This window comes from Schaedlerella arabinosiphila (genome assembly GCF_003885045.1).
In the GTDB taxonomy this organism is placed as follows: domain Bacteria; phylum Bacillota; class Clostridia; order Lachnospirales; family Lachnospiraceae; genus Schaedlerella; species Schaedlerella arabinosiphila.
The window spans coordinates 3,690,858-4,152,230 of sequence record NZ_RHJS01000002.1; the positions used below are offsets into that span (position 1 = coordinate 3,690,858).

The window sequence follows — 461,373 nt, forward strand, 5'->3', positions numbered from 1 at the left end:
GACGGGATCTTGAGCACCTGCCCGATATAAATCATGCTGCCCGTCAGGCCGTTCAGATTTTTGATTGCATCCACCGTGGTTCCATATCTCTGGGAAAGCAGCCAGAGTGTGTCGCCCGGCTGAACCACATATTCAATGTATCCCGTATCCGGCCCCGGCACGGGCACATTTTCCCCGATTCCCAGATAGACGTCATAGAGAGCCCTCCAGGTATCCGGCCCCACGATTCCGTCCGCGTCCAGCCCAACGGCATTCTGGAAGGCGATGACCGCCTGACGCGTTGCGCTGCCGAATATCCCGTCCTGGGCAACCCGAGGCACCGTGGGATAAAATTCCGCAATCATATTGAGCAGATACTGCAGTGTAATGACATCCGCCCCCCTGGAGCCCTGCCGGATCACCGAGCCCGGCGGAACCGTTCCGATCCCAAGCGTTGTACCCTCGCTGTCCAATTCCGCCAGCCTGGCTACGGCGGCATACAGATAGGAAATCTTATACCAGGTGGCGCTTCCCACCACCCCGTCCGCTGTCAGGTTGAAAACACTCTGGAATTTGGTAACCGCTGCCCGGGTGCTCTCCCCGAATACGCCCGCCTCGTCCGTGATCGCCGGGATGGCCGGATAATTCCTGCGAATCCGGTTCAGATAGGTCTGGATGACCTGCACGTCAAGCCCTCTGCTTCCGATTCGTAAGGGCGTACCCGGATAGGAGGAGAGGACGCCGGTTACTGCATTGGTTTCTACAATCTCTATGTCATTGGGGTAGTAGTTACGGAGAATCTGCAGAGGGGTCATCCCCCGCTCTGCCAGGCTGACCGTCCCCCACTGTGAGAGACCGGAGCAGGTCGAGGTGGTTCCGTTGCAGAATGAAGTAAAATAAGGCGCGTTCTGCCCCTGCCTGCGGACATATTGGTTGAAAATTTCATCCACAATCCTGCTGATGGACTCGAAAATCGTCCGGCCGTGTACATACGCCTGGTCGTAAGCCGTACTGCTGGTAATGTCGAAGGAATATCCGCGGCTTCTGTACCATTCGGTAAATACACGGTTCAGCGCAAACGTAATGATCGCGTAGATATTTGCCCGAAGCGCGGCATCCGGCCAGGTAGGATAGATCTCGCTGCTGGCCGCATTTTTAATATAGTCTATAAAGGGAACCTGTACATTGGCAGCAGATGAGGACGGGCTGCCCAAATGCACCGTGATCGGGTTCGGAATGACCACCTGCCGCAGAATCCGAAGCCTGGGATCCGGTTTTTCCTGGATACGCTTTATATCTGACGCAGCGGCAGGCTTATCAATGGTAATCTCCGTGACCATCGGGCTGCGCTGAAGCTGCTGCATGGGTATCAGTTCCGCCGGCTGGATGGCCGTTTCCTCCTCATAGATGGGAACGCCTGAAATGTAAAGAGAATTGAAGCCTGCCGCACGCACCAGCACATCGTAGGCCGTATACGGTGTCCCGGCATAATCCGGATCCAGGGAAAGGCTTCTGTCTACGGTTTCCAGAGAGACCGTCTGTGTTTCCCCGCTTTCATCTGTCGTCAGTTCATAGACACTGCTGCCCTGGGGATCAAGTATCCTGATCTCCGCGCCGCCAAGCGGAACGGCGCCGTCAGCAGTCCTGGCCTGTATGACCAAATAACCAATCGCCATAAATTCTGAACATCTCCTGTTTTCGTCTGTTCTATTATATGACGGCCGGCTGGGAAAGGTGCGTGCCTTTCCCGAATTACGGCGGATTTTTTCAAGCTTCGAAAGTCTCCCTGCTGATCTCGTCAATTTTGCGGATCTCTTCTTCGGAAAAGCAGGTGTGCTCGAAAACCGTCCTGGTTTCCAGAATCTGGGAGGGCCTGGAGGCGCCGATCAGTACGGAGCACACGTCCCCGTCCCGCAGCACCCAGGAGAGCGCCATCTGTGCCAGCGTCTGTCCCCTTTTTGCCGCCAGTTCGTTCAGCCGCGCGATCTGATCCAGCCGTTTCTCTGTCAGGGCTTCCGCACGCAGAAAACGGGGGTCTCTCCCAATCCTGCTGTCTTTTGGGATTCCCCCAAGATATTTGTCTGTCAGCATCCCCTGCGCCAGAGGGCTGAATGCGATTACTCCTACTCCCGCCTCTCTGCAGAACTCTTTCACCCCGTCCTCCTCAATGGTACGGTCAAAGATGGAATACCGTCTCTGGTTGATCACAAAGGGGCAGTGCAGCTCCCTGAGCATAGCCGCCGCTTTTTCCGTATATTCCTTATCGTAGTTGGACACGCCGGCATAGAGCGCTTTTCCGCTCCTGACAATGTCTGCCAACGCCTGCATGGTCTCTTCAAGTGGGGTCTCCCTGTCCATCCGGTGATGGTAAAAAATGTCAACATAATCCAGTTTCATGCGCTTCAGGCTCTGATCAATGCTTGCCATCAGATATTTTCTGCTGCCCCCGTCTCCGTAAGGGCCGTCCCACATGTCGTAGCCCGCTTTTGTCGTAATAATCAGTTCATCCCGGTAAGGCCGAAAATCTGCTTCCATGATGGTTCCGAAATTGGTCTCCGCGCTTCCATAGACCGGCCCGTAATTATTGGCCAGGTCAAACTGGGTGATTCCCATGTCAAATGCCGTCCGCAGCATTTGTTTCATGTTGTCGTAATTGTCCCTGCTGCCGAAATTATGCCACAGTCCCAGGGATACCGCGGGAAATTTCAATCCGCTTCTGCCCACCCGGTTATATTTCATCTTCTCATATCTTGTATTGTCTGCCTTGTAAACATTTGCAATATCCGCCATCTTTATACCCTTGTCCTTTCCTGCTGACATGGCCCTCTCCCGGGGCCGGTTCTGCCGCCGCCCTGTGAACCCCGGATACGTGGTAGGGCAGCCTTTAGTTAAAGTATACCAGTTCTTCGATCGGGTCTGCCAGTTCCACATGCTCCGCTTCCAGTACCGGGCCCGTCCCCCGGTAAACAGACATCTTCGCAAATCCGATCCTGGCGCGGATCTTCACCCACTGTCCGGGTTTCAGCTTGGATGCATAGGAACTCCTGCACACATATCCGAGAAATGACGTATCGTCCGCGCAGCAGGTCATAGCCATGCGGCCCGGCAGAAACATCTTGGCCGGAAATGTGCGCGGCTTTAAAACCTTTGCCGTATATTCCACGACTTTTCCTTTATACTGATCCGGACGCTCCATCATATCCACATACCAGATCCCATAGTCCTCGGGACGGATCTCAACAATCGGCGCATCCAGGTCGTAGGGCACATCGTTTTCAAAGATATTTTCCACTTCGCCCTTTTCGTCCTCAAAAATCACCTCTGCCTGGGGGCTTACCACCTTCACACTTCTGCGGTAGCCCGCCAGGGGCTTGATATCGCTGCAGCGGTTGAACAGCACCAGCTCCGAACCCCGGACCATCTCCACAAACAGGGGTTTTAAGTTGGTCAGATACATCTGGAAGGTGCTGGCGTCCACGGTGGTCAGCTTCTGCTCGATCCCCCAGCCCTCCGGGAGCTTCAGGTTCTCAAAATCGCTGACCTTCCACATACCGTTGTATTCTACCACAACCCGTTCCGGATGATGCTTTTCGTCCAGTGCCCGCAGATATTCCTCCGTCAGTTCTTCCTGGGATTCTACCCGCTCCACGGCGATATTGTATCTTTTCAGCCCTGCCGCGCCGTATTCTTCCTCCCCTTCCTCGCAGAGGATCAGAAGCGTCGTCCCCGGAATCTGAAAATAATCCTGTTCCAATGTGAATTTCAAAAACTGCGTCTTCCCGCTGTCCAAAAAACCAGTCATCAGATATACCAATACATCCGGTTGATCCATTTTTTTCTTTCCTTTCCAGTCTTTTATAATCCGAAAAGCTCCGCAAGCTTCTCTTCTTTCAGCTTGGAGCCGATGACACAGATCCGGCCCGTATATTCTGCCGTGCCGCTCCTGACCTCCTGCTCTCCGGGTACCATGTCAAAGTAAATCCACTGTCCGTCTGCCCCGGCAACCATGCCTTTGGCGCGCAGGATTGTACCGTAGGTTTCCTCCTTCTCCAGAGCCTGTAATATGCTGCTGATCTCTTCTTTTGTATAGGACTTCACCGTTTCCCGGCCCCAGCTTGTGAATACGTCGTCAGCGTGGTGGTGGCCATGATGGTGATGATGGTGGTCATGGCCTGCGTGGCACTCGTCATGATGATGGTCATGGTGATGATGCTCTTCGTGGCCTTCTACGTGGTGATGGCTGTGATCATCTTCCCCGCCGTGAGCATGGTCATGATGATGCTCTTCATGGCCTTCTACGTGAGGATGGCTGTGATCAACTTCCCCGCCGTGACCGTGAGAATGCTCGTCATGATGATGGTGATGGTCATGCTCCCCTTCATGGTGATGATGGTGGTGATCATGGCCGCACCCGCATTCTTCCCCATGTTCATGGATCTCCCCACATTCCGGGCAGCGAAGCTCTGAGAGCAGCTCCTCTTCTAAAGATTTGCTTCCTTCCATGATCTCCAGCAGTTTTTCACCGGAAAGCTGTGCGATCGGCGTCGTGATGATGGGTGACTTTTCATTAATCCCCCGCAGGATCTTCACACTTTCTTCGATCTTGTCCTGGTTCGCTTTGTCCGTCCTGCTCAAGATCACCGCCCCCGCATATTCGATCTGGTTGCTGAAAAATTCCCCGAAATTCTTACTGTAAATCCTGCATTTTGTCACATCTACCATGGTCGTAAAGCTGTTCAGCTTCGCGTCGATCTGCCCAGACACGTCCTGCACCGCCTTGATTACGTCCGAAAGCTTCCCTACGCCGGAAGGCTCGATCAGAATCCGCTGGGGATGGTACGTGTCCACAACCTCTTTTAATGATTTTCCAAAGTCCCCTACCAGTGAGCAGCAGATACATCCGGAATTCATCTCCCGGATCTCAATGCCGGCATCCTTTAAGAAGCCGCCGTCAATCCCAATCTCCCCAAATTCATTCTCAATCAGGACAACCTGCTCCCCTGAAAACGCCTCCTGAAGCATTTTCTTAATAAACGTTGTCTTTCCTGCTCCCAAAAAGCCGGAAATAATATCAATCTTTGTCACAATAACCGCCTCCTGTTTTTTACAAAATTTCCTTTATTTGAGATCCAGTTCAATCGGGCAATGATCCGACCCATACACCTCTGTCAGGATCTTCGCATCCTCCAGCCTGTCCTTTAAGCTTTCCGACACGCAGAAGTAGTCGATACGCCACCCGGCATTTTTCTCCCGCGCTTTGAACCGGTAGGACCACCAGGAATAGATCCCTTCCTGCTCCGGATAAAAATACCGGAACGTGTCGATAAAGCCGGCATCCATAAGCTCTGTGAACTTCTGGCGCTCCTCGTCCGTAAATCCGGCGTTCTTTCGGTTGTTCTTCGGATTTTTCAGGTCAATCTCCCTGTGGGCCACATTCATATCCCCGGTTACGATCACCGGCTTTGCCGCTTCCAGACCTTTGAGATACCCCCGGAAATCATCCTCCCATTTCATCCGGTAGTCCAGACGCTTCAATCCCTCCTGGGAGTTGGGCGTATAGACTGTCACGAAATAAAAGTCCTCAAACTCGCAGGTGATCACACGCCCTTCCTGGTCATGCTCCTCCATACCGATCCCGTAAGATACGTTCAAGGGCTTTGTTTTGGTAAATACCGCCGTCCCGGAGTAGCCTTTTTTCACGGCATAATTCCAGTACTGGTGATACCCCTCCAGTTCCAGCTCAAGCTGTCCCGCCTGCAGCTTCGTCTCCTGCAGGCACAGTATATCCGCATCCGCCTGCCGGAAAAAATCCAGAAATCCTTTTTGCATGCAGGCGCGGATTCCATTTACATTCCAAGATATCAGTTTCATATGATCTTCTACCATCCTTCCAATCCGTACATACTCAATAGTATACCTCTTTTAAGGATAATCCGCAAGCCGGCGCCAGAAATCCGGCCTGAAAGCGCTCCCCTCCGTCCAGAAGCACCGCCGTCTCCTCTACGGACCGCTTCCTGGTTCCCACTTCCAGAAGGGTCCCCGTCAGAATCCGCACCATATGGTACATGAATCCGTTTCCCTCATACAGAAGCTTCACCTTGCTCCCCTCTTTACTGATCCGGATCGCATAGATGGTGCGGATCGTGGACTGATCCTCATTCCGGTCTGTAAAGGCGGCAAAGTCATGCTTTCCCACCAGGCAGTCCGCCGCCTTTTTCATCGCCCCCATATCCAGTTTTTCCGGAAAATGAAAACAATATTTGCGGGTAAAAACATCCGCTTTTTCCCTGGTATCCACCGTATACTCATACCGCTTTCCCGAAGCGCTGTAACGGGCGTGAAATCCGTTTTTCACAAGTTCCATCCCTGTCACCCGGATATCCTCCGGCAGCATCCGGTTCAATTCCTCCAGAAATGGTTCTTCCTCCACTTTTCCCGATAAACGGATACTGGCCGTCTGGGCTTCGGCATGTACGCCTCCGTCCGTCCGGCCAGATCCGTTGACTTCTACAGGATACCCTTTCAGGGCGCAGACGGCCCTCTCCAGCATCCCCTGGATCGTCAGCTCCGTATCCGGCTGTCTCTGCCAGCCCTGGTAGCGGGTTCCGTCATATGCAATCGTTAATTTGTAGGTTCTCATAACTCCTCCTTCGAAACTGCTGCCGCTCTGTACCCCGAACCGAATGCCTGTCCGCCATCCGCAAAGCCCATTCAATGGGGGCAATTCCCGTGTCCTTCTTTTACAGCCCGCCCGGCTCGTCCAGGCAGTGCACTTTCCCATCCTGAAGAAACAGTACCCTGCCGCACAGCATACTGACCACGTCCAGGTCGTGGGACACAAACAGATAGCAGATCTTCTCCTTCTCCTGCAGCTCTTTCAGAAGGGCGATGATCTGGGCCTGCACGGTCACATCCAGCGCGGAGAGCGGCTCGTCCGCCAGGATAAATCTGGTCCCGGTGATCAGGGCCAGTGCGATGCTGACCCGCTGCCGCTGCCCGCCGCTCAGCTCCCGGGGGTATCTTCCGTAAAAATCTTCCGGCAAATGTACTCTTCCAAGCATTTCCTCCGCCTTTTCCCGGCGTTCCTGCCTGGAGAATCCGCCCTTGACCCTCAGCGGTTCCTCCAGTATCCAGCCGACGGTCTTTCTGGGGTTGAGAGCTCCAAAAGGGTCCTGAAAGACCATCTGGGGGCGCTTTGTATAGTGCCGGATCTCACCGTCGTATTCCTTCAAAAGACCCAGGATACATTTGCAGAGGGTGGATTTCCCGCTGCCGCTTTCTCCTACCAGGCCGACGATTTCCCCCTCGTACAGCTCAAAGGACACGTCCTCCAGAACCTGCCGCCTCGTTTTTCCTTCTCTATAGTAGGCATTTACATGACTGACTTCCAAAATCTTTTCCGGCAAAAGGCTCACCTGCTTTCTTCTTTCTCCTCAGCAAATCGTAATACCGGTTCTCCCTGGTCCTTGCCGGGATCGCCGCGATCAATTCTCTGGTATATTCGGACTGCGGATTTTCAAAAATCTCCCTGCAGTCCCCCTCTTCCACTGTCTGCCCGTCCTTCATGACCAGTACGCGGCTGCACAATGTATTGACCACACGCAGGTTATGGGAAATAAACAGGATGCTCATGCCGTATTTCCGGTTCAGTTTTTTCAAAAGATTCAGGATGCTTTCCTGGGTTCCCACGTCCAGCGCCGTAGTCGGTTCGTCCGCGATCAGAAGCTTCGGGCGGCACACCATGGCCGCGGCGATCATAACCCTCTGGCGCATCCCTCCGGACAGCTCATAAGGATACTTCCTGTACAGTTCCCCGGGATTCTCCAATTCTACCTCTTCCAACGCTCTCAGGGCAAGCTGTCTGCGCTCTGCTTTCGTCATTTTTTTCCCCGCCGCTGCGCCGCTTTCCTTTCTGCCTTCCCGCCCCCATGGCCTGTCATGCAGAAGCAGCGCTTCCTCCACCTGCTTCCCGATCCGCATGGTGGGGTTCAGAGCGGTCATGGGCTCCTGGAAGATCATGCCGATCTCATTTCCCTGAATCCTGCGCATCTCCTTTTCCGAAAGCGTCAGGAGATCTGTATCGTCCAGCCAGATCCTTCCCCCGTCCAGAACCGCGTGTTTTTTCAGAAGCCCCGCAATGGTCAGCGCGGTCATCGTCTTTCCGGAGCCGGATTCCCCGACGATTCCCAGGATATCTCCGGCTTCGACTGCAAAAGAAACATTTTTTACGACCTCTTCCTTCTCACTCCGGTCTTCAAAATGAATCGACAGATTTTCTACTTTCAGCATCATCTTCCACCTCCAAACTGACCCGGTACCCCTTCTTCCGGCATCATCTTCCGCCTCCGAACTGATCCAGTATCCCTTCCCCCAGCAGACCTACGCCTAAGATCAAAAGCACCAGGAACAGACCCGGGAATACGGCACACCACGGCCCTCCAGCCAGATAGGTCTGGGATTCCGAGAGCATCCTTCCCAGACTGGCATCCGGCGGCTGCACCCCGATCCCCAGATAACTCATGCTGGCCTCCGCAAGCACGGCGTTGTTAAATCCAATGGCCAGGGCGGAAAGCAGAGCCGGCAGGATATTGGGCAGTATGTGTACAAATAAGATCCGCGGTGTGGAAACACCGATCAGTTTTGCGCTGGTTACATAATCCATTTCCCGCAGCCGCAAAAATTCTCCCCGGACAATCCTTGCAAAGCTGGGGATAAAGGCAATCCCCAGGGCAAGCATCACCTTATAAGTGCCCGGCCCCAGAAGCGCGATCATAACCAGGGCGAGCAGCACGCTTGGAAATGCGGCCAAAGCGTCATTTACACGCATCAGCCCTTCATCCAGCCAGCCCCCGAAGTATCCGGTCAGAGCTCCGGCAAGGATGCCGATGATTCCACCCAGCAGGATGGTTCCCAGGGCGATCAGCAATGTACTCCCTGCCCCGGACAGAACCCGGCTTAAGATATCCCTGCCGAACTGGTCTGTCCCGAAGGGGTGCGTCAGGCTGGGGCCATGGAGCTTTAACGAGCCCTGCATGGCTTCCGGGTCGTATGGCGTCCAGACGAAGCCCAGCAGGATCAAAGACAGCATGATAGCCGTGATCACTGCGCCGAGTATGAAATTGTGGGAGGTCAGCTTCCGTTTCATGATTTTCCCCGTTCCTTTCGCATTACACTTCAATTCTCTTATCCAGCTTATGGTACAGCAGGTCTACCAGCGTATTCATCACCAGCGTGACCACCGCGATCAGTACGATGATCGCCTCCACCACCGGATAATCCCGTTTGGAAATCGAGCCGATCAGCGTCCTGCCGATTCCCGGAATCCCAAACACATGCTCCACCACGATACTGTTCGCGATCATATCCGCAACTGCCATTCCCAGAAATGTGACCACCGGGACGATCCCATTCCGAAACGCGTGGCACACCAGCACCCGCCAGGGGCTGTTCCCCCGGCTGTATGCGGTCCGCACGTAGTCCTGATGCATTTCCGAAATCAGGGAATTTCGCAATAATTTCGTAGTCATTGCGGCTTTGGGAAGGGCAATCGACAGAGACGGAAGGATCAGGTATCCTAAAAAAGCTGCCATCCCTTCCGTGTAGGACACATATCCGCCCGGTGTAAACCAGCGGAAAATCAGTCCGAAGACCACCGTAAAAATGATCCCGATAAAAAACGGCGGAATGGACATGGTAACCTGGTTGAGGATCAAAAACGTCCGGTCAAAGAAATGATTCTCATACCGGGCGCTGAGAATGCTGACCGGGACAGACAACAGCAGCGTAAAGAAAAATGCAAGAGCCGTCATGGCAACTGTGATGGGAAGCTTGTCCCCGATCATCTCCCGTACAGGGATCTGATAAAAATAGGAACTGCCCATATCGCCTGCCAGAAAATCTTTCACCCACTGTACATAGCGCTCCCACAACGGGCGGTTCAGTCCCATTTCTTCCCGCAGCGCCTGCACTTTGCTTTCCGTTGCTTCCGTGCCGAGGATCGTCCTGGCCGGGTCTCCCGGGATGACTTCAAAGGCAAGGAAGGCAAGTATGCTGACAATTAATAATGTGATTATAAGACCTGTAATTTTTTTGATAATATATTTCATACCTGCCTCCTGATTGTTCTGAATGGGCTGCGTTTCCTCTTCTTACAAGCCGTGCCTGCCTGTTGATTTCGGCATGGCCGTGAACTGACGCAGCAGGAATCTGGATTCCATTATTCTACCGCGTACATGGCGGACATATCCTGCACATACAGGGGGTAGAATTTGTATCCGTCAAACCGATCGCTGATCGCCACCATATTTGCCAGATCCTGGATATATACGTTGGCCGCGCGTTCCGCAAGGATTCCCTCTGCTTCCTTGTACAGCTTCACTTTTTCGTCCTCATCCGTAGTGGCGATCGCCTCCTGGAATACCTTGTCATATTCTGCATCGCTGAACCCAGTAAAATTCCCGTGGCCGTCTGTGGTAAAGCGTTCCAACATAGCCCGCGCGGACAGGTTGGACGCGTCCACACCCACAACCGTGGACTCAAACTTGCTGTTGGCGTACACTTCCTCCAGCCATGCTTCCCATTCCACCGGCTTGATGGTGGCGTTGACGCCGATATTTTTTAACTGCTCCACAATCACCTGGGCCGTATCCACATGGGGCTTGTCCGCTGCGCTGACCGTGATCTCCAGGTCAAATCCGTCCGCATATCCGGCTTCTTTCAAAAGCGCCTTTGCTTTTTCATAGTCTTGCTCATAGTATGTGGAATATTCTTCGTCAAAATACTTTTTCAGCCCCGGATACATGCTGGTTCCGATGCGCGCCCCTTTTCCGTCCGCGATCATATCCATGATCTCCTTGGGATCAATGGCATAGCAAAGCGCCTGCCGCACCTTCTCGTCGTTCAGCGGCTCCACGGCGTTATTCAGATACAGCGCCTGTACCAGGTTCATAGTGCCTTCTTCCACATGAAAGCCTTCCGTCAGCTCCGCCGCCTGGCTGACCGTCAGACGCATAGCCATATCGATGGAGCCGCCTTTTAAGTTGGTCACCAGCATATCGGCGTCCGCCACCACGCGAAATTCCACCTTGTCCAGATGCGCCTTTTCTCCCCAGTAGTCTTCATTTTTCACAATGATCACATTTTCCTGGGGATTCCGGGAATCGTACTTAAACGGGCCCGTCCCGATGGGGTCTGTATCCAGCTCTTCATAGTCCCTGGGCACAATGGCGGTGGTCATGTACGCCAGAAATTCCGTGTTGGCTTCCGACAGATAGATCTCGACCGTCTTTTCATCCGGGGTCTCCACTCGCTCCACAATAGAATACGCCGATACCAATGGATCACCATTCGACGTATCGGCGCACTTGTCAATTGAATATTTAACATCCTCGGCAGTCACAGCATCCCCATTGTGAAACTTCACGCCTTCGCGGAGTGTAAATGTATACACCTTCGCGTCCTCGGAAATCTCGTAGGATTCTGCGAGTGCTTCGATCAAATTACCATCACTGTCCGGCTTTACCAGACCTTCGTAAATGTTAAATAAAACCTCTTTTGTTCCTGCCGATACTGCTCTGTGTGGGTCAAGACTGTCGAGATCCTGGGAAATACCAACCTTGATACTTCCACCCTCGACCGGGTTTTTACTCTTCGGAAGCTCATTCTCCGTTGCAGACTCCGGCTTCGCCTTGTCACCTGAGCACCCGCTCAGTGCAACAGACACCGCCATGATAAGCATCAAAAGAATACTTGTGATTCTTCTTTTCATGTTCTGTCTCCTTCTTCAAATAACCTCCATTATTAAATTGTCAACTATATTGTAAGGGAATAACTGCGGTTTGGCAAGTTTTTATTTTTAAACAATCCGATGTGCCGTGAATAGTAACTCAGGCCGCGTATGAAATCGCCTGCGGCAATGGGCGTCCTGAACGCCAACTCTTATGTGCATTTTGTACAATTCTTCCATCCTGTTTCACAGCACTTTTCACATATTTTTCAAAACCGCTTGACAGTATCTGTCCGTCACCTTATAATGGCACTTAGAAATTAGCTTGTATAAGTTCATGATTGGATGAGCGTGTCTACCAACTGCCGTAACAGTTGACTACAAGTCTTCGGGATCACCGGAGATTTGCAGTTAATTGTTACGGCAGTTTTTGTTTTTCCAAAAATCTGGCTGCCGGCAGGAAAAACCAACTCTGACACGCATATCATATGCCTATTCCTTTGCGCGCAGGATGCCGCATCAGAAAATCATACCGTTCATGCAGCTTATCCGGCCGGTGCAGCGACGCACCGATGTAATTTCGTTACAAACCGCACCCTGGCCGGGCGCGGACTGCAGCTTCGTTTCACACAATCAAAACCGAACATGATAATTGGAGGAAAAATCATGAGCAGCTTATTGATAAAAAATGCTTCTGCCATTGTGACCTGTGACTCAAACGATGCCCTGTTGGAGGATTCCAATATCCTGATCACCGACGGCGTCATTACCTATATGGGCAAAGACCCCCGGTCCGCGGACGAGACCATCGACGCCGCCGGCTGTATCGTTTACCCCGGATTGATCAATACACACCACCACCTTTACCAGACATTCAGCCGGAACCTGCCGCAGGTGCAGAACATGGAACTGTTTGACTGGCTGACTACGCTCTATGAGATCTGGAAAAATCTGGACAGCGACATCATTTACCACAGCTCCATGACAGGGATGGGGGAATTATTAAAGACCGGCTGTACCACCTGCTTTGACCATCACTATGTATTCCCCGGCGGTAATTCCGGAGCCCTTCTGGAATCCCAGTTCGCCGCGGCAAGGGAGCTGGGCATCCGCTTCTACGCGTCCAGGGGAAGTATGGACTTAAGCAGAAAAGACGGCGGCCTGCCGCCTGACAGCGTGGTGCAGACCGTAGACGAGATCTTAAGGGATTCTCAAACTGCGGTAGAAAAATTCCACAATCCCGCACCGTTTTCCATGGAAATGGTGGCTCTCGCGCCCTGTTCCCCGTTCAGCGCAGGGGAAGATCTGTACCGGCAGTCCGCCATCCTGGCAAGGGAGCTGGGAGTGCGCCTGCACACCCATCTGTGCGAAACCATAGACGAAGAGAACTATGTACTCGAAAAATACGGAAAACGTCCGCTGGCCTACATGGAGGATATGGGCTGGGTTGGAAAGGATGTCTGGTACGCACACGGAATCCATTTCAATGATGAGGAGCTGGCGCTGCTGGCCGAGACTGGCACCGGTGTCGCCCACTGCCCGATTTCCAACATGAAGCTGTCCTCCGGCATCTGCCGTATCCCGGATATGCAGAGACTTGGCGTTCCGGTAGGTCTTGCGGTAGACGGAAGTGCCAGCAACGACGGCTCCAATCTCCTGGAGGAGCTGCGCACGGCATTTCTTCTGCACCGCCTCAATTCCAGCAAGCTTGCACCCAGCGGGTACGATCTGCTGAAAATTGCCACAAACGGCAGCGCGAAGGTGCTGGGACGTGACGACATCGGCTCCCTGGAGACCGGAAAAGCCGGAGACCTGTTCCTAATCCGACGCAGCCGCCTGGAGCTGGTGGGCGCCGACCTGGATGTGAAATCCATGCTCGGTACTGTGGGCGTAAAAGGCGCCGTGGATTACACCGTCGTAAACGGCAGGGTTGTCGTGAAAAACGGACAGCTTGTGGGAATTGATGAAGAAAAAGAAATCCGTATGGGCAGAGCCCTTGTCAATGATTACCTGGGGCGGATCTGATAAAACAGACTGTGCGGAAACCTAAGGAGGATATAGATTATGAGTGAAATCCAAGATACAAAATCAAGAAAAGAACTGGATCGTGAATTGGTGTACCAGCTTGACGGAAGGCCGGGGCTCTCCACAGCGGTTCCCCTGGGCCTGCAGCATGTACTGGCCATGTTTACTTCCAACCTGGCTCCCATCCTGATCATTGCCGGGGTCTGCAGTCTGTCCGGCGCGGACACTGTCGTCATGGTACAATGCGCCATGTTCGTATCCGGCCTGACTACATTTATACAGTTATACCCGCTGCGGCTCGGAAAAAATTATCAGGTGGGCGCAAAGCTTCCCATCGTAATGGGTACTTCCTTTACCTTCGTTCCCACCGCCTCCGCCATCGGGGCCGCAGGCGGTATCGGGGCTGTGCTGGGCGGCTGTATGGCCGGAAGCCTGGTGGAAGTATTTATGGGCTTCTTTTACAAATACATCCGCCGGTTCTTCCCGCCCCTGGTTGTCGGCTGTACCCTGGTCACCATCGGGGTTAATCTGCTGGGCATCGGCGTGGATTATTTTGCAGGCGGGGCAGGCGCCGCTGATTACGGTTCCCTGCAGAACCTGGGCGTAGGCTTTTTCGTGCTGGCAATCGTCATCCTGCTCCAGCGTTTCGGAAAAGGGCTGGTCAAAAATTCCGCGATCCTGATCGGGCTTGTGGCAGGCTATGTTCTGGCTGCAATTTTGGGCATGGTAGATACATCGCCGATCACAGACGCCAAGTGGTTCGGCCTGCCGCTTCCGTTCCAGTTCCATCTGCAATTCCAACTGCCCGCGATCTTAAGCTTCGCGGCGCTGTTTGTGACATCCGGGCTGGAAACCATCGGAAATACTTCCGGAATCACCATTGCGGGATTTGACCGGGAAGCCACGGAAAAAGAAACCTCCGGCGCCATTCTCGCAGATGCGCTGGGCTCCACAACGGCAGCTATATTCAACGCGCTGCCGAATACAGCCTTCGGCCAAAATGCGGGAATCGTCTCCATGACCAAAGTGGTCAACAGATGGTGTATTGCGACCGGCGCATTTATCCTGATGATATCGGGCTTTTTCCCGAAACTGGGGGCTTTGTTTTCAGCCATTCCCAACGCGGTGCTGGGCGGCGCGATCATTACCGTATTCGGCATGATCCTGATCAACGGCATCAAGATGATCTCCAAAGCAGGCTTCAGTGAGCGGAATATTCTTGTAATGGGACTGACTTTCGCTTTCGGTATGGGCGTGCCGGGCCACCCGGAGGCTGTCGCGCAGCTTCCGTCCGCACTGCAGTTCATTTTCAATGATCCGGTAACGGCAACCTGTATTATCGCGATCCTTGCGAATGTCCTGTTCCCGCTCAAGGATGAAAGCGATATTGAGAAGGCGAAAGAGGCGATGCTCGGATAGTTCTTTCAGATCAGAGATCTGAAGGTGTTCTAAGAGCGGATTTTGCCATGTTTCTCAGCAAATAGAATCACGGAATTTTTAAAAGCGGCGAATCTTCCGGAAATCCGGAAGAATGCGCCGCTTCTGTTTTCATAGGCTCAATCCCAGATGATGAACTTCATAAATCTTTTTGCAGCATTGATTACTTTTGCAGACAGATATACCTTTGACAGCTTTTTCTTTGAATAACACCAGACAGGATTTTCTTTCGTCTTGTCTGTCAGCAGTCTGGTAAAATATTGTTCCCAACTGGCATATTCCCTGCTGTCAATATATTTGATTTTCCTTTTAGCGAAACGCATTCTATATTTTTCTGTTTTGACAATTCGGCAAAAAATTCAAATCCGCTGTTCGAATCTTCTGTAATAACAAATTTCGGATCAATACCCTCTTTCTCAGATATTTCACCATATAAATGATATATCTCGTTATACTTTTGTTTTGCTTCATGGAATTTTCCCGACTTACGAAAGCCGTAAATTTCATGAATACTATATGGAAGCATCGGCAATTTCTCACGTGTAGCAAACACAAAATAGTTGTCCGATTTTATAACAAGCTCCGCAAATTTTTTTGATATAAGGAAACGATTTCCTTCATCTATGAATATAATACTTTTTGTTATTTCTCCCAGTTGATGTTCCCAGTCTTCATTATCCAAAGTTCTGCAAGGGCAACTGCATGAAACCGAAACACCGCTGTCAGAACCAAATCTTCTATACTCACGAATCAAATCAATTAATACCGTTTTTCCCGAACCACTGTCTCCTGTGAAAATCGTAATATTTCTTTTTATCCGGAAATCATATTTTACTTTCCTGGTTTCTACGATTACCCTATACGCACCTTTCATGTTCCGTCACTCCTGCTTCATTTCATTCAAATATTTACTGGCTACAGGAATCAGTTCTTTCATAGAGTGTACGATTTCACCGCCATTTTCCACTTTTATTTCAAATTCCGTATTTTTACCAAAACTCATCATATGCCTGAGATTAATTGTCAGATCTTTTTTCTTCCCTATTTCCAATATCCATTTTGCGCAGTTATCCCCGCAGGTTGACGCATTGAATATTTTACCTGATTCATTCAGCATCAGTAATAATGTTTTCACGCCCCCTGACAGCCGCTCAGGCGGAATTTGTCCCAGAACCGGGCTGTTGATGCACTCTCCGCTTAATACCTCTGAATCGTCAACATCCCGGATCATTTCTTTTGCCAGTTCTGAGGCAAACCACTCTGGCTCGTAAGTATTTTTAAAATAAACGCTTGTGTTATAAATACTGCTTTCAGCATCACCGTAAATAATTGTAAGCATCGAATACCTCCACTTTCCTTTCCGCAGTTATTTCAAACCTGTCCAGTCTTCCACTCATTCCCCCTCAACCGTAACCTCCCCAAACGCCTTCAAGAACTGCTTCCTTCCATACCCTTCAAACTCCACTTCCACCATCATCTCATCTTCCGACACCAGGATTCCCGCTCCGTACTTCGGATGCCTTGCGTACTTCACTGCCGTATTCTTCTGCGGCTCCTGTTCCTTCTGCTCCTGCTCCTTTTTCTCCCGGATCTGTTCCTGAACCTCCCGGCGGAGCTGCTGCAGGTTACTCCTCTTCTCTCCCTCACTGCGCAGTTCCTCCCATTCCAGAAGATGGGGCGGAAGCATCCGCAGATACCGGCTGTACTCCCCGGAAATCCCGGGCTCGCCCGGGTTGGTATAGTAGGACAGTTCCAGTTCATCCTTTGCCCGGGTAATTCCCACGAAAAACAGTCTCCGCTCCTCTTCCTCCTGTTCAAAACTCTGGCTGTGCAGCGGGATCAGCCCCTGGTTCATCCCGATCAAAAACACGGTTTCAAATTCCAGTCCTTTAGAGGCATGGAGCGTCATCAGCTTCACAGTATCCCCCGGGAAATTTTCTATTCCGGCCGAATCCATATCCCTGTCTGCGCTTAACAGATTCACCCCATACAGCGCAGACTGATTGACAAATTCCCGGGTTCCCTCAATCAGTCCGCAGCCTTTTTCCCTGGAATATCCGCAGATCCTTTCCAGAAGTCTCAGCACCAGCTTTTCATCCTCCTGATAGGCAGAGGCAGTCGGATGCAGCGCTTCCCTCAATCCGAAATATGCAAATATCTCCGCTGCCTTCGGAACCGTATCCTTCTTCCACGCTTCCTGATCCTGAAATTCCAGCATCCTTTGGTACAGCAGAACGTTGTCCCACTTTTGCTCCCGGATGATCTTCTTTGCTTTTGCCCTGGTACGTGTTTCCCCGTACTGCGGATCGGCAAGCGCTTCCATCCCCATCTGTCCGTCCGCCGGATTCACGGAAAACCGGAGTACCTTGATCAGCCAGTTCAGGACCGGAATGTCCCTAACCGTCTTCCGTACAGAGACTTCACAGGGAATCCGCTGTCTTTCCAATACCTTTTTCAATAGCTCCGCCTGCTTCTGCAGCCGGTAAAATACCGCGATCTCACCATATGCCCTGCCTGCGTCATGAAGCGCGCGAATCCGGCCTGCCAGGTATTCCGCCTCCTGAAACGGATCGTAATGATTTTTTACGACGATCTTTCCCCCTGCCCCCCGGCTGCTCTGGATGCCTGCGCCGGACTGCAGAAATCGGTTGGCTGCTTCCAGAATTGAGGCGCTGGAACGGTAGTTGACCGGAAGGGACAGTTCTTTCGCAGCGAAACGGTGCTTCAAAAGATAGAACATATTCTCTCCCGTCCCCCGCCAGCTATAGATCACCTGGTTGGGATCTCCTACCGCAAACAGTCTGGTATCTTTTCCTTTCAGCGCTTCCAGAAATTCGATCTGCTGCGCGTCGCTGTCCTGTACCTCGTCCACAATCATCCATTGCGGATGCCATTCCCCGGCACGCAGCAGTACGGCGCTCACCCGGAGCAGATCTGAAAAGGACATTTTATTCTGACGCTTCTTTTCCTCTTCCAGCAGCGGAAACAGCCTGAACAGGTCGTCCCGATACCTGCTGCTTTCTTTTCCCCGCACGTATCCCGGGTACTCCTGCTCCAGACGTTTTTTAAGCCGGTTCTTATACCTCACCGTCAGCTTCTGTTCGGCAATCACTTCTGCCGCCAGATCCGCCTCTTCATCCGGACTGATCACCGTAAACTCCCTGTTCCACCCTGTCTGCTCCAGAGAAAGCTGGTGTTTCAAAAGATGCAGCGCCGCGCTGTGAAATGTACCGAACCCCATGACCTGTTCCCGTGACAGCCCTGGCTCCTTCTTTCTCAGTCTGCTGATGATCTCATCCGCCGCCTTATTGGTAAACGTCAGTACAACCATGTCCTCCAGGGGAACCGACTTCTCATAATGCAGATATAAAATTTTTGCAATCAGTACCGTGGTTTTTCCACTGCCCACATTTGCATTCACAACACAGGCCGGAGACTCGTCCAGTACTGCCTCCATCTGGTATTGATTCAAATGCTTCCACTCTTCCTTAAAATCTGTTTTCATACCGTCTCCGAAGCTTTTCTTTTTTCTTGATCGACTCTTCTGTATTCCCCTTCACAATGGTTTCCACCTTCATATCCAAAGGACATTCCGCATGACGCTGCAGTATCTTCTTCACGATCCGCATATTTTCCGGTTCCCCAAGCCAGGCTTCGTAAAATGCGTTCTCCACCGTCAGCACCAGCCGATTTCCTGATACCTCCACAGCCTTCACAGACTGCAGAAAGGCCGCGCCGCCCTCTCCCCTTTGCACCGCATTTTCACAAAACTCCGACCACTGTTTGGGCAATTTAAAAAATGAATATTCTTTCCGGACAGCGGGCCGCTCCGTCTCCGTATATTTCCCTTTGTATTGCGGAGGTTCACTCTTTTCTTTCAGATTTTGGAGCCCCCAGAGCACCATGCCTTTGTCCAGGCTGTAATCTCCCACACAGGCAGGACAGCCGTTTTCGCAGCCGCACCCACCGACCATACGCACGGCATTGTCAATGATCTGCGGCACCAGCTCATATATTTTCTCCGAATATCCCAGTCCGCCCTCATACCTGTCGTATATATACAGCGAAACCTGCTGCCGGAATCCACTCGAATCCAAAGAAACCGCCGGATCGGACTCAGATATCCCCTGGGAAACCGTTGAATCAGGCGTATGCCTCCCCGCCTGGTTTCCGGCATTTCCTGAATCTGCTTTCAGTACTACATCTCCGCAGATCACCGCGTCAATATCGTCCCCGGCCGTCATCGTAACCATCATGGCCGCGTTCTTGATTGCATGGCAGACCCCTTCAAAATGGTTATTCAGCGCCAGCTCTCCTGCCGCGTTGGGCAGCAGCAGGCTATGATACATTTCAGTCACATTCTGCGGAATATCGATCCATGTACTCTCGGTATCGTAGTCCTTCTGAAGAGCCTCCGGCAGCTGCACGTACCCCAGATTCTGATGATTATGGAACTGCAGCTTCTTAAACATATAGATCATTTCATTCATATTGATATCCCCGAAATGCACCTTTGTCCTTCCAAACTCCGTCTCCTCAAATACCTGCAGGATTTTTGTATCCTTATTTCCCGCCGGGACTGTATAGTAATTGCCCGAAAAGGGAACGGCCCAGGCAGTCCGGCTGACCAGATCCAGCTTCAGCACCTCATACAGCGTCCCCTCGTGCATATAAACCGCTCCCGGGTGCAGTTCATGATATGCCTGGTTTTCATCCATCTCCGTGATCACCCTGGGAGCGAATTTCTCACGGCCGTTTTCCTCCGGCACTTCCAGGCTTTCATCCAGAATCAGCTTAAACCGTGTCTGATCCATATTCCGCAGGCTGTAATCCCCCGCCGGAAACGCCGGCCCGGCCCAGGCAAACCGCCCGGACATCCCTTTTACTTCCTCCGCATTGAGCAGTACCGGAATGATCTCCCCCAGGTCCGGAAACAATCCCACATCATCCATCGTCAGGGGCATTTCCGCCGCAGCCGCCCGGACATGGGACAGCTCAATCAGCAGGTTATCCGGATCTACAACGGCATTTTCACTCTCCATGGAAAAGAGCCATTCCGGATCTATGGCAATGTACTGGTCAAAGGGCTGGTTCGCCAGGATCAGATAATTGATGCATTTTTCTCCGTTTCTCCCTGCCCGCCCGGTCTGCTGCCAGAAGGAGGCCCGGGTTCCCGGATAGCCTGCGAGCAGCGTGGAATCCAGCTTGCCGATGTCAATCCCCAATTCCAGCGCATTGGTGGAGACCAGTCCGAGCAGATCTCCGTCCAGCATCTTCCGCTCAATCTCCTTGCGCTCCAGCGGCGTATATCCGCCCCGGTAGCCGGCGATTCTTCCGCTGCCCCCGCTGCCCAGGAATGCTGCTCCATCCAGCTTGTCCCTGGATTCCTTTAAGATCACTTCCACATTTCTCCGTGATTTGGCAAATGCAATGAAATGCGCTTCGTTTTCCACCAACCGGCAGATCACCTCCGACGCAATGGAGGACGCCGATTTTCTGCCGTAAATCTTGTCATGGGAGCCTTTGATCTGGGGCGGCTGTATGATTCGGTATTCCTTCTCCGGAGCCGGAGAGCCGTCCCTGTCGATCAGCACAAAGGAGGTTTTGCAGATCAGCTCCGCCAGTTCAATCGGATTTGCAATGGTGGCAGAACTGCACAGGAACTGCGGGGCAGACTGATAATAATTGCAGATCCGCTTCATCCGGCGGAACAGGTTTGCCAGATGCGCGCCGAAGGCCCCCCGATAGCTGTGCAGCTCGTCGATGACTATGTACTTCAGATTGGAAAAAATAAAATCAAACCCGAACTTGCTGTGGTTGGGAAGGAAAGCGGAATTTAGCATTTCCGGGTTGGTCAGTATGATATTGGCGCTTTTGCGGATTCGGCTCCGCTCCGACGGCGCAGTGTCGCCGTCGTATACTCCGGCGGAAATCCGGCCCGGCCCGAAATATTCCAGGATCGGCGCAATGGCCCGGTACTGGTCGCTGGCAAGCGCCTTGGTCGGATAGAGAAATATGGCCCTGGTCAGCGGATCCTCCAGAATCCGCTGCACCACCGGCAGCAGGAAGCTGAGCGTCTTACCGCTGGCAGTGGAGGTCGTGATTACCACGTTGGCCCCGTCCATTGCCGCTTCATACATCTCCGCCTGGTGGGTATAAAGCCGCGGGATATTGCGGGAGTTCAGATACTCCCCCAGCTCCCGGCGCAGAGAAACCGGAAAATCCGCATATTCTGCGGATTTTTCCGGGATGATCTTTCTATAGATTGTCAGGTTTTCCATGGCGTTTCCTCCCCTGTTTCCGTTCCGAAGCCGGTTAAAAGTTCAGGAATCTGCATCCTTTATAAAAAAATTATAGCATACCCCACCCATCTTGTGCAAAAATATTTCACCGTTTGCGGGGGAACTCCCCATCCACCGCCGTCTGTGCCGGCCCGTCAATCAGCCTTCCCCGATAGTCAAACCTGGACCCGTGACAGGGGCAGTCCCAGCTTTTCTCATCCGGGTTCCAGACAAGCTGACAGCCCATATGGGGGCATTTCACAGACACCGCGAAGATCTGCCCGTCCTCCGCTTTATAGACTCCCGCCTTCTGTCCGTTGTATTCCACTACTCCGCCCTGCCCCGGTAAAAGCCGGTCCAGTTTTTCCTTGGGCGGGGCGAATGTTTGTTTCAGCAGGTTTACAGCCGCATATGTCCCTTCCGTAAGAAATGGTTTGGCAGACGTCATGGGATGAAGCCTCTGGGGCGAAAACACCTCCCCACAGGGATTTTCCCGTCCGCAGATCTGATCCGTAAGCAAAATGGCTGCAGCCATGGACGAAGTCATCCCCCATTTTCCAAATCCCGTTGCCACAAACCAGTCCTCTGTCTTCCTGCCAAACTGCCCGATATAAGGGATTCCGTCCAGCGTCATACAATCCTGCGCCGACCAGGGGATCACATTTTCATCTTTAGTCCAGCATTTTTCCGGCCAGCATACTTCCGCCTGGTGCAGCAGAAATTCATACTGACCTCCCATGGGATTTTCCCCGGTCCTGTGGTTTCCCCCTCCGAGCAGCAGCAGTTCCCCGGCCGGTCTGAAAGACAGCCCGTCCCTGTCAATGCCGAGGTACATCCCATGCAGCGTCTGTGCTTCTTTGAGTGCACAGACATAGCTCCGTTCCTGGTGCATCCTCAGAAAATAATACCCCGGCCTATTGACAAACGGATAATGGCAGGCAAACACGATCTTTTCTGCCTCCACGGTTCCCCGGCTGGTCGTCAGAAGATGGGGCTTCACCCGCAGAACCTTCGTTTTTTCGTAAACCTGGATATTTTCCGCAATGACCTGCAGAAACTTCAGCGGATGAAAGCACGCCTGGCCGTAGCAGAACAGCGCGTCTTCCACTGCAAAAGGCAGCTCCGTCCTTTTTTTCATTTCCACAGGCAGCCCCAATTCCTTTGCCGCATAATATTCGTCACGCAGAGCCCTGCCGCTTTCCTTCGTATACAGGCAGGCCGGACATTCCTCCCAGTCACAGTCGATCTTATATTTTTCAATCAGAATCCTGTACCGCTCAATGGCGTCCTGGTTGATCTTTGCATATTGCATGGCCTTCTTTTTTCCCGCGCATCGTATCAGTTTCTGATAGATCAGACCGTGCTGCGACGTCACCTTTGCCGTTGTATGTCCGGTCTGCCCGCTCCCGACCCGGTCTGCCTCCAGGACGATACACTGCCGTCCGCTCTGCTCCAGAAAATGGGCCGTCAATATCCCGGCCAGCCCGCCTCCTACGATTGCAATATCCGTACTGATATTTCCAGGCAGCTCCGGCCTGGCCGGAATAGCCGTGGTCTGCTGCCAGATTGATTCCCTGTACATGCTGCTGCACCTCTCTTATCTGATCGGCTTTCGCCGTATTCTCATACTTTATGAAACTCCTAATATTATCTTGTACGAATTTCTGTATAATATGTCCCATAAATCTGAAAATGCAGATTGAAAAAACACTGTACGAATAATCCCTGATTTCAATTTCTGGTTGAAATCAAGTAAAAAGCTGTACTATAATCTAAAGTACCGTCGGGAACACCCTTCTGAAAATTCCTGCAGTACTTTCAGAATCAGAAGTCAAGGAGGCAGACAATGATAAACTATACTTTTGCCAGAGAAATTTTTGAATCCTATCTGAATGATTATGACCGCGCGGATGACAAGGTCCGCCTTAAGATCGTCCATACCTACGGTGTCGTCGGACAGGCGGAATGCATTGCCCGCCGAATGCGGCTTTCCGAAGAAGATACAGCGCTTGCAAAGCTGATTGCCCTTCTTCACGACCTGGGCCGGTTTGAACAGCTCCGCCGGTTTGACAGCTTCGAGCCTGACACGATGGATCATGCCGCCTATGGAGTACAGGTACTCTTTGAGGAAGGCATGCTTCGGAAGTTCCTTCCGGAAAACACCTGGGATTCCATCATTCGGACCGCCATCGCAAAGCACAGCGATTACTGCCTGTCCGGCGTAACCGATGCCAGGGCACTGCTCCATGCCCGGCTCATCCGGGATGCGGACAAGCTGGATAACTGCCGGGTAAAGCTGGTAGATGCAACGGAAACATTTCTGGGGGCTTCCCCGGAAGAGATCGGAACGCAGGAGATTTCTCCGAATATTTATGATGCTGTATTCCAAAACAAATGCATCCTCTCCGCAGACCGCAAAACGACAATGGATTACTGGGTATCCTATGTGGCGTATTTCTTTGATATTAACTTCCGTGAAAGCATGGATATCATTGAGGAAAACGATTTTATCTCCAGGATCATCCGCAGGATTCCCTATTCGAATCCAAAAACCGCAGAACAGATGGAGCGGATTGAAGCCTATGTGAAGCAGTATGCGCGGGATATGAAACGCTGACTGGAATCATCACTCCTCACCAAAGAACGGAAAGTATCTGCTCTCCCCACAAAACTGCGGCGGCCATTCCGATGCACAGAAACGGGCCGAATGCGATCTGCGTCTTTCGGTCTGCTTTTCCCGCTGCCAGCAGCCGGATTCCATATGCAGCTCCGGCGAATACCGCAATCCCCAACGCCAGCAGACTGTATCTCCACCCCAGAAACAGGCCGCAGGCAGCCATCAATTTGATATCCCCTCCGCCGAAAGCTCCCGGCACGCACAATGCGATCCCCAGAAGCAGCAGGCTGGCGGAACACATGCCAAGCATACGTTCCGGCAATCCGATTTCCGGAAACAGGGGGATGGAAAAGAGGCCGATGCCTAATGCAGTCCATACAAGTTTGTCCGGAATTTTCATCGTCCTTTTATCTGCCCGCGCCACTGCGTACAATACCGCGAAAAACAGGCAGACAGCCGCAGTTCTTCCCGCGCCGTACAGCCCGGCCGGCAGTGCGAACGCCAAAATTCCATAAATTCTGTTCAAATACTTCACGCTCCTTTACTTCATCATCTGAAAACAGACCGGTTTTCATCTTGATATTTACATTGCTGCTGTTTTACTGGTATTCCGGGAAGAGAATCCCCTGATGGTATATCACCAGATATCAGATCTCATGGATTGAATCACCATGAATAAAATAATTCTATCACAGGGCCTGTTCACGCGCAAGATCCTTTTTTTGCACCGCGGACAAACCCTGCTGTTACAGGTTACCGTTCACACCCTTTGGGTGCTCACAGTAACCCCCTGCTGCCAATCACTCTGCCAACGCCCGGAACAGCCCCTTCACGGTAGGATAGATCCGGCGGAACTTCTGATAGCGTTCCTCATACTTCGCCACAAGCTCTTCTTCCGGTTCAACGGTATCTACGACCTTCACCAGTTTTCCCGCGGCTTCTTCCACGCTGCCGTATTCTCCGCAGCCAACAGCCGCAAGGATTGCCCCGCCGTAGCCCGGCCCTTCCTCGCTTTCGATTACGTCCACCTTCAGATTCATCACGTTCGCAATGATCTTCTTCCAGAGAGGGCTCTTCGCCCCGCCGCCGCATATCTTGGTACGTTCGATTTGGATTCCCAGGCTGCGCGCCACCTCCAGAGAATCCCGCAGACCAAACGCCACGCCTTCCAGCACTGCCTGGGTCATGTCTTCCCTGGTGGTATCCATGGTCATTCCGATAAAGGTCGCCCTTGCCTGCGGGTCGTTATGCGGGGAGCGCTCCCCCATCAGGTAGGGAAGATAAAACACCTGGTTCTCTCCCAGCTTCTGGATCGCTTCCTGCTCCTTCGTATACTCCGCCGTCTTAAGGATCTCATCCATCCACCACTTGTTGCAGGATGCCGCGCTCAGCATACAGCCCATGAGGTGATAATATCCGTCCGCATGGTCAAAGGAGTGGAGCGCGTTGTTGGCGTCTACGCCGAAGGATTTGCTGGAAATGAAGATGGTTCCGGAGGTTCCCAGGGAAATGTTGCACATGCCGTCTCCCACAGTCCCTGTTCCCACGGCTGCAGCTGCGTTGTCCCCGGCTCCGGCGATCACTCTGACCTGCCCCGGCAGACCAATCTCTTCCGCAAGTTCCGGCCTGACCGTCCCTACCGCTTCATAGCTTTCAAAGAGCTTCGGAAGCTGTGTCTCCGTGATGCCGCAGATCTCCATCATTTCCCTGGACCAGCAGCGGTTCTTCACATCCAGAAGCAGCATGCCCGAAGCATCCGAATAGTCCGTACAATGTACGCCGCTCAGCCGATAGGCAAGATAATCCTTTGGCAGCATGATCTTTACGATCTTTGCAAAATTTTCCGGCTCCTTTTCCTTCATCCAGAGGAGCTTCGGCGCCGTAAATCCCGCAAATGCAATATTTGCCGTATATTCCGACAGCTTTTCCTTCCCGACAGCCTCATTCAGATAATCCGTTTCCTTTCCGGTCCGTCCGTCATTCCAGAGGATCGCCGGACGGATCACCTGATCCTGCTCGTCCAGTACCACCAGCCCATGCATCTGCCCGCCGAAGCTGATGCCTGCGATCTGACTTTTGTCGCAGTCCCGGATCAGTTCTTTCATTCCTTCCACCGACTGTTCGTACCAGTCCTCCGGATTCTGCTCCGACCATCCGGAATGTGGAAAATACAGTGGATATTCTTTTGATACAATGTTATGGATCTTTCCCTGCTCATCCATCAGAAGAAGCTTCACTGCTGAGGTGCCAAGGTCAACTCCGATATATAACATCTGTTTTTCCTCTCTTTCTCCTGTGATGAAAGCGTGCCGGAAGTTCCTCCAAACACGCTCTGATCACAAAGTTAAAATCTATGCTGATTCTTGCGGTATCCTGCCGGCCGCCGTTCACGCCTGCGTTGTACACAGCAGCGAATCCCGCACAATTTTTATTTCCATGGGTTCTCCGTAGGATAACGCACGCCTGCCGGCTGGTTGTATCCAATCTCCTCTACCGGAACGCCGATATACTTAAACACCTCAAACAGCGGCTTTCCGTAATTGCCGAATGCCACGGCGCCGTGATGGGGATAATTGCCTTCGATCAGGACGTGGCGGTAAAACCTGCCCATCTCCGGGATTGCGAATACGCCGATTGCGCCGAAGGAACGGCTTGCCACCGGAAGCACCTCGCCCTGTGCGATGTATGCGCGCAGCTTGTTGTCCGCAGTGCTCTGCAGACGGTAGAACGTGATATCGCCGGGCTTGATATCGCCTTCGAGCGTTCCCTGCGTCACTTCCTCCGGAAGGGATCTTGCCATAATCAGCTGATACCGCATCTCGCAGAAGGAAAGCTTGCTGGATGCCGTATTGCCGCAGTGGAATCCCATAAAGGTATCCTTGTGGGTATAAGAATACTTTCCTTCAATCTCTTCTTTATACATATCCGCCGGAACGTTGTTGTTGATATCCAAAAGCGTCACTGCGTCCTGGCTGACTACGGTTCCGATAAATTCACTCAGCGCGCCGTAGATATCTACCTCGCAGGATACCGGAATCCCCTGCGCGGTCAGACGGCTGTTCACATAGCAGGGCACGAATCCGAACTGTGTCTGGAATGCCGGCCAGCACTTGCCTGCAATCGCCACATATTTGCGGTATCCCTTATGATCCTCGATCCAGTCTTTCAAGGTGATCTCATACTGGGCAAGCTTTTCCAGGATCTCCGGCTTCTTATTGCCTGCTCCTAACTCCTCTTCCATCTCTTTTACGACTGCCGGAATCCGCTCGTCTCCCGCGTGTTTGTTGAATGCTTCAAACAGATCCAGTTCGGAATTTTCCTCAATCTCCACCCCCAGGTTGTAAAGCTGCTGAATGGGCGCGTTGCATGCCAGGAAATTCAGCGGGCGCGGGCCGAAGCTGATGATCTTTAAGCTGTTCAGACCGATAACCGCTCTTGCAATGGGGCGGAACTCAGCAATCATATCCGCGCACTCTTCCGCCGTCCCGATGGGATATTCCGGAATATAAGCTTTGACACCTCGCAGCTTCAGATTGTAGCTTGCATTGAGCATTCCGCAGTAAGCATCCCCTCTTCCCTGGATCAGGTTGCTTCCGGTCTCCTCCGCAGCCGCAACAAACATCTTCGGCCCCTCAAAATGCTTTGCAAGCAGTGTCTCCGAGATCTCCGGCCCGAAGTTTCCAAGATAAACGACCAGCGCATTGCAGCCTGCCTTCTTGATGTCCTCCAGGGCCTGTACCATATGGATCTCGCTCTCAACGATGCAGATCGGGCATTCATAGATATCCTCTTCCCCGTATTTTTCCTTATAAGCCTTCATCAACGCTTCCCGTCTGGATACAGACAGGCTTTCCGGAAAACAATCTCTGCTTACTGCAACAACTCCGATTTTCAGTTCTGGCATGTTCTTCATAATATGTATCCGCCTTTCTAATCTTAAATTTGATGTGCCGCATATCCATGCAATCCCTGCGTGGATACGCCTGCAGCCTTATATTCATTGTCTGCTTACGACTTTTTTTGCCGTCGCCTCAGCTTTTTCGCTCCCTTATTGCGCAATGCAGATATTTTCACCCTTCAATCCGCAGAAAGCGCCTTCAATTCCAGCTTCCGGATGTGCGATCAGCCATTTATTTTTTGCCGTGATCAGCCGGTCTTCCCCGGATCCGCCGGCCGGGAAGGTCAGCTCCGTATTGGTGCCCGCCGGGAGGATCACTACACAGCGGAAGCCCCCTTCTGCTGCCGTACAGGGCGCATAGTGCAGCGTTGTGGCATACATCTCCACCGCCGTGCCCGCAGGTACAAAAAATGCCTCCGCCAGAGAAGTGTCATACGTATAATCCGCCTGTACATCCTGCTGTGCGCCTAACAGCAGAATCATATCTGTCACTGCGATGTTCACCTCGCTGGAACGGTGATATTCCAGGGCGTTGAGCTTGTCATTGTCCCCATTGCAGTAACCCATCTGGATGGGAAGTCCGCCAAAGGCACGGTTCTTAAAATTCTCTGCCTCCGGCAGGGCTTCCAGTTCTTCCACAGACGGAACGTAGATCACTTCTTTCGGCAGAGGCGTATGCTCCATCTCTTTCAGAATCCCGGCAAGGTCATACCCTTCCAGAACCTTTCCATACCTGCCAAAGGAACGGTCTGTTACTTTCTGAATGTTCATCATGGTTCCTCCTTCATATATTTGTCGATTTTCACATCTATGAAACCATAATAACAACTTTTTTTGTACTTATCCACCTATAAATTATCTAATCTATGTCACTTTCTTGTCCTTTTGCCGCGGTACTCGCTGGGCAGCATCCCATACTTCTTCTGAAATGCCTTTGCAAGGGCCTTGCTGTTGGGAAATCCATTGTTCATCGCCGTCTCGCTGATCGTATGCTCCGTATTGGCAAGCTCCTGGAACGCGCGCTCCACACGGATATTCTGAAGATAGGATTTATAATTGATGCCCGCATACTTCTGAAACATCCTGGAGAGATACGTGGGGGAATATCCGAATATCCCTGCCAGCGCTTCCAGCGACAGGTCCGCTGCATAATTTTCCTTAATATAGTCCGTGATCAGCGACAGGCGGTTTAAATTCTTATGCCACTTCACCATGTCCGGCGTCACGTCCGTCTCCCGGTATTCCGTCACCAGAAGATACAGCAGCATATAGTACAGCCCCTTTACCTTCATCTCATATCCGCAGGCCCCTTCCTCATAAGCCCTGTGGATCTCCCGGATCAGCTTCATAACCTGTCCGTCCTGGGGAAGCGGATCATGTGTAAAACGGATAAACCGCTCCCCTGTATAATAATCCTCAAATGTCTTCAGGGGAATCTGGAGCACGATGGTCCGATTCGGTTCCGGGGAATCCACCGAATGGATCTCGTTGGAATTTACCAGCATAAATTCGCCTGTCTGCAGCGGATATGCTTCCTCGTTCAGATAAAATTTTAACGTACCTTCATAAACCGCAAATAACTCCACTGACCTGTGCCAGTGCTTATCCCGGAAATAATTCCCATCCCCGCCCTCAAACAGGAATATCTTGAACGGAAACCCTTGGTTCGGCATAATCAGTTCATGACTAAATTCCATAATCTACACCACTTTTCCTCTTCCTGATCCCTTGATATATTGCTACTGTTCTGTATAGTTACAGTATATCACACCCGTGTCTTCATGTCAACGCTTTTTAGAACATATGTTCTATTATTTTAAAATCCAGAACATTGCTATTCCAGCCGCAAACCGTTATACTAAATAAGAAAGCTAATATACATTCCAACCTGGAGGTCCGCCATGAAATACGATTGTTTCATCATAGATGATGAGAAGCTCCTTGCAGACAGCACGGCCGAATATTTTAACCTGTTCGGTGTAAAAACGGCAGCCGCATACAGCGTGTACGAATGCCGGGATTTTTTTCGGGAACATACCGCACAGCTTTTGCTGCTGGACATCAACCTGGGGGACGGCAGCGGTTTCGAATTATGCCGGGAACTCCGCGAAAAAACAGACGTCCCCATTCTGTTCATCTCCGCGCGTACCAGCGATGACGACCAGATCATTGCATTAAATATCGGCGGCGACGATTATATACAGAAGCCCTACTCCCTCAGCGTCCTCCTGGCCAAAGTGAAAGTCGTCCTGAAACGGTACGGGGAACAGGGGGATTCTGCCTACTGCGACGACTGGCTGACCGTTGATTTTGACACCCGGCAGGTGAGGGCCGGCGGAAGTCCCGTCAGACTGACCGCTCTGGAATTTCGGCTACTGTCCTATCTGATACGGCATGAAAATAAAGTCATTTCAAAGCAGGAATTGTTTGAAAATGTCTGGGAGGATAAATTTACAGGCGACGGAACGCTGAACGTACATATTCGGAAAATACGGGAGGCCATTGAACGGACGCCCGGAAAGCCGGAATATATTCTCACCGTCTGGGGCGACGGCTATAGATTTTGCGGAGGCAGAAAATGAAACATCGCACACTTTTTTTCAGTTTGATTCTTCTCTTTTCCATGGAAATCGGGGCTCTTCTGGTTTTCGCAGTAAGAAGCCCCGGCCTGTCCCAGGATACTGTGGCTGTCAATGAAGCGGTTCATTCCGTGCAGGAGCACTGGGAGTATCTGCAAACGCAGCCTTTAAAAACCGAATCCCGTCAGCCGCAGGACAATACGGATTCCAGAGATACCGGCGGATACACGAATCCCACAGACCTGGAGTTTGTCGTGCTGAACCTGGAAGAAGAGGTTCTCTTCCGAACCCGGCCCGGATTAAGCGAAAGCCTCCTTACGGCTGTCGCCCACAGGGACACCATCCTGGATATCCAATCCGACGGTTCCATAGCCGGAAAAATCATCATTTACAATAATGATGCACAGATCCTGCAGGCCCAGAAGCAGAAAACCATCCTCTTTCTCTCTGCTGCCCTGTGCGTGCAGTGCTGCATCACGGTCTGGTATCTTCTCTATCTGAACCGCACTGTGATCCGGCCCTTCTGCAAATTGCAGGGCTTTGCGGAGCGCATCGCAGGCGGCAATCTGGATGTTCCTCTGGAAATGGATAAGGGAAATCTTTTCGGCGCATTTACGGAAAGCTTTGATATCATGCGCTCTGAACTGAAAAAGGCAAGAATTGCGGAGGCTGAAGCCAAAACAGACAAAAAAGAACTTGTCGCCAAGCTCTCCCACGACATCAAAACCCCCGTGGCAAGTATCAAGGCCGCTTCGGAGGTGGGAGCCGCACTGACGGAAAAGCTTTCATACGAACTTGCGCCTGCTTCAGCGCAAACATTCCCTGGAGCAGATGGATCTGACCCGGCAGAGCCAGGCCCGCTGACGGCACAAATCCTGGACAACTACACCCAGATCATCCGCAAGGCGGACCAGATCAATTCTCTCATAACCAATCTGTTCACCGCCGCGCTGGAGGAGCTCCGCCAACTGACCGTCGCTCCTTCGGACATGGCAAGCCGCGAACTAAACGAGATTTTTGAAAGCGCCGATTATCTTCACCGCGGTTCCCTCCCCCAGGTTCCCGACTGCCTCTTATATGCAGACCGGCTCCGTCTGCAGCAGGTATTCGACAATCTCTTTGCCAACTCCTATAAATACGCGGGGACGAAGATTGATCTGTCCGTGTCCCGGCAGGAGCGTTTTCTTGCCGTCACTGTAGAAGACTTCGGGGGCGGAGTGAAAAAAGAGGAGCTTCCGCTGTTAAAAGAAAAATTCAAACGCGGAACCAATGCGGAAAATATCGAAGGCGCCGGCCTGGGCCTTTACATTTCTGACTATTTTATGAAAGAAATGCATGGAAGGCTCCTCCTGGAAAATGGAGCGCACGGCCTGAAGGCAACGGTATACATTGCCTACAGCGGTTGACTCATGATTTATTTCTCCGCCAGCTTTTTGAGGGACAGGATCAGCAAAATGATCCCGGTTCCGGTCAGGATATGGCCGATGCCCGCGATTCCTGAGATGGAGGCATCGGCGGCAGCGGACAGGTTCATCCCCATTACCTGGGTCACACCGCGTACCAGAAGCATGACTGCGGTCAAAGGAACGCCAAGATTGTAGGTCCATAAAAATGCCCGGAACGTTTTGACCGTCTCCAGATCATAACGCGCTGCATACAAGGCTGCCACCAGAAAAACCAGCATTCCGAGCAGAAATAGGTGGGCGTGCACCTTGCCCAGCGCAGTCACGCCGGTATAGCCCTGGAACTTGGTAAATTCCCGGTAGAAAACGCCGCCCGCCATAGCGGCAATCGCATAAACGAGGGAAATATTCAGATACTTTTTCATTGTTTATTCTCCTTTTTTATTTATAGACTACCCTGCGGATCATCTCCAGCAGTATCCTGCAGTCCGCCTGTCCCTGTACCAGCAGAACCAGTAAGTGATCCAGTACAAACCCAACAAAGTCTTCCCTGGAAAAGGACGGTGTGAACGCATCGGCCGCAGCACAGGGGTCGTTTCGAAGCACCTCCAGCAGCCCGGCCTTCATATGGGCAAAGGTATGCTCCATGGCGCTTTTGGCTTCGCCATGTCTGGCACTGGCAATACTGATGGAATGGCCTGTCAGAAAACCCGGGTACGCCTGAGCCCCCGCCCGGATGCGCCCATACAGCCCGGCCGTAAAATCGCAAAAAGAGACTTCTGTTCCTTCCTGGAAACCTGCGTGAAAAATATCTTTCCAGACACTCTCCACGACAGCCAGCACCAGCTCGTCCTTATCCGCGTAGTAGTTGTACAAGGTTCCCAGCGCAATGCCGCATTCATCCGCAACCAGCCGCATATTCAGCGCTTTCATGCCCTTTTCCGCCACGATGCGCCTGCATACCTGCATAATGGCTTCTTTCGATGTAACCACGGTGTTCATAATCATAACCCCCTTAAATTGAACATTGTTCATTATAATCCGGTTGTTTCTGATTGTCAAGAAGAAGATACTGCGGATTTTTGATTTCAGATTTAAGACTTATTTAAGGTTTGCCTAAAGACATTTAAGATTCAAAATCGTAAAATAAACCTGTATAAAGGAGGTTTATCATGAAAGAAATCTTGTTAAAAACAGACAGTCTAAGCAAATCTTTCTCCACCGGAGGCGCTTTGCAGCACGTTTTAAAAAATATTGACCTGAAACTCTACAAAGGCGATTTCACCGTGATCATGGGGGCCAGCGGCGCAGGGAAATCTACACTTTTGTATGCCCTCTCGGGAATGGATACGCCGACTCTCGGCACCATCACATTTGCCGGAAAGGAGATATCCGGCTACAGTCCCGACCGTCTGGCGGTATTCCGCAGGGAGCACTGCGGCTTCGTCTTTCAGCAGATTTATCTCATTGACGGAATGTCTGTAATGGATAATGTCCTTTCTGCCGGGCTTCTGGTAAATAAGAACAAAAAGGCGCTTTTAGAACGCGCCGGAAAGCTGTTCCAGGAGGTAGGGATTTCCGAGGAAACGCAGAAAAAGTTTCCCACCCAGATCTCGGGCGGCGAAGCCCAGCGTGCCGGCATCGTCCGCGGACTGATCAACAATCCTGAAATCCTTTTTGCCGACGAGCCTACGGGCGCGCTCAATTCAAAAACCGGGTTAGACGTTCTGGATACCCTGACCCGCTTCAACGAACAGGGGCAAAGCCTGGTCATGGTCACCCACGACATGCGTTCCGCCCGGAGAGGCAACCGCATCTTATACTTAAAAGACGGCGTAATCCTGGGGGAATGCGATCTGGGCAGATATGTCAGCGGAGATCCCAACCGTCACCAAAAGCTGTCCGCATTCCTGGAAGAAATGGGGTGGTAGCATGAAAAAATGTATTCTCATTGCCCGTTCCAACCTGCGCCGTGCAAAAGGCCAGGCGGCGGCGATCACGGTCCTTATATTGCTTGCTGCATTTATGCTGAACCTGTGGCTTATGCTTTCCCTGGATTATAAGCGCAATTTTAACCGATGCCATGACCGCCTGAATGCGGAACATGTGACGCTTGCACTGAGCAGCAGCGATGCAGACCTCCGTGATTTTGTGACCGAAACTCTGGAGAAGGATTCCCGAACTGCCGAATACAGCATGGAGGACTGTATCTCCATGTCCGGTTCTTTTGAGTATAACAGCGGGGAAGTCAACACAGTCCTCATTTTCCTGGAAAAAGAAGCCGCCTTAAACCGTTCTGTGGGAAGGGTCGAACTGACAAAAGACAGCACATTTTCAAACGGAATCTACATTCCCATGCTCTACAGCACCGGGGATTATCAGTCCCCCGGCAAGACAATTGACATCAACATCGGAAACCATACGGAAAGCTTTACCATATGCGGCTTTTTCAACAGCGCTATGGCAGGCTCCCACAACTGTTACATGAGCGCGCTTTTGCTCACAAAGGACGAATATCAGAAGCTGGAAAAGCAGAACGGTGTCCCCCACTCCACCCTGGTTTCCGTCCGGCTTCATGACAAGTCGGAAAGCGAGGATTTTGAGGCATTTCTGAAAAATACCGTGTCCTCCCGTTTTCCGGATGTACGCGCCGTCAGCAATTCCTATGCGCTGGTCTCCTCCTCCCGGTATATTTCCCAGATGATTTGTTCGGGAATCGTATGCGCGATGGCATTTCTGGTTATCCTGATCGCCCTGGTAGTGATCGTTTCCAATGTCATCAACTACATCCAGGAGAATATGAAAAGCCTGGGCGCCTGGAAGGCCGTGGGCTATACCTCGGGACAACTGATCTCCACGCTGCTGCTCCAGTTTCTGGGGATTACAGGGATCACTTCCCTGGCCGGCATCGGGCTTTCCTACTGCCTGTTCCCGTCCCTCAACGACATGATGACCGTCCAGACAGGGATTCCCTATACGGTACGGTTCCTGCCGCTTCCGGCCCTGCTCACACTGGCTGTCACCAACGGCTCCGTTGCCCTGGCTGTATGGCTTGCTTCCCGCAGGATTAAAAAAATCGAGCCCATTGCGGCTCTGCGCCAGGGCCTGCAGACCCACAGCTTCAAACGCAACCATGTGCCGCTGGAGAATACCGGCGCGCCGCTCCACCTCGCACTTGCATTGAAAACCACCCTGTCAGGAATCAAGCAGAATGTGACCGTCTGCATTACCATGCTGGTTCTCTCACTTGTGGTCGTTTTTTCCGGACTCATGGTGGAAAATATGATTGTAGACATGGACCCTTTCCTCAATCTGATCGCTGGGGAAACGGCCGATTCCTGCATTAATATCAACCCGGAAATCCAGTCCGAATTTTTGCAGGCTATGGAGGACGACGACCGAATCCGGAAAATCTACCTCTACCACACCACGGAAGTACGGCATGTAGACGGCATCGCCTTGATGGCAACGGTTTCCGAAGATTTTGCAGATGCAAATAACCAAAATGTCTGTTTTGAAGGGCGTTTTCCAAAATACGACAATGAAATGGCAATTGCCGCAAAATATGCCCGTGAAAAAGGATTAAAGATCGGGGACGAGATCACGCTGACTGCGGACGGACGCAAGGCCCGGTATCTCATTTCCGGCTTTACACAGATTTCCAATAATCTCGGAAAAGACTGCCTGCTCACCCGCAGCGGATATGAACGCATGGGCCGGCTGCAGGATGAAAGCTACTATATCAATACTGCGGACGGTGTAGATATCGACGATTTCAACGAAGATGTCAGCAAAAAATTTGGCTCGGATATCTATTTAACAATCAATATTTTTTCCACTATGGAGGGCACGGCAACCATCTATGTCTCGCTTATGACGATCATTGTGATTGCGGTCGTCGTGCTGAGCGCAGTGATCATTATATTTGTGCTGTACCTCCTTGTAAGAACCCTGCTGAACAGCAAAAAGCGGGATTACGGGATCATGAAGGCGCTGGGCTTTACAACCGGACAGCTGATCCTGCAGACGGCGCTCAGCTTCATGCCTGCAGTCATAGTATCAACCGTTCTGGGGATTACCGTCAGCGCACTGGTCATCAATCCTCTCACCGCCCTGTTTTTGCGGGGAATCGGGATTGTAAAATGTACCTTCACCGTTCCTGTCGGATTGATCACAGCCGGGGGCGTGGGCTTGATCGTGTTCGCCTTTCTGGCTGTGTGTCTGCTGTCGCTGAAGGTGCGGCGGATTGCGCCGAAGGCGCTGCTGGATGGGGAATAACTTTATACCGATAGCCTGCCGCCGGCAGCTTTTCTGCATACAGTGGTATCAAAAAAGGGTGTGAAGACATACATTCGGTCTTCACACCCTTCTCATTTTTCTTTCAATTAAGCACTCAGATTTTCGCGTACCCCTTCTTATTGCCTTTCAATTTTCTTTCCTGCTCTGTCTTTTCTTTATGCCTTATGTACAATTCCGTTCCTGTTGCTCCAAGCAGGGCAATCAGCAGTATCCACAGCCAGGAAGCCCTGCTGTCCTCTGTCTCAATATCCGCTAATGGAACTTTTTCATCACTGACGGTACGGGTTGTCTTTTTATTGTTTATGGTGCTGGTATTATCTTTATTATTCTTGCCAACCTCTGCCAATGGAACTGCGCCTTCTTCCACACTGACCAGGTTCTCCGGCGCTGCGGCTCCCTCAGGTGTTTCTCCCGCAGGTGCCGTGTATGTCCTCTGCCCGCCAACTGTATAGACGTAACCAGTCCCTGCAGGTACTCTCGGATTTGAAATGATGGGGGAGGTCACGTTGTCTATCAGCGTACCGTAAATTGGCCGAATCGGATTTACGGGCTGTGACGGCGTTGTCGGCTGATTCGTTTCCGGCGGCGTCGGTGTTGTCGGCTGATTTGTTTCCGGCGGCGTCGGTGTTGGTGTTGTCGGCTGATTCGTTTCCGGCGGTGTCGGATTTGTCGGATTTTCATTCTTGTCAGAAATAAAATCGAATATTGCATTTGCTGCGATTCTCGCACGATCTTTCTGTGTTTTTGTGCGATTAAGTCCGGAAACACATTGCTGCAATGCCTCAACAGCGGTGGCATGATCGGTATTTGCCCTGTTGTATTCAGCTAATAAATGATCGTATGCTTCCTGATCCCACTCCTCCTGAGCAGACAGATCCCCGAGTTTCTTAATTGCAGCTTCTAACTCCGCCTGTGCATCCGTTACATTCTCCAATGTGCTTTTTGCCTGATCGAGTTTTGTTCCTCCTTCAATCAGGTTATTTAACTTGGTGCTCAATGTATCCATGAGTTTACTCGCGTTATTTTTATCCTTTAACTCCTTTTCGGCCTTAACGAGAGATTCTGCCTCATGCTGAACCGCTTTAAGTGCGTCATTCATATCCACTAATATTTTTGTAATCTGGGCCTTATCTTTTGCTTTTGATGCATTAGTCAACTCCTCATTCAAAGTAGCCAAATTGGATTGCGCACTCTCGAGAGATTTTTCCTTCTCTATATATTCATTATTAAAAGTTTCTTTTTTCTGTTTAAACACATCAATACTAGTATAAACTTCAGTTCCTGCCGAAATTGTTAGTTTTTCATCACCGATATTAAACCAATATTTTGTTTCGACACCTTCTGTGTCTGTAACAATTATCTCCCTGCTTTTTTTCTTTTTTTCTCCCGCTTTTACTTCCTTTATTCCTTTGCCATCACTAATAAGCTGGAATAAAATCAGTTCTTTAGCCAATGTATATGCTTTAGTACCCTCATCCTTGTCAGAATCAAATTCGCTTTGCGCTTTCTCTACAGCCTCTATCTGTGTTTTAATTGCACTCTCCTGAATCTGTTCAAATGCTTCTTTCGCCTCATCATACACTTTTTGGGCCTGTTCATAATTTGTATTTGCCTTGTCATAATCCTCAGTTGCCTGTTCCAAATCTTTCTGAGCCTGTTCAGCAGTCTTCCCTGCTGATCCAAGGCATTTCAAAGCCCGCTGTACTGCGTCTGCCGCTTCTTCTGCCGATGCCTTTGCACTTTCTGCTTTCTTTATAGCCTCCTCATCTTCGAGATTCTTCTGAATCGCTTCTGCTGCCTCCTTAGCTGACTCTGCCGCTTCCTCAGCTTTTAAAGTTTCTTCTTTCTTTGCCGCCTCAACAGCCGCTTCTGCATTCGCCAATACATCATCCGCATTTTCCTTTATTTCCTTTGCATCATTCAATGCATCTTTTGCAGCGCCTTTTCCGTATCTTCTAAAGTAAAATTCACTTTATCGCTTTCAGCAACGCTACTATTATAAACGGAAATCAGCACATCAACCTTGGATTCTTCCCACTCTTTTCTTTTATTCTCCAGATTCAATACTGCATTTTCCATCGACTGGTTCGATTTATTCAATGCCTGCTCTGCTTCTTTAAAGTCTTTTGATGCTGCTTCTACCTGTGCGGCAATGTCTTGGTAGCTATTTTGTGTCCCTGCAAGCTCTGCCTCGGCCAATTCCAATGCCTTCTGTGCATTCTTATATGCCTCCCCGGCTGCCCCGCTCAGATTTTCAGGATCAAACTCACCCGGAGTTAATCCATATTCTTCCAAGATTGATAACAGCATTTCCTGCGCATCCTGAACTTTAACCTGCATGTCATGTAAGGAAGCATCCGCTATGGCTAATTGTCTTTCTAAATCAGTCAGTCTTTCATCCGCGGTCTTTTTATGCTTCTCCGCCTCCTCTACTGTAGCCTGCGCTGACTTATAAGCTTCTTCTGCTGCATCCGCAGCAAGCTTAGCCTGCTCTTTTGCTGCTGCGGCAGCTTCGCTGCTTTCATATGTTTTGGCCTGCGCGTCTACTGCAATCTGTGCCTGTTCTCTCGCCGTCTTTTCATCTTCCGTTACCGATGCCACTGCATCCACAACCTGGGAACTCGCATCTGAAACACTGTCTGCAATAGAACCTATGTAGTCATTCGGGTTTGCTACTGCTTCTTTATAATCTTCTACCGCATCCGCAGCCTCTTGATTCTTTTTGTCCAATTCTTCGATATCTGTTTTAATTTTCTCAACCGCATTTTTTGTCTCTTCCAGGTAATCGTCAATCGTCGGACTCACTTCTTCTTTTTCTTCTGTTCCGGGCTCGCTGTCAGGCTGCACAGAATCCGCATTGTCCGGTGTCCCCGGCTGATTCCCGTCCGGTATTTCCGGTTCTGCCCCTGCTTCTGTATCCACCGGAGGCACTTCCTCCTGCGGTGTCTGCGGCGTGTTTTCCGCATCCTGTCCTTCTGATTCTGCAGGAGGCTGCTGGGTGTCCGCAGGTTCCGTCGGCGGCATTTCTTCCGGAGATCCTTCTGGTTCTACCGGAGGCTGCTGGGTGTCCGCAGGCTCCGTCGGCGGCATTTCTTCCGGAGATCCTTCTGGTTCTGCAGGAGGCTGCTGGGTGTCCGAAGGTTCTGCCGGGGGCTGCTGATCCGTCGCCGCTCCGCCTTCTGCAGGCGGAACCACCTCCTGCACGTTTTCCTCGGAACGACTTCCAAAATCTTCCGCCTGTTGATTCAGTTCAACCTGCACATTCTGGATCACCTCCTGCGTCCCGGTAAGTACATCCATAATTTCCGCATTCTGTGTAGCTGCCGCTGCATCCGTCGGCAGATCAGTCTCCATGGTCTGGTCCGCTGCTTCGTTTTCATTCATTGCATTGTTCAGCGCTGCCAGAACCGGAGTACCGGAAGTGATCATTGCCAAAAAACCAATGCCAATCGAATTAACAACTTTTCTGTTGGTAAAATCTTTCTTCATTCTCTCATCCTTTCCATTTTTACAATTTTTTCCGTTCCAGTCTTTGTTATTATATCGACAAAAAACAGTTTTACAATAACCCTCTGAAATCAACTTTCGTTTATCTTGTCCCGAAACCCGGCAATCTGCCGCGCACAGCAAAAAAAGAATGCAGCCCCAAACTCCAGCCGCATTCTTCTCTATACATCTACTGTCTATTTGTCCTGTTTAGGCACAGCCTTCTCAAAAAAATACCAGACCGCAGGATCATTCCCCTGTCAGCACGTCCGCCAGGGAATTATCGTTCAAAAAGGTATCCATATTATAGAGAAACAGCACATCCGTGATTGCCTTATTCTCAACCAATGTGTGTACGTTCTCATAATAGTACCTTGCATCAATCATAATGATCTCGCTGTAATAAGGAATCAGAAACGGCACAAAGCAATTTGCGTAAGAATCCTTGAAGATCAGCAGCCGTCTCTGGTTGTCATTGGTGGTGACGATATCCACTATAGCGTGGTTGCCGCCGAAGAACACCTGGTACTTGTCCTTTTCTTCCAGGGCCCTCCGATCGTATATGGTAGGCCGTCTCTCCTCGTTGTCGGAATCGCTGACAAGATACTGATATTCCACATTTTCCGGCTGGTATACCTCCACCGTGTCCTTCGCCTTGTGGTATCCGCTCTTAGACGCCAGTGTCCCCGAAAAATCGGTGGCCACCGTGTGGATCTTATAATCCGATACCGCCCCTTCAATCTCAAGCTGCTTTGCAGCGGCGCCGAATCCATAGGCCGCGCCCCTGCTTGTCCAGTGATGGTCGGTTTTATAATAGATGCCCTCGTCCGCATGCTTTCTGAGAGTCTCCGTAATATCAATCAGGCCGATCCCGCCGGAAAGCTGCTTCTTAATATACTTCATATCCTCACCCTGGTCACGCACAGGCGCACCCAAAGGCAGATAATCCTTCATAATATAGGCCGCATTGGGTACGATCAGGGCATTCATCTTCAGGTCGCTGTTTGCCTGGCGGAACCGGTTCATGGCTTCCAGATTTTCCTCTGTATTCTTTTCATCCATTCCCACAGGAATCTGCATCAGATACTTCTTCTTTCCGAGGTAAACGCCGTTGAACTCCCGCTTTCCGATGAGAAGGTCACAGCGCACCTTGAGGCGTATCCAGAGGTCGCGGAGCACAAACTGATCCGAAGAATAGTCTTCCAGCGCAGTCATATATTCCTTATTTTTGATTGTTTCAATACCCGGCTTGGGAAATGTGGTCAGTACACGGTTCTCTTCATCCGAAGTCTTTTTGTCAGGCTGTATGATGCCTGCCGCCACCAGCAGCAGAACAAGGCCGGCAAAACACCAGGCCATGCTGCGGTGCAGATTTTTATTTTCCTTTCTCCGTCTTTCCTTTCCCCTTTTCAGTTCCATTCATCTTCCCCTTTATGAATTTGTAACCATTCAAAAACCATACATCAGAACCTGAAATACAGGAACGGATTATAAGTATCATTGACCAGATAAGCAGTGCAGATCAAAAAGATCCCCGCATACATTACAACGCCTGCCGCCTGCATATACCTTTCTTCTCTCCAGAGCAGCTCCGAGCATTTCCGGTGCAGGAACGGCCCGCTTCCGACTGCCGCGATGATTCCCAGCATCAGGCTGGATTTGAGATAATAGAAACCGGTCATATCGACCAGGCCCTTTCCGCCGATCCCGAACATGGCGCCGATATAGGACAGCGCGCCTCCCATGGACGGGGAGAAAAACAGCACCCAGCCAAACATCACCAGAAGCATGGTATACACATGTCTGGCAGCATTCGGTAAGCGTTCCAGCACTTCACCCAGCACATATTTTTCCACGCACAGAATGATACCATAATACAATCCCCAGAAAATAAAATTCCATGCGGCGCCGTGCCAAAGTCCGGTCAGGACCCACACCACCATCAGGTTCCGGATGGCTTTGATTGTGCCGCCCCGGTTGCCTCCCAGCGGAATATAAACGTACTCTTTAAACCAGGAACTCAGCGAGATATGCCATCTCCTCCAAAATTCCGTAATGCTTTTGGATATGTACGGGTAATCAAAGTTCCTCACAAAATCAAATCCAAGCATTTTTCCAAGCCCTACCGCCATATCCGAATAGCCGCCGAAATCAAAATAGATCTGCATCGTGTAGGCGAAGCATCCGATCCATGCCGTCAGCGCGGACATCTGAGGAACCCCAAGGGCCGCCACCGATTCGTAGATACTTCCGATGTTGTTGGCGATCAGCACTTTTTTTCCAAGTCCCTGCAGGAACCATACCGAGCCTTCCCCGAACCGCTCCCAGGAAATGGTCCGTTTTCGAAGCTGCCGCTCCACATCCGAATACCGCACGATGGGCCCGGCAATGAGCTGCGGAAACATACTGACATAAGCGCCGAAGGCAACCAGGTCATGCTGCGCTTTCACTTTGCCGCGGTACACATCGATCACATAGGACATGGTCTGGAACGTGTAAAAGGAAATACCGATCGGCAGTGCAAGCTCCTTATACGGGATATCAAAGGGCAGCACCGCGTTCAGGTTTGCGATCACGAATCCGTAATATTTATAAAATCCCAGGATCAGGAAATTGATCACCGCCGTCACAATACAGGCTGATTTTGCCTTTGCCATATTGCCGGCGTTGATATGGCTTTCCAGCTCCATGCCGCTGACGAAGTTGATCCCGATACTGAGCAGCATCAGAATCACGTACACCGGCTCCCCCCATGCGTAAAAGATCAGGCTGGCAATCAGCAGGACAAGGTTCTTTCCCGCAAACGGCACAATATAATACAGGATCAGCACAATGGGCAAAAATACAAAGATAAAAAATATACTGCTGAAAATCATAACTTCTACCTCACAAGCTTTTTACAAAGGCTTCCTGCGCGTCAGACGCATGTTCCCCGACCACATACAGCACAAAATTGCCTTTCTCCAGGAGCACATGCTTTTTCAGCAGCGCAGTCTGCTCCGCTCCGTAGCCCTCAAAACTTTTCAGCTGTGTATCCAGCCGCTCCCGGATGGCATCCTGCACCTGCTTCTTCTGGCTGTTATCTTTCAGCTTCACCAGAAACATCTCATGTGCGTCCATATTGTCAATCGGCGCGTACAGGACTGCTCCCTCATAATCCTTCGGATTCAGTCCGTAGAACCGTTTCACCATCCTCGCCTCAGCCTGCTCCATCCCCTGAAATTCCGCTGCTTTTACTACCTGCTTTGCAACCGATTCTATACCGGCGCTGCTGATGGGGTCGTTGGCCATATCCAGTACCGCGAACAGCAGCAGAAGCGCCGCCAGCGCATACTTGATATTATGATAAGGAAGCCGCGGCAGTTCTCTGCGGGGCTGGGTACCCTCCGTCGGGTTCTGCCGGGCCGTCTGCCGCTCAGGTTCCTCCCTGACAGGCAATTTTACTTTCGGAAACCGGATCTGAATCTTCCCGGAGCCGGTTTCGTCGGATTGATTTTCTTGTCTTTTTGGGAAAGAAGGTCTTTTTATCTTCACTGTTCATTCACCTCTGTCAGCATATTTGCCGCCCAGTACTTGTAAAAATCCGGCTGCAGGTGCAGTCCGTCGTCCTGATACAGGTTCTGGTGCTCCTGCGCAACATATGTATTGTCAATATAGCGGTAACCGTACTGCTCCGTCATCGCCTTTAACGCCCCGTTAAATTCTTCCAGACGCGCGTAGCTGTCGATCCACATTGCGGTCGGCCCGGGCGGCAGAATGGAATTAAGGTAAACTTCCGTCTCCGGCAGCGCTCCTGCCACCGCCTGTATCTGTGCGGCGCACTCCGCCGCGTAATCCGCAGGCTCCGGCCAGAGGCCGCAGGCGATGTCATTGATCCCGAAGCATAGAAATACCCGTTCCGGATCCAGTCTCTTTAACTGCTCCAGATGGTCGGATACATCCTTGATCGTGCTTCCGCTCTCCGCGATCACCCAGTCCTCCTGAAGAAATTCATAAAAAGAAAATCCCACCGCACGGGAATCCCCCATCACGGCGCAGTTCTCAAAGCTGCCCCAGACCAGGCTTTCATCCGTATCCGCCAGATCCAGGCTGTGCCTGACCCGGATTGCCTTGATCGTCTCATTGATCTCCGCCACATTCTGCTGTTCCAGGCTCTCCAGATAGCGGACGCCCTGGGATACTTTTTCCTTGTTCTGCTCCTGCTTTTTTCCCTTATAGATAAACACAATAATAACGACAGCGATAATGATTATCCCTGCCGCCAATAAAATAAACTTTATATCTGGTAAATGGGTTCTTTTCCCTTTTTTCATTTGTACTCTCCCCGAAAATCACTGTCATCAAATCATCCGGATCTGTTCCGGTCGGATATCAATCGTTATTATTCTACTCTTTCTTCGACATTTTTTCAAGTTGAAATTACAACCGGGAAAATATCCCACAAATTTTAGTCCCATATCCTATTTGAGCATATCCAGCACAGCCTTCTTCGGCTTTGCACCGAGATCTCTCTTGACTTCCTCTCCGTTCTTGAACACGATCAGGGTGGGAATGCTCATGACGCCGTATTTCTGGGCGATCTCCATTTCATTGTCGATATTCAGCTTCCCAACCTTGATATCGTCCGCTTCCTCTGCGATCTCCTCGATCACCGGAGCCATCATCTTACATGGACCGCACCAGTCCGCATAAAAATCTACCAGTACCGGCTTGTCTGACTGCAGAACTTCCTGTTCAAAATTCTGTGCTGTAATTTTCAATACTGCCATCCGTATTTCCTCCTTTTTTCGTATACCTACGCTTCATCTATAGCTTTCCCAATATCATGCCGCATATACTTGTTTCCAAATTCCACCCATTCCGTAGCCGCATACGCATTTTCCCGTGCCTCCTGCAGGGTTCTTCCCTTGGCGGTGACGCCCAGCACACGGCCGCCGTTTGTCACGATCTTATCCCCGTCAAACCGGGTTCCCGCATGGAAACATTCATATCCTTCGTGCTCCTTGAACTTCTCCAGGCCGCTGATTGCAAATCCCTTTTCATATTTGAGGGGGTATCCGTCCGATGCCAGCACAACGCAGACAGCCGCATTGTCCTCAAATTCCAGTTCCACCTGACCGAGACATCCGTCAATGCAGGCTTCCACGACTTCGATCAGGTCATTTTTCATCCGGGGCAGCACCACCTGGGCTTCCGGATCTCCGAACCGGGCGTTGTACTCCAGCACCTTCGGCCCGTCCTCGGTGAGCATCAGTCCGAAAAAGATGACGCCCTTGAAGGGCCTGCCCTCTGCCGCCATGGCGTCCACGGTAGCCTGGTAGATATACTTTTCACAGAACTGCTCCACTTCTTCCGTATAGAACGGACTCGGAGAAAACGTCCCCATTCCTCCGGTATTCAGTCCTGTGTCGCCGTCTCCTGCCCGCTTGTGATCCTGGGCTGAGGTCATAGTTCGGATGGTCTTTCCGTCCACGAAGGAAAGCACGGAAACCTCCCGGCCGGTCAGAAATTCCTCGACGACCATTTCGTTTCCCGCGGAGCCGAACTTCTTGTCCAGCATGATCGTCCTGACGCCTTCCTTTGCCTCCTCCAGATTCTGGCAGATCAGCACGCCCTTTCCGAGAGCCAGCCCGTCCGCCTTCAATACGATGGGGAATCTGGCAGTCTCCAGATAGGCAAGGGCCGCATCCGGGTCGGTAAAGTTCTCGAACGCCGCGGTAGGAATGTTGTATTTCTTCATCAGGTCCTTGGAAAATGCCTTGGAGCCTTCCAGGATGGCCGCGTTTTTCCGGGGGCCGAAGGTTCGGATGCCGGCCGCTTCCAGCTCGTCCACCAGTCCGCCTACCAGCGGGTCGTCCATTCCCACAATGACCAGGTCGATCTTCTTCTCCCTGGCAAATTCCGTCAGCTTGTCAAACTCCATCGCACCGATCGGCACACACTCGGCATACTCCGCAATCCCGGCATTTCCCGGTGCGCAGTACATCTTCTTCACCTTCGGGCTTTTTGCAGCGCTGGCTGCAATCGCATGTTCTCTGCCTCCGCTTCCCACAATCAATACTTTCATTTCTGCCTCCTGTCCGCTTATCTCTATTGTGCGATGATCGCTTTTTTGTCCTTCACAGTAACCTTTCCGTTGGCAATCAGGTCAATGGCCCGGGGCAGGATCTTCCACTCCGCCTGCTCCATGACCCTGCGCTGCAGCTCCTTGGGGGTATCCCCCTGTTTGACCTCCACAGCCTTCTGCAGGAGGATGGGCCCGGTATCCGTACCCTCATCTACAAAATGCACCGTCGCGCCCACTACCCTGACGCCTCTCTCCAGAGCCGCCTCATGCACCTTCAGCCCATAGTATCCGGTGCCGCAGAAAGAAGGAATCAGGGAAGGATGGATGTTGATCATCCTGTTTTTGTATTTTGCCGTCATCTCCGGAGGGATCACCACCAGAAAACCGGCAAGCACCACCAGATCCGGCTCATAGGCGTCCACTGCCTCCAGAAGCTTCCGGTTGAACTGAGCCCGGTCTTCATAATCCTTCGGTGAAACGCACTGCGCCGGAATCCCGCGGATCCTGGCCCGCTCTAAAGCGTATGCGTTTTTATTATTGCTGATGACTCCCGCCAGTCTCGTATTGGTAATGGTTCCGTTGTCCACCGCGTCGATGATGGCCTGCAGGTTTGTCCCGCCGCCGGAAACCATGACTACAACATTTAACATAAGGTCACCCCTTTTTCCCCGGCTTCAATCTCTCCCACCACATAGGGAACTTCCCCGGCTGCCCGGATGGCCTCCATGGTCCGGTCCGCGTCCGCCGCGTCAACCGCAAGCACCATGCCCAGGCCCATGTTGTAGGTATTGTACATCATCTGTTCTTCGATGCCTCCGGTCTCGGCAAGCATCCCGAAGATCGGCGGGATGGGGTAGCTGTCTTTGTGGATCACCGCACGGGTATCTTCCTTGAGCATACGCGGGATGTTCTCATAGAAACCGCCTCCGGTGATGTGGCTGCAGGCTTTCACCGTCACCCCTGCCTTTCGGATATTCCCAAGGGCCTTCACATAGATCTTCGTCGGCGCCAGAAGCGCCTCGCCCAGGGTGCATCCCAGCCTTTCATGGTAGGTTTCCAGAGATTCCCTGGTCATCTCGAATACCTTGCGCACCAGGGAAAAGCCGTTGCTGTGCACCCCTGAGGATGCCATGCCGATGAGGACGTCCCCGGCTTTCAGGCTGCTTCCGGTGATCAGGTCCTTTTCGTCTACGATCCCTACCGCAAATCCCGCCAGGTCGTACTCGTCCTCCGGATAAAAGCCCGGCATCTCCGCGGTCTCTCCGCCGATCAGCGCCGCCTCCGACTGCCTGCAGCCGTTGGCAACCCCGCTTACGATGGCCGCGATCTTCTCCGGCTCATTTTTTCCGCATGCAATGTAATCCAGGAAAAACAACGGCTCTCCGCCCGCGCAGGCAATGTCGTTGACGCACATCGCCACACAGTCAATTCCCACCGTATCATGCCTGTCCAGCAGGAAAGCCAGCTTCAGCTTTGTTCCCACACCGTCCGTACCGGATACCAGCACCGGCTTTTCCATGTTTTTAAACTTTTCCAGGGAAAAGGCCCCGGAAAAACCGCCCAGGTTCGTGAGAACCTCCGGGCGCATGGTTCCCTGAACATGCTTCTTCATCAACTCTACGGCCTTATAGCCGGCCTCAATATCCACACCGGCTGCTTTGTAATCTATTGCCATTGCTTTTTCTCCTTCCTTTGTCCTGTCAGCAGCGCGCGCAGCTTCCGGTCTTCCCGTCCTCCTGCGCGCCCCCGTTTATGCTTGTGCCAGATATGCCTCATATCCAATCTCGTCCAGCTTTGCGGCCTTGGACTGGACGGCAGCCTTCATCTCCGCCGTATACCCTTTCAGCTTCTCCAGAAGCTCCGGTTCCGATACAGCCAGAATCTTCGCGGCCAGAATCGCAGCATTCATTCCGCCGTCGATGGCCACGGTGGCAACGGGAATTCCGGGGGGCATCTGTACGATGGAATACAGCGCGTCCATTCCGTCCAGGTTCTTCCCTGACAGGGGAACTCCGATGACCGGCATCGGAAACAGCGCCGCGCACATCCCCGGCAGATGCGCCGCCATCCCTGCGCCCGCGATGATCACCTTGATCCCTTTTCCCTCTGCCGCCCTGGCCCATTCAAAGAACACATCCGGTTCCCGGTGGGCGGAGATGATCGTCATCTCATAGTCAATTCCGAAACTTTCCAACTGCTTTGCAGCCTTGCTCATAACCTTTAAGTCCGAGTCGCTGCCCATTACGATTCCTACCTTAGGCATCTTCATTCCACCTTTCCAACGGTTCATTGAGCGCCTCCGTTCCTGGGAGCGCAAACCTGCCGTTTTTCAATAGTATAGTTCTTTTTCCTTCTTTTGTCACTACGCTGATTTCCTCTAATTCCTCATAGGGGATCGTGATATCCGTATGGCACTGGAAATACGCTTTTTCCACGTCTTCCCTGCGCAGGATGGAAACGGAATTGTCCTTTGCCACGATCTCCTTTCCGTTGGGATTATAGACCTTTACGTCCTCTGCCCAGCTATAGCAGGTATCTCCCACCGCAAAGTGGGGCCCGGTCTTCTCCGCAATGAGGATCGGCAGCTTGTCCTCGATCCGGTACTTCCTGCCCGCCACATACGCGGTGGTATTTGTCCCGATGGCAAATTCCCCAAGCGGCAGGGAGGGATGGTTGTGCAGAACATTGTCGCTGACGTATTTGCGGTTGTCCTCTTCGTTTTCGAAGTTGCCGCAGGTGTAATCCGTGATCCGGCCGTCCTGGAAGGTCAGCTTTAGATCCCGGTACTGCAGTTCATTGAGGTAGACCCTGCTCACATGCAGGACGCCTTCTGTCCCTTCCAGCGCCGGCGAGGTAAAGATCTCTCCAACCGGAATGTTGACGTCCGCCACGCAGTTTTCAAAAATCGTCTCCTTCTCCGGATCCTCCAGCCTGTATAGCTGAATCCTGAGATCGGTCTGATTGTCCCCTTTTCCAAGCACATGGACATAACTGCCCTGATCCAGCGCGTCGATCATCTTCTGCTGCACGGTCTCGTACAGCTTTGCATCCAGCGTATTGATGCGGATAACTTCCTCAAAGATCTCCGGGAACTGCTCCCCGATCTCCGGCACGGGAAACGCGATGATTGTGAAGCTGCGCTCCTCCCCCTTGATATACTGATTCGTAATCTGCCCGGCTTTGCCGTCGTACTGAAGGGAAAGCCGGCGCTGCGCCTCCGTGTAAGCAATGGCTTCTTTTTTCACCTCCGGAGAAAAGGGGCTCTCCCCAAAGGTCTGGATCAAAGCCGGGCCTGCATACTGGCCGGCCTGCCGCTCATTGCCCTCATAGACGTGCCTGAGCACATCCAGCTTCCGCTCCATATAACGCTTGTCCAGAAACAGCGCTTCGTCCTGGCGGTGGTCATATTCGTACTGCTTGTTGGCGATGGCTCCGTAGAAACCGACCTTTCTGTGGCCCTTCTTTGTGATCACGCCGGAAGCCGCCCGGTAAATGACCGGGGAGAGTCCCATCTTTTCAAAATTCTCGATGGCCAGCTTCACCACCCGTTCAAATCCCAGCCGGTAGCGGATGTCTACAGCCGACTTTTTGGACAAATCCTTTCCCGTATTGATAAAACCCACCCTGTATCCTTCTGTGTAAACGTCCGCCATCTTTTTCAGAGTTTCCCATGGAAGGCTTTTCAGATATCTGGCGGTGCCCAGCTCATTTTCCGTGATGTATTCCCCGAATCGGTAGAGATACCGCTCGTCGTCCAGATTCTCACAGAGGATCACATCTGCCGCGAAGGACTGCATGGGATAGATCTGTTCCTCGATCCGCTCTGTCAGGAAGACGTCGCAGTAGTCGCTGGCATACCAGTAGAAAATGTCCCTCACACTTTTTGGGTCTGGAATCCCCCCTTCAAAATGGTTGTACACCTGGATCAGAAGTTCGTTTAAAATCGTCAGGTAATCGGGCCTGCACTCGAAGGCATAGGAGATACCGCTGCGGAGCTCCGCATACAGGAAGCTTAAGAGCCTTCCCATCTCCTCCCCGAATACGGAGACCGCATATGCAGGGTTTGCATAGCTCTTTTCATAGTGGTCCGGCAGGATGTCCGCATACAGCGCATGGTTCCCCTCCTGCAGCTCCTTCAGGCTGAGCCTGCGCCAAGAGCCGTCCATGATCTGTCGGGAGATCCCGGCCAGCCGCAGTGCAAACGCCGCCATCTGCCGAAAATAGCTTTGAAAGGGTTCTGCCGCAGTGTCCTCCTCCAGTATCTGGCTCAGCCTGGACAGGGACAGGTCATACCGTTCCTGATATTCTTCCGTTTCCCTCTCCGGCACGTACTCCGGAGACTGACTATGATCTTCATTCATTTTCTAATTCCTCCGATAAATATGATAATCAAACCGAGCAGGATCAGAATATTCGCTGCGATTCCAAGCCTGCAGAAGATATATCGCTTCTCCCTCTCCCGCATCCCTTTGATGCCCGTACGGATTCCCATTGCGGAAAATATCATGGCCAGGATGCCGAATCCGCCGATGAATCCCGCCGCCTGGCCGTGCTTCGAGTATGCGAACCACACTGCCGACAGGAGAAGCAAAAAAGAGCCGGAAGCATACCAGCAGGAATGCGCGCCCATATGGGAATATTTCATAGGGGCCTGGCCGTACTTCCGGGTTCCCCTCTTTTTTTTCCCTTTGTCACGAGTCCGCTCTTTTGTATATTTTCTGCTTCTGGCCATAACACTTTCTCCTTATAATATTGCATATTAAAAATAAAATGTATCCCAGAATACCACCCAGGGTATTCAGCAGCAGGTCATCCACATCAAAACTCCCGACCCTGGCGAAAAGCTGGAATATCTCCACGCCCAGGCTCAGGGCGAAGCTGTAAAGCAGCGTCTGGAAAAATCCCCTGCATGTGCTTGCCATGGATATGAAAAATCCATACGGTACAAAGATCAGGATGTTTCCGAACAAATTCGCGAATACCGCAAATGCCCCAAGCTCTTCTCTGTATTCGATGAACCGCATGATCTCTTTAAACAGCACCAGATTATACCGATACCCCTGCGGGGTTTCGGTGCGCCCATACCACTCCGCAAAGCACAAAAAATACACCAGAAATGCAATATAAAGTACAAACATTACTTTTCCAAGAATGCGGTACCTTCTAACTTGTCTCTGACTCAAAATAATACTCCTTCAGATTGTCTTCCACCCGGTCCCCACCGGATGGCCCCTTAAAATGTGATCTCTCCCCGATGCTTCAGCAGCCGCGCGCCGTTTACGATTGTGATCACGCCGGATGTAAGCCCGATCACGATCATGACGATCCCAAATGCAATATTCATTCCTCCTGACGAGGTCATGGTTTTGTATGCTCTTTCCATGTAATATCCTCCTGATTTTTTAACCGCGAAATCGCTTTTTTACTTCACCCCATATGTGTTATAATATGTGTCGATCGCTGATTTTAATGTATCGTCAATGATAATTTGTCCGTTGTACTCCTTGTTGTACAGGCACTCCACAACTTCCTCCATGGTCACGATCGCCGCCGTGTCAAATCCGTAAAGCTCCCGGATCTCATCCAGCGCACTCTTCTCCCCTCCTTTTCCGACCTCCATGCGGTTCAGAGATACGATCAGACCTCTGACCTCCACGTCCGCCTGTGCTTTCAGGATCGGGAAGGTCTCCTCGATGGACTTGCCGGACGTGGTCACATCCTCAATGATCACCACACGGTCCCCGTCCTGCAGCTTGCTTCCCAGCAGGATGCCCGTATCCCCATGGTCCTTGGCTTCCTTCCGGTTGGAGCAGTACCGCACATCCTTGCCGTACAGCCTGCTGATCGCGATCGTCGTTGCCACAGACAGCGGGATTCCCTTATATGCGGGTCCAAACAGTACGTCAAAATCCAGACCGTAGTTGTCATAGATCGCTTTTGCGTAGTATTCGCCAAGCTTCTGGAGCTGCGTGCCCGTCACGTAAGCGCCTGCATTCATGAAAAACGGGGATTTTCTTCCGCTCTTTAATGTAAAGTCACCGAATTGAAGCACTTTGCTTTCTACCATGAATCCAATAAATTCCTGCTTGTAGCTCTCCATCATCGTCGTTCTCCTTCTTTTTGTATCGTGTTAACCCTTCTTCTTTTCTCTTCAGGTACATTTCCAAATCTGACCGCCGTTTTCTGTACGAAACAGTCACCTAATTCTAACATAACATTTCCAAAATAACAATTATGAAACCATATTTTGGTTAATTTGTTTTTCGTTACTGTTCACAGTCACTTTTTTTCCAAAAAAACAACCGGAAACCACAGTCTCCGATTGTTTTCTGCCTGACGCTCCCACGCCGTAGATACAGGATACCGAGCCGCCGCTTCGGACCTCTTCCGCCTCCTCCCGGGTGATCACATGGTGTCTGACCATGCTCTGCAGCACCAGCTCCACACGCCGGGCTGCCAGCTCCTGGCTGATATCCGGGGAATAGACAGAAGGGGCGTTGGGCACACCGGCCAGCATGGCCGCTTCGTAATCCGTCACCTCCGCCGGCAGCTTTCCAAAGTACCCCGTGGAAGCCGCATGGATGCCCTCATAGCCGCTTCCGAAATTGGCGGTATTGACATACAATTCAAAAATTTCCTCCTTGGAATACTTTTTTTCCATATCGAATACGGCAAAGACCTCCGCCGCTTTGCGCACCATTCTCTTTTCCTGCGTAAACAACAGGTTTTTCGCAAGCTGCTGGGTGATGGTGCTGCCGCCCTCCACAAAAGCCATAGCCTGGATGTCCGCCCAGGCGGCGCGTACCACCGCGATCGGGTCGATCCCCGGATGGGACATGAACCGATGGTCCTCCACGGATATGACGGCCTCTATATAAAAATCCGACATCTCGGAAAAGTCCGTAAAATCTTCTTTTGCACGGATCTCCTCCACCCGTTCCTCAATGGAAGTACGGGATACGGCATCCTGGTACATCCGGTAGCCGTTCACCCCGAAAAATGCACCCACGCCTGCCGCAGCAAGCAGCATAAGCAAACACAATCTGAATATGAATCTCCGAACAGGATGTCTCCTTTTCGCTCCTCTCAATGTACTGTATGTTCCTTTCCGTTATTTGATCAGGTCATCTCATCCCGCAGCGCGTCAATGATGTTTTCTTTTCTGATCTTACTTACAGCATACATCATTGTGACGAATATTACAAGGAATACACTCAAAACACTGATCCCCATACTGCCCCAGGGTATCAAAAACCTTGTATCGTCTGCCGACATGGCCTTTACAATCAGCATGGAAGCCAGCAGCGACAGTGGGATTCCTGCCGCCAGCGCCCTGACGCCGTAAAAAGCACACTCAAACCTCATCATTTTATTGAAATCCCGATCCGACATTCCCACCGAGCGCAGCATCGCCAGTTCCCGCCTGCGCAGCTTGATATTGGTGGAAATCGTATTGAACACATTGGCGGCTGCGATCAGGGAGATCAGCCCGATAAAGATACAGGAAAATACACCGGCAATGAACATATAATTCTGAAACTGCTCAAATGCCTCGGCTGAGTTTAACAGGGTATAGGCTGACGAAGTCCCTTCCTCTGTGATGATCTCCCGCATTTCACTGACAACCCGGGACGGTTTTTCTGCCTTGAAGCACAGTCCTTTGACCTTCAGCTCTGTTGGCAGGCCGGAAGGTACAAGTGTTTCCTTCATGGACCAGGGGGCAAGGATTTCAAACGTATACGGCAAAACCTCCTGCTCTGCTGCGCCGTCCGCAAATGGTGGAATGTCCGGAGGGACAAATTCCACCGCCGTAATATTTAGATTCTGTTCCGGTCCTGCCGTACCATCCGTCATTTGCGGGGCCGCCAGCAGATTCACAGAAGTATTTCGGAACATATCCGCAAGGTCTTTAGCCCCTTCTACGTCCCCGCCGTCGTCGTTGATCTTCGCCACCGCCGCCAGATTCCCGTCCTGCCCGGTATATTCCTGAACCGACAGTCCCAGTTTTTCCAATATCTTCTGATAAAATGCATCCTCAAAAAAGTGGACTTCCAGAGAAATCTCCTGTATCTCTTCCGGGGATCGTCCGCCTGCGGCTTCCCAGTATGCGTCTGTCAATTCGTCTGCCGAAACCTTACAGGAAAACGGGATTACGGCCCGGCAGGAGCTTTCTTCAATGCCGCTTACAGCTTTGAGCCTGCCATAAAGGCGGAGCAGTTCTTCGTCTTCCATCTCCCGCGTCCCGAAACCAATGTCGTAATCTGAGACCGTTTTAAAGCCCTCCGCCGACTGCTGCATGGATTTGATCAGCGCATTGGACGATACGAACAATACGATACTCAGCACCAAAGAAAGCACGATGCTGCGGCAGCGTTTTTTATTTCTTTTAAAATTTTTCAGGGCAAGGGTTCCCTCCAGGCCGTAGATGCGCTGCCTTCTTCGCGGTATCTCCATCGCCTGGGATTCCAATTTGATCTCATTGGTCTGCCGGATACATTCCATCACCGGAAGGCTGACTGCCTTTTTTGCCGGAAGCCAGGCGGAGATAAGGATCGTGATCAGGCTGACCGCCGCCGCGCCGGCCACCGCAGGGGCCGATACCTTCATGGTCAGGGAAACGCCGTCGTAGAGGATGGCGCCAAAATTGCCGGACACAACGGAAAGAACAGCCCAGACACCCCCGAGACCTGCCAGTATCCCCATGGGTATCCCCACCGCGCCGATGCAGAGTCCTTCAAAAAGAACGGAATTGCGCAGCTGCTTCGCCGTGGCCCCCACAGAAGCAAGCACCCCGATCTCCCGGATTCGCTCGTTTAGGGAGATGCTGAACGAATTGTAGATCAAAAATACGGAACCGGTCATAATGATCCCAAGCACGATTCCTCCGAAGGAATATAAAAACACCATAAATACCCGGTCGGCCGGCCTGTCTGAGATCCCCATGATCCGAAGTACATCATAGTTCAGCATACAGGAGTGTCCTTCTTTTGCTTTCTCAGCATAGGTGTACACATCCCGCGCACGATCCAGCGTGACAAACAGACTTAAGGGGTTGGAGACGGCCCCGGCGTCTGTCCTTGTGATCAATGTGCATCCCGGAGATTCCTCTGTCTCGAAGACCGGAGTCCGGCAGATGCCAACAATGGTGTAAGTCTTTTCTATCCGCGGCAGGAAGGTTTCTGCCCCGGCCGCATAGGGATCGGCCTGGCTTAGCTCCTGTTCCCCTTTCATACGGCTTCCCACGGAAAGCTCCAGAGTGTCTCCTGTTTTGCCGGAAATACCACCCTCTTTCATGGCGCTTCCGGAAATGAGAACCTCCCCTTCATGCTCCGGAAGCCGCCCCGAGATCAGTGTGATGGGCAATGCTTCGAATGTCTCATCCTGAAATCCGGCTATGAACAGGTAGGGTCTGCCCGGATTGGCTGCCTGCGGCAGTTCGGCGTAGCCGATATTTTCAAAGGTAACCGTGTCCGTCACACTTTTGTCGCCTGCACGCTTCTGTACGAAAGACTCGTCTACATTTAAAAACGCTGCGCTCCATCCACCGTATTTCTGTATGGCCCCTCTCGCCATATAGTCCAGCAGTGATACGCCAAAGGTGGTCACCCCGGTGATCAGCACCGTGGACAGCACCACGCCGAGGATGGTTACAGCAGTCCGTGTACGGTTCTTTTTCAGGCCCTGGAGGGCAATTTTATGAAATACATTCATCCCTGCTCCACCTGCCTTCCGTTTTCCGCCGCTTCGTCCTCCGCCATATGAGACGCGGGGGCTTTCTGGCGTTCGTCCTGCAGGATCATTCCGTCTGAGATGCGGATGATCCGATCTGCCTGAAGGGCAATATTTTTGTCATGGGTAACCAGGATCAGTGTCTGTCCGTACTCCCGACTGCTTCTTTTGAGCAGCTTCACGATCTCGTGCCCATTCCGGCTGTCCAGGCTTCCGGTGGGCTCGTCGGCAAGCATCACCTGGGGGGCGTTCATCAGTGCGCGCCCGATGGCCACGCGCTGCTGCTGGCCGCCGGAAAGCTGGTTGGGAAGATGGGTCTGGCGGTCTTCCAGACCCAGCAGATGCAGCAGGTCGCCCAGCCGCTTTTTGTTCACCTTCCGTTTGTCCATGAGTACCGGCAGGGTGATATTTTCCACCACGTTAAGAGTCGGGATCAGATTGTGAAACTGATAGATCAGTCCCACCTGCCGCCTGCGGAAGATCGCCAGCTTCTCGCTGCTCTGGTCATATACGTCCTGCCCGTTTAAATAGATCTTTCCGCTTGTAGGCACATCCACCCCTGCAATGGCATGGAGCAGCGTACTTTTTCCTGAACCGGAGGAGCCGATGATTGCGGTAACCCCTCCTTTTTCAATGGTAAGCGATACCCCGTTCAACGCAGTCACCTGGTTTTCGCCTTTGCCGTAGACCTTGTATAAATTTTCAACCTTCAAAAACTCCATGATGTGAGCCTCCTTCTCTTTAAATGTTCACAGCCGAATGCATTCAAAAATGCAATGGATGGATTTTATTCAGAAAGATCCGGCTTGGAACCTGCTCTTATCATAGGACGCCGCACTTACATTTTCGTGACTTTTTTGTGAGAGATCTGTCACAATTCCTTTTCCGGCTGCCTCGGAAACGCGGAAAAACGCCGTTAGAAACTGTGTGAAAATAACTTGTGCCGATTGCGCAGAGTGAACAAGTTATTTCCATACAATTTCTCACTTCGGGAAGCGGATGAAAAATACCGCGCCGTCTTCAGGGTGATTTTCTGCAAAGACTGTCCCTCCCTGCCGGGTGATGATCGTCCTGCAGAGCGCAAGCCCGATCCCGTAACCTGCCGCCCTGGAATTTTTTCCGCGGCAGAATCGTTGAAATAGGGAACGCAGTTCCTTTTCTTCAAATCCCGCCCCGCTGTCATGAATCGCAATCTCCGTAAACAATGGGTTGTCCCTGCAGGAAATTTCGATTTTTCCTTGGTCTCCCGCGCTTTCCATACAGTTTTTGAGGATATTTCGGATGGCCTCGGCCAGCCAGTCTGCATCCCCCCAGATCTGGATTCCCTCCGATACGTCAATCTGCAGGTCGATGCTGTGCAGTTCCATAGGAATCAGAAGGGGACGAAGAGCGGCATTGACCAGGCTGCGCACATCCGTCTGCCTGCTTTGGAATAACACGATTCCTGCATCCAGACGTGACAGCTTTAATAAGGAAGTGATGAGCCAGTCCATCCGTACCAGCAGTTCCTCCGCCTCCCGCAGCAGTTCCCCGCGCTCTGATTCCTCCGGGTTATTTTCCAACAGAGACAGAATCAGGTTCACAGAGGTCAGAGGGGTTCGAAGCTGGTGGGCAATGTCGGCCAGCGAATCGGCAAGATTTTCTTTTTCTTTTTTGAGAGCCGCATTCTGCTCACGGATGCGCAATGTCATTTTTGTAATCTCGCTCTGTAAAATGGAGAGTTCTCCCTCTTCCGACTCGCTGATGAACAGATAATCCGCATTGTGAAGAACCAGGTCGATCTGCTCCGAGATCTCCGCAATGCTTCGATACCGCGCCCTTGTGAATCTATAAAAGGCGATTCCATACGCAGCCGCGGACAGGGCGGCATACAGCCCTGCCCCAGGGCTCAGCATCAGTCCCAGGGTTATGGAAACGCCGGCAATCAGGGCAAAGCACAGGGCAAAATGGCGGTATTCTTTATTTCTCAGCATGTCCGTCCCCCAATCGATATCCTGTTCCATGAACCGTCAGGATCAGTTTTGGATTTGACGGATCATTCTCTATTTTCTCCCGCAGGCGCTTGATGTATACGGTCAGCGTATTATTGGTGACAAACTCCCCTGCCGCATCCCAGAGCTCGTTCAGCAGCCTTTCCCTTGTGATGACTGTTTTGGGATTGCAGATGAACATCAAAAAAAGGCGATACTCCAGGGCGGAAAGCGCAATCTCCGCGCCGTCTTTTTTTACAATACCTGCTGCCGTATCCACAGAAAGCCCGCCGGCCTCGAATACAGAGGACGCAGGAGCGGATCTGCGCAGGGCGGTCCGAATCCGCGCCACCAGTTCCCGCGGCCGGAAGGGCTTGGTCACGTAGTCGTCCCCTCCCATGTTCAGCCCGGTCACCACGCTGGCTTCATCTCCGGAGGCCGTCAGAAAGATCACGGGGATGTCCTGCACTTCTTTGATCTCCGTACAGACCGTAAACCCGTTTCCGTCAGGCAGCGAGATATCCACCAGCCCCAGGTCAAATCTTTGTTTTCCCAACATGTCGAATGCCTGCTGCATCGTCGGCGCGTGGGTGACTGTAAAGCCCTCTGCAGTGAGCAGACGGGACAGATTTTTCGCAATCGCCATGTCATCCTCTACTAAAAAAATATGTTTCATGCTTTTATCCTCATAAATATAGTGTTTGTAATCTCTGCAACAAGCATAACAATTAAGCTCATAATCCTTAACAGGCTTACTCGTTACACCGTCACTTACGATTAACTATATCATGCGGCAATTTTATCTACAACAGCTTCTGACGCAAAATCGATACCGTTTTTCTTTTTCTGTTGCAGTTCGCGGCCGTGAACTGTAATAAAAAGGCGAAGAAAGTAAAGTTTATCCGCAAAAAATGTTGACATTCCATTTTAAGCGTACTATAATATTACAGCGTGAAAAAGGGAGAAACAGTATACACCAAAGCCCCGGAGTATACTGATTTCATATAAAAACAGATATCAAAATGAAAGATTAACAGAAAATAACAGGAGGAACCCCCATGAAAACTTATATGGCTAATCCAGACAAGATTGAGAGAAAATGGTATGTGGTTGACGCTGAAGGCTGCACATTAGGACGTCTTGCTTCCGAAGTGGCAAAAGTGTTAAGAGGCAAGAATAAGCCGGAATTCACCCCACATGTTGATACAGGCGATTATGTAGTAGTTGTAAATGCAGAGAAGATAAAAGTAACAGGCAAGAAGCTGCAGCAGAAGATCTATTATAACCATTCCGAATATGTAGGCGGAATGAGAGAGACCACTCTGGCAGAGATGATGCAGAAGAAGCCTGAGAAGGTAGTGGAACTGGCTGTAAAGGGAATGCTTCCGAAAGGACCTTTGGGAAGGGCAATGATTAAGAAGCTTCATGTATATGCTGGTCCGGAGCATGCACAGCAGGCTCAGAAGCCAGAAGCATTGACATTTTAAGGAAAGGTTGAAAGGAGGACATTACAGTGGCTAATGCAAAATATTACGGAACAGGAAGAAGAAAAAAATCTATCGCAAGAGTATACCTGGTACCTGGTACAGGTAAGATCACTATAAATAAAAGAGATATCGACGATTATCTGAGTCTGGAGACCTTGAAAGTCGTTGTTCGCCAGCCCCTCGTTGCAACAGAAACAACCGACAAGTTTGACGTACTTGTCAATGTACATGGCGGCGGTTACACCGGACAGGCCGGAGCAATCCGCCACGGTATCTCCCGCGCCCTGCTCGAAGCAGATCCGGAGTACAGGCCGATCCTCAAAAAAGCCGGCTACCTGACCCGTGACCCGAGAATGAAAGAAAGAAAGAAGTACGGCCTCAAGGCGGCTCGTCGCGCTCCGCAGTTCAGCAAGCGTTAAATTTTATCAAAATGGCTCAAAAAGCCCGGAAAATCAAGGTTTTCCGGGCTTTTGCTTTTGATAGGGTTTGATGTAGTTTGACGCAAAAAAGCCATTTTTCACCAAATTTATAGTGGTTCCCAATAGGATAACCGGGCAAAAAGAGGGTCAAGTGGTTACAAAATAGGATAACCACAGCTCTATTTTTGGGGTATTTCAGAGGTGATTTTTACTCCCTCTCTCCCCTCGATTTATACGAGAACAGTTTGGCATAGTTTGACCGAATTTGAATAATTGAATATGATTCTAATGCAGGCACTCAGTATTTTTTGCTGGGTGCTTTTTGCATTTCCAGGAAACTGTATTCCGGGATCTGACCCAGCTTTCCAAGCTGTCCTGACCGGAGAGTCTGCCCCATCTGCGGAGGGAGGAACGGCGTTTTTTGCCGCGCCTTCCTCCGCCTTTTCCTTTTTGCCGCTATTTACTTTCGTGCTACAACCGTGTATAATGGTAGCACGAAAGGAAGTGAGAGCATGACACAGTTTGAACAGCTGGACACGATTTTAGAGGGACAGCGCGGTATGCTCCAAACGTCGGAGGCGGTGAAACGGGGGATTCCAAAATCCGTTTTTTACAACTATGTGAAGGAAAAAGAATTGGAACAGGCGGCACATGGGGTTTATGTATCGCCGGATGCCTGGGTCGATGGGATGTACCTGCTCCATTTACGATGCAGCCAGGGGATTTTTTCCCATGAAACGGCGCTGTTTTTCCATGATCTGACCGACCGGGAGCCTTCCCCCTATTCCATTACCGTCAAACGGGGATACAGCACGACCAGATTGAAAGCGGACGGGGTTTTAGTCTACACCATAAAACCGGAACTGCATGGCATCGGAAAGAGTACGGCACAAACCCCTTTCGGGCATACGGTTCCGGCTTATGATATGGAGCGAACCATCTGCGACCTGCTTCGCTGCCGGAGCAGTATGGAGATGCAGACATTTCAAGGGGCGCTCAAAATGTATGCCCGCAGGAAAGAGAAAAACCTGCGGAGGCTGATGCAGTACGCCGGGATGTTCCGGGTTGAAAAAATTTTACGGCAGTATTTGGAGGTGCTATTATGATAAAGACAGCAAGACAGCTGAAAGATTTGATCCGCAATCTCGCAAGGGAGAAATCGGCGGACGCACAGATTTTGATGCGGAACTATATGATGGAGCGTTTTCTGGAACGCATTTCCCTTTCTGAGTATCGGGATAACTTTATTTTGAAAGGCGGGATGCTGGTTGCCGCAATGGTAGGGTTGGATGCCCGGTCTACAATGGATTTAGACGCAACCGTCAGAGGAGCCAGCGTGAATGTGGAGGACATTGAAAATCTGATGTCCTCCATCATAGCAGTCCCCATTGAGGACGGAGTGGAGTTCCAGGTGAAAAGCATTTCGGAAATCATGGACGAGGCCGAGTATCCGGGGATTCGGGTCAGCATGGCCACTGTTTTTGACGGAGTGGTGACGCCGCTGAAAATTGATATTTCTACCGGGGATGTGATTACGCCAAGGGCAGTCCGGTACAGCTTCCGGCTTATGCTGGAGGAACGCTCCATTGATATTTGGGCGTACAATCTGGAAACCGTACTTGCGGAAAAGCTGGAAACAATGATTGCACGGACCATAACAAACACCCGCATGAGGGATTTTTATGACCTCTACATTTTGGAACAGCTTCACAGAAAAACGCTGGATTCCGATATTCTCCGCCACGCGCTCCTTGCTACTGCCCGCAAGCGTGGGACGGAGGGGCATTTGAAAGAGGCGAAGGAAGTGTTTTCCGAAGTAGAAAACAGCCATGCGATGCAGGCGCTTTGGTCCGCTTATCGCAAGAAATTTTCCTATGCGGCTGATCTGGAATGGAACACCGTTATGGGTGCGGTCCACCGTTTGTATGCTCTGACAGAGGACGGTGAGGCGGAATGAAAAAGCGCGGGCATTACTGTAAAATCTGCGGCGAGTGTAAATCAAATGAAAAGTTTTCGGGTAAAATATCTGAAACAATAATGAGGTAAGTTAATGAGGGATGTTAGTGGGGTAAGTTAATGGGGGATGTTCCCCATCAGTTATGAGGGCGTTCTATCCGGTTTATGAAAATGCCAGACACCGTCTGTTAAATTGTCATAGTCCCATTACTGCGGGCTTTTGACGATCTCCAATGAGAACAAGCGCAGCTTTTATGAAAAAGACAGCAAGATATTTGGGGCATTTGTTTTTTGGTGGTTTCGTGGTATAATCGTCCATAGGCAAGGAGGGAGCAAAATTGAATCACGATTTGCAGATTAACCAAAATGCGGCACAGACCTATCATTCTATCCGCAATTCGATTGTTTCCGCGCAGCACCGTTTAAGCGCGGCGGTAAATTCCACTATGGTAATCACCTATTGGGAAATAGGCGAACAAATTTATAAAGCGTGTGGGGAAAATGACCGGGCCGAGTATGGAAAGAAACTGCTGCAATATTTGTCTGAACAGCTGACTGCTGAATTTGGAAAGGGTTTTAGTGTTCAGGGATTACGCAATATGCGGCAATTTTACTGCACCTTTCCAATTCGCTCCACACTGTGGAGCGAATTGAGCTGGTCCCACTACCGGCTTTTGATGCGTGTGCCAGACGAGCAGGCAAGGACTTTCTATGCGGAAGAATGTGTAAAATCTGCGTGGAGTGTCCGGCAACTGGAACGGCAGATCAACACCATGTACTACCAACGCATTTTAGCGAGTCAGGATAAATCACTTGTAGCAAAAGAAATCCAGTCTACCGAGCCAAAACCGGAATATGAAAAAATTATCAAGGACCCCTATGTGATGGAGTTTTTGCAGATTCAGCCGGACACCCATGTGTATGAGGGCGAATTGGAGCAAGCCCTGATCGACCACCTTCAGCACTTTCTTTTAGAGCTTGGACGCGGTTTTTCATTTGTGGCGCGCCAAAAGCGGTTTACACTGGATGGACAGGACTTTTTCATCGACCTGATTTTTTATAACTATATTCTGAAATGCTTTGTTCTCATAGATTTGAAAATGGGCAAGCTGACCCATCAGGATTTAGGACAAATGCAAATGTATGTGAATTATTATACCCGTGAAATGATGAATGAGGGGGATTCACAGCCGATTGGTATTGTTCTTTGTGCGGACAAAGGAGATTCCATTGTAAAATACACGCTGCCGGAAGATAATCATCAAATATTTGCGTCTAAGTATTTTACTTATTTGCCATCAGAAGAAGAATTGAAACGGGAGCTGAACCTGGACAGCTTTTATAAGCTGGAAGAATAATATGGGAGCCAGTAATAAAGTCTGCCCCGGCTGCGGCAGAAAAATGAAACAGCAGTTTATCGGCTTGCAGCATTGTAAATGCAGCATGAGCAGGAAAAAGGACATCGGATTTTTTGAGCGCACCAGCGATATGGTTTTTGCGTTAGAACGCCGGACCATTGGAAAAAAGGTCAAACAAATTCCGGTAATCCGATATAAAAATGGTGAATAAAAGAAGCAAGCGGTCTGCGTATGCAGGCCGTTTTGTTATGAAGGGAGGATTCTATCATGGCAACCACACGCATCATGCCGCTGCACATCGGCAAGGGCCGCACCGAAAGCCAAGCGGTCAGTGACATTATCGACTATGTATCTAACCCGCAAAAGACAGATAACGGCAGGCTCGTCACTGGCTTTGCGTGTGACAGCCGGGTAGCCGATGCCGAGTTTCTGCTGTCAAAACGGGAGTACTTTTCCACCACTGGACGGGTACGCGGTGCGGACGATGTACTTGCCTACCATGTCCGGTAGTCCTTTGTCCCCGGCGAGATCACACAGGAAGAAGCCAACCGGCTGGGCGTGGAGTTTGCCAAACGGTTCACCAAGGGCAACCACGCCTTTGTGGTCTGCACCCATATCGACAAATCCCATATCCATAATCACATCATCTGGAACGCGGTCAATGTGAACTGTGACCGGAAATTCCGAAACTTTTGGGGCAGCACCCGCGCGGTCCGGCGGCTGAATGATACCATCTGTGTTGAGAACGGCTATTCCATTGTAGAGAACCCAAAACCGCATGGAAAAAGCTATAACAAGTGGCTGGGGGACCGGGCAAAGCCCTCCCACCGGGAGCAGCTCCGTATGATGATTGACCAGGCATTGGAACAGAAACCGGCAGACTTTGACGGCCTGTTAAAGCTGCTTGCGGAAATGGGCTGTGAAGTGTCGCGCCGGGGACAGGCAATCCGGCTCAAAGCCCCCGGCTGGAAGAATGTTGCCCGCATGGATGGAAAGCTGGGAAAAGGATACAGTGAAGATGAAATACGGGCGGTACTGGCTGGGAAAAAAGAGCATACCCCAAGGAAGAAAGCGGCTGTTCAATCAGAGCCGCCCAAGGTCAATCTTCTGGTGGATATTCAGGCAAAATTGCAGGCCGGAAAAGGCGCTGGCTACGCGCGCTGGGCAAAGGTATTCAATCTGAAACAGATGGCGCAGACAATGAACTATCTCACCGAGCATGGCCTGCTGGAATACGCAGTCTTGGAAGAAAAAGCGGCTGCTGCTACCACCCGCCACAATGAGCTGTCGGCACAGATCAAGGCGGCGGAAACCCGCATGGCAGAGATAGCCGTACTGCGGACCCACATCATCAATTATGTGAAAACCCGCGAGGTCTATGCGGCCTACCGCAAGGCGGGATATTCCAAGAAATTTTTAGCGGAACATGAAGCGGATATTCTGCTCCACAAGGCGGCAAAGCAGGCATTTGACGATTTGGGTATCAAGAAGCTGCCCACCGTCAAGAGCTTGCAGGCCGAGTACGCAACATTGTTGGAAGGAAAGAAAAAAGACTATGCCGAGTACCGGCGCTCCCGCGAGGAAATGCGGGAACTGCTGGCCGCAAAAGCCAATGTGGACCGGCTGATGGGATACGGGGTGGAACGCCAGAATGACCGGGAAAAGGAACAGGGGCAGGATCGCTGACGCGCCTGTTTTTTCGCATTTTCTCACCGCCGCAGGCCGGTAAAAAGCGTTCCGAAAGAACGCGCAGCCACAGAATGAAATTCTGTGTTCAAAAGGGGCTTGGGGAATCCCCAACAAGCAGCGCCAGGAGCCGGATGGCTATCCTGGGGCATTGCTTGCCACGTTGTCCCGCACTCTGGGACAACCCACGCACTTTGGAGGCTTGGGGTATTTATCAGATACTGCCAGCTTCCCACACACTCCACGCAATGATACTTTGACGTTAGAAAAACGGTGTGCTATAATACCCCTTGTATGAAAAGGGGGAATGCCTATGTACCGGGTTGCCATCTGCGATGATGAACCACACGCCGCAGAGCAGAATGAAGCCATGCTCTGCCATATCCTGGAGGACAGGAACCTGAAACGCGATATTGATTATTCCATCCATTGTTTTTCCTCCCCTGTGCCTTTGCTTGCACAGATGGAAAAACAGCCGTCCGCCTTTCACCTGCTCCTGCTGGACATTAAGCTGAAAAACGACAACGGGCTTTCCCTTGCCGCGCATCTGCGGGAAATAGACGCGGACTGCTCCATTATCTATATCACCGCTTACCGGGATTATGTTTTCGACTGCTTTGACACCCGCCCGCTCCACTACCTGCTCAAACCGGTAGACCAGGAAAGGCTGGCAAGGGTAATTGAACGGGACTTACAGGAAAATTACCACCCGGAACAGATCAGGCTTCTGGTGGATGGCTGCTGGCAGACTGTGGATGCACGGAACGTCCTCTATGCAGAAGCTACCAGCCATAAATCCGCCGTCCACCTGCAAGGGGGAGAGGTTTTGTATATCAACCAGAATTTTTCCGACCTGCTCCCCCGCCTGAATGGGAAACGGTTCTGCCGCGTCCATTTCAGCATCCTTGTGAACCTGGAACACGTTTACCGCCTGGCGGACAGCGCCCTCACGCTGGATGACGGCCGGGAGCTTCCCGTCAGCCGCTCCCGGAAGAAAGAAGTCAAAAAACAGTATATCGCTTTCATCAAATAAAAAAAACAGTCCTTTCCGGTTCACAAAAGGGCTGGTTTTTTTATGCCATTGGATACAGCAAATCATTCAGCGCAGAAATCCCGCCGCAGGCAGCGGCTCCGGTTCTACAAAAAGCCCTGTCATTCTTCCGGCATCTGCAAAGCTGTGGCGGCAGAAAACATTCCATCCGGGAATTCCAACAGCAGCTCACTCTGATATTTCTGTGCCACGGCCTGCACTGCTTTCAGGCCGTAACCGTGAACCGTCCTGTCCGCCTTTGTTGTGTGGCACAGACCGGTTTTTTCGTCATATTTTACCGGGCCGAACCGTGGATTCTCCACACCGATGTATAAATGCGCTCCCCGGATGTGTATGCTGACCCGGAGCCATTTTTCCGCCCCTGCGGGTGCAAGGGCGTTGGCATCCAGGGCATTTTGCAGCAGGTTCATCAAAACAGTGCAAAGCTCTGTATCTGGAAACGGCAGCGTTTCCGGCGCGCTCACCTCATGCTCCACTTTAATCCCCTGCTTCTGTGCGCGGGCCAGGATCGTGGTCAGGACTGCGTTGATGGCCGGATGAGCAACGTATACCATAGCAGGAACCGCCTCCACATCCGACAGCAGGCCGTCCAGATATGTTTCCAGCCTGTCCCATGCCCCAGCCTGGGACAGTTTCTGCATGACGGTGTAATGATTTACAGTTTCATGCCGCATCCTGCGGAGTGATTCATCGCTCTCCTGAACCACCGCAAGCTGTTCCTGGGCCATGCTTTCCCGCGCGGCCAGCACCTGCATCTGTGTTTCCCGCGCCGCCAGAAAGCGAAGCTGGGACAGTACGCTCACCAGAAAACAAAGCAATAACAGAAAGGCGCTCCACCAGTACAGCGGGAGGTCTGGCTGATGCCAGGTGATTTCTGAAACGAGCCACTGCATATAGGGCAGCAGCCCGCCGCCGCACAGCCCCGACAGCAGGCTCGCCGCACCGATTCCGGCGGCGGATAACAAAAGCCCCGGCAGGAACAGGCGGAATACCTGGTTTTCATCCCGGTATTCCAGTACGGCGCACACCACAAGCGCCGCCACAGTCAGATAAAACACTTCCCCCATCCGGGAGCCGATCATGGAGAACGCAGGAACCACCGTCTGAAACCCCGCGACTACAAAATAAGCCAGCCCCGGCAGAATGGCAAAAGGCAGGAACAGCTTCCGCCATTTTTTCATATGCAGCAGCAGAAAGAGCGGCGGGAGGGCGAACAGCGCCGCCCTGGACAGGCAAAGCCACAGCCCATAAATTTCCGGGGGAAGGATATACCCGCCCCGGCTTTGTGCATGGAAATAAAATGCCTGGGTCAGCGCCGCAAAACCAAGCAGCAGAACCGGCCAGTCACAGTGTCCCTCTGTCAGCCCAAAGAAAAACAGCCCAAGGACAAGCAGCGACACCACGGCAAAAACGGCTGCCGGGAGTGTGCTTTTCACCGTATAAGCCCGCTCAGTTTCTCTCGTTACGCCGCTGTCCGTAAGGAACAAAAGCGGGAGCGGCTCCTCTGCTTCCTTTGCTGTTTCCAATGTCACCGTTTTTCCCGCACAGTCTTTCGGCAGCATAAAGACGGCATTGCCCAGCGTTTTCCCGTCCCATGCCTCCATACGGCCTAACATCTCCCCGTCTAAAAACACTTCCGCTTCACCTGTGTGCCTGACTTCCAGCATCGGACGCCACTGGCTCTCCCATTCGGGAAGCGTCACCGCCAGCGTCAGCGCGCCGCCATATTCATAGCCTGCCTCCAGCGTCATCTCGCCGCCATTGACGCTTGCTTCCAGCATGAGCTGTTCCCGGCGTGGAGTAACCTCTGATGCCAAAAGCCCTGTCATTGCCAGCGCACAGATTAGAAATACCGCCCCTGCCAGCCATCGGGGAATTGCCCTTTTCCTTTTCCAAAGCAGCATATTTCCTACCTCCTGCAAATTCTCTGCTATTAGCGTAAAGGGTTAAGCGGCCAGTGTCAAGAACAGAAAACTGCAAAGTAGGTAAAAAAATTGCAAAGTAGGAAAGCTCCCTTGTTATCCAAATCCAATTTTTTGTATGATGTGCAATAGAGAAGTATAAACGGGGAGAAACAACTCCCCCCACCAAATATTGACAGGAGGAAAAAAGGATGAGAAAAAAGTTGTGTAAATATCAGTTTTTTACACTTCTGCTGGGAGTGCTGTTCTGGATGATGCCGCTTGCGGTACGGGCGGAGGAGCCGGCAGACGGAGGGGATAAATCCAATGGGTTTATTTTTAATGAGGACGGGTATGACCCTGCGAATCCGGACGCCTATCCCTTGAGACTCCCGTCGGAAGAGACCGTCTATACGGCAGGAGGGGGACAGATCATCTGGACGCCGGAAACGGATTCGGCCGGAAATGTGGTCAGCGGCAGGCTGACACTGAGGGATGCGGTCATTCAAAATACTTATAGTGGAGCTACTTTTGAAAATTATGGGAGCGGAATCTGGATGTGTGTGCCTTTTGAACTGGTACTGGAAGGGGAGAACCGGATTACTTCTCAGGGCCGCGGGATCTTTCTGACTGACAGCAACAATTCCGGCACGCGGACTCTGAACGTACGTGGTACCGGGTCCCTGACCATCGACAGCCAGATGGAAGGAATCCGCACAGACGGCGCTGTAACATTGGACGCCGTGAACCTGACGGTTACCTATGGCTTCGCGTCAGGGATCATTACGGAATACGGGGACATTGTAATCCAGAACGGAAGCCGGGTGACTCTGAAAAACAGCGCGGGTATTACCGTGTCTTCCGCTGCGGTGAGAACAAATAACATCGGTGATGTGAGCATAAGAAACAGCCACGTGATCGCAGTCAACAGCGCCGGAACCGCAATCAGCGCAAATGGTAATGTACTGTTTGAATCCAGCCAGGTCAGGGCTCTCGGCAGCGCAGGGTATGAAGGCATGATCACATTTGGAAACGGCAAGAACTTTACTGTAAACGGCGGTTCCTTATATGTGAAAAATAATCAGACCCCAGGCTATGATATCTACCCCGACCCTAATAGTGTGAAATGGGAGAACAGCGCCGTGATATACTGCGGAGGCCCCTATAATTATCTGATCCAGAAGGGGGATAATATCCAGTATGCCGATTGCGTCTATGACGAAGCGTCCGACCAGATCACATCTGTGGGCAACGGAAATGTATATGGAAATGTGGTTTGGAACGAGCATATCCGTTTCCCGCTGGGAACGGACCAGCGGCTGTATATTGGCATGCTTGGAAGTACCCTGACGATTCCAGAAGGGACAACGGCAGTGATCCCGGACGGAGCCACGCTGCGCAACAGCTACGGGGGAACGGGAGAAATCGGCGTACTGACCAATTATGGAACATTGAATGTATCAGAGGGAGGGACACTCTATAATTTCGACGGGGCTAACGGCGGCCGCGAGGTACTCACCAGGAATTTCGGCGAGATCAATCTGGCGCCGGGAGCTACATTTTTTAATACCTCTCTGTTGGAAAATAAGGGGACGATCAATGCCGACGGAACCTTATGCAGCATTCAGGTCAATTTTAACGGCGATCCGTACAATGGTGTGATTCAGAATGAAGGGACGATCAACGGATTGGTGAATATAAGAGAATCCGGTCAGGTCAGATATCAGGCGGAAGGCAATGCCGTATTAAGGAATGGACAGACGCTGGAACTGGGGGCGGGAACTGCCAACAATGGGGCCTGGGGGACTGTCCTGGAGATTCCGGCGGGAGGAAAGCTGACGATAGAGGAAGGGGCCGTTGTAGACGCAAAAACACATGTTACGAACGAGAACCTGTCGATATATCTGAAACTGGGAGACACTCTGGTCGTGGACGGACTTCTTCTGCTTCCGGAGGATCTTTCTGAGGAAGAACGGAACCGTCTGGCCGGAAGCATTGAAGGAACCGGAACAGTGCAGACAGGAAATACAGTCAATTTTATCATTACATTTGATCTAGGAGATGGCACGGTTGAAAAACGGCTTCTGCCGGAGGGGAGTACGTTTACTTTGCCGCCTGACCCGGTGAGGAGCGGCTATCTATTTGAAGGGTGGTATATAAACACAGACGGAAAAGAGACTGCAGCGGATCAGACGATGACCGCAGCCGGGCACATGACCATTTATGCCAGATGGAAGCCGTCAGACACCGGAGAAACGCCCGGAGGAGAGGACAAACCCGGAGAGGATCAGAAGCCCGGAGAAACAGATAAGCCGGGCGGAGAGGAGAAACCCGGAGAAGACAATAAACCCGACGGAACGGATAAGCCCGGCGGAGACAATAAACCCGGAGGAACGGATACGCCCGGCGGAACGAATAAGCCCGGCGGAGACAATAAACCCGGCGGAAGCAATACGGCCGGTACAAGCAGTGACCCGAAGGGAGATCATGCGAACGGCGCATCAAATGGCGCTGCCGGAAGCAGTACGTCAGATTCCGGCAATGGAAGGAACAAAGGTGATCTCTATGTGAACGGCCAAAATTCTGCCGGCGCGGTCCGGACAGGCGATACCGCAGATTGGGGAGCGGCGGTCCTGGGACTGGTATTTTCACTGGCAGCTATAGGAGGAATCAAATATTTGCGCCACCACTCTGACTGATTACATAAGAGCCACCCTCTCCCGTATAACCGGCGGAGGGTGACTCGCATCATAAAAGCCATTTCAGATTATGATCTGCAGTTTTATATGCTCTGCAGCATGCGTTTAATGCTTCGCATATACAACCTCTTTCTTGATTCCAGGCGCTGCGGACGGCTGTCCGTCATTGGGAACATCCTCAATCACCCGGTTGCTGAGAGTGCCAACCTCCATTGCGTCCGCAAAGTTAATCGGATGATTGCGCATATGCACCTTCATCAATTCGAACAGCCGGAGGGTGGGACGCCTGGATTCGAACACACCTGAGATATCGATGCATTTGCAGCCGGTCTGTACGGCCAGTGCTTTCAGACGCTGGTTGATCTTGAATGCGGCCGGGCTCTTTGACACAATGGGTACGATATAGATGGACGCCTGTGTCTTTGTATGGATCATGTAGAGCAGCCATTCATATTTGGAAATGAAGTTGTCTACATCCACATTCTCATCCCGGATATCCACATCCCCCATATTTACAAAAATTTTACGGGGATTTAAGTCATACAGGCACACCTTCAGATAACGTTCGATCTGGTCAATGCGTATATCCTTGACGCTTCGGTTATAAATGGGCTCTGTGATGCGGAAAGCCTGTGCCAGCTCCCCGACCGGAAGTGAAGCAAATGTATTTGATCCGAAAAGTACGACGCCGCCTGCTTCTGTAATACTGTTAAGTTCACGATAAGTCTGCATTTCATCATCTCCTTGTTCATGCATGGATGGTTGGAAGGGGTCGGATGTATGGGCGTTGCCTGCAGATGCTTCTGCGGTGCCTTTATCCGTATTTCCCGTGTGCCCTGATATCTGTCTGCTCAGTTCTGCATTTGCCGCCTGCGCCTGCCTGTCGTAACGTGTGTTGATAAAGTAGACAATGACGTTGGCGGATACGACAACCAGATTTAAGAGGTACACGACCAACACATAGTTGAATCTGTGACTGTAGATCTTTGCGGAAATTCCTGCAATGTACCCCGTGATAATAAGCAGTATAAACTGGATGCTCATGTTTCTGGCTGATCTGGCTTTGATATTCTTGGCAAGATTCATAGGCCAGGATAATCCGAAGCAGATCAGCATGGTTGACTCTAAAAGTTCGGCCATTTTTTATTCCCTCTCTTTCCTTGAAGCTCTTGTTTCATCTTCCGACTATAGTTTATCATTGACGTTTGATTATGTCTAATATATAATATTTATAAAATTCATAATGTTTACATTATGAATTAAAATAAAGGCAAAAGAGGGGTTTTGTATGGAACTGATGCAGATCCGGTATTTTCTGGAAGCGGCCAACACGAAGCATATGACCAACAGCGCAAAAAACCTGCATATCACGCAGCCTGCGCTGACCCAGGCGATCCGGCGGCTGGAAAATGACCTGGGGGTCCCGCTGTTTACGGCCAAGGGCAGGAATATCGTGCTGACAGAATATGGAAAATATCTCCAGAAGAAGCTGGAGCCACTGATGGCGCAGATTGACGATATTCCGGAGCAGCTCCGGATGATGGTTGCCCTGGAGGGCGAAACCATACATATGAATGTTCTGGCGGCCTCAGGGCTTGTGATGGAAGCCATCATAGAATACAAGAAGGAGCATGAGGATATCAATTTTCAGCTCCAGCAGAACTCGGAGAGCGAGCTTTATGACATCGCTGTTAAGACAAAGCTGTTTTACCAGGCGGTAAATGAAGAAAACAGCTTTACCTGCGCGGAGGAGATCTATCTGGCTGTTCCCAGAAACGGGAAATATAAGAAACGGGAGTCCGTCTGTCTGGATGAGGTGGCGGAGGAAGGGTTTATCAGCCTTCTGGGATCAAGAGAATTTCGCTATATCTGCGACCGGTTCTGCCAGCATGCAGGCTTTACACCGAAGATCATCTTCGAAAGCGACAATCCCTCCGCCGTAAAAAATATGATCGCAGCCAATATGGGCATCGGCTTCTGGCCGGAGTTTACATGGGGAAGTATTGAAAACGAACATGTTCGGCTTTTAAAGATCGAGGAGCCTGTCTGTCAGAGGGATATTATCATTAACTATAACAGGAATAAGATGGACTCTCAGAACGTGATTGATTTCTATGGTTTTCTGACAGAATTTTTTAAATGCAGGAAGCTATGCAGCATGCAGCCGGCCAGCCAGTGAATTGACATAGATGTGCGTACACGCCTGGCAGGTTTACAGTCTCTGAGGTATAAAAAACCGCCCTCAGGCGGTTTTTTTCTTATTTTAGCAGAATAGTATAATCAACTGCGATGCCAGTACAACCGCGATCAGCGCGATCGGATATGTCGCCGCATAGGCAGCCGCGATATCCTCCGTACCGGCCATATTGATCAGTGTTCCAAGGGCCGGTGTGCTCGTCATACCTCCGGTCAGAGAACCAAGGTTATTGAGCAGGGGCAGCTTCAATACATTCTTTGCCACAATGAATCCGATGATCATCGGAAGGATCGTCATGATCGCTCCGTAAAGGAAATATACCGGTTCGAAATACTGTACGAACTTCGCACCGCCGGATACTCCCGCCCCGATCAGAAACAGCATCAGTCCCAGCTCCCTCAGCATCTTCAGGGTAGAATTTTTCGGAACGATGGAAATCTTCCCTGCATGTCCGTAGTGTCCGAATACGAGGGCTGTCAGAAGGCAGCCGCCTGTCGTGGTCAGCGAAAAGTTTCTGTAGCTGAGGCTTCCCACCAGGATTCCAATGATCGCCGCAAGTGAAAACGCGAAAAATCCAAATTCATCCACTTCCGTCAGGATCAGACTGCTCTTTTTCCTGCCCTCGCCTTCTTTTGCGGTGATCTTTGCCACTTCTTCATTCATGTTTGCTTTCAGCATCTTCGGAACGATCTGCACAAACAGAACCACACCGACCACGCCGAACAGATAGGAGATCCCATACCCTACGGATACCAGCGCTTCCAGGTCCAAACCGACAGCCGCTTTGGATGCGGAAAATGCAGGCGTACTGGTCAGCGCACCGGAAAGCAGGCCCACCATGATTGCCCGGAACTGCTCATGTTCCAGATCCGTAAAGTTAGAACCGATCAGAATACATGCGACACAGGTAACCGCCGCTGCAAGAATGATCACAGCACCCAGCAGAACATAGGATTTGAAGTTCCGTTTCAGGTTTCCAAAAAAATTCGGCCCTGCAATAAAGCCGACAGAGGTCACGAAAAAGATGAGCCCCATATTTTCCACGATTTTCAGCGCGTCCGTAGCAAAGGTCGTCTCTCCCGCCATCAGGTTGTCTGACAGTTTTGTGTACAGCAGGCATCCGTAAACCAGAGCAATGATAAATACCCCGGCCGTTCCAAGGTTGATTCCTTTTACGGTGATCTTACCGATCGCATACCCGATGGCCGCGATCGCAAAGACCGAAAACGTAAGAAATACTACAGCCTTTACTGCCAATATTCCTCCAAATAACTCCATGTCTTATGACTCCCTTCTGTAAATACAGAACATCCGCTGCCAGTGCAGAACTGCATTTCTTCCTGAATCATACAGCACCGCATCGGCAGCCGATCTGCATACTATGGTAAAAGACAGCAAGCCGCCAGAGGCCCGCTGTCTGTATGAATGTCCTACAATTACTCTTTATGCTCTTCCAGATAAGCGGCTCTTCCGCTCTCGTACAGGTTATTTCCCTCGCTGTCGATGATGACAACCAGCGGCATATCCTCAACATAAAGCTTTCTCAGCGCTTCCGCACCCAGATCTTCAAAAGCGATCAGTTCTGCTTTTTTGATACATTTTGCAAGCAGAGCTCCCGCTCCGCCGATGGCTCCGAAGTAAACGCCGGAATACTTCTTCATCGCGTCGATAACTTCCGGAAGGCGTGCACCTTTTCCGATCATTCCGCGTGCGCCTACGGACATCATAGTCGGCGCGTAAGCATCCATACGCCCGCTGGTGGTCGGTCCTGCAGAACCGATGACCTGGCCCGGTTTTGCCGGAGTCGGCCCTACATAGTAGATGGTCGCATCTTTCGGATCAAATGGAATCTCTTCGCCTTTTGCCAGAGCCTCGCACATCCGCTTATGGCCTGCGTCCCGGGACGTATAGATCGTTCCTGTCACAAGAACGCTGTCGCCTGCGTGCAGTGTCTTTGCAAGTTCCTCTGTCAATGGTAATGTAATCTTTTTTGCTGCCATCTTAGATCACCTCCGATTTATGACGTGTTACATGGCAGTTGATATTCACTGCACATGGCATGCCTGCAATATGGGTTGGCAATGTCTCAATATTCAAACCGATCGCTGTCGTCTTTCCACCGAAGCCCTGGGGTCCGATGCCCAGCTTGTTGACTTTTTCCAGCATCTCTTTTTCCAGGTCTGCATAGAAGGGATCCGGATTGGAGGAATCAATGGGCCGCATCAGCGCTTTTTTCGCCAGAAGGGCAGCCTTGTCAAAGGTTCCGCCGATTCCAACGCCCACTACCATCGGCGGGCAGGGATTGGGGCCTGCGGTCTCCACAACCTCCAGGATGAAGTCCTTGATCCCCTGCAGGCCGTGAGACGGCTTAAACATACGGATCTGGCTCATATTCTCGCTTCCGAAGCCCTTCGGTCCAACGGTGATCTTGATCTGCTCGCCGGGAACGATCTCTGTGTAGAGCATTGCCGGTGTGTTGTCTCCTGTGTTTCCGCGGCGAACCGGGTCTTTTACAACAGATTTCCGAAGATATCCCTTGTCGTAACCCCGGCGTACACCCTCGTCAACTGCTTCCGCAAGGCTGCCGCCTGTCAGATGCACATCCTGGCCGATCTCTAAAAATACACATGCCATGCCGGTATCCTGGCAGATCGGCACGCACTCGCTGTCCGCGATCTCAAAGTTCTCGATGATATTATCCAGGACGCCCTTCGCGATCTCTCCGTCCTCACAGGCACGGCAGTCTTTAATCGCGCATTTCACGTCTTCCGGAAGATGCTCATTTGCTTCGATACAAAGTTTTTCTACGACTTCCGTAATCTTGCTTACTTCTATCTCACGCATAACTTAATCTCCTTCTTTATATTCACGGCGGGGCTGCCGGAAACTGATTTTTCTCACACGAAATATTGCCACCTGTACGGTTGGATGCTCTAAAGAGGCTCCAACCGGCTCAGGTGGGAATATCATCCCTTCCCGGCACCCCCGTTCCCAATACTGCTATCGATTATCTCTCATGGCGCGCATACTTCGGAAGAAGCTTCGGTGATACCTCTCCTGTCGCTGCAGAAGCGCCCTTTAATTCCTCGTCATAGCTTGCCACATGGTCAAGATTCATAGCGCCAAGTTCAACTTCTTTTGCCTTTGCCGCTGCTTTCTTACCTGCGTTCCGGCCGAATACGATGACATCAAGAAGGGAATTGCCCATCAGTCTGTTTGTTCCGTGGATTCCGCCTGCTGCCTCTCCTGCTGCCAGAAGATTCGGAATGTTCTTTGCGAAGCCTTCTCCGTCGATCTCAAGACCGCCGTTCTGATAATGCAGTGTCGGATAGATCAGGATCGGAACTTTTCTCATATCGATTCCATACTTCATATACATACGGAACATGGCAGGGATTCTCTTTTCGATCGTTCCCTCTCCTCCGAGAATCTCGATCATCGGTGTATCAAGCCATACGCCGTGCTCTCCGTCGGGCGTCTCTACGCCGCGGCCTTCTCTGCATTCACGGATTACACCTGAAGCATTGACGTCGCGGGTCTCCAGAGGATGAATATAAGCTTCCCCATTTGCATTGACAAGCTGTGCGCCGACAGAACGAACCTTCTCTGTCACAAGAGCGCCCAGGATCTGCACCGGATAAGCGACGCCTGTGGGATGGTACTGGATGGAATCCTGGTACAGAAGCGGTACTCCTGCCCGGTATCCCAGTACAAGACCGTCTGCCGTTGCCCCGTAGTGGTTGGATGTGGGGAATCCCTGGTAATGCATTCTTCCCGCGCCGCCTGTTGCGATCACAACCGTCTTTGCTCTGGCAACAGAATAATCTCCTGTCTCCATATTGAGAAGGACCGCGCCTGCAGCCTGGCCTTTCTCATCCTTGATGATCTCTACCGCAGAAGTAAATTCTACCACCGGGATCTGAAGGTTCAATACTTCGTCGCGGAGTGTACGCATGATCTCTGCACCGGAGTAGTCCTTACATGCATGCATTCTCTTTCTGGAGGTACCGCCGCCGTGGGTCGTTACCATCCGTCCGTCTGCATCCTTGTCAAACATAACGCCCAGTTCGTTCAGCCATTTGATCGCGTCAGGCGCTTCCATTACAAGGCGTTTTACCAGTTCCGGCTTTGCAGCAAAATGTCCGCCGCCGAATGCGTCCAGATAATGCTGTACCGGAGAATCATTTTCCTTATCTGCCGCCTGGATACCGCCTTCGGCCATCATCGTATTCGCATCGCCAATACGGAGTTTTGTCACGATCATTACATTTGCGCCTGCATTGTGCGCTTCGATGGCACAGGAGGAACCAGCGCCGCCGCCGCCGATCACAAGCACATCTACGTCATAATCCACCTTCGTAATGTCAACCTTCTCCTCCACAAGACGGCTTGTAGAGTGAAGCATTTCAGCCAGTTCAAGGGGTGCTTTTTGTCCTTTGTTGGGGCCTACTTTAATCTCTGCAAACGCATCTGGATTATAATCCGGATGAAATTCCTTCAGGAGAGCATCTTTTTCGTCAGCAGTCAGACGTCTTGGTTCTGTAGACATACGTTCTGCTCTTGTAGCCTCTACCTTTTTGATGGATTCCATCATATTCTCTGGATATGGTGTATACATATTCGACCCTCCCCTATTTCTCAATCTCTCTTGTGTTGTAAAGTTCCTGCATCTCTTCGATCGGCTTCTGCATGATCTGCTCGATCAGGCTGTCATACTCGCCCCGGTTCACCTCGTCCACACGGTTTTTGAGATGCTCGGTCTCAGGCGCGATGTACTTGCCGGTGAGACGTCTTGCCAGAAGTCCAACCATCGGATGGGAGATTCCTGCCGGACATCTTACGGAACAGCATCCGCAGCTGACACAGTCAAAGGACTCTTCCGCGCATTTCTCAAATTCGCCCCGCTGTGCGTATGCAATATACTGCATTACATTCAGATCCTGGGTACATGCCTTCGTACATGCGTTGCATCCGATACAGCTGTAGATCTCCGGATACAGTTCCATCATGATCTGCTGGGTCGGCTTGATATCCTTGATCTCATAAGTCCTCTTATCTGTCGGGAAGAAGGGGATACTTGCCACGTACATGCCCTCTTCTACCTGTGTCTGGCAGGCAAGGCAGGTCTTTAATTCATTTTTTCCCTTGATCCTGTAGATCGTCGCACATGCTCCGCAGAAACCATGACGGCAGCCACATCCTCTTCCCAGTGTATATCCGGCATATTCCATCGCAGTCATGATCGTAAGTTCTGCAGGTACGCTGTATTTTTTACCGAAAAAATATACATTTACCATCTTTTCCATGTCATTCATGTCCTTTCTTTGATTATTTCATGTTCATCCAATCGAGCCTTAGTATTCATTCGGAAGTTCATCAATCTCATCATACCGGAATACCGGACCGTCCTTGCACACGTACTTGGAACCGATGTTGCAGCGTCCGCACTTTCCGACTCCGCACTTCATCCGGAGCTCCAGTGTCGTATAAACCTGCTCTGTGGTAAATCCAAGTTCCTTTAAGCCTGCAAGCACGAACTTGATCATGATCGGAGGTCCGCACACGAGCGCTGTCTTGTCCGTATCAAATCCAAGCTCCTTCACATAATTCGGAACAAATCCAACATGGCCGTCCCAGCCTTCCTGCTCACGGTCGATGGTCAGGTATACATTCACGCCCTCTGCCTTCATCCAGACTTCCTGGATCTCCTTGAGCTGGACCAGGTCGTCCGCGGAGCGGGAACCATAGACAATATCTACGGTACCGTAATTCGCACGGTTATCCAGCACATAATTGATCACGGAACGGAGGGGTGCAAGGCCGATACCGCCTGCGATAAACAGAAGGTTCTTGCCTTTTAACTCTGTCTCCACCGGAAATGAGTTGCCGTAGGGGCCGCGGACCGTGATCTCGTCGCCCACCTCCAGGCTGTGGAGATAATCTGTCAGGATTCCGCATTTCTTAATACTGAACTCCTGATATTCCTTGTTGGTCGGCGAAGAAGTAATGGAAAACATACCTTCGCTGATACCCGGCGCACAGACCATGGCGCACTGTCCCGGCATATGCTCGAACAGCTTGCCGCCCTCCGGCGCATTGACGCGGAACGTCTTTACATCCGGAGTCTCTTCCCGGATATCTGTGATCACGCCTACCTGGGGGATCAGAGTATCTAATGTATAATTCTTATGACATGTACATTCACCCATTATTTTTCACCTCCCTGATTCTGAAATGCTTTCACGACCTTCACGATGTTCAGGGCGGACGGACATTTTTCTACGCAGCGTCCGCAGCCTACGCAGGAATACATCCCGTCGTTGTTGGCCGGATAGTATACCAGCTTGTGCATGAACCGCTGGCGGAACCGCTGCATCTGGCTGGTGCGGTTGTTGCCGTGGGCCATCATCGTAAAGTCGGAATACATACAGGAATCCCAGCATCTGTAACGGGAAACGCTGTTTCCTGCGGTATAATCCTTGATATCATAGCACTGGCAGGTCGGGCACACAAACGTACAGGTGCCGCATGCCAGACATGGCTTGTATAATTCTTCCCAGATCGGGGAGTCAAATTTTTCCGTAAGGGCATCCCCGTTCCATCCTTCCAGAGAAAGGTTCATATAGGGGAGCTTTTCCACGATTTTGTGGATTGCTTCCTTCTCCGCTTCAACGGCTGCTTCGTCAGCGTCCGAGAGCAGTTCCTTCACCGCCGCTGTCAGCGTCTCGCCTTTTTCGGTCAGCGCTTTCCAGAAAAGATCCTCGCCTACCGTCCAGACTGCTACGTCCGACGCCGGCTGAGCCGCATCCACGCCGAACACCTTGCAGAAGCAGGTCTCTTCCGGTTCGTGGCAGGCCATGGCAACGATGGTTCCGTGATCCCTTCTTGCCGCATAAAAGGTATCGACAGGATCTGTAAGGAATACGTTGTCCAGTACCTCGATCCCCTTCACGTCGCAGGCTTTCATGCCGAATACGACAAAGTCCTGCTCTTTCAGCGTCTGGGGCTCTACGGACATCTTCTTTCCTTCTTTTTTTACGGTGTAAAGACCTTCGCTCTGCGGGAAAAATGCATCTTTCGCTGATTTTACGGTCTTTAATGTATCCAGATCCACCTCTGCGTCCTCAGTCCATGCCGCAAAATTGGTCTGCCCGGCGGTTTTCACCGGAAGATACAGTTCCTGGCTATCCGCGATTAAATGGAATAATGCGGAAAGATCTTTTTTTGCTATCTTATACATACATTATCCCCTCTTTCCTACAATACTTGGTTCCGCGTCTTCAAACGTATAGTTTGTAAGCGGTGCTTTTGATTCGGTATCTTCCCCTGCCTGGTATTCGCCGTACAGCTCGTCAATGTCCTTGATAAACTTGCGGTTGAACAGGTGGAGCGGGATTCCCTGGGGACATACGCGGCTGCATTCTCCGCAGTCTGTACATCTTCCTGCCACATGGAACGCGCGGATGATATGGAACATCTTTTCCTCAAAGGTATCCACATTGGCTTTCTGGGAGCTGTCAAACTTGTTGCTGTCGAATACACACTTGCGGCAGCTGCAGGCCGGACATGCATTTCTGCAGGCATTGCAGCGGATACACTTGCTCAATTCGCTCTGGAAGAATGCAAACTTCTCCTCCGGGCTCATAGCCTCGATCCTTGCCACTTCGTCAAACCGTTCCCCATCCTTGGTTTCCTTGGACTCTCCGATCAGCTCATCGTAGATCATGTGGTCCTTTCCCTTGCAGACATGGCATCTTTCCAGCATAGCGTCTGCGTAGGCGCAGGTCTTTTCTCCATAGATGGTATGGACCTTAAGGGTATCTGCAGCGTCGGTGATCTCCGCGCCTTCAATACTCTCGATTCCCTTGATCCCCTGCTTTTTGATCCGTTCGATATCCAGTTTTCCTTTGCATCCCACACCTATGATATAGGCTTTGTCCCTGTCTACGCGGTGTTCCTTGATCAACTGGTTGAAGCTGTATGTATCGCATGGCTTTAAGCAAACCAATGTCTTTCCTTCCAGCTTGGATGCCTCGATCATATATTTGCTCAGATTGGCCCCGCAGAATCCGTTATACACGAAATCCTCCAGAGCTTCCGCTGTCTCAAAGTAAGCCGGCTCCGGGTTATAAGGCAAGTCTCCGGCTTTCCAGCCGAGAACCCGTGCCACAGTCCCATCTGCCAGCAGTTCTTTTGCACGGTTTACTACTTCTTGCATCTTAAATCCCCCAATCTTACATTTTCGCCAAGAGAATAGATCTTCTCTACAAAACTGTTCATTGTCTCAGAGAACTTCACACCCTCTGCCGCAGATACCCACTCTACGCGTGTACGGCCGTTTTCCACACCGATGTAATCCAACATGGAGAACAACAGGGTCATACGCCTTCTTGCGTAATAGTTGCCGGTACTGTAATGGCAGTCTCCCGGGTGGCATCCGCACATGATCACTCCGTCCGCGCCTTTCTCGAATGCCCTTAAGATGAACATCGGATTCACACGGCAGGAACAGGGAACGCGGATGATCTTTACGTCAGCAGGATAGGACAGACGGCTGCTTCCTGCCAGGTCAGCTCCTGCATAACTGCACCAGTTACAGCAGAACGCTACAATTTTCGGTTTGAATTCTTTATTTTCTAACGACATATTGCATCCACCTCCGCTATAATCTGTCTATTTGAGAATCCCTGCAGATCCATGGCTCCTGACGGACATGCAACGGTACATGCGCCGCAGCCCTGGCAGAGCGCGTTGTTTACCACTGCGATACGGCGGGTCTCACGGATTCCGTGGTCATTGACTTCTTTATCCTCATAGGTGATCGCACCGTATGGGCATACGTTCTCACAGGTGGAGCATCCGTTGCAGAGCAGGATATCTGCCTGTGCGGTACACGGATTGGTCATCAGCTTATCCTTCGCAAGAAGCCCGATCGCCTTCACCGCTGCAGCGCCTGCCTGGGCAACGGTCTCCGGAATATCCTTGGGTCCCTGGCATACGCCGGACAGGAAGATACCCGCTGTGGGGGATTCTACCGGACGCAGCTTGGCATGTGCTTCGGTGAGGAAGTTGTTGGTGTCGATACTTGCGGTCAGCATGGTTGCGATCTTGCGCACATCCGGATTCGGTTCGATGGCTGTTGCCAGGACCACCATATCCGCTTCTTTCAGGATCTGACGGTTGTCCAGAAGGTCAGAGCCCTGAACCAACAGCTTGCCGTCGGGCTGGGGAATGACCTTTCCGACCTGGCCCTTGATGTAATTCACTCCATACTGTTCCACCGCTCTTCTGTAGAACTCGTCAAAGTTCTTGCCCGGTGTACGGACATCGATATAGAATACGGTCACGTTCACATCCGGATATTTGTCGCGGATCAGCATAGCATGCTTTGCGGTGTACATACAGCAGATCTTGGAGCAGTACGGTTTTCCTCTGTCGTCGGAACAGCGGCTTCCCACACACTGGATAAATACGATCTCCTTCGGCGCTTTTCCGTCGGAAAGTCTCTCCAGATGGCCGTGGGTCGGTCCAGCCGCGTTCATCACACGCTCTAATTCCAGGGAGGTGATGACGTCTTTGCTCTGGCTGTACGCATACTCGTCATATTTTTCCAGGTTGATGGTGTCAAATCCGGTGGCAACTACGATAGCACCGTACTTCTCTGTTACGATCTCATCCTTCTGCTCGTAATCAATAGCTCCTGCCTGGCAAACCTTGGAACAGAGTCCGCATTTGCCGGTCTTGAACTTGATGCAGGCTTCCCGGTCGATCACCGGAACATTCGGGATTGCCTGTGCAAACGGCGTGTAGATCGCGCTTCTTGTATTCAGACCCCGGTTAAATTCGCTGGGTGCCTTCTTGGACGGACATTTTTCCTGGCAGACGCCGCAGCCTGTACATTTGTCCATATCCACGCTTCTTGCCTTCTTGCGGATGTCTACCGTGAAGTCGCCTACGAAACCGCTCACTTTGTCTACTTCACTGTATGTATAGATCTTGATCTTGTCGTGTGCCGCCGCTTCCACCATCTTCGGTGTCAGGATACATGCGGAGCAGTCCAGCGTGGGGAATGTCTTGTCCAGCTGTGACATCCTTCCGCCGATGCTGGGTGTCTTCTCCACAATGTCCACTTCATAGCCCGCGTCCGCAATATCCACAGCGGTCTGGATTCCTGCGATACCGCCGCCGATCACAAGCGCTCTCTTGGTCACGCGGCTCTCTCCTGCCTGGAGCGGCGCGTTTAAGTTCACCTTCGCAACCGCCGCACGCATCAGGATAACCGCCTTCTTTGTTCCTTCCTCCATATCCTTGTGAATCCAGGAACAATGCTCACGGATGTTGGCGATCTCCACCATATACGGATTCAGTCCGGCACGCTCTGCTGCCTTTCTGAATGTGGTTTCATGCATACGCGGGGAACAGGAACATACTACAACTCCTGTCAGCCCTTTTTCATGGATGGCCGCCGCGATCTTCGCCTGTCCCGCCTCGGAACACATATACTGGTAGTCTTCGGCATGGACAACGCCCGGCTCCATCTGTGCCATATCTACGACTTTTTTTACATCTACCGTTGCGGCGATATTGCTTCCGCAATGGCAGACAAATACTCCTATCCTCTGCACTTAGACCTCACCTCCTATATCTTCTGAATGCACTGACTAATAACTGCTGCGGAAGTTCCGGGTCCAGTAATTCCGGAATTTCGTTTGGCGACAGATAATCCTGGTCTTTCTGACGCACTACGACCTGTCTTGCCGCGTCGATCAGTTTTCCCGGCTTCACGTCGCGGGGACATCTCTCCACACACGCGAAGCAGGAAAGACATTTCCAGAGCGACTTGGAATTTACCAGGCTTTCAATATCTTCATTGACCACATAGGATACAAATTGATGCGGCTTGATATCCATCTCGTTATAAGACGGACAGGATGCAGAGCATTTCCCGCATTTCATGCATTTCAACGGATTGACGCCGCTGATCTCTTTGATCAGTTCGGCCTGTTTCTTTTCAGAACTCATGACTTCTGCACCTCCTCCTTTACGCCGAGAGCCTCTGCCAGCAGCTCCGTGAAGTAAACCACCGGGAGCTTCCCGCTGCTCTTGTTCAGATTATACAGACATAATGGGCAGGCCGTGATCAGCATCTCCGCGCCGAACCCTTCCGCGCTGTCCATAATCTTCTCGCACATCGTTTTGGACATGTCCTTTTCCTTCAGGGAAATGTAGCCGCCGCAGCACTCATTGCGGTACGGGTAAACCACCGGCTCCGCTCCGATCGCACGGATAAAGTCCTCGATGATCTTCGGATTCTCCGGATCGTCAAAAGCTAAAAGGCTGCTCGGACGAAGAAGCAGGCACCCATAGTAAGCGCCGATCTTCTTTCCTGTCAGAGGATTGGTCACCTTTTTCTTCAGCTCGTCGAATCCAACCTTGTCACGAAGAACCTCTAAGAAATGAAGGACCTCTGTCTCACCTGCATAAGGCTCTTCAAGCTCCATATAATTGTTTGCCCTGGTACGGATGTCCTCCACGTTCTTCATGTCGTCATTGACACGCTTGATCACATGATGGCATGCGGAACACAGGGTTACAAGACTCTGTCCTTTTACCTTTGCCTCATTCAGGGCGCGGACAGAAGACAGCTTTGTAGCGATCTCGTCAGTACCAAGCGGATAGACGCCGCCGCAGCACTGCCAGTCTTCAATCTCTTCCAGTTCAAATCCCAGTGCTTTTGCCGAAGCCCTTGCATAAGCATCCAGATCCTTTGCCTTTGTTCTCAAAGTGCATCCCGGATAATAACTGTACTTCATAGTTCTCGCTGTCCTTTCTTTATTAAAATTATAATTCAATCTGAGCAATGACTGCTTTCAATGCCTCCGCACTGATTTTGAGTTTTTCTACTTCCTCATCGGTAAGCGTCATCGGAATCTTGCTGTGGATTCCTTTGGGTCCAACCAGTGCAAGCGTACTCAGGCAGACATCTTCAATGCCGTATTCTCCGTGCATCATGGAAGATACGGTAGATACGGATTCAGAAGCAGCCATCAGGATGCTGCATAATTTGCACACGCCTCTTGTTACCGCATAGAAGGTAGCCCCCTTATTTGCAATGATCTTGCCGCCGGATTTCTGTACATATGTAAGCATCGCTTCCTTATCCAGCTTCTCAAAGCCCGGCATCATCTCATAGTAATCGTCTACGTTGACGCCCGCGATCCTTGCCGCTGACCATGGAATAAAGGAGGTATCGCCATGCTCGCCGAATACATATGCATGGATATTTCTCTGTGCAACTTTAAAATGTTCGGAAAGACCGCAGCGAAGACGCGCGGAATCCAGAATTGTTCCGGAACCGATAATCTGATTCTCCGGAAGCCCCGAAATCTTGGTAAATACATAGGTCATGATATCAACCGGATTGCTTACGATGATATAAAGCGCCTTGGGAGCCGCTTTTACAATCTCCGGTGTGATCTGTTTTAAGATATTAACGTTGGTCTGGGTCAGCTCAATTCTTGTCTGTCCTGGTTTACGCGCGATTCCGGAAGTAATGATCACGATATCGGAATCTTTTGCGTCCTCATACTCGCCCGCAACAATAGAAACAGGATCTCTGAAGCATGTTCCCTGCTCGATATCCATCACTTCGCCTTCTACCTTTTCCTTGTTGATGTCGATCATGACGATCTCGGACGCGATGTCCTCTCCAGACAATGTGTACGCAATTGTTGAGCCTACGCTTCCGGCTCCAATGATTGTGATTTTGCTGCTCATGTTTTTTCTCCTTTAACCTATTGTTTTTTACTACAAGTTACTCAGCTGGCAAATCCTGTCGTATTTTGCCATCGCTTTCATAATAATAACACATTGACAATAAATTAACAAGCATTTTTCACTGTAAATAGTATACAAATTTTTCCTGTTTTTTTCGTCAGTATTCCTTCGCCACCTCCTTCAGATCATACATCCTCTTAAATGTCTCCAGATCCTCCTCATTTTTGATCAGCATCACCTCTTCCCATTGTCCTGTATGAATATTTTTAAAGCCCGCCACCTGCTCTCCTGTACAGATACTGCAGCGCAGGACAGGCTTCTGGTTAGCTCTGTCATATTCCTTCTTTACCGGCTGCTTTTTGCGAAACATGTTTAACATTTGTTCTGCAGTCTCCCCTTTCCCTTTGTCCTGCTTTTTAAGTTATGATGCTTACAGGCGCCTCATTCCTTTTTGTCTTGATTTTATGCTTTATCTGATTTTCCTGAAATACTCCTCCAGAATCCCTTTGATATAATAGTATCGTCTGGCATAGGAGTTTTCCACCCGGATCAGTTCAAATCCATGCGTTCTGCAGACTTCTGTCTTCTGCCTGTCCCTCTGCTTTACCAGCGATTCATCCTGGTGTTCTTTTCCGTCCAGTTCAATAGCCAGGATCGGCTTTTCCCCGCCGCCGTATTCCTTTTCATATATTACAAAATCAAACCTTTCATTATAAAACAGTCCTTCCCCTGTGTGTCCGTCACGGAATACCTGTGAAATGTCTACTTCATTTTCCACCTTACACTTCCGCCCGTTGTTGAGGATATTTCCAAGGGCATGATTGAGGCTGACCAGAAAATCCGCCTCGATCTGCGCGCTGTAAGGCTTGATGCCCAAAGCGCGGGAGTGCACTTCATCCGGGGAGACACGGCAGAGTCCTTTGCTGCTCACATACCGGGCCAGCTCGTACATATCGTCCTTCTCCGCCTCGTCATGGAGGCGTTCCAGATTCTTTGTGCTGGAAAACAGGACCAGCTTTTCCCTTGCCCGGGAAGTGGCTACGTTGATCAGCTCCCGGTTATTTTTCAGCCACCCGTAGGTTTTCTCCGACATCTGATCCGTTACCGCTGTGGAAAATAAGATGATATCTTTCTCATCTCCCTGAAACGCATGGACCGTACCGCAGGACACATCCTGAATCCCCTTGTCTTTGAGCATCCGGCTGATGCATTCTTTCTGGTTGGCAAAGGGCGTGATGATCCCGATCTTTTTATCCCGGTTGTCCATCACGTACCGGACGATCTGCTCCGCCTCCCGGGGAGCCGCGTTTTTCAGTTCCGTCTCATTGCCCTTGACATCCACATAGACGAGGGGCTGTTCCGGCTTCTCCCGGCTCTCGATCTTCAATCTGCTGTTGTAATATTTTATGTTGTTGAACTCAATGATCGATCTGCAGCATCGGTAGTGATGCCGCAGAAGAATTTCCTCGCTGACAGCGTCATTTGCCAGGAATGTCTTGTAAATGGAATTTTCCAGATAATCGTATTCCTGCGGAATCTGGTAACGCTGCTTGAGGATCTCATTGTCTTTACTGTCCAGAAGGATCACCGGATTCAGCTGCTGAGGATCTCCCACCAGCATCAGGTTCTTTCCCCGGATGACAGGAAGCAGGGACATGGCCGTGCTGCACTGGCTGGCCTCATCTATGATGGTCAGGTCAAAATGTGCCTCCGGGCTTCCGATCCGGTGGGATGAGATACAGGAGGTGGCAACCACAGGGAAAATGCGCAGGAATTTTTTTACATTTTCTGTCTCATTCAGATAACTGTGAAATGCTTTTACCTTCTCGTTCTCGTCATCCAACTCCAGGATATGACGCAGATCCTCGTTTTTGGGTTCACCCAGACGTTTGAGATATTTGATGGAGGTGAAATTCAGGTATTTTTTAAATTCCGCTTCATCGTCATCCAAAAGTGAGAGCGCCTGTTCATTGGTGATCTCGCCGATCTCCTGCAGTTCCCGGCGTATTTCTTCCAATTGCCTTCCCTGCAGGTCAGTCTGGAAAGTCAGATGCTGTGTGCTGCCGAGCAGACACTCGATCGCCTCCTGTTTTTCCCTCAGCGCCAACGTATTCTCATATTTTTTCAAAAGCTCTGTCAGTTTTCTGGCGCGGTTGATCTTATTGTCTTTATTTTTTTCCAGCGTTCCCTCAAAAACCGGCTTGTCTTTGATCCGTTCATACTGTTCCCGGATATCGAGAAGCGCCTGCTTTACAAGGTTTGTATTTCCCAGGCGGATCACCGGGAAGGGGATATCTTCTCCCTGTTTGTAGGGAATGGACCGGAGTTTTTCCACCACCGTATCAATGGGGTGGTTGTTGTAGGATGCCAGAAGCACTGTTTTTTCATTAAAAAATGCCGTGATGATGCTGTTGATGATCGTGTGTGACTTTCCGGTGCCGGGCGGGCCCTGGACATAGGTGACCGGATATTTCACAGCATTGTGGATCGCAAGAAGCTGATCCAGATTGGCCCGGTGTTCCAAAAGCGCCAGCGGGTAATCCTTCCTCCGCTGGGGTTTGCTCAGCAGCTTTCCGAAAAAAGCTTTAACGGGCTGAGTCTCTTTTCCTTCCTCCAGGCTTTTGATGACCGCTTCATACTCCTTGTTCAGATCCACCTTGATATCTCTTGCAAGGGCGATGATATAGGGGCGGTCATCGATCCCCTGCTTAAGCGAATGATAATGTGTGATCCGGTCTTTGATCGTCTCCCTGTGCCGGGTAAATTCCGCAAGCAGGTCATAATCTGCCGGATCCATATATTTCCGGATGCTTTCCTTCTCTCCGTTGACAGTAAATTCCCGGCTGATCGTAATCTCTCTGTCCGGCTGGAGGACACGCCGCTTCACATCCAGATACAGCTTCCGGTACGCAAGAACATACAGCGCTTCTCTCTGGCTGCTCCGGCCCTTGACCAGGATGCTCAATTCATTCATGACCATCTGTCGGTACTGCCAGCTTTTATGCTTCTCCGGCCGTGTACTCTCGTCCTGGAACTGCCGGACCAGCTGCCGGAACTGCTCCTTGTCTAGGGGATATTCTCCATTTTTGAAAGAGCTGCCGTCCAGGTGTTCAAGCAGGGAATACTCACACTGGTAAGGCTGGGTATCCAGACGGTTGCAGTCGATCAGGTAATTGAGGATCTTCAGGTTCACAGTCTGCCCGAAAAGGGGTTCGTATTTTTCCGGATTCCGTTCGATGTCCTCCACAAGCTGTTCTTCGATCTTATAGGTGGAAGCCTCCACCACCGCGGCAGACAGGATGGAGTCTATATAAATGAAATCGTACCGCTCCACGGTATGCATCATTAGGTGAAAGCCTTCCACACTGAGGCTGCGTTTCCTGACGTCAATCCCGTGGATAGCGATCCAGTAGTTTGTGATCTGGTCTCTCTGGTTTTTATATTCTATGCTGAGCCATTTTCCCTCATGTATTGCTTTGAAAATATTCTGGGCGATCCTGTCCATACCATCTGCTCCCGCACTCTGCGCAAAATAAGTAAAAAAATCTGTGACTATTGTACCATGTCACACGCAATTTGAAAATACTTTTCCTGATCGGGTTTACACTTTTTTATACTATGTAGTACGACATGAAAATTCACAATTTTTTAATGGCATTTTTTTTAATGCTTAGGCAATCATCAGGTTATTCCTGTCGATTTAATTAAGGCGGTGGGGATAAGCGAAATCTCGATAAAAGAATTAACTTACCGTCAAAAGAACCTGTGACAACGGGAATCTAAAAATCACCTTGAAGATGAATGCAGAAGAGACCACATCTCCTGATCAGGAAAGATGTGGTCTTGTACGTTCTGGAAAATCTTCCGGATTTGATACTTTATGCGGCATTTTCCATGCGCTCATGCTGGCCTCCCATTCATAACCGGCTCCGCAACATGGGTCTTGAAGAACTGGATCAATGGTCCGTTCAGCAGTGCGTTGCAGATCGTGCCGATCCCAATGATGAGCCACAGGTCTCCATGGGACATGAGGCAGAATACCACACCGATCACAACTACCGTAACATCACTCATGACGCGGGCATTCTGGAAGGGAATCTTACCACGGGTCACATTTTCGATAATCACCGCTACACTGTCATAAGGAGCGATCCCCATCTCCGCCACCATATAAAACGCCACGCCCATCCCCGCGAAAATGCTGCCGATGATCAGAGCCAGGATCCGAAGCGGCAGCGTCATCTCTACTTTCAGGATGTCCTGGAACAGCCAGCATATGAAGTCTGCCAGATAACCGACACAGACCATATTGACGATAGTGCCCGCCCCTATGCACTGCTTTGCTTTAAAAAACACAACCACCAGTATCGCCGCATTCATGATCAGCTGCCATGTGCCGAAAGTCATGTGCAGAAATCCGCTGATTCCCAGGTTCATACAGGTAAATGCATCCACCCCGAAAGCACTGAGCCGGTAGGCGCCGACGCAGACCCCAATAAACAGAATGCCGGTCACCATCATGATGCAGCGTTTGAGAAAAGGTTTGTTTTGCGTATCCATTCGAATAACCCCCTGTAAATAATTTCCAGCTGTGCGGTTGCGATTCGATAGGTCATTTTCATGCAATTTATTACTTTGCAATGAAAATGACCTGTCGAATCAGCAACCCACTTATTAATGAGCAAAAAGCGGCTGCGTTAGCAGACGTAAGAGTGCGTCAGCACGGTTTTTGCGAATGGATAAGTGGGTTGGATGCTCCAAGGAGCATCCAACCGCACAGCTGGAATAATTTTTGAAAGATCCGGAACAGCAGACAGGTCGATGGTCTGTTATTCCAGATCTGCCGATTTCCGTATTATATAGCCTTAAATATAAAAAGTCTGGAATCAAAGTCGCCGTAGTCCGCATTCGAATCTTCCACCTGGCCGGATAACGCATCTGACGTGATCAGGCCTAGATTCATCAGTTCATCCCCGTAATAGGACTGTCCTGTTTCCTGATTCCGGTAGCAAAGCTCCGGATCCAGGCCCTGAAGGCGGATCCTCGTATAGGGCAGGTTTACGCCGCAGAGCACCCGGTACCATCCGACAATCGCCTGTGTCTTGTTTTCACTGACTGCCATCCAGCAGGTGATGTTGCCCTCAAAGGGACTGGACAGACGGTAAAACGTGCCGAACTGCAGCACTTCCCTGTATTCCTTCATAAATGCGATCTGATGCTTCACCTCTTCCTGTTCCTGTTCCGTCAGATGGTTCAGGTCCAGTTCATAGCCGAAGGTGCCGAAGTAAGCGACATTTGCCCGTGTATGCAGCGGTGTCCTGCGGAACACCTGATGATTCGGGATGACCGATACGTGGCTTCCAATGCTGCTGACAGGATAGCAATAGGTGGTGCCGTATTGGATCTTTAAGCGTTCGACCGCATCGGAATCATCGCTTGCCCAGCCCTGGGGCGCGTAATAAAGCATTCCCGGGTCAAACCGCCCGCCGCCGCTTGCGCAGGATTCGAAAAGCACATGCGGGAACTCAGAAGTCAGCCTCTCGTATAAGTCGTAGACACCCAGGATATAACGATGGAACACCTCCCCCTGGCGGTCGGCCGGGAGTGCGGCAGAATAGCATTCCGTGATGCTCCGGTTCATATCCCATTTGATATATGAGACCTTTGCCTCCCGTAGGATCTTTGCCATCATTTCATAGATGCAGTCTACGATCTCCTTCCGAGAAAAATCAAGTACAAACTGGTTGCGCCCATGGGATGCCCTTCTTTCCGGCGTCTCCAGAATCCAGTCCGGATGCGCCCGGTAAAGGTCGGAATCTTTATTCACCATCTCCGGCTCAAACCAGAGTCCGAACTTCATCCCCAGGTCTTCTATACGCGCCGCCAGCCCGGTAATGCCGTTTGCCAGGCGCTCCCGATTGGCGGTCCAGTCGCCCAGTCCGGCATGGTCGCTGCTGCGTTCCCCGAACCAGCCGTCATCCAGAACAAATAATTCCACGCCGCATTCCTTTGCTTTAGACGCGATCTCAACCAGCCTGTCCTCTGTAAAATCAAAATATGTCGCTTCCCAGTTGTTATTCAGGATCGGCCTTGGACGGTCCCGCCAGTAACCTCTTGCCAGACGTTTCTGGTAGAGCTTGTGGAAGGTCTGGCTCATACGATTTAACCCGGCATCCGAATAAACCATCACGGCTTCAGGAGTCTGAAATTCTTCTCCCGGTTCCAGCTTCCAGTCAAAGCCATCGGGATGGATTCCCAGCATCACCCGGGTCGTGTCATGCGTATCTACCTCCGCCTGCGCCAGGAAATTGCCGCTGTAGATCAGGCTGAATCCAATGGCCTCTCCCTGAGATTCATTGGTGTCCGGACGTTTCAGCACGATAAACGGATTGTGCTCATGGGAGGAATGTCCTCTTCTGCTGTCCACCGCCTGGATGCCCTGTTCCAGCCTTCGTACCTTTAAATGGCGCTCCCGAGCCCATGCGCCGGAGAACTGGAGCCATTCGTAATCGCAGTCCGGCAGATCCATGCACAGGCTCATGGCAGTCAGCAGATGTACATCTTTTCTTCCATGATTGGTCAGCTTTGCGCTCCGCGCCAGGATTCCGCCTCCCGCGAAAATCGTATAGAAAAGCTGCAGCGTGATCTCCGTCACCGGATCCTTCAAAACCAGTGTCAGGGTTTCCGCCTCGCCGTCCTCTTCTGTATAGGTGGCCGGAAGTCCTACGAGCTTCGGCTTTCCTGCAGTAATCGTGTGGCTCTGATAACGGAAATCCGAAAGGCGGCTGCCGTTTTCCTGAAGGATCTCCACTGCCGGATGCCGGTAATCCGTCGTACCGTATACGCCGTATTCCTGCCTCACATGCTCCAGGGAAAACGACCTGTCTCCTTCGAATACGTAAGAGGTCATGGGGCGGTAGCCGGTTTCCAGAAGATAGGAAAAGTCTTCCTTATGATGGATCCGCTTGCCGAAATACAGCTGGCCCATCTGTTCATTGGGAAGGACCGTCATGATATAGCTGATCTCGTTGTTGAATAAATGAAAGGTACGTGTGCGTTCGCAAAATAATATGCTCATAGAACCCTCCTCCTGGTATAATATAATAACAAATTACTGTGCTCTCCAAGACAGCTTCAAAAACCTGCTGTCCTGGAGATATTTTTCTTCCGAAATGCCGGATTGTCAATTCACATTCTGCTGAATTGCATGCATTTCATTGACTTTACGTGTCACTTCTGCCATTTTCTCACCCTTTAAGGTGTAGAACGTTTTGTAGATAAAGAAACTCAATACTGCCAGTGCGATCGGTATCACGATCATCAGAACCCTGATGCCGGTGATCGTTCCAAGGCTCTGCGCCTCTGCCTTTGCATTGTAGCCTACAATCTGCAGGCCCACGCCGGTCAGACCGCCTGCCGCTGCCATGGCAGCCTTCATCAGAAAGGTCTGTGCAGAACAGGTCACGCTTTCATTCCTGACACCAAATTTCACTTCCCCGTAATCGATCACATCTGCCATGCAGCAGGTGGTCACACCCAGAGATAGGCCGGAGCCGAAAAACATCAGTCCGCAGCACAGGATTACAGCCGCCTTGCTCTGAGGAGCGATAAATCCCATCAGTCCCAGCGTGGCAAGCCCCAGGATCACAAGTCCACATGCAAGGGCATATACCTTTTCACGGCTGATCTTTTCCGCAATCTTCGGGAAGCAGATCAGGCCCAGCATTTCCGCGATAATAGCAAATCCAAAGATGGAGTACAGGTATTCATTTCCGCAGACATTTTTGAAATAATATACGGCAAAGCCTTTTGCAATCTGTGTACAGAGGTTGAAGGTCAGCAGCAGTCCGATAAATGCAAGGAGCTGGTCATTCTTTACGATCACGTTCAACGCCTGTTTCAGACTGGTCTTCTCAGCCTTTGCATTCAGTGTGGATTCTTCTTTTACATTGAATACGGTAATGCCGATGGTCAGGATGAATACCACTGCGATGACCACTGCAAACATGGTAAAGCCCTGCTCCGCATAAAGGTTTTTATTTCCTGCCATGCGGTTGAAGCCGTTGATGATATACAGACCGAAGGTGGCAACTGTAAAGCCTGCAAGGCTTGCGAAGAAACGCGGGATGACGGACACCTTTTCACGTTCACGGGGATCGTTGGTCAGGTTCGGAAGCCAGGACCAGTAGGGTACGTCCATAATGGTGTAAGTCATGCCATACAGGATATACATCACCGAAACATAGACGTACAGGGAGGTTCCGGTCAATCCGCAGCTGGTAAACAGGAAGATAAATACCACGGAATTTAGCAGGGTTCCGACAATCAGCCAGATACGGAATTTTCCATATTTGGACCGGGTGTTATCCACGATCATGCCCATCATCGGATCATTGACTGCATCCCAGATCCGGGCTACAAAGAACAGTGCCCCGACAAATCCTGGCGCCAGATATAAGGTGTCTGTAAAATACAGCATCAGAAAAGATCCTACCAGGTTTACGATTGCATCTTTTCCAATCGCCCCGATCCCAAAACAATATTTTTCTCTTGCAGAAACATGTTTGTATTGTGGATTCTGCGTTTGTGCATTTGTATGACTCATAAGTTCTTCCTCCAAATTCTTTTTAGACTCGGATTCAAGAAGCTGCGCAATTTCTTTGTTCCTTATAAGCCTATTATATATGGAGTTGGAAAAAAGGAGTAGAAGCATATGTTTAGAAAAACAGTGAAAATGTTGTCACCGTTTTTCGGCTGTTTCGGCAGTCACGCAAATTGCCAGCGCCTGCGTATAATCCGGGCGCCTTTACAGCTTTTCCAGGATATCCTGGTTTGTCTGCAGGTGCTCGTTGGCATCCCTGCGGTTTTTCTTCCTGTATTTGGAAGGGGTCAGTCCGCATTTCTGTTTAAATGCCTTCCCAAAGACAAGCGGATCCCGGTAGCCGCAGGATAATGCCACGCCGCCCACGGGAAGGTCTGTCAGGGAGAGCAGTTCTGCCGCACGGGTAATCCGGTAATTCGTCAGGTAGTCCTGGGGCGACTGATCCATATTCTGGCGGAACAGCCTGTACAGATAGCTCCGGTCAATGCAGACATAGTCCGCGATATCCGCCACCTTGATGTTGTTGGAATAGTTGTTGTGGATGTACTCTATGGCCTTGCGGATATATGTATTTTCCTCATTCGCGCTGGTCGGGGGAATGACATCAATATCTTGTGCAAGAATAGAAAAAAAGGAATACAGCAGGCCCTCCAGCAGAAATTGATTCTTCGTACTGGAGGTATTGTTCTTCAGCATTGTGATCACAATCTGCTTCAGTTCTTCGGCATGTCCGCACCGGAAGATCAGCTGGCGGCTGTTCACGCCAATGTCTTTCAGGTATTCTTTTGCATGGCTGCCGCCAAATCCGACCCAGAGGTAAGTCCAGGGCTCCTCCTGGTCCGCCTGATAAAAGGTCTGAACCTCCGGTTCAATCAGAAAGCCCTGGCCGGCCTGCAGTTCATGCTGGGTATCCTCTACATAATAGCGGCCTTTTCCTTCCAGGATATAGTGGAGAATATAGTTGGGACGCACGGCAGGGCCAAAGCTGTGCAGCGGTTCACATTTTGCGTAGCCGCAGAAGCAGAGGTAAAGATCCTGAAACTTCTGGTCTGATAATTGCAGTACATATGCATTTTCCATCGCGGTTTACTCCTTATTGTTGTGCGGCATTGACGTGTTCCGAAACAGTATGGAAAATAACCTCTCCAGGTATTTTTCTCAAAAATCAGTACTTCTTTGATATCATAGCGTGAAATATAGGATTTGTACAGCATAAAATCCACTATTTTCATGCTGTGGGAATTATGATACAATATAGATTTGAAAGGAGACAAACCATTGTCTAAAAAAACTTTTTTATGGATTGAAGATCGTACAGACAAATCCGGATTTATTTTTTGGAAAACTTTAATGGCGCAGCTATTTCCAGAAGTCATTGTTGAAAGTAAGAAAAATAACAGTGAACTGGTAAAAGCAGTTCGAGATCTGTCCGATAATAAAAATCGTTATATTATTGTATTCGACAGAGCCTTCGACAATATCCAGGTAATTCGCGAGTATCAATTGCTCCGAAAGAATATTGAAATAAAAAACAATGTTCATGAACTTCGAATCATTTGCTTTGAATATGTACTTCTAGAGTTCAAAAAATTATTGGACTGGATTTATGCGCCGGAAGATGAGTTTATCACCAAAAGGCGCCTTGCCATAACAGCGCGGGAAATGCTGATAACAGCTATACAAAATTCAAAGTCCGACTATAAACAGTTAGCAGAAATCAAAGAGTATTACAGTCGTGTCAATACTTTGAATATTGAACAGTTAGCAGCGAAATTATTATTTGACCTTACAAGAAATACGGGGTTTGAAGTTTCCAAAGGCTTTATTGGCAACTGTTGGATCGTCTCTTGCTGTGAATGGGCTAAAAGGCAGCCGGACGATATCTGTGGACTGGATAAGAACAGGCTCTCTTTAACTGAAAAAATGCAGACAATCATGCAGAATACATCTCTGGAAGCCGAATTTCGTAAAGCGGGCATGGAGGCTACACTATGATTACAATCTTTAAAAGCAAAGCTGATATTCCAGAAGTTCTGGAATTAGTCATTCTGAATGATGTATATTTCAATAAAAATACGTTCGAAATGTTGGATGAACGTGCAAAGAAAATTATGCAGGAAATTGATGGGGTATCCATGATCGGAAAATATCGGATCGAATCCAAATTTAACAAAGTAGTTCTGGATATAGACAGATTATCGACCGGATGTAAAACTGTTTTAAATGTGATGTATAATCCAGACAAGGTATTTTGTATAAAAGAATGCGGTGAAAATGCACTGGATATATTATATGGTCTTGAGTCAGGCCAGGTTTATTGTGATTATCCGACCATTTCATTTGATATGACGCAAGTAAAGACTGTCTGTCAGGGAAATACATCTATAATCAGCAATTACGAAGAATTAAAGGAGTGGTGGATGGCATGAATTGTAAACCAATCGTAATGGAACGTTATTATACGATCCATACTTCTTTTGTGGTCGATTTTCAGTTCACAAATAATATTACAATCCTGATAGGCAATTCGGGAACCGGAAAGACTGCATCCTATTCATTTTTATTGGAAAGCAGGAGCGAAGATGACAGAATTGTATGCCTCAATCATACTGATATCAAAAGTGATATTAAAAGCATAATAGAATCCTTGGAAGGGAAGCTGATCGTAATAGATAATGCGGATATTCTGCTTGATCACAGCACCCGCAGATACATTACTTTTGATTCTCGGAATCAATATCTGATCATCGGAAGAGATGTAAGGGATTTTCTGACAACTGAAGAAAACTTATTTGAATTAGAGGCCGTTACCAGAGACGAACGCACCACATTTTATTTAAAAAGATTTTTTGGAAAGGAAGGTTGATATGAAAAAGATAGGATTCGGGATTTCCATATTGCTTTTTGCGCTTGTATTGCATGTCTGCTCATCCGGGCTGGAAGCAATCACACTTGCATTAGGAGTTGTCGGTTTTCTGTTTTCATTCCTCGGCTTTTTGGAAAAATAAAAGCGGAGCTGTCAAAGAATAATCATTCTTTGCGCAGCTCCATTTTTATATCTTTATTATACGCCGTTACTGCTCCACGCCGAAATGCTCAAACAATATCTGCTCCGCCTCCGCGCTCCACAGCCCCCGGTTCTTTTTGCACACTTCGTCCAGCTTTTGGAACAGCGGATCACTCTCTCCCAGCTTTCCAAAGTCCTCAATTGCCGTCAGCGGCATATCGAACTGTGTATAAGTCAGCTTCTTTCCACCCGGAATCTTGGGCAGGTTCAGAGTTGCATCCGCGATGCTGTCAATGCCGCCCACGTGGGTCACCATCACAGCCGGTTCGATCTTTCCTTTCGCAGCCAGGTCATTCGCCTCAATCAGATCGTCGTTATTTCCCCCGGTAGTCCCCATGATATGGGCGCTGGTATAGTGTACGTTATACAGGTTGATCTCCCCCTTGAACTGGTTGTCCGTGGGGCCTGCGAAAAAGTTCATGCAGCCGTCAAATGCCAGAAGCTGGTCGCCCATCTCCGCCACCTTGCGGTTGGGGATATACACAAATACATCGTCATATCCCTTTCCCCCTGTGATTGCCCTGAGTCCTTCCACCGGATCTTCCATCTTCGCCGTATTTACATAAAGAAGCTCCACGCCGTTTTCCGCTGCCTTGCCCTCCGGGATCACTTCCCTGGCGCGCTCGATCTTGGCATCGTCAATATCCGTCACCACGATCCGCTTCGGCCTGTTTTCAATCTGGATTCCGTAGCTCACCGCCCCGAGTCCCATGGGGCCGCAGCCGCCCAGGATGATGATGTCGCCGTCCGGTTTCGTGCCCACCGACAGATCATGGTTCCTCTTGTTGGTGTGATAATTTCCGTGGTAGCCTCCGATGATGCAGCTCATGGGCTCGCCCAGTGACGCTTCGAAAAAGCTGTCTCCCTCGTAAGGCATCAGGCATCCCAGCTCCATCACCTCATGAGGAATGATGCAGTAGGTACATGCCCCTCCGAAAAACTCGTAGGAATATCCGGGGGAAGCCAGGCTTCCTTTATAATTCAGCGCCGGCTGCTGTGCAAATTTCATGCCCGGCTTGAACTGGTCTTTCCACTTCTCTCCCACTTCCACGATCACACCCGCAAATTCATGTCCGATGATGACCGGATTGGTGTCGATATTCTGGGGCGCACGTTTGTGCTTCTTGCCCTGCTCCGCCAGCTTATAGGTAGACATGCAGATACTGTCGCTCATGACCTTCACCAGGATCTCATCCTCCCTGATCTCCGGCAGCTCAAATTCCTCCAATCTCAGGTCTCTCGTTCCATACATTCTGACTGCTCTTGTCTTCATTTTTAATGACTCCTTCTATAATTTATTTCTGCTTTCCAACATCTGTGCTCAGTTACATTCCTACGCTTTCACACAAGAGTGATTCGCAATTGCCTTTCTCTTGCCGCTATTCTGACTGAATCCTTCCCCCGCATAAGTACAAACTTACCGCGCGCTCTCAATCTTCACCTGCGTTTTCAGCTCTTCCACCAGTTCCTTTGCAGGAGGCTTTGTGCCGACCGTTGTAACCGCTCCTGCCGATGCCGCCATACACAGCCTGACCGTTTCCTCATCTCCCAGCTTCTGATCCCATGCATAAGCCAGCGCCGCCACCATCGCGTCTCCGGCGCCTACCGTAGAATGTGCCTTCACCGAAAGGGCCGGGCAGACTGCTTCATATCCGCCTTTGACAAACATAGCTCCGCTCTTTCCCATGGAGACCGCAGCCGTATGGATTCCCTTTTCCATCAGCTTCCTGGTCATCTCCAGAAGCTCCTTACCGGACGCCCGATAATCAATCCCGGCATACTCCTCCAGTTCCACCCGGTTGGGCTTGATCATGTCCGGCCCTGCCTCCAGAGACAGGCGGAACACCTCGCCGTCCGCATCCATCAGCACCTGGGAGCCTTTCTCATGGGCCATCCGGATGATCCTCGCATAGATATCCTTGCCCACTCCGCCGGGAATGCTGCCGGACAGGACGATCAGCGTGTCCTCCCCTGCATAGCCTTCCAGCTTCTTCATAAATTCCTGCATCTGATCTTCCGAAATAGCCGGCCCCGGTTCGTTCAGTTCCGTAACCGCCCCATTCTCTTCAAAGACCTTGGTATTGGTTCTTGTCTCCCCGTCTACCCAGATAAAATCATGCCGGATCTTCCGCGCGTCCAGCACATTTTCTATTGTCCTGCCGGCATTCCCTCCCAAAAAACCGGTCGCGATGCTCTCGCCGCCCAGCTCATGGATAGTCTTGGAGACATTGATCCCCTTGCCGCCCGCGTCATACTCCACCTTCCGGATTCGGTTCAGGCCGCCGGGTTTCAGAGTGTCAATCTCCACCGTCTTGTCAATGGCCGGGTTCATCGTTACTGTTATGATCATCCTGGTCTACTCCTTTCCGGAAAGAATCTGATACAGCGTGTCCCCATCACAGGTCCTGATCTGTTCCGCAGTGGCATCATCCAGCATCTTCTCTGCGATGGATGACAGGATATCCATATGCTCCTCTCCCACTCCGGCAATCCCGATCACCACCTTCACTTCTTCCCCGTCCCAGTCCACATAATCCCGAAATGTCATCACGGCGATCCCGGACGACTTGATCTGGTCCTTCACTGCTTCAATTCCATGAGGAAGCGCAAGGCCGTTTCCCATAAATGTGGAAAATGTTTTTTCCCTCTCCACCATCCCGTCTACATAAGGCTGCTCCACATAGCCGGAATCCACCAGCATCTGTCCCACCTTGCGGATGATGTTTTCCTTTGTATCTGATTCGCAGTTTACATGTACGTTTTCACGGTACAGCAATTCCTTCTTTTCTTTTTTTTCTTCCTTCTTCTTAAAAAACATATTGACCACCTGTGTCCTCTCTATCTCTTTCATTTCCCCGGGGTGTTTGTTTCCTGTGTCCTCATTATATGCCCCGTAAACGGCTGTTTTCAACAAATAGAAACGGGGATTTGGCACTATCAGATAGCGCCAGTTATGATTCACACCTACGGTATTCACAGCAGCATAGCGGCATCTGTGTTTCACACCTTCGCCAGATACCGGTTGAAGTATTCCTTCAGATACCGGGAAAGCAGTTCCCGAATCTCTTCCTTGTCCCCCCGTGACAGCACTTCCAGAAATTCATACTCTTCGATCAGCATACTGCTGATATATCCCATAATCTCGTTATTGACCTGTCCATTCTCGTCAATCGGCACCAGCATAATGATCACGGTCCGGATTCCCTTAAAATAAGGATCATGAAATGCTCCCAGGTCTTTTGTCACGCAGACTGCAAATTCCGGACGGAGCACGCCCTTTGTCCGGGTATGCAGAAGCGCAAACCCAAATTCCGCAAAGACCTGGGATGAAATCCGTTCCCTGCGCATCAGGTCTTCCTGAATCTGCCCGCTGCGGTCCGAATAGGGGGACATTTTTTCCCCTATCGCGATCAAAAGCTCCTCAAAGGTAATATCATTGCCCACCTTAAAGAACTCCATATTTTTCAGGATTGTCCTGATCTGCACCGCCACCAGGTTGATCTCTTCCAGCTTCGAAGAAAACTCATTTTCCTCTTTTTGCTTCTCCGGCATCCTCTCATACCTCAGGATCATCTCCCGTATTTCTTCCATATTTCCTTTATTCAGGAGCGGATTCACGAAAACCACCGGGATGTCCTGAGGCTCCATGGGAATCGTGGAAATGAGAAAATCCGTTTTCCCGATGATATATGGAGTGATGTCGTTTTTCCCGTATGCAGTCAGGATCATCCGGTCTTTATAAGTCTTCTCCAGCTTGGATACCATCAGCCGGGAGATTCCGATGCCACTGGAGCAGATCACTCCCACATGCACCTTCCGTATGCTTTCCTTGCGTCCCTCCAGGCGGAATACGGCCGCCCCGAAGTGAACCGTCAGAAAGCCTGTCTCCTCCTCCGGCACTTCCCTCTGGGTCTTTTTCTTTAGAACTGCCGCCACATTGCCGCATTTTCGGTAAATCTCCGGGTAACTCTCCCGAATCTCCCCGAGCATCGGATTCTGAATGTGCATCCCGTACATGATGCGGATGAGTGTCGGCTGCAGATGGGCCAAAAGCCCCTGGATAAATTCCTCGTCCTGTTTGAGCAGGCATGCCTGCATCGGGTCAAAGGCATCGATCATCTCATTCACCAGATACTGCAGCTCCCGGTTTTCGATCGACAGCGCCTCCCGGGAATCCCACCGAACCCGCTCATGCTTGGCCCCCTTGATATGCAGGCATATGTAGGAAACCTCCAGCTCCGGAAAGCGGATACCAAATTCTGCCTCCAGCTTTGCGGCAATCTCTTCCGAAAGCCGGTAATCCTCATCCCGATCCATCCCCTCCATCCAGCCGCTGCCCGGCTCGATCATCTCGTCCTTTAATATCCGGTCAATCGCTATGGTGATGTGGATCACGAGCCCTACATAGGAATTTTCCGTCATGGATTTCACCTGGAGATGATCCATATCCGTGATGCATCGAATGACCCGTTTCAGCACATCGTTGTTCAGCACCTGCCCGATCCCGCTTTTGATCAGAACATCCTGGGGATCTAACACCGAGGTATCTTCCTCATAGGCTTCCCGGAGTATATTTGTATTGATATTTTCTTCAATAAACGCACGGATTGCCCTGCGGTAGTCCTCTTCGCTTCCATTGGTTTCAATCCCGCTTCCCGGCTTCCGGCTGATCTGCAGCCCGAACTGTCCCAGCCAGCTTTCCACGGATTCCAAATCCGCGCTGACCGTAGCCTCACTGACGCCGAACTGGCTGCTGTAATAATACAGCTTTTTCAGCCCCTTTTCCTTCAGGATCTCCAGAACCAGCCGCTTCCGCCTGTCCTCCCGGTTGCTGACGTCATAGGAATCGCCCCGGCTGATCTCTGCGAGAAGCCGTTTCTTTTCCTCTTCACCGCCTTCCAGCCAGACGCCCACACCGGTTTTGGACGTAAAGCGGACTTCATACCCTTTCAGCGTACGTTCCATATATTCCAGTTCTCTTTGAACCGTTCGTTTGCTCACGCCGATCTGTTCTGCCAGAAGCTTCACGGAAATAGGTCCGTTTTCATGAAGCAGCGCCAGCAGGATCTGTCTCATACGAGCCGAAATATCCATAGCTCTCCATCCTTTTGTATATTTCATCCGCCTGCCGAAAAATCCCCGGATTCCATGCAGACTTTCGGCAGACGAACCCTCTATGCCTGATTTCTCTTCTTCAAATCTTCTACCAGAATGTCGTATTCCGGCGCCGCCAGGAAGTTCGTGATCAGAATCCTCTCCGCATTGGGATTGCTGCGCTGTGCCCGCTCCCCCAGCTCCTGGTGGGTCACTACGATCTCTACATCGGCCGGAATACTGGACACCGGCGTATGTATCACCTCAATTCCTCCCAGTCCTGCTGCCGCGATCTTCTTTTTCAGAACCGTAGCTCCCATGGCGCTGGAGCCCATTCCCGCGTCACATGCAAAGGCGATTTTTCGAATCCGGCCCTGTCCCTTTGCGGCTCCCTGCACAGGCTCTGCCGCCGGGCTGCTGTCATCCTGGATTCCCTTTGCCTGTTTCTTCATGGCATCCTTTTTCTGCTGTGCTTCCTCCAGGGAGGTGTCCTTTCCCATGAACTTCAAAAGCGGAACCGCGATCACAAAGGAAACCACCGCCGCGATCAGCACTCCAAGGAACAGCCCCACATAGCAATGCCGCTCCGCCATCATCACCAATGCCAGGATACTGCCCGGTGAAGCCGGTGCCGTCAGTCCCACGCCCATCAGGCTGAAGGTAAACACTCCGGCTGCCCCGCCTGCGATGGTTGCCAGGAGGAGCAGGGGATTCATGAGGATATATGGGAAATAGATCTCATGAATCCCCCCGAAAAAATGAATGATCACCGCGCCGGGCGCTGAGCTCTTCGCATTTCCTTTTCCGGCAATACAGTAAGCCAGCAGGACACCCAGCCCGGGACCCGGATTGGCTTCTAACAGGAAGAAGATGGATTTGCCCATTTCCTCCACCTGCTGGATCCCCATCGGAGAGAGAATCCCGTGATTGATGGCATTGTTCAAAAACAGAACCTTGGCCGGTTCGATAAATAAGCTGGTCAGCGGAAGGATGCCATGGTCTACAAAAAAACCAACCCCGATGCTCATCCAGTGATTGAGCGTGCTCACCAGCGGCGTCACACCGAACATGGCAAGAACCGCAAGAACGGCACCGATGATCCCCAGTGAAAAATTGTTCACCAGCATCTCAAATCCGGCTTTCACATGATTCTCCATCAGCTTGTCAAACTTTTTGATCACCCATGCGGAAAGAGGGCCTACGATCATTGCCCCGATAAACATGGGAACGTCCGAACCCACGATCACACCCATGGCTGCTATGGCACCGATCACGCCTCCCCGCTGTCCCGCGACCATATTCCCTCCCGTATATGCGATCAGCAGGGGCAGAAGTACGGAGGACATAGGCCCGACCAGCTGCGCGATCCGCTCATTGGGCATCCAGCCTGTCTCAATAAACAGCGCGGTAATCAGTCCCCATGCGATAAACGCGCCGATATTCGGCATAACCATTCCGCTTAAGGACCTTCCAAATAACTGTACTTTTTCTTTCATAGATTTCACACCTCATTTTCTTTTGGTATTCAGAAGTGTGATCGGCCAATCACGTTTTCTTCATCGTATGTTTATTATAAGCTTGCCCTGTCTCTTATTTCAACAAAGAGAAAAACAAATTTGGCGTTATCCGTTAGTGCCAAATGGATCATCCCTCCCATCATGCACCGTCATCAACAGTATCCTGTCCTTCCCTGATATGCAGAAAGCGCCTGCCGCGCCGGAGTTCTCTCCTCCGGCACAGCAGGCGCCTTTTTATTCCAGCTGTACAGTTGCAGCCCATTCATCCTGTATAAACATGTTCCACATATCCTGTAATCCAGTTTTCCAGCCCATAGACCACATTACTGATCACATATTCGCCGTCATTAATAAAGACCTCAATCAGATTCGGTTCCACAAATATATCCAAACTGCAGTGTTCCAGGCCTGCCGGCGTGCCACACACCGCTGCCCGGCCATCTGCCCCGGCAAATACCCGGCTCCGGTCCGTTTTCACAGATCCATTTTCAACCCAGATCCTGTACCCTCCGATTTCCAGATATTCCCCTTCCGACAGAGTTGTTTTGATACGGCAGGGCATACCCGGATCCAAATGCCTCTTATCTTCCTTTTCTGCGGAAAAATATTTTTCCACCTCCGGATGGATTCTGAAATAAATATGTTCCCCTGCGATCTCCACGACCCTCGGGAGGCTCATCATCCCGTTCCAGTCTTTTTTTCCTTCTTCCTTTACAGCCTCCGGCATCCTCATCCAGCCGATCAGCACCCTTCTTCCCTCCCGGTCCACATTGGTCTGGGGAGCGTACAGATCCATACCGTAATCCACATATTGAAATTCCGAGGATATTTCCATGGTGCATGTACGGCTGTCAAACTCTGCCAGTGCGGTGACCGACTGGTGTTCATATCCTTTCGCCGCGTCCTCCACATACATTGCGGATCCGACAAACACATATCTGTCTCGCAGCCGGAATAAATCCGGACATTCCAGGATCCTGCCGAAGCTTGGGTTCCTATACTGCGCGGCATACTGCCAGTGTTCCCCGTCCCTGCTCCGGAAAAACACGGCGCGGCCTTCCTTTTCCCTGAACGTACTGCCCAGGACCATATAATAGCTTCCGCTGTCATACCATACTTTTGGATCGCGCGTATGTCCCGCGTCAGCAATCTGTTCATCCCGGATCACCGGAATGATCTGTCTTTTCCCGTTCCAGTTGTCAAATTGAAATCCATCCTCAGAAACCATCATTGCCTGGCTTGTTTCGTAGACGTCCTGCACCGGGATATGGATATTTTCTTCCTCTTCTTCCAGATACCGCACTGCGGAATAATAGAGGTACAGCCTGCCGTCTTTCTCTAACGCGCTTCCGGAAAATACTCCGTTGCTGTCATATCTTTTAGTCGGGAATACCGCGATATCCAGATGCTCCCAATGCACCAGGTCTTCACTTACCGCATGCCCCCAATGCATGGTTCCCCATACGGGCGCATAGGGGAAGCACTGGTAAAACAGGTGATACCTTCCCTGGTAATAAATAAATCCGTTTGGATCATTTATCCAATTTCCGGGCGCTTTTAAATGCAATGTATTTTTCACGTGCTTCCCCTTTCCTGCTGTTATTTTAAAAAGCTCTTATTTTACAGCTCCTGCTACCACGCCATTGATGATCTGTTTCTGCAGTACCACATACAAGATCAGGATCGGAACAACACACAGCAGAAGTCCTGCCATGATCGTACCGTAGTCTGCCGAGTAGGTTCCATAAAAGCTGTAGGTAGACAGCGGCAGTGTCAGCAGCTCTTTATCCGTCAGTACCAGCGACGGCAGAAGAAAATCATTCCAGAATGCCAGCGCATTTAAGATCACCATCGTGGAAATGATCGGCTTGAGCAGAGGAAATACAATCTTGAAAAATGTCTGGGAATGTGTACACCCGTCAATATAAGCCGCTTCCTCAAGCGCGATCGGTATATTTCCGTTGATAAATCCATGGAACATAAATACCGACATCGCCATGGAAAATCCGGTATGCATGAAAATCAATGTCAGCCGGTGGTTCAATATATTCAGCGTTCCGCCGTAAATGCTCACAAGCGGGATCATGATCGCCTGGAACGGAATGATCATGGAAGCCACCATCAGGGCAAACGTGATTTTTGAAATCCAGTTTTTATGGCGTACGATATAGTATGCCAGCATTGCCGCGAACAAGGTCACGAGCGCCGTTGCCGATACCGTTACGATCAGAGAATTTTTAAACGCGTTCAGGAAATCCATCTGCGTAAATGCCTTTACAAAGTTGTCAAACGATAAGCCCTTGATCGTAAACAGCCAGGAAAACGGGCTTTTGATGATATCTCGTTTTTGCTTCAGCGAATTGATCACCACCATGAGGAATGGAAACATGTACGCAATAAATATAATGATCAATCCGGCCATTGCCAGCATATTTGCCGCTTTCTTTTTTGTTCCGCCCACTACTGTCTGCTGCATTATGCCTCAACCTCCTTCTTCTTTGTCAGATATACCTGGATCCCGCTGATGCACGCTACAATGATAAACAGGATCAATGCTTCCGCCTGGCCCACACCGAACTGCCTGGATGTAAATGCCTTCTCATAAACATGCATGGCCGCCATTTCCGTAGTCCCGTAAGGCGCGCCTGCTGTCAGTGATAAGTTCACATCATATACCATGAACGCGCGGGAAAGCGTTAAAAACAGGCAGATGGTCACGGAGGACATCATAAGCGGCATCACGATACTCCTCATCTTTCTCCATCCAGAAGCGCCGTCGATACTTGCCGCTTCCATAACATCTTCACTGAGTCCCATAAATCCGGCCACATAGATCAGGATCATATAGCCCGACAACTGCCATACAGATACAAGCACTAACGCCGCAAATGCCTTTGACGGGTCAGAGAGCCAGGACACCTCAAACGCAGTCCATCCCGTGGATTCTCCGATATTTACAAAGACTCTGGAAAATACAAACTGCCAGATATATCCCAGTACAATTCCCCCGATCAGATTTGGCGTAAAAAATCCCGCACGGAAGAAATTCTGTCCTTTCATCCCCCTGGTCAGAAGATAGGCAATTCCAAATGCCATCACATTTACGATCACAACCACAAAAATCACATATTTAAATGTCAGGAGCAGCGAGGTCCAGAATTGTACGTCCTTCATCACTCCTCCGAAATTTTTCAGCCCCACAAAGTTCTTTACGGCAGATACTCCGTTCCAGTCTGTCATGGTCAGATACACTCCATATACAAACGGAATGATTACGACTGCAATAAAGCAAAACAGTCCCGGCAGCGCAAAAATACAGAAATCTTTTCCATTATTTTTCGACTTCATCATGTCCTCCTCTATTCCTGTTCATCCCAATATTCCTGAACCGACGTGATCAGTTCTTCCCTGTCACTGCGTTCCGCAAGATACTTCTGCATTGCGGCGCCCAGCACGGCCCAATGGTCATTTGGTACGATCGCAGATGCATTAAATGCACGGCCCTCATGTACTTTTTCATAGATATCTCGGCTCAGCGGATCGCTTGGCTCATATGGATTATTTTGAAACGGCGGGATCAGATTGCAGGTCTTAACCATCATCTGCTGTCCGATCTCACTGTAAACGATCCAGTTTAAAAATTCTTTTGCCGCAGCCTGTTCTTTTTCTGAGGCAAGCTGTCCGTCCAGCATCACCTGCTTGGAGGGAGACCCCTGGATCTGCCTGTTTGCAAAATCGTCCTCATCGTTGTTCATAAAATAGGGCAGGAAACCATATGCATCCTCATTCTCTGCTCCTGCTTCGGAAAGGTTCGGCCATGCCCAGTTTCCATTAAACCAGAATGCCGTCTTTCCGTCCGCAAGGTCGATCGCCATCTCGTCATAGTCCGCTCCCAGCGGGTCCCCTTTGGCCACATTGTACTCTTTTAAGACATCAAACATATCCAGAAATTCCTGCATCCGGTCATAGGAATGTAAGTCCATCGTCCCATCCTTGATCTGTTTAATCACTTCCTGTGCACCTTCGGAAGTCCCGTCATAGGTCTCATAGACAAACTGCAGGTGATGCGCCCCCAGTGACCAGTCTTCCTTTGCCATAGAGACAGGCTTCTCGATACCGGCATCTACCAGCCTGTCCAGAAGCGCTGTAAAATTCTCCAGCGTAGTAATCGAATCCGGGTCAAATTCCTCTCCAAGCGCTTCCTCGATCACTGTCTTATTATAGATCACACCTCGTCCCTCAATGCACAGAGGAAGGCTGTATACCTTGCCGTTCACCTCTGTCAGATAGCCTTCCGCCTCTTCGGTCCAGTCCTCTTCCGACAGATCCGCCGCTTTTTCCTCCGCCAGCGCAATGACGTCCGTTGTATCCAGGATGGACATTGTGGGCGGATTCCCTGAATTGTACAGGCTGACTACCTTTGTATAAGGGGAATCGTCTGTTACCGGCATCACCTCCACATGAACCCCGGACTTCTTCTCAAATTCCTCTCCCATCTTCTCCAGCGCCACCTGAATCTCCGCCTTTGAGTTTAACAGTGTGATATTCGTGCCTGACAGCGCACTGTCGTACTCGAATGTGTCCACAGAGGTATCGATCGGCTCTTCTTTTACCTCTTCATTCGGATCATCCGGGTCACTCGCGAAGCCGAACCTGCATCCGGTCAGCATGGCCGGCACCAGCACAAGGGCAAGCCCCAGTGAAATTCCTCTTAATACGTTCTTTCTCATGACTCATTCCTCCTGTTCTCATTGTAACCGGTTATTTTATAGATATAATATCGGGTTTTCGACAGTTTCAAGTATGAAAAATTGTTCTAAAGCCTTATGGTAGGCGTATTTTTTTGTCAAATTTTTCTTGTTTTTATGTTGTATGTGCTGTATGTTTGTGATATAATGTTTTTGAGGTGATGTTCTATGAAGCTTTACTTTGATAAACGTCTCAAGGATCCTACCTATTACGCACAGCAGGGAATCCGAAATGGGAAAAAAACTACCACTCGAAATGTCAAAAACTTCGGGAAGCATTCTGAACTTCTCAAAATAACAGACGATCCGGAAGCATATGTCAGAGAAGAAATCAGAAAAATGAATGAAGAGTACCGCGTTGGTAAAGTCACTTTTAATCTGACTGCCGATTTTAACGAAAAGGTGAAATCTACAGAGCTTGAAGCCTCTTCCTCCAACTGGGTCAACATCGGATATTTCTTTCTTCAGAATATTATGAAACATCTCAGCCTTAAAGAATTCTTTCGCCAGAAAACGGACACCCGGAGAGTTACATATGACTGTTTTACAATCTCACGTTTCCTTACCTACGCGAGAATCCTGGATCCCAGCTCTAAGCTTGCCACCTGGAACCGCCGGGATTCCTACTACGAGCAGCCGGATTTCGATTACCAGCACATCCTCCGGTTTATGGATCTTTTAGAAAATAATTATGACGATTACCTGATGTGGCTTTTTAAGTATAGCAATTCGATCGTCAAACGTGATACTTCTGTCCTTTATTATGACTGTACGAATTTCTACTTCGAGTGCGAACAGCCCGACGAAGATATCGTGGATGAAGTGACCGGTGAGGTGATCCATGGATTGAGAAAATATGGCCTGAGCAAAGAACACCGCCCGAACCCGATTGTAGAGATGGGACTTTTCATGGACAGCAGGGGCATTCCCATCACCATGTGCCTCCATTCCGGTAATACCAGTGAACAGCTTACGGCAATCCCTTTAGAAAAAGAAGTCCTTAAAATGATAGATGGTTCCAAATTCATTTATTGTGCGGATGCCGGCCTGGGTTCCTATAACATCCGCAAATTTAACAGTATGGGGGGCCGGGCCTTTATTGTGACCCAGTCCATCAAAAAACTTAGTAATGCACTCAAACAGGCGGTATTCAATGACTGCGATTACCGGCTGCTGTCCAACGACACCTTGATAAAAATAGAAGATATGAAGGGCTTTGACAGACACAAGAAAGAAAACCTGAAACTATATAATGATTTCGCGTATAAGGTAGTCCTTGCAGATAAGGTCATTGATCTTGGGCTGTACGAAGAAAAAATATTAAAAAATGGCAAAGTCAAACGCGTGAAAGCAACCGGCACTCTCAAACAGCGCCTGATCATAACGTTTTCAAGAAAAATGATGGAATATCAGAGAACTGTACGTGACCGCCAAATCGAACGTGCACGAAAGCTGTTAGAGAAAAAAGATCCGGAAGAAATAAAAAAAGGGCCAAATGATGTAAAACGATTTTTGAAGCGGGTCGCTCATACAAAATCTGGCGAAAAAGCAACCATTGAATATGTTCTCGACGAATCGAAGATTGCAGAAGAAGAGAAATATGACGGATATTATGCCGCAGCAACAAACCTTTGTGACCCGGCCAAGGAAATTCTGGCAGTTTCACACAAGAGATATCAGATAGAGGATTGTTTCAGGATCATGAAAACGAATTTCACCGGGAGACCTGTAAACCATCGATTGCCGAATCGTATCAGGGCGCACTTTCTGATATGCTATACGGCATTGCTGGTATATCGCTTGCTTGAGGCCAGGCTGGATGATCAGGGGACACATGTCACTCCGGAGAATCTGATCACCACATTGAAAAACATGAATGTAACGAATATACATGATGTCGAGTATATGGCACTCTACAATGGCAGCAAAGCACTTGATGCACTGAACCAATTAACATCTTTAGATTTGGATAGACTTCATTACAAACCAACGGAACTGAATAAAAAAATAAAAAAAATTTTAGGATAGCGATTACATACAACATTTTTTGCCAAAGAAAACTCCGGCAATCCCAGTATTTATAAGGATTATCGGAGTTTTTAAATTTTCAAAGTGTCGAAAACGGGTTCATTCGGATCATCCGGGTCACTCGCGAAGCCGAACCTGCATCCGGTCAGCATGGCCGGCACCAGCACAAGGGCAAGCCCCAGTGAAATTCCTCTTAATACGTTCTTTCTCATGACTCATTCCTCCTGTTCTCATTGTAACCGGTTATTTTATAGATATAATATCATTCCGAAGGTTGAAAGTCAAACAAGAATTATCAGTTTATGAAAAATGACGGTTTTTGATTTCTGAATTTATGCACATTCAACAAAACCGGTTACTTTACCGATTACAGCTTGTCCGGAAAATTTGTTTTTGTTATACTTGGATATATACGAGCGCTGCCATGCAGCCGGATATGCAGTACAAGAAAGGCATTATAGCTATGAAAGAGAAAAAAAATGTTACTTTTAACGATATCGCTGATTACACCAATTTTTCAAAAACCACGATTTCCAGATATTTTAATAATCCGGATTCTCTCACGCTGAAAAATCAGCAGATTATTTCCGACGCCCTTGTTAAGCTGGGTTATCAGGAGAATAAAGTAGCAAGGATCCTTGCGAATGGGAAAACAGAATTTATCGGTATCATTATTCCGGATCTGTATTACCATTTCTATTCGGAAATATTGAATCAGATTTTATCCACATATGAGGTTTTCAATTATAAATTCCTGATATTTGTCGGAAATAAAAACGAAGAAACAGAACGCCGCTATATTCAGGAGCTGCTTGCCTATAAGATTGAAGGTATGATTATTTTAAGCCATACGATATCATCGAAAGAGCTTTCCGGCCTTTCGATCCCTATCGTTACGATCGAACGCGAGGACCGGTATGTGTGCAGCGTAAATACGGATAACCACATGGGCGGATATCAGGCGGCTGCCCTTCTTGCCAGGCATAAATGTGATATTCTGATCCATATCAACTCCCCTGCGTCAGAAGATGTCCCTGCCCATGGACGTCTCAGCGGCTTTTCTGATTTCTGCCGTGAGAACAGCCTGGAATACCGGATCATCCAGAAGGAATTCGGACATGACTACAAAGGTGCCCTGCCGCAGATACGCACAATCCTTGACGACCTGGAAAGCCTTTATCCGGGACAAAAAAAGGGAATTTTCATTTCCAGCGACACGCTCGCCAATGTGATGCTGAATCTGCTCATCCGAAAATACGGCACACTGCCTGAGGATTATCTCCTGGTTGGTTTTGACAATTCCCCCATATCCCGCGAGGCTGTCCTTCCCATCAGCACCGTCGGACAGCAGATCGACAAACTCGCCTACGAAGCAGTGCGCCTCCTTGTAGAGCAGATGACGGAACAGAAAAAGAGAAAACCGGTTCCTTTAGACAAGCCGGTCCATAAGATCATCCCTCCCATATTATTTCGCCGGGAGACCACTGAGCATTCCTGACAGTTATTGAAAAATGCTGTTGATAAAGGACATTTCTGTCTTTTATTTCTAGCGGATGACACCGCAGATATACAGTCCTGCTCCCGGCAAAGCCCGGCATCCTATAGATGTTTATTCATGAATGCAATGATGCCGTATTCTACTTCATCCTTGATCTGAGCATAGTTGTGGATCTCATGGCGGAATCCAGAATATACCTTGGTATCCACAGCATGCCCAGTCTCGTACAGCCAGTTGCTGACCTCATAGATTCCCTTTCCATACTGCCCCACCGGATCCTGGTCGCCTCCGATATTGTAGATCGGAAGCTCCTTCGGAACCTTTTCTGCCCATTCCGTACCATTGATCACATTCATCATCTGCACAAAATAAAGCAGGGACTGATTCAGCGTAGGCTTTGTAAACGCATCGAAGGGATCCTCCGCGTGGTCTCTCTGCACATAGGGGTCCGCACAGATCCATTCATTTCCGATGCTAACCTCCCCGCAGCGCTCGCACATCCATCCAAGCAGGCTTCCTGCATACGCCGGATCGGATTCTTTTCCTTTTCCGTCGGCAACTGCTTTTTCCAGTTCCTTTGCCACGTCCTCTGCTCCCGGAAATACGCCGGAAGTCCCGCAGATCGTCGCGCCTGCCAGCCTGCTTCCGTATTTTGCTATGTAGTCCCTCACGATAAAGGACCCCATGCTGTGGCCAAACAGGAAATACGGAAGATTCGGATATTTCTCACATACCAGTTCTGTCAGTCTGTGCTCGTCCTCCATCATTGTATGGCAGCCCTTGTCTCCCCAGTCGCCCCAGGTATCATTCTCCAATGCGGTCTTGCCATGGCCTACGTGGTCGTCGGCAGCCACGATGAAGCCGGCGTCCATGAACTTCACGATCATATGCAGATAACGCCTGGAATGCTCGCCGTATCCGTGGATGATCTGGACAATCCCCTTCGGCTCTGCCGCCGGGACATAAATCCATCCATAAACCTCGTCGCGCTCGTTGAATGACTGAAATTTCACTTCGTGTAACATGTGTTGTTCCTCCTTATATTTTTTATAAATTGCATCCGATCTATAAATCAAACACTCAAAAATCCGTAGAGCATCTTCTTACAATCTCACACCGCACCTTATGGTTCTGCTCCACATCCTCTTCTCCCTGAAGCACTTTCAAGATCCGGTCGACCGCATCGCTGCAGAGCCGCTTCACCTGGTTATCCACCGAAGTCAGCTCCGGCTCACAGCACACAGCCATCGTGGAGTTATTATATCCTGCCACGCTCAGCTCCTCCGGCACACTCAGCCCTTTTGCCCGGGCATATTTGAGCACTCCTACCGCCAGGCCGTCATTGCATGCAAACACACTGTCAAATTCCAGCGTCCTGTGCGCCAGCAGCATTTCCTTTACATAAAGCACCTTGTTCTGCATATAGCCTGATGAACTTTCTGAAAAATCTGAAAGGCCGGCTCCATCCGGCTGCTGCATGTCAAACGGCCGGATATAATGTTTCAAATCTCCAAGTATGGGATATCCCGCATCTGCCAGCGCGCTTTCATACCCCTGCATCTTCTGCCGCGCGCTGTATGTCTGTGAATCATACAAAAAAAGAATCCGCTTCTTTCCCCGGCGGATCAGCGCCTGAGTTACGTCATACGCCCCCTGCTGGTCATCCCCGTAGGAACAGTAGATATTTTCACCCTCCACATATCCATTGATCATGAATACCGGTACCTGCTGCGCTGCTGCGCGGACATATTCTGTCTCTCCCGGATTCTTTCCCGAACCGGCGTACAAAGATCCTACAAGGATCAGTGTATCAATCCGCTTGGAAAGCAGGAGCTTGGTATGATGCTCCCTGGCCTCCTGGGCGCTCCCGCTGCAGCTCAGGATACAGTCATATCCGTATTCGTGGAGACGCTTTTCCAGATGAGAAACAGCCTCCGCCATATACTGGTCGGAGATATCCGGACACAGGATTCCGATGGTCTTCATGGAATTTAACCCCAGACCTCTGGCAAATACATTGGGCGTATATTCCGCTTCTTCCATCACAGCAAGAACTTTTTGCTTTGTCTTTTCGCTGACGCGCGGACTTCCGTTCACAACCCGGGAAACGGTAGCGATCGAAACCCCCGACAGCTTTGCTATATCGTAAATGTTCATCCTGTCACCTCTTGAATACCGCCGTACAGTCCACAACCGGCCCAATCCTTATAAGCACTCACAAAATCTATGATTGTAAGTTCTTTCATCTTCTACTCTTAATTCTATAGTATTTTTCACAAAATTGCAAACCCTATTCCTAAATTTTTCTACTTTATCTAACTGTTCGTTATTGTTCACAGTAACGCTTCATTTTTATCTTTTTTCTTTTTCTATTGACTCCTCCCCTGTTTTGTAGTACAATTTATGTAAGCGCTTACATTATGTAAAACTGAACCAAACCACTCGTCACATATTAACAGGAACTCTCTTTTCAGAAAGGAATCTTTATGCAGGAATTTATCAAAATTCATCCTCAGGACAACGTAGCGGTTGCCCTCTGCCCTCTTTCTGCGGGCAGGACATTCCAGGTGGACTCACAATCCGTTGTACTGACCGAAGACATACCACAGGGGCATAAGTTTACTCTGACAGATCTCCCGGAGGGCGGGCAGGTGATCAAGTACGGATGCCCCATCGGATTTACCAAAGAGCCTGTGTCTGCAGGCGCATGGGTCCATACCCACAATCTGCGGACAGGGCTGGGGGATGTGCTCACCTATACCTATGACAGGCAGTGCACTCCTGTCACGCCTTCTGAGCCCGTATTTTTCCAGGGCTACCGGAGGGCGGACGGCAAAGTCGGCGTCCGCAACAATATATGGATCATCCCGACCGTAGGCTGTGTCAATAACGTGGCAGCCGCCATCGAACGGCAGGCCCAGGTGTATCTTACGGAACAGATCGACGAGATCTCCGCGTTTCCACACCCCTACGGCTGCTCCCAGATGGGCGATGATCAGGAGCATACCCGGCAGATCCTTGCCGACCTGGTCCGGCACCCCAATGCGGGCGGCGTACTGATGCTCGGCCTGGGATGTGAGAACAGCAATATTGAGGAACTGAAAAAATACATCGGAAGCTATGACCCGCAGCGCGTCCGCTTCCTTGTCTGTCAGGAATCCGAAGATGAGATTGCTGACGCCCTGGATATCATCCGGGAGCTTTCGGAATATGCGGGGCAGTTCCGGCGGGAGCCGATCCCCTGCAGCGAACTGATCATCGGCATGAAATGCGGCGGCTCCGACGGCCTCTCCGGAATCACGGCAAATCCTGCCGTAGGCGCGTTTTCCGACCTTTTGATCTCTAAGGGCGGCACTACCATCCTGACCGAGGTTCCGGAAATGTTCGGCGCGGAAACCCAGCTCATGAACCGCTGTGAGACGGAAGATCTGTTCCATAAAACCGTAAATCTGATCAATGATTTTAAAGAATATTATACAAGCCACAACCAGCCCATATACGAGAACCCTTCTCCGGGGAATAAAAAGGGCGGTATCTCCACTCTGGAGGATAAGTCTCTGGGATGCACCCAGAAGTCGGGAAGCGCGCCGGTCTGCGGAGTCCTCTCCTACGGTGAGCCGATCCGCGGCAGGGGACTGCATCTGTTGAGCGCCCCGGGAAATGACCTGGTGGCCTCCACGGCGCTGGCTGCATCAGGCGCGCATATCGTTCTGTTTACCACCGGACGCGGAACTCCCTTTGCCTGCCCGGTTCCGACCATGAAGATCTCCACCAATTCCGCGCTCTTTGAGCGGAAGTCCAACTGGATCGATTTCAACTGCGGAACCATGGCCGAGGGGACGCCGCTGGACGACCTGGCCCGCCAGCTTTTTGACAAAGTAATCCGGACCGCTTCCGGCGAGAAATTAAAATCCGAGGAAGCCGGATTCCATGACTTTGCGATCTTCAAGCAAGGCGTTACGCTATAATCCGGAAACAGCACACTATAAAATCTTCGTGATCTGCCTGGCCCGCTCTATACGCCGGCGGGCCGGGCAGATGACAGAGTTCGTTACAAATACGGAAAGGAATCGTTATGAAAAAATTATGTTATCAGACATTAAAGGATATGAATTATGACGGCTACCTGCTTCCCGATGCGCCGGAACGGGTACTGCAGTTCGGAGAAGGCAACTTTCTCCGTGCTTTTGTAGACTATTTTATTGATGTATTAAATGAAAAGACCGGCTTCAACTCCAAGGTTGTCCTGTGCCAGCCCATCGCACCGGGGCTTGCCGATATGATCAATGAGCAGGAAGGACTCTATACCTTATATCTTCGCGGTTTCCAGGATGGACAGAAGGTCAGCCGGAAACGGATCATTTCCTGTGTCAGCAGATGCCTGAACCCATACACGGAATTTGACGCGCTGCTTGCATGCGCGGACAATCCGGAGCTGAGATATATCGCCTGCAATACCACCGAAGCAGGGATTGTATACGATCCTTCCTGCCAGTTTGCCGATACGCCGGCTGACAGCTATCCGGGCAAGCTGACGCAGTTTTTGTACCGCCGTTTCCGGACGTTCGGAAAGGAAACCGGAAAAGGATTTGTCATCCTTTCCTGCGAGCTGATCGACAACAATGGAAAAGAACTGGAAAAGTGTGTCCTCCAGTATGCTGCACAATGGAATCTGGGAGATGATTTTACAGCCTGGATCCAGGATGAAAATATCTTCTGTTCCACACTGGTGGACCGAATCGTCACAGGATATCCCCGTGCGGAGGCTGACTCGATCAATGAGGAGAACGGCTATATCGACCAGCTGATCGATACCGGAGAGATCTTCGGCTTCTGGGTGATCGAAGGCCCGCAGTCCCTGAAAAAAGAGCTTCCCTTTGAAGAAGCCGGGCTTCCGGTGCTGATCACTGACAATCATAAGCCCTATAAACAGCGCAAGGTTCGTATCCTGAACGGGGCGCATACCTCCTTTGTACTGGGCGCTTATCTGGCCGGTCAGAATATTGTGCGTGACTGCATGAATGATGAGGTCATCCGGGGATTTATGAACAAAACTATTTATGAGGAAATCATTCCCACTCTGACGCTTCCGAAAGCGGAGCTGGAGGACTTCGCCGCATCCGTGACAGAACGGTTTAAGAATCCGTTTATCGACCATGCGCTGCTGGCGATCTCCCTCAATTCCACCTCCAAGTGGAAGGCCCGCGTCATGCCTTCTCTGAAAGGGTATTTGGAAAAAACAGGAAAGCTCCCGGCATGCATCACCGCTTCCTTTGCATTTTATATTGCGTTTTTCAATGGGGATCATCTGGCGAAGGATTCCCTGACTGGGCATCGGGGTACGGAAGAATATGCCATCAAGGATGACCGCTGTGTTCTGGAATTTTTTGAAGCCCACAAGGATGACAGCGCTGCAGATCTGGCCCATGCCGTATGCACCAATGAAAGCTTCTGGGGCGAGGACTTAAGCCTGCTGGATGGATTTGAGTCCGCGGTTGCAGGATATCTGGAAGAAATCCGGACACAGGGTGCCTATGAGGTCATGAAGCGCTGCCTGGCAGAATAGTTTTTTGCCGTATAATTCTGCCGCATCTGTCTCGTACACTGCAATACAGAGACACTGCCGGAAAATAGGATCTGCGCGGACGGGATTTTTACAATCCGTTCGCGCAGATCCTGTTTTCCGACGGTTTCTGAGATAAATAGGTAGAAAAACAGATCAGCTACAGACATATGGTCATATACGGAGGGATGCATATGATCCCATCTCTGACCATAAAGTTTCTTGGATGGATTATATAGCACTCCCCAATCCTGCCTTTGTATTTTTCCCGAAACGCCAGCATGGATTTTATCGTATAATTGTTTCCTGATTTTACCTCAATCGGATACAGCTTATACTTGAGCTTACTGTTATTAGAAAGAAGAAAATCAATTTTCATATCATTCCGATGCTTTTCTTCACTGTAATGTGTATAAAAATACAGCTTATGCCCATTTGCCGTCAGCATCTGCGCAATTACATTTTCATACAGCATCCCCTCATTCAGGGAAAGCTTATCCGCGAGGATCTGCTTATAAACCTCTGACTCTAAAAGTTCGTTTTCGTCAAAAGCATGGCTTACAAGCAGACCTGTATCTCCCAAATAACATTTTACATATGTTCTTGCTTCGTTGGCTGACAATCCGACATTCGGATCGCTGCATAAAAAGCATTCGTTCGAAATCATAGAATCTGACAGCCAGAAAAATGTTTCTTCATACTGCCCGGCATACGAGCCTTCCTTCACCTGTTTAAACACGATCCTCTTTTCATGCTGTGACAAAAGCCCGGGAATCTGATCAAATATGGAAATGACCTTGCTTCGGTATCTGGCATTTATCTTCATGATATCGCTTCGGTAAAGCTCCAGGATATCCCGTTTTTCCTGATCCGAGCTTCCAAAATCTTTATGATTTTCCAGAAAAAGCACCACGCTCTTCGGCATGCCTCCTATCAGGATATACTGTTTAAATACGAGCATTGCCTTGTTGTGGAGGGTTCTTTCCAGTTCTTTCCGAGACGTGAAGCATGACTTGATATAGTCAATAAGAGTCTCCTCTCCCAATGCCCAGGCAAATTCTTCAAAATCAAGCGGATACATTTTCAGATGTCTCTCTTCTGACGGTATAACAATATCTTTTACATTTTCCCTGATTGAGATCAGGGAACCTGTCTCAATATAATCATATCTTCCGTCCGCAACAAGATATTTTATTGCCTCCCTTGCTTTTGGAAACATCTGTACCTCATCAAAAATGATCAGAGAATCCCTTTGATATAATTTCTTTCCATATTCTGCAGACAGAAGCATAAAAAATGTATCCAGGTCATTTAAGTATTTTTCAAAATACTCCTTTACGTTCGAAGCCGCCTTGGCAAAGTCAATGATCAGATAGCTTTTGTATTCATTTTTTCCAAACTCCTCGCAGATCGTTGATTTTCCAATACGTCTCGCGCCTTCTATAAGGATTGCTTTTGTACCGCCGCATTCTTTTTTCCAGGCCAGAAGCCGATTGTAAATTTTTCTTTTTAATTTCATAGCATATCCTCCCTCATCTGATTATGCGCACTTCCACCGATACCGAAATCTGATTATGCGCACTTTTACTATTGCTCGAAATCTGATTATACGCACTTTTATTATCGCCTGAAATCTGATTATGCGCACTTTTATTATAACCGCTTTTGGAGAATCTACGCAATATATTTTTCTTCCTTTTTCTTCGAAAAAAACTGCCGCATCCGGGTTTTCCCCTGATGCGGCAGTTTTTTTATGCCGTTATCCTTTACAGCTGAAATCCGAAATACCGTACCGCATTCCGATAGGAGATATCCTCCGCCATGCCTCCCAATACTTCCATATCTGCCGGATATTCTCCGTTCTCGACCCATCCGCCGATCAATTCACACAGGATTCTCCGAAAATATTCGTGTCTGGTATAAGACAGGAAGCTTCTGGAATCCGTCAGCATCCCGATAAAGTTCCCCAGCAATCCCAGATTTGCCAGAGACGTCATCTGCTCTGTCATGCCAGCTTTATGGTCATTGAACCACCATGCGGACCCCTGCTGGATCTTCCCCACGGTTCCTGCGTCCTGGAAGCATCCCAGAATCGTTCCGATGGCCGCGTTGTCGTTGGGATTCAGGCTGTAAATGATGGTTTTTGGCAGCTGGTCCGTTGCATTCAATGCATTCAGAAAATCCGCCATCTGTGCGGACGGCGCATAATTGTCGATGCAGTCGTATCCTGTATCCGGCCCAAGCTGGTCATAGCGGAATACGTTGTTGTCCCGTTTGCATCCATAATGGAGCTGCATCGCCCATTCCAGACGGTGATATTCCTTCCCCACGAAGATCATATAGGCCGTCTTGAACTGCAGCACCTCTTCCTTCGTCAGCGCACCGCCCTGAATACGCTTTGCAAAAAGCTCCTCGATCCGGGTTTCCTCTGCCGGTGCGTACATCACGTATTCCAGAGCATGGTCCGACACCCTGCAGCCCATGCTGTCAAAAAATTCCATTCTTTTTTTCAGAGCTGCCTTTAAATCCCCGAAGCTCTTAATCTCCATGTCTGCCGCATCTCCTAATTTTACGAGATACTCCGCATAATCCGGCTTCTCAATGTTCATTGCTTTATCTGGTCTCCATGCCGGAAGCACCTGAACTTCGAACGTATCATCCTCTGCGATTGCCTTATGCCATTCCAGGGAATCCGCCGGATCGTCCGTGGTGCACAAAAGCGTCACGTTGGACTGACGAATGAGATTGCGCACGCTCATCCCGTCTTCCTGCAGCTTCGCGTTGCAGAGGTTCCACACCTCTTCCGCCGTCTTTCCATTCAGATGCCCATGATAGCCGAAATATCTCTGCAGCTCCAGATGGCTCCAGTGATACAGAGGGTTGCCGATGGCCTTCTCCAGAGTCTCCGCCCATTTCTGGAACTTCTCCCTGTCAGAAGCATCCCCTGTGATATACTTTTCGTCTACTCCGTTGGAACGCATCTGGCGCCATTTGTAGTGATCTCCGCCCAGCCATACCTGGGTGATATTCTCAAACTTCCTGTCCTTTGCGATCTCCTCCGGATTAATATGGCAGTGGTAATCCAGAATCGGCATTTTTGCCGCATGCTCATGAAATAATGTCTTTGCAGTTTCGGTACTTAACAAAAAATCCTGATCCATAAATTGTTTCATTGTAATCGTCTCCTTTCATTTTTTGTTATTCCTCAGAACGGCAGCATGCAGAACCGCCGTTCTGAATATCTATTTTTTATACATATCCCATCAGACCCGGCAGCCACAAAGAAATCTGCGGGATATAGGTCACAAGCAGCAGCACAATAAAGATTGCGGCAAAGTAGATCAGCAGCTGCTTAAATACCGTCTCGATCTTTACATTTCCCACACGCACGCCCACAAACAGTGTGGTCCCCACCGGAGGAGTAATCGTTCCGATACACAGATTAAAGATCATCATAATCCCAAAATGAATCGTATTCATTCCCAGCGCCGCACACACAGGCAGGAAGATAGGTGTAAAGATCAGGCATGCCGGAGTCATATCCATAAATGTACCTACCACCAGCAGCAGAATATTGATGATCAGCAGGATAATGAACTTATTGTTTGTCAGTCCCAGCAGGCCATCGGAAATTGCTGTCGGGATTCCGGTAAATGCCATAACCCATGACATAATACTGGAAACTCCGATCAGGAAAATAATGATCCCCGTCATCTCCGCGCTCTCCTTAAAAAGCTGCGGCAGCTCTTTAAGCTTGATGGATTTGTAGAAAAACAGGGACAGGATCAGGCTGTATACAACCGCCACGACCGATCCTTCCGTAGCTGTAAAGATACCGAATATAATTCCGCCGATTACGATCACGATCAGCAGCAAGCATGGGATTGCCTGAAGCAATACCTGCAGTGCCTCTTTTCCTGTAAATCTGGAAGTGCTCTGGTACCCCTTTTTCTTTGCCAGCACATAGATCACCAGCATACACGCAAGCCCCCAGAGAAAGCCTGGCACATATCCTGCCATGAAGAGCGCGGCTACGGATGTTCCCCCGCTGACCAGAGAAAATGTGATCATCACATTGCTGGGCGGGATGAGAAGCCCGGTAGGCGCGGTGGCAATATTGGCAGCCGCGGAAAAATTGGGATCATAGCCTTCTTCCTTTTCAATTGGTCCGATGATAGAGCCCATGGCCGACGCGGCAGCCGTACCGGAACCGGATATGGACCCAAAGAGCATATTTGCCACTACATTTGTCTGAGCAAGGGCTCCCGGAGCGCGTCCGGTCACCAGCTTTGCCAGGTTGATCAGCCGGACGGCGATCCCTCCCTTGTTCATAATATTTCCCGCAAGGATAAAGAACGGAATCGCCAGCAATGAGAACACCGAGATTCCCGAAAATATCCTCTGGGCCCCTGTTACAACCGTCGCCTCAAAATTCAGGATCGGCAGGATTGCGCAGATGGATGAAACTCCGAGGGCAACCGCGATCGGCATACCGGCTACGAGCATGATCACAAGCATTACTAAAATAATCAGTCCGGATAATACTGCTATATCCATAAAAAAATCCTCCTTTTCTCTATTCCTGGGTCTCCTCCGTATCGCCCGGCTCTATCCTTCCCGCACATAGGTCAATGATATTGATAACCGTATAAACTACGATCAGGACACCGCTCAGAGGAACCACCGTATAGACCGTTCCCATAGGGATTCCCAAAGATGCCGTCACCTGTGTCATAGTCAGGTCCATAATACGGATTCCCCCGAAAATCAGTACGATCACGGCAAATGCCAGGATCAGCACTTCGATTGCCACTTCGAGAGCCAGCCTTTTTTGACCAGTCAGTTTGTCTGCCAGAAAGCCCATCCGCATATGATCCCTTTTACCAAATACATAGGCGGAAGACAGCAGAGCCATCCAGGTGAAGCTATATGTCAGCAGCTCTTCCGAGACTGTACTGGGGCTGTTGAAGAAATAACGTACTACAATCTGGTATGTCCCGATGCATACCATAAACGCGAATATTACAAAGCATGCAGAGCTTAAAATCCGGTCCATCCCTTTCCGGAGTGTATTCAATGCCTTCATGATTCATCCTCCCCCTTTTCCTGACCTGATTCTTTATTGACCTCTTGAATATGGCTGTAGAAATCTCTGATCTTTGGATTTTCTTCCAGCATCTGCTCATGCAGAGGCAGAACCTTCTCCTTGAATGCCTCCACATCCACCTCTGAGAACTGCACCCCCATATCCTCTTCAGCGATCCGCTTCGCCTCTGCTACCTGTTCATCCCAGTTCTCCATCTCCACTTCCGTAGAAATCCTAGCCGCGTCTGTAAATATTTTCCGTTCCTCATCCGACAGCCCTTCCAGGAATTTCAGGTTTGCAATCAGCATATCCGGCACCATCTGGTGGTTGTTGTACGCATAATACTTAGCAACTTCACCGTGCTTGTTGTTGGTCAGTGCCAGCTCATTATTCTCCGCCCCATCGATCACTCCCTGCTGAATTGCCGTATAGACCTCGCCGAAACTCATGGGGGACGCCGCCGCGCCGAACGCCTGTGTCATTGCCACGCTGGCCGGCGACTGCTGCACCCGGATCTTCTTACCCTTCAGATCGTCTGGTGTCTCGATCGGCGTCTTGGCATAAAAACTTCTGGTTCCTGCATTATACCAGGTCATAACCCGAAAACCGGCTTCATCTGTAGATTCATAAATCTGCTCCATATAATCCGTATCCATCATTGTCTCATGGTAAGCTTCCACGGAGTCAAATAAATAAGGCATACTGAATATCTCATAGACACTGGCAAAGGTCTCCAGGTTGGCTGTCCCGGCCACAACAAAATCAATGGCTCCCGTCTGGGTCAGCTCAATTGCCCTCTGGGCCGCCCCCAGGATCTCATTTGGAAAAATCTGTACCTCATACCGGTCTCCCAGATTATCCTCTACATATTCCTTGAACGCAAGCAGCCCAAGGTGCTCCGGGTGTGTCTCCGACTGCGCGTGGGAGATCCTTACGATTCTCTTGCGCCCTGATACAGTGCCGGCGCCGGATGAAGCGCATCCCGCCAGCCCCAGCGCCATACAAATACATAAGGCTGCAGATAACCATCTTTTCATACGACTCATGTTTCTCATTCCTTTCTCTTTTATTTTTTTCTCCTTTTTTTCCATCATCAGGTGAACCATTCCTCATGATGTAAGCACTTACATTTTTATTGTAAATATAGACTATCGAAAAGTCAATACCAAATATATTTTTCGTCAAATTGCACATTTTTCACTTCTATATTCCATGAGTAACCCCTGTTTTTTGTTTATTTATGCCTATTAATCCTGTTATTCAAACTTATATACTTTCACAATGTAATCTCTTACATCTTCATTGTGAAATCAATCGCAAGACAGCAACTTTTTCCAGCTGTGCGGTTGCTAATCCGACAGGTCATTTTCATTGCAATAAATTGCATGTAAACAACCTGTTGGATTGTAACCGCACAGCTGGAAATTTTTTGCATAACAAAACTGCCCGAATAATTCAGGCAGTTCCGTTAAATCAAAAGCTTCTCCTATGCCAGATTGTCAGGCCCAAAGCCCAGCGGCATCAGCTCTTTTAATTTCCATATTTTATAGTCTTCCTTCCCGGTCGCCAGTATGATCTCAAATTCCTCCGGATCACAAAATTCCATCATCACCTGTCTGCAGACTCCGCAGGGCGGCGTATAGGATTCCATCCGCCCGTCCGGGCCTCCTACCACACAGATTGCCTGAAAGTCTCTGACCCCTTCGCTGACCGCCTTGAAAAAAGCAGTCCTCTCCGCACAGTTTGTCGGAGTGTACGCAGCGTTTTCAATATTGCATCCTGTATACAGCCTTCCGTTCCGTGCAAGGAGAGCCGCACCGACCCGGAAACCGGAATAAGGCACATAGGAATATTGGAGCTGGTCAACCGCCGTTTCAATCAATTCCACGATCTGTTCATGCTTCATACAATATCCTCCTGTTCTTCCCGGATCAGGCTTCGGATCGCCTCCACCGCCATGCGGATTGCCATATCCGTGTCATGGACCACCGGATTGTCCAGCCCGGCCTTTTCCCGCTCCTGGTTTGCCATAACAAGGAAGCAGGACCCGATCCTCACGCCAAGACTGCTTGCCACCACGAACAGCGCGGCAGATTCCATCTCCGAGGCCAGGCATCCAAGACGCTTCCACGCCTCCCATTTATTCAGCAGTTCATAACTCACAGGTTTGATCTCCGGGGAGTGCTGCCCATAAAAAGAATCCTTGCACTGCACGATCCCCACATGGTACCTCTGTTCCAGCTTCTTCGCCGCCTCGATCAGCGCATGCACGATTCCCACATCCGCTACCGCCGGAAATTCGATGGGAGCATATTCCCTGCTCGTCCCTTCCATCCGGATCGCGCCGCTTGCAATAACCACGTCGCCGCTCTGCACATCCGTCTGCATACCGCCGCAGGTTCCGATCCGGATAAATGTATCCGCCCCCGACATCACAAGCTCCTCCATGGCAATGGCCGCAGATGGGCCGCCGATGCCTGTGGACGTCACACTCACTTTCACGCCGTCCAGATAACCGGTATAAGTCACATACTCCCGGCTGTCCGCGATCAGCTTTGCTTCGTCAAAGTACTCCGCGATCTTCGCGCAGCGCTTCGGGTCTCCCGGCAGGATTACATATTTTCCCACGTCTCCCTTTCCCACCTGGATATGATACTGTTTTCCTTCCTGTTCCGAATAATTCATACAACACGCATCCTTTCTATATCCATTTTACTTTGCAGGCATATCTTTTTCCGATATCCCTCCCCCTGCTTTTTTGGCATGGCCGCTATATTTTTTAGTATATTGTGTTTCCCAGGCCTTGTCAATCCCCTGCGCTGCAACGGCCTGTGACCGGGAGGGAACATAAACAGAGGAGCGCACATCCATCCGATGCGCGCCCCTCACAGACTTTAATTCTCTGATTCTTTTTTCTCTCTCGGCAGTATGAAACTGAGCAGCAGAGATACCACAAACACGCCTGCCACCGCGTTTCCGTTGAAGATATCCCCTACCGCCTGGGGAAATGCCGCGAAAAAGTTGCCGTCCGTCTGGGTCAGTCCTACGCCGATGCAGAATGCCAGGGACACCAGAATCATGGTCCTGTCGTCAAACTCACATTCCTTGAGCATCTTCATTCCCTCGTACATGATTGAACCGAACATCATAACCGTACATCCTCCCAGCACGGACTGGGGCAGCGAGTTGAAGAACGCACCCAGCGGCGGGAACAGCGATGCCAGGATCAGGATCATAGCGCCCATCAGGATCGTAAAACGGTTGATTACGCCGGTCATGGTCACCAGCCCCACGTTCTGGCTGAATGAGGTTAGCGGGAGACAGCCGAAGCACCCGGAAATGGTACTGGAAAATCCATCTACCGCCAGGGAACCCTGCAGCTCCTCGATTTTGATATCGCGCCCCAGTGTCCCGGTGCAGACGGCTGTCGTCGCCCCCGTGGTCTCCGCTGCGGACACCAGAAATACGATGGCTATGGTGAAGAAGGCTCCGATATCAAATACCGGTTTGTGGCTGGTCAGGAACACAAGCCTTGGGATACTGAAAAATCCCACCTCGCCGATCGTCTTTGTAATGCCTGAAAAATCAATCATAGGCGCGATCCCGGCAATCGTAAAGATTCCCGCCAGGATATATCCCAGGATCAGCCCCACCAGGATGTTCAGGTTTTTGTATACGCCCTTCAGCAAATACCGGGATACCAGGCACACCACCAGGGTAAACGCGCCCACCAGCAGGTGGTACCATGAACCGAAGGTCTCTGCGCCGCTTCCGCCGCCCCAGGAGTTCATTCCCACCGGCAGAAGTGAAAGCCCGATGGCAATGACCACGCAGGCAGACACCACCGGCGTCAGATAGCGTTTCCAGTATTTTGCGCTCAGCCCTACCAGGCCTTCAAAGATTCCGCCCAGGATCACGGCTCCCACCATGCCTTCGTACCCCAGATCCGGATTGGTACAGATCATCAGAAGGCTTCCCAGGAAGGTAAAGCTGACCCCCATAACGATGGGAAGCTTCGAGCCGACCTTCCAGATCGGATAAAGCTGCAGGCAGGTTCCGATACCTGCTACAAACATGGCACATTGCAGAAGCCGTGTGATCTCCACTGCCGTCAGGGATTCCCCTGTCCCCCGGACAACCGCAGCGCCGCACACGATCAGCACCGGGGCCAGGTTTGATACGAACATGGCCAGCACGTGCTGAAGCCCGAAGGGAATTGCCTTTGCAAGCGGCACCCTTCCGTTTAACTTATAAATATTTTCTTCACTTACGGTCGTGATGAGTTCTTCTTTATTTTCCATAGATTTTTCCTCTCTTCCTGAAAAAAAGGCCATAAAGGGAGAAGCAGCCTGTCAGCGACCGCTTCTCCCTGCGATTCTCAACATCCGGCTCTTTGCCTTCAATATGTCTTTAAACTGCGTCCGCCTCTTTCTCTTTTCCCAGCCTGCGCAGCATCGTTTTCTTCACTGCCCGGAAGATGTTCTCATATCCCGTGCATCTGCAGAGGTGGCCGGACATCAGCTTGCGGATCTCATCGTCCGAAAATTCTCTTTTGGCCTCTAAGATCTCCATTGCGCTCATGATGAATCCCGGGCTGCAGAATCCGCACTGCACCGCTGCCTCATCGATAAACGCCTGCTGGATATCCGAGATCTCCCCATTCGGTCCGGCAAGGCCCTCCAAGGTCAGTATCTCCTTGCCCTGTGCCCATACGGCAAGGTAGATACAGGAGTTGAAGCATTCCCCGTCTATGATCACGTTGCACGCGCCGCACTCTCCGACCTCACAGCCCTTTTTCACGCTGGTGAGCCGGTAATCATCCCGAAGCATATCTGTAAGTGATGCGCGGACATCCACCATTTTTTCCACCTGCTTCCCATTGATGGTGCAGGAAACCAATTTATACTGTTTACTCATTGACCTCACCTCCTGCAAGACGAATGGACTCTTTCAGCGCCCGCTCTGCCAGTACCACCGCAATGTGCTGACGGAATGCCTTAGAAGCCCTCCAGCTGTCTCTCGGGTTGATATCCTCCAGAACTGCCTGCGCAAAGGCTTTGATGGTCTCCTCTGACACCGGTTTCCCCTTTGCCGACTTTTCCGCGGAAGGCGCCCGCATAGGAACCGGGCCTGCCACGCCGTAGGCGATCCGTGCATCCTCGATGGTCTTCTTGTCTTCCGACAATTTTACGTTCACTGAGCAGCCTGTAGTGGCAATATCCATGGCATTTCTCATAGCGTACTTGATGTAGTGGCCGTGATAGCCCTCATATGCCTCTTTCGGAATGATGATCGCCGTCTGCACCTCTCCCGGCCGCAGGTCCACCACTCCCGCCTTTATGTAAAAATCATGGATCGGGATTCTGCGCACCCCTTCCGGCCCGGTGATCTCTACCACCGCGTCCCAGGCATGGAGTGTGGAAGCCGAATCCGCCGACGTCACGCCGTTGCATGTATTTCCCCCAATGGTCCCGATGTTGCGGATCTGGGGGCCTCCTACCATATCCACCGCCTCGCCCAGCACGTTGATATGCTTCTGGATGATGGCATCCCTTGTAATGTGTGAAAAGCTGGTGAGGGAGCCGATGCGGATCGCACCGTCCTCTTCATAGCTGACGCCGCGCATCTCATCCAGTCCGTAGATGCTGACCAGCTCCTTGCCTGCCCGCTTTCCTTCCCGCATCTGCACCAGAACATCACTTCCGCCCGCAATGATCTGCGCCTCCGGATGTTCCATGAGAAGACGGACTGCATGCTCCACACTTTCCGCCTCGTAAAGTGCCTTTATATCATACATAATGTTTGCCTCCCTTCATATAGAACTAGAAAATTCCTTCCTCCGTAAATCTGCGGAACAGGTTGTGCGGATTCACAGGCGCCTCGTTGACTCCTACTCCGGTGGCCTGATACACCGCATTCCGGATTGCAGGCGCTACAGAGCAGGTAGGCGGCTCTCCAAGCGCTTTCGTACCGAATGCGCTGGTGGGCTCCGGATTCTCTACAAACAACGCCTTTAACCTGGGATGATCCATAAAGGTAGAAAGCTTGTAGTCCAGCAGATTGTTGTTCAGCGCCCGCCCTGTCTTCGGGTCAAACATGAGCCGTTCCGACATGCCGAACCCGATTCCCATGCTCATTCCGCCGTGCACCTGGGCCTCTGCCAGCGCCGGATTGATCAGTTTTCCTGCATCATGCACATTGACAATGTCCAGGAGTTTTACCCTGCACATGGGAATATCCACTTCCACTTCCGCCATCGTACATCCGAAGGAATACGCGTTGGACTTGATCTGGGATGTGCTCTCCGCCGACAGGTGCTGGCTGTTTGTCAGGCTGTACAGCGCCTCGGTGGCCAGTTCCCCTAATGTCATCAGTTCCCGTCCGTCTGTGGTGCGGACAATATTTCCGTCTGTAATGTCCAGATTGTAAGGAGGCATCCGGGTCAGTTCGTGGGCGTATTTCAAAATCCGCTCCCGCAGCAGCATTGCGGTCTGGCGGATCGCAAAGCCTGCCGTATAGGTCTGCCTGGACGCATAAGCTCCTGTTCCGAAAGGTGTTACGTCCGTATCCTGACAGGATACTACATGGACGCTCTCCAGCGGCACGCCCAGCACATCCGCCGTCATCTGGCTGTATGCCGTGTCCGCCCCCTGGCCGATCTCCGTCTCTCCAAGCTGCACCTGCAGGGAGCCGTCCTGGTTGAGCACCATCCGGCAGGACGAGGTTTCCAGGGAAATGGGCCACACCGCTGTATTGTACCAGAATACGGACATGCCGATTCCCCGCCGGATATCTCCCGTCTGGTTCTGGTACTCCTTGAACTTCCGCTCATAATCAATGGCCTCCATAGCTTTGTCAAGGCACTGGTTAAAGGTATCCGAGTACAGTTCATTTTTGGAAAACGGATCTGTATATCCCACCGGCATCAGATTCTTCCGCCGAAATTCCAGGGAATCCATACCCATCTTCGCCGCCACGTCCTCGGTGTGGCATTCCACCGCCCACATGGCCTGAGGAATCCCGTAACCGCGCATGGCGCCTGCCACCGATTTATTCGTAAACACCGTATAGGCGTCAACCTCTACATGATCGCAGGGGTAAAGCTGCGGAAAAGCGCCTGCCCCTTTCGCCACGATGCTGTGCCCGTGGGAAGCGTATGCACCCTGGTCGGAAAATGCCTCCAGCTTCCGGGCCGCATAGGTGCCATCCGGGCGTACCCAGGAAATGATATGATTGCGGATGGAATGGCGCACCCGGTTGGATACAAAGGTGTCCTCGCGCGGAATATCCAGCTTCACCAGATGCCCTCCGAGCTGCATGCACAGCCACGCGCAGAGCGGTTCGTACAGGATATCCTGCTTGTTGCCGAACCCGCCGCCGATATACGGCTTGATGATCCGAACCCGGCCCCAGCCGATTCCCAGCGCCTGGCCCACCACTCGCCGTACAATATGGGGAATCTGCGTGGATGCCACCACCGTGATCCGATCCCCCTCCATCTCCGCATAGCAGATAAAATTCTCGATGTGGCAGTGCTGCACCGTGGGCGTCTCGTACCAGCCCTCTACTTTGGTCAGTCCCGGCTCCTTAATCGCTTCCTCATAGTTTCCTTTGCGGATGGTCGTATGCTTTAAAATATTGTTGGGGTACTTTTCGTGAAGCTGCGGAGCTCCGTCCTTCATGGCTTCCTGGACATCCAGCACGAACGGGTATTCCTCATACTCTACCTTGATCGCACGGACCGCCTGTGCCGCCGCTACTTCATCCTCTGCCACCACCGCAGCAATGTCGTCCCCATAGAAACGGACTTCCTCCGTCAGGACCAAGCGGTCCGCCACATCCTGATGTCCCGGATCTGTGGACCAGGGATGCCCTGCCGTTGGGAAATAGTGCTTCTCCTTCAAATCAAAGCAGGTGAACACCTTCACCACTCCCGGTATCTTTTCCGCTTCACTGGTATCAATGGACACCACCCTTCCATGAGCGATGGTGGAATGCAGCACCTGCGCAATATATGCGCTCTTGTCGCAGAGGTCATCTGTGTACTTCGTACGTCCGATCACCTTGTCATAAGCATCCACCCGGGTTACTTTTTTTCCTACATACATCGTTCTCCCTCCTTTTTGCAACGCCCCCTCACTTTCGTTCGGCGGCAATTCGTTGGAACGCATTTTCAGATATGCCTTCCTCCTGCTCAAATCTCACCATAAATATATTGTCCGATATGCCGTTTCATCTGCTGGTAGCCCTCCTCCGATATGACGATCTTTCCTTTCCGTATATCGATTAAGCCGGTCTCACTGAGCTTTTTGATATTGCGGTTCAGAGTCTTTACGGAAAAACCGATCTCCTCTGAGAGCTGATCCCTGCTTTCCTTGAGCTCCAGTTCCTTTTTCAGCGGCTGTTTCTGCTCGTACTTCCGGATCAAATGCATCATCAGACGTTCCCTGCCTTCGATAAACAGATACTTCCGGGCGTCGGCCGTCTGGGAAATGAGCCTGCGCATGTTCTCCCTGGTTCGAAGATACAGCGCCTCCACGTCGCTGCGCAGCCATTCCATGTAGGGCGCCACCGGGATGACAAGCACCCGGCACCTGGTAGCCGTAATCACTCCGATCCGGTAATTAGTCAGATCCGAAAAATACTCAATCTCACCAAAGAAGTCTCCGGGGCCGTAATCTTTAAAATAATAGGGCCTTTCATTCATGGGCCATTCGATTCCGGTGACCTTTCCGGACAGGATGATATAAATATTGCTGCACTTTTCCCCGGCCTTGATCAGCGTCTCATTCTCATCCACCTCCATTACCCGCATATAGTACTTTACTTCCTCCGTACAATTCTGAAACAGCATCTCCATGTACGTCTGTTTTTTCAGCGGCAGTTCTTTAAATACATCCATGGCCTCACCTCTTGGTTCTATTATACTGAATAAATCAAAGAAATAAAAAGGACGAATGACCTGATTTTCCCATATTCTCAAAATACGGCAATTCAGACAAATCTGCACTTATTTTCCCTCTGCTTTTTACTGTTTTTTGTGCAATATCACAACAAAGGGCGGTCATCCAAACAGACGACCGCCCTCATATCACCGCATCCTGCAGTTTTTTCCCTTCACAGACACGCGGCATCCCTGTATTCGATCCCGACCAGCAAAAGCCCCTGGGGCGGCGCGGTCACTCCCGCCGCCTGACGGCTCTTTGCTTCTAAAATCTCCTTCACCTGCTCCGGCGTATAGTACCCCCGTCCTACCCGCAGCAGTGTCCCCGCAATAATGCGAACCATATTATAGAGAAATCCGTTTCCCCGAATCCGGATCGTAATCTCCCTGCCCTTTTCCCAGTCTCCTCCTCCCGGAAGTCCCTGCACCAGGATCTCCAGGTCATAGATTGTCCGCACCGTATCCTCCACGCTGGTTTTGATATTACAGAAACTGGCAAAATCGTGTGTTCCCTTGAGAAATTCTGCTCCCCGGCGCATATCCTCCACCTGCAGCGGATAGGAGACAAAGGCCGTGTTCCGCCGTCTTGTGGGATCCGGCACACCGGCATTGAAAATATGGTATTCGTAGGTTTTGACACTGCTGCAATATCTGGGATGCCAGTCTGCAGGCACCTCCTCCGACCTGACGATCACGATATCCTCCGGCAGATACTGATTCAATGCATAGGAAATGCGTTTTGGCGGGATACGCGTATTTGTATCAAATACGGCCACATTTCCCAGGGCATGCACTCCCGAATCTGTACGGCTGGCGCCGATGATCCGGATCTGCTCTCCTAAGAGCCTGGACAACCCGCGGTTTATGACTTCCTCCACGGTAATCCCGTTGGGCTGGACCTGCCAGCCGCAGTATCCGGTGCCGTCATAGGCGACAATGAGCCTGATACGCTTCATAGAAACCTCCATTCCTAAAAAAGGTGTGCGTCTCAACGCACACTCGCGCCGGAGCGCGGCTGCTCCGGAAACAGTCAGAATATCCACAGATGAAATGGTACGAACCTTCCCAGTACGAACACGGCGGCCAGATATACAATGGTGGCTGTATATGCCGTATAGTCCCTTCCCCTGTAGATCAGGGGCTTCATTTTCGTCCGGTTCTCACCCCCGTTATAGCAGCGGGATTCCATGGCCATGGCAAGATCATTGGCGCGCCGGAAGGCGGATACAAACAGGGGGATCAGGATCGGAACCATCGCTTTCGTCCTCTGAATGAGATTGCCGCTTTCCAGATCGGCCCCCCGGGCAATCTGCGCCTTCATGATCTTATCCGTCTCCTCCAGCAAAAGCGGAATAAAACGCAGGGCAATGGACATCATCATCGCCACCTCATGCACCGGTACCCTGAATCTGTTCAACGGCCGCAGAAGGCTTTCGATCCCGTCTGTCAGGCCGTTGGGCGTTGTCGTAAATGTCATGATCGACGAACCCATGATCAGATAGATCAGGCGCACCGCCATAAACACAGCGGTCCGCAGGCCGTTCTCTGTAATATGAAAGATCCAGAAATGAACCAGATCCCTGCCGCCTCTCGTGAGAAACAACTGCATACACACGGTAAACAGCAGCAATACTACAATGGCCTTAAGCCCTTTCACGATAAACTTAAGCGGCACTCTGCTGGCTTTGATGACCACCGCCAGATACAAGGTCGCAATGCCGTATCCCAGTACGCTGTTCTGCACAAACAGGGAAATCAAAAACAGCAGCGTGCAGACGATTTTTACCCGGGGGTCCAGCCGATGTATACAGCTTTTTGCAGGATAATACTGCCCGATTGTTATATCTCTGATCATGGAAACTCCTTTTTTCCTTTATTTTCAGAGGGACCCGAACCCGACCGCTCTCACGATCTCATCCGCCGCCTCCTCCACGGTGGTGACGTCTGTGCGCACGCCAAACCCTCTCTCTTTCAAATCATGCATCATATAGGTGACCTGGGGGGCCGCCAGCCCGACCTGTTCCAGTTCCCTGTAATGGGAAAACACATTCCTGGGAGTATCATCCAGCATCTTTTCCCCTCGATTCATCACGATGATCCGTTCCACATATCTGGCAATATCTTCCATACTGTGGGAAACAAGGACCACGGTCATACCGGTCTGCGCATGAAGGTGCGCCACCTGTTCCAGTATATCGTCCCGTCCCTTCGGGTCCAGCCCCGCCGTAGGTTCATCCAGCACGAGGACCCGGGGCCGCATTGCCAGCACTCCGGCGATGGCCGCACGGCGTTTCTGTCCGCCAGACAGTTCAAAGGGCGACTGCCGATAATATTTTTCGGGAAATCCTACCAACTCAAGCGCTTCCCTGGCGCGCGCCTCACATTCCTCCGCGGAAAGCCCCTGGTTTTTGGGCCCAAAGCAGACATCTGTAAAAACATCCACTTCAAACAGTTGATGCTCCGGATACTGGAAAACCAGTCCTACCTGGCTGCGCAGTTCCCTGAGGGGATATCCGTTGTCATAAATATTTTTTCCGTCATAATACAGCGCCCCCGACGATGCCCAAAGCAGACCGTTCAAATGCTGGATCAGCGTGGACTTCCCGGAACCGGTATGGCCGATGATCCCCGCAAACTGTCCCTGGGGGATCTCCAGCGACACGTCCTTTAACGCCTGCTTTTCATATGCAGTGCCCTGGCTGTATACATAGTTCAAATGCTCCAATCGAATCGACATCCTACTTCCCTGTCCTTCCGGCTATTTTTGCGACTGCTTCCACCAGTTCTTCCTTCCGCAGGATTCCTCTCGGAACCGGAAGCCCCCGCTTCCGAAGCTCCTCCGCCAGCATCGTAGCCTGGGGGACATCCAGACGGTATTTTTTCAATTCTTCCACCCGGCTGAAGATCTCCCTGGGAGTTCCCTTCATGACGATGTGCCCGCTGTCCATCACATAGACCTGGTCCGCGTCAATCACTTCCTCCATATAATGCGTGATCAGGATCACGGTCACATGCCTCCGTTTTCTGAGTTCCTGCACGGTCCTTATGACTTCCTTCCGCCCGTTTGGATCCAGCATTGCGGTAGGCTCGTCCAGAACAATACATTGGGGTTCCATGGCGATTACTCCCGCAATGGCCACCCGCTGTTTCTGTCCGCCGGACAGCTTGTTGGGAGAATGGGTACGGTATTCCAGCATTCCCACCGCGCTCAGGCTGTCCTCCACGCGTTTCCAGATCTCATCCGTAGGCACGCCCAGATTCTCAGGGCCGAACCCCACATCCTCCTCCACCACCGTGCCGATGATCTGGTTATCCGGATTCTGAAATACCATTCCTGCCGACTGGCGGACCGGCATCAGCTCCCGCGGGTCCTTCGTGTCCCTTCCGTTGACCCACATGGTTCCGCCGGTGGGAACCAGAATCGCGTTCATATGCTTCGCAAGGGTGGATTTTCCCGAACCGTTATGCCCCAGGATCGCCGCAAACTGCCCCGGGCCGATATCCAGATCTATCCCGTCTACCGCGCGGTTCATACCGATGACATTGCCTTCATCATCGCGCTTTTCATATTCATAGATCAGCTCCCGTGCCTGTACCATCTCCATAAACTGCAGTTCTCCCTTTCCTATTGCTGAATATCGACAGAGACGGCGATATTACATCGCCGTCCGTATCCGTGCGCAGATGCGCCCTCTATTCTATATATTTTTCCAACTGTATAAGAAGCTTGTCCAGATCAATCGGCTTTGCAATGTGCGCGTTCATGCCGCTGTCCAGACAGTGCTGTACATCATCTGAAAATGCATCTGCCGTCATGGCAATGATGGGCAGGTTTACATCCGGACGGTCCAGAGCCCGGATGGCCGTCGCTGCCTCGTATCCGTTCATCACCGGCATACGGATATCCATGAGGATCACGTCATACTCACCGACCTCTGACTGCTTAAACATATCCACGCAGATCTGGCCGTTTTCCGCCCGGTTGACTTTGAATCCAACCTCCAGCAGAAGATCCTCCGCAATCTCCCAGTTCAGGTCATTGTCCTCTGCAAGAAGAATATTCTTCCCTGTAAAATCATGGGTATCGTTTATCTGCTCCTCCTGAACGAAAGTCCCTCCCGCGAATTTGCTCAGCCCAAGGTAAAGATTGGACTTGAACAGGGGCTTGGAGATAAATCCGTGGGCTCCTGCCGCAAGCGCCTCTTCCTCAATGTCGCTCCAGTCATACGCCGAAACGATCAGGATCGGAATCTCGTCACCCACCATCTTTCTGATCGCGCGGGTCATCTGCAGGCCGTCCAGCCCGGGCATCTTCCAATCCAGAAGAATCACCTGGTAATCGTCATGTCTGGCATGGCGTTCTTCCACCATCTTAAGCGCCGTCTTACCGTCTATCGACCATTCTGCCCGAACCCCGATCTCACCCAGTGCGTGAACCGCGCTCTGGCAGAGATCTTCATTGTTGTCCACAACCAGCATATTCCAGCTTGGGAGAAGCATGTCCTCCAAACGCGTTTCTGCCTTTTCCAGATCCAGCGTCACGTGAAATTCCGTGCCTTTGTTCTGCTCGCTTTGCACCTCAATGCTGCCTTTCATGGCCTCTACAATGCACTTCGTGATGGCCATTCCAAGTCCCGTTCCTTCAATCTTGCGAACCTGCGCCTCATCTCTTGTAAAGCTGTCAAAGACCTTCTCCACAAATTCCGGCGACATTCCGATCCCGGTATCCTTTACCCGGAAATGGCACCGTATATACTGATCTCCCTTCGGAGAGTCCTCCTGGGAGAGATAGATGTTGACCCTGCCGTTCTCAGGCGTAAACTTGATCGCGTTTGACAGAAGGTTGAGCAGCACCTGGTTCAGGCGCACGCCGTCGCAGAATACTTCCTCAATCTGTATGTTCTGCACAAAAATATCAAAATGCAGCCTTTTGCTGTGGATCTGCGGCTGTACGATATTCACAATGCTGTCCATCGCATCACTCAGGGAAAGCGCATCCATATTCAGCGTAAGCTTGCCGTCTTCAATTTTTGACATGTCCAGTACGTCGTTGATCAGTCCCAGCAGATGCTTGCTGGACAGCGTCACCTTCTTTAAGCAGTCCTGCACCCGCATGGGGTCATGGATATTCGCCATGGCAATCGCCGTCATGCCCACGATGCCGTTCATAGGAGTCCGGATATCGTGGCTCATATTAGACAAAAATTCACTTTTCGCCTGGTTTGCATGAATGGCTTCCTTCCTTGCCCGATCCAGTTCTTCCATCTGCTGGTGGATCACCCTGAGATACACCGCAAACACGATCAGCACTACAAATATCAGCACGCCGCAGGCGCCTAATACCAGGCCGACCCGCTGTTCGCCCAGGCTGCTGATGATCTTGTCCAGCGCGTCATAGGGCATGACGCTTACCAGATGCCACGCAGATCCCGGAAGCGGCGTACAGTACAGATGCCGGTGGCTCTCCGCCACAAGAACCAGTTCGGAATACTCTGTATCCTTCTCGATGGCTTCCCGAAGCTCCTGTACATACACCTCCGGCGTCTTTCCATTATATTCCCTGATATTGTCCTCAAGGTACTGATAATAGTTGGCCCAGCCGTCATAACCGTTTCGTACGACAAAATTTCCATCGGCCTGAATGATATGCGTATACACCAGCGCATTCTCTTCCTGCGTGACAAGCGCCTGTTCCAGGTCTTCCATATCAAATCCCACAACCAGAAGCTCGCTTGTCCTGCCGCCGCTCATCGGATACTCTGCCTCGCTTCCCAGCAGGAGCATTTTTTTTCCGTCCGCGAGCAGACAGGAGGTCACCTGTATCTCTCCGTTCAGAAGACGCTGAAATTCATCTGCACTGTCCGGTTCCAGCGGTTCTCCGTAGATGGTCTCATTGTCTCCCGCTCTTGTATAAAAGCCCATATACAGAGCGTTGCGGACGCTTGCATTGAGACGCATCTCTTCCAGCATCTGTTCATCATAGACGACACTGTCCGGTGAAGTACGCTTGAGGATTCCTTCGACCTGAGATCTCCGCAGGTCAATGATCGAGGAATACTTCTGTTCTAACTGCCTGTTCATTTCCGACATATAGATCATACCGATCTCGGTGACAGTCTCTTCGTTTTTTTCACCCAGGAACTGGTACATCCATGCAAAAATCACAATACAGATCACTATCAGGCACAAAAAACTAATCCATAGTTTCTTTTTAGTTTTCTGATACATAAATGTGTCCTCTTTATTCTGCCTTTAATTTCTCAACCGCTGCGTAAGTCTTTTCATATTCTGCTTTCAGTTCATCCAGCATAGAAGGAACATAATCCTCCGGATGGCTGCGAAGCATTTCTGTAAGCGTTTCGCTTGCCATATAGAGTCCGGTAAAGCCCAGGTTCTGGCTGACACCCTTCAATGTATGGGCCGCCCGGAATGCCTCGCTGTAGTCAGCGGCCTCCAGTGTCTTGCACAGACTGTCAAAGCTTCCGTCGGCCAGAAACTTGACCGCAAATTTCTTGATCCTTTCGTCTCCCCGGAAACGCCCGAATACGCCCTCATAATCTCCATTGATCTGTTCATAGCATTCTTTTACTGTCATCTTTCTATACTCCTTCCAAAAAAATGTCTTTATTCGTCACGGTCATCCAGTACCTTGCCGTACGCGCCGAGATACTGCGGTTTTTCCTCATCAGACCACACCGCCCGGCAGACAAACTCGCAGGCACGGTCTTTTCCCCCGATCCGGGTGGTACATCTGTAGCGTACATCCGGTTCCTCCGGTGATGTCCCCCGGAGAAGTGCCTGAAGGTTCTGCATGTCCTGTCTGCTCATGGCTGCCCAGGTCTTTTCATTCTTAAGAGGTTCTATCGTCACCTCCGTAAGCCCCAGGGTCTTCGCGCTCCAGTCCGTCAGGGTCAGCACAGACGGAGATACCGTATATTCAAATTGAATCTCCCTTGAGATCGAAGCATAGAACTGGTTCTTGGCTCTCTCATCTTCCAGATAATGCAGCGCGCTGTTGGTATCATCCAATTCCTCATGATGCAGAATCTCATCCACGATGCTGCGCATCTCTTTTTCATTTTTATTATTCAGGGAGGCGGATTTCATTTCTTCCAGAAGGCTGTCCGCCACATCCAGCAGACACTCTACCAGAATCGGGTTGAATGTACCGCACTCTCCGTCCTGGATCATCTGCAGGGCCGTCTCGTGTGAAAACGCTTTTTTGTATACCCGTTCACTGGTCAATGCGTCATACACGTCCGCCATGGACACAACCTGGGCGCTGATCGGGATCTCCTCCCCTTTCAGGCCGTCCGGATACCCCCTGCCGTCATACCGTTCATGATGCCACCGGCAGATCTGGTACGCGACCTTGACCAGCAATTCATCCTGATGGAACGGAAGATCCTTGAGCATGGAAGCTCCTACCGCGGAGTGAGTCTTCATCACTTCATATTCTTCAGCCGTAAACCGTCCCGGCTTGTTCAGGACTTCGGACGGAATCGCGATCTTGCCGATATCGTGCAGCGCGGAAGCCATCGTAATCATATTGATGTCCTCATGGGAGAGCTTATATTGATCCGTCTTCCCGAGAAGGCTCTTGAGGATAAGCTCCGTGATCGTCTGGATATGCAGTACGTGAAGACCGCTCTCTCCGTTACGGAACTCTACGATATGGCTCAGTATCGTCACCATGAGGCTGGCGTTCTTCTCTTTCTCATACATCTGTTTGGTCACCATCTGAATGAGCTTCCTCTGCTTCGCATAGAGCATAATCGTGTTGATTACCCTTCGCTGTACGACAAGGGAATCAAAGGGGCGGCTGATATAGTCCGTCACTCCCAGTTCATAAGCTCTCTGTACATAGGAAGGCGTACTTTCTGCCGAAATCATGATCACCGGTACATCCTCGATCCATTTCTTCTGATTCATGACTGCCAGGACTTCAAACCCGTCCATCTCAGGCATCACAATGTCCAGAAGAACCAGAGAGATCTGGGAACCCATCTGCTGCATGATCGCAATTCCCCTTGCCCCGTCTGCCGCTTCCAAAATCTCATACTGATCCTCCAGCATGTCTGCCAGGATCATGCGGTTCATCTCGGAATCATCGACGATCAAAATCCTTTCTTTGTTTTTCATTTTCTCATTCATAAATCAATCACCCTCCATACCCATGGTTTCTGCTATATCAGGTCTGCATATATAATCATTGTCCGTATTAAAAGCCAACGGGACATTTCCATCTATAAAAACCCGTTTATATTATACCATACCAAAGAAAAATGTCCAGAAAAATTAATGGAAACATGGAAATCATGGAAATTTGAGTATAATGCGGAGTTTTTCCTGTTCCAGTTCCGCTTTTACGCCCCCGCCCATCTTTTCCATCAGTTCTTTTACAATAAACAGCCCAAGCCCGGAGGACCCCTTCCTCCGGGCTGAATCTGCTTTATAAAACTGTTCAAAAATCTGTTCGGTGTCCGGCCTGCTCGTTTCCGATACGGCATTTTCAAACGTCAGGCGTTTTTCCTGCTGGGTGATCACGAGATTTCCGGTTCCGTGGAGCAGGGCATTTCGAATCAGGTTATGGAAGATACGTCTCAGATATTCTTCATCGGCATCCACCCGGAATCCCTCTGAGTCAAACCGAACCTCCGGAGAAATTCCTTTTTCCTCAAACTGCAGGTACATCCCCACCAGGCAGTCGCCGAGCAGCGGAAGGACCTGCAGCCTCCGCATGTCCGGTTCAAAATCCGCATCGGACAGCTTTGTAAAGAGGAACAGTTCCTCCAGCATATCCCCCAGCTCTTTGAGCCTGCCCTCCGCCGCCTGGAGATAATACGCCTGCCGCCCTCTCTCCCTGCACTCTCCTGCAAGCTGCACGTACCCGGATGCCCCTGCAAGGGGAGTCCGAATGTCGTGGGCCAGGGCGGTAATATTCTGCTTTAACTGCTTTTGCGCCTTTTCATACCGGATCTGCCCCTGCATATTTTGCCTGCCCAGTTCGTTTAATTTTCTGCAGAGCGCCAGCATCTCTCTCTGACGGCTGTATACTCCCAGCTCCATCCTGCTTCCCCGCTCTATTTCCTCCAGTTGTCTGCGGATGGAACGTACTTCCAGGATGCTGCGGGTATACTGCACCAGAAGCCATCCGCACAAAATACTTAACACTGCCAGCCCAGCGGTCATCACTGTACTCCCCCTCTCTTCATAATATAGCCGGCCGGTCAGATGTCCTGTTTCTTCATGATCCATCCTGCCAGCGCCGAATACAGCACCAGAAATCCCGCCCCCACGGCGAATACTTTGAGGTCCTGCAGACCCGTATATCTGGACGGTCCATTGGAGAGCGTCATATAGATGCTGTAATTCAGCCAGTCCCCCGCATGGAACATGGACAAGATCCCCTGCACCATCGACACAACCGAGCCCCCGCCCAGCAGAACGGCCGCAAATGTCCCTGCCGCCGTGCTCCGGGTACAGACACAGATCAGGAGCATCAGGCCCCCAAACGCGGTGGTCAGAATCCAGGCCCAGGCCATGTAAAACAGCACATCCCCCAGTCCAGCCTGTGGAACCATATTTCCAAACAGGGCATTGAGCAGTACTACAAACAGGAAGTTTGAAATCAGATACAGGATATTCAGCAATGCAGCCGCCAGCAGCTTGCTGCCCACGTACACCCAGCGGTTCTGATAAAGCGCCATGATATTTTTCAAAAAGCCGCTCCGATAGTCCATGCACACAAACAGTATGACCCAGATGCCGAATGTGATGCAATAGGCTCCGCCGTCCAGGTTAATATTCCGAAACATCGTCAGCGTATCCATACCTTCCAGCATGCTCAGAGACTCCTGTGTCTCTTCCGCCGTCATCATCCCGATACGAATTGCCGTCTCCTGCCCCTGGGGCGTCGCCAGCAGCCACAAAAGAATATAAGATGCCAGAGTTGTCAGGAACAAAATCCCCAGGCAGACATATGCCGACCTGCTCCGCCTCATTCTGTAAAGATCCATGCGCAGTAAATTAAACATCTGCCTTCCCCCCTTCCATACGGCTCAGAAAATAGTCCTCCAGATCCATACGGTGAAAGCCCGAAGCATACACCTGGATCTGTTTTTCAACCAGAAGCTGAATCAGCCCCGCCCCTTCTTCCAGTCCGTAGACACGCACCATACGGCTGTCAGACACTTCTGTCCGAACCTTTGGAAATGCCTCCTGGATCAATACAAGCGCCCGGCTGACATCATCTACCTGGATCTGGAAATAGTCCAGACACTTTTCTTCCAAAGCCTGTCTGGCGATCTGTTCGATCATTTCCCCGTCCTTAATAATACCGTAGGTTGTAGAAATCTTGCTCAATTCTCCCAGGATATGGGAACTGATCAAAATCGTCTTTCCCGTCTCATGGAGCCTGAGAACCAACCGGCGCAGCTCCCGGATTCCCTCCGGGTCCAGGCCGTTGATAGGTTCATCCAGAATCAGAAGATCCGGATTGCCCAGCAAGGCCAGCGCCACCCCGAGCCTCTGCTTCATTCCCATGGAGAAACACTTTACCTTCTTTGTTCCGACATCGGAAAGCCCTGACAAAGTCAGCGCTTCATCCACGCTCCTCTCATCCGCAAGGCCCATGCATCTTGCCTTCAGCACCGCATTCTGCCTTGCCGTCATATGGGGGTACAGCCCCGGCGTCTCGATCAGCACGCCCATCCTCCTGCGGATCACCGGATCGCTGACCGGCTTTCCGAAAAGACGTATCTCGCCTGACGTAGGGCCTGCAAGCCCGCACAGCATCTTCATGGTGGTAGACTTTCCGGCTCCGTTTTTTCCGATAAAGCCGTAGATCTCGCCCTCCCGAACGGACATATTGAGCTGCTTCACAGCCGCCTTGTCCTTATACATCTTTGTCAGGCATACCGTTTCCACGGCCAGGCCCTTCTCTTTTTCCGTCATTTTTTTATACAATGCTTTGCACCTTCCTTTCCCTTACCTTACAAGAACCAGTATAATTCCCTATGTTTTAAAAAGTGCTCAGAAAGGTTTAAGAAAGTTTAAAGCCCATTCCCCATACGGTCTGTATATAAGAGTCGGTCCCGCTTTTTTTCAGCTTGGAACGGATATTGCTGATATGTACGTTGATTGTCTTGTCCTCCACAAAGTATTCTTCTCCCCATGCATACTCATAGATCATCTGCTTGCTGAAAACCCGTCTGGGATTGCGGATCAGCAGTTCCATGATCAGAAATTCATGCCTGGTCAGATCCACCCTTTCGCCTTCCGCGGTCATTTCCTGGGTGTCCGGGTTCAGCGTCCATCCGCGGTAGGTATACACATGCTGTTCATATCCGGGGTCCGCCCCACTTCCCCCCGCCGCTCCGGTTCCTGCCTCCCCGTCCTTCTTTGCCCTGTCCCGATGCCGCAGCCGGATCTGTATCCGCACCAGCAGTTCCGGAAGGTCAAAGGGCTTGCAGATGTAGTCCTCGGCTCCGGCGGACAGCACGTCTACCTTGCTGTCCAGTCCGCTTTTCGCAGACAATACGATAACCGGCGCGGTTTCTGAAAACAGGGAGACCAGCTCCTCCCCCGGTATTCCCGGAAGCATCAGATCCAAAAGCACCAGGTCGAATCTTTCCATAGAAAAAAGTAATTTTCCTTCGCTGCCGGAAAATGCCTGGGTGCAGGAATATCCGTGCCCCTCCAGGTATTCCCGGATGATCTGGTTGTTTTGCGCGTCATCCTCCACAATCAAAATCCTCTCCATGCGGTTTCTCCCTTCTCCAATCTTCCAGCCTTCAGTCCGCCGGCAGGCAAGCATTATATATGAAAAAACATTAGTTTTCATTATAGCAGAAATTTTTTGAAAAATATATATACAAAATGCTTGCAAAAAAAATGATTCTGTGCTAGTATAAATATCGGTCACCATGAAGGCGGTGGTTGTTTATGATAGAGGCTCCGTGGTCAAGCGGTTAAGACATCGCCCTTTCACGGCGGTAACACGGGTTCGATTCCCGTCGGAGTCATTTTATGTTTGTAAAAAGCATATAGTATTTAGTAAGGCGCAGTAGCCAAGTGGTAAGGCGTGGGTCTGCAACACCCTGATTCACCGGTTCAAATCCGGTCTGCGCCTCTTAAAAAACCCCGGAATATTACATTCCGGGGTTTTTTATTGCCTACTTTGTTTTACATAAGTTTTCAAGGCTTCAGGGCAAAAAAAACCACCGTCCCCACAGCCTCTATTGTCTGCAAAAACAGTGATTTCTAGTGCGCGATCAGGGGCTCGAACCCTGGACACCCTGATTAAGAGACATTCAGGGATACATTTTGGCGGCAAAAATTATTCATATATTCTCACCAAGTCAATCTCCAGATTTTTCTAATTTTCATCCCAAAAAACGGCGACCAAATCGGCGACCAAGAGTTTAAGGTAATCATTAAGCATACGATATAAGCCTTGATTTTAAACAATCTTAAACTACAGCACCCCCAACTGCCCACCAAAAATTCCCGAAATCCCGAAATCCCGTTACAAGAAATGCAGTTTTACAAACAACCAGGGCAGTTTTTCTGAAATATGATTCAAAAAAGCTGCATTTCTTCAACGGGAAAACGGGATTTCGGGATTTTTTGATTCCCAGCCTGGGGGCAGAATCACATTTGCCGCCGATTCTGCTTATCCCCCAGTATAGGAATCAGGTTGTCAAGTTATTGATTTACTGCCGGAAACAGTACATCAGACAGCTTATCTGCAACAAGATTTTGATCGTCTTGTGCGACATGTGAATATACGGAAAGAGTTATCTTCGGGTCTTTGTGTCCAGCCCTCTTCTGAACTATGTGCAATGGAATCCCCTGTGTAAGCAAAAGTGAAATTGCACTGTGTCTTGTTCCATGTAACTTGATGTGGCGCAATCCATATTTCTTTAATGTACGCATCCATTTATATGTAAAGCTCTTCGGAAGAAAAGGTTTCCCATTCTCCTGGCAAATCACTCTGTTACTGTTTTCAAACTCTTTTCCATACTTCATTCGGTTTGTTTTATACAAAAGTCTCTGTTTCTTCAACAGCTTTATTGTATAATCGCTAACTACCAGCTTTCTGTATGAACCATCTGTCTTACAGTCTTTCAAAACCGGGCATTTACTATCTGCAGATTCTACAAAGCTATGTCGAATTGTCACAGTCTTATTTTCAAAATCAATATCCGAGAAGGAAAGTCCCAGAAGTTCTCCCCTTCGCATAATACAGTCGAAAAGTAAAGCCACCGGAAGCTCCATGTCTGTTCCCTTCACTGCCTTCTGCAGTTCCTTGATTTCTTCTACAGTATAGACATCTAAATCATGGTCGTCTAAATCTTTTCCGATTTTGATATGGTTGGTAGGATTTTTCTTGATATATTCCAACTCAACCGCTACATTTAATGCCGCCTTGAAAATCCTGTTAATGTGCTTCACTGTACTGGCTTTCAGCGGATTATCACTGGCATTCGATTTTTGCCGCCATTGATTGTATACCTGCTGAACATGTGATTTCTGCAATTTCTGTAGCTTTATTTTTCCAAACATAGGTTTTAGATATCTTTCAATTACAGATTCATAATCCCTAACCGTTGCTGGACTACTCTGTATTTTTACATAATCCCGCAGATATTCATCTAAAAATCCAGCAACCGTCTTTTCAGAAGGCATTAGCATTTCGCCTTGAAGATATTCTGCCTTCTTCATTATAAGCATTGCCTCCGCTTCTTCCCGATTCGTAGTATCTGCACGAAAGCTAACTCTTTTTCGCTTGCCAGTTAGTGGATCTCTGCCCAGTTCTATAGTAATATCGTAATGTGTTACATGATCTTTGTTCGGGCGTGGCCGAACAGAACCTGTTACTTTTTTTGAACTTGTCATTTTTATATACCTGCCTTTCTTTATTTGAATGCCGGAAGCATCTTTCAGCGTCTCCATAATGCCTGCTCTCAAAAATCCTATTGCATTTGTACACTTGATGTTTCCGGTCTTTCACCATGTAATATTTTTATAAATCAAAAACTCAATTACTGTCTCTGCCCCTATCTATAATCTCCATATATTCGTGAACCACATAAAATCTATAGCCCTTAACTTTTCCAGTATTACCTATAACTACATTGTCGCCTAAAAATCTATCCTTCTGGCAATGTAAAATGCCTTCCGCCTTCCATTTTTCCAAAACAATCTCTTTAGGGAAGTCCCCCTTAGACATCATTTCGCTGAAAATAATATCAGTCATAAAAATTTCCATTGATGCATTCTTGCCATTTGCTATATTTTTGGGACGCATACGTTTAATCATCCCTTTGCAGTCATTTGGTGCAATGCCCGCATCATCCGAATTATATATAATAAATTTAGAATAATTAATGCTGATGTACTGGCATGCATAAGCTAAAGCCCTCACCCCTATGTCTATATTTTCCGAAGTATAAACTTGTGAGTGTTCTTCAATAAATTCCTGAATCTTTTTTGTGTCTAACTGCAACTCCAATACTTCGGATGCAAGTTCGGCACCAAGAAGAATCAATGCCGCAGATTTAGAGAAACGCTCTGTTAACGGATTATATTTTCCTCTTTCTTTAGCATTTCTTATCAAAGCCTGCTGAATCGCTTCATGCTTTCTGCATAAAACATCTATAGTCTGTTTCTTTTCATATTCTAATAATTTATCGGCTATCCGCCATATCAAATGTCCATAATGATTTTCACAGACTTTTTTTATTCTATCTGCACTATCTGCGGATTTTGTCCATGCAACATTCCGCACCTCTATACACCGTACAAAAAGTCCTGTATTCGAATCACATAGACGAAGGATACTTTTTTCCGATGTCATAAAGATTGTGGTTGAGAATGTGATTGCCCCAGCCTTCTCCAATTCCTTCGTCAATCTTCCTTTCTCTTTTCCTTGTGCTAAAGAATATAAAAGTCCTGTTGGATTTTTCTGAATCAGGCTGCCTTCATCAATCAACATAGGATATGATGAATGTATCGAATGCATGATTGCGTTGGGAGTGTCTGCAAAAGTCGTTATCATACTGTCACCTTCAAAGGAACTTTTTGCACCTGTACTCACCGCAAAGCAACCTGCTGTAGTCTTTCCATTAGAGCTTTCTGATGCCATTGATATCAAAATATTACCAGTATGATACTCTTCCCGAAAATAATCCACCAACGGGGCAGTACATGCTACAGCTAAGATAAACTCCAAAGGCGTTTGACCGATTACTTCATTTTTAACCATTTCACGCCATTCGGAATAGTTTCCGCACGATTGTATTTTCAATTCACCGTTGTACTTACTATCAACGTTTATACCCGTTTCCCCCAAAAAAACTCTTTTATCTTCAAAAGTACTAAAGCCCAGTTTTTTATGAATCAATTCACGGGGTGCTTCTGGCTCTTGATTCATAATTGATGTAACCAAAGCCTGAAAAGTTTTCTTGGTAACTTGACACCCTATTTCCAAAAACTTTCCTATCGCAGTATCTGTCAAATCTTTTCTGTCAAAATAAGACTTGACTGTCATTCCATATGAATCCTTGAACGATAATAAAAATTTCCGTCCAAATGTACCTATGTCTATATACACTTTATCCAGATACACCGCTGAACCATATCGCCGGAAAACTAGATTACCTTTTCGATCTCCCTTCCATTCACCATACTGCCCATCACATATCTCAATGCTAGACACGATGACATATGTAGATTCCCTGTCATCCGCAGGCTCTGAAATCATTTGCTTTGCATCCTCTGTAGAATTTTCTTCGGAATTAATAATTCTTTTTGCTTCTTGTGGTTGCAGAGCAACCTTTTTTCGTGTTTTACCCACATAAAACACATCCTTTCTGATTATACTAATTCCATATGAGGAGGCAGAACCAGTGACCGGGTGCCTCTTTACACAACAAAAAAGGCACCACTAATAAATACACCAAACAGATATACTCAAAAGTATACTCTGTCTTGTGCATATATTAGTCATGCCTTACTACTCTTAATCTATCTACTAATTTTCAAGGTGTCACTACTTGTGACTTTTCATACATTCAGACATCCCCTATGCCTTCTTCATTTAGTTTCTCATTGTGTGTTTTGTGCTCTGTTACTTTGTCCATCACAAAACCGCTGCAAATAACAGGGAAAGACTCTACATACCTTTATGAAATTGTAGATAATATTATACTACTTTTCATTTTGTATGTCAAGCATTTTTTCATCAAATTTAAAATTAAAGTTGTTAAATCATATCATGCCCTTCTACTTATCATGAATAGATATAGGGGCGGAAAACTATCCGTTTTCCGCCCGGCTTTAACTTTATTTCCTTTGCCTTTTTAGCTGAACAATTATTTTTAAAGTACTGACTACTAAAGCAATTCCTTCTAATATCATCTTCGTACTATCTACCATCTCTTAGCCCTCCATTTCTTCCCACAGCAACGTGTTAACATAAATGACATTTATTACAACCACTCCAATCAATATCCCCAAGACATAATATTGTACCATTATATTATTTTCTCCTTCCTGTCTTTCAAATAAAAAAGACCTGCTATATACACGCAGGCCATATCATTTTTGAGTAATCTCATTTATTGATTGTATTTTCCCATCTTTCCACAGAATCGTATAACTATTGCATCCATTTACTATTACATCTACTGTCATGCGCCCCGTGAAACCCAGATGGCAAAAGTTCAAAATATCGATCTCCTGATCTCCATAATATTTTTCAATAGCTTTTTGGGCATCCTCCTCTGCACTCTTAAACTCTTCAGTTACATCCATTCCCTGATCATTTGCATAAATTGTTCTGTTATTAACTTTTATAGAAGAACTCCAGCCATCACCCCCCGCATCTATTGTATGATTCCAGAATATAAATATTAGGATTATGAATGTGATAATGAAATATATTCGCTTCTTAATATTTCTCCCACAATCACATACTATATCTTTACTTATTATAACCATACCCCCTTTCTATTTGTAACCTCCAACGAAACAGGCGGAAAAGCTGTATCTTCCGCCTGCGCAATCCATAAACTATTTTACATTTACTTGTTTCTATGTTCTTTTTTATTTTTATCAGAGTCCCTATCGCCTATCCTTATTTCTTTTCTTCCACCCTCGGAGGGAGTTGGCTTAATTTTTCTTTCAATTTCAGAACCTTTTTTTATGAAATCAAACATACTTTTTTCTCCTTCACATTTCAAAAATCATCATCATATTCGCTATCTTCATTATCATAGCCATCATCATCCGGATCTTCCAGAATGTCACAAATATTGCATCCTTTATAGTTACAATATTCAATTTCATTCATGCCTAATTCTTCCATTTCTTTCAATGCCCAATCTTCATATCCTGGCACACACATTTCGATACTCCTTCCTACTATTTTCTTTTCTTCCCGGCGTCGCTTCTTTTCTGTCTCCACTGACCATCATTATTTCTGCTACGTACTTGTCCTGCTGTTGGACCTGTTTTAACTATCGGTCCTTTGGTATCTTTAGGGCTTGGCATTTTATCCTCCTTTCAAGATGTAAAATATTTTCATTTTATTGGGCATAAATATAATCATAATAAATATATCCATATAATATACACCCATCTAGAAATATACCATATTGCAAGCCATCTTACAAGGATATTTATATTGAAATATAATGATGTCATAGGAGGAATAATCATGAGAGCCAAAAAATATAATCCTTTACGCAAACTTCCCGAAACAGCCGAAGAATATGGTGAAATCAAAATTCATCTATCTGAATTGATCGAAAAGAGAGAAGTTTCCCTCAACCAGCTTTCTTTCCGCACAGAAATGCAACGTTCTCAACTAAGGAGCTACCGTGATAACAAGATACAACGCCTGGATATTGATATATTGAAACGTCTCTGCTATGTATTGGACTGTGACTTAACCGACTTAATCGAATATATCCCTCCCAAAAAGCAAGACTGATTCACATAGTATTTGAGAGGAGCATCCAAAAAGCGCTTCTCTCATTTTTTATGTTTCCTCTTACCATACAGCACATCCATTGTTACAGAGTAAATAATATAAATATTGCTGGATTCGCTTTGAACTTTCCATGTGTCCATGTACCATTCCCTGCCTTCTGTGAGCCATGTACCATCTTCTTTTACTTCAACATCTTCTATATCATCTTCCAAAATCAAATGGTGTGGATAACAGTTCAGAATGTCTTTGATTTGAATCACATCATTCCCACTTTTAATAGGTTCCGGCAAAATGGCTATGAATCCTGTTCTTCCAAGTTTTCTGGATACAAGAACCCTTTCAGCCTTGTCAAAAATTCCTCTTGGCAGTCTATATTTCTTTTTAAGCAATGGCATCATATTTCTTAGTAAAACCATCTGGCTTTTTGTGTATATCTTGATATACATTTACCTTCCTCTCTCCCTTCCCTTTTTTGGCATTACCTCTTGCCATACAGCACACCCATTAGCCTCGTTATAATCTGAATAAGTAACGCCTACAGCAAACACTGCAGCCTTCTCATTTTGCGCTATGTTAACATCTCCGATCGCTGATGCAAATATTACAATGTCCTGATTTTCTTCTTCATTGATATACATAGCTATGGGAATATACATGATTCCTACATTTCCTTTCCCATCCGTTTTAATCTCATTGCTTGATAATGGATATATTTCCTGCGCTTTTTTCAGCGATATTTTGGTTTCGTTATTTCTTACGGATTCAAATATATAATCCAGCATATATATTCTAGCCGCATCTGATCCTATATCATTCACTACTAATTTATCAGATGCTATAACTCCGCCAACTATATCCGGCGTTATCATCTTACCTTTTTCAAGTCTTTCAAGAGTTTCTTTCAATAATCTTTCTTTCGGCTTATTTTCAAATAAAGATGATAGCTTATGTGCTATCAGTAATTCATCCGAACCATTTTTGATATCGCTTAAGATACCGTCTATTCTCTCGCCTAAGTTTTTAAATGTTTGCATGATCCTTTTCCTTTTTCTGAGTCTTTTCTTCCTTGGGAAACTCATATTTGCGCAATTTCCATTGGCCGCTGAAACGTTGCCCCGCAAATAATGGATGTATGTTCCTGAGTCCTGCATACTTTTTATCATTGTCTATTAATTCATATGTAATCTTTGTGAATGGCTTCAATAACTCATACACCTGTTGTTTCACTTCTTGGACCTTCTTATTGCCGATAAAGGTATTCCCCCAGCCAATTAAAACGGCATCAAATTTCTCCTTCAAGAGCCCCTTAAGATATTCGATATTCTCCGCATTATCTATGGTCTGGCCAGGTTTTAATTTTACACAGATTTCTGCAAACATGTTCCATACCACAATCTCAGAATATCCCATCACCCCCAGATTATTCAGTAAATAATTTGTAGTATTATCAAATACCTGTATATTATTGGATGCCGGATTGATGCCAACCACAAGAATCTTTTTCCCTTTCATCCCGTTATATGTAAGCCGTAGCTCAAATCTTCTTTTAGAATCTTCGTCGAATACGCCTGTTCTCTCCAAAAGGCTTGTTTCCTTTACTATATTTTCCATGCTTTATCCTCCTACAAAATAATATACAGCCGATTGAGTATATCAAAGTATAGTTCTTTGCCTGTAAAAGTTGATTCATCTAATGTTTCCGCAAAATCTACAGCGATCTCTTTATCAGTTACCCAACCGCTGATTTCTTCTTTTACCTGTTTTTTCCAGCCGTTTCTTTTTTGTTTATCCATTACACAGTACTTCAAATATGATTGAAGCAATTGATCCGATTGAGCAGACATCCGCTCGCCTATTTGACACAATTCTTCAAATGTCAAGAAGTCTCCTCTGATTTTCAGGTAAATATCTTTTTCATTATCTTTTCTCAAATATCCATCATCACTTCGGTAAAAGCCCAGAGCTGTTTTATGAAGATTCCCTGCTTCTCTGGCCTTGTGCAAATACTCTACATAGAGTTCCTGCCACTCCTTCGGATTGGAATATTGATATGAAGTCACTTCTTCGATCCATTGCTGTTCCGTGCCTTCGAAGAAAGGAGGAATCTTTTTAATATCTTCTAAGCACAAGCATTCATTGTTTTTCTCCCACAGATTTCCTCCTCTCAGTCTGTTTTCCAGATTCATTGTCTGCTTCTCAATTGTTACGATTTCGATCCCATAATCCGATGAACACAAATAAAGCCGGAACGTTACAATCTCTGAACGTTCCGGCTCTTTGTATCTATCTTCGTATTCGTATTCACTTTCATTAAGATGGTAGTAATCCATAATCTTTCTGTAATGTTCGGATATTTCCTTTGATGTACCATATAGGATTATAATGAAGCCTCCAAGATCATTTTCCAGGTTGCGTTCTGAACCATAGGCTTCGTCAAAACAACAAACCGACTGTAGTAGCCGTCTTTTTATCACCTCACTTTTTTCAAGTACTTCTGCCTGCAATGGCAATTTTTTCTTCCACTCTGCCAAGTGCTTACCATTATGAATTACTTTATACACGTTTTCTCCTTTCCCGCTCCCTGCTTTAAAAGCATCCCTGGTTACTTGTATTTGATGTATCTGCTTTCACCTCCTTTGACACATCGAAAATATAATATATATTTAAAAAGGAGAGTTTTTTCAACGGGAAAACGGGATTTCGGGATTTCGGAATTTTGTGAATAGCTTTTTGGACTGTTTATTTCTCTGGCGACCAGTTGGCGACCATTTTGGCGGCAATATTCAGAATTTTCAGAAAACTCTTTTTTGACTTAGACTTTTTATCTCTTTCCACCCCAAGCCAACACAAACCCAGTGTTTTCAAGGCTTTTGGGCAAAAAAAAACACCGTCCCCACAGCCTCTATTGTCTGCAAAAACAGTGATTTCTACTGCGCGATCAGGGGCTCGAACCCTGGACACCCTGATTAAGAGTCAGGTGCTCTACCAACTGAGCTAATCGCGCATATTCTATTTTGTTTTGCTATTTCCTCAACAGCACAAAAGTTATTATATCCGATGATGACAAAAAAATCAAGTACTTTTTTTATTTTTTTGAAATTTTTCTTAATTATTTGTAATAGTTCGTTGAAATCCCCTGTCGGGACATGCGTAAAAGGGCGGTTTACGGCGTTTTTTCCGGCTTGTTCGGTATTTCTATCGCAAAAAATCCCCCGCTGCGATACGGGGGATTTTTATATTTTTTAATATTCTTCTTTCAGGACTATAGGGCTGCTGTTCATGTGAGCCCTTCTGCATCCTGCCAAATGGCGTTTAGTGTTTCTTTCCGGTACGCCGCACAGCCTGTATGCCCTTGATGGTCAAGCCGCACAGAACTGCCAGTACCACGTAGATCAGAATCTGCATCGTATCTCCGGTCACAGGGCTCCTGCTCACGTTGGTATTCGTCTGGTTATTTGTGTTCCGGTCGTTCTGACCGTTCTGGCCTCCCTGGGTGCCCTGCTGTCCTGAATCTCCGGTGGGAGTCTTATCATCCCCGGCATTCTGTATGGGCGGCGTGGTATCCGTCGTTTCCGCGGACCATCCGATGGCGATTGGCGACAATCCGTTCACCGTAAATTTGATTCCGTCAACCGTCTCTTCAATATCTGCGGGATGCTCGATCTCTCCCGGAGAAGATGTATACATATCCTCCACAAACATATGGCTTATCACAATATCCTTGACATTTCTCGGCATGCCGCCCGGATACGGCAGTGTGATCGTCAGTCCGCCCTCCGGGAAGGTTTCGTCAGTTACCTTTACCCATTCGGATGCATTCTCTTCGCTCACATCTTCCACATCCGCGTCCTCTCTGTTCAGACCTTCTTCTGTCTCCGCAGGGACGCTGGCCCTGTCCTGCCAGTACAGCGCCACATCATAAACCACAACATTCTCTTTCGGAATCCCTTCCTGCACAAGGTCTTCCTGCAGCGCCGCCTCAATCTTCGGCGGTGTATTCAGATCTCTGTCCTTCAGCAAGGTATCCGGGACTCCGGAGATACCGTCCTCCATCTCCAGCTTATACTTCAGTCCGTCCTCCGGTTCTGAAGTCTCAATCTGCGGATCAGCCAGCCTGGTAATGGATGTAATCCTGCCGGTCAGCTCCGGCAGGCTCTCGGGCATCTCATAATTGCCGGCCTTCTCGCTTCTGGCCAGACGGACTTCCTTCCCTTCTTTCCAGTTCAAAGTCACCGTCTGTCTTCCCGGAACGATTTCCGAATAGGTACCGGTCAGATACTTGCTGTCAAAGCTGAACTGGGAATCTCTGTCCTTATCATGGGGCAGGATGCCTTCCAGTTTGATCTCTCCGTACAGGGTCGCTTCCCTGCCGTTAATCCGATCTGCCCGATCTACCGCATGGAGATCGCTGGTATCCCATTCCAGCTTCTTGGGGCTGACCTTCAGAGTATAGGAAGCTTTATCTCCGCTGGTACTTTCTGCCGTAATCACCGCCGTACCTGCTCCCTGAATTGTCACCTTTCCCCGCTTGGTTACTGCGGCAACCGTCGTATCACTGCTTGTATACTTTACTTTATTGCTTCCTTCATATCCAAGGACTGTCTCCGTAAATGAATCGTCCCCGTATACCTTCTCCAATTCCGGCACACCAAACTTAAACCCGGAATCCGATTCTTCTTTATCGTCTGTCTCTTCTTTTTTCTCCGTCTCTTTTTCCCTGGACTGCTCCGGCGTCTTCTCGTCCTCTTCGTCCTCAGGCACATCTACCCTCATGATCCCGTCTGAGTCCTCCTGAACCGGATCCTGCGTACCGCTGTTATCGCCCTTGACATGAAGAAGGGCTTCCCCGCTGTTGTCATCATTCGCCAGAGACAAAATCTGAGCGCCATATACCTCTCTTGATTCGCCGCCGTACTGATATGTAATGGATGACCAGCCATTATTATATGTATATCCCGAATCCACACTGCCTGCCAGTTCATCCGTCATAAAGAGCGCTGTGCCTTCTCCGATGGTACCTGCGTCACAGTTGGTCACATCGACCAGATAGCTCTCGTCGCCGCCCACCCGGACGATATTCCACATATGTTCGCCGGCACCGTTGCCCGCATCCGTGACTCCTGTAACCGTGTGGCATTCCACGTCGTTGTCAAAGTCAGTCAGGTCGCACAGATATTGGAAAGCCTTCGCGTAGCCCTCGCAGACCACGTTCGAGTACATATCATCGTCAAATACATTGATCACCTGGTATGAATTTCCATAAAGCGCACCCCCCTGGGCCGCATAGTCATAGGTTACCAGGTCGCAGATGGCATTGCGGTAGTTGAGCAGCTTATCATAATCCGTACAATCCCGGTTCGTATCCACGATGGACTGTGCCTTCTGCCTTGCCGCGTCCACCGTACCCTTATATGCGCTGTTCATTTTGTACAGTTCCCCGTCGGACACCCGGTACGGCGCGGAAACCTTGAAGCTGAATACGATGGTCCCGTCGTCAAAATATTTGCAGTAGACGCCGTCCGTCTCCTTGCCGTTCTCCATCGTCTTCGTCTTGTCATGCCAGTACAGGTCAAAGGGGCAGTCATTCAAAAGATACGTCACGATCGTGTTGACATCCACCTGAGCCAGCTTCGAACTGGACATCCTCGTCTTCAGTGCAATTTGTGTGGAAGTCTCCTCTCCCCTTGCTATTTCTTCTATAGAAAGCTTCAGTGCATTGTAGATCGCCGCGTCCGAGCTCTTTAACCCCTTCCCGTCCGCAGCGTAGGCAACAGCCTCCGACCGCACCTGGGAGACGGCCGACTCACCCTGCACGGCATCTTCCATGTCCTCCAGAGATACACCTACCAGAACTTCTTCACTACCGGGAATCTCTCCCCTTGGCATTGATGAAACTGCAGAAGCCGTTCCGCCGCCGGCCACAGCACACGTAAGAGCCATGATCATCCCGCGTCTGAATCGGTTTTTCCATTCACCCATGTCTATTCCCCTTCTTTCTGCCGTATAACATTTATAGTTACGGCCCGCGCCCCGTCAGGGCGCGAACCCATGATCAGCATATAGCTCATATACAATACATCTTAACATTTTGAAAAAATTTGTCAACCCATAATGCCGGAGGTCACGGAAAAAACACAGAAAAAAAATTTCCAGTTCACCCGCAAATTTCCAGTCCCGCTTCATCCATTACCATATCCAGAACCACCTGCCGGTTCAGCACCCCGCTTGCGGCCGACACAGGCTCTCCGTTTTTGAATATGACAAAGGTGGGCACGATCTCCACCTGGAACTGCTCCGCCAGATCCGCCGAATCCTCGATCTCAATCTGGCAGACTTTCAGGACTCCGCCGCAGTTTGCCGCGACCAGATCCACCACATCCTCCATCATTGCGCATTTTCCGCACCAGTCGGCAAAAAATTCCACAAGAACCGGTATACGCGCCTCCAGAACCTCCTGCCGGTAGTTTTTTGCAGTCACTCTTATTTTCATCGCCATCACCTGCTTTTCCTGTCAGCTCCCATGGCAGCTATCCATATTCAAGATTCTATATACCTCGTCAAGCGAACGCTTCAGGCACATCAGCTTTCGGTTCCACTCCGGCTTACAGTACAGTTTTTCACAAATACAGTTTTGCCATCCTTTTCTTCTTTTCATCCACATCCCTTCCCGTTTCCATGCATCGTCTTTCTGTAAGGCTCCAGGACGGCAGCGGGCGATATCCGCCGGGCGATGCCGCGGCCGTCAGCCCCCTCCTGAATCCCTGCTCCACTTTATTATATGCACCAGAACCGGAAATCGTAACCATTCAATTCCGGACAGCCGTCATTTTATAGATGGGATTCCCTTTCGCGGAAAATTTTTCTTCATATTCTGTCATCACATTCCCTGCGTTCATCGCCTCGTCATGATGCAGGTCACGGGTGTATGCCTTCATCGTCCATCCGTCCGCCCCTTCAACCTGACCCAGGGAAAAATCAAACAGCTCCCGGTTGTCTGTCTTAAATTCCAGTTCCCCGCCCGGCGCAAGCACCCGGGCATACTTCTCAAGAAAGCCGGACGAAGTAAGACGGCGTCGGGCATGGCGTGCCTTGGGCCAGGGATCCGAAAAATTCAAATAGATCCGTTCCGTCTCTCCCGGCGCAAAAACCTCTTCCAGTTCACTTGCGTCCATACAAAGGAAGCGCACATTTTCCAGATCACGGAACTCTTCCGTGTCATATCTCTCCAGGGCGCGCAGAAGCACGCTGGAATACCGCTCCATCCCGATATAGTTGATCTCCGGATGCTCCGCCGCCGTCTGCAACAAAAACCGCCCTTTTCCCATACCGATCTCGATCCGCAGGGGACGGTCATTTCCAAACACCTGCTTCCAGCAGCCCCTTCTTCCTTTCGCATCCATGACCACCGCGTCATGGGATTGAACCACGCTGTCCGCATGGGGTATATTTCGAAGTCTCATCACATTTCCTCCTGATCTTGCATCCAATCCGCATTGCAGATCTTCATTTTGCCACAATACGAGTCCATTTTTGCGCAGGTTTCATTATAACATTTCCTCCTGAAAACCTCAATTATTCCTGCCCCTGTTTCTTCCTATTAAAATAGCTTTCCACATTTTAGACAAAAAAACGAACGAAATTTTGTTCAACCTTGTAAAAAATAACATTGCTTTTTTCTAAAAAAAGTGTATGATAATAATGAAAAAATAAGAAAGAAACCATTCACTTTTTCACACTCACAAAACTACATGGGGAGGCTTACTATGGAGTCAATTGTAAAGAAACTATCAGAGATAGAATCTGCCGCTTCTGCAATTGTTGAGCATGCGGAAGCCCAAAAGGAAGTCCTTGATCATGAATACCGTGAAAAGCGGAACCGTTTTGACACGGAGCTGGAGGCAAAGACCTCCAAAAAGATCCTGGAAATCCAAAGCGACCTGGCCAGTAAGACCGATGCACTGCTGAAAGCGCAGATCGGCGGGCGCAACGAAACCATTGCTGCCTTGGAACAAGAATATGAAAAGCGGCACACCTGGTATGCACAAAATATTTTAAAACGGATCACAGAGGTATAAACGCATGGGAAATCTACTAGCTTACAGCGGGATCGTAACCAAGCTGAGAGCCATGGAAGCCAAGCTTTTAAAGCCGGAGGATTTTGAAGAGATTGCCTCGCTGCAGAGCGTACCGGACGCTGTCAATTATCTGCGTGAAAACTCTTCCTACGCCTATGTGCTGAACCTGCTCGACGAGAGCCGGCTGCACCGGGGCGATATTGAAAAGATCCTGACCCGGGAGCTTTACCATGACTACTCTAAGATCTACCGGTTCTGTGGATTAAAACAGCGTGAATTTCTGACACTTTACGTCAAGCGCTACGAGATTGATTTGATCAACTACTGCCTGCGTATTGTGATCAACCGCTATGCCGAACCCTTTGACCTGAACTATAAAAGAGAGTTCTTTGACAAGTATACCCAGATCTCCATCGACAAGATGATCACTTCGCGGACCACCGACGAGCTGATTGAAAATCTGAAAGATACCGAGTATTACGAACCTCTGCACAGGCTTCGGGACAATGCGGCCGTCACGCTCTTTGATTACGACCTGACACTGAGCCAATACAACTTCTCCACACTGTGGAAGAAGCGGAAAAAAATATTACGCAAAAATGAACTGGAGCTCTACACAAGAGTCTGCGGTTCCAAGATCGACCTGTTGAACCTGCAGTGGATCTACAGGGCAAAGAAGTATTACAGCATGGAGCCTGCCAATATCTACACGCTTCTCGTTCCAATCCATTACAGGGTGTCGCCTGAAGAGATCAAAGCCATGATCGAAGCCCCCGGTATTGAAGAATTTGAAGCGCTGCTTAGAAAGACATCCTACGCACGGCACTATGATTTCGGACAGAAGCTTACCATTGAGCAGATGTACACGGAGTGCCTGGACCGCCTGTACAGATCCGAGCGGCGGCAGAGTCCCTACTCCATTGCCGCGATCACTACTTATCTGTTTTTAAAAGAAGAAGAACTACGAAAGCTGACGACCGCCCTGGAATGTATCCGTTACGGCTTATCATCCGGTGAGACGCTGGCTTATATTGGAGGTAAGACGCAATGATTGTTAAAATGAAATTCATCAATATCTCCGGCCCCCGCGATGATATCGACCGCGTGACAGATCTCTATCTCTCCAAATACGAGATCCAGCTTGAATCTGCACTTTCCGAGCTGAAAACCGTCGATAATCTGAGGCCCTTTATGGAGATCAATCCATACCGGGAGGCACTGGCGCAGGCAGAGCAGTTCACTGCCCTTCTGGAAGATCCCGAGCAGGTCACTCCGGATACTGACCTGGGGCTGGACGGCATGTTCGAGCTCATCCGAAATACGAGCACGGACTATCAGAGCCTTCAGGAGAAAAAAGAAAAACTGAAAAAGAAGATCGAAGAGCTCCGCAGCCGCCAGCTTGTCATCGCGCCTTTCCGGCCGCTGGACTGCAATCTGAGCGAAGTGCTGAACTATAAGTATATCGCCTATCGTTTCGGAAAGATCGCTGTTGAGTACTATTACAAGATGCAGAAATATCTGATGGAAGATCTGGAATCCATCTTTGTGGAAGGCGAACGGGACGAGAGTTATGTGTACGGCGCATATTTCGTATCCCCGAGAGATGCGCAGAAATCTGACGCCATCTTCCGCTCCCTCCATTTTGAACGAATCATGCTGACGGACAGCTATGAAGGGACTCCGGCGGACGCTTATCACAAGCTGCAGCGTGAGGTCAACAAGAACCTGAACCAGATCGAAGAGCTGGACAAGGAAGCCGCCCAGCTGCTTGCAGCCCGCGCTCCCCAGATTGTGGCAGCGAAAAAACGGCTGGAGGAGCTGTCCAACAACTTCGACGTCCGCAAGATGGCCGCACGGATGGAAGACAACCAGGAGGACTATTATATCCTGTGCGGATGGATGTCCGAGGGAGACCTGGAAAAATTCCAGGCGGATATTGAGCACGACGACAAGATTTTCGTTGTGGTGGTGGATGACCGTGAAACCCACTTCGGAGCGCCTCCCACAAAGCTGAAAAACCCCAAGGTCTTCAAGCCTTTTGAGATGTATGTCCAGATGTACGGGCTTCCGGCCCATAACGAGATGGATCCCACGGTATTTGTGGGACTGACCTACTCTTTCATCTTCGGAGCCATGTTCGGGGATGTAGGGCAGGGACTTCTGCTGCTCATCGGCGGCGGGCTTTTGTACTATTTTAAGAGGATTCCTCTGGCGGGTATTGTGGCGACGGCGGGTATCTTCTCCACGATATTCGGTTTTATGTTCGGAAGCATCTTCGGATTCGAAGACATCATTGACGCGGTCTGGCTGAGGCCCATTGAACACATGACCATGCTGCCCTTCGTCGGCAAGCTGAACACCGTATTCGTTGTTGCCGTGGCCTTTGGTATGGGGATCATCATACTTGCCATGATCCTGCACATCATCAACGCATTCCGATGCCACGACTTGGGGGATGCATGGTTCGATGTCAACGGCGTGGCAGGGCTTGTATTTTACGCTTCCATCGTAGCGACCATCGTACTGTTCATGACCGGGCACAAGACGCCGGGCGGAATCGTCCTGGCCGTCATGTTCGGAGTTCCGCTGCTCCTGATCCTGTTTAAGGAGCCCCTGACTAAAAAGATCGAGAAACGGGCGGAAGGCATGGAAGAAAGCAAGGCCATGTTCCTGGTGCAGGGCTTCTTCGAATTGTTTGAAACGATGCTGAGTTATTTTTCCAACACACTCTCCTTCGTGCGTATCGGCGCATTTGCTGTCAGCCATGCGGCTATGATGGAGGTGGTCCTGATGCTGGCCGGTGCGGAAAAAGGCAATCCAAACTGGATCGTCGTTGTGCTGGGCAACCTGTTCGTATGCGGCATGGAAGGACTGATCGTCGGAATACAGGTACTCCGACTTGAATATTATGAGATGTTCAGCCGGTTCTATAAAGGCTCCGGACGGGCATTTGATCCATATACAAAGACAAATAAAAAGAAAAACACACATTAAAAACCATTATTGATATTTAGGAGGATTTTATTATGACAACCGCAACAAAAATCGTATTTATCGCTGCATTGATCCTGAGCATTATTATTCCTTTTGGATATTATCTGATCGGTGAAAAGAACAAAAACCGCTATAAGACAGCTATCGGAGTCAATGCCTTCTTTTTCTTCGGCGCATTTGCAATCGCATCCATCATGCTGCTGGGCGGCCCCCAGGTACATGCGGCAGAAGACGCAGCATCCCAGGCAGCTATGGCAACGGGCCTTGGCTATATCGCAGCCGCACTGGTTACCGGTTTATCCTGTATCGGCGGCGGTATCGCCGTAGCAAGCGCAGCAAGCGCAGCTCTCGGCGCGATCAGCGAGGATTCCAGTGTTCTTGGTAAATCCCTGATCTTCGTAGGTCTTGCGGAAGGTGTGTGTCTGTACGGACTGATCATCTCCTTCATGATCCTGGGAAGCCTGTAAGATGAAGATGTATCTGATCAGTGATAATGTCGATACCTATACAGGAATGCGCCTTGCAGGCGTGGACGGCGTCGTTGTGCATGAACGCGACGAACTCAGGGAAGCACTGGAAAAAACATTGAAGGATAAGACCATCGGCGTCGTTCTCCTGACGGAAAAATTCGGCAAGGAATTTCCTGAAATTCTGAACCAGTTCCGTCTGGAACGGCAGATGCCCCTGCTGGTAGAGATTCCTGACAGGCACGGAACCGGCCGTAAGAAAGACTTTATCACATCCTATGTAACCGAAGCAATCGGGTTAAAATTGTAATCTGCTGCCCCCGCAGGGGCGGCAGCCGTAAGAACATTTATAAAAGGAGGTACCCCTCTTGACTCTGGAAGAAAAACTCTCACATTTACAGGCATCCTCCATGGAAGAGGCGCGGGCGGAAGGCAATGCCATCATTGACAACTACCGCGAAGCCCTGGAAAAGGTATTGAAGGACCATAAAGAGGAAATGCGCTGGCAGGCTGAGACACGCATCAAGGCAGAGCAGTCCAACGCCAGGCACATGCTGAATCAGGCAAACGCCAGGACACAGCTTGAACTCAAGAGAAAGACCGGCAAGGTACAGGTCGAACTGAAAGATAAGATTTTTAAAGAAGCGCATATGCTGGTAAATGAGTATATGCAGACGGACGAGTATGAGGCTTATCTGGTCAAATCCATCCGTAAGGCCACGGAGTTTGCCCCAGGAGAAGATATGACCATCTACATCAACCCCTCTGACGAGCCGCGCCTTTCCTCCCTGGAAAAGGCGACCGGCACACGGCTGACCGTGAGTTCGGAGGATTTTATCGGCGGAACCCGGGCAGTCATCCGGGAACGCAATATTCTGATCGACAACTCATTCACAACACTGCTGCGCAATGAGTATGACAAATTTATCTTCTCAGGAGGTGACGGAATTGCATAATATCGGAACAATCTACGGTGTCAACGGCCCCGTCATCTATCTGAAAGGCAATACGGGCTTCCGTATGCAGGAAATGGTATATGTCGGTAAGGAAAAGCTGGTGGGCGAGGTCATCGCGCTGGATAAGGAGATGACGACCATCCAGGTGTACGAGGAGACCACCGGGCTCCGTCCGGGCGATGAAGTTATCGCCACCGGGAGCGCCGTGTCCGTAACCCTGGCCCCCGGCATCCTGAACAATATTTTTGACGGAATCGAGCGCCCTCTGGAACGGATCGCCGAGACGGGCGGCGCGTTTATTACCCGCGGTGTCAGTGTGGATTCGCTGGACCGTACCAAAAAATGGAAGGCACATATCATCGCTTCTGTGGGCGATTATCTGAACCCCGGCGAGATCATCGCGCTGGTTCCCGAGACCCGGGCAATCGTGCATAAGTGCATGGTGCCTCCGGATGTGGAAGGAAAGGTAATCAGCGTGGTTCCGGACGGCGATTATACCATCGACGAGACGCTGGTCACACTGGAACTTGCAGACGGGACGACCAGGGAACTGAGCATGACCCAGCACTGGCCCATCCGTGTACCCAGGCCCACCAGCAACCGGTTCTCCGCATCCGTACCTCTGATAACCGGACAGCGTATCATCGATACCATGTTTCCCATCGCCAAAGGCGGTACGGCTGCCATTCCCGGCGGATTCGGAACGGGCAAGACCATGTCCCAGCATCAGATCGCGAAATGGTCTGACGCGGACATCATCATCTATATCGGCTGCGGCGAGCGCGGGAACGAGATGACGCAGGTTCTGGAAGAATTTTCCGAACTGACGGACCCCAGGTCCGGCAATCCTCTTATGGACCGGACCACATTGATCGCCAATACATCCAACATGCCGGTTGCCGCCCGTGAGGCCAGCATCTACACCGGCCTGACACTGGCAGAATATTACCGGGATATGGGCTATGACGTAGCCATCATGGCAGACTCCACCTCCCGTTGGGCGGAAGCCTTGAGAGAGCTCTCCGGACGTCTGGAAGAGATGCCCGCGGAGGAAGGTTTCCCGGCTTATCTGGCATCCAAGCTCTCCGCGTTCTATGAGAGGGCCGGCATGATGCACAACTTAAACGATACGGACGGCTCTGTAACGATCATCGGCGCGGTATCCCCCCAGGGCGGAGACTTTTCCGAGCCTGTTACCCAGAACACCAAGCGGTTTGTACGCTGTTTCTGGGGACTGGACAAGAGCCTGGCCTATTCGAGGCATTTTCCGGCCATCCACTGGCTCACCAGCTACAGTGAGTATCTGACGGATCTGGCGCCCTGGTACCAGGATCGCGTATCCCCGAAGTTCGTGGATTACCGGAACCGGCTGATGGCCCTTCTGAACTCCGAGAGCAGCCTGCTGGAGATCGTCAAGCTGATCGGAAGCGACGTGCTTCCGGACGACCAGAAGCTGGTTCTGGAGATTGCCCGTGTCATCCGTCTTGGATTCCTGCAGCAGAACGCCTTCCATAAGGACGACACCTGCGTATCCATGGAAAAGCAGTTCCTGATGATGGAAACCATTTTGTACCTGTATAAAAAATCCCGTGCGCTTGTGACCATGGGACATCCGATGTCCATACTGAAGTCCGAGAACATCTTCGACCGGGTCATTTCCATCAAGTATGACGTACCCAATGACCGTCTGGAAATGTTCACCCAGTACCATCGGGATATTGACGAATTTTACCAGCGCGTCCTGGAAAAAAATGCATAAGGAGGGAATGATACCATGTCAATTGAATATTTAGGCTTAAGCAGTATCAACGGCCCTCTGATCGCCCTGGAGGGCGTGCAGGGCGCGTTCTACGACGAGATCGTGGAGTTTGTGATAGGCGGTACGCAGCGGAAGATCGGGCGTATCGTGGAGATCTACGAGGACCGTGCGGTTATCCAGGTATTTGAGGGTTCTGAGAACATGTCCTTGAAAAATACCCACACAAGGCTTACCGGACATCCCATGGAGGTCACACTCTCCCCGGATATGCTGGGCCGTACCTTTAACGGCATCGGGCAGCCCATCGACGACCTGGGCCCCATCACTTCTTCGCTTCGTCGGGATGTGAACGGCCTGCCCCTGAATCCGGTCAAGCGGGAATACCCCAGAAACTATATCCACACCGGGGTTTCCGCCATCGACGGCCTGACCACACTGATCCGCGGCCAGAAGCTGCCGATTTTCTCCGGAAACGGCCTTCCCCATGACCAGCTTGCGGCGCAGATCGTGAAGCAGGCTTCCCTGGGTGAGGATTCCGATGAAGATTTCGCCATTGTATTTGCCGCAATGGGCGTCAAGCACGATGTGGCAGACTTCTTCCGCCGTACCTTCGAGGACAGCGGCGTTGCCGACCATGTGGCCATGTTTTTGAACCTGGCAAATGATCCGGTGGTGGAGCGTCTGATCACGCCGAAGGTGGCGCTGACGGTTGCGGAATATCTGGCATTTGAACAGAATATGCACATTCTGGTTATCCTGACAGATATGACCTCGTTTGCCGAGGCCATGCGTGAGGTATCCTCCTCCAAGGGAGAGATCCCCAGCCGAAAAGGATATCCTGGATATCTGTACAGCGAGCTGGCGACCCTGTATGAGCGCGCCGGCATCGTTCAGGGTGTGGACGGCTCCGTAACACAGCTCCCCATCCTGACCATGCCCAATGACGATATTACCCATCCGATCCCCGACCTGACCGGATATATTACCGAGGGGCAGATCGTACTGGATCGTACGCTGCACGGACAGTCCATCTATCCGCCGATCAACATTCTCCCTTCCCTCTCCCGTCTGATGAAGGACGGCATCGGGGCAGGCTATACGAGAGAAGATCATCAGGATCTGGCCAACCAGTTATTCTCCGCCTACGCGAAGGTGGGGGACGCCCGGAACCTGGCATCTGTTATCGGAGAAGATGAGCTGTCGCCCACGGATAAGAAATACCTGGCATTTGGAAAGGATTTTGAAACCCGTTACATCGGGCAGGGAGTGAACGAAAACCGAAGCATGGAAGCAACTCTCGACCTGGGCTGGGAGCTGTTGGGACGCCTTCCCAGGGAAGAGCTGGACCGTGTGGATACGAAGATCCTGGATAAGTACTACAAGCCAATGCCGGAGGATGACGAGTAAAGGAGGCTGCACCGTATGGACCCACGAACTTTTCCAACCAAAGGAAATCTGATGCTGGCGAAGAACTCACTGGCACTCGCCCGCCAGGGTTATGACCTGATGGATAAGAAGCGGAACATCCTGATCCGTGAGCTGATGTCCCTGATCGACGAAGCCCGGGATATCCAGGATGAGATCGACAGCACCTTTACCTATGCTTACCAGTGCCTGCAGCGCGCCAACATCGAGCACGGAATCAATATGGTATCTCAGTTAGCCTACACGGTACCCATTGAAAATTCCATCTCGATCCGCTCCCGCAGTATCATGGGAACAGAAATCCCCCATGTGAAATACGCGCCGGTTCATGAATTGCCCACCTATGCATTCAGTACCACCCGGGAATCCATCGACCAGGCTACCAGGGCATTTCAGAAAGTAAAGGATCTGACCGTAAAGCTGTCCATGGTTGAGAATGCGGCCTACCGGCTGGCTTCCAATATCAAAAAGACACAGAAGCGCGCCAATGCGCTGCAGAACATCACGATTCCCATGTATACCGAGCTGGTCAGCAGCATTACGAATGCATTGGAGGAAAAAGACAGAGAAGAATTTACACGGCTGAAGGTCATCAAGAGGATGAAGATGAAAAAAGGCTGAGTGAATATGAAATACATGTTGAATACTTGTTACAGTTTACACGACGCCGTGCACTATGCTGCACGGCGTTTTTCTAATAAATTTGAGAAATTTACAGTTTACGGCCTGTTATCTGACCGACCGCGAACTATAACTTGAGAAATCCCCCTCCTTACCGAAGGCGAAATTATCTGTTGCATATCTTATACGATCGTGCTATACTGACAGCACATCAAAATCACGGGCAGTATTTTTTCAAATTATTCTATCTGTCCGCCGGATACTTCCCAGGTATCAGGATCTGTTTTTTCATGGCTTCTCAGCCGGAAAACACTCATTTGATGGAACAACTATCATATGGACAGGATGGATACTGGTTGTAAAACTGATTTGCCGTTTGGATCAGATTCTGATATAATGAAGTGGACATAACCTGGTTCTCTTTATGGCATTTATCACGATTCTTCCTGTCAGAAAAGGAGGACATGTATGTCAAAAACCAAAAGAAGAACTGCTGTTAAAGTTCTTAACAACTCCGGAGACCGCAGATCTGCTCCCGGAAAGCCATCCATTGCATGGCAGAACAAAGATATAACCTCAAAATATTTCGGGGAAAATCTTAAGGGCAAGTCCTTTGCCGTGTATGGGTTGGAGCTCCCGGAGATCAAGGAAGTGCAGCCCACAAACCTTCCGGCTATCGAAGCCAATGAACTGCGGTTGGATCATCTTTTTTTACTGAAAGATGATTCTCTGGCATTGGTGGATTACGAAAGTACCTATGCGGACTCCAATAAGATTAAGTATCTGAATTATATTGTCCGCACATTAAAGCGAAATATGGAACAGCACCATTTTCCATGCAAGATCCGAATGATCGTCATTTATACCGCAGATATTCAGCCGCAGCAGACCAAGGAAAGAATGGACATCGGCTGTCTGCAGTTTCAGCTGGAAGAAGCGTTTTTGATCCAGAAGGATTCTGAACAGACCGAGGCCCGGCTGCAGGCAAGATTCCAGGGAAATCAGGAATTATCAGCGGCGGAACAGATGGAATTTATCATCCTTCCCCTGACCTGCAAGGGAAACGAAGAAAAACAGGCGTGTATACGACGATGCTTTGAGATGGCGAAGCTGCTGGAGGATGCGGATATGCAGCGTTTCTTGTTATCCGGAATGCTGGTATTCGCAGATAAAGTGATCACGAAGGAAGATTCCAAACAGATTAAGGAGTGGATTATGATGACAAAGGTCGGACAGTTATTTGAAGAAGAAAAGATTCAATATGGACGGGAGATTGAAAAAAATGTGACTAAAACAAATGAATTGAAGTTCTCAAAAATCTTGCTCCATGCCGGTCTGTCCATTGAGGAGATCAGCAATGCAATGACTGTTTTAACAGCAGATGATGTTCGAAAAATTGCAGAAAGGATGAATCCTACCCCCGATATCCGCAAAGCAGATCCTAAATAAAATTCAGCTTGGCCGCTCTTAGAGAAATTGTTTTTTCAGAGCGGCCAGCAGCTTTTTCTCTGAATTTGTGACCTTTAAAATTTTCTGTTGCATCTGCTTCCCCGCCGTGCTATACTATCAGCACATCAAAATCACGGGCAGTATTTTTTCAAATTATTCTATCTGTCCGCCGGATACTTCCCAGGTATCAGGATCTGTTTTTTCATGGCTTCTCAGCCGGAAAACACTCATTTGATGGAACAACTATCATATGGACAGGATGGATACTGGTTGTAAAACTGATTTGCCGTTTGGATCAGATTCTGATATAATGAAGTGGACATAACCTGGTTCTCTTTATGGCATTTATCACGATTCTTCCTGTCAGAAAAGGAGGACATGTATGTCAAAAACCAAAAGAAGAACTGCTGTTAAAGTTCTTAACAACTCCGGAGACCGCAGATCTGCTCCCGGAAAGCCATCCATTGCATGGCAGAACAAAGATATAACCTCAAAATATTTCGGGGAAAATCTTAAGGGCAAGTCCTTTGCCGTGTATGGGTTGGAGCTCCCGGAGATCAAGGAAGTGCAGCCCACAAACCTTCCGGCTATCGAAGCCAATGAACTGCGGTTGGATCATCTTTTTTTACTGAAAGATGATTCTCTGGCATTGGTGGATTACGAAAGTACCTATGCGGACTCCAATAAGATTAAGTATCTGAATTATATTGTCCGCACATTAAAGCGAAATATGGAACAGCACCATTTTCCATGCAAGATCCGAATGATCGTCATTTATACCGCAGATATTCAGCCGCAGCAGACCAAGGAAAGAATGGACATCGGCTGTCTGCAGTTTCAGCTGGAAGAAGCGTTTTTGATCCAGAAGGATTCTGAACAGACCGAGGCCCGGCTGCAGGCAAGATTCCAGGGGAATCAGGAATTATCAGCGGAGGAACAGATGGAATTTATCATTCTTCCCCTGACCTGCAAGGGAAACGAAGAAAAACAGGCGTGTATACGACGATGCTTTGAGATGGCAAAGCTGCTGGAGGATGCGGATATGCAGCGTTTCCTGTTATCCGGAATGCTGGTATTCGCAGATAAAGTGATCACGAAGGAAGATTCCAAACAGATTAAGGAGTGGATTATGATGACGAAGGTCGGACAGTTATTTGAAGAAGAAAAGATTCAATATGGACGGGAGATTGAAAGAAGAGTAACAAAGGATGTAACGAAAAATGTGACCGAAAACGTGACTAAAAATGTGACTAAAACAAATGAATTGAAGTTCTCAAAAATCTTGCTCCATGCCGGTCTGTCCATTGAGGAGATCAGCAATGCTATGACTGTTTTAACAGCAGATGATATTCGGAAAATTGCAGAAAAGATAAATCCCAAACCCGATATCCGCAAAGCAGATCCTAAATAAAATTCAGCTTGGCCGCTCTCGGAGAAATTGTTTTTTCAGAGCGGCCAGCAGCTTTTTCTCTGAATTTGTGACCTTTAAAATTTTCTGTTGCATCTGCTTCCCCGCCGTGCTATACTATCAACACATCAAAGTCACGGGCAGTATTTTTTTCAAATGATTCTATCTGTCCGCCGGATACTTCACAGGTATCAGGATCTGTTTTTTCATGGCTTCTCAGCCGGAAAACACTCATTTGATGGAACAACTATCATACGGACAGGATGGATACTGGTTGCAAAACTGATTTGCCGTTTGGATCAGATTCTGATATAATGAAGTGGACAAAGCAGACTTCTCCTTATGGCATTATTGAGCACTATGCCTCCTGTCAGAAAAGGAGGACATGTATGTCAAAAACCAAAAGAAGAACTGCTGTTAAAGTTCTTAACAACTCCGGAGACCGCAGAGCTGCTCCCGGAAAGCCATCCATTGCATGGCAGAACAAAGATGTAGCTTCAAAATATTTCGGGGAAAATCTTAAGGGCAAGTCCTTTGCTGTGTACGGATTGGAGCTCCCGGAGATCAAGGAAGTGCAGCCCACAAACCTTCCGGCTATCGAAGCCAATGAACTGCGGTTGGATCATCTTTTTTTACTGAAAGATGATTCTCTGGCATTGGTAGATTATGAAAGTACCTATGCGGACTCCAATAAGATTAAATATCTGAATTATATCGTCCGCACATTAAAACGAAATATGGAACAGCACCATTTTCCATGCAAGATCCGAATGATCGTCATTTATACCGCAGATATTCAGCCGCAGCAGACCAAAAAGAGAATGGACATCGGCTGTCTGCAGTTTCAGCTGGAAGAGGCGTTTCTGATCCAAAAGGATTCTGAACAGACCGAGGCCCGGCTGCAGGCCAGATTCCAGGGGAATCAGGATTTATCAGCGGAGGAACAGATGGAATTTATCATCCTTCCCCTGACCTGCAAGGGAAACGAAGAAAAACAGGCGTGTATACGGCGATGCTTTGAGATGGCAAAGCTGCTGGAAGATGCGGATATGCAGCGTTTCCTGTTATCCGGAATGCTGGTATTCGCAGATAAAGTGATCACGAAGGAAGATTCCAAACAGATTAAGGAGTGGATTATGATGACAAAGGTCGGACAGTTATTTGAAGAAGAAAAGATTCAATATGGACGAGAGATTGAAAAAAATGTGACCAAAAGTGTGACTAAAACAAATGAATTGAAGTTCTCAAAAATCTTGCTCCATGCCGGTCTGTCCATTGAGGAGATCAGCAATGCTATGACAGTTTTAACAACAGATGATATTCGGAAAATTGCAGAAAGGATGAATCCTACCCCCGATATCCGCAAAGCAGATCCTAAGTCAAATACCCATGCAAGCATGGCTACTTGGCTCGTTGCTTCGCGGGAATAAAATTCAGCTTGGCCGCTCTTAGAGAAATTGTTTCCTCAGGGCGGCCAACTGCTTTTTCCAACAAGATTCCGATTTATAGCAAGATCAGAATATATCTTCCGTCTCCCCCTTTTTTCTGAATATTGCCCAGGTTGATGTAAGGCCAATGATAACATATGCTGCCAGAGCAACAGCGCTTTTCATCCCATAACCGGACTGTGTAAAATAAATGCTGGAATAGTCAATTGCGTTCAGCATAGTACAGATTACATGGATACCAAGCTGCAGAAAGAATGGACAGACTGCAGCAACAATCTTATAATCCGAAATGAAGCTGCACGCCAGCGCGGTACAGGCCCAGATTCCTCCCATCACAAAGTCTATACACAGGAAGATCACTGTATATAGGATCGGATGTGAAAAATAAACCTGATAAAACAGATTCGCCGCGCAGATCAGATTGTTAGGAAATACACACTGCGGCAGCAGATTCGGCAATAATACCAGGGCACACAGCAGATTCAATATCAGCGGCAGGAAAACCGCCAGACCTCCGGAAAAAAACACCGCAATATATTTTGCTGTCAGGTAATCCCTTCTGGATACGCGTGTATACAGCCCTTTCAAAAAACCACGTGTCTGATCTGAAAAATAGGAAGTCCCAAAGGGCAGAACCGCAAGGATTGGGATGAGCAAAAAATATATAAACGCTTCCATGCACACTGCGCCTCCCGCAAGCCACGAATCAGCTGCTGAAAACGGGTACAAGATTGAGGCAGCTTCCATATTTCTTGTCAGATTCCAATAAGAATTTCGGCACTGGTACTGAATGACCTGCGCTGCCGCAATAATCCCGCCCAATATCAATGACATGGCCATTCCTCTGCTTCGTATTGACCGCCTGATTTCTTCTTTTAAGATTTCATTCATGTTCTTCTTCCTCTCATGACAGCAGTAATTTGTTTTTAACAGGATAAGAGGAAAATACCAACCAAAATTCACGTTCCTCTATTCTTTCCCATTCTCTTTCAAAAATCTCATTTTTTAAAATATCATATGGAAAACATATCTGCCTGCTCTCTCCTGGCTGCAATTCCTGCTGGAGACTGCTGTAGCAATCTCCTGACACATCTATAATACCTTTTGAGATTCCATTTCCCATCCCTATTCCTTCCACATATAAGTCCGTCATTATAATCTTTTTGTTTTCCGCAGTCGTATTTTCAATTGTAAGCTTCACTTCAAGAATTTTGAATCCTACCATAGGCTCACGATCCATTTTTGCGACCAGCTGTTCCTGTTCTTGATCTGACAAAAAGCGATAAGAAACTACAGAGATCATAACTCCATCCTGAAATTCCAGCTGCTCCCCAATCCTGGCTTCGTTCAATACAGCAGGAGGTATTTTTCGGTTAATATTCCTATATCCTGCGGCCAGCAGCACCAACAGTATAATGCCTGCGGCCATAAATGTTCTTTTTGTTCTTCTCATAGTTGTTTCAGGTTAGAATATAGTTTCTCCTTCCCTCATATAATCGAAATGATACTTATAATTAAATACTGTCAGGACTCCATCTGCTACTCATAATATACCATCCCATTATGGCCATTCGGCCAATTAACAAAGTATAAAACAGCACTGTTTCTTACATGTATTATTATATATCATTTTTAATTTGTAAAAACAAAAGCGGCTTTTTCTCTGAATTTGTGACCTTTAAAATTTTCTGTTGCATCTGCTCCCATGCCGTGCTATACTATCAGCACATCAAAATCACGGACAGTATTTTTTTCAAATTATTCTATCTGTCCGCCGGATACTTCCTAGGTATCAGGATCTGCTTTTTCATGGCTTCTCAGCCGGAAAACACTCATTTGATGGAACAACTATCATATGGACAGGATGGATACTGGTTGCAAAAGTGATTTGCCGTTTGGATTAGATTCTGATATAATGAAGTTTCCAAACAGATTAAGGAGTGGATTATGATGACAAAGGTCGGACAGTTATTTGAAGAAGAAAAGATTCAATATGGACGAGAGATTGAAAAAAATGTGACTAAAAACGTGACCAAAAGTGTGACTAAAAGTGTGACTAAAACAAATGAATTGAAGTTCTCAAAAATCTTGCTCCATGCCGGTCTGTCCATTGAGGAGATCAGCAATGCTATGACTGTTTTAACAGCAGATGATATTCGGAAAATTGCAGAAAGGACGAATCCTACCCCCGATATCCGCAAAGCAGATCCTAAATAAAATTCAGCTTGGCCGCTCTTAGAGAAATTGTTTTCCCAGAGCGGCCAACAGCTTTTTCCATTAATACAGCAACTCTGCATCTGCCTCGCACAGAGCCAAAGCCGCCCCGGATATCCCTGCCATCAGAGATGCATTGTAATACTCCTGCACCGGCACCCTTTCCAGTTCCAAAATCCTTCTCCTTATCTTTGCGCTTTCCTTCCGCAGTTCATCCCGGCCCAGCGCTTTCGCCGCTTCACACAGGATCATATATTTCCCGGCAAGCCCATGGCAGAGACAGATACTGCTGTCTTTCTTCCACCGCATCAGACATGCAGTCCCTCTCTCGATATCCCGCGCCACTCTCTTATCCTCCTGAAATCCCTCCAATTCCAGCAGACTCAGCCGTGACAGCAAGATCCCGCTTCCGCCGTGGCACCACGCATTGGTATGACTCCCTCTGTTTTCCCGGCTGCGCAAATCCTTCCAGTTCCTTTCCTTCTCTAAATACAAAGAATCCTCATATTCCAGAATCTGCCGAAGCCTGCCCGCATACTCCGGAGCCTTCGTATATTTCATCAGCCTTGCATAGGCCAGAACCGCACCGCTGTTCCCATGTGCCATACCGGCCAGAGGGGCCTTCTCCGACGCGCACAGCCAGCCGCAGCCCGTTTCCATAACTGTCCGCTTCTCCCACAGCAGCTCCCCGGCCCGGACGGCATACGAAAGATACGCTTCCTCCTTCGTCTCCTGATACAGTTTGAGCAATACCACGATCCAGCCTGCATTTCCGGAAAGAAGGTCATAGCTGGTATCCTTCTCCTCTGCGGCCCGGACGATCCGCACATGCCTGTCTGCATAATCCAGATACTGCCTGCGGCCCGTCAGACGATACAGAAGCAGATATGCATATACCACAGAGCCTTCCCCGGCAAACATTCCTGTCTGGCCGGACCGGGCTGTCTGTTTTGATTCCAGACACCTCTCCGTATAGCAAAACAGATCATCCGTGAGCCTGTCAAAGAGACCGTCAAATTCCCGGCTTCCGCCTGCTGAAATGACTGCCGCTAAAGCTGCTGCAATCCCGGGAATCCCGTCATACAGATCCATCCCTGCCGCTTTCATTCCCCATGCTTGTCCGGAAAAATCCGTCCTTGTCCAGATCTGCCTGCCTCCGGCTTCTATCCGAAGGCCTGCCAGATGCCTTCCTAATCTGGTAAATACATTTCCCTGCGCTCCCTTCCCTCTGATAACCTCCGTAGAAAGAAACCCACTCTCCTCCGTCCGCGGCAGGCTGCATCCAATGGACAGCCGGATGAGCATCTGCTGTCTCCCCAGTTCCGCAGACGATAATCGCTGCAGTTTTTCTAGGAAGCTTTCGTATGCACTCTGCTCAAAATACTCTGGATAGGCCTTTTGAGCTCCATCCAGTAATTCCTTCCCTTTCCCCCGGAAATAGTAGATCGGGATCTCCATATTCATCATAGCTTCCAGCTCATAGGCAAACAGCGCTGCATATCCTGTCTCCGATTTCTGCCCTTTTTTAAGGATATGAAGCAAATATATCCGGTTTCTTGCGTCCTTCATGAACTCCGGCGCCAATGACGCAGTGAGATACATACCGTACTGCTGAGTATGCCGGATCAGGAATCTCCCCTCTTCCGAATACAAAGGCTCAAACAGGCTCCTGATCTGTTCCTTTTCATTACAGGCAATCTCAAAGGCCGCCCCGAACCCTTCACACAGCTCCTCCACATACCTCTGCACCTCAGCCGGTTTTCCCTGGTACACCGGCACACTATCCTTTAATTGAATTTCCCTTCTCTCGTAAGCCAGCTTCATCCTGGACGACCTGGGATTAGTCACGGTCGGCAGCAAAAACGGCGTAACACACTTTTCCCCGGAATGAAGAGCATTCACGCTTCCCCGTGCCGCATCGTTTCCCCAACAGGCCGTCGGCAGAATCCCTGTATGGGTCACCGACTTCTCCATCCATTCCCGCAGCGCCCGCATATCCGAAGCCTCGCACCTGTCAGAGAAAAGATCCATGTGTGTGCCGCCATTGGAGCCTTCGTCACTGCTGCCGGAGCATGTACTCCCGCCGTCAGAGTGGGCTTCCCTGCGCCCGGCGGCTCCCGGCATGGCCTCCAGGTCGATCAGCTCCGGAAATTCCCCGTTTGCGATCAGATTCTCTCCGTGAATATCCGACGTATCCGTAAGATAACAGATAAATAGCTGGATTCCCAGCCGGTAAAAGAAACGTTTTATCTCCGATTTATCCAAACAGGGAGCACATTCAATGCAGGAGTCCAGCCCGCAGCCCTCCATCTCGTATATCTCCCTCTCCCGGAAGCTCAGACTGAGCCGTTTGCAAAACCATCGGCTGATTCCCTGATAGATCCGGTCCTTATGCAGACTCCGCGGCTTATAGATGAAAGACCTGCCATCTGCAAGCCGGATTCGTGCCGCCGTCCTGCCCCCTGTATGAACATCGGAAATCCCCAATTCCACGCTTTCCGCTTTCACCGGGCTGAATCTGCCCTCCACCGCTTCCCATACACGGAAAAGCTGATCAACAATCTGTTCGATCCTTCGTAAGACCAGACGAAGCAGCTCCGGATACCTGCCGCATAGCTCCCTGATATACTCCGGCCGTCCCAGAAAATGCTCGTCATAGTCCCGGTATTCTTCCCATTCGTCCCTTCCGGAAAGCATCTTTCCTTCTCTGCATTCCTGGATATCCTCAATCAGGCATCTGACCGGAATATGAAGAATCCCGGTCAAAACATTGTCCGTAACCATAACGGCTTCCTCTCTGCCGAATGGGTGCTCCCTACCCGCCTTTTCTTTTCCATAGTCCAGAGCAATCTGCAGAAAAAAGCGATAGAAATTTTCAAAATTCACATCTTCCAGCCTGCCGGCATAATGACGGTCCGCCGCCTCATAGATTCGAAGCAAAGTTTTGCTGCACTGCCGGTACAGCTTTTCCTTCAATGCCTCACATGATGCAGGCTCAATCTCCGCATAGATTTCTTTTCCTAACAACCGTTCCCACATTTTACAGTCCATATCCGTCTCTTTCCATATGTGTTTTTTCTTTTCGCTTCCTCCTATTTTACGGGTTCATGCACAATATAGCAAATAAAATCTGGTAATCTCACTCTCCACCCATTCAATTTAATATGATAAACCGCTTCACAGCAAATTCCGGATCTTCCGGCTGCGGATTCCCACCGCTCGTATCAATCTCCAGATATATCTCCTGATTATTCAATATCTCATCCGGCATGTCGAATACCACCGGATAGCTTTTTGTCTCTCCCGCCTCGAAGGATTCCTTTGAGTAATCATGACCATATTTTCTCGGTGTTTCTTCTCCCAGATAGTCTACCTCACTGATAAAATCACCCATATCAAAGGCCTGCATCCTCATGTAGCCCCACAGATAATCTGTAATCGGCTCTTCCGCTTTATTCTCCACCGTAAGATTCACAACAACATAAGAATACTCATTTGTTATATTTCCGTTGGCATCCATCTGGATTCTCCCCCCTTGCGTAGCATCCTTCCCCTCCGGCAGAGCATAGCCCGGAGATTCCTTGGATACGCTCCAGGAGTTGACCGTAAAAGAATAATTTCCGCTCGTGATGGGACTGCCGGTGGACACGATATTGCGGGAATCCACCGTCAGCCCGGCTTTTTCTTTTAAGGCCTTTGAAAATGCTTCCGATCTGTCATCCGCTTCTTCCTCCTGCCCAGGCTTCATCAGATTTTCCACCTGTTTTTCCTTCTCTTCGTAGGACTTTTGCTCCTCCTCAGTACGTATCCCCCCTCGGGACAGCATATAGCTCATCCCTATTCCCAAAACTACAAGAACAACAACAATTCCTGAAACTACCGCTTTTTTCACACCCTTACCTCTCTTCTTCGAACACTCAATCATCTTAGCCACAAGTAAGCAATCCGGATGCACTATACGCAACAGGGAATGCTTTCGTTTTCAAAGCATCCCCCATTACACTTTATATATTTCGATATATCTATTTGATTTAATGTCTGTCTTGTACACAGGCTATGGAAAATGCAATGCACTAATAGTGTTTAAATCAAATACTGTCCGGGCTCCAGCAACCATACAAATGGCAAGGTGCGGCAGGTGAAGGTTTTAAATGCAGATAACAACTGTTCTTTCCGCTCTCTTTTACATAATTTGGAAGGTATGCGGATGTTCCTGCAGCTACATAGTAGTAACCGCCGTTCGCAGAATAATTAACTCCCCCGTTAAAAACACCTACATTTACCGCTCTATCTCCTTGATGGAAGATGTACGAAGATGTATAATCCTCTTTAGTTCTGGATTCTGTGGCAAATCCGCCTGCACCAACATTCACGTTATAATAGGTATCTGTAGTATTTCCGGCAAATGCCGTCATAGACCCCATCAGCATCAAGCCAAGTAATCCGGCTCCGATCAGTTTTTTACCGTGTTTCACTTTAAGAATCTGTTTTTTAAACATAATTTTGTTCTCCTTTTCTTTTTGTGATTTTTATAAGACAGCGCTGTTTCTTACAAGTATTACTATACAACATTTTTACTCATAAAAACCAAAATTGGATTTTTCTCTAAAAATCAGACCTTTAAAATTTTCCACCTGTGAGACTGCGATTCTTGGATAATCTAATTGCTGTTTCTATATATCAGATCGCCGAAAAACCGCATTATAAAAGGCCTGTCCAATATAGGAACAGACCTGCTTTTTTATCAATTTTTCTTGTTTCACACAGTTATAAAAGCTGCCTGCATGAGCTCCATATGAAGTGCAGCTACAACAACAGCCCCTCACTTAGCAGCAGATTAAGGAATACCATCCACCTTGCAAAATAGATATGCCTCTTTCAATTTCCTCGTCTATCCCCATACTTTCCGCCTGTTCCAATTCATATAAAATCTGATCTAATGCTTCATCTTTCATTTCGTCAACCCTCTCCTATATTAAAATATTTACCTGAAACCAGTTTCCCCCGCAGGTGTAGTCTATCTCGCCGCCTGCGGACTCGACAATCTGCTTCACATTTGCCATCCCCCATCCATGGCAAATAGAATCCTTTTTCGTTGTCATCAGCCAATTTCTCTTCATTTTTCTTGGTTGTTCTAAGCATGTATTCCATATCTTCAGCAAAAACATTTCATTCACGCTTTTAATTTCCAGATGGATTTCTCGTTCTTCTGCTTCACATTTCTGAGATGCCTCAATGGCGTTATCCAGCAGATTTCCCCATATGATCATATAGTCTTCTCCTGATACTGATTCGGGCAGCGAATCTACTTTAATGTCCTCTGAAAACTGAATCCCGTTTTTTTCCATTTGCCGACATTTATAATCCAGAATCAAGTCTATCTCCGGAATTCCTGTTCTTACATGCCGCTGACACAGCTTCACCTCTTCCAGATGCTCATGGATACATTCCATAGCCTTCCCCCAGCGCTTTTCCTCCAGACAGTTCTGCAGATAGATCCATGTATGTTTCAGGTCATGCAGCCTTTTTGCATCCTGACGGCAGTATTGCGTGATAATCTCGTTTTCTCTGGCAAGCATTTCCTTATGGATACACAGATTTTTTTGTTCCATCCTGCTGTACATATACATTGTGTAGATCATATATAGTAATAAAATCATGCTGACAGCAAAAACAAACAGTACGCCTACTGCCATGTCCATTGTGTCATATTCAACTACCCCAAGTTCTATCATCCAATCAATTCCAAGTAATATTATCATTTCTGTCAGCAGAGACAGAAACCTTCTCCTCCTGCTTTTTAGCAGCTCTTTTAGCAGAAATTCCACCTGTTCCTGACATTTAAAATAGAAAATGCAGATGATACCCAGTTGAAAGAGACAAAGTATACATTCGGATAACACCCTTCCCCCGTTCACATTCAAATAAAAGATTCCTTTGTCCAAATAGATTCCTCTCGCAATAATAAAAGGGATCTTAAGCAGTGAGTACCCGATATCATAAAGCCAGTTCCAGATCCAGACATCCAAAAATCTGCACCGATAAAATATTTTTATAATAGCCGCATTTATAATCCCATTTAAAAAAATCTGCAGCCAGGGAATAAAACCGCTGCGGGAATCCCACGCCTGAGAAATTGCCAGGCCAATCAGTACACACCACCCGGCTCCTTCTGTCCACCTCTGATTCCACCGCTTCTCCGGAAACATCCGGAAAAAGAGAAGGAACCCAAATATGATTTTGCAAAAGCCAATTACACCGTATAGAATCTGAGTCATCCTCTGTTGCTCCAATAATCTGAAATCTGTCTTCTCACATTGGCATACTGCGGCTGGCTGATGTCAAGGTAAATCCCGTTCCGAAGCTTCACCTTGCGGTTTTCCAAAGCCATGATATGCATAATATTGACGATACAGCTCCGGTCAATATACAGAAAATCTTGCTTCGTAAGCCTGTCGTATGCCTCCGCCAACGTCATCCTGACTTTTTCTTTTCTCTCTTCTTTGTCAACATACACGACATTCACATATTTCTTTTCCTTTTGCACATAGTAGATGGAATCCTCCGGGATCTTCATCATCTTATCATTGTTGTGTATGGAAAAAAATTTTTTCTCCCGCGTCTTCAGCTTCTCCACCAAAAGCGTATACGCCTCGGGCAGCTTTTCTTTCAGCATGCACTTGGGAATGTAGCGGAACGCATTAACCTCGTATGCCTGTACCGCATAGTCCACATAGTTCGTGACGTAGATGATGGTCGCCTCCGGATGCCCCAGCCTTACCTTCCTGCCGATTTTAAGTCCATCCGTCCCGTTCATCTCCATATCCAGCAGGACGATATCATACTCCCGTCTTTCTTCCATATCAAACAGGAACTTTTCCGTATTGGTATATCCGAAAAATTCATACTCGTCGTCCTCTCTCTGTTCGAAGAACTCCTGTGTAATCTCTCTCAGTGTCTCGATCCAACACGTCTCATCATCCAATGCCGCAATCCTGACCATATATCACTCCTCCCTTTCAAAAATATAGTACCGCATCCTTGTGATATCATGGAAATAGCTGTCCCTCTCTTCTACAATCAGCTCGTACAGATCCATATTGCCCTGCCTTTCGCAGCCTCTCCTGTATGAGTACAGATATCTGCCGATCTGACGGTGCAAGACCCTTTCTATGATCTCATCCACCACCTCGGAGATCTTCGCCGGGTTCTCTTTAGACGGCATCCACTTCCGAAACAGCCCGCGGATCTGACTCTTGTTCAGCTTCACCCGCTTGATCCCGTACCGGGACAGCAGCTGCTCTAAGTCAATGCCCTCAGATGCCAGGATGGGGTCAAACTGCTCCTTGTTCCTGAGGTATTCTCCTCCCAGGATGAGAAATGCCTTGATCTCCTGGACAGCCACGTCCATATATCTCTTATCATTGGTGACCTCATAGAAATTGTTTAAATGTTCTAGTGATTTCCGAATCCCTTCATCCAACGCGATATTCTTCCTTCTTAACGCATTGAAGGAATGGAGCATGATCCACAGGTCCTTATCTTCCCCCATGGACTGACGGATGTTATTCTGTAAACATTCATATTCCATTATGTCCCTGCCACCTCCTATAGTATAGCGAGTACTCTCGGAAACTCACAGCCCTTGAAATCACTGCGTTTCCAGAGTTCCCTTATTTTTCTTCACCTCCACTTTTCAGTGGGGGCTTACATTTTTTATATTTTTATCAAAAAATTCCCAAATTCCTATTGACAAATCTGCCAGTTTGTGCGGCCGCGTTATTCATTGCCAAAAAATGCAATGAATAACGCGGCCCTTTGGTTAAGAAGAACTATCCACTTTTCAACCATACCAAAGGAGGACACATATTATGTTAATTCACTGGCAGTCCCATCAGGAATATCTGGCTTTCCTGCATGAGACAAAAGTACATCTTGACTCTTCCCAACGCATAAGGCTTCATTCTGAATTTGCCGCTGTCCGGGAAAAACTGCGGATTCTTAATCTGGATCCGGTTATGGAGGATCTCTCCCAGTTCTATTCCCACACCGGACGGCCCGCTATCAACCAGGTGCAGATCATTCGCTCCCTTATCCTCATGGTGATGCTTCGCTTTACCAGCCTTACCGCCTGGGTTGAAAAACTCAAAGCCGACAGCCTCCTTGCTGTCCTGGCTGGCTTTGCCCCCGCATCCCTCGCCCCGCTGGGTTCTTACTTCGACCTGATGGACAGGCTCTGGTCTCAGCCAACAGCTTTGCAGAAGACGGGACGCAAAGATCTCTTTCCCGCACACAACAATAAAAAGCCTTCCAGGAAACCCGGCAAAGGGAAAAAGCTTCCTAATAAGCATTCTGGGATTACCGATACCCTGGCCACTTATGCCCTGAACCATGATTCGTTCCCTTTTCATTATGAAGAACGGCTCCAACAGTTTTTCCGGCTTGCAGCCCTCATCCCTTCCTTACGGGACGGGCTTTTCCCCGCTGACGGCGTTACCCTTTCCGGCGATGGCACCTGTGTCCATTCCCATTCCTCCCCTTACGGGCATAAAGTCTGCAAATGTAGGGAGAATGGAATCCAGCACTGCTCCTGCAGGCGCCATTTCTCTGATCCCGATGCTGACTGGGGCTGGGACAGCGATGAAGAGGTCTTTTATTTCGGCCACACCCTTTACATGCTCTGTTCCCATAATCCGGACATTGGCATTGACCTGCCCCTGCATATCCGTTTCCTGAATGCCAGGCGGCACGACAGTGTAAGCGCCATTGTTTCCCTCCGTGAATTTAAAACGGTCAATCCGGATATCCCCATCCGGGATCTCTGCCTGGATTCCGCACATGACAACTATCCCACCTATGGCCTCTGCCAGGAATGGGACATCCGGCCTTTCATTGACCTGAACACAAACCGCGGCAGGCCGACTTCCATTCCGGACTCCCTCTCGATTGACCAGGATGGCACGCCCCTATGCATGGCTGGCTACCGCATGGTCAACTGGGGATACATCAAACAAAAACATTCCCGGAAATGGCGCTGCCCTTTTGCCTGTGGCAAGGTGGATTCCTGTCCATGTAAAGAAAAATGTTCTCCTTCTGCTTATGGCCGATGCGTCTACACGAAGCCGGAATGGGATATCCGCCTTTATCCCCCCGTCGCGCGGGGCACGGATGAATACCAAAAGATTTACAACAACCGGACTTCCTGCGAAAGGGTAAACAACCGGGTTCTGAATGACTACCATCTCCATGATATGGGAATCCATACCAGAAAACGGTATTCTTTTTTCACCATGGTCATCTGCATCAACATCCATCTGGATGCCCGGCTGAAGAAACGGCAGAAACTGGCTACATAAATCTGCTTTCCATTTCTATCTGTATTTTTCAAAAACCTGCCATAAGGGAGGTCTTAAAGTCATGCCCTCTATTGATAAACTCCGCCACAATATCAGGCACGCTGTTTCTCTGTCTGCTTTTTCTCCAAATCTGATACACAGAATCCGCTATTTTTTTCTCTGTACAGTAACTTTCCGAGACCACTCATAGCATATCTTTTCCGAAATGTGTGTATTTCGGATTTAATTCACTTTTTATGACCTTTAATTATTACTGATTACGGCAATAATAATTTCTTTTTCACAGGATAAGAGGAAAAGGTCAGCCAAAATTCCCGTTCCGTAATCTCAGCCCACTCCTTCCCGGAAACCTGGTTTTTCAGAATCTCGTAGGGGTAGCAGACCTGTTTTTTCTCTCCCGGCTGCAGCTCCTGCATATTGCTGCTGTATCGTCCCTCCGACGCGTCCGCAATGTTTTTATTGATTCCATTGGATATCCCGATTCCCTCCGCATACAGATCCGACATGGCTACCTGCCTGCTCTCGGCCGCGGTATTTTCCAGAGTAAGGGTTACTTCCAGAAGCTTTGTTTCATAAATCGTTTCAAAACCGGTTTCCTGATACAGCTTTTCCTGCTCATCCCCGGTCAGAAACCGGAAAGAATCAAGGGAAATCATGACTCCGTCCCGATATTCCAGCCATTCCCCGATCTGCGCGGCCTCCACAACGGCGGGAGGAATCTCCCGGTTGATCTTCTGGTATCCCGCTGCCGTCAGGATAATGACCAGCACAGTCCCCGCAGCAATCAATATGCTTTTCTTTCTTCTTTTTCCTGCTCTTTTTTTCATTTTATTCTCCATAAGATCACCTGCATACAATATGTTCTGTTATCTGTCCCTGATCCATCTTGAATATCTCATCTGAGATCTCTTCCAGCACTTCTGATGTATGGCATGAAATGATCACCAGTGCCCCCCGCTCCTTTTCCTCCTTTACGATCTGCCACAGCCTCTGTTCGCTCTTCTCATCCAGCGCGTTGGCAGGCTCATCCAGAATCACGATATCCGGCTGCTCCATGATGACCGCGGCGATCCCCAGCTTCTGCTTCATTCCAAGAGAATATTTCTTATATTTTTTGTGCATCACATCTTCCAGACCGACTCGTTTCAGTGTTTGTTTAATCTCCCTGCCTCCGATCTTCTTTTTGATCGAGGCAAGCATCGACAGATTCTGGAAACCGCTGTAGGCATCTAAAAAACCAGGTTTTTCGATGAATACGCCGATGCTTTCCGGAAAGGATAGCTCTTTTCCCAGCTCTTCCCCGTCGATCATGATCCTGCCCGAGGTAGGCAGAACCAGCCCGCAGATCACCCGCATAAGCATGGATTTTCCGCAGCCGTTCTTCCCCTGCAGGCCATAGATCTTCCCTTTTTCCATAGACAGGCTGATCTCGCAAAGCACATCGTCCACACCGATTTTTTTGTTGATTTCTTCCACTTCAAGATACATTTTTTCTCCTCCATTTCTTCTGAATGATTTAGAATATATCCACTTTTGCCCCTTTTTTCCGGAATATTACCCAGGCGGACATAAGCCCCAGAAGCACATACGCTGCCGGCACCAAGGCGTTTTGTATCCCATAGCCGGACTGGGTAAAGTAAACACTGGAGTAATCAATTCCGTTCAGCATAGTGCAGATTACATGAATCATAAGCTGCAGAAAGAACGGGCAGACCGCCACAACGATCTTGTAATCCGAGAGGAAGCTGCAGGCCAGCGCGGTACAGGCCCAGACCCCTCCCATCACAAAATCAAGGCACAGGAAGATTACGATATAAACAGCCGGATGCGAAAAATAAATCTGATAAAACAGGCTCGCGGCACAGATTCCATTATGCGCAAACACGGACTGCGGCGTCAGGTTAGGCAATAGTACCAGTGCACACAGCAGATTCAGGACCAGCGGAAGGACAACTGCCAGACCGCCGGACAAAAATGCCGCCAGATATTTTGCCGCCAGATAATCCTTTCTGGATACGCGTGTGTACAGCCCTTTCAGGAAGCCGCTCGCCTGGTCTGAAAAATAGGATGCCCCAAAGGGCAGGACTGCAAGGATCGGAATAATCAGAAAATATAAGAATCCTTCCAGATATTCCGTGCTTCCCCCGATCCAGGAATCCGCCACCGCAAACGGGTATAAGATGGGGAACACTTCCATGTCATTTGTCATGTTCCAGTCATGATGCGGCAGTTGGTAATGGATGACCTGCGCGGCTGCAATGATCCCGCCTAATGCTAATGACAGAGTCATCCCTCTGCTCCGTAACGACCGCCCGACCTCTTCTTTTAAGATTTCTTTCATATGCTTCTCCTTCAACTTCAACTCTGCTTCTCTCAAAAGCATTACTTCGGTTCTCTGTTCCATCACTCTTTGTCTGACAGTCCTTCATAAATCTTCCTGTATGCTTCCTGAATATGCGCTTCCACACATTCCGAAATATCCATATCCTGATAGCACTCCACCAGCTTTTCTATTTTTTCTTCTTGATACATCATCTTTTCATCCTTCCTTTCCTTAAAATTAATTGTGCGGTTCATTTCTTCCATTTTGTTCCTCCTTCCTGCATAGAATGAACCCGCCTATGCGAAAGCGGATTCAGAGCCGATACTGCTTCCGCGAAATATACTACACGATTTTTTGCCCCAATGAATAAAAATGGTTTTTTCTCTTTTTTTCTGACCTTTAATTTTTTCCAGCTTTGTGGTTGGATTTTTTATTTCACATCAAGTCCTTCTTTTCTATCATTTTCCTCATGAGCAATGACATGATCACTATAATTGCCGCGCAGATTCCGATTTCCGCAATTGGATTTATCCCTTGCTCCATCACCCCGGACTGCCGCATCAGCATCAGGGCATTAAAAATCAGCAGCGGATTCTTATGAAACACAGAACTGACCAGGAGCACAACGGAAATAAGTATCCCGACCAGAGCATTTCCTTTTATAGAAGCTGTATACTGTATGTATGCCGCGGCCGTCATGACGAGAAGCGGCATGAAAAAAACAAACAGAAGGAAGTCCCCCGTCTGATATCCTGCCAGATCCATCCCGGCACATCCCAGCTGCACATCCTGATGAAATATTCCCGGCAATGCGCCTGTGTAGCCCCCGTACAGCAGGAAGGTCAGGCCGGTTACCAGCAGATATCCCGCCGTCTCCATCCAGAGCATCAGGTTCTGGTATCTCCACCATTTGGCTCTGGACACACACCGCAGTGTGATCTGCATTTCATAATTTCGTGCGGTCTGGCTCACCGAATGTCCGATCACTGCAAAAAAATAGATATAATAAAGCGACCAGATTGTCGGAATGTTAAATGGCTCCTGACTTCCACCCGTGGTATACGGGATCGTCCCCTTGCAGAAGTCCGCAATATAATCCCCTGCAGATACTTCGAACCGGATTCCAAAATAGCTTTCATATCCCTGCAGTATGTTTCGGAATGTTTGGCATTGGATCAGGATCAAAATGACTACAGGGATATATTTTTTCCAATTTCGTTTCCAGAAAAGCCTGATATATAAATTTACCATCTGCTGCCGCCCCCCCTTCTCAGAAATAAAAAATATCCTTTTTTTTGATACACGCAATGCCGATTCCATATGCTGCAAGCAGCACCCCCATTCCTTCCAGCACATGCTCTATGAATGTCACCGGCTCCAGCCAGGTGCTGTGCTGAACGGAAAAAAGGAAATGGAATACCGGTATCCCCCCGACCTTCTCCAGCCCTACCGCCAATACAAGCAGAACCCACAGCAGAATCAACGTCTTCGGATACCACATGAAAATATCGGTCAGCACAAAGAGGATCATCATCTTGATCACATACATGCAGAAAACTCCTGCCGCAGCGGTGATGAACCATGCGTCGCTCAATTCTCCCGTATAGGCGTAATAAATGCTGCCCTTGCTGTTCCAATTGATCAATGTCCCCTTCGCTGTCCAGGCGAACAAAAATTCCGTTCCCAGCAGGACACCCGCAGTCACAACCGCATACCACATACTCTCCATGATCTGACGTACCAGCATCTTTCTGCGGCTTCCATATCTCAGGACAAGCTGGATGCTGAGGCTGTTCTGCTTGCATTTCATCACCACAAATGCCGCTGCCGGAAAGATCATGATTCCGGCCCGGTACCCATCCTGCTGCGCAATAAGCAAGTCTGCCGCGCTTGCTTCCATCCCGTAAAATTCAAGGATATCGCAGGCATTCCAGACACCCCAATACGTACAGACCGCAGACCAGAACAAATACGCCAGAACAAGCTTATATTCTTTTTCGATTCCATCCTTCACACTGCACATCGTTTGCCTTAAATCAGAATACATTTACTCTCGCTCCTTTTTCTGATATTTCTGACTTCCCTATGAGAAAGAAATCAGACCTGGTATTTTTTGAATATAATACACGATTTTTTGCGCGTATGAAGAAAAACGGCTTTTTTTCCAAATTTCTGACCTCTAAAATTTTTCCACCTGTACGGCTGCAACCCTTCAGGTGGAAATTTTCTGTTGTATCTGTTCCCCTGCCGTGCTATACTATCAGCACATCAAAGCGAGGTGATAGTATGGCTCTGGAATCCTGGGAGAAAAGACGAGAACTCTTAGTACGTTTTCAATCGGAACTGATTCAGGCATTTCCTGATGAAAGTGATTACAATGTATATGTATTCGGCAGCTTTATACGCCGGGATTATAAACCCGGGGTCAGTGATATTGATCTGATCATATATTGCAACGATTTTTTGAAACGCTGTGGTATTTATGATTTTTGCAGTCAATTTTTTAAGCAGGAGCAGCTGCCCTGTGATATTCTGGAATATTCATACATGCCGGAAGGTTATATCTTTGCAACAGGTATTTTAAACGCCTTCCCAATGACAGATTACTATCCAAAAGCATTGCGGGATGAATTATATATCATCACGAGAAATTATCAGCGGTATCTTGAACGCCAGGAGATCAAGAAAAAATATCTGAGATGGGACTATTTGATCAATAAGGCAAGATTAGAAAAAGAAAGGGAACAGATGCATGGTAGACATTCCTAATGAGATTCAGGATCTGGGTTTTCATGTTCAGAAAAAGCTGGATCAATCATATTTGCCAAGCATTTCCTATGACTCATATAAAAGTATAAAAGAGACTGCCGGAAGCAGGTATTTCCACGGATTTTCCGTGCAGATCCCCTCTCCCGGCGGTCTCTTATTTCATAAAGTCAAACAAACTCATCTGTCTGCCATTTCCCATATTTTTATGTGAACGTGCTTTTTCCCTGCTGGCCGCTTCCGCAGGAATTTCTTTTAAAAAGGAAGATTCTTCTTTTGATGTGGTAAGGATCAATTCCTCTTTTGCCCGGGTGAGTCCAACATAAAACAAACGGCGTTCTTCCTCTTCATCCGAACTATATTTCTCACTTTCAAAGGGAATCATCCCCTTTCGCGCCCCATAGATCATGACCACCGGAAACTCCAACCCCTTTGAGCCATGCAGCGTCATGAGCGTCACCGCGCCCGACGTATACCGCTTCTCCCCGCAGCGTTTCAGGTCGCTCTCTACTCCCAGATCCAACGCCTCTGTAAAATCCGGCATAGTCTGGTAAAATACCGCCGTCCGGTATAGCTTTCCTATGCCCTTATTCTTTTCCAGATTCAGGTCTTTCATCCATTCTTCCAAGATCTTCTGGGGTTTCTTTTTTTTCATAAAAGGACGGTACTTGTCCGCCATATTTTGATAAATGCTCTCCGTCATATCTCCGGCATCCAGATCCCACAAAAGCTTCAGCGCCGTCTGTCCTGCCAAAAGGTTGTCCGGCTGCACCAGGCTCTTGAAGAAACTGACAGTCCCCCGCACGGCAGGTTCCATAAGAAAATCATCCCGGCCGGCCACCACATAGGGGATACCCTCTTTTTTCAGGCAGCTTTCCAAAAGGTCTGCCTGCCGGCGTGTCCGGTACAGCACCGCGATCTCTTCAAATCCCTGCGCACGCCCTTCCCTCTCCGGAAAGATTTCCTGCGCCTCCAGCATCCCGATTCCCCCTGCCAGGCGGTTGATCTCCTTTGCTGTAAAGATCGCCTCAGACATCTCACTGTCTGCTTCCACGATCCGCACTGGAACCCCTTCCGGCCTGTTTGCCCTGAGCTGCCTTTTTCCTCCCGGATTATGGGAAATCACTTCGGAGGCCGCTGTCAGAATCTGAGGAGCGGAACGATAATTTTCTTCCAGGGTGATCCGGCAGGTCTGAGGAAATTCTTCCGAAAGTCTTTGGAAGCACCCGGCGTCTGCTCCGCGGAAGCCATAGATTGCCTGATCCTGGTCTCCGATCACAAACAGTTCCTTTCCGCCTTCGTTCCAGGCTTTCATCAGCTCGTACTGGAGAGGGCTGATGTCCTGAAATTCATCCACCATGAGATAAGAAAATTGTCCCGCATCCATATTTTTTCTGTTTTCTTCCGCTCTCTCCCGGGCAATCCGCAAGGCTTCCAGAAGGAGATCATCAAAGTCCAGAGCATTCCAGTCTTTCAGAGTGCTTTGATATACCTGGAATGCGTTTCTCAGCTTTGCATCATGTTCTGATTCCCCGTCCATCACATCAAAATCAAGTGTACGCGAACCCGCCTTATAGTTGGAAATCCATGTCAAGAGCCGGGAAACTGTCGTCTCCAGGCCATACGCCTTTATGATCCTGCCTGCCAGATCCCGCGTCTCACTATCCCCTGCAAGGGTAAATTCTACACCACTATCTTTCAGAATCTTCCATGCAATAGAATGGAAGGTGCCGATCTGCAGTTTTTTCGCGGCGGTGCCCTTTCCCAACTGCCTGCGGACACGCTCCCGCATCTCTCCTGCCGCCTGGTTGGTAAATGTCACCGCGGTGATACAGGAAGGCTTTACCCGCCTGTTCTCCAGAAGATGAAGGATATGGGCCGCCAAAGTGCCGGTCTTTCCGGTACCCGGGCCGGCGGTGACCGCGGTAACCCGGTCGATGGATTCGATTGCTCTGTGCTGGTTTTCATTCCATGTATATTTTTGAGCGTCCGCTGTTCCCAAAATTTCCTCGGGAAATCCGGCCGTCTTTTCATTCTCCGCCAATTTCGAAGCGCCTGTCCTCAATTGCTCAGAGGACTGCCGGAAATCCGGGATTTTCCCGCTTTTTATTCCTTCATCCGGGTCATACGATTGCCCTTCCGATTCCTGTCTGCTGTTTCCGCCTCGCTCACCAGCTCTCCCCGGACTCTGCACGGACTTCATTTCATTCGAAGCCATCTCAGACATATCAAACAGACTCATCTGCCCCTCCAGATGATCCAGTTCTCCCTGGGTAAACAGCCGTATAATCCCGTATTCCCCATCGAATCCGGGCAGTCTTGTAACCTGTCCCTTTCTCAGTCTTCCGATTCCCTCCGAAATCAGGATTCCCGAAACGCTTCGAATCTCTTCCAGCGGAATCTCCCGCAGTATGGAAAATTCCGGCCCCAGCTTTTGGAGCAGGTTTCGGTATTCCCTCTCAACCCGGGCGCTTGCAGACGAGAGGCCCACAGAGGCGCCGATGATCTCAGGCAGCGGAACCAGACTTTCAAACCCTGCAGCCTGCTCTTTCTTGTATCCTTCCGGCCTGTCTGCAAGCTGTTCCACCCGGTGGGACACCCCAATCGTCAGCTTCCGGCCGCAGACCGGGCAGATTCCATGATACTTTTCCGTTTCCACAGGCGCCAGGCAGAGACCGCATTTCCGGTGGCCGTCATAGTGGTACTTGCCTTCCTCCGGAAAGAACTCGATGGTGCCTTTCAGACCGTTTCCGGTTTGAATCGCCTCTTTTAACTCTTCATAGGATAAACCGATATCCAGCAGATTCGCCTCTCTTCCCAGCTTTGCCGGAGAATGGGCGTCTGAGTTGGATATAAGCTGATAACCGTCCAATGCGGACACCCGCCAGTTCATGGGCGGGTCGGAGGACAGCCCGGTCTCCATGGCATGGATATGGCCGGAAAGATCACCGTAGCATTCCTCCACCGAGTCAAAACCCGAAAACGCTCCGAACAATGAAAAATGCGGCGTCCAGATATGGGCGGGCACATACACTGACTCCGGGCACATTTCCAGAAGGATCTCCAGCAGATCATGACAGTCCAGTCCAAGGATGGGCCTTCCGTCCGAATGGATATTGCCGATGGCTTCCAGCTTGCGGGAGATCATCTCTGCCTCTTCCAGTCCGGGCAGAAGGATCAGGCTGTGCACCTTCCGCACCCGGTCGTATTTCTTATAGATTGAACTAATTTCTCCGGTAATGACAAAATGCGGCTGCATCGTATCTGCAGCCGTATTGTCTTCTATCCGGTACTCTTTTTTTAATACATACAGGCCATTCCCGACAGGTTCCAGCTTTTCTGCAAGCTCCTCGCGCCATGCCGGATGTGTGAAGTCTCCGCTCCCTACGATCCCGATCCCCTTGCGCCTTGCCCACAGATCCAGATATTCCGGCGTACAGTCCTTGCTGGTGGCCCGGGAATAGCGGGAATGGATATGCAAATCTGCTATGTACATGGAAAAAACCTTCTTTCGTAAAAGTAAGAGCCAAGCCCTTTTCAATATCTGTATATTTTTCAGCTTCCATTCATATTTTCATACACTTCTTCTAAATAGATGTCTTTAGTGTATCATATCACACAGCAGATGTGAACCCACTAAATCTCGTTTTAAGATCGGCTATTACGCCTGTGCGGATATTCCTTTTTCCTTCCTCTCCTGAATTTCCTTCACGATCTCATTATATGCCTTCCGGTTCAGCCGGTAAAAATACAGTACCGCAGCGGTCACGATCCAGAGGATTCCCGGAACCGTGGTAAAGGAATGCTTGATCACGGCAAGGACGGCCGGATTCTGCTGCTGGTTCGCCGCATATCCGAATGCCCCCAGGACGCCTGCAAGTACGGAGGTTCCGATGGCCATTCCGATTTTATTTCCGAGAGATATAAACGCATACTGAAATCCGTCGTTCCGAAGCCCGGTTTTCCATTCCCCATACTCCACACAGTCCGGTACAATGGCATAGATCGCCGTATTGAATCCGGAGAAGAAAAACTGCGCCAGACAGGAAAACAGGTAAAACGGAACCGGTGAACTGCCCACCGTAAAAAAGTACATGCAAAACATACTGATTCCCGTCAGCAGCGCGAAGATCGACGCGGAGCGGCCTTTATTATTGGTCAGCCGGAATACAAGCGGGAAGCAGGCTGCTCCGATGATGGCCGGAACAATGATAAAAAGTGAGTATGTACTGAACAGTGCCTGATTGCCTTCCACATAGGTGAAATAGTACAATGCATCCGCATTTCTTCCATAAAGCGTAACTCCGAACAGGAACTGTCCTGCAACCGCGATCATATAAGGCTTATTCTTTGCAACAGCAGACAGCTGGGTCTTCAAAGAGGTCTTTTCCTTTTCCGGTACTTCCACCACCTCTTTCGTCTTTGCAAAGCAGAAGATATGGCATGCGGCAAAGATACATCCATACAGGATTGCGATCAGAAGGTATCCTCTCTTGTCATCTCCATTACCCAGAGCGGCGATCAATGGAACCGTGACAATATTGATAATGCCGATGGCGATCATAGCGCTGACGGAACGGAAGGTATTGATCTTCGCGCGCTCTTCAATATTCTGTGTCATGGCACCGCACAGGGTTCCATAGGGAATATTGACGCAGGTATAGCCCAATACGAGAATACAGTATGTGACTGCCATATACACGATTTTTACATTGGACGGCCAGTCCGGATGCGCCCAGAAGGTCAGCATCAATACAACGGCGGTCAACGGAGCCGCGATCAGCAGCCAGGGCCGGTATCTTCCCCAGCGGGTATGGGTCTTATCGCTCAGCCCGCCGATCACAGGATCATTGATTGCATCCCAGAATCTGGAGAACAGCATCAGCCCTGCCACAGCTCCCATTCCGATTCCAAATACATCCGTATAGAAAATCATCAAAAAGTTTCCTACAAACATCCAGCTAAAATTACATCCCACATCGCCCATGCCGTATGCAATTTTGCTGAGCAATGGTACCTTTACATCCGTTTCCCTCTGTTCCATCATGATCCTCCCTGATCTGTTTAATCTCTATTGTTTTTGGAAATTTTCTCGTGCGCTGACAGCCCTGCTCCGTCAGCCTGTCAGCGCCGTGTCTGAAAATACCGGATTATCCGCCTTTATTCCTCTCCGATACGGATGACCGCCTTCACAATATCCGCCTTATTGTTCACACTGTAGTCCATTGCCTTCTGCGCTTCATCCAGTCCGAATATATCTGTCACGATCCCTTTCAGGTTCACTTTTCCGGAAGCAACGGCGTCAATGGCCATGGGATAAATGTGGCGGTAGCGGAATACGGTCTTGAAGGTCAGCTCCTTGTCCAGAGCCAGACTCATCGGCAGGGTCATCTCGCCGCTCTTGCTGTAGCCTACCAGAACGATGGTGGAGCCCTTTTTGGTCATATGAATGGTCTGTACTGTGGTGATCTGTGTACCCGCGGTCTCCACTGCCAGATCGCATCCCTTTCCTTCTGTCAGCTTCATGACCTCTTCCACCGCATCGGTTTTGCTTCCGTTGATCACGCCGTCCGCTCCCAGCTCCATTGCCTTTTCCAGACGTTTTTCCATAATATCCACTACATAAACCTTGGATACGCCCATGGCTTTCAGCGCCATCATGGTTACCAGACCGATACAGCCCGCTCCCATGACAACCGCCGTCTGTCCTGCCCTTGCGCCGCCCTGCATTGCCGCATGGAAACCGACTGCCAGAGGTTCGATCAAAGCGCCTTCCAGTGTGCTCACATTGTCCGGAAGCTTAAAGCACAGGTCTGCTTCGTGGGCTACATATTCCTGGAATACACCGTCCACCGGAGGGGTTGCAAAAAATACCACATCCGGGCAGAGGTTATAGCGGCCTGTCTTGCAGAACTCGCAGTGTCCGCAGGTCTTGCCGGGCTCCAATGCCACCCTGTCCCCTACTTTCAGATGCTTCACGTCCTTTCCGACCTCTACCACGGTACCGCCCGGCTCGTGTCCAAGTACAAAGGGCGGCTCTACCACATAGTCCCCGATGGCGCCGGTCTCATAATAGTGGAGGTCGCTGCCGCAGATCCCCACATATTCCAGCTTCACAAGCACCTCATTGTCCTTCGCTTTCGGAATCTCTCGTTCCTCAAATCCCATCTGACCGATCCCCAGCATTACCGCAGTTTTCATTGTTCCTTCCATGATGATTTCCTCCTTTTTATTTCTTTATTGTGTACTTTATTAAATAGTTTTATTATGTTTCTAATTTTATATCCGAACACTGAATTTGTCAATAGATTATAAACAGTAATTCCATTTTCGGAAATATACACAAAATCAACATCCTGTTTTTGTCTAAGATGCACATACAACCGCACAGACAGAATCCTTCTGCTGTCCAGGCACAAAAAAAAGAGACCTCATCTCTGAAATCTCTTTCCAAACTATGTCTCCCGCCCCCTTATATCTGTCTCACAAAATCCTCCGTGACCCGTAATGCCGCCCCCAGAGCCGCAGCTCCCACCTGGTAGCTGCAGGCTTTTACAAACGGCCTGCTTTCCGCAAATGTATTTCTCTCCGATACTTTCTCCCATATATCCTGAATACGGGCTTCTGCATAACTCCCCACATAGCCGCCAAGGATAATATCACAATCCAGAACCATATGGATATTGTTGACCGCGATTGCCAGATAAGACGTATATCGGTCCCAAAGCTGCACGGCTTTTTTTTCTTTGCGCTCCAATGCTGCAAAAAATTTTTCCAGTTTTCCATCCGACGCAGCGGATAAGCGTGACGCGGAGCAGTAAGCGTCCAGACATCCTTTTTTCCCGCAATAGCAGGATTCCCCGTCCGCAACCACCGTCATATGCCCCACCTCCCCGCAGCGGAAATGATTCCCCTGTATAAGTTCCTTTCGATAGAAAATGGCCCCTCCTACCGTATTACTCAAGGACAGATAAAAGAACCTCTCCGGACCGTCCGGATGGATTCCCTCCGCATAAGCTCCGGCATTTGCATCATTCAAAAAGATACATGGGTGGGAAAAAAAGCGGCTTACCGCATCAAAAGGCACGGATTCCAAACCCAGTATATGCGAATACGTGATCATTTCCCGGTTCAGGTCGATAATCCCCGGGAAGGAAATTCCAATCCCCAATATCCGTTCCCCGTCCGCACCGCTTTCCTGTAAAAAGCGTTCCAGCTTTTCGCTGACCTCCCGGTAATACCCGTCTTCCGAAGCGTATGGATGATAGATCCGCTCGTATCTTAACATTTCCCCGGCAAGGTTGGTCAGCACCAGGCTGATATGGTTCTTTGTGATATCCAGCCCTACCGCCTGTTTGATGTTCACAGCCGCAGACAAAGCCTTGGCACGCCGCCCCCCGGTGGACTGCAGTTCTCCCTTTTCTTCCACCAGCCCCTTCTCAATCAGCTCCTTCGTAATCTGCGTCACCGTCGGCAGGCTCATGTTCATCTCATGGGCAATGTCCGGGTTGGAAACTGTTTTGTTCCTGCATATGTAGCGGAACACCCGATTCCGGTTCTGTTTTTTGACTTCCATATTCGTTACTTTTTTCTTGTCCATATTGACTCCTATATCCAAGTGACATCCCTTCAGGGCCATTCGGCCATTTCATAAGGTATACCCAAGGGCACCCCATTACGGCCATTCGGCCGTTTCACAAGGTATACTCATTCATGTTGCTTCAGCCTCTCAAAAGAGAAAGTACCTTTGGCCGCGCCCCTTTCTCATACCGGAAACCCAAAGCCGTTCTGATGATTTCCGGCAGATAATATTTTTTATCTGATGAAACCAAAAAACCTTGGTTTTCCAATTTTGCAATTTCTTCCCCAGTCAGGTTAAGCTTATCCAATAATAACGGCAGTCTTTTATCTTCTTCCGGCATATTCATAAGTCTTTCCAAAATCTGATATATGGATCTCATCTCCATTTTTATCTCTGTCAGCTTTTCTTTTGAACATTCCGGAATGGCTTTTCTTATCTCTGCCGGCAGGATAAACCTGTCCAAATATTCTGATGCTGGTCCCGGAAGATTTACGGTAGAGAATTTTAAAAATCTGACAATATCCCTGGCCTGTAAATGTCCGTTAAAGTCTGACAAAGCAGCAATGATCCAGCGAGAAGACTCCGTCTCTCTTGAACTATTTTTCCCCAGTTTTTTGCCCCAAAGCAGTTCCAGGCGTTCTTCCAATGCTTCTCTGCTGGCTTTCAAAATATCTATATTTTCAGCAAATCTTGGGTTTACCTGAGCGGCAATCCATACAGCCAGCCGCAGTGCTTCCGTCGGCGACCAGTTTAGTTCATATCTGAAATATTGATTTTTGAACTGTTCGAAATTCACTCCAATTGCTTCTGCCGCCATATCGCTTCTTATGAAAACGATCATCCCCACATTTCCATATTTGAGATTCCTCATTTCGTTAATGACATTTTGGCAAAGCGATTTCACCGCATACTTCCAGCCTTCCTTTTTTTGAACCTGCGCGTCCATAAAGAGGTCTTCCAGACCGTCTGCCACAAACAGCAATCTTTTTTTTCTCTCCTCCAGATACTCGTCTGCCTGCATCAGAACAGAAAAAATATCCGTCATGCCGCAGATCAGATCCGTCCACTTCTGTGTCCACTCAGCCAGTGAATGTTCTTCGTCCAAATATGACAGAATTTCCTTATGATTTTTATTTACCGAATGTTCATCAAAAAATGCTTCTCCGAATACGTGATTTGCATTCTGTATACATTCAACAGCAAGAGGATGGATATATTTTGTATTGATGGTAGAAATCAATGGCAATATAAGCGTTTCCCTGCTTTCTTCCACATCCTCTTTTTTCAGCTTTCTCTGGAATCCGGCCCATGTTTTTGCCTCAAGCATATGCTTGAATAAATACGTCTTTCCGGAACCTTTCTCTCCCAGAACTGCAATTTGCGGAACCTCATCCTGATAATCTTTTATGATCTCCCTTATAGATGCTGTTGCCAGCATGTTCAGGCTTTTTGTACCTTCTGCAGTGACTTCCGCTGCAGCCAGGCTATTCAGGCTTTGCAGTGTCTCCCTCACTTCCTGCAATGGTAAAATCGCTCCATCTGTTTCCTGTCCGTTTTCGAAAATACTTTCCGCATTTTCTTCCATGATTTCTAAAAGTCTTTTCCCTTTCAGCACAGAACAAATCTGAGAGAAATCACCCAGCGATATAAATGGAGAATCAAAGCGGATTCTGAGAAGATAGTCTTCCCTCAACATAGTCGAATCTTTTGAGTCTATTTCTCTCTCCACGGCTTCTAACAGCTCATCCTCAATCTGTCTGATTGTGTTTTCTTCCATTTCAGGCGGAATCATAGTCAGCAAAATTTTGGACTCCCACAGATTCCCCGATGTTTTTTGCTGAATTTCTTTCAGCAGCATCTGTGTACCTTTTATCGACTGCATGGAGGTTGAAGTCACAAAATATTTCTGCACCCGCGGGTCGAACAGAAACGGCGCGGAAAATTCTGTCACTCCCGCTCTCAGGTCTACCAGCACGATGTCCGCTTCCAATGCGGCGCCTATCATGGATAAAAATTCCGAAATAATATACTTATTATTTTGATTTGCTATGATTTTTTCCGGGCTCGAAAAAATATCCAGCAGTTGTTCCTTTTCTCTGTAAACAGGTAGAAAATAATGCTCCGTTTCCAATTTTTCCGTTTCGATCGTCAGACTCGATTTTCTTATAAGTCCGGCAATTTTCTCTGCCAGTTCGGCATTGATATCGTGAAAATGCATGAGGGACAATACATCCAGATAACTGACTGCCGCATTTTCCTGACTTCCATTGATCATCCAGGTCAAGCCCGGAGCTTCCAGATCAGAATCTATGATCAAAACCTTCTTTTGATCCCCATACCGTTTTGCAATCCCTTTGGCAAGCGCAGTCAGGGATAAGGTTCTGCCAACGCCCCCTTTATAAGAATGAAATGCTATAACAGGCACCCCCGGCAGCTTTGGAATCTTAGATTCTGCCTTATTTTCCAAACTGATGTCTTTAAATAAGGGAGCATCTGCCCTGCGGAACCGGTCGGCCTCATCGCCATCTTCATATATGATATACAGCTTCGTCTGATCAAACTCAATTTGTATACTCTCACCGTCAAAAAGTTTTTCAAATATACTTCGAAATAATTGTTTGTCCTCCTCCGGATCATGTATTTCCGGACAAATATTTATTACAATTTCGTCATGATAAACATCCACTCTGTTCCAACTCTTCGGCCACTTTGTTTTTTCTATCTTTCTTTCTATATCATGCCAGGTAAATATCTGCATCTGCATTCCTCCTACTACAGCCTTGTCTTAATCCACTCTGCTATTTTGGCCAATACCTTTTCTGTTCTTTCTTCCTCCTCTATATCAGCAACTGCCGCGCCGTATCTCCATAGTTCATTAAATCTCATCGGCGGCACACTTCCCCCGCCTTTTTCCAGAGATATATTTTTCAAAACAAATTCATTCCGCGGATTCACTTCCTTCAACATAGCCTTGATATCATGGCCTGTTATGTTATATTTACCGTTTGTCTCGCAATATGTTTCCAGTTCCTCATATGTATCATTGCCAGTCTCTTTCATAATTAAACTTTTTAATCCGCACTCTACCGAGTAGAATAAAACAAGCCTGCGTGACTTGTCGCTTACATTTGTATTCTGATATAATCTATAGTGCCTGCGGTAACTGTCCTGAAATTCTCGTCTTGTAACATTTAATCTTTTGTTTGCCATATAAAGTCACTCCGTTTACTCGCCGTATACTTCATTGTACCAAGTCGCTAGCGCGACGGCTAGCCCCAATTACATAAAGCCGCCACATTTTCCCAAAAAAAGTAGCAGTTTCCATATTTTTGTAGTATTGTTAAGATACCCCTACCAAAACAATCACATTATACGGGAACTGCTATGCTTAGTTTATCATGGATCTTTATTCTTAACAACTACATTTTTTGCTTTTCTCGTCCACCTCCTTTGGATGAACTGTCACTTTTTACATTTTATCTTACAAAGGAGGTTCCATTATGGACAATTATCTGAATTCTTACCGGGAAATGATTTCCCTACGCGGCCTTACACACCACACAGTGACATCCTACTCCACTTATATTTCTGCTTATCTGGATTATCTTTCCGTCTTCCTATGCAAAGACCCTCAAGATGTCTCCTGGCAGGAACTCCGCGATTTTATCCGCTGGCTACAGAAAGCCCGTTCCCGATCTTAAGGTCAAGGCCTTTGTCACCCTTCTGTATTCGGCTGGATTACGTTCCTGCGAAGTCCGGAATTTAAAATGCCCTGATATTGAGCATTCCAACAAGCGTATCTTTATACGGCAGGCCAAAAACCGTTCCTCCAGATATGCCATCCTTTCGGATACCGCATGGGATACCATCCTGGAATACTGGTATTCCTTCCCGGCAGGGGCTCGCCCAAGGGACTGGCTGTTCACACAGCAGCGGGATAAAACCAGGCCCCTCAACCATGAGCATATCCCACATCATATCGCTCTGCATGAAAAACGGCTGGGATGGGAACACCGGATCTCCTGCCATACCTTCCGGCACGCTTTCGGTACCCACCTCTATGAGAATGGCACGGATCTGCTTACCATCAAAGCCCTGCTTGGACATAAATCTATTACTTCTACCACGATCTACGTCCATCTGGCTTCTAATGGTACAACCTGTGCCGTAAGCCCCCTGGACAGACTGGCAGGTGAATATCGTGGCCGAGTATAAGATACAGAAGATCTTTCAGCAAAACTGGGAATCCTTTTGTGCTTCCTCGGCTCCCTTCCCTGTTCAGGAGAAGGCAGCACATGCCATCATGAACTGCAAGACCGGCAGCCTGGGATTCTCCGTCTCCCGGTGCCAGGATTGCGGACACATAGAAATCCACAATAATTCCTGCCGGAATCGGAACTGTCCCAACTGTCAGGCGGTACAAAACGAGATCTGGGTGGATCAGCGCCGGGAGGAGGTCATTGATTCCCCATATTTTCATGTGGTATTTACACTTCCTCATGAGTTGAACCCCCTGCTCTACTGTAACCAGACACTTTTATACAGCCTTTTTCACAAATGCTGCTCCCAAACACTTTTAGATCTGTCACAGAATCCGAAATACCTCGGGGCAGTCCCCGGCATCATCCAGGTCCTGCATACATGGAACCAGGAGCTTTCCTACCATGTACATATGCACTGTATTGTTTCCGGCGGCGGACTCACAAAAAACCGTCAGGTCAAAACTTCAAAGGGCACATTTTTTATCCCGGTACGTGTCCTCAGAGAGAAGTTCAAAGGGAAATACCTCTCTCTTCTGGAGGAATACTACCGCTGCGGAAAGCTTGTGTTTTCCGCTTCCTGTGAAAAGCTGCGGAATCCTTACGAATGGAAAGAATTCAAAGACCTCCTTTACGGAAAAGACTGGTGCCCTTTTATAAAAGAAACCTTTCGCGGTTTCGGCAACGCCCTTGAGTATCTTGGCCGTTACACACATAAAATCGCGATCTCAAACAGCCGGATCCTTTCTGTTACGGATTCCGAAACTACATTTTCCGCCAGGGCAAAGAACCCCGGAGGACACAGGCGGCAGATATCTCTGAAAAATGAGGAATTCATCCGGCGTTTCCTGATGCATGTGCTTCCTCATGGATTTCAAAGGATCCGATACTATGGATTTCTCAACAACCGGATGAAATCCAAAAACCTGAAACTGATCTTCAAGCTGCAAGGATATCAGAGATTTAAACGCCGGTATCAGGATCTGTCCATAGCGGAACTGCTCAAGGCAGTCTGGAATTTCGATATACGGGTCTGTCCGGAATGCGGCTGTATGAACATGAAGCACCTGGGAAGGGTTTATGCGAAACCGCGGTAAAGTGCCTTCCCATCCATACTGTTTTTTTAAGATCTTCCAAGGGAAGGTCTGCGAAGCATGCCCAAATTTATTTTGAGCCCTCAGCATCCTGTTGGATTTCATAGGTTTTCGGATTGTTTTTTCATTTTCAGGCTCTCCGGGAGGATACAATCCCCATACCTTTTTCGGCTAAACGTCCGCGACTTGCTACAATTGCGAAGAATCAGATTCCGAGCAGTTCTGTGTTTTTCCAGAGCTGCTCTTTTAATCTGCTCTGAATCTGATACTTCACTTAATAATTATAACAGAAATCTCAACGGATTTGGAACATTCTGTTTGCTTTTTACACTTTTTTCTTTTTATCTGCATACATCTTGTAATCCCATTTTCCTCATGCTATAATAAGTTCACTCGTTCTGATTACTAAGAGCAGCGAAGATAGCTGTGTCTGCGTAAAAAGGCGTACTAGATAAGCTGATAATTCCTATGAATCATATATATTCGCCGTTCTTGACAGCAGCAGACCATTGGTTGGACTGCTGCCCTATAGCGGTATATTATTTTATCAGATTAATCTGCGCCCGGAACCAGGGCGCTTTTTTTATTCTATAGAAAGTTTCTCCGAATGATTGTTCGGGTCTGCCCTGCCAGACAGCAGCATTACTAAAAAAGGAGGTCATTTATGGACACCAGGATCGCCTTAATCGGCATTGTACTCGACAGCACCAGATCCGTGGACGAGCTGAACCGCCTGCTGAGCGAATACGGCAGCTACATCATCGGACGTATGGGAATCCCCTACCGGGAAAAGAACCTGTCCATTATCAGTATCGCCATGGATGCCCCGGCGGACGCCATCAGCGCGCTGTCCGGAAAACTGGGCATGCTTCCGGGCGTCAGCACCAAAACAATCTATGCAAAAACCAAATGATCCACACCGCTCTTTTGCAGCCGCCAAAGTTCATACAGGCATACCCAAGGGCACCCCATTATGGCCATTCGGCCGTTTCACAAGGTATACCCAAGGGCACCCCGTTATGGCCATTCGGCCGTTTCACAAGGTATACCCAAGGGCACCCCGTTATGGCCATTCGGCCGTTTCACAAGGTATACCTGTTTGGCCCGCTGTATCGCGGAAACAAAAAACAGGGAGGAACACAAACCATGTACGACGTAAATTCAAAATGTGCGGATGATTTTATCAGCCACGAGGAAATTCTGGACACACTGGCCTACGCGGACGAAAATAAGGAAAACGCGGAGCTGATTGACGCTCTGATCGAGAAGGCAAAGCTTCGAAAAGGGCTGACGCACCGGGAAGCTTCGGTACTGCTTGCCTGTGAAATCAAAGAAAAGAATGAAGAGATCTTTAAACTGGCCGAACAGATCAAAAAAGATTTTTACGGCAACCGGATCGTCATGTTTGCCCCGCTGTATCTGTCCAACTACTGCATCAACAGTTGTACCTACTGCCCCTATCATCTGAAAAACAAGCACATTGCGCGCAAGAAGCTGACCCAGGAGGAGATCCGCCGGGAGGTCATCGCGCTGCAGGACATGGGGCACAAACGGCTGGCTCTCGAAGCCGGAGAAGATCCGGTACATAACACCATGGAGTATTATCTGGAATGCATCAATACGATCTACGGCATCAAGCACAAAAACGGAGCCATCCGCCGCGTCAATATCAACATTGCCGCAACTACGGTTGACAATTACCGCCTGCTCAAAGACGCAGGGATCGGAACTTATATCCTGTTCCAGGAGACCTATCACAAGGAAAGCTATCTGACCCTCCACCCGGCCGGGCCGAAGCATGACTACAATTATCACACCGAGGCCATGGACCGTGCCATGGAGGGCGGAATCGACGATGTGGGCCTGGGCGTGCTGTTCGGCCTGGATAAATACCGCTATGAGTTTGCCGGACTCCTCATGCATGCGGAGCATCTCGAAGCTGCCTTCGGCGTAGGGCCGCACACCATCAGCGTACCCCGCCTGAAACGTGCGGACGATATTGACCCCGGCCAGTTTGACAACGGCATTGACGACGAGATCTTTGCAAAGCTGGTTGCCTGCATCCGGATCTCTGTCCCCTACACCGGCATGATCATTTCCACAAGGGAAAACCAGGCCACAAGGGAGCGTGTCCTGCACCTGGGCATCTCCCAGATCAGCGGCGGCTCCCGTACCAGCGTGGGCGGTTACTATGAACCGGAGCCGGAGGATGAGAAGTCGGAGCAGTTCGACGTCAGTGACACCCGTTCCCTGGACGAGGTGGTACGCTGGCTGATGGAAATGGATTACATCCCCAGCTTCTGTACGGCCTGCTATCGGGAGGGCCGCACCGGAGACCGTTTTATGTCCCTGTGTAAGAGCGGGCAGATCCAGAACTGCTGCCATCCCAACGCACTGATGACATTAAAAGAATACCTGATGGACTATGCTTCGCCGGAAACCAAGGCAATCGGAGATAAGCTGATTGAGCGTGAAGTCCTCAACGTGCCCAATGAAAAAGCGCGGGCAGTCGTCATGGAAAACCTGCGTTATATCGAACAGGATAACCGGAGAGATTTCCGTTTTTAATTCCATCAGACAGAACGCAGGCCCGTTTGTATCGACGATTTTCATGGGCCTGCATTTTATCAAATCTGGTGATCCAACGGAGGAAATATAATATGAGTTTAAATGCCGTACCATCCGCAGACCGTATCCACATCGGAATCTTTGGAAAACGGAATGCTGGAAAATCCAGCATCATCAACGCCGTAACAGGCCAGAACCTTGCCATTGTCTCTGATATCAAGGGCACCACCACCGACCCGGTGCAAAAGGCCATGGAGCTTCTCCCCCTGGGGCCCGTTGTGATGATCGACACCCCGGGGCTGGACGATGAAGGGGAGCTGGGCGCTCTGCGCGTCCGAAAAGCATATCAGATGCTGAACAAGACCGACATCGCCGTGCTGGTGGTTGACAGCTCCCAGGGAATGACGCCTGAAGATGAACATATCCTGGCAAAGATCCGGGAAAAAAAGCTGCCCCACGTCATTGTATTCAACAAATCCGACCTGTGCAGCCAGCCTCTCACATGGGAAAAGCAGACGGAAATCCAGGGCACGGATCAAATACCGCCATCACAGTGCATCTCTGTCAGCGCTGTGACCGGCCTGCATATCCAGGAGCTCAAAGAACGGATCGCCGGCCTGGTTCCCACCGCCGGGAATGAAAAGCACATTGCCGCGGATCTGGTCCGCCCGGGCGAATTTGTGGTACTGGTCATTCCCATCGACGGTTCCGCTCCAAAAGGACGGCTGATCCTGCCCCAGCAGCAGACCATCCGGGATCTTCTGGAAGCAGGCTGCCCCGTCATCGCGGTAAGGGATACCGAACTGGAGGATACGCTCGCCGGCCTGGGTACCAGGCCGGCCCTGGTCATCACAGACAGCCAGGCATTCAAAAAGGTGTCCGCCCTTGTCCCACCGGACGTTCCCCTGACCTCCTTCTCCATCCTGTTTGCCCGCTATAAAGGGAATCTCGATACGGTGGCAGAAGGCGCCCGGACACTGGACCGGCTGCAGGACGGAGACACCATCCTGATCTCCGAGGGCTGCACCCACCACCGCCAATGCGAGGATATCGGAACCGTAAAGCTGCCCGGATGGATTCGCAAGCATACCGGAAAAGAGCTTAGGTTTGAATTTACGAGCGGCACGGAATTTCCCGATGAACTGGGCAGATACCGCCTGATCATCCACTGCGGCGGCTGTACCCTGAATGAACGTGAAATGAAATACCGCCTGAAATGCGCCTGTGACCAGAATATCCCTATCACAAATTACGGCACGGCAATCGCGCACATGAACGGCATTCTCAGCAGAAGTCTCGCTCCGCTCCGTTCGCAGGCAGGAACCGATCCGTTTACAGGCGAAAGGCTTTAAGACGCCGTTTTCCTTTCCAAAAGCAAGAGGCTGCCGGGAACCATTCAGCGATTTCCCGGCAGCCTGTTTTATTCTCATATATCTTGCATATCTTTATTCTTTGCCGTTAAAGCAATAGGTACACAGCTTGCAGGGGGAGAGCCCGATGGACGCCACCAGATCGTCCAGCCGATGGTACCGCAGAGTGGTAAAGTTCTGCTGCTTCCGGATCTCTTCCAGCATTTCCTCATACCTTGCGGTGCAGGGATCTGAGTACTCTGAAAGCACCTCCGGAGTCACTTCCTCCTCCCGTTCCTGGATCACCCGCCTTGTGATCAGATCCAGATCCGACTTGGACCGTGAGAAATTCAGGTACTTGCAGCCGTACAGAAGGGGCGGGCAAGCCGGACGCACATGTACCTCCTTCGCCCCGCTCCGATACAAAAATTCCGTAGTCTCCCGAAGCTGGGTTCCCCGCACGATGGAGTCATCAATCAGAAGCAGCTTCTTCCCTTTGATCAGCTCCTGCACCGGAATCAGTTTCATCCGGGCGATCAGATCCCTCTGGCTCTGGTTCGCAGGCATAAAGGATCTGGGCCAGGTCGGCGTATACTTGATAAACGGCCTTGCATACGGGATTCCCGATTCATTGGCATACCCGATGGCATGGGCGATCCCCGAATCCGGCACGCCCGCGACAATGTCCGGAGAAACGGAATCACTGTCCCGCTTCGCCAGCATGCTTCCGCAGGTATAACGCATCTGCTCCACATTCATCCCTTCATAGGAGGATGTGGGGTATCCATAATACACCCACAGGAAGGAGCACATCTTCATCTCCTCCCCCGGAGCGCCGACGGTCTCCACACTCTCCGGCGTGACGAAAACAACCTCCGCTGGTTTCAGTTCTTTATAATGTTCAAATCCAAGATTGATATATGCAAAATTTTCAAACGAAATGCAGTATCCGTCTTCCCGCTTTCCGATCACCACCGGAGTACGCCCATACCGGTCCCTGGCTGCATAGATCCCGTCCTTTGTCATCAGAAGGATGGTCATGGAGCCGTCCACAAGCTCCTGCACATACCGGATTCCGTCTACCAGCGTATCGGATTTGCAGATCAGGGACGCGATCAGTTCCGTGGCATTGATCTGCCCGCCGCTCATCTCCTGAAAATGCGCCCTTCCCGAATGGTACGTTTCTTTCAGCAGTTCATCCAGATTGTTGACCTTTCCTACGGTCGTGATTGCAAAGCTTCCCAGGTGGGACTGGATCAGAAGGGGCTGCGGTTCATAGTCGGAAATACATCCGATCCCCAGATGCCCGTCCAGTTCCTCTGCGTCCTTTTCAAACTTTGTCCGAAACGGAGAATTTTCGATGTTATGGATCGCCCTTTGAAAGCCTCCCTTACCATACATCGCCATCCCGCCGCGCCGTGTGCCCAGGTGGGAATGATAGTCCACCCCGTAAAACAGTTCCAAAGTACAGTTTTTCTTTGAAGCAACGCCAAAAAATCCACCCATATGTCTGTCTCCTTTTTTGTCAGTCGTCTTAAGGTAATGGTCCGGAATGCTTCGATCCCGGAAACCATTCACAGTTTAGCACGAAGTCATTTCAAAGTCAAAGGCAACATCCCGAAATCCCAAAAAACATCTGTACCCCCAGCCGCTACAGCATCAGCCCCCGGTACCGGTTAAAGCAGGCAAAGATCTCCTGCCTTCTGGGCATCGCCAGGCATGCCACATTGGACATACTCTCACACAGCCCGGCCAGTCCGTTTCTGCGGATCTTCTCCTCCAGCCTGTCCACCACATCCTGTACAGGGGTGGTACCTCCGAAGAAATTTTTCTCCGCATACCGCACACAGTATCCCAGGGCTGTCACCTGCTCGCTGTCCGTAATCTGCTCCACATAGCGCAGATCAATGCTTTCCCGGTTGATCTGCACTCCCTCGCGCCCCATAGTCTTCATCTTGATCCGGTCATTCCCCCGGTAGGCCCTGTTCTGCCCCGGGCACCTGTGAAATACCGGCTTGTCCGCAGGCTCCTCCAGCCCGCTCAGCGCCGGAAAGTTCTCCGCTTCTTTCTTTGCCTCCGCCGTGATCTCTCTTGGCACGTACCGGTCCATCTGCACAATGGTGTCCGCAATGTGGAAATATGCCCCCGAGCTCCCGGCCACGATCACGGTTGAGATCCCATAGCGTTCATACAATTCCCGGATTCTGTCGATAAAAGGCGTGATCGGCTCCATGTCCCTGTGGATCACACGCTGCATCAGCTCGTCCCGGATCATAAAATTGGTGGCGCTGGTATCCTCATCGATCAGCAGCGCTTTGGCCCCTGCCTCCATGGCCTCCACCACATTGGCCGCCTGCGAGGTGCTGCCGCTGGCGTCCTCCGTGTAGAATCCGCTGGTATCCTTCCCATTGGGCAGGTCATTGATAAACATGGAAATATCCGTCTTCTTGATGCTCCGGCCGTCCTCCGCACGAATCTTCACTGCGGTTCCGTCCGTGATCACATACTCCCGTCCGTCCCCGGCGATATGGTCATATACCCCCAGCTCCAATGCTTTGAGCAGAGTGGATTTTCCGTGGTAACCGCCTCCCACAATCAGGGTAATGCCCTTGCGGATTCCCATACCGGAAAGGGTTCCCTTATGAGGCAGTTCCATGGTCACTTCCAGTTCTTTCGGGGAGCGGAATGGAACCGCCCCCTTCATGGGACGCGGCGAGATGCCGGATTCCCGCGGCAGGATGGCCCCGTTTGCCACAAAGGCCGTCAGCCCCATCGCTTCCAACTGTCCCCGGATATACTCCTGGTCCTCGGCCAGGTCAATGGCACCGCGCACCCTTTTCTTATCGCAGGTTCTGTAGTAAAGGGACTTTTCCACGCAGTCCGGCAGAAAATCAAACAGGATCTTTTCCAGCTCCCTTGCGTTGATGGTACGCCCGTTGGCCGGAAATCCAATCTCCAGGCGCACCACGATATCCCCGGTTTTGTCGTCCATCCAAAAAGCAGTCCTCTCCAACACCTCCTGCCCGCATCTGCTGATGGAGATCAGGCCGCTCTTGCCCGAACCCTTAGCCTTAAACGCGTAGCTCTCCGCCGCCCGGTGGAATTGCCGGGTCAGATAGTCCTGCAGCGCCCTTCTCTGGCAGTCCCCGCAGTACAATTCCCTGGGAAAGCCTGCCATCTTGCCCTTCATGTGTACGCTCACCTTAGACGGCGACGCGAACGGGTCGCCCTGTACATGGTCGATGGAAAGCACATACCCCTGAAACTGGTATGTGCCTTTTGTATCCTTGTACGCCGGATATCCCTTATGGTCAATCCTGTGCAGTAGGTTCCTTAATTCTGTTGATGTTTCCACGTTTCATTTCCTCCTGAATCCATTTCCTGTGCTGTTTACGCACCATTCATGCGCAAAACATGCTGCTGATCTGCTGCTTTCTGAACGATTCAAAACGCCTGATGCAGCATTTCAGATGATTTCCTGCATTTTCTCCACTTCCTGCCGGTCTTCCGCGCTGAAATTCTTTTCAAACTCTGCTTTCTGTCTTTCTGCTTCTTCCTTCGGCGGCACCCAGCCGGAGACTTTCTCCGCATGGATTCCATACCGTTCAAACACAGGAAACAGACGCTTCATTCTCCCTTCAAATGAGACATATCCCGGCCTCTTCTGCCCGCACCAGCCTGCCTCGGCCGAAGCCGCATACCTGGGCCAGCACATCGTCTCCAGCTTTTCCATATCCCGGATATGTTCCGTCCAGATCAGGCATTCCGTTCCCAGAATCCCCTTTTCCGCCTTTTCCAGTCCTTCCGGGCGCACATCCAGCTCATAGACATCCTGAAGGGATGTAATCCCATACGGATAGTCGCAATAGCAGTTCTTCACAATGGAGATCACGGCGCTTCCGCCCTTCTCCATATGCGCTCCCAGGCGGTTCTCCTTGTCCTCCGTCCAGAGCTGTACGATGGTATCCGGGTCCAGATTTCCTCCGTATGCCGCTTCATTCCATACGATCACGGTCCGCCCCCTGGATTTTAAGTACGCGGTGATCCGGTTTTCCATGTATCCCTGCAGCTCCTGCAGAGTCGAAAGCCCTTCCTCCTCCATCCGTTTCCGGCACAGCGGACAGCTGCTCCAGTACTCCTTGGGCGCCTCGTCCCCGCCGATGTGGAAATATGTTCCGGGAAAAAGCTCCAGAAGGTCATCCAGAAGCCCCTTGATGAACTCAAAGGTTTCTTCCTTTCCCGCGCACAGAATATCCCGGAAAATACCGGCCCTGGTCTCCACCGGAATCTGCTCTCCCCTGCACCCGTACTGGGGGTAAGCAGCCAGCAGGGCGGTCACATGCCCGGGCATGTCCACCTCCGGGATCACTTCCACTCCCAGCTCCTTACAATACGCCACGATCTCCCGCACCTGATCCCTTGTATAGTACCGATCCTCTGTCTCCTCCGAGTCATAATTGCCCATATGGTCCCCTTTTCGTACTGCCCCGACCTCATGCAGCAGAGGATACCTCCTGCACTCGATACGCCAGCCCTGGTCATCAGAAAAATGCCAGTGGAATTTGTTGAATTTAAAATGCGCAGCCATCCGGATCATTTTTTTCAATTCCTCTGCCGGAATAAAATGCCGGGCGCAATCAATATGGAAAGCCCTCCAGGAATACTCCGGGCTGTCCTCCACCGTCAGGCACGGCAAGTCCTCCCCGCACTGCAGCCGGATCTGCTCCAGAGACATCTCCGCGTACAGGCATGCTTTTTCGCTGCCGCCCTCAATCCAGATTCCGTCTGCTTTTAACTGCAGGCGGTACTCTTCCTCCCCGAAAGCAGGATTCAGCTTATTTTCCCGGATCACATGACCCGCGCATCCTTCCCCGCCCGGCAATATTTTTTTAGGCTCCGGTATGATCCCAATCTCCACCATAATCCCTCCAAGCTGTCATAATCCTATTTTTTTAATCCTGTGCAAAAAGGCCGCGCCTGTATGCACATTGACTGCAAAAGCCAGGTATCCTCAGTACCCGGCTTTCCCCTGTCATTTACAAATGCCCGGCTGCTTTTTTTATCTGTGCCGGACAGCATGATTCCATTCTGCAAAATCTCGGGCCTTAAACAGGCCGCATCTGGCGTTTCACGATCTTTCCCGCCACTGCTCCATGCCTCCGTCGGACCATACGACCATGTTCCTGCCGGATTTTTTTGCGGTATACAGCATGGAGTCCGCAATCTTCAGATAAGTCTCATATACATCCCCGCTCTTGGGAATTACGGTGACCCCTCCCACGCTGACCGTGATCCACTGGAATACCGGAGAGTTGTGAGGGATATGCAGGTTCTCAATGGCCTGCCGGATGATTTTGAAAAACTCATAGGAAGACTGGGCGTCGTTGCCGACAAGGATCGCAACAAATTCTTCCCCGCCGTAGCGCCCCACAAAATCCGTCGCCCTGTGCAGGAAGGAGGACGCGGTCTTCGCTACACTTGTCAGAACCTTGTCTCCGGCCGGATGTCCGAAGCTGTCATTATAAATCTTAAACTTGTCTATGTCAAATATACAGACCGAAAACGGAATCCCAAGGCGCAAAGCTTCCCGCCACTTCATACGCCACTCCTCCTCGTAGCGTCTTCTGTTTGCGATCCCGGTCAGTTCATCCACCATAGCCAGCTTTTTATAATGCATCTGCCTGTCAAATGATCTGAGCTGGGCATTGATCCTTGCCTTTAAGATGGCCGGGACAACCGGCTTTGTAATGTAATCTACCGCCCCCAGTGTAAGCCCCTCCTCCTCATGCTGCACATCAGAAAGACTTGTCACAATGATGACCGGAATATACCTGGTCAGAATCATGTCCTGAAGCTTTTTCAGCAGCGTAAATCCGTCCACATCCGGCATGATAATATCCATAAGGATCAAAGAATATTTTCCGGACATGGCATGGTCAAGCCCGCTGTCGGCATCATGGCACAGGGTCACGTCATAGTCTGTTTCCAGGATTGCTTTTAAAGAATCGCCTACTACAATACTATCATCGATTAACAATATCTTGTCCATGAGTACTTCCCTTCTGAGGTAATCTCTCTTACTCTTTGTAGCATATCACAAAACGGGGTGAGAATCAATCCATTCTCACCCTTTCATTATGGGAGGATACGGACTGTTTTTATGCCTCTCCTCTAATCAAAATCGAACTTTTCAAACCTTCTATGCATTGCCTTATACCGGATTCGAACCGCCTCGTTTCCTGAGAGTACCTCCTCTTCCGTCCCTGTAAACTGGCAGCGCAGGCAGTAGTACTCCTCCTTCTCCTTATCATAAAACATATCAATGTCCAGATCCCTCATGAAGCAGGAGGGACACCTGTAATTTAATCTGCCTTTTCCAGATTGAGCCATGTCGCATATACCTCCTTCTCTGAAACCTTTTTCTTATATCCCAGCGTAAACATCGGGGAAAATGCATAGCCTTCCCGGATGTATCCCTCTCCTCCTCCGGTCTGTGTCATGGAAACCTTCGTCTCAATGGCCGGGATCACCGCCAGAACTGCTTCCGCATTCTCCAGGCTTTCCTCTCTGCATTTGTATGCGTAAGTAATCTGCTTCTCTTCGCTGCCTTCACACCGCAGGACGATTCCGCTCATGTCCTCCGGATACTCCGTTGTTCCATAGCATGCAACCATATATTCATTCAGCTCGACCTCTGCCGAAGGATCACTCATCTCCAGGATCGTTCTTTCAATCTTGACGGAGCCGGTTCCTTCCTCAAAATATTCTTTTGTCTGAAGCTGCACTGTCAGGTCTGCGAACTCAATGGTTACCGGATCAAGCGTCAGAATCCGCGTATTCCCCTCCTGGGAAAAATGGGCTTTTGTCCGGCACAGGCACAGATCCACCTCTTCCCCGTTATGGCTGAGCTTGGCGCTCCGGATGGTTCCTTCCCCCGCATAGTGGGTAAAATACCCGGCCCGGTATTTTTCCTGGATCAGAAACGGATAAGAGGCATCCTGCACATGCTTTGTACCAATCCCCACTTCCCATCTCAGCTTGGCCGCATAGGGACGCAGATCAAAAAGCGCGCCGCCCTGGTCCATGTTGATGCCGGCCCGCATATAGGGGTCTGCGTACCAGAACACCTGCTTGTCAGAGCCATAGAGAATGTCCCGCCAGAGCGCGCATTCCGGCTCCGTGTATGTCTTCTTCCGCCGGTAATAATCCGCAAATTCCGACATGGTCATGTCGATGAGCTTCCCTTCCTTCTTTAGGTCCCCATAATATTTACAGCCGTCAGAATAGGATTTGAGCAGCAATTCATAAGGCGCCTCCCAGCGTCCCATCTTATTCATCCAGCCGGGGCCTACGAACATCATATTGTACGCATAGCCGTTGTTGTACTTTTCCTGGGCGCGGTACTGGTCGATCAGGTTGTACAGATACGGATACTCCCATGTTTTGGAATCGTAGATCATGCCCCGCAGCACATTCTGGGGATGGGTTCCGAAATTGGAGCCGTTGCCGTCGTAGCAGGCCAGAAGATCCCTTGACAAATGCGGAATCGCCACAATCCCGCTGTCCTCCTCCTCATTGGCCGCCGGAGCATGGGTATTCTGCTTTGAAGGAATCCAGGGCGCCCAGGGGCCGCCGTCGAACAGCGTATACCAGGAATTATTGCAGGTATGGTACGCCTTCGGCCCTTCCTCCCAGCAGGTGGCTACCGCACATTTGACAGAGGGATACATTTCTTTGATATAGTTGGTCAGATCCGCGTCCATATAATAAGAGCCCGTGGATTCCGGATAAAAACCAAAAATCTCGTGGAATTTGCCGAATACATCGTCCACAATCCGCTTTTTGTCCTCCATGGAAAACATCCAGATGCAGAAATCCTTTGTCTGATATTTCTCACGGAACTGCTCGCAGGGCAGCCCCAGAAGGGAGAGCGCGATCTCATCCCCGTATGTTTCATGGTCGTCCTTTGCGATCTGCACCGCCTCCGCGTTGAACAGGGAGGCATAGGTCATATGGATCGTCACCTTCAATCCGTTTTCATGGGCAAGCCTCTGCTGGGTCCGGAAGATGTCAAGAGATTCCGTCAAAAGCTTCTTATCCCCGATGTCCTCCTCTTTGCCATGCCCGGTCACAGTCGCGGAATACTCGGGCACCATTTCCGGGCGATGGATCACATTCAGTATAAATTCACTCATTTCTTCCAACTCCTTTTTGATTTTGTGTAAAAAAAGAGCTCCGCAAGCGAAACTCTTTTTTTATAGATTCACCTTCGTATAAATACTCAGGAGCGCTCCCTTATATAAAATTATACGGTTCACCGCCAGGCCGGTATCAGCGGCGGCCTGATCAATGTCTGAATCAAAGTCTTATTTCACCGCGCCGGTAATACCTTCTGCAAACTGTTTCTGCAGGATGAAGAATACAAGCATGGTCGGAATCGAGCAGAACAATACGCCCATCATGATCATACCGTAATCAATCTTGTATCCGCCGATGGTGTTGGCGATCAACATAACCATGTTCAGGGACTTGCCGTCTGTCATGATTACCTTCGGCCACAGATATGCATTCCATGCATTCATGAATGTGATAACAGCCGCTGCCGCATAGGTAGACCTCATGGTCGGGAAAAACATGCGGAAAAAGATCTGTACCTCATTCAATCCGTCGATCCGGGCAGCTTCGATGATATCCACCGGAAACGCCCTGGCATTCTGTCGGAACATCATGATCATAAACGGCGTCGAAATCATCGGGAGGAAGAAACCTATCGCCGTATTCAGCAGTTTTGCCGCACTGAACATCTGGAATAACGGGATCATGGTCGCCACCTGCGGAACCATCATTGCCAGAAGCAGTATTGAAAACAATTTGTCTTTCCATTTGTCATGGTAGATCTCAAAGCCATATCCTGCAAGCGAGCAGATGAAAAGACAGATGATTGTCACTGCAATCGCATATATAAACGAATTTGTCATGGCACGGGCCAATGGCTGCTGTTCTACCAGAGTGCGGAAATTCTCCGCCGCAAACTTTCCTGGGAGCAGACGTCCCTTGGAAATATCAATGTAGTTGTTTGTCGCCGCAGAGATCATCCAGAAAAACGGAAACACGGAGATGATCGAAACCAGAGTCAAAAATATGTACGTAGGAATCAGCCTGCGCTGGATCATTGATCTGTTCTTTTTTTCAGTCACGTGTATCACCTACTTTCAGATTGATAAATGCAAGGATTGCAACAATGATAAATACAAAGAATGCCATAGCGCTTCCGTAGCCGAAGTTCGGAGCACGCAGGAAACATGTATTGTAAATATAGTGCGACATTGTGATCGTAGCATTTGCCGGTCCGCCGTTGGTCAGGTTGACTGACTCATCGAACAGCTGCAGCGTACCGTTAATAGACATGATAAATGTCATGATAATCGTCGGTTTCAGCAGCGGTACGGTAATGCTCCAGAATGTCTTCCAGCCGTTGGCACCGTCAATCTTTGCGGCCTCATATACGGAATACTCAATATTCTGCAGTCCTGCCAGATAGAATACCATGTTGTATCCTGTCCATCTCCAGATCAGGGCCAGGATGATAACCATCTTTGCCGTCCCGGCATTTCCCAGGAAATTGTACCCCTCTTTAAAAATCCCAAGTGCCACCAGTGCATTATTCACAAGACCATCCTGTGCAAACAGGAATCTGAAAATAATTGCATAGGAAACCAGTGATGTTGCACAAGGCAAAAATACACAGGTACGGAAAAGCCCTTTAAATTTCAAGTCGCGGTTATTCAAGAGCTGTGCCAGAAGGATCGCAAGCACCAGCATGATCGGCACCTGAATTGCCAGATAGAAAAATGTGTTGGTTACAGAGCGAAGGAATACTCTGTCTTCAAACATACGTGCATAATTGGATATTCCTGTAAACGTGTAGTTCGTGCCTCTTCCTGTCTGTAAGGAAAGGAGAAATGCCCTGACCATCGGATAGAAGCTCATAACTACGATCATCAGCGTTGCCGGAGTCAAAAACGCCCAGCCGGCAGCTTTCTGCTTTGCAAGTAAGCTCATACCTTTTTTCTTAGAATCCACTAAAAGACCCCCTTTACTTGTCAATTGACTGCATTTTGAGACGCAAAAAGGGGAACCGCCAGGGCGGTCCCCCCGCATAGTAGCTTGACTTATCTGTTCAGTTTCCTTACAGATACAGCCTGACTTATGATTTATTGATAGTAGAATTCAGCGTCTGCCTGTGCCTGCTCTAAGATAGCGTCCTTCTCTCCTGCACCGGACATGATATCCTGGATTGCGGTAGAGATAACTTCACGTACATCATAGTAGTAAGCGCTTGTATTGTTGGAAGGTGTCTTCTCTGCGAATTCTACAACCGTTGCGAAGATCGGCTGATCACTCCAGAATTCCTGCGGAGCCTGATAAGCTTCGGAATCGCCTGCCGGTCCCCATGTACTGATCGCGCCTGTTGTCGGAAGGATGTTCTCATACAGTGTTACGCTTCCTGCGAATGTCTTTGCCATGAAATCAAACGCAAGGTCTGTATTCTGGCAGTTGGAGCTGATATACCAGGATGATCCGCCGTTGTTGGAGTAGTTTGTAGCTCCTTCTGTTTTTACAAGCTTCGGCAGATTGGTGATTGCCCAGTTACCAGAAGTATCTTCCATACCCATAACGGTTGCCATGATCCAGTTACCGTTGATGGTTCCTGCACACTGCTCATTTGTGATAGAGGATACATACTCATCCCACTCATTTACTTCGTAGAAGATGCCTTCTTTTACCATCTTCTGATAAAGGTCGATACATTCATTCAGTGCATCGTTGCCAACCAGATTCGGAGTTCCGTCTTCGTTGAACAGAGACGCGCCTGCTGACTGAAGCATCATCATGATGATATCCTGGCTGTTAGCCTGTCCGGAGAGCATATATTTTCCGGTCTTTTCCTTTACAGCCTTACCGATCTCGATGAACTTATCCCAGTCGATATCTGTCAGATCGTCAATCGTGTATCCTGCTTCATCAAGGATGTCTGTACGATAGCAGGAGATTGCAGCACCGTTGTCAAACGGAACGCCGTAGTTCTTGCCGTCTACGATTGAATATGCAAGCTTACCTTCTGCAAACTCGGAAAAGTCGATTCCGCTGTCTGTCAGATCTGTAAATGCTTCCGGATAGAAGGATACAAACTTCTGGAAAGAATTATCCTGCATCAGGATGATATCTGCCATCGTGCCGAAGTCGCCGGACTCTGCGCATGTCTGAAGCTTGGTCTCGCAGTCATCGGACAGAGTCTCGATCACCTCAAGTTCAAACTCGCTGTCAACTTCTGCCTTGTATACCTCTGCTGCTTCCTTAATTGCAGGGATGTTGAATGCCGGATCCCAGGTCCATACAGTCAGCTTATGTCCGCCTTCGGAGCTTCCGCCTTCGTCGGACTCTGCGCTGGTATCGGAACCGCTGCTGTTGCTGTTGCTGTCGCCGCCGCTGCTGTCACCGCCGCCGCCTCCGCATGCTGCCAAGGAGATCACCATAACACCTGCAAGCAATACTGAAAGTAGTTTTTTCTTCATATACATTATCCTCCTTTTTTCACCGCAAAAAAGCATTCGCTTTTTGTTTGGTTTGTTTATGATAAGATTTTACCAAATGCATTTTTCTCATTGTTTGCAAATCCGCCCTAAAACTTTGCATTTTCGACTACTTTTGTAATTTATGCACTATTGAGAAATTTGTCAAAAGGCTTTTTTGTGTAAAATCACAATACAGAAGGTTAAAAAATCGGCTCAAGCGGACAACAAACTGAATATATTTCCCTGAAAATTGCTTATTTCCGATAATTCCTTAGATCAAAAGCTTTGAATATATGCACAGAAATGTTGAAATAATTGCATAAAAATGCAGCACACCGCTCACTTTTCAAAGCCGTGTGCCGCACGATTAGAAACACTTAACACAGCGCATCCATACCGCCGTCCAGACGAAGTCCGGATCCCATCATGTGTGATGATACGTCGGATGCAAGATAAAGCGCCAGATCAGCCACTTCCTCTGGTTTGCAATACCGTTTGTCCAGATAAGAGGCCCCGAAGATTTCCTCACATTCCTCATGAGTCTTTGTATCTCCGAACGTATTCTTCTCAATTCTATGGATCATAGGAGTCTCCACGCCGCCGGGACAAATGTAATTACAGTGAATCCCATGCGGTCCAAGCTCCAGCGCAACAGACTTGGCAACTCCGGCCACTGCATGCTTGGAAGAGCAGTATGCACTCATGCCTGCCGCAGTCGTAAAACTGCCGTTCGAAGCAATCGTAACGATCGCGCCGCTGCCCTGCTTGATCAGATAGGGCGCCGCGTACTTCATCAAAAGCATGACGCTGAACACGTTGATAGAGTATACTGCCATATAATCTTCTACGGTGCAGTCCTGGATTTCCTGATATCTTCCTTCGTATCCTGCATTTGGAATCACAATATCTATATGTCCGAAATGCTCATACGCTCCGTCAACCCATGCCCTGATTTCCTCCTCCTTTTTTGCGTCTACCACAAAAGTTTTTATATTTTCAGGCGCTATATCCAGTGTGGGCACAAACGCATCCAGCTTTTCCTGGCTGGTGGACGCGATCGCAAGCTTGCATCCCTCCCCGGCAAACGCGCGGCAGATTGCCTGTCCGATACCGCCTGTAGAGCCATTGACTAATACCACTTTATCCTTTAATTTCAGATCCATACTATTTCCTCCTGATTTCTCATGTATTGCATTTCAGCATAAGTCTTTTTTCTTTCCGTTTATTGCTTTTCCATAGGCCGAGAACTGACGGTATCTGTTTTTACTGAAGCGCCATTGCCGCATAAAAGCCTTCCCGGATTGCATTGCCGGCTTTTGCCACCTTCTGGCAGTCCCCGATCAGAGTCGTTTTCAGCGGATATCTGTCCGCTATTGCTTCTGCCACAGCGGAATTTGGCTTCTGTCCGAAAGAGGTAATGATTGCCTCCGCAGGAATCACCTCCGTCGTTTTATCCGCTTTCTCCACTTTTACGCCGTCTGCTTCAATCCCCACTGCCTTCGTATTGGTCAGGATCTTCACCTTATATTCTGCCAGCATCCGGTCGAGACTGATCTTATTGATCATCATCACGTCTCTTGCGCAGGCATCCATCATTTCCAGGATCGTCACTTCTTTTCCGTCCATCGCAAGCTCCAGAGCCGCGTCACAGCCGGATAGTCCGCCGCCGCATACTACCACCTTCTGCGCCTCTACCCCTTTTCTGTGCGCTTCTGTCACGTCAACGACCCGCGGATCGTCCATTCCGCTGATATTTGGGACAAACGGTACCGAACCTGCTGCCACGAAGATTTCATCTGCTTCGATAAGCTCCGGACTTTCCGGCGTGATCTTCGTATTAAGCCTGATCTCCACACCAAGCTTGTCAAGCTGGACACCATACCATGTGATCAGTTCACGGATCCTCTTCTTAAAAGGCGCAGTGGCAATCGCGCCGAAGGTTCCTCCGATCCGGTCAGCTGCTTCATATACCGTAACCTTACATCCGCGGAGCGCCGCTACCCTTGCCGCCTCCAGACCGCCCGGGCCGGCTCCGACAACGGCAATATTCTTGCTCTCCGGCAGTTTTTCAATCTGTGTCGCGCCTTCCTGGCATACCTGGATATTCACGGTACAGGACAGCTGGGTCAGCCTTCCGAAAATACGTCCGATACATTCCTCATTGCAGATCAGGCAGGGACGGATGTCCTCGCGCCGTCCTTCTTTCAGCTTTTTCGGGAAAAACGGATCCGCAATCAGCTGACGTCCAAAACTGATGATATCTGCATTTCCTGATTCCAGAAGAGCCGCTGCCGTTTCCATAGAGTGATTTCCCGCATTGACGATCGGCACTTTCACATGCTTTCTGGCCTCTTCACAGACATATGCCATACAGCCCTCCCCCGTATATCTTGTCGGGAAAATATAGTCCATCGTCTCATAACATCCGGAATCAATGTCGAATGCATCTACTCCTGCCTTTTCCAGCAGTTCCAGTATCGGCATAGAATCCTCCAGTGTGCGTCCTCCTTCGTACATATGGTCCAGGGAAATCCGGAACAGAATCGGGAAATCCGGCCCCACTACGCCGCGGATTGATTCTACGATTTCTTTTGCAAAACGAGTCCTGTTCTCCCAGGAACCGCCGTATTCATCTGTTCTTGTGTTCCACTGCGGAGAGATAAACTGGTCGATCAGGTAACCCGCATGGCCGTGAATCTCCACTGCGTCAAAGCCTGCATTCAGCGCAAACTGAGCACCTAACGCAAAGTCCTTCATGATGTCCTTGATCTCCTCAATTTCCAGGGGTCTGCAAATCATCTCCGGATTATAGAAGGATGGGTTGGCAGAGGAAGAGATCGGCACACGCTCTCCGATATCCGGCATTCCGTTCCGTCCGGTACCGCAGCTAAGCTGCAGGCCGATCTTCCCGCCCCATCTGTGGATTCTTTCCGTCATAACCGTAGCCTTCGGAATCGCTCTTGTATTGTGCAGAGCAAGTGTCGGGCCGCCCTGCGCTGTTTTTTCATTCAGGAACATGGCGCCGGTCATGATCAGGCCTGCGCCGCCCTTTGCGCGTTCTTCATAGTAGCGGATCCCTTCCTCGCTGTCTGTTCCGTCCTGCATGGGCGTAAAGGTCCCCATCGCCGAAAGCATGATCCTGTTCTTCAGCCGCATATTGTTGATCTTGATCGGCTGTAATAATTTTGTATAATTGCAGCTCATTTCTCGTTCTCCCCTCTGTTCTTAGATTGCTGTCCATCCGCCGTCGCATGTCAAAATGGTACCTGTCACATATGTAGATTCTTTCGCCGCAAGGAACACAATGGAGGAATCCAGCTCCCCTTCTTTTCCGGGCCGGCACATCGGAGTCCGAATACCGATAAACTCGTCCATCGCCTCCATTGCTTCCGGTCCGTTTGCCTCCGACGCAAAGAATCCCGGGCAAAGCGCATTGACCGTCACGCCTTTCGTCGCCCATTCCGTAGCCGCCTGGCGGGTCATATTGATCACACCGCCCTTTGCCGATGCATACGCGATAACCGGAAGCTCCTTCAATCCGCCTTTTCCAAGAATGGACGCAATATTGATCACACGTCCATAGCCTTTTTCCAGCATGATTTTTCCGAAATACTTCATGCAGTAGAAAGTTCCGTCCAGATCAAGTGAAAGGACTTTCCTCCACTCTTCATCCGGAAGCTCCTCCAACGGGATGCAGCTGCCGCCGCCCGCATTGTTGACAAGGATATCTACCGTTCCATATTCCGCCACCACTTCCTTCACCGCATTTTCAATCTGCGCCGTATCCGTCACATCGCATGCTACGGAGAGACATCTGACTCCTAATGTTTTTATCTCTTCCGCCACTGCATTCAGTTTTTCTTTTCTTCTTGCAAGGATTGCAAGGTCTGCCCCCTGGCGTGCCAGCGCCAAAGCAAACTGCCGTCCCAAACCAGCCGATGCTCCTGTTACTACAGCTACATTTCCACTCAGATCAAACATATTCTTATCCTCCTTCTATCCGCCCGCTCCCGTAGATCTACTGTTCAACCGCGAAAGCGCTCTTTCTTTGTTAAATGCATTATATGACAATATCACCCGTTTTTCATCGGGTACTATTCCGAAAAAAGCACCCTCATTTTGTGCATCTGCACAATTTATTACCTTTTCCATTTTTGTATATTACGATATTTTTTTAATGTTTCAAATCTATTTTTTATTCAATATGCATCATCTATAAAGCTCAGACAAAATAATTCTAAAAAATTCCCATAAAATAATAATGAATTATCATAAAGTTTATTATATAATAATTTTGCATTTATGTTATTTCTCACAACTTAGCTCATTGCTTCATGGGAATAAAAATCTGCAATATGAAAACAGAGGGTTAAACGATGGAAAATACAGTTGATTTTTTACGGTTATATGAAGAAATGTTCAAGACGCTGCCATCCGGCGATATCCAGGAATTACTGGATATCTGCTGGGAGATCATAGGCGTTCCGATCCTGGCGGTGGATATTATGTATAATGTGCTGGGAATCTCTCCTCAGACAAAAACCGGGGATTATCAATGGGATTATCTTCTGGAAAACCGGGGGTATGAGACGGATATGATCGTACAGCTTTATGAGGAAGGGATCATGCAGTCTGTCAATGAAAATGAAGCCCCTTATATCGTAGACTGGGGCTCCTGCAAGGACGCCCCCAAGATCCAGGGTATCATCCGGGTCAATGATATTATCGAAGGCTATGTGACCATGAACTGCAAAGACGCGCCGATCACATCCGACAAAATGAAAGCCATGGAGATCATCCAGAACACCTGCGCTTTTTTCTTTAAGGATCGGGAGTCGGAGAGCAGCATGCACTATACCTATCTGAAAACACTGACCGGAGAACTGTTTCATCATCGGATCCATTCCAGGAAGCAGCTGGAACTGTGGTTTAAAGACACCGGCATCCGTCTGGAGCCACCCTATCAGGTCGTTGCGGTCAGCACGGATGAAACCAATGAAAAAAATGTGCTTTCCTACATCCGAAAGTCTATCCGGCAGTTTTTCCCCTGCCAGCTTGCTTTAATTCAGCACAATGTTCTGCTGATCCTGCAGTACAATATGAATATCGCCAAAAATACCGAAGCATCCGAAAAGCAGTTCCATACCATTTTGGAGAAATTCAACGCCCACTGCGGAGTGAGCAATACGTTTGATAATCTGCTGGAGCTGGCAAGCTTTCAGATGCAGGCCGAAGATGCGATGAGACTGGGAAGCCGGTTAAATCCACGATATCGGATTGCCTACTACGAAGATTATTATCTGCCCGCGATCCTGCTTCCCCGCACGGAGCAGATGCCCCGGAGCAATTACCTGTCTCCGGTCATCGCAAACGTACAGGCATATGACAAAGCCCATTCCACGGACTTTCTGCCTACCCTGCAGGTCTATATCAACAGCCTGCGCAGCACGGCGGAAACTGCGGAAAGCCTTCATGTCCACCGCAATACGCTTCTGTACCGGCTCAATAAGATTGAAGAGCTGACCGGTGTCTCCCTCGGAGATCCTCATACATTTATGCATCTGATGATCAGTTTTTACATGAGCGAATTGGAGGGCCGATGATAAAAAGCGATAATCAGAAAAAACACAGATTTCCCAGGTAGGAAACATGTCTTTTTTCTTTGATATCGTATTATTCCGTCACACCAGGAACACCCTTTCCGGATACAGCCTTTTCAGTGTCTGGAGCATCTCCTCGTCCAGATCCAGAAGAAGCTTGATCTTCGTCCGGTTTTCCATGATGATCATGGTATAATAGGGCGTATCTTCCTCATAAGAGGTGTAGTCATACTTGGGCAGCTTCACCCCGCCCGCGTCTTTTCGGTATTTTGCCACGGCCTGGTGGCGGTTTGGGGCGGTCGCCTCCATCTCCGACAGCTCCAGTATATGGGCAGTCTTTCGGTAGCGCTTTCCCAGAATGACGTCAATGGTAAGCCTGCGGCCTTCCAGCCGGTACTCATATTCCTTCTGGCTGAACACATCGTATCCGAAATACAGCACCACCAGGAGAAAGCCCGGCAGCATGAAGCCCTGAGAGATGGTAACCCCCAGCAGCAGGATAATCACCGCAAAAATAATCATCAGTTTCCGCAGGAATCCCGCCATGGCTTTCGGTTTTCTCTTCACCTGCTTAACAATCGCATATTCAAACATGTCCTTTCATTCCTCTCTGTTGTTTTTTTCGGCTCAGCCCCGCCCGGCACGGGCCGTCACGCCTTTTTTCCGCTTTCCGTCTTTCTGTACCGGGTGGGTGTCTGCCCTTTGCATTTTTTAAATGCTTTAGAAAAATAAAGATTGTCCTCATACCCCACGGAATGGGCGATGGCCGTGATCGGCATGTCCGTCTCCCGCAGCAGCCTGCATGCCTGCCGAATCCGGTATTCCTCCACATAATCCTTGGGGGACATCTTCAGAATCTTCTGGAACATCCGGTACAGATAGCTGCGGCAGACCCCGGTATATCCCGCGATGTCCTCAATCGTAATGGGATAAGAATAATGCTCCTCAATGTAGCGGATCGCCTGCTCCACCCGCCCTGTCTGCAGGTTCTTCTGCTTCGCCTCCGCCGAGGAATTTTCCATCAGCATGGCGATCATGGAATACAGCGCGCCGGTCATGGACACCGCGCCGCAAAATGTATTCCCTTTCGCCTCATACACCTGCTGTATCCTCCGTTCAATCACGCCGCTGATCTCCGCCTGCTCCAGCACAGGGGAATCCTCCGAAAAATCCGTATGGTTCAGAAGGTAAAACGCGTCGGTTCCGGCAAATCCCACCCAGGTATAGACCCAGGGTTCCTCCTCGTCGGCCCGGTAACATGCTTCCATATTCGGATAGATCAGGAAGGTGTCTCCCTTCTTTAAGTGATAGGTCTTTCCCCGTATCTCAAAATGCCCTTTCCCGCTCAGCACATGGTGGAGCAGGTAATGGTCCCGCACCCCCGGTCCCCACTGAAATCCGGGCGTGCATTTCTGGCTTCCCACGTTGTATACCGAAAGGGAGCTTAAAAGCCTGTCCTCGGCATAATAGGAACGAATGTCATCTTCGGTTGGATTCGTCATCTGTCCTCTCCTCCTTTTGTCCATTCCAGTATAACTCTATCTCTTCCTCCAGGCAACATTTTTCCATGTATTTGCAATGATTTTATATTGTATTCCTTCTTCATTTCCAGCATAATGGAACAAATATCGTTACTATCATCGGCAGAACAAACAGAGTTAGGAGGTATACACTATGTTTGACTACAGCAAAATCAAAGACCCCGAATTTTTCAAAGAGAACGCCATCCCGGCCCATTCCGACCATGTCTGCTATCCGGACAGGGAGCACCTGGACAGAGGGGAGAATCCGTTCCGCTTTTCCCTGAACGGCATCTGGAAATTTTCCTACGGACGGAATCTGGACGACACGGTGAAAGGGTTTGAAGCAGAGGATTACAACTGCAGAAACTGGGGCGAGATCCGGGTGCCTGCCCATATCCAGATGGAAGGCTACGATGTCCCGGCTTATCTGAACGTACAGTATCCATGGGACGGCCGGGAGCAGATCCTGCCCGGTGAGATTCCCGAAGGCTTCAATCCGACGGCAAGCTATGTCAAGTATTTTGACCTGCCCCAGTCCATGAAGGGCATGCCTGTATATATTTCCTTCCAGGGCGTGGAAAGCGGCATGGCTGTCTGGCTGAACGGGCAGTACATCGGCTACAGCGAGGACAGCTTCACCCCCACGGAATTTGACTTAACCCCCTATATCCGGGATACCGAGAACAAACTGGCCGTGCAGGTCTACAAGTGGACAAGCAGCAGTTGGGCCGAGGATCAGGATTTCTTCCGCTTCTCCGGCATTTACCGGGATGTATATCTCTTTACCAGGCCTAAGACCCACATCTGGGATCTGAAGATCCGCACCCTTCTGGATGACAGCTATCAGGCAGGGGAACTGGTCATCGATGCCCTTAGCTGTGGAACCGGCCGGGCAGAAGCAGAGCTGCGCCGGCTTCCCGCTGCGGATGCGCCCGCCTTGGCCTATGCCGCAACAGCCCCCGCTGCGGTTCCTGTATTCGCTTCCGGTACATTGGATCTGAAGGAAGGGGAAGCACACCTGGCGCTGCCGGTATCCGGTTTTGATCTGTGGAGCGCGGAAGAGCCCAACCTCTATGAACTGCTGCTCCAGGTATACGATGAAAACGGACGGCTGACGGAAGTGATCTCCGAATATGTAGGCTTCCGCCGGTTTGAGATGATCAACCAGATCATGTGCCTCAACGGAAAGCGGATTGTGTTCAAGGGCGTCAACCGCCATGAGTTCAGCTCCAAGGCAGGCCGCGTACCCCAGGAGGACGAGATTCTGCAGGATATCGTCACCATGAAGCAGCACAACATCAATGCCATCCGCACCTGCCACTATCCTGACGATTCTAGGATCTACCGGCTGTGCGACCGCTACGGCCTCTATCTGATCGATGAAAACAATCTGGAATCCCACGGCACCTGGGACAGCTACGCGCAGGGCAAAGCAAAGGACATGAGCATGATCATCCCCTGCGACCGGAAAGAATGGAAGTCCATGATGCTGGACCGTATAAATTCTACATACCAGAGGGACAAGAACCACCCCTCCATCCTGATCTGGTCCTGCGGAAATGAATCCTTCGGCGGCAGCGTGATCCGGGATATGGCGGACAAATTCCGTGAGCTGGACAATACCCGGCTGGTACACTATGAAGGTGTATTCTGCGACCGGCGCTACAATGAGACAAGCGACATGGAAAGCCAGATGTACACCACCGCGGCGGGCATCAGGCAGTTCCTCTCCGAGCACCGCGACAAGCCCTTTATCTGCTGTGAGTATACCCATGCCATGGGCAATTCCTGCGGAGGCATGCACAAATATACGGATCTGACCGATACGGAGCCTTTATACCAGGGCGGATTCATCTGGGATTATGTAGACCAATCCATCTATAAAAAAGACCGCTACGGAAACGAATTTCAGGCATACGGCGGAGATTTCGGGGAGCGCCCGACGGATTATAATTTCAGCGGAAACGGAATCGTTTACGGCGGAGACCGTGCCCCATCGCCAAAGATGCAGGAAGTCAAGTACAATTACCAGAACATTTCCGCAGAAGTATCCGCAGACAGCGTTCTGATTAAAAATAAAAACCTGTTTGTCAATACAGACAGCTTTGACTGCGTGGTTACGCTTGCGAAAGACGGTACCCCGGTCTATGAGACCACCATGGATACCGCGGTGGCCCCGCTGTCCGAAAAGGAATATGCTCTTCCCGTCCGCCGCGCAGAGCAGCCGGGAGAATATGCGGTCACGGTTTCGTTCCGCCTGAAAGCGGATACGCTCTGGGCAAAGGCAGGCTATGAGACCGCATTTGGACAGACTGTATATACCGTGGAAGCTCCCGCGGCCGATGCAGTCTTTGCAAAGCCTGTCACCGTTGTAAGGGGAACCCACAACGTGGGCGTCCGCGGCGAACATTTCGAAGTGCTCTTTTCCGAACTGTCCGGCGGGCTGACCTCCTACCGCTGGGGCGGCGTGGAAATGCTGGAATCCATGCTGAAGCCGAACTTCTGGCGTGCCCCTGTGGACAACGACGAAGGCAGCCAGATGATGGCACGGTACGGACAGTGGAAGCTGGCAAGTCTCTATGCCTCCCACAAGGATTCCGAGACAAACCGGTGCGGAGACGTAGTTGTAGAGGAGCATGAGGGCTCGGTTGACATTACATTCCTCTATCATCTCCCCACCAGGCCGGCGACCTCCTGCAAGGTGCTCTATACAGTCTATGGAGACGGCACGGTAGAGACAACCCTTTCCTATGATCCGGTGAAGGAACTGGGCGATATGCCGGAATTTGGCATGATCCTGAAAATGAACGCCGACTACGATCATGTACAATGGTATGGCATGGGCCTCGCCGAGACCTACACAGACCGCTGTGAAGGCAGCCGGCTGGGCATCTATGAAAATAAAGTCATGGACAACGTGGCGCGTTACATGGTTCCTCAGGAATGCGGCAACAAGGTAGGCGTCCGCTGGGCGAAGGTAACCGACAGGCGCGGCCGGGGGCTGTTGTTTGAAGGAGATTCCATGAGCTTCTCCGCACTGCCCTGGACCCCCCACGAGATGGAAAACGCACGCCATCCCTACGAACTGCCCCAGGTGCATTACACCGTGATCCGGGCGGCCATGCAGCAGATGGGCATCGCAGGCGACGACAGTTGGGGCGCGCGTCCGCTTCCGGAATACCTGCTGGATACCAGCAAAAAGATGAGCTTTACCTTCCGGTTCCGGGGAATATAATACTGAAAACCTGCTGCCGGCAGCTTTTTTGCATGGTGGTATTGAAAAGAGAGAAAAGGGGGGTCTCAGCCCCCCTTCTCTCTTCTTTTTTTGTATTACGGAACTTCCCTGCGGCATTCCCCTTTTACCACCCGGCCTCCGAGTGGATCTGGAATTTCAAAAGCTGCTGTTCAAAATTTTCCGGGCGTTTCCGCCATTCATGGGGTGTGTACCCCGTGATCTGCTTAAAGTTCCGGTTAAACGTGGACAACGTGGTAAATCCGCATTTATGCGCGATATCGGAAACCGGTACATCCGTTTTTTTCAGATATTCGCAGGCCGTGCGCACCCGCACCAGATTGATGTATTCCAGAGGGCTGATTTTCATATACGCGGAAAACGTCCTCCGGAAATGCGTCTCGCTCATATGGCTCCAGTCTGCCAGTTCCCCCACCTTGAGGGGTTCCATATAATGGAGGGTGATGTAATCTAAGGCCCGCGAGATGGGGATCGTAACATTTCCCTCCAGTTCCTTATGCTCCTCGTATTCCTGGTCTTCCAAATCATTCTCCCGTACCAGATTGATCAAAAGCGCCACCAGGATTCCTTTTGCCTCCTCCAGATAGTATTCCTTCGTCTCCCGCATGATATCCAGAAGCTGCCGGATGAGCCTTGCGATCCTGGGAGATTCTTTTACGTTTACAAGAACCGCCCTGGAATTGATCCGCTGGATCATACGTTCTGTTCTCATGGCAGCGCCCCCCCCATTGTGTTCCCGGAGGAAGTTTTCCACATCCACAAACAGGTATTCCCACTGGCTCACCGTACCCGGATCGCTGTTGGTCGTATGCGGGTAATTTCTCGGAATCACGGAATACTGATTGCCCTTGAATCTCAGGTTCTGCTCTCCGAGCACCATATCGCCCTGCCCGCCGTAACAGTACCCGATCTCCAGAAAATTGTGAAAATGCAGGTAATCTACATCCCGTCCGTATGACTGCAGCCACTTTTCCCCCAGCAGCGCCAGGATCGGGCTTCCTTCCGGCATTTTGTAATACCGGAATTCCATTTTTGGTTTTTTTCTTTTCCCCATAAACTCTCCCTTTCCACCTGTACCGCGTCAGACTTAGATCCTGCTTAAAAGCGCCCCTTTTACACTTCGGGAAAACAGGCAGGTCTCCCCGTTGTTCATCCGGATTTCCCGGTTTTTCAGATCCAGCTCTTCAATCTGCTCTACGTTCACCAGATAGGCCCGGTGCACCCTTAAGAAACGGCTTCCCAGCTTTTTTTCCAGCTCCTGCATACTCCCGATAAAATCAATCCTGTCCTTTTCCCCGTGAAGCTCGATCCTGTGGGTTCCGGCTGTTGCGAAGAACATGATCTCGTCCACGGGAATATGCCTGACCACATCCAGTACCTTCACGGTAAAAAATTCCCTCTGTTCTCCAACTTCCCTTTTCATCCGTTCCGTGATCACCTGAAGGCTGTGCCGGATTCCTTCCTGCACCTTCTGTTCATTTTCCTTCACGATGTAGTCCAGTGCTTCCAGATGATAGCGGAAGGTCTCAAAGGCCAGATCCCTGAATGCCGTCACATAGACGATAAATCCCCTGGCATCCAGCTTCCGGATCTCCTGACCCAGGGTAAACCCGTCCATCGGCTCATTTTTCAGTTCCACATCCAGAAAATAGATCCCTCTGCCCGGAGCTTCGGCCACGGCCTTTAAGATGTCCTGCGGATGGGCGCTGCTTAAGACAAGCTTCATGTCGTACTCCCCGATCAGGATCTGCTTTTTCAGATAGTCCTCCTGAAAAGCCCGGATCGCGGGATCGTCCTCACAAATATAGACTGGAAGCATAGCCCGTCCTCCTTACCGTTTTCTCGTATCCGCCATCCCATATCCTCTCAGTTCCTGGTGAAATGCCGTCCGCCTGGAATATCTGCTCCGGTACTCTTCCATGAGTTTGGCTTTTCCTGCCAGCTCTCCTCTGGATTCCCGAACCTCTCCCAGGGCCGCGATGAACGCCGCGCATTCCCCGTAGTAGTTTCTATGGCTCTTATCCATGATGCCTTCCACCCGCATCTGAATCCAGTTTTCCAGCTTTTCCAGAATGCCCTCCGTCTCTTCCTCCGATATAGAGATTCTTTCCCGCCATCTGAGGAAACACTCCCAGAAGAATCCCTGGTCGTCCTCCTTTGTGTCCCGCCCGGTGCCGTTTAAATATGCTTCGGATTGAAATTTTACGGAGGAGACGTATTTGCGGCACATCTCCCGGCCGCCTTCCAAAAGCTCCCGGCCTTCATAAAAATATAACAGGAACAGCGCCAGGCCCTCCTTCATAAACGTGCCGGACCATCCCAGGGCATACCTGTCGTCCATGCCTTTCTCAATGAGCTGACCAAACCTCCCGTCAAAAAACAGAAGCGAATCGTAGGTTCTGTGCTCCGGGCTGTTTTCCTTTCTTTCACCGGTCTGGTACTGGCCCGCCTTTGCCTTCGCCGTCTCGGAAAACAGCTCCGTATAAATCCGCCGCGCCTCCTCCCGGTTCCCCCGTCCGTCCTCACATTCCAGCATCAGGCGCAGGTAATTTTCCACGCTGCTGTCCGAACGGAAGGCTTCCAGCCAGCACCTTTCGGCGCCCGTCCTGTCCTCCAGCCCCAGCGCAAATTCTGCTGTCAAAAGAGCGGCCCGGCTTCTGATCTGGTAGACGGGCAAGATCCTCTCCAGCGCCTCTTTTCCGATCTGCAAGCCCTGCTGCGTCTCATCGGAGGCTTTATATTTTTCCAGGGCCTGCACATATAAGCCGGGGTGCAGGTCCGTATATTTTCTGGCCGCGCTCAGCAATGCTTCCGGATCATCCGCCAGCGAAACGGCTTCCTGCAAAAAACGCTCCGCAACCCGGTCCCCGATCTTCCCCAGATAGTCGATCCACAGACTCAGAAATTCGGAAAACCGATCCAGCTCCCTCCTGCTTTGCTGCATCAGCTTTTCTAAAGAAGCCTCCCTGGAGGACGCGTTCAGAAGGATACGGTAAAGGGCTTCCGGCCTTTCCGGCATCTCGTTTCCCCAGTAGGCCGCAGCAAGGGCTTCCAGAACGAATGTCTCATAATCCAGGGAAATGATCTTATGATACTCCAGATCCTGCAGGGAAAAATCGTCCCCTCCGAACTCCCCTTCCACTTCGATATTCATCTCAAAGAGGAAATCTGCCAGCTCGTAGCCCTCCTGATACAGCTCGCTGTCCGCGCAGGCGTGCACAAGGCTGCACCCTTTCTGAACCGCCTCCCCGATATACTCCGGGTCCTCATAAAAAAATTCTTCATCGGAGCTGTCATACCACTCATTGTATTCTATGTTCTGCACCTCTACCAGCGTCAGCTCGCCGCTGTCGATGAGCTCTAACTGCTTCCGGTTCTTTTTCACTTCCTGCTTTAAGTGTTCTTTATTCAGTTTATCCTGCTTCTCGATATATCCGGCATCCACATTTTTCCCTTTAAAAAAGGACAAACGCTCCAGAAATTCTCCCCTCTTCGTCTCCGAAATAGTGCGTGCATAATCATGGAGGAATGCCGCCATATTGTCCACCGACATGCTCTCGGTTATCAGATCGACTTTTTTCATAAATTCTGTCAGATTCATAGCTGCTGCTCCTTCTCTTCCGTATTCCCTGTGACCACGGTTTTCATTGTACCATATGATCCGCCGCCTTTCAATTCCGAGATACAAACAAAAAAGAGACAGCGCCTGCAAAAAAGCACTGCCTCAAATCTCTATTTTTCCATCTGTTCTTCAATCCGCAGAAGCCGGTTGTACTTCGCCACCCGTTCTGTCCTGCAGGGCGCGCCGGTCTTGATCTGCCCGGTGTTGAACGCCACCGCGATGTCCGCGATGGTGGTGTCCTCGGTTTCTCCGGAACGATGGGATACAATCGCGTTGTAGCCGGATTTCTGCGCCATCTGTATGGCTTCGATGGCTTCCGTCAGCGTCCCGATCTGGTTGACCTTGATCAGGATTGCGTTGGCGGCCTTTTTCTCAATCCCTTTTTTCAACCGCTCCACATTAGTCACAAACAGGTCGTCGCCTACAAGCTGCAGCTTTGAACCGAGGCGGGCGGTCAGCTTTTCCCAGCCCTCCCAGTCCTCTTCATCCAGCGGGTCCTCGATGGAACAGATGGGAAATTCCCCTGCCAGTTCCGCGTAATACTCAATCAGCTCTTCAGCGGAGCGCACCACCTTCTGCCCCTGCATCCGGCTTTCCCCGGGAAATTCATATATTTTATAATCCCGGTTGTATAATTCGGAGGAAGCCACGTCCATTGCGATGGCAATGTCCTGATCCCTCCCCATCCGGTATCCGGCTTTTTCCACCGCTTCCTTCAGACAGTTCAGCGCAGCCCGGGTGTCCGGCAGATCCGGCGCAAAGCCGCCCTCGTCTCCTACCGCGGTGCTTAAGCCTTTCTCTTTCAGAAGGGATTTGAGGGACTGGTAGATTTCCGCGCACATCCGTAAGCCTTCTTTAAAATTTTTGGCTCCCACAGGCATGATCATAAACTCCTGGATATCCAGGGTATTGTCCGCATGGGCGCCTCCATTTAAAATATTCATCATAGGTACGGGAAGTTTTTTGGCGTTGACACCGCCCAGGTATTTGTACAACGGAATGCGCAGCGCATTTGCAGCCGCGTGGGCCGACGCCAAAGAAACGCCAAGGAGCGCGTTCGCGCCCAGACTGGACTTGTTTTTGCTGCCGTCTGTCCTGATCAGGACCCGGTCGATCTCCGTCTGGTCAAATACATTGATCCCAATCACCGCGCCTGCAAGCTGGTCATTGACATGCTCCACTGCGCGCTGTACGCCTTTGCCGCCGTACCGTGCCTCCTGATCCCGCAATTCCACCGCTTCATATTTTCCGGTGGACGCCCCGGACGGTACAGATGCCCGGCCTACCACGGTTTCTCCTGCAAGTACCTCTACCTCTATCGTGGGATTGCCCCGCGAATCCAGAATTTCTCTGGCGTATACGTCACGTATTGGTAAATACTGATACATGTTCTGATTCCTCCTCACCTTCATGAGAAGTATTATGCGCCAAATTTGAAAAGAAAATTCAGGAAAAATTTGCAGTCGGCCGGTTTTTTTATCGATTGTACATATCCTTGTCCAGCACGCCTTCTTTAAAGTTCACAATCACATTGGTGGCCGCGTCGCCGATCACGTTTAGCGTGATCACGGCCATGCCCGGCAGGTAGTTCATTGCCAGCACAAGGGAATATCCGATCATACACAGTTCCGAGCTCATGCCCAGTCCGGACATAACCACATAGACCATGGTGGTGCCTGCTACCGGAATCGCCGGGGTGCCTACCGCCGTACAGATGGACAGGAACGCGGCAGTGGCCAGGGTGGTCGGCGTCACGTTGATCCCGGCTGCCGTGGCAATGAAGGTCACGGCGATCATGTGCATGGCTGTGGTTCCGTTCATATTGATGGTCATGCCGGTGGGCAGTACGAAGCTGCTGATCTCCTCCGAGCATCCCAGTTCTTCCGTACAGGTTTTGGTATTTAAAGGCAGCGTTGCCGCGGAGGAGTTGGTAGCTGCGGCAAACAATCCGATCTTGAAGGATTTTTTCAAAAACGGCATAGGATTCAGCCGTGTGCTGAGGAAGATGCCGATTGGGTAAATCGTTGCAACCAGCGTAAGGCTGACCACGATGGTCGTCACGATCCAGACCAGGGTCGGGCCGATGTACTCTACACCGTATACGGCAAGGGTTCTGGTGATCATGCAGAAGATAGCCACAGGCGCAATCTTGTTGATGAGAAAATTTAAAAACATCTGCACCACATCATTGAGGTTTTCAATCACCTGTTTGAGCGGCTCTGCCTTGGAACCCATTGCGGTCATGCACAGTCCCAGAATGATTGCAATGACCACCACCGAAAGGATCGTATTGTTGGTGGAGCATGCGGAAACGATGTTGGAAGGCACCGCATTTACAACCGTTACGAGGGGATTGTAGCCGTCCATGGTCACTGCCTCCGTTGCCATCTCGCTTGGCAGGTTGACATCAAACCAGCCCATGGATTTTACAAAATATGCCGCAATTCCGGCAAGCGATGCTGCAGCCGCATAAAAGCAAAGGTATGTAATGAAGGTCTTTCCCGCGATCCTTCCCAGCTTCTCCGGATTTGCCAGGCTGCAAAGCGCGAGGGTCAGCGACGTGATGACCAGGGGCACGATGGCCAGCTGCAGCCCGCGCATGAATAGCTGTCCGATAATATAGAAGAGTCCCAACCCTTCAATCCCCTGAGTTGCGGTGATATCCTGGAACAAGATTGCTTCGATCACCTTCCAGACGCCGCTGCCGCCGCTTCCGTTCAGGGCTTCTCTCAAAAGCAGACACAAAAATCCGGCAATAAAGCCGCCTGCCACTGCCAGTATCATCTTCTTTACAATTGAAGTTTCTTTCTTTTTATTTTCCATTGTCTTCCCTTCCTCCTGTTTTGATGCAGCGCCTTCCCGCCGTGGTTCTCTGGCATTGTGCTTTGTTGCTGCAGGCGTTTCTCAGATTCTTTGTTTTTTTGTTTTGTCATTCCTCGGCATACGGATTACATCTGGAAACCGCAATTCTTTTGCGATTCGAATATTTTGTACTCTTTCCCCCTTTTCACCGTATATTCTTTGCTTTTATTGGCAATAACGCACGAATATTATGTCTTGTATTTTACAATATCCACACTTCAATGTCAATCCATTTTCTTTATTTCAAAGAATTTTTGACGTTTTAAACAAATTTTTACACAGATTTTTATACAATATTTTTTTGTTTTATTCAAATTATCTTTGTTTCAAAAATTAATTCAAAGAGAAAAAAAGAGATTTTGCAGATTTTACTTCAAAACAGAAAGAAACTATGTGTGAATAGTAACGTGTGATACAAAAAAATGCCGCCGGCGGCTTTTCTGCATACGATGGTTTTTAAAAAAAGGAGCCGCTGCTCCCAGCGGCCCCTCTCCATATCCCTGTATGGCCATATGTCAAGAAATGTTAATATTAATAGATCAGCTGGATTCCGTTCTCTTCGCAATACCGAATCCATGTATCACCCGGACGCCTGTCTGTGATGATATAATTCACGCTCTTGAGATCAGTCAGGCATACAAACGCCGTCTGGTCAAACTTGGAGTGATCCGCTAAAAGCGCCACCTCCTCCGCCTGCTCCAGCATCAGCTTTTTGATCTCCGCCTCGCTCTCATTGGAATCCAGAACGCCCTTTTCTATGTTCAGACTCTTACAGCTGATCAGGGCGATACTTACATTGTATTTTGCTATATTGGTTTTTGCCAGTTGTCCCTGCAGAGACAATGACTTTTTATTAAATTCTCCGCCTGTCGAAATAATGTTGAAAGAAGACTGCTGAAATTCCCGGAATACTTCTGTTGAATTTGTCACGATCGTCACGTCCCGGTTGTCCGGTATCAGCTTTAACGCCTCCACAACTGTCGTGCTGGAGTCCGCGATGATGGTATTCCTGCCTTCCAGCAGTGCGGCGGTCTTGCGCGCAATATTCTGCTTTTCTTTTAAATGCTTTGTCAGCCGTTTATAAAAATGGACATTTTCCTTCTGAACATCCGCATTCCAGATCGCACCGCCGTGAATCCTGGTCACAACACCTTCCAGCTCCAGCTTATCCAGATCCCGCCGTATCGTCTCCTCGGTCACAGCGCACTGCCTGCTCAGCTCCGCAACCGAAACCTTCTTCATATTCTGGATATTCTGCCTGATCACCATCAGCCTTTCTTTACTCGACATGCTTTCTTCCCTTTCCTCGCCCTCAATACTCAAGGCATCTCTATCTAATAATATACCAGCCTCTTTAGTATTTGCAAGGTTTTTTTCCTTTGAAAGCATTTTTACCTCCTTCGAAACACAACCTCCCTGTCCAAAAATGTGCATTCTTTCGTCTTTAAAAGGCAGACAGGACGGGGTCGGCCGCCGGTCCGCCTGTGTATCCAACACAGCAGTCTGCTCTGCAGCTCGAACCGCCATTTTGAGCTGCCTGCGGCAATAGACGGCTCGAATGCCAGCTTTTTAAAATCGGCCTGGCCAAAGGGCCAGACCGTAAAAAGTACAAAGTTTATTTATCGATATCCTCTGCCAGCTTGCGCATGTATGCAACATCTTCCGGCTCTAATTCGAGCTCCGCGGATTTGATGTTTTCCGCAATCTGCTCTGTTGTCGTAGATCCGCTGAGCAGATTGATAAATTCTCCCTGCGCAAGAATCCATGCAAGCGCCAGGTTTGCGATGGTGCAGTCGTATTTCTCGCAGAGCGGTTTCCACTGATCCATCATATCCATTGCCTTCTGCATGTTGTCCGGCTGGAACCATTTCTTCGGGATCTGTGCCCCTACCGGCTTGTAATCTCTCGGAAGCGCGCCGCTTAAGAGTCCCATTTCCAGCGGAGAGTACGCCTGGATCGTAACATTGTTTTCCTTGCAGACCGGAAGCAGGTCTTCTTCAATTGCACGGTCCAGAATGCTGTATTTTGCCTGTACGATATCCAGCGAGCCATACTTTAAGTATTCTTTGATGTGGTTTACATCTACATTAGCAGCGCCGATGGCCCGGATCTTACCCTGTGCTTTCAGCTCGTTGAGCACCTCCATGGTCTCTGAGATCGGTGTGAAATACGGCTCCACTGCCTGCCAGTGAGTCATATATACATCAATGTAGTCTGTGCCGAGACGCTCCAGGCTCTGGTCGATCTCTTCCAGGATGGACTCCCTGGAAAGGTTTTTGTAAAGCTGTGTGTCTCCTACTTTGTTGAACAGGCTTCCCTTCCTGTCGTTCCAGATGATCCCGCACTTCGTGATGATCACAACATCCTCGCGGTTCATCCCTTCCAGCGCTTTTCCTACGATCTTCTCGCTGTTTCCAAAGTTGTATCCAGGCGCGGTATCGATCAGATTGACGCCTAACTTCGGGCATTCCCGGATCAGATCCACAACCACCTTCAGATCATGGTCGCCGCCCCATGCCGGGCCGCCGCCGATGGACCATGTACCAAGGCCCATTCTTGAGATATCCGTACCTGTGCTGCCAAGTTTCATCTTTTTCATAATCTATATTTTCCTTTCTTTTTTCACGACTGCTGTGCATAGTACTCTTTCATTCTCTCGTCAACCTGCTCTCTCTTCTGCACTCCTGTGGTCGCCCCGATACTCTGTACACTGATGGAGGCGGTCACATTTGCAAATTCCGCACATTCCTTCAAAGACTTTCCTTCCAGGATCGCGGTGATGAAGCCCGATGCGAAGTTGTCACCCGCACCGATGGTATCGATCGCGGTGATGCCCTTCATAGCCGGAACCTCCAGTACGCTCCCATCCTGACTCTTGATATAGCAGCCTTTCTTTCCGGTCTTGATCACTACATGCTGTATCCCGCAGTCCAGGAACCTGTCGGCAATCTTCTCCAGCTCCGTTTCCTCTGTCATGAGACAGGCTTCGTCGTAATTCGGAAAGAAATAGTCTACATATCCAAGTGCCTCTTTGATATCGTCCAGAGTCTCGCCTAATCTTGCCTTGATCATATCCGCACAGATGATCATATCCTGCGCCTTTGCTTCCTGAAAAATCTTCACCAGCGCCCGGCAGTCCAGCAGCGGATTGTTGAAAATGCTCGCCAGTGATAAAAGCCTTGCCTCTTTAAGCCGGGACAGATCCACATCGTCGATGGTCATTTTCCAGAGACTTCCGTTGCGGTTCGTGACAAATGTCCGCTCCCCGTCCGCAGTGACAAGTCCTACGTTGATGGAAGTATCGATGCCTTCCCTCATCCGGATGCCTGAATAGTCAATCCCGTTCTTTTCACAGTGTTCGATGATAAAATTGCCGACCGCATCCCTGCCGACCATACTCATCAGCCCGATCTTGTGCCCGAGACGGGACATGATCGTTGCCTCGTTGATGGCGTCCCCGCCGATGGTCATGGAAATCTGCTGCAAAGGAAATGACTCAATTTCAAACATATCCCGGTTGACAGGCTGCAGAGGAATATCCACGATCGCAGCGCCGACACAGATTGCGTCTAATTTTTTCTCCACGATTATTCCGCCTTTCCGTCATCTCCAAATAAAACGATCTTTTCGATTGCACGCTGTTTTACTGCTGCCCTTACGGCTCTTTCCAGTTCCAGGAACGGCTTGTCCACATTTGCCGCAACCGCGGTCATCGCAGCCTGGCACAGCTCTGTGTGGATGTTGATCTTAGCAATTCCAAGCGAGATTGCCTTCTTGATATCTTCATCACCGATTCCGGATGCTCCATGAAGTACCAGCGGTACGGTCACGGCGTCTCTGACCTTCTCTACCACTTCGAAGTTCAGCTTCGGCTCGGATGTGTAGACACCGTGCTGGTTTCCGATGGCAACTGCCAGAGAATCACAGCCTGTACGCTCTACGAACTCCGCTGCCTGAGACGGATCTGTGTACTGATAGCTTGCCAGCGCTTCCTCGTAAACGGTTTCATTTCCTACATGGCCAAGCTCTGCCTCTACCGGGATTCCCAATGGATGGAAATAATCTACCACTTCTTTTGTAAGGCGGATGTTCTCTTCTAATTCGAATGCGGAAGCGTCTCTCATCACGGAGTTCATCCCATGGGTGTACGCATTCTGCACGATCTCCATGCTGCGGCCGTGATCCCAGTGTGTGATGACCGGTACGGCTGCCTTCTTTGCCATGGAAACCATCATATGGCAGAAATCTTCAAAAGAAGTATTTCCTACAAAACCGGTTCCGAAAGAAATAATCACCGGCGCCTTGGTCTCTTCCGCCGCGTCCATCACTCCCATGAGCATCTCAGCGTTCCAAACGTTGAAGTGCGGGATGGCATATCTTCCTTCTGTTGCTTTCTTTTCCCAATATCTGATATCTGCTAACATTCTTATTCCTCCTGATCTTATCTGACTTTATGTCTGCCGTATCAGGGGCATGTCGTAAGTAAAACCCCTGATACGTTTCTTTTCAATCATTTTCCCGACTTTGAGAAATGATCCTCCCTATAAAATGTCAAACCTGTACTTTACTTCTGTGTTTTTACAGAACGTCCGGTCATTCTGCATCTTCAATCTTAATAACGCCTTTGATGATGTCCTTCTTGCAGTGTACGGATTCTTCAAATGCCTTCTGCACGTCCTGGTAATCATAAACGTGTGTTACCATAGATTTCACATCGAATTTTCCGGATGCGATGGCGTCGATGGTCATCGGATAGTTGTTTGCGTAGCGGAATACGGTCTGAATCGTCACTTCACGGTTGATCTTTAAGAAATCAATCGGCACTTCGCCCGGAATCGTTCCTACGATCATGATCCTGCCGCCCCTTGCGACAATCTGCGGAGCCTGTTTTGCGGTGATCTGGGAACCTGCGGTCTCAAATACGATATCCGCGCCCAGTTCTCCAACCAGCTCTTTACATCTGCTGATGGTATCCTCTTCCATTCCGTTGATGACCGCAGAAGCGCCAAGCTCCTTTGCCATCTCCAGTCGCTTGGGCATCACGTCCACCACTACGATGTCCGTAGCGCCAAGGCTCTTGCAGCCCTGGAGGGTCATCAGGCCGATGCAGCCTGCGCCCAGAATGACGATCTTCTTACCCAGTCTTGCGCCGCCTTCCATCGCCGCATGCATTCCGACCGCAGCCGGCTCTACCAGAGCGCCCTCCATAGTGCTCATGTTTTCCGGGAGCTTATAGGTAAAGTTCTCCGGATGGCACAGATAGTTTGTCAATGCGCCTCTATAGTTTGGCTGGGTCGCCATAAAGTCAACGTCCGGACAGATGTTGTAATGCCCTTCCAGACAGTATTTACATTTTCCGCAGGGTACGCCCGGCTCGATGTTCACACGGTCGCCCGGTTTAAACTTTGTGACCTTGCTTCCGACCTGTACGACAGTTCCTGCACATTCGTGTCCAAGTCCGATCTTCTGATTCGGATCCTTCGGCGGAATGAACGGGCCTGACTCAAATCCATGGACATCGGAGCCGCAGATTCCTACGTACTCCACTTTCAGCATGATCTCATCGTCCTTCGGCACCGGTACGGGCGCGTCTTTGATTTCCATAGTTCCGGGAACAACCAGGATTGCTTCTGTATTTTTCATATCCGATACTTCCTTTCTATTTTTGATATTCGCAGTCAATGTCATCTCCTCACGATCTGTTCCTGACGCATCTGACTGTTGATTTTTATGTAACTGCGAAACGCACTTTTTTATTCCACGTTTCCGATATCCTCAACGGACTCTCCTCTTGTCTCAACACCGAAGATGAATACGCATACCGCAATAATCACAGCTACGATGGTGATCAGGACGAACACTCCGCCGCTTCCCATGGAGCTTGCAACAGATGTTACAAGGAACGGGAAGAAGATATTGCTGACACGGCCCATTGCATTACAGAATCCGGAACCGGAGAGCTTCGCTGATGTAGGCCACATCTCCGGAACGTATACCGCGGATGCATAGCATACATACATGTAAATGATCGTGTTCAGGCAGAAGGTGGAAACGATCAGCGCCGTCATCTCGGTCTGCTGTCCTGTGATGATTCCCAGCACCGCCATGCCTGCCAGCAGGATCACGCCCATGACGCGGCGCGGGATCTTATCCATGATCAGGGATGCAATGAAGATTCCGAAGGGTGCGCCGAACAGTCCGAACATGGTCATGAACTGTGACTGTGAGGTATCATATCCCAGTGATCTCAGCAGGGAAGGCATCCAGTTCATCAATGTATACTGGATCGTATTCATACCGATCAGTACCAGGGAGCCGACAATCGTTCTCTTTAACAGTTTTCCGCGGAACAGTGCGGAGTATGGAAGCTGCTTTACTTCCTTCGGAGCTTCTGTCACCGCCGGGAGCGGTTTGCCTGTGGAGGCTTCGATCTCTTTTTCAATCCTTGTCATGATCTCGTCTGCTTCGTCAAGTCTTCCCTGTGCTTCCAGCCATCTCGGAGATTCCGGGAATTTCTTCGCGATCAGGATGGATGCGACGATGGAAAGGATGGACGGGATCATGTACTGAACTCTCCAGTTCATGTTATAGCTGATTCCGGTCAACGCGATCACAAATGCGATTCCGTTGCAGACCGGGTGTGCCCAGTTGCCGATGAAGGAGTTCCGGCTGGACCATACCCCGCGGTTCCGGCCCGGAACATATTCTGTAAATCCTGCAAACAATACGACCAGAAGTGCGCCCAGCCCGAAGCCCTGTACAAGCCTGAATACATACAGTACGGTGACATTTGGTGAGACCGCGCCGCCGATCATGGCGATGATATGTATAATCTCATATAATAAGATACTTTTTTTCCGGCCGATCTTGTCGCCGATGGGCCCGCCTACCAGCGCGCCGAACAACTGTCCCGCTGTATAAGTCGTTCCCCACATTGCCAGAAGCGCGCTGCCTTCCTCCAGCCAGTGAAGCTCATTCAGAAGGATATTCTGTACCGCGCCGCCGATTCCGTTTGACCAGCATACCAGAAGCGCAAAAGCGGATACCAGCCACATTTTTATATGCCAGCCTGAATTTGGAAGTCGGTCAAGTCTTGCACCGATATTCACGCTCTTTGAATTTGTTTTAGATGCCATAATTCTTTTTTCCTTTCTTTCTCATCCTTTTTATAACTGTATTCTCAGATGGTATTTTTACAGCCTGCATACACGAAGCCTGCTTCCCAAGCTTCCGCGTACGCACTCTATTTTTCAGGATCTGGTACAGGAGGAAAGCTCCGCTTCCACTTCCTTTTCCATGATCTCCCACGCTTTCCGGATATCCTTGTCCTTGTTCCACAGCGCCGGCGGGCCTAACACGACCACGTCTGCCCCGGCCTCATACAGGGGGCGGTATACGCCTGCATTCATGGAGCCGTCCGCTTCAATCAGGAAATCCAGTCCCATTTCTTCTCTCCACTGCACCAGGGTACGGATCTTGTCGTACATCTGGGTGATCACTTTTTGTCCTGCATAACCAGCGTCCACGATCATGATCGTTACTTTGGACAGCAGCGGCAGGTAATGGCGTATCCCTTCCAGGGGCGCAGCCGGATTCATAGCGATGCCTGCCTTACATCCAAGGGAAATGATCTTGTTCAGTGTGACAAAGGCGTCGCTCTCGATGCAGTCCGTATGAGGTGTGATATACTCCGCGCCGGCCTCGGCACAGGCTTCGATGTATTCCTGGGGATGCCGAATCATCAGATGTGCATCCATAGGGGTTTTCACGACCTTTTTCAGGACTGTCATGAAGTCCGGGCCTACGCCGAAGGTTTTTACATAATTGCCGTCCTTGATGTCAATGTGGAGAAAGTCCGCATGTTCATCAATGAACCGTACCTGGTTCTCAAAATCGTACAGGTCGCAGCATCCCATGGACGGCGCCAGCAATAGCTTTTTTTCCATTTTTGTATTCCTCTTTTGGCGGCCGCAGATAAAGTATTTGAGAGGAGGGATCCAAATACCGGCTTACCTGCGGCCATGTCTATGTATATCGGTTCTCAGGGATCAGTCTTCAAAATCATAGTGGAAGATGACCTTGATCGCTTCTTTATTTGCCATCAGTTCAAATCCTTTTTCCCACTCTGACAGCCCGAGTCTGTGTGTGATCATCGGCTGTACCTTGATCTGGCCGGCTTCCAGAAGGCGGATCGCGTTTCTCCAGGAAGTGGAATCATATGCCATATGTCCGATGATGCTCTTGTTCCAGGAAGTAATGTCGTTGATGGAAAATTCCAGCGGCTTGAAGCCCATACCTACGCGGACCACTTCTCCGTTCGGACGGAGCATCTCGATGGCCTGCTTCAGGGCGATGTTTGCGCCGGAGCACTCTACAACCAGGCCAAGATTGTCTCTTCCGCAGATCTCAGTACATCTCTTTACCACATCTTCCTTGGAGCCGTTTACTACATGGGTAGCGCCCAGTTCCTTAGCCACACCGAAACGAACCTTTGTGTCTTCTTCCAGACCGACCATCACGATGTTCACAGCGCCCATGATCCTTGCCACCTGTACTGCGAAAAGTCCTAAGGGGCCTGTTCCGAATACGACTACGTCCTGTCCCGGAAGGAGATGCGCCTGCTGTGCGATTGCCTTGTAGGAGTTGCAGATCGGGTCAAGCACTGCGGCTTCCTCGTATTTTACATTTTCCGGGATTTCCCAGATTGCGTGCTTGTGGATTCTCAGGATCTCGCCTGGAACCTTGCAGTATTTGGAAAAACCGCCGCCCCATGTGTTGTTGTCCAGTCCAAGATTTACCTTGTTCTCGCAACAGAGGAAATCTCCCTGTTCGCAGGCCGGGCAGACACCGCATACATGAGCACTGTTGTCCGATACGACACGTTGTCCTACCTTCCAGTCCTTCACCAGCTCGCCTACTTTTACGATCTCTCCGGCAAATTCATGACCGCGGATGGAATTGAATTCGTCAGAGCCATTGTCCACCTTGTAGTGCTTCATATCGGCTCCGCAGATCGCTGCCGCCTTGATCTCAATGATAATGTCCTCGGGTCCGCATGTTGGTTCCGGTACGTCGATCATCCGATAGCCGCCAAATTCTTTTCCATATCTTGCTAATGCTTTCATGTTCTTCTCCTTTTCTTTCCTGAAAAAATAAGTTCCACTTTCGCTATTTATTTGCTTCTCGCATCTCCCGTTTTCCGGCCGGAAACGTTGTTACTTGATGTACCTATATAGTACTCCTAATCTTTGTTTTTGTCAATTTATTTTCTGTGTTTCAAAAATTTTCGGCATATATCACAATTTATTTTCTGTGTTTAATTGTATATTCTTTATTTTCAAGATCTGTTTTTGTTTATTTTTCACATATTTTCTGTGTTTCAAAATTTTCTGACACTTTCAAACCAAGCAAAAACATCGTGGGAACTCCACGCCCCAGCAGCCTTTGCCTGCACATCGTTTTATTAAAAACATGAAATAAAGCTGAAATAAAATCTGGAAATTGAATTTCTTTTCTAAAGAGTGTATGATAGTTCCATAGAAAACCTGCCGACAGCAGTACCTGATGAAGGAGGACGCATATGTTGCCTGAGAAAAAGTATCCGCTCAGATTATATTACATGTTCCGGGATGAACTCTGCACGATCATTGATGTAGATGTGAAAAACAAAAAGATTGAAGTTACAAACTATGCGGACTATTTTTTGAAACGCGCATTCGGCAATATCGAGCAGCCGACATTTCAGCAGTATGAAGAGTTCCTCGAATCCAGATGCTTTCCGCGGACGCGTGATAAAATGAAGCTTATACTGAAAGATTTAGACCTTCCGTTTTATGATCCTATGCTGATCATAGAAAAGACTGAAGGCCGGATGGCGGAGGACGATTTTTGGATTCGGATTGAGAGGTAATGTATGATTGAATTATTCGAACATGAGAGAATGGAATCAGCGAAGCATTCTTCCAAAGGAAACCAATTAAAATGGAACAGCGGAAGCATCTGGTATAAAGCTGATTATACAGGTTATGAAGGCCTTGCGGAGTACATGGTTTCACATCTTCTTTTATTTTCCTCGTTGGAGCCAGACGAATATGTGCTGTACGATACGGAGCAGATCCAATATAAGGAACAGCTTTACACAGGCTGCAAGAGCCAGGATTTTTTACAGAATGAACTCGATGCCGGAAAAGAATGTCGGCAGATCATCACATTGGAACGGCTGTATCATAATTTCTGCGGAGAAAGCCTTTACAAAAATATTTACCGCTTTCCCGACTATGAGGATCGTTTAAAATTCATAGTGGAACAGACGGAACAGATGACAGGGCTTACGGATTTCGGAGCCTATATGTGTAAACTTCTGACAATTGATGCTTTCTTTTTAAACGAAGACCGTCATACGCATAATATTGCCGTGATCTGGGACGGAGAGGCCGGATATGATTATTGCCCGTTTTTCGACCAGGGAGCGTCTCTGCTGGCCGATACAGCCATGGATTATCCTTTGGGGCAGGATATCATCGAACTGATTCCCCATGCGGCCGCAAAGACATTTTGCAGTTCTTTTGAAGAGCAATTGGATACTGCCGAAAAATTGTATGGGGAAGCACTCTTTTTCTCCTTCGGTGAAAAAGAAATCCAGGACTTGCTGAATCAGGAGCAGATATATCCGGAGAATATCAGGCATAGAGTCTATGATATACTCTTACAGCAGTGCAGGAAATATCAATGGCTTTTAAAGTAACGTAGAAGGGACATATGGGAAATAGCTGTATACCCGCAATACACCGCGGACATACAGCATTTTCCAAAATCATAAAGGCAGTTTTCTGTTAAATTGCATATGTATCTGTAAATCTGCGAAGCAAACAAATTCCCAGCAGTGCGGTTAGACAAATTTCACTCCCGGTATTCCTTCGACGCCAGGAAGCCGCCGAATAAAATCCCATTCACCACAAGCATCGGTATCAGATCCGTCCAGTTCATGGTCTGTCCCTGGATGATGTCTGCACTATACGTCCCGGTTATGATCGGCACCAGGTTATTATTCAGGAAATGCAGAACCACCGGTACCCAGATATTTTCCGTTTTCATATAGGCGTAGGCGAAAAAAATCCCCAGCGTGATACAGGTGATCTGCTGTCCCACCGCACTGATCAGACCGGTTCCCGGGCTGTAGTAGAAGAAGTTCACCGGCAGATGCCAAAGCCCCCAAACCACACCCAGAAGGATCACGCCCCATCGCTTTCCAAAGCGGGACTGCAGCAGCGGCTGCAGATAATACCGCCATCCATATTCCTCCCCGAAAAAGGCGATAAATACCAGGAAGAAATTGATGATCAGAGATCCTGCCATAATCCAAGTCATGGGATTCCCCGCGATCTCTCCCACTGCGGATATCTGCCCGGATACCGCATAGGAAAGAATCGCCCGAAGCAGGTAGAGACCTATGAACAACAGTACACAGAATACAGATGCTTTTATATCCTTCCCCTTCAACCCATAAGCGATCCGCTTTTCCTTCTTTTCCGTAAGCAGCATGATCCACGCCAGTACACTTCCGCCGACCAGGATCAGATTGCAGACTGCCATCCAGGCGATATCCGGCAGGAACACACTTCCGACAGCACTGGCCAGCATCAGTACCGTAACTGCAAGATGTGTAATAAAAAACCGTTTTGGCAGCTCAGCTTTTCCTTTTTCCGTTATCAGATATGCCAGCATGACCCCTGCTGCCGGATACAGCATCTGTGCATTGGGGAATACACTGACATCCAGTCCCTGATCACAGCCAAGCCCCATCGGCAGCCCCATCAAAAATGTGATGCCGTATGCTATAAGCATATAAATACCTAACTGCTTCTTTTCAATCTGTGATAATTTCATTCTCATTTTCCTCCTGATTCTATCGAACTAAAAATTCCATCAGTTCCATGTTTTGATTGATCGTAATATTGAAGCAGATCCTTCCGTCCTCATAATCCGCAACCAGTATGAACCCTGCGTATTCCGCTTCCCCCTCCTCATTCTTGCAGCCCATGGAAACGGTCTTTACGATCTCCCGGAACTTCCCCCGTTTGTCCAGCATCGGATCACATTGTTCCGCAAATTCCTCTGCCGTCAGAAACTCCTGAAATTCCGTACAGCCCATATCCAGGATGCTCTGATAATCCTTCTTATTAAAGCAGTCAATGGCGCACAGCACTTTCTCCTCCATCCCTTCTTTATCAAAGGAATCCGGCAGCTCCGTTCCCAAAGACTGACAGCCTGTCAGCAAACAGATCACCATGGACAGACCCGTCAGCAGTCCTGCCAACCGCTCCAGCAGTCCTGCCAGATCTATCATTCTTTCTATGATACCGCTCATCATGTTTTGACCTCCCCGTATAAACTAAAATACAGTGATCCATACATCCTGCATTCCGAAATATCGCACAATGTCAGGCCCGGATATAAATGCAGCAATGCACTACTCCTCCTGCACCGCAAACAGAAGCGTCACCGAAAAAATCCCTTCCTCTTTCCGGATCTCCATCTCTCCCTGATATTTTTCCAGTGCCTGCCGGACATTCTGCAGCCCCAGCCCTTCATGTCCCGGCTTGGAAGATCTTCCATTTGCCGGACATTCTGCATAGGGATTTTCGATTTTAACGAGGATAAAATCCTGAATCTGTTCTGCACGGATTCTAAGCCAGAACTCTGCGTTTCCTCTGCCTTCCTCCGCCGCATTATCCAGGAGATTGGCAAAGATCGTGGTGATATCCAGATCTGAGATAAAGTCCAGTCCCACGCCACCTAAGCTGCACTGTACCTGATCCTGGGAAAAGGTTTTCAGCTTATCATTCAGCACAATATTGAGCATCCGGTTTTCCGTATAAAATTTCATTCCCATAGAATTAAGCATTGCATGCACATCCTCGATATAAGGTCTGTCCTCGATCCTGCTGCTCTGCTCGATCACATGCAGATGGTTCCGGATATCGTGGATGATCTTCCTGGAACGGTTATAATTCTCCTCCAGTTCTTCATAATACTGCAGCGTCAGCTCCCTCTGCTGCTGCATCATCAAAAGCGAATGCTTCAATTCTCCGCTTTTTGCCACGTCATACCAGAAATACAGGCAGTACAGATTAATGACCAGCAAAAGTGCGGCATAGATCACGATCCAATAATATCCGTATCTGACAAGAAAGATATCGCTTGCCACCAGATACAGGAACAAAAGTACCATACTGGCCACGGGGACGATGATCATCCCGTGGATTTTGATATACTGTACGTCCGCCAGCCTTCTGCGTATGATCATCCGCAGTATCAAAGTTCCCACAAGAAGCAGAAATACCCGTGACACCACCAGGACACTGTATACCACAATCCCTTCCAGCTGCATTACCAGCCAGACATAGCGTGCCGCGAAGGTGGCCGTAAGCTCGGTAGCCAGCAGAATAACGCAGAAGATGATCTGATATGCGATTCCCTGCCTGCCCCGAAAATACAGTAGCCTTGCCATCACAACATAGTAAAGACAGAGCACCCCCATGGTCAGCGTGTCATTCCGCCAGAACATGGGGACAAAAACCGTGACTGCTGCATAGCCCATCCAGCCAAGAATCTTTTTCCAGCGGCTTTCTTCCCGGTCGGAGGGAATGGAACGGACTATGATCCAGGCGCAGCCCACCAGTGACACCAGATCGCCAGGCCAAAAAATATTTGTATCATACTTGTCATGACGTCCCTCCCATTCTTCCTGAAAGATACACGATCAGCTCCTGTTTCCATGCTTTCTGCCGCTTCTGCGCCAGCGGGATCTCCATGCCGTTGTCCAGAAGTATCCTGCCGGCCAAAACATTTTGCACATGCAGCATATTCACCGCAAAGCTCTGATGAGGCATGGAAAAGCCATAGCTTTCCATCCGTTTCGCCACCTTTCCTATTTTTTCTGTCATAGCGTACACCCCATCCGATGTCACGATCTCCACCCGTCGGTTCACATATTCAAAATAATAGATTTTCTCCGCCGGCAGGCATAAAAGTCCGTTCACAGTCTGGAAATCCAGGATGGGTTTGTTTTCGGGCGTGTGTATATAAGAAAATATCTCCTCCAGCACTTTGCAGATTTCAGCCTCCTTCACCGGCTTCAAGAGATATTGGAAGGCATGGACGCCGAACGCCCCGGATACATAATCCTGATATGCGGTCAGGTATACGATCTTCGTTTCCTTATCCCGCCCGCGAATCCATTTCCCGGTCTCAATGCCGTTCATCCCCTTCATGTCAATGTCGAGAAAGACAGCATGATAAGGCGTATATCCCTCTGCCAGGCTTTCGCCGGACTCGAAGCAGTCCACTTGAGCTTCCGGATTCCATCCCCTTATGATTCGGCTGACTTCCTCTCTCACACATCGGTCATCGTCACAGACTGCGGCTCTGAACATCCTCTTCCCCTCCTTCTTCCGAGAGTGCTCTCCCAAAATCACTATCCTAATTTTAGCACATAAAGAAAAATTGTAAATGCAGTTTACCTGATCGCCGAAAATGATGTATTAAATGACTTTATTCTTCTTTTTCTTGTGGAGATTTTCTTCATTTAATGATACAATCATTCTATCATGTATTTTTTGGGAATCTACGGCATTCAGCGCAGTAAGCTTCCCGTATACATTATCAAATCTTGGAGGAATGATCATGCAAAAAAGAAATGGAAAGGCATTGCTGCCTATCGGAGTATTTCTCGTACTTTATCTGGGATTGGGGATCTTATTTGAATATGTTTTGAAAATCCCTATGGGATTCTACAATATCCCGATCGTGGTATCGTTTCTGACTGCGCTTCTGGTGGCCTGTATCCAGAATCCGGAGTTAAAATTTGACGACAAGCTGGAGGTCATGGCAAAGGGCGTGGGGGACAAGAACATCATGACCATGATCCTGATCTTTCTGACTGCCGGTATCTTTGTAGGTGTGGTGGGTCGGAGCAGCGCGGAAAGCGTGGCTTATTTTCTGCTCTCCATCATCCCCGCCCGGTTCTCCGTGTTGGTTCTGTTTATAGTGAGCTGCTTCGTATCTATTGCAATGGGAACCTCTGTGGGCACGATCACGCTGATCACCCCCATTGCGGTATCCGTGGCAAGCGGCTCCGGATTCGGAACCGCGCTCTGCATCGGCGCTGTCATGAGCGGCGCCATGTTCGGGGATAATCTTTCCTTTATCTCCGATACTACCATCGCGGCCTGCAACGGCCAGGGCTGCCAGATGAAGGACAAGTTCCGGCAGAATTTCGGAATCGCTCTGCCGGCGGCGCTTGTAACACTGGTCATCTTTTTCTTAAAGACACTGAACGCTGAAGTGGGGGATGCCATCGTCAAAGAGTACAACCTGGTTCAGATCATTCCCTATGTGCTTGTGCTGTTCGGAGGGATTCTGGGAATCAACGTGTTTGTCGTACTGCTCATCGGTATCGGTTCCGGTTCCTGCATCATGCTTGTGACCGGTGCGACACAGGCAACGGATCTGCTCGGCAATATGGGCTCCGGCGCTTCGGGAATGTTCGAGACCACCATGGTGGCAATCCTGGTATCCGCCATCTGCGCGCTGATCCATGAGTACGGCGGCTTCGCTGCGCTGCTGGCATTTATCAAGCGGATCTTCAAAGGGAAAAAAGGCGGGCAGCTCGGGATCGGGCTTTTAGTAGGCGCCATGGATATCGCCACGGCAAACAATACGGTAGCCATTGTCATGGCCAATCCGATTGCAAAGGAGATGGCGGACGAATACCATATCTCCCCGCAGAAAACTGCCTCGATCCTGGATACTTTCTCCTGCGTCTTTCAGGGTGTGATCCCCTACGGTGCGCAGATGCTGGTCGCAATCTCGGCGGCAACAGAGCTTGGCTTCGAGGTCTCTGCTTTTGACATCATCCCGAACCTGCTCTATCCTTATATGCTGCTCATCAGCTCCCTGCTGTTTATCTTCGTGATACCGGCAAAAAATGACCAGGCATAAAAACAGTATCTATTGGATTCAAATATCCATACAAACAGACCCGGATCGGCCAAAACCCACAGGCCGAACCGGGTCTGTTCTTTTTTTATGAACTGCACTCAGACTTTCTCTATTTTAATCAGCTTGGCATTCAGGCTTTCCACAAATCCTTCCGGAACCATGGAGCCTGCCATTTAGATGCTTACTCACTTCAAATAATTATTCTGATAATTTTCTGATTGATGAAATATCCCCACGACATTTACCGTGTTACCTTGAATATCATATATGATTATATAATTCATATGGGGAACCACCGCTTCATGATAGCCTTTTTGAGCCAGAAGGGTATCTTTGCTAATTGGAAACTGCAATGGGTTTTCTTCCAAGCGACTATATACATTTTCGATTCCATTTAGCAAATGCTTTACTGCAAGTTCATTTTTTAACTGAAAAAATATATAGTATAGAATATGATCAAGCAACTCATCCGCATATTCCGTAATAACCAGTTTATACGTCATATTTTTTCCTCAATTCTGCTAATGCTGCTTTCGCATCTTTTGTCCTGCCTTTTTCAATCTGTTTTTCTGAGATTTCAACATCCTGATACATCAAATTCTTCCGCATAGTATGTTCATACATTTCTATACTCATGATAACCATATCTCCATAACCATTTTTAGTAATATAAATAGGTTCGTCTGCCTTATGACACATATCAGAAATTTTCGAAGTATTTTTTAATTCTTTAATTGGTATAATCTGCGACATTATCCATACCTCCTCATACAAATGTGGATAAATTATACCATAATCAGTCCATATTCTCAATTATATTTGTAAAATACCCGCATTTCTCATATAATCCATCGTTGCTTTTTCCTTTTAAAAACATTTTAAAGTGAGAAAATAATGTCTTTTGTCAAACAGCTTTCCCAATCTATTTTTTTTCCTCCAGGCTGATATGCAGCTCCATATCCAAAGCTGCTGCAATCTTTACCATTGTTTTCAAGGTCGGATTATAAGTTCCGCTCTCAAATCTGCTGATATTCGGCCGCGAAATCCCGGTCGCCTTTGCCAGTTCATCCTGCGTGATATTTTTCCTTTTTCTGCAGGCTATATATTGCTGGATTATGGAGCTGCGGGTTTTCTGCTGAGTCAGTTCAATGACAATCTGTTCGCCGTCTTTATTATAAATAAAATCTACATCTTTCCCAAACTGCATACGATCATCTCTCCAGTCTAATCCGTTCCTTCATGTGCTTCTCTGCATAAAGATGTTCTGCACAATACTTCTTTCCCGTATTATATGAAATCTGTTCCACTACCATATATTCTGTGCCTTTTTTGGTGGGTACCCGCAGGATATCTCCCGGCACTACCGGATGCCTGAGATTATAAAACCAACCATAATATCCGCTGTTCTTCACCTTCCAGCAACCCTCTTTCCGATGTACGTGCCGCCCGCGCACCACCTTCTGAACCGGCTGGTCTGTAAACACCTCATAGATGTCAGGATGCGGCTTCCCATACTTTTCTGCGATGAGATAGGATGTATAACCGTCACGGATACGCCCGTCCTCATTCACCAGAATGCTGTGGGCCAGCTCCTTCGACTCCAAAAAGTACTCTTCGTAATATTGCAGCTTGCCATTGGAAGGCCAGGTCATATGGTCTGTTTTGATACTGTCCAGCCCGCCCTGTCTGATCTCATTCATAATCAGCACCCGGCTGAAAATCCCCTGCAGCCAATCCGTATCCCGCAGCAATCTGCAGGCATCGAATACAGTGTCATCCCGGTTCTTAATCTCCTTCGGAACATACCAGTTCCTGAATCCCGCATACTGGATGCCGACCGTCTCCAGAAGATCATCCACCTTCTCCAGCAGCCTTTCGTTCTTAAATGATTCTTCCGGTTCCATGTTCAGGTATAACGCAAATCCATCATTCATATATTCCCCTCCGTATCTTTTATGATACGTTTATTGTATCATAAAAGATATATATGTCAAGAAAATTTTTACGCCATTTTCAGAATAAGTTACCATTCACAGCGGCAGCAAAACAGACCCGGATCAGCCAAAACCCACAGGCCGATCCGGGTCTGTTCTTTTTTTATGAACTGCACTCAGACTTTCTCTATTTTGATCAGTTTGGCATTCAGGCTTTCCACAAATCCTTCCGGAACCATGGAGCCTGCCATTTCGCCTATTTTTTCCAGGTTCATGGATTTCATCATATCCCACATTCCCTGACCGGGATTTATCTTCATGTTCATGGCCAGCTTGACTGCCTCTGCCACAATGGCAAATGCTTCCGGGCATTTGGATATTTCTTCCAGTGTATCCCTGATACTGTATTTTCCTTCCGGAAATTCCATGGGCGCTTTCAGATCCAGATCTCCTGCCAGCTTAAACCAGTTTGCCACGCCTTCCGCCCTCTCATTGACCTCAGGCAGCACGTAGATGTCTGGCTCCTTCTCCACCTTTTCCAGCGTTATGCTGTCTTTCAGACCTCTGGAAACCGCTGTCACAATGTTCTGTCCTTCCTCCAGGGCCACCCGGAACACAAACACCTTGTCCGCAGATTTTTCGTCTGCCAGCTTTCCGTTCAGATACAGCGCCACCGAAGGCAGGTTGGAGTAAACCCGAATCTCCGTTGTCTCACCGGCCCGCTGCGCATAGCGCCTTCCGCAGAGATGAAGCATGGGGGTTTTGCTCCAGTAAGCCTGATAGATATAGAAGCTGTCTTTTTTCGTCTTCCGATCCATGGTCACCAGACCTTTATTGTTCCGTCCTGCCACGCCGCCCTCGTCACGCGCCGCGCAGCCGAAGTCAAACATATTCCAGACATGGCTGGACCAGATCCAGGGACGTTCCTCCAGCATTTTTGCCATATGCTCATGGTACAGCGCCTGGTATTCCTCACTGTAATCCTTACAGGCCGGGTTGGGTCCGTGGTAGGTGATGATCCCCTCGCATCCGTATTCGGACAGCCCTAAGCAGATGTCAGGGTGGGTTTCATGAAAATGATCCATCCAGGGGCCGTTATCCTCCATCCTGCCGCCGTACCAGCCGAAATAATGGTTGTAGCTCTCCACATCCGTAATACCATGCAGCGGGCTGTCCTCAGGCGTCATGGTCACATGTGCAATGGTAGTCAGACGGGTATGATCCAGTTCCTTGCAGAGTGCATTCAGCTCCTTGTGGTTCTCCACAAGCTGATCCGAGATGCCGCCAATCAATATCTCATTGGAGATTCCCCAGAAGCAGATGGACGGATGGTTGTAATTCTGGATGATCAGCTCCTTCATCTGGCTGATGCAGTTCTGATGCGCATCCGGATCCGGGTTAAACACACTGATAAACGGAATCTCCGCCCATACCACGAATCCCATCTCGTCACAGGCATCATAAAAGTCCTGGGAGTGCTGGTAGTGGGCCAGCCGGATGGTATTCGCACCCAGCGCTTTGATCATCCGCGCATCCTCGTAGTGTTCCTCCTTTGTGAGGGCATTTCCTTTATAGAGCCTGTCCTGGTGCCGGCTTACTCCCCGCAGAGGCGTCTCCTTCCCATTGAGGATAAATCCTTTGTCAGGATCACAGGAAAAGCTTCTCACCCCCACCCGTGCGGACACTTCATCCCAGGCTTCGTTCCTCCGCTGCAGAATCGCCGTAACCGTATACAAATAGGGGCTGTTAATCTCCCAGCGGTGGGCGTCGGGAACATAGAGCGTAAGCTTCGTATCATCCACCGGGCGGACGCCTCCGGCCACTTCCTTTCCATGGATATCCCGGACGGAATACATCACCGTAAAATTGTCATCCCCGTTGACGACCCAGGATTCCAGCTCAAACTCCGCTCCGCCGTCCTCACACGGTTTCGGCGTAACCTGGATTCCCGGCCCCCCGTAATAGTCCAGTTCAAAATGAACCGCCGGTACGCTGATCAGGCTGACTCCTCTGTAGAGCCCGCCGTAAAATGTAAAGTCCGCGGAATGGGGATAAACGCTGCTCTTGTTTTCGTTGCTGCAGGCAATTGCCAGAAGGTTGTCCTCATCGTTTCTGCACAGGTCCGTAATGTCCGCGCGGAATGCAGAATACCCGCCTTCGTGATAAACCGCCTCCCTGCCGTTCACATATACAGCAGCCTGCTGCCCTGCTGCCGGGATTTCCACATAAACCCGCCCGCCTTCCAGCGGCTGCTGCGGCGTACAAAAGCTCCTGGCATACCAGCACTTTCCCCGTGCATAGCTTCCGTTTCCGTCATGACCGTCCACCGCGTTCCAGGTATGGGGCAGGTCGATCCGCTGCCAGTCCTTTGGCAGCTTCGCCGGCAGCCCCGCATCCTCGCGTATAAATCTCCAGTCCTGGTTTAAGTTGATCCGATTCCGCATACTGTTCCTCCTCCAGCCCTTTTCTTATACTGAATCAAAGCTGTTTTCATTTCCGAAAAAAGTATGTCCCGTTTCCGGCAAAAATATTCCGTTTTTACTTCATCCGAATTCCCTGTTCCAGTATCTCTATCTTTCTTTCTTTTAAAAGCCTTCCCACACCCCGCTTAAAGGCCGCCTTGCTCATTCCAAATTCCTGCCGGATCTTCTCCGGGTCCGCTTTATCGGTAAACGGCAGCTCCCCGCCGTATCCCCGGATCACTTCCAGAATCTTTTCCGCATCCTTGTCCATCTGCTCCGGGATCTTTTCCCGCAGATTTAAGTCCAGCTTGCCGTCTTCCTTCACCGCGGTCACCCGGGCCTCTATGCGGTCTCCCACACGGAGCCTGCCCACCGCGTCCTTCTTCGGGATCAGGGCGGAATACTGGTCGTCCACTGCCACGAAGATTCCAAAATTGTCGCTGGTATCGTAAATAAGCCCTGTTACTTTATCATCCCTTTTATAAGGCGAATCTGTCCGCAGCAGGTGGTACACCTTCATGGTAGCGCACAATCTCTCGCTTTTATCAATATACAGGGACACCAGGCAGGAGTCCCCCTTCTGTACCTTCGCGGTCTGCTGTTTAAACGGCAGGAACAGATCCTTGTCCAGCCCCCATTCCAGAAATGCGCCCATTTTGCTTGTATCCGCCACCTTAAGCACCGCCAGTCCTCCCAGGGTCAGCTTCGGCTCATACGTGGTGGCGATCAGACGGTCATCGGAATCCTTATACAAAAAGACTTCCACCGGGTCTCCCGGTTCAATCCCTTCAGGAACCTGCTTTTTCGGCAGAAGGACCCTTTGCTCGTCATTTCCCAGATAGACGCCGAAAGCCACCTGTTTGACAACGGTCAGCACCTGTTTTTCTCCTAATCTCATTTCCCATTCCTTTCATTCTGTAACCATTTCATTTTTCATACTTCAACACATCAGTCTGCAGCCTGCACGCAGTTCAGGATGTGCCGCGCCACATGCACCCCGCTGGCCGACGCATGGGACAGGGAATGGGTCACGCCGCTGCCGTCCCCGATCACATACAGCCCTTTATAGGGTGTTTCCAGGTTCTCGTCAATATTCACTTCCATATTGTAGAATTTCACCTCTACGCCGTAGAGAAGCGTATCGTCATTGGCCGTCCCCTGGGCAATCTTATCCAGGGCATAGATCATCTCGATCAGGCCGTCCAGGATTCTCTTCGGCAGGACAAGGCTCAGGTCTCCGGGCGTAGCCGCCAGCGTGGGGCGCACCAGCCCTTCCTCAATCCGCTTCCAGTTGCTTCGGCGTCCCCGGATCAAATCTCCGAAACGCTGTACGATCACGCCGCCTCCCAGCATATTGGACAGCCGGGCGATGCTTTCCCCGTACCCGTTGCTGTCCTTGAAGGGCTCGGAAAAATGTTTTGCCACCAGAAGGGCGAAGTTGGTATTCTCCGTCTGCTTCTCCGGGTCCTCATAGCTGTGCCCGTTGACCGTCACAATCCCCTTGGTATTTTCATTGACCACGATGCCGTAGGGATTCATGCAGAATGTCCGCACATTGTCCTCAAATTTTTCCGTCCGGTATACGATCTTGCTCTCATACAATTCATCGGTCAGGTGGGAAAAAATCTCCGCCGGAAGCTCCACGCGCACGCCGATGTCCACCCGGTTGGAGCTGGTCGGGATATTCAGCTCCTGGCAGACCTCTTCCATCCATTTGCTGCCGCTCCTGCCTACGGAAACGATACATTTATCGCAGTCGTCGGACTGCTCCCCGCAGTACACACGGTATCCCTGTTCCAGCAATTCGATATGATCCACCTGATGATGGAAACGGAACTCCACCTGATCCTTTAACTCGGCATACAGGTTTTCCAGAACCACGTAGTTGATGTCCGTTCCCAGATGACGCACGGACGCGTTCAGCAGATTCAGCTTGTTCTGCAGACAGAGCTTGCGGAACTTGGAGCCTGCGGTCGTATACATCTTTGTCCCTTCGCCGCCGTGGGAAATATTGATCTCGTCCACGTATTCCATAAGGGAAATGGCCTCTTTTTTTCCAATATGCTCGTGCAGTGTCCCGCCGAAATCGTTGGTGATATTATATTTTCCGTCGGAAAACGCGCCTGCCCCGCCGAACCCGCTCATGATCGCGCAGGTTTTACAGTTTACGCAGCTTTTCACCTTCTCCCCGTCAATGGGGCAGTTCCGCTTCTCCAGCGGGCTTCCCGTCTCAAACACGGCAATTTTTAAATCCTTGTTTCCCTTTACCAGTTCATACGCGGAAAAAATCCCTCCCGGGCCCGCGCCTATTATAATCACATCGTACTTCATCTTTTTCGCTCCTTTACTGTTGATCTCCTGCCAACCTCTTTTCTCTGCCTTTTGCCTGTCCTGCTTTCCCGGCCTCCGGCTTTCTCATTTCAGCTCCGCCACCACATATGCATGGCCCGCTTCATCGCACAGCTCCACCACCGTCCGTCCCTCTTCCCGGGAAACCTTTGGGAAAATGATGTCTCCCATGACCGCGGACTTTTTGTAATCGACCCGCAGCTTATGAACCTCCATCTCTCCTGGGAGCACGTCCATCACCATCTGGATATACTGGCTGTTATTGACATGCTCGTTGGTATCAATATGAGCCCTTCTCACGGGAAACGGCTCCAGTGCCTGCCCCTCTTGCGAAAGCCCGATCTTCCTGCCCTCGTACTCCATCTCCAAGGGGTCTTCCAGGCCGTAGGGCGCGATTTCCTCCTCCCCGGGCTTTATGGGACGCCCGGTCTGCGCGTCCATGAAAACCCAGATGGAATTGGCGCAGGCCAGCCGGTCTCCATCCGCATCATCTATGTAAAAATTCCGGTTTCCGAAAAATCCCCTGAATCCCGTAGCCATTGTCCCCACCGTGATCCGCTCACCCAGCTTCGGAAAACGGCGGATCTCCACCTGCCAGTAGGACAGGAGCCACACCCGATGCCTTTCCCGCAGGGCGGCCAGTCCCACTCCGATGTCCTCCGACTGAAAGGTACTGCAGTCCTGCAGATAATTCATCATGGCCGGCAGGGTCAGTGTCCCCTTGTGGTCTACTTCGCTGTATCTTACTCTGCTGTCAAATGTATAAATCATTGCTTTTTATCCTTTCCGCGCTCCAGAAAGTACCATTTGATCCGAAAATCCGTCTCTGTCGTAATCTGCGCATACTCCTCTTCCGTCAGTACGTTTTGAAGCTTCTGCTTTCCTTCCTCGGGAACCACCGCGTTTGCCGCATCCAAAAAGCAAAGGCTCGGGTACAGCACACACCACCAGTTATGCCCTTTTGCGTCTCCGAGTTCGATCCGGAGCGCCTCATAGTTTCCCGCCGGAAATGTCATGTCCCCGTAGGTCCTGTCCGGAAACCAGCATGTCGTAACCGCGGCATGAACCGGATAATCATATCCCTCTTTCGAAACGATCTCTCTGCCCACGTCTTCCAGTTCATCCGCGTGCCTTCGAATCCAGCGGACTGTCTCCCGTACGTCCAATGTCTCCGGCATCTCCCCTTCCAGGAAATCCAGAATCCCGTCCCGCACCGTAAGTTTCAGCGTCTGATCCTCTTCACTGTCGCTGTTGGCCAGGATATGGAACCGCAGAACCTCCTCTGCCAGATGTTCCTGCATCCGCCCCTCTGCCGCCATGCCGCTTCTCCACATCACAAACCAGGTGACCAGCGCCGCGAGCAGCAGCGAGAGCACAAGGATCATATACCGCTCCGGGTTCCGGCTTCCAATGCCCTCTGTTTTGTATCTGTCTGCACGATATTCTTCCATATGTAACTTCCTCCATCCTTTCAGCCTTCGAAATCCCCGATCCGGCTCCCGTCCCGATCCGTATTGCAAAGAACTGTCTGATATCGAAAGTATTGCCTGTTTTCCGGCAAGTATTCCGCTTCGGAATACTTTTTCGCTATTCCTGCCCCCGCAGAATACCGCTGACTCTTTTTACCTGATTGTCGATGTGCTGGCAGGTGATCCGGGTCGCCTGTTCCACCTCGCTGTTCTCAATGGCGCGGATGATCTCCCGGTGCTCCTCCAAAAGCTTCGGATGACACTCTTTCCTCTTTAGATATTCTGCCCGGTAACGGTACATCTGTTCCCGAAAATTGCTCAGCAGTTGAATCAGCCTCTGGTTGTCCGTCGCCAGATAGATGACGTCATGAAATGCCACATCGGCTTCGGCAACCACCGTAATATCGTCATGTCCCAGAACCTTTTCAAAATCCTCTTCTGCTTTTTTCAGCTCCGAAAGTCCCTGTGCGCCCATTCTCTCGCAGGCAAGCCGCACCGAAAGCGCTTCCAGGGAACGCCGTACCTCCAGCACGTCCCGCAGGCTCTTCTCCGTAATCTGAGCCACCTCCGCGCCGCGCCTTGGGATGATCAGCACCAGTCCCTCCAATTCCAGCTTCCGGATGGCCTCGCGAATGGGTGTCCGGCTGACTCCCAGCTTGTTGGCAAGCTTGATCTCCATAAGCCGTTCTCCCGGCTTTAACTCTCCCCGCAGGATTGCCTGGCGCAGGGTGTTGAATACCACGTCCCGAAGAGGCAGAAAGTCATTCATGTTTATTTCAAATCCAGGCTCCATCCGTCATTCCCTCCTTGCATTATGTACATTGGTCACATAGACCTGTTTCGCCAGGGCTTTTTTTCTGATCCTTTCCTGTGCGGCTCTCGCCTTCATTTTATTTTCAAACAGGCCGAACACAGTAGGCCCGCTCCCGCTCATCATGGCGTTCAACGCGCCTGCCGAAAGCATTTCTTCCTTGATCTCCCGGATCACAGGGTATTTTGGGATCGTCACATCCTCCAGAACATTTCCCATGCAGGCCGCCGTGTCCCTCAGACTGCCCCGCTGCAATGCCCGGATCAGACCGTCGATGTCCGGATGGCTGACGATTTCTTTCGAATCCAGCGCTTCATACACGACTCTGGTTGACACGCTGATGGGCGGCTTTGCGATCAGCACCGCACACCTGGGGATCGAAGGAAGAACCGTCAGCTTTTCCCCGATTCCTTCTGCCAGTACCGTACCGCGCATAATACAGTAGGGCACGTCCGCCCCCAGCTTCACGCCCCGTTCCATCAGTTCTTCCCGTGTCAGATGCAGCCCGAACAGCCGGTTCATACCGAAGAGTACTGCAGCCGCATTGGCGCTGCCCCCGGCCATCCCTGCCGCCACAGGAATATGCTTCTCCAGGGTGATGCGCACCCCTCCCGGCAGGTCAAATTCCTCCAGCATCATCTGAGCGGCCTTGTAGGCAATATTTCCCGAATCATCCGGCAGGTAATACAGGTTGGAGGACAGTTCAATCCCCGGTTCTTCCCTGGATTCCAGCTTTACGTTATCGTACAGGTAGACGGACTGCATGACCATGCGCACGTCGTGATACCCGTCCTCTCTTCTTCCCAGCACGTCCAGCCCCAGATTAATTTTTGCAAGCGCTTTTAAGTCCATATGTCTCATATCCCGTCCTCCAACCATCTATTTCCCTGAGTCGGCCTGATTCCTCATGCTGCCGCTGTTTTGATTCATTATAAAAATCCTCATTAGCAAGGTTCGCCATGGAGCCGCATTCTAATGAGGATTTTACCATACAAGCTGATTAAATAAAATCTTTTTCCGTCAATATGATCCGGTCCGAATCATCCCTGTTTTTCCCTAATACACGCTTCACCAGCTTTTTCGCCGATGCCTTCTGTGAATGCTCCATCGCCTCGTCCATCACTTCCTTAACCTCCGCAATGGTCACGGCATGGTCTTCCCTCTGCAGCATGTCGATCCGGCTGTACAGCGCAAGGATACCCATCTCATCAATCTGATATCCGTTTTCCTGCGCGTAGGTCTGACCGAATGTCACAAGCTCGTCATTGATCAGGATCGGAACCTCCAGACGGCTTGTAAACTTTCTCCGAAATTCCCGGTTGGAGGTCAGAAGCCGGTCCAGGGGCTTCCTCTGGTCTTCCAGCACAATCAGAAGCTCTCCGGTATCCCTCTCCATCGCCTTATTCACCCGGGCAACCGTCTTTTCATTCATCTTGCCTGCTTTTTCAATGATCAGCGCGCCGCCGTACAGCTTGCTGAAAATGTCGCTGATCTTTTTCTTATTCAGAGAATCTCCGGTGACAATCGCAACCCTTCCCTGGCGGATGTTCCTCTGCTTCTGGATGGCCTTCACCACATCCACGGCAAGCACGGTCTTTCCGTTGCCTTTATTTCCGATGATCAGCAGGTTGCCGGTGTTGGAAGTCCCTCTCCGGTTGGTGCAGTTCTTATCCTGTTCCAGTACGTCTACAAGCTGTTCGCTCATGCCCCGCACCGGTACAAAATAGGAAAACAGCTTCTTCTGTTCCTCGGTCAGCCCTGCCCTTGTACCGATTCCGCTCTGTGTCTTTAAGTCATATCTTCCATGAACCACAAATCCGGTATCCGACATGGACAAAGCGTCTGAAATCTCGTCCATCGGCAGCGGCGACGTCTTTCCGGTGGCGATGAGCTTGGCCGTTTCTTTTCTGCTGAGCGGCGTAGACCTGGAGAGAATATCCACCTCTTCTTCCTCGTCCGGAACCTCGCGCTCATCATACCGCCTTCTGGAACCCTTCTGCGGACGGAACTCATGCTCCAGATTCGCTTCTACGGAAGCCACGTCGTACTCGGCTTCGTCTTCCTCGTAATATTCCTCGTCCCCATCTTCGTACTCGTAGTATTCTTCCTCTTCATCCGCGTATTCAAATTCATCCTCGCCGGCATATTCCGCTTCGTAATCCGGGTCGTCCTCATACCCTTCATCGCCGTATCCGTCTTCATATGCGGATTCCTCGTCCCCGTACGCATCGGCATATTCCCCATATCCGTCCTCGTACTCCTGACTGTCCTCCTCATATGCTTCGGCATACACACCGTCCTCTGCCTCATATCCGCCGTCCTCATATTCCTCTCCGGCGTCTTCATAGTCCCCGGCATACTCCGGTTCTTCTTCCCCGTAGACAGGCTCAGATTCATCATAGCCCGCTTCTGCGTCTTCATAATCCCCGGCATATTCCGGTTCTTCTTCCATGTAAGCCGTCTCCCCGGGTTCGTATTCTTCGAATCGGGATTCCTCTTCTTCATAAACCGGCTCTGCAGACTCGTATTCTTCTCCATACTCCGGCCCGCTCTCTCCGTAGACCGGCTCTGCAGATTCATATTCTTCGAACTGGGGTTCCGCTTCCTCATAAACCGATTCCGCGGACTCGTATTCCCCGGCGTATTCCGGTTCTGTCTCCTCGTAAGGCATCTCAGCGGATTCGTATTCTCCGGCGTACTCCGGCTCTTCTTCTGTGTATTCCGTCTCTTCCGGCTCATACTCTCCGGCGTACTCCGGCTCTTCTTCTGTGTATTCCGTCTCTTCCGGCTCATATTCTCCGATGTAGCCGGACTCTTCTTCTGTATATTCCGCGTATTCCGGCTCATACTCTCCGGCATATTCCGGTTCTTCTCCCACGTATTCATCCTCATACCCGGGATCACTGTCCTCGTGATATTCTATGGTAAAGCGGCCTCCGGCTTCTTCTCCGCTGATCTCCCCAAACTCCGCTTCTTCGTCGTATTCATCGGCAGCTTCCTCGTCTCCGCCGAATCTGATCTCTATATCTTCTGTAAATTCCTCTGCTCCCAGGCCGCCTTCCGCATCCGCAGGCAGCTCATCCCCGTACTCATCCTCATCCAGAACATCGTCATAATCCTCAAACCACTCCGATGACTCGTCCACACGAAGATTTTCCGCGATTGCCCCCATATTTTCCGGGGTCTCCGGCTCCTGTCCGGACGGCTCCGGTTCCTGCACTGTCTCTTTTTCTTCAGCAGCAGGCGCAGTCTCCTCCACAGGAATAACGCCTTCAATCTCATCGATCATCCGCTGAATATCCAACGGTAAGATGGGCTCACCGGCTTTGCTCTTTCCTGATTCCGTGCTCCCATTTTCCGATGTGTATGCAGCCTCCCGCGGCTCGGCAACCTCCTCGATCTGGATTCCCAAAGTTCCCGGGGAATCCTCTGATACGATCCGTCCGTCCCCGTATTCCTCCGGCTCATCGTCCATATCTGCCATAAGGTCCAGAAGATTCATCTGGCCTTCTACCTGATCCCTGTGCTCCGCGGCTGCCTTCGGCGTTCCCGCATACTGCACTTCGAACGGCATCTCTTCTTCCTCATCCAGCTCCTCAATCGTCCTTCTGGCTTCCTCGTCCAGCTCTGCGATGATCTTCCTGGCTTCCTCGTCCAGTTCCGCAATGGCTCCTCCGGCTGTTTCGTCCATACCTGCGGCGGCTACGGGGTTTTCCTCCGGCTCTGCAGCCGGCGCTTTAGCTTCCTCTGTCTCTACAGCCGGACTTCCCGCTTCCGCGCCCTGTTCCCCGTGGGCTCCGGCGGGTTCTCCTCCAATCCCTGCAATGGTGTTCAGCGTGTCCTTATCAATGATTCTGGTATCCCCGCCAAGTCCGGTCTGCAAGGTATCTGTATCCCCGCTGTCGGGAATTTGTGTCTCCCGGGTATCCGCCGATTCCTTTTCCAGCGGGACTCCCACGTCCGCATACAGCTCTTCCAGCGTCTTTTCTTCCGTTTGCTTCGGTTCCTCCGGCTTCACAGCCTCTTCCGGTATTCCGGCATTGGCCTTGCGTATGGGCTGCATGATCGTTGTAACCGGTTCGATATGGCCGCTTCCTTCAGAATCCGGTCCGAACGCGTCGTCCATAAACGGATCCGGAAGCAGTTCTTCCAGGTCAGGATCGACTTTCAGTTCCCGAAGCCCCTTCTGGCCGGAAATCTCATCAACCAGCTTTAAATCCGCAATCGACTCAATCTCCTCAATAGCCCCCTGGAAGCGGTCTTCCTCAAATACCACATCCGTACTGACGGGTTCGCTGGAGGAATCCTTTACCTTATCGTCCTCTCCCATCCCCAGGTTCAGCAGGCTTTTGATGGCCTCATCCAGCTTCATGGTACTGCCGATCTTTCTGCCCTTGGATTCCCGCTTCGCTGACTCCTGGGCCGGCTGCACGTCAGCCTCTTCCGAAATCCCTTCCGCTTCCGCCAGCATCTCTTCTACATTCTCCTCTTTTTCAGCAGCATCCTTTTCCTTTTTATATTCCAGCACATCCGGCATCTCCATAGTCTCGCTGGACATCCTTGAATACCGGTTGTCATACTTTTCCTGTTGGGACGGCGTCAGAGGTTTGTACTGCATCTTCAGTTCCATGGCCTGGTAAACATATTTTCCTTCGTTAAACCACAGGATCAGGTCGTCGCATTCCTCCAGGCATTCGGCAGTCATGCCTGCTTCCTGATACCGTTTCGCCAGCTCATAGGCCCATTCTTCGATATACTCCGCTTTCTTAAACGCTTCCAGCGCTTCGATCTGCTGCTCAATGGGCGCACGCTGGGCGCGCAGGATCTGGTACCGCAGGATAAACTTGTTGGGATCCTTCGGCGCAATCTGCTGAAAATCGTCGTAATAGTCTATGGCTTCATCCACATTTTTTGTCTTCAGCGCAAGCGTACAAAGCCGATAGACGATCTTCCTGCTCCCTTCCGCGCGATGATAGGCAATATTCAGAACCTCGTAGCTTTTCTGATAGTCCCCGTTCTTTTCATAGATGTCACTGACATCTGTCAGCATTTTCGTGTTGCGCACCCGCTTCCAGTCTATACTGTCTGCAATCTCCGCAGCCTTATTAAATGCACCGTCCTCCATAAGTTCAAGCATCTGTCCTGTCTTCAGCTTATACTCATATTTGTCCACTGCCGTTCACCTCGTTATCATTCTCTTTAATCTGTATCTGCTTAGTACCCTCATAGATATGACCGCAACAATAGAAAAGCAGGCCGTACAGATCCTGACTGCCTGGGACTGCCCTCGCATTTTTCGCCGCAGTCCGCACTTTCTGACCGCAAACCGCAACCATTCTTCTCCTTAGTTTACCATAAGTATCGCATATTGTCAAAAAAATGCATCCTCAAATCTCATTGAAGATGCATTTTTAACATTTATTTAATTTTTTCATATTTTATTTTTAAAATCGGAGGAATCTCTCGACTCTCACTCCTGTAAGACCTTTACTTTGATAAATGATTTAGCAGGCATATGTCTTTTCGCTTTATCCGCTCCTCTCACATATTCATCTCTCTAAAAGTATATACCCTCAGTTATTCACATCTATAATCGTTTGCCTGCTGAAGTATTGCCTTTTCAATATCCCAACAATCTACTAAATTATTCTTCCTATAACCCGGCATACTTCTCTTAAAAATGCAATCCTCCTGATGTTTCTTTACACATCTTTGGGACTCCTGCCATATGCGGTACCTGTAATTCAATATGTCTGCAAATGCTGAATCTCTTGATTAACGTCCGGCTTCTTCATACTCTCCGATTGTTCTGTCCTTTTCACTCTTATTGAGCCGGAGCCTTTTATCTTAAATAAGTAAAGGTCTCTTCTCCACAGGAATGTACATCTGCCGTACCACTAACATATTGAATTGTAATAAACTCTACACTGTCCACGGGACCTTTACCTCCTTTTCTTATACTTCAACCACCCTCCGAACCAGATTCTGATTGTTCTATAAGTTGTGTCTCCCCGGAAAATGGCTCCTCCTGAGATATTGGATTGATAAATCGTATCTCGTTTGGATTGATCTTATATTATCATACAGGCTCTTATTTGTCAACACATTTTTGGAATATTTTTCTAATAAATTTATAATTGTCTATTTTGCATAAAATTTTCTGAATATTCGTCGGATTCAGACAGTAAAAAACCGGAGCCTGCCGCATCCGGGATTCAAAAATCACAGATACGGCAGGCCCCGGCAGCGATTGGAATGTCCGCTGTATTTTTCCTCCGGGCCGCTCCTTTACAGGACGAAGCCCGCGGCATTTTTTTCAAAATCCGCTCAGCAGATCTCCGCTCCCGCAGGCATATCCTTCTCGGGAGCCATGAGGGAGAGGACGCCCTCTGCATCCTCCGCGCAGAGCAGCATTCCCTCCGAAAGGACTCCTGCCAGCTTGGCGGGCTTTAAGTTGACCAGAACCATCACTTTTTTGCCGACCATATCCTCCGGCGTATAGTGGGCCTTGATCCCCGATACGATCTGCTTCACCTGGCTTCCGACCTTCACCTTGGAGCAGAGAAGCTTCTTCGACTTGGGCACCTCCTCGCAGGCGATGATCTCACCTACCTGGAACTGCATTGCGCCGAACTGGTCAAAGGTGATCTCCGGCTTCGCCTCAATATCGATCACAGTCTGTTCTTCCTCCTGGGCGTCCTGATCCGCTTCTTCTACCGGCGGGTGCAGTTCTTCCACTTTCTGCAGCACTTCTTTCAGATCCAGCCTCTGGAAGAGGATCTCCGGCTTATCCGTCACATGTCCTTCATTGAGCTGGGAGAGGATCTTCCGGCTCGTAGATGGCATAAATGCCTCCAGAAGCCTTCCGCCCGCGGAGATTCCCTGGATCAGGTTCCACAGCACGGTCTCCAGACGGTCTTTTTTCGCCTCTTCCTTGGCCAGTACCCAGGGCATGGTCTCGTCGATGTATTTGTTGCACCGCTTGAACAGATTGAAGATTTCCGTCATCGCATCTGCCACGCGGAGGTCGTTCATTTTTGCGTCTACCGCTTTTGCGGTGCTTTCCATCACGGCCTTCAGATCCCCGTCCACTTCCTCCGCGGCTCCCTTGTCGCTTACCACGCCGCCGAAATACTTGTTGGTCATGGATACGGTCCGGTTGACCAGATTGCCCAGCGTATTTGCCAGGTCGGAATTGAGCCGTTCCACCATCAGTTCCCAGGTAATGACCCCGTCATTCTCAAAAGGCATCTCATGGAGTACAAAATAGCGTACTGCGTCTACGCCGAAGAAATCCACCAGTTCATCCGCGTACAGTACATTTCCGCGGGACTTGCTCATCTTGCCGTCCCCCTGGAGGAGCCACGGGTGGCCGAAGATCTGCTTCGGCAGCGGAAGATCCAGGGCCATCAGGAAGATGGGCCAGTAAATGGTATGGAAACGGATGATGTCCTTTCCGATCAGATGCAGGTCTGCCGGCCAGTCCTTCCGGAACTGCTCCGTGCAGTCCCCGCCGCAGTCGTATCCGATTCCGGTGATATAGTTGGACAGCGCGTCCAGCCATACATAGACCACGTGCTTCGGGTCAAAGTCCACCGGGATTCCCCATTTAAACGAAGTTCTGGATACACAGAGATCCTGCAGGCCCGGAAGCAGGAAATTGTTCATCATCTCATTTTTCCTGGAGACAGGCTGGATAAATTCAGGGTGCGCGTTGATGTGCTCAATCAGGCGGTCCGCATATTTGCTCATTTTAAAGAAATAGGCTTCCTCCTTCGCCGGCTGCACCTCACGCCCGCAGTCCGGACATTTTCCGTCTACAAGCTGGGACTCGGTAAAAAAGGATTCACAGGGTGTACAGTACATCCCTTCATAATGTCCTTTGTAAATATCCCCCTGGTCATACAGCTTCTTGAAGATCTTCTGGATCTGCTTCTCGTGGTATCCATCCGTAGTGCGGATAAACTTATCATAAGAGGTATCCATCATATCCCAAATCCGCTGAATCTCGGCAGATACATTGTCCACAAACTCCTTCGGAGTAACCCCTGCTTCCTCCGCCTTGAGCTCAATCTTCTGCCCATGCTCGTCCGTCCCGGTCTGGAAAAACACATCGTATCCCTGTATCCTCTTATAGCGGGCGATCGCGTCCGCCAGGACAATCTCATAGGTGTTGCCGATATGCGGTTTGCCGGAAGTATAGGCAATCGCTGTTGTAATGTAATACTTTGGTCTCTCTGACATTTTTTTCTCTCCTTCTTTCCGATGCAGCCGCGCTAAAGCCGAAGCTTGCACACTTCCCGGTCATATGTAAATATTCCGTTCATCTCTTCCTCCACGTCGCTGAGCTGTGTATAGACGCTGGCGCACAGTCCGTTGGGAATCTGTTCTTTTACTTTCTGCATCTGCTTTTTATATGCGGCATTCAGGCTTTCCATGGTCTTATGTGTTCCATAGCCGTAAAGTTTCCTGCAGGCGCTGTGCTGTTCCACCCGCAGGGAATAGCCTCCGAACTCCGACAGCACGGTGGCCCGTTCCTTTTCCGCCGTAAATTCCAGTTTAAAGAAATAATTGTGTATGCTCTGGAGGTCTCCGCCCTTCTGGTCAAACCAGCCGCTTGCCTGGTCGATCAGCCGGGTGCCGTCGCATTCCCGGGCAATCCTCGTCATGTCCTCAGTCTGGAACTGCCCCCAGCCTTCGTTAAAGATCACCCATACCGCGATAGACGGATGCCCTTTCAGAAGCCGGATCGTCTCCTTCATCTCCCGGACAAACTCCAACCTGCCTTCCTTATGCGTACGGGACAAAAGACGGGGATAGATATCCGCCATGTTCCATTTCCGCCAGGAGATCAGCGTGGCCGCATAGGTCACAAACCAGTGCCTGTAGCAGGTTCCTCCGTTCACCATATCCTGCCAGACCACCATACCCAGGCGGTCGCAGTGGTAATACCATCTTTGGGGTTCGATCTTGATATGCTTCCGGATCATGTTAAAGCCCAGCTTTTTCATTTCCCGGATATCAAAAATCATTGCCTCATCCGAAGGCGCCGTATACAGTCCGTCCGGCCAGTAGCCCTGATCGAGGACGCCGTTCTGGAACTGTACTTCTCCGTTCATGCAGATACGGGGAATCCCGGTTTCATCCGGCTCCACCGTAAATGTGCGCAGGGCAAAATAGCTTTCTGCCCTGTCCTCGCCCATGGTCACGGTATACTCATAGAGCCAGGGCTCCCCGCAGGTCCAGGGCTGCACCTCCGGAATCGGTATCTCAATATATCGGTTGGAGGTGCCGCTGCCCTCCGCGATCACCGCGCATTCCTTTTCATGTCCCTGCTGACAGATGGCGGGAGCGCAGACCTGAATCTTCACCGGCAGGTCCAGGGCCGACCGGACACAGATCCGCACCAGCTTCCGGTCCAGATCCGGCTCTGCCGCCAATTCTGTTATATAGCACCCGGGCACGTATTCCATCCAAACGGTCTGCCAGATCCCGCTCTGCGCAGTGTAGAACATACCGCCTTTTTTCAGCTTCTGCTTTCCTTTTGCATGGTAAGAGGTATCGCTTAGATCCTTCACCGCAGCCAGTATTTCATTGGATGCTTTCCCAAGGTATTCCGTGATATCTGCGGAAAAGGGGAGATATCCCCCGGTATGCTTAGCCGCCTCCCGGCCGTTGACATACACCCTGCAGGACTGATCCACCGCGCCGAAATGCAGGATCAGGCGCATTCCCTGATCCAGCTTTTCCCAATCCGGTGAAAATCTGCCGTCCTGTATCCGATACCACAGGTATTCATCCGGCTGCAGCTGCCTGCCCACCCCGGACAATGCGCTCTCCGGCGAAAAGGGCACCAGAATCCTGCCGTCATATTTTTCCGGCCTTTTGAACTGCTTCGTTACCGCATAGTCCCAATACCCGTTCAGATTGACGTAGCTGTCCCGCTTTAGCAGCGGGCGCGGGTATTCCTGTAAAACATGGTCTGCGTCAAGCGTCTTTCCCCAACGTGTATATAGCTGCTCCATAGACTTCCTTCCTATCCATAAATACACATTTACAAGAGGGGACCGCCTGTATCAGAATGGTCGGTCATCCCTCTGTCCGTTTCGTTTTCGCAACAAGCACGGAATGTCGTCCCATATTTACTACGATTTCTCCATTGTGGATAATGTATTCATCTTTCTTTGTGGTAAAGTCGTCTTCATAAGAGTAGATCAGCCGTTTCATCCGTCCGGTGACCGGCACTTCCGCCATCCATACCGGAACCGTGACTTCCCGAAGGCTCTCACTGTTATTCAGGATCACAACCACCTGCTCGTCGCCCACAAACCTTCCGTACGCCAGCACGTCCTTCTCCCAATACAGCATCCGAAGGGACCCTGTGCGCAGCGGCCGTTCCGTCTTATGTATCCTGATCATTTCCCTGTGGAAATCTATCATACGTTTTTTTTCTTTTCCCCAAGGGTACGGTCTCCGGCTGTCCGGGTCTGTAAATCCGCACACCCCTGCTTCGTCGCCGTAATATACCGTTGGCGCTCCCACCCAGGTCATCTGTACCGCAACCGCTTCCGCCATGACGGCGGGAATGACCCCTTCCTCGGCGGCCCTGTGATCCATGCCTCCCAGACGTCCTACCACCTGGTTTGTCCGTGTCAGGAAACGGGAGTGGTCATGGTTGGAGAGTTCGTTCATTGCCGTCTGCAGGGAAGAAGTCTGCATACAGGACATAAAGTGGTTCATCGTATTGACAAAATAGTCCGCATTCCCCAATAAATCGGGCCGGAACTCGTCGCTGTGCTTTTCCATCCCGGTCAAAAACCAGGTCAGCGGTTCCATAAAGGCATCATAGTTCATGATGCTGTCCCACTCGTCTCCCTGCAGCCAGTCCGCGGGATCTCCATAATGTTCTGCCAGGATCAGCGCATCGGGCCTGGCACTCTTGATCTCTTTGCGGAACCTTTTCCAGAACGCATGGTTGTACTCATTGGTATGGCCCAGATCCGCAGCCACGTCCAGACGCCAGCCATCCACGTTGTACGGCGGAGATACCCATTTTCTGCCGATCTCCATGATGTAGTCTTCCAGCTTCCGGGAATCTTCGTAATTCAGCTTCGGCAGGGTATCATTTCCCCACCATCCGTCATAGCTGGTATTGTACGGCCATGCAGAATCTTCATTGTTATGAAAATAGAAAAAGCTCCTGTACGGACTGTCTTTGCTGATAAACGCACCCTTCTCATAACCGTCCCGGCTCTCGTAAATGCGCTCCCGGTCCATCCATTTATTAAAAGAGCCGCAGTGGTTGAATACTCCGTCAAGGATCACCCGCATACCCCGGCGGTGGATTTCTTCCACCAGGCGGATGAACAGCTCATTGCTTGCTTCGAGATTTTCCAGGTCTCCGACGCGTTTCTTATACAGCTCCGCCTGGGTATTGTCCTCTGCCCCTTCAGGCAGCGCCTGCTCTCCGTCCTGAATGAAGATCCCAAAATGGGGATCGATATAATCGTAATCCTGAATATCGTACTTATGATTGGACGGCGATACAAACAGCGGGTTAAAATAAATGACTTCCACGCCAAGATCCTGCAGATAATCCAGTTTTTCCATCACGCCCTGGAGGTCGCCCCCGTAAAACCTGCGAACATCCATGGCGTGGGGCATTTCGTTCCAGTCCTCCACTTTTCTGACAGGTTCGCCGATATAGATGTACTCCCTGTCTTTTACATCATTTTCCGGATTTCCATTGTAAAAGCGGTCCACAAAAATCTGATACATCACAGCGCCTTTTGCCCAGTTCGGCGTGGAAAATCCAGGCACGATCCGGAACGAATAATGCGGCTTGATGTCATCCGACACGCCGGTTCGGTTATAATAGCAGACCTCATCATCGCAGTGGATTTCAAAATAGTAGGAAAAGGCTTCAGTGCCAAGCTTCCAGTGAATCTCGTAATAATCAAATACGCCGCGTGTAAGAACCCTCTCCATCTGATAAATCCCGGAATCCGCCACCAGCAGGACCGTACTGACATTGTTCCGGGCGGTGCGGAACCGCAGCCTGATCATCTGACCTTCCGCAGGCTCCGGCGGTATCACATAGGAAGAAGTCCCATCGCAGAACAAGGCGTCTCTGCACATCCTGAAATCTCCTTTTCGATTGATCGATTCATAGACCTCTTCCGTATTGCTTTCTTTTTCTGTCCGTGTCTCTGTCCGGCCCTCGTGCCAGCCCCCCGGATGTTTTTCCGGGTGCTTGTATACGCCTTCATGCGCCTGCGCAGATTTTTCCGGCTCTGCTTTCGCTTCTGTTTCTATTGCCTCTGTTTCCTTCGAGTACTTTTCTGCGCTCTCTTTCGGGTGCATATTCTCCGACGGTTCTTCCGACTTTTCCGAATGCGCCGCTTCTTCAGATTCCTCAGGATGTGCTTCCGAGCCCACTGTCGGCTGTTCTGTCTCCGACGGTTCCTCAGAGCGCGTTTCTGACGGCTTTTCCGAATGTGCTGCTTCCGGCGGTTCCTCAGAGTGCGTTTCTGACGGCTTTTCCGGATGCGCTGCTTCCGCAGGTTCCTCAGAATGCGTCTGCGCAATCCCTTTCATATGCTCTGTCTCCGGCGGTTCTCCCGGATGTACTTTCATGAACTCTTCCGACTGTACGCTCTCTGATAATTCCTCCGGATGTGTCTCCGCTCTCCCTTCGGTCCGCTGCGCCTCGCAGCCGCTTTCTGCTTCCGCCGCCGCAATTTCCTCCTGCAGCGTCATTTTTTCTTCTGATTTTATAGCAGGTTTGGACTCTTCTTTGCTTTCCGTTTCAGCTCCATGGTGTCTGCCTTCCTCTCTGCTGCTATGATCTTTCTTTTTGAAACCGCTTTTTGGCCAGATTTTTCTTTTTTTCAAAAATTCTAAAAACTGTGATTGCATTTTGATCCCCCTTATTCCGTGTCGTATCACACTATGCCTGCCTTCTCCAATTGTTGCCTATGCACTCACATCCGGTATACCTGTCATTCCCTCCCCGATTTCAGAAACAAAATCCAAATCGCCTGATCTATTATCCTTTACGTATTTCAGATTCCTGCGGAAAACACCTCGGCATTCATTCCGTCCATGTCTATGCTTCCCAAGGAACCATTTTCAAAAAGTGCCTCAAATTCTTTTCTTGAAATCTTTTCTTTCTCAAGCAGCAGCTTTGCGCAGGCATCCAGTACAGAATGGTATTCCTGCAAAAGCGCCCTTGCCTTGTTATAGCATTCATCAATGATCCGCTTTACCTCTTCATCAATGGTGCCTGCAACCTTCTCTCCATATCCCCGTGAGGTATGTCCGAAGTCCCTTCCAATGAAAACCTCATCGCTGTCATTGTCATAGTTGATCAAGCCGAGGCGTTCTGACATACCGAATTTGGTGATCATGGATTTTGCAATTGCTGTCGCCTGACGAATATCCTGGGATGCCCCGGTCGTGATATCGTCAAAAATCTCTTCCTCAGCCACGCGTCCGCCCAGGGATACGGTAATCTGCTGCAGCATATGCCCCTTGGTGTTGAACATGTCGTCACGCTCCGGAAGGGGCATCGTATAACCGCCTGCCGCCCCGGTCGGCACGATAGACACACTGTAGACCGGCCCTACGTCGGGCAGTACATGGAACAGGATCGCATGTCCCGCCTCATGATACGCCGTGATCCTGCGTTCCTTCTCTGAAACGATGCGGCTCTTCTTCTCCGGTCCGATTCCCACTTTTACAAATGCATGCCGGATATCCTTCTGCTGCAGGAAGATCCGGTTGTCTCTGGCTGCCAGGATCGCAGCCTCATTCAGCAGGTTTTCTAAGTCTGCCCCGGTAAATCCTGCGGTTGTCTGCGCGATCTGCTTGAGATCCACGTCGTCGCCCAGGGGCTTGTTTTTTGCATGGACTTTCAGGATCTCCTCCCGTCCGCCCACGTCCGGACGGCCTACGATCACGTTCCGGTCAAAACGTCCCGGACGCAGGATGGCCGGATCCAGAATATCCTTCCGGTTGGTCGCCGCCATCACGATGATTCCTTCGTTAACTCCGAATCCGTCCATCTCTACCAGAAGCTGGTTCAGCGTCTGCTCCCTCTCATCATGTCCGCCGCCGAGTCCGCTCCCGCGGCGTCTTGCCACGGCATCGATCTCATCGATAAATATGATGCAGGGTGCATTTTTCTTGGCATCCTGGAACAGGTCGCGTACGCGGGATGCACCGACGCCCACAAACATTTCCACAAAGTCTGAACCGGAAATACTGAAAAACGGTACTCCCGCTTCTCCCGCAATGGCCTTGGCCAGAAGCGTCTTGCCGGTTCCCGGAGGCCCCTCCAAAAGTACGCCCTTCGGAATCCTGGCTCCCACCTGAATGTATTTTTTCGGTGCTTTCAGGAAATCTACGATCTCCTCAAGCTCTTCCTTCTCTTCCTTCAGCCCGGCCACCTCGGCAAAGGTCACCTGCTTGTCCGCAGGGCTGTTGAGCCTTGCGCGGCTTTTTCCGAAGTTCATCGCCTTGGCATTGGCGCCTCCGCCTCCCTGGCGGTTCATCAGCATAAAGATCAGAAATACGCCTGCCATCGTGATCAGCACCGGCACCAGGATGGTGGTAAGTATCGTCTCCTCCTGAACCTTCAGCACCCGATACACAACGTCATACTTATCCAGTAATTCCCGGGTCTCATTCACATCCGTTATATTTACGATCCTGGACCCGCGCGGATTTTTCAGATTCACGGTCACCGTTCCCGTAGGCACAGACTTGCTCTGGTTGATGATGGCGTCCGCCACGTTTCCGTCCTTCAATTCCTTGATAAACTGCGAGTACGTGATCTCCTGGTCGCGCTGCTGCATCTGTCCGGTAAACCAAAGTGCAAAAAACACGATGGCAATAAACATCACGACGCTGGCGCCGCTCATGGTCCTGTACTTGTTATTGTTATTCAATGATTTCTGCTCCTTCCCAAAACTTCCTTATTATACTCCCTCTACGACACCGATATAAGGCAGTGTCCGGTACTTCTGCGCATAATCAAGGCCGTAGCCCACGACAAATTCATCCGGGATCTGGAAACCGACATAATCGGTCGGAACCTCCACCACCCTGCGTTCAGGCTTATCCAGAAGCGTACACAGACGGATGCTTTTTGCTCCCCGCTTTTCCAGTTCTCTGGTCAGAAAATACAGGGTACGCCCTGAATCAATGATGTCCTCCACGATCAGCACATCCTTGCCCTCTACGGATTCGTCCAGGTCCTTTTTGATCTTGATTGTGCCGCTGGAGGATGTAGCGTCCCCATAGCTGCTTACGTACATAAAATCAATGGATACAGGAAGCGTGATCCGCTTCGCCAGCTCGCACATGAAAAATGCGCCGCCCTTCAGTATACAGATCAGATGAATGCTCTTTCCCGCGTAATCTTCGCTGATCTGCTTTCCTAATTCTTCGATTCTTCTGTCTACATCCTGCTCCGATATCAGTTCCCGAATTGTCTCTGCCATCTTTTTTTCCTCCGTAATGCGATTTTTTCTTTTGCTCGACTATTTTTTCACTTCTATTAGAGTTCTTTTGCTTTATCATCCTCTTTCACAATCTCGATCTGCAGGATCTGCTTCGTATGGCTGCTGATCTGGTACGCGCTGCTCATGCGGCGCCCTGGAATCCACAGGATCTCGCTCCCTGACGCGATACAGGGAATAGCAGATCTCTCTTTTGCAGGTATCTTCTCATTGATGAACCAGGATTTTAATTTTTGGCGGTGTCCCGCCCGGTCGATCGCTATCTGATCACCGCCCTGCCTTGACCTGATGCAGGGCGGTGTTCCTATTATATCATAATCAAACCATTTCGTGTACTCTTTTTGCGGGATTTCCTTCATAGAAAAGCACATTGTTTTCGGGAAAACCTTACAAAAGACCGTCATTCCCATGTCCGGAACGCGGGTTTCTCCCGGAATCCGCAGAGGATACGCCTTTTTTTCAGCCTGCGGGACCGAATCCTGCTCCGGATATACTTCCACTCCCTCGTAAGTACGGACCGCCCGCATGGCATAGGGCAGATCCAGGCTTCTTCCGGTTTGCTTCCGAAACAATTCCAGCACCCCCCGGATATGAACCCTTCCGATATCCCGGGCCTGTCCCGCCGCCAGTTCCAAAACACGCCGGAGCACCATGGTGCACAGGATCTCCGGTTCCCTTTCCCACAGCTCCTTTTTCACAAGAAAACGGGTCGGCGTCTCATCGGTTTTTACATATTTTCGAAATGCGTCCTCCGAGCATCGCTCCATGTACTCTCCAACCTCCAGGAGCTGCTCCGTTACTTCATTCATATGCCGGACTGCCTGAGAATTGACCTCTTTTTCCAAAACAGGGATCACCAGATGGCGCAGCCTGTTGCGCGTATACTCTGTGTCCTGATTGGTATCGTCCGTACAGAACCGCTCTCCCCGCTGTTCCAGAAACGCTTCGATCTCCCTCCGGTTGAGACACAGAAGCGGCCGGATGTACCTTCCGTTAACCGGGCGGATGCCGCAAAGCCCCGCCAGGCCGGTTCCCCTTGCCAGGTTCCACAGGAGTGTCTCCGCATTGTCGTTCTGGTGATGCGCCAGGGCGATCTTCGTCCCCCCGCACTTTGCACAGACCAGCTCAAAGGCTTCCCGCCGGATATTTCTGCCGCACTCCTCAAGAGATTGTTTCCTTTTTTTGGAAATTGATTCCAAATCCACCCGAAAAACTTCCAGCGGCACCGCGTATTTCCCGCACAATTCCCGCACAAACGCCTCGTCCCGGTCCGCAGCAGCCCCCCGCAGCCCGTGGTTTACGTGGACTGCCGTGAATGGGACTCCAAGGCCGGGGCAAAGCTCCAGGAGCACGAAAAACAGGCATACCGAGTCTGCTCCCCCCGATATACCTGCTATAATATGGTCCTCTGTCCCGACCATATGGTATTTTTCGATATAAGCTCTTACTTTTTCCATATATGATACCCCAATGAACGCAATTCTGTCTGCCTTTCGGGTATACTATACTCAATCCGGCCAAAAAAAGCAAGATTTTCTTTTTATTCCATTTCCCTTACATTTTTTCTTACTTTGAGAACCATGGAGGGAGCTACGGAAAGTTCGTCCAGACCCATCCGTACAAATTCCTGCGTCAGCTCCAGATCCGCTCCCAGCTCGCCGCAGATCCCGGCCCATTTTCCATGCTTGTGGGCGTTGTCCACCACCAGTTTGATCATCCGCAGGATTGCTTTGTGGTGCGGGTTGTAAAAGTCGTCCAGCTTTTCATTCTGACGGTCAATGGCCAGGGTATACTGGGTCAGGTCGTTGGTTCCGATACTGAAGAAATCTACCATCTCCGCCAGCTCGTCGCTGATCATAACGGAGGCCGGTGTCTCGATCATAATTCCCTGCTCCGGTATCTTGTAGGGAATCCCCGCATCGTTCAGCTCACATTCCACCTCATCCACGATGCTGTAGATCTGCCGTACTTCCTCCGTGGAAATGATCATCGGATACATGATGGACAGGTTGCCGTATGCCGCCGCGCGCAGCAGGGCACGGAGCTGCGTCTTGAAAATGTCCTTCTGTTTCAGGCAGATGCGGATAGCCCGATAGCCCATAGCCGGGTTGTCTTCCCTGCCCAGGTTCAGATAATCCACCTGCTTATCCGCGCCGATATCCAGCGTCCGGATGATCACCTTCTTGCCGGCCATGGTCTGCACCACCTGGCGGTATGCCTGGAACTGCTCCTCCTCTGTTGGGAAATCATTTCTCCCAAGGTACAAAAACTCGCTCCGGAACAGGCCGATTCCTCCTGCGTCATTTTCCAGTACATATCCCACGTCGCCGACGCTTCCGATGTTGGCGTAAATATGGATCTTTTTGCCGGAACGGGTGACATTTTCTTTGCCTTTCAATGTCTGGAGAAGCTCTGTCTTCTCCTGCTCCTCCTTCATCCGCGCTTCTGTCTCCCGGCAAAGCTCTTCTGTGGGGTCAAACACCACCTCTGCCTTGAAGCCGTCCACAACCACGGTCTGCCCGGTATGGATCTCTTCCAGATCCATGGGCACGCCGATCAGCGCCGGAATGTTCATCATACGGGCAAGGATGGCCGTATGAGAGTTGGTGGAACCATGCACCGTCACAAAAGCCAGAATCTTGCTCTTATCCATCTGCACCGTCTCACTGGGGCTTAAGTCATCCGCTATGATGACGGACGGCTCCATGGAACCAAAATCCATGTCCTCCTGCCCGGCCAGATTGCGCACCAGGCGGTTGGAAATGTCCTTGATATCCGCCGCCCTGGCTTTCATATAATCATCGTCCATATTGGCGAACATCTCGGAAAAGTTATCGCCGGTTACCGCTACCGCGTATTCCGCGTTGATCTGCTCCGTACGGATCATGCTGCTGATCGCGTCCCGGTAATCGTCGTCCTCCAGCATCATCTGATGGACTTCGAAGATGGCTGCGCTGGCTTCTCCTACTTCTTTCACTGCTTTTTCGTACAGCTTCTGGAGCTGTTCCTGCGCCTTTTCCACCGCCGTCTCTACTCTGGCGATCTCTGCCTCCGAATCCTCGGCCCTTTCGCGCTTCACCTGAAAATCATTGTTCTTCAATACGGCCGCCGGCCCCAGGACAATTCCTTTGTATACGGATTTTCCCGAAAATTTTAACATATCAGTACACTCCTAATTTTTAAAGGTTTGCTTCGAAAAACGCCTTGATGTCCTCATATGCCTTTTCTTCGTCTGCGCCCTCGATCTCAACGTCCACCACGTTCCCGCACTTTACGCCCATGCCCATAATGGCCATCAGCTTGGTAGCCTCCGCGGATTTGCCTTCTTTTTTGATCACGATCTTGCTCTCATACTTCTTCGCTTCCTTTGCAAGAAGCCCTGCCGGTCTTGCGTGGATTCCGATTGCGTCCTTAATCTCATAGCTAAATGTTTTCATGATTGATCCTCCTGTTTGTTCATTGTGGAAAAGCGGCGGCAGAGCTCCAGGTTCTGGGGATACGTCTGCCGCGGTCCGATGGTCGGCCTTTTCTTCTCTGTCTGTAATCATAACACTGCGGGGAGGATAGGAAAAGAATAATTGTTTGCAATGTTTTGGAAATAATTTCGACCAATCCAGGCCGTGCTGCCGTTCAGCGCTCCCATTGCCCTGCGGTTTCGGTCTTATTCCGCGGTTTCATACTCAAATTTTTCAATGATCCCGGCCGCCTCCGCAGGAGTGCTGCTTTCGCGGAGACACCGCTTAAAGTTTTCGTCCCTGAGCAGATTCACCAGATTGAAAAATGCTCTCAGGTGGGTCTTGTGGTCTACCGCGCTCAGACAGCAGACGAACTCTACCGGGTCCAGTTCTTCCGCTCCGAATGGAACCGGGGTGCTCAGGCGGATCAGGCTCATACCTACCCGGATGCTGCCCTGCTCCACGCCTTCATGGGGAACCGCAAATCCGGGAGACAGCACGATGTAGGGTCCGTTTTCTTCGATGTTGGCAATCATGGCATCGATATAGCGCGCTTCGATGTATCCCATGTCCAGCAGTATTTCCCCTGACCTGCGTACCGCCTCCCGCCAATCCCTGCATTCCACATCCAAAACGATATGGTCAGGCGGCAGCAGTTCATGGAGATACGGCGGCTCCGCTTCTGTTTCCACTTCCGTGTTCTGATGGAAGTACTCTCCCACCACTTTCCGGATTTTCTGCAGAAGTTCGGGAGCGGCTTCCGGGACCGTCTCCCGGATGACCGGGTCCAGCTTTTCTAACAGACCCCTTGCGGTAATCTCGTGTTCCTCCGCGCGGACAGGCAGGTTTCTGCTGTTGCGCAGATTGTCGATCTTATTGCCCACCCGGATATAATCTTCATCATTCAGAAGCGGGGATACAATCACATAATCCAGTCTGCAGTCCGCAAGCGGAACCGTAGAAATGATGAAATCTGCTTTCTGGGGTTCCAGGTTTTTGGCCTCATGGACGGAAATAATATCCACGATCTGGAAGTTAAAATGCTTTTTCAGCCTTTCCAGCAATAGCTGGGACGTTCCGATTCCCGCATGGCAGGCCACGATCACGTGAAATGCGATCTCCTTATTCTTTTTCCGTTCCAAAGCCGCGCACACGTGAACCGTAATATATCCCAGTTCAATCTCCTCGATGGGCTGGCCTGTATACTGCTGGAGGATGGGAAGTTTTTTCCGAACCGCCGCGGCTACCTCCCTGTTTTCCTTTAGTACCTCCTCGATGATGGGATTGTCCGGGTAGCCCGGCGACGCGGCGGAGTATACGGATTCCAGATGGGCGGAAAGATTTTCGAAGAAATCATAATCCCCATTCAGATTGACCCCCATTTCTTCGGAAATCTGCCAAATAAACTGCCGTGTAATGAACTGCAGCTTCACCGCATTTTTTTCGCTGCTTTTCTGCCGGGTATACCGGGCCATGGAAAGCAGTTCGCTGAGAAATTGCACTTCATCCTCTGTTGTATGGATATGGCAGTATTGGGAGATCAGCTTCAGAATGTCCTGCGCCATCGGATGCTTGCTGCTGACATTTTTTCTGCGGACCTCTATGTATTCCCCCTGCTGGTTCCGGTTGATCATGATTTCCAGATAAAGCAGTACTTTTTGAAATGAATCGTCTGTCAGAAAGCATTTATGGATGTGCTCCTGCTCCGTGACGATCTTCTGGAGCACCGCACCGGTTTCTTCCGGCACATGAATCTGTCCGTTCACCAGCTCCTGCCATGCCGTATCCTGGCCTGTATCTGCGGATTTCAGCAGAAAGACCCGTTTGTCGCTCTCCGGCCCCTGTACGCGCAGGCCCCGGCTCGGATGGGACAATACTTCCAGTCCGCCCTCTCTGACACAGGCTTTGACTTCTTCCAGATCGTTGATCACTGTTGCCCGGCTCACAAACAGCGTATCCGCGATGGCGGACATGGTAGTATATTCTGACGATGTGACAAGCAGGACGGATGCAATCCGGACCCGTTCTTCCTTTGACAGCTTGTAGTCATAAAAGTCCCCTTCCGAGACAAAAGAGCGTATCTTCTCAAATGACGCGTCCCGGGCAATCTGCCCCCCGCTTTTCAATTTCAGTTCTCCGATTCCGTTTTCATTTAAAATATCATTGATCGTATTCAGGTCATTGCGTATCGTCCTCTGGGATACGCCAAACTGCCCTGCCAGTTCGGAAATGCTGACGGACTTTTCCGGAATGCAGAGCTCCTGTATAATGGAAATTGTTCGTTTGTTCATTGCTGAATCCTTTTTAACCGGTGATTCCGACATCCATGCTGCCGGAGCGGAAACCTTCCAGGTCTAATGTGATATATGTATATCCCAGATCTTTTAAATAGCTTATCACGTCCTGCCGGCGGCTCAGTAAAACGGAGAATCCCTCCGTATCCGTCTCAATCCTTGCAATACCGCCGTGAATCCGCAGCCGGACGTTGTACAGTCCGAAGCCTTTCAGATATGCCTCCCCCTGCGCTGCTTTCTGCAGCTCTTCATAAGACAGGCCCGTCCCATACGGAAACCGGGTCGCCATGCAGGGGGCAGCCGGACGGTCCGCTACAGACAGCCCGTATTCTTCTGCCAGCCTGCGCACCTCCGCTTTCGTAAATCCTGCATCCGCCAGAGGACTGGCCACTCCCAGTTCCCGGAGCGCTTTGAGTCCCGGGCGGTATACATGAAGGTCATCCTCGTTGGTTCCTTCCAGAATATTGGGAATATCCAGTGATTCCGCTTTCTGTAGTATTCTGGTAAAAAGGTGCTTTTTGCAGAGATAGCATCTGTCCGGAGGATTTTGGCGGATTCCGGCTTCTTCCAGTTCATCCACCGGAATGACCAGGTGGGGTGCGCCGATCTCTTCCGCTACCCGTTGGGCATGTTCTATCTCGCAGACCGGATGGAGCCGGGTCTGCATGGTCACTGCCCAGACGCGGCCCTTTGCCTCGCATACCAGCTTTAACAGCAGACTGCTGTCCACACCGCCGGAAAATGCTACAATACAGCCTTCCCCGGCATAAGCCTGGATCTGCTTTTTTAATCGGATTTTCTTTTCTTCATATTGCATCATTGAAATTTTTCCTGGGCCTCTCTTTTGATCTGTTCGAATGCTTCCTGGTAACTGATACCGTTTTTTGCAGCCAGCCGTTCTGCGGCCGCGTATTCCGGGTAACAGCGTTTCTCCCCGCTCGGAAGTGTACAGACCTTTACCTCCGCTTCTCCCAGGGACGTCTGTACTGTCTCTGGGGACCGTTCCAGCACGGCGCGTTCCATTTCCATCTTTCGGATGCCGATGGTCGTAGTTTCCCGGAAGATGATGCTCTCCAGCTCCGGCACGGACTCCTGGCTGCAAATGACATTCAGTTGATATGCCGGACGATTTTTCTTCATGTATACCGGTGTGTAATTTACGTCCCGGGCACCGGCTTCGAAAAGCCGTTCCATGACATATCCGAGTGTTTCTCCGGTGCAGTCGTCTATGTTTGTCTCCAGGCGGCAGACACAATCATGCTTTACCGCAGGCTGTTCTTTTGTGCCGATCAGCATTGCGCGGAGCAGGCTTGGCCGGTCATAGGTGCGTTTTCCTGCTCCGATACCGGTCTTTTTGATCACAAATGACTCCGGAAGCTGCTCTTTGGTTCTGATCGCCGCCGCAATCGCCGCCCCGGTGGGCGTCACCAGTTCACCCTCTGTCTCGGTCAGGTGCAGGGGCAGTTGGTTCGCCTGCGCAATATTTACCACCGCCGGCACCGGCACCGGAATCACGCCGTGCTGGCAGCGGACAAATCCCCGGCCCTCGCAGATCCTGGGGATCACCGTTTCCGTGATGTCTAAGTCGTCCAGGCATACCGCAGCCGCCACAATATCCACGATGGAATCCACCGCGCCCACCTCATGAAAATGTACCTGCTCCAACGGAACGCCGTGGGCCTTCGCCTCTGCTTCTGCAAGGATCGTAAAGATGCGGACCGCCGTTTCCTTTGCCCTGCCGCTGAGTTCTGCCTGGCTGATGATGGCGAGGACTTCTTGTAACCCGCGGTGGGTGTGATGGGCGCCTGCACTGTCGTGAGTATGTGAGTGTGTATTTCCATGAAAATGTTCATGCTTTTCTGCGTCGCCATGAGTATGTGAGTGTACGTGACCGTTTTCATGAAAATGCTCATGGTTCCCTGTATCTTCATGGGTGTGGGAATGTCCGTGAATCTCCGCAGCACTATGAGTATGGGCACCGGCTTCATGCGAATGTCCGTGGCTGTCCCCTTCGTGAGTATGCATATGTTCTCCATGGGCATGGGTATGATGTCCCTCTCCATGATCATGGGAATGGGCATGGCTGCGGCACTGCTCTTCCGTTCCATGCAGATATTCCATGTCGTGGTCATGGTTCTCATGCGCTTCGTCCAGATGTACCAGGAAATCGCAGGCATCCAGCCCGGATTTTTTTACCCTGCTGATCTCAATCGAACATCCTTCCACCGGAAGGCTTGCGACTGCTTTTTTCAATACCTCCTGGTCGGCTCCTAAATCCAGCAACGCGGCGACTGCCATGTCTCCGCTGATACCGGACGAACATTCCAGATATAATATATTTCCCAATTTTTTCATTCTCCTTTCACTGCCAGACGGTTGATCTGGGTGGCGATGTAGCCTGCGCCGTATCCATTGTCTATATTGACCACCGCAATGCCGTTCGCGCAGGAATTGATCATTGTGAGCAATGCGGACAGCCCGTTCATACTGGCTCCATAGCCCACGGATGTCGGAACCGCGATGACCGGACGGCTGACCAGCCCGCCGAGCACGCTTGCCAAAGCCCCCTCCATGCCTGCCACGGCCACCACACAGTTGGCCCGCTGAATCACGTCCAGATGGGACAGCATCCTGTGAATGCCGCTGACTCCCACATCATAGATGCGGTTTACATTTGCCCCGAAATATTCTGCCGTCTGGGCCGCTTCCTCGGCCACCGGGATATCCGCCGTGCCTGCCGTGCAGACCGCGATTTCTCCGATCCGAGTCTTGTCTTTTGCTTCTATTTTTAAAATGTGTGAGACATCATCGTATACGACCTGGGGCAGCACTTCCTGTACCACCTCGTACTGCCGCACAGAGGCGCGTGTTCCGAATACTTCTCCATTTTCCTCGTATAGCCTTTTATAGATATTTTTCAGATGTACATCCGCTTTTCTGCTGCAAAATACCACCTCCGGAAAGCCGGAGCGAATCTCCCGGTATGTGTCCAATTTGGCATATCCCATCTCCTCATAGGGCTGCTTCTGAAAATACCGTTCCGCCTCTTCCACCGATATCCCGCCGGACTTCACCTGTTCTAAAACTTCTCTCGCGTCCATCTTTTCGGAATCCTCCATTCATATTTTCGTGTAACTACGGCTATATCTGTATATATACATAGAATAATACAAAAAATCAAAGTGAAAAGCAAGCCCCATCACTGAATTGGCCGGATGCCGTATGAACATTGACGGGATTTTATTTACAAGTTATAATCAACTCAGTAGTAAATGGGTTAGGAGGTGGCACATGGCTGTTTTAACATACAATAATTATCTAAGACAATTACTGAGTAAGTATGAATGTATTCTTGCTTTTGATACCGCCGCTGATTTTTTGGGCCTGACTAACGGCGGACATCGTACTGCTGCCCAGATTTTTGTTACAAAAAAGCAGAATATAGAGGGAACAGAACAAATTAAAATTTCTTCATTCGAACAAATTGATTGTCAGGAATACCATGGGCTACTTTGCACAACCATTCATCAGACAATTATAGACTTGCTTGAACAGGACGGCGACGAGCAGATCATTACAGAAAGCCTGGCAAATTATTATGAGGAAAATGGTCAGTCTTTCGAAGCGCTTAAAATACCTGAGCATTTGAAAAGCCGATTTGAAAAGTATAGCAGTTGGGCAAAAGAATATTATGAAGAATAGGGAGAACTATTTATGGAATTGATGGAACTGCTATACAGGATTATGGAGGAACTATCAAAAAGCGGTGTTCCAATTGTATTTAAGGGTGCTATGGTTTTAAATCTGCTTATACGTGATTATAACCCATCCCTTGTAGAAAGAGGCACCAGAGATATTGACGGCGACTGGGTAGGAGCAGCCCCAACAATGGAACAAATGGAATGCTCCATACGCAAAGCAGTAAAAAGTGTAGATCATGCTTTAGATGTTGTTATCAGCAGAGAATACGGTGAGAAAAAATCTGCCGGTTTCAAAATCATAGATGAAAATCAGGAAAAAATAGCCAGTATTGATTTGAGTGTTCACAAAAATAACTATGCTAAATCTTATATTTCCTATCTTAACCACATTACAATCAGAGGAGCAAGTATCAATAAAATGATGTCTGATAAGCTTTATGCCGCTTCTGGAAATGGAATATGCCGGCGAGTAAAGGATTTATTGGATATCTATGTAATGTCCTATGTCTCCGTATTTAGCACTTCGGAACTATACGATATATGGGAACACACCGGAAGAATGCCGGGTAATTTTGCCATGTTTAAGAGTGAAAAAGCCGATATAGAAAAAGCATATTCTAAAATGAAAGGAATCATTAACAAACCAGACTTTGATATCCTGTATGGCAGCTCCAAAAATTTCTAATTCCTTTTTTTAATCCCGAAGAAAAAATCCCCGCGATATGGGAAGGGATCGAATGGAAATATTAAGGAAACGAAAATGTGCTGTCAGAAAATAGCCGAGTTACCACAATATATATCGCAAATCGTTGAAGTATCATCCATGCATTGTGTATAAATCCTATATTCTGACAGCCCTTTACTCCTGCTTATTTGAAAATAAATTTCTTTTCCGTCATCCTCTTTCCATAATTTCCTTCACTGTCCCGGGATTGATCTTTCCCTCCATCGGCCCAAACGCAGCCGCATTGAGCGCTCCTGCCGCGGCTCCCATCTGCGCGGCTTCCTTCACACTCTTTCCCTGGACAAGCCCTGCCAGAAACGCCCCGTCAAAGCAGTCCCCGGCTCCGGTGGCATCTGCCTGTTCTACTTGGTAAACGCCCACTTCTTCCACACGGTCACGCTGGTAGATCCGGCTTCCCTTTGCCCCGTTTTTCAAAACCACAATTTCCATCTTCGGATATGCAAAACAGGACTCTACCGCCTTCTCCACTGTCTCCTGCCCGGTGATCAGCAGCAGCTCCTCGACTCCCGGCAGAAAGATGCCGGTGTGCTCCATCACCTCCCCGATCACCTCATGGATGGATTCGTCCGTAAACAGCTCTTTACGAATATTCGGATCAAAGGAGATCTTAGCGCCCTCTCCGGCAAACATGCGCATCGTCTTTAATATTTCCTGGGCAAACACCGGATTCGACATGAGGGAGCATCCCATGATATGCATATACTTCACGCCCTCAAACTCACCCTGTCCGGGGGCTTTCGCCTCGACAGCAGGCGTATTTCCCATATGGAAAATAAATTTCCGGGAACCGTCTCCAAAATAGGTCACAAAGGCGCAGCCTGTAGCCCTCTCCTCACTCTCAAGGACATGGCTTACGTCCACGCCGTCTTGTCTCAGACGGTCTAAAAGGCATTTTCCGAAATCGTCCTTTCCCACGCCGCCGATGATCGCCGTCCTGCATCCCAGACGTGCGGCCGCATCAATACAGATCGCGGGGGCGCCGCTGGGATAAGGGCCTTTGAACGTCCCTGCCCGGTCAAGAGGAACATCCTCATGCTCACGCATAATTTCAACAAGTATCTCGCCCATCGTTAAAATATCTGTCATATCTTTCCCTGCTTTCCCTATTTTCCTTTTAAGGCAACTTTTATCACATGGTCTCTTCGATTTTCAAACAAATCATATGCTTCTTCTATCTGTTCCAATGGATATGTATGTGTGATCAGCGGCGTCGTGTCAATCTTCCCTTCTGCGATCAGCGCGAGAATCTCCCGGCAGTCGCAGCCGTCCACTCCCCCGGTCTTGAAGGTCAGATTTTTTCCGTACATCTCCGGCAGCGGAAGCACCTGGTCCTCCTCGTAAAGCGCCACAACCGTAACCACGGCATTCGGCCTTGCATACTGCCATGCCATCCGGAATGTATCCTTTGCCCCGGCCACCTCCAGCACCACATCCGCGCCGCCGTTTCGGCAGTTTTCCCTGATTGTACTTTCCAGAGAATCCGGAGCCGCCGCGATCACATCCGGATACTGCTTTCTGACAAAATCCAGCCTGTCCGGATCCTTTTCGCATACGATGATCTGCTTCGGGTGCTTCAGCATCACGCAGAGAAGCGTGCAGATCCCGGTAGGCCCTGCGCCGAGAATCAATACCGTATCTTCCCGAGTGATCTCAGAGATTCGTGCTGCCCAATATCCGGTTGCCAGGATATCCCCCGTAAAAAGGGCCTGCTCAAAGGATACATGTTCCGGAATGACTGTAAGCCCCTGTTCTGCATAAGGGACACGGACATACTCCGCCTGCCCTCCGTCAATCCGGCACCCCAGCGCCCAACCGCCGTTTTCATCCGTACAGTTATTGACATATCCGCGCTTGCAGAAAAAGCATTCTCCGCAAAATGTCTCTACATTGACCGCCACCCGGTCTCCCGGCTTTACAGCCGAAACCTCCGATCCCACGGATTCCACGATCCCCACCATCTCATGGCCCACCGTGATCCCCGGCACCGCTCTAGGAACCGCCCCGTGCTTGATATGCAGATCGCTGGTGCAGATGCTGGATAATGTAACTCTCACAATGGCGTCTTTTGCATCCGCCAATTCCGGTTTTGGTTTCTCAGTCAATTGAAAATTGCCCTGCGAAACATAGGTGTACGCTAACATCGTATTTCCTCCTTCCTGCGCTTTTTTGCAGTCAGATCATAGCTGTTCCCGATCATGATCCGGATCTCTTTATCCGGAATACTTCCGTCCAGGATGATGGAATTCCAGTAAGCCTTGTTCAGGTGATATGCCGGAATGACCGACTCAAACGCATTTCTCCAAAATGAAATCCACTCCGGGTCGCATTTTACATTGACCCAGATGTATCCGTCCTTTTCGAAAATCCATGCGAACACTTTTTTATTTTCCTGATGCCGCATCACGCACCAGTTGGGATCATGAAACGGATAATCCTCATATACTCCCGGATAGTTCAGACACAGGTCTATGATTTCCTGTCTCTCTGTCAGCATCCTGTCCTGCCCCCTTCCGCAAACACCTGCATCGAAGCTTCCTCTTCAAACTGCCTGGAATACAGATCATAATAATATCCCTTTTCTTCCAGCAGCTCCCGGTGGGTTCCTCGTTCGATGATCTTCCCGTCCTTCACCACAAGGATCAGGTCCGCCTGCCGGATGGTCGATAACCGGTGTGCGATGATGAAAGAAGTATGCCCTTTCAGAAGCTTCCCGGTTGCCTGCTGGATCAGCTGCTCGGTCTGGGTGTCGATGGAGGACGTGGCTTCGTCCAGCACGAATATGGCCGGGTCGGCAAGAATGGCCCTTGCAAAGGAGATAAGCTGCTTTTCCCCGGTGGACAGCCTGCCGCCGCTCTCCCCCACATCGCTTTCATACCCTTTTTCCAGCTTCTTCACCACCTGATCCGCCGAAACACTTTCCGCAGCGGCCTCAATCTCCGCATCCGAAGCCGTAAGCCTTCCATAGCGGATATTTTCCCGGACCGTTCCGGAAAACAGGTGGGGATTCTGCAGTACATATCCGATCTGGCTGTGGAGCCAGAGCTGGGAGCGTTCCCGATAGTCCACCCCGTCAATGAGTATCCGCCCTGACGTGGGCTCAAAAAAACGTCCCATCAGATTGACCAGCGTGGATTTTCCTGCCCCCGTCTCGCCTACGATCGCCACATTCATCCCGGCGGGCACATGAAGGCTGAAGTGCTCCAGCACATACTCCTTCCCGTCCGGATACATAAAGGACACGTCCTCGAATACGATATCGCCCTTGATCCTCTCCCAGTTTTCCTGCTTTGGTGAAAATGCGTCTCCATACTTTTCGATCACATCCGCCCGGTCCACCACATTCGACTTTTGCTCCAGCAGGTCCATCACCCGCTCGATATTTGCCTGGCAGGAGATCAGATCCGCCAACAGCCTTGCAAGCTGCTGGATCGGTTCAAAAATGATGACTGCATAGGAGATAAACACGGACAGAGTTCCAAGCCGCATAATCTCTTCCTGAACCATATAGCCGCCCTGCGCCAGAACCACTGCCGCAGCCACGGAACTAAACAGCAGGATGGCCGGGATATAGACCGCGTTCAGTTTTGCGGAACGCCCCGCAGCCCGCTTCATTTCCAGCGTCTGTTCAAAAAATGCATGGGCATTTTCCTTTTCAATCCCCATACTTTTTGATGTTTTGACTCCCGTGATCCCTTCGTTGTATGCACTTGTGATCTGGGAATTGATCTTCCTCACCTTCCGGTTCCAGTGCAGGATCTTGTTCTGAAAATACACCGTCAAAACCGCAATGCAGGGCACGATCAGCAGGATCACCAACGCCAGCCGGACATTCAGCAGAAACATGATCACGAACACGCTGACCACGTAGAGCAGCGCCCAGAACATATCCACCAGCCCCCATGCGACCATGGACGCGATCCGCAGCGTATCGCTCATGACCCGGGCATGGATATACCCCACCGGCGTCGTATTGTAATAGGAAAAGGACAAGGTCTGCAGATGTTCAAACTGAGCCCATTTCAAATCCCTTCCCAGGTTCATTTCAATGATAATCGCCGCGTGGACAGAGATATAGACACAGATCGTCTGGAGCACGATCACCAGTCCGTAGACCAGCGCAAAACGCCCCAGCCCATCCAGGCTTCCCGGCGTAATGAAGCGGTCAATGGCAAAGCTCTGGAACAGAGGCACCACCACATCTACCCCGGCAAGAAATATATTCAAACAAAATGAAATCCCAAAATATTTCCTGTAGGGCCTGAAAAAAGGCAGCATCTTTGCCCAGGTTCGGATACTGAAGGGCTTGTTATATTCCTGTTCTTCATATGCCGCCATCTTCTGCGCCTCCTTCCTGCCATGCCGGATTCCTGCTGTCTCCTGACACGCTTTGACTATCCGAATGTATTTCTGCTGCCGGCTCCCGGCATTCTTCCGCTTCTGCGGTCATCTGCTGCCGGTCATCCTGGCTCATCTGGATGTCGTAGATCCTGCGGTAGATCCCCTGCCTTTCGATCAGTTCATGATGGGTGCCCATTTCCTCCACCCGGCCGTGATTCAGTACCAGGATCTGGTCCGCCCCCATGAGGGTCGTAATCCGGTGGGAAATCAGAATCACCGTCGCATCCTTCATGCAGTCGCCCAGCGCCTTTCGGATCATGGAGTCTGTCTGTGAATCTACCGCGGAGAGAGAATCGTCAAACACCAGGATCGGGGCATTCTGGAGCAGCATCCTGGCAATCGCCACCCGCTGCCTCTGGCCTCCCGAAAGCGTAACTCCCCGCTCCCCGACCAGCGTTTCGTAACCGTCCGGAAAACTCATGACTGACCCATCCACGCAGGCGATCTTCGCCCCCCGGCGGATGTCCTCCATGGACGCGTCCGGCGCGCAGGCCCCGATATTTTCCCGGATCGTCCTGGAATACAGGAAAGGCTCCTGCAATACCATTCCAACGCATCCCCGAAGCTGCTCCAAAGGAATCTCCCGGATATCCCTCCCGCCGATACAGATCCTGCCCTGCCCCTCCTTTAGCTCGTACAGGCGGGTCAAAAGCTGTACAATGGTCGATTTTCCGCTCCCTGTTCCTCCAAGAATTCCGAAGGCAGAGCCCTGAGGGATGGAAAAGCGGACATCCGAGAGAACCTCTTTTCCGGATTCGTACGCAAAATTCACATCTTCAAAACAAATGTCAAACTTATGCGGCCTGCCGGTGCCTTCCGTTTCTTTCCGATCCGTTCTCCTGTCCGAATCCGTATATGCCTCTTCTTCTGCCCGTATAATATAATCTACACGCTCAAAAGACACGCCGGCTTTGCTCATATCGGAAAGTATCCGTCCCAGCCCGCGGATGGGCCATACCAGCGTCGTATTGTAGGATGCAAAGGCGACAAATTCCCCGACAGATATGGCGCCGCGAACCGCCTCAGCCGTCCCCAGGACGATCACCGCAACCACCTGAAAACCGGTAATCAGATCACCCACACCCCAGTACAGGCCGGACAATGTACCCAGCTTAATCCAGAGCCTGGCGAAAATCTCATTCTTTTCCCGGAAGCGGTCCATCTCAAACTTTTCCCGGCCAAAAGCACGGACAACCCGCACTCCCGTCGCATTTTCCTGGACCACGGTGGACAGTTCCCCTTCCGCCTCGTCCGCGTCCACAAACCGTTTTGCGATCAGACGGTAAAAAATGGCGGAATACAGCACGACCACCGGTACAAACGCCAGTACCACCAGCGACAGCTTCACATTCATATACAGCATCATTACAAAAGAAATGACCACCAGGAAAACCGTACGGAATACCTCCAGCAGCTGGGTGACCACGAAGTTGCGGATCACCTCCACGTCCGAGGTGCACCGCTGGATGATATCGCCGGTCTGGTTCTGGTCATGCCACTGCATGGGCAGCTTCTGTACATGGACAAACAGGGCATCCCTCATGTTTTTTGCGAAATTTTCCCCCGCCATGGCCGTGTTCGACCGGCAGATATACTGGGATATTCCCGAAAGCACGGCCACCCCGATGAGCAGGAGCGACAGAACCCAGAGGTGCCCGGACAGATATATGTATTTTTCGCCGCCCAGCACGGAATCAATGCTGAACCGAAAAATCTGGGGTGTCAGCGCGTTTAAAGCAGTCGTTGCCAGAGATGCTCCGACGGCGACGGCAAAATAGATCTTCGAGCCGTCAAAAAAGCGTCCTGTCAGGTTTAATTTTCTGTATTTTGTATCTATGGATTTCACAAAGCCTCCTTCTTCTGCTTATCATGACAAGGGCCGAATCACCCTCTTATGTTGAAAAAGTACGGCATATCAGAGTGCATCCTGATATGCCGCCGTCTTTAATCCATCAGGTCAATTACCGAAACCGGGCAGCTATCCCTTGCTTCCTCCGCTGCGCCCTTTGTCTCTTCCGTAACATCCGCATAAGCTTCTGCCACATCTTCATCGTTGAACCGGAATACCTCCGGGCATGTAGAAACGCATGCCCCGCAGGAAATACATCCATCATTGACTTTTGCTTTCATAGATCTTCCTCCTGTTTTTTCTATGTACTCCCGCGAAATCAGTAAGGAAAAGATTCCGAAAGTACTCCCTTAGTATTCCCGGAAACTCTATGCTTATGCATGTTCTTTCCTCATACAGCAATGCTTATATTTTTTTCCGCTCCCGCAGGGACAGGGCGCGTTTCTCCCGATCTTTTTCCCGCTTCTCACAAACGGCTGCTCGCCGTCATTCTCATAGACCACCGTCCCCATGGCCCTCTTTTTCTCATCCGGATATCTTTCAAAGTATACGCCCCCGCTGATGTATTTCGCATAGCGGGTATATTGCTTGAGCAGAGTGCCTTTCAGATAGTCCAGATTTTCCCCTTTCCGGAGCTGCTCTGCAAAATCCTGAATCTTTTCATAGTACTCCGGATACTCTTCCTCCAGAATCTCCAACTGCGGCAAGATCTCCTGCCGCTCCCGGATCATGCACAATTTCAGGTCCGCCGCCGCAAAGGCACGGACATCCGCAGGCTCATCATCCATTTGAAAACAGACCTGCACTCCAAGCCGTACCGTTCGATCCAGACGGGAATCCGCATAAATCCGTGTTTCCAGATACTGCTCCCGAACCTCGTTGAGCATACCCCGGTCTTTCTCAGAAACACACACCCTTTTCAGAGTCGAAAAAATGTCCATTACCAGATCATGAGGATCGGCGCACAGCTCTATGCCCATAATCATGCGTGAACAGAATCCCAGTACATACTCCAAGCGTTCCGCAAGGTAGATCGAATACTGCCGGATAAAGTGGCTAAACTCCCCCAGGATGCCGCTGAAGTCCTCTCCTTTAGCACAGTACATGGTGACAATACCAAAATACGCATCCATCACTCCTGTAATTTCTTCCCTTTTCCATCGCCTGTCTTTTCGGATCAGCTCTGTCAGGATCTGGATTCCCCTGTCATACTGTTCATAATTGTTACAGGATACGGAAAACTCCAGCAAAAAGCGGAAATCCCGGCATCCCAGCTCATAGGCTTTTTCATAAGCCTGAAAAGCCTTCCGGGTATAGCTGCGTTCATCGTAGGAAATAGCCAGTTCTCTCCAGAACCACCGATTCTCTGGCTCCCGTTTTACAAGCTCCTCGCAGCTTTTGACCGATTTTCCGGAATTGCCCGCCCTGCGCTGCGCAAGCGCCAGGTGATATAAAAACTGGATCTCTTCCGGAAAACGCTTCCACGCCTCCTGACAGACGTCCCGCGCCCCCTGGACGTCCTGCGCATTCCGATAGCTCCAATACAAATCTAAAAACTTACACGCCAGTGGATCTACGGGCCTGGGAAACATCGGCCCCTGGCCTTCCGTCTGCCCCTTTAACCGCTCGTACGCCTCCCGGATCTCCCGGAATTTCTCCGGGGCCTCCTCCGGGGAATATTTTCTAACCAGAGAAAAATACGCTCTTTTTATTTCCTTTTGAGAGGCTCCCTGTTCCAGCCCCAGTGTCTTATAATCATCCATTCCCTGTCATTCCATTTCTTCCAGCATATCCAGAATATCCTCTTCCAGTTCCTCCGCCCGATCCTGATCCTCCTCAATCAGCGCGAGCTTCAAGTCGTACAGACAGCTCTCCAGGTCATCCTTGTAGAACGGCATATTCTGTACCTTTTCGTTTTTCAGCCTTCGCTCGGCCCTGCGGATGACGGTTCGATATTCCTTTGCAAGAGAAGATTCTTTCCATTTGGTTACATCGGTCGCCGCTTCTGTAAAAAACTCCTGCTCATACTCCATCATATTGATCTCAACCGAAGCCTCCTCACCTGAGCTTGGAATCCGTGCGCTGACCTCCAGCATCCCGTTCAGGTTGTAGGAAAATTCCACCTCGATCCGCTCTTCTCCTTCCGGACGCATGGGGATTCCGGAAATGACGAACTCTCCCAGGAAATGATTCAGGCGCACATCGTCGTGTTCCCCCTGATAGACCTCTATTTTCGCGGCATCCTGGTTATCATAGCTTGTATAATAGATACTTTTTCTGACAACAGGGATGGTCACATTTCTTGGAATCACAATGCTCATGTAGTGGGATTTGTCATCGCACAGCACGCGGATTCCCAGTGTATAGGGATTCACGTCCGTCATAATGATCCCCTCTTCCCTGCTCAGCGACCCTTCGATGATGCCGGCCTGGATCGCAGCCCCTTCCGCCACCGCGTAATCCGGGTTCACTGCTTTTGACGGTTCTGTGTGCAGGTAGGCTTCGATATCTCTGCGGATCATCGGCATCCGGGTGGAGCCGCCTACCAGCAGGATTCGGTCAATTTCCTCGGCCATCACTCCGCTGTCCGCCAGCACCACGTCTATGGGGGCGTGGGTCCGCTCCACCAGCTCCCGGGTCATTTCCTCAAACTGCTCCGCCGTCACGGTCTCTTCCAATGCCAGCGGATTCCCGTTCTTTTCCGCAATGAAAGGGATCACGATCTGGCAGGAATCCCGGACGCTCAGTTCCTTTTTACACCATTCGGCCTGCTCTTTCAGCTTTACCATCGCTGCCGGGTCTTTGCTCAGGTCTTTGCCGTTTTTCTTCCGAAACTGGGACAAGAGCCATTGGATCAGACATTCATCGAAGTCCTTTCCCCCAAGCCGGTTGTCGCCGCTGCTGGCCTTCACCTCCACCACACCTCCGAACATTTCCAGGAGGGTCACGTCAAATGTACCGCCTCCCAGGTCATAGACCAGAATATGGCTTTCCTCATCCATATGGCTGATCCCGTAGCTCAGCGACGCCGCCGTGGGTTCATTGATGATCCGCTCCACCGAGAAGCCCGCCCGCTTTCCGGCTTCCACCGTTTCCTGTCTCTGCAGGTCGTCAAAATACGCCGGCACAGAGATTACGGCCCTGGAAATGTCCTCGCCCAGGGATTCGGATACGTACTCTCTTACATATTTGAGCAGCATCGCGGAGATCTCCACCGGTGAATATTCTTTTTTTCCCATACGGAGTGTTTCTTTTGTACCGATCTTCCGTTTTGCCTCAATCACCGTGTCCTCAGGTGCAAGTAAATACTGCGCCTTCGCCTTTTCCCCGAATACAAACTGCCCTTCCTTGTCCACGCCCGCCGCGGAAGGCGTGATGACCTGTCCGTCAAAATTGACGATCATCATTGGCTTGCCGTCCCGGATCACTGCCGCTTCCGTTGTCGAGGTGCCAAGGTCAATCCCTATAATTGTATTTGCTCCCATATCCTTACTCCTTTGTACCTTTCTCAGCCCTGTTTTTTACTTTTCCAGGCGGTATGCCGCCACCCGTGCTTTCTTTTTTACAGTGCCACGACAGATCATCCCCGGGCTGTAGACCTCCGCCACCTGCATATCCATCTGCTCCTGGGAAACTGCCCTGGCCTCAATCACTTCATGCAGCTCATAATCCACCTGCACCCCGGCCTCCTCGATCCACACAATCCCGCAGGACTGCCTGCTGCCGCCTACCGCCTTTTCCATCAGTTCAAGCTGAGAAAGCCATGCAGGGTCTTTTTGCCCGGCATAACGCTTCATTCCCCAGAGCTGTTCCTGATATACGGCCAGCAGCTTTAAAAGCTTCTCCTGTTCTGCTTCCAGCTTCCTGATCTGCTTCCGGCTCTGACTTTCTTCCTCCTGCTGCTCTTCCAGGGCTTCCAGACAGTCTTCCAGCGCCATGTCATGCCTGCGCACATCCGAGCCCGCCTGCCGGACATCCTGAGAGAGTTTCTCCAGAACCGCCCTGCCCTGTTTCATTTCTTCCGCAAGCGCTGCAAGGCACTCCTCCGTTTTCTGCCGGAACGCCCTTTCCTCAGCCTCTTTTTCTCTGTTTTTATGAAAAGAAAATATTCCCATGATCCGCTCCATCATTCTTCCAGCCGCCCCTTGACTGCATGATACAGGTATGCGACCGGCAGTCCCACCACATTGTAATAGTCTCCCTCGATCCGGTCAATGTATGCCGCAAACCTTCCCTGAACCCCGTAAGCGCCCGCTTTGTCCAGAGATTCCCCGGCTGCGATATAACTTCGGATCTCCTCATCCGTCATTGCATGTACAAAGACCTTTGTTTCCTCGGCGTGAGAGACGGTGTGCCGCTCTGCGTTTCCGTCAAAGTCCAGCACCGCAACCCCTGTATAGACCTGGTGCGCCCTTCCCTGCAGACTTTTCAGCATCTCAAAAGCCTCTTCCGCGCCGGATGGTTTTCCAAGGATCTCCCCGTCCCGCACGACCACCGTGTCCGCGCCCAGGATCAGCAGATTGCGCAGGCGCGCCTCTCCTGTTTCAGATCTCAAAAGATAATCCTCACCCACGCCTTCCTTCTCCCGGCGCTTCACTTCCTCCGCCACTTGCTCCGCCTTCATCAGCGCAAGCTCCCTGACGATCTCGTCCGGCCGGGTGCTTTCATAATGTTCTTCGGCATCACTGACCACGATCTCAAACTTGATCCCGATCTGTTCCAACAGTTCCTTCCTCCGCGGAGACGCGGAGCCAAGGATGATCCGTTTTTTCATATGATCCGACATTCCTTTCGAATATATTTTTCCATCAGCCTCATCTACACGCCCAGCAGATAACACCAGGCCGGCAGCGTCACCAGTGACAGAATCGTTGTCACAAAGATCATTGCCGTAGCGTATTTCTCGTCGCCGTCATACTTTGCGGACAGCAAAGCGGTGGTCACCGGGGCCGGCATCCCTGCGATGATCACCGTGATTCCGCGAAGAAGCGGGGAAATCGGCAGCAGCAGCGTAATCCCAAAGATCACGGCCGGAACCAGGAGCAGGCGCACCGACGTGTAAAATGCCATCGTCCCGTCAAGCATACCCCTTGGATCCATTTCCGCCAACATCATTCCGATCAGCATCATGCTCAACGGCGTGTTGCATGTACTGACGCCGCTGATGGTTTTTTCCAGAAAATCCGGAAATTCGATCCCGGAAATCATGGCCGCAAGTCCCAGATAGATCGCTGCAACACAGGGATGCGTCAGTACCTTTTTCACCAGATTTTCCCGGCTGCCTTTCAAAAAGCAGGAAGTCCCGATGCTCCACATGACAATACGCACCGGAAGCATAAATACCGATGCGTAAAACAAGCCTTCCATACCATAGATTCCTTCAATCACCGGATTGCCCAAAAATCCGCCGTTGGACACGATCGTCCCGTACCTCAGCGGCTTCTGCCGCCGGGATTCGCTCCGGTGATAGAAAAGAAAGCTTATAAAAATGGAGATCACATTATAGCCAATGGACAACAGCAATACTTCCAGAAAAGCCGTAAGCATACCGGAGTCCCAATCCATCCGGAAGGAATGGAAAATATTGAACGGCAATGTGATATACAGGCAGAAGTTCACCAGCTCTTTCCGTGCAGTACCGCCGATGATCCCCTTTTTTCTCACGAAAAAGCCGATTCCGACAAGCAGGAACATCATCAGCTGCATATTTACCATATTCTGAAATGCCATAAAAACCCCCGCCCTCAATCCACATATATCCGCTCAGTACCCTCACGGATACGGCCGCTGTTTAGTATGCTTTCCCCCAGTAAACCATATGCTTCGCAGGCTTGCCGCAGCAGATGCATACGTCTGACAGGTGTTCCTCCTCATCCGGAATGCACCGGGAAGACGCGCCGCCTGTCTGCGCTTTGATCTCATCCTCGCAGGCTTCCTCGCCGCACCACATTGCCTTGATAAAGCCGCGGCTCTCATTGAACTTCGAATTCATTTCCTCCATGGTCACTGCGGAGTCAATGTGAGAATCCAAAAATGCTTTTGCCCGTTCGAACATGTCCTTCTGCATGGTCTCCAGGATTTCTCCCAATTTTTCAGTGATCTCGCCGATGGCAACGACCGTCTTCTCTCTCGTGTCGCGCCGCACTACGACTACCTGTCCCTGTTCGATATCCTTGGGTCCGATCTCGATCCGGGTCGGGATTCCCTGGATCTCCTGCTCGCTGAACTTCCAGCCCGGAGCCTTGTCGGAGTCATCAATCTTCGCCGCATAGCCTGCTGCCCTCAGGGTATCCAGCAGCTCTCCCGCCTTATCCAGCACCCCTTCCTTGTGCTGTGCGATGGGGATAACCTTCGTCTGTACCGGAGCGATCCTCGGCGGCAGCACCAGTCCGCTGTCATCGCCGTGTACCATGATGATGGCGCCGATGATCCGGGTGGACAGCCCCCAGGAAGTCTCATATACACTGTGCAATTCGTTATTTTTATCCGAATACTTGATGTCAAACGCATCCGGGAAGGAGCTGCCGAAGAAATGGCTGGTGGCGGACTGCAGCGCCTGCCCGTCATGCATCAGTGCTTCCACCGTATAGGTGTCCTGAGCCCCTGCAAACTTCTCGCTCTCCGTCTTGCGGCCGCATACCAGCGGGATCGCCAGGTCATCCTGGATGAAATCCCGGTACACGTCGCGCATGGTCAGAGTCCTCTGCTCCGCCTCTTCAAATGTGGCGTGAATCGTATGTCCCTCCTGCCATAAAAATTCGCGGGAACGCAGAAACGGCCTGGTAGTTTTTTCCCAGCGCAGCACGGAGCACCACTGGTTCCACACCTTGGGCAGATCCCGGTAGGACTGCACCGTCTTGCTCCATACGTCGCAGAACAGCGTCTCGGAAGTGGGGCGGATGCAAAACTTCTCCTGCAGAGGTTCCAGCCCTCCCTGCGTCACCCAGGCAACCTCGGGCGCAAATCCTTCGATATGATCCGCTTCCTTCTGAAGCAGCGCCTCCGGTATCAAAACCGGCAGATAGACATTTTCTACCCCTGTATCCTTAAAGCGTTTGTCCAGATCCGCCTGGATCTTCTCCCAGATTGCGTATCCGTTGGGGAGATAATTCAGACATCCCTTGACCCCTGAATAATCACACAGCTTTGCCTCCCGCACAACATCCGTATACCACTGCGCAAAATCCACCTCCCTGGAAGTGATTGATTCTACCAGCTTCTTTTCCTTCGCCATAACTATTCTCCTTGTATTCGTAATTTTAGATTGTACTCTGCGCCGGCGCGCATAACATCCATCCTGTCCGGTTCGGCCGGCTATGCCCGCATCTGCAGGAGCTTGTGCTTGAGCTCCCCTTCCAGACGGTGCATCTCGGTCTCCGCCTCCCGGCGCTTCTGTCTGCCCTCCTGCTGAATCCGCATCACTTCATCCAGCGTAGAGATCAGAGATTCGTTGGTCATCTTCAAGGTCTCCATATCTACGATGCCCCGTTCAGACTCTTTTGCCGCATCAATGGTCGCCATCTTCAGCTTGGCCGCGTTTTTCTTAAGCAGCTCATTGGTCATATCTGTCACTTCCCGCTGCGCCGCCGCTGCCTGGGCCGAATGCTCCACGCCCAGGGCCAGCACCATCTGGCTCTTCCACAGCGGGATCGTATTGACAATGGTGGACTGGATCTTTTCCACCATCAGCGTATCATTGCCCTGAACCATCCGGATCTGGGGCGCTGTCTGGAGGGACACCTGACGGGTCAGCTCCAGGTCATGGAGCTTTTTCTCAAACCGGTTGCACATGGAATCCAGATCCCTGGCTGCCTGGGCATCCTCCGCCAGCCCGCTGGTCTGCGCTTTCTGGAAGAGGGCCGGGAGCTGTCCGGTCTGGATCTCATGGAGCTTTTTCTTTCCGGCCATGATGTACATGGTCAGCTCTTTAAAATAGGTCAGGTTCAGCTCATACATCTTGTCCAGCAGGGCAACATCCTTCAAAAGCTGCACCTGGTGGGATTCCAGCACTTTGCAGATATGGTTGATGTTGGTCTCCGCCTTGTTGTACTTTGCCTTCATGGCGCTGATCTTATTGGCAGGCTTTTTGAAAATCCCCAGAAAGCCTTTTTCTTCCTCTTCGTCAAAGCTCCGCAGCTCCTTTACTACGCCTGTAAGCAGCTCGCCCACCTCTCCCAGATCCTTGGTCTTGACATTTTCCAGGGCGCTCTCCGAAAAATCCGCCATCTTCTTCTGTGTCCCCGCGCCGTACTGCAGGATCATCTGCGAATTGGTCAGATCGATCTTCTCCGCAAACTGCTCCACTGCGTGGCGTTCCTCCGCCGTCAGAACACTTTCATCGAAAATCGGCTTTTCCGGCTCCGCCGTGATCACAGGCGCGGCCGGCGCTTTCTCATCCGCAAAGGGGTCCAGCGTCAGTGTCGGTGTTGTCGTAAATGCATCTAATTCATTTCCCATAGTAACCTCCTGATTCGTCTATTCTATGGCTGTCCTGCGCTTTGCAGGCATTGACAGCCTGTATATATCAGTGTACTTCCTTAAAGTCCCCCTCCGTCAGCCCTTCCTGGGCCAGCATGGTATGCAAAACGGAGATATCCGAGGACACATCCCACGCCGTATCCTGGAACAGGCTGTCCAGCAGCTTTTCAAATGCCATATTCAGGGTATCCAGCGTCTTTTCGATCTCCCGTTTTGAAGAGATGATATTCTCTCCCTGCACCGGCTGGGCGTCCAGATCCTGATATGCCTCCAGAAGCTTCACCGTAGTCGGAAGGTAGTACTCCATCATCCGGTGGATGTCCGACACAGTATCCGGATTCTGCTCCACCCGGTCGAAAATACGGTCAACCAGTATCTCCATCCGGGATATCTTGGCCGAGATCTCCGCTCCGGGAATGGCGTCGTTGCAGGCGTGGATCTTCTGAATATACTGTTCTCCCGTCCTGATGATCTTACGAACCTCCGGGGACAGCTTTGAATCCGGCGCTTCCGCCTCCTTCTGTACCTCCCTGGCCCGCTTTCTGGCAGCTTCCTCCTTCTGCTCCCTGGTCTCTGTCCTGATCTGTTCTCTCTGTTCCTGCAGGTCCGTATACTGCTTATACGCATCATTGCTGACCATAAGGCAGGTCTTCTGCCTGTCCAGGTGTCCCTGTCTGAACCAGCCTTTGCGTATCATCTCTTCCAAATCCTTCACCACGAACCGCCGGGATTTTCCCAGGTGCTCCGCCAGTTCTTTTACATTGCAGTATTCTCTGCCGCCCAGGCTGCTGATATATCCCCGGAAGCGTTTGACTTTTCCCCGGATACTGCTGCCGGCCGCCGCCATGCATCCAAATCCCGCGGAAAATGCCGCCAGGCCGCCGAAGGCCACCCAAAAGGCCCCGCCCATATCTCCGGTTCCAAAACCGGCAAGGAGAACCATCGCCAGACCGATCAGAGAAACACTCCCTGCGGCGCATCCGATTCCGTAAAGCACTGTTCCGCCGACCTTCGCAGGCGTTGTACCTGCATACAGCGCCGGAAGCTGCTTCTCCGGCTCCGGATAGTATGGCCCGTGGCCTTCTTCCTGCTCCTCCACCGTCTTATCCCGGTTGCCGAATCTGGAATAATATGCCTTATTCCAGTTGTATCGCCGGTCAGCCTGCCCGTATGTACCGTTTGCAGCCCCCTGTCCAGGCTGGTCATACGCGGCTCCCCCTGCCTTGTCTGCTCCCTGTCCGGCCTGCCCGTACGTTCCTCCAAAGGGAGAGCCTTCCCGGCCGTTCCAGTTCATGCCGGGCCCCTGCTGCCACCGGCCGTCATTTTGTCCAAAATTCTCCTGGTATTGATATCTGTTGTCGGACGCCCCCCGCCCGGACTGCCTGCCGCCGTTTTTCCTCCGGCTCTGCCGCACGCCCCTGGTGATCTCCCCGGCCGCGTCCTTCATGCCTCTGGTAATCCCGTCCGCCGCGCCGTTGATCGCATCCGTAATTGTCTGGTTCAATCTGCTGAAGTCTCTGGAATCCACCGCATCCTGTACATTCCTGCGGATTTCTTCCCCGAATCTTTCCCACTCCCGGTTATTCATCCTGTCCTCCCGCTTAACTGCATCTATATTTTAATCCGAACTTACTGCTTGACCTGGTAAAACTTTTGTATGATAATCAGTTTAGTCAGATTGCGGCAAAAAGTCAAGAAATATACACAATTCTTTAGATAGTAATCAGAGATTCTCTGTACTTTATTCTAAAATGAAAGGAGATTTTGCCATGAAACCGGAAATCCTGTTCGAAGATCAACACATCCTTGTCTGTGTCAAGCCATCCGGCGTTCCCACCCAGAGCCGGCAGGTCGGCACACCCGACATGGTGAGCATTCTGAAAAATCACCTGCACAGCCGGCAGTCCGAAAACGGGGAGCCTTATCTGGCCCTCATCCACCGTCTGGATCAGCCTGTGGAGGGGCTGCTCGTATTTGCCAAAACCCCCGCGGCAGCAAAATCCCTCAGCCGGCAGCTTCAAACTTCCGGTTTCGGCAAACACTATCTTGCCGTCCTGGGCGCCGTTCCCGGGGAGATGGAAGGGCACCTGGAAGACTACCTGGTTAAAGACGGCCGCACCAACACTTCCCGTATCTGCACGCCGGATACCCCGGGAGCCAAACCGGCGCGCCTCCGGTATAAGGTCATACGAACCAGGGACGCCATGGCCCTGGCTGAAATCACACTGGATACCGGACGCCACCACCAGATCCGCGTCCAGATGGCAGGGCTTGGCTGCCCCATCGTCGGGGACAGGAAGTATGCCCCTGCCGCTATGGAACAGCCCGGTCCGATTTCCGGGCAGCTTCAGCTTTATGCCGTCAGACTGTCCTTTCGCCATCCTGCCACCGGCAAGCCGATGTCTTTCTGCCATACGCCGAAGCTTCCATTCTGATGTTTTTTTACATAAGAACTCCGCCTGCGAAGCTTACGTCTGAGGCGGCCGCATTGCTGCGTCTACCCTATACGTCTGCGGGCACACGCAGCAAGCACCCGGCTGATTCTCCACCAGCCAGGTGCTTTTTTCAAATACAATGGCTTTCAAAACAGCCATCGCTTATACTTCTTCCTCTCCCCCCGCGGCTTCCTGATATTTTTCCAATATCAGCTCCTGGATTCGTTCTCTCGTATCAGAGTTAATCGGGTGTGCAATATCTCTATATTCCCCATCCATTGCTTTTTTGCTCGGCATTGCGATAAACAATCCCTTCTCTCCTTCAATCACCTTGATATCATGAACTACAAATTCATCATCAATCGTAATTGAAACAACCGCTTTTAATTTTCCTTCCTTTGCCACTTTTCGTACACGCACATCTGTGATCTGCATATCCAGTCTCCTTTCTCTGTCTGCATTCCCCGGTACAGCCCTTCGCAAGCCTGTCCATTCATCCCATCATCCGTACCGAAAAGACTTTTTTAACACACCTTCATCTCTTTTTTATTTTTTATATTTGCAGGCCGGCAAAAAATCAAGATCCTGTGCGGCAGGATGTATCGCTGGTACGTCCCGCCTAATTCCCAAAATCTGCCAACCAGACTGCACATTTCCTGCAACCCCGGCCAGGAGTTTCTCCGGCGTCTCACTCTGACTTTATATCAGATACCTCTCATTTTTTTCAACAACTACTTTTATCTCGCCCTCTCCCACGTGTCTCGTATTCGCCCGGATCGTTCCCCGGCTTTCTACGATACAATTCTCAATATATGTATGGTCGCCAAGATATACGTCATTTAATATGATCGAATTTTTGATGACACAGTTATTTCCCACAAATACTTTCTTAAACAGCACGGAATCTTCCACCGTACCGTTGATAATGCTCCCGCTTCCGATCAGGCAGTTCTTCACCGCCGCGCCCGGATTGTATTTTGCCGGGGGCAGGTCGCCCACCTTCGAATACACCGCGGGAAGCTCCCTGAAAAAATAGTTCCGAACTTCCGGTCTGAGGAAGTCCATGTTCGTCTGATAATATGTGTCAATTCTGGAAATATTATTCCAATAGCCGCTGAGCTTATATCCATATATTTTTTTGAGATTTTTATAACGGATCAGGATGTCCGTCACAAAATCATAATGCTCTTCCTCTGCGCAGTGCTCCACCAGGTCAATGAGCTGTCTCCGTCTCAAAACGTAGATCCCCGTGGAGATCGTCCGGGAGCTGGCCACCATCGGCTTCTCTTCAAACTCCTGAATCCGGGCGGATTCGTTCATCCGTACCGTCCCGAAGCGGGTCGGGTCGTCGCCGTCCTCAAGCTCCTTGACTACCACCGTGATGTCCGCCTTCTTCGCAATGTGGTACTCCAATACCTTATTGTAATCCAGCTTGTACACCGCGTCTCCCGACGTAATGATCACGTAGGGCTCGTGGCACCTCTTCAGGAAATCCAGATTCTGGTATATGGCATCCGCTGTGCCCCGGTACCAGTATCCGTTTTCCGCCGTAATGGTCGGCGTGAAAATATACAGACCGCCCTGCTTTCTTCCAAAATCCCACCACTTGGCAGAATTTAAGTGCTCATCCAGCGACCGCGCATTGTACTGGGTCAGCACCGCAACCCTCTGAACATGGGAGTTGGTCATATTGCTCAGGGCAAAATCGATGGCCCTGTAGCTGGATGCGATGGGCATTGCCGCAACCGCGCGCTTTGATGTCAGCGCCTGCATCCGTCTGTTATTGCCTCCCGCAAGAATGATTCCTACCGCTCTCATACACGATCACCTGCCTTTATCAATGTCTCGCCGCTCTCCAGTATCCCGTTCAGATAATCCGCAGCCTCCGTTGCACCGCTGACAGCCGTATTCTTACCGATCTGTACATCGGGGGGGATTCTGGAATTTTCACCGATGGTCGCCAGGCCGCCGTTGTAGATATCCGGCCTCACCCGGTTGGGCGCATCGCTCCCGATCCCGATGGAAACATTGCTGCCGATGTCCGTATTCTCCGCGATGATCGCTTTCTCAATGACGCAGTTCTCACCGATGGACACATCCCGCATGATAATCGAATCCCGGACAACGCTGCCCTTTCCGATGGTCACACCGGCTCCCAGCACCGAAGAATGTACCTCCCCGAAAATCTCGGAGCCGTTGCTAATGATACACTTGTCCACCACACCCTCCGGAGATATGTACTGAGGCGGAAGGTTCATACAGTTTGTATAAATCTTCCAAAATTCTTCATAAAGATTAAATTCCGGTATTATGTCGATCAGCTCCATGTTGGCCTCCCAATAAGAACTGAGCGTGCCCACATCCTTCCAGTATCCGTTGTACTCATAGGCAAACATACGGTTTCCCTTTGCGCCGCAATAAGGTATGATATGCTTCCCAAAGTCACAGTTCGGCTGGCTGGAGAGCCGGATCAGCGCCTCTTTGAGAACCGGCCAGCTAAAAATATAAATTCCCATGGATGCCAGGTTGCTGCTTGGCTTCTCCGGTTTTTCCTCAAATCTGCTGATCCGTCCCTCTTTGTCCGTCACCAGGATTCCGAAGCGCCCTGCCTCCTCCATGGGCACCGGCATCGCCGCGATGGTCACATCCGCCCTGTTGGCCTTGTGGGTACTGAGCATCACTTCATAATCCATCTTATAAATATGGTCTCCGGAAAGAATCAGCACATAATCCGGATGATAGCTTTCCATATAATCCAGATTCTGGTATATGGCATTCGCAGTTCCCGTATACCATTCGCTGTTCACACTCTTTTCATATGGAGGAAGAATCGAAACCCCGCCGATATTCCGATCCAGGTCCCATGGAATCCCGATTCCTATATGTGTATTCAACCGCAGCGGCTGATATTGTGTCAGGACTCCTACCGTGTCTACTCCCGAATTGATGCAATTGCTGAGCGGAAAATCAATAATACGGTACTTGCCCCCGAATGATACTGCGGGCTTCGCCACCTTTGCGGTAAGAACCCCCAGCCTGCTGCCCTGCCCGCCTGCAAGCAGCATGGCGATCATTTCCTTTTTAATCATGCCGTCACCTCCATTTCTAGTTATTCTATTTTATTATATCATCATTTCATTGTTAAGTACACATATTTTACAAATATTTATCATTAAATATTCACTTTTTGTTGGAATTAGACAAAAAGAACTTCTTTCAATTTTTATCATATATAGTATAATAAATAAGGCAGAAGCAATTCAAACCTTGTTTATAACAATTATGAACGATGTCTTATCCCATCGTCTCGTCAGGAAAGGAAAATAGATATGTATAAGATTGATTTCAGCAAACCAATCCACATCCATTTTATCGGTATCGGCGGAATCAGCATGAGCGGCCTTGCAAAGATCCTCCTGCAGAACGGTTTTACCATCTCCGGTTCCGATGCCAGGGAATCTGCGCTCACGCAGCAGCTTGAAGCATCCGGCGCGCAGATTTTTTATGGCCAGAAGGCGTCCAATATCATTGACGGCATTGACTGTGTGGTTTACACCGCAGCCATCAACCGGGACAATGCGGAGCTGATCGAGGCCGTGGCCCGGAAGATTCCCATGCTCACCCGCGCAGAGCTGCTGGGGCAGCTTATGAAAAACTACGACACCCCTATCGCGGTATCTGGCACACATGGGAAGACGACCACCACCTCCATGATCTCCCATATTCTTCTGGAGGGAAATCTGGATCCGACCATCTCCGTAGGCGGCATTCTGCAGGCCATCGGCGGCAACATACGGGTCGGAAATTCAGGCACGTTCATTACCGAAGCGTGTGAGTATACCAACAGCTTCCTGCATTTTTTCCCGAAGATCGGCGTGATTTTAAATATAGAAGAGGATCATCTGGACTTTTTCAAAGATCTGGAAGATATCCGGCATTCCTTTCATCAGTTTACGGCACTCCTTCCTTCCGACGGCACTTTGGTAATCAACGGCGACATCACGGATTATCCGGAAATCTACCGGGGACTGGACTGCAATGTCACCACCTACGGCAGTTCCCCGGATTACGATTACAGCGCGGCCAATGTTCTTCATGATGAAAAAGGACGCGTCTCCTTCGATCTTGTAAAATACGGCGAGACCGCCGCACGGATTCAGCTTTCCGTGACCGGCGACCACAACGTATCCAACGCTCTGGCCTCCATTGCCACCGCGGAGCTGCTGCATATCCCCATGGAAGCCATTCAGAAAGGGCTTCTGTCCTTTATCGGAACAGACCGCCGCTTTGAATACAAGGGAACGCTGGACGGGGTGACCATTATTGATGATTATGCCCATCATCCCACGGAGATCCAGGCCACTTTAAAGGCGGCAAAGTACTACCCGCACAAGGAGCTTTGGTGCATCTTCCAGCCCCATACCTACACCCGCACCAAGGCGTTTTTCCATGAATTTGCGGAAGCCCTCTCCCACACGGATCATCTGGTGCTGGCGGACATCTATGCGGCCAGGGAGACGGATACCCTGGGGATCTCCTCAAAAGATCTGGCAGAAGAGGTGCGGAAACTGGGAACAGACACATACTACTTTCCTTCCTTTGCCGAGATCGAAGATTTCGTGAAATCCCGGTGTGTTTCCGGAGATTTGTTGATAACTATGGGGGCCGGAAACGTTGTAGATATTGGAGAAGACCTGCTTAAATAAAAGTTATCCACAGTTTCCACACAGAGTTATCTACACAAAGGTTGAAAATGAGGAAAAAAAATGCTTTTTCCTGCCACTTTATAATGCTATAATTACTAGACAGTCCGGAGACGAAACAAAAGAATTTGAGGGGTAGGAAGGCCAATGAAAACATTAAAACTCAAAAACAAACTGCAGACAAACACAACACTGATTTCCAACGATTTCATAGATCACCATCTGGCTCAGGCAAACGGTGAATTTGTAAAAGTATATCTGTTTCTGCTGCGTCACCTTGAGGATCCCTCCTCGACGCTTTCAGTCTCCAAGATCGCCGACTGCCTGAACCATACGGAAAAGGACGTTATGCGCGCCTTCCGCTATTGGGAAGCCGCCGGCGTACTGAGTCTCGGCAGAGAATCTGAAGTCCGGGCCTCCGACCCGGAATCCCAGAAGAAAGCGGCCATTTCGGTCTCCTCTCAGGAACCGCAGGAATCCGGCCAGCCGGCAGGACTCACCTCCCAGACGGCGGGCTCTTCCGGAGCAATGGCTGCGGCAGGTTCCCCGGCACCCATGACATCGGCGGTTCACTCCCCGATATCAGCGGCGGCTTCCCCGGCACAGGCCGATTCCTTCCAGAATACCGGTTCTGTTTCAGAAAAAGACCCTGTCAGAGCCCAAAAAGAGCTGAAATCCCTGCTTTTTATTGCAGAACAGTATCTCGGCAAGACTCTGACCAAGTCGGACACGGATGCCATTACCTATTTTTATGACACCCTGGGCATGTCCGCCGACCTGGTGGAATATCTGCTTGAGACCTGTGCGGAAAACGGGCATAAAAGCATGCACTATATCCAAAAAGTTGCCCTCTCCTGGTCCGACGACGGGATCGTGACCGTGGCCCAGGCCCGCCAGCGCTCCTTGAATTACAATAAGAACTGCTATACGGTACTCGGTGCGTTCGGCATCAAGAACCGCGGACCTGCCGCATCCGAGGTTACATATATACAGAAATGGACGGATGAGTTCGGCTTTACCCTGGATATCATCCAGGAGGCGTGCAGCCGTACCATCGCTGCGATCCACCAGCCCAGCTTTGAATATGCGGATACAATCCTTGCAAAATGGCACTGCAGCCAGGTACATCATTTAAAAGACGTGGAGGAGTTGGACGCTGCATTCCAAAAGGAAAAAAATTCCAAAAAAGCCCCGGTCCCCCGTCCAAATCATGCCGCAAAGAACCTGAACAATTTTGAGAGGCGCACTTATGACATGGACTCTCTGGAAGAGCAACTGTTAAACAGCAATTAAAAGGAGTTTACCGTGGGATTAAAAAATTCACAATACCAGGCGATCATGAGAGAATACGAGCAGAAGCAGCTGCGCAGCCGTGATGTTCTTGCCAGACATTACGCGGAGGTGTACGCAAAGTCTCCCGAATTTCAGTCTCTGGATGAATCCATATCCATTCTTTCCGTACAATATGGAAAGCGGCTGCTCAACGGCGACGACCACGCGGTGGAGTCCTTGAAGGGGGAGCTTGCGATCCTGCGGAAGCAGAAAGCGGAGCTGCTCCGTTCATGCGGGTTTCCGCCTGATTATCTGGAGCCCGTTTACGAGTGCCCCCACTGCCGGGACACCGGATATATCGGCAGCCAAAAGTGCCGCTGCTTCAAGGCGGCCGCCAGCCATCTTCTATATGAACAGTCCAACCTGAAAGAAACTCTCAAAACCGAGAATTTTAATTCCTTTTCTTTGAAATACTATTCTGACAACTATATCGACCCCAAGTCCGGCCGTTCTTCCCTGGCAATCATGAAGGACGCGTTCGCCGTCTGCCGGGAATTTGTCCGTACCTTTGAGCAGGAGCATAAGAACATCTTCCTGTACGGCAGCGTGGGGGTCGGAAAAACCTTTCTATCCAACTGTATCGCGAAGGAATTGATGGACGCGGGATTTTCCGTGATCTATTATTCTTCGCCGGCCTTGTTCAATGTACTTGCGCAAAGTACGTTTCACAAAGATGATGCGGATGCACAGAACATCTATCGCTATACCTTTGACTGTGATCTGCTTATCATAGACGACCTTGGAACGGAATATACCAATTCCTTCATTGCCTCCCAGCTTTTCACATGCATCAACGAAAGGCTGCTTGGCAAAAAGTCCACGGTCATTTCAACCAATTTATCTCTGGATTCCCTGGCCGATTTATATACGGAAAGGTCTTTTTCCAGAATTACCAGCAACTATATCATGCTGAAACTGATCGGCGATGATATCCGGATCAAGAAAAAACTGATGAACAGGGAGGAATTGTAATGCTGCGTCGAAGTGAACGAAATCTGGAAAATATCCCGGTAGGAGCGCTGGGACTGATTCCCATTACCGGCTGCGAAGAGCTGGGTGAGCAGGTCAACAAGTTTCTTGTAAAATGGAGAAAGGAAAGTGAAAACCAGCATGTTGGGGACGTGGTTTTCAACGGTTATGTAAGAGACAACTATATTATCAACACGAAAGTCCCCCGTTTCGGTTCCGGTGAGGCGAAAGGGATCATCACAGAGTCCGTCCGCGGGAAGGACCTGTACCTGATGGTGGACGTGCTGAACTACAATGTCACCTATTCCCTCACAGGCAATGTAAATCATATGTCGCCGGACGATCATTTTCAGAACCTGAAGCGTGTGATCGCGGCCATCGGCGGCAAGAGCAGAAGGATCAATATCATCATGCCCTTCCTCTATGAGAGCCGGCAGCACAAACGCAGCGGCAGAGAGTCTCTGGACTGCGCTCTGGCCCTGCAGGAGCTGGTGCGCATGGGTGTGGACAATATCATCACCTTTGATGCCCACGACCCGCGTGTGCAGAATGCAATCCCTCTGAACGGGTTTGAGACCGTCTCCCCCACCTATCAGTTCATCAAGAGCCTGCTGGGTACGGTGAAGGATCTGCAGATCGACAGCGACCACATGATGGCCATCAGCCCCGATGAGGGCGGTACGCACCGCGCCATCTACCTGGCAAATGTACTGGGCCTGGATATGGGAATGTTCTATAAGCGGCGGGATTATACACGTATTGTCAACGGGCGGAACCCCATCGTGGCTCATGAATTTCTCGGAAGCTCCGTGGAGGGGAAAGATGTGATCATCATTGATGATATGATCTCCTCGGGAGACAGCATCATCGAGGTCGCCAAAGAGCTGAAGCGCAGAAAGGCCAACCGGATCTTCGCCGCCGCTACCTTCGGTCTGTTTACCAATGGGATGGACCGGTTTGACAAGGCTTATGAGGACGGGCTGATCCACGGAATCCTGACAACGAATCTGATCTATCGGACTCCTGAGCTTCTGTCAAAGCCGTATTATATTGACTGTGATATGAGCAAATATATCGCGCTGCTGATCGATACGCTGAACCATGACGGTTCCATCAGTACGCTGCTGAGCCCCAATGAGAGAATCCAGCATGTACTGCAGGTCTACAAAAACGGGGGCGAGATCGAGCTTGAAGTTGAAATATAAGACTTTTATGAACGATAAAAAAGCTGCCTGACGGCAGCTTTTTTATCGTCATATATGAATGATTCAGTCATCTGTTTCCATGTCTCTTACGACTCCAAGGGTGCTTCATCCGCTGTATCATCCGGTTCCAAAGCCTCTTCTTCTGTATCATCCGGCACTGCGTCAGGATCGTCCAGATCGTCATACGCTTCCAGATCCTCGCTGTCTTCGTCCAGATCATCCAGATCGTCCGCCTCAGCGTCGTCTTCTGCATCCAGATCATCCATGTCGTCCATATTCTCCAGATCGTCTATATCATCCGTCAGTTCGTCTTCATCAAAGTCGATCTCGTCATCCTCTTCCTTGATATCCGTATTCAGGCTTACATCCCTGTACTTCTTCATACCGGTTCCGGCCGGAATATGTTTTCCGATGATGACATTTTCCTTCAGACCGATCAGGTGGTCTACCTTACCCTTGATCGCCGCCTCTGTCAGTACCTTCGTAGTCTCCTGGAAGGATGCCGCGGACAGGAAGGAATCCGTCGCCAAGGATGCCTTGGTAATACCGAGCATGATCTGCTCTCCCGTGGAAGCTTCTTTTCCTTCCGCCTCGAGCTGTTCATTCACCTCGTTAAATTCCAGCACATCCACCATGCTGCCCGGCAGAAATTCGGAGTCGCCCCGTTCTTCTATGCGGATCTTTTTCAGCATCTGGCGCACAATGACCTCGATATGCTTATCGTTGATATCCACACCCTGCAGACGGTATACACGCTGCACTTCACGCAGCAGGTAATCCTGTGCGGCACGCAGCCCCTTAATCTTCAGGATATCGTGTGGGTTCACGCTACCTTCTGTCAGCTCGTCTCCGGCTTCAAGCACCTGTCCGTCCTGGACTTTGATACGTGATCCGTAGGGGATCAGATACGCCTTGGATTCACCGGTCTGAGAGTTGGACACGATCACTTCACGCTTCTTCTTTGTATCACTGAGCATAGCTGTTCCTGCAAATTCCGTAATAATCGCAAGACCCTTCGGCTTTCTGGCCTCAAACAACTCCTCGACACGGGGAAGACCCTGTGTGATATCGTCACCGGCAACACCTCCGGTATGGAACGTACGCATGGTAAGCTGTGTACCCGGCTCCCCGATGGACTGTGCCGCAATGATGCCGACAGCCTCACCGACCTGAACCGCTTCTCCGGTAGCCATGTTCGCGCCGTAGCACTTGGAGCAAACGCCGTCCTTGCACTTGCAGGTCAGGATGGTACGGATCTTCACGCGCTCCAGCGGCTTTCCATTCTCATCCACGCCTTTTTTCATGACGCGCTCGGCACGCCGCGGTGTGATCATATGGTTGGCCTTTACAATCACATTGCCTTCCTTATCCGTAATATCATGGCAGGAGAAACGTCCGGTAATACGCTCCTGCAGGCTTTCTATCTCTTCGTTTCCATCCATGAATGCCTTCACATACATGCCCGGAATTTCTTTTTCCTCATCCTTGATGCAGTCGCTGTCATGGATGATCAGCTCCTGCGATACGTCAACCAGACGCCTGGTCAGGTATCCGGAATCGGCGGTACGCAGGGCCGTATCGGACAGACCTTTCCGCGCGCCATGGGCAGACATGAAGTACTCCAATACGTCCAGACCTTCACGGAAGTTGGACTTGATCGGCAGCTCAATGGTACGTCCTGTGGTATCTGCCATCAGTCCGCGCATACCTGCAAGCTGCTTGATCTGCTTGTCGGAACCACGGGCTCCGGAATCCGCCATCATATAGATGTTATTATATTTATCCAAACCGCCGAGCAGCGCTTCCGTCAGCTTGTCGTCGGTATTCTTCCAGGTCTCCACCACTTCCTTGTAACGCTCTTCCTCGGTGATCAGGCCGCGCTTGTAGTTCTTTGTGATGCGGTCCACCGTATCCTGAGCGTCCTGGATCATCTGCGGCTTCTCCGGCGGCACAGTCATATCGGAAATGGATACCGTCATGGCCGCCCTGGTCGAATACTTGTAACCGATGGACTTGACATTGTCAAGTACCTCTGCCGTCTGGGTCGCCCCGTGGGTATTGATGACCTTTTCCAGGATCTGCTTCAACTGCTTCTTGCCTACATGGAAGTCAATCTCCAGAAGCAGCTCATTGCCCTCTGCTTCCCGATCCACAAAGCCCAGATCCTGAGGAATGATCTCATTGAACAGCAGCCGTCCCAGCGTGGCGTCAATCATGCCCTGCTTCTGTGTGCCGTCCTCCATCGTCTTCTTAACACGCACCTTGATCCGTGAGTGCAGTGTAATATATCCGTTCTCATAGGCCAGGATCGCTTCATTCACACTCTTGAAGATCATGCCCTCGCCTTTTGCCCCCGGCCTTTCCTGGGTCAGATAATAGATTCCAAGTACCATATCCTGGGAGGGAACGGCTACAGGTCCTCCGTCGGAAGGCTTTAACAGGTTGTTCGGGGAGAGCAGCAGGAAACGGCATTCTGCCTGCGCTTCCACGGACAGCGGTACATGAACCGCCATCTGGTCTCCGTCGAAATCGGCGTTGTATGCGGTACATACAAGCGGATGCAGCTTGATCGCCTTACCTTCTACCAGGATCGGCTCAAATGCCTGGATACCAAGCCTGTGCAGGGTGGGGGCGCGGTTCAGCATAACCGGGTGCTCCTTGATCACTTCCTCAAGCACATCCCATACCTCCGGCTGCAGACGCTCTACCATCTTCTTCGCATTCTTTATATTGTGGGCGGTTCCGTTTGCCACAAGCTCCTTCATAACGAAAGGCTTAAACAGCTCAATGGCCATTTCCTTCGGCAGGCCGCACTGATAGATCTTCAGCTCCGGCCCTACGACGATAACGGAACGTCCCGAGTAGTCTACACGTTTTCCCAGCAGGTTCTGACGGAAACGGCCATTCTTACCCTTCAGCATATCGGAAAGGGATTTTAACGCGCGGTTTCCGGGTCCTGTTACCGGACGGCCACGGCGGCCGTTGTCGATCAGCGCGTCCACCGCTTCCTGAAGCATACGCTTCTCGTTGCGGACAATGATATCCGGCGCGCCCAGTTCCAGCAGCCTTCTCAGACGGTTGTTCCGGTTGATGATCCTCCGGTACAGGTCATTCAGATCCGACGTCGCGAAACGTCCGCCGTCCAACTGCACCATCGGACGCAGATCCGGCGGGATGACCGGGATCATGTTGAGGATCATCCATTCCGGCTTGTTGCCCGACTCGCGGAAGGCTTCGATCACTTCCAGACGCTTCACGATACGCGCCCGCTTCTGGCCCGAAGTATTCTCCAGGGATGCCTGAAGCTCCGCATATTCCTTTTCCAGGTCGATGGCCTGCAGAAGCTCCTGAATGGCCTCTGCACCCATGCCTACACGGAAGCCCTTATAGCCCCATTTTTCTCTTTCTTCCTGATATTCCGCCTCGGAGAGCACCTGCTTATACTGCAGGTCCGACTCGCCCTTGTCCAACACGATATAGGACGCAAAGTACAGTACACGCTCCAGCGTACGCGGGGAGATATCCAGAATCAGACCCATCCGGCTGGGAATCCCCTTAAAATACCAGATATGGGATACCGGCGCAGCCAATGCAATATGTCCCATACGCTCACGGCGCACTGCGGATTTGGTCACTTCCACGCCGCATCGGTCACAGATGACGCCCTTGTAGCGGATCTTTTTATACTTTCCGCAGTGGCACTCCCAGTCCTTGCTTGGCCCGAAGATCCTCTCGCAGAACAATCCGTCCTTCTCGGGTTTGAGCGTCCTGTAGTTGATGGTCTCCGGCTTGGTCACCTCGCCCCTGGACCATTCCATGATTTTTTCCGGTGAAGCCAGGCCGATCTTGATCGCGTCAAATGTTAACGGTTCGTGTTGTTGTTCATTGTTCGTTGGCATATAGTTGGCTCCTCCTATTCCATATCATCGTCATAATACTCGTCAAATTCAATCTCGGCATCGTCTTCAAACTCATTGTCATCCGGTTCGATATCAATATCTTCCAGTTCTCCGTCCACAAATTCCTGTTCCGTATAACCATGTTCTCCATAGGATTCATCGTCGCCGTATCTTCTGTCGCCTTCGATAATGGAATTTAGATTGGTTTCCCCATAGTCCACCGTTTCCATGATCTCTACCTCTACATTGTCGTCACGCAGCACGCGCACGTCCAATGCCAGAGACTGCAGCTCCTTTAAAAGCACCTTGAAGGACTCCGGAATACCCGGTTCCGGGATATTCTCGCCCTTGATAATGGCCTCGTAAGTCTTTACACGTCCCACCACGTCGTCCGACTTCACAGTCAGGATCTCCTGCAGTGTATAGGATGCGCCGTAAGCCTCCAGGGCCCACACTTCCATCTCTCCGAAACGCTGTCCGCCAAACTGTGCCTTTCCGCCCAGAGGCTGCTGGGTTACCAGTGAGTACGGGCCTGTGGAACGTGCATGGATCTTGTCGTCTACCAGGTGATGGAGCTTCAGGTAATGCATATGCCCGATGGTAACCGGACTGTCAAAATACTCGCCCGTACGCCCGTCGCGCAGCCGTACCTTTCCGTCACGGGAAAGGGGTACGCCGTGCCACAGTTCCCGGTAGTCCCGGTTCTCATAGAGATATTTCAGCACTTCCGGAAGCAGTTCTTCTTTATACTTATTCTCAAATTCTTCCCACTCCAGATTGACATAATCATTTGCCAGATCCAGCGTGTCCATGATGTCCACCTCGTTGGCCCCGTCAAAGACCGGTGTGGAAATATTGAATCCAAGGGCTTTTGCAGCCAGGCTCAGGTGAATCTCCAAAACCTGCCCGATATTCATACGGGACGGCACACCCAGGGGGTTCAGTACAATATCCAGGGGACGTCCGTTTGGCAGATAAGGCATATCCTCCACCGGCAGCACGCGGGAAACCACACCCTTGTTGCCGTGACGGCCTGCCATCTTGTCGCCTACGGAGATCTTTCTCTTCTGCGCAATGTAGATACGGACGGACTGGTTTACACCCGGAGACAGCTCATCGCCGTTATCCCTGGTAAATACCTTGGCGTCCACAACGATTCCGTATTCTCCATGGGGCACTTTCAGGGAAGTATCTCTGACTTCACGTGCCTTTTCACCGAAAATCGCGCGCAGGAGCCGTTCTTCCGCCGTCAGCTCCGTCTCTCCCTTTGGAGTGACCTTTCCTACCAGAATATCTCCGGCCCGCACTTCCGCGCCGATCCGGATAATTCCCCGTTCGTCCAGGTCTTTCAGCGCTTCGTCACCGACACCCGGGATATCCCTTGTGATCTCCTCAGGTCCCAGCTTTGTATCTCTGGCTTCCGCCTCATATTCCTCAATGTGGACGGAAGTATATACGTCATCCTGTACCAGACGCTCGCTCAGCAGAACGGCGTCCTCATAGTTATAGCCTTCCCATGTCATGAATCCGATCAGCGGATTCTTGCCCAGTGCCATCTCACCGTTGGAAGTGGACGGACCGTCCGCGATCACCTGTCCCTCTTCCACACGTTCCCCTTTGTTGACAATAGGCCTCTGGTTGTAGCAGTTGCTCTGGTTGCTTCTCTGGAACTTCATCAGCTTATAAGTCTTTTTGCTTCCGTCGTCCGAACGCACCGTGATCTCCTTCGATGTGGAACGCTCGATCACACCCGCCTTCTCCGCAACCACGCAGACGCCGGAGTCCACCGCGGACTTCACTTCCATACCGGTACCCACCACCGGGGCTTCCGTAGTCAGAAGCGGCACCGCCTGACGCTGCATGTTGGAACCCATCAGCGCACGGTTGGCGTCGTCATTTTCCAGGAACGGGATCAGCGCCGTCGCCACGGAGAACACCATCTTCGGAGACACGTCCATGAAGTCAAACTTGCTCCGCTCGTACTCCTGAGTCTCTTCCCTGTAACGGCCGGATACGTTCTTACGCACAAAATGCCCTTCCTTGTCCAGCGCTTCATTGGCCTGCGCCACATGGTAATTGTCCTCTTCGTCTGCAGTCATGTAGACTACCTGATCCGTAACCACCGGATTCTCCGGATTGGACTTGTCAATCACACGGTAGGGGGCCTCCACAAAGCCGTACTGATTGATCCTCGCATAACATGCCAGGGAGTTGATCAGTCCGATGTTGGGGCCTTCAGGCGTCTCAATGGGGCACATTCTTCCGTAATGGGAGTAGTGCACGTCACGTACCTCGAATCCGGCACGCTCACGGGACAGACCGCCCGGTCCCAGGGCAGAGAGACGTCTCTTGTGGGTCAGCTCGCCCAGTGGGTTGTTCTGATCCATGAACTGGGACAGCTGGGAAGAACCGAAGAACTCCTTCACCGCAGCCGTCACCGGCTTAATATTGATCAGCGACTGGGGAGAGATCCCCTCCTGATCCTGGGTCGTCATACGTTCCCGGACTACCCTTTCCAATCTGGACAATCCGATCCTGTACTGGTTCTGGAGCAGCTCCCCGACCGCACGGATACGCCGGTTGCCCAGGTGGTCGATGTCGTCGTCATTTCCCATGCCGTACTCCAGATGCATGTTATAATTAATAGAAGCAAGGATATCTTCCTTTGTAATATGCTTCGGAATCAGGTCGTGCAGATCGCGCCTGATCAATGCCTTCAGCTCGTCAATGTCTCCTGCGCTCTCCTCTAAGAGCCCTTCCAGAACCGGATAGTATACCTGCTCCGTCACGCCCACTTCCTTGGGGTCAATGTCCACGATCGCCTGCAGATCCACCATCATATTGGAAAGGATCTTGATATTGCGGGAGCTGTCCTCCCCTGTCACCCACAGACAGGGAGCAGCGGAATTTTGGATTGCGTCCGCAAGCTCTCTCGTGATCACGGTTCCTGCCTCCGCAATCACTTCCCCGGTTACCGGGCTGACTACAGTCTCCGCAAGAGTCTGTCCCTTGACACGGTTCTTGAGCATCAGTTTTTTATTGAATTTGTAACGTCCCACTTTGGCCAGGTCATAACGCCTTGCGTCAAAAAACATGCTGGTGATCAGGCTTTCCGCGCTGTCCACCGCAAGCGGCTCGCCGGGACGGATCTTTTTGTATAACTCTAACAGACCCTCCTGATAATTCTCAGCAGTGTCTTTGCTAAAGCTTGCCAGTATCTTCGGTTCCTCCCCGAACAGCTCGAGGATCTCCGGATTGGTTCCGATTCCAAGGGCACGGATCAGCACAGTGATCGGCACCTTTCTTGTCCGGTCTACACGGACATAAAACACATCGTTGGAGTCAGTCTCATATTCCAGCCACGCCCCGCGGTTGGGAATCACAGTGGATGAGAAAAGCCGTTTGCCCAGCTTATCATGAGCAATCCCGTAGTAAATGCCGGGAGAACGGACAAGCTGGCTTACGATAACACGCTCCGCCCCATTGATTACAAAGGTTCCCGTCTTGGTCATCAGAGGCAGGTCCCCCATGAAGATTTCGTGTTCGTTGATCTCGTCATTCTCTTTGTTGTAAAGTCTGACTCTTACCTTCAAAGGCGCAGCATAGGTCGCATCCCTCTCTTTGCACTCTTCGATCGTGTACTTTACTTCATTCTCGCACAATCTGAAATCAACAAATTCCAGACTCAGGTGACCACTGTAATCCGCGATCGGAGAAATATCACTGAACACCTCTTTTAATCCGTCTGTCAGGAACCATTCGTATGAATTTTTCTGAACTTCGATTAAATTCGGCATCTGTAATACTTCTTTTTGCCTGGAATAGCTCATGCGTGAACTTTTTCCGTTTGTGATGGGACGAATTCTGTTTTTCTCCATGGATGTTTCACTCCTTATTCATTTTCTGAATACTTCCGTAAGGAATTGTTCGGAAATATTCGTTGCCGGGCTGCGAGTTACCCTGTATATTTATTCCCCTTAGAGCGCATCTTAAAGTATAATACAGTAGCCTAACTCATTAATTTACACTCTGTTCTGCAGCAATTCATGAAACAAGACTCCGTCTGCGTATAAAATTCCATTTTTGGAAATTGTTAGCAAATGGTATATCTATCCATAATAGTGCATTTTTTACTATAACACAAATGGGGTTTTCATGTCAACACATTTTCAAAAAGTTCTTGACAAATTGCGATTTATGTGGTATTAGAATCGGGTTAGAACAGAGAACCGCAGACGAATATCCTTCATCTGCGGTCCTCATTAGATCATCTCTGTCATACGGAAGTTATCCATTTGTACGGTTGGATGGTCTAATGCTCATCCAACCGTACAGTAAAAAACTATTTCAGGTTTACTTCTGCGCCTTCGCCCTCAAGCTTCGCCTTGATCTCTTCTGCTTCTGCCTTGGAAACTGCTTCCTTCACTACCTTCGGAGCGTTGTCAACCAGTTCCTTAGCTTCCTTCAGTCCAAGACCTGTGATCTCACGTACAGCCTTGATAACCTTAACCTTAGATGCGCCTGCAGATACAAGCTCTACATCAAATTCGTCCTTCTCTTCTGCTGCCGCTGCGCCTTCTCCGCCTGCTGCTGCAACTACAACGCCTGCTGCTGCAGATACACCAAATTCTTCTTCACATGCTTTTACTAATTCATTCAGTTCCAATACTGATAATTCTTTGATTGCTTCAATCATTTCAGCCGTTGTCAACTTAGCCATTGTCATATCCTCCATTTTTATTATAATATTGATTCGTTGTCAGAAATCGATTATTCTGCTGCTTCTGCCGGAGCCTCTGCGGTCTCAGCGGGAGCTTCTGCCGTCTCGCCGTCCTTCTCTGCGATCTGCTTGATGACGCGTGCGAAGTTCGCGATCGGTGACTGCATGCTTCCAAGCAGTCTGGAAAGAAGAACTTCTCTTGACGGGATCTTGGATAACTCTGTCAGCCCTGCAACATCGTATACATTGCCTTCTACTACGCCGCCTTTCAGTTCCAGCTTGTCTGCGGTCTTAGCAAAATTGCAGATGATCCTTGCCGGAGCTGTCGCATCGTCCTTGGAAATCGCGATTGCGCTCGGCCCCTTCAGACAATCATCCAGGCCCGCGAACTCGGTTCCCTCAAAAGCCCTCTTCATCATAGTATTTTTATAAACCTTGTATACTATGCCAGCTTCTCTAAGCTGCTTACGGAGTTCCGTATCCTGAGCCACGGTCAATCCGCGATAGTCAACAAGCACTACGGACTGGGCATCCTTGATCTCCTCGGCGATCGCTGCTATAACTGGTTGTTTTAACTCAACTTTTGCCACGTTCTGGTGCACCTCCTTATATATTCTGAATATACTGCCACAAGGAAAGTGGATTGTACGGGGATGAAAAATCCCCATCCTATAACCCCTTCTGCATCAACCGCACAGAATCTGCATACTGCATCTTCCGTATCATACGTGCAAAAACGGTTAAATATAAAAACCTCTGCGTACACAAAGACGCAGAGGTAAAATCCAATTCAATGAATCTCGCATTCCTCGGTAGGCGTTGATGTGCTTATGCCTTGCGGCACCTACTGTCTTCGGCAGCTAATTGCCTGATTATAATAGCACTGTTTCCGGGGGATGTCAACTCATTTTATTTAATTTTGTAAAATTACTGCAGCCGCATCGGATTGATCTTGATGCCAGGGCCCATGGTAGAGGTGAGTGTCACGCTCTTGAGGAACTGTCCTTTTACTGCTGCGGGTCTTGCTTTTATAATTGCATCAACAAGCGTCTGGAAGTTGTCCGCTAACTGTTCTTCGGTAAAGGAAGCCTTACCGATCGGCACATGGATAATATTGGTCTTATCCAGTCTGTACTCAATCTTACCAGCCTTGATATCGTTGATCGCCTTTGTTACATCCATCGTAACCGTACCGGCCTTCGGGTTCGGCATGAGACCCTTTGGTCCGAGTACACGTCCAAGACGTCCAACAACACCCATCATATCCGGTGTAGCAACTACCACGTCAAAATCCAGCCATCCTTCGTTCTGGATCTTCGGAACCAGCTCCTGTCCGCCTACAAAGTCAGCGCCTGCCGCCTGAGCCTCGTCAGCCTTTGCGTCCTTTGCGAATACAAGAATCCGCACGGTCTTACCTGTTCCATAAGGCAGTACAACCGCGCCTCGGATCTGCTGGTCTGCATGACGTCCGTCACATCCGGTTCTGATATGAGCTTCGATTGTCTCGTCAAATTTTGCTACCGCTGCTTTCTTTACCAGAGAAATCGCCTCTGACTTTTCGTAAAGATTACCTCTCTGGATCTGTTTTGCAGCTTCGATATATTTCTTTCCTCGTTTCATTCTATATAACCTCCTTGTGGTATTGGCGGGATCGAACCCCTCCCACTGATTTCCTCTTCGTTACCAGGGCAAGCTTACTCTACGGTTACACCCATAGAGCGGCAGGTTCCCTCGATCATACTCATAGCAGCTTCCAATGATGCGGCGTTCAGGTCAGGCATCTTTGTCTTGGCAATCTCTTCTACCTGGGCCTTTGTGATCTTTGCAACCTTTGTCTTGTTCGGAACACCTGATCCGGACTTGATGTTGCAGGCTTTCTTGATCAGAACTGCTGCCGGAGGAGTCTTTGTAACGAAGCTGAAGCTTCTGTCACTGTAAACCGTGATGACAACCGGGATAATCAGGTCGCCCTGGTCTGCTGTCCTTGCATTGAACTGCTTTGTAAATTCAACGATGTTAACACCATGCTGTCCAAGTGCAGGACCTACCGGCGGTGCCGGAGTCGCCTTGCCGGCCGGAATCTGTAACTTAATATAACCTTCTACTTTTTTTGCCATTTTTCATTACCTCCTTGTGGTATTGGCGGGATCGCAATCCCTCCCACTTCTTAATCCATCTTCTTGACTTCTGAAAAGCTGAGTTCGACCGGTGTCTCACGGCCAAACAGTTCCACATTGATCGACAGGCTTTCCTTCTGCTCGTTGACGTTCTGTACGACGCCCACAGTGCCTTCCCAGGCTCCGTTCAGTACGACTACAGCATCGCCCTCCGCAAAGTTCACCTTCACTTCCTGGCGGATTCCGAATCTCTCCATCTCGTCCTCTTCCAGGGGAACCGGCTTGGAGCCAGGCCCGACAAATCCTGTCACCCCCCGCGTATTGCGGACAACGTACCAGGTATCGTCGTTCATATACATGTGGATCATCACATAGCCGGGGAACAGCTTCTTCATGCTGACCTTCTGAACACCATTCTTCTGCTCCAGCACTTCCTCCAGCGGAACCCGGACTTCCAGGATCTGATCCTCCAGATGACGATTTTCGATAGTCTTGTCAATGTTTGCTTTTACTTTGTTCTCATACCCGGAATAGGTATGAACCACATACCATCTTGCCTCTGACATAAAATCACCTTTCCGTTAATGGCTGCTCACTTTACCAAAAGGTCAATCCCGTATTTCATGATTGCATCAATCACCGTGATGATCGCACCCAGCAATACGGAAACGGTCACAACTGCCGTTGTCTGCTTGACTAACGCATTCTTATCCGGCCAGATGACCTTCCTAAACTCTGCCTGAAGTCCTTTAAACCAGCTTTTCTTCTGCGTTTTTTCTGATTTTCCGCTCATATCATCCACTTCCTTCCAAAAAACGACTATTTCGTCTCTTTGTGCAGTGTGTGGGATCTGCAGAACTTGCAGTACTTCTTGGTCTCCATACGTTCCGGATGAGTTTTCTTATCCTTGGTCATGTTGTAATTGCGGTTCTTGCATTCCGTACATTCCAATGTGATTCTTGTGCGCACAACTTCCACCTCGCTTTTTACTTAGAGCACCTTCTAAGATCCTGCCGTCAAGACCGGTACAGCAAAAAATCCCCAGATGCCCTCTTGATTTACTACATGTTGCTGATGGTTGCGAAGCCATCAAATTTAGGCATAAAAAAAAGACCTACTTCCATTCGCAGGGAAATTGTAACACATGGAATGCGCGTAAGTCAAGCCTTTTCTCCAGGAATAACGAAATATCAAGAATTTTTTCATATAAAGCGGCATTATGCAATTGACAAAGGGGTATGGCAATTTATATAATAAATAGGAAGTGACGCTAACATTCACTTCTCAAGCCGTGTAACACTAATTTGCACGGTTTTTCAACGAAGAAAAGGGAGGTAACAGAAACATGAAAAGCATACGGACAAAAATCACCCTGTGTCTCATGGTGACCGTCCTAGCTACCCAGCTCGTAGTAGGTGCATCCAGCATCACGCTGAATTACAACAGCACCATCACGACTGTGGATCAAATGATGAGCCAGACTGCAGTTCTTGCTGCAGAACGTATCGAACAGGAACTGACCGCCTACAAGAACGTCGCGGTGGATACCGGATGTATTCCGCAATTACTCGATGAAGAGGTTCCGCTGGATGAAAAACGTTCGATTATAGATGAGCGTGTCAGTATGCATGATTTTCAGCGGGGAAATATTGTCGGCGCGGACGGCATCAGCATTTTCGACGGCAATGACTATTCCGACCGCGAATACGTACGACAGGCCATGCAGGGCAATGTCTACGTATCCGAGCCGCTGATCAGCAAAGTCACAGGGGAGCTATCTATTATGGTGGCAGCTCCGCTTTATGAAGACGGAACAAAGGATTCCAAAATTGCTGGGGTAGTTTACTTTGTTCCTCACGAAACATTTCTGAATGATATCGTTTCCTCAATCAGCGTCAGCAATAACAGCCGGGCTTACATGATCAACCGCTCCGGGGCTACCATTGCAGACACGACTCTGGAAACGATTACCGTACAGAATATCGAAGCCGAGGCCGAAAGCGACTCTTCGTTAAAAGAGCTGGCGGCGATCCATGCGGACATGCGCGAGGGCAAGTCCGGTTTTGGAAGCTACAAAATGGCAAAAGAAAAAATGTTCGCATCCTATGCGCCTGTAAACGGCACGGACGGATGGAGCGTGGCAGTCGTTGCCCCGCAGTCTGATTATCTTTCGACTACATATTTTGATATTGTCATCAATCTGGTCATGATGCTGCTTGCTATACTTGCTTCCATCTTCGTGGCCCTCAAGCTGGCCAACAGCATCGGCCGGCCGATGAAAGCCTGTGCAGAGCGTATGAGACTCCTTGTGGAAGGCGACCTGGAGTCCCCTGTCCCTGAAGTGGTCAGCATGGATGAAACCGGGGTACTGACGCAGTCCACGGCAGAGCTGGTCAAAGGCTTATCAGCCATTATACACGACATCGGCTATCTGCTCAGTGAGATGTCAAGCCAGAACCTGGATATCCATTCGCGGAACAGGGAAGCATATGTGGGAGATTTTCAGAGTATTTTGGATTCTATGCGCAATCTGAAGCTGGAGCTGAGCGGTATCCTCCGCCAGATCAACGATTCCGCAGACGAGGTGTCCAATGCCAGCGGCCAGGTGTCCTCCAGCGCACAGAATCTGAGTCAGGGAGCTGTAGAACAGGCCAGTTCCGTACAGCAATTGGCTGCGCAGATGAGCGAGATTTCCGGCCAGGTAAAGGATACCGCTTCCGGCGCGCTGGATGTACGCAACCAGACTCACCAGGTAGGCGAAGCCGTATCCAACTGCAATCAGCAGATGCAGGATTTGATGAAGGCAATGGAGAAAATTCATTCCAGTTCGGATGAGATCGGAAAGATCATCAAGACGATTGAGGATATTGCATTCCAGACCAATATCCTGGCGCTGAACGCGGCCGTAGAGGCAGCCCGCGCCGGCGACGCAGGCAAAGGATTTGCGGTTGTTGCGGATGAGGTACGCAATCTGGCCAGCAAATCAGCAGAAGCTTCCAAAAATACTTCCGTGCTCATCGCACACTCTACCGAGGCAGTGCAGTCGGGCGCTGAGATTGCAAAATATACGGCGGAAGCCCTGCTCAAAGTTGTGGACAGCATCCAGTCCATGATCGGCTCCATTGACCAGATCGCTGCAGTTTCAAACGATCAGTCAGATGCCGTTTCACAGGTCAATAACGGAATCAATCAGATTGCCACTGTTGTACAGAGCAACAGCGCAACAGCAGAACAAAGCGCAGCCGCAAGCCAGGAGCTTTCAGCGGAAGCTGCCGGTTTGAAGCAACTGGTTGAACAGTTTACATTTGCTCAGAATTGATTTGTTGTCGGAAATCCAGAAAAGCTGCCGATGGCAGCTTTTCTGGATAATGGCGCTAAAATCAGCGTAACTGGTTACTTTTCTAACATTTATATCATTTTTGCCCCACTACACAAGCTGCTTTCCGTAACGTTCTAAATACGCAGAAGCCGTTTCTAAGGACAGGCCTATTTTTTCCTGCAGCCTTTTCAAAATGGCCGTATCATCCAGGCCAAACTCCTGTCCCATTTCTATGATCTCCTGCGCTTTTCCTCTACGGATCAACTTTTCAGATTCTGTCTCAATTACTGTTCCGCCCATAATATTCACCAGCCTTTCTTCATTTTTATTTCCATTCGTAATGTGGGTAATAATCGTATTCACAAATCCCATAAGGTCTACGATCTCATCATCTGATAATTCATCCTTTTTATGCAGACGGACCATCTCATTCCTAAAATGCTCCAAATCCTTTACCGCATTTTCTATACTGTTTTCCGAAGTAATGTCCTTTTCATATCTTGCAATATAAAAAGGGATGTAGGGAAATAATCTCTTTTCCACAATATATTCCTTTGTAAATTCCTCCAAAATCACATTCGGCGATTCATAATCTACCTCCTGCCCATCTGGAAATGTAAAAGTAATCACTGTTGCTTTCGGAGTTTTTTCCGTTCTCTTTATATAGATCACCGTGAATCTTGGCATAGGAATGGTTGCATGGCCGATATCCCATTCCGCAAATTGCCTGGCAACAAAAAACGCATACTCCGCAACCCGGATCGCCATAGAACCGTCATCATAACTCTGGCACTCTAATAGATAGATTTCGCTTTCTATTTTTATTACAAAATCAGAAATCTGTTCCTCAATAGCTTTGCTTCCGTCCGCAGTCTCGTTTTCAGTCAAGAACCCTTCCGAAGGCAGAGCTTCTGACAACTGATGTGGTCAGGCTAAATTTAGTTACAACTGATATTCCTCATATAATCTTTCACGCAGAGCATCATCCATAGCAATTTTCACTACCAGGCTGCTTTTTCCTTCCTCCGTCAGACGCAGGATTAATCTCCCATATTTTTGTGCTTCTTCTTTTTTACCTTCCATTCTGCCTTCTACTTTCCCTTCCTTTTTTCCTTCTTCTCTACCTTCCTTTTTTCCTTCCTCTTTTCCTTCCTCTCTCCCTATTGCCCGCTCTTCTTCACGAATATAATCAATCACTTCTTTCTCGTCATACTCAAAAATACTCATGGCAATTACCTCCGCTTTGTTCTTTCTAAAAAAATCTTCCAAAATCCCTTCCCTGATACACTCGTCCACCGCACGCTTTACCGCCGCTTCTAATTCCATATCAGGGAGATATTTCCTGACGCGCTCCACATATTTCATGTATTCCCGCAGTGTCGGGCACTGCTCCAAAAACTTCGTATTATTGCCGGAATTGATATTCAAAACCAAGACCTTCAGCTCCAGAAACGGAGATTCCATTTCTAAAATCCGGCTCACTTCTTCGGAATCAGCGGCATTCTCATGAAATCTAAGATCCATGCCGTCCCGTAATGATGGTTCGGATTTCTCCTCGCCATTGATTTTAGCTGACATAATCGCCATGCTCCCGGCTTCTGCTGCAGATCCCTTATCCTCAAAAGGCACCACGTCATTCCTGTTGCTGCAGAGCAGATGTTCCTCCTCCGATAATTTATACAGGTCAGACAATTTCAGGATGATTCGTTCCGGGTACTTTTTGGTTCCATTATAAAATACGGTAAAATAAGGCGCCTGCAGTTTCACCGGCGTACTTCCATAGAGCTTCCTGCTCTCCACCAATCCCTCATACTCTTTCGAAATGTAATGCAGAAAACGCAGCGGCATATTCGGATTCACCGTCGATTGATGCTCATATAAATGTAATTCGTCGAATACAATAAATGCAAGGTCATTTTTCATGCCCATATAAATAGCGTGCTTTAATGTGACGACCTGCAGCTCTTCGGCATCCGTATAATTTTTCCCGCTGACCGCATTATAAAGCTCCATCTGCCGCTTTTTATCATCACGGTATAAAATACGAAATACGTTATCTTTATGTTTCTGGTTGACAAGTATCTGTTTTTCGCTCATGTAAAGCCCTCCTTCTCCGGGCTTCTGAAAAAACAGACCTCTTGCTCTGCATGATTCTAAAAAAGCAGTTCGCATTCACAACCTGTCAGACATCCAAAAGCCCTATGCTGTTTTTTATGTTTTGAAATAAGCATAGATTTTCTGAAATGTTGAATGGTAAGAAATCAACTTGAATAGAATTTTAGAATCCTTATGCTTAGTAATGATGATAACACAGGCAGCTAGTAATTACAAGTTCCTCTACGAGAATTTAGCTACAACTGATATTCCTCATATAATCTTTCACGCAGAGCATCATCCGTAGCAATTTTCACTACCAGGCTGCTTTTTCCTTCCTCCGTCAGACGCAGGATTAATCTTCCATATTTTTGTGCTTCTTCCTCTCTTCCTATTGCCCGCTCTTCTTCACGAATATAATCAATCACTTCTTTCTCGTCATATTCAAAAATACTCATGGCAATTACCTCCGCACAAACTGCTTTCCGTAGCGTTCTAAATACACAGAAGCTGTCTCTAAGGACAGGCCTATTTTTTCCTGCATCCTTTTCAAAATCGCCGTATCATCCAGGCCAAACTCCTGTCCCATTTCTATGATCTCTTGCGCTTTTCCTCTACGGATCAACTTTTCAGATTCTGTCTCAATTACTGTTCCGCCCATAATATTCACCAGCCTTTCTTCATTTTTATTTCCATTCGTAATGTGGGTAATAATCGTATTCACAAATCCCATAAGGTCTACGATCTCATCATCCGATAATTCATCCTTTTTATGCAGACGGATCATCTCATTCCTAAAATACTCCAAATCCTTTACCGCATTTTCTATACTGTTTTCCGATGTAATGTCCTTTTCATATCTTGCAATATAAAAAGGGATGTAGGGAAATGATCTCTTTTGTATGTCTACTTTTCAGGTACTTTCCCTTTTTCTATATGTCTACAGTCTGGTAAGCAGGCAATTAACCTATCTGTCCATTTCTTTGGATTTATTCCTTTTACAAAGTGTCTACGGTTTAAACAGCTTCTTACAAGCAGCTTGACGAATCTGTCTGCTGATTTTTATATGGCTGTGAATAGTAACATGAAAATTGAGCTACAACTGATATTCCTCATATAATCTTTCACGCAGAGCATCATCCGTAGCAATTTTCGCTACCAGGCTGCTTTTTCCTTCCTCTGTCAGACGCAGGATCAATCTTCCATATTTTTGTACCTCTTTTTTACCTTCTTCTCTTCCTTCTTCTCTCCCTTCCTCTCTTCCTATTGCCCGCTCTTCTTCCCGGATATAATCAATCACTTCTTTCTCGTCATACTCAAAAATACTCATGGCAATTACCTCCGCTTTGTTCTTTCTAAAAAAATCTTCCAAAATCCCTTCCCTGATACACTCGTCCACCGCACGCTTTACTGCCCCTTCTAATTCCATATCAGGGAGATATTTCCTGACTCGCTCCACATATTTCATGTATTCCCGCAGTGTCGGGCACTTCTCCAAAAACTTCGTATTATTGCCGGAATTGATATTTATGACCAAGACCTTCAGCTCCAGAAACGGAGATTCCATTTCTAAAATCCGGCTCACTTCTCCGGAATCAGCGGCATCCTCGTGAAATCTATGATCCGTGTCGTCTCGTAATGATGGTTCGGATTTCTCCTCGTCATTGATTTTAGCTGACACAGTCTCCATGCTCCCGGCTTCTGCTGCAGCTTCATTATCTTCAAGGGGCACCGCGGCATTCCTATTACTGCAGAGCGGATGTTCCTCGTCCGATCTTTTATACAGGTCAGACAATTTCAGGATGATCCGTTCCGGGTACTTTTTTGTCCCATTATAAAATACGGTAAAAAAAGGCACCTGCAGTTTCACCGGCGTACTTCCATAGAGCTTCCTGCTCTCCACCAGTCCTTCATACTCTTTTGAAATGTAATGCAGAAAACGCAGCGGCATATTCGGATTCACCGTCGATTGATGCTCATATAAATGTAAATCGTCGAATACAATAAATGCAAGGTCATTTTTCATGCCCATATAAATGGCGTGCTTTAATGTGACGACCTGCAGCTCTTCGGCATCCGTATAATTTTTCCCGCTGACCGCATTATAAAGCTCCATCTGCCGCTTTTTATCATCACGGTATAAAATACGGAATACGTTATCTTTATGTTCCTGGTTGACAAGTATCTGTTTTTCGCTCATGTAAAACCCTCCTTCTCCGGGCTTTTGAAAAAACAGACCTTTGCTCTGCATGATTCTAAAAAAACAGTTCACATTCACAACCTGTCAGACATTCAAAAACCCTATACTGTTTTTTATGTTTTGAAATAAGCATAGATTTTCTGAAATGTTGAATGGTAAGAAATCAACTTGAATAGAATTTTAGAATCCTTATGCTTAGTAATGATGATAACACAGGCAGCTAGTAATTACAAGTTCCTCTACGAGAATTTAGCTACAACTGATATTCCTCATATAATCTTTCACGCAGATCATCATCCGTAGCAATTTTTACTACCAGGCTGCTTTTTCCTTCCTCCGTCAGGCGCAGGATTAATCTCCCATATTTTTGTGCTTCTTCTTCTCTCCCTTCCTCTTTTCCTTCCTCTCTCCCTATTGCCCGCTCTTCTTCACGAATATAATCAATCACTTCTTTCTCGTCATACTCAAAAATACTCATGGCAATTACCTCCACTTTGTTCTTTCTAAAAAAATCTTCCAAAATCCCTTCCCTGATACACTCGTCCACCGCACGCTTTACCGCCGCTTCTAATTCCATATCAGGGAGATATTTCCTGACGCGCTCCACATATTTCATGTATTCCCGCAGTGTCGGGCACTGCTCCAAAAACTTCGTATTATTGCCGGAATTGATATTCAAAACCAAGACCTTCAGCTCCAGAAATGGAGATTCCATTTCTAAAATCCGGCTCACTTCTTCGGAATCAGCGGCATTCTCATGAAATCTAAGATCCATGCCGTCCCGTAATGATGGTTCGGATTTCTCCTCGCCATTGATTTTAGCTGACATAATCGCCATGCTCCCGGCTTCTGCTGCAGATTCCTTATCCTCAAAAGGCACCGCGTTATTCCTGTTTCTACAGAGCGGATGTTCCTCCTCCGATAATTTATACAGGTCAGACAATTTCAGGATGATTCGTTCCGGGTACTTTTCTGTTCCATTATAAAATACGGTAAAATAGGGTGCCTGCAGTTTCACCGGCGTACTTCCATAGAGCTTCCTGCTCTCCACCAGTCCCTCATACTCTTTCGAAATATAATGCAGAAAACGCAGCGGCATATTCGGATTCACCGTCGATTGATGCTCATATAAATGTAATTCGTCGAATACAATAAATGCAAGGTCATTTTTCATGCCCATATAAATAGCGTGCTTTAATGTGACAACCTGCAACTCTTCGGCATCCGTATAATTTTTCCCGCTGACCGCATTATAAAGCTCCATCTGCCGCTTTTTATCATCACGGTATAAAATACGAAATACATTATCTTTATGTTTCTGGTTGACAAGTATCTGTTTTTCGCTCATGTAAAGCCCTCCTTCTCCGGGCTTCTGAAAAAAACAGACCTCTGGCTCTGCGTGATTCCCAAAAAAAGCAGTTCGCATTCACAACCTGTCAGACATTCAAAAACCCTATGCTGTTTTTATATATTGAAATAAGCATAGATTTTCTGAAATGTTGAATGGTAAGAAATCAACTTGAATAGAATTTTAGAATCCTTATGCTTAATAATGATGATAGCATAGACCATACATAATTACAAGTTCTTATGACATTTTTTGGCCCGATCCCTGTTCCGGTATTATTGTTCAATCCTGTGGTGTTTACAGCAAGAATCTGACTTATTTAAAGCTGCTTTACGCCAAGAGACTGGATTCCCGTCACAGTTCTGTAATTATCTATGGCGGTACAGTAAAGCACACGCCTGGAAATGATCAGCAGGAGACTTGTTACAGTTCTATTCGAGTGTTATACATAAATTTTGAAGAGCATTGAGACAGTACCGGAAAAGCACCGCGGGAACTTTCCTCCGGAAATGCCATCACACAGAAAACAGAACTGGGAATTTTCAAGGGAATAAACCAATAAAGGGATTATCAGTTCCTACTTTCCCCCCCAGTATCATGACATTGAACAATGTACGGTATTTAAAATCGTATAATTGAAATGATTTTTGAAAAAAAGAATTGACATATTCTGGAAATGAAGCTATATCCCGTTTTCGACACTTTGAAAATTTAAAAACTCCGATAATCCTTATAAATACTGGGATTGCCGGAGTTTTCTTTGGCAAAAAATGTTGTATGTAATCGCTATCCTAAAATTTTTTTTATTTTTTTATTCAGTTCCGTTGGTTTGTAATGAAGTCTATCCAAATCTAAAGATGTTAATTGGTTCAGTGCATCAAGTGCTTTGCTGCCATTGTAGAGTGCCATATACTCGACATCATGTATATTCGTTACATTCATGTTTTTCAATGTGGTGATCAGATTCTCCGGAGTGACATGTGTCCCCTGATCATCCAGCCTGGCCTCAAGCAAGCGATATACCAGCAATGCCGTATAGCATATCAGAAAGTGCGCCCTGATACGATTCGGCAATCGATGGTTTACAGGTCTCCCGGTGAAATTCGTTTTCATGATCCTGAAACAATCCTCTATCTGATATCTCTTGTGTGAAACTGCCAGAATTTCCTTGGCCGGGTCACAAAGGTTTGTTGCTGCGGCATAATATCCGTCATATTTCTCTTCTTCTGCAATCTTCGATTCGTCGAGAACATATTCAATGGTTGCTTTTTCGCCAGATTTTGTATGAGCGACCCGCTTCAAAAATCGTTTTACATCATTTGGCCCTTTTTTTATTTCTTCCGGATCTTTTTTCTCTAACAGCTTTCGTGCACGTTCGATTTGGCGGTCACGTACAGTTCTCTGATATTCCATCATTTTTCTTGAAAACGTTATGATCAGGCGCTGTTTGAGAGTGCCGGTTGCTTTCACGCGTTTGACTTTGCCATTTTTTAATATTTTTTCTTCGTACAGCCCAAGATCAATGACCTTATCTGCAAGGACTACCTTATACGCGAAATCATTATATAGTTTCAGGTTTTCTTTCTTGTGTCTGTCAAAGCCCTTCATATCTTCTATTTTTATCAAGGTGTCGTTGGACAGCAGCCGGTAATCGCAGTCATTGAATACCGCCTGTTTGAGTGCATTACTAAGTTTTTTGATGGACTGGGTCACAATAAAGGCCCGGCCCCCCATACTGTTAAATTTGCGGATGTTATAGGAACCCAGGCCGGCATCCGCACAATAAATGAATTTGGAACCATCTATCATTTTAAGGACTTCTTTTTCTAAAGGGATTGCCGTAAGCTGTTCACTGGTATTACCGGAATGGAGGCACATGGTGATGGGAATGCCCCTGCTGTCCATGAAAAGTCCCATCTCTACAATCGGGTTCGGGCGGTGTTCTTTGCTCAGGCCATATTTTCTCAATCCATGGATCACCTCACCGGTCACTTCATCCACGATATCTTCGTCGGGCTGTTCGCACTCGAAGTAGAAATTCGTACAGTCATAATAAAGGACAGAAGTATCACGTTTGACGATCGAATTGCTATACTTAAAAAGCCACATCAGGTAATCGTCATAATTATTTTCTAAAAGATCCATAAACCGGAGGATGTGCTGGTAATCGAAATCCGGCTGCTCGTAGTAGGAATCCCGGCGGTTCCAGGTGGCAAGCTTAGAGCTGGGATCCAGGATTCTCGCGTAGGTAAGGAAACGTGAGATTGTAAAACAGTCATATGTAACTCTCCGGGTGTCCGTTTTCTGGCGAAAGAATTCTTTAAGGCTGAGATGTTTCATAATATTCTGAAGAAAGAAATATCCGATGTTGACCCAGTTGGAGGAAGAGGCTTCAAGCTCTGTAGATTTCACCTTTTCGTTAAAATCGGCAGTCAGATTAAAAGTGACTTTACCAACGCGGTACTCTTCATTCATTTTTCTGATTTCTTCTCTGACATATGCTTCCGGATCGTCTGTTATTTTGAGAAGTTCAGAATGCTTCCCGAAGTTTTTGACATTTCGAGTGGTAGTTTTTTTCCCATTTCGGATTCCCTGCTGTGCGTAATAGGTAGGATCCTTGAGACGTTTATCAAAGTAAAGCTTCATAGAACATCACCTCAAAAACATTATATCACAAACATACAGCACATACAACATAAAAACAAGAAAAATTTGACAAAAAAATACGCCTACCATAAGGCTTTAGAACAATTTTTCATACTTGAAACTGTCGAAAACCCGGTATTTAAAATCGTATAATTGAAATGATTTTTGAAAAAAAGAATTGACATATTCTGGAAATGAAGCTATATTAGTATTATAGAAATTGAAAGCAAAGAAATGTCATATCCGTTGTCACATTATCGGCGTTATAATACGCTTGTATCTGTAAATCAGATAACAGACACAGTATCGTTTTGATAGATATGACGCAATGAATCAGATCACAACTCCAAATTTGAAAAGTAATAAAGGGTAAAAAAGAGCACTTCCAGGTTTGCTCTTTTTTACTTTGTTCAGAAGTTTTCTTTTGATCCTTCCGCTGACAGATACAAAAACAGGGCATGGCTTCCGGTATAGGCGCCATGCCCTGTTTTCAATTACTTATTATTTTTTCTTTGTTTTTTGAGTCGATTTCTTTGTGGTCTTTTTTGTAGTCTTTTTAGGCGTTTTCTTCTTGCCGCCTTTCTTTTTTACAAGACCGACAATCACTCCGATACTTACAACAGCCGCTGCGATCCATGGAATGAATGAAATCGGGTCACCCGTCTTTGGCATGAGGTTGGAAAGAGCATTCTTACTGTCATCCGATACGCCTTGTTCGGCTGCATTGGTTGTTGATGTCGTTCCATTTCCTGTACCGTCCCCGTTTTGGTCGCCTGAACCGTCTCCGTTTTGATCTCCGTTCGGGTTATTCGGGTCATCTGGATTATCCGGATTATTCGGGTCATCTGGATTGTTCGGGTCGTCCGGATTGTTCGGATCGTCCGGGTTATTCGGGTCATCCGGGTTGTTCGGATCGTCTGGATTATTCGGGTTATTCGGATCATCTGGATCAGTGGGGTTATTGCTCCCTACTTCCTTCCACGCAACTGCCAACGGTGATGCACCGTCCACATAGAAACTTATACCTTTATCCGTTTTTTCAACAGAAGGCTCCTCTGTTTCTCCTGGCATATGATTTTTCATCTCAGCCGCAAACATATGTGTTACTGCAAAGTCATGAGTAGCTCCGGTAACGCCTTCCGGCAACTGAAGCTGTTCATAAGTAAGATTAATCTTAATTGGGAAATCCTGTTCTTCTGGAGTTACCCAATCTATAATTTTGCCCTTCTCATCATAAATTGCAATGCGGACTGTCAAATCATATACCTTTACATTTTGATTAACATATCCAGGTATTGCAGAAAGAAGAGCTGTCATAAAGGCTTCAACAGTTTCGTGGTTTTCAACTATTGTATCTTCATCAAGCCTCTTACCAAGTAATGACTTAATCTGATTATCTGTCAAACCAACCTTTAACTCTGCAACTGACTGTACTTCAGTATCCCCTGTCTTTTCAAAAGAAGCACTCGACGCTTCACTCTTATCTAATGTATCGCTAACGGCAATCGCTTGAACAGTTGTCGTATCACTAATAGAAAATTGATCCGTGTATAAAGTACTACTTTCAGTAGGCACACTGCCATTTGTAGTATAATAAATCTTCATCCCTGGCATATTCGTGGGATATGTGAGTACTACATTTGCCCGACCTCGGAATGTAGTACCGCCAGTAGCCAATTCAATAATAGGTGACTTAGCCGTCAGCCTCTTTGTAGTCACTTCTGCCGATGCTGTACCCTCACTTTCTTTATGTGTAGCTGTTTCCGCATATTTTATATACGCAACATATTTTGTACCTGGCAGACACCCTTCAAATGTATTGGAAGGACCATATGTCGCTCCGCCATCGAAGCTATAAAGGTAACGACCCTCTTCTACTGGAGTTACAGTTGCTGTAAAGGTTTCTCCATCTGCATTTGGTTCCTCACTAATTGTTAATTCACAGGCTTCCGGAGGATCTTGTGGTAATTTTTCAAAGTCTTCCGTGTACTGTCCTGGTGATGTGCTCTTTGCAACATTCTTTGTACCGTCTGTATAAGCATAAAATGTATGTGTACTCCCTGGTTCAATGCCATCGAACACACCTACTGGCGTTAACACTTCCGGCTTTTCCGGATCTAGTGATATCCACTGACCTTTTACAGTCCAAACTGTCGGATCAGCTACATTTGGATTTTCTGCATCCATACAGAACCAAACATCACACGTTGGATCTATAACATCCTCTTTCGGATTGTTGCCAGCCACAGTTACATTATGTGTAAATTTAGTAGGATCACTTTGACTCACCCCATAAAAACCATCCAAACTAAGTACTGGTGCATCACGTTGAATAATCTCTATTTCACCAGTCAATATATGTGAATCCAAAGTATATGTTCCATCTATAGAATAGTTACCTCCTTTAGGACCGGAAAGATACTGATTAGTCAATGTCACTTGGGTATAAGTACCTACATCCGGAAAACCTATTGTTCCAGTAATTGCAGACGGATCAACTACAATATCGTCTTTATTCTTTTTATCTTCATCTCGAACATTCGTCAAATCTACTTTTAAATCAATAATCTTAACATCTGTAGTTCCATTATATTTCCTTTGGCTCTCAGCAGTAATACTGGTAACCGCTAATGGTATTCTTTTAATTTCATATTCTGCCGTCGCTGAACCAGTAAAATTTCCTTTTCCAGTAACTGTTACAATAATCTTCCCTGCACTAGTAAAGTCTTCCCCTCTAGAATATTCCACTGTATAATCGGTATCTGGAACTTTACCATCTACATTTTCATCAGTTTTTATACTTTCTAATGTAACTTCTACTGACGTAGGCTTATGTTCTTTTCCATCATACATGAAAGAATTAATTCCATTTGCGAACTTAAGATCCACTTTAGCATTTTCAAATGATGCTGGTTTTATATTATATGAAACAACAATTGGATCTCCCGTCAAATTGCCATCACTAATTGGATTAATTTGGATCTCGCCTTTTCCTGCATTTTTATTCTTACCTTCTGGCAATTTCCAACTGTAATCTTTACTATTCAATGTACGACCATCATATGTCAAGTCAAACTTAAACCCATCTCCTTTTGTATAATCTCTACCAATATACTCCTTATCTTCCATTTGTTCAGGTGCTACCTTACACTCTTTAATATCTCGAGGCAACACAGTAAATTTTCCCACTGCATCTGCGCACCCTGCTTTTGAAAAACGAACTTCATAGTCTCCTGCATCTATAATCTGAGGTTTTTCCCCTTCTAATGGATCACCATTTCTTTTATAGGTTATCTTCCATCCAGTTGAATCAACAGCAAATTCTTTATTTAAGCTCTCATTTCTTCTCGTCTTTGCAATCGTATAAACTTTTGAGCTCAAATCAGCTCCTGTATAAACTTGCGATGGTGTAGTCGCTTTAATATCTTCACTCTGAAGTATCACCTTTAAATTCAATGTATCCTTAAGAATTGCACCTTCTTCTTTCGTCACTTTATCAGCATTAACAAGGGTACCATCTCCTGTAATTTCACCACGGAATGTCCAACCAGTCAATTTTGAAGGTATAGTTACAGACGCTGGATCAAAAATAGATAAGACCTGCCCTTTTTGTAACTTAAAATTATCTGGCATAATTGCTTTATTGTATGCAATACACACATTACCAGTTAAAATATTGCCCTGATCATCCTTTGTAGCCGTGGTCCATATCAAACCATTAAACGTATCTGTATTAATGTCTGGATTCAAGCCATTCGTTACAACCTCAATGCTATTTCCTTCATTAGATGTTAGCTTTTCTGATAAAATTCCATATGACTGAGCGCCATTATTTTTTCCTCTTCCTCCCCAAGCCACTACTTGCTTATTGTCAACGTTAATCGCAATTGTACCACTAACATTTCCACCACTACCTGAGCCAATTCCAGGTGCACCTTTCGCCCTTTCATCAGAGTCACCAGCATTACCGTCACCACCTATGGCAGTCACATCACCACCATTTATTGTAATTGTTCCTGCACCACCTGCGCCATATCCACCAATTCCTGCGCCTCCTGCGCCTCCTGTAGCCTTAATTGTGCCACTTTCAATAGTAATATTTCCTGCTGTAACAGTATCCGCAACACCATCGCCTCCAATTCCTGCTCCTCCATAAGGCGAACTTACCGTTAAAGAAGCACCTGGTTCACCCTCTTTAATCGTCAATGATGCTGAATCTGGAACTGCAATTCCAGCTCTCGTACGAGCACTTGTTAAAGTATTATTCCCTTTTAAAGTTAAGTTTACTTCTGCCTTTTTCCCTATGTCCAATGCAGAAGGCCGTTGGGCATCATCAGTAATGTTACTCAAATCTATATTTACATTATTCATTATAATATCGTGCTTGCCACTTTCAACTTTAATCCCCCATTCAACGCTATCCGTTCCTGTTCCAGTAATCGTATGGCCTTCGCATCCAGAAGTCCCACATGATGTTATAGTATCTATTCCAGCCTTCTCCCAATAATATCCCTCATCTGTCAATATCAAATTGCCGTTACCATTTCCTGCTCGTTGACTTGTCTGAACAGTCTGTGCTGCTTCCACCCCCAGCGGCACAAAAAACGATGCCACAACCGCCGTCATTGCCATCGCCAGAACTTTCCCCTTTATTCTCTTTTGAATCACTCTATCCTTGATCATCTCTACACATCCTCATAATCCTATTATTTAAAACCCTTACTAGTTTCAGTATAGTGCAAAAGTCCACAAAATTCAACGTTTTTATCCATAAATCACGGAAACTTAATATGATTCCTGCAGCCATGCACTTTCCCCCACGGCATCCGAACCGGTAAGCCACGATTTTGAATATCCGGCTCCTCTCTGCCAGGCAGCTTAAGGTGGGCCGGAAACGCCGCAGTTTCCAATCGGCAAAGCCGTGAACTGCAGCAAACATCTTTTATTTTTATGGACATCCAATAGCAGCCCCTCCCTTATATTTATCAGATATTTCTCCGCAACGGGCAAACTATTCGTATATTAGTTATCGACTATATCCCATATTTTGATAAGCATTCTTTTCTAACTTAATCTTCCAAATTTGCCAATCATAAAGACCGGCAACTGAAAGGGGTCGGTGCCTTTTCTGCATGTCCGTCTTCCATACTTAATATTCTTTAAAAAGCTTCCGTACTGCTGCCTCGTCATAATCCCTGATCCGTTTCAGCGGGATGCCAGCTGCCTTGAATGCACGGTCTTTGAAAAGATCCTTTTCTTTTGCTTTTTCCGTGTCATGGGAACTGTCATCCAATTCCAGCGCAAAATACACCTGGAAATCTTCATCGCAGATCACAAAGTCCACATGCTTCTGCGATATCTTTGCAAAATACTTCATATAATGCTTTTTGTCGGTGACTTCCATCAGGTCCTTGAGCCCGATCTTAGGGCAGATCAGGAATCCCTTTTTGTATGCTTCTTCCCGAAGGAGCACATAAAACTTATACTCCCGCTTCGTAAGGAGCGGCCGTGCCCGGTAAGGATAGGACTTTTTTTCAAAGTACCATATCAAAAAAATGATGACCGCCGCGAGCAGCAGCACAACAGACAGGCACAGCCCCAGATCCAGGCGTACTTGTTTCATATCTTACCCTTTCTTTTGTATCCGTTCCTGTTCTGAACGGCGGATTCGCCCTTCAATTCGTATCCTCTTCATAGATAAAAATGTCCTCTATGTGCATTCCGAAGTATCGCGCAATCTTAAACGCAAGCTGAATAGACGGGTTGTATCTGCCGTTTTCCAAAGATCCGATTGTCTGTCTTGATACCTGCAGCGCGGTGGCAAGCTCTTCCTGCTTGATGCCCTGCGCTTTCCGCAATTTTTCTAAGTGGTTTTTCATAATATTCATGTACTTTCCATTTACATTCCCGGATTGCCGTATCATTCCGGGCTTTTCGAAGCCCACCGCATTTTCCGGAAGTTCCGGGTTCTCACATTATACCACGCGAAACAGGATATTCGCAACCTCCCAAATGGCGGTGTGAAAGATTTTTATTGAGGGCGTTACATAACTATTTACTTTCACTGCCCTGTCTGTTATACTTGTCATGTGAAAACCTATCGGACGCCATTCCGGCTGTCCGGCAATTCTGGCATCTCGCCGTATTTCACAGCAATTGAAACCCATTGGTTTATACTTTATTTTAAAGAAAGGATGGATCATCTATGTCTGCAAAAAACAAACCTGGCAGCTCGATGCTGTGGGATGAGATTCTCAAAGCCATTGTAGATGCCATGCCGGAACAGCTTTTTCCCCTCTTTAAGGAACTCTATGGAAAAGAGTATCCAAGAGGGACACCGATCACCCTGCTGGCTACTGAGTCTTCCACTTATCGGGAGAATCCGGATGCGCCGCCGGGTTCCCGACTATGCGATATCGCGCTTTTGGTAAACGGCACGGACTATTATCATCTGGAATGCCAGATGCGCAACGACCAGGATATGGTCATCCGAATGGTCGCTTATGATCTGCATTTTGCCATGCAGCACACTACCTCCGGGGAACAAAATCTGGACGGCCTGGTCATGCGCTTCCCCCGCTCTGCCGTCATTTATCCGGAGAAGAACAACCGGATTCCGGATGCTCTGCGCTGCCGCATCATTTTTCAGGATGGAAGCGAACATATTTACCAGATCCCTACTGTCAGAATCCAGTCCTATTCCCTGGAGGAGATTCAGGAAAAGCACCTGAACCTTTTTCTACCATACGTTCTGCTCCGGCTGCGTCCCCGGTTGAATCCGAAAAGGAAGTTTCCTTTGACAAAAAATGAATTGACAGCCTTTGTTGACAAGGTTATGATAATACTAAAAGATGAAGTGGAACAGGGATATTTGACAGAGCAGGAATATGACGATTATGTGAACCTGTTCCGCCGTGCCGCTGAAAAAATATTTGAGAAGCATGCTGATTTTTACGAGGAGGTGGATCGTATGACGAAGCCATTGATTGAACTGCCAAGTGTACTTCAAAAGCGTCTGTATGCGGAGATTGACAGTTTGAATGCGAATAAAAAAGCATTGATTGCGGATAATGAGACGCTGCTTGCTAATAACGAGACATTAATTGCGGATAATGAAATGCTGACTGCGGATAATGAGATGCTAACTGCGGATAATGAGATGCTGACTATCGACCGAAACGCCCTGGCCGTTGAACTCGCTGACAAAAACGCAGAGCTTGCCCGCATGAGAGCTTTATTAGAGCAACATCACATTCCGGTAAATGCTTAATTCTTCTCAGGACTTATCATTTTATGGGGGATGTTTCAGAAGAAACACATCCCCCAGCAGCAACAGGAGCCGGCACTCCGGAACACTTTAAGCGCCGGCTTTATTTTTATGACCGTTATTGCTCACACCTACAGTGTTGCCAGTAAGTTACTGTTCACGGTGCTTTGCACTCTGCTGCAAGGCATCCGGCCAGTAAAATAGCGGTTGCGTGCATCCAGCCCCTCGCCGTCAGGTGACTTTTCAATGGGCTGGATGCCGTTACAGTTCGCGGCCGGTTAGGCCGTGAACTGTAACGCCAGTAACTGTCGTGCGTAAAAACTGGAATAGTGACTATTTACTTTCTCTGCCCTGTCTGTTATACTTGTCATGTGAAAACCTATCGGACGCCTTTCCGGCTGTCCGGCAATTCTGGCAGCTCGCCATATTTCACAGCAATTGAAACCCATTGGTTTATACTTTATTTAAAGAAAGGATGGATCATCTATGTCTGCAAAAAACAAACCTGGCAGCTCAATGCTGTGGGATGAGATTCTCAAAGCCATCGTGGATGCCATGCCGGAACAGCTTTTTCCCCTCTTTAAGGAACTCTATGGAAAAGAGTATCCAAGAGGGACACCAATCACCCTGCTGGCCACGGAATCTTCCACTTACCGGGAGAACCCGGATGCGCCGCCGGGTTCTCGCCTGTGTGATATCGCGCTTTTGGTAAACGGCACAGACTATTATCATCTGGAATGCCAGATGCGCAACGACCAGGATATGGTCATCCGCATGGTCGCTTATGATCTGCATTTTGCCATGCAGCACACCACCTCCGGGGAACAGAACCCGGACGGCCTGGTCATGCGCTTCCCCCGCTCTGCCGTCATTTATCCGGAGAAGAACAGCCGGATTCCGGATGTTCTGCGCTGCCGCATCATTTTTCAGGACGGAAGCGAACATATTTACCAGATCCCCACTGTCAGAATCCAGTCCTATTCCCTGGAGGAGATCCAGGAAAAGCACCTGAACCTTTTTCTACCCTACGTTCTGCTCCGGCTGCGTCCCCGGTTGAATCCGAAAAGGAAGTTTCCTTTGACAAAAAATGAATTGACAGCCTTTGTTGACAAGGTTATGATAATACTAAAGGATGAAGTGGAACAGGGATATTTGACAGAGCAGGAATATGACGATTATGTGAACCTGTTCCGCCGTGCCGCCGAAAAAATATTTGAGAAACATGCCGATTTTCGAAGAGAGGTGGATCGTATGACGAAACCATTGATTGAACTGCCAAGTGTACTTCAAAAGCGATTGATTGCGGATAATGAGAGGTTGCTTGCTAATAATGAGATGCTGACCGCCGATAATGAGATGCTGACTGTCGAACTTGCTGACAAAAATGCAGAGCTTGCTCGCATGAGATCATTACTAGAGCAACATCACATTCCGGTAAATGCTTAATTCTTCTCAGGACTTATCATTTTATGAAGGATGTTTCAGAAGAAACACATCCCCCAGCAACAACAGGAGCCGGCACTCCGGAACACTTTAAGCGCCGGCTTTATTTTTATGACCGTTATTGCTCACACCTACAGTGTTGCCAGTCACTGTCGTGCGTAAAAACTGGAATAGTGACTATTTACTTTCTCTGCCCTGTCTGTTATACTTGTCATGTGAAAACCTATCGGACGCCTTTCCGGCTGTCCGGCAATTCTGGCAGCTCGCCATATTTCACAGCACTTGAAACCCATTGGTTTATACTTTATTTTAAAGAAAGGATGGATTATCTATGTCTGCAAAAAACAAACCTGGCAGCTCGATGCTGTGGGATGAGATTCTCAAAGCCATTGTAGATGCCATGCCGGAACAGCTTTTTCCCCTCTTTAAGGAACTCTACGGTAAAGAGTATCCAAGAGGGACACCAATCACCCTGCTGGCCACGGAATCTTCCACTTACCGGGAGCACCCGGATGCGCCGCCGGGTTCCCGACTGTCCGATATCGCGCTATTGGTAAATGGCACGGACTATTATCATCTGGAATGTCAGATGCATAACGACCAGGATATGGTCATCCGCATGGTCGCTTATGATCTGCATTTTGCCATGCAGCACACTACCTCCGGGGAACAAAATCTGGACGGCCTGGTCATGCGCTTCCCCCGCTCTGCCGTCATTTATCCGGAGAAGAACAACCGGATTCCGGATGTTCTGCGCTGCCGCATCATTTTTCAGGACGGGAGCGAGCATATTTACCAGGTCCCTACTGTCAGAATCCAGTCCTATTCCCTGGAGGAGATCCAGGAAAAGCACCTGAACCTTTTTCTACCCTACGTTCTGCTCCGGCTGCGTCCCCGGTTGAATCCGAAAAGGAAGTTTCCTTTGACAAAAAATGAATTGACAGCCTTTGTTGACAAGGTTATGATAATACTAAAGGATGAAGTGGAACAGGGATATTTGACAGAGCAGGAATATGACGATTATGTGAACCTGTTCCGCCGTGCCGCCGAAAAAATATTTGAGAAACATGCCGATTTTCGAAGAGAGGTGGATCGTATGACGAAACCATTGATTGAACTGCCAAGTGTACTTCAAAAGCGATTGATTGCGGATAATGAGAGGTTGCTTGCTAATAATGAGATGCTGACTGCCGATAATGAGATGCTGACCGCCGATAATGAGATGCTGACTGTCGAACTTGCTGACAAAAATGCAGAGCTTGCTCGCATGAGATCATTACTAGAGCAACATCACATTCCGGTAAATGCTTAATTCTTCTCAGGACTTATCATTTTATGGGGGATGTTTCAGAAGAAACACATCCCCCAGCAGCAACAGGAGCCGGCACTCCGGAACACTTTAAGCGCCGGCTTTATTTTTATGACCGTTATTGCTCACACCTACAGTGTTGCCAGTAAGTTACTGTTCACGGTACTTTGCACTCTGCTGCAAGGCATCCGGCCAGTAAAATAGCGGTTGCGTGCATCCAGCCCCTCGCCGTCAGGTGACTTTTCAATGGGCTGGATGCCGTTACAGTTCGCGGCCGGTTAGGCCGTGAACTGTAACGCCAGTAACTGTCGTGCGTAAAAACTGGAATAGTGACTATTTACTTTCTCTGCCCTGTCTGTTATACTTGTCATGTGAAAACCTATCGGACGCCTTTCCGGCTGTCCGGCAATTCTGGCAGCTCGCCATATTTCACAGCAATTGAAACCCATTGGTTTATACTTTATTTAAAGAAAGGATTGATTATCTATGTCTGCAAAAAACAAACCTGGCAGCTCAATGCTGTGGGATGAGATTCTCAAAGCCATTGTAGATGCCATGCCGGAACAGCTTTTTCCCCTCTTTAAGGAACTCTACGGTAAAGAGTATCCAAGAGGGACACCAATCACCCTGCTGGCCACGGAATCTTCCACTTACCGGGAGAACCCGGATGCGCCGCCGGGTTCTCGCCTGTGTGATATCGCGCTTTTGGTAAACGGCACAGACTATTATCATCTGGAATGCCAGATGCGCAACGACCAGGATATGGTCATCCGAATGGTCGCTTATGATCTGCATTTTGCCATGCAGCACACTACCTCCGGGGAACAAAATCTGGACGGCCTGGTCATGCGCTTCCCCCGCTCTGCCGTCATTTATCCGGAGAAGAACAACCGGATTCCGGATGTTCTGCGCTGCCGCATCATTTTTCAGGACGGGAGCGAGCATATTTACCAGATCCCTACTGTCAGAATCCAGTCCTATTCCCTGGAGGAGATCCAGGAAAAGCACCTGAACCTTTTTCTACCCTACGTTCTGCTCCGGCTGCGTCCCCGGTTGAATCCGAAAAGGAAGTTTCCTTTGACAAAAAATGAATTGACAGCCTTTGTTGACAAGGTTATGATAATACTAAAGGATGAAGTGGAACAGGGATATTTGACAGAGCAGGAATATGACGATTATGTGAACCTGTTCCGCCGTGCCGCCGAAAAAATATTTGAGAAACATGCCGATTTTCGAAGAGAGGTGGATCGTATGACGAAGCCATTGATTGAACTGCCAAGTGTACTTCAAAAGCGTCTGTATGCGGAGATTGACAGTTTGAATGCGAATAAAAAAGCATTGATTGCGGATAATGAGACGCTGCTTGCTAATAACGAGACATTAATTGCGGATAATGAGATGCTGACTATCGACCGAAACGCCCTGGCCGTTGAACTCGCTGACAAAAACGCAGAGCTTGCCCGCATGAGAGCTTTATTAGAGCAACATCACATTCCGGTAAATGCTTAATTCTTCTCAGGACTTATCATTTTATGGGGGGATGTTTCAGAAGAAACACATCCCCCAGCAGCAACAGGAGCCGGCACTCCGGAACACTTTAAGCGCCGGCTTTATTTTTATATCCGTTATTGCTCACGCTTACGTTGTGACCAGTAACATGTAACCATCATGTGTGTAAAAACTGGGATAGTGGCTATTTACTTTCTCTGCCCTGTCTGTTATACTTGTCATGTGAAAACCTATCGGACGCCATTCCGGCTGTCCGGCAATTCTGGCAGCTCGCCATATTTCACAGCAATTGAAACCCATTGGTTTATACTTTATTTTTAAAGAAAGGATTGATTATCTATGTCTGCAAAAAACAAACCTGGCAGCTCAATGCTGTGGGATGAGATTCTCAAAGCCATTGTAGATGCCATGCCGGAACAGCTTTTTCCCCTCTTTAAGGAACTCTACGGTAAAGAGTATCCAAGAGGGACACCAATCACCCTGCTGGCCACGGAATCTTCCACTTACCGGGAGAACCCGGATGCGCCGCCGGGTTCCCGACTGTCCGATATCGCGCTATTGGTAAATGGCACGGACTATTATCATCTGGAATGTCAGATGCATAACGACCAGGATATGGTCATCCGCATGATCGCTTATGATCTGCATTTTGCCATGCAGCACACCACCTCCGGGGAACAGAACCCGGACGGCCTGGTCATGCGCTTCCCCCGCTCTGCCGTCATTTATCCGGAGAAGAACAACCGGATTCCGGATGTTCTGCGCTGCCGCATCATTTTACAGCCTTTGTTGACAAGGTTATGATAATACTAAAAGATGAAGTGGAACAGGGATATTTGACAGAGCAGGAATATGACGATTATGTGAACCTGTTCCGCCGTGCCGCTGAAAAAATATTTGAGAAGCATGCCGATTTTTACGAGGAGGTGGATCGTATGACGAAGCCATTGATTGAACTACCAAGCGTACTTCAAAAGCGATTGATTGCGGATAATGAGATGTTGCTTGCTAATAACAAAACATTAATTGCCGATAATAAGACACTGACTGCCGACCGAAACCCCCTGGCCGTCGAACTCGCTGACAAAAATGCAGAGCTTGCCCGCATGAGAGCCTTATTAGAGCAATATCACATTCCAGTAAATGCTTAATTCTGCTTATACATAAGGAATGTCCAAATCATCCGGCAATGCCTGAACGGAAAAACATTTTATAAGTTTATTCTGCGTTACTGTGAGCGTCCGATCCGGGAATGAACAGTGATCGGAGGTTATGTGCCGTACCTTGACCAGGTGCGGCATATAACCTCCGAATTGCATTGGCGCACTATACTGCCGCCCCGTTTTTTTCTTATAATATAGTCTCCATTCCCACCTTCTGGGGCTTCAGGCCGCATTTCTCATAGAACCTCATTGCCGTCTCATTGCAGGACCATACATTCAGGGTTACATTATAACAGCCCTGCGCCCTGGCAAATTCCAGTACGTTTTCGTAGAGTTTTTTTCCGATGTGCTGTCCCCGGATCGTTTCGTCCACGCACAGGTCGTCGATGTAAAGCGTCCTGATATCCGTCAGAATGTTGTCGTTCACATGCTGCTGAAAGATGCAGAATGCATAGCCCAATACCTTTTCCGTCTCATCCACGGCGACAAATATGGGGCGGTCCTCATCGTGTATAATCTCACGGAGCTGGCTGTCCGTGTATTTTCTGTTATTATCTCCCTTGAACAGGTCGGGGCGTCCTTTGTGGTGCACCATGCATACCTGCCGCAAAAGCTCGTTGATCCTGTCCATGTCCTTTTCCTGTGCGCGTCTGATCTCCATCTTTTCCTCCGTTTCCGCCCGCTTTGGGCGCGTATGCTTTTACTTTTTTATTATATATAATGTTTTTTTGCATTTCAAGTATTACTGAAAACACTTGTAATTCTCTTCCGCCCGTGTTATCATCCGTACAGGCCAAAAGGAATCTGATCGTTACAGGAGGTCATATATCATGTCAATTGAAAGAGTCAGAGAATATTTCAAAACAAAGGGAATTGAGGAACGCATCCAGGAATTTGACGGTTCCAGCGCCACAGTCGCACTGGCCGCCCAGGCGCTCCGCTGCGAGGAAAACCGCATCGCGAAAACCCTGTCTTTCCATATAAAGGAAAAGGTGGCGCTCATCGTCATGGCGGGAGACGCAAAGATCGACAATCCGAAGTATAAGGCACAGTTCGGAACAAAAGCAAAGATGCTGTCTTTTGAAGAGGCGGAGCCGCTGATCGGTCATGCGGTGGGCGGGGTCTGTCCTTTTGCCGTGAATCCGGGAGTGGAGGTCTATCTGGACGTGTCTCTCAAACGGTTTTCCACGGTCTTTCCCGCATGCGGCAGCTCCAACAGCGCGATTGAGCTGAACATGGAGGAGTTGGAGGAATATGCGAATCCCATAAGCTGGATTGACGTATCCAAGCTGCCGGAAGGATCACAGCAATAAGTCATCCCCTATGAGCGTAGATAAAAAAAGTGAGGTTGCAGAAGATGAAATATGATTTTACAACAATTATGGATCGAAGCGGAAAAGATGCCATCGCGGTAGATCTGATTCCGTATAAAGAGATACAGGTGAGGGAGGGCTTAAGCCGGATTCCGATGTGGGTTGCGGACATGAATTTTCAGACCGTCCCCACCATACCGGAGGCCATCATAGAACGTACCAAACATACGGCGTACGGATATTTTTCACCCAGGGACGAATATTATGATTCCATCATCCGATGGCAAGAAAAGCGCCACGGCGTACAGGGGCTGACGAAGGAGTGCATCGGCTATGAAAACGGCGTACTCGGCGGGGTGCTCAGCGCCCTGAATGTATTTTGCTCCAAAGGCGACAAGGTTCTGCTGCACTCCCCCACTTACATCGGGTTCACCGAAGCCCTGGAAAATAACGGGTATCACATCGTGCTGAGCCCTCTTATAAAGGACGACGCGGGCTGCTGGAGAATGGATTTTGAGGATATGGAACGAAAGCTTTCGGAAGAAAATATCCATGCGGCCATCTTCTGCTCCCCCCACAATCCATGCGGCCGTGTCTGGGAGCGCGGAGAACTGGAACAGGTCATGGAACTCTTCCGAAAATACGATGTGATGGTCGCCGCGGATGAGATCTGGTCGGATATCATCCTGACCGGCAGCCGTCATATTCCGACCCAGACGGTCTCCGAGGATGCCCGGATGCGCACAGCCGCCTTTTACGCCCCGTCAAAGACGTTCAACCTGGCCGGGCTGATCGGCAGCTACCATATCATCTATAACCCTTATATCCGGGACAGGATACGGAAGGAATCCTCACTGTCACACTACAATTCCATGAACGTCCTCTCCATGCATGCGCTGATCGGCGCATACCGGCCGGAAGGATATGAGTGGGTTGATGAGCTTTGCCAGGTACTGACGGAAAATGTAGAGTATGCATATCATTTTATCCTGGAGCATTTTGACGGCGTGTCCGTGACAAAGCCCCAGGGGACATACATGCTGTTCCTGGACTGCGAAGCATGGTGCAAATCCCATGGAAAAACCATCGACGAGCTGCAGCGCATGGGCGTGGAGGCCGGAGTCATCTGGCAGGACGGAAGGCCATTTCATGGAGAATACGGCATCCGCCTGAATGTGGCGCTGCCCAGAACACTTTTGGAGGAGGCCATGAGCAGGCTGGAGACGATGGTATTCTAAGAGAACCGCAAAGCGCGCTGTAAGAACCGCGTACATGCGGGCCAGACATCATCCGGCGGATACACCGTATCCTGCCTGCAGACCAATCATACACAGGAGTAACATCATGGAACAAACATACAATATCAACACTCTGGGAACACGTTTCAGCAGGCAGGCCCTGGGGGATGGAATGCGTGACGGCGTCCCCATCGGGCTGGGCTATTTCGCGGTTTCCTTTTCCCTCGGGATCGCCGCAAAAAATGCCGGGCTCACCCCATTCCAGGGCTTCCTGGCAAGCCTGCTCTGCAATGCTTCAGCTGGGGAATATGCGGGCTTTACCCTGATCGCGGCGGGCGCCACTTATCTGGAGCTGGCCGTCGTCACCCTGATCGCCAATGCCAGGTATCTGCTGATGAGCTGCGCCATGAGCCAGCGGCTGGATCCTGCCATGCCCGGATTCCACCGGCCGCTCATGGCTTTTCATATTACCGATGAACTGTTCGGCATTGCCATTGCGCGCCCGGGCTGCCTGAATCCCTTTTACAGCTACGGCGCGGTACTGGTGGCCGCACCCTGCTGGGCGGTGGGGACTGCCCTGGGCGCCATTGCCGGCGGGCTGCTTCCTCTGCGTCTCGTCAGCGCTTTCAGCGTGGCGCTTTATGGAATGTTTCTGGCAGTCATCATTCCTGCCGCCAGACAGAGCAAAGTGATCGCGGGGCTCATTGTCTTATGTTTCGGGGCCAGCTATGGGGCGGCCCATCTTCCGGCGGTCTCCCGGGTGTCCGGCGGGACGCGGACGATTATTCTGACTGTAGTCCTCTCAGCTGCCGCCGCGCTTCTGTTTCCGCAAAATACAGAGGAGGATGAGACCAATGCATAATATGTATCTCTATCTTTTGATCATGGCAGGCGTCTCTTATCTGGTCAGGGTTCTTCCCATGACCCTGATCCGCAGGCCGATCAAAAACCGGTTCATCCGGTCGTTTTTATACTATGTTCCCTATGTGACCCTTGCCGTCATGACCTTTCCGGCCATCGTGGAAGCCACCCAGAGCCCCCTGTCCGGATTGACCGCCCTTGCCGTCGGCATGGCCGCCGCATGGCTGGGAGCCGACCTGTTCAAGACCGCCGTGCTGTGCTGCGCCTCGGTTCTGGCAGTGGAGTTCTTTTTATTCTGAAACCTTTTTACCGTAAAAAACAGGAGAAGCCTTGGCTGCACTGATCCGCAGCCAAGGCTTCTCCTGTTTTTATTTTCCCTGCCCCAGGTAATGTCCCAGGACAGAAATGAACACATCCACATCAATGGGTTTTGCGATATGCGCGGTCATCCCGTTCTTCAGAGCCGCTTCCTTATCCTCATCCATGGCGTTGGCGGTCATGGCAATGATGGGCAGGTTCCGGACATCCGCCCTGGACATCGCCCGGATCGTCCGGGTCGCCTCGTAGCCGTCCATAATCGGCATCTGTACGTCCATCAGGATCGCGTCATAGTAGCCCTCCTCGGCTGCCTTCATCATCTCTACCGCATCAGAGCCGTCCGGGGCCGTCTCCACGACAAACCCTGTCTCCTCCAGAATCTCTTCCGCAATCTCGCGGTTCAGTTCGTTATCCTCCACAAGCAGGATTCGCTTTCCGCTGAAATCAGCCTGGAGCCATGCCGTTTCTTTCTCTTCCTTCTCAATCAGGCAGTTTGCCACAAGGAGTACGGACTTCAGATCCGACATAAAGAGCGGTTTTGCGCAGAACGCGGTAATCCCGGCTGCCTTGGCCTCCTCCTCAATATCCGTCCAGTCATAGGCGGTCAGAATGATGATAGGAGCCTCATTTCCGACTGCGCTGCGAATCCTTCTCGCTGTTTCGATACCGCTGGTCTCCGGCATCTGCCAGTCTACGATATAAGTATGGTAGGAATCCCCTTCGTCAAACGCGCTCTTCGCCCGGTAGGCCGCTTCTCTTCCCGACGTCGTCCATTCCGCGCGCATACCGATCTGCTTGAGCATCTTGCTCACGCTGGTACATGTGTCGAAGTCGTCGTCTACAACCAATGCACGCAGGCCGGACAGCTCTTTGATCATTTCCGCTTCTTTTTCCGTGTTCTGCAGCTTCAGGCTGAGTTCAACCGTAAATGTGCTTCCCTTGCCTTTTTCGCTTTCCACACTGATCTTGCCGCCCATCATATCTACGATATTTTTCGTGATGGCCATGCCCAGCCCGGTTCCCTGGATACCGGTCTTGGTGGTACTTGACTCCCGCTCAAAGGGTTCGAAAATATGCTCCACAAATTCCGGCGACATCCCGATGCCGTTGTCCTTGATGATAAAGATGTAATCTCCGTATCCCCGGCGGTAGGTGCTTTTCTGAATGATCCGAAAGCTCACCGTTCCCCCGGCCGGAGTATATTTTACCGCGTTGCTGATCAGGTTTACAAACATCTGGTTCAGCTTGAGCGAATCTGCGAATACATCCTCATTCGCGATATCGTAGGTGTCGATAAACAGTTCCAACTGCTTGGCCTTGACCTGAGGCTGGATGATATTGACCAGGTTGTGCATCATCTCGGAAATGTTGCACTCCTGCTCCTTGATCTGCACTTTGCCGCTCTCGATCCGGCTCATGTCCAGGATATCGTTGATCAGGCTGAGCAGGTGGTTGCTGGATGAAAGAACCTTCTGCAGGCAATCCCTGACCTGCTCCCGATTGTCAATATGGCTCACGGCGATGGTCGTAAATCCGATGATCGCATTCATCGGGGTACGGATATCATGGGACATATTGGAGAGGAAGGTGGTCTTTGCATTATTGGCGTGCTGTGCTTCGAGCAGCGCATCCTGAAGGGCCTGGGTCTGTTCCATCTGCCTCTTCACCTGGCCGGTGATCTCCTTGGTAACAACCATGACCATGATGTCTCCCGTGTCGTCGTCCCATGTCATGATAAAGGACTGGCGCACACAGATCTTCTCGCCGTCGAGATCCTCGCTCCAATACTCCACATTGATCTCCGTATCACCCTCTGCAAAACATTTTTTCAGATAATCCGCATTGATCGTTGCGCAGTAATCTTCCATGGATTCATCGGCCACATACCGCTTCCATCGCTCAAACCACTCCGAAGCCCTGCAGGGCAGCGAAAGCCCGACCCTCTCCACCATGGATTCCAGCCTGTCGCCGTGCATGCAGACAATATCCCGTTCGATCTGGTCCTGTGTCAGATTAAAGTCAAACGTATAGAGGGCTTTTGACGTAATCGCGATCCGATACTGCCTTTCTTTCCGGTTTGCAAGGGAGATCTCCGCCTGGATACGCAGCTCCCTCTCCTTGACCTCGGTGATGTTCTGCCGGATAAACAGGGCCTTGCTCACCCTGCCGTCCTTCCGTTCCAGGCAGATCACATTCATATGTTCCCATTCGGGCTCGCCGTTTCTCTGCACATGGTATTCCAGACGCACATCCGTCTCGTCTGTTCCCAGCATCTCCGCAAGGCTGTTGACATTGAACAGCTCTGAAAACTTTTCCCGGTCATCTTCCGCGATCAGGAAGGTGCACAGATATTCGCACAGGTCTTCCATCATGCCGTTGCATTCGATTTCGTCCCGCTCCGGGCGTGTTCCGGAAAGATAGTGGTAGGTTCCCTTCTCAAAGTCGATCATAACAAAGCGGGCGAACAATGTATTCACGCCGCCGATGACATAACCCATCTCCCGGTTCTCTTTTTCCAGCCGTTTTTTCTCTTTTCTAGTCCTGGTCAGGAGAATGATGATGTATATAATGAACAGCGTAATCAGCATGCTCTCCAGTATGCTTCCTGTCCGGTTTGCATTATTGATCATGGTCTGGGTGACACTCTTTGGAAACATCTGTACAAGGACGTATTCATTGCCCGGCAGGTTGATCACACAGATATTGTCCGTTTTACTGCCGTTCGGACAGATGAACGCGCCTTCCCCGCCGAACTCAAAGATCTTTTTTATCTCTTCCAAGGATTCCTGGCTGACGATATGGGAGTCGCTCAGCATGGTGAATATGTTCTCGGCGTTCTCTTCTCCGTCCGAGCTGGAAATCTTCATTCCGTCCCCCATGCAGAGATATACATCCGCCTTTTCCCCGAAATAGCTGGCGGAAAGCAGGTCGCACAGGTAGGAATTTGCAGAATAGATTCCCTCCAGCACGCCGATGATCTGTCCCTGGTAATGGAGGGGTGCGAAAAAGGTCACCACCGTCTCGTCAAACAGGCTGGACTCCTTCTCAACGGACATACCTGTCTCGCCGTTCATCCCTCTGACATAGTATTCCTTTTCCGAAGTATCCGAGACCACCCCGTCGGAGGTCAGGCTGATTCCATTGGCATCCGTATAAATGAAGGAATCAAACAGAGAATTTCCCGTCATTCCTTTGAGTCCTTCCGCGCTGACCTTCGGCTCGGACAGCCCTTCCCCAAGGAAATATGCGTAAGTGCTGATACGGTTGATGGCATTTTCAAACTCCTTCGAGATCGACTGCGCTGTCTGCTGGGCGGAATCCTCGGCATAATTCAGGTTCTGTTTTTCAATACGCTTGCTGTTCTGCACGGTATACCACCAGAACAGTATGATAATTGCAGCCATTAAAAATAAAATATAGATTAAGCCATACCATGATCTCTTTTTTTCATTCATTGGGAATTCCTCCGTATAAAAGCCAACAATACTTTGTATATTCTAACATAAGTCCATAATTCTTTCAATAATGCCGAAAAAAAACCTTCCGCAAAATTGCGGAAGGTTTTTACCTGCTTCTGTTATAGTTTCATGTTTAAAATTCAAACACTGCTACTCCGTACGGCGGCAGCGGATATGCAAAGGAATATTTCTGCCCGTCGCATTCCTTCTTGACTGCTTTGTACATCAGCGGCCGTTCCCCTCCTGTTCCTCCGTACCTTTCGTCATCGCTGTTCAGGATCAGCTTATACTGCTTGCCCCTGGGTACGCCGACCCGGTAGTCCTCCCGCTCCATCGGAGTGAAATTGCATACAAACAGGAGGTTTCTTTTCCTGTCCTTGGAATATCTCACGAAGCTGAAAATGCTTCGGAAAATGTCGTCCTTATTGATCCATTCAAAGCCTTTTTCGTCCGTATCCATCTCGTAAAGCGCCTTGTTCTTCCGGTACAGATGCAGAAGCTCCTGCACCCAGTTCTGGATCTGCTGATGGGGCTGTTCCGCCAGCAGAAACCAGTCAAGCTCCCGCTCCTCACTCCATTCCCTGAGCTGTGCAAAATCCTGTCCCATGAAGAGCAGCTTCTTGCCCGGGTGTCCTATCATAAACGCATAGGCAGCCTTGAGGTTCGCAAACTTGTCAAATCCCAGGCCCGGCATCTTGTTGAGCATGGAGCACTTGAGATGCACCACCTCATCGTGGGAGAGCACAAGGATGTAATTCTCGCTGTATGCGTATTCCATGGAGAATGTCATCATGTAGTGGGCATTCTTCCGAAACAGCGGATCCAGCTTCATATATTCTGTAAAGTCGTGCATCCAGCCCATGTTCCACTTGATGCTGAAACCGAGTCCGTCCTCTTCCGGCGCCCCGGTCACCTTCGGCCATGCGGTGGATTCTTCCGCGATCATGACCGCTCCATGGTTTCTTCCCAGCACCACGGAATTGAGATGCTTGAAAAACTCGATGGCTTCCAGGTTCTCATTGCCGCCGTATTTATTGGCAACCCATTGTCCGTCCTGCTTGCCGTAGTCCAGATACAGCATGGACGCCACCGCATCCACCCGCAGGCCGTCCACATGGTAGTGTTCGATCCAGAACAGCGCATTGGCGATCAGAAAGTTCTCCACCTCGCTCTTGCCCAGGTCAAAAATCTTCGTTCCCCAGTCCGGATGCTCTCCCCGTCTCGGGTCCGCATATTCGAAAGTGGGTGTCCCGTCAAAATCCGCCAGGCCGTGGGCATCTCTCGGGAAATGCGCCGGCACCCAGTCCAGAATGACGCCGATCTTGTTCTTATGCAGATAATTCACCAGGTACGCAAAGTCCTCCGGAGTGCCGTAACGCGACGTAGGCGCGTAGTATCCGGTCACCTGGTATCCCCAGGAGCCGTCAAAGGGATGCTCCGCAATGCCCATCAGCTCCACATGGGTATACCCCATCTTCTTGACATACTCCGTGACGGATACCGCAAAGTCACGGTACGTATAAAAGCCCTCATCCTCCCGGCAGGGATGGCGCATCCAGGAACCCATATGCACCTCGTAAACAGACATCGGGTTCTTCGTGTTGTCCCACTTCTCACGCGCTTCCATCCATGCGTCATCCGACCAGGTAAAGTGTGAGATATCGGCCACCCGTGAGGCATTGCCCGGGCGCAACTCCGAATAGTTGGCAAAGGGATCTGCTTTGTACAGCTTCTCGCCTTTCATCGTCTCGATGCAGAACTTGTACATGTCCCCTTCTTTTGCGCCGGGAACAAAACGTGTATAGATCCCCGCCGGCTCCAGCCGCTCCATCTCGTCTGCGTCCGCCTCCCAGCCATTGAACTCTCCGACTACGGATACCTTCTCCGCATGGGGCGCCCATACCGCAAAGTATACGCCTTCCACGCCGTCTACTGTCACCTTGTGAGCACCCATCTTCTTATAGATCTCATAATGGGTGCCGTGTCCGAACAGATATTGGTCGAGTTCTCCGATCTCGTAAGGCTGCGCCGCTTTCTTCGGCTTGACGGTCTTTGCCTCTTTGCTGGCTGCTGTTGTTTTACTGGTATCATTTTTCTTCATAAGCCCACCTCGTTACCGCTTGTTTTATTTCCGTATATTAAATTCTATTATACTTTATATCTTACAAAATGAAAAGAGAAATATACCAGAAAATGTAAAACAAATCCTCCGGCAAAATTCGACCGCCGTTCCAAAAAAACGCCGTCTTTCACACGATTCCAAACGCTTTAAAAACTGCCCACACATAGGGCGCGCCAAATACTCCAAGGCTTTTCGGCCCGGTAATCTCTCCCGGCCTGGCCTGGATTTTGTCCCAGGCTTTTTCGACCGTTGCCCGTGTGATCGATTTGGAGCGTCTGTCTATGAACAGTTCTCCGCCGATCACCTGATATCGAAATTCCAGCCCTTTTACCGTATGAAACGTCTTTCCCTGATGTAGGATCAATTTTTCCCAAAGTTCTTCCTTCAGCATGCGCCACCCTGCCTCTCCGGTCCGCCTGTAAGAAGGCGGATCATTTATCCTGTTTTCCCCGCCAGATCCACAGAGCGATCACAATCCCCGTTATGTACAGAATATTCACCAGTACCGTCGGATTATCCTTCAGCAATGCCACGACCGCCACAATGGCGGACATGGAAAGCGCGATCTGGAGTGTCGTAAAAATCCTCTTTTCCTTTATCTCCTTTGCGTTTCGGAGCATCTCGCTGTTCTTCTGCTCCATTCTGAGATATTCCATCAGATCTTCCTGGGGTATCCTGGACAGAATCCAGTCCTCCCTTGTAAAATCCTCAAGATCCTTCCGCAGATGAAAGAAGTCGCTGCCCCGCTTCTTCTTCCAGCCCCGTGCGGACTCTCCCGCATGTCCGCCGGACTCCGGTTCTTCCTCCCGTTCCCTTTGGGGCGGTTCGTAAAATACCGGCCCCGGCGCCGTCTCCTTTGCGGGCTTTGGCGCCTCCTCCGAAACGGGCCCGGCCTGTACTGCCTCCGGTACCTGTTCCTGTGTATTCCCCTCTTCTTGTTCCCGCTGCTGTGCAACATTCTCCGCCGCCGGCTTGACGGACTCCATGGAAATCACCGTCCCCATCGGTTCCGATGGGGTTTCCGTTCCTTCCTGCATGCGAATTACTTCCTCTGCCACAATTTGTCCCTCCTATTAATTATACGCGTTTTTCACTTCTCCTCGTTTATCATACCAATTTTCGACAAAAAGTGCAAGGATTCCGGCAGGGTTCATTTCTTAAGGTTTTCTAATCGTGTTACTGGAGCACCCGTAGGGTGTGAACAGTAACTTCTAATCGTTAAAATGAAACCAGTCTTGTAAGCAGAGGGTTGCTGTCGTATAACAGTTTCAGCAGCACGCTGTCCTCGATCATATCAAAGCAGACCTTTCCGATGGGGATGGAGTAGCAGACCGCGATCACCAGGAACAGCACCCACACAAACAGCAGCGCGCACAACGCTCCCACCGCAGCGCCCCCCAGATAGTTGAACACGCCCAGGATCGGAAGGTCTCCCAGAATATCCACAGCCGCCATCAGTGCCTTCACAATGACAAAGGCCAGAATAAAGGTCACCAGGAACGAGACCACGTTGAGCATCATCCGGGATATATAGGTGGCGATATACTGGGGAAAGGACGTCACATCCAGTTCTTCATAGATCGCCGTGTTATTGTTTTCCAGTAAAAGATCCTTTAAGAAATCGGGCATTGGGGATTCTTCAATTTCTTTGATCTGCTGGTCCTTCGGGATATTTCCGTAGATGTTGGCAAAATCGTCGATCGTAATGCCAAGGCGCTTCCAGTCCAGGCTGGAAAGCTTCTCGATGTCTTCCAGAGGCATCCCCGCAAGCGGAGTTCCGCTCAGATCCTTGTCTGAAAGCGTCTCCGCCGAGATCTCGGGGAGAAACGCCTGCACAATCTTTTCCTGGATCAGCTCATCCAAAGGGGTGTACTGGGCCAGCGCGTTCCCCACGTGAGGGGCGAGAAATGCAAATAACGCAGCGGTGAGCACTGTGGATAAAAGGGAGATCCCGATTTTCAAAAAACCGCGGACCGCCCCTGCCACAATGCCCACAAAAAATATAACTCCTACAATGATCAATAACCAGTTCTCCATCGCTTTTCTCCTATCCGGTCAAATAAATGACCCGTAATTCATCCGTACTCATCATCATGTATTGGTTGATGCCTTCCATCGGAACCATCATCAGGATATCGTCCTTAAGATCCCCGTCAAAACGCGGCATCCCCATATTTGTATAAATACTGCATCTGGAACCTTCATATAATATAATTTCATTTCCTTCCATATATACATTGCTGAACTCCCCGGAAATCGCGCGGTTCATGACCTGCTTGCCCGACTTGTTGTACAGCCGCAGCTCGTAGCCGGATTTTTCCTCGTTCAGCAGGATGAAGCCTATATACCGGCTGGTATGAAATGTGCTTCTGATCTCGCCAGACAGATTGATCTCCGTTTTTTTCTCCGGTATCCGGCTTCCCTTCGATATAGCAAAGGAATGGTCGCCCACCGCAACGGACGTGACCGCGTCCATAAAAAAAATCTCCGGCATGACAGAGTCCTCGTACTCTTCTATGCCAACCTGATGGTTCTCCTTGTCCGCCCCTTCCTCCACGAAATTGTAGCTGGCGACCCTGGACTTCAGCGCGCCGTTTTTCATATCGAGATAGGAAACGATCAGGACTTTTCCGTCCGGAGACATCTCCAGGGCCACCGGATAGCCCATGCTTCCCGTCACCACCTGATTCTCCACCAGGATATTGCCGGTGGAATCATAGGTCACCACCATGGGCGCGTTTTCATTTTTCAGGATCGCACTTACAATCCCCTGATTCGAAAGGGAAAATTTTTCAATCGGAAGATTGGTCTCAAATTCTCCTTTCAGTCCTTTCTCCGTAAAGATCTGTATTGAATTGCCTCCGGAATCGGCAATCGCAAATGTCTGGTTATTTATGTCCACCACCGGATTCTGAAACTGTCCGGGCTGAATCCAGAGCACTTCGTTTCTCCGGCTCAGGAAGGTGACGCCGTTTCTGCCGTAACGAATGATCCCGTTCCTGAACGCGGCGTAGCGGTTGCTGTCCGAAGTCTCTCTTTTATAGGCCGCGGTCTGGGCTGCCTTGTGATACAGATGGTTCGTAATCAACAGGTAGGTCCCCAGCAGTACCATACCCGTGAGAAATACGGGGACGGCCAGCTTTTTCAGCCTGATCCGCGGATGCCTTCGTTTTTTTTTCCTGGGCTTCTCCGGGCCCGGCGGCTCCATCAGCTTTAAATTTGGATTTTTCTTTTGCGTCATATCAGTTCTGATACCTCTTATTGCATAATCTGTTCCCAGGCTGCGTTTTTTTCAATCACCGGGTTATAGTATACCATCTTTTTATGGTAATAGCAATTTCTGACCAATATAAATTAAATTTCCGTCTGTCAGCCCGTTCATCCTGGAGATGGCGTCCACATGGGAAATGTCTCCGTACAGCTTCTGGCTGATGATCGCCAGGGTATCCCCCTGTTCCACGACATAGATTCCGTCGCTTCCGTTATTTCCCGCGGGGGCAGAGGTACCGGAGCCGTCAGACCCTTCCGGATTTCCCTCGCCAAGCGCTCCTCCGCTGGTCTCCACGGCCGGCTCCTGGGGTGTCTGGGCGCCGTTTCCGGCATCCGCCGCGTTTCCTCCTGCCTGTCCGTTTTCACCGGCAGCCTGGCTGCCTGCCTGATCCGATCCGCCCTGGGATTGCCCGCCTGACTGGGCTTGTCCTTCCTGGGTCTGCCCGTCTGCCTGAGCCTGTCCTCCCTGTGATTGCCCCTCCGGCTGGGCTTGTCCGTCCTGGGCCGTCCCGCCTGGCTGGTTTTGCCCCGGAGCCTGTCCGTCCGGCTGGGTCTGGTCGTTTCCGTCTGTTCCGGCGTCCCCTTGAGCCCCGGCCTCACCGGATGCAGCAGGTGTTCCGGAGGAGGAGACCTTTCCGTCCGTCTGCTGCACCTGCCCGTCGTCTGACGCCACGGTGCCGGACAGATTTTCCAGGGTGTTCTGGACGGAGCGCATCTTGTCAAAGTTGTTCATGGTGGCAACACCCATGATCACCACCAGCAGCACAAGGCTGGTGCTCAAAGCGTACATCATCCGGTTGGAGCGCTGCTTCATCATCTGCTCCTCCCTGGAACGGACAATACTCCGGAAGTCCTTTGCCGCCTGGTCCTCCACGGTCTCTGTGGGGCTCGCCCCGTTTTTCTTTCTGGCAGAGATCATATAATTCTGCATACACGGATTTTTTTCATAGTATGTATAGTGCCCTCCGATCTCCATCAGGTCGTCAAGCTTGTGCACAAAATACGCTTCTTCCTTTTCTCCCGGATCTTTTATGATAAACACCGTATTCTTTTTGGGAAAGGACTTTTTGTGCAGCGCAGTCACGTTTTCCTCCGCCGACAGCGGCACCCCGGCGTGGGCCACAAACCACCCCAGCATTTCCCCATCCTCAAAATACTGCTTGCAGTCCTCGTACGCGTGCTTCCAGGTATCCTCGTCCAGGACATACTCCGTGCCCGACAGCTTCAATTCATGCATCTGGATGGCTCCGTAGATGTATACATACTCCTCATCCTCCGTACTCTGTATATCGCCTACCAGAAACGCCCCCACGGGGGACTCCCCTGCCTTATCGCATAACTGTGAAAAAAATGTATCTACATAATCCTCCACATAGATCTTCGGAGTATCGCTTACGTTGCCGATCTGGCGCACGTTTTTGGGTATCTGTCTTTCCATTACACTCACCTCTGCTATTTTTTCCTAAAGCATAGCATAAGAAAAAAGCTGAATTTATCATTCTATGTCAGGTAAATTCGACAAAGCAGCAGAGCAGAGTGCTGCGGTTCACAATCATTGCACTCACATGCGCAAAAACAGCCGGCAGAGTGCATTTTGCCGGGCAAAGGGTAAGAAAAAAGCTGCCCCATTGTCTGCGGACAGCTTTTCTCTCCTGTTTTTTATCTCTATATGAATATCCGGCGTTTACTGTTCCAGTTCCCCAAGCGTAACCCGGACGGTTTTTTCTGTATATTCTCCATTGTTCTCCGGAACCTGGATTGTCACGTTGACCGTCTCACCCACCGCATAGTAGGTCAGTTCCTTCTGAAGCGCGTCCTTGCCGTCCACGCCGCTTCCGTTCACTGCAGTAATGATATTGCCCTTTGTAATGCCTGCACGGTCCGCAGGCCCGCCTTCTACCGTCTCATATACATAGACGCCGCTCGGCATATGGTACTTCTGCGCGTTTTCCACGTCAAAGCATGTGATTCCCAGATAGCCCTGACTGCCTTCCGCCACCTTATACTTTGTCTTCTGGTTCATCAGGCCGTCAATAATATCCGATACATCGCTGATGGGGATCGCGTATCCCACGCCTTCCACCTTGCTTCCCGCAATCTTGGCGGAATTGATGCCGATCACTTCCCCGTTTATATTGAGCAGCGCGCCGCCGCTGTTGCCTTCATTGATGGCTGCGTCGGTCTGGATCATGCTGATGCCCTGTGCTTCGCCCTCCCCAGAGGACTGTTCTGTAGGAATGACCCGGTCAACCGCGCTGATCACGCCGGTGGTCACGGACTGTCCGTAGCCCAGTGCATTGCCGATGGCAATGGCCGGTTCCCCTACCTTAAGCTGTGTGGAATCCCCTAATGTAGCAACCGCGATATTCTTCATCGTCTCTTCAGAAACCTGATTCTTCTGCACTGCGATCACCGCCACGTCATGCCCCGGATTGCTGCCTTTGACATGGGCCTCAATACTGGATTCGTCGGAAAATGTAACGGTCAGCGTCTCGCTGCTCTGGATCACGTGATGGTTCGTCACGATCAGAAGCTCGTCGTCTGTCTGTCCGATGATGATCCCTGTCCCTGCACTTTGTGTCTCATACTTCTGCGTTCCGCCGAAAAAGTCCTGTATCTGCTGAATGCTCAGGTTCGTAATGGATACCACCGACGGCATCACATTCTCCACTATGGCGGACACGTCAGAGGTCACCGCCGAGGTGGATTTTGAGACGCTGCTGGCCATCGGAGTGGCTGTTCTTGCTTCGCTCTTCGGCGAAGACGTATTCTCCAGTCCCAGGATCTTGTTCCCCAAAATATTGGAGGCCAGGAAGGTGGCGCTGGATACAACGCCGAACAGCAGTGCCAGGCCGATCACCGCGGCGGCCTTGGGCATCTTTTTCTTTTGCTTTTTTTCTCTGCCTGTATGTTCAGGCTGGCTGTAATTCTGATAAGTACTCTGGGAATTTTCCGGATTGTAATAATTATACTGATTATCCATACTATATCCTTCTTTCTCTTGTATATTTATTTTTATTGTTTCATTTTATACCCCTATCATAGCCAGCCTTTGTGATGAAATTGTGTTCATTCCTTTAACAAAATTTGTTTTTCATCCCCGTTTTTAAATCGCCTTACAGAATCTGAGATTTTATTTTTTCATAAATGCTTTCTGCATCCAGACCGTATTTTTTCACAAGCTCTGCTGCCGGCCCGGACTCCCCGTAAGTATCGTTGATACCGATCTTTAAGACCTTCGTCGGAGCCTGAGCGCACAGCACGTCGCATACCGCGCTCCCCAGTCCGCCGATGACGGAATGCTCCTCCACGGTAACGACCTTGCCGGTCTCCTTCGCAGCCGCAGCCACCAGCTCTTCGTCCAGCGGTTTGATGGTGTGGATATTGATGACCTTCGCCTCAATGCCGTCTGCCGCCAGCTTTTCGGCCGCTTCCAGACAGTTTGCCACAGGAAGCCCGGTGGCGATGATGGCCAGATCCTTTCCTTCCCGCAGGACCACACCTTTACCCAGTTCAAATTTGTAATCCGGGCGGTCGTTGATCACCGGAACGGCCAGTCTGCCGAACCGCAGATAGACCGGTCCCTGGTGCTCATATGCCGCCTTCACCGCTGCCTTTGCTTCTACATCATCGGCCGGGTTGATGACCACCATTCCCGGGATTGTGCGCATCAGTGCGATATCTTCGTTGCACTGGTGGCTGGCTCCGTCTTCCCCTACGGAGATTCCCGCATGGGTCGCGCCGATCTTTACGTTCAGCTTCGGGTATCCTACGGAGTTGCGCACCTGCTCAAAGGCGCGCCCTGCCGCAAACATAGCGAAGGAGCTTGCGAAGGGAACCTTTCCGGTGGTGGAAAGCCCTGCCGCCACGCCGATCATATTGCACTCCGCGATACCGCAGTCAATATGGCGTTCCGGAAACGCCTTCTTAAATACGCCTGTCTTGGTTGCTGCCGCCAGGTCCGCGTCCAGCACTACCACGTCCTCATGTTCTTTTCCCAGCTCGGCCAAAGCATTGCCATAGCTTTCTCTCGTTGCGATCTTCTTTACTTCTGACATGATGCTTCACCTGCCTTCCTCAAATCTTCCATTGCCGCTGCGTACTGCTCGTCATTGGGAGCCGCGCCGTGCCACCCTACCTGGTTTTCCATAAAGGAAACGCCCTTGCCCTTGAGGGTCTTTGCGATGATCGCGGTGGGCATGCCCTTGGTCGCGCGTGCCTCTTTGAACGCTGCGTCGATCTGGTCAAAATCATTTCCGTCGATATTGATGACATGGAAATTAAATGCTTCGAATTTTTTGTCAATGGGATAGGGGGAATTGACTTCCGTGATCGGCCCGTCAATCTGCAGGTTGTTGTTGTCCACGATCACCACCAGGTTGTCCAATTTCCTGTGGCCTGCCAGCATAGCAGCCTCCCAGACCTGTCCCTCCTGGATCTCGCCGTCTCCCAGCAGCGCATACACTCTGAACCCGTCCCCGGACATTTTTCCGCCGATGGCCATTCCCACCGCCGCGGAGATCCCCTGTCCCAGAGAGCCAGAGGACATGTCCACGCCCGGAATGTGCTTCATATCCGGATGTCCCTGGAGATAGGAACCGGTATGGCGCAGTGTCGTTAAGTCTTCCACCGGAAAATATCCCCGGTTCGCCAGTGTGGAATACAGCCCCGGCGCCGTATGTCCTTTGGAAAGCACGAAACGGTCGCGGTCCGGTTTTTTCGGGTCTTTGGGGTCAATGTTCATCTCTTCAAAATATAAATAGGTGTAGATATCCGCCGCGGACAGGGAGCCGCCCGGATGTCCGGATTTTGCGCTGTGTACTGCGGTCACGATACCTTTGCGGATCTCGTTGGCAGTTTTCATCAATTCTTGCTTATTCATCAGAAACTCTCCTTATTCTAATCCTGTCTTTTACTCGCCGAATACTGCCTTATAGTCTGCCTGGAATTTTGCGATTCCCGCATCGGTCAGCGGATGGTGCGTCATCTGCTCGATTACGCTGTAAGGAACGGTTGCGATGTCTGCGCCTGCAAGCGCGCAGTCGGTTACATGGATGGTATTGCGCACGCTGGCCGCGATGATCTCGGTCTCGATGCCTGCAACGTCAAACATCTGCGCGATCTCCGCGATCAGATCCGTCCCCCGTACGGAGATGTCGTCGAGCCTTCCCAGGAAGGGGGATACATAGGTTGCGCCTGCCCGTGCCGCAAGCAGCGCCTGGTTTGCTGTGAAGATCAGGGTCACATTGGTCTTGATCCCTTCGGAAGTCAGCACCTTACATGCTTTCAGCCCTTCTGCAGTCATGGGAATCTTGACTACCATGTTGGGATGGATCTTCGCAATCTCTCGTCCTTCTTTGATCATGCCCTCCGCGTCTACTGTGGTTGCCTTTACCTCTCCGCTGATGGGTCCGTCAACGATGGAAGCGATCTCTGCGATGACTTCCTCGAACACGCGTCCTTCCTTTGCGATCAGTGAGGGATTTGTGGTAACGCCGCAGATCACTCCCATGTCGTTTGCCTTTTTGATATCTTCTACCTTGGCTGTGTCAATAAAAAGTTTCATGGTCCGTTCCTCCTAAAAATATTGTTTTTTGGTATGTTTTGTTTCCTGATTTCGATTATATACAACAAAAGAAAAACGGTCAATAGCAACCGTTTTTATAAATTATTTTCACAGTTAATAATTTAAAATTATTAATGTCTATATTTTAATAACCCGAAAAATATTTTTAGATTTTTTCTGATTTTCTTCTGCTTTATGGCTTAATGCACTTATTTATCAATAATAATCCGCGCTGTTTATTATTAATATTTTTCAGGAGTTGATTTATTTTTTCCGGCTCCGCCGATTCGGCGGGTAGGACGTGGTTCCCCGGATCACAAGCCTTGGCTCATACTCCACATGGTAGATGCTGACCGGCTCCATATCCGCGTATTTCCGGTCATGGGTATTGATTTTTTTCATGATGATATCGCAGGCGTCCCGCCCTTTGTATATGACAAAATGCTCAATGGTAGTCAGGGATACTTTTTTCATCTTCGCGAACAGCGTATTGTCGCACCCCATCACGGACATGTCCCCCGGCACCCTGTATTTTTCGTCATGCAGGGCGTCCAGTATCCCGAAGGCAATCATATCGTTGAGTCCCACGATGGCGGTCAGTTCTTCATGCTCCGACAGCAGTTCCCGGGTCAGGTCATATCCGATGCGGTACTCCGAGTCAATGCCCGGGATGTCCTTATCAATGGATTCATTGGCCGCCTTGATCACCACATGGTCCACCAGCCCCGCTTCCTGAAATTCCTTCTGAAATCCTTCCACCCGCTTGGAGCGCTGCTTCTGGCGCACAGTCAGGGGCGGCGCGATATAGGCCACATCCCGGTGCCCCAAGTCCAGCAGATGCCTTGCCATGATCCGGCCCAGCTTGGAATTGTCCAGCTCCACCGCATCCACATCCAGCTTTTCATTCTGGTTGTTGATCACGGCGAAGGGGATTTTCCGGGACAACTCTTCCACCATCGGCATGTAGCACCGGCTCGGATTGCAGGTATAGACAACGCCCTGGGGATTCAGGGAGGGAAGCATCTTGAGATAGCGTTCCTCCAGCTCCAGGTTGCGCTGGGTATTGCAGACAAAGAGCCCGTATCCCTGCTCCGTGGCACGGGACTCGATCCCCTGCAGGAGCATGACATAATAGGGGTTGGTCAGGTTGGGGCAGAGCACCACCAGCAGCTTTTCTTTTCTGCCTTCCTTACGCGCCTTCCGCCTGGGGAGCTCATACCCCAGCTCCGCGGCGGCTTCCTCCACTTTACGGATGACTTCCCTGGAAAAGGATACGTTGTACTTCTTATTCAATACCATGGAAACCGTGGCCTGCGACACTCCGGCGCGCTTCGCCACATCGGAGGAGGTTGCTTTTTTTCTGCTCATAGCTCCGTCCTTCCTTCCAGCGCCCGCAGAAGCGTCACCTCGTCTATATATTCCAGGTCGCCGCCCACCGGCACGCCGCTGGCGATCCGGCTCACCCGGATGCCCACAGGCTTGATCAGCTTGCTGATATACATGGCGGTCGTCTCCCCTTCCAGGCTGGAATTGGTGGCGATGATGACCTCGTCTACGTCCCCCCGCAGCCGCTCCATCAGCTCTTTGAGCCGGATATCTCCGGGGCCGATGCCCAGCATGGGAGAGATGGCTCCGTGCAGGACATGGTATACGCCCTCGTATTTTCCCGTTTTTTCATAAGCCGCCAGATCCCTGGGGGATTCCACGACCATGATGGTCTTCTGGTCCCGGGAAGGGTTTTTGCAGATCGGACAGACCTCCTGATCGGTCAGGGTGCAGCACTGGGCGCAGTAGCACACGTTCTGCCGCGCGTCCACCATGGTCTTTGCCAGATTCTGCACCTGTTCCTCCGGCATATTGATCACATGAAACGCCAGCCGCTGGGCGGACTTCGTCCCGATTCCCGGCAGGCTGGAAAACGCCTGGATCAACTGATTGATTTGATTGCTGTAATATTCCATTTCAGAACATTCCCGGAATGCCGCCGCCCATGCCGCCTGTCAGTTTGGACATGGCCGCGCCGGACTCCTCCTCCACTTTCCGGAGCGCTTCATTGACCGCCGCCACGATCAGATCCTCCAGCATCTCAATATCGTCCGGATCCACAACCTCCTCGTCCAGCTTTACCTTGAGCACTTCCCGCTTGCCGGATATGGTCACTTCTACCGCTCCGCCTCCGGCAGTGGCCGTAAACTCCTTTGTTTCCATTTCTTTTGCCTGTTCTTCCATCTGGCGCTGCATCTTCTGCGCCTGCTTCATCAGGTTTGCCATGTTGCCAGGCATTCCTCCGCCTGGAAATCCGCCTCTTTTTGCCATGATTAATCCTCCACTGTTATTTCCATATTGATCTTCTTTTCGATATCCACAAATGTGTCTTCAAAGTGCCGTCCTTCTTCCATCTCCCGGACCTCCACCTGAACCTTCTTTCCGATCCGCTGCTCGATTCGCTCTTCCAGCTCTTTTTTGTGCTCCTCGGTCCCTACGATGGACGCCCCCAGGCCGTCGGGGAGCACCACCATCAGCCGGTTCTCACCGCCCAGGCTCAAGCGGGCCTTTTTCAGATAGGTGCTGACCGGGGCCGACACCTCCTCCGCGATGGAGCGGAAGTTCTTCACCACTTCCTGAACTTCCTCCGGGATCGCCAGAGGAACCTCCGGCTTCCTTGCTTCCCCGGGGCGTCCCCCGGGATATGCACCCTGGGGATAACCGCCGGAACCTGCCGGATAGCCTCCTTGGGGATCACCTCCTTCAGGGCAGCCGCCGAACCCGCCGGGGTAACCGCCCTCCGGATATCCCTGGAACCCTCCTGGCTGCATCCCGCCCTGTGCCTGCGCCGCGGCCAGCCCTTTTTCCAGCTTTTCCTCCAGGGCGCGAATCCGGTCCAGAAGGCTGTCTGTCCGCACTTCCATAGCCGGCGTGCACAGTTTGATCAGGGTCACTTCCAGGAGCACCCGCTTCTGCGTCGCAAACCGGAGCTGCTCCGACAGTTCTGAAAAAATCCGGATATACCGCAGCAGCGCGTCCGCCTCGATCATCTCCGATTCTTCCTTAAGCTGGGCTAAGTTTTCCGAGGATACGTCCAGAACGTCCTCGGGCATGTCGGATGTCTTGACCAGAAGCAGGTTTCTCAGATACCAGGTAAAATCCACGGAAAGCTGAAGCAGCTCCCGCCCCTGCATCACCAGGTCTTCCACCGTATCCAGCACCTGGGGCACCTTCCTGCCGATGAGGCTGCGCAGAAGCCTGCTGAACACGTCGGTGTCCACCGCCCCCAGCACCTCCAGCACATTGTCATAGGTCAGCTTCTGCCCCAGGTAGAAGGCGATGCACTGATCCAGAAGGCTGAGCGCGTCACGCATGGAACCGTCCGCCGCCTTTGCGATATAACGGATGGCTTTGTCCTCCACTTCCACCTGTTCCGCTTCCATCAGCTCTTTGAGCCGGGCTGAGATCGTCTCGATGGTGATTCTCCGAAAATCATAATGCTGGCACCGGGACATAATCGTCACCGGGATCTTGTGAACCTCCGTCGTCGCCAGGATGAAAATGACGTACTCCGGCGGTTCTTCCAGCGTCTTTAAAAGGGCGTTGAAAGCCCCTGAGGACAGCATATGCACCTCGTCGATGATGTAGACCTTGTAGCGTCCCTCGGTGGGACGGTAGGCCACCTCTTCCTTGATCTCGCGGATATTGTCCACGCCGTTGTTGGAAGCCGCGTCGATCTCGATCACATTCATAGACGTGCCGGCCGCGATGGACCGGCACATCTCGCACTCCCCGCAGGGACTTCCGTCCACCGGATGCTCACAGTTGACCGCCCTGGCAAATATCTTTGCCGCGGTCGTCTTTCCCGTCCCACGGGTTCCGCAGAACAGATATGCATGTCCGATACGGTTTGCTTTGATCTGGTTCTGTAATGTGGTAACAATGTGCTCCTGCCCTTTTACATCCCCAAATTCGGAAGGCCGGAACTTCCTGTATAATGCCGTATATGACATGTACTGTACCTCTTCATTTCTCAGTTTTTATTTCTCTTTTTTTGCTTTTCTGCCTTTTTCTTTTTTATCTTTCTTTGCTTTCTTTTCTTTTTTCGCTTTCTTTGTCCCAGCTTCCGGCTCTGCCGCGGTCTCAGGAACCGCAGCTTCCTCTGAATCCGCGCTGTCCTCCCTGTCTCCGAAGCTGATGCCCACCATCCTTGCTTCCTTGATCAGGCTGCAGTCCGGGTCAACGAATTTGAGCTTTCCGGCCACGTCTTCTAACGGAACCATCACGGTCTCGCCTCTCTTCATCCCTACCATGTAGCCGTACTGGCCGTTCAGGATCATGTCCGCCGCCTTTGCGCCGACTCTGGAGGAGAATACCCGGTCGTAAGGCACCGGGGAGCCGCCCCGCTGTGTATGGCCCGGAACCGTAATGCGGACTTCCTTTCCGGTGGCCTGCTCGATCTGCTCCGCCAGCTCGTAGGCGATGGAAGGATATTTCCGGTTTGCCAGCTTTTCTTTGTACTCCTTCTTGGTCAGCTTCGCGTCCTCCCGGGAGATGGCGCCCTCCGCCACCGCAAGTATGGTAAATGACTTCCCGGCCGCGGACCTTCCCTGGATCACATCCGCGATCACGTCGATGTCGTAGGGGATCTCCGGAATCAGGACGATATCCGCGCCGCCCGCGATCCCTGCGTGCAAGGTAACATGTCCCACCTTATGGCCCATCACCTCAATGATGAATACCCGGCTGTGGGAGGTAGCCGTGGTGTGTATCCTGTCAATGGTATCGGTGGCTACATCCACCGCGCTCTGGAAGCCGAAGGTCATCTCTGTGCCCCACAGGTCATTGTCAATGGTCTTGGGCAGTGTAATGACATTGAGCCCTTCCTCCCGGAGCAAATTCGCCGTCTTGTGGGTGCCGTTTCCGCCCAGAATCACCAGGCAGTCCAGGCTCAGCTTATGGTACGTGTGCTTCATCGCCTCCACCTTGTCCAGCCCGTTCTCATCCGGTACGCGCATCAGCTTAAAGGGCTGTCTGGAGGTGCCCAGGATCGTGCCGCCCCGTGTCAGGATGCCGGAAAAATCCCTGGATGTGAGCATATGGAAATCCGAATAGATCAGCCCCCTGTAGCCATCCTGAAATCCGTAAATCTCCACATCCTCCCTTGCGGAAAAAATGCCTTTTACCACGCCCCGCATCGCCGCGTTTAATGCCTGGCAGTCTCCGCCGCTTGTCAACATACCAATCCGTAACATATCCTTTTTCTCCTTTCCTTATCTGAAACCACTGTGCATTGTAGTCTTACCGCCCAGCCGGTTCCATTCAGGCCGGGCAGACATGCCTGACAGGATTCTCCCGCCGAAGCCTGCGGCCCATGCAGGCTTTCCACGTTTGAATCCTGTCCCCGGCACTGTTCTGTCTCTTATCATATCACAAACACGGAAAAAATCAAATACTATTGCGAACCTCAGTTTGTATGCCTCTGCCTACAGGATGCTCATATTTTCCTTAAAGATCAGCAGCTTATCCCCGGCCTTGATCTTCTCGCTCTCCAATCCGTTCATTTCCTGGATGCATTCCTCGGTGGTCATATATTTTTTGGCAAGATCCCACAGGTCGTCGCCGCTTTTTACGATGTAGCCCACGATCCCCGGCCGTTTTTCCATTTCTTCCATAGAAAGGGGCTCGGGCTCCACGCCGGTGATCACCTGCATGAACACCGGTTTGCGCATAAAGGTGTCGAATGCCAGCACCGCCTTGACTTCCACGGCCTCGCTGCCTGCCAGGTTCACCGAGAGCTGTTCCACATGGTAGGCCAGGTTGTACCGCGCTTCCTTCGTTATGCCCGGGCATTCCAGCAGCCAACTGAAGGGCACCATGCCCTGCCAGCTTCCGAAAGGCATCTCGTCGTCCGCCCGCAGATACAAAAACGACAGATGCAGTATCCCTTCGATCTGGATTCCTTCCTCCGTCTGTTCCATGTGTTCCAACTGAACCGTGCCCTCGCTGTGGCAGATCTGCAGCACGTCGTCTTTCAATTCCGGCAGGGAAAGCCGCTCCGAAACCTTGCACTTGGAATGGTTCTGGATCAAAAGCTCTTCATAGACTGCCTCCCGGGTGTCGAACCGGCAGTTCTGTTCCAGGGAATACAGGTCTTCCAGGAGTTCCAGTTCTTCTTCCTGGTAAATGTTCATCCGCAGGACCAGCGTTCCCTCGATCCCCAGTATCCGCATCTCCCCGTCCTCATCCAGACGGATGTCCATGAGCGTATCGTCCAGGGAATTTTGCACATGGTAATACATTTCCTCGGTCACCCCGGCGCACTCAATCCGCCCTTCATAGGGTACGCTTGCCTCCAGCCAGTCGGTTTTTCCCTCGTCGGAGAGATACATGCAGAACACCAGCAGTTCCCCGTTCAGGCGCAGTTCGTCCTGGCCCATACGGATCTCCAGCTTCCGGCTGCTGATGTTGCTGAGCAGGAGCTGGCCCACGCTCTCCTTTGTGCCCGGCAGGGTGATTTCTTCCTTGATACGGTATGTATCCTTTTTTGTGGTGTGGAGCTCCAGCAGGTTGACCCGGCGTTTCTTCTTGTACACCTGGATCGGCGCCTCCACGTCAATGACTGTCGCCTCGTCCTCCAGCTTTTCCCGGCCGATCTCCATTTCCACCATGGCGCGGATGCTGAGTTTCCGGGAATGCACCAGGGTTGACGTAAATTCTACCCGGATATTCTGGATGAAATATTCCGTCATCTCCCCGCCGTCCATGTAGACCATCTCCTCGAAGGGAAGCTTCCCTTCCAGCGCCGCCGGCTGCGGCTCCGGTGTATCCGTCATATATAAGACCTGGTAATACAGCTTTCCCGAGATCCGCAGATAGTTCTCGGTAAGACGGATCTCCTCCACCTTGACCGATGCGGTCCCCTGGATGATCTGTTTTACGTCGTCTTTTGTATCCGGGACATTGAGGTCCTCGTCCAGATAAAACTGGTCAAAGGTCCGTTTGCCCTCCTGTGTATAGTGTACCTGTTTTTGAATCAATTCCATATCGCTGCCCCTCCGCTTTTTACTGTTTGCTTCGTGGTGAAATCCCCGGAAACCCTCCGGGCCATCGGGTGTTTTTTTCAGATACTCAGCTATCGAAAACCACGTTTTTTTCGATGGCCTCCAGCATCACCACCACATAGGGAAAGGTGGTGATCTCCTTGGTCTCTTCTCCTTTTTCCGGCCCCAGCAGATTGGTATGGAAATACACGGCGTTGGAGGTCTCGTACAGCCCTGTCACTTCCACGCTGTAGCCGGTTTTAAGCTGCGCGCCGTATCCTTCCGCGATGTAGAGCTTCCCCTGGTCCGTATAAGTCAGCCGAAACGGCCTATCCTGGTTCTGTACGATCTGCGCCTTTAGTTCCTCAGGCACCTCTTCCTTATTCAGAACGGTAAATTCCAAATCCCGCAGCTTCTCCGTTTTTTGCGGCCTCGACACGCAGCCTGTGAGCACAGATAACAGTAAGAAGCCTGTCAGGACAGCCTTAAGGATTCCCTTCTTTTGCTTCATAAATACAGCCTCCGCATCTATTCTCTCTATAGCATATTGGAAAATGGACCTGATTATTCTTCTCTTTTGAAAATTCCATTGTCTGCCCTGTCAGTTTTTGCTATAATGGGAAAAGCTTGTAGTAATATTTCAAAGTAAGAGAGGTTATGCCAATGATTCGTTTTATCTGTGTCGCCGTATTCCTTATTTTGTTTCTGATCCTTTCCATTCCCGTCTTCTTCATCGAATGGCTGATCGGCAGATTCAACCGCGAACTGCGGGACTACAGCTCCCTGCGCATTGTCCAGTGGGGCTTTAAGGCCATCTTAAAGATCACCGGTGTACAGGCTACGGTCATCGGAGAGGAGAACATTCCCGACGAACCGGTTATGTTCGTGGCCAACCACCGCAGTTTTTTTGACATCCTGCTGACCTATTCCCGGTGCAGGCGCCTGACCGGCTATGTTGCCAAAAAGGAAATGGAAAAGATCCCGCTGCTCTCTACCTGGATGCGCTTTGTATACTGCCTGTTCCTGGACCGGGAGAACCCCAGGGAAGGCTTAAAGACCATCCTGCAGGCCATCGAGCAGATTCAAAGCGGCATCTCCATCTGCATCTTTCCGGAGGGAACCCGCAACAGCGGGGATGAGCTGAGCATGCTGCCCTTCAAGGACGGGGCATTCAAGATCGCGACCCGCACCAACTGCGCCATCGTTCCCATTTCCATGAACAATACCAGCGCCATCTTTGAAAACCAGTTTCCGAAGATCAAAAAGGCACATGTGGTCATTGAATATGGAAAGCCCATTTATCCCAACGACCTGGAAAAAGATCAGAAGAAACGCATCGGATCGTATGTGCAGGAGATCATCCTTACTACGATCCAAAAAAACGCAGAAATGGTATAATTAAGAAAACCGTTGATTTTATCAATCTATCAATCCCAAAAAGGAGATTATGTATGAGAACACAAAATCTGACCCTGCTCACCGATCTGTATGAACTGACCATGATGCAGGGCTACTATGAGACACAGGAAAATGAAACCGTGGTATTTGACGTTTTTTTCCGGGAAAATCCGGACAAAGGCGGATATTCCGTCATGGCAGGCTTAGAACAGGTCATCGAATACATCAAGAACCTGAATTTTTCATACGATGACGTAGATTATTTTCGGAAGCTGGGAATATTCAGCGAAGATTTCCTCCAGTATCTGAGCGGTTTTCATTTCAGCGGAAGTATCTATGCCATCCCCGAGGGCACCGTGATCTTCCCGAAGGAACCGCTGCTCAAGGTGATCGCTCCGATTATGGAAGCGCAGCTTGTGGAGACGGCGATCCTGAACATCATCAACCACCAGAGCCTGATCGCCACCAAGGCCTCCCGGGTGGTTTACGCGGCCCAGGGGGACGGTATCATGGAGTTCGGGCTGCGCAGGGCCCAGGGGCCGGATGCCGGGCTGTACGGCGCAAGGGCGGCTGTCATCGGCGGCTGCGTGGGCACATCCAACGTGCTGGCCGGGCAGATGTTCGACGTGCCGATCATGGGAACCCACGCCCATAGCTGGATCATGAGTTTTAAAGATGAATACACGGCGTTTAAAGAATACGCGAAATTATACCCCCATGCCTGCACGCTGCTGGTGGACACATACGACACCCTGAAATCCGGCGTGCCCAACGCCATCCGGGTATTCCGGGAGATGCGCGAAGAGGGCATCCATCCCAGATCCTACGGCATCCGTCTGGACAGCGGGGATCTGGCCTATCTGTCGAAAAAGGCACGCAAGATGCTGGACGACGCAGGATTCCCCGACGCAGTCATCGCAGCCTCCAACGATTTGGATGAGATGCTGATCCACGACCTGAAGATGCAGGGCGCAAAGATCACCTCCTGGGGTGTGGGAACCAACCTGATCACCTCCAAAGGCTGTCCTTCCTTCGGCGGTGTATATAAGCTGGCTGCCATCCGAAAACCGGACGGCGAATTTGCCCCCAAGATCAAAATTTCCGAAAACACGGAAAAGATCACCAATCCAGGCAACAAAACCATTTTCCGTGTATATGATAAAGAGACCGGAAAGATTCGGGCGGATCTGATCTGCTTCGCGGACGAAACCTTTGACACAGACCAGGATCTGCTGCTCTTTGACCCCAACGCCACCTGGAAAAAGACCCGTCTGCCGGGCGGAAGCTATCGGATGCAGGAGATCTTAAAGCCTGTCTTCGTCAATGGGGAATGTGTATACGAGTCGCCTTCCGTCATGGAAATCGCCGCGTACTGCCGCCGGGAAAAAGAGACCCTCTGGGACGAGACGAAGCGTCTGTTCTACCCCCACCGGGTCTATGTGGATTTGTCCCAGAAGCTGTACGACACGAAAGAAATGTTACTGAATGAAATGAGCAAATAAATTCTAAGGCGTGCCATGCAGCGATGCGGCACAAAATTGGTTATCAAGTAAAGCGAGGTAGCGTTTATGAAAATTATTGTACTGGCCGGCGGCTTATGCCCCGAGCGTGATGTTTCCCTTGTATCAGGCGCGGGTATCTGCCGCACACTGCTGGAAAAGGGCCATGATGTATTTCTGATGGATGTATTCATGGGCTTTCCCTATGACCCCAATCGTCTGGAGGAGGTATTTGCCCTGCCGGGACACGGACTGGAGATCGTGGACCGCATCCACACCGAGGCTCCTGACCTGGCGGCTGTCAAGGCTTCCCGCCCGGATCAGTCGAACTGTTTTCTGGGCCCCAATGTGATCGAATTGTGCCGCATGGCGGATATGACGTTTCTGGGACTTCACGGCGGAGAAGGTGAAAACGGAAAGCTGCAGGCCACCTTTGACCTGCTGGGCATCCGCTATACCGGGCCGGATTCCCTGGGCTGCGCGATCGCCATGGATAAGGGGATCACGAAGCACATCTTCCAGGAGAACGGCGTGAGCACCCCAAAGGGCGTCTGCATCCATAAGAATAAGCATAAAAAGTCCCTGGATGACCTGGGGCTCTCCCTTCCCGTGGTTGTAAAGCCCTGTTCCGGCGGTTCCAGTATCGGGGTTTACATCACCCATACCCAGGAGGAGTACGACAGCGCATTGGCCGCTTCCTTTAAACAGGAGGATGAGGTGGTCATTGAGGAGTACATCAAAGGGCGGGAATTTGCCTGCGGAATCCTGGACGGAAACGCGCTGCCGCCCATTGAGATCATCCCCAAAACGGGATTTTTCGATTACGCAAACAAGTATCAGGCAGGCGCAACCGAGGAGATCTGCCCTGCCAATATCAGCGAAGAAATCTCCGAGCGCATGAAAGCGCTGGCCGTACGCGCCTTCCACGTCCTGAAGCTGAACGTATACAGCCGGGCGGATTTTCTGCTGGACGAGGAGGGGCGGCTGTACTGCCTGGAGGTCAACACCCTGCCCGGCATGACCGAGGCCAGCCTGCTGCCCAAGGAGGCAAAAGCCGCCGGCATAGAATACGGGGACCTCTGTGAGTGGATCATCAAAAAATCGCTGGAAGAGCGGTACGCAGGAGAAAGGACGGAATCCCTATGAAGCACATGACCTTAGCCGAGATCACCCGCGCATGCCGCGGAGTCTATCATGGAGACAGCGCACTTGCAGCCGTGGAAGTCTCCTCCGTCACCATCGACAGCCGGAAGGTGGTAAAGGGCAGCCTGTTCATCGCCATCAAAGGGGCCCGGGTTGACGGACATGACCTGATCCCTCAGACCATGGAAAGCGGCGCCCTGTGCGCCCTCTCTGAACGGGATTTAGGGGACGCTCCTTTTCCCTATATCCTGGTGGAATCCTGCAGGCAGGCGCTGAAAGACCTGGCAGAGCATTACCGCCGTTCCCTGGATATCCGGGTGGTGGGTATCTCCGGCAGCGTGGGAAAGACCAGCACCAAGGAGATGATCGCCTCCGTACTCTCCCAGAGATACCGGGTTCTGAAAACGGAGGGCAATTTCAACAATGAAGTGGGTCTGCCCCTGACCGTGTTCCGCATCCGGGAAGAGCATGAGGTTGCGGTTCTGGAAATGGGGATCAGTGATTTTGGAGAAATGACAAGGCTTGCCAGGATCGCAAGGCCGGATATCTGCGTCATCACTAATATCGGCTGCGCCCACCTGGAGCAGTTAAAGGACAGGGACGGCATCCTGAAGGCCAAGACTGAGATGTTTGCTTTCATGAATCCCAACGGACAGATCCTGCTCAACGGGGATGATGACAAGCTCCGTACCTATACCCCGGAAAACGGGCTTCAGCCTGTCTATTTCGGCCTGGGCGAACACTGCAGCTTCCGGGCGGAGCAGGTGGTGGATCAGGGGCTGCGCGGAACCGATGCGGAATTTGTCACACCTGATTCCCGATTTTCGGCGCATATCTCCATTCCCGGCAGCCACATGGTTCATAACGCCATGGCGGGAACCGCTGTCGGACGTCTCCTGGGACTGACGGATTCGGAGATCCGGGCAGGGATCGAAGCCCTGGTTCCCCTTGCGGGGCGCAACCACCTTATCGAGACAGACACCTTCGTGATCATTGACGACTGTTACAACGCCAATCCTGCCTCCATGAAAGCCTCCCTGGATGTTCTGGCAAAAGCAGATACCAGAACCGCCGCGATTCTGGGAGATATGGGCGAGCTGGGGGACAACTGGAAGGCGCTTCACCGGGAAGTCGGAAGGTACGCTGCAGAGCTTGGGATTCAGATTCTGATATGTATCGGAGAGATGGCGGAGGAGATCGCTGCCGGAGCCCGGGAAGCAGGAGCCCCGGAGGTCTGTCACTATACAGATAAACAGGGATTTTTTGCGGAGCTTGACCGCCTGTTAAAGCCGGGGGATTCCATCCTGGTCAAAGCTTCCCATATGATGGAATTTCCCGAGATCGTAGAACGTTTACAGGCAAAGGGCGGGGCTTCCAGATAGTTACGATTGCTTTTCCTTCTGCTTTTGCGGAAGCTGCGCCAATATGATGGCCGCAAATACCAGGACGCACCCCAGCAGTTCTTTTACTGAGAGACGTTCCTTGAGAACCAGCCATCCGGTCAGCACTGCGAATACGGATTCCAGGCTCATCAGCAGGGAGGCCACCGTGGGATTGAGGTGCTTCTGCGTGATGATCTGCAGGGTATAGGCCACGCCGCTGGAGAGAACGCCCGCATAGGCCAGCGGCAGCCACGCCTGCAGGATCTGGCTGAGGTGGGGCTGCTCCATCAGCACCATCGGAAACGCGCTGATGCACCCGCATACAAAAAACTGGATGCAGGATAAGCGAATCCCGTCCACTTTAGGCGAGAAATAATCCACCGCCAGGATATGCAGGGAAAAGACCACCGCGCACAGAAGGACCATAAAGTCCCCGTAAGAGATGGAAAAGCCTTCTTTGATGCACAGCAGATACATTCCCAGCACTGCCAGTCCCACGCCGATCCAGGTTTTGGTTCCTACTTTTTTGCCCAGCACGATCCCCAGCAGAGGGACGATCAGGATATACAGCGCCGTGATAAATCCTGCTTTTCCCGCAGTTGTATACTGTATGCCGATCTGCTGCAGGGAGGTGGACAGGGTCAAAATCACCCCGCAGCATAAACCTCCCGTCAGCAGAATCTTACCGTTTCGGGCGTTTTCCCCTTCCGCGGCCTGGTTTTCTTTTCTGTGTTCTGCGTCCGCCGGCTTCACTCCGGCATCCTGTTCTTTCTCCTTCTTCTGCCGATCCATGAACCAGATGACCGGAAGCAGCACCAGGCTTCCCATGAAGCTGCGCACGCAGTTGAAGGAAAAGGGGCCGAGATAATCCATTCCCACGCTCTGGGCCACAAACGCGCTGCCCCAGATCAGGGCCGCCAGCATCAGCAGAACATTGTATTTTAATTTGTGATTCATTTTGTACTTCCTCCCTCATCAGCTCTCAATGAGCTTTTTCTCCTTCCAGTTCCCCGTCCGGTACCACAGGTACGAGATGGCAAAATTCACAAACCACCCCAACGGCACCGCATACCAGACAAACTGAATCCCAAATACCGGGGAGCAGAGCTGCGCCACCGATACACGGATTCCCAGATTGATCAGATTCGCGATCATATAGACCTTCACATCCCCCGCCCCCCGCAGGACTCCGTCTGTCACCGACTTGAAGCCGAGAAAGGCAAAGAACCATCCCGTAAACTTCAGATAAGCCGTCCCGGTAGAAAATGCCTCCGGGGATTCTGCCGCACTGACAAACATGGAAATGATGGGCCCGTAAAAAAACTGGGAGATCAGGATCAGCCCTGCGCCGAAGCCTATCACAATGCGGAACGCGGCGCGGTAGCCTTCCCCCACTCGTTTCGTATTTCCTGCACCCAGGTTCTGGGCGGTAAATGTGGACATGGCGTTTCCGCTGGCGATCATGGGAACGACACACACCGATTCCAGACGCATTCCGGCGGAATAGCCTGCCACGGCAGACGACCCGAACTGATTTACCGCAGACTGGGTCAGCAGCATTCCGATGCTGACGATGGACTGCTGTATAATGGATGGAACAGCGATCCGCACCCCGCCGGCAAACATCCCGGAGTCGAACTTTTTCACCGCCCCTTCTGTCTCATACTCCTTCAGCAGCCGCATCAGTATCACAAAGGAGATCACGGAGGATACCCCCTGTGCAATCACCGTGGCAATGGCGACGCCTGCCACGCCAAGCCGCAGTCCGGCTACCATCCACAGATCCAGCACCACGTTCAGTACTGAGGAAAAAATGAGAAGTATCAGCGGTATCTGGGATTTTCCCAGGGCGTTGAAATTTGCGGACAATATACTATACATAAACATAAACGGAAGCCCCGCGAAGTAAATCTGCAGGTACAGCACCGCGTCCGCGAAAATATTATCCGGAGTCTTCAATGCGCGCAGAATTGCCGGGTTCACGAAAAAACCGAGCAGAGCCATCAGCACGCTGAACATCCCAAATGCGATCAGAAACGTGTAGATCGAGGTTTTCATTTCCCGGTATTTTTTTGCGCCCAGATATTGGCTTGCAAGGACTGAAGCCCCCATTCCGCTGCCGATGGCCACCATGATGAACACCGTCGTAAAAGAGTAGGAAGCGCCTACGGCTGCCAGAGCCTCTTCACCCACCAGGTTTCCTACGATCACGGAATCCGCCATATTATAGAACTGCTGAAACAGATTTCCTATGATCATCGGCAGGGCAAAAAGAAACATGGAACGCCCCGGCTTCCCATTGATCAGATCCAGCTTCATCAAGTCTTCCCCTTTCATCACTCAACTTTCTCTTGCAGGGCGTACCTTCCGCGACAGCCGCCCTCCTTTTATCATACGAAAGACTATCCTATTATATAATTTTTTTATCATCATGTAAACAGAAAAAGGAATGTCCCTGCCGCAGCATCGGACATCCCTTTATTATTTTACTTATATGCTCAATCTATTCTACAGTGTATCTTCCCTGCGTACATATCCCGGCTTCTCAGGCGCCGCGACCACCTCTTTTGCATGGATGATCTTTGCACGCTTATCCACAACCTGGTTCTCGATGTGCGCGCCTTCTCCGATCAGCGCGCCCGGAAGGATCACGCTGTTCTTCACAACCGCGCCCTTCTTGATCACGCAGCCGCGGCCGATTACGGAATTTTCCACGGTTCCTTCGATCAGGCATCCGTTGGAGACAACCGAATACTTCACGCTGCTGTCCTCAAAATACTGTGTCGGGCTGGAATCGTTGGTGCGTGTGTAGATCGGCCAGTCCTCGTCAAACAGGCTGGCTGCCGTCTTGCCGTCGATCAGGGACAGGTTCGCGTCATAGTAGCTCTTGAAATCCGTAATCGTTGCAAAATATCCCCGGTGTGCCACTCCCCGGATATCCAGTTCTTCGCATTCCTTGTTTACAATCTGCGCCAGCGTATACATGGAGGAGATCTTTCTTGCTTTTTTAATCAGCTCTACAAACAGCTCCTTCTTCATCACGTAAGTGTCCATAGAGATATTCCTGTTCTTTGCGGTTCCCCGGTTCTTCTCAATGGAGAGAACACCCTTCTGCTTGTTCAGGTTCAGAAGGTCGCAGTTCAGATACATCTCTTTCGCATTGTCTACGGAATGATACAGCATCGTGATATCCGCCTCCGATTCGATATGCGTCTGGAGCAGGGTATCAAAATTCTGTGTAAATACCATAAAATTCGGCGTGATGATCACATACTGCTCATGCGTCCTTTCAATACAGTCGATGTTCTCATAAAATGCCGCAATATCGGTATTGTAAATGTCATTGTCCGAACTGTTCTGTGAAAACAGCACCTGAAGCTTTCCGCGCTTGGAATTGATGCTGTAATGCCGCCCGGTTCCCAGATGATCGATCAGTGAACGCGGTTTTCTCCTGACAAAGACCTTGATCTGTTCAATCTCACTGTTGCTAAAATTGGAAATCGGAAAGTCAATCACACGATATCTTCCCAGGAAAGAGAAAGCTCCAATCGTACGATGATTCTCCAATCCCTCAACCCATATATGATTTCCGGATGTATTCACGATACCAAATGCTTTTGCCATATTATTCAACCCCCTTTACACGCTTCGCAACCAGCTCGATATGTTCGCTGTCCGCGCTTCCCACGACAGCCTCTTTTCCGATCTTCACTCCGTCCGCAACCAACGCGCGGGTTACCACCGCGCCTTCTTCTACTGTTACGCCCGGCATGAGCACGCTGTCAATGATCTTTGCTCCGGCGCCTACTTTTGCTCCGGTAAACAATACGGAATTTTTCACTTCTCCTTCAATCACACAGCCCTGTGTAATAAAGGCGCGCTTGATATCCGCATCTGCTCCTACATAATGGGGCAGGGTTGTCACATCTTCTGTATAAATTTTCCAGGTAGGGTCACTTAAGTCGAGTTCATTCTTTTTATCCAGAAGATCCATGTTTGCTTCCCACAGGGAGTCGATGGTTCCCACATCCTTCCAGTATCCCTTGAACTTGTACGCAAGAAGCCTCTTGCCGTCGTTCAGAAGCGTGGGGATGATGTCCTTGCCGAAGTCATGATTCGAATCGGGATTCTTCATATCCGCAACCAGGAGCTTGCGAAGCTGCTTCCAGTCGAAGATATAGATTCCCATGGAAGCCAGATTGCTCTTGGGCTTTTCCGGTTTTTCCTCAAATTCGTAGATCACGCCGTCTTCATTGGCATTCATAATACCGAAGCGGCTGGCTTCCCGCATGGGCACTTCGATCACGGCGATGGTAGCATCCGCCTTGTTTTCTTTATGGTAGTCCAGCATCTTGGAATAATTCATCTTATAGATATGATCTCCGGAAAGCACCAGAAGGTATTCCGGGCTGTATGTATCTATAAAATCAATATTCTGCGAGATCGCATCCGCGGTTCCGCGGTATACATCCAGATTCGCGTCCGCTTTTTCACGCGGCGGCAGAACATAGACCCCGCTGCCCTTGGCGTCCAGCCCCCACCGGCGGCCCATGGAAACATAGCTGTTCAGCAATACGGACTCATACTGGGTCAATACTCCGACAACATCAATCCCACTGTTCGCGCAATTGCTGAGCGGAAAATCCACGATACGGTACTTTCCGCCATATGAAACGGCTGGCTTGGCAACTTTATTGGTCAGATCGTGCAGCCGCGACCCTCGGCCGCCGGCTAAAATCATTGCTACCATATTATTCTGCTTCATAGTGAACCCTCTCTTTCATAATAAATAGTAACGTGTTTTCTATTATACAATTATTTCTATATTTTTTCTACAATTTCATGCAAAAAAGACCATAAAATATGGAAATTTTTGGTTTATATGCTTGCAAGAGCCAAAAAGTGCTGATATTCTTTTTACAGACAGCCGTTTTTTCCATGCATTTGTGTGAAAGAACTGTAAATACTATACTACGATATACTTGATACAGGAGACTATATTATGAATCGAATTTTTTCGGCATCGTCTGCCTCCCCGCTCCGCTTCGGCAGATTTTTTCTGGCCTGCGGGCTTCTCATGCTTCTTTCTGAGGTCTGGAAGCAGGCATGTCTCACCTTTGTCCTGAATCACGGCTCCTATGAGTGGAGGTACTTCCCCTTTCATCTGTGCAGTATCCCCATGTATATCCTGCCCTTTCTTCCATATACGAAAAGTCCCCTGCTGCGCAATACCTTCCTTAGCTTCCTCATGACTTTCGGGCTGCTCGGAGGAATCGCCGTATTTGCCGACACCAGCGGGCTCCATTATCCTCTGAGAGCGCTGACGTTTCATTCTTATGCATGGCACGTGCTTTTGATCGTGGTCGGAATCCTGGCGGCCGCAGCCCGCTATTCTGAGATGCCCGGCTCCCTTCCGGGCTTTAGGGATTATGCGGGAGCCGTTGTTTTTTATCTGCTCTGCTGCGCGGCAGCCGCATCCATCAACCAGATCTGCGGACGCTTCGGAACCATCAATATGTTTTATATCAATCCGGACTATCCTATGGAGCAGATCGTCTTTTCCGATCTTGTTCCCTGGCTGGGCAACCTCACCGTGATCTTCCTCTATATCGGCATGACTGTCTTTGGCGCGGGAATCCTGTTTCTCATGTGGAGAGTACTACTGCCCCGGGCGGCTGCTATTCTTTCTGGAACAGTTCGTCCCGTGTGATGTTGTTCAGCCATCTTCCGCTGCGGTAATGCCTGAGCACCCAGGGCCATTTTGCAAATTCATCGGTACAGAGCAGGAAATAGACCCACATAACCGGCAGCTTTAAGACAAATGCAGCCAAAAAGCCCAGCGGCACCCCGTAGCACCACATGACGATCGTATCGCAGATGAATCCGAACCTGCTGTCGCCGCCCGCCCGAAACGCGCCTGCGATCAGCGTCGTGTTGACTGCCGCCCCCATAATATAATATGTATTGATCCACAGCATATATTTCAGATAGTGCATGGCCTGGGCGCTGAGGGAGGATGACGCATAGTTCAGGACAATGGGCATTGCCGCTATCACGATCAGCCCTCCGACAGCGCCGGAGATCACGGTCAGCTTCATAAGCTTTTTCGCGGCGTCCCTTGCCTCCTCGATCTTATTTTCCCCGATCACATTTCCAAGCAAAATCCCGCCTGCATTCGCCATTCCAAAGCACAGTATGGTTCCGAAATTGCGGACCACCACCACGAAGGAGTTGGCGGCCACCGCGTCCGTCCCCATATGCCCCATGACAACAGAGTACATGGCAAATGCCACGCTCCATACGATATCGTTTCCCAGAGCAGGCAGAGAAAGCCTTACAAAGTCTTTAAACAGCAGCCGATTGCTCACAAACATATAGCGGAGATTCAGCTTGATGGTGCTTTTAGCCCTGGATACCGCAAAGCAGGCGATCAGCTCAACCAGCCGTGAAACAGAGGTGGCAAGCCCTACTCCCGCCGCTCCAAGCCTGGGCGCTCCGAACAGTCCAAAGATAAAGACTGCGTTCAGGATGATATTGAGCGAAAACGCCAGTACATTGAGGGCCGTACTGATCACCACCTGCTCCACGCTGCGCAGGATGGCCAGGTAGACCTCCGCGATTCCGCAGCACAGGTAGCTCACGCTCATGAACCGCAGATAGGAGGCGCCCACCGCGATCAGCTCCGCGTCGTTGGTGAAAAGCCGCATCAGCATGTCCGGCACCAGCAGGGCAGTTCCGCAGAAAACTACGGAGATCACCGTGGAAAACCGGAGCGCGATTCCCTCCACCACCTGAATTGCTTCCAGGTTCCCTTTGCCATAATACTGGGCGCACAGTATCGTGGCGCCCGTACCCAGCCCGTAAAATACCATAAAAAGGATATTGGCGTACTGGGACGCCAGCGACACGGCAGAGATGGCCGACTGCCCTACATAATTCAGCATAATCACGTCCGCCGAGCTGACGGCAGAGCTCAGCAGATTCTGAATGACGATCGGCAGCACCAGCTTAAAAATCCGCTCATAAAATGTTCTTTTTCCTGTCAGGTTCTTTTGCAGCATCTCTTCTCTCCTGTTTTGTATCTTCCTGCTATTTGCTTATTTTTTTCCAGATTGTTGCTTGCTTTCTTTTATTTTACTATTCTTCCTTTATTTTACTGTCTTTCCTTAGTATAACTGATTTCATCCGCAGGTACAAGACAAGCCTTATCTTTCTTTTATGACCACCTCCCGCAGCATCCAGAGGCACAGCAGGTTGGGAATTGCCATAAAGGAATTGAATAAATCGGACATTGTCCACACAAGATCCAATGACAGAACCGCCCCCAGATATACGGCAGATATATACAGGATATGGTATTGTCTCAGACCCTTACTCCCCCACAGATACCGGACCGCACACTCCCCGTAAAAGTTCCAGCCGATGATGGTGGCAAAGGCAAACAAAACCAATGCTGCCGACAGCACCAGGCTTCCGTCCACAGAAAAACCTCCCGGGATACGCAGGCCTGACACGCCGTTTTGGAACAGGCCGTCCAGTTGGGAAAATGCCAGGAAGCAGAGCCGGTCGGGCGATGCATGGCAAAAAAGCTCCGGGCTTTTGACCATGCTGCTGACCACGGCGATTCCCGTGATTGCGCACATGACCACCGTATCCCAGAATGTCCCGGTCATAGATACAAGCCCCTGCTGCCTGGGCGATCCGGTATGGGCGGACGCCGCGGCCATGGGGATGGAACCGAGTCCTGCCTCGTTGGTAAAAAGCCCCCTGGAAATCCCCGCCCGTATTCCGGTCATAACCGCCGTGCCTGCTGCCCCGCCGACGACGGAACGGGAGGAGAAGGCGGAATGTAAAATCGCCCAGAGAGCCTCCGGCAGCACGTCCCGGTTCAGCCAGATCAGCAGAAAGCAGCCTGACAGATAAAAAAGGCTCATGAAAGGGACAAGCCAGGTACAGATTGCTGCGATCTGTTTCGCCCCTCCCAGGATCACGATTCCGGTCAGAAGCGCCGCCGTAATGCCGATCACCTGCGAAGACATCTCCTTTTGCTCCAGAACCGCCGCCGCGATGGAATGGGACTGCACGCTGCTGCCCATCCCAAGGGACACCAGGATCACGGAAAAGGCGAATAGAACCGCGGCGCTTTTCTGATGCAGCACATGCTCCATCACATACATGGGGCCGCCCCGGTATGTCCCATCCTCCTGTATCATGCGGTACCGCACGGAGAGATAGCATTCGGCATAGCAGGTGGCGATCCCCAGCACGCCGGTGATCCAGCACCAGAACACTGCCCCCGGCCCCCCGATGGCCACCGCGGTGGAGATCCCGATGATATTTCCCGTTCCGATGGTCGCGGCAAGGGACGTGGCAAGGGCGGAAAACGGAGACACATTACCTCCCCGGCACTCCCGGTCTTCCCTGGGAGCCTCCCCCTTTTTCCGGCTCTGGTCCGTCCCCATAACACTAAGGCGGATTCCCTGGGGGATCTTTCTCTGGATGACATGCAGGCGGACCGTAAAATAAATGTGTGTACCCAGCAGGATCACAAGCATGGGCATGCTCCACAGAAACCTCTGCAGAGACTGGACGGCATAAGCAATACAGGACATGAGCTCACCTTCCATGAACCTATTGCTTCTATGTATATGAACCTGTCTGCCGTTATATGTGTGTTTCGGCTCCTGATAGTTTTTTCAGAAGGATTCCTACGTCAATGGGCTTTGAGAGGAAATCATCCATACCGCTTTCCATGGCCCGGTCCCGATCCTCCTTAAATGTATTGGCCGTACATGCAAAAATCGAAACCTTTCCCGCATCCGGCCTGTCCAGCCCCCGGATCTCCCTGGATGCCGTGCATCCGTCCATCACCGGCATCTGCATATCCATCAATATGATGTCAAATTCTTCCGGTTCCGATTTTCGGAACAGCTCTACCGCCTCTTTTCCGTTTTCGGCATGGACGACCCGAAAGCCTCTCTCCGTAAGGATTTCCCGCAGGATTTCGGCATTCAGCTCGTTGTCCTCGGCCAACAGGATACTGGCCGGTTTCCCGTCCCGAAGTACATACGCTCCTTCGTCTCTCCCGGCCCTGTCCTCCTGGTGAAGCCTGGCGCGGTAATCCGGCGGTGCTTCGGAAACGGCGGACGGGACAATGACCGTAAATATGCTCCCCACGTTTTCGCTGCTTTCCACCTGGATCGTTCCGCCCATCGCCTCCACGATCAGGCGGCTCAGCGGCATACCCAGGCCGGTGCCCTTCACCCCCTGGGAAGAGGGGTTCGGCTCCTGGCTGAACAGTTCAAAGATCTTTTCAAGAAACTCTCCGCTCATGCCGATCCCGGTATCCTCACATCGGTAAGTCATTTCCACATGGTTCTGATCAATCCTTTTCTGGCTCACCGACAGGGTGATCCGTCCGCCTGACGGCGTGAATTTGGCTGCATTTCCGACAATATTCATCAGCACCTGCTTCATCCTGGTTCCGTCAGTCTCTATGCAAGGCTCGAAAATGTCCTTCTCCACCGCAAATTCCACACCCCGGCTTACGATATTGTCATGCTGCATGGACCAGACCGCGTCCAGCATGGTTTCCAGCATGACCGGTTCCATGACCAGATCCACCTTGCCTGCCTGGAGCTTTGATACGTCCAGTACGTCATTTACCAGTGAGAGCAGATAGTTGGCCGTACCGTAGGATTTGCGGAGCCAGTCCTTGACCTGCTCCCTCTGCTCCGCCTTGTCAATATTGAGCATCATCATATGGTTCAGCCCGATCAGTCCGTTGAGCGGAGTCCGAATCTCATGGCTCATGTTGGAAAGAAATTCGCTCTGTGCCCTTGCCCTTTCCGTAGCCAGCCTTGTTTTCTGATAAGCCGTCAGCAGCGCCGGCAGCATCACAAGCATCGACAGCATCACAAATGCCTGCGTATTCGAGACAGACCGGTATATCTGCCGGATATAGATTCCCGCGGCCACGCCAAAGCCCGCCGCAGTGAAGCCCAGCAGTATCCCGCGTATTATTTTGCTTTCCTTATTCATGGCCGCCACCTCGATTCACTGTATATTTTCTCACCAGGCAGGCCGATCCCGCCAATAGGAAGCAGATCGTCAGCCACAGCACCGCCGGGCTTTTTTCCTGTTTTGTATCCTCTGTCTTTGTACTCCCGGCAGAGGGCGTATCCGTATTCCTGAAAATCCTGGTGATCGGCTTCAAAACGCCGCCTGAGAGCTTCTTCTGTTCTTCAATCCGAAACGTCACCTGCTCCTCCTCCTGGTTTCCTGCCAGATCTTCTGCCGCAATCCGGATGTGGTAGTCTCCCGGCTCCTGAAAAGAGCGGGTGAAAATCCGGCAGTCTGCCTCCAGTCTCATTTTTTCGTCGTTCACCAGGATTTCTTTGAGATATTCTCCTTTCCCGTCCACCGATATACTGACCGCTGCCGTCTCCTCGTAGGAATTTCCGTCTTCTACATCAGAGACGCGGATTCTGGGAGGCGTATGGTCAATCCAAAACACCGCCTCCGCCGTGGATTCGTTTCCTGCTGCATCCTCTGCCCTGACCTGCAGCATTCTCACACCCTCTTTCGTGATCTTTCTTCCCGTGGTGTAGAAGGCTCCGTCCAGGGTGATCTCATAAGAATACTCCGTATCGTCTGCAACCACCTCATCCTTTCCGTAGTTCCACTGGAAATAGGGCACATATACGCCCTGCATCTGATCCACATAGCGTATGACCGGATTGGTCTGATCCACAATGACCTGGCTGTCCTGGCTGCTCTCATGACCCGCCCTGTCCTTTGCCGTCACATGGATCTCATAGGTTCCGTCCTCCTTCAGAGGAACCTCCCATTCAAGTTCCCGGGCACCTGTAAAAGGCTCCGGCATCTGTTCTTTTTCCTCCAACAGTTCTCTTTGTTCCTCTGAAGTCACTTTCCAGACCTCCATCCTGCCCAGGGCAAGGTCGTTTTCCTCCCGGATCAGGATCTTCCCTGTGACCGGCGTTCCTGTGATCATCTGGTCATGGATGCCTTCGCTCCGAATGTCCGGGGCAGTCTTGTCGATGTAGACCAGCCTGCTCTCCGACCGGTAATTGCCCGCCCAGTCCTGTGCTTCAGCGACCACCGGTATCCCGTTTCCGCCTTCCGACGGAAGCTCCACGGTAAACCCGGCCTCCATACGGTCCGCACCTGTGTTAAAATCGTTCTCTTTATGCACCAGAAGTTCGCCGCCGGCATAGCACTTCAGGCACCGTAGCCCGGAACTCAAAGACGGATCTGACACCGTTACGTAGACACTGACCGGCCCGGAATGCCAGGCATCCATCCCACCCTCTGCTTCCACCTGCAGCTCCGGCGGCCGGTCTTCACAGAGGATCTTCTCTGATACCCCGGTTTCCGAATAATTGCCTGCTTTGTCCACCGCGTAAGCTTCCACCTTTCCCTGAAAGCCGGGATTCAATAGGATGCTTCCGCTCTCCCCTTTCAGCACCCCTTCAATGCCGTCTCCCGCCTTATAATAGATCGCCTCCATACCACTGCCTTCGTCCGTGCTCTTTACGGTCAGCTCCACAGGCCCGTTTGACATAATCACGCCGTCCCTGATTACGTTGTTGTAAGAAAAGTGAACCTTCTGGGGCTTTGTCATATCCACCTGGAAGCGAAATTCCTTTTCAAATACAATTTCCGGCTCCGGGGGCGGTACAGGCGCGGGATCATCCTTTACTGCCGTATCCGGCACTTCCGGTCGATTCCCGGTATCCTGATCCTCTGGTTTTTCCATACCTGGATTCTGTTCCGATTCCCCCAGCAGACCCATTTCTGCTGATTCATTTTTTCCTGAATGATTCTCTCCTGCTCCGTTTTTCTTCGAATGATTTCCCTCTGTCTCATCTGCTCCTGCTCCATTTTCCTCTGAATCATTTTTTCCTGCTCCGTTTTCCTCTGAATCATTTTCTCCTGCTTTGTTTTCCTCTGAATCGTTTTCTTCTGCTTTGTTTTCCTCTGAATCGTTTTCTTCTGCTCCGTTTCCCTCTGAATCATTTTCTTCTGTTTCGTTTCCTTCTGTTCCGCTCCCTTCCGGGCCGTCCTGATCCGGCCCTGTGCTCACTTGTTCCATCCATACCCGAAGTGTGTTCTCTCCGTCCTTAAAGAGATCTCCCGCCAGATATACGCTTTCTTCCGGCTGTCCCTCCATCAGTTCCAGCATCCCCTCCTGTCTCGTATTGTCTGCTGCCGCAAATTCATACCTTGTAACCGCACCTGGCTGTTTGTGGATGATCCGGATCTCAGGGCCGGCCTTATAATAGCCCTGGCTGCCGTCCGGCTCATCATACCGGATCTCCGGCATGATGAGTTCCGCCGATCTTCTGTGCTGTCTGATCCCCTGGCCCGCGTAGGCCGTAACCGCATATACTGAAAACAGCACCGCAATGCCTGTCCCCAGCAGATGCATTTTTATCTTCATCTTCAATTCCTCCTTCTGCTGTCTCTGGAGAAGCCCCGGATTCTGGTTTCCGCCTGCAGGGCAGGCACCGTTCCCGGCCAGAATCCGGCCTTACTCCGCGTCAGCCCTTGAATCCTGTTGTTCTTCCAGCTTGTGATAACTCTCCAGGCTCTTTAAGTCTGGATAGAAGCCCTCCAGCGTCTCCAGTTCCTTCCGGTATTCTTCCCCGGTCATATCCTCCATCTCCGCAAGGATCTCCAGCGCCTTTTCGGCCAGCGGCTGCGAATCCGGTATACGCGAGAGCGCTTCCTTTCCTGTGGCAAGCGCTGTCTCCTTATTCCTCTCCGTCTCCAGCGTGATCCGTCTCAGATACGCGGATTCCAGCAGTTCTTCCTGAATCTCTGTCCCGCACAGGATCTGATAGGCTTCCAGAGCCTGCTCCTTCATCTCCTCCCGGTCATATGCAGCGGCCAGATACCGGAACAGCTCCCTTTTCAGGTTTTCTCCCTGCTCAATGATCTCCCGGTTGTCCTCCGCCGTATTCTGGAGTACATATTCCTGGAGGGCGTCCACATGGTCTTCCAGTTCTTTCATTCCGTCCTGGGGATACGCTTTGCTCCCCTGTATTTTTGTTTCCCTCTCTGCTTCTTCCTCTGTTCCGTCCGGATTGTGTATCCCTCCTTCCGTCTCCGGATCTTCCTCAACAACCTGCTCCTGCATCTCCTGCAGTACTGCTCCCAGCCCCTCCGCCTGTTCCAGCAGCTTCCTTGCCTGCTCTTCTGATTCCCGTTTTCTGACAAAATATAAACATGATACTGCCAGGATGACTGCCGCGGCGGGGATGAGCAGCCATAAGATCGGTAACTTTTTTCCCTGCTTCCGGCCGCGGCTGCGTACCGCCGGAAGGTCTCTCTGAATCTGCTTTAAATCTTCATATTGTTTCTTAGAATTTTTACAAAGACATTTGTCAATGATCTTTTCCAACCGGTTTTCTTCCCGGCTTGTTAATGAAGGCTCAACGTGTACGTTAGCCAGTATGAATTGTATGGTCTTGGCATAACCATATAGATCCAGGGAAAGTTTCGTATTCTCCCTGATTTGAACGATTGGTTTTACAAAATGATCCCGCATGGCCCGCTTCTGCATATTCCGCAGGACAAATTCATTGCTTTCCGCCTCCAGGTCCAGCAGCAGAAGCCCTCCGTCCGCCGTCACCAGCACACTGTACGGATTCACATAACGGTAACCCTGGCTGCCAAAGCATCTGTGGAACTGTTCGATCTGATGGAGCAGTTCGCGCATCCATTCAAACAGAAGCGTCTTTTCTATCTCCCTGCTGTGTTTCAGCCTGTAGATCAGCAGTTCGCCCTGGACATAGTCCATTGCCGGCCGGCAGCGTCCTCCATGCTCTATAAATTTTAAAACGTCATAATGGTTTACAATTGGTGCATCCACTCCTTTCTACAATATTGACAGTCAATTTTCATGAAAATCCATTGAAAACTTAAACCAGAACTGATCTTGATAAAACAGATGATCAAATGATTTGGAATCAGAGTAATAGTATGATACTTTATTTTTCAGGAAATTGCAAGCACTTTTTATTTTTTCTTTACAAAACACAAAAAATACACTAAACTAGTAATTGTAGTTTTTTTGCAGAGCGGATGAGATTCCGCGTATCTGATCAGTGCTTGGCAGAAGCATGGTCAGTTTTATCAAATCATACGGAGGTACTATATCATGAAGGGAAATGTAATCGTCGGTCAGTCAGGCGGACCGACTGCCGCTATCAATTCGAGTCTCGCCGGTGTATACCGCACCGCTAAGGACCGCGGGGCCGGAAAGGTCTATGGAATGCTGCACGGAATCCAGGGATTGCTGCAGGAACGGTATATAGATTTATCTGAGTATATCACCACGGAGCTGGATGCAGAGCTTTTGAAGAGGACGCCTGCCGCTTTTCTCGGCTCCTGCCGTTATAAGCTGCCGGAAATCCACGAGGACAGAGACGTCTACGACAAGATTTTTGAGATCCTGGAAAAGCTCAATATCGAAGCATTTATCTATATCGGCGGCAATGACTCCATGGATACGATCAAGAAGTTATCTGACTATGCCATCATCACCGGATTCAAGACCCGTTTTATCGGCTGCCCGAAGACCATTGACAACGACCTGGCCCTGACAGACCACACGCCGGGATACGGAAGCGCGGCCAAGTACATCGGCACATCCGTGAAGGAGATCATCCGCGACAGCTTCTGTCTGGAATACTCCAAGGGTCTGGTTTCCATCATCGAAATCATGGGAAGAAATGCCGGCTGGCTGACCGGCGCCGCTGCCCTTGCAAAAGGGGAGGACTGCTCCGGACCGGATCTGATCTATCTTCCGGAGGTTGCCTTTGATATCCAGAAGTTCGGCGACAAGGTAAGACAGATCCTGACGAAAAAGTCATCCGCTGTCATCGCTGTTTCCGAAGGAATCCGTCTGGACGACGGACGTTATGTATGCGAGCTGGGACAGAGCATCGACTTTGTTGACGCCTTTGGCCACAAGCAGCTTTCCGGTACTGCCAATTATCTGGCAAGCTATATTGCCGGGGATATCGGCTGCAAGTCCCGTGCCATTGAGCTGAGCACCCTGCAGAGATCCGCTTCCCACTGCGCTTCCCGTGTGGACATCCTGGAAGCTTACCAGGTAGGCGGCGCTGCGGTAAAAGCTGCGGACGAGGGAGACAGCGGCAAGATGGTTGTCATCCAGCGTCTGTCTGACGACCCGTATCAGAGCGGAACAGAAGTAAAGGACGTTCATAAGATCGCCAACGACGAGAAGCTTGTTCCAAGAGCATGGATGAATGAAGACGCGGACTATGTGACAGATGAGTTTGTGAACTATGTACGTCCTCTGATCCAGGGCGATGTATCACCTGTCATGGTAGACGGTATTCCGAGACACCTGTTTCCGAATCCGATGACAGACGGAAAATAAATTCGCGATTGTGCACGGCGCTGTGTGAACAGCAACATATGCCATGTGCAAAAACTAAATTTATTTCATTTTGATCTTGACAAAGCCGCTCCTATACTATATACTAATATGTGTTGTGAGCGGCTTCATCAAGTATGTGCGATTAGCTCAGCTGGATAGAGCGTCTGGCTACGGACCAGAAGGTCGGGGGTTCGAATCCTCTATCGCACGTTTTAAAAAACCACGGATTATGATTCTGTGGTTTTTTTATTCTGCAGAAATTTTCCCCGATATACCAACCGATGAACATACTTTAGATTATGATATTGCAAAACGGAAAACCCGCGCCCCCGCAGATTTTCCGTTTTTTATATGCAGCGCGGCAATCGCGCCGTACTGTTCTGGAACAGCATACTGTATTTTATTGATTCCGAAACCGTTCTGTCTGGCTGCTGATCAGCTCCGCGTCGTCAAAGTAATTGATCTTCATCGCAGCCTTCACATCCTGCAATGTCTCCGCAGCCCTTTTCTCCGCCTTCTCGCTGCCTTTTCTGAGGATCTCATATACATACGGAATATCCTTCTGATATTCCTTTCTCCGCTTTCTGATGGGCTCTAATTCCGCCTGCAGAACCGCGTTGAGGAAACGCTTTACCTTCATATCGCCCAGGCCGCCCCGCTTATAATGCGCTTTGAGCTCTTCCAGGTCTGTATAATCCGGCAGAAATTCCGGAAAATATTCCGGCCTGCAGAACGCGTCCAGATAGGTGAATACCGTATTGCCCTCCAGCTTGCCCGGGTCCTCGATACGGATATGGGTGGGGTCTGTAAACATGCTGAACACCTTCTGCTTAATCTCTTCAGGTTCCTCGGAAAGATAAATGCAGTTGTTCAGCGACTTGCTCATCTTTGCCTTGCCGTCGGTTCCCGGAAGGCGCATACAAGCCTGGTTGTCCGGCAGCAAAATCTCCGGCTCCACCAGGGTATCCCCGTACACGGAATTGAACTTCCGCACGATCTCCTTCGTCTGTTCCAGCATGGGAAGCTGATCCTCCCCTACCGGCACCGTGGTAGCCTTAAACGCAGTGATATCCGCCGCCTGGCTGATCGGATACGTGAAAAAACCGACCGGGATGCTTGCTTCGAAATTACGCATCTGGATCTCGGACTTCACGGTAGGATTCCTCTGCAGCCTGGATACAGTCACCAGGTTCATATAGTAAAAAGACAGCTCGCACAGCTCAGGCACCTGCGACTGGATGAACAGCGTGGACTTTTCCGGGTCCAGACCGCATGCCAGATAGTCCAGCGCCACTTCGATGATGTTCTGGCGCACCTTTTCCGGATTGTCCGCATTGTCCGTCAATGCCTGGGCATCCGCGATCATAATAAATATATCGTCAAACCCTCCGGACTCCTGCAGCTCCACCCTTCTTCTCAAAGAGCCGACATAATGTCCTACGTGCAGCTTACCGGTAGGTCTGTCTCCTGTCAACATTGTCTTTTCCATCGTTCCTTTTTCCTCCCTGTAAAGATGTATCCTGTTTATTTATTCTGCAGCATCGCCGCCCTTGCCGGCCTTCTCTGAGAATACCTGCGTACCTCCGGCGCATAGAAGAACTGATACAGCATGTAAGCCATGACTATGGCAGCCGCCACGTCGATCACGGAATGCTGCTTAAGAAACATCGTTGCCAGTATGATCAGCACGGCAAGTATATACGTTGCGGCGCAGACCGGCTTATTGCTCTGCAGCTTCCTGCTCCGGCTGACCGCAATACACGCTGCCAGCGAATTATATACGTGGATGCTGGGCATCACGTTGGTGGGCGTATCCGCCCGGTATAAAAGCTTCACCATATCCACGAACACGTTGTCCCGTTCAAAAGAATAGGGCCTGATGTTCAGCCCGTTGGGAACCAGCGTGGATATAATGAGAAAAATGGTCATCCCTGTAAACATCAGCTTTGCAAGCCTGTAAAATCCTTCTTTATCTGTAAAAAAGAAATACAGCATCACCGCCGCGATAAATACGAACCACAATAAATACGGCACGATGAAATATTCGATAAACGGAATCTTATCGTCAATCGCCGCATGAATCACGTGATAATTCCTGGTCACATGCTTCTCCAGATATAAAAACCAGGGTATATAGATCAGAAAATAGCTGAATACCCATCCGTGCTTATATTTTTTCAGCAGTTCTGCCGTCCTCTCCCTCCATGTCATATGAAACGCTCCCTCTTATATTGATGATCCCCCTGTACCTTTTTCTCAAGAGTATTTTTTTCATTCTCCCGATTATAGCACGATTCCACCATAACAACAAGGAAGTTTACAAAACATTCATATAATTTCTTCAAAATCATATTGTAATTTTTCCCAGGCCGGACGCCCCGTTGTTTTTACTCCTGCGGCGGCGCAATCACCCGGATTTGTTCCGGCTCCAGGCTGGCCCGGATCGTATCTCCCCAGGCGATGGGTTCCCCGTCCGTATGAATGGGAAGCCTTTTTCCCGTCTTTACTTCGATCTCCCGGCAGCGGAAAATCGAGATCCCCCGAAAGCGCACATGCTTTCCAAAAAACGCTGTGGGCAGCAGAAGAAGGATCTTCCATTTCGGAAGTTCTGATACGACGATCACATCCAGCAGCCTGTCGTCGATCCGCGCCTTCGGGCAGAAAAAGAATCCGCCTCCCTCATAAGGATGATTCATAGCCGCGATAAAATATGTATGCTCAAACCTGCGGATATACTCTCCCTCTATCCGAAGCTCCGCCTCCTCCGGGCGTTCCGAGAGAATCCATTTCAGCGCCGTCACCAGGTAGGTCAGCTTGCCAAGCCCCAGTTTGTTCAAAACCGTTTTTATAGAAGAACCCTCGGCTTTGTGGCATACCGCGGCATCGAAACCGATCCCCGCGCTGACGGCAAAACGCCAGGCACTTTCTCCGCAGTCAAGCCTCCCCACGTCCATAGGAACCGGCCTGCCGCTGTCCAAAATCGTATCCAGCGCCCCGCGTGTGTCCGAAGGCAGATGAAGGGCCCGTGTAAAATCATTGCCGGAACCGGTCGGTATGTACCCAAGGGTCACCTTGGAACAGTCCCGGATGCCGTTCACCACTTCATCTACCGTTCCGTCGCCGCCTACCACGACCAGCGTGTGCTCCCGGCCGTCAGCGGTAATCCCGGCCGTGATCTCGGCCGCGTGGCGGACATGCCGGGTATAAAAAACCTGATACTCAATCCTTCTCTTCTTCAGTTCCGGTTCGACCAGCTTCCAGACCACGCCTCCCCGCCCGGAGCGCGATTTTGGATTTACAATGAAGATATATTCCATGGGACACCTCCTGCCAGTATCCTGATCCTTTGTAAACGTCCTAAAAAATTGTACTGTCCAGATATTTTCCGAGAGAACGGCGCATATTTCCCTCAAAATCCGTCTCTCCATTGCGCAGGCACCATTCAAATACGTTGCCGATGACGATCATGCGGATATCCGTGGTAAATGCTTCGATCTCCACGCCCAGGCGGATGATCCCGGCCAGAGCCGCTTTTTCCACATATGCCTGCACGGTCACAATGGGGTAAGGCCGTTCCGTCCTGATGGCGGCATTCAGCGCCTGATTCTTTGGATTGTAATATCCTGACATAAATTCTACGCCCAGCTCCCTGCAGTAAGCCACATAGTTCAGATACACCCTGACAATCGCGATCTTCGCCTCGTCCGCATTGCGGGGCAGTTCTAAAAGCGCAGGATTGATGCTCGGCTGTTCTTCAATATAATAAGAAAGCAGATCATCCTTTGTCTTAAAATGATGATAAAAGCTGCCGTTGGAAACCCCGGCCTCCTCGCAGATATTCTTGATGGAAAGCTCGTCGTAGCCCTTCTTCTTCAAAATCTGCTTCGCCGCACGGAAAATGCGTTCCCTGGTTTCCTTTGATTTCTGCTGCTGCTTGGATAACTCCACCGTTTCCTTCACGTCTGTTACCCCTCCCCTTCCAATTCCGTCCCGGCCGCCGCCGTAAAAAACGGGTGTCTGCTTTATCTTAGTCCTGCCGGATCTCCGGCATTTTATCTGCTCCTCAACGATGTCCATTATAGCATAAACCCGGAAGGCTGTCGATACAAATACTTACGGTCTCCTGCCGGAAGGCTGTCTGTAACAGGCCGGATTCATCGCTGTGAGTCCCCGGCTATTGCGTGAGCAGTAACCATATAGGCTTCAAATGCGGAAGGGATCGAGTACACCGTCTCCAGTTCGTCCCTTTTGGCAAAGATCATTTCCTCCCCACAGTTCTTTTCCAGCGCGTCCACCAGCAGTTCATATCCGACCATGTGCCATTCCACATGACTGAAAATGTGCTTCGCAGCTTCCAGCTTCCGCACATGAACCGGCGTCAGCCCGATGGATTTTCCATAGTCGGCGGCTTCCTTTCGGGTCAGATGCCCTTCCACATTGGGCAGCTCATAGAGACCGGCCAGCAGCCCCTTTGGGGGACGTTTCCGAATCGCCACGCCCTCCGAATCCCGAAAAATCAGCACCGTCCTTTTTTCAATTCTTCTGGCCTTTGCCTTTGTTTTCACAGGAAGGGCGGTCTGTATTCCCTTCTCCCTGGCAAGGCAGAGCTCTGCAGCCGGGCAGATCCCGCACTTCGGCTCTCCTCCCGGCACGCACACCAAGGCTCCCAGTTCAATCAATCCCTGGTTAAAATCCGAAGCTTCCTGCTCCGGGATCACCTCCTCCACCGCCCGCTCCATCCAGGAGCGCACACTGGCTTTCATGATGTCCTCCTCGCTGGCCAGAATCCGGGACAGCACCCGCAGCACGTTGCCGTCCACCGCCGGCTTCGGAATCCCGTATGCAAAGGAACTGACCGCGCCCGCCGTATAATTGCCGATTCCGGCAAGGGACCGGATTGTATCATATGTATGAGGAAATTCGCCCCCGTATTCCTCCATCACCTGTCTGGCCGCTTTCTGCATGTTCCGCACCCGGTTGTAGTATCCCAGCCCTTCCCAAAGCTTCATAAGCCGGTCCTCCGGCACCTCCGCCAGTTCCCTGACTGTGGGGAGGGCTTCCAGAAACCGTTCATAATAACGCTTTACGGCCTCCACCCGGGTCTGCTGGAGCATGATCTCGGACACCCAGATCCGGTATGCGTCGGTGGTATTCCGCCAGGGCAGATCCCTCCGGTTCTCCCGATACCATGCGGCAATGGGTCCTGAGAGTTCTTTCAGGCGTGGGCTTTCCAGCACCACAGGGACGGGATCAGCGATCTGGATCTCGTCTCCGCTTACCCGGCAGTCATAAGCCAGCAGTCTGACCCCGGCCGCCTTGGCGGACTTCAAAGCCTGGCAAAAGGCAGGATGGGTATCCATATTGGGCGTAAAATAGCGTACCCCCTTCATCTGGATCACGAAAAATACATATGCCTCATATCCCTCCCTGACCGCCTTTTCCAGCTCCTGCAGATGCTTCACCGCACGGTCGCTGGGCGCATCTGGGAATCGGACCACACCGTTTTCTTCCAGTGTGACCCCTTTTACTTCTATAAAGGCCCGGCTGTTTCCGGTCTCCACATAGAGGTCAAAGCGGGAATTGCCGTACGTGGTCTCCGGCCTGACCAGGCGGATATCGGGCTTTAGATTTCCGGCCTCCACCCATTCTTTTACCACCTGGTTGGGCACCTGGGAATCCATATTGATCATCCGGCTGCCTTTTTCCACGCCGATCAGATCCCACTTCGTTTTCCGCGCGGGCTTTTCGCTCTCCTGCACATAGATAGGCGCCCCGGGCCTTAAAAGCTCCGCACACCTGCCTGTATTTTTCACATGGATGACTTCCTTTTTTCCCGCCAGTTCCGCATATGCGATGAACCGGTTGGGGCGTTCCAGAAAGACTCCTTTTGAAATGCGTTCGTATTTCATAGCCATATTCCTTCTATAATTCTGTCGCTGGTTTTTGCTGTTCTTCGAATAATAACCATGATTGTACTACCTTTTTCAACTTATTTCAATAACCATGGAATGAAAAAAATCTTACCGGCCTTCCATGTTCTGGAAACCGGTAAGATTCTGTTTCTGTCCAGTTCTATAATTTTTCTCTTTCACAAGATCTTTGACAGAAATTCCTTCAGCCTTGGATCTCTGGGATTGCCGAAAAATTCATCCGGCGTCCCCTGCTCTTTCACCTGCCCCTGATCCATGAAAAGCACTCTGGTGGCAACCTCTTTTGCAAATCCCATCTCATGGGTAACCACCACCATGGTCATTCCGTCGTGGGCAAGCTGCTTCATCAGCTCCAGCACCTCCCCGACCATCTCCGGGTCCAGCGCGGAGGTCGGTTCGTCGAATAACATCACATCCGGATTCATCGCCAGGGAACGGACAATCGCGATCCTCTGCTTCTGGCCGCCTGACAGTTGGGACGGATAGGACCCCGCCTTCTCCTCCAGGCCCACCTTTCTCAGAAGCTGCATCCCTTCCTTTTCCGCCTCTTCCCTGCTTTTTTTCAAAAGCTTGATGGGAGCCAGTGTAATATTTTCCAGGATGGTCTTGTGCGGGAACAGGTTGAAGTGCTGAAATACCATCCCCATCTTCTGACGGTGCCTGTCAATGTCGGTCTGTTTTCCTGTGATGTCCACCCCTTCAAAATAAATATGCCCGGAGGTGGGAACCTCCAGCAGGTTCAGCGACCGCAGAAATGTTGATTTTCCGGAGCCGGACGGCCCCACGATGACCACCACTTCCCCTTTCTGGATCTCCTCTGAAACGCCGTTTAATGCATGCAGGCTGTCATCGAAAACTTTATGGATCTCTTCTACTTTGATTAATGTTTCCCCATTAATGATCACTGTTTCTCAGCCTCCTCTCCAGCATATTCACCAGTCTTGTGAAGATCATGACCATCACCAGATAGATCAGCGCTACGGCCAGAAGGGGCATGAACGCGTCATATGTACGGCTTCGGATGATATCTCCGCCCTTGGTCAGATCCTGGAGTGCAATGTATCCGGATACTGACGTCTCTTTCAGCAGCACAATAAATTCATTTCCCAACGCCGGAAGGACATTTTTGAATGCCTGCGGCATGATGATGTAGCGCATGGTCTGGGAGTAATTGAAGCCAAGGCTCCGGCCTGCCTCAAACTGCCCGTTGTCGATGGACATGATGCCTGACCGGAAGATCTCCGCCACATAGGCCCCGGAGTTGATGCCGAATGCCATGATCGCGACCAGGATCTTGCTGATATCGACTGTTCCGAAAATCACAAAATAGATGATCAGAAGCTGCACCACTACCGGGGTGCCGCGGATCACCGTAAGATAGACGCTGCAGACAAAGTTGAGTACCTTCATCTTCCCGGTCTTGTCGTAGGTGGATCTTACAACCGCAATCAGAAATCCGATCACGATCCCCAGGATAACCGCAAACAAGGTCACCCGAAGCGTCACGGTCAGTCCTTCCCAGATATAGTTCCAACGGTCGTCTTTTATAAAATTATCGTAAAACCTCTCCTGAAATGTCTGCAGCATACTCTCTTCCTCTTTGAATCAATGATTATTCTGCCGAGATGTATTTTCCAATGATCTCATCCAGCTTTCCGGAATCCTTCAGGTTCGCCAGTGCGGTGTTCACCTTTTCCAGAAGCTCGTCGTTGTCCTTTGCGATTGCGATCGCATACTCTTCCTCAGTCAGCGGTTCATCCAGGATCTTCAGCCCTTCGTTCTCTGCCGCAAAGACTTTGGCCGGCTCGCCGTCGATCACTACCGCGTCGATCTTATCCTGCTGCAGCGCCTGAACGGCTTCCATTCCTTTGTTGTAGCGCTCTACTTCAGCGTCCTCAATGTCCTCCGCATAGATGTCTCCTGTGGTTCCGAGCTGCACGCCGATCTTCTTTCCTGTCAGGTCATCCACGCCTGCAATGTCGCTGCCCTCTTTTACAATGATCATCTGTGCAGCTTCCGCGTAGGTATCGGAGAAATTGACGTTTTTGAGACGATCCGGATCTACAGTCATGCCTGCAAGCCCCATATCTGCCTTTCCGCCGGAAACTGCGGTAATGATCGACTCAAAGGCCATATCTTCAATCTTCAGCTCCATACCGAGCTCGTCCGCGATTGCCGCCGCGATATCTGCGTCGATTCCCACGATCTCATCGCCTTCGTGGTATTCATAGGGCGGGAACTCCGCGTTTGTCGCCATAACCAGAGTTCCGCCGCTGCCGGAGTCTTCCCCGGATGCTTCGTCTGCATCGTCCGCGCCGGCTGCTTCATCCGACTCTGCAGTATTTCCGCTGTCTCCTGCAGAATTACCGCCGGAACCGCATGCCGCCATAGAAAATACACATGCTGCCGCTAATAAAATGCATAAAAACTTTTTCTTCATAATCTCTCCTCCATACTTTTTCATTCTATCATTGTCTTTCAATATGCATAATCATACACACATTTTTATATTTTATCAGGTTTTTGCAAAAATACAAGACTTATGCTCTAATTTTATTCAAAAACCATGAATCCTGGGGCATAAAAAATACCGGCCAGCCATTGATCCGCTGTCCGGTGTTTTTTTACACGGGCCGTATTGATACCGCAGGCAGTCCGGGAGTTCCGACGCAGGCCGCGTTGATACCGCAGGCAGTCCGGATTCCCGGCGCAGGACGCGTTGATAACGCAGGCAGTCCCGGATTTCCGGCGCAGGCCCCGTTTTATGCCGCAAGCAGTCCGGCAATTCCGAAATAAGCCAGTACGATCACGCCCAGCGCGATCCGGTAATATCCGAATACTTTAAAGTCATGGTTCTTGATGTACTGCATCAAAAACTTGATGGCGAATACCGACACTCCGAATGATATGCCGCAGCCCAGCAGGAGCAGAAAGACTTCGCTGCCCATGATGCCTCCGCCTTCTTTGAAAAATTTTAAGATCTTCAAAAAGCTGGCTCCGAACATAACCGGGATTCCCAGGAAAAAGGTGAACTCTGCCGCAACGCCCCTGGCAGTCCCGATCAGCAGCGCGCCGATGATCGTCGCCCCGGAGCGTGACGTTCCCGGGATCAGCGCCAGCACCTGAAAGGCGCCGATAATCAGCACCATGGGGATCGTCAGCTTGGAAAGCTTTGTCACCGCCGGCTGCTTGTTCTTATGGCTTTCTTCGACTACGATAAACAGGATTCCGTAGATGATGAGGGTTGCCGCCACCACATACGCGTTCATGAATTTGGCTTCGATCATATCGTCGAACAGAAGCCCGATCACTGCTGCCGGCACCGCTGCAATAGCCACCTTCACCCAAAGCTGGATGGTCAGCATTTTCTGCTTTTGTGTCTTTTTCGGTGAAAATGGGTTCAGCTTATGAAAATAGATCACCACCACGGCCAGGATCGCCCCGAGCTGGATGACCACATTGAACATCTCTATAAAGGCCTCGCTTTGTTCCAGCTTGATAAACTCCTCCACCAGGATCAGATGCCCTGTGCTGCTGATGGGAAGCCACTCTGTAATCCCTTCCACAATCCCCAGAATAATGACTTTTAATGCTTCTAACATTGTTCTCCTCCTAATCCATACTTTGGCAAAACGCGTATTTTATGATGGCTTTTGCTGCCCCTTCTTCATCGTTGGTTTCGGCTACGTAATCCGCGGCCGCCTTGACCTTTTCCTCTGCATTTCCCATGGCCACGCCGATACCGGAACGCTCCAGCATCTGGATATCGTTGTCCCCGTCCCCACAGGCCATGATCTCTTCCGGACGAATCCCCAGCAGCTCTCCAAGCTCCATCAGGCCGGTTCCTTTATCCACGCCCACCGCGTTGATCTCAATATTATATCCAAGGGAGGACACCAGCACGAGCTCTTCATACTGCTCCAGTTCCTTCCATGCCTGCCCGAGCTCCCCCATATCCGCAAACAGCGCCTGAACCTTATCCATATCCTGATTCTCCCTGTCGATTAGTTCGGGAAGGCTGGGAACGGCCTTCCGTGAACTGCGGACGTACTCCCACATGTGAGGGTTATGATGATACCGCGAGATCTGGTCCAGCTTTTTTGCTTCCGCATATCCCTGTCCTTCAAAGTATACCTCTTGTAATGTATCATATTTCCGTAAAATTTCCAATGCCTTTTTTGCACTTTTCAGAGGAAGCAGATGTTCGATCAGAACCTTGCCTGTCTGCGTATCCAGGATTCGCGCCCCGTTGGAGGTCAGGGCGTAGCGCATTCCCGGAAGGTTCCTCAGTTCTTCCGGTATGCCTGTATAGGGGCGCCCCGTAGCCATAAGCACCAGGATTCCCCGTTCAATCGCTTCTGTCAATACCTGCCTGGTAAACGGCAGCAGCCTTTTATCCGATGTCAGCAGCGTCCCGTCCAGATCCAGACCTATCATTTTTATCTTATGCATGATCCTTTTAGTTCCTTCCTTTTATTTCCTTATTTTATGTTACGAAGTTTTTACAAAAATATTTTAACAAAAATTGATTTATTATGCAAATTATAGTATACTATCATAGGCAAATCTTTTACTGAAAGTTTGAAAGGAAATTTTTTTATGAAACCTCATATACAACAAAGGATAAAGACACTGCGGATGTCTTCCCGGATGAAGTTCCCGCGCAAAGCATGTGCGGGTCTTAAGGGATGCGCGCTGGGTGTGCTGGTCTGCTCTCTGGTCATGACATGCTCCCCTCTTCTAGTACACGCGGACGACATCTCAGATCTGGAAAACAAGGCCAGTTCACTGAACAGCCAGTTAAGCGGCATCAATCAGGAAATGGTAAAGATCAGCGATGAGATCACTTCCGCGAAGAATCAGATCGAAATCATCAATGGCGAAATCCTCCGTACCCAGGATTCGCTTGCGGATGCCCAGGCAGACGAGGCCGAACGCTACCAGGCAATGAAATCGCGTATTAAGTATATGTATGAAGTGGGCAACGAATCACTGCTGGAAATGCTTTTTTCAGCGGAGAGCATGACTGATTTTCTGAACAAGGCGGAATTTATTGAAAACATCAGCAGCTATGATCGTGATATGCTCGACAGGCTGCATACGATACGCGAGGAAATCGCGGAACGGGAGCAGGTCCTTCTGGATCAGCAGGCATCCCTGATCAGCCTGCAGGATCGGCTGGAACAGCGGCGTGTGGAATTGAACGCGACAGCCAAGGCGACTTCCACAGACCTTGCCACATTCAACATGCAGCTCGCCGCGCTCCGCCAGGAAGAAGCCCGCAGAGCGGAGGAGGCAAGAAAGGCCGAGGAAGCGAAGAAGAATGAACAGAAGCCGGGTACCGTGCCCACCGTACCGGCTGTGTCGGAGGAAGTAAAGCCCGGAGAAGATAAAAAACCTGAAGAAGAAAAGAAACCGGATGAGGGCACATTGGAAGATACAGTTGTAAACGGCGGTTCAGCCAATGTTTCAGCGGGAGAACTGGATATCTTCGCCGCCATACTGGAATGTGAGGCCATGCAGGAGCACGACTCGCTTCTGGCCGTGGCTACCGTGATCATGAACCGTATGAGCAGCTCCCTTTTCCCGAATACGATCAAAGATATCGTCTATGCGGAGGGACAGTTTGAACCGGTCTGGACAGGCCGTCTGGATACGGTCCTCAGCAGAGGGCCAAGCGACCTTTCCTATCAGGTGGCGCAGGAGGCGCTGAACGGCGCAAGGCTTCCGTCTGTTGCGGATTGTTACTACTTTTTATATGCAGGCGCGACCAATCGGCCGGGCGTCAATGTGGGAAACAATTTATTTTTCCAGTCCTGGTAATATTTTATGGTTGTACATACCTCGGCCAGGGTATGTACAGCACAACAATATTTCAAGCAAAAAACCTGCCGGTAAGGGCAGGTTTTTCAATGCTGTTATATGCAGAAAAAGCTGCCGCCGGCAGCTTTTTCTATATGGTAAAATCTCATTCGATTCTGTAAACGGATTATACTAACTCAAGAAGTACTTCTAAAGCCGCATCTCCTTTACGCTGTCCGATCTTTACGATTCTAGTGTATCCGCCGTTGCGGTTTTCGTACTTCGGAGCAATCTCGGTAAACAGCTTGTCTACTAAATCTACCTTCTTCGTGTTCTTCTTCTTTCCTGCTGCTGCAGCCGGAACTTCCGTTACCGGATAGAGAACCTTAAGCATCTCTCTTCTTGCATGGAGTCTGCTCGGCAGATCTTTTTTGATCTTCTTTTCCACTTCATCGTATACGGTTACTTTCTTTCCGTCAACGACTTCTTTTACTCTCTTGCCGTCTTTGTCCTTGCGTGCAACCTTTGCCTTTACGGTTACTTCTTCGTAGTTGTCTTTTTCCTTGACAGCCTTAGCGATCAGGCCCTCCGCAACCTTGCGGATCTCCTTTGCCTTTGCTTCAGTCGTCACAATCTTGCCGTTGTTCAGCAGTGCAGTTACCTGGTTTCTGATTAAGGCTTTTCTCTGGCTGGATGTTCTGCCGAGTTTTCTATATTTTGCCATTGTTCTATCCTCCATTAATTCGCTTACCGGGCGGCTTTACGCCCCGTAAGTCTGACATTTGGTTATGCATTCTTCGGGCTTATTAATCAAATGCTCCGGCCATGCGCATCGGGCTTACTGGCCGGATATTTGGATCTTTTTTATTCCTCACCTGAATTTAATTCCAGGTTCAGTTCTTTCAGCTTTGCAAGGACTTCTTCCAGAGACTTGCGTCCCAGGTTCCTTACTTTCATCATGTCTTCCGGCGTCTTGTTCGTAAGTTCCTCCACCGTATTGATATCTGCCCTCTTCAGGCAGTTGTATGAACGGACGGATAATTCCAGTTCATCAATACTCATTTCCAGAACTTTCTCTTTTTCATCATCTTCTTTTTCAATCATGACCTCAGCAGCCTGTGCAACTTCTGACAGGTCGATGAATAATTTCAGATGTTCGCTGAGTACCTTTGCGGCAAGGCTGACCGCCTCGTCCGGAAGCAGTGTACCTCTTGTCCATACGTCCAGTGTGAGCTTGTCGTAATCGGTTATCTGTCCGACACGTGTATTCTCTACTGACATGTTTACACGGTCTACAGGCGTATAGATAGAATCTATCAGGATGACGCCGATTGGTATATCTTCTCCCTTGTTCTTATCTGCGCTGATATAACCTCTTCCCTTTGTGATTGTAAGCTCCATGTACAACTTGCTGTCCTTGCCGCCGCTTAATGTAGCGATGACCTGATCCGGATTCATAATCTCAATATCGGCATCCGCCTGGATATCGGCACCTGTTACAACGCCTTCTCCCTCGAATTCGATATATGCAGTCTTCACTTCGTCTGATTCCGATGTATTCTTGATTGCCAGACATTTCAGATTCATGATAATCTCGGTCACATCTTCTTTTACGCCCGGAATGGAACTAAATTCGTGCAGTACTCCGTCAATCTTCACGGAGCTGATCGCCGCCCCGGGAAGAGAAGAAAGCATGATCCGTCTCAGGGAATTACCCAATGTGATCCCGTAACCCCGCTCCAACGGCTCTACAACGAATCTCCCATACTTCTTATCTTCTGAAATTTCTGTAATTTCGATATTCGGTTTATTAAAATCAAACACTACACAACCCTCCTTATGGGTTAAAAAATATTGAGGGGTACTTTTTAATCATGCCATATCCGAATGATTATTTAGAATACAGCTCGACAATCAACATCTCGTCGACAGGAACATCTATTGCGTCTCTCTTCGGAAGTTCTTTGACTTCACCTTTCAAATTCTCAGCATCCACTTCCAGCCAGTTTGGAATCAGGTTGCCGCCGGTTACTTCCAGGATATCTTTGTATCTCTGGCTGCCTTTGTTCTTTTCCTTGATCTCGATCACATCACCGGCTTTGATCAGGTAAGAGGGAACCTTCACCTGCTTGCCGTTTACCAGTACATGTCTGTGGCCGACGATCTGTCTTGCTTCTCTTCTGGTTCTCGCAAAGCCCATACGGAACATAACGTTATCCAGTCTGGACTCCAGAAGGATCATCAGGTTCTCACCTGTCATACCTTCCTGCTGTTTTGCTTTTTCGAAATAATTTCTGAACGGCTTCTCTAATACGCCGTAGATGAATTTTGCTTTCTGCTTCTCACGTAACTGGAGACCGTACTCGCTCATCTTTCTGTTGGATCTCTTCAACTGTCTTTTTGACTTTTTATTAATTCCCAAATAGATTGGGTCCATACCTAATGAACGGCATCTTTTGAGAACCGGAACTCTGTTAACTGCCATTTTTTTCATTCCTCCTATAATAATGCGGTAATCCCTGACTCGATACATGACCGGACAGCATGGGCTGTCCCCCTGGTATAACTATTATACTCTTCTGCGCTTCGGCGGACGGCATCCGTTATGTGGTACCGGAGTAACGTCCTTGATACTGATCACGTCGATTCCGCAAGCCTGCAATGCACGGATTGCTGCTTCTCTTCCTGAACCTGGTCCCTTTACGAAAACATCAACTGTCTTCAGGCCGTGGATCAATGCTGCCTTAGCTGCAGTCTCAGCCGCCATCTGTGCTGCATATGGAGTAGATTTCCTTGAACCTCTAAATCCCAGACCGCCCGCACTTGCCCATGAAAGAGCATTGCCCTGTGCATCCGTCAATGTTACGATTGTATTATTAAAAGATGACTGGATGTGAGCCTGTCCTCGTTCAACGTTTTTCTTGACACGTTTTTTTGTCACTTTTTTGGTAACTTTCTTCGCCATTTAAACTAACCTACTTTCTCATTATTAATCACTTGTTTATGGGATGTTCGCACTGTTCTGTAAAGCGCCCCACCACTTCTTTACGGGATGTTCGACTCGCTTTGCTCATCGAACAAAGTTCGCACTAAGTTCATGCTGCGCTTAACAGCTTGCATTCACTAAGTGCTCACTTTTTCTTGTTTGCAACAGTTCTCTTAGGTCCTTTGCATGTTCTTGCGTTTGTCTTGGTCTTCTGTCCGCGTACCGGGAGTCCTTTTCTGTGGCGGATTCCGCGGTAGCATCCGATCTCTTTCAGTCTCTTGATGTTCAGCTGGATCTCTCTTCTGAGGTCACCTTCCACCATCTGAGTTGCGTCAATGACTTCACTGATCTTCTTTACTTCCTCACTTGTCAGATCTCTGACGCGTGTATCAGGATTCACACCTGCTTCTGCTAAAATACGGTTTGAGCTTGTTCTTCCAATTCCATAAATATAAGTCAAACCGATCTCTACACGTTTGTCTCTTGGTAAGTCTACACCTGCAATACGAGCCATGTGTCTTTCCTCCATCTTAAATAAATTATAATATTGTCCCAAACTGGGGTACATCGGGTATCTGTCGGAAGACAATTATTCTTCCCGATCTACCCAGGCATACTTATGATGCCCTTTCCCGGATGCGCCTGAAGCTACGCAGTCTTTTCCCGGGTATTATAAGCAATATACATTTACGCAGGATGACTGCGTAACGGCCACCGGTCTCGTCGGTACCTGATTCACGAGCCAGATGCATCCTTACTGTATATTAAACAGTTCCACACACCGCCTGGCGTGTCATACTGTCAGCCGCCTAATTTTTAACAAACATCTCCAAAACCGGAACAATGTCCATGCGCATAAGCTTCTCTGCCTGGTGCTGCGCACTTCCATCTCCACTGTCCTAGCCTTGTCTCTGTTTGTGCTTCGGATTCTCGCAGATTACCCTGATACTGCCTTTTCTCTTGATAATCTTGCACTTTTCACAGATCGGTTTTACTGATGATCTAACCTTCATGTCAAATCCTCCTTCTATCCTTTGCTGAAAACCTTGGGGCTACCGCCGTTTTTTGGGCACACCAAACCAAAGACGGCTATTTCATAGTATAACATCAAGCCTCCTGCAAAGTCAACACCTTTTTAGGATCTGTCATGAAATAACTTTATATTTTGGCCAGGTCAAAATTAAAGATTATTTCATGACAGATCCTTATTTATCTCTCCAGACAATTCTTCCTTTGCTGAGGTCATACGGAGACATCTCCAACGTCACTTTATCCCCGGGTAAGATCTTGATAAAGTTCATACGTAATTTTCCGCTGATATGCGCAAGTACGATATGACCATTTTCCAGTTCTACCTTGAACATTGCGTTGGGCAGCTTTTCTACTACGACTCCTTCGATTTCGATCACGTCAGCCTTTGACATACTTAATCCTCCTGTGCTTTTATTTGCACCTTCTATTCTCTTTCCTCTGCATCCAGATGACTTACATAGCCTTTTATCACGCGCCGGACTTCTTCATTGTCCGTTACAAGACCGCAGCGCGCCTTACTGATCGGCTGCACATGTTTACAGTTTTTTTTCTTTGCCCGGCAGACGGGTCTCTTCTTCCCGTCTGCCAGATATACATATTCATCATTGACAGAAATTATGACGTATATACAATCTTTATCTCTTCCAGCTTTTGATTTTGCAAGCATTCCCGGCTCTACCTGCATAAAACGCCTCCATTATTTTATGTAGTGCTTTCAGCCAAGAATCTTTACGATCTCAGCAAACACGTCGTTGATATCTATTGTTCCGTCTACTTCTCTGAGAATCCCTGCGCCTGTATAGTAATCAATCAGCGGCTGTGTCTGATCATGGTAAACGCCGAGACGCTTCTTCACGGTCTCCGGCTTATCATCATCTCTCAGGATGAGGCCGCCGCCGCATTTGTCGCAGATGCCTTCCTTCTCTGTGGGCGCATATACCATGTGGTAGGTTGCTCCGCAGTCCACACATGCGCGGCGTCCGGACATACGGTTTACAATATTGTCATCCGGCACTTCTACGTTGATCGCATAGTCCATTTTCTGATCCAGGGCTGCAAGGGCTTTGTCCAGCGCCTCTGCCTGGGGGATTGTTCTCGGGAAACCGTCCAGTACGTATCCGCCTGCGCAGTCTTCCTGATTCACCCGGTCTACTACCAGGTCTACCACCAGCTCGTCCGGTACAAGCAGTCCCTGATCCATATAGGTCTTGGCTTTCTTTCCAAGCTCCGTCCCGTTTTTGATATTTGCTCTGAAAATGTCTCCTGTAGAGATGTGAGGAATCGAATATTTTTCAGCAATCTTCTTTGCCTGTGTTCCTTTGCCCGCTCCGGGAGCGCCTAACATAATGATCTTCATATCTTTTACCTCCATTTTCATCAGCCGGGGCAGTCCTCAAGGCTGCGGCGCGCCGGCTGATTTATCCATATAGCACTTTAACCCGCTGTGATTATTCCGGCATGAATAACCACAACGAGCTAAATTTCTGTCAATACCCAAGGAATCCCCCGCCTTTTGCAGCGCTTCCTTTGCTGTTCAGGAATCCGGTATAATTGCGTACCAGCATCTGTGATTCAATCTGCTTGATGGTCTCAAGCACAACTCCTACGATGATGATGAGCGAGGTTCCTCCGAAAGAAACGTTTGCCCCGAACACACCGTTAAAGAAGAACGGAATCACCTGTACGATCACCAGTCCGCAGGCTCCGATAAAGATGATATAGTTGAGAATCTTCGTCATATAATCTACCGTCGGCCTGCCGGGACGGATACCTGGAACAAATCCGCCGTTTTTCTTCATATTGTTTGCGATCTCTAACGGATTGAATGTAATCGAAGTGTAGAAATATGCAAAGAATATGGTAAGGGCGATATAAAACAGCAATCCTATGGAGTATACTATATTCTCAGGGTCACACCAGTTGTTTGAATTTAATCCTCTCAGTATATGGCCTCCGATGCCTCCGCTGTTCCCTTTGCCCATTGCTGTGGCAACAAGGGACGGGATCTGCATAAGAGATGAGGAAAAGATAACCGGGATAACGCCTGCGGTATTTACCTTAAGTGGAATGTGCGTGGATTGTCCGCCGTATGTCTTTCTTCCCTTTACTTTCTGGGAATACTGCACCATGATCCTGCGCTCGCCGCCCTGAAGTACAATAACGAATACAACGACTATCAGCAGGACAACCAGAATGATCACCGCAGCCAGCAGTCCTTTCGCAGGGGTCTTGCCCTGGATGAACTGTGTATACAGTTTGAAGAAATCATCCGGTATACGGGAAACAATATTGATCAGCAGGACAATGGAAATCCCATTTCCAACGCCTTTTTCCGTGATACGCTCGCCGATCCACATCAGAAATGCGGAACCTGCGGTCAGCGTGCATACTACGATTGCGGCATTGACAAAGTTGAACTCTGTCAGAAGCCCCTGACGGCCGAAGCCGACAGCCATTGCAGTGGACTCAAACAGTGCAAGTCCTACTGTAACATAACGTGTGATCGCCGCAATCTTTTTTCTTCCGTCGGCACCTTCCTTCTGCATCTCTTCCAGTTTTGGAATCGCGATGGTCAGAAGCTGCATAATGATAGAAGATGTGATATATGGTGTAATGCTTAATGCAAATACAGACATCTGGGTAAAGGAACCGCCGGTAAATGCATCAAAAAAATTGAATGCATCCCCGGTCTGGTTCGCAAAAAAGTTCTGGATATAAGCCGGATTTACTCCCGGTGTCGGCAGTTGAGATCCGAGCCTTACAACGACCAGCATCATGAACGTGTAAAGTATCCTTTTACGGACATCTTCTACCCGAAATGCTTTTCGTACTGTTTCTAGCATTAGATCACCTCTGCTTTTCCGCCAAGAGCCTCGATTTTTTCAGCCGCTTTCGCGCTGAATGCATTTACCTGTACAGTGAGCTTCTTAGTCAATTCTCCGTCTCCAAGGATTTTTACTCCGTCCCTTGGATTCTTTACGATGCCTTTTTCCATTAATGTTTCAACAGAAACAACAGCACCGTCTTCAAATACTTCAAGCGCACTCATGTTAATGCCGACGATCTTCTTGGAGTTTCTGCAGGTAAAGCCTCTTTTGGGTATTCTTCTGTATAAAGGCATCTGTCCGCCTTCAAATCCCGGCCTCGGCGCTCCTGAACGTGCCTTCTGGCCTTTGTGTCCCTTACCGGCTGTCTTACCATTCCCGGAACCATGTCCCCGGCCTCTTCTGAAGTTATTGCTGTGCTTAGAACCATCTGCCGGTCTCAAGTTTGATAAGTCCATGCTGCTACCTCCTTATCTTTTTTTATTTATGCTTCTTCTTCAACCTTCACTAAATGTCTAACCTGCTGTACCATACCTCTGGTAGCTGCATTGTCCGGCAGCACAACCGTCTTGTTGAGTTTTCTTAATCCCAGAGCTTCAACGGTCTTTCTATGCTTCGGCACAGCACCGATGGTAGACTTTACTAACGTAATTTTTAAATTTGCCATTTTTACCTACCTCCTACGCGATAAAACAGCTCCATCTGCTTATGCGACAGAGCATAGCTCTATCTTCTTAGCCTACGATTTCTTCGATTGATTTGCCGCGGAGCCTTGCAACTTCCTCAGGAGTCTTGATCCCCTTCAGACCTTCGATTGTGGCAAGCACTACATTCTGCTTGTTGTTAGAGCCTAATGATTTTGTACGGATATTCTTGATTCCTGCCATCTCGATTACCGCACGCGCCGGACCTCCGGCGATCACTCCGGTACCGTCCGGAGCCTTCTTCAGTAATACGGAAGCGCTTCCGAATTTTCCGATGGTATCGTGTGTTACACTGTCGTTCTCGTCCAGGGAAACCTCGATGAGTTTCTTAGCCGCATCCTCTTTTCCTTTGCGGATCGCTTCCGGAATTTCGGTAGCCTTTCCTAAACCTGCACCAACATGGCCTTTTCCATCGCCGACAACTACTAAAGCTGTGAATCTCATGTTACGACCACCTTTTACGACCTTGGTAACACGTTTGATTGATACCACTTTTTCTTCTAACTCTAACTGACCAGCATCAATACGTTCCTGTCTCATATGTGTTCTCCCTTCCTAGAAATTCAGCCCAGCTTCTCTTGCTGCGTCTGCCAATGCTTTGATCTTTCCCTGATAGATAAAGCCGCCTCTGTCAAAGACAACGTCGGTAATTCCTTTTTCCTTTGCCTTCTCAGCAATGACTTTTCCAAGGTATGCTGCAGCCGCAACATTATTTGTCTTTTCTAATTCTGCTTTCACGTCTTTCTGAAGAGTGGACGCTGCTACCAGTGTTTTGCTGCTGCCATCGGTATCGTCAATAATCTGTGCATACATATGATTATTGCTTCTAAACACAGCCAGACGCGGCCTCTCAGCGGTACCGCTGAAACGGTTACGTAATTTCATGTGCTTTTTTCTGCGAACTTCACTTCTTGATTTTTTACTAACCATTTTCACACCCTCCTTATTTATTTTTTACCAGTCTTACCAACCTTGCGGCGGATCACTTCATCAGCGTACTTGATTCCCTTGCCCTTGTACGGCTCCGGTCTTCTCTTGTCTCTGATCTCTGCTGCATACTGGCCAACTTTTTCTTTGTCGATCCCTTTTACCGTGATCTTGTTCTGGCCTTCCAGAACTGTCTCGATTCCTTCCGGATCAACCATCTCAACAGGATGTGAATATCCAAGGCTGAGGGTCAGCTTGTTGCCGGACTTCGCTGCTCTGTAACCAACACCGTTTACTTCCAGAACCTTTTCATAACCCTGGCTGACACCGATTACCATGTTGTTGATCAGTGTACGTGTCAGGCCGTGAAGGGATTTCATCCTCTTTAAGTCGTTTGGCCTGGTGACAACAATTTCTTCGCCTTCCTGCTTGATTTCCATTTCAACCGGGAGTTCTCTTACGAGAGTTCCCTTCGGACCTTTTACGGTCACTACATTATGCTCAGCAATCTCTACAGTTACACCTGCAGGGACTGCGATCGGCAGTCTTCCTATACGTGACATACCTTTGTCCTCCTAACTTAAATTTTCGGAGCAGAGGCTTGAGTCTGCTCTGTTTTCAGTTTATCTGTTCTAAGGATGTTCTTTTCGCTAAGCTCTGTCGAAGATATTCCTCTCTTCGTTCGGAATATCTGCTTTCATACTAGGCTCGATAATACCTCGCCAAGTATTCAATGCATCGCTAAGCTCAAAGAACGACCTTCACACTAAGTTCATCTTTCGCTTACGCTCCAGATTCACTAAGTGTTCAGTGTCACCACACAAAGCAAAGAACTTCTCCGCCTACGCCGAGCTTTCTTGCTTCTTTGTCGGTAACAACACCTTTATTTGTAGATACGATTGCAATTCCGAGTCCGCCCAGTACCTTCGGCATCTCTTCGCTGTTTGCGTATACGCGGAGACCTGGCTTGGAAATTCTCTTAAGGCCGGAAATTACTTTTTCGTTCTTATCCGCACCATATTTTAATGTGATGTGGATCGTCTTAAATGTTCCGTCTTCTACGATGTCATATTTTTTGATGTAGCCTTCATTTAAAAGAATATCTGCAATCGCGGTTTTCATCTTTGATGCGGGTACATCTACTGTATCATGTTTAGCAGTATTTGCATTACGGATTCTTGTAAGCATATCTGCGATTGGATCACTCATAGTCATGTCGAAGCATCCTCCTTCTATATCAATTTATCTGTTATGGCACCGGCAGATTACCAACTAGCCTTCTTCACTCCCGGTATCTCACCTTTATATGCCAATTCACGGAAGCAGATACGGCAGATTCCATATTTTCTTAAATATGCATGCGGACGGCCGCAGATACGGCAGCGGCTGTATTCTCTGGTAGAGAATTTTGGTTTGCGCTGCTGTTTGATTTTCATTGATGTCTTAGCCATGATTTCCCTCCTTACTTTTTGAATGGCATATTGAACTGTGCCAGCAATTCACGTGCTTCTTCATCCGTCTTGGCGGTTGTGACAAAGATCACATCCATACCTCTGACCTTGTCGATCTTATCGTATTCGATCTCCGGGAAGATCAACTGCTCTTTAATTCCGAGTGCATAGTTTCCTCTTCCGTCGAACGCATTCGGATTTACGCCTCTGAAGTCACGTACACGAGGGAGCGCAAGGTTGATCAGGCGGTCAACAAATTCGTACATTCTCTCGCCTCTCAACGTCACCTTGCATCCGATTGCCATACCTTCTCTGATTTTGAAGTTGGCTACGGAATTTTTTGCCTTTGTGATCACTGCCTTCTGACCTGAGATTTTTTCAAGATCAGCCATCGCAGATTCCAGTAATTTCGCGTTTTCCTTTGCTTCACCTACGCCCATGTTGATTACAACTTTATCAAGCTTCGGCACTTCCATTACATTTTTATATCCAAATTTTTTTGTCATTGCATCAACAATCTCATTCTGATATTGTTCTCTCAATCTACTCAAAGTCCTGGACCTCCTTTCCTGGATTAATCAATCACTTCACCTGTTGACTTCGCAACACGTACTTTTTTGTCCCCGTCCATCTTGAAACCGATTCTTGTAGCTTTTCCCTTGTGGATATACATTACGTTGGAAATGTCAATCGGTCCCTCCTGGTGTACGATACCGCCATTCTGATTTGCCATGGTGGGTTTTGTGTGCTTTGTCAGCATGTTGACGCCTTCAACCAGGACTTTTCCGTCTTTTTTATTTACAGCAAGTACTTTGCCTTCTTTGTCTTTATCTGCTCCGGCAATGACTCTTACCATATCGTCTTTTTTAATCTTCATAGTTGACATATCGGCACCTCCTACAGTACTTCCGGAGCCAGGGAAACGATCTTCATGAAATGCTTCTCTCTCAGCTCTCTGGCTACAGGTCCAAAAATACGTGTTCCACGCGGATTCAAATCATCTCTTATGATTACAGCAGCATTTTCATCGAATCTGATATAGGAACCGTCTTTACGGCGGGCACCCTTTACAGTACGAACAACTACAGCCTTCACTACGTCGCCTTTTTTAACAACGCCGCCTGGCGTTGCATCTTTAACAGTCGCAACGATCACATCTCCGATGCTGGCATATCTTCTGGTAGAACCGCCAAGTACACGGATGCAAAGTAATTCCTTAGCGCCTGTATTATCTGCTACTCTAAGTCTACTTTCCTGTTGTATCATGCAGGTAAACCTCCTTCAATTCTCTTAAGGCATAAAAAATTATTTTGCCTTTTCCATGATCTCCACAAGTCTCCATCTCTTGTCCTTGGACAGAGGTCTTGTCTCCATTACTTTAACGGTATCGCCGATACGGCACTCATTATTCTCGTCATGCGCTTTTAACTTGTAGGTTTTCTTTACAATCTTCTTATAAAGCGGATGCTTAACGTGGTTTTCAACGGCAACAACGATTGTCTTGTCCATCTTGTCGCTGACAACCTTGCCGGTACGGGTTTTTCTCAAATTTCTCTCTTCCACGGTGATACTCCTTTCAAATTTTATAAGGATGTTCTTTTCGCTAAGCTCGATAATACCTCGCTAAGCTCAAAGAACGGCTTTCGTACTAGGCTCGATAATACCTTGCCAAGTTCTCAATGCCCTGCCTCAGTAATCAATGTCTGGATACGAGCGATATTCTTTCTCACTTCTTTGATTCTGCTTGTATTGTCTAACTGATTCGTCGCATTCTGGAATCTTAAGTTAAAAAGCTCTTTTTTAGCAGCTACTAATTCTTCTTTTAATTCTTCTACGGATTTTCCTCTTAATTCGTTTACAAATGTATTAATTTTCACTGTTATCACCGCCTTCTAATTCTGCGCGAGAAACGATTTTGCATTTGCAAGGTAATTTGTGCATTGCAAGACGAAGAGCCTCTTTTGCTACTTCCTCAGGAACGCCTGCGATCTCAAACATTACACGTCCTGGCTTTACAACCGCTACCCAGTACTCTAATGCACCTTTTCCGCTACCCATACGAGTTTCTGCTGGTTTTGCTGTCACTGGTTTGTCCGGGAAGATCTTGATCCAGACTTTACCGCCACGCTTGATATAACGTGTCATGGCAACACGGGCTGCCTCGATCTGATTGGACTTGATCCAGCATGGCTCCGCTGCGATGATGCCATATTCACCATAGGTAATCGTGTTTCCTCTGAGGGCTTTTCCCTTCATAGAGCCACGGAACTGTTTACGACGTTTTACTCTTTTTGGCATTAACATTATTTATCGCTCCCTTCCTTATCAGCTTTCGTCGGAAGAATCTCGCCTTTGTAAATCCAGACTTTCACACCGACCTTCCCGTAAGTTGTGTCAGCTTCTGCGAATCCATAATCAATGTCAGCTCTCAGTGTCTGAAGCGGAATGGTTCCTTCGCTGTAAAATTCAGTACGCGCCATGTCGGCTCCGCCGAGACGTCCTGCTACTGCAGTCTTTACACCGAGTGCGCCGGATTTCATTGTTCTGGACATGCAGGACTTCATAGCACGCCGGAATGAAATACGGTTTTCAAGCTGCTGTGCAATATTTTCAGCTACAAGCTGGGCATCCTTGTCAGGTCTCTTTACTTCCTTGATGTCCACGATCAGCTTTTTGTCGGTGTACTTCGCGAGCTCGCCTTTTACCTTCTCGATCTCTGCGCCGCCCTTGCCGATTACAACACCCGGCTTTGCTGTATAAACGATGATCTTCACACGGTCAGAAGCTCTTTCAATCTCGATCCTGGAGATTCCGGCACTGTATAATCTCTTTTTAAGAAATTTTCTGATCTCATGATCCTCCACAAGGTTGTCGGCGAAATCTTTTTCCGCATACCATTTGGAGTCCCAGTCTTTGATAATTCCGACTCTTAAGCCGTGAGGATTAACTTTCTGTCCCATTATTGCCCTCCTTATCTCTCATTCAGCACGATTGTGATGTGGCTCATTCTCTTTTCGATCCTGTAAGCCCTGCCCTGTGCCCTTGGTCTGATTCTCTTCATCGTCGGCCCTTTATTTGCGTAACACTCTTCAATATAAAGGTTCTCCGTACTCATACCGTTGTTGTTTTCAGCATTTGCGATGGCTGATTTTAATAATTTCTCTATAATACTGGAAGCGTATCTTGGGTTATAAGCCAAAATACCAAGCGCAGTCTTAACATCCTTGCCTCTGATGGCATCCAACACGAAACATGCCTTCTGAACAGATACCCGCGCATAGGAAATCTTTGCTGACGGCCGTGTATCTTTCTGCTCATTTCTATCTCTTTTGATCTGGGATCTATGTCCTTTTGCCATGGATAAACCCTCCTTTCAAATACTTGTTCTTATCTTACTTTGGATTTTTTCTCGTCTTTACCATGTCCCCTGTACGTCCTGGTTGCTACGAACTCTCCGAGCTTGTGTCCAACCATATCTTCTGTAACATATACCGGCACATGTCTTCTTCCGTCATGTACGGCGAATGTATGGCCGACAAATGACGGGAAAATCGTAGAACGACGTGACCATGTCTTTATAACTGATTTACTGCCGGATGCGTTCATAGCATCGACTTTTTTCAGTAAACTTTCATCTGCAAATGGTCCTTTTTTAAGTGAACGAGCCATAGGTTCTAACCTCCTTGTAAACTAATTATTTGATAGCTTTTCCATCTCTTCTTCTTACGATCAGCTTGTTAGAAGCTTTGTTCTTCTTACGTGTCTTAAGACCCAGCGCCGGCTTGCCCCATGGTGTTGACGGACCCGGACGGCCGATGCCTGTCTTGCCTTCACCACCACCGTGCGGATGGTCGTTGGGGTTCATTACGGAACCACGTACTGTAGGTCTGATGCCCATATGGCGTTTACGTCCTGCTTTACCGATGTTGATCAGGTTGTGCTCTCCATTGCCTACGACACCTACGGATGCTCTGCAGATGATCGGAACCATTCTCATTTCGCCTGAAGGAAGACGTAAGGTCGCGTACTTTCCTTCTTTTGCCATAAGCTGCGCGCTGTTTCCAGCGGAGCGTACAAGCTGTCCGCCTTTTCCCGGATACAGCTCAATGTTGTGGATCTGTGTACCAACCGGAATATTTACCAGCGGCAGGCAGTTTCCAATTCTTACTTCTGCTTCCGGTCCGTTCATGATCTTCATCCCATCCTTCAGTCCTTCCGGAGCCAGGATGTAAGCCTTCTCGCCGTCTGCGTAGCAGATCAGTGCGATGTTGGCTGTTCTGTTCGGATCGTATTCGATTCCGATTACGGTTGCCGGGATACCGTCTTTCTTTCTCTTGAAATCGACAATTCTATATTTTTTCTTAGCGCCGCCTCCGCGATGCCTTACTGTAATCTTACCCTGATTGTTGCGGCCGGCTGTTCTCTTCTTTGAAACCAGAAGGGACTTCTCAGGTGTTGCCTTTGTGATCTCTGAGAAATCAGAGCCAGTCATCTGTCTTCTGGAAGGTGTATATGGGTTGTATGTTTTGATTCCCATTACTGTCTCTCCTTTCGTTCGCTCTAATTATTAGTTTCACGGAATTGCACCGTATATATTGAACACTTAGCGAGGTTTTCTCGAGCTTAGTGTGAAAATACACTCACTCTGTCTATAACCCCTGGAAAATCTCAATCTCTGCGCTGTCCTCTGTCAGCTGCACGATCGCTTTCTTTGTCTTGGCAGTCTTTCCGTATACCATGCCGCGTCTCTTGTTCTTTCCGCCGCGGTTCATTGTATTCACGCTTGCTACCTTTGTTCCGGAGAACATCTTTTCAACAGCTTCTTTGATCTGGGTCTTTGTAGCTTCTGTGTGCACTAAAAATGTGTACTTCTTGTCGCCCATGATCTCCATACTCTTCTCTGTAATAACCGGTTTAAGGATTACATCATAATATTTGATATCAGCCATTATGCGTACACCTCCTCAATCGCTGCAACAACAGCTTTCGTTGCGATCACTGTGTTGTATTTCAGGATATCGTAAACATTGATTGTGTTGGTGTGTGCAGTCTTTACATCCGGGATATTTCTTGCGGAAAACTCTGCGTTCTTGTTGTCGTCTTCCAGCACTACCAATGCCTTGTTGATCTTTAAGTTGTCCAGAACGCTCTGGAACTTCTTTGTCTTGATCTCATCGAAATTGATCTCGTCGATCACGATGAACTTCTTCTCTTCTACTCTGGAAGAAAGCGCGGACTTCAAAGCAGCCCTCTTTTCCTTCTTATTCATCTTTACGGAGTAATCTCTCGGAACCGGAGCGAATACCACGCCGCCGCCTGTCCACTGGGGAGCCCTGGTTGAACCCTGTCTTGCATGACCGGTTCCCTTCTGTCTCCATGGCTTCCTTCCGCCGCCGGATACTTCAGAACGTGTCTTTGCCTTCTGTGTTCCCTGGCGGTTATTTGCAAGCTGGCTCACAACTGCTTTGTGTACAAGGTGATCATTGACCTCGACACCAAACACGGAATCGTTCAGATCGATCGTACCAACTTCTTTACCTTCGATATTATAAACAGATACTGTTGCCATCTGTGTGTTCCTCCTTTCTATGTTGTCAGATTATTTCTCAGCCTTTACTGTTTCTTTTACCGTTACGAGACATTTCTTCGGTCCCGGTACAGAACCCTTGACCAGCAACAGGTTGTTCTCTGTGTCAACCCTTACTACTTCCAGATTCTGAACAGTAATCTGCTTGTTTCCCATCTGACCAGGCATCTTCTTTCCTTTGAATACCTTGCTCGGATCGGATGCCGCACCGTTAGAACCAGCATGACGGTGATACTTGGAACCGTGGGTCATAGGCCCTCTGCTCTGTCCGTGACGCTTGATCGCACCCTGGAACCCTTTACCTTTTGAGATCGCCGTCGCATCAACCCTGTCTCCTGCAGCGAAGATATCTGCCTTGATCTCCTGAGCCAGTGCGTATTCTTCCGCATCTTCAAAACGAAATTCCTTTACAAATCTCTTGGAGGAAACGCCTGCCTTCTGGAAATGGCCTGCTTCCGCTTTGGTCGCGCCGTTTCTGTGGGCAACTTCCTTCTTGCCGCTCTTGTCCTTGCTGACGATCTTGTCTTTCATGTCAACAAATCCAACCTGAACTGCACTGTAGCCGTCGTTTTCCTCTGTCTTTACCTGTGTCACCACGCAGGGTCCTGCCTGGAGCACGGTTACAGGAATCAGGACTCCGTCTTCGTCGAAGATCTGGGTCATTCCAACTTTTGTAGCCAAAATAGCTTTCTTCATTATTATTACCTCCTGTGATTTACAGCGGAGCACATCTGTGCTCATCCTAAATTGTACCCAAAGGGCATCCCTTTTCTAAATTCTAATGTCCTTCGGACTACGGACTCATGTCCGACAGGGTATAGGATTCTGCTTATGAATTACTTGTTTTTCATCTTGATATCAATGTATACGCCGGCCGGCATCTCCAGTCTGGACAATGCATCTACTGTCTTCTGGGTCGGTGTGATGATATCAATCAGTCTTTTATGAGTTCTCTGCTCGAACTGCTCCCTGGAGTCTTTGTACTTGTGTACCGCCCGCAGGATTGTAACTACTTCCTTCTTGGTCGGAAGTGGTACCGGACCGCTCACCTGAGATCCGTTTTTCTTTACAGTTTCGATGATTTTTCTGGCAGATGCATCAACAAGCTGATGATCGTATGCCTTCAATGTGATTCTCATTACTTGACTTGCCATAAAAAAAGTCGCCTCCTTTTCGTACTATTCACTTCAGTACGACAAGCGGTGACTGTACACTCTCCCGTGTGTGTCGTGAGAAACATACACGTTACTTCTTACTGCGCCTTACGGCAGACCAGTAGTCTGTTGTGATTCGTACAGTGACTTGTCGCCAGTTTCCTAACTTGACATTCGCTCCACGGAAAACCTGCCCTCCTGCATGGTTCATGCACTTGGCAGCAACCTCACGCTTCAACGCTATCATGTCACAGCTTTTTCAGTATAACGAATACTTTTGAAAAATTCAAGTGGTTTTTTCGATTTTTTTATATTTTTTTCACAAACCCGGAAAAATGATGGAGATCCGCGCATTTCCGCCAAAAAGAAAGCAGAGGCTGCAGTTTATCGGCAGCCCCTCCTGTTTTGATCATGCATTCTTTTACTCATGCTTTTTTCTTTGCCAGTTCATAGATATTCCGGCAGTCTTCCCTGTTCAGCCTGACGATCCCGCCAATGCTGCAGTCCTCGCCGCAAAAGGCGATCCGATCCAGCATGTCTTCGATCCGGTCCGTGGGAATTTGAAATTCCTCAAAGGATACAGGCATCCCCAGCTTTTGAAAAAATGTCTCTGTCATTTCAATTCCCTTTTCCGCAGCTTCCAATGCATTGGTTCCGTCCCATTCCACTCCGAACACTTCCCTGGCGTATCGTGCAAAGCGCATCGGTTTTTTCCGATATACATACCGCATCCAGGCGCCCATAACCACGGACAGCGTCACGCCGTGGGGCGTGTCATACAGTGCGCTTAATTCATTTCCGATTTCATGCGTGGCCCAGTCCTGTACCCTTCCGATCCCTACCGTATTGTTGTGGGCAATGGTTCCGATCCACATAAGCTCCCCGCGGGCCGAATAGTCTGACGGTTCTTCCAGCACCTTCGGCCCAAGCTCCGTCAGCGTTTTTAAAATGCCCTCTGCCATGCGGTCGATCACACCGATTTCCTCATCCGGTGAAAAATACCGTTCGCAGACATGGGAAAACATGTCTACAATGCCGCAGGCAGTCAGGAACTTCGGAAGTGAGCAGGTCAGTTCCGGATCCATGACGGCAAGCACCGGACGTACAACGGGATGGCTGATCAGCAGCTTCTTTCCCACCTCCGTATTATTGACCACCGCCACCGCACTGGACTCGCTTCCCGTGGCCGGGCAGGTCAGGATGACCCCCACAGGCAGGGTTCTCTCCGGCTGTCTCTGTCCGGTAAAGAAATCCCAGACATCTGTATCCGCCGCTGCGCCAAGTCCGATTGCCTTGGCGGAATCAATCACGCTTCCGCCGCCAATGGCCAGAATAAAATCAATCTGTTCTTTTTTCGCCAGCCTGATCCCTTCTCTTACCAGGGAGAGCCTTGGGTTGGGAAGCACCCCGCCCAGTTCCGCAATCCGGATTCCTTCCGCTTTCAGCTGATTTTCAATTTCTGCCAGAAGTCCCGTATCATATAAAAATTTTCCGTCGTCATGATGGATCAGCACATTCTTTGCACCAAATAGTTTGATTTCCCGCGCCGTCTGTGCGACGGCATTTTTTCCAAATACAAATTTTGTCTGTATACAAATCGAAAAATCCTGAAGCATATCACACCTCTTCCATAATTATCATCCTTCCGGAGCGCCGCTGTTTCCGGAACCTTCTGCACTCGCATGGCCCTCCATGATCCTCATAAGCCCCTCCGGTTCCCATACCAGATAATCCGGCTGTTCTCTTCGAAGCATTGCTTCGTCCCCGTCCCCGTATGCAGCCGCAATACAGGAGATCCGGTTTTCTCTGGCCGCGCGTATGTCGCTCCACGTATCGCCCACATAAACGCAGTCTTTCTCCTGCATCTGATATTTTTCCAGAATATACGCAATCATCTCTTTTTTACTTTTTTCGGTTCCCTCGAAGGAATCCGGGGACACGCTCTCTTCAAAAAAAGGCTTCCACCCTTTCTTTAAAAAAATATTCTCCAGAGCTTCCCGCGGCTTCATCGTAATGATAAAATGTCTGACTCCCTGTTTTCTGGTTACTGCGATCAGTTCCTCGATCCCGGGATAATAGCAGGTATGGACATAGGGATTCATACACCGGTAATGTATACGGACAAGCTCCTCAAATCTGGCATACTGTCCTTCCCCCGGATAAGGCGTTAGCTTCCCGTATATTTCTTTTACAGATTTTCCCAGATTGCTGCTGTCTTTTGTAAATCCTTCGGGAAGCGTACCCCCGCACAGCTCTGCCGCATACCGCAGAGATTCCCACACGTCCTCGCCCGTATCCGCAAGCGTCCCGTCAAAATCCCATAATATTGCTTTCCATCTCATTTTTTTCATCCTTCACATTCAATCCGTGTTTCCTGATGCGTCAAAATGGCGAAAGCATGTCTTGCTCCACAGCGTACCGATCACGACCAGAAGCGACCCCGCCAGTATCGGAACCGTAATGCCTACGCCCAGCATAAACGAGGTCATCACCGTGGAGATGATCGGCAGGAAATTGGATGCCAGCACCACAAGAAGCATGTTTCCTTTTTTGATTGCCAGATTCCACATTACATTTGCGAGAGAGCCGACTACGACCCCGGCATACAAGATCTGCCCGGTCAGGTCTGCGGTAAAGCGCCTCGGTTCGTCTGTAAAAAACGCGATCGCCCCCAGCACGGCCGCCGTTATGACCATATAGATCCCAACTCCGTCCACCCGTTTCATACCCACATATTTTTTTGTAAGGTTCGTATAGATCCCCCAGGAAACCGCAACAACAAATCCCATGAGATACCCTGCCATGTCGTCGCCTGAGAGTACATTATGTAAAAAACCCGGCAGGTCCAGAACAGCCTCTCCCAGTTTTGCAACTATGATTCCCGCCATGCTGACGGACACGCCGCCGATCAGCCATGGGGATGCCTTTGCCTTTAAAATCGGTATTGTAAATATCAGCGTAAACAACGGCCATAGAAACCGTATCAGTACCAGTGTTACCACCGCCTCATCGCTCTCAACCATACTCATGGATACATAGGAAGAGGCGGTATAAATGATAAATAACCCGCCGCATATCGGCCAGTACCGCCTGGGAACGCTTCGCCACTCCTGAAGTCCTTCTTTTTTCACCCCCTGTTGGACAAGCACCACAATGCCGCCAATCAGGTTTACCAATGCCGCTGAGGTATACGCCCCAATGTTTGTGCTCAGATTTCTGGTGAAGATTGCACTTGTTCCCCATATGATGATTGTCAAAAACCCTATCAGGGTATATTTTCTGGTTCCGGCAAACATGCGCATTCCCCCAATTAATTATACTCTTCCGGACGTGCACCGTCCGCCCCGCAGTGACATGTACTTTGAGCTTCCCCTTGGTTATAATTTTCCAGCGTCCGATACAGGAGCTCCATAAATCCCGGGAAATCCAGTTCCAGGGCGCCCTCCGCATTCGGCTTCTTTCCGCGGAAGTCCATCTGCGGTTCCCTGTGCAGGTCGATCTCTGGTTCCACACCGCGCAGATGCCGGTAATCGCATACCGTCATCCCTCTTGTCAGCTCTCCTTTGAGCTCTATGTCAATGTGCATATCTGCCGCCTTGATCAAAGACGGGTCGATCAGCCATGCCACCGCGCATGCGTCGTGCATATTGGCACCGGAAAGCGATGCGCTCTTAATCGTCGTATCAATGAAAAATTCCGTCAGATCCGCCGCAAGGTGAGCCGCTTTTGTCCCGATCTCACGGAATTTCTTTACATGCTCCGCGGTCAGGCAGCATTGCCGGGTCAGGTTGATGCCGCACATTTTTATATGAAGTCCAGAGTTAAAAACCTTGTATGCTGCTTCCGGGTCAACAAAAATGTTAAATTCCGCAGCCGGAGTCCAATTTCCAAATGTAACCGAGCCGCCCATGATGCTCAATTCCTTTACACGCCCGACAATCCTCGGCTCTCTGTTGATCGCAGCCGCGATATTGGTCAGCGGTCCCGTCGCAATCAGCGTCACATCGTCCGTATTCATCACCGTTTCCACAATAAAATCGACAGCATGCTGCTTCTGCGGTTTTACCGCCGGCTCCGGAAGCACCGGGCCGTCCAGACCGGTTTCCCCATGGAACTGGGGCGCCGTTACAAGGGGTACCGTTGTGGGGTTTGAGTGTCCGGCATAGACCGGTATATCGATCCTTTCCAGAACTTCCAATACCTTCAGTGCATTTTTTGTTACATTTTCCAGCGTACAGTTTCCGCCGATTGTTGTGATTCCAAGCACATCCAGATGCTGTGCCGCCAGCATGATGGCAAATGCGTCATCATGCCCCGGATCACAGTCCAATATTACCTTTTTCATCCTGCTCCTCCTCTAAAAATTCATCTAGTTCTTTTTTCCTAGGGCATCCCCTGGCCCCTTTTTTCGCCACGGTAAAGCCGGAGACCGCATTTCCCCATACCAGGCACTCGCCGAGCGGCTTTCCTTCCAGCATTGCAAAAATAAATCCCGCATTATATACATCACCGGCTCCCACCGTATCTTCTACCTTCACTTTGAACGCCGGCGCAATGGCTTCTCCCTCCCTGAAAAAGCCAATGGAGCCTTCTTTTCCGTTTCTTACGATCACAGTCCTTTTATCGCTCACAAAACTTCGGGCGTTTTCCTTCCAGTCCCCGTCTCCGAGCCAGGCAAATTCATCCGTACCTGAACCCAGCAAAACGGTCGTATACCGGATAATCTCGCGGACTGCTTTTTCATATTCCGGTTCCAGACAGCCGTTATCCACACGCAGGTTCAGATCAAAGGAGGTCGGAATCCCCCGCTCGTATGCTTCCCTGAAGATCCTTATGATGGTCTTCCGGGCGGAAGTATCGTACACCAGAGACATCCCGGAGGAATGTATCCAGCTTCCTTCCATCAGCTTTTCAAGGGAAATCTTGTGTTCGTCCAGGACCTTGAACGCCTGGTTCTCCCTCGGCCATCCCCACAGGTATCGTTCCCCGTATTCATCAATAAAGGCAAACACCCCTACCGTGTTCAGATCCGGCTCCACAACCAGCTGGGATATATCCACGCCTTCTTTTTCAAAATCGGCCCGGATGTATTTTCCATACTGGTCGTCACCGATGGTTCCCACAAACGAAGTGCACACGCCCAGTCTTGCAAGCGCGACTGCGGTGTTGGACGAGGTTCCGCCTCCTTGAAGAGACGGAGACGGATATTCAACCATGGTCCTCTCCTCGTTCAGGTATTTGGGATAGGGCACGATAATGTCCACGTTGGCATCCCCCAGCACAAATACCCTACGCATTTTGAGACGCCTCGATAAATGCTTTTACCTTTGCCGGATCTTTGCAGCTTCCTGTACGCTTCTCCTCGTCCTCGTAGTTGGTAAGGCTGAAAGAATCCACTCCGTACGGGTGTGTGATATGGATCGCCTCCGCCACATTTTCGGCATCCAGTCCGCCCGCAATGATACAGGGTACTTTTGTGCTTTCAATAATCGCCCGGTCAATCTCCCTGTCGTGAGTCAGCCCTGTCGCCCCGATATCCCCTGCCTGGGGCGCTTTGGTATCGATCAGGAAGAAGTCGCTGACTGCCTCATAATCTTTGATATACTGCATGACCTTCTGCTCTTCCAGCGGCACGCCCGCCAGCACCGGAATCGCCTGCATGATCCGAAGCCCTGGAAAGCGGTTTTTCAATTCCTGTACCTGATCTGGTTTGATCCCCTCGATATCCCCTGATAAGTGCAGGACATCCGGCAGAACCACTTTCAGGTTTTCGGTAATCTCCTCAATGTCTTCCGCTACGGTCAGGCCGATCTTCACCGCCTCAGGCTGTACTCCTTCGAAGATCTCTTTCGCCTTCTCACAGGTGAGCTGCCCCGGCGTCCTCTTGATCTTGCCGTAGGATACGCCGATATGATGTCCTCCCATATCGATGACCATTCTTGCATCCTCTACCGTCCTGATTCCATAAATCTGAATTATCACATCTGCCATAGCTTTTTACCCCTTTCTGCATGCTTCAAACGCTTCTATAAATGCTTCTGTTGTAAATACAGTTTCTTTTAATCCGGCTCCCTGTGCCACTTTGGTGATGGGCGGCGGAGTGACAAAGCTTTGTTTCAGTGTCTCCACCTGTGAAAATACTTCTTCTGTCTTTCCGTCTAACAGCACTTTTCCTTTACACATGACAACGACTCTTTTGAAATTGTCCACCACAAACTTCATATCATGGGAAATGGTGATGCATAGCTTTCCTTTTTCCTTCAGTTCGCTGATGATCCGTCTCAGTCTCAGGTTGCCTTCTACATCCTGTCCGCAGGTCGGTTCGTCAAAAATCAGCGCGTTCGGGTTCATCATGATAATGGCGCCGATGGTACAGAATTTTTTCTCCGTAGAAGTCAGGTCAAATGGATGCAGATCCAGCTTTTCTTTCAGTCCTACCAGTTCGGACACCCATTCCATCCGTTCCCGGATCTCTTTTTCCGGCATTCCGATCCGCTGGGGGCCAAATTCAAATTCCTTCTGAACGGATTCCAGAAAAAGCTGGTCGTCCGGATTCTGGAACACATAGCCGACTTCTTTTGACCAACTGGCCGTAGAACGGTTTGCTATGCTTTCCCCGTTGATCAGGACATCCCCTGTCGTGGGCCGCAGGATTCCGTTAAAATGCTTTACAATGGTGGTTTTTCCGGCTCCGTTTTGTCCAATGATCGCAACCGGTTCCGTTCCTTCGATCACCAGGTCAATCCCTTTTAAGGCTTCGTCTCCCGTAGGATAAACATGCCGCATATTTTTCAATTCAATTTTCATCCGGTCAAAGCCTCCTTTACAAGTTCTATGGCCGGCTCCTCCATAATTTCCGCTTCCCGCCGGGTATATCCTTTTTCTTTTAACGCCTGACATACTTTTACATAATCAGGAATCCCGATATGGTGCTTTAACATTTCCGGATCACGGAAAATATTCTGGGGAGTGTCGATTGCCGCAACCTCTCCCGCATCCAGCACCAGAATCTTGTCCGCACACCGCGCAACGCGTTCCATCTCATGGTCTACCATAATGACCGTGATCCCTTTTTGATTCAGGCCCTTTACAATGTCAAAAATCTCTTCGCTTCCAAGGGGGTCCAACTGTGTGGTACATTCGTCCAGCACCAGGATTTTGGGTTCCATGATAAATGTAGAGCCAAACGCCACTCTCTGCACCTGCCCGCCCGACAATTCCAACGGGTTCTTGTGGATGATGTGGTCGATGCGCATCAGCCTGGACACGTATTCCACCTTCTCCTTCATCACTTCCCTTGAAACGCCGCGGTTTCCCAGGCCGTACGCCAGTTCCTCCGCAACCGTTCCGGCCGTGTATGACAACTGGTTGAACGGGTTCTGGAATACAAGTCCGATTTCCGCAGACAACTGCGCGATGGAACTGTCCTCAACTTTCAGATCCCCTACATGTACCTCGCCGGACATTTTTCCCACAAAATAATGTGGAATCAGTCCTACCAGGGCGTTGCAAAGCGTGGATTTTCCCGATCCATTTGCTCCGATGATGCAGAAAAAGCTTCCCTCTTCCACCTGAAAACTGACATTTTTCAGCGCCTTCCGCTTTGTCTGCCTATATCGGAAGCTAAAGTCTTTCACTTCTAATACTACTTTTCCCAACTGCCGCACCCCCCCCCTAAATCATATTGAGCTTCATCAGAATCGTGAGAACGATAACTGCTGCAAAAAACAGGATCAAAATAAATTTCAGAACCTTATCTGCTGTTGACTTTGTAACCTCCACATAACTGGTCTGCTTCACCCCTGTGATTCCGAATCCCCTTGTCTCCAGCGTCATTCCTCTCTCCTGCGCATCTGTCAGGGAAGACATGACAACCGGGCCGAGGAGCGGGATATAGGCTTTCACCCTCGCTATAATTCCGCCTCCCGTTTCCACCCCTCTTGCACTTTGAGCTTCCTGGATCACACTCATTCTTCTCTGCATCTGGGGGACAACGTTTAAACTCGCCAGCACCAGATATCCGGCTTTCGGAGGCAGCCCGGTGGCTGTCAGCGCAGCCACCAGCTTTCCGGTGTAGGTCGTTTTGTTCATAATATAAAAGCTTCCCAGGAATACCAGCAGTGTACTGATGATCTTTGCCGCGTACAGTACGCCTTCCAGCCCTACCTTTGCAAATCCGAGATCCGCTATAAATGTGACGTTTTTCGGGCTGTAGCACCCCTGGATAAACATGAGCATGACCGTGATCGGGATTCCGAATCCAAACATGATTTTTGCAAACTCTTTCAGCATCTTCGCGCTTCCCGCCACAAAGAACAGCAGTACGATCACTCCCAGTCCCAGCCAGGAATTTGGAAATATCAGGGTACCGAGCCCCAAAGAAAATACCGCCAATATCTTCGTCATGGGATTCAGATTTTCCACAAACGTATTTTTCGCTACAAACGAATTGGATACTTTTTCCATAAATAACCTCCTGTGATATCTCTAATACACAGATTTTTTATAACGGTATTCCGCCCCGATCATCAATCCTCTTCTTCATCATCGTCTTCAGCATCCGCAGCATACTGGCTCAGGAACCGCTTCGGGATCTTCTTTACGATGATAAACGCGATCAGGAATGCAATTCCCTTGTCCACCAGGTTTTCAATCATGGCAGAGGAAAGTACGGAAGTCACAATGTCCTTGGTGGCTGCGATCAATGTTGCCGTCAGAACGGATGAACCTGTCACTCCTGTTGCTCCCCCGTATACGCAGATCGTAATGGTAGAAGCAGCAGCCACATTGGTCAGCGTACATGCCAGCCAGGTCAGGACAGCTCCCCAGATCTTCTTGAACAATCCGGCCTTTACCATGTAGCCTGTCACCAGACCGCAGAGGATGCTTACGACAGAGTACGGAAGATACACCGGATTCGCGACAAGCGCCAGGAATACATTTGTCAGCAGACCGCACAGCGCAGAAACCCATGGACCGGATAAGCAGGCAATTACAATCGTTCCGATCATGTCCAGGAACAGCGGGAGCTTCAATGCCGAACACAATGTCCCTCCGATCAGGTTGATTCCTACCGCAATCGGAATCAGCACCAGCGACTTCGTTGAAAACTGCGCTTTCAACCCCTCCATAAACGTCATCTTCTTTTTCTTTTTGGCCATTTTTTTGCCCTCCTTCTTTTTTGTAACTTGTATGATGTAATACAAGTTGTTTTCTTAAAATATCATGCGCCGCCGCCCATGATATCTTAATTCGTTGTTCACTTTACTCCCTCGACCTCTACCGCATCCAGCATGGATTTTGTGATCTTTTTCAATTCTTCTGCATTCCGGTTCTCAATGCATTCTATGATCTTTCCATGGTACTCGAGCCCGTCCTTTGCCCCCTGCTCTGTCAGCGTCCCGGACATAGCGGAGTTCATGACATCCTTTGCAATATTGCTGATCTTGATGATAAACGGATTATCCGTCATCTCGTACAGCTTCATATGGAAGTTCAGATCATATTCCTTGTATTTCCCCAGGTTCTTCTTATTGTAATAATACGACATCTTATCCAAATATTTTTTCAATATGGAGATGTCCTTTTCGGTTGCCTTTTCGATCAGTATATCTATGATTCCAACCTCGATGATCTTCCTGTACTCCAACACGGCGCGTATATCGTCGTTATTCAGAAACAGCATAGGTGTCATGGACTTCAGATAGCTGTTGGAGGTCACGGTCTTCACGAATGTTCCCTTCCCCTGGAATGTCTCCACCACATTGATGGCAACCAGCTTCTGGATGGCCTCCCGGATGGTAATGCGGCTGACTCCCATCGCTTTGGTCAGCTCATTCTCCGAGGGAAGCTTCTCGCCGGGTTTCCATTCCCCCATCTCAATCTTCATTAGTAGCTGTTCAAATACCTGCTCCTTGATATCCTGCTTTTTCAGGCTTTCGAATCCTTTGTACTGCATCCTTTTCTCCCGCTGCTGCATGTTGTACTTTTCCATATCTATTTCTATATCAACTTCCTTTATAATACAATATTTACAGAATTTGTCAATAGCTTTTGCGAAATTTGTATGATGTATTACAAGTTTTGTCGAATTTATACGAATCCCATGCTATATTTTTATCTAATATGCTTAAAAGGCTGTACTTCCTGGATGAGCTTCATAAAGTCTAAATCCGTCTATCCTGAGTTTGTAAAACCAGCACTTCTATTGGATGCAACGGTGAAAATAGTTTCCCATTGCATCCAACACTCCTTTCCGCTCCCGGCACCTGTCAGCGCCCCAGCCGGCACATGACCCTGAACATTTTGCCGGTATCCACCGGCTTCGCCAGATGTTCATTCATTCCCGCATCTTTTGCCATTGCGACGTCCTCATCAAAGGCGTTGGCCGACAGGGCTATGATGGGCACGGTTTTCGCGTCCGGCCGGTCCAGACTGCGGATCACGCGGGCCGCTTCATATCCGCTCATCACCGGCATCATCAGATCCATGAGCACACAGTCAAAGGTTCCCGGTGTGGATGCCGCGAACGCATCCACGGCGGCCTTTCCATCGTTGGCAGTGACGACCCTCGCGCCTGCATCCTCCAGCATAAACTCCACGATCTCGCAGTTGATCTCGTTATCCTCCACCAGAAGGACACACATTCCGGCAATATTGCTCCGTACATTCCGCTGCTCCTCGTCCGCAGGCTGTGCGCTCCACGCCTTGTCAACCCGGATGGGCAGCGTGACCCGAAATACGCTCCCTCTGCCGACCTGGCTGTCTACCTCAATGGTTCCCTTCATCTGTTCTACCAGCTTCTTCACAACAGACATTCCGAGCCCAACGCCGTTATAGTTGGTTCTTGCATCCGGATGTTCCTGGGTAAAGGGCTCAAAGATATGCTTTTTGAACTCCTCCCCAATGCCGATTCCGGTATCTTCGATCACAAACCGATATTCTGCGGTACCGCCCTGGCAGGAGAGCTCCTTTGCCTGCACAAATACAGAGCCGTTGACCCGATTATATTTGAGCGCATTGTCGATGATGTTCATCAGGATCTGCATGACATGGAGGGAATTTCCGATCACTCTGCTGTGCTGCAGTTCGGCCTCCTCCAGCTCCAGCCGAACCCCTGCCTCCTCCGCCTGGGCAGACAAAATCGCGATGCAGTTTTCCAATGTGCCGCGAAGGTCAAAAGGCTCCTCTGCCGTCTCCTTTCTGCCGCTCTCCAGCTTGCTGACCTGGAGAACATCGTTGACCAGGGAAAGCAGATGCTCCGTTGAGATACGGATTTTTTCCTGACACACCCTCTGCCTGCCCGGATCATCCTGGCTTTTCTCCATGATGGCCAGCATGCCCATAATCCCGTTTATGGGCGTGCGGAGATCGTGGGACATGTGGGAGAGAAATTCGCTCTTTGCCGAGTTTGCACGGCGGACCTTCTCCAGCAGTTCCATGATGGCCTGCTCCTGCTTCTTCCTTGTCACCATGGTCTCGGTGATATCCTGATGGTAACCGTTCAGGCAGGAACCGGGTTTTTTGAATTTTTTATCCGGCACACCGCCGCAGCGGACATAGATTTCCCCAAGCTCCGGGTGATTCCAGGGATACACCACCTCGGAACGGCCGTTTTCCTGCATCTCCCGCACCGATTCCTGCACCATCTCCACATAGCCCGGCTTGATGTTTTCAAACCAGTGCCGGTAGCATTCCTCGGGCTCAATCAGATCCGACACTCCCAGGAGTATCCGCATGGTATGATCCGCATACATCCGCGGCTCGCAGCCTTCCTCCAGCTCGATTGTCCAGATACCCGTTCTGGCCCCTTCCAGGATATCCCCCAGGCTCTGCCTTGCTTCCAGTTTATACTTTTCCTCCTGCTCCACCACGGCATTGGCATCCCTTTGCGCAAAAATCACACAGTCCTCTTCTCCTGCCTTCCCCGTGGCCGAAAAATGGATCTCCATGTATTTCAGGCCGTAGGAATTGTCTTTCACCTGATACCGGACGTCGAACTTCTTCTTCCTCCTGAGCCGGGAGAGCACATAGTCTTTTTTCGTCACGGCGCGGAGCCTTTCCTGATCCCGAGGAACCACGCACCGGGAAATATACTGCTCCATAGCCGCCTGGTACCCTTCCTCAAAATTGATGTCAAAGTCCTTCCTCATCTCCTCGTTGTCCCGGTATATCACGCATTTGCCTGTGTTGAAATCCACCTGGTAAATACCCAGATAGTCCACACTGAGGGCATGGAGGACATCATAGCTCCGCTTCTGAAGCTCACGGACCAGGTTGCGTCGTTTCAGGGAGGAGACGATAAAGTATGCCGCAGTCTGGAGCATATTCGATGCGTACTCCAGCGACTTCGCAGGCGGATTGTCCACGCCGTAAAAACCGATAATCTTTTTGCGGTCAAAGAGGGGAACCACCACAAGGGAATGGATGTCCTGCCGTTTCAGGGTCGCATACATAATGGGGTCATCTTCCTTGATGTCTTCCAAGTTCTTGATAACGATATACTTGCTGACACCGAAATTCTGATACCAGGAAGCGCACACCTCCGGAGGAAGATCCTGAAGATTCTCCTTCTCCGGCGCTACCCCTTCTGCCACCCATTCATAGGTGTTGTCATCTCCGCCGGACTCGTTCTTCTCAAATATGTAGGTCCGAGCCCCATTCAGCGCTTTTCCCAGATGCTCCAGCAGCACCTCCAGCGACTGGTCAGGGGTCGGCTCCAGCAGTGCGACGCGAAGCCCTTCATTGATGACAGCCTCCAGATTCTGAACGCTCTGCATACCGCTGTGCTGCTCATGGCCTCCGGCGTCCGGCGCTCCTCCGCCGGTTGGTTCAAAATATTCTCTTGAATCACGCATTCCCATTTCCTCCATATGTTCTATACTGGGTGAATACCAGCATTTATCCCAGATTATTTTCTTTCATATTATGAGTAAGAGAGCTTCCTCTTTCATCCAATTTATCCCACTCTCTTCCGATTCCATTACATTATAACAGATTTTCACAAACCTGCAACCGCCGTGTTGGCATTGTTCCTATAAAGTCTGCGAAAGGTTACTGTTCACACGGTGTCGTGCACTTGCTGCACGGCATCCGGCCAATTCAGTGATGGGGCGGGCATCCAGCCCCTCGCCGTCAGGCGACTTTTCAATGGGCTGGATGCATTACAGTTCGCGGCCGGTTGGGCCGTGAACTGTAACTGCGAAAGCTTGCAAACCTCTTATAACACGAATATTAAGAAATCTCTTTTTTACGCGTTTTTATGATTGAATTACCCCCCGGAAAGTGATACTCTATTTCCAGCACAATCAAAAGAAATGAGGATTTTATCATGTGGATTGCAGATCAGTGGAAAGAGTATGAGATCATAGATTGTTCAAACGGGGAAAAGCTGGAGCGCTGGGGGGATTATACCCTGATCCGCCCGGATCCCCAGGTCATCTGGGATTTTCCGAAAAAGGAGATCGGCTGGCGGCAGTGGAACGGGCATTACCACCGCAGCAAAAAGGGCGGCGGCGAGTGGGAGTTTTCCGGGCTGCCGGAGCAGTGGCAGATTCACTACGGTTCCCTGACTTTTAACCTGAAGCCGTTTAATTTCAAGCATACCGGGCTGTTTCCGGAGCAGGCGGCAAACTGGGACTGGTTCTCCCGGCTGATCAAAAACGCAGGACGTCCCGTCAAGGTGCTGAACCTGTTCGCCTACACAGGCGGCGCCACGCTGGCAGCGGCGGCGGCCGGGGCCCAGGTCACCCATGTGGACGCTTCCAAGGGGATGGTGGCCTGGGCGAAAGAAAACGCGGTATCCTCCGGCCTGAAAGACGCGCCCATCCGGTGGCTGGTAGACGATTGCGTAAAATTTGTAGAGCGTGAGATCCGGCGGGGAAATACTTACGACGCCATCATCATGGACCCGCCTTCTTACGGGCGGGGGCCCAAGGGCGAGGTCTGGAAGATCGAGGACATGATCCATCCGCTGATCCGGCTTTGTACCCAGATCCTGTCAAAGGACGCGCTGTTCTTCCTGGTCAACTCCTATACAACCGGGCTGGCTCCGGCGGTGCTCACTTATATGATCGGCGCGGAGCTCAAAACCTGGAACGGCCATGTGGAATCCCAGGAAATCGGGCTGCCGGTGAAAAGTACCGGGCTGATCCTGCCCTGCGGTGCTTCCGGCCGGTGGAGCGCCCTGTGACAGATATGCCTGCCAAATGACCCTGAGTCGCTTCGGACTTCCGTTGTATTTCAAGCGCAGAAAAACCGCAGCCAGCCGTTTTTCTGCGCTTTTCCCGATCCGGTTCCGCCTTATTCTGCAATCTCCTGCCGGGAAATATATTTGCAGGCCGCCAATGCCGCCACCGCTCCGTCTGCCGCCGCAGTGGTGAGCTGGCGCACTTCTTTTGTCCGGCAGTCTCCTGCCGCGAAGATTCCCGGGCAGGAGGTCACACAGTCCTCCGACGCCGCTACGAAACCGGATTCATCCAGCCTGACCAACCCTGCAAACGCGTGATTTTCAGGAACCTGTCCGATTGCCGCAAAGACGCCGGACACCGAAATCTGAAAATCCTCTCCCGTCTTTTTGTTATTCAGGATCAGACCCTCCACCACGGTTTCTCCCACCAGCTCCTTCACGGTCGCGCTCAGGACAAACTCCACATTCTCTTTTCTTTTCAAAGGCTCCACAAGCCCGGCTTCCCCGCGGAACTCGTCCCTGCGGTGCACCAGGTAGACTTTATTGCAGTAATTGGAGAGGAACTCCGCATCCTGGAGGGCCGTGTTGCCCCCGCCGATTACAGCCACGTCCTTTCCTTTGAAAAAGGCCCCGTCGCAGGTGGCGCAATAGGACACTCCCGCCCCCAGAAGCGCTTCTTCCCTGTCCAGCCCCAGATGGCGGTGGGTCACGCCTGTTGCGATGATCACAGTCCGGCAGGGGTATTCCTTTCCTTCCGTCTCGATCACCTTGATGCCGTCCTCCTCCCGGATTCCCGTCACCTGTTCCAGCTCTGTCTCCGCCCCCAGCTTCATAGCCTGATCCAGCAGATTCATGGAAAATTCCGCACCGCTGACGCTGGCGATCCCGGGATAGTTCTCCACTTTCGGAGAGACCGTGATCTGCCCGCCGTAATTCATGGCTTCTATAATAACCGTCCGCTTTCCGGCGCGCTGTCCGTAGATTGCCGCCGTCATTCCGGCGGTTCCGCCGCCGATGATTCCAATATCATACATCATGTTTATCAACCTCCCTGGTTATTTCCGCAATCCGGCCCCTCGCTGCCAGGCGGCTTTTCAACGAGCCGGATGCGTTACAGCGTGCGGCCGGTCACAGGCCGTAAACTGTATGCTATCTCTTATGCCGAATACGCAGGAATCCTCCCGGTTTCCTGCGTATTCCACTGTCTGTATTCCGTATCTGTCCAGTCCCTTTGGCCTTACACCTTCCGGTTTTGGACAACTACTTTACTCTTTATTATTCTCCGCATACGCTTTTATATTCGAAGCGTTTGCCATTTTTTTCACGCCGTCTTCATCCACAACCACCAGAGTCGGAGCCTGCATCACGCCGTACTTCTTAACCAGCTCTTCGTTTTCCTCGGCGTCCACCAGTTGATAGGAAATGTGCGCCTTTTCCAGTGACTTGGTAGCAATCCTGCAGTTGGGACAGGTCTTGGTCGTGAACAGGATCGCTTTGATCCCGTCGTTTTTCTCCCCGGCCATCACCGCGGCTTCTTTCTTCACCTGAACCGCCTTCTTCACCGCTGCCTGGGGCTGCATCCGGGAACCGGAATCGAATACGTCGTATACCTTCCGCTCCTTGAACTCCTGAGCCTTGCCGTCGTTCCAGTTCTTGACCGGACGATAATACCCGGTGATCCGGCTGTAAACCTCCGTCTCTTCCCCGCAGCACGGGCAGGTATAATGCTCGCCGCTGATATAGCCGTGGTTCCTGCAGATGGAATAGGTCGGAGACATCGTATAATACGGAAGCTTGTAATTCTCCGCGATCTTTCTCACCAGGGCTGCCGCAGCCTTCCAGTTGGGCAGCTTTTCTCCCAGGAATGTATGGAATACGGTTCCTGACGTATACAAGGTCTGCAGCTCATCCTGGATATCCAGCGCCTCAAATACATCCTCCGTATAGCTTACCGGCAGATGGGAGCTGTTCGTATAATACGGTGTTCCGCATTCCTCCGCCGCCGTGATGATATCCGGGAACTGCGCCACGTCGTGCTTTGCAAGCCGGTACGTGGTTGATTCTGCCGGGGTTGCCTCCAGGTTGTACAGATCCCCGTACATCTCCTGATAATCCGACAGCCGTTCCCGCATGTGGTTCAGCACGTCCTTCGTAAACTGCTGTGCCTCCGGATGGGTCAGATCCTTTTTGAGCCATTTTGCATTCAGGCCGGCTTCGTTCATTCCCACCAGGCCGATGGTGGAAAAATGGTTGTCAAAGGAGCCCAGATACCGCTTTGTATATGGATAGAGTCCTTCATCCAGCAGCTTGGAAATGACTTCTCTCTTGATATGCAGAGAGCGGGCCGAAATATCCATCAGCCGATCCAGTCTGGTATAAAATTCCTCTTCATTTTCAGATAAATATGCGATACGCGGCATATTGATCGTTACAACGCCGACGGAACCGGTGCTCTCCCCGCTGCCGAAGAAGCCGCCGGACTTTTTGCGCAGCTCCCGCAGGTCCAGGCGCAGACGGCAGCACATGCTCCGCACGTCGCTTGGCTCCATATCGCTGTTGATATAATTTGAAAAATAGGGCGTGCCGTATTTTGCAGTCATTTCAAAGAGCAGACGGTTGTTCTCTGTCTCGGACCAGTCAAAATCACTGGTGATGGAATAGGTCGGGATGGGATACTGGAAGCCTCTGCCTTCCGCGTCTCCCTCGATCATGGTCTCAATAAACGCCTTATTGACCATGTCCATCTCTTCCTTACAGTCCCCATAGGTAAAATCCTGCTCCACTCCGCCTACGATGGCCGGAAGGTTGGCCAGGTCATTCGGTACGGTCCAGTCCAGCGTAATGTTGGAAAACGGCGACTGGGTCCCCCATCTGGACGGAATATTCACGCCGAACACAAAGGATTCGATGCACTTCTTCACTTCCGGGTAGGTCAGATGATCTGCCTTTACAAAGGGCGCCAGGTAAGTGTCAAAGGAAGAAAACGCCTGCGCGCCGGCCCATTCGTTCTGCATGATGCCCAGGAAATTGACCATCTGGTTGCAGAGCACGCTCAGATGCTTTGCCGGAGCCGCGGTGATCCTGCCTACAATGCCGCCCAGCCCTTCCTTGATCAGCTGCTTCAAAGACCAGCCTGCGCAGTAGCCTGTCAGCATGGACAGGTCATGAAGATGAATGTCCGCATTCTTATGGGCCTTTGCGATCTCCTCATCATAAATCTCGGACAGCCAGTAATTGGCCGTGATCGCGCCGGAATTGCTCAGGATCAGTCCGCCCACGGAATAAGTCACCGTGGAATTTTCCTTCACACGCCAGTCCGTCACTTTTACATAGCTGTCTACAATATCCTTATAATCCAGCAGGGTCGAGTTCAGATTCCGGATCTTCTCCCTCTGCTTTCTATATAAAATGTACCCCTTAGCCACATCCGCATAACCGGCCCGGATGAGCATGGATTCCACGCTGTCCTGAATATCTTCCACAGATACAAGCCCCTTCTTGATCTTTGGTTCAAAATCCGCCGTCACCTTCAATGCCAGCAGATCAATAATGTCCTGGTTATACTCCTTCTCTTTCGCCTCAAATGCCTTGCGGATTGCTTCGCTGATCTTCGACAGATCAAACGGCGCAACCTTACCGTCCCTCTTTGTAACCTGATACATATGCGCGCTCCCCTTTCTGTCTTTGGCGGTCTGAAAAAGGCAGATCCTGTACCCAATCTGTCCGAATGTCTATCCTCACACTGATCTGATAGACAATGACTGCCCGGCATCTCTGCTGGGCATCTGCACATTCCGACCGCTGTATTACCACTCTGATCCCGTACCGCAGCGTACGCAGTTCAAGTGTGAACAGTAATTATTCTAACACTATATAAGTCTCCTGTCAAACGAAAAAACAACAATATATTGTGCCGTTTTTTGTCACCGCAACCAGATATTGTTGTTTTTCTATTCCAGAAAATATTTTATAAAGTCAGTAACCACTTGGGAATACATTCCAATTCTCAAAGATTATTCACGCAAAATCAGAAATTTTCTGAACACTTATATCAATTTCGCACTTTTACAGACAGAACCAAGAAACTCGAAAAAACCTGCTGTTGTCTGATTTTGCCGCATTATGGGCATCAAAATTGCCTGTCTCTGCAGGATCTGATCCGAATCCCCAGTCCCTCTTCCCGAGAGAAGTTCCTAAAAAATATAGGAATCTGATGATTGCGTCCCGCCGGCCGAACCGTGAGCCGCGGCATTTTACTCCACACCGCGCAGCTCTGCATTGGGCACATTCCGCCGGACTACTTCCAGCGCCTGGACAAGAATCTCCTTCGTGTAGGCCCTCAGTCCCGGACGGATCAGATCTCCGGATACCCGGAAGCCCTGCAGATAATACCGCTCCGCCCCCTTGATCCACCGCCCGATATCGGCAAAATCCTCCCGTTTGTGAAATTCCCTCACTACCGTGGTGCGAAATTCATAGGGGATCGCGCCGGACAGCAGAAAATCCACGCTGCGGAAGATCTCTTCCATATTATAGTCTCCAATTCCAATGGTGGTTCCGTATTTTCCGGGAGAATTTTTAATGTCCATGGCCACATAGTCCAGAAGCTTTTCTTCCGCCAGATGCCGGAGAAGCCGGGCATTGCTGCCGTTGGTGTCCAGCTTCACGCTGTAGCCGATCTCCTTCACCCTGCGGATAAACGCTTCCAGCTCCGGCTGCAGCAGCGGCTCTCCACCGGAGATGCAGACGCCGTCCAGCACCCGCCAGCGTTTTTTCAGAAAGCTCATGATCTGTTCTACGGGAATGTTCCTTTCTGGATCTATATGCGTGACAAGGGACGCATTGTGGCAAAATGGGCAGCGGAAATTACAGCCTGCGGTAAAAATCGTGCACGCCACTTTTTCCGGATAGTCTAAAAGCGTTAATTTCTGCAGTCCCTGTATGTTCATTCCGCTTCCCCCCTTCTGCGGCCAGACTGCGCAGGAAGCTGTCTGTCTGGCCGCCGGCTGCCGCCGATTTATCCGGCAGGCCAAATGCCTGCCATGGCCAAACACTGCCCTTCAAAGCTGTCCGCCGATGCAGTATTTATAAATTCCGGGATGTCTCCGCACATGCCTTCATGGACTCGATCAAGGCGCTTCGGAATCCTTTTTTCTCCAGGACGCGCACTGCTTCTATGGTCGTTCCTGCCGGGGAGCAGACCATGTCTTTGAGTTCTCCCGGATGCCGGTCTGTTTCCAGTACCATCTTGGCGCTCCCGTATACGGCCTGGGCCGCGAACTTGTACGCCTGGGCGCGGGGCATCCCCTCCGCCACCGCCGCATCTGCCATGGCCTCGATCATGATGAATACATAGGCCGGGGAGCTTCCGCTGACAGCCACCACCGCATCAATCAGGTTTTCCGAAATCACCTCGGTCTCCCCGATGGTTTTCAGGATGCTGACCACATAATCCAGCTCTTCCTTGCTCACGCAGTCGTTGGGGCAGACGGCAGTCATTCCCTCGCGTACCATCGCAGGGGTATTGGGCATGGTGCGCACAAGCTTAACTGGTTTTCCAAAGTGCTGTTCCAGCCAGCCCAGCGTCTTGCCCGGCGCAATGGTGATCACAAGCTGCTTGTTGGAGATCACATGCTTGATCTCCGCAATGACGGTGGAATAGTACTGGGGCTTTACGCACAGGAATATGATCTCGGCCCGCTCCGCCACCTTCCTGTTGTCAGGCGTGACGCGGATTCCGTAAATGTTCTGCATATGCTCGCGGCCTACCGCGGAGATATCCGAGCCGATGATCTCCTCCGGAGAGATCAGTCCGGTCTTGATGATTCCGCCGATGATCGCTCCTGCCATATTTCCTACTCCAATAAAACCTAACTTCATTGTATCTCCCTCCTGTTGAATTATCTGACCTTAAAGCTGCTTTCCTGTTCCAGCGGAATCTCCTCCGTGTCCATCCATTCGATCTTTATGAACTGACTGCTGTTCAGTCCCACAAGGAGCTTCTGGATCAGTGGTTCTCTTCCCTGGATCTCCAGCGTCACGGTGCCGTCCCATTCATTTTTCACCCATCCGGTCAAATGCAGGGACAGCGCCAGATATTTTGCCGTATACCGGAAACCCACGCCCTGTACGCGGCCGTGGAACACGATGTGCTTTCTGACTTCTGCCATATGCCGATCACTTCTCTCTAAACAAATCTGTGCCAAACAGTTACCTATATTCTATACCACTTTTTGAAAAAAATCAAAGAATAATGTATACAAAAATAAGATTTGAAAAAGATTCACGTTCTGTGAAAAATGCAGGTGTGAGCAGCAACAGATTCATTCCGGCTTGATGTTTTTTCGGAATTGTGGTAAGGTGGCGTTGGCAAAAGGTTGTGGGGACTGTCTGGACTTTTCTCATGACCGGATCATTTGGAATCAGGAGGGATCGTTTTATGGCAATGCAGCCTTTTCCCCGTCCTCTGGCAGACCGTCTCCGGCAGCTTGAGGAAGACAGGGGCACGGAATACCCGGAGGGGTATGAGCTCATCTACAGTTCCCGCAGGACTCTGGCCGTCCAGATCACTGCCGCGGGGCAGGTCAGGGTACGCGCCCCAAGGCGCACTTCCAGAGCTTCCATCGACCGGTTTTTGATCGAAAAGGAAGCCTGGATCCTAAAGTATCTGACCCGTGCTTTCGAGCATGCGTCTCCTCCCCCTCCTCCCCTCCCCGAATCGGAACGCCGACGCTATATGGAGCTGGCCAGGGAGATCTTTACACGGAAGGCCGCCTACTATGCGTCTGTCATGAAGGTTACATACGGCCGCATCTCCATCCGGGAGCAGAAAACCCGCTGGGGGAGCTGCAGCAGCAAAGGAAACCTGAATTTTAACTGGCGGCTGATCTTCGCACCTGAGGAGGTGCTGGATTATATCGTGGTTCATGAACTGGCCCACCGCAGGGAGATGAACCACTCCCAGGCGTTTTATGATATCGTGGAGTCCGTACTGCCGGAGTATAAGAAGGAGCAGAAGTGGCTTCGGGAACATGGGGAAAGCCTGTGGACAGCTGTGTGAGCGTCCGCAGGCTCTGTGCTGATTTTACAATATGTTTCCGATGATCCTGTCCAATATACATTCAAACTTATGCTTTACTTTTTCCGCGGTTTCTATCACTTCATCATGGCACAGAGGCTGATCCAGAATCCCCGGCGCCATATTGGTGATGCAGGAGATACCAATCACATGGATACCGCAGTGCCTTGCCGCCACAACCTCGGGAACCGTGGACATTCCCACCGCATCCCCGCCCAGCAGCCGCATCATCCTGATCTCTGCCGGCGTCTCATAGGACGGACCTGTATTCATCACGTAAATTCCCTGTCTGAGCCGGATGCCCATTTCTTCTGCTTCTTTTATAATTTTCTCACAGTATTCCGGATGATACGCTTTCGTCATATCCGGAAAACGGGGCCCAAAGGCGTCTTCATTCCCGCCGATCAAGGGATTGATTCCGGACAGGTTTATATGATCTGTAATCACCATTAAGTCTCCCGGCACAAAATCCGGATTCAGACCGCCCGCCGCATTTGTCAGTATCACCGTCCGGACGCCTGCCATTTTCATAATACGCACCGGCAGGGCAAGAAGGTGCGGCTCTATCCCCTCATAATAATGAAACCTTCCCTGCATGGCAATCACCTTTTTCCCGTACAATGTACCAATTATAAACCTGTTTTTATGCCCTTCCACGTGGGAGACCGGGAAACCCGGTATGTTCTTGTATTCGATATATTCCGCGTTTTCCAGCTTTTCTCCATATGCCCCCAGTCCGCTTCCCAGAATCAGCCCTATGTCCGGCCCAAATGAGATAATTTTCTGAATACAGGGTTTCATTTCCGTGATATTAAACATGTTCCTTCCTCCGAATTTTGAAATTTTTTGCCGCAAAAAGCAGCATGAGCAGCGTACATAAGTACGGTATCATAGATAAGAATTGTGTCGGGATCGGAAATGCCTGCATCCGCAGCTGTATCGTTTCTGTCAGTCCGAATAAAACAGAAATCCACACGCAGTACATAGGATTCTTCTTTGCAAACACAAAGATTGCCAATGCGATATATCCCCTTCCAGCCACCATATCTTTGCTGTAAAAATTCAGCTGGCTCAATGACAGAAACACTCCGCCCAGCGCGGATAAGGCTCCGCAGACCATAACAGATATATATTTTATAAGGTTGGACCGCAGCCCCAGACTGTCAACCACCTTGTCATTGATTCCCGTCGCCCGAAGGCGGATTCCGACGGGCATCTTATATATCACCACCCAGGACAGGACTGCCACAGCCGCAAGGAGATAGGCCAGACCGGAATAACCGGACAGCAGTACATTCAGTACCGGGATGTCTTTGATGACCGGAATATGGATGACAGAAAGGGAATCCACCATCTCAGATTTTCCTTTGCTTCCAAAAATACCGATCATCAAAACGGAAACCAGACCTTCAGCAATGATATTCATTCCCACGCCGGCCACCACCTGGTTGGACTGGTATTTTATACAAAACACGCCGAATATCAGCGCATATAACGCGCCCACCGCCGCGGCTGTCAGAACACCGATCCAGGCATTGCCGAAGTAATATGCGCCCAGCACTCCCGAAAACGCTCCAATCGTCATAAAACCTTCCAGGCCCAATGCCACAATGCCTGAAAATTCCGAGATTGCCCCGGCTATGGATGCGTAACCAAGAGGAATGGACATACGGATAGACGATGCAATTATATTTAAAATTGTATTCATTGCTTTTTCCCCCTGCTTTTGATCCTGAATGATTTTATAAGTAGCGGAGCCGAGACTGTTAATATGATCAGTCCCTGAAGGATCGAAACCAGTTCCGAGGGAATCCCTTCAAACATTGCCATAGAAAGGCTTCCTGTCCTGAGTCCTCCAAAAAGAATGCTGGATAAAAATACTCCGGCCGCTGAATTTTGTCCAAGTACGGCAATGGCCATTCCGTCAAACCCATACCCTGAGGACATTCCGATCACATATCGGCCATAAGTCGCCGCCACCAAAAGCCCTCCGGCAATTCCGGCTATACCGCCCGACATCGCCATGGACAGCAGACGCGTCTGGTTCATGCGGATTCCCCCGGCCTCTGCCGCCTTATAGTTGTCTCCGGCCGCAATCATATTGTATCCGGTCACCGTATACCTGTAGAATATCCCCATAAACAGGATCATAGAGCATGCGATTACAAAGGCCCAGGTGATCTTCGAGCCCTCCCAGACCGGCGGAAGCAATTTTGACGTTTCCAGCGCTTCGCTCTGGGGAATGGTCCCCTCTGCCATAAACGGACCGGAAAACAAATATTCCGCCAGATTTAACGCAATATAGTTCAGCATAATCGTCGAAACCACCTCGTTTGCCCTGCAGTAAACCTTCATTGCGCCTGCGATCATAGCCCAAAGTCCGCCGGCAAGCATTGCGAATATGCTGCACACCAGTACATGGAGCGGTAGCGGAAGAAACTGAATCTTCAATCCTGTCAGGATATATGCGATCGCCCCGACCACAACCTGTCCCTCCAGCCCGATGTTGAAAATTCCGCTCTTAAACGCGGCCATAGCCGCCAGGCCGCAGAAAATCAGCGGAACACATTTCTCAAATGTCCCCATACATGAGCGGAACGATCCAAAGGCTCCCCGCAGCAGCGAGGAATATGCCGCTCCGGGCGAATAGCCGCATACAAGGATGACTGCGCTCCCCGCAAGCATTGCGATCAGTATGGAAAGAAGGGGGATCGACAGTTTTCCCAACGTTCTTTTAATCCTCATTTTCTCTCCCACCTCCCATATAGAAACCTAATTTTGTCGGGGTAAATGCTTCAGCAATATCTTCCGTCACCATATGTCCCTCGTATATCACACCGATTCGGTCACTCAGCCGGAATAATTCATCAAAATCGGCTGTGATCAGAAGGATGGCCGCCCCCTGTCTCTTCAGCTCCAGAATACTTTCATGGATGATCTCGCATACGCCGATATCTACTCCGCGGGTCGGGTGCGCAATGACCGCCAGTCTTGGATTTCGATAAAATTCCCGGCCGATGATCATTTTCTGCTGGTTACCCCCGGAAAAATTTTTCAGCGGAAGGGCTTTGTTCCGCGGCGAAACCTGATATTTTTCAAAAATCTCTTCCAGCATCCTGTCAATCTTTTTGTAGTCGATTTTATGCTTCGACGTTACGAGATCACTGTACTGATTCCCCAGAGCTGCATTCATGGCGGCGTCCTGTCCCAGCAGCAGCCCCCGCTCCATCCGGTCTGAATGGATAAATGCCGCTCCGGATTCCACAATCTGCCTGGTCGTCCTGCCGGATATATCTTCTCCAAGCACCTCAAGCTGTCCCGTCCACCCTTTTAATATCCCGCTGATCACTTCCAGAAGCTCCAGCTGTCCGTTTCCTTCGATTCCTGCAATGCCGTAGATCTCCCTGCTGTGCACGTCCAGGCTCAGGCAATCCAATGCCTTAGACCCGTCTTCCCTTACATAGTCCAGTTCCTCTATATGCAGCGCCGTCTCACCGGGCATCAGCGTCTCTTTCTTAAATTCTCTGGGCTGATGGTCCACCATCATACAGGTCAGTTTATAGGGATCTGTTTCTTCTTTTTTTACATGTCCGCCCATGACTCCATGCCGCAGTACGAATATTTCATCCGCGATCTCCATTGTCTCATGCAGCTTGTGAGTAATGATGATGATTGATTTTCCGGACGATTTCAGCCTGCGTATCACCTGGAACAGACCTTCCGTTTCCTGGGGCGTCAAAACAGCGGTCGGTTCATCCAGGATCAATAATCTTGCCCCATGGTACAAAGCCTTGATAATCTCCACCTTCTGTTTTTCACCTACGGACAGGTCAGAAACCCGCAGGGCCGGATCAATCCCAAAGTGGTATGCGTCCGAAATTTCCAGAACCCTCCTGCGCGCTTCCTTTGTATGAAACAAACCCCTTTTGACAGGTTCATTTCCCATCACTACGTTTTCCGCCACAGTAAACTCGTCGATCAGCATAAAATGCTGATGCACCATCTGGATCTCACACGCAATCGCGTCGCGCGGGCTTTTAAAATGCACCGCTTTTCCGTCAAATACTATTTCGCCGCCATCCGGCTGGTATAAGCCGTAAATGGTATTCATCAAAGTTGTTTTCCCGGCGCCGTTTTCTCCCAGCAGAGAAGTCACCTTTCCTTCATCGCACCAGAAATCCACGTCCTTATTTGCTGTAAAATCGCCAAAGACCTTTGTCAGCTTTTTTGTTTCAAGCAAATGCACCATCCCGCGTTCCCCTTTCTGCTGCCTCTGCTATTTGTGTTCTTCTAAAAATTGCTCCACGTCATCCAAATTTGCCGGGAGTTTATACTCTTCTGAAACCACCTTTTCCATATAAGTATCCACTTCCGCTTTCAGTGAATCGCTTACTTCTACATTGCTTCCTTCGTATCCGATCTCCAGTGTTTCTTCCGCAAGGCCGTAGGTCAGCGTTCCGCTTTCCAGCTCGCCTGCGATCAGTTTTTTGCCGACGTCGCTCATGACTGCGTTCCAAAGGCGTAGGCCGGAAGCAATGATATGATCCGGTGCATTGTCATTTTGATTTACCTCGATCCCGAACGCATACCCGTTCATCTTTTCAGCGGATGTAAAGACGCCAAGCCCTGAACCGCCTGCACAGGCAAATACAATATCGCAGCCGTTTTCATATAATCCGTTTGCTATCTCTGTGGCTTTTGACGGATCGGAAAAACTCCCCACATAGGCAATGTCAACAGCGGCTTCTGGATTCACCAGCAAGATTCCTGCCTTGTAGCCGGCTGCAAACTGGTTGATGATCGGGCTGTCCGATCCGCCCACAAATCCGATCCGCTGCTCTTCATTTAACAGCGGCAGCGCATTTTCTTTTTCCAGCAGCCCCGCCAGGACTCCCAGCTGGAAACCTGTTTCTTCCGGACGGAATAATACATTTGTCACATTATCCGCCTCGACCTCCGAATCGACCAAAACGAACCGCTGCTGCGGAAATTCTGCCGAAACCTTCGACAATGCGTCCGTCTGTTCGAAAGAAATGCAAAAGATTCCGTTATACTCCCCGGTATCTGCAAACAGCCTCTGCATGTTTTCGTAGTCTGATTTTTCCTCCGGCTCCACTACATTTATTTTCACGTTGTCTGACTCCAACGCCTTTATTCCTTCATAGGACGCATCGTTCATATTTTTATCTCCGAGTCCTCCTGTACCGGTGATAAATCCGAACTGCGCCGCGGCGCCTGCATTTTTCTCTTTTTTGTCCTCCCCGCCTGCTTTTCCTGCGCATCCTGCCAGAAGCCCTGCTGCCAACAACATACACATCATCTTCATTGCCCTGTTTTTCATAATAATCACCTCTCTGCTCTTTGCAATCCATAGTTCTCAGAAGAAATAACCTCAGTACAATGCGTCCTTTTCAGCAAAATCAATCAGCCCTTGAAACTGTGTCTCATTGATTGTGATCTTTCCCCTTATAATTGTAATCTGATTCTGATTTTTTAAAAACTTCACTGCCCGGTTGAGCGTCTCCACGCTGATGCCGATCTCGCTTGCGATCACCGGTCTGGTCTTTTTAATCTTCACAATCTCGTTTTCATCTTCATCCTTTTCGTAACTGCTGATTAAATAGATCACCGTCTTCTGTATTCCTCGTTTAAAAAGATTCTGCCCCCGGTCATAGCTGCTTGCGTGCATTTTACTCGCTATCTGGGAAGATACATAATATAGAAAGTCAATGTTTGTTTTCAGTTCTTCTGCAAATAGTTTGACCGGAATCCTCAAAGCAGATACATCTTCCGCCACAACAAGCGTAGCAGCATTAATGAAGGTACCTGAGAGCACTTCTATATCGGATACAATGGAACCTTTCTTTAAAACCGAAAACTGGTATATATTCCCGTCAAGAAATTCTGACCGTACATACATTGCCCCGCTTATTACATAATAAGCATACTGTGTCTTTTCTCCTTTTTGGATCAATATACCTCCCTTCTTTACATGCACAGGCAACGCATTCTCATAGATTCGCTTCGAAATTCTCCTCAGAAATTCTTCCCCGCCGCATTGTTCTGTAAAACGATTATCCATATCTGTTGTGTCCATATTAGCATGACTCCTTTTTTCAAAAAATGTCAAATGACCTTTTTTCGTTTTTAGTTATACTATATAATTTCACCGAACAGAACGCAAGGCAGTAATGCAAAATGCACAAAAAACGTTACTATTCACAGTCAGATAAAAAAACGAAAGGAGTTTATTTATGAGAATTGCAATTATCGGTTCCGGCAACATCGCGAATACTCATGCCCAGGAACTGACAGGAATGGGAAAAAAAATTGCATTGGTTGTTGGAATCATACCGGAACAGACAGAAGATTTTCAAAGAAAATGGGATGTGGAGGAAGCATCCACCGATTTTCAGCGGGCGCTTGATCCTGATATCACGACAGTCCATGTATGTACTCCGCCGACCCTCCATTATCAGATGGTAAAGGATCTGATCCTTGCCGGCAAACATGTGATCTGCGAAAAGCCGCTGTGCCTGACAGCCGCCGAAGCGAAAGAGTTGTACGAACTCGCCCTCAGTCGGAAAATCGTGACTGCAGTCAATTTTAACGTCAGATACCATGAGGCATGCAATGCGTTTCGAAAGAAGGTATCTTCTGAGGATTTTGGACGGTTATGCCTTGTCCATGGTACTTATGAGCAGGAATTTCATGTACTGCCTGCGGATTATATGTGGAGGTATCAGGAAGCTCTGGCAGGCCCCATGCGAGCGACCACAGAGATCGGCTCCCACTGGATCGACCTGGTGCGGTTTCTGACAGGTGAGGAGATCGTATCCGTCAGCGCTACATATGGAAAATTTACTCCCGACCGCTATGTAAAAGACGAAATGATGTACGAAACTTTGCAGGAAGGCTCGGAAAAAATCCGTGTGGACTCAGACGACGCGGTGATCGCCGCACTGCGTTTCGGCAGCGGCGCAATCGGCAATCTGTTTTTATCCGAAGTGACCCACGGACGGAGCAATTATGTTTCCATGGAGATCACCGGTACCCGGCAGACCATCCGCTGGGATTCGGAAGATCCTTATAAGCTGTACACTGCTGAAAAATTTGGCGGTACATTGCAGGAAACCAACGCTTTTGCAGGAGGTTTTCCAAACACGTTCTCGGCATTCTTCCGGGAGGTGTATCGGGATATGGACGCAGGAACGCCCTCTGCCGCCCCCACCTATCCGACCTTTCAGGACGGCTATCGAAATGCGGCCGTATGCGAGGCGATCTACAGCAGTGCAAATCATCATTCAATCTGGACGGAGGTAAAATAAATGCTTCAATTTGAAAATCATGTAGTTATGGTAACAGGTGCAGGCGGCGGCTCGGGCCGGGCAATCGCCGAAAAATTTTTAAGCGAAGGCGCAAAAGTAATAGCTTTGGATCTGAAAGCGCCGGACTGGAAAGAGAAATCCGATACCTTTTTCCCGGTTAGCTGCGACGTCTCCAGCGAGGAACAGGTACAATCCGTTGTATCCGAATATGCGGAAACTGCGGGCTGTATTGATATTCTGGTAAATAACGCGGGAATTGCCATCGAATCTCCGCTGGCAGATTTTAAAACGGAAGTCTGGAAGAAAATTTTTGCTGTAAATGTAGACGGGCCGTTCTACTGTACGAGGGCCGTTGTGAAAAATCTGATCACCCATAAGAAGCCCGGGCGGATTATCAATATTGCTTCCATTGCAGGGAAAAACGGGTTTGCCAATTCATCAGGCTATTGTTCTTCCAAAGCGGCGGTCATCGGAATGACCCGCGCGCTGGCCGCGGAGCTGGGCGGATATGATATCACCGTCAATGCGGTCTGTCCAGGCTCTGTTGCGACGCCGATGATCGAAGAGGTGATTCAGAACATCAGCGCAAATACCGGCATGTCAGCAGAGGAAGCCCGCACAATGATGGAATCCGGGATTCCGTTAAAGCGGTTCCAGCAGCCCAAAGATGTGGCGGAGCTTGTGTGCTTCCTTGCATCGGACGCCGCGAAAAATATCAGCGGGGAATCAATGAATCTGGACGGCGGAGTTGTCAGAGATTAGGCCGTAACCTGTGACTCACAAGTTACTGGAGCACCCAAAGGGTTTGAACAGTAACACTCACAATAGAAATCTACATCTCTCCTGACAAAAACGATTGATAATATACCTTATATCGCCTATAATACAAATATAAAGAAAATCAAAAATATAAAGCAAGTTTTTGAAAGGATGATGAAGTATGGAAATAGCAAAGCTCTCCAGCAAGGGCCAGATTACCATTCCCATTTCGGTAAGAAATAAATTGAATTTGAAAACCGGAGATAAGATTGTGATTTTTGAGGAAAACGGTAGGTTTTACTTTGAAAATTCTGCAATGCAGGCTTTTAAAAGAGTCGAAGAGGCATTTGCCGGTGAAGCGGAAAAAGCTGGATTTCTGACAGAAGACTCAATGCAGGACTACATGAAGGAAATCAGAAAAGAAATAAGGGGGTATTAGCTTGCGGGTGATGCTCGATACGAATATTTTTATCTCCATGATTTTCTTTCCTTCAGCACAGACAAGATATCTTGCAAAATGTCTAACAGAACGACATCAGATTGTAGTATGTGATTATGTAATCGAAGAATTGCGTCTGGTAACTGACCGAAAATTCCCGTCAAAACTGGAATTTCTTGATCGTTTTTTTCTTGAACTGCCGTTTGAACTTGTTTATACGCCAAAAGCACTTAACTTAAATGAATTTCCGGAAATGCGGGATACGAAAGATTCTCCGATACTGGCAACGGCAATCATGGAGGGAGTGGATGCCTTTGTAACAGGAGATAAGGATTTTCTGGTTTTGGATGTGGATGTGCCGGAAATTGTCACAATGACAGAATTTTTGGAACGTTATTAAAGTACTATTGCGGTGCAGTATGTGTATCAATACATCTGCGCCGCATTTTTAGCGCAAAATTCCCGTAAGAAAAAAAGAATTATATCAACCCGCAGATAACGCAGCCTTTCCGCAATCAGGGGTAAGCGCATCCGCTTACCCCTGATACCCCCGGTACCGCCAATACCCCAGCCCCACGCCGGCCACTCCCACCGCCAGCGCAATCGCCAGATGCAGCATGACCTGTTCTGCCGGGAATGCGAAGTCCCAGGTCATGGGCAGATAAACCGGCATGGACGCCATAAAATGTGAGACCGCTTTCGTCACCGTATACCCAAAGATCCGCATGGGGCCGATCAGCTTCAGCCATACGACTGGTATAAAGTACAGCGTCAAGGACAGCACCACCGCCAGAAATGCATTTTTACAGAAAGCGGAAGCTGCCAGAACCACAGCGGTCAAAAGAACCGTCCCGGCAAACCCCAGACAGAACTGGTACAGCAGGAAGCCAGCCACTGTATCCGGACAGTAACCCCAACGATTACCCCACCCGATCATGGCCGAAGAAGCAGAAAGCCCCTGCGTCCCGAATACTTTCAGATAAATTGCCCACACATAGATGGTTGAGGCCAGAAATACCGCCAGCGCAAATCCGAAGGCCGCCGCTGTTTTCATCCAGATACCGCCGCCTTTTCCCCTTCGTGTGGTGAGAAGGATATCCGCTGTTCTCAGAGAATATTCTTCGGAAAACACCGAGGACAAGCCGATGATAAATATGACGGCCAGTCCGTAGGTCATCAAAATTCCGTATGTTTCTGCCAGGTAGTCCCATCCGTATACATAGTCAAATCGAAGATCGCCTCTGAGCAGCGGCGCCGCATTGTTTTCCCAGTCAGTTCCCTGATAAAACTGAATCTCCTCCAGAGCCGGTTCTTTCAACTGCATACTGTTGGTCATGTGCTCCGTGATGAAACGGCTGCAGAAGTTTCCCCTCTGCTCCCCTGTGTCCCTGTTCAGATAATAAAAACCATATTTCTCATAGATGTCCCTGACTTTTTCTTCTGTCAGGGGGCCGGCGTACTTTGCCGTCAGCTCCTGGTCCTTTTCGATGGCCTCTTTTCCGTAAATTGTTTCCCCGCCGATGGTCATAGCGTACTCGTCCTGCATCATCCACAACTGGTATCTTACGAATGCCAGCAGGCAAAACAGCCCGATCCAGACGATCTTTCTGGACGCAATTTTATAAAACTCTTCCTGAAATATTTTCCACATGCTTCTGCCTCCCCGTATTTTTCAATGATTTACGCAATTGATGGACTCATGGAACGACCGCACGATATTCCGATCAGCCTTGTCTGATTTTCCTTCGAAGTTTTACCGAATATAATGTGGTCGCTGCATCAATTCCCGAAATAGTACAGATATACATCCTCCAGCCCCGGTTCTGCCGGCGCGGCCCCCTCACAGGGGCAGGTGTCGGAAACGATCCGGATGTACACTTTGTCGCCTTCATTTTTCAGATTGCTGACCGCAAAGGTCTCATTCATCCGATCCGCCTCATCCGGTTCTGCCAGGTATTCCCACACTTTTCCCCGGACGCTGCCGGTCACCTCCCGGGAGTTCCCCTGTTCCACGATGCACCCCTGCTTCATCAGCAGAATCTGGTCCGCAATAAATTCCACGTCGGACACAATGTGGGTGGACAGAATTACAATCTTCCCTTTGGACAGGGCGCTGATGATATTGCGGAAACGAATCCGTTCTTTCGGGTCCAGCCCGGAGGTTGGTTCGTCCAGTATGAGGATTTCCGGATCGTTTAAAAGCGCCTGGGCGATCCCCAGCCTGCGGATCATACCGCCGGAAAATGTCTTGATCTTCTGTTTCTGCTCCCCTTCGAGCCCCACAAGCCGGAGCATTTCCTGCACCTTTTCTTTTGCCAGGTACTTTGGAACCGCCTTGCAGGCAGCCAGGTATTCCAGATACCGTTTTGCGGTAAAATCAGGATAATATCCGAAGTCCTGGGGCAGATACCCCAGCAGGCAACGGTACTCGCCGTCCAGCATACGGATTTCCGTGCCGTTGCACCTGATCTCCCCCGATGTGGGCTTTAGCACGCCGCAGAGCATCCGCAGCAGGGTAGTCTTCCCCGCCCCGTTGGCGCCCAGAAATCCATAGACCCCGTTGTGCAGATCCAGGGAAACCGTGTCCACCGCGATCTTATTTTTAAATTGTTTTGTCACCCTGTCAATTGTCAATTCAGGCATAGGCTGTCTCCTCCTTCAATTTTTCCCAGAATCCCGTAAATTTCCGCTGCCAGCAGAACCGCCCCCGCCAGCCCCAGCCCCCTCCACCAGGGCAGGTACGCCGCTTCGTATGCATGCTCAAAGAACACCGGGAAGAAGGCCAGCAGGCCGCACAGAATACCGGCGGAGATCTGACGGTAGCCGGCCGCCCCATTTCGGAACGCGGTCAGCATGTGCAGGTACAAAACGTCCGACCAGAGGAACGGAACCAGCATATACAGCAGGTAAGCCCCTGTTCCCAGACTGTTTAACCGGCCTGTCATGCCTGCCAAAAGGCTTAGGATAACCAGATCCAGAATCCCGGCTTCCAGCATCCGGATGCAGACCATCTGCTTTAAGTTCAGGTACAGCGTCTGCTCCAGCTCTGCCATGTGCCAGGAAAACAGGCGCGCCACCCCGCTGAGACAGATATTTCCGGCAAATACAAGAAATACCGAGCATACGATGATGGAATCTCTGCCGTCCGCATGTTGGCTGTTCAGCCAGCCTGCAAGCAGCATGGCCGCGAGCAGCATGCCCCCCTGGGCCGCACGGCATTTCCAGGGCAGGAAGCAAAACTGGTTCCACAGATTTTCCCGGAACGAAGGATACTGCCGGATCTGTTTCTTTTCTGCGGCCTGGCGGATCACTGCAAGGCTTCTGTTCTTTTTGGATTCATCCAGTTGGAAACGCCATGCTTCCTGCAGGCTTTGGATTCGCTTTTCCTTTTTCATCTTTTCATTCATAGAAATCCTCCCTGTTCAATAGCTGCTGCAGTTTTTCAAGCCCCTGTCTGACCCGGGACTTGACCGCGCTGTAAGAGGCGCCTGTCATGCGGGAAATCTCCCGGTTCTTGTAGCCGTAAAAATAGTGAAGAAGCACCGCCTCCCTCTGAATGTCGGGAAGCCTGCGCAGCGCCGCCGCAAGAAGCAGGCTGTTTTCCCGTTCTTCATATTCCCTGCCGCAAGAAACCTGCGCCTCCTCTTCGCCCCTTCCTCCTTGCTCCGATTCAAATGATTCCAAAAGGACGGGGGCTTTTCCGGAACCGCACGCATAATTCCGGCAGAGGTTCATAGCAATGGTCAGGAGGTAGCCTTTCAGATTCCGGTATTGGTAGCGGTCCACGTACCGGATAAAACGCAGGAAGGTTTCCTGGGCCAGGTCGTAGGCATCCTCACGGCTGCCGGTCTGATAGCAGCAGAAATAATATATGTCGTCGTAATATTTTTCTGCGATCTCGTTCAGGTATTGCTTCTGTCCGTCCTGAATCCGCCGGATCAGCTCCCTGTCTTCCAAAAGGCATCACCCTCCTTCCTGATTTGGTCCTCTTATTCAATATAACCTGATTTCTGAGAAAAAGGATTTAAAAAGCTGTAAATAAAAAAAATAGATCCATATTGGATCCAGGCCGCGTTTCCGCAAGGAGTGAAGGACGATGTGAATTATGACGGTTCCGTAAAGGCTGCGGCCTATCTCCTAAATAATGAATTGTCGTGCACTCGCTGCACGGCATCCGGCCAATTCAGTGATGGGGCGGGTATCCAGCCCGTCTACACTCCGTTCCGGTCCGTCCTAAACAAGCGTCGCTGGCGCTTAGGACCGCCGTCAGGCGACTTTTCAATGGGCTGGGTGCGTTACAGTTCTCGGCCGGTCAGGCCGTGAACTGTAACCTATCAAAATCCTATGCGCTTTGATAATTGAATAAAGACTTTACACCCAAATTTCCTTTTGATATAATGGAGATATCTCATAGACAGTATTTTCATATTATATAGAAGGGAGGCGATTCTATGCCGAATACAGGGGAAATCATCAGAGATTCAATCCGTGATTTTTCAAGAGTGCAGCGGCGTATGCTTTTAGCAAGGGAAGAAAATGCTGAAAGAACATATGCCGACCTAAAGGAGGAATACATTGACTTAAAAGGTATACTTACTTCTTTAGGCGTGAATCTGACAGAACTTGACAGAATAAAAGAGTAACCATAAATCAGAGTGTAAAGTCTTTATTGAATCATCAAGGGCTTTACACTCTTTTTGATTCTTCAAATAAGCAACCGGGCAAGCCGAAAGCATCCACAAACCTAAAACAATATACTGGTGACGATATCGAGACAAGAGAGGAGTAGTCCAGAAGATTGAAAAGGTTTTCCATAATTAGTACGGCTACAGCTGTGGACTCCGTGTGAACCAATGTCAGTAACTTACTATTCACAGTTTTTATCCGACTAGAATCAGTCACTTCACATTTCTTTTTTGTATTTATACGCATAATAGGATTCCATCCCGTATCTTAAGATGAAAATCCCCATAAGAACCCCCGCGGGCCACAGCGGGCCATCCTTGTCTCCAAAGAAAGCAAGCGCGGCCGCGATAAGAAGCGCCCAGTGGATGTTGTCCGCACTCTTTGCCTTTGCCATGTTTCGGATCATAGCATTCCGCTCATCCTGATATTCGATTTTCTCCTTGTCAACCAAATCCGGAAATTCCTTTTCATAAGAAAGGCGGGCTATTCTGTTGATGCTGATCGGACACAGTAAGCAGCCCGCCATCCAAAGGACTCCGTATGCATTCCGCAGACTGCCTCCCTGGTCTACGGCCAGGGTCATCCCGGTGACACCCAGAATGAATCCGACAATGATACACATGATCCAAAAACCTTTTTTCTTTTTCATGAGTTCCCTCCTCATATCCTTATATGAATCTATTCCGCATAGGGAAAGCTTGCTTTACAAACAGTATATCACTTTCTCTCTGAATGTCAAGCACACTTTCCGACTTTTCAGCACAGCCTTGTCATTTTATTTTTTTTTACACATCCCGTATAATAAAACGAGATAATACACACCATTCCGCCAAAAATGTCAGCCCCGATCACCTGCTGCCAGGCACGGAAAAGCTCCTGCCATGCCGAAAATTCCTGATATGCGGCAAGTTCCCGGATCTGCTTTATTTTTTCCTGGAAAATACGGCTGAAGAAGTCGAAATCAGACCAGTATGAAGGCAGGTAGTCACTTCCGGGAGCCGCGAATCGGATTCCCAGCCACAATGTTCCTGCTGCCGCTGCAAGGCATACCGCAGCGATCCGTTTTTTATGCGTTCTCTTTCCCAAAACGATTCCCGCCAAAACAAAAATCCATGAGAATATTCCGAAATGAATCAGGCATGCCGTCATGTAATAAAGGTGTCCGTCTATCCTTTGGCCGCCGGCTCTTCCGAATAGGGTTTCCATCCGACTGATCGTCAGGTCGGAGGACTGCCCGCTCTCTTTTTTCCGAACGGCCGCGCCGTCAAAGCCGCTGTCCGCTCCGGCAGACGATGCACCGACCCCTGCCGGAATGACGCAGACTGGACGGCTTTCGCTTAGTATTCCGATGATTCGGCAGCATGTTCCGTTGATCCGGACTTCCATTCCCAATACATGTTCCGAGCCAAACAGCTTCCGGGCAGTGTCCCGATCCAGCAGGCACACATTGTCTTCTTTTTCCGTAAAATACCTTCCCGAAAGGAGCCCCTCCCCAAAAACTGCTCCGGGCTGGCCTTTGATCTGATAGCAGGAGACTTTCTGCTCACGCCCGTTCTGTTCGGACGAAATTGTAATTTCTTTCAGAGATTTCCAGAGAGCTGCCTGGGAAAACAGTTCATTTTCTTCGGTTTTTTCATTGGCATCCTGGTTCTTCAACTGCTCCCACACCGACGCTGACAGGGTTCCCCCGGGACAGCACAGAATGAGCATATCCGCATAGCCTTTCAGGGTATAAAGCCGCGGCACCGCAAACAGGTTTGCAAGGATAAGCAAAAGCAGCGTAAAGAGCATGTACCTTTGTTTTCGAAAATCAACGTTCATTCTTTGATCCGCACCCGGTCTCCTTCCTCCACGTATTTTTCCGATGAGACAATGATCTGGTCTGTCCCCTGCAGGGTGGATGTAACAGCAGCCTTCTGCGCATCCTTTTCCAGTACGGTCACCGGAATCCTCCTTGCGGTCTGCACCCTTCCCAGCATATTTTTTTCTTCTGAAAGGATCAGGCAGTATGCCCCTGTGGAATCCTCCCGCAGCGCCGTGAGCGGGATGAGCTGTTCGTATTCCTGATCTGAGGAGGAATTGACGTTCCATGTAAATGCATTTCCATTTTCCGCCGCAGTGTTCTCCGGCAGGCGGGCATACCAGCAGAATTGAAGAGACTGGGAAGAAGAACCGCTCTCCCCCGCTCCGTTTCCCGAACCTGCCGCCCGCTCTGCGGCGATGGACTCAATCCGCACCGTTTTCTTCTTTCCTGCCCCCAGACGAATCTCTGCTTCCGCTCCGGCCTTTAACTTTTCCTTATCTTTTGCGTCCGCATAACCTTTCAGTTTCCAGCCCCCGCTTCCTGTCACCATCACTTCTGCGCCTGTTGTAAACGTGCCTGTCTGCACACTGGACATCAATACCGTACATTCCTGCTCCGCACAGATCTTCCCGCCGGCGTTCTGATAAGCGGTCAGCTCCTCCAGGGCCCGCCTTGCCGTATCTGCCTGCACATTCAGGGACTGAGCACCTAACTGCGCGGACTGCACCGCATTGGCTTCATTGGTGCTCTGTGCAGAATCTTCCTTCTGGGCAAATGTATAATCTGTTTGAGCCTGGGCGACTGCCTGCCGGGCAGCTTCCACATCCGCCTGGGCCTGTTGAAGCGCTGCTTTCAGCTCCTGCTCCCGGGAGGACAGGTTGCTGGAATCATCCGGAAATATGGCGCCGGGATCATCGTCGGAAGTGCCGGGCTGGTCACCGTCGGTTGCACCGCCGGGAGTATCACCGCCGGGGTGGCCGCCGGATGTATCGTCGGAATTACCGGGGTGGTTGCTGCCAGATGTATCGTCGGAATTACCGGGACGGTCGCTGCCAGATGTATCGTCGGAATTACCGGGGCGGTCGCTACCAGATGATCCCCCGGAAGTTCCGGGCTGATCACCGCCTGGCGTTCCTCCGGAAGTTCCAGGCTGACTGCCGGACACATCTCCAAAACTTCCCGTCTGTCCTCCCTCTGCCCCGTTATCGGATCGGCCGCTGATCGTTCCTGACCGCCCGCTGGACAGCCCGGTCCATGCGCTGCCGCCGAACTGTTCATACTCCTCCTGGGCCTTTGCTTCCTTCTCCTGGGCCTCCTGAAGCTTTTCCTTCGCATCCTTCAAGTTCTGCAGCGCCCTCTCCGCCGTCGGCACCCGTGCCGTTCCCCTGGCGGATATCTGTTGCTGCTGTATTTGGATTTCCAACTGTGCCAGCTCTGCCTGTTTGTTCTGGATCGCACGCTGCAGATGTTCCATACGGAATTGGATCAGGCAGTCCCCGGCTTTTACTGTACTCCCCGTCTCCGCTGCCCACTCCACCTGCTGATCCGCCCAGAGAAATATAGTCTTTTCCCGAACCGACACTACGGTTCCACTTCCGCCGCAGGAATACGACAGTTTTCCCCGGCCCGGTTTTTCCACCTGAACCTGGGCCACCAGTACCGACGCCGCTGCTCTGGAAAGCACGGTGCAAACTGACATAATGATCAGAAATCCCGCAAGTACCCGCGCCCTCCGTTTCGTTTTTCTGTCCAAACTACCAATCCTCCCGGTTCTTTGATTTTACCGCCCGCCCCATTCCAGAAGCTACAATTCCCTGTTCCAGATTTTCCTGTCCTGCAAAAAATAAAAGCACTGCCGGAAGCAATGTGACGATGGATGCCGCAAATGCAGACGCCATTTCTGCCTGGATCATCCGGGGCAGATACAGCGACAAAGGCCACAGCGCTTCTGTTTTCAAATAGGTCATGGGCTGTTCGATGGCGTTCCAGTATTCCAGAAATCCCAGAATCAGGATGGAAAAGATCCCCGGCATCCCAAGGGGAATCCCGATATCCAGAAAGATCCGCACATTTCCCGCGCCGTCAAGCCTGGCCGCTTCCAGCACCTCTTTCGGAAGCCCCGCAAATGTTTTCTGCAGGATGAACACCGGCAGCGTGGAAAAAATCCCCGGCAGTATGACCGCCCAATGGGTATCCAGAAGATGCGCCCCGCTTAGAACCAGATAGCCCGACACCATAGTGACCTGAAATGGCAGGATCATCAGAAGCATGTACAGAAACCAGAGCATTTTTTTCCCCGGAAACCGGAATTGCGCAAATGCCCATGCCGCCGGGACCGCCGCCAGCAACTGCCCTGCCAGCACCCCGACGGTCTGAAGCATGGCATTCCAGAATGCGGTAAAATATTCCGGCGAATCCAGCAGCAGGCGGACATAAGCCCTCAGTGTGGGATAATTGGGGAACAACCGGAATCCGGCCCGTTCCCCCTGGCCCGCAAGCACGGCTCCGCAGGTCTCTATCAGTTCCCGGCGTCCCATCAGGGAATCCGCGCACAGCATCAGCAGCGGCAGCACCATGATCGCCGCAAATACACATAATATGATCCGAACCGCCCATTTCCCGGCCCTGTTCTTTCTTTTTCCTGATAAATCCGGCCACTTCTCTTTCAAATGATCTCTCCTGTTTTTCTAATCGCCCTTTTACGCTCTGCGGTCTCTGGCCGAAACTATTTTCCAGTTTTCTAATTGCCCTTTGACGCTTTGCGTTCTCTGGTCGAAACTATTTCCAGCATTTTACCCTGACCGAAGCATATCAGTCCTCCCCATCCCCGCTTTTCCGGAATGCGAGAAGCACCGTCCCTGTCCCCATCACCAGCATCACCGCCGCCGCAGTCATTTTCTGGATATCCAGGTTGACGAACCAGTTGTTGAACAAATGCTGCAGCATATAAATGCTTTCATGGGGGTATTCGCCGGCCAGCAGGTATGCCTCCCGGAACGCCCGGAATGCGTTGACAAATGAGAGCAGTGCGGTTACGAACAGCGTTTCCTTCAGCTGGGGCAGTGTAATGTATCGAAAGCAATCCCATGCCCCGGCGCCCTGAACCCGGGCGGCCTCGTACTGTTCCTCCGGGATCGCCCCCAGCCCGGCCAGCCAGAGGATCATGTCGTATCCCAGATTTTTCCAGATGTAGCAGGCGGACAGCACCCAGAACGCCCGCCCGGAGGTGAGCCAGTCCTGCCCGGCCAGCCCCATTTCCCCCAGAAGGAGGTTCAGCCATCCCTTCCCGTCAAACAGCATCCTGAAAAAGACTGCCACAGATGCCGCCGGAATCGCCATGGGCAGAAGAAATCCGGTTTTGACCCATCTTTGAAAATGAATCACCTGCCGGACGAGAACCGCTGTCCCCAAAGATAAGGCCAGCAGGATGGGAAGGCAGACCAGCATAAACCTGGCCGTATTGCCTGCCGCCCGGCGAAACGCCTCATTGGCCAGAACCAGGCGGTAATTTTCCAATCCCACGAAACCGCTCCCCACGGCCTGTAAAAATGACCTGCGGAACACATCCAGAAACGGAATCAGAACAAATCCGGCCGTTCCCAGGAGACTGGGAAGCAGGAAAAGATACCCGCACCCCGCTTCCCTGAACTCCCGCTGTGACATCCTGTTTTTATTCCCTATCTTGATTCTATTCCCTGTCTTGATTCTATTCCCTGTCTTGATTCTATTCCCTGTCTTGTTTCTATTCCGCAAGATAGGTATCCACCTTCCGGGCGATATTTTTTGCTGCCGTTTTTGCATCAACCGCGCCTTCCAGATATTGGTCTGCTTCCTCCTGATACAGGTTCCAGATGATCCGCTCTTGTTTCGCCGGCCTGGTCAGTGTACCGCACATCTGAATGAACGCTCCCACTTCCTCCGCCGTCGGGAATCCCGCTTCCAGTTCAATCTTTTCCCCGCCAAAATCCCAACTGGACATCATATAATAGTTGGCCGCATAGTCGCTTTCAGCCTCCCTCTTTTTATCCTGCAGCGCTGCTTCCAGAACCGGGAAACCATCGTCCAGCTGTGCGGACTGCACCTCCTGAGAGAAAAGGTATTTTACAAATTCCTCTGCAATTTCCATCTGGGCCGTATTCTGGTTGATGCCCACCACGCCCCTTGGCTGGTAGAATCCCTGAACGGATTCCGGCGTCAGATTTTCCTGCCGCATCACCGTATAGGGGAGCATCATGTCCGCAAGACAGGCAATGTCGGTGGTGGTTGCCCCTTCCGGATGCTTGATCAGAGTTGAGAACCCCGAGTTGATAAATGGATTTTTTACATAATCTTCCTCGTCTTCTCTCCCGTCTTCTTCAAACAGCGATGCCTTTGCGTTTACCGTAATCTTTCCTGCCAGTTCCAGAAGGGACGCCAGCTTTTCCTGATCGACTTTTCCGTCCGCAGTGAAAATGTCATCCTGATACAGCTGGAACAGAAAATCGCGGATATAGTCTTTGTCTGCCAGGCCAAATACACTTGCCTGTGGATCTTGTTCCAGAAACGCTTTCAGGCTGTCCAGTGAGGCCAGCGCCTTTTTCACATCTTCATTTCCAAACAGGATGGGAGCCGTGAATTTGATCGGTATGCCGTAGATCTTCCCCTCCTTTGACGCGGTATTTTTCAATATCTCCTCCAGATAGGTGTCGGATTCCATGATGGCCTCCGCCGTTTCCGACAAATCCGCCAAAATCCCTTTTTCCATATATGCGTCCATGGGGAGTCCGTCCAGAAGAAGCACATCCGCGCCTTTTCCTCCAAGCAGCTCCGTATTCAGCGTTCGGATATCGTCTGACGTAATTTCCCCGTACTGTTTTCCGGAAGTGATAAATTCTACCTTTACATCCGGGCGGCTTTTCTGGAAGCCGATAGCCGCCTCACGAACCGTATCGCTGTCCGACAGCCCGAATACCTGCAGCGTATGCTCCGGAACTGCAATAGCCTCCGGGTCAAATACATATCGCTTCAGGCTGTAGGTGCCTGCTTTTTCCTGATAATACAGCACATAAAAATCATCCTCATTTCCGCGGACGGCTCCCATCACAGTGTTCACGGTAGAGCCCATGGCTCCCAGGCCGCCGTCCATGATCACCTCCTGGGCATCATTTCCCACAGTAAGGCGGGTGATCCCTTCCTCCGAAATGATATACCAGTGTTCATCGTCACTGCACATACATGCCTGCCCTTTCTTTTTCACCGAAAGGGTCCCCTGGGGCTGACGGTTCTCTTCATAGACCGTGTAGATATTGTCTTCCGTATTCACCGCCACAGTACCATTTCCGGAGAATATGAGACGGTTCATCATGGAAAAATTCTGGACAGTGGCGATTTCCTCCAGCATTTCCAGTGTTTCTTTGTCAATCACGGCCGCTGCTGCCTGATACGGTATCTGCAGCCAGTAATTTCCTGCGCCGTCCACCGTAAATCCGGTCACAATAGGAAATCCCATCCCGGTGTCCTGCGACAGATAAGGGATCTGCAGTTCCTCCCCGCTTTCTCCCTCCCCGCCTCGGGCAATGTGGGTCATCCCGTCGTCAGACATTCCCCGTATATACTGCACGCCGCCGGCGGTTTCCTGTACCTCCATAGGAACGGCATTCTGCGCCGTAAATATCTGGCCCAGCCAGTCCAGGGAGGTCTGGTTCCATTTTTTTCCGTCATATTCATACCGGTTCACCTGGGCATTATTGACGCTGGAAAACAGGATGGGGGCGCCTTCCTTTGTCTGGCCAAGGCTGAGCACCTCTTCGCCGTCTCCAAGGGGAAGCTCCATGTCCTCCTCTATGTAGCGGCCTTTGGCGGACGCGGTGCCGGAATCCCCGCTGCTGTCCGCGCCGCTGCTTTTGGAGCAGCCGGGCAGAGAGGAAATGGTCAGTGCGAGAAGTAATACGGACGCCAGAAAGCGGCCCCGTTTCTTTTTCTTTATGGGTGAAATTTTTTGAGTCATTGGGTTTTCTCTCCTTTTATGTTCGTTCGTGCACTAAAATCAGTATATATGGAATTTCTCAAAAAAACTTTGAAAAGATGCGGAAATTTTTTAAGGTTTTTTTGAGAAATGTCTGGTATACTGTATTTCATATGACAGATACAAACATGTTTTAACGGAGAAATCAGATGCATATTTTAATCATAGAAGACGACCGGGAATTGTGTGACGCGCTCTGTCTGCAGCTAAATGCCAGAAACCACACGGCGGACTGCTGCCATACCGGGAGCGAGGCGCTCTATTGTGCCATGAAGGACGCCTACGACCTGATCCTCTTGGACCGGATGCTGCCGGAAATCGACGGCCTGTCCATCCTGCGTTCCATCCGCCAGAACCACATCACGGTACCGGTCATCGTGACCACTGCGCTGGATACCATCAACGACCGGATCGACGGCCTGGACTGCGGGGCCGACGACTACCTTGTAAAACCCTATGCCATTGAGGAGCTTCTGGCACGCATCCGCGCGCTTTCCAGACGGCCCCAGGCATTTTCGGAACATCAGAGCCTTTCCTATCTGGATATCCGATTTGATCCGGACAACCGCCTCTTAACCTGCGGCATGGAGGAGCGTCAGCTTTCCCGGCGCGAATCACTGCTTCTGGAATTTTTCCTGCGCAACCCGGAAAAAACGCTGATCCGGGAGCAGATTTTCTCCCGGGTATGGGGACCGGACGGCGCGGTGGAGGATGGTAACCTGGATACTTATATTTATTTTCTCAGAAAGCATCTGCGCGCCATGGGGAGCCGCGCCGTGATCGCTACGGTGCATGGGCTGGGGTATCGGATGGAAGGGGCTGCTGGTCACGCCTGAGCAGGGTGTGAAAACTGGAAGGAGCGGTAACGTGAACGTGATGTTTCCGAAATTGGAAAAGAAATTTGTGATTCTTTATACTTTGAGCACCGGGCTGATCCTGACTTTGATACTTGCGGTCGCTTTTCTGTCCTATCTCGCCTCACAGAACAGCCGCCAAAACTCTATGTTCCAGGATCAGCTTTTTACACTCATGTCCCGTCTGCAGACCGACTCTATATTCTCCGATTCTTATCTGGCTCAGTTAGAACATAAAAACCATCTCGCTATTTATATAGAAGAAAATGGTTCGCCTTTCTTCTTTCCCGGCTCCTACCAGACACGCACGGAACGAGAGAAATTATTCGATCGCGCGGAAAATCTGGCTGCCGAGGAGGGGATTTTTCCAAATTCGCATCCCATTTCGTCAAATCTGCTGCAAAGCTCACTGCTGGAAATCCGTGGGGATGAAGGAGACTTATATCTGGGAAATATTCTGATCATCCAGACCGCCAACGGATATAAGAAGCTGATCCTGCTCCAGGATATTTCCGGAAGCCAGATGCAGAGCATAAAAACGCTGATTTTTTATCTTGGGATTGACTGCATTGGGATACTGCTTCTTTTCCTGACAGGGCGCTGGTTTGTCCGCCGTTCCTTGAAGCCGCTGGAGGAAACTTACGAAAAGCAGCAGGATTTTGTTGCCGCGGCTTCCCATGAGCTGCGCTCCCCCCTGGCGGTTATCCAGAGTACAGCCGACGCCATCGCGGACGCCCCGGAGGAACAGGTGCGTCTCCTGGACGTGATCCGAAAAGAGTGCCGGAGGGGAAGCTCGCTTGTAAAAAATCTTCTGCTTCTGGCCGCGGCAGATCAGAAGCAATGGGCGGTGAAGAAGATGTATTTTGAAATGGATGAAATGCTGCTAAGTCTGTTGGAGGTGTATGAGCCGCTCTGCGTGTCGAGAAACGGAAAG

Annotated in this window: 413 protein-coding genes, 4 tRNA genes, 2 pseudogenes, 1 riboswitch and 1 other annotated feature (2 of these 421 running past the window's edge); of the genes and pseudogenes, 89 read left to right on the forward strand and 330 right to left on the reverse strand. The window is 49.9% G+C overall.

Annotated features, from left to right (window positions below):
* From EBB54_RS17710 to EBB54_RS17760, 11 genes are all read right to left on the reverse strand, one after another.
* Positions 1-1,655 carry the 5' portion of a LysM peptidoglycan-binding domain-containing protein gene (locus EBB54_RS17710; protein WP_125128397.1) on the reverse strand. It extends 163 nt beyond the left edge of the window, so 1,655 of the gene's 1,818 nt are visible here — the first part of the coding sequence; the start codon lies at positions 1,653-1,655; its stop codon lies off the left edge, out of view.
* A gap of 91 nt (positions 1,656-1,746) precedes the next feature.
* A complete protein-coding gene (locus EBB54_RS17715) occupies positions 1,747-2,799 on the reverse strand; it encodes an aldo/keto reductase (RefSeq protein WP_243127713.1) in 1,053 nt (350 codons plus the stop codon).
* Between the two features lie 64 nt (positions 2,800-2,863).
* A complete protein-coding gene (locus EBB54_RS17720; RefSeq protein WP_125128398.1) occupies positions 2,864-3,811 on the reverse strand; it encodes a TIGR03943 family putative permease subunit in 948 nt (315 codons plus the stop codon).
* Positions 3,812-3,834: 23 nt separating this feature from the next.
* Positions 3,835-5,064, reverse strand: a complete 1,230-nt coding sequence (locus EBB54_RS17725) for a CobW family GTP-binding protein (RefSeq protein ID WP_125128399.1) — start codon at positions 5,062-5,064, stop codon at positions 3,835-3,837.
* Between the two features lie 33 nt (positions 5,065-5,097).
* Positions 5,098-5,850 carry an exodeoxyribonuclease III gene (locus tag EBB54_RS17730; protein WP_125128400.1) on the reverse strand — a complete coding sequence of 251 codons (753 nt, stop codon included), beginning with the start codon at positions 5,848-5,850 and terminating at the stop codon, positions 5,098-5,100.
* Between the two features lie 34 nt (positions 5,851-5,884).
* Positions 5,885-6,619: a tRNA pseudouridine(38-40) synthase TruA gene (gene truA, locus EBB54_RS17735; protein WP_125128401.1), complete on the reverse strand. Its 735-nt coding sequence runs from the start codon at positions 6,617-6,619 to the stop codon at positions 5,885-5,887.
* A gap of 100 nt (positions 6,620-6,719) precedes the next feature.
* Positions 6,720-7,370 (reverse strand): ABC transporter ATP-binding protein, encoded by a 651-nt coding sequence (locus EBB54_RS17740; protein ID WP_243127714.1) that lies wholly within the window; start codon positions 7,368-7,370, stop codon positions 6,720-6,722.
* A complete protein-coding gene (locus tag EBB54_RS17745; RefSeq protein WP_125130877.1) occupies positions 7,339-8,268 on the reverse strand; it encodes an ABC transporter ATP-binding protein in 930 nt (309 codons plus the stop codon). The genes EBB54_RS17740 and EBB54_RS17745 overlap by 32 nt, the downstream gene beginning before the upstream one ends.
* Positions 8,269-8,311: 43 nt before the next feature.
* Positions 8,312-9,124 (reverse strand): ABC transporter permease, encoded by an 813-nt coding sequence (locus EBB54_RS17750; protein WP_125128403.1) that lies wholly within the window; start codon positions 9,122-9,124, stop codon positions 8,312-8,314.
* Positions 9,125-9,146: 22 nt separating this feature from the next.
* A complete protein-coding gene (locus tag EBB54_RS17755; RefSeq protein ID WP_125128404.1) occupies positions 9,147-10,085 on the reverse strand; it encodes an ABC transporter permease in 939 nt (312 codons plus the stop codon).
* 110 nt (positions 10,086-10,195) lie between these two features.
* Positions 10,196-11,746, reverse strand: a complete 1,551-nt coding sequence (locus tag EBB54_RS17760; protein WP_125128405.1) for an ABC transporter substrate-binding protein — start codon at positions 11,744-11,746, stop codon at positions 10,196-10,198.
* Positions 11,747-12,009: 263 nt separating this feature from the next.
* Positions 12,010-12,105: riboswitch (purine riboswitch) on the forward strand.
* 265 nt (positions 12,106-12,370) lie between these two features.
* Between EBB54_RS17760 and EBB54_RS17765 the strand changes: the two genes are divergently transcribed.
* Positions 12,371-13,729: an 8-oxoguanine deaminase gene (locus EBB54_RS17765; RefSeq protein ID WP_125128406.1), complete on the forward strand. Its 1,359-nt coding sequence runs from the start codon at positions 12,371-12,373 to the stop codon at positions 13,727-13,729.
* A gap of 39 nt (positions 13,730-13,768) precedes the next feature.
* Entirely contained in the window at positions 13,769-15,148 is a 1,380-nt protein-coding gene (locus EBB54_RS17770; RefSeq protein WP_125128407.1) for a uracil-xanthine permease family protein, read from the forward strand.
* Between the two features lie 259 nt (positions 15,149-15,407).
* On the opposite strand, the gene EBB54_RS17775 is transcribed toward EBB54_RS17770, so the two are convergent.
* The 5 genes from EBB54_RS17775 to EBB54_RS17795 form a co-directional block, all read right to left on the reverse strand.
* Entirely contained in the window at positions 15,408-16,040 is a 633-nt protein-coding gene (locus EBB54_RS17775; RefSeq protein ID WP_243127715.1) for a Fis family transcriptional regulator, read from the reverse strand.
* A gap of 6 nt (positions 16,041-16,046) precedes the next feature.
* Complete coding sequence (locus tag EBB54_RS17780; RefSeq protein WP_004078171.1) at positions 16,047-16,505, reverse strand: DUF4869 domain-containing protein; 459 nt, start codon at positions 16,503-16,505, stop codon at positions 16,047-16,049.
* Between the two features lie 54 nt (positions 16,506-16,559).
* Complete coding sequence (locus EBB54_RS17785) at positions 16,560-18,671, reverse strand: ATP-dependent helicase (protein WP_125128408.1); 2,112 nt, start codon at positions 18,669-18,671, stop codon at positions 16,560-16,562.
* Positions 18,655-21,447 carry a DEAD/DEAH box helicase gene (locus tag EBB54_RS17790; protein WP_125128409.1) on the reverse strand — a complete coding sequence of 931 codons (2,793 nt, stop codon included), beginning with the start codon at positions 21,445-21,447 and terminating at the stop codon, positions 18,655-18,657. Before EBB54_RS17790 ends, EBB54_RS17785 begins: the two co-directional genes overlap by 17 nt.
* A gap of 106 nt (positions 21,448-21,553) precedes the next feature.
* Entirely contained in the window at positions 21,554-23,029 is a 1,476-nt protein-coding gene (locus EBB54_RS17795) for an FAD-dependent oxidoreductase (protein ID WP_125128410.1), read from the reverse strand.
* Between the two features lie 264 nt (positions 23,030-23,293).
* Here EBB54_RS17795 and EBB54_RS17800 point away from each other — a divergent pair, with 264 nt between their 5' ends.
* Positions 23,294-24,064, forward strand: coding sequence for an HD domain-containing protein (locus EBB54_RS17800; protein WP_193554366.1), 771 nt, complete (start codon positions 23,294-23,296; stop codon positions 24,062-24,064).
* Between the two features lie 16 nt (positions 24,065-24,080).
* Here the strand turns inward: EBB54_RS17800 and EBB54_RS17805 are convergent, their stop codons facing one another.
* From EBB54_RS17805 to EBB54_RS17825, 5 genes are all read right to left on the reverse strand, one after another.
* Positions 24,081-24,590 (reverse strand): prepilin peptidase, encoded by a 510-nt coding sequence (locus tag EBB54_RS17805; protein WP_125128411.1) that lies wholly within the window; start codon positions 24,588-24,590, stop codon positions 24,081-24,083.
* 274 nt (positions 24,591-24,864) lie between these two features.
* Positions 24,865-26,337, reverse strand: a complete 1,473-nt coding sequence (xylB, locus tag EBB54_RS17810; RefSeq protein WP_125128412.1) for a xylulokinase — start codon at positions 26,335-26,337, stop codon at positions 24,865-24,867.
* A gap of 155 nt (positions 26,338-26,492) precedes the next feature.
* Positions 26,493-27,977, reverse strand: a complete 1,485-nt coding sequence (locus EBB54_RS17815) for an L-fucose/L-arabinose isomerase family protein (protein ID WP_004078190.1) — start codon at positions 27,975-27,977, stop codon at positions 26,493-26,495.
* 135 nt (positions 27,978-28,112) lie between these two features.
* Entirely contained in the window at positions 28,113-28,733 is a 621-nt protein-coding gene (locus tag EBB54_RS17820; RefSeq protein WP_125130881.1) for a DUF4867 family protein, read from the reverse strand.
* 98 nt (positions 28,734-28,831) lie between these two features.
* The gene (locus tag EBB54_RS17825; protein WP_125128413.1) at positions 28,832-29,659 is read right to left on the reverse strand and encodes an AraC family transcriptional regulator; all 828 of its coding nucleotides are present in this window, start codon (positions 29,657-29,659) and stop codon (positions 28,832-28,834) included.
* A 204-nt stretch (positions 29,660-29,863) separates the two neighbouring features.
* On the opposite strand from EBB54_RS17825, the gene EBB54_RS17830 reads away from it, so the two are divergent.
* Together EBB54_RS17830 and EBB54_RS17835 are read left to right on the forward strand one after the other, a co-directional pair.
* Positions 29,864-30,544 (forward strand): response regulator transcription factor, encoded by a 681-nt coding sequence (locus EBB54_RS17830; protein WP_125128414.1) that lies wholly within the window; start codon positions 29,864-29,866, stop codon positions 30,542-30,544.
* Positions 30,541-31,947 carry a HAMP domain-containing sensor histidine kinase gene (locus EBB54_RS17835; RefSeq protein ID WP_125128415.1) on the forward strand — a complete coding sequence of 469 codons (1,407 nt, stop codon included), beginning with the start codon at positions 30,541-30,543 and terminating at the stop codon, positions 31,945-31,947. Before EBB54_RS17830 ends, EBB54_RS17835 begins: the two co-directional genes overlap by 4 nt.
* A gap of 8 nt (positions 31,948-31,955) precedes the next feature.
* Here the strand turns inward: EBB54_RS17835 and EBB54_RS17840 are convergent, their stop codons facing one another.
* Together EBB54_RS17840 and EBB54_RS17845 are read right to left on the reverse strand one after the other, a co-directional pair.
* Complete coding sequence (locus tag EBB54_RS17840) at positions 31,956-32,369, reverse strand: DUF2871 domain-containing protein (protein WP_125128416.1); 414 nt, start codon at positions 32,367-32,369, stop codon at positions 31,956-31,958.
* Between the two features lie 16 nt (positions 32,370-32,385).
* Positions 32,386-32,946 (reverse strand): TetR/AcrR family transcriptional regulator, encoded by a 561-nt coding sequence (locus EBB54_RS17845; RefSeq protein WP_162307166.1) that lies wholly within the window; start codon positions 32,944-32,946, stop codon positions 32,386-32,388.
* A gap of 170 nt (positions 32,947-33,116) precedes the next feature.
* Between EBB54_RS17845 and EBB54_RS17850 the strand changes: the two genes are divergently transcribed.
* Entirely contained in the window at positions 33,117-33,875 is a 759-nt protein-coding gene (locus EBB54_RS17850; RefSeq protein ID WP_125128418.1) for an ABC transporter ATP-binding protein, read from the forward strand.
* Position 33,876: 1 nt separating this feature from the next.
* On the forward strand, positions 33,877-36,222 hold the full coding sequence (locus EBB54_RS17855) for an ABC transporter permease (protein ID WP_162307167.1): 2,346 nt from the start codon (positions 33,877-33,879) through the stop codon (positions 36,220-36,222).
* A gap of 115 nt (positions 36,223-36,337) precedes the next feature.
* On the opposite strand, the gene EBB54_RS17860 is transcribed toward EBB54_RS17855, so the two are convergent.
* The 22 genes and pseudogenes from EBB54_RS17860 to EBB54_RS31625 all read right to left on the reverse strand — a co-directional run bounded on the left by EBB54_RS17860 (position 36,338) and on the right by EBB54_RS31625 (position 58,416).
* Complete coding sequence (locus EBB54_RS17860; protein ID WP_125128420.1) at positions 36,338-38,167, reverse strand: coiled-coil domain-containing protein; 1,830 nt, start codon at positions 38,165-38,167, stop codon at positions 36,338-36,340.
* The gene (locus tag EBB54_RS17865; protein ID WP_125128421.1) at positions 38,164-39,732 is read right to left on the reverse strand and encodes a coiled-coil domain-containing protein; all 1,569 of its coding nucleotides are present in this window, start codon (positions 39,730-39,732) and stop codon (positions 38,164-38,166) included. The genes EBB54_RS17860 and EBB54_RS17865 overlap by 4 nt, the downstream gene beginning before the upstream one ends.
* 246 nt (positions 39,733-39,978) lie before the next feature.
* Complete coding sequence (locus EBB54_RS17870) at positions 39,979-41,148, reverse strand: DHHW family protein (protein WP_125128422.1); 1,170 nt, start codon at positions 41,146-41,148, stop codon at positions 39,979-39,981.
* A 44-nt stretch (positions 41,149-41,192) separates the two neighbouring features.
* Positions 41,193-42,605, reverse strand: coding sequence for an MBOAT family O-acyltransferase (locus EBB54_RS17875; protein WP_125128423.1), 1,413 nt, complete (start codon positions 42,603-42,605; stop codon positions 41,193-41,195).
* A 10-nt stretch (positions 42,606-42,615) separates the two neighbouring features.
* Complete coding sequence (locus EBB54_RS17880; RefSeq protein WP_125128424.1) at positions 42,616-43,263, reverse strand: DUF4358 domain-containing protein; 648 nt, start codon at positions 43,261-43,263, stop codon at positions 42,616-42,618.
* Positions 43,260-44,042, reverse strand: coding sequence for an SGNH/GDSL hydrolase family protein (locus EBB54_RS17885; RefSeq protein ID WP_004078220.1), 783 nt, complete (start codon positions 44,040-44,042; stop codon positions 43,260-43,262). Before EBB54_RS17885 ends, EBB54_RS17880 begins: the two co-directional genes overlap by 4 nt.
* A 147-nt stretch (positions 44,043-44,189) precedes the next feature.
* Entirely contained in the window at positions 44,190-44,498 is a 309-nt protein-coding gene (trxA, locus tag EBB54_RS17890) for a thioredoxin (RefSeq protein WP_004078221.1), read from the reverse strand.
* A gap of 26 nt (positions 44,499-44,524) precedes the next feature.
* Positions 44,525-45,796, reverse strand: a complete 1,272-nt coding sequence (purD, locus tag EBB54_RS17895) for a phosphoribosylamine--glycine ligase (RefSeq protein WP_004078222.1) — start codon at positions 45,794-45,796, stop codon at positions 44,525-44,527.
* Between the two features lie 23 nt (positions 45,797-45,819).
* On the reverse strand, positions 45,820-46,446 hold the full coding sequence (gene purN / locus EBB54_RS17900; RefSeq protein WP_125128425.1) for a phosphoribosylglycinamide formyltransferase: 627 nt from the start codon (positions 46,444-46,446) through the stop codon (positions 45,820-45,822).
* Positions 46,440-47,471, reverse strand: a complete 1,032-nt coding sequence (purM, locus tag EBB54_RS17905; protein WP_193554367.1) for a phosphoribosylformylglycinamidine cyclo-ligase — start codon at positions 47,469-47,471, stop codon at positions 46,440-46,442. The genes purN and purM overlap by 7 nt, the downstream gene beginning before the upstream one ends.
* Positions 47,472-47,546: 75 nt before the next feature.
* Complete coding sequence (purE, locus tag EBB54_RS17910; protein WP_004078225.1) at positions 47,547-48,059, reverse strand: 5-(carboxyamino)imidazole ribonucleotide mutase; 513 nt, start codon at positions 48,057-48,059, stop codon at positions 47,547-47,549.
* Positions 48,052-50,157: an aminopeptidase gene (locus EBB54_RS17915; RefSeq protein ID WP_125128426.1), complete on the reverse strand. Its 2,106-nt coding sequence runs from the start codon at positions 50,155-50,157 to the stop codon at positions 48,052-48,054. Before EBB54_RS17915 ends, purE begins: the two co-directional genes overlap by 8 nt.
* Entirely contained in the window at positions 50,154-50,528 is a 375-nt protein-coding gene (locus tag EBB54_RS17920; protein ID WP_004078227.1) for a DUF6142 family protein, read from the reverse strand. The genes EBB54_RS17915 and EBB54_RS17920 overlap by 4 nt, the downstream gene beginning before the upstream one ends.
* Positions 50,488-50,979: a VanZ family protein gene (locus EBB54_RS17925; RefSeq protein WP_125128427.1), complete on the reverse strand. Its 492-nt coding sequence runs from the start codon at positions 50,977-50,979 to the stop codon at positions 50,488-50,490. Before EBB54_RS17925 ends, EBB54_RS17920 begins: the two co-directional genes overlap by 41 nt.
* 50 nt (positions 50,980-51,029) lie before the next feature.
* Complete coding sequence (locus EBB54_RS30565) at positions 51,030-51,179, reverse strand: hypothetical protein (protein WP_004078230.1); 150 nt, start codon at positions 51,177-51,179, stop codon at positions 51,030-51,032.
* 39 nt (positions 51,180-51,218) lie between these two features.
* Complete coding sequence (gene pyrE / locus EBB54_RS17930; RefSeq protein WP_044990582.1) at positions 51,219-51,896, reverse strand: orotate phosphoribosyltransferase; 678 nt, start codon at positions 51,894-51,896, stop codon at positions 51,219-51,221.
* A gap of 264 nt (positions 51,897-52,160) precedes the next feature.
* Positions 52,161-52,826: pseudogene (locus EBB54_RS17935) on the reverse strand (transglycosylase domain-containing protein); the annotation flags it as partial.
* 89 nt (positions 52,827-52,915) lie between these two features.
* A complete protein-coding gene (locus tag EBB54_RS17940; protein ID WP_125128428.1) occupies positions 52,916-55,507 on the reverse strand; it encodes an ABC transporter permease in 2,592 nt (863 codons plus the stop codon).
* Positions 55,504-56,247, reverse strand: a complete 744-nt coding sequence (locus EBB54_RS17945; RefSeq protein WP_125128429.1) for an ABC transporter ATP-binding protein — start codon at positions 56,245-56,247, stop codon at positions 55,504-55,506. Before EBB54_RS17945 ends, EBB54_RS17940 begins: the two co-directional genes overlap by 4 nt.
* Before the next feature lie 261 nt (positions 56,248-56,508).
* The gene (locus EBB54_RS17950) at positions 56,509-57,498 is read right to left on the reverse strand and encodes a sensor histidine kinase (RefSeq protein WP_125128430.1); all 990 of its coding nucleotides are present in this window, start codon (positions 57,496-57,498) and stop codon (positions 56,509-56,511) included.
* Positions 57,485-58,171 carry a response regulator transcription factor gene (locus tag EBB54_RS17955; RefSeq protein WP_125128431.1) on the reverse strand — a complete coding sequence of 229 codons (687 nt, stop codon included), beginning with the start codon at positions 58,169-58,171 and terminating at the stop codon, positions 57,485-57,487. The genes EBB54_RS17950 and EBB54_RS17955 overlap by 14 nt, the downstream gene beginning before the upstream one ends.
* A gap of 110 nt (positions 58,172-58,281) precedes the next feature.
* Positions 58,282-58,416, reverse strand: a complete 135-nt coding sequence (locus EBB54_RS31625) for a hypothetical protein (protein WP_279229972.1) — start codon at positions 58,414-58,416, stop codon at positions 58,282-58,284.
* 137 nt (positions 58,417-58,553) lie between these two features.
* Between EBB54_RS31625 and rplM the strand changes: the two genes are divergently transcribed.
* The 8 genes and pseudogenes from rplM (at position 58,554) to EBB54_RS17995 (ending at position 65,434) form a co-directional block, all read left to right on the forward strand.
* Complete coding sequence (rplM, locus tag EBB54_RS17960; protein WP_004078246.1) at positions 58,554-58,982, forward strand: 50S ribosomal protein L13; 429 nt, start codon at positions 58,554-58,556, stop codon at positions 58,980-58,982.
* 26 nt (positions 58,983-59,008) lie between these two features.
* On the forward strand, positions 59,009-59,401 hold the full coding sequence (gene rpsI / locus EBB54_RS17965) for a 30S ribosomal protein S9 (protein WP_125128432.1): 393 nt from the start codon (positions 59,009-59,011) through the stop codon (positions 59,399-59,401).
* Between the two features lie 512 nt (positions 59,402-59,913).
* The gene (locus tag EBB54_RS17970; protein WP_125128433.1) at positions 59,914-60,507 is read left to right on the forward strand and encodes a type IV toxin-antitoxin system AbiEi family antitoxin domain-containing protein; all 594 of its coding nucleotides are present in this window, start codon (positions 59,914-59,916) and stop codon (positions 60,505-60,507) included.
* The gene (locus tag EBB54_RS17975) at positions 60,504-61,358 is read left to right on the forward strand and encodes a nucleotidyl transferase AbiEii/AbiGii toxin family protein (protein ID WP_125128434.1); all 855 of its coding nucleotides are present in this window, start codon (positions 60,504-60,506) and stop codon (positions 61,356-61,358) included. Before EBB54_RS17970 ends, EBB54_RS17975 begins: the two co-directional genes overlap by 4 nt.
* A 337-nt stretch (positions 61,359-61,695) precedes the next feature.
* The gene (locus tag EBB54_RS17980; RefSeq protein ID WP_016222283.1) at positions 61,696-62,715 is read left to right on the forward strand and encodes a PDDEXK nuclease domain-containing protein; all 1,020 of its coding nucleotides are present in this window, start codon (positions 61,696-61,698) and stop codon (positions 62,713-62,715) included.
* Between the two features lies 1 nt (position 62,716).
* The gene (locus tag EBB54_RS17985; RefSeq protein WP_125128435.1) at positions 62,717-62,926 is read left to right on the forward strand and encodes a hypothetical protein; all 210 of its coding nucleotides are present in this window, start codon (positions 62,717-62,719) and stop codon (positions 62,924-62,926) included.
* A gap of 56 nt (positions 62,927-62,982) precedes the next feature.
* Positions 62,983-64,401: pseudogene (locus tag EBB54_RS17990) on the forward strand (relaxase/mobilization nuclease domain-containing protein).
* Between the two features lie 313 nt (positions 64,402-64,714).
* Entirely contained in the window at positions 64,715-65,434 is a 720-nt protein-coding gene (locus EBB54_RS17995) for a LytR/AlgR family response regulator transcription factor (RefSeq protein WP_004070024.1), read from the forward strand.
* A 119-nt stretch (positions 65,435-65,553) separates the two neighbouring features.
* Here EBB54_RS17995 and EBB54_RS18000 read toward each other — a convergent pair whose 3' ends face one another.
* Positions 65,554-67,356, reverse strand: a complete 1,803-nt coding sequence (locus tag EBB54_RS18000) for a sensor histidine kinase (RefSeq protein WP_125128437.1) — start codon at positions 67,354-67,356, stop codon at positions 65,554-65,556.
* A 209-nt stretch (positions 67,357-67,565) separates the two neighbouring features.
* Between EBB54_RS18000 and EBB54_RS18005 the strand changes: the two genes are divergently transcribed.
* Positions 67,566-70,052, forward strand: coding sequence for an InlB B-repeat-containing protein (locus EBB54_RS18005; RefSeq protein ID WP_125128438.1), 2,487 nt, complete (start codon positions 67,566-67,568; stop codon positions 70,050-70,052).
* Positions 70,053-70,157: 105 nt separating this feature from the next.
* On the opposite strand, the gene EBB54_RS18010 is transcribed toward EBB54_RS18005, so the two are convergent.
* Positions 70,158-71,192 (reverse strand): SGNH/GDSL hydrolase family protein, encoded by a 1,035-nt coding sequence (locus EBB54_RS18010; RefSeq protein WP_125128439.1) that lies wholly within the window; start codon positions 71,190-71,192, stop codon positions 70,158-70,160.
* Positions 71,193-71,340: 148 nt separating this feature from the next.
* Between EBB54_RS18010 and EBB54_RS18015 the strand changes: the two genes are divergently transcribed.
* The gene (locus EBB54_RS18015; protein WP_125128440.1) at positions 71,341-72,231 is read left to right on the forward strand and encodes a LysR family transcriptional regulator; all 891 of its coding nucleotides are present in this window, start codon (positions 71,341-71,343) and stop codon (positions 72,229-72,231) included.
* An 84-nt stretch (positions 72,232-72,315) separates the two neighbouring features.
* Here the strand turns inward: EBB54_RS18015 and EBB54_RS18020 are convergent, their stop codons facing one another.
* The 19 genes from EBB54_RS18020 to EBB54_RS18110 all read right to left on the reverse strand — a co-directional run bounded on the left by EBB54_RS18020 (position 72,316) and on the right by EBB54_RS18110 (position 94,708).
* Positions 72,316-73,527, reverse strand: coding sequence for an aspartate-alanine antiporter-like transporter (locus EBB54_RS18020; RefSeq protein ID WP_016296262.1), 1,212 nt, complete (start codon positions 73,525-73,527; stop codon positions 72,316-72,318).
* A gap of 158 nt (positions 73,528-73,685) precedes the next feature.
* A complete protein-coding gene (locus EBB54_RS18025) occupies positions 73,686-74,249 on the reverse strand; it encodes a Fe-S-containing hydro-lyase (RefSeq protein WP_004070034.1) in 564 nt (187 codons plus the stop codon).
* Position 74,250: 1 nt separating this feature from the next.
* The gene (locus EBB54_RS18030) at positions 74,251-75,093 is read right to left on the reverse strand and encodes a fumarate hydratase (RefSeq protein ID WP_004070035.1); all 843 of its coding nucleotides are present in this window, start codon (positions 75,091-75,093) and stop codon (positions 74,251-74,253) included.
* Positions 75,094-75,256: 163 nt separating this feature from the next.
* A complete protein-coding gene (locus EBB54_RS18035) occupies positions 75,257-76,867 on the reverse strand; it encodes an FAD-dependent oxidoreductase (RefSeq protein WP_004070036.1) in 1,611 nt (536 codons plus the stop codon).
* Between the two features lie 13 nt (positions 76,868-76,880).
* Positions 76,881-77,555 (reverse strand): 4Fe-4S dicluster domain-containing protein, encoded by a 675-nt coding sequence (locus EBB54_RS18040; RefSeq protein ID WP_004070038.1) that lies wholly within the window; start codon positions 77,553-77,555, stop codon positions 76,881-76,883.
* Positions 77,556-77,603: 48 nt separating this feature from the next.
* Positions 77,604-78,458 carry an FAD/NAD(P)-binding protein gene (locus EBB54_RS18045; RefSeq protein ID WP_004070040.1) on the reverse strand — a complete coding sequence of 285 codons (855 nt, stop codon included), beginning with the start codon at positions 78,456-78,458 and terminating at the stop codon, positions 77,604-77,606.
* A complete protein-coding gene (locus EBB54_RS18050) occupies positions 78,458-79,489 on the reverse strand; it encodes a 4Fe-4S dicluster domain-containing protein (protein WP_004070042.1) in 1,032 nt (343 codons plus the stop codon). The genes EBB54_RS18045 and EBB54_RS18050 overlap by 1 nt, the downstream gene beginning before the upstream one ends.
* A 3-nt stretch (positions 79,490-79,492) precedes the next feature.
* Positions 79,493-80,467, reverse strand: a complete 975-nt coding sequence (locus tag EBB54_RS18055; RefSeq protein ID WP_004070045.1) for a 4Fe-4S dicluster domain-containing protein — start codon at positions 80,465-80,467, stop codon at positions 79,493-79,495.
* On the reverse strand, positions 80,455-80,895 hold the full coding sequence (locus EBB54_RS18060; protein ID WP_004070047.1) for a hydrogenase iron-sulfur subunit: 441 nt from the start codon (positions 80,893-80,895) through the stop codon (positions 80,455-80,457). The genes EBB54_RS18055 and EBB54_RS18060 overlap by 13 nt, the downstream gene beginning before the upstream one ends.
* A complete protein-coding gene (locus EBB54_RS18065; protein ID WP_125128441.1) occupies positions 80,886-82,874 on the reverse strand; it encodes a CoB--CoM heterodisulfide reductase iron-sulfur subunit A family protein in 1,989 nt (662 codons plus the stop codon). The genes EBB54_RS18060 and EBB54_RS18065 overlap by 10 nt, the downstream gene beginning before the upstream one ends.
* A gap of 7 nt (positions 82,875-82,881) precedes the next feature.
* Positions 82,882-83,271, reverse strand: coding sequence for a 4Fe-4S dicluster domain-containing protein (locus tag EBB54_RS18070; protein ID WP_004070051.1), 390 nt, complete (start codon positions 83,269-83,271; stop codon positions 82,882-82,884).
* Positions 83,268-84,062 carry a CoB--CoM heterodisulfide reductase iron-sulfur subunit B family protein gene (locus EBB54_RS18075; protein ID WP_004070053.1) on the reverse strand — a complete coding sequence of 265 codons (795 nt, stop codon included), beginning with the start codon at positions 84,060-84,062 and terminating at the stop codon, positions 83,268-83,270. Before EBB54_RS18075 ends, EBB54_RS18070 begins: the two co-directional genes overlap by 4 nt.
* 28 nt (positions 84,063-84,090) lie before the next feature.
* Positions 84,091-85,026 (reverse strand): L-lactate dehydrogenase, encoded by a 936-nt coding sequence (locus EBB54_RS18080; protein ID WP_004070055.1) that lies wholly within the window; start codon positions 85,024-85,026, stop codon positions 84,091-84,093.
* 157 nt (positions 85,027-85,183) lie between these two features.
* Complete coding sequence (locus tag EBB54_RS18085) at positions 85,184-85,405, reverse strand: hypothetical protein (RefSeq protein WP_004070057.1); 222 nt, start codon at positions 85,403-85,405, stop codon at positions 85,184-85,186.
* Between the two features lie 90 nt (positions 85,406-85,495).
* Complete coding sequence (locus EBB54_RS18090; RefSeq protein ID WP_125128442.1) at positions 85,496-88,531, reverse strand: AAA domain-containing protein; 3,036 nt, start codon at positions 88,529-88,531, stop codon at positions 85,496-85,498.
* Between the two features lie 395 nt (positions 88,532-88,926).
* Positions 88,927-89,586 (reverse strand): YczE/YyaS/YitT family protein, encoded by a 660-nt coding sequence (locus EBB54_RS18095; RefSeq protein WP_004070061.1) that lies wholly within the window; start codon positions 89,584-89,586, stop codon positions 88,927-88,929.
* Positions 89,587-89,881: 295 nt separating this feature from the next.
* Positions 89,882-92,104, reverse strand: coding sequence for an alpha-galactosidase (locus EBB54_RS18100; RefSeq protein ID WP_125128443.1), 2,223 nt, complete (start codon positions 92,102-92,104; stop codon positions 89,882-89,884).
* Positions 92,105-92,209: 105 nt separating this feature from the next.
* Positions 92,210-93,631 carry a melibiose:sodium transporter MelB gene (gene melB / locus EBB54_RS18105; protein WP_125128444.1) on the reverse strand — a complete coding sequence of 474 codons (1,422 nt, stop codon included), beginning with the start codon at positions 93,629-93,631 and terminating at the stop codon, positions 92,210-92,212.
* A 201-nt stretch (positions 93,632-93,832) separates the two neighbouring features.
* Positions 93,833-94,708: an AraC family transcriptional regulator gene (locus EBB54_RS18110; protein ID WP_125128445.1), complete on the reverse strand. Its 876-nt coding sequence runs from the start codon at positions 94,706-94,708 to the stop codon at positions 93,833-93,835.
* Positions 94,709-94,906: 198 nt separating this feature from the next.
* Here EBB54_RS18110 and EBB54_RS18115 point away from each other — a divergent pair, with 198 nt between their 5' ends.
* From EBB54_RS18115 to EBB54_RS30570, 4 genes are read left to right on the forward strand one after another with little or no spacing between them, the layout of a single operon-like run.
* A complete protein-coding gene (locus EBB54_RS18115; RefSeq protein ID WP_016296251.1) occupies positions 94,907-95,623 on the forward strand; it encodes a hypothetical protein in 717 nt (238 codons plus the stop codon).
* Positions 95,620-96,057 carry a DUF4869 domain-containing protein gene (locus EBB54_RS18120; protein WP_016296250.1) on the forward strand — a complete coding sequence of 146 codons (438 nt, stop codon included), beginning with the start codon at positions 95,620-95,622 and terminating at the stop codon, positions 96,055-96,057. Before EBB54_RS18115 ends, EBB54_RS18120 begins: the two co-directional genes overlap by 4 nt.
* Positions 96,054-96,494 (forward strand): P-loop NTPase family protein, encoded by a 441-nt coding sequence (locus tag EBB54_RS18125; protein ID WP_125128446.1) that lies wholly within the window; start codon positions 96,054-96,056, stop codon positions 96,492-96,494. Before EBB54_RS18120 ends, EBB54_RS18125 begins: the two co-directional genes overlap by 4 nt.
* 1 nt (position 96,495) lies before the next feature.
* A complete protein-coding gene (locus EBB54_RS30570; protein WP_004070069.1) occupies positions 96,496-96,636 on the forward strand; it encodes a hypothetical protein in 141 nt (46 codons plus the stop codon).
* 66 nt (positions 96,637-96,702) lie between these two features.
* Here the strand turns inward: EBB54_RS30570 and EBB54_RS18130 are convergent, their stop codons facing one another.
* The 9 genes from EBB54_RS18130 to EBB54_RS18170 form a co-directional block, all read right to left on the reverse strand.
* Positions 96,703-97,968 carry a zinc-binding dehydrogenase gene (locus tag EBB54_RS18130; RefSeq protein WP_125128447.1) on the reverse strand — a complete coding sequence of 422 codons (1,266 nt, stop codon included), beginning with the start codon at positions 97,966-97,968 and terminating at the stop codon, positions 96,703-96,705.
* Positions 97,969-98,112: 144 nt separating this feature from the next.
* A complete protein-coding gene (gene pfkB, locus EBB54_RS18135; RefSeq protein WP_004070073.1) occupies positions 98,113-99,045 on the reverse strand; it encodes a 1-phosphofructokinase in 933 nt (310 codons plus the stop codon).
* Positions 99,046-99,051: 6 nt separating this feature from the next.
* Positions 99,052-99,546, reverse strand: a complete 495-nt coding sequence (locus EBB54_RS18140; protein WP_243127717.1) for a PTS sugar transporter subunit IIA — start codon at positions 99,544-99,546, stop codon at positions 99,052-99,054.
* A 149-nt stretch (positions 99,547-99,695) separates the two neighbouring features.
* On the reverse strand, positions 99,696-101,789 hold the full coding sequence (locus tag EBB54_RS18145) for a BglG family transcription antiterminator (RefSeq protein WP_125128449.1): 2,094 nt from the start codon (positions 101,787-101,789) through the stop codon (positions 99,696-99,698).
* Positions 101,790-101,869: 80 nt separating this feature from the next.
* A complete protein-coding gene (locus EBB54_RS18150; protein ID WP_016296245.1) occupies positions 101,870-103,285 on the reverse strand; it encodes a PTS mannitol transporter subunit IICB in 1,416 nt (471 codons plus the stop codon).
* A gap of 283 nt (positions 103,286-103,568) precedes the next feature.
* Positions 103,569-104,885, reverse strand: a complete 1,317-nt coding sequence (locus EBB54_RS18155; RefSeq protein ID WP_125128450.1) for a glycoside hydrolase family 32 protein — start codon at positions 104,883-104,885, stop codon at positions 103,569-103,571.
* 36 nt (positions 104,886-104,921) lie between these two features.
* Positions 104,922-105,782 carry a carbohydrate ABC transporter permease gene (locus tag EBB54_RS18160; protein ID WP_016296242.1) on the reverse strand — a complete coding sequence of 287 codons (861 nt, stop codon included), beginning with the start codon at positions 105,780-105,782 and terminating at the stop codon, positions 104,922-104,924.
* Positions 105,782-106,654, reverse strand: coding sequence for a carbohydrate ABC transporter permease (locus EBB54_RS18165; RefSeq protein ID WP_016296241.1), 873 nt, complete (start codon positions 106,652-106,654; stop codon positions 105,782-105,784). Before EBB54_RS18165 ends, EBB54_RS18160 begins: the two co-directional genes overlap by 1 nt.
* 11 nt (positions 106,655-106,665) lie before the next feature.
* A complete protein-coding gene (locus tag EBB54_RS18170; RefSeq protein ID WP_125128451.1) occupies positions 106,666-108,036 on the reverse strand; it encodes an ABC transporter substrate-binding protein in 1,371 nt (456 codons plus the stop codon).
* Positions 108,037-108,222: 186 nt separating this feature from the next.
* On the opposite strand from EBB54_RS18170, the gene EBB54_RS18175 reads away from it, so the two are divergent.
* A complete protein-coding gene (locus EBB54_RS18175; RefSeq protein ID WP_125127523.1) occupies positions 108,223-110,082 on the forward strand; it encodes an IS1634 family transposase in 1,860 nt (619 codons plus the stop codon).
* A gap of 71 nt (positions 110,083-110,153) precedes the next feature.
* Here EBB54_RS18175 and EBB54_RS30225 read toward each other — a convergent pair whose 3' ends face one another.
* On the reverse strand, positions 110,154-110,294 hold the full coding sequence (locus tag EBB54_RS30225) for a hypothetical protein (protein ID WP_154677802.1): 141 nt from the start codon (positions 110,292-110,294) through the stop codon (positions 110,154-110,156).
* Positions 110,295-110,545: 251 nt separating this feature from the next.
* Between EBB54_RS30225 and EBB54_RS18180 the strand changes: the two genes are divergently transcribed.
* Entirely contained in the window at positions 110,546-111,580 is a 1,035-nt protein-coding gene (locus tag EBB54_RS18180; protein WP_044984869.1) for a LacI family DNA-binding transcriptional regulator, read from the forward strand.
* 101 nt (positions 111,581-111,681) lie between these two features.
* Here the strand turns inward: EBB54_RS18180 and EBB54_RS18185 are convergent, their stop codons facing one another.
* Positions 111,682-112,605 (reverse strand): alpha/beta fold hydrolase, encoded by a 924-nt coding sequence (locus EBB54_RS18185; RefSeq protein ID WP_125128452.1) that lies wholly within the window; start codon positions 112,603-112,605, stop codon positions 111,682-111,684.
* A gap of 55 nt (positions 112,606-112,660) precedes the next feature.
* Positions 112,661-113,737 carry a LacI family DNA-binding transcriptional regulator gene (locus tag EBB54_RS18190; protein WP_125128453.1) on the reverse strand — a complete coding sequence of 359 codons (1,077 nt, stop codon included), beginning with the start codon at positions 113,735-113,737 and terminating at the stop codon, positions 112,661-112,663.
* A gap of 329 nt (positions 113,738-114,066) precedes the next feature.
* Here EBB54_RS18190 and EBB54_RS18195 point away from each other — a divergent pair, with 329 nt between their 5' ends.
* Both EBB54_RS18195 and EBB54_RS18200 read left to right on the forward strand, forming a co-directional pair.
* Entirely contained in the window at positions 114,067-115,548 is a 1,482-nt protein-coding gene (locus EBB54_RS18195) for a UxaA family hydrolase (protein WP_125128454.1), read from the forward strand.
* Positions 115,549-115,655: 107 nt separating this feature from the next.
* Entirely contained in the window at positions 115,656-117,146 is a 1,491-nt protein-coding gene (locus tag EBB54_RS18200) for a tagaturonate reductase (protein ID WP_125128455.1), read from the forward strand.
* Positions 117,147-117,303: 157 nt separating this feature from the next.
* On the opposite strand, the gene EBB54_RS18210 is transcribed toward EBB54_RS18200, so the two are convergent.
* The 23 genes from EBB54_RS18210 to EBB54_RS18320 form a co-directional block, all read right to left on the reverse strand.
* The gene (locus EBB54_RS18210) at positions 117,304-118,662 is read right to left on the reverse strand and encodes an ATP-binding protein (RefSeq protein WP_125128457.1); all 1,359 of its coding nucleotides are present in this window, start codon (positions 118,660-118,662) and stop codon (positions 117,304-117,306) included.
* Between the two features lie 247 nt (positions 118,663-118,909).
* Positions 118,910-120,316, reverse strand: a complete 1,407-nt coding sequence (gene uxaC, locus EBB54_RS18215; RefSeq protein WP_125128458.1) for a glucuronate isomerase — start codon at positions 120,314-120,316, stop codon at positions 118,910-118,912.
* 76 nt (positions 120,317-120,392) lie between these two features.
* A complete protein-coding gene (locus EBB54_RS18220; protein ID WP_016296230.1) occupies positions 120,393-121,700 on the reverse strand; it encodes a TRAP transporter large permease in 1,308 nt (435 codons plus the stop codon).
* Between the two features lie 19 nt (positions 121,701-121,719).
* Complete coding sequence (locus EBB54_RS18225) at positions 121,720-122,229, reverse strand: TRAP transporter small permease (RefSeq protein WP_016296229.1); 510 nt, start codon at positions 122,227-122,229, stop codon at positions 121,720-121,722.
* A complete protein-coding gene (locus tag EBB54_RS18230; RefSeq protein ID WP_243127890.1) occupies positions 122,226-123,230 on the reverse strand; it encodes a TRAP transporter substrate-binding protein in 1,005 nt (334 codons plus the stop codon). Before EBB54_RS18230 ends, EBB54_RS18225 begins: the two co-directional genes overlap by 4 nt.
* Before the next feature lie 485 nt (positions 123,231-123,715).
* On the reverse strand, positions 123,716-124,135 hold the full coding sequence (locus EBB54_RS18235; protein WP_125128460.1) for a cytidine deaminase: 420 nt from the start codon (positions 124,133-124,135) through the stop codon (positions 123,716-123,718).
* Positions 124,132-124,914, reverse strand: a complete 783-nt coding sequence (udp, locus tag EBB54_RS18240; RefSeq protein WP_125128461.1) for a uridine phosphorylase — start codon at positions 124,912-124,914, stop codon at positions 124,132-124,134. The genes EBB54_RS18235 and udp overlap by 4 nt, the downstream gene beginning before the upstream one ends.
* A gap of 209 nt (positions 124,915-125,123) precedes the next feature.
* Positions 125,124-126,530 carry a uracil-xanthine permease family protein gene (locus EBB54_RS18245; RefSeq protein ID WP_125128462.1) on the reverse strand — a complete coding sequence of 469 codons (1,407 nt, stop codon included), beginning with the start codon at positions 126,528-126,530 and terminating at the stop codon, positions 125,124-125,126.
* 109 nt (positions 126,531-126,639) lie between these two features.
* The gene (xdhC, locus tag EBB54_RS18250; RefSeq protein ID WP_125128463.1) at positions 126,640-127,146 is read right to left on the reverse strand and encodes a xanthine dehydrogenase subunit XdhC; all 507 of its coding nucleotides are present in this window, start codon (positions 127,144-127,146) and stop codon (positions 126,640-126,642) included.
* Positions 127,139-128,026 carry a xanthine dehydrogenase subunit XdhB gene (xdhB, locus tag EBB54_RS18255; protein WP_125128464.1) on the reverse strand — a complete coding sequence of 296 codons (888 nt, stop codon included), beginning with the start codon at positions 128,024-128,026 and terminating at the stop codon, positions 127,139-127,141. Before xdhB ends, xdhC begins: the two co-directional genes overlap by 8 nt.
* Positions 128,027-128,051: 25 nt before the next feature.
* Entirely contained in the window at positions 128,052-130,337 is a 2,286-nt protein-coding gene (gene xdhA, locus EBB54_RS18260) for a xanthine dehydrogenase subunit XdhA (RefSeq protein WP_125128465.1), read from the reverse strand.
* 86 nt (positions 130,338-130,423) lie between these two features.
* Complete coding sequence (locus EBB54_RS18265) at positions 130,424-131,131, reverse strand: Crp/Fnr family transcriptional regulator (RefSeq protein WP_004070125.1); 708 nt, start codon at positions 131,129-131,131, stop codon at positions 130,424-130,426.
* A gap of 215 nt (positions 131,132-131,346) precedes the next feature.
* On the reverse strand, positions 131,347-132,129 hold the full coding sequence (gene truA / locus EBB54_RS18270) for a tRNA pseudouridine(38-40) synthase TruA (protein ID WP_125128466.1): 783 nt from the start codon (positions 132,127-132,129) through the stop codon (positions 131,347-131,349).
* Positions 132,130-132,203: 74 nt separating this feature from the next.
* Positions 132,204-133,028 carry an energy-coupling factor transporter transmembrane component T family protein gene (locus tag EBB54_RS18275; RefSeq protein ID WP_125128467.1) on the reverse strand — a complete coding sequence of 275 codons (825 nt, stop codon included), beginning with the start codon at positions 133,026-133,028 and terminating at the stop codon, positions 132,204-132,206.
* Between the two features lie 24 nt (positions 133,029-133,052).
* Positions 133,053-133,910, reverse strand: coding sequence for an energy-coupling factor transporter ATPase (locus EBB54_RS18280; protein WP_125128468.1), 858 nt, complete (start codon positions 133,908-133,910; stop codon positions 133,053-133,055).
* 1 nt (position 133,911) lies between these two features.
* Positions 133,912-134,778, reverse strand: a complete 867-nt coding sequence (locus tag EBB54_RS18285) for an energy-coupling factor transporter ATPase (RefSeq protein WP_125128469.1) — start codon at positions 134,776-134,778, stop codon at positions 133,912-133,914.
* Positions 134,779-134,866: 88 nt separating this feature from the next.
* The gene (locus EBB54_RS18290; protein ID WP_125128470.1) at positions 134,867-137,401 is read right to left on the reverse strand and encodes a hybrid sensor histidine kinase/response regulator; all 2,535 of its coding nucleotides are present in this window, start codon (positions 137,399-137,401) and stop codon (positions 134,867-134,869) included.
* Between the two features lie 13 nt (positions 137,402-137,414).
* Positions 137,415-137,768, reverse strand: a complete 354-nt coding sequence (locus EBB54_RS18295; RefSeq protein ID WP_125128471.1) for an Hpt domain-containing protein — start codon at positions 137,766-137,768, stop codon at positions 137,415-137,417.
* A gap of 29 nt (positions 137,769-137,797) precedes the next feature.
* A complete protein-coding gene (locus EBB54_RS18300) occupies positions 137,798-139,327 on the reverse strand; it encodes an HD domain-containing phosphohydrolase (RefSeq protein WP_125128472.1) in 1,530 nt (509 codons plus the stop codon).
* Positions 139,328-139,489: 162 nt separating this feature from the next.
* Positions 139,490-140,431, reverse strand: a complete 942-nt coding sequence (locus EBB54_RS18305) for a sensor histidine kinase (protein WP_243127718.1) — start codon at positions 140,429-140,431, stop codon at positions 139,490-139,492.
* Positions 140,404-141,210: an ABC transporter permease gene (locus EBB54_RS18310; protein ID WP_125128473.1), complete on the reverse strand. Its 807-nt coding sequence runs from the start codon at positions 141,208-141,210 to the stop codon at positions 140,404-140,406. The genes EBB54_RS18305 and EBB54_RS18310 overlap by 28 nt, the downstream gene beginning before the upstream one ends.
* Positions 141,203-142,141, reverse strand: coding sequence for an ATP-binding cassette domain-containing protein (locus EBB54_RS18315; protein ID WP_125128474.1), 939 nt, complete (start codon positions 142,139-142,141; stop codon positions 141,203-141,205). The genes EBB54_RS18310 and EBB54_RS18315 overlap by 8 nt, the downstream gene beginning before the upstream one ends.
* Before the next feature lie 76 nt (positions 142,142-142,217).
* Entirely contained in the window at positions 142,218-142,937 is a 720-nt protein-coding gene (locus EBB54_RS18320) for a response regulator transcription factor (protein ID WP_125128475.1), read from the reverse strand.
* Positions 142,938-143,127: 190 nt separating this feature from the next.
* Here EBB54_RS18320 and EBB54_RS18325 point away from each other — a divergent pair.
* A tRNA-Glu gene (locus EBB54_RS18325) sits at positions 143,128-143,199 on the forward strand.
* 35 nt (positions 143,200-143,234) lie between these two features.
* Positions 143,235-143,306, forward strand: a tRNA-Cys gene (locus EBB54_RS18330).
* 575 nt (positions 143,307-143,881) lie between these two features.
* Here EBB54_RS18330 and EBB54_RS18335 read toward each other — a convergent pair.
* The 5 genes from EBB54_RS18335 to EBB54_RS30230 form a co-directional block, all read right to left on the reverse strand.
* Positions 143,882-145,132 (reverse strand): tyrosine-type recombinase/integrase, encoded by a 1,251-nt coding sequence (locus tag EBB54_RS18335; RefSeq protein ID WP_125128476.1) that lies wholly within the window; start codon positions 145,130-145,132, stop codon positions 143,882-143,884.
* A gap of 85 nt (positions 145,133-145,217) precedes the next feature.
* A complete protein-coding gene (locus tag EBB54_RS18340) occupies positions 145,218-147,035 on the reverse strand; it encodes a DUF927 domain-containing protein (RefSeq protein ID WP_125128477.1) in 1,818 nt (605 codons plus the stop codon).
* Positions 147,036-147,778: 743 nt separating this feature from the next.
* Positions 147,779-148,180: a hypothetical protein gene (locus EBB54_RS18345; protein WP_044989919.1), complete on the reverse strand. Its 402-nt coding sequence runs from the start codon at positions 148,178-148,180 to the stop codon at positions 147,779-147,781.
* Positions 148,181-148,263: 83 nt separating this feature from the next.
* Positions 148,264-148,398: a hypothetical protein gene (locus EBB54_RS31630; protein ID WP_004070162.1), complete on the reverse strand. Its 135-nt coding sequence runs from the start codon at positions 148,396-148,398 to the stop codon at positions 148,264-148,266.
* 20 nt (positions 148,399-148,418) lie between these two features.
* Positions 148,419-148,646 (reverse strand): hypothetical protein, encoded by a 228-nt coding sequence (locus tag EBB54_RS30230; RefSeq protein WP_154677803.1) that lies wholly within the window; start codon positions 148,644-148,646, stop codon positions 148,419-148,421.
* Positions 148,647-148,898: 252 nt separating this feature from the next.
* Here EBB54_RS30230 and EBB54_RS18350 point away from each other — a divergent pair, with 252 nt between their 5' ends.
* Positions 148,899-149,174, forward strand: a complete 276-nt coding sequence (locus tag EBB54_RS18350) for a helix-turn-helix domain-containing protein (protein WP_125128478.1) — start codon at positions 148,899-148,901, stop codon at positions 149,172-149,174.
* 41 nt (positions 149,175-149,215) lie between these two features.
* Here EBB54_RS18350 and EBB54_RS18355 read toward each other — a convergent pair whose 3' ends face one another.
* From EBB54_RS18355 to trmB, 9 genes are all read right to left on the reverse strand, one after another.
* Positions 149,216-149,620: a hypothetical protein gene (locus EBB54_RS18355; RefSeq protein WP_125128479.1), complete on the reverse strand. Its 405-nt coding sequence runs from the start codon at positions 149,618-149,620 to the stop codon at positions 149,216-149,218.
* Positions 149,621-150,208 carry a hypothetical protein gene (locus tag EBB54_RS18360; RefSeq protein WP_125128480.1) on the reverse strand — a complete coding sequence of 196 codons (588 nt, stop codon included), beginning with the start codon at positions 150,206-150,208 and terminating at the stop codon, positions 149,621-149,623.
* Positions 150,195-150,785, reverse strand: coding sequence for a DUF1643 domain-containing protein (locus tag EBB54_RS18365; protein ID WP_004070167.1), 591 nt, complete (start codon positions 150,783-150,785; stop codon positions 150,195-150,197). Before EBB54_RS18365 ends, EBB54_RS18360 begins: the two co-directional genes overlap by 14 nt.
* Positions 150,786-150,796: 11 nt before the next feature.
* A complete protein-coding gene (locus tag EBB54_RS18370) occupies positions 150,797-151,735 on the reverse strand; it encodes a hypothetical protein (RefSeq protein WP_125128481.1) in 939 nt (312 codons plus the stop codon).
* 370 nt (positions 151,736-152,105) lie between these two features.
* A tRNA-Lys gene (locus EBB54_RS18375) sits at positions 152,106-152,178 on the reverse strand.
* Between the two features lie 308 nt (positions 152,179-152,486).
* A complete protein-coding gene (locus tag EBB54_RS18380; protein WP_125128482.1) occupies positions 152,487-155,153 on the reverse strand; it encodes a hypothetical protein in 2,667 nt (888 codons plus the stop codon).
* 175 nt (positions 155,154-155,328) lie between these two features.
* On the reverse strand, positions 155,329-155,670 hold the full coding sequence (locus EBB54_RS18385) for a thioredoxin family protein (protein ID WP_243127719.1): 342 nt from the start codon (positions 155,668-155,670) through the stop codon (positions 155,329-155,331).
* Positions 155,671-155,791: 121 nt separating this feature from the next.
* Positions 155,792-155,980 (reverse strand): hypothetical protein, encoded by a 189-nt coding sequence (locus EBB54_RS29945; protein ID WP_004070174.1) that lies wholly within the window; start codon positions 155,978-155,980, stop codon positions 155,792-155,794.
* Entirely contained in the window at positions 155,981-156,634 is a 654-nt protein-coding gene (trmB, locus tag EBB54_RS18390) for a tRNA (guanosine(46)-N7)-methyltransferase TrmB (protein ID WP_004070177.1), read from the reverse strand.
* 303 nt (positions 156,635-156,937) lie between these two features.
* On the opposite strand from trmB, the gene EBB54_RS18395 reads away from it, so the two are divergent.
* The 12 genes from EBB54_RS18395 (at position 156,938) to EBB54_RS18450 (ending at position 169,758) form a co-directional block, all read left to right on the forward strand.
* Positions 156,938-157,249: a hypothetical protein gene (locus tag EBB54_RS18395; protein WP_004070179.1), complete on the forward strand. Its 312-nt coding sequence runs from the start codon at positions 156,938-156,940 to the stop codon at positions 157,247-157,249.
* Positions 157,250-157,253: 4 nt separating this feature from the next.
* Positions 157,254-158,300, forward strand: a complete 1,047-nt coding sequence (locus EBB54_RS18400) for a V0D/AC39 family V-type ATPase subunit (protein ID WP_004070181.1) — start codon at positions 157,254-157,256, stop codon at positions 158,298-158,300.
* A complete protein-coding gene (locus EBB54_RS18405) occupies positions 158,297-160,243 on the forward strand; it encodes a V-type ATP synthase subunit I (protein ID WP_125128483.1) in 1,947 nt (648 codons plus the stop codon). Before EBB54_RS18400 ends, EBB54_RS18405 begins: the two co-directional genes overlap by 4 nt.
* Positions 160,244-160,275: 32 nt before the next feature.
* On the forward strand, positions 160,276-160,710 hold the full coding sequence (locus tag EBB54_RS18410; RefSeq protein ID WP_125128484.1) for an ATP synthase subunit C: 435 nt from the start codon (positions 160,276-160,278) through the stop codon (positions 160,708-160,710).
* Position 160,711: 1 nt separating this feature from the next.
* Complete coding sequence (locus EBB54_RS18415) at positions 160,712-161,020, forward strand: V-type ATP synthase subunit F (protein ID WP_125128485.1); 309 nt, start codon at positions 160,712-160,714, stop codon at positions 161,018-161,020.
* Positions 161,021-161,078: 58 nt separating this feature from the next.
* Positions 161,079-161,666 (forward strand): V-type ATP synthase subunit E, encoded by a 588-nt coding sequence (locus EBB54_RS18420; RefSeq protein WP_004070190.1) that lies wholly within the window; start codon positions 161,079-161,081, stop codon positions 161,664-161,666.
* Positions 161,659-163,425: a V-type ATP synthase subunit A gene (locus EBB54_RS18425; protein ID WP_125128486.1), complete on the forward strand. Its 1,767-nt coding sequence runs from the start codon at positions 161,659-161,661 to the stop codon at positions 163,423-163,425. The genes EBB54_RS18420 and EBB54_RS18425 overlap by 8 nt, the downstream gene beginning before the upstream one ends.
* A gap of 15 nt (positions 163,426-163,440) precedes the next feature.
* Positions 163,441-164,832, forward strand: coding sequence for a V-type ATP synthase subunit B (locus tag EBB54_RS18430; RefSeq protein ID WP_004070198.1), 1,392 nt, complete (start codon positions 163,441-163,443; stop codon positions 164,830-164,832).
* 15 nt (positions 164,833-164,847) lie between these two features.
* The gene (locus EBB54_RS18435) at positions 164,848-165,471 is read left to right on the forward strand and encodes a V-type ATP synthase subunit D (protein ID WP_004070200.1); all 624 of its coding nucleotides are present in this window, start codon (positions 164,848-164,850) and stop codon (positions 165,469-165,471) included.
* A gap of 468 nt (positions 165,472-165,939) precedes the next feature.
* Entirely contained in the window at positions 165,940-166,920 is a 981-nt protein-coding gene (locus EBB54_RS18440; protein ID WP_125128487.1) for a hypothetical protein, read from the forward strand.
* Between the two features lie 382 nt (positions 166,921-167,302).
* Positions 167,303-168,331 (forward strand): hypothetical protein, encoded by a 1,029-nt coding sequence (locus tag EBB54_RS18445; RefSeq protein WP_125128488.1) that lies wholly within the window; start codon positions 167,303-167,305, stop codon positions 168,329-168,331.
* A gap of 386 nt (positions 168,332-168,717) precedes the next feature.
* Positions 168,718-169,758 carry a hypothetical protein gene (locus EBB54_RS18450; protein WP_125128489.1) on the forward strand — a complete coding sequence of 347 codons (1,041 nt, stop codon included), beginning with the start codon at positions 168,718-168,720 and terminating at the stop codon, positions 169,756-169,758.
* Between the two features lie 84 nt (positions 169,759-169,842).
* Here EBB54_RS18450 and EBB54_RS18455 read toward each other — a convergent pair whose 3' ends face one another.
* Entirely contained in the window at positions 169,843-170,667 is an 825-nt protein-coding gene (locus EBB54_RS18455; protein WP_243127720.1) for a hypothetical protein, read from the reverse strand.
* Positions 170,668-170,680: 13 nt separating this feature from the next.
* Positions 170,681-171,229, reverse strand: coding sequence for a hypothetical protein (locus EBB54_RS18460; RefSeq protein WP_243127721.1), 549 nt, complete (start codon positions 171,227-171,229; stop codon positions 170,681-170,683).
* 494 nt (positions 171,230-171,723) lie between these two features.
* On the opposite strand from EBB54_RS18460, the gene EBB54_RS18465 reads away from it, so the two are divergent.
* Entirely contained in the window at positions 171,724-171,993 is a 270-nt protein-coding gene (locus EBB54_RS18465) for a hypothetical protein (protein ID WP_243127722.1), read from the forward strand.
* 60 nt (positions 171,994-172,053) lie between these two features.
* Here the strand turns inward: EBB54_RS18465 and lanM are convergent, their stop codons facing one another.
* The 7 genes from lanM to EBB54_RS18495 form a co-directional block, all read right to left on the reverse strand.
* Positions 172,054-175,041, reverse strand: a complete 2,988-nt coding sequence (lanM, locus tag EBB54_RS18470; protein WP_125128490.1) for a type 2 lanthipeptide synthetase LanM — start codon at positions 175,039-175,041, stop codon at positions 172,054-172,056.
* 103 nt (positions 175,042-175,144) lie between these two features.
* The gene (locus EBB54_RS18475; RefSeq protein ID WP_125128491.1) at positions 175,145-175,882 is read right to left on the reverse strand and encodes a DUF4352 domain-containing protein; all 738 of its coding nucleotides are present in this window, start codon (positions 175,880-175,882) and stop codon (positions 175,145-175,147) included.
* Positions 175,883-176,078: 196 nt separating this feature from the next.
* A complete protein-coding gene (locus EBB54_RS18480) occupies positions 176,079-176,489 on the reverse strand; it encodes a DUF2712 domain-containing protein (RefSeq protein WP_125128492.1) in 411 nt (136 codons plus the stop codon).
* A 327-nt stretch (positions 176,490-176,816) separates the two neighbouring features.
* Complete coding sequence (locus EBB54_RS31635; RefSeq protein WP_279229973.1) at positions 176,817-176,945, reverse strand: hypothetical protein; 129 nt, start codon at positions 176,943-176,945, stop codon at positions 176,817-176,819.
* A 15-nt stretch (positions 176,946-176,960) separates the two neighbouring features.
* Complete coding sequence (locus EBB54_RS18485; RefSeq protein ID WP_125128493.1) at positions 176,961-178,268, reverse strand: ATP-binding protein; 1,308 nt, start codon at positions 178,266-178,268, stop codon at positions 176,961-176,963.
* Positions 178,265-178,993, reverse strand: coding sequence for a LytR/AlgR family response regulator transcription factor (locus EBB54_RS18490; protein WP_125128494.1), 729 nt, complete (start codon positions 178,991-178,993; stop codon positions 178,265-178,267). The genes EBB54_RS18485 and EBB54_RS18490 overlap by 4 nt, the downstream gene beginning before the upstream one ends.
* Before the next feature lie 3 nt (positions 178,994-178,996).
* Complete coding sequence (locus EBB54_RS18495; RefSeq protein ID WP_125128495.1) at positions 178,997-179,581, reverse strand: hypothetical protein; 585 nt, start codon at positions 179,579-179,581, stop codon at positions 178,997-178,999.
* Between the two features lie 280 nt (positions 179,582-179,861).
* Between EBB54_RS18495 and EBB54_RS18500 the strand changes: the two genes are divergently transcribed.
* A complete protein-coding gene (locus EBB54_RS18500; RefSeq protein WP_125126673.1) occupies positions 179,862-181,346 on the forward strand; it encodes a transposase in 1,485 nt (494 codons plus the stop codon).
* A 257-nt stretch (positions 181,347-181,603) separates the two neighbouring features.
* Here the strand turns inward: EBB54_RS18500 and EBB54_RS18505 are convergent, their stop codons facing one another.
* From EBB54_RS18505 to EBB54_RS18530, 6 genes are all read right to left on the reverse strand, one after another.
* Positions 181,604-182,173, reverse strand: coding sequence for a hypothetical protein (locus EBB54_RS18505; RefSeq protein WP_125128496.1), 570 nt, complete (start codon positions 182,171-182,173; stop codon positions 181,604-181,606).
* A gap of 16 nt (positions 182,174-182,189) precedes the next feature.
* The gene (locus tag EBB54_RS18510; RefSeq protein ID WP_125128497.1) at positions 182,190-182,834 is read right to left on the reverse strand and encodes an ABC transporter ATP-binding protein; all 645 of its coding nucleotides are present in this window, start codon (positions 182,832-182,834) and stop codon (positions 182,190-182,192) included.
* Between the two features lie 28 nt (positions 182,835-182,862).
* Positions 182,863-183,750 (reverse strand): hypothetical protein, encoded by an 888-nt coding sequence (locus tag EBB54_RS18515; RefSeq protein WP_125128498.1) that lies wholly within the window; start codon positions 183,748-183,750, stop codon positions 182,863-182,865.
* Complete coding sequence (locus tag EBB54_RS18520; protein WP_125128499.1) at positions 183,750-183,932, reverse strand: hypothetical protein; 183 nt, start codon at positions 183,930-183,932, stop codon at positions 183,750-183,752. The genes EBB54_RS18515 and EBB54_RS18520 overlap by 1 nt, the downstream gene beginning before the upstream one ends.
* Positions 183,933-184,104: 172 nt before the next feature.
* The gene (locus EBB54_RS18525; RefSeq protein WP_125128500.1) at positions 184,105-184,920 is read right to left on the reverse strand and encodes a hypothetical protein; all 816 of its coding nucleotides are present in this window, start codon (positions 184,918-184,920) and stop codon (positions 184,105-184,107) included.
* A gap of 19 nt (positions 184,921-184,939) precedes the next feature.
* Positions 184,940-185,716, reverse strand: a complete 777-nt coding sequence (locus EBB54_RS18530) for a hypothetical protein (RefSeq protein WP_125128501.1) — start codon at positions 185,714-185,716, stop codon at positions 184,940-184,942.
* Positions 185,717-185,955: 239 nt separating this feature from the next.
* Between EBB54_RS18530 and EBB54_RS18535 the strand changes: the two genes are divergently transcribed.
* Positions 185,956-186,438: a nucleotidyltransferase domain-containing protein gene (locus EBB54_RS18535; protein WP_162307168.1), complete on the forward strand. Its 483-nt coding sequence runs from the start codon at positions 185,956-185,958 to the stop codon at positions 186,436-186,438.
* 154 nt (positions 186,439-186,592) lie between these two features.
* On the opposite strand, the gene EBB54_RS18540 is transcribed toward EBB54_RS18535, so the two are convergent.
* The 6 genes from EBB54_RS18540 to EBB54_RS18565 all read right to left on the reverse strand — a co-directional run bounded on the left by EBB54_RS18540 (position 186,593) and on the right by EBB54_RS18565 (position 197,227).
* Entirely contained in the window at positions 186,593-189,931 is a 3,339-nt protein-coding gene (locus EBB54_RS18540; protein ID WP_125128503.1) for a UvrD-helicase domain-containing protein, read from the reverse strand.
* A gap of 165 nt (positions 189,932-190,096) precedes the next feature.
* Positions 190,097-191,479 carry an MFS transporter gene (locus EBB54_RS18545; RefSeq protein WP_004075197.1) on the reverse strand — a complete coding sequence of 461 codons (1,383 nt, stop codon included), beginning with the start codon at positions 191,477-191,479 and terminating at the stop codon, positions 190,097-190,099.
* A 116-nt stretch (positions 191,480-191,595) separates the two neighbouring features.
* Complete coding sequence (locus EBB54_RS18550) at positions 191,596-192,648, reverse strand: NAD(P)-dependent alcohol dehydrogenase (protein WP_125128504.1); 1,053 nt, start codon at positions 192,646-192,648, stop codon at positions 191,596-191,598.
* Between the two features lie 259 nt (positions 192,649-192,907).
* Positions 192,908-194,035: an ROK family transcriptional regulator gene (locus EBB54_RS18555; RefSeq protein WP_125128505.1), complete on the reverse strand. Its 1,128-nt coding sequence runs from the start codon at positions 194,033-194,035 to the stop codon at positions 192,908-192,910.
* 121 nt (positions 194,036-194,156) lie between these two features.
* Complete coding sequence (locus EBB54_RS18560; RefSeq protein ID WP_125128506.1) at positions 194,157-196,775, reverse strand: KGGVGR-motif variant AAA ATPase; 2,619 nt, start codon at positions 196,773-196,775, stop codon at positions 194,157-194,159.
* Between the two features lie 14 nt (positions 196,776-196,789).
* On the reverse strand, positions 196,790-197,227 hold the full coding sequence (locus tag EBB54_RS18565) for a hypothetical protein (protein WP_004075192.1): 438 nt from the start codon (positions 197,225-197,227) through the stop codon (positions 196,790-196,792).
* Between the two features lie 320 nt (positions 197,228-197,547).
* Between EBB54_RS18565 and EBB54_RS32265 the strand changes: the two genes are divergently transcribed.
* From EBB54_RS32265 to hydF, 6 genes are all read left to right on the forward strand, one after another.
* Entirely contained in the window at positions 197,548-197,718 is a 171-nt protein-coding gene (locus EBB54_RS32265; RefSeq protein WP_243127891.1) for a site-specific integrase, read from the forward strand.
* The gene (locus EBB54_RS18570; protein ID WP_243127723.1) at positions 197,654-198,232 is read left to right on the forward strand and encodes a tyrosine-type recombinase/integrase; all 579 of its coding nucleotides are present in this window, start codon (positions 197,654-197,656) and stop codon (positions 198,230-198,232) included. The genes EBB54_RS32265 and EBB54_RS18570 overlap by 65 nt, the downstream gene beginning before the upstream one ends.
* A complete protein-coding gene (locus EBB54_RS18575) occupies positions 198,219-199,373 on the forward strand; it encodes an IS91 family transposase (protein WP_125128235.1) in 1,155 nt (384 codons plus the stop codon). The genes EBB54_RS18570 and EBB54_RS18575 overlap by 14 nt, the downstream gene beginning before the upstream one ends.
* A gap of 661 nt (positions 199,374-200,034) precedes the next feature.
* Positions 200,035-200,283 carry a TM1266 family iron-only hydrogenase system putative regulator gene (locus EBB54_RS18580; RefSeq protein WP_004075190.1) on the forward strand — a complete coding sequence of 83 codons (249 nt, stop codon included), beginning with the start codon at positions 200,035-200,037 and terminating at the stop codon, positions 200,281-200,283.
* A gap of 233 nt (positions 200,284-200,516) precedes the next feature.
* Complete coding sequence (hydG, locus tag EBB54_RS18585) at positions 200,517-201,938, forward strand: [FeFe] hydrogenase H-cluster radical SAM maturase HydG (RefSeq protein WP_004075188.1); 1,422 nt, start codon at positions 200,517-200,519, stop codon at positions 201,936-201,938.
* Positions 201,939-202,030: 92 nt separating this feature from the next.
* Positions 202,031-203,290: a [FeFe] hydrogenase H-cluster maturation GTPase HydF gene (gene hydF / locus EBB54_RS18590; protein WP_125128507.1), complete on the forward strand. Its 1,260-nt coding sequence runs from the start codon at positions 202,031-202,033 to the stop codon at positions 203,288-203,290.
* A 93-nt stretch (positions 203,291-203,383) separates the two neighbouring features.
* On the opposite strand, the gene EBB54_RS18595 is transcribed toward hydF, so the two are convergent.
* The 12 genes from EBB54_RS18595 to EBB54_RS18650 form a co-directional block, all read right to left on the reverse strand.
* Entirely contained in the window at positions 203,384-204,793 is a 1,410-nt protein-coding gene (locus tag EBB54_RS18595) for an amidophosphoribosyltransferase (RefSeq protein ID WP_125128508.1), read from the reverse strand.
* A gap of 145 nt (positions 204,794-204,938) precedes the next feature.
* Positions 204,939-206,642 (reverse strand): ABC-ATPase domain-containing protein, encoded by a 1,704-nt coding sequence (locus EBB54_RS18600; protein ID WP_004075183.1) that lies wholly within the window; start codon positions 206,640-206,642, stop codon positions 204,939-204,941.
* A gap of 111 nt (positions 206,643-206,753) precedes the next feature.
* Positions 206,754-208,208, reverse strand: a complete 1,455-nt coding sequence (locus tag EBB54_RS18605; RefSeq protein ID WP_243127724.1) for a beta-N-acetylhexosaminidase — start codon at positions 208,206-208,208, stop codon at positions 206,754-206,756.
* A gap of 207 nt (positions 208,209-208,415) precedes the next feature.
* Positions 208,416-209,336 (reverse strand): diguanylate cyclase, encoded by a 921-nt coding sequence (locus tag EBB54_RS18610; protein ID WP_125128509.1) that lies wholly within the window; start codon positions 209,334-209,336, stop codon positions 208,416-208,418.
* Positions 209,337-209,458: 122 nt separating this feature from the next.
* A complete protein-coding gene (locus EBB54_RS18615) occupies positions 209,459-209,677 on the reverse strand; it encodes a hypothetical protein (protein WP_125128510.1) in 219 nt (72 codons plus the stop codon).
* A complete protein-coding gene (locus EBB54_RS18620) occupies positions 209,650-211,482 on the reverse strand; it encodes a hypothetical protein (protein ID WP_125128511.1) in 1,833 nt (610 codons plus the stop codon). The genes EBB54_RS18615 and EBB54_RS18620 overlap by 28 nt, the downstream gene beginning before the upstream one ends.
* 171 nt (positions 211,483-211,653) lie before the next feature.
* Positions 211,654-212,460: a carbohydrate ABC transporter permease gene (locus EBB54_RS18625; RefSeq protein ID WP_125130893.1), complete on the reverse strand. Its 807-nt coding sequence runs from the start codon at positions 212,458-212,460 to the stop codon at positions 211,654-211,656.
* Positions 212,461-212,476: 16 nt separating this feature from the next.
* Positions 212,477-213,349, reverse strand: a complete 873-nt coding sequence (locus tag EBB54_RS18630; protein ID WP_243127725.1) for a carbohydrate ABC transporter permease — start codon at positions 213,347-213,349, stop codon at positions 212,477-212,479.
* A gap of 152 nt (positions 213,350-213,501) precedes the next feature.
* On the reverse strand, positions 213,502-214,863 hold the full coding sequence (locus EBB54_RS18635) for an extracellular solute-binding protein (protein WP_125128513.1): 1,362 nt from the start codon (positions 214,861-214,863) through the stop codon (positions 213,502-213,504).
* Positions 214,864-215,240: 377 nt separating this feature from the next.
* A complete protein-coding gene (locus tag EBB54_RS18640) occupies positions 215,241-216,026 on the reverse strand; it encodes an SDR family NAD(P)-dependent oxidoreductase (RefSeq protein WP_125128514.1) in 786 nt (261 codons plus the stop codon).
* Positions 216,027-216,126: 100 nt separating this feature from the next.
* The gene (locus EBB54_RS18645) at positions 216,127-218,067 is read right to left on the reverse strand and encodes an NAD(P)/FAD-dependent oxidoreductase (protein ID WP_125128515.1); all 1,941 of its coding nucleotides are present in this window, start codon (positions 218,065-218,067) and stop codon (positions 216,127-216,129) included.
* Between the two features lie 21 nt (positions 218,068-218,088).
* Positions 218,089-218,844: an SDR family NAD(P)-dependent oxidoreductase gene (locus EBB54_RS18650; RefSeq protein WP_125128516.1), complete on the reverse strand. Its 756-nt coding sequence runs from the start codon at positions 218,842-218,844 to the stop codon at positions 218,089-218,091.
* Between the two features lie 395 nt (positions 218,845-219,239).
* Here EBB54_RS18650 and EBB54_RS18655 point away from each other — a divergent pair, with 395 nt between their 5' ends.
* Positions 219,240-220,466 carry a PucR family transcriptional regulator gene (locus EBB54_RS18655; RefSeq protein ID WP_125128517.1) on the forward strand — a complete coding sequence of 409 codons (1,227 nt, stop codon included), beginning with the start codon at positions 219,240-219,242 and terminating at the stop codon, positions 220,464-220,466.
* A gap of 78 nt (positions 220,467-220,544) precedes the next feature.
* Here EBB54_RS18655 and EBB54_RS18660 read toward each other — a convergent pair whose 3' ends face one another.
* Together EBB54_RS18660 and EBB54_RS18665 are read right to left on the reverse strand one after the other, a co-directional pair.
* Positions 220,545-221,057, reverse strand: a complete 513-nt coding sequence (locus tag EBB54_RS18660; protein WP_125128518.1) for a hypothetical protein — start codon at positions 221,055-221,057, stop codon at positions 220,545-220,547.
* A 56-nt stretch (positions 221,058-221,113) separates the two neighbouring features.
* Positions 221,114-221,965 (reverse strand): AraC family transcriptional regulator, encoded by an 852-nt coding sequence (locus EBB54_RS18665; protein ID WP_125128519.1) that lies wholly within the window; start codon positions 221,963-221,965, stop codon positions 221,114-221,116.
* A gap of 172 nt (positions 221,966-222,137) precedes the next feature.
* Here EBB54_RS18665 and EBB54_RS18670 point away from each other — a divergent pair, with 172 nt between their 5' ends.
* Positions 222,138-225,221: a glycoside hydrolase family 2 TIM barrel-domain containing protein gene (locus EBB54_RS18670; RefSeq protein ID WP_125128520.1), complete on the forward strand. Its 3,084-nt coding sequence runs from the start codon at positions 222,138-222,140 to the stop codon at positions 225,219-225,221.
* 124 nt (positions 225,222-225,345) lie between these two features.
* Here the strand turns inward: EBB54_RS18670 and EBB54_RS18675 are convergent, their stop codons facing one another.
* The 13 genes from EBB54_RS18675 to EBB54_RS18735 form a co-directional block, all read right to left on the reverse strand.
* Positions 225,346-226,293 carry a helix-turn-helix transcriptional regulator gene (locus tag EBB54_RS18675; RefSeq protein WP_004075162.1) on the reverse strand — a complete coding sequence of 316 codons (948 nt, stop codon included), beginning with the start codon at positions 226,291-226,293 and terminating at the stop codon, positions 225,346-225,348.
* 33 nt (positions 226,294-226,326) lie between these two features.
* Positions 226,327-227,058, reverse strand: a complete 732-nt coding sequence (locus tag EBB54_RS18680) for a LytR/AlgR family response regulator transcription factor (RefSeq protein ID WP_125128521.1) — start codon at positions 227,056-227,058, stop codon at positions 226,327-226,329.
* 12 nt (positions 227,059-227,070) lie between these two features.
* Positions 227,071-228,840, reverse strand: a complete 1,770-nt coding sequence (locus EBB54_RS18685) for a tetratricopeptide repeat protein (protein WP_125128522.1) — start codon at positions 228,838-228,840, stop codon at positions 227,071-227,073.
* Positions 228,841-228,971: 131 nt separating this feature from the next.
* The gene (eno, locus tag EBB54_RS18690) at positions 228,972-230,249 is read right to left on the reverse strand and encodes a phosphopyruvate hydratase (RefSeq protein WP_125128523.1); all 1,278 of its coding nucleotides are present in this window, start codon (positions 230,247-230,249) and stop codon (positions 228,972-228,974) included.
* A gap of 88 nt (positions 230,250-230,337) precedes the next feature.
* Positions 230,338-231,684, reverse strand: coding sequence for a dicarboxylate/amino acid:cation symporter (locus EBB54_RS18695; RefSeq protein ID WP_125128524.1), 1,347 nt, complete (start codon positions 231,682-231,684; stop codon positions 230,338-230,340).
* A gap of 570 nt (positions 231,685-232,254) precedes the next feature.
* Positions 232,255-233,112: a DeoR/GlpR family DNA-binding transcription regulator gene (locus EBB54_RS18700; protein WP_125128525.1), complete on the reverse strand. Its 858-nt coding sequence runs from the start codon at positions 233,110-233,112 to the stop codon at positions 232,255-232,257.
* 226 nt (positions 233,113-233,338) lie between these two features.
* Positions 233,339-234,322, reverse strand: a complete 984-nt coding sequence (gene ydjG / locus EBB54_RS18705; RefSeq protein WP_004075156.1) for an NADH-dependent methylglyoxal reductase — start codon at positions 234,320-234,322, stop codon at positions 233,339-233,341.
* 23 nt (positions 234,323-234,345) lie between these two features.
* Entirely contained in the window at positions 234,346-235,308 is a 963-nt protein-coding gene (locus tag EBB54_RS18710; RefSeq protein ID WP_125128526.1) for a carbohydrate kinase family protein, read from the reverse strand.
* Positions 235,309-235,310: 2 nt separating this feature from the next.
* Complete coding sequence (locus EBB54_RS18715) at positions 235,311-236,147, reverse strand: class II fructose-bisphosphate aldolase (protein ID WP_125128527.1); 837 nt, start codon at positions 236,145-236,147, stop codon at positions 235,311-235,313.
* A 169-nt stretch (positions 236,148-236,316) separates the two neighbouring features.
* Complete coding sequence (locus EBB54_RS18720; protein WP_125128528.1) at positions 236,317-237,366, reverse strand: NAD(P)-dependent alcohol dehydrogenase; 1,050 nt, start codon at positions 237,364-237,366, stop codon at positions 236,317-236,319.
* Positions 237,367-237,476: 110 nt separating this feature from the next.
* Positions 237,477-238,859 (reverse strand): MFS transporter, encoded by a 1,383-nt coding sequence (locus EBB54_RS18725; RefSeq protein WP_125128529.1) that lies wholly within the window; start codon positions 238,857-238,859, stop codon positions 237,477-237,479.
* A 114-nt stretch (positions 238,860-238,973) separates the two neighbouring features.
* Positions 238,974-239,669, reverse strand: coding sequence for a beta/alpha barrel domain-containing protein (locus EBB54_RS18730; protein WP_125128530.1), 696 nt, complete (start codon positions 239,667-239,669; stop codon positions 238,974-238,976).
* A gap of 102 nt (positions 239,670-239,771) precedes the next feature.
* A complete protein-coding gene (locus EBB54_RS18735) occupies positions 239,772-240,848 on the reverse strand; it encodes a zinc-binding dehydrogenase (protein ID WP_004075144.1) in 1,077 nt (358 codons plus the stop codon).
* Positions 240,849-241,303: 455 nt separating this feature from the next.
* On the opposite strand from EBB54_RS18735, the gene EBB54_RS18740 reads away from it, so the two are divergent.
* Both EBB54_RS18740 and EBB54_RS18745 read left to right on the forward strand, forming a co-directional pair.
* Positions 241,304-241,633 (forward strand): hypothetical protein, encoded by a 330-nt coding sequence (locus EBB54_RS18740; protein WP_193554368.1) that lies wholly within the window; start codon positions 241,304-241,306, stop codon positions 241,631-241,633.
* A gap of 3 nt (positions 241,634-241,636) precedes the next feature.
* On the forward strand, positions 241,637-242,467 hold the full coding sequence (locus tag EBB54_RS18745; protein WP_125128531.1) for a hypothetical protein: 831 nt from the start codon (positions 241,637-241,639) through the stop codon (positions 242,465-242,467).
* Between the two features lie 155 nt (positions 242,468-242,622).
* Here EBB54_RS18745 and EBB54_RS18750 read toward each other — a convergent pair whose 3' ends face one another.
* The 4 genes from EBB54_RS18750 to EBB54_RS18765 form a co-directional block, all read right to left on the reverse strand.
* A complete protein-coding gene (locus EBB54_RS18750) occupies positions 242,623-243,609 on the reverse strand; it encodes a CPBP family intramembrane glutamic endopeptidase (RefSeq protein WP_125128532.1) in 987 nt (328 codons plus the stop codon).
* A 19-nt stretch (positions 243,610-243,628) separates the two neighbouring features.
* A complete protein-coding gene (locus EBB54_RS18755) occupies positions 243,629-244,093 on the reverse strand; it encodes a DUF3887 domain-containing protein (protein WP_125128533.1) in 465 nt (154 codons plus the stop codon).
* A gap of 99 nt (positions 244,094-244,192) precedes the next feature.
* Complete coding sequence (locus EBB54_RS18760; protein ID WP_243127726.1) at positions 244,193-245,323, reverse strand: sensor histidine kinase; 1,131 nt, start codon at positions 245,321-245,323, stop codon at positions 244,193-244,195.
* A 124-nt stretch (positions 245,324-245,447) separates the two neighbouring features.
* On the reverse strand, positions 245,448-246,158 hold the full coding sequence (locus EBB54_RS18765; protein WP_125128534.1) for a LytR/AlgR family response regulator transcription factor: 711 nt from the start codon (positions 246,156-246,158) through the stop codon (positions 245,448-245,450).
* A 250-nt stretch (positions 246,159-246,408) separates the two neighbouring features.
* Between EBB54_RS18765 and EBB54_RS18770 the strand changes: the two genes are divergently transcribed.
* Entirely contained in the window at positions 246,409-247,725 is a 1,317-nt protein-coding gene (locus tag EBB54_RS18770; protein WP_125128535.1) for a Na+/H+ antiporter NhaC family protein, read from the forward strand.
* A 185-nt stretch (positions 247,726-247,910) separates the two neighbouring features.
* On the opposite strand, the gene EBB54_RS18775 is transcribed toward EBB54_RS18770, so the two are convergent.
* From EBB54_RS18775 to larB, 24 genes are all read right to left on the reverse strand, one after another.
* Positions 247,911-248,228, reverse strand: a complete 318-nt coding sequence (locus EBB54_RS18775; RefSeq protein WP_125128536.1) for a type II toxin-antitoxin system RelE/ParE family toxin — start codon at positions 248,226-248,228, stop codon at positions 247,911-247,913.
* The gene (locus tag EBB54_RS18780) at positions 248,218-248,478 is read right to left on the reverse strand and encodes a type II toxin-antitoxin system Phd/YefM family antitoxin (RefSeq protein ID WP_125128537.1); all 261 of its coding nucleotides are present in this window, start codon (positions 248,476-248,478) and stop codon (positions 248,218-248,220) included. Before EBB54_RS18780 ends, EBB54_RS18775 begins: the two co-directional genes overlap by 11 nt.
* A 169-nt stretch (positions 248,479-248,647) precedes the next feature.
* On the reverse strand, positions 248,648-248,932 hold the full coding sequence (locus EBB54_RS18785; RefSeq protein ID WP_125128538.1) for a helix-turn-helix domain-containing protein: 285 nt from the start codon (positions 248,930-248,932) through the stop codon (positions 248,648-248,650).
* 4 nt (positions 248,933-248,936) lie between these two features.
* Positions 248,937-249,659, reverse strand: a complete 723-nt coding sequence (locus EBB54_RS18790; protein ID WP_125128539.1) for a ParB N-terminal domain-containing protein — start codon at positions 249,657-249,659, stop codon at positions 248,937-248,939.
* A 176-nt stretch (positions 249,660-249,835) separates the two neighbouring features.
* Positions 249,836-252,103 (reverse strand): glycoside hydrolase family 2 protein, encoded by a 2,268-nt coding sequence (locus EBB54_RS18795; RefSeq protein WP_125128540.1) that lies wholly within the window; start codon positions 252,101-252,103, stop codon positions 249,836-249,838.
* 94 nt (positions 252,104-252,197) lie between these two features.
* Complete coding sequence (locus tag EBB54_RS18800) at positions 252,198-253,019, reverse strand: CvfB family protein (RefSeq protein WP_004075127.1); 822 nt, start codon at positions 253,017-253,019, stop codon at positions 252,198-252,200.
* 50 nt (positions 253,020-253,069) lie between these two features.
* Positions 253,070-254,452 carry an NAD(P)/FAD-dependent oxidoreductase gene (locus EBB54_RS18805; RefSeq protein WP_004075125.1) on the reverse strand — a complete coding sequence of 461 codons (1,383 nt, stop codon included), beginning with the start codon at positions 254,450-254,452 and terminating at the stop codon, positions 253,070-253,072.
* Positions 254,453-254,536: 84 nt separating this feature from the next.
* A complete protein-coding gene (locus EBB54_RS18810) occupies positions 254,537-255,241 on the reverse strand; it encodes an acyl-[acyl-carrier-protein] thioesterase (RefSeq protein WP_125128541.1) in 705 nt (234 codons plus the stop codon).
* Positions 255,238-255,921, reverse strand: coding sequence for a stage II sporulation protein R (gene spoIIR, locus EBB54_RS18815; protein ID WP_125128542.1), 684 nt, complete (start codon positions 255,919-255,921; stop codon positions 255,238-255,240). Before spoIIR ends, EBB54_RS18810 begins: the two co-directional genes overlap by 4 nt.
* 136 nt (positions 255,922-256,057) lie before the next feature.
* Positions 256,058-256,732: a GntR family transcriptional regulator gene (locus EBB54_RS18820; RefSeq protein WP_125128543.1), complete on the reverse strand. Its 675-nt coding sequence runs from the start codon at positions 256,730-256,732 to the stop codon at positions 256,058-256,060.
* Between the two features lie 3 nt (positions 256,733-256,735).
* Positions 256,736-257,611, reverse strand: coding sequence for a 4-(cytidine 5'-diphospho)-2-C-methyl-D-erythritol kinase (gene ispE, locus EBB54_RS18825; RefSeq protein ID WP_125128544.1), 876 nt, complete (start codon positions 257,609-257,611; stop codon positions 256,736-256,738).
* A gap of 139 nt (positions 257,612-257,750) precedes the next feature.
* A complete protein-coding gene (locus EBB54_RS30705) occupies positions 257,751-261,923 on the reverse strand; it encodes a hypothetical protein (protein ID WP_193554369.1) in 4,173 nt (1,390 codons plus the stop codon).
* A gap of 1,154 nt (positions 261,924-263,077) precedes the next feature.
* Positions 263,078-264,994, reverse strand: coding sequence for a methionine--tRNA ligase (metG, locus tag EBB54_RS18835; RefSeq protein ID WP_125128545.1), 1,917 nt, complete (start codon positions 264,992-264,994; stop codon positions 263,078-263,080).
* A 32-nt stretch (positions 264,995-265,026) separates the two neighbouring features.
* Positions 265,027-266,775 carry a glycoside hydrolase family 2 protein gene (locus EBB54_RS18840; RefSeq protein WP_125128546.1) on the reverse strand — a complete coding sequence of 583 codons (1,749 nt, stop codon included), beginning with the start codon at positions 266,773-266,775 and terminating at the stop codon, positions 265,027-265,029.
* A 64-nt stretch (positions 266,776-266,839) separates the two neighbouring features.
* Positions 266,840-268,888, reverse strand: coding sequence for a glycoside hydrolase family 13 protein (locus tag EBB54_RS18845; RefSeq protein ID WP_125130895.1), 2,049 nt, complete (start codon positions 268,886-268,888; stop codon positions 266,840-266,842).
* A gap of 926 nt (positions 268,889-269,814) precedes the next feature.
* Positions 269,815-271,701 carry an ATP-dependent zinc metalloprotease FtsH gene (gene ftsH / locus EBB54_RS18850; RefSeq protein WP_193554370.1) on the reverse strand — a complete coding sequence of 629 codons (1,887 nt, stop codon included), beginning with the start codon at positions 271,699-271,701 and terminating at the stop codon, positions 269,815-269,817.
* 30 nt (positions 271,702-271,731) lie between these two features.
* Positions 271,732-272,256, reverse strand: a complete 525-nt coding sequence (gene hpt / locus EBB54_RS18855; protein WP_004075102.1) for a hypoxanthine phosphoribosyltransferase — start codon at positions 272,254-272,256, stop codon at positions 271,732-271,734.
* 56 nt (positions 272,257-272,312) lie between these two features.
* Positions 272,313-273,731 carry a tRNA lysidine(34) synthetase TilS gene (tilS, locus tag EBB54_RS18860; RefSeq protein WP_125128547.1) on the reverse strand — a complete coding sequence of 473 codons (1,419 nt, stop codon included), beginning with the start codon at positions 273,729-273,731 and terminating at the stop codon, positions 272,313-272,315.
* An 83-nt stretch (positions 273,732-273,814) separates the two neighbouring features.
* Positions 273,815-275,434 (reverse strand): phosphoenolpyruvate--protein phosphotransferase, encoded by a 1,620-nt coding sequence (gene ptsP / locus EBB54_RS18865; protein WP_125128548.1) that lies wholly within the window; start codon positions 275,432-275,434, stop codon positions 273,815-273,817.
* 19 nt (positions 275,435-275,453) lie between these two features.
* Positions 275,454-275,711 (reverse strand): HPr family phosphocarrier protein, encoded by a 258-nt coding sequence (locus tag EBB54_RS18870; protein WP_004075097.1) that lies wholly within the window; start codon positions 275,709-275,711, stop codon positions 275,454-275,456.
* 224 nt (positions 275,712-275,935) lie between these two features.
* Positions 275,936-278,020 (reverse strand): BglG family transcription antiterminator, encoded by a 2,085-nt coding sequence (locus EBB54_RS18875; RefSeq protein ID WP_125128549.1) that lies wholly within the window; start codon positions 278,018-278,020, stop codon positions 275,936-275,938.
* A 13-nt stretch (positions 278,021-278,033) separates the two neighbouring features.
* Positions 278,034-278,843 carry an ATP-dependent sacrificial sulfur transferase LarE gene (larE, locus tag EBB54_RS18880; RefSeq protein WP_125128550.1) on the reverse strand — a complete coding sequence of 270 codons (810 nt, stop codon included), beginning with the start codon at positions 278,841-278,843 and terminating at the stop codon, positions 278,034-278,036.
* Positions 278,840-280,369 (reverse strand): nickel pincer cofactor biosynthesis protein LarC, encoded by a 1,530-nt coding sequence (gene larC, locus EBB54_RS18885; protein ID WP_125128551.1) that lies wholly within the window; start codon positions 280,367-280,369, stop codon positions 278,840-278,842. Before larC ends, larE begins: the two co-directional genes overlap by 4 nt.
* 5 nt (positions 280,370-280,374) lie before the next feature.
* Positions 280,375-281,124 carry a nickel pincer cofactor biosynthesis protein LarB gene (larB, locus tag EBB54_RS18890; protein ID WP_125128552.1) on the reverse strand — a complete coding sequence of 250 codons (750 nt, stop codon included), beginning with the start codon at positions 281,122-281,124 and terminating at the stop codon, positions 280,375-280,377.
* 190 nt (positions 281,125-281,314) lie between these two features.
* On the opposite strand from larB, the gene EBB54_RS18895 reads away from it, so the two are divergent.
* Entirely contained in the window at positions 281,315-281,725 is a 411-nt protein-coding gene (locus EBB54_RS18895) for a hypothetical protein (protein WP_004075087.1), read from the forward strand.
* A gap of 12 nt (positions 281,726-281,737) precedes the next feature.
* Positions 281,738-282,409, forward strand: a complete 672-nt coding sequence (locus EBB54_RS18900) for a nucleotidyl transferase AbiEii/AbiGii toxin family protein (protein WP_125128553.1) — start codon at positions 281,738-281,740, stop codon at positions 282,407-282,409.
* A 210-nt stretch (positions 282,410-282,619) separates the two neighbouring features.
* On the opposite strand, the gene EBB54_RS18905 is transcribed toward EBB54_RS18900, so the two are convergent.
* The 14 genes from EBB54_RS18905 to EBB54_RS18970 form a co-directional block, all read right to left on the reverse strand.
* Complete coding sequence (locus EBB54_RS18905; RefSeq protein ID WP_004075084.1) at positions 282,620-283,555, reverse strand: sugar kinase; 936 nt, start codon at positions 283,553-283,555, stop codon at positions 282,620-282,622.
* Positions 283,556-283,572: 17 nt separating this feature from the next.
* Positions 283,573-284,610, reverse strand: a complete 1,038-nt coding sequence (locus EBB54_RS18910; RefSeq protein WP_125128554.1) for an alcohol dehydrogenase — start codon at positions 284,608-284,610, stop codon at positions 283,573-283,575.
* A complete protein-coding gene (locus EBB54_RS18915) occupies positions 284,604-284,963 on the reverse strand; it encodes an MmcQ/YjbR family DNA-binding protein (RefSeq protein WP_004075078.1) in 360 nt (119 codons plus the stop codon). Before EBB54_RS18915 ends, EBB54_RS18910 begins: the two co-directional genes overlap by 7 nt.
* Positions 284,957-286,804 carry an ABC transporter ATP-binding protein gene (locus EBB54_RS18920; RefSeq protein ID WP_125128555.1) on the reverse strand — a complete coding sequence of 616 codons (1,848 nt, stop codon included), beginning with the start codon at positions 286,802-286,804 and terminating at the stop codon, positions 284,957-284,959. The genes EBB54_RS18915 and EBB54_RS18920 overlap by 7 nt, the downstream gene beginning before the upstream one ends.
* A complete protein-coding gene (locus tag EBB54_RS18925) occupies positions 286,791-288,713 on the reverse strand; it encodes an ABC transporter ATP-binding protein (RefSeq protein ID WP_125128556.1) in 1,923 nt (640 codons plus the stop codon). The genes EBB54_RS18920 and EBB54_RS18925 overlap by 14 nt, the downstream gene beginning before the upstream one ends.
* Before the next feature lie 98 nt (positions 288,714-288,811).
* Positions 288,812-288,997 (reverse strand): ferredoxin, encoded by a 186-nt coding sequence (locus EBB54_RS18930; protein ID WP_004075072.1) that lies wholly within the window; start codon positions 288,995-288,997, stop codon positions 288,812-288,814.
* 93 nt (positions 288,998-289,090) lie between these two features.
* The gene (locus EBB54_RS32515) at positions 289,091-290,479 is read right to left on the reverse strand and encodes a DnaJ domain-containing protein (RefSeq protein ID WP_125128557.1); all 1,389 of its coding nucleotides are present in this window, start codon (positions 290,477-290,479) and stop codon (positions 289,091-289,093) included.
* Positions 290,480-290,485: 6 nt separating this feature from the next.
* Complete coding sequence (locus tag EBB54_RS18940) at positions 290,486-292,201, reverse strand: Hsp70 family protein (RefSeq protein WP_125128558.1); 1,716 nt, start codon at positions 292,199-292,201, stop codon at positions 290,486-290,488.
* Positions 292,202-292,237: 36 nt separating this feature from the next.
* Positions 292,238-292,831, reverse strand: a complete 594-nt coding sequence (locus tag EBB54_RS18945) for a hypothetical protein (protein WP_125128559.1) — start codon at positions 292,829-292,831, stop codon at positions 292,238-292,240.
* 11 nt (positions 292,832-292,842) lie between these two features.
* The gene (locus tag EBB54_RS18950) at positions 292,843-293,490 is read right to left on the reverse strand and encodes a Maf family protein (protein WP_125128560.1); all 648 of its coding nucleotides are present in this window, start codon (positions 293,488-293,490) and stop codon (positions 292,843-292,845) included.
* 44 nt (positions 293,491-293,534) lie between these two features.
* A complete protein-coding gene (locus EBB54_RS18955; RefSeq protein WP_125128561.1) occupies positions 293,535-294,446 on the reverse strand; it encodes an AEC family transporter in 912 nt (303 codons plus the stop codon).
* 61 nt (positions 294,447-294,507) lie between these two features.
* Complete coding sequence (proS, locus tag EBB54_RS18960) at positions 294,508-295,950, reverse strand: proline--tRNA ligase (RefSeq protein WP_125128562.1); 1,443 nt, start codon at positions 295,948-295,950, stop codon at positions 294,508-294,510.
* Positions 295,951-296,030: 80 nt separating this feature from the next.
* Entirely contained in the window at positions 296,031-297,173 is a 1,143-nt protein-coding gene (locus EBB54_RS18965; protein WP_125128563.1) for a toxic anion resistance protein, read from the reverse strand.
* A 67-nt stretch (positions 297,174-297,240) separates the two neighbouring features.
* A complete protein-coding gene (locus EBB54_RS18970) occupies positions 297,241-298,782 on the reverse strand; it encodes a 5-bromo-4-chloroindolyl phosphate hydrolysis family protein (RefSeq protein WP_125128564.1) in 1,542 nt (513 codons plus the stop codon).
* A 181-nt stretch (positions 298,783-298,963) separates the two neighbouring features.
* Between EBB54_RS18970 and EBB54_RS18975 the strand changes: the two genes are divergently transcribed.
* Positions 298,964-299,629, forward strand: a complete 666-nt coding sequence (locus EBB54_RS18975) for an RluA family pseudouridine synthase (protein WP_125128565.1) — start codon at positions 298,964-298,966, stop codon at positions 299,627-299,629.
* Positions 299,630-299,662: 33 nt separating this feature from the next.
* Here the strand turns inward: EBB54_RS18975 and EBB54_RS31645 are convergent, their stop codons facing one another.
* From EBB54_RS31645 to EBB54_RS18990, 4 genes are all read right to left on the reverse strand, one after another.
* Positions 299,663-299,788 carry a hypothetical protein gene (locus EBB54_RS31645; RefSeq protein ID WP_279229974.1) on the reverse strand — a complete coding sequence of 42 codons (126 nt, stop codon included), beginning with the start codon at positions 299,786-299,788 and terminating at the stop codon, positions 299,663-299,665.
* A gap of 3 nt (positions 299,789-299,791) precedes the next feature.
* Entirely contained in the window at positions 299,792-300,064 is a 273-nt protein-coding gene (spoVG, locus tag EBB54_RS18980; protein ID WP_004075051.1) for a septation regulator SpoVG, read from the reverse strand.
* A 264-nt stretch (positions 300,065-300,328) separates the two neighbouring features.
* On the reverse strand, positions 300,329-301,447 hold the full coding sequence (glgD, locus tag EBB54_RS18985) for a glucose-1-phosphate adenylyltransferase subunit GlgD (RefSeq protein ID WP_004075048.1): 1,119 nt from the start codon (positions 301,445-301,447) through the stop codon (positions 300,329-300,331).
* Positions 301,444-302,718, reverse strand: a complete 1,275-nt coding sequence (locus EBB54_RS18990; RefSeq protein WP_004075046.1) for a glucose-1-phosphate adenylyltransferase — start codon at positions 302,716-302,718, stop codon at positions 301,444-301,446. Before EBB54_RS18990 ends, glgD (EBB54_RS18985) begins: the two co-directional genes overlap by 4 nt.
* A 240-nt stretch (positions 302,719-302,958) precedes the next feature.
* Here EBB54_RS18990 and murC point away from each other — a divergent pair, with 240 nt between their 5' ends.
* The 4 genes from murC (at position 302,959) to EBB54_RS19010 (ending at position 307,838) form a co-directional block, all read left to right on the forward strand.
* Complete coding sequence (murC, locus tag EBB54_RS18995; RefSeq protein WP_004075042.1) at positions 302,959-304,335, forward strand: UDP-N-acetylmuramate--L-alanine ligase; 1,377 nt, start codon at positions 302,959-302,961, stop codon at positions 304,333-304,335.
* A gap of 144 nt (positions 304,336-304,479) precedes the next feature.
* Positions 304,480-305,625, forward strand: coding sequence for a DnaD domain protein (locus tag EBB54_RS19000; protein ID WP_125128566.1), 1,146 nt, complete (start codon positions 304,480-304,482; stop codon positions 305,623-305,625).
* Between the two features lie 12 nt (positions 305,626-305,637).
* Entirely contained in the window at positions 305,638-306,636 is a 999-nt protein-coding gene (locus tag EBB54_RS19005; protein ID WP_125128567.1) for an ATP-binding protein, read from the forward strand.
* Complete coding sequence (locus tag EBB54_RS19010; RefSeq protein WP_004075037.1) at positions 306,636-307,838, forward strand: ribose-phosphate pyrophosphokinase; 1,203 nt, start codon at positions 306,636-306,638, stop codon at positions 307,836-307,838. The genes EBB54_RS19005 and EBB54_RS19010 overlap by 1 nt, the downstream gene beginning before the upstream one ends.
* A gap of 86 nt (positions 307,839-307,924) precedes the next feature.
* Here EBB54_RS19010 and rpoC read toward each other — a convergent pair whose 3' ends face one another.
* The 9 genes from rpoC to rpmG form a co-directional block, all read right to left on the reverse strand.
* Positions 307,925-311,737, reverse strand: a complete 3,813-nt coding sequence (rpoC, locus tag EBB54_RS19015) for a DNA-directed RNA polymerase subunit beta' (RefSeq protein WP_125128568.1) — start codon at positions 311,735-311,737, stop codon at positions 307,925-307,927.
* A 14-nt stretch (positions 311,738-311,751) separates the two neighbouring features.
* Positions 311,752-315,615 (reverse strand): DNA-directed RNA polymerase subunit beta, encoded by a 3,864-nt coding sequence (gene rpoB / locus EBB54_RS19020; protein ID WP_125128569.1) that lies wholly within the window; start codon positions 315,613-315,615, stop codon positions 311,752-311,754.
* 464 nt (positions 315,616-316,079) lie between these two features.
* The gene (gene rplL / locus EBB54_RS19025) at positions 316,080-316,457 is read right to left on the reverse strand and encodes a 50S ribosomal protein L7/L12 (protein ID WP_004075031.1); all 378 of its coding nucleotides are present in this window, start codon (positions 316,455-316,457) and stop codon (positions 316,080-316,082) included.
* A 50-nt stretch (positions 316,458-316,507) separates the two neighbouring features.
* On the reverse strand, positions 316,508-317,047 hold the full coding sequence (gene rplJ, locus EBB54_RS19030; RefSeq protein WP_125128570.1) for a 50S ribosomal protein L10: 540 nt from the start codon (positions 317,045-317,047) through the stop codon (positions 316,508-316,510).
* A gap of 148 nt (positions 317,048-317,195) precedes the next feature.
* Positions 317,196-317,332: a sequence feature (ribosomal protein L10 leader region), on the reverse strand.
* A 52-nt stretch (positions 317,333-317,384) separates the two neighbouring features.
* Positions 317,385-318,077, reverse strand: a complete 693-nt coding sequence (gene rplA, locus EBB54_RS19035) for a 50S ribosomal protein L1 (protein WP_125128571.1) — start codon at positions 318,075-318,077, stop codon at positions 317,385-317,387.
* Positions 318,078-318,151: 74 nt separating this feature from the next.
* Positions 318,152-318,574, reverse strand: a complete 423-nt coding sequence (gene rplK, locus EBB54_RS19040; protein ID WP_004075024.1) for a 50S ribosomal protein L11 — start codon at positions 318,572-318,574, stop codon at positions 318,152-318,154.
* Between the two features lie 50 nt (positions 318,575-318,624).
* On the reverse strand, positions 318,625-319,140 hold the full coding sequence (gene nusG, locus EBB54_RS19045; RefSeq protein ID WP_004075021.1) for a transcription termination/antitermination protein NusG: 516 nt from the start codon (positions 319,138-319,140) through the stop codon (positions 318,625-318,627).
* A gap of 26 nt (positions 319,141-319,166) precedes the next feature.
* Positions 319,167-319,367: a preprotein translocase subunit SecE gene (gene secE, locus EBB54_RS19050; RefSeq protein ID WP_004075019.1), complete on the reverse strand. Its 201-nt coding sequence runs from the start codon at positions 319,365-319,367 to the stop codon at positions 319,167-319,169.
* 26 nt (positions 319,368-319,393) lie between these two features.
* Complete coding sequence (rpmG, locus tag EBB54_RS19055; protein ID WP_044984812.1) at positions 319,394-319,543, reverse strand: 50S ribosomal protein L33; 150 nt, start codon at positions 319,541-319,543, stop codon at positions 319,394-319,396.
* A 376-nt stretch (positions 319,544-319,919) separates the two neighbouring features.
* Between rpmG and EBB54_RS19060 the strand changes: the two genes are divergently transcribed.
* Positions 319,920-321,893, forward strand: a complete 1,974-nt coding sequence (locus tag EBB54_RS19060; protein ID WP_125128572.1) for a methyl-accepting chemotaxis protein — start codon at positions 319,920-319,922, stop codon at positions 321,891-321,893.
* 108 nt (positions 321,894-322,001) lie between these two features.
* On the opposite strand, the gene EBB54_RS31280 is transcribed toward EBB54_RS19060, so the two are convergent.
* The 10 genes from EBB54_RS31280 to EBB54_RS19110 form a co-directional block, all read right to left on the reverse strand.
* Positions 322,002-322,781, reverse strand: a complete 780-nt coding sequence (locus EBB54_RS31280; protein WP_243127727.1) for an RpnC/YadD family protein — start codon at positions 322,779-322,781, stop codon at positions 322,002-322,004.
* A 54-nt stretch (positions 322,782-322,835) separates the two neighbouring features.
* Positions 322,836-323,990 carry a transposase gene (locus EBB54_RS19070; RefSeq protein WP_125128573.1) on the reverse strand — a complete coding sequence of 385 codons (1,155 nt, stop codon included), beginning with the start codon at positions 323,988-323,990 and terminating at the stop codon, positions 322,836-322,838.
* A gap of 254 nt (positions 323,991-324,244) precedes the next feature.
* Positions 324,245-324,445 carry a hypothetical protein gene (locus tag EBB54_RS19075; protein ID WP_125128574.1) on the reverse strand — a complete coding sequence of 67 codons (201 nt, stop codon included), beginning with the start codon at positions 324,443-324,445 and terminating at the stop codon, positions 324,245-324,247.
* 5 nt (positions 324,446-324,450) lie between these two features.
* Positions 324,451-324,795: a hypothetical protein gene (locus tag EBB54_RS31285; protein ID WP_243127728.1), complete on the reverse strand. Its 345-nt coding sequence runs from the start codon at positions 324,793-324,795 to the stop codon at positions 324,451-324,453.
* Positions 324,796-325,083: 288 nt separating this feature from the next.
* The gene (locus tag EBB54_RS19085; protein WP_125128575.1) at positions 325,084-326,187 is read right to left on the reverse strand and encodes a transposase; all 1,104 of its coding nucleotides are present in this window, start codon (positions 326,185-326,187) and stop codon (positions 325,084-325,086) included.
* A gap of 253 nt (positions 326,188-326,440) precedes the next feature.
* Positions 326,441-327,535: a transposase gene (locus tag EBB54_RS19090; RefSeq protein ID WP_125128576.1), complete on the reverse strand. Its 1,095-nt coding sequence runs from the start codon at positions 327,533-327,535 to the stop codon at positions 326,441-326,443.
* A gap of 786 nt (positions 327,536-328,321) precedes the next feature.
* The gene (locus EBB54_RS19095) at positions 328,322-330,181 is read right to left on the reverse strand and encodes an IS1634 family transposase (protein ID WP_125127523.1); all 1,860 of its coding nucleotides are present in this window, start codon (positions 330,179-330,181) and stop codon (positions 328,322-328,324) included.
* A gap of 501 nt (positions 330,182-330,682) precedes the next feature.
* On the reverse strand, positions 330,683-334,864 hold the full coding sequence (locus tag EBB54_RS19100; protein ID WP_125128577.1) for a chitobiase/beta-hexosaminidase C-terminal domain-containing protein: 4,182 nt from the start codon (positions 334,862-334,864) through the stop codon (positions 330,683-330,685).
* A gap of 466 nt (positions 334,865-335,330) precedes the next feature.
* Entirely contained in the window at positions 335,331-335,804 is a 474-nt protein-coding gene (locus EBB54_RS19105) for a DUF2726 domain-containing protein (protein ID WP_004075006.1), read from the reverse strand.
* Between the two features lie 52 nt (positions 335,805-335,856).
* Positions 335,857-336,060: a helix-turn-helix transcriptional regulator gene (locus tag EBB54_RS19110; protein ID WP_044990263.1), complete on the reverse strand. Its 204-nt coding sequence runs from the start codon at positions 336,058-336,060 to the stop codon at positions 335,857-335,859.
* Positions 336,061-336,386: 326 nt separating this feature from the next.
* Between EBB54_RS19110 and EBB54_RS19115 the strand changes: the two genes are divergently transcribed.
* The 6 genes from EBB54_RS19115 (at position 336,387) to EBB54_RS31295 (ending at position 342,860) form a co-directional block, all read left to right on the forward strand.
* Positions 336,387-337,451 carry an RpnC/YadD family protein gene (locus tag EBB54_RS19115; RefSeq protein ID WP_125128578.1) on the forward strand — a complete coding sequence of 355 codons (1,065 nt, stop codon included), beginning with the start codon at positions 336,387-336,389 and terminating at the stop codon, positions 337,449-337,451.
* A gap of 483 nt (positions 337,452-337,934) precedes the next feature.
* Positions 337,935-338,894, forward strand: coding sequence for an RpnC/YadD family protein (locus tag EBB54_RS19120; RefSeq protein WP_125128579.1), 960 nt, complete (start codon positions 337,935-337,937; stop codon positions 338,892-338,894).
* A 328-nt stretch (positions 338,895-339,222) separates the two neighbouring features.
* Positions 339,223-340,203, forward strand: a complete 981-nt coding sequence (locus tag EBB54_RS19125) for an RpnC/YadD family protein (RefSeq protein ID WP_125128580.1) — start codon at positions 339,223-339,225, stop codon at positions 340,201-340,203.
* A 513-nt stretch (positions 340,204-340,716) separates the two neighbouring features.
* A complete protein-coding gene (locus tag EBB54_RS19130; RefSeq protein WP_243127729.1) occupies positions 340,717-341,709 on the forward strand; it encodes a hypothetical protein in 993 nt (330 codons plus the stop codon).
* Between the two features lie 369 nt (positions 341,710-342,078).
* The gene (locus tag EBB54_RS31290; RefSeq protein ID WP_243127730.1) at positions 342,079-342,513 is read left to right on the forward strand and encodes a hypothetical protein; all 435 of its coding nucleotides are present in this window, start codon (positions 342,079-342,081) and stop codon (positions 342,511-342,513) included.
* The gene (locus tag EBB54_RS31295) at positions 342,510-342,860 is read left to right on the forward strand and encodes a hypothetical protein (protein WP_243127731.1); all 351 of its coding nucleotides are present in this window, start codon (positions 342,510-342,512) and stop codon (positions 342,858-342,860) included. The genes EBB54_RS31290 and EBB54_RS31295 overlap by 4 nt, the downstream gene beginning before the upstream one ends.
* 199 nt (positions 342,861-343,059) lie before the next feature.
* Here the strand turns inward: EBB54_RS31295 and EBB54_RS19140 are convergent, their stop codons facing one another.
* On the reverse strand, positions 343,060-343,533 hold the full coding sequence (locus tag EBB54_RS19140) for a GNAT family N-acetyltransferase (RefSeq protein WP_004074997.1): 474 nt from the start codon (positions 343,531-343,533) through the stop codon (positions 343,060-343,062).
* Positions 343,534-343,702: 169 nt separating this feature from the next.
* Between EBB54_RS19140 and EBB54_RS19145 the strand changes: the two genes are divergently transcribed.
* The 4 genes from EBB54_RS19145 (at position 343,703) to EBB54_RS19160 (ending at position 346,583) form a co-directional block, all read left to right on the forward strand.
* On the forward strand, positions 343,703-344,185 hold the full coding sequence (locus tag EBB54_RS19145; protein ID WP_125128582.1) for a YbaK/EbsC family protein: 483 nt from the start codon (positions 343,703-343,705) through the stop codon (positions 344,183-344,185).
* A gap of 44 nt (positions 344,186-344,229) precedes the next feature.
* Positions 344,230-345,423, forward strand: a complete 1,194-nt coding sequence (locus EBB54_RS19150) for a MalY/PatB family protein (RefSeq protein ID WP_125128583.1) — start codon at positions 344,230-344,232, stop codon at positions 345,421-345,423.
* 106 nt (positions 345,424-345,529) lie between these two features.
* Entirely contained in the window at positions 345,530-346,285 is a 756-nt protein-coding gene (locus EBB54_RS19155) for an AzlC family ABC transporter permease (RefSeq protein ID WP_125128584.1), read from the forward strand.
* The gene (locus EBB54_RS19160; protein WP_004074988.1) at positions 346,278-346,583 is read left to right on the forward strand and encodes an AzlD domain-containing protein; all 306 of its coding nucleotides are present in this window, start codon (positions 346,278-346,280) and stop codon (positions 346,581-346,583) included. Before EBB54_RS19155 ends, EBB54_RS19160 begins: the two co-directional genes overlap by 8 nt.
* Positions 346,584-346,652: 69 nt before the next feature.
* Here the strand turns inward: EBB54_RS19160 and EBB54_RS19165 are convergent, their stop codons facing one another.
* The 18 genes from EBB54_RS19165 to EBB54_RS19250 all read right to left on the reverse strand — a co-directional run bounded on the left by EBB54_RS19165 (position 346,653) and on the right by EBB54_RS19250 (position 368,557).
* Complete coding sequence (locus EBB54_RS19165; RefSeq protein ID WP_125128585.1) at positions 346,653-350,057, reverse strand: hybrid sensor histidine kinase/response regulator; 3,405 nt, start codon at positions 350,055-350,057, stop codon at positions 346,653-346,655.
* Positions 350,058-350,193: 136 nt separating this feature from the next.
* Positions 350,194-352,161: a 1,4-alpha-glucan branching protein GlgB gene (gene glgB / locus EBB54_RS19170; RefSeq protein ID WP_125128586.1), complete on the reverse strand. Its 1,968-nt coding sequence runs from the start codon at positions 352,159-352,161 to the stop codon at positions 350,194-350,196.
* 148 nt (positions 352,162-352,309) lie between these two features.
* Positions 352,310-352,573: a hypothetical protein gene (locus tag EBB54_RS19175; RefSeq protein WP_125128587.1), complete on the reverse strand. Its 264-nt coding sequence runs from the start codon at positions 352,571-352,573 to the stop codon at positions 352,310-352,312.
* A gap of 40 nt (positions 352,574-352,613) precedes the next feature.
* Positions 352,614-353,240 carry a hypothetical protein gene (locus tag EBB54_RS19180; protein ID WP_125128588.1) on the reverse strand — a complete coding sequence of 209 codons (627 nt, stop codon included), beginning with the start codon at positions 353,238-353,240 and terminating at the stop codon, positions 352,614-352,616.
* Positions 353,241-353,400: 160 nt separating this feature from the next.
* A complete protein-coding gene (locus EBB54_RS19185) occupies positions 353,401-354,219 on the reverse strand; it encodes a CvpA family protein (RefSeq protein ID WP_125128589.1) in 819 nt (272 codons plus the stop codon).
* A gap of 10 nt (positions 354,220-354,229) precedes the next feature.
* On the reverse strand, positions 354,230-355,423 hold the full coding sequence (locus EBB54_RS19190) for a DUF5711 family protein (protein ID WP_125128590.1): 1,194 nt from the start codon (positions 355,421-355,423) through the stop codon (positions 354,230-354,232).
* A gap of 81 nt (positions 355,424-355,504) precedes the next feature.
* Entirely contained in the window at positions 355,505-356,890 is a 1,386-nt protein-coding gene (locus EBB54_RS19195) for a LysM peptidoglycan-binding domain-containing protein (RefSeq protein ID WP_125128591.1), read from the reverse strand.
* Between the two features lie 246 nt (positions 356,891-357,136).
* Positions 357,137-358,435: a S1C family serine protease gene (locus EBB54_RS19200; RefSeq protein WP_125128592.1), complete on the reverse strand. Its 1,299-nt coding sequence runs from the start codon at positions 358,433-358,435 to the stop codon at positions 357,137-357,139.
* Between the two features lie 133 nt (positions 358,436-358,568).
* A complete protein-coding gene (locus EBB54_RS19205; RefSeq protein WP_125128593.1) occupies positions 358,569-359,510 on the reverse strand; it encodes a transketolase family protein in 942 nt (313 codons plus the stop codon).
* The gene (locus EBB54_RS19210; RefSeq protein WP_125128594.1) at positions 359,498-360,334 is read right to left on the reverse strand and encodes a transketolase; all 837 of its coding nucleotides are present in this window, start codon (positions 360,332-360,334) and stop codon (positions 359,498-359,500) included. The genes EBB54_RS19205 and EBB54_RS19210 overlap by 13 nt, the downstream gene beginning before the upstream one ends.
* Before the next feature lie 30 nt (positions 360,335-360,364).
* On the reverse strand, positions 360,365-361,018 hold the full coding sequence (fsa, locus tag EBB54_RS19215; protein ID WP_004074965.1) for a fructose-6-phosphate aldolase: 654 nt from the start codon (positions 361,016-361,018) through the stop codon (positions 360,365-360,367).
* A 264-nt stretch (positions 361,019-361,282) separates the two neighbouring features.
* On the reverse strand, positions 361,283-362,386 hold the full coding sequence (locus EBB54_RS19220; RefSeq protein WP_125128595.1) for a LacI family DNA-binding transcriptional regulator: 1,104 nt from the start codon (positions 362,384-362,386) through the stop codon (positions 361,283-361,285).
* The gene (gene recR / locus EBB54_RS19225; RefSeq protein ID WP_125128596.1) at positions 362,383-362,979 is read right to left on the reverse strand and encodes a recombination mediator RecR; all 597 of its coding nucleotides are present in this window, start codon (positions 362,977-362,979) and stop codon (positions 362,383-362,385) included. The genes EBB54_RS19220 and recR overlap by 4 nt, the downstream gene beginning before the upstream one ends.
* A 1-nt stretch (position 362,980) precedes the next feature.
* Positions 362,981-363,334 (reverse strand): YbaB/EbfC family nucleoid-associated protein, encoded by a 354-nt coding sequence (locus EBB54_RS19230; RefSeq protein ID WP_004074961.1) that lies wholly within the window; start codon positions 363,332-363,334, stop codon positions 362,981-362,983.
* 2 nt (positions 363,335-363,336) lie between these two features.
* On the reverse strand, positions 363,337-365,016 hold the full coding sequence (gene dnaX, locus EBB54_RS19235) for a DNA polymerase III subunit gamma/tau (protein WP_125128597.1): 1,680 nt from the start codon (positions 365,014-365,016) through the stop codon (positions 363,337-363,339).
* Positions 365,017-365,043: 27 nt separating this feature from the next.
* Positions 365,044-366,258, reverse strand: coding sequence for a 6-phosphofructokinase (locus EBB54_RS19240; RefSeq protein ID WP_125128598.1), 1,215 nt, complete (start codon positions 366,256-366,258; stop codon positions 365,044-365,046).
* A 231-nt stretch (positions 366,259-366,489) separates the two neighbouring features.
* A complete protein-coding gene (locus EBB54_RS19245) occupies positions 366,490-368,049 on the reverse strand; it encodes a DUF3794 and LysM peptidoglycan-binding domain-containing protein (RefSeq protein ID WP_004074955.1) in 1,560 nt (519 codons plus the stop codon).
* 85 nt (positions 368,050-368,134) lie between these two features.
* Positions 368,135-368,557, reverse strand: coding sequence for a protease complex subunit PrcB family protein (locus EBB54_RS19250; protein ID WP_004074953.1), 423 nt, complete (start codon positions 368,555-368,557; stop codon positions 368,135-368,137).
* 152 nt (positions 368,558-368,709) lie between these two features.
* Between EBB54_RS19250 and EBB54_RS19255 the strand changes: the two genes are divergently transcribed.
* The 4 genes from EBB54_RS19255 to EBB54_RS19270 all read left to right on the forward strand — a co-directional run bounded on the left by EBB54_RS19255 (position 368,710) and on the right by EBB54_RS19270 (position 373,468).
* Positions 368,710-369,444, forward strand: a complete 735-nt coding sequence (locus EBB54_RS19255; RefSeq protein WP_125128599.1) for a lysophospholipid acyltransferase family protein — start codon at positions 368,710-368,712, stop codon at positions 369,442-369,444.
* Positions 369,445-369,497: 53 nt separating this feature from the next.
* On the forward strand, positions 369,498-370,946 hold the full coding sequence (locus tag EBB54_RS19260; RefSeq protein WP_125128600.1) for a nicotinate phosphoribosyltransferase: 1,449 nt from the start codon (positions 369,498-369,500) through the stop codon (positions 370,944-370,946).
* 66 nt (positions 370,947-371,012) lie between these two features.
* A complete protein-coding gene (locus EBB54_RS19265) occupies positions 371,013-372,089 on the forward strand; it encodes a D-alanine--D-alanine ligase family protein (protein ID WP_125128601.1) in 1,077 nt (358 codons plus the stop codon).
* Complete coding sequence (locus EBB54_RS19270; RefSeq protein WP_125128602.1) at positions 372,086-373,468, forward strand: UDP-N-acetylmuramoyl-tripeptide--D-alanyl-D-alanine ligase; 1,383 nt, start codon at positions 372,086-372,088, stop codon at positions 373,466-373,468. Before EBB54_RS19265 ends, EBB54_RS19270 begins: the two co-directional genes overlap by 4 nt.
* Here the strand turns inward: EBB54_RS19270 and EBB54_RS19275 are convergent, their stop codons facing one another.
* The 4 genes from EBB54_RS19275 to EBB54_RS19290 form a co-directional block, all read right to left on the reverse strand.
* Positions 373,469-374,425 carry a DMT family transporter gene (locus EBB54_RS19275; RefSeq protein WP_125128603.1) on the reverse strand — a complete coding sequence of 319 codons (957 nt, stop codon included), beginning with the start codon at positions 374,423-374,425 and terminating at the stop codon, positions 373,469-373,471.
* A gap of 18 nt (positions 374,426-374,443) precedes the next feature.
* Positions 374,444-375,805 carry an MATE family efflux transporter gene (locus tag EBB54_RS19280; RefSeq protein WP_170178136.1) on the reverse strand — a complete coding sequence of 454 codons (1,362 nt, stop codon included), beginning with the start codon at positions 375,803-375,805 and terminating at the stop codon, positions 374,444-374,446.
* 171 nt (positions 375,806-375,976) lie between these two features.
* Positions 375,977-377,092 (reverse strand): glucose-1-phosphate adenylyltransferase subunit GlgD, encoded by a 1,116-nt coding sequence (gene glgD / locus EBB54_RS19285; protein WP_125128604.1) that lies wholly within the window; start codon positions 377,090-377,092, stop codon positions 375,977-375,979.
* Position 377,093: 1 nt separating this feature from the next.
* Positions 377,094-378,233, reverse strand: a complete 1,140-nt coding sequence (locus EBB54_RS19290; protein ID WP_125128605.1) for a glucose-1-phosphate adenylyltransferase — start codon at positions 378,231-378,233, stop codon at positions 377,094-377,096.
* Positions 378,234-378,470: 237 nt separating this feature from the next.
* Here EBB54_RS19290 and EBB54_RS19295 point away from each other — a divergent pair, with 237 nt between their 5' ends.
* Complete coding sequence (locus EBB54_RS19295) at positions 378,471-379,178, forward strand: TMEM164 family acyltransferase (RefSeq protein WP_125128606.1); 708 nt, start codon at positions 378,471-378,473, stop codon at positions 379,176-379,178.
* Here the strand turns inward: EBB54_RS19295 and EBB54_RS19300 are convergent.
* The 5 genes from EBB54_RS19300 to EBB54_RS19320 form a co-directional block, all read right to left on the reverse strand.
* Positions 379,147-380,529, reverse strand: a complete 1,383-nt coding sequence (locus tag EBB54_RS19300) for an MATE family efflux transporter (protein ID WP_125128607.1) — start codon at positions 380,527-380,529, stop codon at positions 379,147-379,149. The two genes, EBB54_RS19295 and EBB54_RS19300, sit on opposite strands and share 32 nt — an antisense overlap.
* Before the next feature lie 144 nt (positions 380,530-380,673).
* Positions 380,674-382,080, reverse strand: a complete 1,407-nt coding sequence (locus tag EBB54_RS19305; protein WP_125130905.1) for an alanine/glycine:cation symporter family protein — start codon at positions 382,078-382,080, stop codon at positions 380,674-380,676.
* 52 nt (positions 382,081-382,132) lie between these two features.
* The gene (locus EBB54_RS19310; RefSeq protein WP_125128608.1) at positions 382,133-383,509 is read right to left on the reverse strand and encodes a response regulator; all 1,377 of its coding nucleotides are present in this window, start codon (positions 383,507-383,509) and stop codon (positions 382,133-382,135) included.
* On the reverse strand, positions 383,502-385,931 hold the full coding sequence (locus tag EBB54_RS19315; protein ID WP_125128609.1) for a hypothetical protein: 2,430 nt from the start codon (positions 385,929-385,931) through the stop codon (positions 383,502-383,504). Before EBB54_RS19315 ends, EBB54_RS19310 begins: the two co-directional genes overlap by 8 nt.
* A gap of 90 nt (positions 385,932-386,021) precedes the next feature.
* Entirely contained in the window at positions 386,022-387,365 is a 1,344-nt protein-coding gene (locus tag EBB54_RS19320; RefSeq protein WP_243127732.1) for a hypothetical protein, read from the reverse strand.
* 288 nt (positions 387,366-387,653) lie between these two features.
* Between EBB54_RS19320 and EBB54_RS19325 the strand changes: the two genes are divergently transcribed.
* Positions 387,654-388,901 carry a 6-phosphofructokinase gene (locus EBB54_RS19325; protein WP_004074918.1) on the forward strand — a complete coding sequence of 416 codons (1,248 nt, stop codon included), beginning with the start codon at positions 387,654-387,656 and terminating at the stop codon, positions 388,899-388,901.
* A 136-nt stretch (positions 388,902-389,037) separates the two neighbouring features.
* Positions 389,038-389,111, forward strand: a tRNA-Arg gene (locus tag EBB54_RS19330).
* 190 nt (positions 389,112-389,301) lie between these two features.
* On the opposite strand, the gene trpS is transcribed toward EBB54_RS19330, so the two are convergent.
* From trpS to EBB54_RS19380, 10 genes are all read right to left on the reverse strand, one after another.
* Positions 389,302-390,390 (reverse strand): tryptophan--tRNA ligase, encoded by a 1,089-nt coding sequence (gene trpS / locus EBB54_RS19335; RefSeq protein ID WP_125128610.1) that lies wholly within the window; start codon positions 390,388-390,390, stop codon positions 389,302-389,304.
* A gap of 35 nt (positions 390,391-390,425) precedes the next feature.
* Positions 390,426-391,112, reverse strand: a complete 687-nt coding sequence (locus EBB54_RS19340) for a phosphatase PAP2 family protein (protein WP_004074914.1) — start codon at positions 391,110-391,112, stop codon at positions 390,426-390,428.
* Between the two features lie 176 nt (positions 391,113-391,288).
* Complete coding sequence (locus tag EBB54_RS19345) at positions 391,289-392,218, reverse strand: diacylglycerol/lipid kinase family protein (RefSeq protein WP_125128611.1); 930 nt, start codon at positions 392,216-392,218, stop codon at positions 391,289-391,291.
* Positions 392,219-392,258: 40 nt separating this feature from the next.
* Positions 392,259-392,861, reverse strand: a complete 603-nt coding sequence (locus EBB54_RS19350) for a TetR/AcrR family transcriptional regulator (RefSeq protein ID WP_004074910.1) — start codon at positions 392,859-392,861, stop codon at positions 392,259-392,261.
* Between the two features lie 194 nt (positions 392,862-393,055).
* Positions 393,056-394,810 (reverse strand): A/G-specific adenine glycosylase, encoded by a 1,755-nt coding sequence (gene mutY / locus EBB54_RS19355; protein ID WP_125128612.1) that lies wholly within the window; start codon positions 394,808-394,810, stop codon positions 393,056-393,058.
* A gap of 179 nt (positions 394,811-394,989) precedes the next feature.
* Positions 394,990-395,736 (reverse strand): amino acid ABC transporter ATP-binding protein, encoded by a 747-nt coding sequence (locus EBB54_RS19360; protein WP_004074906.1) that lies wholly within the window; start codon positions 395,734-395,736, stop codon positions 394,990-394,992.
* Positions 395,726-396,418: an amino acid ABC transporter permease gene (locus tag EBB54_RS19365; protein WP_004074904.1), complete on the reverse strand. Its 693-nt coding sequence runs from the start codon at positions 396,416-396,418 to the stop codon at positions 395,726-395,728. The genes EBB54_RS19360 and EBB54_RS19365 overlap by 11 nt, the downstream gene beginning before the upstream one ends.
* Positions 396,419-396,443: 25 nt before the next feature.
* Positions 396,444-397,271 carry a transporter substrate-binding domain-containing protein gene (locus EBB54_RS19370; protein WP_004074902.1) on the reverse strand — a complete coding sequence of 276 codons (828 nt, stop codon included), beginning with the start codon at positions 397,269-397,271 and terminating at the stop codon, positions 396,444-396,446.
* Between the two features lie 322 nt (positions 397,272-397,593).
* A complete protein-coding gene (locus EBB54_RS19375; protein WP_125128613.1) occupies positions 397,594-398,433 on the reverse strand; it encodes an undecaprenyl-diphosphate phosphatase in 840 nt (279 codons plus the stop codon).
* 10 nt (positions 398,434-398,443) lie between these two features.
* The gene (locus EBB54_RS19380) at positions 398,444-399,283 is read right to left on the reverse strand and encodes an HAD family hydrolase (protein ID WP_193554371.1); all 840 of its coding nucleotides are present in this window, start codon (positions 399,281-399,283) and stop codon (positions 398,444-398,446) included.
* Positions 399,284-399,430: 147 nt separating this feature from the next.
* Here EBB54_RS19380 and EBB54_RS19385 point away from each other — a divergent pair, with 147 nt between their 5' ends.
* A complete protein-coding gene (locus EBB54_RS19385) occupies positions 399,431-400,654 on the forward strand; it encodes a cell wall hydrolase (RefSeq protein WP_193554372.1) in 1,224 nt (407 codons plus the stop codon).
* A gap of 166 nt (positions 400,655-400,820) precedes the next feature.
* Here the strand turns inward: EBB54_RS19385 and EBB54_RS19390 are convergent, their stop codons facing one another.
* From EBB54_RS19390 to EBB54_RS19600, 43 genes are all read right to left on the reverse strand, one after another.
* Positions 400,821-401,357, reverse strand: coding sequence for a bL17 family ribosomal protein (locus tag EBB54_RS19390; protein ID WP_004074893.1), 537 nt, complete (start codon positions 401,355-401,357; stop codon positions 400,821-400,823).
* A 140-nt stretch (positions 401,358-401,497) separates the two neighbouring features.
* On the reverse strand, positions 401,498-402,457 hold the full coding sequence (locus tag EBB54_RS19395; protein WP_125128615.1) for a DNA-directed RNA polymerase subunit alpha: 960 nt from the start codon (positions 402,455-402,457) through the stop codon (positions 401,498-401,500).
* Between the two features lie 67 nt (positions 402,458-402,524).
* On the reverse strand, positions 402,525-403,118 hold the full coding sequence (rpsD, locus tag EBB54_RS19400; RefSeq protein WP_004074889.1) for a 30S ribosomal protein S4: 594 nt from the start codon (positions 403,116-403,118) through the stop codon (positions 402,525-402,527).
* Positions 403,119-403,202: 84 nt separating this feature from the next.
* Complete coding sequence (gene rpsK / locus EBB54_RS19405; RefSeq protein ID WP_004074888.1) at positions 403,203-403,598, reverse strand: 30S ribosomal protein S11; 396 nt, start codon at positions 403,596-403,598, stop codon at positions 403,203-403,205.
* Between the two features lie 166 nt (positions 403,599-403,764).
* Positions 403,765-404,133, reverse strand: a complete 369-nt coding sequence (gene rpsM / locus EBB54_RS19410; RefSeq protein WP_004074887.1) for a 30S ribosomal protein S13 — start codon at positions 404,131-404,133, stop codon at positions 403,765-403,767.
* Positions 404,134-404,518: 385 nt separating this feature from the next.
* Positions 404,519-404,632: a 50S ribosomal protein L36 gene (rpmJ, locus tag EBB54_RS19415; protein WP_003497809.1), complete on the reverse strand. Its 114-nt coding sequence runs from the start codon at positions 404,630-404,632 to the stop codon at positions 404,519-404,521.
* A 192-nt stretch (positions 404,633-404,824) separates the two neighbouring features.
* The gene (gene infA / locus EBB54_RS19420) at positions 404,825-405,043 is read right to left on the reverse strand and encodes a translation initiation factor IF-1 (RefSeq protein WP_004074886.1); all 219 of its coding nucleotides are present in this window, start codon (positions 405,041-405,043) and stop codon (positions 404,825-404,827) included.
* 32 nt (positions 405,044-405,075) lie between these two features.
* A complete protein-coding gene (locus EBB54_RS19425) occupies positions 405,076-405,336 on the reverse strand; it encodes a KOW domain-containing RNA-binding protein (protein ID WP_125128616.1) in 261 nt (86 codons plus the stop codon).
* Positions 405,337-405,366: 30 nt separating this feature from the next.
* Entirely contained in the window at positions 405,367-406,008 is a 642-nt protein-coding gene (locus EBB54_RS19430; RefSeq protein ID WP_004074880.1) for an adenylate kinase, read from the reverse strand.
* A 130-nt stretch (positions 406,009-406,138) separates the two neighbouring features.
* Positions 406,139-407,494, reverse strand: a complete 1,356-nt coding sequence (gene secY / locus EBB54_RS19435) for a preprotein translocase subunit SecY (protein ID WP_004074879.1) — start codon at positions 407,492-407,494, stop codon at positions 406,139-406,141.
* Complete coding sequence (gene rplO, locus EBB54_RS19440) at positions 407,494-407,934, reverse strand: 50S ribosomal protein L15 (RefSeq protein ID WP_004074878.1); 441 nt, start codon at positions 407,932-407,934, stop codon at positions 407,494-407,496. Before rplO ends, secY begins: the two co-directional genes overlap by 1 nt.
* Before the next feature lie 26 nt (positions 407,935-407,960).
* The gene (rpmD, locus tag EBB54_RS19445; RefSeq protein ID WP_004074877.1) at positions 407,961-408,143 is read right to left on the reverse strand and encodes a 50S ribosomal protein L30; all 183 of its coding nucleotides are present in this window, start codon (positions 408,141-408,143) and stop codon (positions 407,961-407,963) included.
* A 67-nt stretch (positions 408,144-408,210) separates the two neighbouring features.
* Entirely contained in the window at positions 408,211-408,720 is a 510-nt protein-coding gene (rpsE, locus tag EBB54_RS19450) for a 30S ribosomal protein S5 (protein ID WP_004074875.1), read from the reverse strand.
* Positions 408,721-408,735: 15 nt separating this feature from the next.
* Entirely contained in the window at positions 408,736-409,110 is a 375-nt protein-coding gene (gene rplR, locus EBB54_RS19455) for a 50S ribosomal protein L18 (protein ID WP_004074873.1), read from the reverse strand.
* Positions 409,111-409,127: 17 nt separating this feature from the next.
* Positions 409,128-409,670 (reverse strand): 50S ribosomal protein L6, encoded by a 543-nt coding sequence (rplF, locus tag EBB54_RS19460; protein WP_004074871.1) that lies wholly within the window; start codon positions 409,668-409,670, stop codon positions 409,128-409,130.
* A gap of 250 nt (positions 409,671-409,920) precedes the next feature.
* Positions 409,921-410,322, reverse strand: coding sequence for a 30S ribosomal protein S8 (rpsH, locus tag EBB54_RS19465; RefSeq protein ID WP_004074869.1), 402 nt, complete (start codon positions 410,320-410,322; stop codon positions 409,921-409,923).
* 50 nt (positions 410,323-410,372) lie between these two features.
* Positions 410,373-410,558, reverse strand: coding sequence for a type Z 30S ribosomal protein S14 (locus tag EBB54_RS19470; protein ID WP_004074866.1), 186 nt, complete (start codon positions 410,556-410,558; stop codon positions 410,373-410,375).
* Between the two features lie 11 nt (positions 410,559-410,569).
* On the reverse strand, positions 410,570-411,109 hold the full coding sequence (rplE, locus tag EBB54_RS19475; RefSeq protein WP_004074865.1) for a 50S ribosomal protein L5: 540 nt from the start codon (positions 411,107-411,109) through the stop codon (positions 410,570-410,572).
* 23 nt (positions 411,110-411,132) lie between these two features.
* The gene (rplX, locus tag EBB54_RS19480) at positions 411,133-411,444 is read right to left on the reverse strand and encodes a 50S ribosomal protein L24 (protein ID WP_125128617.1); all 312 of its coding nucleotides are present in this window, start codon (positions 411,442-411,444) and stop codon (positions 411,133-411,135) included.
* Positions 411,445-411,455: 11 nt separating this feature from the next.
* Entirely contained in the window at positions 411,456-411,824 is a 369-nt protein-coding gene (gene rplN, locus EBB54_RS19485) for a 50S ribosomal protein L14 (RefSeq protein ID WP_004074863.1), read from the reverse strand.
* Between the two features lie 39 nt (positions 411,825-411,863).
* The gene (rpsQ, locus tag EBB54_RS19490) at positions 411,864-412,121 is read right to left on the reverse strand and encodes a 30S ribosomal protein S17 (protein ID WP_004074862.1); all 258 of its coding nucleotides are present in this window, start codon (positions 412,119-412,121) and stop codon (positions 411,864-411,866) included.
* A gap of 113 nt (positions 412,122-412,234) precedes the next feature.
* Positions 412,235-412,435 carry a 50S ribosomal protein L29 gene (rpmC, locus tag EBB54_RS19495; protein WP_016297792.1) on the reverse strand — a complete coding sequence of 67 codons (201 nt, stop codon included), beginning with the start codon at positions 412,433-412,435 and terminating at the stop codon, positions 412,235-412,237.
* On the reverse strand, positions 412,425-412,862 hold the full coding sequence (gene rplP, locus EBB54_RS19500; protein WP_004074857.1) for a 50S ribosomal protein L16: 438 nt from the start codon (positions 412,860-412,862) through the stop codon (positions 412,425-412,427). The genes rpmC and rplP overlap by 11 nt, the downstream gene beginning before the upstream one ends.
* A complete protein-coding gene (gene rpsC / locus EBB54_RS19505) occupies positions 412,862-413,518 on the reverse strand; it encodes a 30S ribosomal protein S3 (RefSeq protein WP_004074856.1) in 657 nt (218 codons plus the stop codon). Before rpsC ends, rplP begins: the two co-directional genes overlap by 1 nt.
* Positions 413,519-413,529: 11 nt before the next feature.
* Positions 413,530-413,916 (reverse strand): 50S ribosomal protein L22, encoded by a 387-nt coding sequence (gene rplV, locus EBB54_RS19510; protein WP_004074855.1) that lies wholly within the window; start codon positions 413,914-413,916, stop codon positions 413,530-413,532.
* 29 nt (positions 413,917-413,945) lie between these two features.
* Entirely contained in the window at positions 413,946-414,227 is a 282-nt protein-coding gene (rpsS, locus tag EBB54_RS19515; protein ID WP_004074854.1) for a 30S ribosomal protein S19, read from the reverse strand.
* 25 nt (positions 414,228-414,252) lie between these two features.
* A complete protein-coding gene (rplB, locus tag EBB54_RS19520) occupies positions 414,253-415,095 on the reverse strand; it encodes a 50S ribosomal protein L2 (RefSeq protein ID WP_125128618.1) in 843 nt (280 codons plus the stop codon).
* Between the two features lie 112 nt (positions 415,096-415,207).
* The gene (gene rplW, locus EBB54_RS19525; protein ID WP_004074852.1) at positions 415,208-415,507 is read right to left on the reverse strand and encodes a 50S ribosomal protein L23; all 300 of its coding nucleotides are present in this window, start codon (positions 415,505-415,507) and stop codon (positions 415,208-415,210) included.
* On the reverse strand, positions 415,507-416,127 hold the full coding sequence (gene rplD, locus EBB54_RS19530; protein WP_004074851.1) for a 50S ribosomal protein L4: 621 nt from the start codon (positions 416,125-416,127) through the stop codon (positions 415,507-415,509). Before rplD ends, rplW begins: the two co-directional genes overlap by 1 nt.
* 30 nt (positions 416,128-416,157) lie before the next feature.
* On the reverse strand, positions 416,158-416,841 hold the full coding sequence (gene rplC / locus EBB54_RS19535) for a 50S ribosomal protein L3 (protein ID WP_125128619.1): 684 nt from the start codon (positions 416,839-416,841) through the stop codon (positions 416,158-416,160).
* A 140-nt stretch (positions 416,842-416,981) separates the two neighbouring features.
* Entirely contained in the window at positions 416,982-417,299 is a 318-nt protein-coding gene (gene rpsJ, locus EBB54_RS19540; RefSeq protein ID WP_016297796.1) for a 30S ribosomal protein S10, read from the reverse strand.
* 425 nt (positions 417,300-417,724) lie between these two features.
* Entirely contained in the window at positions 417,725-418,915 is a 1,191-nt protein-coding gene (locus EBB54_RS19545; RefSeq protein ID WP_125128620.1) for an iron-containing alcohol dehydrogenase, read from the reverse strand.
* A 21-nt stretch (positions 418,916-418,936) separates the two neighbouring features.
* On the reverse strand, positions 418,937-419,641 hold the full coding sequence (locus tag EBB54_RS19550; RefSeq protein ID WP_162307169.1) for an HAD family hydrolase: 705 nt from the start codon (positions 419,639-419,641) through the stop codon (positions 418,937-418,939).
* Between the two features lie 18 nt (positions 419,642-419,659).
* Positions 419,660-420,556 (reverse strand): EamA family transporter, encoded by an 897-nt coding sequence (locus tag EBB54_RS19555; protein WP_162307170.1) that lies wholly within the window; start codon positions 420,554-420,556, stop codon positions 419,660-419,662.
* A 53-nt stretch (positions 420,557-420,609) separates the two neighbouring features.
* Entirely contained in the window at positions 420,610-421,644 is a 1,035-nt protein-coding gene (locus EBB54_RS19560; protein WP_125128622.1) for a nucleoside hydrolase, read from the reverse strand.
* Positions 421,619-422,596, reverse strand: coding sequence for a carbohydrate kinase family protein (locus tag EBB54_RS19565; RefSeq protein ID WP_125128623.1), 978 nt, complete (start codon positions 422,594-422,596; stop codon positions 421,619-421,621). The genes EBB54_RS19560 and EBB54_RS19565 overlap by 26 nt, the downstream gene beginning before the upstream one ends.
* Positions 422,589-423,290 (reverse strand): phosphoribosylanthranilate isomerase, encoded by a 702-nt coding sequence (locus EBB54_RS19570; protein ID WP_125128624.1) that lies wholly within the window; start codon positions 423,288-423,290, stop codon positions 422,589-422,591. Before EBB54_RS19570 ends, EBB54_RS19565 begins: the two co-directional genes overlap by 8 nt.
* Before the next feature lie 6 nt (positions 423,291-423,296).
* Positions 423,297-424,106 (reverse strand): energy-coupling factor ABC transporter ATP-binding protein, encoded by an 810-nt coding sequence (locus tag EBB54_RS19575; protein ID WP_004074827.1) that lies wholly within the window; start codon positions 424,104-424,106, stop codon positions 423,297-423,299.
* The gene (locus tag EBB54_RS19580) at positions 424,103-424,957 is read right to left on the reverse strand and encodes an energy-coupling factor ABC transporter ATP-binding protein (RefSeq protein WP_125128625.1); all 855 of its coding nucleotides are present in this window, start codon (positions 424,955-424,957) and stop codon (positions 424,103-424,105) included. The genes EBB54_RS19575 and EBB54_RS19580 overlap by 4 nt, the downstream gene beginning before the upstream one ends.
* A gap of 16 nt (positions 424,958-424,973) precedes the next feature.
* Positions 424,974-425,765, reverse strand: a complete 792-nt coding sequence (locus tag EBB54_RS19585; RefSeq protein ID WP_125128626.1) for an energy-coupling factor transporter transmembrane component T — start codon at positions 425,763-425,765, stop codon at positions 424,974-424,976.
* Between the two features lie 62 nt (positions 425,766-425,827).
* Entirely contained in the window at positions 425,828-426,460 is a 633-nt protein-coding gene (locus EBB54_RS19590; RefSeq protein WP_004074821.1) for an ECF transporter S component, read from the reverse strand.
* Between the two features lie 98 nt (positions 426,461-426,558).
* The gene (locus EBB54_RS19595; protein WP_049946588.1) at positions 426,559-427,293 is read right to left on the reverse strand and encodes a FadR/GntR family transcriptional regulator; all 735 of its coding nucleotides are present in this window, start codon (positions 427,291-427,293) and stop codon (positions 426,559-426,561) included.
* 277 nt (positions 427,294-427,570) lie between these two features.
* Positions 427,571-430,156, reverse strand: a complete 2,586-nt coding sequence (locus EBB54_RS19600; RefSeq protein WP_125128627.1) for a GAF domain-containing hybrid sensor histidine kinase/response regulator — start codon at positions 430,154-430,156, stop codon at positions 427,571-427,573.
* 473 nt (positions 430,157-430,629) lie between these two features.
* Here EBB54_RS19600 and EBB54_RS19605 point away from each other — a divergent pair, with 473 nt between their 5' ends.
* Entirely contained in the window at positions 430,630-431,490 is an 861-nt protein-coding gene (locus EBB54_RS19605) for a class I SAM-dependent methyltransferase (protein ID WP_125128628.1), read from the forward strand.
* Between the two features lie 110 nt (positions 431,491-431,600).
* Here the strand turns inward: EBB54_RS19605 and trxB are convergent, their stop codons facing one another.
* The 5 genes from trxB to EBB54_RS19630 form a co-directional block, all read right to left on the reverse strand.
* A complete protein-coding gene (trxB, locus tag EBB54_RS19610; RefSeq protein ID WP_125130911.1) occupies positions 431,601-432,521 on the reverse strand; it encodes a thioredoxin-disulfide reductase in 921 nt (306 codons plus the stop codon).
* A 231-nt stretch (positions 432,522-432,752) separates the two neighbouring features.
* Positions 432,753-435,149 carry a ribonucleoside triphosphate reductase gene (locus EBB54_RS19615; RefSeq protein ID WP_125128629.1) on the reverse strand — a complete coding sequence of 799 codons (2,397 nt, stop codon included), beginning with the start codon at positions 435,147-435,149 and terminating at the stop codon, positions 432,753-432,755.
* A 591-nt stretch (positions 435,150-435,740) separates the two neighbouring features.
* Positions 435,741-436,436, reverse strand: a complete 696-nt coding sequence (locus EBB54_RS19620) for an anaerobic ribonucleoside-triphosphate reductase activating protein (RefSeq protein ID WP_004074809.1) — start codon at positions 436,434-436,436, stop codon at positions 435,741-435,743.
* A 136-nt stretch (positions 436,437-436,572) separates the two neighbouring features.
* On the reverse strand, positions 436,573-437,367 hold the full coding sequence (gene proC / locus EBB54_RS19625; protein WP_004074807.1) for a pyrroline-5-carboxylate reductase: 795 nt from the start codon (positions 437,365-437,367) through the stop codon (positions 436,573-436,575).
* A 20-nt stretch (positions 437,368-437,387) separates the two neighbouring features.
* The gene (locus EBB54_RS19630) at positions 437,388-437,657 is read right to left on the reverse strand and encodes an acylphosphatase (RefSeq protein WP_125128630.1); all 270 of its coding nucleotides are present in this window, start codon (positions 437,655-437,657) and stop codon (positions 437,388-437,390) included.
* Between the two features lie 269 nt (positions 437,658-437,926).
* On the opposite strand from EBB54_RS19630, the gene EBB54_RS19635 reads away from it, so the two are divergent.
* Positions 437,927-438,547 (forward strand): M48 family metallopeptidase, encoded by a 621-nt coding sequence (locus EBB54_RS19635; RefSeq protein WP_193554373.1) that lies wholly within the window; start codon positions 437,927-437,929, stop codon positions 438,545-438,547.
* Positions 438,548-438,571: 24 nt separating this feature from the next.
* Here EBB54_RS19635 and EBB54_RS19640 read toward each other — a convergent pair whose 3' ends face one another.
* The 6 genes from EBB54_RS19640 to EBB54_RS19665 are packed head-to-tail and all read right to left on the reverse strand — an operon-like array spanning position 438,572 to position 444,662.
* Positions 438,572-439,384, reverse strand: coding sequence for a purine-nucleoside phosphorylase (locus tag EBB54_RS19640; RefSeq protein ID WP_125128631.1), 813 nt, complete (start codon positions 439,382-439,384; stop codon positions 438,572-438,574).
* Complete coding sequence (locus EBB54_RS19645) at positions 439,377-440,273, reverse strand: ABC transporter permease (RefSeq protein ID WP_125128632.1); 897 nt, start codon at positions 440,271-440,273, stop codon at positions 439,377-439,379. The genes EBB54_RS19640 and EBB54_RS19645 overlap by 8 nt, the downstream gene beginning before the upstream one ends.
* Positions 440,270-441,310, reverse strand: coding sequence for an ABC transporter permease (locus EBB54_RS19650; protein WP_125128633.1), 1,041 nt, complete (start codon positions 441,308-441,310; stop codon positions 440,270-440,272). Before EBB54_RS19650 ends, EBB54_RS19645 begins: the two co-directional genes overlap by 4 nt.
* The gene (locus EBB54_RS19655; protein ID WP_162307171.1) at positions 441,300-442,805 is read right to left on the reverse strand and encodes an ABC transporter ATP-binding protein; all 1,506 of its coding nucleotides are present in this window, start codon (positions 442,803-442,805) and stop codon (positions 441,300-441,302) included. Before EBB54_RS19655 ends, EBB54_RS19650 begins: the two co-directional genes overlap by 11 nt.
* 36 nt (positions 442,806-442,841) lie before the next feature.
* Positions 442,842-443,906, reverse strand: coding sequence for a BMP family lipoprotein (locus EBB54_RS19660; protein WP_125128635.1), 1,065 nt, complete (start codon positions 443,904-443,906; stop codon positions 442,842-442,844).
* A 51-nt stretch (positions 443,907-443,957) separates the two neighbouring features.
* The gene (locus EBB54_RS19665) at positions 443,958-444,662 is read right to left on the reverse strand and encodes a Crp/Fnr family transcriptional regulator (RefSeq protein ID WP_125128636.1); all 705 of its coding nucleotides are present in this window, start codon (positions 444,660-444,662) and stop codon (positions 443,958-443,960) included.
* Positions 444,663-444,819: 157 nt separating this feature from the next.
* Between EBB54_RS19665 and EBB54_RS19670 the strand changes: the two genes are divergently transcribed.
* The 4 genes from EBB54_RS19670 to EBB54_RS19685 all read left to right on the forward strand — a co-directional run bounded on the left by EBB54_RS19670 (position 444,820) and on the right by EBB54_RS19685 (position 447,491).
* Positions 444,820-445,893 (forward strand): Gfo/Idh/MocA family protein, encoded by a 1,074-nt coding sequence (locus tag EBB54_RS19670; RefSeq protein ID WP_125128637.1) that lies wholly within the window; start codon positions 444,820-444,822, stop codon positions 445,891-445,893.
* A complete protein-coding gene (locus EBB54_RS19675; RefSeq protein WP_125128638.1) occupies positions 445,894-446,655 on the forward strand; it encodes an SDR family NAD(P)-dependent oxidoreductase in 762 nt (253 codons plus the stop codon).
* Between the two features lie 178 nt (positions 446,656-446,833).
* Entirely contained in the window at positions 446,834-447,091 is a 258-nt protein-coding gene (locus EBB54_RS19680) for an AbrB/MazE/SpoVT family DNA-binding domain-containing protein (protein WP_125128639.1), read from the forward strand.
* Positions 447,092-447,101: 10 nt separating this feature from the next.
* Positions 447,102-447,491, forward strand: a complete 390-nt coding sequence (locus EBB54_RS19685) for a putative toxin-antitoxin system toxin component, PIN family (protein ID WP_243127733.1) — start codon at positions 447,102-447,104, stop codon at positions 447,489-447,491.
* A 135-nt stretch (positions 447,492-447,626) separates the two neighbouring features.
* Here EBB54_RS19685 and EBB54_RS19690 read toward each other — a convergent pair whose 3' ends face one another.
* The 4 genes from EBB54_RS19690 to EBB54_RS19705 form a co-directional block, all read right to left on the reverse strand.
* On the reverse strand, positions 447,627-448,742 hold the full coding sequence (locus EBB54_RS19690) for an ABC transporter permease (protein WP_125128640.1): 1,116 nt from the start codon (positions 448,740-448,742) through the stop codon (positions 447,627-447,629).
* Positions 448,743-448,870: 128 nt separating this feature from the next.
* On the reverse strand, positions 448,871-449,734 hold the full coding sequence (locus tag EBB54_RS19695; RefSeq protein WP_125128641.1) for an ABC transporter ATP-binding protein: 864 nt from the start codon (positions 449,732-449,734) through the stop codon (positions 448,871-448,873).
* Positions 449,722-450,498, reverse strand: a complete 777-nt coding sequence (locus tag EBB54_RS19700; RefSeq protein WP_243127734.1) for a hypothetical protein — start codon at positions 450,496-450,498, stop codon at positions 449,722-449,724. The genes EBB54_RS19695 and EBB54_RS19700 overlap by 13 nt, the downstream gene beginning before the upstream one ends.
* Entirely contained in the window at positions 450,491-451,048 is a 558-nt protein-coding gene (locus EBB54_RS19705) for an RNA polymerase sigma factor (RefSeq protein WP_125128642.1), read from the reverse strand. The genes EBB54_RS19700 and EBB54_RS19705 overlap by 8 nt, the downstream gene beginning before the upstream one ends.
* A 494-nt stretch (positions 451,049-451,542) precedes the next feature.
* On the opposite strand from EBB54_RS19705, the gene EBB54_RS19710 reads away from it, so the two are divergent.
* Positions 451,543-451,734 (forward strand): hypothetical protein, encoded by a 192-nt coding sequence (locus tag EBB54_RS19710; RefSeq protein ID WP_004074776.1) that lies wholly within the window; start codon positions 451,543-451,545, stop codon positions 451,732-451,734.
* A 260-nt stretch (positions 451,735-451,994) separates the two neighbouring features.
* Here EBB54_RS19710 and EBB54_RS19715 read toward each other — a convergent pair whose 3' ends face one another.
* The 6 genes from EBB54_RS19715 to EBB54_RS19740 all read right to left on the reverse strand — a co-directional run bounded on the left by EBB54_RS19715 (position 451,995) and on the right by EBB54_RS19740 (position 459,567).
* Positions 451,995-452,426 carry a hypothetical protein gene (locus tag EBB54_RS19715; protein ID WP_125128643.1) on the reverse strand — a complete coding sequence of 144 codons (432 nt, stop codon included), beginning with the start codon at positions 452,424-452,426 and terminating at the stop codon, positions 451,995-451,997.
* Positions 452,427-452,533: 107 nt separating this feature from the next.
* The gene (locus EBB54_RS19720; RefSeq protein WP_125128644.1) at positions 452,534-453,598 is read right to left on the reverse strand and encodes an ABC transporter permease; all 1,065 of its coding nucleotides are present in this window, start codon (positions 453,596-453,598) and stop codon (positions 452,534-452,536) included.
* A complete protein-coding gene (locus EBB54_RS19725; protein WP_125128645.1) occupies positions 453,595-455,334 on the reverse strand; it encodes an RND family efflux transporter in 1,740 nt (579 codons plus the stop codon). The genes EBB54_RS19720 and EBB54_RS19725 overlap by 4 nt, the downstream gene beginning before the upstream one ends.
* A 1-nt stretch (position 455,335) precedes the next feature.
* Positions 455,336-456,157 (reverse strand): carbohydrate ABC transporter permease, encoded by an 822-nt coding sequence (locus tag EBB54_RS19730; RefSeq protein WP_170178137.1) that lies wholly within the window; start codon positions 456,155-456,157, stop codon positions 455,336-455,338.
* Positions 456,158-456,392: 235 nt separating this feature from the next.
* Positions 456,393-457,244, reverse strand: coding sequence for a carbohydrate ABC transporter permease (locus tag EBB54_RS19735; RefSeq protein ID WP_243127735.1), 852 nt, complete (start codon positions 457,242-457,244; stop codon positions 456,393-456,395).
* A 79-nt stretch (positions 457,245-457,323) separates the two neighbouring features.
* A complete protein-coding gene (locus tag EBB54_RS19740) occupies positions 457,324-459,567 on the reverse strand; it encodes an ABC transporter substrate-binding protein (protein ID WP_125128648.1) in 2,244 nt (747 codons plus the stop codon).
* A gap of 167 nt (positions 459,568-459,734) precedes the next feature.
* Between EBB54_RS19740 and EBB54_RS19745 the strand changes: the two genes are divergently transcribed.
* Both EBB54_RS19745 and EBB54_RS19750 read left to right on the forward strand, forming a co-directional pair.
* Positions 459,735-460,421 carry a response regulator transcription factor gene (locus EBB54_RS19745; protein ID WP_125128649.1) on the forward strand — a complete coding sequence of 229 codons (687 nt, stop codon included), beginning with the start codon at positions 459,735-459,737 and terminating at the stop codon, positions 460,419-460,421.
* A 40-nt stretch (positions 460,422-460,461) separates the two neighbouring features.
* Positions 460,462-461,373, forward strand: partial view of a sensor histidine kinase gene (locus EBB54_RS19750; protein WP_170178138.1) — the 5' portion only. It continues 453 nt past the right edge of the window; 912 of the gene's 1,365 nt are visible here — the first part of the coding sequence; its start codon is at positions 460,462-460,464; its stop codon lies off the right edge, out of view.

Coding starts and splice junctions, on each gene's coding strand:
- EBB54_RS17715 (WP_243127713.1), bottom strand. CDS start 2,799: ATGTCAGCAGGAAAGGACAAGGGTATAAAGATGGCGGATATTGCAAAT.
- EBB54_RS17720 (WP_125128398.1), bottom strand. CDS start 3,811: ATGGATCAACCGGATGTATTGGTATATCTGATGACTGGTTTTTTGGAC.
- EBB54_RS17730 (WP_125128400.1), bottom strand. CDS start 5,850: ATGAAACTGATATCTTGGAATGTAAATGGAATCCGCGCCTGCATGCAA.
- truA (WP_125128401.1), bottom strand. CDS start 6,619: ATGAGAACCTACAAATTAACGATTGCATATGACGGAACCCGCTACCAG.
- EBB54_RS17745 (WP_125130877.1), bottom strand. CDS start 8,268: ATGCTGAAAGTAGAAAATCTGTCGATTCATTTTGAAGACCGGAGTGAG.
- EBB54_RS17750 (WP_125128403.1), bottom strand. CDS start 9,124: ATGAAACGGAAGCTGACCTCCCACAATTTCATACTCGGCGCAGTGATC.
- EBB54_RS17755 (WP_125128404.1), bottom strand. CDS start 10,085: ATGAAATATATTATCAAAAAAATTACAGGTCTTATAATCACATTATTA.
- EBB54_RS17760 (WP_125128405.1), bottom strand. CDS start 11,746: ATGAAAAGAAGAATCACAAGTATTCTTTTGATGCTTATCATGGCGGTG.
- EBB54_RS17765 (WP_125128406.1), top strand. CDS start 12,371: ATGAGCAGCTTATTGATAAAAAATGCTTCTGCCATTGTGACCTGTGAC.
- EBB54_RS17770 (WP_125128407.1), top strand. CDS start 13,769: ATGAGTGAAATCCAAGATACAAAATCAAGAAAAGAACTGGATCGTGAA.
- EBB54_RS17775 (WP_243127715.1), bottom strand. CDS start 16,040: ATGAAAGGTGCGTATAGGGTAATCGTAGAAACCAGGAAAGTAAAATAT.
- EBB54_RS17780 (WP_004078171.1), bottom strand. CDS start 16,505: ATGCTTACAATTATTTACGGTGATGCTGAAAGCAGTATTTATAACACA.
- EBB54_RS17785 (WP_125128408.1), bottom strand. CDS start 18,671: ATGAAAACAGATTTTAAGGAAGAGTGGAAGCATTTGAATCAATACCAG.
- EBB54_RS17790 (WP_125128409.1), bottom strand. CDS start 21,447: ATGGAAAACCTGACAATCTATAGAAAGATCATCCCGGAAAAATCCGCA.
- EBB54_RS17795 (WP_125128410.1), bottom strand. CDS start 23,029: ATGTACAGGGAATCAATCTGGCAGCAGACCACGGCTATTCCGGCCAGG.
- EBB54_RS17800 (WP_193554366.1), top strand. CDS start 23,294: ATGATAAACTATACTTTTGCCAGAGAAATTTTTGAATCCTATCTGAAT.
- xylB (WP_125128412.1), bottom strand. CDS start 26,337: ATGTTATATATCGGAGTTGACCTTGGCACCTCAGCAGTGAAGCTTCTT.
- EBB54_RS17815 (WP_004078190.1), bottom strand. CDS start 27,977: ATGAAGAACATGCCAGAACTGAAAATCGGAGTTGTTGCAGTAAGCAGA.
- EBB54_RS17820 (WP_125130881.1), bottom strand. CDS start 28,733: ATGAACATTCAGAAAGTAACAGACCGTTCCTTTGGCAGGTATGGAAAG.
- EBB54_RS17825 (WP_125128413.1), bottom strand. CDS start 29,659: ATGGAATTTAGTCATGAACTGATTATGCCGAACCAAGGGTTTCCGTTC.
- EBB54_RS17830 (WP_125128414.1), top strand. CDS start 29,864: ATGAAATACGATTGTTTCATCATAGATGATGAGAAGCTCCTTGCAGAC.
- EBB54_RS17835 (WP_125128415.1), top strand. CDS start 30,541: ATGAAACATCGCACACTTTTTTTCAGTTTGATTCTTCTCTTTTCCATG.
- EBB54_RS17840 (WP_125128416.1), bottom strand. CDS start 32,369: ATGAAAAAGTATCTGAATATTTCCCTCGTTTATGCGATTGCCGCTATG.
- EBB54_RS17845 (WP_162307166.1), bottom strand. CDS start 32,946: ATGAACACCGTGGTTACATCGAAAGAAGCCATTATGCAGGTATGCAGG.
- EBB54_RS17850 (WP_125128418.1), top strand. CDS start 33,117: ATGAAAGAAATCTTGTTAAAAACAGACAGTCTAAGCAAATCTTTCTCC.
- EBB54_RS17855 (WP_162307167.1), top strand. CDS start 33,877: ATGAAAAAATGTATTCTCATTGCCCGTTCCAACCTGCGCCGTGCAAAA.
- EBB54_RS17865 (WP_125128421.1), bottom strand. CDS start 39,732: ATGAAGAAAGATTTTACCAACAGAAAAGTTGTTAATTCGATTGGCATT.
- EBB54_RS17870 (WP_125128422.1), bottom strand. CDS start 41,148: ATGGAACTGAAAAGGGGAAAGGAAAGACGGAGAAAGGAAAATAAAAAT.
- EBB54_RS17875 (WP_125128423.1), bottom strand. CDS start 42,605: ATGATTTTCAGCAGTATATTTTTTATCTTTGTATTTTTGCCCATTGTG.
- EBB54_RS17885 (WP_004078220.1), bottom strand. CDS start 44,042: ATGAAAAAAGGGAAAAGAACCCATTTACCAGATATAAAGTTTATTTTA.
- trxA (WP_004078221.1), bottom strand. CDS start 44,498: ATGGCAGTATTGAAAATTACAGCACAGAATTTTGAACAGGAAGTTCTG.
- purD (WP_004078222.1), bottom strand. CDS start 45,796: ATGAAAGTATTGATTGTGGGAAGCGGAGGCAGAGAACATGCGATTGCA.
- purN (WP_125128425.1), bottom strand. CDS start 46,446: ATGTTAAATGTTGTAGTCATGGTTTCCGGCGGCGGGACAAACCTGCAG.
- purM (WP_193554367.1), bottom strand. CDS start 47,471: ATGGCAATAGATTACAAAGCAGCCGGTGTGGATATTGAGGCCGGCTAT.
- purE (WP_004078225.1), bottom strand. CDS start 48,059: ATGCCTAAGGTAGGAATCGTAATGGGCAGCGACTCGGACTTAAAGGTT.
- EBB54_RS17915 (WP_125128426.1), bottom strand. CDS start 50,157: ATGAATGAAGATCATAGTCAGTCTCCGGAGTACGTGCCGGAGAGGGAA.
- EBB54_RS17920 (WP_004078227.1), bottom strand. CDS start 50,528: ATGGCCAGAAGCAGAAAATATACAAAAGAGCGGACTCGTGACAAAGGG.
- EBB54_RS30565 (WP_004078230.1), bottom strand. CDS start 51,179: ATGGAAAGAGCATACAAAACCATGACCTCGTCAGGAGGAATGAATATT.
- pyrE (WP_044990582.1), bottom strand. CDS start 51,896: ATGGAGAGCTACAAGCAGGAATTTATTGGATTCATGGTAGAAAGCAAA.
- EBB54_RS17940 (WP_125128428.1), bottom strand. CDS start 55,507: ATGAATGTATTTCATAAAATTGCCCTCCAGGGCCTGAAAAAGAACCGT.
- EBB54_RS17945 (WP_125128429.1), bottom strand. CDS start 56,247: ATGGAGTTTTTGAAGGTTGAAAATTTATACAAGGTCTACGGCAAAGGC.
- EBB54_RS17950 (WP_125128430.1), bottom strand. CDS start 57,498: ATGCTGAGAAATAAAGAATACCGCCATTTTGCCCTGTGCTTTGCCCTG.
- EBB54_RS17955 (WP_125128431.1), bottom strand. CDS start 58,171: ATGAAACATATTTTTTTAGTAGAGGATGACATGGCGATTGCGAAAAAT.
- EBB54_RS31625 (WP_279229972.1), bottom strand. CDS start 58,416: ATGTCAACATTTTTTGCGGATAAACTTTACTTTCTTCGCCTTTTTATT.
- rplM (WP_004078246.1), top strand. CDS start 58,554: ATGAAAACTTATATGGCTAATCCAGACAAGATTGAGAGAAAATGGTAT.
- EBB54_RS17970 (WP_125128433.1), top strand. CDS start 59,914: ATGACACAGTTTGAACAGCTGGACACGATTTTAGAGGGACAGCGCGGT.
- EBB54_RS17975 (WP_125128434.1), top strand. CDS start 60,504: ATGATAAAGACAGCAAGACAGCTGAAAGATTTGATCCGCAATCTCGCA.
- EBB54_RS17985 (WP_125128435.1), top strand. CDS start 62,717: ATGGGAGCCAGTAATAAAGTCTGCCCCGGCTGCGGCAGAAAAATGAAA.
- EBB54_RS17995 (WP_004070024.1), top strand. CDS start 64,715: ATGTACCGGGTTGCCATCTGCGATGATGAACCACACGCCGCAGAGCAG.
- EBB54_RS18000 (WP_125128437.1), bottom strand. CDS start 67,356: ATGCTGCTTTGGAAAAGGAAAAGGGCAATTCCCCGATGGCTGGCAGGG.
- EBB54_RS18005 (WP_125128438.1), top strand. CDS start 67,566: ATGAGAAAAAAGTTGTGTAAATATCAGTTTTTTACACTTCTGCTGGGA.
- EBB54_RS18010 (WP_125128439.1), bottom strand. CDS start 71,192: ATGGCCGAACTTTTAGAGTCAACCATGCTGATCTGCTTCGGATTATCC.
- EBB54_RS18015 (WP_125128440.1), top strand. CDS start 71,341: ATGGAACTGATGCAGATCCGGTATTTTCTGGAAGCGGCCAACACGAAG.
- EBB54_RS18020 (WP_016296262.1), bottom strand. CDS start 73,527: ATGGAGTTATTTGGAGGAATATTGGCAGTAAAGGCTGTAGTATTTCTT.
- EBB54_RS18025 (WP_004070034.1), bottom strand. CDS start 74,249: ATGGCAGCAAAAAAGATTACATTACCATTGACAGAGGAACTTGCAAAG.
- EBB54_RS18030 (WP_004070035.1), bottom strand. CDS start 75,093: ATGCGTGAGATAGAAGTAAGCAAGATTACGGAAGTCGTAGAAAAACTT.
- EBB54_RS18035 (WP_004070036.1), bottom strand. CDS start 76,867: ATGTATACACCATATCCAGAGAATATGATGGAATCCATCAAAAAGGTA.
- EBB54_RS18040 (WP_004070038.1), bottom strand. CDS start 77,555: ATGGAAAAGATGGTAAATGTATATTTTTTCGGTAAAAAATACAGCGTA.
- EBB54_RS18045 (WP_004070040.1), bottom strand. CDS start 78,458: ATGGGTGAATGTACATGTCATAAGAATTATACATTAGATACTCTGATC.
- EBB54_RS18050 (WP_004070042.1), bottom strand. CDS start 79,489: ATGTATAAGATAGCAAAAAAAGATCTTTCCGCATTATTCCATTTAATC.
- EBB54_RS18055 (WP_004070045.1), bottom strand. CDS start 80,467: ATGCAAGAAGTAGTAAACCGTGCAAAAGAACTGCTGGCAGATGGGACT.
- EBB54_RS18060 (WP_004070047.1), bottom strand. CDS start 80,895: ATGTCGTTAGAAAATAAAGAATTCAAACCGAAAATTGTAGCGTTCTGC.
- EBB54_RS18070 (WP_004070051.1), bottom strand. CDS start 83,271: ATGAGTTCTGAAAAGAAACAGGCCGAACTGATCAAAGAGATCAGCGGC.
- EBB54_RS18075 (WP_004070053.1), bottom strand. CDS start 84,062: ATGAAGTACAGTTATTATCCGGGATGCACTTTGAGAACAAAGGCAAAG.
- EBB54_RS18080 (WP_004070055.1), bottom strand. CDS start 85,026: ATGAGCAGCAAAATCACAATCATTGGAGCCGGAAGCGTAGGCTCAACA.
- EBB54_RS18085 (WP_004070057.1), bottom strand. CDS start 85,405: ATGTTAAACATGTTTCGCAAAAAGCAGCCGGTAAAGAAGGAATATGAC.
- EBB54_RS18090 (WP_125128442.1), bottom strand. CDS start 88,531: ATGGACAGGATCGCCCAGAATATTTTCAAAGCAATACATGAGGGAAAA.
- EBB54_RS18095 (WP_004070061.1), bottom strand. CDS start 89,586: ATGGATACGCAAAACAAACCTTTTCTCAAACGCTGCATCATGATGGTG.
- EBB54_RS18100 (WP_125128443.1), bottom strand. CDS start 92,104: ATGAGCATATTATTTTGCGAACGCACACGTACCTTTCATTTATTCAAC.
- melB (WP_125128444.1), bottom strand. CDS start 93,631: ATGAGTCATACAAATGCACAAACGCAGAATCCACAATACAAACATGTT.
- EBB54_RS18110 (WP_125128445.1), bottom strand. CDS start 94,708: ATGGAAAATGCATATGTACTGCAATTATCAGACCAGAAGTTTCAGGAT.
- EBB54_RS18120 (WP_016296250.1), top strand. CDS start 95,620: ATGATTACAATCTTTAAAAGCAAAGCTGATATTCCAGAAGTTCTGGAA.
- EBB54_RS18125 (WP_125128446.1), top strand. CDS start 96,054: ATGAATTGTAAACCAATCGTAATGGAACGTTATTATACGATCCATACT.
- EBB54_RS30570 (WP_004070069.1), top strand. CDS start 96,496: ATGAAAAAGATAGGATTCGGGATTTCCATATTGCTTTTTGCGCTTGTA.
- EBB54_RS18130 (WP_125128447.1), bottom strand. CDS start 97,968: ATGAAGACAAGAGCAGTCAGAATGTATGGAACGAGAGACCTGAGATTG.
- pfkB (WP_004070073.1), bottom strand. CDS start 99,045: ATGATCATAACAGTAACGATGAACCCGGCCATTGACAAGACGGTGGAG.
- EBB54_RS18140 (WP_243127717.1), bottom strand. CDS start 99,546: ATGAAAGAGATAGAGAGGACACAGGTGGTCAATATGTTTTTTAAGAAG.
- EBB54_RS18145 (WP_125128449.1), bottom strand. CDS start 101,789: ATGGATATTTCGGCTCGTATGAGACAGATCCTGCTGGCGCTGCTTCAT.
- EBB54_RS18150 (WP_016296245.1), bottom strand. CDS start 103,285: ATGAAAGAAAAAGTACAGTTATTTGGAAGGTCCTTAAGCGGAATGGTT.
- EBB54_RS18160 (WP_016296242.1), bottom strand. CDS start 105,782: ATGCAGCAGACAGTAGTGGGCGGAACAAAAAAGAAAGCGGCAAATATG.
- EBB54_RS18165 (WP_016296241.1), bottom strand. CDS start 106,654: ATGAAGTCGAAAAATAATGGAAAAGATTTCTGTATTTTTGCGCTGCCG.
- EBB54_RS18170 (WP_125128451.1), bottom strand. CDS start 108,036: ATGAGAAAGAACGTATTAAGAGGAATTTCACTGGGGCTTGCCCTTGTG.
- EBB54_RS18175 (WP_125127523.1), top strand. CDS start 108,223: ATGAAGCTTTACTTTGATAAACGTCTCAAGGATCCTACCTATTACGCA.
- EBB54_RS30225 (WP_154677802.1), bottom strand. CDS start 110,294: ATGAGAAAGAACGTATTAAGAGGAATTTCACTGGGGCTTGCCCTTGTG.
- EBB54_RS18180 (WP_044984869.1), top strand. CDS start 110,546: ATGAAAGAGAAAAAAAATGTTACTTTTAACGATATCGCTGATTACACC.
- EBB54_RS18185 (WP_125128452.1), bottom strand. CDS start 112,605: ATGTTACACGAAGTGAAATTTCAGTCATTCAACGAGCGCGACGAGGTT.
- EBB54_RS18190 (WP_125128453.1), bottom strand. CDS start 113,737: ATGAACATTTACGATATAGCAAAGCTGTCGGGGGTTTCGATCGCTACC.
- EBB54_RS18195 (WP_125128454.1), top strand. CDS start 114,067: ATGCAGGAATTTATCAAAATTCATCCTCAGGACAACGTAGCGGTTGCC.
- EBB54_RS18200 (WP_125128455.1), top strand. CDS start 115,656: ATGAAAAAATTATGTTATCAGACATTAAAGGATATGAATTATGACGGC.
- EBB54_RS18210 (WP_125128457.1), bottom strand. CDS start 118,662: ATGAAATTAAAAAGAAAAATTTACAATCGGCTTCTGGCCTGGAAAAAA.
- uxaC (WP_125128458.1), bottom strand. CDS start 120,316: ATGAAACAATTTATGGATCAGGATTTTTTGTTAAGTACCGAAACTGCA.
- EBB54_RS18220 (WP_016296230.1), bottom strand. CDS start 121,700: ATGGATATAGCAGTATTATCCGGACTGATTATTTTAGTAATGCTTGTG.
- EBB54_RS18225 (WP_016296229.1), bottom strand. CDS start 122,229: ATGAAGGCATTGAATACACTCCGGAAAGGGATGGACCGGATTTTAAGC.
- EBB54_RS18230 (WP_243127890.1), bottom strand. CDS start 123,230: ATGGCGCTGGGGCTGGCGGGATGCGCTTCATCCGGCGCCGGCACTGTA.
- EBB54_RS18235 (WP_125128460.1), bottom strand. CDS start 124,135: ATGAAGCATGAACAGATCGTGGAATTGATTGAAACGGCGGTTGACCAG.
- udp (WP_125128461.1), bottom strand. CDS start 124,914: ATGAATTATTCGGAACAGGAAGGAAAACAGTATCATATCCAGGTGGGA.
- EBB54_RS18245 (WP_125128462.1), bottom strand. CDS start 126,530: ATGGAAAATAAAGAAGAACTCATCACGACCGTAAGTGAAGAAAATATT.
- xdhC (WP_125128463.1), bottom strand. CDS start 127,146: ATGAGTAAACAGTATAAATTGGTTTCCTGCACCATCAATGGGAAGCAG.
- xdhB (WP_125128464.1), bottom strand. CDS start 128,026: ATGTATGATATAAAGGCACTTTACGAGGCGGAAAGTGTGGAGCATGCA.
- xdhA (WP_125128465.1), bottom strand. CDS start 130,337: ATGTATGTAGGAAAAAAAGTAACCCGGGTGGATGCTTATGACAAGGTG.
- EBB54_RS18265 (WP_004070125.1), bottom strand. CDS start 131,131: ATGGATGTATTTAAAGAACTGCCGCTGAAAAAACAGACGTACATGGAG.
- truA (WP_125128466.1), bottom strand. CDS start 132,129: ATGAAGCGTATCAGGCTCATTGTCGCCTATGACGGCACCGGATACTGC.
- EBB54_RS18275 (WP_125128467.1), bottom strand. CDS start 133,028: ATGATCAGAGATATAACAATCGGGCAGTATTATCCTGCAAAAAGCTGT.
- EBB54_RS18280 (WP_125128468.1), bottom strand. CDS start 133,910: ATGTCGATTCGATTGGAGCATTTGAACTATGTATACAGCCAGGGCACT.
- EBB54_RS18285 (WP_125128469.1), bottom strand. CDS start 134,778: ATGGAGATGGTACAGGCACGGGAGCTGATCTATGAATATGAAAAGCGC.
- EBB54_RS18290 (WP_125128470.1), bottom strand. CDS start 137,401: ATGTATCAGAAAACTAAAAAGAAACTATGGATTAGTTTTTTGTGCCTG.
- EBB54_RS18295 (WP_125128471.1), bottom strand. CDS start 137,768: ATGACAGTAAAAGAATGCTATGAACAGATCAATGGAGATTATGAGGGC.
- EBB54_RS18300 (WP_125128472.1), bottom strand. CDS start 139,327: ATGAATGAGAAAATGAAAAACAAAGAAAGGATTTTGATCGTCGATGAT.
- EBB54_RS18305 (WP_243127718.1), bottom strand. CDS start 140,431: ATGGATCATGAAGAAACAGGACATCTGACCGGCCGGCTATATTATGAA.
- EBB54_RS18310 (WP_125128473.1), bottom strand. CDS start 141,210: ATGTTTAATTTACTGCGCATGGATCTTTACAGAATGAGGCGGAGCAGG.
- EBB54_RS18320 (WP_125128475.1), bottom strand. CDS start 142,937: ATGGAGAGGATTTTGATTGTGGAGGATGACGCGCAAAACAACCAGATC.
- EBB54_RS18335 (WP_125128476.1), bottom strand. CDS start 145,132: ATGGAGACGCTGAAAGATGCTTCCGGCATTCAAATAAAGAAAGGCAGG.
- EBB54_RS18345 (WP_044989919.1), bottom strand. CDS start 148,180: ATGGTTATAATAAGTAAAGATATAGTATGTGATTGTGGGAGAAATATT.
- EBB54_RS31630 (WP_004070162.1), bottom strand. CDS start 148,398: ATGTTTGATTTCATAAAAAAAGGTTCTGAAATTGAAAGAAAAATTAAG.
- EBB54_RS18350 (WP_125128478.1), top strand. CDS start 148,899: ATGAGAGCCAAAAAATATAATCCTTTACGCAAACTTCCCGAAACAGCC.
- EBB54_RS18355 (WP_125128479.1), bottom strand. CDS start 149,620: ATGTATATCAAGATATACACAAAAAGCCAGATGGTTTTACTAAGAAAT.
- EBB54_RS18360 (WP_125128480.1), bottom strand. CDS start 150,208: ATGCAAACATTTAAAAACTTAGGCGAGAGAATAGACGGTATCTTAAGC.
- EBB54_RS18365 (WP_004070167.1), bottom strand. CDS start 150,785: ATGGAAAATATAGTAAAGGAAACAAGCCTTTTGGAGAGAACAGGCGTA.
- EBB54_RS18380 (WP_125128482.1), bottom strand. CDS start 155,153: ATGGGTGAATGGAAAAACCGATTCAGACGCGGGATGATCATGGCTCTT.
- EBB54_RS18385 (WP_243127719.1), bottom strand. CDS start 155,670: ATGGCGATGAAAATAAGAGTGACTGCAAAAAACTACCGGCAGGAGGTT.
- EBB54_RS29945 (WP_004070174.1), bottom strand. CDS start 155,980: ATGGTTACGATTTCCGGTTCTGGTGCATATAATAAAGTGGAGCAGGGA.
- trmB (WP_004070177.1), bottom strand. CDS start 156,634: ATGAGACTTCGAAATATACCCCATGCGGACAGCGTGGTTCAATCCCAT.
- EBB54_RS18395 (WP_004070179.1), top strand. CDS start 156,938: ATGGAGTCAATTGTAAAGAAACTATCAGAGATAGAATCTGCCGCTTCT.
- EBB54_RS18400 (WP_004070181.1), top strand. CDS start 157,254: ATGGGAAATCTACTAGCTTACAGCGGGATCGTAACCAAGCTGAGAGCC.
- EBB54_RS18405 (WP_125128483.1), top strand. CDS start 158,297: ATGATTGTTAAAATGAAATTCATCAATATCTCCGGCCCCCGCGATGAT.
- EBB54_RS18410 (WP_125128484.1), top strand. CDS start 160,276: ATGACAACCGCAACAAAAATCGTATTTATCGCTGCATTGATCCTGAGC.
- EBB54_RS18415 (WP_125128485.1), top strand. CDS start 160,712: ATGAAGATGTATCTGATCAGTGATAATGTCGATACCTATACAGGAATG.
- EBB54_RS18430 (WP_004070198.1), top strand. CDS start 163,441: ATGTCAATTGAATATTTAGGCTTAAGCAGTATCAACGGCCCTCTGATC.
- EBB54_RS18435 (WP_004070200.1), top strand. CDS start 164,848: ATGGACCCACGAACTTTTCCAACCAAAGGAAATCTGATGCTGGCGAAG.
- EBB54_RS18440 (WP_125128487.1), top strand. CDS start 165,940: ATGTCAAAAACCAAAAGAAGAACTGCTGTTAAAGTTCTTAACAACTCC.
- EBB54_RS18445 (WP_125128488.1), top strand. CDS start 167,303: ATGTCAAAAACCAAAAGAAGAACTGCTGTTAAAGTTCTTAACAACTCC.
- EBB54_RS18450 (WP_125128489.1), top strand. CDS start 168,718: ATGTCAAAAACCAAAAGAAGAACTGCTGTTAAAGTTCTTAACAACTCC.
- EBB54_RS18455 (WP_243127720.1), bottom strand. CDS start 170,667: ATGAATGAAATCTTAAAAGAAGAAATCAGGCGGTCAATACGAAGCAGA.
- EBB54_RS18460 (WP_243127721.1), bottom strand. CDS start 171,229: ATGAGAAGAACAAAAAGAACATTTATGGCCGCAGGCATTATACTGTTG.
- EBB54_RS18465 (WP_243127722.1), top strand. CDS start 171,724: ATGATGACAAAGGTCGGACAGTTATTTGAAGAAGAAAAGATTCAATAT.
- lanM (WP_125128490.1), bottom strand. CDS start 175,041: ATGGACTGTAAAATGTGGGAACGGTTGTTAGGAAAAGAAATCTATGCG.
- EBB54_RS18480 (WP_125128492.1), bottom strand. CDS start 176,489: ATGTTTAAAAAACAGATTCTTAAAGTGAAACACGGTAAAAAACTGATC.
- EBB54_RS31635 (WP_279229973.1), bottom strand. CDS start 176,945: ATGAAAGATGAAGCATTAGATCAGATTTTATATGAATTGGAACAGGCG.
- EBB54_RS18485 (WP_125128493.1), bottom strand. CDS start 178,268: ATGACTCAGATTCTATACGGTGTAATTGGCTTTTGCAAAATCATATTT.
- EBB54_RS18490 (WP_125128494.1), bottom strand. CDS start 178,993: ATGGTCAGGATTGCGGCATTGGATGATGAGACGTGTTGGATCGAGACA.
- EBB54_RS18495 (WP_125128495.1), bottom strand. CDS start 179,581: ATGGAATATGAATGTTTACAGAATAACATCCGTCAGTCCATGGGGGAA.
- EBB54_RS18500 (WP_125126673.1), top strand. CDS start 179,862: ATGTTAATTCACTGGCAGTCCCATCAGGAATATCTGGCTTTCCTGCAT.
- EBB54_RS18505 (WP_125128496.1), bottom strand. CDS start 182,173: ATGAAAAAAAGAGCAGGAAAAAGAAGAAAGAAAAGCATATTGATTGCT.
- EBB54_RS18510 (WP_125128497.1), bottom strand. CDS start 182,834: ATGTATCTTGAAGTGGAAGAAATCAACAAAAAAATCGGTGTGGACGAT.
- EBB54_RS18515 (WP_125128498.1), bottom strand. CDS start 183,750: ATGGAACAGAGAACCGAAGTAATGCTTTTGAGAGAAGCAGAGTTGAAG.
- EBB54_RS18520 (WP_125128499.1), bottom strand. CDS start 183,932: ATGGAAGAAATGAACCGCACAATTAATTTTAAGGAAAGGAAGGATGAA.
- EBB54_RS18525 (WP_125128500.1), bottom strand. CDS start 184,920: ATGGTAAATTTATATATCAGGCTTTTCTGGAAACGAAATTGGAAAAAA.
- EBB54_RS18530 (WP_125128501.1), bottom strand. CDS start 185,716: ATGTATTCTGATTTAAGGCAAACGATGTGCAGTGTGAAGGATGGAATC.
- EBB54_RS18535 (WP_162307168.1), top strand. CDS start 185,956: ATGGCTCTGGAATCCTGGGAGAAAAGACGAGAACTCTTAGTACGTTTT.
- EBB54_RS18540 (WP_125128503.1), bottom strand. CDS start 189,931: ATGTACATAGCAGATTTGCATATCCATTCCCGCTATTCCCGGGCCACC.
- EBB54_RS18545 (WP_004075197.1), bottom strand. CDS start 191,479: ATGGAACAGAGGGAAACGGATGTAAAGGTACCATTGCTCAGCAAAATT.
- EBB54_RS18550 (WP_125128504.1), bottom strand. CDS start 192,648: ATGGAAGGAACAATGAAAACTGCGGTAATGCTGGGGATCGGTCAGATG.
- EBB54_RS18555 (WP_125128505.1), bottom strand. CDS start 194,035: ATGGACAAGAAAAAAGTAACGAATATGGAAGTCAAAAAACAGAACCGG.
- EBB54_RS18560 (WP_125128506.1), bottom strand. CDS start 196,775: ATGCAGATATTTACCTGGCATGATATAGAAAGAAAGATAGAAAAAACA.
- EBB54_RS18565 (WP_004075192.1), bottom strand. CDS start 197,227: ATGGCAAACAAAAGATTAAATGTTACAAGACGAGAATTTCAGGACAGT.
- EBB54_RS32265 (WP_243127891.1), top strand. CDS start 197,548: ATGATTTCCCTACGCGGCCTTACACACCACACAGTGACATCCTACTCC.
- EBB54_RS18570 (WP_243127723.1), top strand. CDS start 197,654: ATGTCTCCTGGCAGGAACTCCGCGATTTTATCCGCTGGCTACAGAAAG.
- EBB54_RS18580 (WP_004075190.1), top strand. CDS start 200,035: ATGGACACCAGGATCGCCTTAATCGGCATTGTACTCGACAGCACCAGA.
- hydG (WP_004075188.1), top strand. CDS start 200,517: ATGTACGACGTAAATTCAAAATGTGCGGATGATTTTATCAGCCACGAG.
- hydF (WP_125128507.1), top strand. CDS start 202,031: ATGAGTTTAAATGCCGTACCATCCGCAGACCGTATCCACATCGGAATC.
- EBB54_RS18595 (WP_125128508.1), bottom strand. CDS start 204,793: ATGGGTGGATTTTTTGGCGTTGCTTCAAAGAAAAACTGTACTTTGGAA.
- EBB54_RS18605 (WP_243127724.1), bottom strand. CDS start 208,208: ATGGTGGAGATTGGGATCATACCGGAGCCTAAAAAAATATTGCCGGGC.
- EBB54_RS18610 (WP_125128509.1), bottom strand. CDS start 209,336: ATGGACAAGATATTGTTAATCGATGATAGTATTGTAGTAGGCGATTCT.
- EBB54_RS18615 (WP_125128510.1), bottom strand. CDS start 209,677: ATGGCTCAATCTGGAAAAGGCAGATTAAATTACAGGTGTCCCTCCTGC.
- EBB54_RS18620 (WP_125128511.1), bottom strand. CDS start 211,482: ATGAGTGAATTTATACTGAATGTGATCCATCGCCCGGAAATGGTGCCC.
- EBB54_RS18625 (WP_125130893.1), bottom strand. CDS start 212,460: ATGATCCAGCGCAGGCTGATTCCTACGTACATATTTTTGACTCTGGTT.
- EBB54_RS18630 (WP_243127725.1), bottom strand. CDS start 213,349: ATGAGCTTACTTGCAAAGCAGAAAGCTGCCGGCTGGGCGTTTTTGACT.
- EBB54_RS18635 (WP_125128513.1), bottom strand. CDS start 214,863: ATGAAGAAAAAACTACTTTCAGTATTGCTTGCAGGTGTTATGGTGATC.
- EBB54_RS18640 (WP_125128514.1), bottom strand. CDS start 216,026: ATGGATCTGAAATTAAAGGATAAAGTGGTATTAGTCAATGGCTCTACA.
- EBB54_RS18645 (WP_125128515.1), bottom strand. CDS start 218,067: ATGAGCTGCAATTATACAAAATTATTACAGCCGATCAAGATCAACAAT.
- EBB54_RS18650 (WP_125128516.1), bottom strand. CDS start 218,844: ATGTTTGATCTGAGTGGAAATGTAGCTGTAGTAACAGGAGCATCGGCT.
- EBB54_RS18655 (WP_125128517.1), top strand. CDS start 219,240: ATGGAAAATACAGTTGATTTTTTACGGTTATATGAAGAAATGTTCAAG.
- EBB54_RS18660 (WP_125128518.1), bottom strand. CDS start 221,057: ATGTTTGAATATGCGATTGTTAAGCAGGTGAAGAGAAAACCGAAAGCC.
- EBB54_RS18665 (WP_125128519.1), bottom strand. CDS start 221,965: ATGACGAATCCAACCGAAGATGACATTCGTTCCTATTATGCCGAGGAC.
- EBB54_RS18670 (WP_125128520.1), top strand. CDS start 222,138: ATGTTTGACTACAGCAAAATCAAAGACCCCGAATTTTTCAAAGAGAAC.
- EBB54_RS18675 (WP_004075162.1), bottom strand. CDS start 226,293: ATGGGGAAAAGAAAAAAACCAAAAATGGAATTCCGGTATTACAAAATG.
- EBB54_RS18680 (WP_125128521.1), bottom strand. CDS start 227,058: ATGCTTCCAGTCTATATTTGTGAGGACGATCCCGCGATCCGGGCTTTT.
- EBB54_RS18685 (WP_125128522.1), bottom strand. CDS start 228,840: ATGAATCTGACAGAATTTATGAAAAAAGTCGATCTGATAACCGAGAGC.
- eno (WP_125128523.1), bottom strand. CDS start 230,249: ATGTATCAGTATTTACCAATACGTGACGTATACGCCAGAGAAATTCTG.
- EBB54_RS18695 (WP_125128524.1), bottom strand. CDS start 231,684: ATGGAAAATAAAAAGAAAGAAACTTCAATTGTAAAGAAGATGATACTG.
- EBB54_RS18700 (WP_125128525.1), bottom strand. CDS start 233,112: ATGCTTTCAAAGGAAAAAAACCTTGCAAATACTAAAGAGGCTGGTATA.
- ydjG (WP_004075156.1), bottom strand. CDS start 234,322: ATGAAAAAGATGAAACTTGGCAGCACAGGTACGGATATCTCAAGAATG.
- EBB54_RS18715 (WP_125128527.1), bottom strand. CDS start 236,147: ATGTTAGCAGATATCAGATATTGGGAAAAGAAAGCAACAGAAGGAAGA.
- EBB54_RS18720 (WP_125128528.1), bottom strand. CDS start 237,366: ATGAAAAATACAGAAGCAATCCTGGTTGTTCCCGGAACTATGGAAATC.
- EBB54_RS18725 (WP_125128529.1), bottom strand. CDS start 238,859: ATGGCATCTAAAACAAATTCAAAGAGCGTGAATATCGGTGCAAGACTT.
- EBB54_RS18730 (WP_125128530.1), bottom strand. CDS start 239,669: ATGGAAAAAAAGCTATTGCTGGCGCCGTCCATGGGATGCTGCGACCTG.
- EBB54_RS18735 (WP_004075144.1), bottom strand. CDS start 240,848: ATGAAAGCATTAGCAAGATATGGAAAAGAATTTGGCGGCTATCGGATG.
- EBB54_RS18740 (WP_193554368.1), top strand. CDS start 241,304: ATGTTGCCTGAGAAAAAGTATCCGCTCAGATTATATTACATGTTCCGG.
- EBB54_RS18745 (WP_125128531.1), top strand. CDS start 241,637: ATGATTGAATTATTCGAACATGAGAGAATGGAATCAGCGAAGCATTCT.
- EBB54_RS18750 (WP_125128532.1), bottom strand. CDS start 243,609: ATGAAATTATCACAGATTGAAAAGAAGCAGTTAGGTATTTATATGCTT.
- EBB54_RS18755 (WP_125128533.1), bottom strand. CDS start 244,093: ATGATGAGCGGTATCATAGAAAGAATGATAGATCTGGCAGGACTGCTG.
- EBB54_RS18760 (WP_243127726.1), bottom strand. CDS start 245,323: ATGGGCTATGCAGCAGTCACGGTTTTTGTCCCCATGTTCTGGCGGAAT.
- EBB54_RS18765 (WP_125128534.1), bottom strand. CDS start 246,158: ATGTTCAGAGCCGCAGTCTGTGACGATGACCGATGTGTGAGAGAGGAA.
- EBB54_RS18770 (WP_125128535.1), top strand. CDS start 246,409: ATGCAAAAAAGAAATGGAAAGGCATTGCTGCCTATCGGAGTATTTCTC.
- EBB54_RS18775 (WP_125128536.1), bottom strand. CDS start 248,228: ATGACGTATAAACTGGTTATTACGGAATATGCGGATGAGTTGCTTGAT.
- EBB54_RS18780 (WP_125128537.1), bottom strand. CDS start 248,478: ATGTCGCAGATTATACCAATTAAAGAATTAAAAAATACTTCGAAAATT.
- EBB54_RS18785 (WP_125128538.1), bottom strand. CDS start 248,932: ATGCAGTTTGGGAAAGATGTAGATTTTATTTATAATAAAGACGGCGAA.
- EBB54_RS18790 (WP_125128539.1), bottom strand. CDS start 249,659: ATGAATGATGGATTTGCGTTATACCTGAACATGGAACCGGAAGAATCA.
- EBB54_RS18795 (WP_125128540.1), bottom strand. CDS start 252,103: ATGCGGAATCGGATCAACTTAAACCAGGACTGGAGATTTATACGCGAG.
- EBB54_RS18800 (WP_004075127.1), bottom strand. CDS start 253,019: ATGAGATTAGGAGAAAAACAGGTGCTGACCGTTGTCAAACAGGTGGCT.
- EBB54_RS18805 (WP_004075125.1), bottom strand. CDS start 254,452: ATGAAGTACGATGTGATTATAATAGGCGCGGGCCCGGGAGGGATTTTT.
- EBB54_RS18810 (WP_125128541.1), bottom strand. CDS start 255,241: ATGATTTATACATTTGACAGCAGAGTAAGATACAGCGAAGTAGACCAC.
- spoIIR (WP_125128542.1), bottom strand. CDS start 255,921: ATGGAAGAATATCGTGCAGACAGATACAAAACAGAGGGCATTGGAAGC.
- EBB54_RS18820 (WP_125128543.1), bottom strand. CDS start 256,732: ATGGAGCCTGGATTTGAAATAAACATGAATGACTTTCTGCCTCTTCGG.
- ispE (WP_125128544.1), bottom strand. CDS start 257,611: ATGAGACATATGGACTTAAAAGCGCTTGCAAAAATTAATCTGGGGCTG.
- metG (WP_125128545.1), bottom strand. CDS start 264,994: ATGTCAGAGAGACCAAAGTATTACATTACAACAGCGATTGCCTATACT.
- EBB54_RS18840 (WP_125128546.1), bottom strand. CDS start 266,775: ATGGAGCAGCTATATACACGTTGGGGAAAGACGCTTGACGCAGACCAT.
- EBB54_RS18845 (WP_125130895.1), bottom strand. CDS start 268,888: ATGTGCAGAGACGCCTTGTTCTGCGATGGGACTTCTTCCTATGTGATA.
- hpt (WP_004075102.1), bottom strand. CDS start 272,256: ATGGCAGAGACAATTCGGGAACTGATATCGGAGCAGGATGTAGACAGA.
- tilS (WP_125128547.1), bottom strand. CDS start 273,731: ATGGAAAAAGTAAGAGCTTATATCGAAAAATACCATATGGTCGGGACA.
- ptsP (WP_125128548.1), bottom strand. CDS start 275,434: ATGTTAAAATTTTCGGGAAAATCCGTATACAAAGGAATTGTCCTGGGG.
- EBB54_RS18870 (WP_004075097.1), bottom strand. CDS start 275,711: ATGAAAACATTTAGCTATGAGATTAAGGACGCAATCGGAATCCACGCA.
- EBB54_RS18875 (WP_125128549.1), bottom strand. CDS start 278,020: ATGAACAAACGAACAATTTCCATTATACAGGAGCTCTGCATTCCGGAA.
- larE (WP_125128550.1), bottom strand. CDS start 278,843: ATGATGCAATATGAAGAAAAGAAAATCCGATTAAAAAAGCAGATCCAG.
- larB (WP_125128552.1), bottom strand. CDS start 281,124: ATGGACGCGAGAGAAGTTTTAGAACAGGTGAAGTCCGGCGGGATATCG.
- EBB54_RS18895 (WP_004075087.1), top strand. CDS start 281,315: ATGGCTGTTTTAACATACAATAATTATCTAAGACAATTACTGAGTAAG.
- EBB54_RS18900 (WP_125128553.1), top strand. CDS start 281,738: ATGGAATTGATGGAACTGCTATACAGGATTATGGAGGAACTATCAAAA.
- EBB54_RS18905 (WP_004075084.1), bottom strand. CDS start 283,555: ATGACAGATATTTTAACGATGGGCGAGATACTTGTTGAAATTATGCGT.
- EBB54_RS18910 (WP_125128554.1), bottom strand. CDS start 284,610: ATGTTAGCGTACACCTATGTTTCGCAGGGCAATTTTCAATTGACTGAG.
- EBB54_RS18915 (WP_004075078.1), bottom strand. CDS start 284,963: ATGCTGACAGAGAGACAGGAAATCATAGACCTGTGTCTGAACTATCCG.
- EBB54_RS18920 (WP_125128555.1), bottom strand. CDS start 286,804: ATGGCGGCATATGAAGAACAGGAATATAACAAGCCCTTCAGTATCCGA.
- EBB54_RS18930 (WP_004075072.1), bottom strand. CDS start 288,997: ATGAAAGCAAAAGTCAATGATGGATGTATTTCCTGCGGGGCATGCGTT.
- EBB54_RS32515 (WP_125128557.1), bottom strand. CDS start 290,479: ATGGATGATTATAAGACACTGGGGCTGGAACAGGGAGCCTCTCAAAAG.
- EBB54_RS18940 (WP_125128558.1), bottom strand. CDS start 292,201: ATGGGAGCAAATACAATTATAGGGATTGACCTTGGCACCTCGACAACG.
- EBB54_RS18945 (WP_125128559.1), bottom strand. CDS start 292,831: ATGGGAATATTTTCTTTTCATAAAAACAGAGAAAAAGAGGCTGAGGAA.
- EBB54_RS18950 (WP_125128560.1), bottom strand. CDS start 293,490: ATGAAAAAACGGATCATCCTTGGCTCCGCGTCTCCGCGGAGGAAGGAA.
- EBB54_RS18955 (WP_125128561.1), bottom strand. CDS start 294,446: ATGGCATTTCAGAATATGGTAAATATGCAGCTGATGATGTTCCTGCTT.
- proS (WP_125128562.1), bottom strand. CDS start 295,950: ATGGCGAAGGAAAAGAAGCTGGTAGAATCAATCACTTCCAGGGAGGTG.
- EBB54_RS18965 (WP_125128563.1), bottom strand. CDS start 297,173: ATGGGAAATGAATTAGATGCATTTACGACAACACCGACACTGACGCTG.
- EBB54_RS18970 (WP_125128564.1), bottom strand. CDS start 298,782: ATGAATAACCGGGAGTGGGAAAGATTCGGGGAAGAAATCCGCAGGAAT.
- EBB54_RS18975 (WP_125128565.1), top strand. CDS start 298,964: ATGAAACCGGAAATCCTGTTCGAAGATCAACACATCCTTGTCTGTGTC.
- EBB54_RS31645 (WP_279229974.1), bottom strand. CDS start 299,788: ATGGCTGTTTTGAAAGCCATTGTATTTGAAAAAAGCACCTGGCTGGTG.
- spoVG (WP_004075051.1), bottom strand. CDS start 300,064: ATGCAGATCACAGATGTGCGTGTACGAAAAGTGGCAAAGGAAGGAAAA.
- glgD (WP_004075048.1), bottom strand. CDS start 301,447: ATGAGAGCGGTAGGAATCATTCTTGCGGGAGGCAATAACAGACGGATG.
- EBB54_RS18990 (WP_004075046.1), bottom strand. CDS start 302,718: ATGATTAAAAAGGAAATGATCGCCATGCTGCTTGCAGGCGGGCAGGGC.
- murC (WP_004075042.1), top strand. CDS start 302,959: ATGTATAAGATTGATTTCAGCAAACCAATCCACATCCATTTTATCGGT.
- EBB54_RS19000 (WP_125128566.1), top strand. CDS start 304,480: ATGAAAACATTAAAACTCAAAAACAAACTGCAGACAAACACAACACTG.
- EBB54_RS19010 (WP_004075037.1), top strand. CDS start 306,636: ATGCTGCGTCGAAGTGAACGAAATCTGGAAAATATCCCGGTAGGAGCG.
- rpoC (WP_125128568.1), bottom strand. CDS start 311,737: ATGCCAACGAACAATGAACAACAACACGAACCGTTAACATTTGACGCG.
- rpoB (WP_125128569.1), bottom strand. CDS start 315,615: ATGGAGAAAAACAGAATTCGTCCCATCACAAACGGAAAAAGTTCACGC.
- rplL (WP_004075031.1), bottom strand. CDS start 316,457: ATGGCTAAGTTGACAACGGCTGAAATGATTGAAGCAATCAAAGAATTA.
- rplA (WP_125128571.1), bottom strand. CDS start 318,077: ATGAAACGAGGAAAGAAATATATCGAAGCTGCAAAACAGATCCAGAGA.
- rplK (WP_004075024.1), bottom strand. CDS start 318,574: ATGGCAAAAAAAGTAGAAGGTTATATTAAGTTACAGATTCCGGCCGGC.
- nusG (WP_004075021.1), bottom strand. CDS start 319,140: ATGTCAGAGGCAAGATGGTATGTGGTTCATACCTATTCCGGGTATGAG.
- secE (WP_004075019.1), bottom strand. CDS start 319,367: ATGAGCGGAAAATCAGAAAAAACGCAGAAGAAAAGCTGGTTTAAAGGA.
- EBB54_RS19060 (WP_125128572.1), top strand. CDS start 319,920: ATGAAAAGCATACGGACAAAAATCACCCTGTGTCTCATGGTGACCGTC.
- EBB54_RS19070 (WP_125128573.1), bottom strand. CDS start 323,990: ATGAGCGAAAAACAGATACTTGTCAACCAGAAACATAAAGATAACGTA.
- EBB54_RS19075 (WP_125128574.1), bottom strand. CDS start 324,445: ATGAGTATTTTTGAATATGACGAGAAAGAAGTGATTGATTATATTCGT.
- EBB54_RS19085 (WP_125128575.1), bottom strand. CDS start 326,187: ATGAGCGAAAAACAGATACTTGTCAACCAGGAACATAAAGATAACGTA.
- EBB54_RS19090 (WP_125128576.1), bottom strand. CDS start 327,535: ATGAGCGAAAAACAGATACTTGTCAACCAGAAACATAAAGATAATGTA.
- EBB54_RS19095 (WP_125127523.1), bottom strand. CDS start 330,181: ATGAAGCTTTACTTTGATAAACGTCTCAAGGATCCTACCTATTACGCA.
- EBB54_RS19100 (WP_125128577.1), bottom strand. CDS start 334,864: ATGATCAAGGATAGAGTGATTCAAAAGAGAATAAAGGGGAAAGTTCTG.
- EBB54_RS19105 (WP_004075006.1), bottom strand. CDS start 335,804: ATGAAACAAGTACGCCTGGATCTGGGGCTGTGCCTGTCTGTTGTGCTG.
- EBB54_RS19110 (WP_044990263.1), bottom strand. CDS start 336,060: ATGAAAAACCACTTAGAAAAATTGCGGAAAGCGCAGGGCATCAAGCAG.
- EBB54_RS19115 (WP_125128578.1), top strand. CDS start 336,387: ATGTCTGCAAAAAACAAACCTGGCAGCTCGATGCTGTGGGATGAGATT.
- EBB54_RS19120 (WP_125128579.1), top strand. CDS start 337,935: ATGTCTGCAAAAAACAAACCTGGCAGCTCAATGCTGTGGGATGAGATT.
- EBB54_RS19125 (WP_125128580.1), top strand. CDS start 339,223: ATGTCTGCAAAAAACAAACCTGGCAGCTCGATGCTGTGGGATGAGATT.
- EBB54_RS19130 (WP_243127729.1), top strand. CDS start 340,717: ATGCTGTGGGATGAGATTCTCAAAGCCATTGTAGATGCCATGCCGGAA.
- EBB54_RS31290 (WP_243127730.1), top strand. CDS start 342,079: ATGCTGTGGGATGAGATTCTCAAAGCCATTGTAGATGCCATGCCGGAA.
- EBB54_RS31295 (WP_243127731.1), top strand. CDS start 342,510: ATGATAATACTAAAAGATGAAGTGGAACAGGGATATTTGACAGAGCAG.
- EBB54_RS19140 (WP_004074997.1), bottom strand. CDS start 343,533: ATGGAGATCAGACGCGCACAGGAAAAGGACATGGACAGGATCAACGAG.
- EBB54_RS19145 (WP_125128582.1), top strand. CDS start 343,703: ATGTCAATTGAAAGAGTCAGAGAATATTTCAAAACAAAGGGAATTGAG.
- EBB54_RS19150 (WP_125128583.1), top strand. CDS start 344,230: ATGAAATATGATTTTACAACAATTATGGATCGAAGCGGAAAAGATGCC.
- EBB54_RS19155 (WP_125128584.1), top strand. CDS start 345,530: ATGGAACAAACATACAATATCAACACTCTGGGAACACGTTTCAGCAGG.
- EBB54_RS19160 (WP_004074988.1), top strand. CDS start 346,278: ATGCATAATATGTATCTCTATCTTTTGATCATGGCAGGCGTCTCTTAT.
- EBB54_RS19165 (WP_125128585.1), bottom strand. CDS start 350,057: ATGAATGAAAAAAAGAGATCATGGTATGGCTTAATCTATATTTTATTT.
- glgB (WP_125128586.1), bottom strand. CDS start 352,161: ATGAAGAAAAATGATACCAGTAAAACAACAGCAGCCAGCAAAGAGGCA.
- EBB54_RS19175 (WP_125128587.1), bottom strand. CDS start 352,573: ATGCTGAAGGAAGAACTTTGGGAAAAATTGATCCTACATCAGGGAAAG.
- EBB54_RS19185 (WP_125128589.1), bottom strand. CDS start 354,219: ATGGAGAACTGGTTATTGATCATTGTAGGAGTTATATTTTTTGTGGGC.
- EBB54_RS19190 (WP_125128590.1), bottom strand. CDS start 355,423: ATGACGCAAAAGAAAAATCCAAATTTAAAGCTGATGGAGCCGCCGGGC.
- EBB54_RS19195 (WP_125128591.1), bottom strand. CDS start 356,890: ATGGAAAGACAGATACCCAAAAACGTGCGCCAGATCGGCAACGTAAGC.
- EBB54_RS19200 (WP_125128592.1), bottom strand. CDS start 358,435: ATGGATAATCAGTATAATTATTACAATCCGGAAAATTCCCAGAGTACT.
- EBB54_RS19205 (WP_125128593.1), bottom strand. CDS start 359,510: ATGTCAGAAGTAAAGAAGATCGCAACGAGAGAAAGCTATGGCAATGCT.
- EBB54_RS19210 (WP_125128594.1), bottom strand. CDS start 360,334: ATGAATAAGCAAGAATTGATGAAAACTGCCAACGAGATCCGCAAAGGT.
- fsa (WP_004074965.1), bottom strand. CDS start 361,018: ATGAAACTTTTTATTGACACAGCCAAGGTAGAAGATATCAAAAAGGCA.
- EBB54_RS19220 (WP_125128595.1), bottom strand. CDS start 362,386: ATGAGCAGAAAAAAAGCAACCTCCTCCGATGTGGCGAAGCGCGCCGGA.
- recR (WP_125128596.1), bottom strand. CDS start 362,979: ATGGAATATTACAGCAATCAAATCAATCAGTTGATCCAGGCGTTTTCC.
- EBB54_RS19230 (WP_004074961.1), bottom strand. CDS start 363,334: ATGGCAAAAAGAGGCGGATTTCCAGGCGGAGGAATGCCTGGCAACATG.
- dnaX (WP_125128597.1), bottom strand. CDS start 365,016: ATGTCATATACGGCATTATACAGGAAGTTCCGGCCTTCCGAATTTGGG.
- EBB54_RS19240 (WP_125128598.1), bottom strand. CDS start 366,258: ATGTTACGGATTGGTATGTTGACAAGCGGCGGAGACTGCCAGGCATTA.
- EBB54_RS19245 (WP_004074955.1), bottom strand. CDS start 368,049: ATGGAATTGATTCAAAAACAGGTACACTATACACAGGAGGGCAAACGG.
- EBB54_RS19250 (WP_004074953.1), bottom strand. CDS start 368,557: ATGAAGCAAAAGAAGGGAATCCTTAAGGCTGTCCTGACAGGCTTCTTA.
- EBB54_RS19255 (WP_125128599.1), top strand. CDS start 368,710: ATGATTCGTTTTATCTGTGTCGCCGTATTCCTTATTTTGTTTCTGATC.
- EBB54_RS19260 (WP_125128600.1), top strand. CDS start 369,498: ATGAGAACACAAAATCTGACCCTGCTCACCGATCTGTATGAACTGACC.
- EBB54_RS19265 (WP_125128601.1), top strand. CDS start 371,013: ATGAAAATTATTGTACTGGCCGGCGGCTTATGCCCCGAGCGTGATGTT.
- EBB54_RS19270 (WP_125128602.1), top strand. CDS start 372,086: ATGAAGCACATGACCTTAGCCGAGATCACCCGCGCATGCCGCGGAGTC.
- EBB54_RS19275 (WP_125128603.1), bottom strand. CDS start 374,425: ATGAATCACAAATTAAAATACAATGTTCTGCTGATGCTGGCGGCCCTG.
- EBB54_RS19280 (WP_170178136.1), bottom strand. CDS start 375,805: ATGAAAGGGGAAGACTTGATGAAGCTGGATCTGATCAATGGGAAGCCG.
- glgD (WP_125128604.1), bottom strand. CDS start 377,092: ATGGCAAAAGCATTTGGTATCGTGAATACATCCGGAAATCATATATGG.
- EBB54_RS19290 (WP_125128605.1), bottom strand. CDS start 378,233: ATGAAGCAGAATAATATGGTAGCAATGATTTTAGCCGGCGGCCGAGGG.
- EBB54_RS19295 (WP_125128606.1), top strand. CDS start 378,471: ATGAATCGAATTTTTTCGGCATCGTCTGCCTCCCCGCTCCGCTTCGGC.
- EBB54_RS19300 (WP_125128607.1), bottom strand. CDS start 380,529: ATGCTGCAAAAGAACCTGACAGGAAAAAGAACATTTTATGAGCGGATT.
- EBB54_RS19305 (WP_125130905.1), bottom strand. CDS start 382,080: ATGTCCTGTATTGCTTATGCCGTCCAGTCTCTGCAGAGGTTTCTGTGG.
- EBB54_RS19310 (WP_125128608.1), bottom strand. CDS start 383,509: ATGAATAAGGAAAGCAAAATAATACGCGGGATACTGCTGGGCTTCACT.
- EBB54_RS19315 (WP_125128609.1), bottom strand. CDS start 385,931: ATGAAGATAAAAATGCATCTGCTGGGGACAGGCATTGCGGTGCTGTTT.
- EBB54_RS19325 (WP_004074918.1), top strand. CDS start 387,654: ATGAAGGGAAATGTAATCGTCGGTCAGTCAGGCGGACCGACTGCCGCT.
- trpS (WP_125128610.1), bottom strand. CDS start 390,390: ATGGAAAAGACAATGTTGACAGGAGACAGACCTACCGGTAAGCTGCAC.
- EBB54_RS19340 (WP_004074914.1), bottom strand. CDS start 391,112: ATGACATGGAGGGAGAGGACGGCAGAACTGCTGAAAAAATATAAGCAC.
- EBB54_RS19345 (WP_125128611.1), bottom strand. CDS start 392,218: ATGGAATATATCTTCATTGTAAATCCAAAATCGCGCTCCGGGCGGGGA.
- mutY (WP_125128612.1), bottom strand. CDS start 394,810: ATGAAATACGAACGCATTTCAAAAGGAGTCTTTCTGGAACGCCCCAAC.
- EBB54_RS19365 (WP_004074904.1), bottom strand. CDS start 396,418: ATGCTGCAGACATTTCAGGAGAGGTTTTACGATAATTTTATAAAAGAC.
- EBB54_RS19370 (WP_004074902.1), bottom strand. CDS start 397,271: ATGAAGAAAAAGTTTTTATGCATTTTATTAGCGGCAGCATGTGTATTT.
- EBB54_RS19375 (WP_125128613.1), bottom strand. CDS start 398,433: ATGTTAGAAGCATTAAAAGTCATTATTCTGGGGATTGTGGAAGGGATT.
- EBB54_RS19380 (WP_193554371.1), bottom strand. CDS start 399,283: ATGCATAAGATAAAAATGATAGGTCTGGATCTGGACGGGACGCTGCTG.
- EBB54_RS19385 (WP_193554372.1), top strand. CDS start 399,431: ATGAAACCTCATATACAACAAAGGATAAAGACACTGCGGATGTCTTCC.
- EBB54_RS19390 (WP_004074893.1), bottom strand. CDS start 401,357: ATGGCAAAATATAGAAAACTCGGCAGAACATCCAGCCAGAGAAAAGCC.
- rpsD (WP_004074889.1), bottom strand. CDS start 403,118: ATGGCAGTTAACAGAGTTCCGGTTCTCAAAAGATGCCGTTCATTAGGT.
- rpsK (WP_004074888.1), bottom strand. CDS start 403,598: ATGGCGAAGAAAGTTACCAAAAAAGTGACAAAAAAACGTGTCAAGAAA.
- rpsM (WP_004074887.1), bottom strand. CDS start 404,133: ATGGCTCGTATTGCAGGTGTAGACTTACCAAGAGACAAACGTGTAGAG.
- rpmJ (WP_003497809.1), bottom strand. CDS start 404,632: ATGAAGGTTAGATCATCAGTAAAACCGATCTGTGAAAAGTGCAAGATT.
- infA (WP_004074886.1), bottom strand. CDS start 405,043: ATGTCAAAGGCTGACGTGATCGAAATCGAAGGAGTCGTAGTAGAAAAG.
- EBB54_RS19425 (WP_125128616.1), bottom strand. CDS start 405,336: ATGCAGGTAGAGCCGGGAATGCTTGCAAAATCAAAAGCTGGAAGAGAT.
- EBB54_RS19430 (WP_004074880.1), bottom strand. CDS start 406,008: ATGAAGATCATTATGTTAGGCGCTCCCGGAGCGGGCAAAGGAACACAG.
- secY (WP_004074879.1), bottom strand. CDS start 407,494: ATGCTAGAAACAGTACGAAAAGCATTTCGGGTAGAAGATGTCCGTAAA.
- rplO (WP_004074878.1), bottom strand. CDS start 407,934: ATGGACTTATCAAACTTGAGACCGGCAGATGGTTCTAAGCACAGCAAT.
- rpmD (WP_004074877.1), bottom strand. CDS start 408,143: ATGGCAAATTTAAAAATTACGTTAGTAAAGTCTACCATCGGTGCTGTG.
- rpsE (WP_004074875.1), bottom strand. CDS start 408,720: ATGAGACAGGAACGTATTGATGCTGGTCAGTTAGAGTTAGAAGAAAAA.
- rplR (WP_004074873.1), bottom strand. CDS start 409,110: ATGGTTAGTAAAAAATCAAGAAGTGAAGTTCGCAGAAAAAAGCACATG.
- rplF (WP_004074871.1), bottom strand. CDS start 409,670: ATGTCACGTATAGGAAGACTGCCGATCGCAGTCCCTGCAGGTGTAACT.
- rpsH (WP_004074869.1), bottom strand. CDS start 410,322: ATGACTATGAGTGATCCAATCGCAGATATGCTTACAAGAATCCGTAAT.
- EBB54_RS19470 (WP_004074866.1), bottom strand. CDS start 410,558: ATGGCTAAGACATCAATGAAAATCAAACAGCAGCGCAAACCAAAATTC.
- rplX (WP_125128617.1), bottom strand. CDS start 411,444: ATGTCAACTATGAAGATTAAAAAAGACGATATGGTAAGAGTCATTGCC.
- rplN (WP_004074863.1), bottom strand. CDS start 411,824: ATGATACAACAGGAAAGTAGACTTAGAGTAGCAGATAATACAGGCGCT.
- rplP (WP_004074857.1), bottom strand. CDS start 412,862: ATGTTAATGCCAAAAAGAGTAAAACGTCGTAAACAGTTCCGTGGCTCT.
- rpsC (WP_004074856.1), bottom strand. CDS start 413,518: ATGGGACAGAAAGTTAATCCTCACGGCTTAAGAGTCGGAATTATCAAA.
- rplV (WP_004074855.1), bottom strand. CDS start 413,916: ATGGCAAAAGGACATAGATCCCAGATCAAAAGAGATAGAAATGAGCAG.
- rpsS (WP_004074854.1), bottom strand. CDS start 414,227: ATGGCTCGTTCACTTAAAAAAGGACCATTTGCAGATGAAAGTTTACTG.
- rplB (WP_125128618.1), bottom strand. CDS start 415,095: ATGGGAATCAAAACATACAACCCATATACACCTTCCAGAAGACAGATG.
- rplW (WP_004074852.1), bottom strand. CDS start 415,507: ATGGCTGATATCAAATATTATGATGTAATCCTTAAACCGGTTATTACA.
- rplD (WP_004074851.1), bottom strand. CDS start 416,127: ATGGCAACAGTATCTGTTTATAATATCGAAGGTAAAGAAGTTGGTACG.
- rplC (WP_125128619.1), bottom strand. CDS start 416,841: ATGAAGAAAGCTATTTTGGCTACAAAAGTTGGAATGACCCAGATCTTC.
- rpsJ (WP_016297796.1), bottom strand. CDS start 417,299: ATGGCAAGTCAAGTAATGAGAATCACATTGAAGGCATACGATCATCAG.
- EBB54_RS19545 (WP_125128620.1), bottom strand. CDS start 418,915: ATGCTTCAGGATTTTTCGATTTGTATACAGACAAAATTTGTATTTGGA.
- EBB54_RS19550 (WP_162307169.1), bottom strand. CDS start 419,641: ATGAGATGGAAAGCAATATTATGGGATTTTGACGGGACGCTTGCGGAT.
- EBB54_RS19560 (WP_125128622.1), bottom strand. CDS start 421,644: ATGAAAAAGGTAATATTGGACTGTGATCCGGGGCATGATGACGCATTT.
- EBB54_RS19565 (WP_125128623.1), bottom strand. CDS start 422,596: ATGCGTAGGGTATTTGTGCTGGGGGATGCCAACGTGGACATTATCGTG.
- EBB54_RS19570 (WP_125128624.1), bottom strand. CDS start 423,290: ATGGCAGATGTGATAATTCAGATTTATGGAATCAGGACGGTAGAGGAT.
- EBB54_RS19575 (WP_004074827.1), bottom strand. CDS start 424,106: ATGAAAATTGAATTGAAAAATATGCGGCATGTTTATCCTACGGGAGAC.
- EBB54_RS19585 (WP_125128626.1), bottom strand. CDS start 425,765: ATGGAAAAAGTATCCAATTCGTTTGTAGCGAAAAATACGTTTGTGGAA.
- EBB54_RS19590 (WP_004074821.1), bottom strand. CDS start 426,460: ATGGCCAAAAAGAAAAAGAAGATGACGTTTATGGAGGGGTTGAAAGCG.
- EBB54_RS19595 (WP_049946588.1), bottom strand. CDS start 427,293: ATGGAAAAGTACAACATGCAGCAGCGGGAGAAAAGGATGCAGTACAAA.
- EBB54_RS19600 (WP_125128627.1), bottom strand. CDS start 430,156: ATGCGTGATTCAAGAGAATATTTTGAACCAACCGGCGGAGGAGCGCCG.
- EBB54_RS19605 (WP_125128628.1), top strand. CDS start 430,630: ATGTGGATTGCAGATCAGTGGAAAGAGTATGAGATCATAGATTGTTCA.
- trxB (WP_125130911.1), bottom strand. CDS start 432,521: ATGTATGATATTGGAATCATCGGCGGCGGAACCGCCGGAATGACGGCG.
- EBB54_RS19615 (WP_125128629.1), bottom strand. CDS start 435,149: ATGTATCAGGTTACAAAGAGGGACGGTAAGGTTGCGCCGTTTGATCTG.
- EBB54_RS19620 (WP_004074809.1), bottom strand. CDS start 436,436: ATGAACATACAGGGACTGCAGAAATTAACGCTTTTAGACTATCCGGAA.
- proC (WP_004074807.1), bottom strand. CDS start 437,367: ATGAAGTTAGGTTTTATTGGAGTAGGAAATATGGCAGGAGCGATCATC.
- EBB54_RS19630 (WP_125128630.1), bottom strand. CDS start 437,657: ATGGCAGAAGTCAGAAAGCACATCGTGTTCCACGGCCGCGTACAGGGC.
- EBB54_RS19635 (WP_193554373.1), top strand. CDS start 437,927: ATGGCAATGCAGCCTTTTCCCCGTCCTCTGGCAGACCGTCTCCGGCAG.
- EBB54_RS19640 (WP_125128631.1), bottom strand. CDS start 439,384: ATGTTTAATATCACGGAAATGAAACCCTGTATTCAGAAAATTATCTCA.
- EBB54_RS19645 (WP_125128632.1), bottom strand. CDS start 440,273: ATGAATACAATTTTAAATATAATTGCATCGTCTATCCGTATGTCCATT.
- EBB54_RS19650 (WP_125128633.1), bottom strand. CDS start 441,310: ATGAGGATTAAAAGAACGTTGGGAAAACTGTCGATCCCCCTTCTTTCC.
- EBB54_RS19660 (WP_125128635.1), bottom strand. CDS start 443,906: ATGAAAAACAGGGCAATGAAGATGATGTGTATGTTGTTGGCAGCAGGG.
- EBB54_RS19665 (WP_125128636.1), bottom strand. CDS start 444,662: ATGGACACAACAGATATGGATAATCGTTTTACAGAACAATGCGGCGGG.
- EBB54_RS19670 (WP_125128637.1), top strand. CDS start 444,820: ATGAGAATTGCAATTATCGGTTCCGGCAACATCGCGAATACTCATGCC.
- EBB54_RS19675 (WP_125128638.1), top strand. CDS start 445,894: ATGCTTCAATTTGAAAATCATGTAGTTATGGTAACAGGTGCAGGCGGC.
- EBB54_RS19680 (WP_125128639.1), top strand. CDS start 446,834: ATGGAAATAGCAAAGCTCTCCAGCAAGGGCCAGATTACCATTCCCATT.
- EBB54_RS19685 (WP_243127733.1), top strand. CDS start 447,102: ATGCTCGATACGAATATTTTTATCTCCATGATTTTCTTTCCTTCAGCA.
- EBB54_RS19690 (WP_125128640.1), bottom strand. CDS start 448,742: ATGTGGAAAATATTTCAGGAAGAGTTTTATAAAATTGCGTCCAGAAAG.
- EBB54_RS19695 (WP_125128641.1), bottom strand. CDS start 449,734: ATGCCTGAATTGACAATTGACAGGGTGACAAAACAATTTAAAAATAAG.
- EBB54_RS19700 (WP_243127734.1), bottom strand. CDS start 450,498: ATGAATGAAAAGATGAAAAAGGAAAAGCGAATCCAAAGCCTGCAGGAA.
- EBB54_RS19710 (WP_004074776.1), top strand. CDS start 451,543: ATGCCGAATACAGGGGAAATCATCAGAGATTCAATCCGTGATTTTTCA.
- EBB54_RS19715 (WP_125128643.1), bottom strand. CDS start 452,426: ATGAAAAAGAAAAAAGGTTTTTGGATCATGTGTATCATTGTCGGATTC.
- EBB54_RS19720 (WP_125128644.1), bottom strand. CDS start 453,598: ATGAACGTTGATTTTCGAAAACAAAGGTACATGCTCTTTACGCTGCTT.
- EBB54_RS19730 (WP_170178137.1), bottom strand. CDS start 456,157: ATGGTGCTGCCGCTGCTGATGCTGTGCGCGGATTCCCTGATGGGACGC.
- EBB54_RS19735 (WP_243127735.1), bottom strand. CDS start 457,244: ATGTCACAGCGGGAGTTCAGGGAAGCGGGGTGCGGGTATCTTTTCCTG.
- EBB54_RS19740 (WP_125128648.1), bottom strand. CDS start 459,567: ATGACTCAAAAAATTTCACCCATAAAGAAAAAGAAACGGGGCCGCTTT.
- EBB54_RS19745 (WP_125128649.1), top strand. CDS start 459,735: ATGCATATTTTAATCATAGAAGACGACCGGGAATTGTGTGACGCGCTC.